Below are 455,176 nucleotides of genomic sequence, written 5' to 3'. Positions count from 1 at the left end.
CAGCTGCACCGACGTGCACGCCGACTCCGGCGCGATCGAATCCGCGTAGGAACGCAGCCGTTCCGGTCCCGCGTCGGCCAGCGGAACGCCCTCCATGTCCAGCAGCATCTCCTCGCCGCGGGCCATGATGATCTGGTCGTTGAGCACCGCGTAGCGCGGATTGCTCGTCAGCGTCGACGGGTCGAAGTGCAAGCTGCTCAGCGTCGGTAACGACCCGATCATTGCGATCTTCGCGCCCGCGTCGTGCGCCCCGGCGTCGGCTCTGCGCAACGCCGCCCGCACGCCTTCCTCCAAGCGCAGCGCGCTGTCGCCGGCGAGCACCCGCGGTTCGACGTTGAGCTCGATGTTCTGCTGCCCCAGCTCGGTGGTGAAAATCGCCTCGCTGATTTTCTCCAGCACCACCACGTTGTTCATCGACGGCTGCATGTGCTCGTCCACCAAGCACAATTCCATCTCCAGCCCCATCTGTTGATGGGGGAAGGAGAATTCACCATCGGCGAGCATGCGGGCCAGGGCGTCCAGTCCGCGTTGCATCTTGTTCCGATAGCGTTGCCGATCAATCGGTTTGAAGGATCGATCGTCCACGTGCCGTCCCATGCCGTCTCCCCTTTATCGGCAGCACGTCAGCGCCCAGCGCTGGGGGAACCACCGTGACACATCCCCACCTGCGGAGCCAGCGGCCAAAACGGTGTCAGCCGCGCAACGCCCCCACCTCGCGAACGCGCACGGCATTCAGCCTTTCCCGCTCCGCTGAAACGCGTTGAAATGGGCCGCCGGGAGCATTCCCGCGCGCTGTTCGGTGTTGCCCGCACGGGCAATCGGTCCAATCCGAGCCGGAAGTGGACGGCAACCAGTCCACCGTGATCCGGAGACCCCGGCATCACGCAGCGTCGCCCCTCTCGTCTGTTGGGGCGAGAACTTTCCCACCACTTCCGCGCGGCACTCGCGAAGTTCTCACAACCACCGCACGAGCAGGTCTGAACAAATCCACCGAGGCGAATCCGAAAATCGTGCATAACGCCACATCCCTTCCCGTCACCGACCCCAACTCCGCAACACCAAGGCCCCCTTTCACCCACCGATTCGTGACCCCGCCAGGAGGAAGGGAACCTTCCTGCCATCGCCGCGGGCGAGCAGGGGAACCTTCCTGTCACGTCCCCGCGGGCGGGCGCGTGCGTGGGAACCTCTCGCTCATGCCGGACCCGGACGTGGGGAGCGTGGGAACCTTCCTGTCACCGGCGGTCGCGGTGCGGATGGGACAATGCCCGTCGTGGCGGAGATGGTCGAGATCAGCGACGTCGACGATCCTCGGGTCGACGACTTCCGCGATCTGTCCCGCGCGGACCGCAGGCCGGACCGGCCCGGCGGGCGCGGGCTGGTGATCGCCGAGGGCGTGGTGGTGGTCGAGCGGTTGCTCGCCTCGCCCTACCCGGTGCGGGCGTTGTTCGGGGTGCGTCGCCGGATCGAGGAGCTGGCCGAGGCCACCGCCGGGCTCGACGTGCCCGCCTACGCCACCGACGCCGACGTGATGGCGCGCGTCGTCGGGTTCCACCTCAACCGCGGTGTGCTCGCGGTGGCCGACCGGGCGCCGGTCGTCGACCCCGCCGAGCTGATCGGCCGCGCGCAGCGGCTGGCCGTGCTCGAAGGCATCGGCGACCACGAGAACCTCGGGGCGCTGTTCCGCAACGCCGCCGCGCTCGGCGTCGACGGCGTGCTGCTCGGCGCCGGGTGCTCGGACCCGCTCTACCGGCGCAGCGTGCGGGTGTCGATGGGGCACGTGCTGCGGGTGCCCTTCGCCCACCTCGAATCCTGGCCCGCCGACCTGAAGATGCTGCGCGAGGAGGGGTTCCGCATCGCCGCGCTCACCCCGCGCGGGGACTCCCGGCCGCTGCGCGAGGCCGGGCTGGATCGCGGGAAGACCGCCGTCCTGCTCGGGTCGGAAGGCCCGGGGCTGACCGACGAGGCCATCGAGGCCGCTGACGTCGCGGTGCGGATCCCGATGGCCGGCGGGGTCGATTCGCTCAACGTCGCCACGGCCGGGGCCATCACCTTCCACGCGCTGAGCGGGGCCTGATGGACGCCGGTTGGGAGCTGCACGCGCGGTCCGGACGCGCCGTGCTGGTGCGCGGCGACGGCGCCGAGTACGACCCGGCGCGGCTGCGGCTGCCCGAGGCGCTCGTCGCGGCGCTGCACGAGTGGGCCGGCGTGGCCGAGCTCGTGCAGAACGGCGAGTCGGCGCAGACCGGGGAGATCGTGTCCCGCCGCGGACGGCAGCTGGCGACGCGACTCGCCGCCGAGACCGGTGGCCGCGTCGGCTACGTCGATCCGCTCAGCGGGGAGCTCGCCCAGATCGGGCGGCCGCGTTCGGCTCAGGCGATCCGACGCGGAGGGCGACCGGTCGCGCCGGTGAACCCGACGCCGTGGGGGACCGGGCTGATGATCAGCGCGGTCATCGCGGCGATCGTGGCCGTGACGCTCGCCGTCGTCTCCCAGGGGCTGGCCGACGTCAGCGGCGTTCTCGCGCTGTTCGTCAACATCGCCATCGCCGCCGGGTTCGCGCCCTCGATCTGGCTGGGCCGCAACGTGCCGGTCTGGCGGTGGGTCGCCTTCGGCACCGCGGCGGGCCTGGTGATCTCCTGGATCGTCGGGCTGCTCAGCCTGCTCGGACCCGGCTGAGAACGAGAAACGGCCAGGCCGCGAAGGCCTGGCCGTTCTTCGGAGAACCTGCTCAGCGGTGCGAGCGGACGCCCAGCAGCACGTCCTCCCACGACGGCACTATCGGGTGGCTCTTGCGGGCGTTGCGCTTGGGCTCGGCCTTGGTGTCCTCGGCGGACTCGGTCTCGGCCTTGGCCGGTTCCTCGACCGGCTCCGGGGTTTCCAGGTCCAGCGTCGGCTCGGCGGGCTCGACGGGCTCCGGTTCCGGTGGTTCGACGCGCTGCAGCGTCGGCTCGGCGCGGGCCACCGGGGCGTCGGGCAGCACGGGCTGCGGCTCCGGCTCCGGCTCGATCGGTGCCGGGCCCGGCTGCTGGTCGAGCTGCAGCGCTTCGCGGGCCAGCTCGGTCACCGGTCGGACCGTGCGCAGCGGCCGGTTCGGCGACGGGTCGAGCAGGTCGACCGCGTGCTCGTCGAGCGAGGCGACGGTGCCGCCGTGCGCGCCGGGGTGGAACACCCAGTGCGCGCTGTTCTCCGAGCGACCGGCCTGCCAGGACAGCTCCACGACCCACTTGTTGTCGTCGCCGCGCCAGGCGTCCCAGTTGGCCTCGGTGTACTCGTGGCCGCGCATCCCGAAGGTGTGCGCGATGACCTCGCCGAGCGTCTGCACGTCGGGGCCGTCCTCGCGGACCGGGTGGGCGCGCTGGGCCATCTCGGCGATCTGGGCGCGTTCGAGCAGCACCGGGTACGCGTAGCGCTCGATGCGGTGCTCGGGCAGGCCCGAGGTGGCCGCTATCTGGGCGACGGACGCGCCGGAGCGGATGCGGGCCTGGATCTCGCGCGGCCGCATCTGCTGCTCCATCTCGATCTGCACCTGGCCCAGCCGGGTGAGGTCGCCGCGGGAAGCCGCGCGCAACCGCTCGTCGGCGGGCACGGTGAATCGCTCACCGTTCTCCGGGTCCTCGCAGATGACGGATTCACCGTCCTCGTCGAGCCCGACCACTCGCAGCGCTCGCATCACGCCAGCCTCCCGCCGACCTACATGTCACCAAGCTGTGACAGTAACCCGGCGCGCCGCCTTGACGCGGGAGGCACGCCGGGTACTCGTGTCGTTCGTTGGTCGCCCTGTCGGCTTCGATCTTGCCCTATGCGCGCGGGTCGCGCGAATGAGTTGAACTACTCAACTCCTGCGACTATCACTCGTGGTGATCAACTTCGTCGCTGATCGCGACCGCGAAACGGCAACGGCCGCCGGGGAAATCCGCAGGTCGCGGATGTCGCCCGACGGCCGCATAGCGCGATCAGGACAGCTTTGAAATCACCCAGTCGATGGACTTGGTCAGCTGGGTGATGTCGTCCGGCTCGATGGCCGGGAACATGCCGATCCGCAGCTGGTTGCGGCCCAGCTTGCGGTACGGCTCGGTGTCGACGATGCCGTTTGCGCGCAGCGCCTTGGCGATCGCGGCGGCGTCGATCGAGTCGTCGAAGTCGATGGTGCCGACGACCTGCGAGCGCTTCGCCGGGTCGGTGACGAACGGGGTCGCGTGCTCCGAGGCCTCCGCCCAGTCGTAGAGGCGCTTCGAGGACTCCTTGGTGCGCGCGTCGCACCAGGACAGGCCGCCCTGGCCGTTCATCCACTCGATCTGGTCGGCCAGCATGAACAGCGTGGCGACCGCCGGCGTGTTGTAGGTCTGGTCCTTGCGCGAGTTGTCCAGCGCGGTCGGCAGCGACAGGAACTCCGGCACCCAGCGGTCCGAAGCGCCGATCTCGTTGACCCGCTCGATCGCGGCCGGGCTCATCGCGGCCAGCCACAGCCCGCCGTCGGAGGCGAAGGACTTCTGCGGAGCGAAGTAGTAGACGTCCACGTCCGAGGCGTTGAAGCCCAGACCACCGGCGCCCGAGGTGGCGTCCACGGCGATCAGCGCGTTCTCCGAGCCCGCCGGGCGGGACGGCGGCAGCATGACGCCGGTGGAGGTCTCGTTGTGCGCCCAGCCGATCAGGTCGACGCTCGGGTCCGACACCGGCTCCGGGGCGTCACCCGGCTCGGCGGAGACCACGACCGGGTCGCCGAGGAAGGGAGCGGTCTTGGCGGCCTTGGCGAACTTCGAGGAGAACTCGCCGTAGGTCAGGTGCAGCGAGCGCTCGCGGATCAGACCGAAGGTCGCGGCGTCCCAGAACGCGGTGGTGCCGCCGACGCCGAGCACGACCTCGTAGCCCTCGGGCAGCGAGTACAGCTCCCGCAGTCCCTCGCGGACCCGTCCGACCAGGGACTTCACCGGCTTCTGGCGGTGGGAGGTGCCCATCACCGCGGCGCCCTCGTTCGCCAGCCGCGCGAGCTGCTCCGGGCGCACCTTGGAAGGTCCGCAGCCGAATCGGCCGTCCGAGGGCTGGAGTTCGTCGGGCAGCTTCAGGGTCGTCGGGTCGGTGGTCTCGGCCTGCGTCATTCCGGCGCCTCCGGGCGTTGTTGTGGTGACTGTGCGGGTCGGTGAGAATCCCGTCCCCGCGCGCCAGTGGCCAGGTCCGCCGGCGCCATTGCCGGCTCGGCTCAAGTGTTGCAGCAGGGTTACCGCGCGGTGTCCGGCGGCTGCTGCCGCACCGCAACTTACTGCTGTTCGCCTCCCCGGCCAACCACACTGTGGCCCAGAAGGCCCGTTCGAGTCGGACTGATCAGGCGAATCCGGGCGCTCCGCAGCACTTCTTGTACTTGCGTCCCGAGCCGCACCAGCAGGTGTCGTTGCGGCCCGGTGGCCAGGGGAGACCCGACCGTCGTGGGCCTCCTCGAAGACGAAGTCGTCCGGGGCCTCGGGGTCGGCCGGGTCGATGCCGAAGGAAGCGGCGAACTCCTCCACGGCGGTGACGGTGGTGGGAACCAGGCAGGCGCCCGTGGGGACGTCGGCGAGCTCGCGCTGCACCGAGCGCCGGTAGTCCTCGTGCGTCGTGCCCTCGTTCCACCACTCCGGGTGCTCGGCGACCGAGCGGGCGAACTCCTCCGCGGTCCACAGCGGGACCGGGTAGAGGGTGAGGGAGAGGTTCCCCTCCTCGTCCACGAGGCCGTCGAGGTCGCCTTCCTCGTCGGTGATCCGGTGGATCCCCTCGCTCACCTCCTCGTGGTGCGCGGCGCAGCGATGGACGAACTCGTCCATCGCGTCGGCGGGCATGCCCTGGTCGCGGCGGGCGTGCCAGCGCTCCATGAGCAGGTCGAACCCCTGATCGGTGGCCTCCAGCGGCTCGTCCAGCGACGGGACGATGTGGTTCGCGCCCGCGTTGAGCCAGCGCATCCCCTCGGCGACGTCGCCCGAGGCGGCGAAGCCGTAGTGGACGTCCATGTAGGTCATCGCGACCTTGCTCGGCGTGCGGCGCAGCTCGTCGAGCAGCGGCGCGGCCTCGTCGGCGCGCCCGTGGGTGAGCAGGTAGGCGATGTAGGCGCCCTTGCCGCTGAGCGGACCGGCGTCGACGTCGAGCTTGAATGCCCTGGTCACGGCGTCGCGCTCGCGTTCGTGCTCGTCGGCCAGGTGCCAGTTCTCGGCGGCCTGGACGAGTTCGGAGCACGGGTCGTCGCAGAGCGCCGCGTCCTCCTCGAGGGCCTGGGCGTTCTGGACGTGCACACTCCGCGAATCGGTCACGAGCTCAAGGTAAACCCCGGTGGGCCGGTCATCGGACCGGCCCACCCGGGGCTCACACGGGTGCGATGACCTGCGTGATCGTGTCCCAGCCCGCGACGTCCTGCGGGGAGCGCGGGGCCGGGCCGACGTACTGCGCCGACGGCCGGACCAGGCGCCCGGTCTTCTTCTGCTCCAGGACGTGCGCCGACCAGCCGGCGAGCCGGGCGGCGGTGAACATCGAGGGCATCATCGTCGTCGGCACCTGGGCGAAGTCGAGGACGACGGCCGCCCAGAACTCCACGTTGGTCTCGATCTGGCGGTCGGGTCGCCTTTCGCGCAGCTCGGCCAGCGCGGCCTGCTCCAGCTCGCGGGCCACCTCGAAGCGGGGGGCCTTGAGCTGGTCGCAGGTGTTGCGCAGGACGCGGGCGCGCGGGTCCTCGGCGCGGTAGACGCGGTGCCCGAAGCCCATCAGCCGGTCACCTCGGTCGAGGATGTCGGCCACCACCCGGCGGGCGTCGCCGGTGCGCTCGACCTCCTCGATCATCGGCAGCACCCGGGCCGGGGCGCCGCCGTGCAGCGGGCCGGACATGGCGCCGACCGCACCCGACAGGCTCGCGCCCACGTCGGCGCCGGTGGAGGCGATGACGCGGGCGGTGAAGGTCGAGGCGTTGAGCCCGTGCTCGGCCGCCGACACCCAGTAGGCGTCCAGCGCCTGCACGTGGGCCGGGTCGGGCTCGCCGCGCCACCGGGTCAGGAACTGCTCGGTGGTGGTCCTGGCCTCGGCGATGCGGGCGTGCGGGACCGGCGCCTGGTCGCCGCGCGCGGACTGGGCGATGTAGGACAGGCCGAGCGAGCAGGCCCGCGCGAGCTGCTCGCGCACCTGCTCCGCCTCGATGTCGAGCACCGGCTCGAAGCCGAAGGCGGGTGCGGTCATGGCCAGCGCGGCCTGGGCGTCGGCCCGCACGTCGCCGGTGCGGACCGGCAGCGGGAGGTCCTCGGCGAGCGGCAGCCCACCGCCGAAGGCCCCGTCGACCAGCAGCGTCCAGACGTCGCCGAAGGAGACCGTGCCCACCAGGTCCTCGATGTCCACGCCTCGGTAGCGCAGCGCGCCACCGTCCCGGTCGGGTTCGGCGATCTCGGTCTGGAAGGCGACCACGCCTTCCAATCCGGGGCGGAATTCGCTCATAGCTGCCTCGTCTCCTGGTCGTAGGGGTGCGCGCGTGCGGTTGGGCGGGCGGCGTGGCGGGGGTGTCCGCCCACAGTGCACCGCCGGGGGAAGAACCGGCAATGGAGTCGGGGTGGGAAAAAATTCCGAGATGAGTTGACGCGGGGGGAATGGATGGTTTTGCTCCCCGTGGAAAAATTCCGGAAAAATTGTTGTTTCGCAACGCGGCGATCCGGACGAATCGGTCGTCCGATCAGGGGCTGACCCCACCCGGGTGTGTTAAGGATTCAGACATGCACCTCGCCCCGCACGAGCGCGACAAGCTGCTCGTCTACGTCGCAGCGCAACTGGCCCGCGAACGGATGGACCGCGGCCTCAAGCTCAACCACCCCGAAGCGATCGCGCTGATCACCCACCACGTCGCCGAGGGCGCCCGCGACGGGCGCACCGTGGCCGAGCTCATGCAGAGCGGGCGCGAGGTGCTGCGCGCCGACCAGGTGCTCGACGGCGTGCCGGCGATGATCCACGACGTGCAGGTCGAAGCGACCTTCCCGGACGGGACCAAGCTCGTCACCGTCCACGACCCGATCACCTGAGCAGGAGCCGCGCATGCGTCCCGGCGAGATCATCACCGCCGACGAGCCGATCCCGCTGAACCCCGGCGGGCAGCGCGTCCGGCTCACCGTCGTCAACCGCGCCGACCGGGCCGTGCAGGTCGGCTCGCACTACCACTTCGCCGCGGTCAACCCCGGCCTGGAGTTCGACCGCGCCGCCGCGTGGGGCCACCGGCTCGACGTGCCCTCGGGCACCGCCGTGCGCTTCGAACCCGGCGTGGAGCGCGAGGTCGACCTGGTGCCGATCGGCGGGGCCCGGCTGGTGCGCGGGCTGCGCCCGGAGTTCGCCGGTGAGCTCGACCAGCGGGACCACCAGGCCCGCGACTTCGCCTACGGGCAGAAAGGTGAGGGAACCCGGTGAGCACGCCCTCCATCGACCGATCCCGCTACGTCGAGCTGTTCGGCCCCACCACCGGGGACCGCATCCGGCTCGCCGACACCGACCTGCTCATCGAGATCACCGAGGACCGCAGCCGCGGCCCGGAGGGCTCCGGTGAGGAGGCCGTGTTCGGCGGCGGCAAGGTCATCCGCGAATCGATGGGCCAGTCCGTGGCCACGCGTGCCGAGGGAACGCCCGACGTGGTGATCACCGGAGCGGTGATCCTCGACCACTGGGGCGTGGTCAAGGCCGACGTCGGCATCCGCGACGGCCGCATCGTCGGCATCGGCAAGGCAGGCAACCCCGACGTCGCCGACGGGGTGGACCCGGCGCTGGTCATCGGCCCGTCCACCGAGATCGTCGCGGGCAACGGCCGGATCCTCACCGCGGGCGGCATCGACTGCCACGTGCACTTCATCTGCCCGCAGGAAGCCGACACCGCGCTGGCCAGCGGCATCACCACGCTCATCGGCGGCGGCACCGGTCCGGCCGAGGGCAGCAAGGCCACCACCGTCACGCCCGGGGCCTGGAACCTCGCGCGGATGATGCAGTCGATGGACCACGTGCCGGTCAACGTGCTGCTGCTCGGCAAGGGCAACACCACGCGCGGCGAAGCGCTGCTGGAGCAGCTGCGCGCCGGGGCCGGTGGGCTCAAGATCCACGAGGACTGGGGCGCCACGCCCGCCGTCATCGACGCCTCGCTGCGGGCGGCCGAGGAGACCGGCGCGCAGGTCGCCATCCACACCGACACGCTCAACGAGACCGGCTTCCTGGAGTCCACGCTCGCGGCCATCAACGGCCGGTCGATCAACGCCTACCACGCCGAAGGCGCAGGTGGCGGGCACGCGCCGGACATCATCAAGGTCGCCGCGGCCGCGAACGTGCTGCCCTCCTCGACCAACCCGACCCGGCCGCACACCGTCAACACCATCGACGAGCACCTCGACATGCTCATGGTGTGCCACCACCTCAACCCGTCGGTGCCCGAGGACCTGGCCTTCGCGGAGAGCCGCATCCGGCCCTCGACGATCGCGGCCGAGGACGTGCTGCACGACCTCGGAGCCATCTCGATGATCAGCTCCGACGCCCAGGCGATGGGCCGCATCGGCGAGGTCGTGCTGCGCACCTGGCAGACCGCGCACGCCATGAAGCGGCGCAGGGGTTCCCTCGACGGCGACACCCGCGCCGACAACAACCGGGCCCAGCGCTACGTCGCGAAGTACACGATCAACCCGGCCCTGGCGCACGGCATCGCGGGCGAGGTCGGCTCCGTGGAGGTCGGCAAGCTCGCCGACCTGGTGCTGTGGGAACCGCAGTTCTTCGGCGTCCGCCCGCACTCGGTGCTCAAGGGCGGGTTCGCCGCGTGGGCGGCGATGGGTGACGCGAACGCGTCCATCCCGACCCCGCAGCCCTACGTGCTCCGGCCCAGCTTCGGCTCGGCGCCGCGCACCGCCGCCGCGAGCAGCTCGTTCTTCGTGGCGCCCGCGTCGCTGGACGACGGCCTGGCCGAGCGGCTGGAGCTGAGCTCGCGGATGACCGCGATCGAGAGCACCCGCGACGTCACCAAGGCCGACATGGTGCGCAACTCGGCGACCCCCGACATCCAGGTCGACCCCGACAGCTTCGCGGTCCGCGTCGACGGCGACCTCGTCGAGCCCGACCCGGTCCGCGAGCTGCCGATGGCGCAGCGCTACTTCCTGTTCTGATGGGAATCGCTGCGCTGGCGCTGGCCGACTCCCGGTTCCCCGGGGGCGGCCACGCGCACTCCGGCGGCGTCGAGGAAGCCGCCTCGCGGGGACTCGTCAACAGCGTTGCCGACCTGCGGGAATTCATGCGCGGCAGGCTCTTCGGCGCGGGTTCGGGGCAGGCGGTCTTCGCCGCCGCCGCGACCCACGCCGCGCTCCGCGGTGTCCACACCGGACACTGGGCGGAGCTGGACGTCGAGCTCGACGCCCGCACCCCGTCCCCGGCGCAGCGGGAGGCCTCGCGCGCGCAGGGGAAGGGGATGCTCCGCGCCGGCCGGGCCGCCTGGCCCTCGCCGACGCTCACCGAACTGGTGGCCGCGACGCCGCGACCACACCACCCGATCGTGCTGGGCGTGCTGGCGGCGACCGCCGGGTCGTCGCCCCGGGAGGCCGCGCTGACCGCCGGATACCTGGCGATCAGCGGACCCGCCTCGGCCGGGATCCGGCTGCTGGGGCTGGACCCGTTCGCGGTCAACGCGGCGCTCGTGGAGCTCTCCGCGGAGCTCGACGAGATCGCCGACGAGGCCGCCCGGCTCGCGGGCACCGCCCCGGCCGAGCTGCCCGCGCCCGGTGCCCCGGCGCTGGACCTGCTCGCCGAGGCGCACGATCGTCATCACCGGGAAGAGGTGCGTCTCTTTGCTTCCTGATCACGGCCGCGGACACGGCCACACGCATCCGGTCGGGTTCGACCCGACCGCCGCCGGACCCGATCCGCACGCGGCGACGCCGCAGCGCGGCAGGCCGTTCCGGCTGGGCATCGGCGGCCCGGTGGGCAGCGGGAAGACGGCGCTGACCGCCGCGCTGTGCCGCGCGCTCGGTCAGGAGATCGACCTGGCGGTGGTCACCAACGACATCTACACCACCGAGGACGCCGACTTCCTGCGCAAGGCGGGTGTGCTCGACGTCGACCGGATCGAGGCGGTGCAGACCGGGGCCTGCCCGCACACCGCGATCCGCGACGACATCACCGCCAACCTCGACGCCGTCGACCGGCTGACCGACCGGCACCCGGGCCTGGAGCTGGTGATCGTGGAGAGCGGCGGCGACAACCTCACCGCCGTGTTCAGCCGGGGCCTGGCCGACCGGCAGATCTTCGTCGTCGACGTCGCGGGCGGGGACAAGGTCCCCCGCAAGGGCGGTCCGGGCGTCACCACGGCGGACCTGCTGGTCATCAACAAGGTCGACCTCGCCGAGCTCGTCGGGGCCGACATGGACGTGATGGTCTCCGACGCCCACCGCATGCGCGGGAACCTCCCCGTCATCACCCAGTCCCTGACCCGCACCCCCAACGCCCCCGACGTCGCCGCGTGGGTCCGCGACCAGGTGAAGGTCGGCATCGGTGCGTGAGCTCGGCAGCGGACGGCCCTTCCTCGGATCACCCGTGATCGAAGTCCCTTCTGCCCGGGCGGTCCGGGCGAGAACCGTCCCCGGCGAAGCGCGATGAAGGCCACCGCCCTGCTGTCCGTCGAGCTCTCCGGCGACCGCGCGGTCGTCCGCGAGCTGCGCTCGCAGGCCCCGATCACGCTGGTGCCGCGCCGCACCGCCACCGCCGGTGGCCGGACCGCCGTCGTCCACCTGGTGAACTCGGCCGCGACCCCGCTCGGCGGCGACCACGTCGACCTGCGGGTGCGGGTCGGGGCCGGAGCCCGGCTCCGGCTCGCCGGGACGGCGGCGACCGTCGCCCTGCCCGGCCGCGGGAGCAGCCGTTCCACCGTGCGCATCGAGGTCGACGAGGGCGGCGCGGTCGAGTACCTCCCCGAGGCCTCGGTGATCAGCTCGCGGGCCGATCACGAGTCGGAGCTGATCGTCGAGCTGGCCGCCGGTGCGCGGGCGCGGTGCCGGGAGACCTTGGTGCTCGGGCGATACGGGGAACCTTCCGGTCACCTGGTCGCCTCGACGCACCTCACGCGGTCGGGCGTTCCCCTGCTGCGGCAGCGGCTCGACCTCGGCGACGCGCGGATGGCGGCCAGTACCGGCTACCTCGCGGGCGCGCGCGTGCTGGCCACCGAGACCGTCGCGTGGGACCGCGACCCGCTCGCCCCGGCCAGCGGTCAGTGGTGGTCGCTGGCGCCGCTGGCCGCCGGGGGAGCGCTGGCGACCGCGGTCGCCGACGACGCGGTCACGGCCGACCGCCGCCTCGCGGAGGCCCTGTCCCATCATCCGGACGCGAAGGACCTGGTCCTGCCGGTCTGGTGAGGTGGGGTGAGCGAAAGGTTCCCCTGCTCGCGTCCCAGCGCAACGGCTGTTCGGGTGACGTGAGGGCGGTGTGGGAACGATCACTGCATCGGTTGCGGAATCGATCGTGATCTATCGTCGATTCGGCTCCCGTTCCGATCCCGTTTACCGTCATAGCGAAATGGCCGGGGCGCATCGCGCGCGTCGGTCTCGTCCAACCCGTACCGTCCGGCGCTGGGGCGAAGTGCGTCCAGGCCGGAATGTCGAAGTCGAGTCGTGCCGTTCGCCGGACGAGTCAGGGAGGAAGAGGATGTCGGAGGCCAAGGTCGCGATGCCGTCCATGCGCGTGTCCTACGAAGCGGGGGCGCTGCACGAGGACTCGCTCGCCGGCACCTGGCACGAGCAGCTGCAGCTGTGGTTCGACGAGGCCCTCGCCGCGGAGCTGGTCGAACCCAACGCGATGGTGCTGGCCACCGCGGACCCGGAGGGCTTCCCGTCGTCGCGGACCGTGCTGTGCAAGGGCTTCGACGAGCGCGGCGTGGTGTTCTTCACCAACTACACCTCCAACAAGAGCCACCTGAAGTCGACTCGCGTCGCGGCGGCGACGTTCCCGTGGCTGGGCCTGCAGCGCCAGGTCAACGTGCGCGGCGAGGTCGAGAAGGTCACCCCGGCCGAGACCGCCGAGTACTGGGCCGAGCGCCCGCGCGGTTCGCAGCTGGGCGCCTGGGCGTCGCCGCAGTCGCGCGTGGTCAACGGCCGCGAGGCGCTGGAGAACTCGCTCAACGGCATCGAGCGCCGCTTCGGCGACGCCGAGAAGGTCCCGGTCCCGCCGCACTGGGGCGGCTGGCGGATCCGGCCGGACTACGTCGAGTTCTGGCAGGGCCGCCCCGACCGGCTGCACGACCGGCTGCGCTTCCGCCGCAACGACGACCGCTGGACCGTCGAGCGCCTCGCCCCCTGAGCGAAGTTCTCATGAAAACCTCCCTCCCCATCTCCACCCAGGAGATGGGGAGGTTTTCATGAAAACCGTCCCTCCCCACCACAAGTCTCGATCGGGTGTGAGAGGACGAAGTTCACATGAAAGCTTCCTCCACCACCCAGGGTCTCGACGGGACCCGAGGAGACGAGGTTTTCATGAGAACTGCGATCTCCCCGTTGGGGGTTGAGAGGTTGTGACGTGGGGTTTCGTGGGGATCCCGGTCTCCACTCCGGGGTCTGGAGGGGTTGTGGGGTGGGGGAAGTTTTCATGAAAACTTCCCCGGTCACGTTCGGGTGTTGAGGTTGTGGGGACGGGGACAGTTCTCATGAAAACTGTCCTCCCGATCTCGGGGATCGACGGGGTCTCTGGGGACGAGGTTTTCATGAAAACCGTCCCTTCCTCCGGGGATCTCGACCAGGTGTGGGTGGGGAGGTCGGTCACATCGGGTGGGGAACGAGTGGTCCATTAGCTTCGCGAAGGACTAGGCTGCTGCGTTCGTGCGGCAGAGCAGCGGAACCCTTCCCCGGCGCAGCGTCAAGTCCTTGCTCGGCAAGGTCTTCATCGACACCCGACCGCTGCAGTACCCGGCCTACCGGCGGCTGTGGCTGTCCAACATCGTCACCGCGGTCGGCGCCCAGTTCTCCGCCGTGGCCGTGCCCAAGCAGCTCTACGACATCACCGGCTCGTCGTTCTACGTCGGGCTCGCGGGCATCTTCGGCCTGGTCCCGCTGCTGGTGTTCGGCCTGTGGGGCGGGGCGATCGCGGACTCCGTCGACCGCCGCAAGCTGCTGATCATCACCAACGGCGGCCTCGCGGGAACCTCCGTGCTGCTGTGGCTGGTCGCCTACGCGGGCATCCCGTCGGTGTGGCTGGTGCTCGTGCTGTTCGCGCTCCAGCAGACCTTCTTCGCGGTCAACTCGCCGACCCGCGGCGCCGCCATCGCGCGGCTGATCCCCACCCACCTGCTGCCGTCCGCGCAGGCCCTCGGCGCCACCGTCTTCCAGCTCGGATCGATCGTCGGACCGCTGCTGGCGGGAGTCCTGCTGCCGCTGCTCGGGCTGTCCGTGCTGTACCTGGTGGACGCGATCGCGCTGTGCCTGGCGCTGGTGGCGGTGTTCCGGCTGCCCGCGCTGCCGCCGCAGGACGGCGCGCCGAAGAAGGCCGGGCTGCGCTCGGTCCTCGACGGCTTCCGCTACCTCGGCCTGCACGCGGTGCTGCTGGCCTCGTTCCTGCTGGACATCATCGCGATGGTCTTCGGCATGCCGCGCGCGCTGTTCCCGGAGATGGCCGAGCGCACCTTCGGCGACCCGCCCGGCGGCGGGGCCGCGCTCGGCTGGCTGTACGCGGCGATCCCGCTGGGGGCCTTCTTCTTCGGGCTGTTCTCCGGCTGGCTGCACCGCATCGCCCGGCACGGCGTCGGCGTGACCGCGGCCGTCGTGGCCTGGGGCGTGGCGATCATCGGCTTCGGGTTCGCCGACTCGCTGTGGCTGGCGGTGCTGTTCCTGGCGCTCGGCGGCGGAGCGGACCTGATCAGCATGGTCTACCGGAGTTCGATCCTGCAGGCCGCGGCGACCGACGAGATGCGCGGCCGCATCCAGGGCGTGTTCACCGTCGTCGTCGCGGGCGGCCCGCGGCTCGCGGACACCCTGCACGGGGTGGCCGGTGCCGCGCTGGGCACCGGTGCCGCGGTGATGATCGGGGGAGTGCTCGTGGTGGTGGCCGCAGCGCTGTCGGCGGTGTGCCTGCCCGCGTTCTGGAAGTACCGCGCCCCCACCGGAGACGGCGCGTGACCTGATCGGGACGGAGCGTCCGGATTGGGCACTCCGCCACGCCTGCGCCACCCGACGGAGTGCGTTTCGACCAGGGGCGGGCAGACAAGCCCGAAACGGACCCTGCACACTGCTCAGCTATGGCCAACGAAACGTCCGTCAACGCGCCTGGCGGTGCGCAGGAGCCCGGCCTCAAGAAGGTGATGGGCCCCAAACTGCTTCTCTTCTTCGTGGTCGGAGACATCCTCGGGACCACGATCTATTCGTTGACCGGGAAGGTCGCCGACAAGGTCGGCGGAGCGCTCTGGGTGCCGTTCCTGGTCGCGTTCGTGGTCGCGTTCCTGACCGCGTTCAGCTACCTGGAGCTGGTCGGCAAGTACCCGAGGGCCGGTGGTGCGCCGCTGTACGTGCACAAGGCGTTCGGCATCCACTTCGTGACGTTCCTGATCGCCTTCGCGGTGATGTGCTCCGGCATCACCTCGGCCTCGTCGGCCGCGCAGGCGTTCAGCGGTGACTACCTGAGCGGCATCTTCGGCGAGGGCGTCGAGCCCTACTCGTGGATGGTCGCGCTCGGCTTCCTGCTGCTGCTCGCCGCGATCAACTTCCGCGGTGTCGGCGAGTCGGTGAAGATGAACGTGGTCCTGACCTGCGTGGAGCTGTCCGGTCTGGCGATCGTGATCGTGTTCGGCCTGATCGCCATCTTCGGCGGCAGCCACAGCGCCGACATCACCCCGGACCCGAGCAGGCTGACGCAGTTCGACTCCGGCAGCTCGCCGCTGCTGGCCGTCACGTCGGCGACCGCGCTCGCGTTCTTCGCGATGGTCGGCTCGAGGACTCGGTGAACATGGCCGAGGAGACCAAGGACCCGGCGAAGAACTTTCCGCGCGCGCTGCTCCTGGGAATGATCATCACCGCGACGATCTACCTGATCATCGCGCTGATCACCTCGACGCTGGTGCCCACCGAGGAGCTCGCCGAGTCCGACGGACCGCTGCTGCTGGTGGTCAAGGCCGCCGCCCCGTGGTTCCCGCCGGTCCTGTTCTCGCTGATCGCGCTGTTCGCGGTCACCAACACCGCGCTGATCAACATGCTGATGGCCAGCCGGCTCGTCTACGGCATGGCCAACGAGGGCGTCGTCCCGGGCGCGTTCGGCAAGGTCCACAAGGGCCGTCGCACGCCGTGGGTGTCGATCCTGTTCACCAGCATCATCGCCATGATCCTGGTGAGCTCGCTGGAGATCTCGGACCTCGGCAGCACCACCTCGCTGCTGCTGCTCGTGGTCTTCGCCGTGGTCAACGTGGCGGTGCTGGTGCTGCGCAAGGACGAGGTCGAGCACGAGCACTTCAAGGCCCCCACCTGGGTTCCCGTGCTGGGCGCGCTGACCTGCGTGTTCTTCGCCAGCCCGCTGTCCGGGCGGCCGGCCACCGAGTACATCATCGCCGGCATCCTGCTGGGCATCGGCGTGATCTTCTGGCTGATCAACTACTTCATCAAGGGCAAGACGGACTTCGACGCCGAGGCGCTGAGCAAGTAGTCCCCTTCGACGATCGGGAGGCGGTTCCCGGTGCCGTTCGCGGTGCCAGGAGCCGCCTCCTGGTCGTAGAGTGGCGGCGTGCATGATCCTCTTCCCGCCACCGGCAGGCAGTTCGAGATCGCCTCGGGGACCGCGAAGGCGGTCATCACCGAATTCGGCGCTGCGCTGCGCTCCTACACCGTCGACGGCGTGCCGTTCACCGAGACCTTCGACGCCGACCGCCTCCCGCCGTCCGCGGCGGGCGCGGTGCTGGTGCCGTGGCCGAACCGGGTCGCCGACGGCCGCTGGGCGCTCGACGGCGAACCGCAGCAGCTCGCGCTGACCGAGCCCGACCGGCACAACGCCATCCACGGCCTGCTGCGGCACGAGCCGTGGTCGATCGTCGAGCACACCGACTCCGCCGTCGTGCTGCAGGCGACCGTCTCACCGCGTCCGGGCTGGCCGGTACCGCTGCTGACGTCCATCGGCTACGCGCTCGACGGCGACGGGCTCACCGTGACCCACACCGTCGAGAACCTGGGCGGGCGCGCGGTCCCCTTCGGCGTCGGGGTGCACCCGTACCCGCGCGCGGGTGCCGTCGAGACCGACGAGTGCACGCTGCGCCTGGCGGCCTCGACCGTGCTGCCCGTCGACGCCGACCGGCTGCTGCCGGTCCGCCCGCCCCGGGCGCTGGAGGGCGACGAGGTCGACTTCCGCACCGGCCGCCGCCTCGCCGGTGTCTGGCTCGACACCGCCTTCGGGGGCGCCGCCCCGGCCCCCGACGACCCGGCGGGACTGGTCCGGCACTCGCTGACCGGCCCGGACGGCCGCGGCGTCCAGCTCTGGGCGGACCCGGTGTTCAAGTGGGTCCAGGTCTACACGGCCGAGGACTTCCCGGAGCGCGGCCGGGCGATCGCCATCGAACCGATGACCTGCCCGCCGGACGCCCTCAACTCCGGCACCGACCTCATCACCCTGAACCCGGGCGAAGCCTGGACAGCCCACTGGGGCCTATCGCCTCTCTGACCTGCGTTTCCGTCGGGGTTGTCCGATTTCAATGGAAATCAGGGATCAGACTTCCATTGAAATCGGGTCACCCGCACCGGTTCATCCAGCCAGGTGGCGGCCGATGACCATGCGTTGGATCTGGTTGGTGCCCTCGAAGATCTGCAGGACCTTGGCCTCGCGCATGTAGCGCTCGGCGGGGAAGTCGCGGGTGTAGCCGGCGCCGCCGAGGACCTGCACCGCGTCGGTGGTGACCTTCATCGCCGCGTCGGTGGCCACGAGCTTGGCCACCGACGCCTGCTCGCCGAAGGGGAGTCCCGCGTCGCGGCGGCGGGCCGCGTCGAGGTACGTCGCGCGGGCGGAGTGGATGGCCGCGGCCATGTCGGCCAGCATGAACTCGATCCCCTGGAACCGGATGATCGGCTGCCCGAACTGCGTGCGCTGCTTGGCGTAGTCCACCGCCAGGTCCAGCGCGGCCTGGGCGAGCCCGACGGCGCAGGCCGCGATGCCCAGGCGACCGGAGTCCAGCGAGCACAGCGCGATCTTGAGCCCGTCGCCCTCCTCGCCGAGCAACCGGTCGGCCGGGATGTGGGCGTCCTCGAAGTACAGCGGTGTCGTGGGTGACCCGGTGAGTCCCATCTTGTGCTCGGGCGGGCCCGCCGTCAGGCCCGAGGTGGTCGAGTCGACCAGCAGGCAGCTGATGCGGTGCGGGCCGTCGCCGGTGCGGGCCATGAGCGTGTAGAAGTCCGCTTCGCTGCCGTGGGTGATCCACGCCTTCTGCCCGTTGACGACGTAGTCGTCACAGCTGCGCTCGGCGCGGGTGCTCAGCGCGGCGGCGTCGGAGCCGGCGTGCGGCTCGGACAGCGCGTAGGCGCCCAGCAGCGAGCCGCCGATCATCTCCGGGAGCCACCGCTCGCGCTGCTCAGCTGTGCCGAAGCGGGACAGCGGGTAGCAGCTCATGGTGTGCACCGACAGGCTCACGCCGACCGTCATCCAGGCGCTGCTGATCTCCTCCAGCACCTGCAGGTACACCTCGTAGGGCTGCGCGCCGCCACCGTGCTCCTCCGGGTAGGGCAGGCCCAGCAGCCCGGCCTCGCCGAGCAGGCGGAACGCGTCGCGCGGGAACTTCCCGGCGGCCTCGTCCTCGGCGGCGCGGCCGGCGAGTTCCTCGCGGGCGATCTCGCGGGTCAACGCGAGCAGGTCTGCGGCTTCCTCGGTCGGAAGAAGACGGTCAACGGTCATGGCGCGCTCCCGCGGTCCAGTGTGCGTAGCCGGTGTGCGTACTGCAACCAGTACTGTAGGCGGTACTGCAGTACCGTGGAAAGGTCTGCTCGGATGCCTAGAGTTCCTGTGGCAGGCTTTCGCTGATGAGCACCTCCCGAGCCGAGCGGACGCTGAACCCGAGACGAGCCGACCTGCTGGACCGGCTCCGCGATCTGTTCCTGGCCGAGGGGTTCGCCCACTTCACCCTCGACGACCTGGCGGGCAGGCTCCGCTGCTCGAAGTCGACGCTCTACACGCTGGCCGGCAGCAAGGACCAGCTCGCGGTTCGCGTCGTCGCGCACTACTTCAAGAACGCCACCGAGGACATCGAGCGCCGCACCGGCGCCGCCGAGGACGCCCGCGAGAAGGTGCGCGCCTACCTCGACGCGGCCGCCGAGGCGCTGCGCCCCGCGTCGCGGGAGTTCATCAACGACATGGCCGCCAACCTCGCGACCCGCGCCACCTACGAGGCCAACGCACACGCCGCGGGAGACCGCCTCCGCGGGTTCATCTCCGAGGGCGTGCGGCAAGGTGTGTTCCGCGAAGTCCACGCGGGCTTCGTCGGTGAGATGGTCGGCCGGACCATCGCCGGCATCCAGCGCGGCGAGATCGGCGAGCGCACGGGGTTGTCCGACGCCGCCGCGTTCGCCGCGCTGTCGCAGTTCCTGCTGGGCGGGCTGGCCCAGGACGAGAAGCCCGAAGCGGCCCAGCTCGAAGTGGACCCATTAGAAGTGGACACAGTGGAGGAAAAGTGATCGTCATCGGCGGAGAGGCCCTCGTCGACCTCGTGCCGGATCCGTCCACCCCGGACGGTGAGCTCGGCCCGCTGCACCCGTTGCTCGGCGGCGGCCCGTACAACGTGGCCATCGCGCTGGGCAGGCTCGGTGCGCCCGTCGCGTTCTACGCGAAGCTGTCCACCGACCAGTTCGGCGACCGGATGCTGCAGCGGCTCACCGAGTCCGAAGTGGACACGTCGCTGGTGCAGCGCGGCCCGGAGCCCACGACGCTGGCCGTCGTCGGGCTGGAACCCAACGGTTCGGCCCGCTACAGCTTCCACACCGAGGGCACCGCCGCGCGGTTCGTCGCCGACCAGCCGCTGCCGGCCGAGACCACCGCGTTGTGCCTGGGCACGCTGGGCATGGTGCTCGAACCCGGCGCCACCACCTACGAGAAGGCGCTGTTCCGCGAGGCCGAGCGGGGCGTGTTCATCGCGCTGGACCCCAACGTCCGCGCCGACCTCATCGCCGACCCGGACGCCTACCGCGCGCGATTCGCCTCCTGGTTGCCCTCGGTCGGGCTGCTCAAGGTCTCCGACGACGACGCCGAATGGCTCGCTCCCGGCCGCGACGTGCTCGACGCGGCCCGCGAGTGGCAGTCGCGAGGACCCGCCGCAGTGGTGGTGACCAGGGGTGCTGACGGGATCACCGCGGTCACCTCCGAGGGCGAGATCACGGTGCCCGGCCGCCGCGTCGAGGTCGCCGACACCATCGGCGCGGGCGACACCGTGCAGGCCGCGCTGCTGGCCTGGCTGGACCGCAACGGCGCGCTGTCGCCGGAGAAGGTCCGCGCGCTCGACGCCGAGCAGTGGGAGCGGGCGCTGGCGTTCGCCGCGTCCGCCGCGGCGATCACCGTCTCGCGCGCGGGGGCCGAACCGCCGTGGTCCTCGGAGCTCGATGCGTGATCGAAATCCATCCGGGGGGTGGCGAACACGCCCTGTGAGCTCACGCGCCTGACTGCGGAAGGTGGAGTCCGGATTAGACCGATCGGATTTCACGCGTGGTCACGATGGTGGCGTCAAACGGTGGCGGAGCGTCGACAAAGGCGCTCCGGCTACCGGTAAGTGTGATGTGATCGTGGTCCCACCTGCAAAAAAGAGGAAACGCGATTGCTGCGCGGGGACCCTCCGGCGGTCTAGCGTGACTACTGACAGGACCCCAACGGGGTGGTGCTGCGACGGTTCGGACACCCCGACCGGAGCGCGGGCGACACGGAGCCCTGCCGCTTGGCTGGGCAATCGCGGTCGTCACCACGCACCCCTTGACGAGCGCGAGAGGTTCCCGAATGCCCGACGACGTGACCGCCAAACGTACCGTCGCGCTGCGCTATGACGCCGGCGAGCACGAAATGCAGGTGACGCAACCGACCGAGGGTGCGCCTGGCGTCGATCTCGGCAAGTTGCTGTCTCAGACCGGTTTGGTGACGTTGGATCCGGGCTTCGTCAACACGGCAGCCTGCCTTTCCGACATCACCTACATCGACGGCGACGCCGGCATCCTCCGGTACCGCGGCTACCCCATCGAGGAGCTCGCCGCGAAGTCGAACTTCATCGAGGTCAGCTACCTGCTCATCTACGGTGAGCTGCCGACCCAGCAGGAGTACGACGCGTTCTCCGAGCGCATCAAGCGGCACACGCTGCTGCACGAAGACCTCAAGCAGTTCTTCGACGGCTTCCCCCGCGACGCGCACCCGATGCCGGTGCTGTCGTCCGCGGTCTCCGCGCTGTCGACCTTCTACCAGGACGCGCTCGACCCGTTCGACAAGGACCAGGTCGAGCTATCCACGGTCCGCCTGCTGGCGAAGCTGCCCACGATCGCGGCCTACGCCTACAAGAAGTCGGTCGGCCAGCCGTTCCTGTACCCGGACAACTCGCTGGGCCTGGTGGAGAACTTCCTCCGGATGACCTTCGGCTTCCCCGCCGAGCCCTACGAGGTCGACCCGACCCTGGCCCGCGCGCTGGACCTGCTGTTCATCCTGCACGCCGACCACGAGCAGAACTGCTCGACCTCGACGGTGCGGATGGTCGGCTCGTCCGAGGCCAACATGTTCGCCAGCGTCTCGGCCGGCATCAACGCCCTGTTCGGCCCGCTGCACGGCGGCGCCAACAGCGCGGTGCTGGAGATGCTGGAGGGCATCCAGGCCAACGGCGGCGACGTCGACGCGTTCGTCGAGCGGGTGAAGAACAAGGAGCCCGGCGTCCGCCTGATGGGCTTCGGTCACCGGGTCTACAAGAACTACGACCCGCGCGCCGCGATCATCAAGAAGACCGCCGACGAGGTGCTGTCCAAGCTGGGCGCCAACGACCCGCTGCTGGACATCGCCCTGCGGCTGGAGGAGAAGGCGCTGGCCGACGACTACTTCGTCTCGCGCAAGCTCTACCCGAACGTGGACTTCTACACCGGCCTGATCTACAAGGCGATGGGCTTCCCGACGAAGTACTTCACGGTGCTGTTCGCGCTCGGCCGCCTGCCCGGTTGGATCGCGCACTGGCGCGAGATGATCGAGGACCCGGCCCGCAAGATCAGCCGTCCGCGCCAGGTCTACACCGGCTCCGGCGAGCGCTCGTACAAGCCGATGGACCAGCGCTGATCTGAATCGTTACCTGAATCAAGTCGGGGACCGCGTTCCTCCGACCACGCATTGGGCCCCGGAGAGCCCGGCCACCAGGCCGGCCCCGGGGCCTTTCTGCGTCCCGCCCCTGGGCACGGCGCGGCCGGGCGACGGATTACGGCCGTGTTCGGCTACCGGATTACGGCCGTGTTCGTGAAACCGGGTCCGCAGCTGGGCGCCCGGTGACGGATTGCGGCCGTCTTCGGGTGCCGGAATACGGCCGCAATCCTGAAAACCTCGTCGGGTCAGGGGTCGATTCCGCCCAGGGCGCGGGTGACGAGGTCGTGGACCCGGGGGAGGGCCGCGGCGCGTTCGGCGGGGTCGAGGCCGAGGCGGGAGCGGCGGTCGAGGACGTCGTCGGCGTCGAGGGCACCTTCGTGGCGCACCGCCCAGAGGACTTCGGCGGCGGTGAGGTGAAGGCCCTCCGCCACCGGTTCGCCGAGGTCGGGATCGAGTTCGGACAGCGCCGCGACGCGGGCGGCCTCGGTGCCGTACTTGGCGACGAGCGCGGCGGGGGCCTCGACGTCGGTGAGGTGCCGTCGAGGGGCCGCTCCGACCAGCGGGATCTCGGTGGTGCGGGAGGGGCCCGCCGACAGGCCGCGGGTGCTCACGGCGGCGTCGACCGCGTCGGCCGCCATCTTCCGGTAGGTGGTGAGCTTGCCGCCGACGACCGTGATGATCCCTTCCTCCGAGGTGAGCACCGCGTGGTGGCGGGACAGGTCCGCCGAGTCCTTGCCGTCCTGCTGCAGCAGCGGCCGGAGACCGGCGAACGAGCCGAGGACGTGCTCGCGGGTCAGCGGTGCGCCGAGCACGTCGCGGATGCCGGCCAGCAGGAAGTCCACATCGGACTCCGGAACCTCCGGCACGCTCGGGATCGGGCCGGGTGCGGGTTCGTCGGTCAGTCCGAGCAGGGCGCGGCCGTCGGGCAGCGGGATGAGCAGCAGGAACCGTCCCGTCGCGCCCGCCATCGGCGCCACCACGGCGGTTCCCGCCACACCGGCCGCGTCGGCGTCGACGACCAGGTGCGATCCGCGCGACGGGCTCAGCTTCACCTCCGGCGCCAGGTCCCCGGCCCACACCCCGGCCGCGTTGACCACCGACCGGGCGCGGATCCGCAGCGATTCCCCGCTGCGCGCGTCCACCACGTCGGCGCCGCCGCCGTCGAGGGACTCCACCGCGCAGCGGGTGAGGACGCGCGCGCCGAAACCGGCCGCGGTGCGCGCCAGCGCGACCACCAGCCGCGCGTCGTCCACCAGCTGGCCGTCGAAGCTCAGCAAGCCGCCGCGCAGCCCGGCCCGGCGCAGGCCCGGGACCAGCGCGAGCGCTTCGGCCGAGGGGATCCGCTTGGGCGGCGGCAGCACGTCGGAGGGCGTCCGCGCCACGCGCCGCAGCGCGTCACCGGCGCGCAGCCCGGCGTGGAGGAAGGCCTCCTTTCGCCGCGGGACGCCCTCGTGCAGCGGGATGATCTGGGGCAGCGCGCGCACCAGGTGCGGGGCCGTCCGGGTCATCAGCACGTTGCGCTCCACCGCGCTCTCCCGGGCCAGGGCGACGTCGCCGTGCGCGAGGTAGCGCAGGCCGCCGTGCACGAGCTTGCTGGAGAAGCGAGAAGTTCCCCACGCGAGGTCCTCGGCCTCGACGAGCGCGACGGTCAGTCCCCTCGCGGCCGCGTCGAGGGCGACCCCGGTGCCGGTGACGCCTCCGCCGACGACGAGAAGGTCGACTTCCTGCTCCGCGGCCGCGTGCAGGTCGTCCTTCAGCCGGGCGGAGTTCAGGGAGGTGGCGCGCAGCGACCCGGCGGGAAGCGGTGTGGTGGTCATGCGGGGCTCCTTGGCTGGAGGGCGCCTTCGGGTCGAAGCGCGCCGTCGAGGAGGAGGGCGAGTTCGTCGGTGAGGGCGTCGAGGTCGAGGTCCTGGCTCGCCGGCCCGGCCGAGATGACGAACGACTGGGTCAGAAGCAGCAGCGAACGGGCCTGCACCGCGACGTCGCCGGGCCGGATCGACCCGTCGGCGTGCCCGGCTTTCAGGAACTCGCGGAGGAACCCGTCGGCGGCGATCTGCGTGCTGCCCAGCCGTTCCACCAGGTAGGGCAGCAGGAGTTCGGCGTCGGTGTCGAGGACCCGTTGCAGCAGCGGGGCTTCGTGCAGCAGCCTGATGCCGCGCACCATGCCGTTGACCAGCCGGGTCCGCGCGTCACCGGTGCCCGCGGCTCGGTGGGCCTTCTCCAGGACTTCGCCGAACTCGACCGTGACGAGGGTGGTCACCATGCTGCCGACGTCGGGGAAGCGCCGGTAGAGCGTCATCCGGCTGACCCCGGCGGTGCGGGCGACCTCGGTGAGCGTGGTGCGCCGGACGCCGTTGGCGAGCACGCACTCGCGGGCCGCGCGGAGCAGGTCGGCGTCGTCGACGCGGTTGGCCGCCTGGCGCCTCCCGGTGCCGGTGGAGCGCACCTCGACCCGATCGATGCTGTGACAATCCGACTCCATGTGTCACACTCTAGCCGTGAACGGCCAGATCGAACACACCCTCCGCGGCAGCTGGACCTCATCGGGGGCCGCCGCCGCGCACCTGTCCCCGGCCGCGATGCGCTGGCTGCGCCACCGCATCGGGCTCGCCGAGACGACCACCCCGGCGGTGCCGTCGTCCCTGCTCGACGTACCCGCGAGCGCCCTCGGCGACACCCCGCGCGCCGAGCTGGAGACGCTGCTGGGCGAGCGGCACGTGCTCACCGACGCCGCCGCGCGCATGGGCCGGGCCGGCGGGATGTCCTACAGCGACCTGATGCGCCGCCGCGACGGCGCGGAGCTCGCCGTGCCCGACGCGGTGCTGCTGCCCGCCGAACCGGAGCTGGTGCAGGGCGTGCTGGAGGTCTGCGCCCGCCACGACATCGCGGTCGTGCCCTTCGGCGGGGGGACGTCCGTGGTGGGCGGCGTCGACGCGCTGCGCGGCGGCAAGCGCGCCGTCGTCGCCCTCGACCTCGTGCGGCTGGACCGGCTGGTCTCCCTCGACCCCGACTCGCGGATCGCCGTGCTGCAGGCCGGGATGCGCGCCACCGAGGCCGAATCGCTGTTGGCCGCGCACGGTTTCACGCTCGGGCACTTCCCGCAGTCCTTCGAGCGCGCCACCATCGGCGGGTTCGCCGCGACCCGCTCGGCCGGCCAGGCGTCCTCGGGTTACGGGCGGTTCGAGGACATGGTCGAGGGCGTGCGCCTGGCGACCCCGGCCGGTGAGTGGAAGCTCGGCGTCGCACCGGCCTCGGCGGCGGGACCCGATCTGCGGCAGCTGGCCATCGGCAGCGAGGGGACCCTCGGCGTCATCACCGAGGTCGCCGTGCGCGTGCGGCCGGCACCCCGCCGGACCCGCTACGAAGCGCTCGTCGTCGACGGCTGGCAGGCCGGTAGCGACGCGGTGCGCGCGCTCGCGCAGGACCGGGTGGCGGCCGACGTGACCAGGCTGTCGGACCCGGACGAGACCGAGGTGCAGCTCGCGCTGTCGGGTCAGCTCAAGGCACGTGCGCTCGGGAACTTCCTGCGCGCCAAGGGCGTTCGCAACCCGTGCCTGCTGGTGCTGGGCTGGGACGCCGGTTCCCGCACCGAGCTCAAGCAGCGCCGGGCGGCCGCGCGCCGCGCCCTGCGGGACGTGCGGACGGTGCGGCTGGGCCGCGCGGTCGGTGAGTCCTGGCGGTCGCACCGGTTCGCCGGGCCCCGGCAGCGCGACGCCCTGCTCGACCGGGGCGTGTGCGTGGAGACGCTGGAGACCGCCACCACCTGGAGCGGGCTCAGCGAGCTGCGCTCGGCCGTGCGCACGGCGCTGCTGCGCAACCTCAACTCCGGCAGCAGGCCGCCGATCGTGATGTGCCACGTCTCGCACGCCTACGAGACCGGCGCCTCGCTGTACTTCACGGTGCTCGCGCCGCGCGACTCCGAGCACGCGCTCGGCCAGTGGCAGCGCGCGAAGGAAGCCGCCTGCGACGCCATCGCCGGGCGCGGCACCATCAGCCACCACCACGCCGTCGGCGTCGACCACCGGCCGTGGCTGAGCGCGGAGATCGGCGACCTCGGCGTCTCTGTGCTGGCGGCGGCCAAGCGGGCGGTCGACCCGACCGGCATCCTCAACCCGGGCAAGCTGATCCGCGACTGAGGGCTGTCGGTCGCGGCTCCGCCCGAGGTCTCAGCAGCGACCGGCCGAGATCGCCGCGTACCGGTAGCCGAGACCCCGGTAGAGCCGCAGGGCGGGTTCGTTGTCCGGGTCGACCATGAGCACGACGTCGCCGAGCCGGGCGAGTTCGCGGGTGATGAAGGTGCACACGCGGGTCGAGAGCCCCTCGCCGCGGTGGTCGGGGCGGGTGGCGACCCCGGAGATGTAGCGCAGGCCGGGCGCGGGCCAGGAGTCGCCGGCGACCGAGATCGGCGCGCCGTCGGCGCCGCGGATCCCCGCCCACCGCACCGCGCCCGGGTCGTCGGGGAACAGGTACGAGCCGGGGTTGGCCTCGCGCAGCAGCGCGTCGATCGCGGGAACGTCGGCGTCGGTCAACCACTCGACACCCGGGACGGGCCGCTGCGGCGGAGGGGCGGCGAGGTGCATCCAGCCGAAGGTCGCCAGCACCTCGGTCCCGAGCCGTTCGGCGACCTGCGCGGCCAGCGGGGCTCCCGCCAGCAACCGGACCTTCTCACCGGACACCGTCGGCAGGACCTCGCGCAGCAGCGCGACCACGTCGTCGACCTCACCGGCGTGCACGAGCCGATCGGACCTGTTCAGCCGGGGCGCGAACACCGCCACCGCGCTCCCGCGCCGCCAAGCCCTCCCGCGCTCGTGCGGATACCCGGGCTCCAGCGCTTGAGCGGCCCACCGCAGCATCAGATCCGGTGACACCGCGGCCACCTCCGCCGCGCTCCCCAACACCTCCACGACGGCGAGCGTAGTGCCGCCGGGTGCGACAGCTCCGCGGCGACCGTGGTCACCAGGTGACGGTTTTAGTGAGAACTGTCCCGACATTTCGGACATTGATCATGGTTGATTCGAGGAAAAACTGTCCCCTGGTGAGGAGAGCACCCGACGGAAGGCTGTCGTCCCGTCGGAACGCCGCACCCCGTCGGAACGCCGCAACCCGTCGGAATGTGGTCATCGCGAGGGGAGGGCGGTCCGCGCCGGGTGGGGTCACCTGCGGCGGGGTGGGGTCACTTGCGGCGGCGGGGGAGGGGGAGGCGTGGTTTGGCGATGGCGGCGCGGAGGGCGTCGTAGGCCTCGTGGGCCGCGACGCGGGACTCCATCGGCGTGGCGTCCGGCGCGCTGCGGTCCGGGGCCGGAACACCGTCGGAGCGCAGCCAGCGCTCGTCCCAGACGACCTGCATCGCGGACTTCCAGATCCCCTTGAGCTCGGCGACCAGCTCGTCGCGGGTCTGCTCGGACTCCTCCTTGCGCTGGTTGCCCGCCGCGACCTGCTCGCCGAGGTCCTTGGCGGTCTCCCGCTCGTGCTTGCGCATCTGCTTGCCCGCGGCCGTGGCCAGCTCCGCCAGCTCGCGGTAGCGCTCCGCCGCCGTCTCAGTCACCGGCTTCCTCCCGCACTCCCGCTTCCGGTTCCGCCGAGCGCTGCTCGGGTTCGGTCGAGCGCTGGGTCGGGACCTCCGGCGCCCCGCCCAGGTCGAAGGGCAGCACCACCTCGGGCCGCGAGTGCACCGAGCGGTCGAAGAACAGGCCGCGACGCGACCGCGGCGACCAGTTCACCGGCTGCCCCGCGGCGAAGGCGCTGAGCTCCTGGCCGTGCACGTCGAAGGCCACCCACGCGCCGATGTCGTCCACCGGACCCATGCCGAGGGTGTTCTTCACCCGCTGCACGCTGCGCCACCAGCCGAGCACGTGCACCCGGGACTCGGGGCCCTGCTTGAGGATCGTGCGCAGCGAGTCCAGCGCGGAGGCCCGCGTGACGGGGTCCTTGCGCTCCAGCGTCGTCTGCGCCGCGTCGACCGCGTAGAGCACCACGCAGTGCCGGACCGGGGACGCGCCCGCGCCGATCTCGGCGGCGATGCCGTCGAGCGTCTCGGAGATCCCGTCCAGCCCGACCAGGTCGACCTGGTGGCCGCGTCCCTCCAGCTCGGTGGCGACCGCGCGCGCGTCGTCGTCCACGTCGTCGAGCAGCGAGCCGATGGTGAACCGGATCGTCCCCGGCTCGTGCTGGCGCGACAGCGACAGCGCCGCCGCACCCAGCGCGCTGGTCGTGTCCTCGGGCACCGAACCGATCACCGCGACGTTGCGGCCCGGCGAGCGCGACAACCGGACCGCGGCGGCGGTGCCCTCGACGTCGATGATCTGCCCGAGCAGCGCGCGCGGCGTGCTCACCGACGTCGTCAGCTTCCGGTAGTCCTCCAGCGCGGAGAGCTTCGGCAGGTTGGAGCCGTCGAACAACCGGGGCGCCAGGGCGCCGGCCGAACGTCGTTTCCACAGCTTCTGCTGCAGCTCGTGGAAGGTGTCGCGGGCGGTGGCGTCCGGCACGCGCGCGATCTCGTTGCCGTGCTTGACACCCGACTCGTGGTTGACCACGGCGTGCCAGCGCGGCAGCTCCATCGCCGCCTGGTTGTGCTCGGTGAGCACCCGCCGCGCCTTGGGCAGCGCGATGCGCAGGATGAACTGCTCGAAGATCGCCGGCTTGCCCCAGAACGCCTCGATGCCGGAGACGTCCTGGCTGGCCAGCACCAGGTGGATGCCCTGCGAACGTCCGCGCCGCGCAACGTCTTCCAGCAGCTTGGTGGCCTGCGCGGTCACCGGGTCGCGGTCGGCGAACAGGTACTGGAACTCGTCGATCACCGCGACGATCCGCGGCCAGCGGCCCTCGGGGTCCTCGGCGCGCAGCTCTTCGAGCTTGGTGACCTCGTGCTGCTTGGCGACGTCGGCACGTCTTCGCATCTCGTCGGCCAGGAACCGCAGCAGCGCCAGGCCGAACTCGCGGTCGGTGTTGACGTTGACGCCCACCAGCTTGGCGTGCGGCAACCAGCTGGGGTCGCGCTTGCCCGGTGTGAACTGGGCGAACGACACGCCCTCCTTGAAGTCCAGCAGGTACAGCTCCAGCTCGTCCGGCGAGTAGCGGGCGGCCATCGCGCCGAGCATGCCGTACAGGAAGTTGGTCTTGCCCGAGCCGCTGGGACCGCCGATGAGGGTGTGCGGGCTGGCGTCGCCGAGCCGCACCCACACCTCCTCGCCCTCGTCGAACCCGACGGGGGCCTGCAGCTCCGAACGCGAGTGGCACTGCCACAGCTCGTCCGGCATCAGGTCGTCGAAGGTGCGCACCCGGGCCCGTCGCGACTCGAAGTCGGTCGCGATCGTCCCGCACGCCTTGGCGGCCTGGCCGCGGGTCGGCGGATCGTCCAGCGCCACAACGGCTTCCGGTCCGGTCATGCTGGTGCGCGCGCGGTTCTCGCCGATCAGCGTGATGGACTCGATGGAGCTGTTGACGGTCAGCGGCAGGTCGACGGTGATCAGCTGGATGCCGCAGGCCAGGCCGTTGCGGGCGATCCGCTGGAGCTGTTGCTGCTGCTCGTCGCGCAGCGGGTTGCCGTTGCCGAACAGCACCGCGATCCGCCACGGCTCGCTGCGCCTGCCGTGCGCGGCGGCCAGCGCGCGCAGCGTGGTGTGCTCGCCGAGCAGGGCGTGGGAGTGGATGCGCTTGATGTGGTCGGAGAGCACGTCGAGCATGTCGCCGAGCCGCGTCGGGTCGTGGGCGGTGAGCAGTCCGGCGCTGCTGAGCGGGTGCAGGTCGGGCAGCGTGCCGGTCAGCCGGGCGACGTCCCAGCTGTGGATCCGCACCTGGCCGGGCTGGAAGTGGCTGATGATGCGCAGCAGCAGGTTCTGCACCAGCGTCTCGGCGGTCTCCGGCACCTCGTCGGTGGTGATGCGCAGGTGCGCGAAGTCCAGCGCCGGGACGACGGCGGGGAAGGACGGCGACAGCGGGGAGTCCGGCACGCTCGCGGTGCCGATGCGCCACAGCTCGGGTGGGTTGGCGGGGTCGCCGTCGCCGGAGCTCCCGAGCCAGGTGTCGAAGGGTTCCGAGGCGCTGCCGGGGGAGTTGGCCTCGACCAGCTTCTCCAGCGACGGCGGGCCCTGCTCGGTCCAGTCCCGGTAGATCTCGTCGCGGTCGGCGAGCGCGCGGGTCAGCGCGGCCTGGAACCGCGGGTCGGCCGGATCGTCGGTGATCTGCTCCGGTTCGCGCTCGGCCTCGGCCGTGCCGAGCTGCGCGATGCGCAGCGCGTGCTCCTGCTCGGCGCAGGTGTCGATCACCTGCTGGTGGGCGTTCTCGGCGGCCCCGAGCGCGTCGGAGATGCTGCGGCGGAGGTGCTCGAAGGCCGATTCGATGCGACTTCGCCGGTCACTGCGTTTCACCACACGCCACCCTCGGACACCGGGTTACGGAACGTGATCAAGGTACCACCTAGGAGTAAGCCCCGCCTAACCCATGCGTGAGCGCGAATCTCGCGCAGTGGGACGGAATTCCTCCGGTTCGAGCGCCCCTAGAGGCGGGTCGAGAAGTCGCGGATCGTGCTCAGCACCAGGTCGATCATGCGCTGCGCCCGTTCGACCTGGTCGTGGGTGCGGGGGAGTCCCGGAGGTAGGACGGTTTCCGGGTGCTCGGGGTCGAGCTGGACGAGCGCCTGCCGGGCCTCGTCGAGCTTGCCCTGGCAGGTGCCCAGGTGGGCACCCGCCTCTTCGAGCCTGCGCTCGATCTCCTGCAGCGCCTGGAGGAGTTCGTCGAGGGAGGACACGGTTACAGCCGTCCGGCGTAGCTCTCGGTGGAGGTGATCGTCGCCTGCAGCGTGCCCTGCGCTCCGCTGAGGGTCTGCAGGACCTCGGCGAGCATGCCGTAGGCGTGCTGCATCTCGTCCTGAGCGGTTCCCTGGATGGCGCCGGAGAGCGCGGCCTGGGCCTCTTCGAGGACGAGCGCGGTCTGCTGGATGGCCGCGACGCCTTCCTGCATCTTCTGGTTGGCCAGCGAGATGCCCGCGCGAACTTCTTCCACGCCTGCCATGGATGTGGTCCTCTCCCAGGGCGGTACGACTCTGTAACGATGCACAACGTAGTGCCCGAGCAAGATCACCGCGCGGCCGGGGCCCGCCCTTGTTGATCATTGTTCGGTCGTGGCGGGCGGGCATGTTCGAGTCGGTTGTCTACTGTGGATTGTTGGGCAGCGGGGCGCGCTCGGCCTCTTCCGACCACGTCTCGATGAGCAGCCGCTCGCCCGCCGGGACGAGCTCGCCGACCAGCTCCGGGTCGTCGACCACCGACCACGCCGTCGGCGGTGCGCAGGCGACGCGGTGGCGGGCGTACTCCGGCCCGAGCTCGCGCAGGAAGTTGCGCACGACGCGGGACAGCGCGGCCACGTGCCAGCCGGTCTCGCCGGTGCCGCGGCTCATGGTCAGCGCCCAGCAGCCGGGTTCCTCGTCGGAGCAGTCGGCGGCGGTGATCACCCGGCCGTCGATCCGTCTGACCAGGCCCTCGCAGGCTTTCCGCGCCGAGGCTTCGTCCTGGGCTCCGACGACGACCGTGATGTGCAGTTCGAGCTCGCTGTGCGCTTCCATCGCGGAGGATTCTTCCGCATGAGCCCGCGAGTTCGAACCGCCGAGGCGGTCAGGAGTTGATCTCGCTCTCGTCGTCGGCGAGGCCGTAGTAGGCGTAGAGGTCGCGGCCCTCGGTGTCGGTGAGCCGGCCGCCGATCGCCTCGACGGTGGGTGCGTTGCGGATCGTCGCGCGGGTCACCGGGATCTCCAGCCGGTTCTCCGCCTTGGTGGCGCCGTCGAGCGGCACGAAGGTCTCCTTGATGCCCAGCAGGCCCAGCCGCACCGTGACCCATTCGGGTTGGTTGGTGTGATCGTCGACGTAGACGTTGCCGACCCGGCCGACCCGGTTGCCGTCCTGATCGAAAACCGGTGTCCCGATCAGATCTTGCGCGCGCTCGACGTTCATGACAGCCCCCCGCTCTCCGGACTTCAAGCTGCCCGGGAGAGCGGGGGGCTGCAACCGCGCAAGCGACACGCCTCACCCGATCGAGTAATGATCGTCAGTATTAGTAACGGCTCTAAGAATTCAGCGCTCGTCCGATGAAGTTGTGCACATCGGCCATGACCTCGGCCTTGTTCGTCTCGTTGAACAGCTCGTGGCGGGCGCCCGGGTAGATGTGCTCGTGGAACTCGTGGCCGCGGATCCGGTCGATGCCGGTGCGCGTGTCCGCCTCCGGCACCAGCTCGTCGTCCTCGCCGTGGATCCACAGTGTCGGGATCTCCAGCGTCGGGCCCTCGTTGATCGCCAGCAGGCAGTCGTCGATGGCCCGCAGCGTCGCGCGCTTGAACGGCCCGTGCCACACCAGCTCGTCGGCCAGGTAGGCCGCGCCGACCTCCGGGTCCCGCGACAGCGTCGCCGGGTCGATGGGGGTGTCCGGGATCTCGTCGTGCTCCAGCAGGTCCAGCACGTGCCAGGTGCCCAGCACCGGCCCCGACAGCACCACCGCGGCCAGCTGCCGCTGGTGCTCCTGAGCGAAGCGCGCAGCGAGCATGCCGCCCATCGAGTGCCCGATCAGCACCACCGGCAGGTCCGGGTGCTGCGCGGTGACCTCGCGCCGCAGCGCCTCCAGGTCACCGACCAGCACCTCGGCGTCCTCGTAGTGGACCCGGTCGCCCGGGGAACGGCCGTGGCCGATGTGGTCCGGCGCCCAGACCAGCGCCCGGGCGTGCACCAGCTGCTCCGCGACCCACTGGTAGCGCCCGGAGTGCTCGCCGTAGCCGTGCGCGATCAGCGCGATCCACCCCGGGTTCTCCGCCGACCACTCCCGCACGGCCAGCGGCCCCAGGCTCCCGGCCACCTCGCGATCAGTTGACTCGATCATGTGGCCACCACAGCACAAACCCACTGCCGCGGCCACCACCTCCGGAGGGAGTTTCCGCGGTCGTCTTGCCCGGCGGTGCGGGTGGCGGAACCTGAGACGCCGTGTGGCCTCCGTGCGCCGCTCCTGATGTGTGCCAAGACACGGCGTCCCGGCGTACTCGCCGGACGACGTCTCAGAACCCGCGGCGGTGCGGGCTGCGAGGGTGGTCTTCACGCCTCGCGGCCGCGCTGCTCGCGCGCTGGCCCGGCTGGGAGTGCTCCCGGGGCTCAGCCCTGGTGGTAGGCGGTCTCGTCGAGGGATCCGCCGCCGCACACGGCGTCGCCGGTCCAGGGGACCGGGAGCCAATCGGTCTCGTCGGGCGGGATGACCTCCAGGCCGGTGGCCGTCGGCTGGCACGGGTAGCCCTCGTCGCCGTGCGGGACGGCGCTCCAGTGCAGCGTCGCCGACGCCGACTCGCCCGGGTCCAGGCCGATGAGCGTCGGGCCCGGGTTGGCGGTGCGGGTGACCTCGGTCGGCAGCGGGTTGCCCGCGTCGTCGACCAGCTGCATCCCGCCGTAGCCGTAGAGCGTGCAGTAGGAGCCGCTGGAGTTGGTCAGCGTCAGGTCCGCGTAGCGCTGGCCCGCGCCCGCCTCGACCCGCGACATGCTGCCGCTGAGCTGCGAGGTGTGGCAGCGCGGATCGCGCGGTTGCGGCGCGTCCTGCGCGTGGGCCGGCAGCGCCGAGCCCGCCAGGGCTCCGGCGGCCAGCAGGCCTGCGGACGTCTGCAGAATGCGTGCTCCGATGTGCCGGTTCACGGCCATCACCCCCGTTCCCGCCGCCCCAGCGGGTTCGTGTGCGGGCTGTTGTGTGCGGGCCCTCTCGCGGGCCCTCTGCGTTCGGGACTCTGCTGTTGAGTAGACGTCCGCCGGCGGAAATGGTTGCCCGCGCCGGGAAATCGGCGGTGCTTTCGCGGGTCCGCCCTCACTGTGCATCGCGTGAAGGAAACTCGCGACTAGGATCAGTGGATAGCGCGACCGGGTGAGTAGGAATACGCACTGATTGCATTGCGTGGGGCTTTCCTCGGGCTTTCGGCCCTTGATCTTAACCCGAATGGCGGAACTTCCTGTTTCTCCGGCTTCGATAGTTTGAGCAGTGCCAGAGGTCAGAAGTCAGTGCGGCCAGAAGTGCAGGGGGTAAATCATGGCCGAACGCATTCCCGGTATCGACGTCGCGAGATACCAGGGGGAACCGGACTGGGGAGCCGTGCGCGGCGCCGGTTACGTCTTCACCTACATCAAGGCGACCGAGGGCATCGGTTACGTCAGTCCCACGCTCGACTCCCAGCTCAACGGAGCGCGCGGGGCCGGGATGGTCACCGGGCTCTACCACTTCGCCAGGCCCGACACCAACGCTCCGCAGCAGGAGGCCGCCGACTTCGCCGCGCAGCTGGCGCGGACGAACTCCGCCGGGCCCGGCAACCTCCCGCCGTGCCTGGACATGGAGACCGACGCGCCCAACCTGGGCGGGTGGATCAAGGGGTTCATCGACGCGCTGCGCGGCCACACCGGCCGCAACGAGATCGTCGTCTACGCGTCCAGCTCGTGGTTCCAGGACAAGCTCGCCACCGACACCTGGATCGACCCGGGCGTGTTCCTGTGGGTCGCGCACTACGGGCGCAACCCCGGTGAGCCCGGGTACATGACCGACCGCGTCGTGATCCACCAGCACGCCTCCGACGGGCAGGTCCCCGGCATCGGCGGCGACACCGACCTCAACGTCTCGCTGGTTCCGCTGGAGGTGCTCACCGGGGCGGGCGCCCCGCCGCCTCCGCCGCCCGCGCCGCCGCAGGAGACCTACGTGGTGCAGCCCGGTGACACGCTGTCGGACATCGGCGCCAAGCTCGGCGTCGACTGGCGGGAGATCGCGCGGGTGAACGGAATCGCCGACCCGGATCTGATCTACGTGGGGCAGGTCCTCAAGATTCCACGCTGAGATTCCTCTCAGTTCGAGCCCGGCATCGAGTGGTGAAAACCGGTGCCGGGCTTCGCATTTCCGCGATCTCATTTCCTTTCGGAAAAGGTTGGTCACGGATCACCGGTTACCGGTTCCGCCGCGATCAACTCGGGTTACCGTTTTCGTGAACATCACCCGAGTTGGAGGTGAACGCGATGGCGGACGTCGCTGTGCTGGTCCGGGCCCACTGGACTCGCGGTGAGCCCGGTAGGGAAGCGCCGGGCGAGCTGGTCACGGCGCTGTATCGCTGGTGGGTCGTCGCGATGGTGCTCAAGATCCTCGGCGCCACCTGGGACATCTGCTGGCACTTCCGCTGGTTGCGGGACGACCTGGCACCGCCGCACCTGCTCAACTCGGTCGGCACCGTGATGGTGATCGGGCTGGTGGTCTTCCACAGCTACACCGGCATCGGCGTCGACAAGGTCACGCTGCGCTGGATGCAGTGGGGGCTGGGGATCTTTCTCGTCGCCGCGCCGCTGGACGTGATCAACCACCGGGTCAACGGCCTGGACATCACCGCCTGGAGCCCGTCGCACGCGCTGCTGTACCTGGGCACCGGGATGATGAGCATCGGACTGCTGCTCGGCTGGTACCGGCAGGGCCGCTCCGACCGGTACTACTACCCGATCACGTACTTCCTGTGGTTCACCGTGCTGGACAACTTCATGTTCCTCAACCAGCACCAGGAGTACGGCGTGCTCGGGCTGGCCGCCTGGGAGCGCGGCGCGCCCTACGCCGAGGACAGCCTGCTGCAGTTCGCCGCCGACCAGCTGCACCGGCCGCTGGACTACATCGCGGTGGAGAACTTCACGCTGCCCACGCCCGACTGGCTCTACCCGGTCTGGGCGGTGCTGACCGGGCTCGGGACGCTGCTGCTCGCGCGGACCCTCGTCGGCCGCCGCTGGACGGCCACCACGATCGCCGCCGGGTACCTGGTGTTCCGCTGCGTGGCGTGGGCGCTGCTGGCCGCTGCCGATTTCCCGATCTCGACGGTCCCGTTCTTCCTGCTCATCGGGGCTCTGGCCATCGACATGTCCGCTCAGCTGATCACCCGGCTGCGGCCGCTGATCGGTGCGGCTGCGGTGACGGCCGCGGCCTACGCGGCGCTGTGGCTGCAGGACGCCTACATCGCCGCACCGCCGTCGGACTACGCGTCCGCGCTGTACGTGGTGGTGGTGCTCGCCGCGATGTGGTGGCTGTTCGAGCACCTCGGCTCGGGGGTGCGCCGCATCGAGCGGCACCTGGCGGCGATCCGCGACCGGCGGGGCCGCGGTCTCAGCCCCCGCTGAGACCGGTCAGACGATCACGGGCGCCCGGGAGAGGACGACACCGAGGCCGTAGGCGACGCCCATCACCGCGACCTCGACGGCCACCCAGGTCAGCAGCGCGGTCCGCTCCTGCCGTGCGAGGCGCGGCAGGAGCCGGAAGCGCATCTGGGCGCCGATCGCGCCGAGCAGCACCAGGCAGATGAGCTTGCCGACGAGGATCTGGCCGTACTGGGTGGTGACCAGGCCGATCAGCCCCACGTTCGGGGTGATGACCAGCTCCATCAGGCCGTTGAACAGCCCCGAGGCGCCGACCACGAGCAGCGCCAGCCCGGCGAGCTTGGAGAAGCGCGGCATGGCCTCGGCGAGCAGTCCGCGCCGCGGTGCGACCAGCAGCGCCACCGCGGCCAGGCCGCCGACCCACATGGCCGCGCCGACCACGTGTAGCTCCATCGAGATCATGCTGAAGTCGTGGTACTGCCAGTCGGTGGCGTGCCCGGTCAGCGGCATCGGCAGCAGCCCGAGCAGGGCGACGATGGTGCGCAGCTCGGTGGGCACCGACTCGCCGAAGCGGACCGCGAGCAAACCCACCAGCGCGCACAGCAGGCCCGCGCCCGCGCTGGTGAGCAGACCGGGTCCGGCCGGGACGTTGTTGACGTAGTCGACGAGCAGCCCGGTGGTGGCCGCGGCCCCGGGGCTGGCCTCCATGGCCTGCAGGACCAGCGAGAACAGCGCGGCGAGCATCCACACCAGGGCGGCGACCACGGTGAGCCGGCGGGCCTGGGCGAGCACCGGTTCGGTGTGCTCGGGCCGGTCGAAGCCGACGAGCTTGGGCAGCATCGACAGGCCGACCGTGGCCAGCGCGGCCAGGTCCAGCACGGCTCGCGCGACCGGGATGCCGAAGCGGACCAGGGGCGGCAGCGCGGGAAGTCCGGGGATGGTGCCGACGTCGGTGTAGGCCGTGGCGGCCAGCGCGGCCAGCAGCGCGGCGCCCACCAGGGCCACGGCGACCAGTGCTTTCGCGGCACGCGGGCGGTCCCGCACTGCCTGCTCTTTCCCGGATGTCGCTTCGCGCACTGCCACGTTCCGCATGATGTCACCCGAACGTGCGTGCGGAGGTCGGAGTCCGACTGAGATCACTCCTCGTGATGGAAATGTTCCCGAGAGCGAGTGCGGCGTGGCGGCGTGATGTTCTCCCCATGTCGTTTGGATCACCGTTTCCGGCGCCCGATTGTTGATCTTCATTTTCGCTGATCTGCCTGCTCCAAAGGCATGTTCGGGGAAATGGTTCGCATGCGAGGCAATTGCCGGGAGCGGGCTGCGGAGGTGAGGGCACGGTTGTGCGATGTGTTGCTGACAAAGTCCTCAGCCTCGTTGTTCTAGAGTCGGCGGCGTGATTCCGGCCGACGTCGACGCACTTGTGCGCACCAGCAGCGCTGCGCACGGGCTCGATTCGCCGGGGCGTCGCGGAGTGTTCACCGGATCGATTGCCGCGAATTCCGCTCAAAGTCGGACCGGCGGTGAAGAATTCGTGCTTCGCTGTGATCTCCGGTGCGCGGAACTGCGGGATCACCCGGGGTTCACCCGGAGACCGTCGGGGAACCCCGCGGGAGCCGCTGGATCCGGTCTTCGCAGCCAGACGCCGGGAGCGCGGCGCGGCGGCGGAGCGCGGCCGAGGTCGGCCGCTGAGGTGCGGGGCCCGATGGCCTCAGGGAAATTGGGGGTCCGGCCCCGGATGCGAGCCGGGCTCGCGAGACGCGAGATTGAGCGGTGTGGACGGACAGGGTGTCATGCAACGCGCGCTAGGGCGTGATCCGCGATGACCGCACTTGCGGTGGTGCTGGCGGCGCTGGGCGCCTGCGGATACGCCTTCGGAGCGCGGCTGCAGCACGCGGCCGTGCACGCCACGATGGCCGGTGGCGGCCTCGGGCTCCGCAGTCAGGCCCAGCTCGTGCGCAACCCGCGCTGGCTCGCCGGACTCGCGGCCCTGGGCAGCGGCGCCGCGCTGCACGTGAGCGCGCTGGGGCTGGCCCCGCTGAGCGTGGTGCAGCCGATCGGCGTGCTCGCCCTGCCGATCACCGTGCTGCTCAACCTGCGCGAGCAGGGCTACACCCGGCGCGACGTGCACCCCAGCATGGTGCTGGCGGTGCTGGCCGCGACCGGTGGTCTGGCGGTGTTCGTGCTGCTGGCCGCCGGCAGCGCCACGCCCACCCCGGTCGGCGAGGACGACCAGTTCACCGCCACCCAGATCGTGGCCGTGGCGGTGCTGCTGATCGGCCTCGTCGCCGCCGCGACCCGCTCGAAGGTGCGCTGCGTGCTCTTCGCCGCCGGCTGCGCCGTGGCCTACGGGTACGTGTCGCTGATGGCCCGCGCCGTGGCCCAGCAGGTCGGCACCGGGGACCTGCTGGCGATCAACCTCCTGTCCGTGCTCGGCATCGCGGTCGCGATGGTGGTGGGCGGCTGGCTGCTGCAGCACGGCTACGCCAGCGGCCCGCCCGACCTGGTCGTGGCGTGCCTGACCGTCATCGACCCGCTGGTGGCCGTGGGCCTGGGCATCGGACTGCTCGGCGAGGCCGACCACGTCAGCGGCTGGGTCGCCGCCTCCGAGGCGCTGTGCGCCCTGGTGGCCTGCGCCGGGGTGTTCGCCCTGGCCCGCCACCACCCCGACACCACCGAGCGCAGCACGTCGGAGACGCTGGGAGTGGCCCCGCCCGGGGATCGCACGGCCACGCCAGCACCCACCACCGGGCCCACCACCGGGTCCGCGAACGAAGTTCCCGCCGGTACCGCCGGACACCGCACGTCCCCTCGTCCTAACGGGAGTTCCTCTTGACTTCGCAACCGTCGCGCAGGCGCCCGCTGCGGATCGTGGTCGGTGCGACCACCTACCCGCCGCACGTCAACGGTGCCGCCAACTTCGGGCACCGGCTGGCCACGGGCCTGTCCGCCCGCGGGCACGAGGTGCACGTGGTGTGCCACTCCGACACCCGTGAGCCGCGCACCGAGGTCGAGGACGGCGTGCTGGTGCACCGGGTCGGCTCCTACAGCTCGCCCTTCCACCCGACGATCCGCGGCCTGATGCCGTGGCAGGCGGGGCAGGCCGACGCGCTGCTGGAGGAGATCCAGCCCGACATCGTGCACGTGCAGTCGCACTTCTTCATCTGCCGCGGCCTGATCGACTCCGCCCGCCGGCGCGGCATCGGGCTGGTGGCGACCAACCACTTCATGCCGGAGAACATCTTCGGCTACTTCAAGATCCCCCCGTTCCTGCAGAACGCCGCCGGGCGCCTGCTCTGGCACAACCTGGTCAAGCACTACCGCAAGGCGCAGATCGTCACGGCGCCCACGCCGCGCGCCGTGCAGCTGCTGCAGGACAACGGCTTCGACCGCACCGCGCTGCCGGTCTCCTGCGGCATCGACGTCGAGCGCTACCGCGTCCCGGCCGAGCGCTTCCGCGAGCAGAACCCGGACCCGCAGCCGCGGACCGTGCTGTTCGTCGGCAGGCTCGACGAGGAGAAGCACATCGACGACCTGCTGCGCGCCATGTCCCTGCTGCGCACCGAGGCCGAGACCCGCCTGGAGATCGTCGGCAACGGCGCTCGCCGCGAGGCCTTCGAGCAGCTCGCCACCGAGCTCGGCATCGCCGAGCGGGTGCACTTCCACGGCTTCCTCAGCGACGAGGAGCTGCTGGAGGCCTACGCCCGCGCGGACCTGTTCTGCATGCCCAGCATCGCCGAGCTGCAGAGCCTGGCCACGATGGAGGCCATGTCGGCGGGCACGCCGGTCGTGCTCGCCAACGCGATGGCCCTGCCGCACCTGTGCCGCCCGGGCGAGAACGGCTGGCTGTACGCGCCGCGCGACGTGCACGCCCTGGCCGCGGCGATCGACGACGTGCTCGACGACCGCGCCACCATCGACCGGATGGGCCAGGCCAGCCAGCGGCTGGTCGCGCGGCACGACATCGACCAGATCCTCGGCCGGTTCGAGTCGCTGTACCACCACGTGATCGACCCGAACAGCGCCGTCGAGCTCGACGAGATCAGCACCGAGCTGGCGAGCTGACCATGAGCCTTCCTGATCTGCACCCAGCGGAGCGTGTAGCTCGGATCAACGGCTCCGACCTGCACTACTGGATCTACCGCGAGGAGCTGGGATCCTCGGTCGAGACGGTGCTGCTCGTGCACGGGCTGCGCGGCACGCACCACGGCCTGGAGCTCATCGCCGCAGGTCTGGAGGGGCGTCGCGTCGTGATCCCGGACCTGCCCGGGTTCGGGGACTCCGGGCCGATGGCAGGCAAGCACGACGTCACCGGCTACGCCGAGGCCCTCGTCGAGCTGCTCGACCGCCTCGGTGCGGCCGAACATCCGATCGTGCTGATCGGGCACTCCTTCGGTTCGATCGTGTCCTCCCGTCTGGCGGCGATGCGCCCGTCGCTGATCCGTCGGCTGGTGCTGATCAATCCCATCGCGCAGTCCGCGCTGCGCGGACCGCACGCCGCGGTGGCCGGGCTGACCGCCGCCTACTACTCGCTCGGGGAGCGGCTGCCCTCCCGCGCCGGGCGGTCGCTGCTGACCAACCGCTGGGTGGTGCTGGCGGCCAGCCGGGCGATGACCCGAACCAGGGACAAGAAGCTGCGCGGCTTCATCGACGACAACCACCTGCGGCACTTCAGCCGCTTCCACTCGCCCGCCGTGGTCAACCAGTCGTTCCAGGCGTCGGTGACGCACACCGTGACCGACTACGCCGACCAGCTGCGGATGCCGGTGCTGCTGGTGGCCGGGGAGCACGACGAGATCGCTCCGCTGCCCGGGCAGCGCGCGCTGGCTGAACGCCTGCCCGATGCCGAGCTCGTGGTGATCTCCGACGTGGGGCACCTGGTGCACTACGAGACCCCCGACGCCGCGGCGGTCGAGATCCAGCGGTTCCTCAACCGCGCTGATCGCGGCACTCCCGGGATCCCGGAGCAGCAGCGATGAACCTCGTGGTCGACGCGCGCTGGACGCGCACCGATCAGCACGACGGCATCAGCCGCTACGGTGCGAGTCTCGTCGAAGCCCTGCACCGGCTGCATCCCGTGACGATGCTGATCCACGACGAGCGGCAGCTGGAGCTGCTGCCCGACGGCGTTCCCCACGTGCTGATCAACAGCCCGTTCTCGCCGCGCGAGCTGTGGGTCTCGCGCACCCTGAACCGGCTCGGGGCCGACGTGGTGTTCAGCCCGCTGCAGATCATCGGTGGTTTCCGGCGCGACTACCGGCTGGTGCTCACGCTGCACGACCTCATCTACTACCGGCACCCGGAACCGCCGGGGTTCCTGCCGAAGCCGGTGAAGGTCGCCTGGCGGCTGTACCACAAGGCCTTCTGGCCGCAGCGCGTCATGCTCAACCGGGCCGACGCCGTGGTGACCGTCAGCGAGACCACGCGACGGCTCATCCGGCGCCACCGGCTGACCCGCAGGCCGGTCGCGGTGGTGCCGAACGCGCCCCAGCAGCAGCCCGAGCAGGACGCACCGGACGCTCCGGCCGGCGGGCCGCGCGAGCTCGTGTACATGGGTTCGTTCATGCCGTACAAGGACGTCGAAACGCTGCTGGCGGGCATGGCTTTCCTCCCGGGATACCGACTGCACCTGGTCAGCCGGATCGCGCCGCAGCGCGAGGCCGAGCTGGTCGAGCAGGTGCCGCCGGGGGCGGACGTGGTGTTCTGGCGGGGGATCGGGGAGGACGACTACCAGCGGCTGCTGGCTCGGGCGAGCGCGCTGGTGACGGCGTCGCGGGACGAGGGTTTCGGGTTGCCGGTCATCGAGGCGATGAACGCGGGGACACCGGTGGTCTGCAGCGATCTGGAGATCTTCCACGAGGTCACCGGCGGGCACGCGCGGTTCTTCGACTCGGGGAGGCCGAAGGACTTCGCCGATGCCGTGCGTTCGCTGGAGGACGACGCGGTGCGCGCCGACCTCGTCGCGGCGGCCCTGACCCAGGCGGCGAAGTTCACCTGGCACAACTCCGCCGAACGACTCCTGGAACTGGTGCGAGGGCTGGCCGCGACTTCGCGTCAGTGAGTCCAGACCTTGATGGCCCGCGCGACGTACTCGGCCTGCGGGGTCTGCGAACCCGTTGGGTGCGTGTCGAAATCGGCCTCCTCGTCGCAGTGCGGGTCCTGGTACACGGTCACCGGATGGCCGGTGCTGTTGGCGAAGGACTTGGCTTCCCAACCGGTTTCGAGCGCGACGCACTGCTCGATGCCGGTGGCGCGCAAGGTGAGCTCGCGCGTCTCGCCGCCGAACCCGGGTTCCGGCCAGACGCAGAAAGAGCCTGCGGCGCACCGGTTCTCGGTCGCGTCGGCCGTCGGTCCGGTGAGCAGCGCGGCCAGTGACAACGCCACCGCGAGCGCCAGGGCGAGCGCGAAGGACGGTCGGAACCGGTGGGCGAGGGCGTGGCTTGGCATGGCGGAAATTCCTCTCGATGCGGGGGTTTCGATCCGATCGCGACGTCATCCGCCGCGCTGAGGAAAGATTGGCGGGGCCGTCCACCCGTTTCCAGCGAATTCGGTGGATACACCACCTACGGGTGGATTCGCAGGCGTGGAAGCGCATTCTGATCCGGCGATCGATCGACTCGCCATCCCTGCCGGATACACCACGATTGAGGTATAAAGTCCCTCACTACCCGTCGGTAATAACGGAGGTCGGCGATGGCGCTGGACGCTGATGTGATCGTGGTGGGAGCGGGCCTGGCGGGCCTGGTCGCCACCGCGGAACTGGCCGATGCCGGTCGCCGGGTGGTGCTCGTCGACCAGGAGCCCGAGGCCTCGCTCGGCGGCCAGGCGCACTGGTCCTTCGGCGGGTTGTTCCTGGTCGATTCGCCGGAGCAGCGCAGGCTCGGGGTGCGCGACTCGCACGAGCTGGCGCTGCAGGACTGGATGGGCACCGCCGCCTTCGACCGCGACGAGGACCACTGGCCGCGCAAGTGGGCCGAGGCCTACGTCGACTTCGCCTCCGGTGAGAAGCGGGCCTGGATGACCGCGCAGGGCGTGAAGTTCTTCCCGCTCGTGCAGTGGGCCGAGCGCGGTGGTTATCTCGCCTGCGGCCACGGCAACTCGGTGCCGCGCTTCCACATCACCTGGGGCACCGGGCCCGGTGTGCTCGAACCGTTCCTGCGCCGGGTCCGCGCGGCCGAGGCCCAGGGTCTCGTCGAGCTGCGATTCCGGCACCGCGTCACCGAACTCGTGACCACCGGCGGAGCCGTCACCGGCGTGCGCGGCAAGGTGCTCATCCCCAGCGACGCCGAACGCGGCCGGCCGACACCGCGCAAGGCCAAGGGCGACTTCGAACTCGCCTCGCAGGCGGTCGTGGTCACCTCCGGCGGCATCGGCGGAAACCTCCCGCTGGTGCGCAAGAACTGGCCGAAGCGCCTGGGCAAGCCGCCGAAGAACATGATCGCCGGGGTGCCCGACCACGTCGACGGGCGGATGCTCGAAGTGGTCGCCAAGACCGGTGGCCGGATCATCAACCCGGACCGGATGTGGCACTACACCGAGGGAATCCGCAACTACGCCCCGGTGTGGTCCAAGCACGGCATCCGCATCCTGCCCGGACCGTCGTCGCTGTGGCTGGACGCCAACGGCAACCGGCTGCCCGCACCGCTGTTCCCCGGTTTCGACACCCTGGGCACGCTGGAGCACATCGTGCGCACCGGCCACGAGCACACGTGGTTCGTGCTCAACCGCAAGATCATCAGCCGTGAGTTCGCGCTGTCGGGCTCCGAGCAGAACCCCGACCTGACCGGCCGCAGCGTCCGCCAGCTGCTGCAACGCGGCGGCGGGGCGACACCCGGCCCGGTGATGGAGTTCGTCCGCCGCGGCGAGGACTTCATCGTCCGCAACGGCGTCGCCGAGCTCGCCGAGGCCATGAACCGGCTCGGCGACGGCCACATCGACGCCGCGCAGCTGGAGCGCACCATCGTCGAGCGCGACCGCCAGGTGGCCTCCGGGCTCGGAAAGGACCTGCAGGTCAACGCGATCCGGGAAGCCCGCCGCTACGCGGTGGACAAGCTGATCCGGGTCGCCGAACCGCACCGCCTGCTGGACCCGGCGGCCGGGCCGCTGATCGCGGTGAAGCTCAACCTGCTGACCCGCAAGACCCTCGGCGGCCTGGAGACCGACCTGGACGGGCGGGTGCTCACCGACGGCGTGCGGCCGGTCGAAGGGCTCTACGCGGCAGGCGAGGTCGCCGGTTTCGGAGGCGGCGGCGTGCACGGCTACCGAGCGCTGGAAGGCACCTTCCTCGGCGGCTGCCTCTTCTCCGGCAGGCAAGCCGGAAGAGCCGCAGCCGCCGCGGTGAGCTGACGAACACGGTGTGGGACCGCTCTGCTCAGCGGTGCGAGCCGGGTCCCGCACTTGAAACGACAATTCCTAGATGAAGCAGCTGCTCACGAATCCTGAGACGTGGCTGCGTTCGTTGGTGACGTCGACCCATTCGGACAACGTTCGACCGTCATCGCACACGATGTTCTCGCCGACCACGCGGCGGTGAATCGTCGCGGTGTCGCCCGGATTTCCGATGCCGCGCACCGACGATGCGGTGCCGGGTTCGGAGCGGATCCGGGTCCCGAAGGCGAGGAAGTCGGTCCTGTCCTGCTCAGGGGCCGCGTGCGCGGCCTGGACCAGGGCGTCCCTGATTTCGAGGGCGATGGTCGCGACGTGGGTTCCGAGCCCGGTGATGGGCACCATCGCGGCCACCGCCACGCCTAACAGGTAGTTCCGAAGCTTGCGCATCATCACGAACCCCCACGGCCCGCCCAGTTCGTTTTCTCGACCGGATTTTCGGCGAGGAGTGTTGCTGGTCGGGCCGATTCCCAGTTTATGGATCGGAACCGGAGGACAGCAGTATCCGATCGGGTAAGGCGAATTCGTGCGGAACAGTCACGAAAGCCGGTGACGCGCAGCGTTCGGGAGGCGTTCGCCAACCCCTCTGGTGAGTGAGCCCTCGGCCGGGGTCGATGCGTTGCGCAACGGCGAAGGGCGCCAGGGGAACACGTGGTCCCCTGGCGCCCTCCGAGGTGAATCCGCGCAGGTCAGCCGGTGCGCGAGCCGATCCCGGTGAGGGAGCGGACCTCCATCTCGGCCTGGCGTTCGGCGTCCTGCTCCGGCTTGCCGACGAAGGTGCCGATGGCGGCGAACAGGAACGAGATCGGGATCGAGACGATGCCCGGGTTCTTCAGCGGGAAGAACGCGAAGTCCACGCTCGGGATGATCGAGTCCTCCGCGCCCGACACGACCGGCGAGAAGATCACCAGCAGCAGGCAGGAGATCAGACCGCTGTAGATGCCCCACAGCGTGCCGGTGGTGTTGAACCGCTTCCAGAACAGCGTGTACAGCAGCGTCGACAGGTTCGCCGAGGCGGCGAAGGCGAACGCCAGTCCGACCAGGAACGCCACGTTCTGCCCGATCACCAGGATGCCGCCGAGGATCGACGCGGCACCGATGACCAGCGCCGTCACGCGCGCCACCCACACCACGCGATCGGAGTCGACCTCACCGCCGCGCACCACGCTCGCGTAGATGTCGTGCGCGAACGAGGCCGACGCGGTCAGCGTCAGGCCCGCGACCACCGCCAGGATCGTCGCGAAGGCGACCGCCGAGATGATGCCCAGCAGCACGGTGCCGCCGATCTCGTAGGCCAGCAGCGGCGCGGCGGAGTTCTCCGCGCCCGGCGCGGCGAGGATCGCGTCGGTGCCGACCAGGGCGCTCGCGCCGTAGCCGATGATCAGCGTGCACATGTAGAAGATCGCCATCGTCCAGGTCGCCCACACCACCGAACGCCGCGCCTCGCGCGCGTTGGGCACGGTGTAGAAGCGCATCAGCACGTGCGGCAGACCGCCGACGCCCAGCACCAGCGCCAGCGACAGCGAGATGAAGTCCAGCTTGGTCATGTCGGACTTGCCGTACTGGGCACCGGGCGCGAAGATCGCGCGGCCGTTCGGGTTGTTGTCCGCGGCGGCGCGCAGCAGCTCGGTCATGCTGTAGCTGAACTTGCCGAGCAGGAAGATCGTGATCAGCACGGCGCACAGCACGAGCATGGTGGCCTTGATGATCTGCACCCACGTGGTGCCTTTCATGCCGCCGACCAGCACGTAGACCATCATGACCGCGCCGACGCCCGCCATCACCAGCATCTGGCCGAAGTGGCCGTGCACGTTGAGCAGCAGCGCGACCAGGCCGCCGGCACCGGCGATCTGGGCGATCATGTACATGATGGTGATGGCCAGCGTGGAGGTCGCGGCCGCGGCGCGGACCGGGCGCTGCTTCATCCGGAAGCTGAGCACGTCGCCCATCGTGAAGCGGCCGGTGTTGCGGGTGCGCTCGGCGAGCAGCAGCAGGTTGACCAGCCAGGCGACCAGGAAGCCGATGCTGTAGAGGAAGCCGTCGTAGCCGTAGATGGCGATGGCCCCGGCGATGCCGAGGAAGGACGCGGCGGACAGGTAGTCGCCGGACAGCGCCACGCCGTTCTGCACACCGCTGAAGGCGCTGCCCGCGACGAAGTAGTCGCCCGCGGTGCCCCGGCTGCTGACGCGGTAGACGATGAACAGCGTGATGAGCACGAACGCCGCGAAGACGCTGGTGTTGATGATCACGCTGTCGTCGGGGATGACGGTGTTCTGGGCAAGGTTCATCGGTCGAACTCTCCGGCCTGCTCGCGGATCTCGTCGACGCGCGGATCGATGTGGCGGCGGGCGAACCGGACGTAGAGGGTGGTCAGCCCGACGGTGGTGACGAACTGCCCGATGCCGAGCAGCAGTCCGACGTTGACCTCGCCGTAGACGGTGCGCGCCAGCTCCTCGGGGAAGTACGCCGCGGCGACCACGTAGCTCATGTACCAGATCAGGAAAAACGCCGTCGCGGGGAAAACGAACCATTTAAGTCGACGGCGGAGGCTGCGGAATTCGGCGCTCTGCTGGATAGCGGTGAAATCGGGCCGGTCGGCGGTTGTGCGAACCGCGCTCTTCTCGATTCCGCCGAACGCCGCGCGTTGATTTCCGGGCTCGCGGGGGGAACCGCGCAGCGCGGATTGCGTTGCGTTGCTCATGCATCCTTCCTGGACTTCAGGGTGTGCCTGCCGGGGTCGCCGAGCTGGCCGAGGCGGGCAATTATTACCACTGTTCTACCTCTATCGACACTGTGGGGAGGGCCACCTGCCAACTTCCATTTCACCCGTCTGAGCAGGAGCGGGGCCGACAGGCCGCTACGGGTGGGCAACTCTCGGTTACCGGCGGGTAAGGCCAGGTCAGCGCCCTACGGTTTCAAGATCGAAAGTCGCTGACCAGGCGTTACATCGTCTTCCGGAGAAGAGTTCCGGCCTCCTTTTAGTCCGAACGGGTGAAATTGCGTGAAGCGCTCCCGAACTGATCGGACACTCGGCGTGATCTCGCCTGATTGGCGTAGCACATTGCGAAAAAGCCCCCGGTGCTTTCCTTGCGCAGGGGGCATATAGTGCTTGGGCACTGAGAGGTAGTCGTGCGAACGGGAAGGGTCACGGTTCGATACCAGTGTCCGGAATGTGCCGGCCGGGGAAGCCATCGGTGACGCTGAGTATCGACAAGATCTCGAAGTCGTGGAGTCCTCAGTTGGTTCCCCGGCGTCGTGCCCTCCCCGCATGCCCGCCTTTCACCCCTGACCATCAGCACGACGATTGCGGGACCGCACGCATGCGCCGTTCGCCTACGCCTAGTTCGACACGCCTGCTTGACCAGCGCGGAGACGCACGGGGAGTGCGCTCGTGAGCGGGGACCGGCGGCCCGCCGGCTTCCTGCAGTGGCGCAACTGGTCGCTGCCCACGAAGCTGGCCGCCGTCGTTCTGGTGCCCGTCCTGTTCGCCATCACTCTCGGTGTCGGGCAGATCCAGTGGCAGGTGGAGCAGGCCGACGAGTACGGCCGGGTCGCCCAGGTGCTCGACGCCGAGAAGCAGGTGGAGCCGCTGCTCAGCGGTCTGCAGCAGGAGCGCAACCACGCCGTGGACTCCCTGGTCGGCGACGGCCGGATCGGCGCCTTCACCGACCAGGCCAAGGCCACCGACAAGGCCGCCGAGGACCTGCGCGGCGTCATCACCGACAACGACGTCTACACCGACGTCGTCGGTGAGCGGTTCAACGAGACCCGCCGGGCGCTGGACGCCCTCGGCGCGGTCCGGGCCGGGGTGCAGGCCCACCGGGTCACCGCTGTGCAGGCCATCGGCGCCTACAGCCAGGCCGTGCGCGCCGCGCTGGCGCTGGACCGCGCGCTGACCACCAGCGTCGCCGACCCCCGGATCTCGTCGAGCGCGACCGCCATGACCGACCTGCTCGGTCTGACCGAAGAGGTCCGGCTGCAGCAGTCCCTGGTGCTGTCCGGGCTGGACGAGGGCTCGCTGGACGCCGCCACGCTCGACAACCTGTCCGGATCGCGCGCCCGGCTGCTGTCCAAGATCAACGACGCCGGTTCCGGTGTGGCCAAGCACTGGCAGCAGCGCCTCCAGCAGCAGCTGCAGGTCCCGGCGATCGTGCAGCGCAACCAGATGCTCGCCGCGATCATCAGCGAGAGCACCGACGACGTGTCCAGCGGCGGCTTCTCCGTCAGCCGCGAGGCCTGGAACAGCTCCAGCGACGGCTCGGCGGCCACCATCGAAGGCGGCCGCGGCGAGCTCGCCGTCGAGATCCGCTCGATCGCCCAGGGCCTCGCCGACGATGCCAGCGACCGCGCCGGGTGGGACTCGGTGCTGCTGCTGGCCTCGCTGATCGCCGCCGCCGGCGTGATCATCATGATCACCCGCCAGCTGCTCGGCTCGCTGCGCGAACTGCGGATCGGCGCGCTCGACGCCGCCGAGTACGACCTGCCCCAAGCCGTCACCGCGGTCCGCGAGGGCAAGGGCTCCGAAGCCGAGGTGCCGCCGCTGCCGGTGACCACCACCGAGGAGGTCGGCCAGGTGGCGCGGGCCTTCGACGAGGTCAACCGGCAGGCGCTGCGCCTGGCCGTCGAGCAGGCCGACCTGCGCCGCGGCTACAGCGACGCGTTCGTCAGCGTCTCCCGCCGCAGCCAGGCCCTGCTGGAGCGCCAGCTGCGCCTGTTCGAGGAGCTGGAGCAGGACGAGGAAGACCCCGACCAGCTGTCCCGGCTGTTCCAGCTGGACAACCTCGCGACCCGGATGCGCCGGAACAACGAGAACCTCATGGTTCTGTCCGGCAGCGACCTGGCCCGCCGCTTCACCCAGCCCACCGACCTCGCCGACGTGCTGCGCTCGGCGGTCTCGGAGATCGAGCAGTACCCGCGGATCGCGGTGCAGCCGACCCCGTCGGTGAAGCTGCGCGGCAACACCGCCAGCGACCTGGTGCGGCTGACCGCCGAGCTGATGGACAACGGCGCGAACTTCTCCGCGCCGGACACCGTCGTCACGGTCTCCAGCTACCAGTCCGGCGACGGCACCGTCGTGCTCGACATCCTCGACAACGGCATCGGCATGGGCGACGAGGACCTGGCCGAGGCCAACGAGCGGCTCGCTCGCGTCGCCGAGGACGACATCTCGACCTCGCGCCGGATGGGCCTGTTCGTGGCCGGGCGCCTGGCCGCCCGGCACGGCATCAGCGTCGAGCTGCACGGCGGCCCCGACGTCGAAGGCGTGCGCGCCACCGTGCTGGTGCCCGCCGAGCACGTGGTCTCGGCCCAGCCGGGACCGTCGCAGATGCCGCCGTCGGCGCAGCCCGCGCAGGTCAACGGCCACTCGCTGCCCGGCCTGCACAACCCGGGCACGTCTCCCGGTGCCGGATCGCTCGCCGGGGCCGGATCTCCGCTCCCGCAGCGCAGGCCCGACCGGAACCGCCCGGAGGACGGCGGCTGGCAGACCCAGGAACCGTCGTTCGCCCAGGACCTCGGCACCCAGGACTCGGGCGCGCACGACTTCAGCGGTCAGGACTTCGGGGCCCAGGACTTCGGCGGTCAGGACTTCGGGGCCCAGGACGTCGGGAGCCCGGAGTACGACAACGCCAACCAGCCGACGAGCCTGTTCGAGCCGATCTTCCCGCAGGACCAGGGTGAGAGCTCCGGGCAGTTCGACGGGACGGGCTTCTTCGAGCCGGCCGGCGGCCAGTCGAACGACTTCTTCGCCCCGGCGGGCGGGGAGGACGCGCCGACCAGCAGCTTCTTCGGCTCCTCCCTGGACTACGACCAGCCCGCGGCCGAGGAGGCACCGGAACCCGCGCCCGAGCCGGTGCGCAACGACCTGGCGGGGCAGTGGTTCATGCCCGCCGCCTCCGACTCGGTGTCGGAGACCGGTGAGTTCCACTGGCCCGAGACCAAGGACGGCGACTCCGCGCTGTTCACCTCGGGACCGTCGGCCGACGCCGACGACGAGCCGCAGCTGACCTCCTCGGGCCTGCCGCAGCGCAAGCCGCGGAACAAGCCCGCCGAACCGGCCGGGAGCACCTCCCAGGAGTCCTCGCCGGGACGCAGCGCCGAGGACATCAGCAAGCAGATCGCGCGCGGCGGCGTCCAGTTCGGCAGCACCGACCCGGACTCGGCCTTCAAGGCGTGGCCGCCGGACCCGTCCGAGCCGGCGCCCGAGCTGCCCGAGGCCAAGCCCTGGATCCCGCAGACCGCGGAGGCCCAGGCCTGGGACTTCGCCGCGGACAAGGCCCGCGAGGCCGCCGAAGCCGCGGCGAACCCCCAGGAGACGTCGTTCACCAGCGCCGGTCTTCCGCGGCGCAAGCCCAAGGCGAACCTCGTCCCGGGCAGCGTGTCCGACCAGTCGCAGCAGCCCCAGCAGCCGCGACGGCTCCAACGCGATCCGAACGCCTTGCGCAGCAGGTTGTCCGACTTCCAAGGCGGTGTCAGCCGAGGCCGTCACCGGATGAGCGACGAGGGCTGAGTGGTGGACACTCTGGAGAAGACACGTGATCATCTCGGCAACGAACAGGAGGTTGCATGAGCGCACAGACTATTTCCCGCAGGTTCGGCTGGCTGATCACGGACTTCACCGAACGCGTGCAGGGAGTGGCGCACGCGATCGTGGTCTCGGCTGACGGCATCGTGCTCACCGCGTCGGCGACGCTGCCGCGGGATCGTGCCGATCAGCTCGCCGCCGTGGCCTCTGGTCTGCTGAGCCTCACGCAGGGATCGGCGAAGTGCTTCGAGGCCGGTCGCGTCGTGCAGACGATCGTGGAGATGGACCGGGGCACGCTGCTGCAGATGGGCATCAGCGACGGTTCGTGCCTGACCGTGCTCGCCGCTCCCCAGTGCGACATGGGCCTGATCGCCTACGAGATGACGATGCTCGTCGAGCGCGTCGGTCAGATGCTCACCCCGGAGATCCGCAGCCAGCTGCAGAACAGCAACAACGCTGCGTCGGGCCAACTGGTGTGAGGACGCGATGAGCAGACGCTCGGACAACCCGCGCCGCGACCGAAGACGACAGAACTCGGGTGACGACACCTTCGCCGACGTCGTCAACGCGTTCGCGTTCGGCGCCAAGCCGCCCAAGCGCGACAAGCGCCGCGAGCGCTCGGCATCGGGCCCCTCGCGCGAGGACGATCTGGACCAGCGCGCCCGCACGGTGTCGCAGGATCCCGCGGACGCCGTGCCGGAAACCCCTGTGGCCTCCAGCATCCGGTCCTACACCTGGACCGGCGGCCGGACGAAGTCGAACTACGAACTGGCCATCGAAACCTTGGTTTCGGTCGGCGAGAATTACCGACCCGGCGCACCGGTCCGGCTGGAGCACCAGTCGATCGCCGAGCTGTGCCAGCAACCGCGATCGGTGGCCGAGGTGGGAGCATTGCTGTCGGTGCCGATCGGGGTCGCCCGCGTACTGCTGGCCGACATGGCCGAACTCGGATTGATTACCGTGCACACCACGGTGAGCGAAAGCGGTAGCGCACCACACATGCTGTTGATGGAAAGGGTTTTGAGTGGACTCCGTCGGCTATAGCGCGCCCCAGCTCGGCTCCATGCCGGAGGCTGCCAACCGGGGTGGCACCAGCTCGACGTCGGCGAAGATCGTCGTCGCGGGTGGGTTCGGTGTGGGCAAAACGACGTTCGTCGGTTCGGTCTCGGAAATCGTTCCGCTGACCACCGAAGCGGTCATGACGGAGGCTTCCCAGGGCGTCGACAACCTCGACGCCACTCCGAACAAGACCACCACCACCGTGGCCATGGACTTCGGCCGCATCTCGCTGGCCTCGGACCTGATCCTCTACCTGTTCGGAACCCCCGGGCAGCAGCGGTTCTGGTTCATGTGGGACGACCTGGTGCGCGGTGCCATCGGCGCCGTCGTGCTGGTCGACACCCGCCGGTTGGCGGACTCGTTCTCGGCGATCGACTTCTTCGAGGACCGGGGCCTGCCGTACCTGGTGGGCGTGAACATGTTCGACGGCGAGATGCTGCACTCGCTCGAACAGGTGCGGGAAGCGATGGCGATCGGGCCTGACGTGCCGATCGGTCCGGTGGACGCCCGGGATCGGGAATCCACCAAGCGCACCCTGATCGCGCTCGTCGAGCACGCGATGCGGCACTGGACGCAGCGCCAGGCCATGTGATCAGCGCCAGGCCATGTGATCGGGTGGCGCCTTTGGGGTTTTGGGGGAAGTTTTCATGAAAACTTCCCCTCCCGCCGTCAAAGGCGCCCTTCGAATCCGGGTTCTGGAGCTCGGGGTTCCCGGAATTCGGGGATGCCCCGGGGATTCGCCGGGGTTCAGGGCTTGCGGGCGACGCCGCCGAGCAGGTTGTACTCGCCGTCCGAGGGCTCGGTCAGGCGCGGGCCGTCCGGCCACCAGTCGAAGAGGTGGACCAGACCCGGCTCGATCATCTCCAGGCCGTCGAACAGCGCCTGGATCTCGTCGCGGCTGCGGTAGAAGCAGCTGCCCATCATCGAGTTGAACTTGACCTCGGACTCCTCGGCGAGCTTCGCGCGGGAGCTGCCGTCGGCCGGGTTGTGCAGGTGCGAGATCGCCAGGTACGAGCCGGAGGCCAGCGCGTCGAGGTAGGTGCGCATGATGGCCGCGGGGTTCTCGTCGTTGGTGACGTGGTGCAGCGTGTTGCTGTGGATCAACCCGACCGGCCGGTCCAGGTCCAGGTACTTGCGGACCGATTCGTGGCCCAGCACCGCCTCGGGATCGCGCAGGTCCGCGACCGCGAAGTGCGTGTACTCGTTCTCCTCCAGCAGCGCGCGCCCGTGCGCGGCGACCGACGGGTCGTTGTCGACGTAGATGACCGTCGCCTCGTGGTTGAGCCGCTGCGCCGCCTGGTGGGTGTTCTCCGCCGTCGGCAGGCCCGATCCCAGGTCGAGGAACTGGTCGATGCCGGCGTTGCCCGCCATGAAGCGCACGACGCGGATCAGCCAGTTCCGGCACTGCCTGCCGACCTGGATGGCCTCGGGTGCCAGCTGCTGGATCTGCCGCAGCACCTCGCGGTCGACGTCGAAGTTGTCCTTGCCGCCGACGAACGCGTCGTAGACCCGCGCGATGCTGGGCTTGGTCGTGTCGATCTGCGGGGGAGGTGCGTCAGCCATGGGAGGGGTCCGCTCGGTTGCTTCGTGGGGAACGATCTCGTACCAACAGTATGCCGGTGGCTGCGGCGGGTAAACAGCCATACCGGTGTTGTCGGTGGTGAGCTGAGCGACTGAGCCGGTCCGGTGTTGTCCCCGAGTCCTCTGGGGACGGACCTCGAACACCGCAAAATCGTTGCCCGGCAAGCTACCGGGTCCCGCCGCGCCCGCGCGTGCGGGGGCAGTGGCAGACTGGCGCGCGATGAGCGACGCGGTACTGATCCTGGGTGGCCGGAGCGAGATCGGCCTGGAGGTCGCGAAGCGCCTGGTGCGCCGCGGCAACGGCAAGGTGGTCCTCGCGGCCCGGCGCGCGCAGGACCTCGACGGCGAGGAAGCCGTGCTGCGCGAGGCGGGCGCGACCGAGGTCGTGCGGGTCGAGTTCGACGCCGCCGAGCTGGGCACCCACGAGGCCCTGCTGCGCGACATCGCGCAGAAGCACGGGCCGATCGGCACCGCGGTGATCTCCTTCGGGATCCTCGGCGACCAGCAGCGCGCCGAGGACGACGCCGCGCACGCGGTCGACGTGGTGCACGTCGACTACGTCGCGCACGTCAACGTCCTCACCCATCTGGCGAACCTGCTGCGCAGGCAGGGCCACGGCAAGATCGTGGTGTTCTCGTCGGTCGCGGGCGTGCGGGTCCGCCGCGCCAACTACGTCTACGGCTCGGCCAAGGCCGGCCTCGACGGTTTCGCGAACGGTCTCTCCGACGCGCTGGTCGGCAGCGGCGTGGACCTGCTGATCGTCCGCCCGGGCTTCGTCATCGGCCGCATGACCACCGGCATGGACCCGGCCCCGTGGTCGTCGACCCCGGAGCAGGTCGCCGACGCCACCGACAAGGCCCTCCACAAGGGGCGCCGAGTCGTCTGGGTCCCCGGCATCCTCCGCTGGGTCTTCGCAGCCATGCACTACGTCCCCCAACCGATCTGGCGCCGCATGCCCCGGTGATCGCCGGAGCCACGCGGCGCTCCCGCTGCCCTTGGGCTCCTGGACGAGGACGGTTCTGGTGAGAATCGCCCGGGATCTCGACCCCGAGATCCCGGGCGATTCTCACCAAAACCGTCCCCTGCCCCCGATCGCGCCATCGGTGGCCTGCGACTACGTCGTCGGTGGCCTGCGGCGGGGTTCTGGGGGCTTGAAGTGGCCTCCGTCGGGGCCGGTGGGTTTGTCGTGGCCCGCGCCGAGGTACTGGCAGAACCAGCGGCCCGCCATGTCGGCGACCTTGTCCAGCGCGCCGTGCTCCTCGAAGAGGTGGCCGGCGTGCGGCACGATCTCGATCTTGACGTCCGTCAGCGGCAGCGAGGTGAGCAGTTCGGCGGCCTGACGGTTGAGGTTGAGGACCTCGCGGTCGTCGCCGCCCACGATCAGCAGCGTCGGCGCCTGCACCTCGGCGAGCCCGTCGCCGCCGAGATCGGGACGACCACCCCGCGACACCACCGCCGCGACCCGCTCGGGCCGGCGCGCGGCGGCCTTCAACGCCGCTGCCGCCCCCGTGCTGGCGCCGAACAGGCCCACGGGCATGCCGCGGGTGGCGCGCCAGGAGTCGAGCGCGTCGATGGCGGGGATGAGCCGCTCGGCGAGCAGTTCGATGTCGAAGCGGAACTCGTGCGTGCGCTGGTCGGTGGCGGCCTCGTCGGAGGTGAGCATGTCCAGCAGCAGGGTGCCGAAGCCGGCGTTCTGCAGCTGCTCGGCGACGGCCCGGTTCCGCGGGCTGCGCCGTGAGCTGCCGGAACCGTGCGCGAACAGAACCACCGCCCGGGCGGGCGGTGGCATCACGAGGTCCCCTTCGAGCGTTCCGGCAGGGGTCTTGACCGTCATCGGTTCGGTCGTGAGTTGAACCATCGGGAGCCTCCCTCGGATTCCGGGCGCAACGACTACCCCGACGGGCCCGTCGCGACACGCCTCAGGTCAACCCCACTGTCACCTGAACGGGGCGGCTCCGCAGGAGGATCTAGGAGCGCACCGCGTTGCCCAAGGTCATGATCAGCCGGTTGTCCCAGGCGAACATGGAGGCCACGGCCACCAGGTCGTGCACGTCGTCGGCCCCGAGCCCGGCCGAGTGCAGCCGCCGCACGTCGGCGGGCCGCAGCGAGGACGGCGTGTGGGCCAGGGCCCCGGCGACGTCGACGACGGCCCGCAGCCGCTCGTCGGCGATCGCGGCGGGCCCGGCCTCGGCCAGCACCACGGCGGTCAGCGGGTCGCCGGAGAGCTCCACCTGCCGCTTGCCGTGCACGGAGGTGCAGTAGCCGCAGCCGTTGATCAGCGAGGTCGCCAGCGCCGCCAGCTCCCGATCGGCCCGGTCCAGCGCCCCGCGGCCGGTCATGATCGCGTCGCGCAGCAGCGTCTGCGCCGACAGCACGCCGGGGTCGAGCTTGAGGGTCTCCACGAACTCGCCCCCGGGCACGACCCGCGACACCCACCGCATCGACGGGAACGCCTGGTCGGGCGTCGACAGCGCGAACCCGTCGGCGGCCGCCCCGGCCTCGATGGTGATGCCCTGCTGCGACGCGGGACCGTCGCCCGCGCCCGCGACGAGCTCCAGCCCGCTCTCCAGCCGCACCCGGAAGCTCGCGTAGGCGGCGACCTGGGTGGCGGTGACGACCTGCGCGGGGCTGAAGTGCTGCAGCAGCTCGGCGACCTCGTCGGCACCGGCGTCGGCGGGGTCGAGCGCGACCTGCTCGCAGTGCGCCAGCAGCGCCTGCGTGGCCTCCGGCAGCTCACCCCAGCGCTCGACGTCGCGCACGACCTCGGCGTCGTCGAGCCCGGCGGCCACCGCGTCGGCGTAGGAGGGGGATTCGTTGACCAGTGCGACGCGCAGCGCGATCCGAGCCCGATCGGCTTGGCCCAGCTGGGACTGGTCTTCGGGCCGGAGCACTGCGGCATCGGCGTTCTCGGCGGCTTCCCGGACGTCCGGTCGAAGCACGGTGAGCGTTTCGGCTGCGCGATCGCTGACGGTCGTCATGCGCAGACCTTAGCGCTGCAAGATCTTTCAGCTGTGCGGGAGGTTGAGCTGCCAGGAAACCCCGTAGCGGTCCTCGACCCAGCTGAACTTGCGGGAGAACCCGTAGTCGTCCGGCGGCATCATCACCGCCCCGTCCGAGGAAAGCGCCTGGTGGAGACGGTCCCGCTGCGCCTCGTCCACGCAGTCGACGTACAGCGACACCGACGGCGTGAAGTCGAAGGCGTGCGACACGGGCGAATCGATGCACATGTGCCGCCGCCCGCACAAGGTGAACGTGGCGTGCTGCACGGAACCTTCGGCGCCCTGCTCACCGGGTCCGTAGCGGTGGATCGCGATCACCTCGGAGTCGTCGAACAGGCTGACGTAGAAGTTCATCGCCTCCTCGGCCTTGCCGTTCTGGAACATCAGGAACGTCGAGATCTGCGTGTCCATGTCGCCTCCCTGGTGCGCCGGTGGAACGCGGGCGAGTATTGCCGCTGCCACCGACATCCGCCCGAGGAGGAACTTTCGTGACCATCCCGATGGTGATCGACACCGACACCGCGCAGGACGACTGCATCGCCCTGCTCGTCGGACTCCTCGACCCCCGGGCCGACCTGCGCGCGATCACGCTGGTCGCCGGCAACGTCGGCTTCGACCAGCAGATCCGCAACGCTTTCCTGACGTTGAACGTCGCAGGTCGCCTGGGTTCCGTCCCGGTGCACCTGGGCTGCCGGCGACCCCTGGTCCGGCCGTGGGAGAGCGCCGAGAACGTCCACGGCGACGGAGTCGGCGGCCTGACCATGGACACGACCGGCTGCAACCCCGACCCGGAACACGCCGTGGACGCCCTGATCCGCCTGGCGGCCGAATCCCCAGGCGAACTCACGATCGTCTGCATCGGCCCCCTCACCAACATCGCCACAGCCACGATCAAGGACCCGACCTTCGTCGACAACGTGAAGGCGTTGTACGTGATGGGTGGCAGCAACAACGCCCGCGGAAACATCACCCCAGCAGCAGAATTCAACTTCTACGTCGACCCCGAGGCGGCGAAGGCGGTCTTCGCAGCAGGTTTCAACATCACGGTGGTCCCGTGGGCCCCACTCACGTTGGAACGTGCAGTCTTCGGCCCAGACCAACTCGCCGAAATCGAAGCCCTCGACACCCCGTTGTCCCGCTTCTTCACCCGAGTCTGCGCCACAACCCTCGACTTCGACCGAAGCGTCGGAATCAACGGCACCACCCACCCCGACTCCCTAACAGCAGCGCTACTGCTGCACCCCGAACTGATCACCCGCACTGCCGCCTACCACGTAGATATCGAAACCCAAGGCGCGCTCACGCGTGGGTATGCCGCGATGTCGTGGGGTGTTCACGGGCTGGAACCGAATGCGTACGTGGTCGAAGATGTCGACGCACGATATTTCCATAACCTAGTTTGTAGAATGCTAAAAATGGGCACATAGGTCGAACGGGGTCGATGTGTGGAACCAGGAGGGTCTTGCTTGAACGAGCTAGATTTGGGAAAGGGATACGCAAGGAGCTGCGCTAGCTGGATAGGGGAGATGGCCTTCCTATCCAGCTAGACGCGAGGAGTAGCTAATCTTCGTCGTACTCTATCTCGTCGTCCTCAGGGGACCGAGAGAGGAGTTCATCTGCGGTCGGCAGGGACCGGAGTGGGTCGCTCTGCTCCTGTTTTGTCGGAGGGATCGTAAAATCGATTCCTCGGAGGTACGCATCGAGAGATGCGATACGAAGCCGGCGGCTGCTAAGATCGCTCGAGTTCCGCACCCCTCTAGCGTAGGCTTTAGCTGCAGCCGGCTCCTTATCCACGCCCTCGTCCGTTGCTTTTAGGATTCGATCAACGCTTCGTGAAAATTCATCTAGCCTCCCGCAAATTGAATCACGCTCAGTTCGGTCAAACGGCAGTTCGCTGATTCGATTGGCGAGCACTAGGAAGAGGCTGTAGAAGTCTACTTTCCGGGACCACCTCAGCTTCGTCGGCCACTCAAGAAGCTGATCAAGCTCGTCGAGCACGAAGCTGAAGGTGCGCGTGACCTGGTTTTTGTCAGGGAATTCATTTTCGAAGTCGGCGTAATACGAATCAAGATTCGCCTTCTTGTTCTGTGGTCCGAATACTGATGCTGCAGCGATCTCGCTAACGTACTCGACATCCAGCATCCGGCGAAAATCATTCGCTGTAAAAAGCCCTGACGAGACCCAAAACGGATGCTTTGCGAGATCGACCATTGTACTTATAAACTCGCCCCAGTACGTCGCGTGGCGAAGCTCCTGCTTGTTTAGGGCGACGTTGTTCCGGTTTAGTCGCCCGAAAATCTCGCGAATCTCAGTGTAGTCTAAAGGTGGTAGTGTCCTGACCACAAATTTGTACGTAAATATCTGCTGCTGCAGTAGCTCCGGGAGGTCGTCAAACCTATAGCCTTCGTAGTCCGACTTGTCATCTAGAGCGAACTCTCCAGCGATGAACTCGAGGCAGGCGCGAATTCTTTGTTGTCCGTCGACGACAAAGTGCTTCTCTTCTCCGCGGTTATTAACGAGGGTTTGGAGGTAGAGCTCTGGGACCGGGTATCCACGAATGATACTGTCGATAAGGTACGCTTTTTGGCGCTCTTGCCATACTGGGTTCCGCTGGAACGGTGGCTTCATATCCAGCTCGTTTGCTCGTAGCCGGTTGTTAAACCATGCGAGCGTCTGAGGGCTGGAGTCCAGAAATCGTTGGCTGTTCGAATCCTGACCGAAAGATGACAAGAAAGAATCCTCACTGAATATTGGGCGGAGGAGATAAGACTTGGTGTCTAATGTTTCGTACGTTTTTTAGCTGGTATGCCCGAAGTGCTTCGAAGTCTCGGTAAATGCGCGCTTTAACTTTGTGCCCTGCGGTCGGAGGGCGGTTAGCTGATAGATGAAGCGCGCGTGCCCACGCGGGCCCGTAGGGAAGACGGCTGAGAATCCGATCGGTAGCGATTGCTCCATCGAACACGAGCCCTCTTCTGTGGTCATCAAAGTTGTTCTGCCACCGTTTGCTGTCAAATTGGTCACGCACTCCGGGCTGCCGCAGCCATCTCCAAGCTTCATCGAAATGCCACAGGCTAACGACAGCGACGTCTATATCGGACCCAGAATGGAATGGCCTAAAGAGCTTGTGTCCAGGAGTTAGACTGCAGCCAAGGCAAGAACTTCCGACGACAACCAAAGAGTATGGGTCAACCGACAGGTCCTTTGCGAGCTCAGATTTCCAGTCTACGTACTGTTGCCGATCCTCGAATATGTAAGGTGTGCGATCTAGGAGGAAGTGATTAGTGAAATCCTCGGGTGTGTGAGTGCGCAAGTTTCGTCGCACTACATCAGCAATCTTCGAAATTGCAGAAGATGTCTCGTTATTCACCTTGAGTTTCCAGCTGATTTACAATCCTAGAGGGGGTTGGTCCTTTAGGGTGTGGGTCGAATTTTGGAGCCGCCTCTTCGGACCTGATGGGCGCCCGGACAGCTCCTCGTGTCCGGTTTGGGTGCTATGCGGGATATGTTGCGCACTCGATCCTTTGCTGAAATTTGATCCGATGCTCGTGAGCTTAGGTGTCGGGTGGGTGCGGTCGCAGTTGTTTCAGAAGCTTTCACGCATTTTGGCTAGTCGTGGAGGACCGCACGGGGCTTGGGGCCAAGGGCGGGGCTTCTGCGCCTGGAGCAAGAGACTTGACGTACCAGCTCTGGGTATGTGTAGTGGGGCGCCAGGCGAGGGTCACCTCACCCCTTCCGGGTGTACTCCGTTCGAGTGATGGCGGAGAAGTTCGCCATGTCGTTATCCAATTTGATCACGCGTTGGTGGGACGCCGAATAGGGTGCCGCGCTGTGGCGATCGACGACGACGGATGGGACATCGAGCCGGGGACCGAGTTGCGGCGGACTGAGCTCCACGCGCGGTACGGCGGCAACCGGCAGAGCGGGATCGCGCCCATCGCGAATTCCCAGAACATCCTGATTTTCACGGGGGACGGCGGCGGCCAGTACGGCTACACCTACGACGGCTGGCACGCGGATGGGACGTATCACTACACCGGCGAAGGCCAGACCGGACCGCAGACCTTCGTGCGGGGCAACAAGGCTCTCCGCGATGGGACTCGGAAGGTTCGGCTCTTCCGGGATGGGAGTCGGAAGGCCTACGTGGTGTACGTGGGTGAGTTCCGGCTTCCTGACGATGATCCGTGGTACTACGGCGAATCCGAAGGTAGTGACGGTCGTCTGCGGCAAGTCATCGTCTTCCGACTTGAGCCCAAAGATCCCTCGATCATTGAACCGCCGTCCGTCGCCCACGACGAGACTCCTCGCCGCAAGGTGCGTGGCGACGGCTCGTCGACGGAGGTCTCCGAAACGACTTCAGACGGCGAGCCCGAGGAAGAACCTGTTCCTAGCGAGGAGGGGCCGAAGTCGAGCCCCCGGTCCGAACATGACAAGTGGAACAGCGACAAGCCCGCCACGACGGACGAGCTCAAGCGCGACGGCCTCGCTGAGGTGATTGCGCGTCGGATCAAGGACTTCTCCGAGGCCGAGCGCGACGCGTCCTTCCTGATTCACATCGATGGCCCGTGGGGTACGGGCAAGAGCACCATCCTCGAACTCCTCAAGAAGAAGATCACCGACGACTACCTGGTGGTCGAATTCGACGCGTGGAAGCACGCGGCGGTATCTCCCTCGTGGTGGGCGCTGCTCGCGCAGCTGCGAGCGGAGATCTCGCGAGCCCGAGGATCCTGGTGGAAACGTGCTTGGTTCCGCGTCAAGGAGGTCACGAGGCGCGGGCTCCGCGGGAGCACCCCGTACATCGCGACCGCGTTCGTCGTCGGCTTCGCTCTGCTCGCGCTGTGGATCGCCTGGCCGTACTTCCAACCGGCGAAACCCGTTACGTCGGTCTCCAGCAGCGCCAAGTTCTGGTTGGGCGTGGCGGGCGGTGTTGGTGCCGTCGCGTTGGCCGTGAGCCGGTTCGTCTGGTGGGAATCCGCGCGCGGGGCGAAACGGCTCGAACAGGTCCACCAAAACCCGATGGACGAGGTGACCTGGTACTTCAGCTGGTTGCTCAAGAGCTCACCGAAGCGCGTGGTCTTTTTCCTGGATGACCTCGATCGGTGCAACGATCGCCACGTCGTGGACCTCCTGGACTCGGTGCAAACCCTGGTCAGGGACTCGCCGAACGAAGGCGGGAAGGCCGCCTACTTCGTCGTCGCCGCGCACGGAAGTTGGTTGCGACGGGCGTACGAAACAGCGCACGAACCGTTCAAGGGCGCGGTCGACGAGCCCGGGCGCGGTCTGGGGCACCTGTTCATCAACAAGCTGTTCCAGCTGACCGTTCCGATGCCGACCCTGAGCGCGGGGACGAAGCAGATCTTCCTCGACAAGATGCTGGGAGCTGAGAAGATTCCGGCTCCGACCGAGGAGCGAGCGGAGAGCGCTGAGCAGGCCGTCGAGCAAGAGGACCAGCTGAGCAGCGAGCTCTCGTACAGCTCGAGCGATGAAGAGATCATGGAGGCCTACCGGGCCGCTACGCCCGAAGCCCAGGCGCGCAACGCACATCGCGTCGTGGAGCGCTTGGCGTCCGCGGAGGTGGTCGAGACCCGGGAGCACACGCTCCAGAAGTTCGGCCCGCTCCTCGACAGCAATCCGCGCAGTCTCAAGCGCTTCACCAACACCTACGGCGTTCTGCGGTCCGTGCGCACCCTCGAGGGCAGCGATGTCGGGAGCGACATGCTCGCCTTCTGGCTGGTCCTGCAGACCCGGTGGCCGATCTTGACCGAGTACCTGGAGGCGAACCTCAACTCCCTGGGCGATGGATCCGAGGTCTTCCAGTTTGACGTGCTCCCGGAGAGTTTCAAACCGCTGACCGAGGATCCTGAGCTCCACTACGTGCTTCGTCATGCGCCCGATGGCGTCAAGCTCACTCCTGACGCCATCCGTGCTTGCTGCGGTGCCCAGGCGGTTCCCGACGATGAGGAAGAGGAGGAGTCCGTCGCGAGCTGAGCAGTTCAGTTCACTGGCGCGAGCGTTGGGTCGTCGGGAAACAGCTGGTCCCAGCATCGGATGCAGGTGGGCTCGGTGATCCAGACCAGGTTGTCTTGCGCGTGCAGTTCGGTTGAGGAGATTATTGCGCCGCAGAGCGCCTGCACCTTCGCTTCGTGCTCGGTGGCTGCCAGCTCAGCGGGAAAGGCATGGCGGGCTCCGGCGACCGGATACCAGTGAAAGCGGATGTTCCGGGACAACGCTATTTCTCCTCTTGCCGATGGGATGGGGATTCGGTGATCGCGTGCTGCGCTGGGCAGATGCGTGCACGCACGAGTTCGGCGAGCTCTTCGAGCGCAGATGCGAGCGTTTCGGTCTGGTGGCGCGTGTAGCGACCGGCCGGAACGTCGTGCGCGGCATCTTCGAGCAGCCACTGCGCCTGGCAGAACACGACTGCCAGCCTGCGTTCTTCGGGTGTCATGGCGATCCGCCATATCGTGATTGCGCCCTCCTGGCCTGATCGGCAGGTAGGTCGGACGACTCCTCCTTCTGCAACGGGGGTAGTTTCATCCCCTCGATCCTTCCTGTTTGATGCTTATGAATCCCGCTTGACCTGGGAATCTAAGCTCAACTGGATCAATGCCGCCACAGTGCAATTGCTGCGCTATCTCTGCAACAATCTGCAACAAGTGCTCTCGCTGCAACGCTGAACGCCATCCTCGGAGGTTGTAGATGTCTCGAACGTCCAAGCTGTTTCATCTAGGTCTTGGAGCGGAACTGCAGCGGCTTCGGGAGCAGAGCGGTATGACCACCCGAACGGTGGGCGAAAAGCTCGGAACCAGTGCCTCTTCCGTGAGTCGGACTGAAACAGGGAGTCGGCGACCGGCCCCGGACGAGGTCGGCCGGCTGTGCGATCTGTTCGGCGTGACCGGCAAACATCGCGGCTGGTTGATTGAGAAAGCTCGGGACCCGCGCGGGGAAACGGCGCGCTTGCCCAGGGAGGACGCGTACGCCGACCAGCTCGCGAACGTCATGCAGCTCGAGTCAGAAGCGGTACGAATAGTCGATTTTGAGCTGTCGTTCGTGCCTGGGCTCCTCCAGACGGCCGAGTACGCGCGGGCGATCATCTCGGCCATCGACCGACCTGCGGGTGAGATCGAGCGTCGCATCGCGATCAGGTTGGGGAGGCAGAGTTTGCTGACGCGCCCGGACGGCGCTGACCTGGAAGTTCTGCTCGACGAGGCAGTCCTTCACCGGCAGGTGGCCGGACCGGTGGGGATGCGGAGGCAGATCGAACGACTGCAGGACGCCGTGGACCAACAGCAGGTCACCTTGCGGGTGATCCCCGCGTCGGTTGGCGCGTACCTGGGGATGGAGGGTTCCTTCACCAACTACCACCTGGTTGCGGCCGGACCCTACGTCTACATGGAGACCGCTCGTGGAGGAACTTTCCTCACCGAGGAAGGGGAAGTGGCGAAGTATCTTGGTCTCGCAGACGCGTTCCATGACATCGCGATGAGCCAGCACGACACGTACGACCTGCTGACGGAGATCAAGGAGAGTTTTCGCTGATGCGTGACCTCAACTGGCGTAAGAGCAGCCGAAGCGGCCCCTCCACCAACTGCGTCGAAGTCGCGGCAGACGTCGAGACGATCGCCGTGCGCGACTCGAAGAAACCGGAAGGCGCTCGCCTCGCGGTGAGTCCCGCTACCTGGACAGCCTTCTTAGCCGGGCTGAGGACCGGTCGGTTCGACTTCTGATTGGGCGGCGTGATTGTGGACTGGAACCGGGTGGAGTGGCGCAAGTCGAGTCGATCCGGCTCGACGTCGAACTGCGTCGAGGTTGGACACGGCGGCGAGGCCGTGGGCGTGCGTGATTCGAAGGCCCCGGAGGGCGGTCGCATCGTGGTCAGCCCTGTGGTCTGGCAGTGTGCGTAGGCAGCCATCAGGAATGGTCGTTTTGACTTGAATGCTTAATTGGTCCTGATCGTCAGTGAAGTGCTGGTCGCCCAAGGTTGGTCGAAGTGTTCTATCCGGGTGAACCATTTTCGGATTCGTGGATCAGTTCGGTGATCGATCTCTAACGTTCTGGTTCGTGGACACTGCTATGTGGGCGAGGCCGCGGAAGAGGGCCGTCATGGCTTTCGGCGTCCTGGGGATCGTGATCGCGACTGCCGGTTGCTCGTCGACTCCGCAGCCGGAGGTGCTGAGTCAGCCCGAATTGCCGACTTTCAATGGAAAGTCGTTGGGTGAAGCGGAGCGGGCTGCTACGAGCGCTGGCTACATGGTGACCTCGCACGATGCGTCTGATGGAGACGCGACCCCGTTTGATTTCGATAACTGGACCGTCTGTTTCCAATCGGCTGGGAACCGTTCGGTCAATTTCGGCGTCGTTCGAGTCGACGCGCCTTGTCTAGTGCGGGACGGAGATCCGATTCCGTGGCCGAAGATTCCGGACCTCGTGCAGTGGAAGTTCGTCGATGCCAAGGCGAAGTTGATTGAGCTCGGGGCGACTGACGTGCGACCGCAAGCCACTTACGTGGATCAACAGCCGCCGGCGGACCCGGATGATTGGCTCGTCTGCTTCCAGGAGCCCTCAGCGGGTGCCGATGCGAAGCTGCCGCTGTACGCGTCGCTGTCGCTGGTAGATCCGGGAACCTCATGCCCGCAGCAGGAGGGCACCTACCTCAACCCGCCTGATCCCGATCCCGATCCGGATCCAGATGTGCGCCATGTTCCGACGCCGGACAGCAGTAGCAGCGGCAGCGGCAGTACGAACGGGAACGACTCGGGTGGTGGGTCGGTGTACTACCCGAACTGCTCCGCGGCTCGTGCTGCCGGAGCAGACCCGATCTACGCAGGTGAACCCGGCTATCGGGGAGCGCCGGACAGAAACAAGGATGGCGTCGCTTGTGAGTGAGCCTCGGATCCGATGGTGCGGACCGTTTAGGTAAGCGCTCTGTCTCGCAGGCATGGCGCTTTACGTGGAGATTGCCCCAATGGCTAGTTGGTGATCTTCGTTTGAGGGATGCTCGTCTTGGTTGCAGCGTTGCCGAGATCACGAGAGAGCGACTTGGCTAAAGCTAAAGGATTGCCTGCGAGGCCGGACTCGGTGACTGGGCTGCCACGTCCGCCGCGTGGTCCGCTTCCGCGCGGCTGGCGAGGGCCGGAAGAGAACTCCAAGCGCTCGTTGGCTCGAATTCCATACCCACCTGAGGGGTTCGGGCCGCTGCTGGAGTCGTTCCGTCCCACCTTCGCGAGCAGCTACACCATCGGTTTCGGGTGGTCGCTGTCCGGAATCGCATTGATGACGCTCGGGAGTTTCGGCTTCTGGTGGATGCACACGTGGTGGTTGTGGCTGGGAATCGTTCCCTGGCCGTTCGTGTCGGTGCTGGTCCGCAGCCGGATCCGGATTTCGGCAGGGGCCGACTGGCTCATGTGCGGCAAGAGTGGGCCGGTCCATCTTTACGAGCTCACCGTGATCAACCTGGAAGGCGACGACGAGGACAACCGTGTGCTCAAACTTGAGGACCGGCAGGGCAAGCAGGTCTCCGTGAAACTGCGGCACCTGCAGTACAACCGTGAGCTGTGGGACCTCGTCTATCTGGGGCTTCTCCATTCCGTGCAGGCCGGTCCGGCGCGCACGAACACAACTGCCAGCCACCACCTCGACCTGAAAGTCATGCCTAGCGACCGAGAATGGGTATACCCAGATCGCTGAGAGGAAGAAGCTTTCACCTACTTATTCCCGGCCTCGCCATATCGGATTTTACAAGTCGTCTTCATGCTTGACCTGGTCCGCAACGTCGGCGTCGATGCTCTTCTCCCGCTTGCGGGTACGAGCAACTACGACGCCGAACACGGCCAGCGCTACGAGCACGACCACGGCGAAGACCGCGAGTGCCGGGCCGAGGAGCTCAGGGCGGAGCAGGTATACGGCAACGAAGGCAACGACGATGAGGAACAGGAAGGTCCAGGCCACGCGGTCCGGAATCTTGGGTCGATGCGCTTCGGCCTGCAGGTCCTCGAATCCTGGGCGGAGTCGGAGGATGCCCGCGGCGAGATTGTTGATCTGAGCACCGTTGTGCACGGAGTGGGACATGCCGTTGTAGACGAGCGCCCAGAGCTTGCGGTTCGTTTCGATCGTTGCGATGTAGGCGCGGGCTTTCCGGCCTTCCCGATCGGCCAGGTGGAGCGTCCAACCTCTGATGGCGCCGGTCAAACGGATTTCGACGAGCTCATACGTGTCGACCCAACGTCGGTTGACCCGCAGCCAATCGGCTCCTGCAGTCAGTTGAGTGCTGTTCCAGTCGCGCACTACGGCGAACACGATCAGCAATCCGATCAGGCCCCACGGGACCGGGTCTTGCATCCACGTCAGATCTCCATGGATCCAGGTGAACGCGATCCCGACGAGTACGACGAGGGTCCCGGTACCACCGAGCATGTGAAACCGCTGGTGCCCGAGGGTCTCCAGTGCCGGGCCGTGTTCCGGTGGCGGCTTTCCGGCTGATTCCAGCTCGTCGCTTTCCTGCGGTGGCGGCCCCAGCACCAATGGGCCAGCTGGAGGACGCGGCTCGCCCGTTGCTGCATCCGGCCGGGGTGGAAGTTCAGCGCTCACTTGTTGCACCTGACCCAATCAGTCGTAATAGTGCTGGTCCACCAGGTATCCGATACCGGCGGCGACTGCGGTCCCGATGACCAACGTCCCTCCTGTGGCGACCGCTCCGCTGATGTAGCCGGCGCCGGCGAGCGCATACATTCCCAATCCCACCGCGGTTCCACCTGCAGTTGTGGCAACGCCTTTGGTGATGGCTTTGTCAGGTGCTACGCCCTTTTGGATCGCGTCGTAGGTTTGGTAGGCAGTGACGACGGCGCCGGCCGCTCCTACCCCGCGTGCTGACCAGCCCACGAACCCCTTGAACGCAGGTGCGCCTGGCACTCGGGCATCGATGTTCTTGACCGACTGAGCTGACGTTCGGGCGGCGTCGACCTTTCCGGACCAGAGCTCTTGGTTCGACAGGACTTTCTGGCGGTCGGCAGGAGTGAGGGTCGGATCCATGAGCACGGCGAGCGCGCCATCAGCCTTGGCCTGCGCCGTTGCGGCCGCACTGGTCAGGTCTCGGGCTGTGACGTACGGGCCGGAATACGAACCAGTGGCGACAGGCCCCCATGCCCACCCTTGCGGGACCAGGTAGCTGGTGAAGTCCTTCATCATCTTCAGGCCTGCTATCAGCGCGTCGTGAGCCTTCCGCTCGGTGCTCCGCGCATCATCAACCGTCACCTTCACCTCTGTCCAGACATCGACCAGTGCCTGATATTCGGCCAAGATCCGCTGATCCTCGGGTGAACGTTCGCGGTTCTCACTGCGTGCCCCTGGCGCTGGGGAGTAGAGAGGAATGTCTGGTTTCGGTGGTTCCTCGATCGTCGTCGGCGTGACGACCAATCCGCCCTCCTGCGCTACGGTTCGTGCCTGATTGATGCGTGAGGTCACCGTGGTGATGGAGTCCGCGAACGTCTCGAGCGCGATGCGGGTGCGGTTCAGGAACTCCGCGGTCTGATCGGCATCACCGGCGTTACCGCTGATGAGCGTGCGGAAAGCATCGCCTGCTTCGCCTTCCCAGACCGACTCGGATTCGGACTCGGCGCGGTGCAGTCCGGTGCCGAGGTCGTGCGTTCCGGTGTGGAGCTGATGGAGCCAGCGGGCGGTCAGGCGACAGGACTCCGCGTCGGCTTCGACGACGGTGTTGAGCGCGTTCGCCATCAGTTGCCCCCGTCGACGCTCGGCATGTTGTCAGCGGCGCTGTCATCGGTCGTCATGTAGTCGGCTTTACCCGCTTCGACTTGGTCAGCAGTGCGCTTCGTGCCATCAAGCAATCCTGCAGCGGCGCGCGCCAGTGCTGCTATGGCGATCTGCACCTGTGGCGTTGATTCGCCAGCGTTCGTCTCGCTGACCGACCGCGTTGCGGCTTCGTCGAGCGCAGTCGTGGAGGTACGCATGTCATTGGCGAGGCGGTGGAGAATCTCCGGCGAAACATTCAGGTCGCTCATCGGTCCTCCTTCGAGTCCCCTTGGCGCCGTGCTTCAGAAGGGAGATCGAGATCCCAGAGCACGATCTCGGCGCCGGTGTCCTGCTCTACTTGGGAGATCCGGTTGACCGGAACAGCTAGCCAAGGTTGCGCTTCACCGCAGCCTCGGATCAGCGCTTCCAGTGATGAATAGGCCAACATCACGACGCGTTGGTCGCCGTCTTGTCGAAGCTCGATGTTCGCTTCGCGATCGCGAGGCCCTACGCGTTCGCAGGGCAGATAAGCGGTCTGCACCGCGTCTTCAGTCTCGAACCCGGAGTACTCGGGCCCGAACACAGCTGGTGCTGCTGACTGCTTGTCGCCTTCCCATTGCTGGTCCCCGTCCCAGCGCACAGGCATCACCTCTCGTTTAAGTGGTGATCACTTAACGTAGTGGGGCGCGTCTGGCTGTTGGGCGCACTTCAACGTGCTCAGGTGATATCTCACTCGAACAGCTCACGAGGTCACTGCGTTTTCTCCTGTTTGTTCTTTTCATCTATGTGGATGGATCCGGAGCGGAGTGCCGCTGTCGAGGTAGAGGTGCGCTCCTGGGTGCAAAGCTGCTCGGATGTGGTTGAGGGCTGCTGTCTCTGCTTCGGGGTGGCGTCCGTCGAGGGTTCCCACTCGGATAGCGAAGGCCAGGTCGAAGGGGGCTTCTCCGGGAAGGAGGGTGAGGTTCTCGGCCGCTACGTGGCGGGTGGTGAGGAGGCCTGCGGCGATCTCCTCGGCTGCGTTGTGCCGGGTGAGTGCGATGCCTTTGGCTGAGCGGTCGATGACGAGCATGTGGCCGTTGGGGGCGATGCGTTGGCAGACCGCTCGGGCTGCTGTGCCGGGGGCTCCGCCGATTTCGAGGACTCGCATTCCCGGTTCGAGGGGGAGTGCGTCGACGATGGCGGCGAGGCGGGGTGAGAGCTTCGGCATCCTGGGCCCCTTCCGGCTTGGGTCACCTTGATTGTGGGGTGGGGGCAGTTTTCATGAAAACTTCGTCTTCCCTGCGCACGGAGGCCCTATCGTGGACTGATGGGGACGGTCAGGCAGGTTCAGGTGACTTTTGATTGTGCTGAGCCGGAGCGGGTGGCTCGGTTCTGGTGCGAGGTGCTGGGGTATGTCGTGCCGGCTCCGCCGCCGGGGTTCGACAGCTGGGAAGCGTTCGACCGGTCGCTGCCTCCGGACATGCAGGGGAAGGCTTTTGCCTGCGTCGATCCGAACGGGGTGGGGCCGCGGTTGTTCTTCCAGAAGGTGCCTGAGGGCAAGGTCGTGAAGAACCGGGTGCACCTCGACGTGCGGGTCGGGACCGGGCTCGTGGGGGAGGAGCGGCTCGCCGCGCTGGAGGCCGAGTGCTCGCGGCTGGAAGCGCTCGGCGCGACCAGGGGCGAGCTCCTCGTCGCCGACGGGTTCAACGAGTCCTGCCAGGTCATGCAGGACGTCGAGGGCAACGAGTTCTGCCTGGATTGACCGGGCTGAACTCCGGGTCGAAGGACTACGGTTCGTTGATGGGCTGGTTGAGCGAGGTCCGCGACTCCTACGACAGCATCGCGGCCGGCTACGCCGACGAGACCCGCGACCTGCTCGACAGGCTGCTCCACGTGCGGGCCGGGGTCGTGCTGTTCGCCGATCTGGTGCGGTCGGTCGGCGGTGGCCCCGTCCTCGACGCGGGGTGCGGGCCGGGGCACACCACCGCTCTCCTGCGCGAACTGGGCGTGGACGCGTTCGGCGTCGACCTGTCGCCCGCGATGATCGAGATCGCTCGTCGCGAGCACCCCGAGGCGCGGTTCGAGGTCGGGTCGATGACCGAGCTCGACATCGCGGACGAGTCCCTGGCCGGGGTGATCGCGTGGTGGTCGCTGATCCACATCCCGGACGAGGCGGTTCCCGGTTGTCTCGCGGAGTTCCACCGGGTGCTGCGGCCGGGTGGCGTGCTGGCCGCCGGGTTCCACGTCGGCGACGGGCGGGAGGCGCGGATCCGCGACGATCTGCCCGCACCGGTGCACGGGTACCTCCGCCGGCCGTCGCGCGTCGCCGACTGGCTCCGCGAAGCGGGGTTCACCGTGGAATCGCAGCACCTGCTGAGCCCGGACGGCCCGAAACCAGGAGCGATCCTGTTCGCCTGCCTGCCCCGGCCGAGCGGCTGACCGCCTACTCCGCGGTGAACAGGCCGCTTTCGCTGTCGAGGACCGAATCGAGGAGGTGCAGCAGCTCGGAGGTCTCCGCGAGCTCACCGATGATGATGATCTTGAGTCGGTTCCGGTGCTCGTCGTGGATGGTCTGCACCCGGGGTGCGCCCATGCCCGCGAGGACGAGGGAGCCGAGGCGGTCTGCTGCTGCTCGGTCGACTCCGTCGAGCTGGACGATGCTGGAGACCTCGACCGCGCCCGCGGTGCGGGCGGGTTCGGTCGGGCGTCCGGTGAGCTGCTCCAGGTCCGACTTGGCGATCCGGTACTGCTTGCCGATGCGCACCGCGTTGAGCCTGCCGGAGCGGATGTAGCTGCGAACCGTGCGGACGTGCAGGCCCAGCAGTGCCGCGACCTGCTCGACCGAGTACATATCTTCCTGCATCGTCGCTCATCTTAAGTTGTGAAGCGGAAGGATGCGTCAGGCCGGATCGCCGGGTTCGATGAACGACTGCACCATCCTCGGGAAGATCTGCGTGAACAGCGGTTTCGACGTCGCGCTGGTACCGGTGAAGGCCGCGTGCTCCAGCTGGGCCTCGTAGACCGAGGTCAGCGCGCGCACCGCGTCGCGGGTGTCGACGACCAGGCGCAGGTTGAGCCGGTCCAGGGCCTCGTGCAGCAGCTCGGCGATCGAATCCGTCAGGTGCTCCAGGGACTCGCCGGCGCGCTTGCGCAGCTGCGGGTCGCGCAGGGCGTGCGCGCGGAACTCGGTGACCAGCATGTACCAGTTGTGGTCGGCGATGAGCGACTCCGCGCAGGCCGTGCCGACCTTGACGATCGCCTCGTGCAGCGACTCGCGGTCGGCGACGCCCTCGACCAGCACGTCGTTGACGATCGTGCGCGTCTTCTGGATGCGCAGGCTCATCTCCTCCTCGTACACCGCGAGGAACAGGTCCTCCTTGGTGTCGAAGTTCGAGTAGAAGGCGCCGCGGCTGAAGCCCGCGGTCTCGCAGATCAGCTCGACCGGCGTGTCGCGGATGCTGTGCTCGGAGAACACCTCGCGTGCGGCGTCGATCAAGCGTCGACGCGTCTGCGCCCGCCGCCGTGTTTCCCGTTGGCGCGGTTGGTCGGTCATGCGGGGCATTCTCCTGCGGTGTTTCGGCTCACAGTTGCCTGGAGCCACGAGCTAGGTGGATCTCGGGAAATATACAGTCTGTATCGCATACACCGTGTATCGAAATACCGGGAGTGTTCCCCTTGTCTTCGTTGCTTTACCGGCTGGGGCGGGCAGTGGTCCGCGGTCGAGCCTGGGTGCTGGTCGCGTGGTTAGCCCTGCTCGCGGTGCTGGGAACGGGCGCTGCGCTCTTCCAGCAGGGCATGGAGACCGAGATGTCGATCCCCGGCTCCGAGTCGCAGGACACGCTCGACCACCTCAACAACGTTTTCCCCCAGATGAGTGGCTCCAGCGCGCAGCTCGTGGCCACCGCGCCGCCCGGCGAGCGCATCGACTCCCCGCAGGGACGTGAGGCCATCGACGACCTCATCAAGCGGGTCGAGGGCCAGGAAGGCGTCACGGCGGTGATGAACCCGCTGTCGGACATGGTCAAGAACCAGGTCTCCGACGACGGCGACACCGCCCTGATCACCGTGCAGCTCAGCTACGCCGCCACCTCGGTGCCGGAGAACGTCAAGAACGACATCCTCGGCGAGGCCGACGCCCTGGAGCGCCAGCTCGGGCCGGGCAGCGAGGTGCACGCCGGCGGATCGATCTTCTCCGTCAACATGCCCGCCGTGGGCGCCACCGAGGCCGTCGGCGTGATCGTGGCGCTGCTGGTGCTGCTGCTCATGCTGCGCTCACTGGTCGGCGCCGTGATGCCGCTGGTCACCGCCCTGGTCGGCGTCGGCGTGTCGATGACCATCGTGCTGCTGTCGACGGCGTTCGTCACCGTCTCCTCGGCCGCGCCGATGCTCGGCCTGATGCTCGGGCTCGCCGTCGGCATCGACTACTCGCTCTTCATCGTCTCCCGGCACCGGGAGCAGCTCGGCGAGGGGCTCGACGTCTCCGAGTCGATCGCGCGCTCGGTCGCCACCGCCGGATCGGCGGTCATCTTCGCCGGTGCCACCGTGATCATCGCGCTGCTGGCGCTGGCCGTGCCCGGCATCCCGTTCCTGACCGTCATGGGCATCCTCGCCGGCGTCTCGATCGCCATCGGCGTCGCCGCCTCGCTGACGATCATCCCCGCGCTGCTCAGCTTCGCCGGAGAGCGGCTGCGCCCCAAGCGCCCCCGCGCCAAGCGCTCCACCCGCACCCGCCCGCGCGCGAAGTTCAGCCTGCGCTGGGTCCGGGCCGTCACCAAGGCGCCGCTGCTGACCATCGTGCTCGTCATCGGTGCCCTGGGGATCTGCACGCTGCCCGCCGCCGACCTGCGGCTGTCCGTGCCCGACGCCGGAGCGCAGGCCGTGGGAACCCCGGCGCGCGACACCTACGACGCCATCGCGGAGCAGTTCGGCCCCGGCTACAACGCGCCGCTGATCGTCACCACCGACGTCATCGGCACCAAGGACCCGCTGGGCCAGGTCAACGGCATGGCCGACGAGATCCGCGCGCTGCCCGGCGTGGCCGCGGTGCCGATGGCCACCCCGAACGAGACCATCGACACCGGCATCATCCAGGTCATCCCCACCGGCGGCGGCGAATCGCAGTCGACCGAGGACCTGGTCCACCAGCTGCGCGAGATGAGCCCGCACTTCGAGCAGGAGTACGGCGCGGGCATCGCCGTCACCGGCATGACCGCCATCGGCATCGACCTGTCCGAGAAGCTCTCCGACGCGCTGCTGCCCTTCGGCATCATCGTCGTCGGACTCACGCTGGTGCTGCTGGCGATGGTGTTCCGCTCGGTGTGGGTCCCCGTCAAGGCAGCGCTCGGCTACCTGCTGTCGGTCGGCGCCACCTTCGGCGCCACCGCGTTCGTGTTCAACCAGGGACACCTGGCCGAAGCGCTCAACATCACCCACGTCGGCGGTGTGATCAGCTTCCTGCCGCTGCTGCTGATGGCGATCCTGTTCGGCCTCGCGATGGACTACGAGGTGTTCCTCGTGTCCCGGATGCGCGAGGACTACACGCACAACCGCGACGCCAAGCGCGCCATCGAAGCCGGCTTCACCAACGTCTCGCCGGTCGTGGTCGCCGCCGCCGTCATCATGATCTCGGTGTTCGCCGCGTTCGTGCCGCACGGCGACTCCAACATCAAGCCCATCGCCTTCGGACTCGCCGTCGGCGTGTTCGTCGACGCCTTCGTCGTGCGCATGACGCTGGTGCCCGCCGTGATGGCGCTGCTCGGCGACCGGGCCTGGTGGCTGCCGAAGTGGCTGTCGCGCAAGCTGCCCGCGCTCGACGTCGAGGGAGAGGCCCTCGAGCACGAGCTGCGGCTGGCCAACTGGCCGGGCAACGACGAGGTCGTCAGCGCCCGCGGCTTCGGCGTCCGCGACGACCGCGACGAGCCGATCTTCGAGGACGTGCGCATCGCGCTGCGGCCCGGCGGCGTGCTGGCCGTGCAGGGCGATGACGACGAGCTGTCGTCGGCGATGCTGCACGCGCTCGGCGGACGGCTCAGCGGCGTGCAGGGCGACGTGCGGGTGCTGGGGCTGCTGCTGCCGCAGCGGGCCCGGGCCGTGCGCTCGCAGACGGCGCTGGTGCGCTGCCGCGACAGCGAGGCGCCCGCCGCCGAGATCGCCTCGGCGCTGGCCGACGGCGTGCGGCTGGTGCTCGTCGACGAGCTCGACGCGGTCGCCGACACCGAGCAGCGCCGCGAGATCGGCCGACTGCTGGCCGACGCGTCCACATCGGACGGTCAGCCGGTGGCCTTCGTGGTCACCCACCAGAACCCGAGCCTGGTCTCCGGCCTGCTGCCGGAGCACCGGCTCAGCACCATGCGGCTTTCCACGCGGCCGGCCTCCCCGGCGTTCACCGGCCGCCTCCTGGAGGTTTGAGGGACATGCTGAACCCGTTCACCAACGCGAGCCGCCGCGCGGGCGGCTCGGTGGGCTGGCGCACCTGGACCGGCTTAGTCCTGGTGCCGGTGATCATCGTCGGAGTGCTGGCCTGGGCGTTCTGGGCGCCGATGTCGCAGCACGGCGCCGCCAAGGTCGCGGTGGTCAACAACGACGAACCCGCCACCATCAACGGCCAGATGGCGCCGCTGGGCCGCGAGATGGCCGCGAAGCTGGTCAACAACACCGAGTCCGGCTACTCGTGGGAGATGACCGACACCGACGACGCGAACGAAGGGCTCAGCGAGGGCCGCTACTCGGCGGCGGTGATCATCCCCGAGCACTTCTCCCGCAACACCGCCTCGGTGATGACCGGTGAGCCGCTCGACGCGACCCGCGCGGGCATCAGCGTGCAGACCTCGCCGATCGCGGCTCCCGCCGACGCCGCCGCCGTGTCGGCCGCGGCCCGGGACAGCGTGGCCGTGTTCAACAAGCAGATCCTGGAGCAGCTGCTCGACGGGTTCTACGGCGGCTTCACGCAGATGCACGACCAGCTCGGCACGGCCGTCGAAGGAGCCAACCAGCTCGCCGACGGCAGCGGGCAGCTCGCCGACGGCGTCGGCCAGCTCGCGGGCGGTGTCGGTCAGCTGACCGGCGGCACCGGGCAGCTCGCGCAGGGCGGCAACCAGCTCGCCGACGGCACCGAGCAGCTCGCCGGGGGCGTGTCGCAGCTGTCGGGCGGCCTCAACCAGCTGCACCAGCAGATCCAGCAGATGCCGGCGCAGACCCAGCAGCTCGCCGACGGCGCCAAGCAGGTCGCCGCCGGAAACCGGCAGATGGCCAACACCTTCACGCCGCTGGCCGATCAGATCATCACCGCCACCGACCAGATCCCGACCGAGTCCACCGCGCTCGACGGCCTGCAGAAGCTGCTCGCCCAGTGCCCGCCGGAGGGCACGACCGTCGACCTGTGCAAGGGGCTGCGCGCCGAGGTCGACCGGCTCAGCCAGCAGCAGGGGGCGCTGGACTCGATCAAGGAGCAGATCCAGAAGCCCGCCCGCGACATGCGCGACGGCATGAACGGCCTGGCCTACGGGTCCGAGCAGGTCGCCAACGGCAACCAGATGCTCGCCGACAAGTCCGGTGAGCTCGTCAACGGCATCGGCCGGCTCGCCCAGGGCGGGCAGCAGCTCGACGGCGGCGCGCAGCAGCTCTCCGGTGGTGCGCGGCAGCTCGCCGACGGGCTCAACCAGTTCAACGGCGCGTCGCAGCAGCTCGGCACGGGTGTGCAGGCGCTGGCCGACGGCAGCCGTCAGGTCGCCGACGGCAACCGGCAGTTCGCCGAGCAGATGGCTCCGGCGGGCGACAAGCTGCCCAGCTACAGCGACGCCGAGCGGGAGCACCTCAAGACGGTGGCCGCGAGCCCGGCCTCGCTGGAGTCGAGCCTGCCGGGCTTCGGCAAGTCGCTGATCGCGCTGCTGGTGGCCATCGCGTTCTGGACCGCCGCGCTGGGCGTCTACGCGGTGACCCGCGCGGTTCCGGCCGACGCGTCGACCTCGCGGAAGTCGACCTGGTCGCTGGTGCTCGGCTCGGTGCTGCCGGGCGTGGCCGTGGCCGCGATCGGATCGGTGCTGGTGAGCACGGTTCTCGCGCCGTTCCTGGGACTCGGGTTCGGCGGCTGGGCGGCGTTCACCGGTGTGACGCTGCTGGCGGCGCTGGCGTTCGTGGCCGTCAACCAGGCGTTGATCGCGGTGTTCGGCAGCGTCGGGCGGATCATCTCGATCGCCGTCCTGGTGCTGGCCGCCGCGACCGGGGTCGTGTCGACGGTGCCCGGATTCCTCCGCGACATCAGCGGGTTGCTGCCGACTCAGGGTGCGGTGCAGGCGCTTTCGGCGATCGTCACCGGCAGCAGCGGCGCGGGCAGCGGCGTCCTGCAGCTCCTCGCGTGGCTGGTGGCGGGCGTCCTGATCTTCGCCCTGGCGGTCGACCGCGCCCGCGTGGTCCCCTCCCGCCAGTTCCGCCGCCGACCCACCCCGGGCCCCCGCCCGGCCTGGTGACCCTGCCCCCGGGGTGTCCGGCTCCGCAGAGCCGGACACCCCGGGGAATTGCTGTGGTCCCGGGGAGTGCGTTCGTCACCCGTGGACAGTTTTAGCCATAATTGACCGGACATAAAGGACATTGATCATGGGTGATTATGGCTAAAACTGTCCACGGGTGCCCCGCCGCGGCCCGCAGCGGAGGAACCGTTGCCGGTGAGCGGCATCAAGGGTGCCAATGGGGGTTTCGGCCGGTCTTGGCGACGATCTTGTCGAGGACGGGGGAGTCCTCCGGGACCGGGACCTCGGGGGCGTAGGCGCCCATCTCGCGGCCCCGGGGCGCGGTGCGGGTGACCACCGCGAGCACGTGGGTGAGGGTGTCGGTGCTCCAGGTGGCCTCGGTATCCGATGCGCGGGTGAGGTCCCAGGCGTGGACCGTGTGCTCGACCGTGATCAGCCCGCCCACCAGGTCCGACGGGTACCGCGAGGGACCGCCCATGTGCGTCTCGCCGGTCCAGGCGTCCGGGGCGCTCCAGGCGTGGGCGATGCGGGTCAGCTGCGACAGCAGCGCTTTCGGCCAGTCACCGGAGGTCCGGTCGACGACCTCGGCCGCCGCCGGGACCAGCTCGCCCCGCGCGGCGGCCTCGAACGACGGGCCCCAGCGCAGCAGGTGGTTGATCAACCCGCGCACGTCGAACTCCGCGCACGGCGTCGGCGCCGACAGCTGCGACGGCGAGATCCCGGCGACGACCTGCTTGAGCGTTGCCACGGCCTGAACCAGGTGCTGAGCTCCGGACATGCCGACACCCAACCATCACCCAGCCGTGTGCGCCCGATCGAACGCCGGCCACCCCCGGTGACCCGGAATGCGGCGGTAATCAGGACTCCGAACACGGCCGTAATCCTGTCCTCGATTACGGCCGCAATCCGTGTGCGCACCCGGAACACGGCGGTAATCCGGACTCCGAATACGGCCGTAATCCGTTCGGAAAGACGCGCTCAGGACAGGAGTTTGCGGAGGAACTTGTTGCCGAAGCCGTAGCGGATGAGGCCGTCGAGGTTGCGGATGGTCTTGTCGGTGTAGGGGTACCAGACGCTCTCGCCCTTCGGGGAGCCGCGCGTGAGCAGGATCGGCTGGGCGTGGGTGAAGCCGCGCAGCGAGTCCAGGCCGTTGACCTGCCCGACCCCGCTGTTCTTCCGCCCGCCGAAGGGAGCCTCGGGGACGCCGTAGATGACCGCGGCGTCGTTGTGCACGACCGAACCCGTGGTCAGCTGCCCGCCGATGCGCTCGGCCTTGGCGGCGTCGCGGGTGAACACGCTGCCGCCGAGCCCGTACTGGCAGTCGTTGGCCATCCGGATCGCCTCGTCCTCGTCGCGCACCCGCATCACGGTCGCGATCGGGCCGAAGGTCTCCTCGGTCATCAGCTCCATGTCGTGGGTGGCGTTCACGACCACCGTGGGCTGGAAGAACAGGCCGTCGCCGGACACCCGGGAGCCGCCGACCAGCACCTCGGCGCCCTTGTTGGTGGCGTCCTTGAGGTGCCCGCTGACCACGTCCATCTGCTTGTCGAAGAACAGCGGACCGACGTCGCCGTCCTCGGAGCCGTAGCGCAGCGCGGAGACCTTCTCCTTGAGCAGCCGGATGAACTCGTCGGCGACCGGCTCCACCACGTAGATCCGTTCGACGCTCAGGCACACCTGCCCGGAGTTGAACATCGACAGGTACGCCGCGCCGGACGCGGCGCGCTCCAGGTCGGCGTCGGCGCAGACGATCATCGCGTCCTTGCCGCCGAGCTCCAGCGTGCAGGGCTTGAGCGAGGACGCGCAGGACGAGGCGATCTTGCGGCCGGTGCCGACGCTGCCGGTGAACGAGATCTTGTCGACGTCGCCCTCCACCAGCGCCGCACCGGTCTCGCCGTCGCCGTGCACGCACTGCACGACGTCGGCCGGAACGCCGGCCTCGTGCAGCACCTGCACGGCCAGCTCGCCGGAGCGGGGCGTGACCTCGGAGGGCTTGAGCACCACCGAGTTCCCCGCCAGCAGCGCCTGCACCACGGGGTTCAGCGACAGCACGAACGGCGCGTTCCACGGCGTGATCACGCCGACCACGCCCAGCGGCTGGTACTTGATGCGCAGCTTCTTCATCGGCAGCAGGTAGCCGTGCAGCCGGCGCTTCTCGTCGCGCAGGTCCTTCGGCGCGCGCTTGCACCAGAAGTTGACGAAGTCGCAGGCGGGCACGACCTCGATGGTCAGCGCCTCGGCCCGCGGTTTGCCGGTCTCGGCCCGCACCTGCTCGACGATCTCCTCGCGCCGCCGCACGAGCACGTCGACGACGTTGCGCAGGACGCGGGCGCGTTCGGCGACCGGGCGCGCGGCCCACTCGGCCTGGGCGGCGCGGGCGCGTTCGATCGCCGCGTCGACCTCGGCCTTGGTGCTGATCTCCAGGTCGCCGACGTGGTGGCGGTCCACCGGGCTGTCCAGGCGGATCCGGCGCCGTCCGTCCTCAGCGGTCGGTTGCGGCTGCACGATTGCCATGCGGATTCCTCACTCGTAGCTGACTTGCCAGTGCTTGATGCCGTTGATGAAGCTGGATCGCAGCCGCTCGGGTTCGGAGACCTGCCGCAGGTTCGGCAGCACGTCGGCGATCGCGTTGAAGATCAGGTCCAGCTGCAGCCGCGCCAGGTTCGCGCCCACGCAGTAGTGCGCGCCGGTGCCGCCGAAACCCAAGTGCGGGTTGGGGTCTCGCAGCACGTCGAAGCGGAACGGGTCGTCGAAGACGTCCTCGTCGAAGTTCGCCGAGCTGTAGAACAGCGCGACCCGCTCGCCCTCGCGGATGAGCTGCCCGCCGATCTCGACGTCGGCGGTGGCGGTGCGCTGGAACGAGGTGACCGGCGTGGCCCAGCGGACGATCTCGTCGGGCGCCGTGGCCGGGCGGTGCTCCCGGTAGATCTCCCACTGCTCGGGGTGGTCGACGAACGCCTTCATGCCGTGCGTGGTGGCGTTGCGGGTGGTCTCGTTGCCCGCGACCGACAGCAGGATCACGAAGAACCCGAACTCGTCGGAGGTCAGCGACTGCCCGTCGACGTCGGCGGCGACCAGCTTGGAGACGATGTCGTCCATCGGGCACGCGCGCTTGGTCTCGGCCATCGTCATCGCGTAGCCGAGCACTTCGGCCGAGGCCGCGACCGGGTCGCCGAACTCGGGGTCGTCGAAGTTGAGCATCTGGTTGGACCAGTCGAAGAGGTTCTTGCGGTCCTCCTGCGGCACGCCCAGCAGCTCGGCGATGGCCTGCAGCGGCAGCTCGCAGGCGACCTGCTCGACGAAGTCGCCGCCGCCCTGCTCTGCGGCGTTGCGCACGATGTCCTGGGCGCGCTCGGTCAGCGCCGCCCGCAGGTTCTCCACCGCGCGCGGGGTGAACCCCTTGTTGATGATGCCGCGGATCTTGGTGTGCTTCGGCGGATCCATGTTGATCAGCATCGTGCGGATCGCCTCGAACGCCTCCGGCGTGGTGTAACCGGGGAAGCGGATGATCGCGTTGTTGGCCGCCGAGGAGTACAGCTTCGGGTCGCGGGAGATCGCCCGGATGTCGGCGTGCTTGCTGATCACCCAGAAGCCGCCGTCGTCGTAGGGCGCGTCCATGCCGTCGGTCTGCGCGTTCCACCAGACCGGTGCGGTGGCGCGCAGCGAGGTGAACTCCTCGACGGGCGTTCGCCGCGCCCACAGCTCGGGGTCGGAGAAGTCGAGTCCAGCCGGGATCGTCGGGTCAGGCACCGTTGCCTCCTCGCGGATCGCGGGGGTTGATCGCGCTCCGGCTTGCCGAAGCGCGTCATACAGACATACCGTAGATGTATGATTGTCCAGAGGCAATGGGCAGCGTCGCAGGTCCGCTCGGCCATACTCGAGTCATGAAACGACCGGCGTGGAACGGTGCTCCGCCGCGTGACGGCGAGGAGGCCAAGGCCCGCATCATCGATGCGGCGATGCGGTGCATCGACCGGCACGGGCCCGGCAAGACGAGCCTGTCCGACGTCGCCTCCGAGCTCGGCGTCATCCGGCAGACCGTCTACCGCTACTTCCCGAGCACCGAGGAGCTGTTCATCGCGGTCGGCTTCGCCGCCCTCAACAGCTTCCTCGAACGGCTCGTCGGCCACCTCGCCGGACGCCGCGATCCCGCCGACGTCGTCGTCGAGGCGATGGCCTATGCCATCGAGCAAGTGCCGAAAGACCCTTATCTGGGGCTGTTTCTGGACCTGGGCCGTCCGGATGCCTTCTCGCGCGGCGCGACTTCGGTCCGCGCCTTCGACGCCTGCCGCCTCGCGTTCGCCCGCACCGACGTGGACTGGGACGCGCTCGGCTTCTCCGGCGACGAGCTGACCGAACTCCTGGAATTCCTGCTGCGCTTGCTCTTGTCGTTCGCCAACGACCCGCTCCCGGGACGCGACGGCCCCGATCTGCGTGCGTTCCTGCACCGCTGGGTAACCCCCGCGTTGCACGCCCCGACACCTGCTCCCTAGTTGCAGGGACTGGTCTCGGGACCGTACGTTGCGGGCACGCCGAGGGAACGGGACCAGGTATGGACCACGACAAGCGTGAGCCCTGGGCGGTGCAGGTCGGTGCGGAGAAGATACTCGCCGCCGAGGACATGCGGGACTACGCGATCTTCGCGCTCGACGCCGCAGGGCACGTAGCCAGCTGGAACGACGGTGCCGAACGCCTCAAGGGCTACACCTCCGACGAGGTCATAGGCAGCCACTTCTCGCGGTTCTACCCGCCGGAGCAGATCGCCGCGGGCTACCCGGACTGGGAGCTGCAGCAGGCGAGCGAGGACGGCTTCTTCATAGACCGGGGCTGGCGCGTCCGCAAGGACGGCAGTCGGTACTGGGCGCACGTCGTCATCGCCGCGCAGCGAACCCCGGACGGCGAGCTCGACGGGTTCATCAAGGTCGTGCGCAACGAGAGCGAGGCCGCCGCCCGCGTCGAGCGCACCCGCCGTCGGCTGGCCGACCTGTTCGAGCTCGCGCCCTCCGGGATCGCGCTGCTCGACGGCGACGGGTGGTTCCTCGACGCCAACGGCGCGTTCTGCGACCTGCTCGGCTACCGCCTCGACGATCTCGTCGGCTGCCGCGACCTGGATCTGCTCGACCCCTCCGACACCGGTGGTGGGCTCGTCGACGGCGACACCCGATCGACCGGCGACCTGCTCGTCCCGCACCGGGTGCTGGCCCGTTCCGACGGCACACCCGTGCCCTGCCAGGTGCGGGCCGCCGCGTCGGTCCGCGACGACGGCAGCCGCAGCTGGCTGATCACCTTCCACGACATCACCGAACAACTCGCCCGCGCCATGACCTTGCGCCACCAGGCCACGCACGACGAGCTCACCGGACTGCTCAACCGCCGCGGCTTCCAGGAGCGGCTCGCCGACCTGCTGCCACCGGACAAGCCCGGCAGCGTCGCGGTGCTGTTCTGCGACCTGCACAACTTCAAGCGGATCAACGACGCCCTCGGCCACGAGGCCGGCGACGAACTGCTCTCGGCCGTCGCCGAACGCCTGCTGGAAGGTCTCCCGCCGCGCTGCGAGGTGGCCCGCTTCTACGGCGACGAGTTCGTCATCCTGTGCCGGGACCTCGACGGCGACGCCGATCTGGAGGCGGTCACCGAGAGCGTCGCCGAGCTGTTCCGGATGACCGTTCCGCTGCGCCGCAGGCACGTCCAGGTCACCGCGTCGATCGGCGTCAAGGCCGTCGAGGACCGCAGCGCGGACGTGGTGAGCCTGCTGCGCTCGGCCGAGTCGGCGATGCTCGACGCCCGGGTCCGCGGCCAGACCCGCTGCGGCACCGACCACGACCAGCTCGCCCTGGAGGAGGAGCTGCGGGAGGCCATCGCGGGTGAGGAGATCGACCTGCACTACCAGCCGGTGGTCGACAACGACGGCACCGTCGTCATCGCCGAGGCCCTGCTGCGCTGGACCCACCCCGAGCTCGGGCCGCTCACGCCGGACGTGGTGCTCGCGATCGCTTCGCGCGGCGGGATGCTCGCCGAGCTCGACACGTGCGTGCTGCGCACCGCCTTGCGCGAGGCGGTGACCTGGCGGCGTCGCGACGGGGGAGCGGTGAAGGTCGCGGTGAACCTCTCCGGACTGCGGCCCGAGCAGCAGGGCTTCGCCGACGTCGTGCGCTCGGTGCTCGCCGAGACCGGTGCGGCGCCGGAGGACCTGGTGCTGGAGATGGTCGAGACGGTGTTCGCGCAGCTCGAACCGGAGCAGCGGCAGGAGATGAACGACCTGGTCGCCGACGGCGTCCAGTTCGCGGTCGACGACTTCGGCACCGGCTACTCGTCGCTGGCGGTGCTCAAGGAGCTGCCGACGCAGATCATCAAGCTGGACCGGATGTTCGTCTCCGGTGTCGGGACGGACCCCGACGACCTGGGGATCGCCCGCGCCATGACCGAACTCGCCCGCACGCTCGGCCGGATGTGCATCGCGGAGGGCGTCGAGACCTCCACGCAGCACCAGCTGCTGCGCGCGGTGTCGGTCGACGCCTACCAGGGCTACTACTTCTCCCGCCCCATCCCGGCCGAGGAGTTCCGCCGCTACCTGGCCGGCTGATCCCCGGGCTCGGTGGCGATCGACCCCAAAACCGCTGGCGCACAACACGACGCCGGTGTCGGACATCCCCATGTCGACACCGGCGTCGCGTCCACCCCCCCTCAGAGTGGCCTTTCGAGTGGGCACGCGCCGGCGCCGGGCATCCCCGATCCGGCGCCAGCGCGGGCCCCTTTCCCCCTCGCAGTGGTCTCTTCGGCGGTGCGCCGGTGCCGGGCATCCCCAAGCCGGCACCGGCGCCCGCCTTTCCCCCTCACAGTGGTCTTCCTTCCCCCAGAGGCAGCGCCCTCGGAGCGCTTCTCCGCGAAACACCCTCACTCGGAAGTGTCTCACCAGAGGCTTTCTTCTCTGTCGTTTTCTTCTCAGAAAGATATCTCCCGGGAAGAATCGTCACAAGAACTGAACAGTGATTTGTGACATAGATCACTCTTAGTGAAGGGCGCGGAGCCCTTGGGAAGCGGCGATGAGCTGCGAAAACGCAGGGGGAGGGCAACCGTGCGGATTGGTGCGATCGGCACCGGCTGGGGTGCTGGCGAAGCCGCGCACGACTCCGGCGCCAGGAGGGGGGAACTGGCGCGTCACCAGGCTCGGTGCGCGGGTGGGTTCATCCCGTCGCGCGTCGCGGGACGCCCGCTCGCCTGGGGAGTCGGCGGCTCCTCGGGCCGCCGCCGACGCTTCCAATCCGCACGGCTCGGTCCTGGCTTCCAGCGCCTCTGCGCGAGCCGGACCGATCGACACCTCCCGGGTTCAGAATGAAATCTTTCTAACTAGAAGCTAGCAACGCTACCTCTCGCGCGCAAGATAGTTCTGTGTGAGAAACACTGAGAACTCCCGTCACAACAGCGCTCATTCCCGTTGCGGGTTCACGAAACCCCCGCGCATGCTGAATCCCGTGCGGCTCCGGCGGATTCACCTCGTCTGCTGCGAGATCTTCGTCCTCGCGGCGATGAGCGCGTGCACGATCAACATCGTGCCGCCGGGAACCCCGCCCGCACCGCCGCCCGCCACGACGGCCCCCTCTCCTCCGGCGCCCGAAGTGCCGCCCGTGGTGATCCAGCCGCGGGAACCAGTCCAGAACACCCACGACTGTCGGCAGCTCCAGAACGCGGGGATGAGCTTCACCCAGGTCGTGCAGTACTGGTACGGACTGGGCTCGCCGACGGACATGGACGACGACAGCGACGGCATCCCCTGCGAGACCGTCTACGGCGAGAAGAACGCCCCCGCCACGACGCCCAGCGCGACCACCCACGACTGCGCGACCCTGCAGGCCCAGGGCATGACCTTCACCGAGGTCACCGCCTACTGGAACTCGCTCGGCTCCCCGACGGACATGGACGACGACGCCGACGGCATCCCCTGCGAGACCGTCTACGGCGAACGCTGATCACCTCGAACACCTCGGCCCCGTGGCCCGTCCGGCCTCGGGAAATGTGACCGTGGACGCAGGGGTGCACCGCGCGAACCTACGGGTGCGTAACCTGCTCAAATGGCTGAAATCGTCTATCCGCCCGTCGTCCTGGCGGCGAAGGCCATGTTCCGCGTGCTGGACAACCGGCTGCGTGTGACGGGCACCGAGCACATCCCGCGCACCGGTGGCGCGGTGATCGCCTGCAACCACGTCAGCTACCTGGACTTCATCTTCTGCGGACTGGGCGCGCAGCCCGCCAAGCGGTTGGTGCGCTTCATGGCCAAGAAGGAGGTCTTCGACAACAAGATCGCCGGGCCGCTCATGCGGGGCATGCACCACATCCCCGTCGACCGGGCCGCGGGCCGCGAGTCCTACGACGAGGCCGTGCGCCGACTGCGCGCGGGCGAGGTCGTCGGCGTGTTCCCGGAGGCGACGATCAGCCGCTCGTTCACCGTCAAGCCCATCAAGTCCGGCGCGGTCCGGATGGCCGCCGAAGCCAGCGTCCCCGTCGTGCCGATGTCGCTGTGGGGCACGCACCGGCTGTGGACCAAGGGCAGGCCGCGCACCCTCACCAAGCGCCACGTGCCGATCCACATCCACGCGGGCGAACCGTTCTGGCCGACACCGCAGGACGACCCCGACGTGCTCACCGAGGACCTCCGCGGCCGCATGTCGAAGATCCTCGACGACCTGCAGGCCGACTACCCCGAGCAGCCCGCCACCGAGGACGAGCGCTGGTGGCTGCCCGCCCACCTCGGCGGCACCGCCCCGACACCGGAAGAAGCGGCGGAGCTGGACGCGCGCAAGCGCGACTAAGGCCCGTCGACGGGGGGTGGGGGTGGGGGTGGGGGTGGGGACAGTTTTCATGAAAACTGTCCCGTCCCGAACCCCACGAAGTTTTCATGAAAACTTCCCCCCACCCCGACGGGACAGAACGTCCTCACACTGCCGATCCCCTCAGGGGTGGTGCAGTTTTCATGAAAACTGTCCCGACTCTGGGGGATGACGGTTTTCATGAAAACTGTCGTCCCCCACGACGTCATGGGGTCGTGGTCGTCACCAGGTCACGGGTAGGGACGTGACCCCGCCGGTGATGGTGGGGCGGACCTCCAGCTCGTCCATGCTCTTGGCCAGGCGGAGGCCGGGCAGGCGGCGGGCGAGGGTCTCGAAGACGATCCGCAGCTCGGTGCGGGCCAGGCTCGCGCCGATGCAGAAGTGCGCGCCGTGGCCGAATCCCAGGTGGGTGCGCTCCTCGCGGTCCGGGTCGAACGTCTCCGCGTCGGCGTAGGCGGACGCGTCGCGGTTGGCCGAGTTGACTGACAGGATCACGGCCTCGCCGCGCCGGATCGTCACGTCGGCGATGTCGACGTCGGTGTGGGCGTAGCGGAGCAGCCCGAGATCGCCCGGGGCGCCCAGCCGCATGATCTCCTCGACCGTGCGGTTGACCCGGCCTGCCGGGTCGTCGGCCAGCGACTTCCAGTGCTCGGGCTGGGTGAGCAGGAACAGCGTGCCGAGACCGATCCGGTTGACCGTGGTCTCGTGACCCGCGAAGAGCAGCCCGACGCAGAGCCGGATCATCTCCTCGTAGTCGTAATCGTCATCGTCGTCCTGGGCGCGCACCAGGTCGGAGATGACGTCTTCGCCCAGGTCGCTGCGCTTCCCCTCGGCCAGGCCGGTCATGTAGGCGTTGAACTCCGCCCGGGCCTTGTGCGGATCGTCGTCGTCGGCCAGCGTTGCCATCCGGCTCGACAGCGAGTGGAACAGCTCCCGGTCGCTCTCCGGGACGCCGAGCAGCCGGCAGATGACCGCGACCGGCAGCGGGAACGCGAGCCCTTCGTGCAGGTCGACGACGTTGCCGCCCTCGTGCTCGGCGATGAGCTGGTCGATGTAGCCGTCGACCAGCTGCTGCACGTGATCGGTGAGCATCCGCATCCGCTTGGCCGAGAAAGCCGGGGTCAGCAGCCGCCGCATGCGCGCGTGGTCGGCCTCCTCGGTCTCGTAGTTGCCGGTCGGGCCGTCCTGCACCGCGGCGGTCGACACCCGCGACGCCTTCTCCGGCTCGGGGTGGGAGCGGCCGAACCGCTTGTCGCTCAGCAGTTCTCGGACCTCGTCGTAGCGGGTGACGAGCCACGCGGGGTCGCCGGCCGGGGTGGTCACCGGCGCGACCGGTGCCTCGCGGCGCAGCACCTCGTAGAGCGGAGCGAGATCGAGCACGTTCGGCCTGGCGAAGGGCAGCTGCGGGCGCTCGGCGACAGAACTCATGGCACTCCTCGGTGCATTTTAATTGGCAGTCACTGCCAATAATGTTGTGCCGATTAGGGTGTGTCAACACGAGTCCGGTTCGTCCGAGGGAGGGCCAGTGGTCGAACGCCCCCGCCGAGGCCGTCCGCCGGCCAGTGACCGGCAAAGACAGCAGCAGCGGCTCGACATCTCCCGCCACGCCGTGGCGCTGTTCCGGCAGCACGGTGTGGCCGCGACCTCAGGCGAGCAGATCGCCCGCGCCGCCGGCATCTCCGAGCGCACGCTGTGGCGCTGCTTCCGCACCAAGGAGAGCTGCGTCGAACCGCTGCTGGCGAAGTCCATCGACGCCTTCCAGGCCGTGCTGCGCACGTGGCCGCCCGAGATCGAGCTCGCCGAGCACCTGCGGGAGTCCTACACGCCGGTGCTGGACTCCGGCGACGACATCGAGGCGGTCCTCGCCGTCATCCGCATGACCCACGACGAACCCGCCCTGCGCGCCGTCTACCTGGTGCTGCGCGAACGCGCCGAGCCCGCCTTCGCCGAAGTCCTCGCCGACCGCATAGGCCTCCCGGCGGGCTCGCTGGAGGTCCGCATGCAGGCCGCGGCGACGAGCGCGGCCCTGCGCGAATCCACCGACCACCTCGTCGCCACGGCCACCGCTGACGGCGTCCCCCCGGAGGTCCTGCAGGAACACCGGGAGCACGTCGCCGACGCGCTCCGCCGCCTCACCCACCCACCGGCGCTGTAGGAGGTCAGCTCACCTGCGGGCCGATGTTGCCGACGCGCACGGGACCCTCGATCGGGCCCGGCCAGGCCGCGCTGATCCCGCCGCCGGTGGGCAGGTCGAAGGTGATCGAGGAGGCCGGGATCGGGTTCGGCGATTCCGCGGGCGTCGCGACGTAGGCGACGCCGGGGTGCTTCTCGTCGATCGTGTAGGGCTCCGCCGTGCTCGGTTCCGGCACGACGACCGGCACGTCCACGACGGAATTGCCGTTGAAGAAGGTCAGCCCCGACGGCGCGCCCTCGACCTGGCAGGACACGCCGGGCTTGGCCTCGAACTCGATCTGGAACAGTCGGCCGCCATTCGGCGACGGGATCTCGGCGACCGAGGTGTTCAGGTCACCCGGAACGCAGTGCGGGTACTCGGCTGCCGCCGCCGCACCCGCGCTGACCAGGGCGCTCGCGCCGATCAGGGTGCTGAGCGCGACGGCGGTGGTGACGCGGCGGAACTTCGACGTGATCCCCATGCGGTACCTCCAGGTCGGTGTGACGTCCTCACCCACCAAGACGCGAACCACCGACCGAGGATGCCTCCGCCCCAACGAAAGTGACATCCCCGACGACGGGCAACCCCGACCGCTCCCGAGACGTCCCGGGGCTTTCCGCGCTCAGCACGAGCGGCAGCTCCTGAGGCAGCTGGGGAACGAGGTTTGGCTCGACCGATGAGTTCCGCGCCGCCGGGGAGTCCGCACAGGAGAAGGAGGTGGTGGAGGTGGCCGACTGCGTGAGCGCCGCGCTGACCATCGACGTCCCCGCCGAGGAGTTGTTCGCGGTCCTGGCGGATCCGACGACGCACGCCGCGATCGACGGCACCGGATGGGTCCAGGAACCGGTTGACCGGGCCCCGCTGACCGAGGTCGGCCAGCTCTTCCGGACGGACATGTACCACCCGGACGCCCGCGACGGCGACTACCAGGTCGTCAACCAGGTCCACGTCCTCGACGCCCCGCGCGCCATCGGCTGGCGAACCGGGTACGACCCCGAAGGCGACGGAAACCTCGAATTCGGAGGCTGGTTCTGGCGCTACGACCTGGAACCGGAATCCCCGAACACCACCCGAATCATCCTCACCTACGACTGGTCGGCAGTCCCGAACACCATCCGCGACCACCTCGAATTTCCACCCTTCCCCAAAATCCACCTCCCCAACTCCCTGAACCACCTCGCCGCCCTGGTTCAGGGGTATTGATCACGGATTGATGCTGTGACCAGCGGTGACGGACATTGTGGCCGGTGTTGGACAAAGGTGATTGGCCGTAAACATTCGTTTTCGTTGCGGCACTTTTGTTGGCGGTCCAGTGTTGCTGATGTCGGCGGAAATCGATTTTCCAATGATCCGCCGATCGAATCCGGGAAGCATCAGGAAGAGGGAGTGTGGGATGAAGAAGACGATTTCTGCTCTGCTGATGGCGGGTCTGCTGTCGGTGTTGTCGGCGAGCTTCTTCGCGGCGCCGGCCTCGGCGGCGTCGTGCAAGAGCCGGACGAGCGGCTTCCCCGGGAAGTGGGGGCCGGTTTCCAATGAGTGCGAGTACACCAGCCCGGCGAGCGGTTGGGACGGCAAGCTGAACATCACCTGGAACGTTCAGGCGGACACGAACCAGTACGCGTGCGTCGAAGCACGGCACGGCAACGCGGCGAACCCGGAGAAGTGGCAGTCGCTCGGCTGCGGAACTCGCGGCCAGGGAGAGATCCGGTGGCCCAAGAACAACGCGTCCAAGGTCGAGGTCCGGGTCCGCAGCGGCAACGCCCACATGGCGAACGTGGACTACTCGATCTGACCTGGGCTGAATCGCGAGACGTGGTCTTGCGGCGTCATCAGCCCGGACCACCGCAAGACCACGCCCACGCGCAAACCCAGCAAGCACAGATACCGAACGACAACAACCACCACGAAGCGCCCCCGGCAGCATTCGAACCTGCGACACCGGCTTAGGAGACGATGCTCCCTGTTCTTTCCGGACTCTTCCTGAAACACGCCTCCACAAGCGGAAATCCCAGTTGCAAACGCCGATCGCCGCCGGTCGCCTCCGGACGTTTCTGGTTGATTTGTGGTGGGGGCGCTACCGGGGCTTCACGGCCCTCGCGGGGAGAAGTTGCGTGACCACCAGGCCGGGCTTGCTTGAGCGGTTCGTCAAACGTGGCAAGTGCCCACCAGTCCCCGACGCACGTCTGGTGCCAAGCTAGCAAGATGCCGGGGACGGTGGCTGAGATGTCGATGCCACCCGCTCGTACGCGGAGCGGGGTGTTTCCATAGCGGAAACCGCATTGAGGCGGTAGGGCCTGCGCCAGGGTGGACCCAGATGGGTTGCGGGGTGTCCGGCCGTCGCCGTGTTCCCTGCCAGCCATCGCCACCCTCGTTCGCCACCTGGTGCCCGCTCCGACGTGAAGTTGGTCGGGTCGGCCAGAGAGGTGCAGCGACCGACCCGTGCCGAGCCTTCTGGATCTTCCCCATCCTCCAGCCCAGCATCCCGAGACTAGAACTCGCGTGCGAATGCTCGCCAGTTTTGGGCTTGCTCTCGACCGAGCTACTTCTCGTCGCTGTCGTGACTGGCGTGGATGGTGAGTTCGGCGTCGGACGAAGGCGCTGATCATGGCGCGGAAGGTTGCTTCAACGACGTCAGGGTTTGCGCCGGTATTCCATCGCGGCTGTGCGTGCGCGAGTGGTGATGTGGTCGATGCGCGACTGAGGCCCTCGCCCTTCGTATGCGCATGTTCCGCGGCCGGACGCCGATGCGGCAGTAGCCCGACGGTGGGTGCAGGGGACAAGGCCCCTGTCCCTACAGGTTTCCGGGCCTCACCCTGGTGATTACCAGGAGTCGTCACAACCGGATACCGGAGCCACCCGGTGCGCATTCGCTACTACCCGCAGCCCCGCCCTGGCGACCCACTCCCGGCAATGCGGGAGAAGGAGGTCAAGGGCGCTCAGCTTGGCTGCCTCATCGCCTCTCTCGTTGTGGTCGGCTTGTTGTTCACGACCTGCACCGCAGCGCTCATCACGTCCGCGGTGAACGAGCCGCCGGTTCCCGGTTCTCCCGAGGCGCCGTTTCCTGGGCAGGCACCGGGGGCTCGGCCAAAGCCGGGCAGCGCGGAGCGGTCCTACTCGTGCTACACCCCGGAGAACTGGGTCTACGACGGCTTCACCTGCCCGCCGGGTGGAGAAGGCGTCACTGTGACGAACGCGGTCGATGGTGACACCGTGGATCTCAGCGACGGTCGACGGGTCCGGCTGCTCGGTGTGGACGCACCGGAGCGCGGTGAGTGCGGCTACGAGGAAGCCACCCAGTTCACCGCCTCGAAGTCTGTCGGCGTCGCGCACCAGGTATTGCTCTACCGCGAGCCCGGTGTCGCGAAGGACCCCTCCGGCCGGGAGCTGGCCTACCTTGACGTGGGGTACGGCCATTTTGAGGATCTTGGCCGCGCGCTCGCCATTGCCGGTCTCGCCGAGCCTTACGTCGGTGGCCAGGCCAATGCCGCCTACGAGCGACAGATCGAGCTCAACGCGTCGTCCAGCCGCTACAGCGGCCCGTGTCCCGACCCGACACCGACATCGACTTACGAACCTGCACCGGATTACGACTACCCGAACTACGACTACCCGGACCCGGTTCCCGACGGTGACGACGGTGAGAGCCGGTTCTGCCGCCGGCACTGGTACTGCTGACTGCGGCCATGATCTCCTCTGTCCTGGGCAATCGTTCAGGCCGCATCCTCGCATCGAGTTGATCTCGGATGGAACTGATTTTCGTTCCTGCTCGCGGTCCTTGGCGGTATGTGAAGCGAGAGCGGAGAGAACGAACGACCACGATCGGGCAACCAGGCCGGGAAGGTTCCTGAAGGCACGCAGATTGAGTGGTAAGGCGACCAGCTCAGCAGCACGCCCAGCATTGTTCCCTGAGAGTGCCCAGGTGGGCTATGGCCTGCGGTGAGGGAACCCGCGGTTGAGCTGAGCTGCTTTGGACGTGCTCCTGCGGGGCCGCCTTTGATGAAGTAGAGAAGGTTTAAACACGTGGACCAGCCCCGCAGGTCGGCGAGCTGGTCGTGGCGCCTGAAGGCGTTAGCGGTGGCCGAGGAGATGAGCAAGTCGAGTCGTTGGAGAGTCTCCATTCCCGTCCGTCACTGGTTTGCCGTACATGACACCGCGCAGCCGGTCAGGGATTACCGCGGACGCGAAGAGAAGGCAGTGGTCTGCTATTTGGTTCGGCGCTTCGTGAGGCTGGCCGGTGGCCACTGCCAGATCCCATCCGTGCGTGATCGTTTCGACTGTGAATCCGCGCAAAGCTTCCAGCGCGGTGCACGGGCCCCAGGGCGCGGTGACCCGCTCATCGCTGGTGAACGGGCGCCATAGTTTCTGAATGTCGTGGGTGATCGAGATGAATGTGGCCGCGAGTTCCTCGTCAGCTACGTCGGTCACCACGTGCGGAATGTGCCGGGTGGAAAGGTGTTGAGCCGTCCCGGTGCTGCGGTGGGCAGTTCCTACGAGATGCCCGATGAGGTCGCGTACGGAGTAGTCCGCGCATGGGGTGGGCAGGTCCAACTGGTTCTGGGCTGTTGTGCTCATCAGCGAGCCAACCCACTCCAGCGCGCGGAAGTAGTCCTTCCGTTGTGTTTCAAGATCCATGGTCGCCAACGCTAGCGCGGTCCAAAGCGGTGTTGGCGACCGAAGCACAAGCGCTCAGGGCGCGAACGCGGCGTGAAAGGCCTGTGCGGCGCTGGAACAACGCGAGGTTCACCGAGGGCACCGTGATTCGAGTGACCGGGACGGGGCTTTTCGTGCAGGGACACACCAAGTCCGACGCGGTTATGCGAACCATCGAGCCTCCGTCCTGGCTGATGGCCATGCTCAAGGACCGTCACGCTGAAGCCGAATCGGAGTGGGTGTTCCCGACGACTACCGGCACGCTCCGAGACCCGGACAACGCGCGGGCCGACCTTCGGGAGGCGGTCAAAGAGACTCAGTGGGAGGGCTTGCACCCGCACGCCTTCCGGCACCTGGTCGCGACCATGCTCGACACGGCCGGGCTGAGTGCTCGGGAGATCGCGGACTACCTCGGTCACGAGCGGGTCAGCATGACCCAGGACGTGTACATGACGCGCAAATCGCGGGGTAGCTCGGCTGCGGCAGCGCTGGCAAACATGCAGCTCAGCGGCTGAAGCAATTGTGAGGGAAAAGTGGGGATTGATCTTGAATGAGATCGACCCCCGCTTTGTTTCCCCTGGTCAGGCGCCCCCGGCAGGATTCGAACCTGCGACACCGGCTTTAGGAGAGCCGTGCTCTATCCCCTGAGCTACGGGGGCCTGGTCGGAGGGTACCTGGGTGGGGGTGGGGGCTTGGCACCTGGTGGTGCCTGTGAGGCGGGACCGCTGGTTGCTTCGGACGCGTATGGTCAGGTGATCGTTACTGTTCGCGATGCTCTGGGGCTGGGATGCGCAACGAGTTCAGCGGTTCGGCGGGGAACGTGGTGCAGGGCGGCATCGCGGGTGACGTGCACTTCCACGCGGCCGAGGTGCGGCGGGAGGCTGCTCGGGAGGTTCCGCCCGCTCCGGTGGGGTTCGTGGATCGGGAGGGGCCGCGGGCCGTGCTCGACGCGGTGCTGGCCGAGGAGCGTCACGGGCGGGCCGGGTTCGCGGTGATCAGCGGGGCCGGTGGGGTCGGGACCAGCGCCCTGATGAAGATGTGGGCGCACGACGTGGCCGACGAGTTCGACGACGTGCTGTGGATCGACTTCGGCGGCCGGGCGCGCAGTCTCGACGACGTGGCCGCGCGGTGCCTGCGGTCGCTCGGGGCCGCCGACGAGCACGTTCCCGCGTCCGCCGCGGATCGGATCGCGCAGCTGCGCAGCCGCACCAGCGGTCGGCGGGTGCTGTTCGGGTTCGACCACGTCACCGACGCCGAACCGCTGCTGGAGCTCCTGCCCGCAGCGCCCGGGTGCGTGGTGGTGTGCACGGCCGCCACCGACGCGCCGGAGCTGGCGATCGACGGGGCCCGGCCCATCCGGCTGTCCGCGCTCGAACCCGCGCACGCCCTCGACTACCTGCGGGAACGCGGCATCGCCGTCGACGACGATCCCGCGTCCGCGGCCCAGGTGGTGGAGCTGTGCGGGCGGGTTCCCCGGGCACTGCGGTTGATCGTCGGGCAGATGCTCAAGCGCCGTTGGAACCTCGCGCGCACCGCACGCGAACTGCGGGAACACCGCCGCGACCACCTCCGCGACGCGCTCACCGCCTACGACGTCACCGTCGCCGACCTCACCGACGCCCAGGCGCGCTGCTACCGGACGCTCGGCGCGTTCCCCGGAACCGCGTTCAGCGCCGACGCGATCGCGGCGCTCACCGGGGACCCGGAGGCGGACGACCACCTCGCCGAGCTGCACCGCGTCTGCCTCGTCGAGGAGAACGACCAAGGTCAGTACCTGCTGCCCGCGCTGGCCGCCGAACACCTCGGCACCGTCACCGACGACGAGGCGCTGCGCCGGCTCGTCGCCTGGTACCGGCGGACCGGCGGGTTCGCCGACCGGGCCGTGATGGACCCGCACCGGTTCCGGGCCGTCGAAGACCGGCTCGAAGGGGAGAACCCGTTCACTCGGACCACCGGGCGCGAATGGCTCGAACGGGAACGGCTGAACCTCCTCGCCGTCATCCGGGCCGCCGCCGCGCGCGACTGGGACCCCGACGTCGTCGTGCTCTGCGAAAGCCCGCTGTGGGCGCTGCACAACCAGCACAAGAACTACGCCGACACGCTGTCCGCGCTGGTCATCGGCGTCGAATCCGCTCAGCGGCTGGGCGACGAGCTCGCGGAGGCGCGGCTGCGGAGCCTGCGCGGACAGCTGCTCACCGAGCTCGGCCGGTTCGACGAGGCGGCGGCGGAGTGCGAGGCCGCGGTGGGGCTCGCCGAGCGGATCGGACACCGGCGGGGACTCGCCTCGGCCGTCGAGTTCCTCGGCAAAGTGCGCTACGCGCAAGGGGAATTCGGCGAATCCATCGCGCTGCACACCCGCTCCGAGGAGATCAACCGGGAACTCGGCAAGCCCCGGGGCGAGGCCATCCAGCAGCACCGGATGGCGATGGCGCACATCGCGCTCGGCGAACCCGAGCGGGCGCTGGAACTGCTGCGAAAAGCCCTGTCCTGCTTCGAAGAACGCGACGACACGCGGCTCGTGCAGCGCGTCCGGTCCGAGATGGGCCGGGCGCACCAGGCCCTCGGCGAGCACGCCGAGGCGGTGACCGCGCTGCGCGAATCGGTGTCGATCGCGCGGCGGCGGGAGGCGTCGTTCGACCTCGCAGGAGCGCTCGAACTGCTCGCGGACTCGCTCACCGGCGCCGAACGGGAGCAGGCGCTGCGCGAAGCCCTGGCGATCTACGACGAGGCGCACAGCCCGCGCGGAGAGCGGGTCCGGAGCAGGCTCACGGGGTGACGACCTCCACCGGCTCCGGCGTCGCGGGCCACGACGGTTCCCGCAGGTCGAGCAGGTCGTAGATCAGCGCGCGGAGCCGTGCGCACGCGTCCTCGGCGAAGGTGAGCCCGGCGAGCTCCGCGTGCCCCGGGACCGGTCTCGCGCCCTCCAGCTGCGGACGCGGGTCCGCGTGCGGATCCAGCCGAGCCGCGCGCTCGCCGAGCAGCGCCATAGGCGACTTCGGCGCCACCTCCGCGTCGCCGAAAGCGCCCAGCAGCAGCGGTTTTCCCAAGCAGGCCGCGTAGTGGGCGAGACTGCCGTGATCCGACACCACCACGTCCGCCGCCACCAGCGCCGCCTGCCACGCGCGGATCCGGGGGAGCAGCACGAGACCGCGGGAGCGGGCCGTGCTCAGCCACGTCTCCAGCTGCAGGCGCTCGTAGCGCGTCCACACGTTCGGGTGCAGCGCCAACGCCACCTGAGCGTCCGGGAACTCGGTGACCAGCTGTTTCGCCAGGTCACCGCGTCGCGCGAACAGCGACTCCGGGCCCCACGTGGACGCCAGCAGGACCAGGCGACGATCACCCGCGCCCAGAGCCCGGCGGTAGTGCTCGCGCAGCGGCAGGCTCGCGCGCAGCCGCGCGAAGCACGGATCACCGATCACCGCTGCGCGCGGAACCGCCTCCGGGCACTGGCGGCGCAGATCCTCCAGCCTGTCCACGTGGGACACGCCGATGGCGGTGGGGACGACCTCGCCGCCGTGCACCAGCTGCTGCCGGGAGAGCCCTGAGATCTCCTCGGCCACACCGGTTTCCGTCGCCACGCGCTTGTGGTGACCCGCGCCGTGCGGCAGCGTCAGGACCCGGCCGTCCAGCTCGTGCAGCGGGCCGTTGCCGCTCGGCGAGACCGCCAGGTCGAACTCGCCGGAACCCCAGCCGACCACGTTCGCAGCCGAACCGCGCAGCTCATCGGCCAGGTTCGTGGCGAACTCCGAACCCGGGCACACCGCGAAACGCGTCTCCACCCGCATGTCGTCGGCCAGCAGCGGCAGCACGTCGAGCAGCCGGTCCAGCGCCGTCAGCGTCCGGGCCGCCCCCAGGATGCGGCGTTGCACCGGAGCCGAATCCCACCGCCGCGCCCGCTCACCGGACACGGCCGCCACCTGGTTCCTGGTTCCTGGTTCCTGGTTCCTGGTTCCTGGTTCCTGGTTCCTGGTTCCTGGTTCCTGGTTCCTGGTTCCTGGTTCCTGGTTCCTGGTTCCTGGTTCCTGGTTCCTGGTTCCTGGTTCCTGGTTCCTGGTTCCTGGTTCCTGGTTCCTGGTTCCTGGTTCCTGGGCGAGGGTGGGATCTTACCGTGCCGGAGCGCGGAATTCGCCGGTTCGGCGAGGGTCGGCGGGGTCGGCATGACGCTCGATCCTAGTCGGAGCCGGGTTCCCGGCTTTCGGTTTCCACGCGGTTCCGCCCTGCGCGCTTGGCCTTGTAGAGGGCGATGTCGGCGGAGGCGAAGAGCTGGTCGAGGTCGTTGGGGCCTGCGGCGACGCCGATGCTGACCGTCGGTTTCTTCTCCAGGCGGCCCAGGACCAGGCGCCAGTCGTGGGCGTTGACGGCGGCGCGGATGCGTTCGGCGACCAGGGGGCCCGCTTCGCGGGAGTCCTCGGCGGCGTCGACGAGCAGGACCACGAACTCGTCGCCCGCCCACCGGCACAGCAGGTCGCCGGCGCGGCACTCGCGGCGCAGCATGTTCGCGACCTCCTGCAGGACCACGTCGCCCGCGGTGTGCCCGGCGAAGTCGTTGACGTCCTTGAACCAGTCGACGTCGAGCAGCACCAGCCACGGGATGCGGCCGGCCGCGGCGGTGCGCTCCAGCAGGACGGGGGCCATCCGTTCCAGACCGAGCCGGTTGGCCAGGCCCGTCAGCGGGTCGCGCAGCGCCGCCTCGCGGGCGGCCATCGCCATCCGCTGGGCCTGGGTGGCGACCCTGCGCTGCTCCAACGCCTGGCCGAGACCCTCCTTGAGGATGTCGACGGCCGAGAACGCGGCGGTCACCGCCCGGCGCAGCGCGGCGGCCTCGCCCACCGGGTCGCCGAGACTGCGGCAGATCTCGGCGAGATCGCTGGAGAACCGCATCATCAGCAGCGACTCGTGGACGTTCTCCGCGCCCTCCAACGCGCGGCTCGCGAACGTGCGGGCCTCGGTCAGCACGCCCTCGGAGCGCTTGATGCCGGCCAGCACCCAGTTCGCCATCGCCGTCGCGTAGATGTCGGAGGAGTCGCGGGCGAGCTTGAGCGCCTCGTGCGCGACGCGCTCGGCGGTCTCCACCTCGCCCATGCCCGCCAGCGAGCGGGCCAGGACCGCCAGGGCGCTGCGCTTGACCCGGCCCGGCTTGGCGAGCGACTGGGCCTCCTCGGACAGCTCGCGGGCCGCCGCGAACTGGTGCGCGGCCTGGTCCGGGTGGGTCGCGGCGCGGAACACCCGGGAGATGCCCTCGCGGAGCTGGCAGTGCGCCAGCGTCGGCTGGTCACCGGACTCGCGGGCGATCTGCACGGCCAGCGACATCAGGTCCATCGCCGGTCCGCGCCTGCCGATGCCCTCCAGCATGAAGCCGAGCATGCTGATGGTGTGCGCGGCGGACCCGCCGGTCGGCGGCTGCGTGTCGAGCTCCGTCCAGCCGTCGGTGAGCAGCTCCAGCGCGAGCGGGATGCGGCCCAGCCGCCAGGCCAGCACCGCGCGGTGCACCAGCACCGTGGAGCGGACCCAGCGGGAGTCGACGGAGTTCGAACCACCGGCCAACAGCTCGTCGAAGGCAGCATCGGCTCTGGTGAAGCGGCCTGCGTCGAGCAGTTGCCTCACCAGCCGGTCCTGGGCCGGGATGTGGCCGGCCAGCGGTTGATCCTCCAGCTGCACCGCGACCTCGTCATGAGCGCGTCATGGTGGCCGCTCGGCCGAGCGGCCCCGTGCGAGGTTACCGGTTGCGACCACGTCCGTACGCTTCGTAGTGCACGACGTCCTCAAGAGGCATCCGCTGACGCCACCCGTGCCGCTCCAGGTCCGGCGTGTCGGCGAGCTCGCGAACCGGCCCCACGCACAACCATGCCACCGGCCTGACCTCGCTGGGAACTCCCAGCAGTCGCCGCAGGAACTCCTCGCGGTAGAAGCTGACCCAGCCGACGCCCAGGCCCTCGGCGGTCGCGGCCAGCCACAGGTTCTGGATCGCCAGGCACACCGAGTACAGGCCGGCGTCGGCGATGGCGTGCCTGCCCAGCACCTGCGGCGCGCCGCGGTTCGGGTCGTAGGTGACGGCGATGCCCAGCGAGGACTCCACGATGCCCTCGACCTTGATCTTGCTGAAGGTGTCGGCCCGCTCGCCGTCGAGGCCGCTGGCGAACACGCTGCGCTCGGCGAGCACGTGCTCGCGGAACTGGCGGCGCGTGGTGGCGTCGCGGACCAGGATGAAGTCCCACGGCTGGGAGAGCCCGACGCTGGGCGCGGTGTGCGCGGCAGTGAGCACGCGGCGCAGCACCGGCTCGGGGATGTCGGCGCCGGAGAACTCGCGGCGGACGTCGCGCCTGCGGTTGATCACGTCGTAGAGCTCGGCGGCGGGGGCGGAATCGGTCAGGCCGGGGTTGTGTCCAGGGGTCTTCATCGCGGTCAATGCTGCACGCCGATACCGGTCACCCGCGCTCAAGGTGACCGGTATCGCACGTTGTTCGAACGGATCGCCCTATTTGTGGTGATAGGGGAGCAGCGCCATCTCGCGGGCGTTCTTGATCGCCTTGGCGACCTCCCGCTGCTCCTGCGCGGTCAGACCGGTGACCCGGCGGGAGCGGATCTTGCCCCGGTCGGAGATGAACTTGCGCAGCAGGGTGACGTCCTTCCAGTCGACCTGGACGACGCCCTCGCGCTGCAGGAGGTTCGGCTTCTTGCGGCGTTCGGCGGGTCGGCGCACGGCGCTCACCAGCTCGACTTCGTCACACCGGGCAGTTCGCCGTTGTGCGCGGCTTCGCGCAGCCGCACCCGGGACAGCCCGAACTTCCGGAAGTACCCGCGCGGCCGCCCGTCCACGGCGTCCCGGTTGCGCACCCGGGTCCGGCTCGCGTTCCGCGGCTGCCGCTGCAGCTCCCGCTGGGCTTCGACCCGCGCCTCCGGCTCGGTCTCCGGCGACGCGATGATCCGCTTCAGCTCGCTCCGCCGCTCCGCGTACCGCGCGACGATCTCCTTCCGCTGCTCGTTCCGGGCGATCTTCGACTTCTTGGCCATGCCTTCCTCTCTCGACTTCGCGTCCCACACCCCCCGATCCGGCGACTCAAGTCGAAAACCGCGGTTTTTGTACGACGAAAACCGCTGTTTTTGACCGATGAAAACCGGGGTTTTCGACCGGGTGACACCTGCGTGTGTGGCCGGGGGAGTGGTGGGGTCAGCGTTCTTCGCGGAATTCGACGTGCTTGCGGGCTACCGGGTCGTACTTGCGGAGGCGCATGCGGTCCGGGGTGTTGCGGCGGTTCTTGGTGGTGACGTACGTGAAGCCGGTGCCCGCGGTGGAGCGGAGCTTGATCACCGGGCGGGTGTCGGTGGCTTTGGCCATCAGAAGCGTTCTCCTCGGGTGCGCATGTCGGCCACGACCGCGTCGATGCCGCGCTTCTCGATCGTCTTCATGCCCTTGGTGGACACCCGAAGGCGGATCCAGCGGTTCTCCGACGGCAGCCAGTAGCGCTTGTTCTGCACGTTGGGCAGCCAGCGTCGGCGGGTCTTGTGGTGGGAGTGCGAAACCTGGTTGCCGTAACCGGGCTTCTTGCCGGTCACCTGGCAGCGGACGGACATGACCTACCTCTCGATAACGACATCCATTTTCATCTGGCTGGCCCCCAGGGTAGCGTGTCGGTAGCGAAGATGAAAACCGTTGTCGATTGAGGTGGGGATGTTCACCGATCCGTCCGCGCGGACGCCGCTGCTGCTGGTGGCCGGACTCCGCGAACCCCAGGTCGCCGAGGTGGCCGAGGCCGCGCGCCGCCGCGACCCGTCCGGCACCGCCCTGGTGCACGCCGACCTGCGCTCGATCTCCGAAGGCGTGGTGCGCCGCGAGGTCCGGCACGGCGACCACGTCGACAGCCACGTCCTCGAACTCGCCCACGGCTGCGTGTCCTGCACGCTGCGCGAGGACCTCCTGCCGCTGCTGCGCAGGCTCGCCGCCGCGCCCGACGTGCGCCGCATCGTCGTCCGGCTCGACCCGGCGCTGGAACCCGAGGCGATCTGCTGGGCGCTGCGGCACGTCGAGGTCGACGGCCGCACCCTGCTCACCGACGTCGCCGTCGAAGCCGTCCTGACCGCCGTCGACCTCGAAACCTGGCTGCCGGACAGCCTCGGCGAGGAGGAGCTCGCCGAACGCGATCTCGGCGGTAGCGCCGACGACGAGCGGACCGTGGCGCAGGTGACCGTCTGCCAGGCCGAGTTCGCCGACGCGATCGTGCTCGCCGGTCGGGCCGAGGACCGCTGGCAGCGGGTCCGCACCGAAGCCGTGCTGGCCCGGCTCACCCCGACCGCACCGCTGGTCCACCTCGACGACCTCGACGTCGACGCCCTGCTCGCCCGCGTCCCCGCCGACGCCCGGCGCGGTGAGGTCGACGGCCCGCACGGCAGGCTGCTGCGCGGCCAGCCGTCGCTCGACACCGACGCCGGCGTGGCAACGGTGCTGTTCGAGGAGCGCCGCCCGTTCCACCCGAAGCGCCTGCACGAGGCCATCGACCTGCTGCTGGACGGGGTGGTGCGCACCCGCGGCCGGTTCTGGGTGGCCAGCCAGCCCGACGACGCGCTGTGGCTGGAGTCCGCGGGCGGCGGGCTGGCCGTCGCCCACGCCGGACCGTGGCTGGCGACCGTCGACGACTGGGACGACCTGTCCGACGACCGGCGCATGAGAGCCGCGCTGAGCTGGGACGACTACTACGGCGACCGGATGAACGAGCTCGTGGTCATCTCCTGCGACGCCGACCCGCACGAGATCGTCCGCGCCCTGCGCGACGCCGTGCTCACCGACGACGAACTGGCCGCCGGCGAGGAGGTCTGGGCCCGGTACCCCGACCCGTTCGCCGACTGGCGCGAAGAACCCTGCGCCGAACCCGCCGAATCCGAGCTGAAGGGCAACCAGTGAAACCCGACATCCACCCCCGCTACGAGCCCGTGGTGTTCCAGGACCGCACCACCGGCAAGGCCTTCCTGACCCGCTCGACCGCGACCTCCGAGGCCCGCATCGAGTGGGAGGACGGCAACACGTACCCGCTGATCACGATCGACGTCACCGCCTACTCGCACCCGTTCTGGACCGGCAACCAGCGGGTCATGGACACCCAGGGCCGGGTGGAGAAGTTCCGCCGCCGCTACGGCGACCGTCAGCGGTAGGGGCAGGCAGCGCTCGGCTCGCGCGGCGGTGCGAGCCGAGTCCCACACCTCAAGCAGCGGCTTCGCCGCATCCGATGGGAGGAGAACCGAGAGATGGCCGTTCCCAAGCGCAAGATGTCGCGGGCCAACACCCGCCACCGCCGCTCGCAGTGGAAGGCGAAGGCGCCCGAGCTGGTGCCGATCGTCGTCGACGGCGAGCGGAAGCTGGTGCCCCGCGCGCTGATCCGGCACTTCCAGGAGAAGTGAGCGTCCCGGCGCGCGTCGTCACCAACCGTGATCGGCGCGCGCCGCGGTCGAGACCGCCGTCACCGCGACGCGCGAGGTGGCGGGGCTTCTCAGCTGGTTCTCAGGGCAACGGGTAACACTGTCCGCATGCGCATCCTCGTCGTCGACGACGATCGTGCCGTGAGGGAGTCGCTGCGAAGGTCCCTGCAGTTCAACGGGTACCAGGTGGAGCTCGCCGCGGACGGTCAACAAGCACTGGACCTGCTGGCCGACAGCCGCCCGGACGCGATGGTCCTCGACGTGATGATGCCCCGCCTCGACGGTTTGGAGGTGGCGCGGCGGCTGCGCAGCACTGGCGACGACCTGCCGATCCTGGTGCTCACCGCCCGCGACGCCGTGTCCGACCGGGTCGCCGGGCTCGACGCCGGCGCCGACGACTACCTGCCCAAGCCCTTCGCGCTGGAGGAGCTGCTGGCCCGGCTGCGCGCGCTGCTGCGCCGCGCCACGCCGCCCGAGGGCGGCCCCGACGCCCAGCCCGCCGCGCTGCGCTTCGCCGACCTGGAGCTGGACCCGGGCACCCGCGAGGTCCGCCGCGGCGAGCGCGCGATCAGCCTCACCCGCACCGAGTTCGCCCTGCTGGAACTGCTGATGACGCACCCCAAGCAGGTGCTCACCCGCAGCAGGCTGCTGGAGGACGTGTGGGGCTACGACTTCCCGACCTCCGGCAACGCCCTGGAGGTCTACATCGGCTACCTGCGCCGCAAGACCGAGGCGGAGGGTGAGCCGCGGCTGATCCACACCGTGCGCGGTGTCGGCTACGTGCTCCGCGAGACGCCGCCATGATGGGCAATCCGATGACCGTTCCCGCACCGCCCCCACCCGAGCTGGACGAACCGCCGCGGCCGAGCCGGCTGCAGCGGGTGTCGCTGCGCAACCGCGTCACCTGGCTGGCCGCGATGTGCGTGGCCGGTGCCGTGGCGCTGGTGTCGGTGGGCGCGTTCGTGACCGTGCGCGACAGCCTCTACCAGCAGCTCGACGACAACCTCACCGAGCGCGCGGTGGAGGCCGCCGAGGGGCCGCTGGTGCGCACCGCCGACCTCCAGCAGGTGCCGGTGGCGTTCTTCGTCGCCACCAACTTCAAGATCAACGTGCTGTCCGCGGACGGCACCGTGTTCGGCCCGGAAGAGCGCCCGCCGATGAGCGTGCTGGAGCTCTCGGTGGCCAAGGGCGAGGCGCAGCGCTCGCTGCGCACCGACAAGGCCAGCAACAGCCGCGTCGTCGCGGTGCCCACCGGGCGCAACGCGGCCCTGGTCATGTCGACCTCGCTGCAGCCGACCCAGGGCACGTTGGCGCAGCTCAGCGTGGTCCTGGTGGTGATGGGCGGTGCCGGGATCCTGCTCGCCGCGGCGGCCGGGACCGCGGTCGCTCGGGCCGGTCTGCGGCCGGTGCAGCGGCTGACGGCCGCCACCGAGCGCGTGGCGCTGACGGGTGATCTGCGGCCGATCCCGGTCAGCGGTGACGACGAGCTGGCGCGGCTGACGGCCAGCTTCAACGGGATGCTCACCGCCCTCGCCGAGTCGCAGGAGCGGCAGCGGAGGCTGGTCGCCGACGCCGGGCACGAGCTGCGCACGCCGCTGACCTCGCTGCGCACAAACCTGGAGCTGCTGCAGGCGGCGGCCCGGCCGGACGCGCCGTCGCTGTCCGAGCAGGACCAGCGGGAGATGTTCTCCGACGTCCAGGCCCAGGTGGAGGAGCTGTCCGCGCTGGTCGGCGACCTGGTGGAGCTCGCCCGCGAGGACACCCCGCAGGCCGTGCACGAGCCGGTGGACCTGGTCGAGGTCGTCGAGCGCGCCCTGGGCCGGGCCCGGCGGCGCGCCCCGCGCATCGAGTTCGACGTGGATCTGAGCCCGTGGGTGATGATGGGCGACGCGACCGCGCTGGAGCGGGCGGTGCTGAACCTGCTGGACAACGCCGCGAAGTGGAGTCCGGAGGGCGGGCGCGTCCGGGTCGAGCTGCGGCCGGAGGAGGGCGCCGGGATGACGGTGCTGGAGGTCGCCGACAGCGGGCCGGGCATCGCCGAGGCCGACCGGCCGCACGTCTTCGAGCGCTTCTACCGCTCGTCGGTGGCGCGGACGCTGCCGGGCTCGGGCCTGGGTTTGTCGATCGTCAAGCAGGTCGCCGAGCGGCACGGCGGTTCGGTGCTGGCCGCGGAAGCCCCGGAGGGCGGTGCGCTGCTGCGCATGTCGTTGCCCGGCAACTCTCAGCAAAACGAACAGCAATGAACATCTGATTCCATTTCAGGCGGCTGATCCCCGGCTGTCGGTCCCGTATTCCGTCAGGTATTGTTTGTTTTTGTTGACTTGACGGGTGAAAGACGGCGCCGGGCCAGGGAGTGGACTTGCTCGCACGACAACGCCAGGAAGTGATCCTCGACGAGGTGCGGCGCACCGGAGCCGTGCAGGTCGGCGAGCTGGTGCAACGGCTCGGCGTGTCCGACATGACCATCCGCCGCGACCTCGACGCGCTGGCCCGGCGCGGCCTCGTCGAGAAGGTCTACGGCGGCGCGACCTCCACCATCGGCACCAGCACCGACGAACCCGGCTTCGAGGCCAAGTCCGTCCGGCAGCTCACCGAGAAGGAAGCGATCGCCGCGCTCGCCGCCGAGCAGATCCAGCCCGGCACCGCGATCGGCCTGTCCGCCGGAACCACGACCTGGACGCTCGCGCGCCAGCTCGACGAGATCCCGGACCTGACCATCGTCACCAACTCGGTCCGCGTCGCCGACGCCCTGCAGCAGCGCGGCCGCGTCGACCGCACCGTCGTGCTCACCGGCGGTGTGCGCACGCCCTCCGACGCGCTGGTCGGACCGGTGGCCGTGCAGTCGCTGCGCTCGCTGCACCTGGACCTGGTGTTCCTCGGCGTGCACGGGATGGCGCCGCGCGCCGGATTCACCACGCCGAACCTCAACGAGAGCGAGACCAACCGGGCCTTCGCCGAGGCCGCGGGCCGGTTGGTGGTGGTCGCCGACAGCTCCAAGTGGTCGACCGTCGGGATCTCGACGATCGTCGATTTCGACGAGGTCGACCTGCTGATCAGCGATCAGGGGCTGCCGCCCGAGGCGCGCGAGCTGCTGGGCGAGCACGTCGAGCTGCTGCTGGCAGATCAGCAGCCAACGGAGGAGGAAGAGTGAAGCGCACCGCGCGCCGCCTGGCCGACGGCCGGGAGATCATCTACTTCGACGACGACGGCGCCCAGGAGCGCACCGCGGAGGACACCCGCGAGCTGCCGCCCCAGGCGCCGGCGTCGGAGATGCGGCGTGATCCGCTGACCGGTGAGTGGGTGGGCATCGCCGCGCACCGGCAGTCCCGCACCTACAAGCCGCCGGCGGAGATGTGCCCGCTGTGCCCGAGCACCCCGGGGCGTCCCAGCGAGATCCCCGAGCCCGACTACGACATCGTCGTCTTCGAGAACCAGTTCCCGTCGTTCGCCCAAGGGATCCCCGGCGAGGCGGGTGTCGTGGACGGGATGCCGATGGTTCCGGCCGCGCCCGCGCGGGGCCGCTGCGAGGTCGTCTGCTTCACCTCCGACCACCACTCCTCGTTCGGTTCGCTGAGCGCGAAGCGGGTGCGCGGCGTCGTCGACGTCTGGGCCGACCGCACCGCCGCGCTCAACGAGACGCCCGGTGTCGAGCAGGTCTTCTGCTTCGAGAACCGCGGCGAGGAGATCGGCGTGACGCTGCACCACCCGCACGGGCAGATCTACGGCTACCCGTTCGTCACGCCCAAGACCGCGACGATGCTTCGCGTCGCCGAGCAGTACCGCGCCGAGCACGGCACGCACGTCATGGGCGACGTGCTGGCCGCCGAGCGCGCCTCCGGCGAGCGGGTGCTGGTCGACTCCGAGCACTGGACGGCGTTCGTGCCCGCGGCCGCGCGCTGGCCCGTCGAGGTGCAGATCGTGCCGCACCGCCAGGTCCCCGACATCGTCGCGCTCACCGACGCCGAGCGCGACGACTTCGCCACCACCTACCTGGACGTGCTCGGGCGCCTGGACCGGCTCTACGACAAGCCGCTGCCCTACATCGCCGCCTGGCACCAGGCCCCGGTCAACACCGGCCGCGACCTGTCGTGGCTGCACCTGGAGCTGTTCTCGGTGCTGCGCAGCGCGGACAAGCTGAAGTACCTCGCGGGCTCGGAGTCCGGCATGGGTGTGTGGATCAACGACGCCACCCCGGAGCAGATCGCCGCCCGCCTGCGCTGAGCGCGGCAGCGGGTCCGAACCGGCCGCGTCGACCGGTCGGTTCGAACCGGAACTCCCGACCCGCTCTCGCCTTTCGGGCGGTTCGACGGGGTAGGTGAGGACGATCATGGCGACTTATCATCCGGGACCACAGCCAGATCTCAGGCACTTCTCAGACGCCCGGAGCACAGTGGGAGCCATGACCGAACACACCCCGGAATTCGGTGACAAGCCGGACGAGCCGAAGCCGAGCGGAGAAGGCGTCGGCGCGGGCGAAACCCCTCAGTCCGGGGTGTCGTCCCAGCAGCCGAACACCGCCGAGGCCCAGCCCGGTTCGGCGAGCCGGCCGACGCAGCCGACCCAGTACCAGCCCAACCAGCCCAACCAGCCCGGTTCGCAGCAACCCGGCCCGTACGGCCAGGACCCCTACGCGCAGCAGCACCCGTACGGCGTGCACCAGCAGCCGCAGCAGACCCAGCAGTTCGGGCAGCAGCCCTGGTACGCCTCGGGCCAGGCGACGCAGCAGAAGAAGTCCGGCCGTGGCCTGGCCACCGGTGTGGCCGTGCTCGCGCTGGTGTGTGGCCTGGTCGGAGGCGGTGTCGGCGGCTTCGTCGGGTACCAGCTCGCCGGTGACACCAGCACCGGGGCCAGCGCGCTCGACGAGTCCAAGCCCGCCCGCAGCGCCAGCACCGCGCCGCAGGGGTCGGTGCAGCAGGTCGCGCAGAAGGTCCTGCCGAGCGTCGTGCAGATCCAGATCGCCAGCTCGCAGGGCTCCGGCGAGGGCTCGGGCATCGTGCTCAGCAGCGACGGCCTCATCCTCACGAACAACCACGTCGCCGAGGGCGGCCAGGGCGGTCGGCTGACCGCGCTGTTCCACGACAACCGCACCGCGCCGCTGCGCGTCGTGGGCACCGACCCGAACTCGGACCTGGCGGTGGTCAAGGCCGACATCACCGGGCTGACCCCGGCCGAGCTCGGCCGCAGCGACGACCTGCCGGTCGGCTCGCAGGTCGTGGCGATCGGTTCGCCGTTCGGCCTGTCCGGCACCGTGACCAGCGGCATCGTCAGCGCCAAGGACCGCCCGGTGCGCGCGGGCGGCGAGTCGGGCAGCCAGGACACCGTCCTCAACGCGCTGCAGACCGACGCCGCGATCAACCCCGGCAACTCCGGTGGTCCGCTGGTGGACATGGACGGCCGCGTGGTCGGCATCAACTCCGCGATCTACAGCCCCGGTTCCGGCCAGGAGCAGGCCGGTTCGGTCGGCCTCGGCTTCGCGATCCCGATCGACCAGGCCCGCCGCATCGCCACCGAGCTCAAGGAGACCGGCTCGGCCAGCCAGACCACGCTGGGCGTGATGATCACCAACGCCAACCAGCCCGGTGCGATGGTCCGCGAGGTCACGCCGAACGGCCCCGCTCAGCAGAGCGGGCTCCAGCCGGGCGACGTGATCACCAAGATGGACGACCGGTCGATCCTCGACTCGGACGCCCTGGTCGCCGCGGTTCGATCGCACAACCCCGGTGATCGGGTCAAGATCACCGTCACCGGCCCCGGCGGCGAGCGCACGGTCGACGTGACGCTCGTCGGCCAGAAGGGCTGACCCCTGATCGCGTCGGCCGAGTTCCCGGAGCCCATGCCCCCTTCCTGTGCGGCTCCGGGACCGGCCGACGTGTCCAAATGCTTGTCTGAGAACTCGTTCTGCGCAGCGGTGCGGGTAGCGGAACCTCAGACGCCGCCTGGCTCCGGGATCCGCGACTGATGTATGACCAAATACACGGCGCTGCGGCTGTCCTCACCAGGCGACGTCTGAGAACCCGCGGCGGTGCCAGTGGCGAGGGTGGTTGTGAAGACGAAGGAACATCTGGGGAGGACCATGTCTGACAAGACGCGCACCGTGACCGGGATCGCGCCGAAATTGGTGGAGCTCACCGACTCCTTTGACCTGACCGAACCCGACCTTGGCACTACGGTTACCGGCATGGAACGCAGCGCGCAGCGGCTGGGGCGGGCTCTGGTGGTCGTGGTGGACGACCGGATCGCCCAGGGCGAGCAGGAGGACAACATCGGTCCGCTGGTGACCGAGTTGCTGGAAGAGGCCGGATTCATCGTCGACGGGACCGTCGCGGTGGCCGGTGAAACGGTGGACATCCGCAACGCGCTGAACACCGCGGTGATCGGCGGTGTCGACGTGGTGATCACGGTCGGCGGCACCGGCGTGTCGCCCCGGGACGTCACGCCGGACGCGACCGCGGGCGTGCTGGACCGGCCGGTCCCGGGCATCGCGGAAGCGCTCCGCGCCTCCGGGCTGGCCGCGGGTGCGGTCGACGCCGGGGTGTCGCGCGGGCTCGTCGGGGTCTCCGGCAGCACGTTGGTGGTGAACCTGGCGGGTTCGCGGTCCTCGGTCCGCGACGGCATGGCGACCCTGACACCGCTGGTGGCCCACGTGATCGAGCAGCTCTCGGGGCTCGACACCCCGTGAGGCGGACGACGACTCCCTGAGGGGAGAACGAAAGAGCGGTGGCGGCTCCCACGTGGGAACCGCCACCGCTCTTCTCGTCGATCAGCTGGGCTTCGCACCGCCGGTGGGGTCGTCGGGGCCCCTGTTCTGCGAACCGTTGGACCCGGTTCCGGGGTCGTCCTTCTTCGCGGAGTCCCCGTTGGCGGAATTCCCGGGGCCGGCGTCGGCGCCGCCGGAGTCACGCTTGAGGACGCCCTCGACCTTGCCGCTCACCGACTCGATCTTGTCGTGGTACTTGCCGCCGGTGGCTTTGTCCAGGCTCGACTTGGCGGCGTCGAGCCCTTTGGCGGCGTGGGGGCTCGCCTTCTCGGCGAGCTCCTCGGCCTTGCCCTTGGCTTGGCCGGCCAGTTCCTTGGCCTTGTCCAGGAAACTCATCGCAGCCTCCCTGCGTCGCTGTCTCCCGCGACGGCGAGATACGCACACACTGTAACCGATTTCACACTCGCTGAGACCGGTTCGTGCGAGAACGATCGCGATCGAGGCAGGATGGACGGGTGACCAGCGAATCCGAGAAGAAGGCCGAGCGCGACCGGCGCCGCAGGCTCGCCGAGATCTTCGGCGACGTGCTCCCGGAGACGACCTCCGACGATCGCCCCGAGCCGTCCTCGGCGAGCACCCGCGAGAGCTGGTACCGCGAGAACCGCCCCCCGCACCACGACGCCCGCTAGGGCCGGATCAGGTCAGTTGCGCGAGGACGCGGTGCCGCCGTTGGTGGAGGCGGTCTTCTCCTCGGTGCTGGCGAGGCCCTCGATGTGCGGCAGGCCCTGCTCGGCGCGCAGCAGGTTGCGGATCTCCAGCAGCAGCTCGACGTCGGTGGGCTCGGACTGACCCTCTTCCTTGCCCTTCTTGCGGCGCTCGGAAATCTTGTTCATCGGGACGACGAACAGGAAGTAAACGACGGCGGCCGTGATGAAGAACGTGATCACCGCGTTGATCACCGCGGCGAAATCGATCGTGGAAGCGTTGTTGCCGGGAACGACCGTCAGGCTCAGGCCGGTGACGTTGCCACCGCCGGTGGCTGCGATCAGCGGCTTGATGATGCTGGTCGTGAAGGCCGTGACCAGCGCGGTGAAGGCGCTACCGACGACCACCGCGACGGCGAGGTCGATGATGTTGCCGCGCATCAGGAAGTCCTTGAATCCCTTGAGCACGCTGGAACTCCTCTCGAAGAATGCGGGTCCGGATTTTCCGGATCGATGATCGCGCCGTTTCTCGCCACCGATCGGCGCGGTTTCAGGCACTGCGGGGCAGCGTAACGGTAGTTGAATCCCGGAAAGTCATTACCGACGCTCAATGCTCACCCGATTGGGTTACCCCTGTGGTGATGTCCACATCGCTGCGCACCTCCCCGATGGCGAGGACCAGCGCCAGCAGCAGGAGGGTCGCGGCGGCCGTTCGGCGCAGCCACAGCGCGCTGCTCCTGCTCAGCAGCAGGTCGCGCAGCCTGTCCAGCGGGGTGGGGTCGAGCCCGGAGCGTGCGGGCATGGCGCGCCTCCCTGAGCGTTCGGCGGAGATCGGTTCGTCCGAAGGTAGGGACGCGCTCACCGGCGGGGGAAGGGGCGGGTTCGAATCTGTGGAGCAACCCGGTGCTTGTGGACAACTCGGCTCACCCCTGCGAATGAACGCGGATGCCGCCCGGCCGCGGAATTCGGACTTCTCGGGCGCACGACAAAGCCGCCGGTCACCTCGAAAGGTGACCGGCGGCCGGGAAGTGCGGAATCAGGAAGCCGCGGCGGTGGTGCTGCTCGACGACCCCGATGAGGAGGAGCTGGAACTCGTCGACGAGCTCGTCGAGGACGACGAGTCCGAGGAGGAGCTCGACGAGGAGCCGGTCGTGCTCGACGCGGAGGACGAGGACCGGTTGTCGGTGCGGTAGAAGCCGCTGCCCTTGAACACGATGCCCACGGCGTTGAACAGCTTCCGGAGGCGGCCGCGGCACTGCGGGCACTCGGTGAGGGAGTCCTCGCTGAACGACTGCACCTGCTCGAATCGATGGTCACATTCGGTGCAGGCGTACTGATATGTGGGCACGGCCGCGAACCTCCGAAATCTGGGCTTGGCACTCAAACTACGGGAGTGCTAACCCGATAATGCTAGATCAGGGGTGTCCAGTGCAAACAGCGCTACGTCACACCGGCAGCCGCACGACCCCGCGCGAGGGCGTGACGACGCTGGTCATCCGCACGTCGTGGTCCTCACCGGGCAGCGCGGGGACGAACTCGGAATCCCGCACGACGCCCAGCAGCTCGGCCGCCGAATCGCGCAGCGGCAGCGACCGGTCGTAGTGACCGGCCCCACGCCCCAGCCGGACTCCCCGGTGATCGATGCCCAGAGCCGGGACGAGGATCACCTCGGCGCGGGAGATCGCGTCGGGGCCCAGCCGCTCGCCCGCGGGCTCCAGCAGTCCGAACGTCGCCGGTTCCAGCGAGTCCGGACCCGTGTACTCGGCCCAGTCCAGCGGCTGCTTCCGGCGCACGATCGGCAGCAGCACCCGCAGCCCGGCCTCGCGCAGCAGCGCGGGCAGATCGGCGCCCGGCTCCGGCCCGACCGGCACGTACGCGGCCACCACGCTCAGGTCCCGCTGCCGCAACCAGCCGAGCAGGCTCGTCAGCAGCGCGCGGTCGTCGGCCTGCCGGGTTGGTTCGTCCAGTTCGTCGCGCTGGCGCAACAGTCGGCTCCGCCAGTCCGCTTTCGACGTACAGAATTCATCCAGTGAGCTCACGGGTTCACTCTAGGTTTGACCGATAAGCTGCGGCGTCATGAGCAGCCCGACGAGCACGCCGACCGCGTTCCGGACCGCCATCGTGCCGGCGGCAGGCCTGGGAACCAGGTTCCTGCCCACCACCAAAGCCGTGCCCAAGGAGTTGCTCCCGGTCGTGGACACGCCCGGGATCGAGCTGGTGGCGTCCGAAGCGGCCGAGGCCGGTGCGCAACGCCTGATCATCGTCACCTCGCCGGACAAGGGCGCCGTCGCCGACTACTTCCAGCCGAACCCCGAGCTGGAGCAGACCCTCAAGGCCCGGGGCAAGGACGGCCTGCTGGCCAAGGTGCACCGGGCGTCGGAGCTCATCGAGGCCGAGACCGCGCTCCAGGAGAAGGCGCTCGGGCTGGGCCACGCGGTGGGCTGCGCCGAGGACTCCCTCGGCGACGACGATGACGCGGTCGCCGTCCTGCTGCCCGACGACCTCGTGCTGCCGACCGGGGTGCTGAAGCGGATGGCCGAGGTCCGCGCCCGCTACGGCGGCAGCGTGCTGTGCGCCTTCGACGTGCCCCGCGAGCACATCTCCGCCTACGGCGTCTTCGACGTCGCCGACACCGACGCCGACGACGTCAAGATCGTCAACGGGATGGTCGAGAAGCCCGCCCCGGGCGACGCGCCGTCGACGCTGGCCGCGGCGGGCCGATACCTGCTGGACCGGGCCATCTTCGACGCGCTGCGCCGCATCGAGCCCGGCGCCGGTGGCGAACTTCAGCTCACCGATGCCGTAGCGTTGCTGATCTCGGAGGGACACCCGGTTCACGTCGTGGTCCATCACGGTGGGCGACACGACTTGGGAAATCCTGGCGGTTTCCTGAAAGCTGCGGTGGACTTCGCGCTAGCGGATCCCGAGTACGGGCCGGACCTGCGGGACTGGCTCGCCGAGCGGATCGACAGAAGCTGATGCCGAACGCCGGGTAGGCCCACCCCGGCGCCGGTGAGGAGCGGGGAAGAGGCGACAGCCATGAGGTCAGTGGACGAGCAGCTGGCGCGCGTGCTCACGGCCGCCGTCCGGCCCGCCCCTGTTCGGGTGGCGATCTCCGAGGCGCAGGGACTGCTGTGCGCCGAGGAGGTCGTGGCCGAACGGGCGCTGCCCGGATTCGACCAGGCCGCGGTCGACGGCTACGCGGTGCGCAGCGTCGACGTGCAGTCGGCAGCCGAGGAGTCCGTGGTGCTGCCGGTGGTCGGGGAGATCCCGGCCGGTTCGCGGCAGCCGCGCAGGCTCCAGCCCGGTCAGGCGGTGCGGGTCGCCACGGGTGCCCCGCTGCCCACCCTGGCCGACGCCGTGGTGCCGCTGGGCTACACCGACGAGCACCCGGCCAAGATCACCGTCGAGCAGCCGGTCCCGTCCGCCGCGTTCGTCCGCCGGACCGGCGAGGACGTGCAGACCGGCGACGTCGCCGTCCGCCGGGGCGCGCCCATCGGCTCGGCCCAGGTCGGACTGCTGGCCGCCGTCGGCCGCGACAAGGTGCTGGTCCACCCGCGTCCGCGCGTCTCGATCATCTCGCTGGGCGACGAGCTCGTCGACGTCGACCGCACGCCCGGCCAGGGCCAGGTCTACGACGTCAACTCCTACGCGCTGTCCGCGGCCGCCCGCGACGCCGGCGCCGAGGTCACCCGCGTCGGCATCGCCAGCAACGACCCGCGCCGGCTGCGCGAGGTCGTCGAGGGGCGGCTGCTGCTGTCCGAGATCGTGGTCATCGCCGGTGGCGTCGGCGGCGCCGCCGGTGGCGACGTGCGCTCCGCGCTGGCCGACCTCGGCTCGCTCGACGACGACCGGGTCGCGATGCAGCCCGGCTCGGTGCAGAGCTTCGGGCGACTCGGCCCCGACGAGATCCCGACGTTCGTGCTGCCCGGCAACCCGGTCAGCGCGCTGGTGGTCTTCGAGGTCCTGGTCCGGCCGCTGATCCGCTCCGCGCTGGGCAAGGAGAACCCGCACCGCCGCAGCGTCTCCGCCGAGCTGCTCTCGCCGATCACCGCGACCAAGGCCCGTCGCGGATTCCTGCGCGGCCAGCTGCTGCGCGACCCCAAGAACGGCTCCTACCTGGTGCAACCGCTGGGCACCTCCGGTTCGCACCTGCTGGCCTCGCTGGCCGAGGCGAACTGCCTGATCGTCGTGGACGAGGACGTCACGGAGGTCGCGGCGGGCGAGGACGTGCAGGTGCGGTTCCTCTCGCAGCGTTCGTGAGCCCGGATGCAGCCCACCGACGCTGATGGGTTCCCGATCGGCCGCCACCCGGGCTGGCCGGCGCGGCTCGGCCCGCTGCGCACCGCGCGCGGTGCGGTGGCGCTGCGACCGCCCCGGCTGCGCGACGGCGGGATCTGGAGCCGGACCCGGCTGCAGGACCGCGACTACCTGCAGAAGTGGGAGCCGACGGCGCTCGGTGGCTGGCGGGAGCGCAACGCCCCCGCCGCCTGGCCCGGCCAGTGGGCGGCGCTGCGCGGGATGGCCCGCCGGGGTCAGGCTCTGCCGTTCGCGGTCACCGTGGACGGCGAGTTCGCCGGTCAGCTGACCGTCGGCAACGTGGTGCGCGGCGCGCTGCGCTCGGCGTGGATCGGTTACTGGGTGGCGAGCAGGCTCGCGGGCGGGGGAGTGGCGCCCGCCGCGGTGGCGCTGGCCGTCGACCACTGCTTCGGCCCGGTGGGTCTGCACCGGCTGGAGGCCACCGTCCGGCCGGAGAACGAGCGCAGCATCCGCGTCCTGGAGAAGTCGGGCTTCCGCCGCGAAGGGCTCTTCCAGCGCTACCTCGACGTCGCGGGCTCGTGGCGGGACCACTACGTCTACGCGCTGACGACCGAGGAGGTCCCGGACGGCGCGGTCACCCGGCTAGTCCGCTCCGGCGGCGCCACCCGCTTCTAGGAGCTGTTTGCCGATCACCTTGCTCAGCGGTGCGGGTGGCAGAACCTGATCGGCTCCGTGGACTCCGTGCGCCGCTCCTTGAGTATGCCGATACGCGGCGTCCCGGCGTACTCGCCACGAAGCCGATCAGAACCTGCGGCGGTTCCGGCTGCCAGGGTGGTGAACGAGGATGCGGCTCCGCCGCATGCCTCAACAGGTCCTAACGGCTGAGATCGATCGCACACCGCGGGCCCCGACCTGCGGCAGCGCAGCGCGGATTGCTCCGAACGGTCGCCTGATCGAGGGCATTCGGCGGTGCGGAACCCGACACGCCGGTGTCGATGTTGCTCGCGACTGCTCTGTTCGTGCGGTTCTGTAGTCCGAGGCACAACTGTTGCGCGGCGTGGCTGCGAGACAGGAGTGACCGATGTGACTAGCGTGGCGATCGCAGATCTGTGCACTGCCGGTGGCCAGGGGGAGGTGGCGACGATGCCGAGCTCATTGATCTTCGCTGCACTGGCGGCGGCCTGGCTGGTCGTCCTGGTGCCCATGTTCGCCCGCCGTCGGCAAGAAGTGTCCAGGACCACCGATTCCGCGCTCGCGGCCCGAGTCGTGCGGCGCGGCAGCGATCGGCGACCGGCGAGATCGGAAGCCGCGACAACCGACAGGGTGGAGGTCGGGATGCCTGAACCCGGGCTGGACGTCGACGAGCAGGACGTGGACGAGACCGTCGAGGAGCACGACGAGGACTGGCGTCCCGTCAACAGCGAGGACGTCCGGGCCGGTCGTCGCTACCGCCCGGGCCGGGGTGGGTACGACCCCGAGGCCGCGGCCCTGGTCGCTCGCGCCAAGTACGCGCGCAGGCAGCGCATCGTGCTCACCATGCTGCTGCTCGCGGTCACCACCGCGCTGCTGGCGGCCCTGCTGTGGCCGGTCCTGTGGTGGGGTCACGTCCTCGTCGACCTGTCGCTGGTCGGTTACCTCACCTACCTGCGCCGCCAGGTCCGCATCGAGGAGGACATCCGCGCCCGCCGACTGGCTCGCATCAACGGCGAGCGCGAGCTCGACGAACCCGAGCTGGACGAGGCCGAGCTGGACGAGCGCGACGATTACCGCGATGGCGACTACCGGGACGGCGATTACCGGGACGACTACGACGACGACTACGCGGGCGACCCGGAGTTCGACGAGCTCGGCGAGTTCGTCGAGGACTACGAGGAGGAGGTCGAGGCCGAGCGCAGGCCCGAACCCGTCTCCGCCCAGGACCGCGCCGCCGACATCCGCCCCGTCGTCCCCGGCGTCCGCGTCGAGATCGACGACGAGGACCCCGTCTTCGACGAGCTCGACGAGCGCACCTGGGAGCCCTACCGCAGGGCGGCCGGGGAGTGACATCCGCGACGAGGGGGGGTGCTGCACAGCTCCGGACCGGGGCTTGCTAAGCTCTCCTCACAACAAAGCCGGAGGGTCTGACTCACCGGCGAGGGGCTGTAGCGCAGTTGGTAGCGCGTCTCGTTCGCATCGAGAAGGTCAGGGGTTCGATTCCCCTCAGCTCCACCTTAGAGGTACTACTAGAACACGTGCCTGATTGAAGGCCCTGGAGTAGTACCGCGACGCCGGAAGGCGAGGACGGGCCACCCGCTTGGCGGGTGGCTCTTTTGCTGTCTCGGGGTACCGGAACGGCGGGCATGCTGTGCTGTGTGTCTCGCGTTGACCGTTGCGTCTGCTGGATGGCATGGAGCTGACTGAACGGTTCCTGGAGATCGTGGTCGGTGACTTCCTCATCCTCGATGTAGATGTTGTGGAAGACCGCCTGGTTGAGCAGGCGCCGCTGCTCGTCGTTGCACCGCCGGTACAACTGTTCGGGCCGTTCGAGCAGCTTCAGGCTCACGTCGATCAAGCGGGCGGCATCGGTGAGGTCGGCGGAGGCGGTGTCGAGGCGCTGGTTGAGGTGCCGTCTCTGGCGTTCGATGTCGCGGAGCTTGGCTTTGACCTTGGTCTGCGGCAAAGTGCCGTCGGCTGCGAGGTCGATCACGTTCTCCTCCTGGGTGTCGAGTTCGGCAAGCTGGCTGGACAGTTGCTGGTGCAGCAGTCGTGCGGATTTCTCCTGTTCGCTGATGACGGTGTCGATCTGGGCTCGGACATCGCCGATGAACGACTGGCTGAAGCGGATCGTGGCGTAGTGCCGTTCGACGGCGTCCTCGACCAGTTCGGCGTTGACGTGCGGGGCGTCGCAGGTGCTGTTCTGCCGGTTGCGGCAGAAGAAGTACAGGTACTCGGCGCCCTTGGAGTTGACGGTGCGCTGGATGATCATCCGTTGGGTAACCCCGGCTCGGCGGCACCGTCCGCAGAACAGCGAGCCCTTGAGGTAGTGGTGGTGCACCCGCCGCCGCTCCTTGGCCGCGGACCGGGCGGTGATCCGGTCCTGAACCCGGTCGAAGAGGTCTTCGTCGATCAACGGCTCGTGCCGGCCGCGGACCTCTTCGCCCTTGTAGGTCACGTAGCCGATGTAGTAGCGGTCCCGCAGCATCTGGGAGAGCTTGTTGATCGAGACCTTCTTCGCCGGGTGCTTGGCGGTAGGGCGGGTGCGTAGGCCGCGGTCGTAGAGTTCGTCAGCGAGCTCATCGAGCGTGTAGTTGCCGGTGTCGTACAGCTCGAAGGCGAGCTGTACGAAAGGCGCCCGCTCGTCGTCGAGGACGATGGTGCGGATCACCCGGCCGTCGGAGTGGTCGATGTGGTTGAGATACCCCATTTTGGCGCGGCCGAGAGTGCCGCCAGTGCGGGCTTTTTGCCCCATCTTGTTGGCGATGTCGGCGCCGGACTGGCGGGACTGGTACTCGTTGAAGGTGGCCAGGATGCCGTGCATGAGCTGTCCGACGGGCGAGTCATCGACCGCTTCGGTGGCGGAGACGAGCGTGACGCCGCGTTTGCGGAGGTCGGCCATGACGATGGCGTCGTCGTAGCGGTTCCGCGCCATGCGGGAGAGCATGTAGACGATGACGTAGTCGATATCACCCTGAGCGCGCACGCGTGCCAGCATCCGCTGGAACGCTTCCCGTTTGGTCATCTCCGTCGCCGAGCGGCCGGGCTCGACATACTCATCGATGACGGTCAGGCCCAAGTCCTTGGCTTTGCGCAGGCACGCCTCCCGCTGGGCCGGGATGGAGATGCCTTCGGGGTCGTAGTCGGTCTTAACCTGCCCGGTGGAGGACACGCGCAGGTAGATCACCGCACGCGTCCCTGGTTCCACGCCATCCGCAGGGTGCTCGACAGGAACAGCGATATCCTGCTGCAACTCGTCGTTGGAGTCAGCGTATGCGCTGGTCATGACAGCCCTTCGTGATTCGGTGTGAGCAAAGGGATTTCGTCCAACGGCTCACTGGTCAACAGCGGGTGAGATCCCGACCCGGACCGGTTCCAGGAGGTTCAGGTTCGATTTCCCTCTGAGGTCGTGTCGTTGAGGCGGTGCGTGGGACATCGTCAGACCTCCTTGCGAGTGTTGCGTAACCGCGTGCTCGGTGTGGTGGCTGTGTGTGTTGAAGGGGGAACGCCCGGACCTACGCTGCCCGGCGAGGTTGTCGCTGGTCAGCCGTCGTTGCGCTGTCCGATGCGCCGGTGTCGGCCAGTGTCGATTGCTCATCGTCGGTCTCGTCCTCCAACATCTCTGCCGCGAGGCTGGCGACCACTTGCGCGAGCTTGTGGATATCTGGTGGATCGCGGCGGACACCGCGAACGACCAGGTTCTGGCCGGTCCGGCGGGCGTTGCCTCGCTTTCGCGTCTTCCTGGCTGAGGCGCTGGCGTTGCCCCGCGGCTGGGGTTCGGTCGGAACCGTAACGCCGGCGCTGTCGTCGAGGTGGGGCATCTTGGCGACGGTGCCGGGTTCGTGCTCGCCTCCATCGGTTGAGGCGTGCTGGGCGTGGGGTTCGTCGGGGCACATGAGCGCACCTTTCGGCCCGCGAGCCCGCTGCCGAGCGGGAGGTCGCGGGCGCTGGTCGGCCGGTTGGGCAACCGTCGACGCAGCGGACACACCCCAGCCGGGTCACCCGCGGCCCTTACCACGGGGGCTTGATCGGGCGCGGGCACGCGCCTTGACGCGCGTTGTGGTGGCTGGGGGTGTCGGCGTGGGCGATCAGTGGGACTTCGACTCCCCGACTGCTCGCGGGCACTCGTCGGGGCCAGTACTCCACCGACCGACTGGACCTCGGCGCCCCGGGGCACACCCGTCGGGAAGCGCTCGGTACTGGGTAGCGGCGCGGGACGGTCGACGCGCGGTCCAGATTTCAGTAAGCGGGATCAGGCGCTCGCACTCTGTTGATTCGCAATCACGATTTAGCTCGTGGCTGGTGCTCCTTTCCTGATAGCGCGTTATGGCGTTGGGGACGCGACGTTTCGGATCGTCCCCTTTTCGGTCAGGCCGCCTCTCCGGCGCCGCTGGGTAGTTCACCGAGCAGCCGACGAATGAATATGTCGTGGTAATCCGGCCGCAGGTCAATTCCTTGGAAGGATCGGCCCAACTGTCGCGCGGCGAGGCCCGTCGTGCCGGCACCAGAGAAGGGGTCGAGAACCCGGCCGTTTTCCGGGCAGCCCACCGCGATACACCGCTGTGGAAGGTCGATCGGAAACGGAGCACAGTGTGCATCCGGCAGTGGTCGTGTGGAGAGCGACCAGACGTCGCCGACATTCTTCCCGGTTCCCCGAGGCTGCCACGGGGACCGGACCGTGTGCGGCTTGTTGCCTCCACGATGACTCTTCCGATGCTCCGGGCGGCTCTGCGACAACGGTTCGAGCGCGCGGGCTGGGTCGAAGTAGTAGTCCGGCTGCTTCACCAAGAAGAAAACCGTCTCGTAGCGTGACGAGAATCGATCTGATGCCGGGTCCGGTATGCCGTTGGGCTTGTGCCAGACCATCGCGTTGCGAATAATCCACCCGTCTTGTTGCAAAGCGAGAGCAGTCCGCCATGGAATACCCATGAGACTTTTGTGGCGAACGGCCGAGGGTGCCTCTTCGTTCGTTATTTTGCGCGTGCTTCCCGTGCCGCTGTTGTGGTAACTAAAACTATCCCGGAGATTGATCCAGTACGTCCCCCGTGGGGTCAGCACGCGCCAGACTTCCGCGCTCACCTTCCGCAGCCGATCAACGTGGTCATCGATCGTTGGCTCCAGGCCGTATTGCTGATCGTGCGCAAGAGCGCCGCACTTCCTGCAGCGCTTGTTGACGCTCGAACGAAGCCACGAGGATGTGCGTGTCTTGGTGGTCCGGCGTTGATGGGGTGTTGTTCCCAAGGTGTGTCGGCACTCGGGGTTTCCGCCGACCCAAACTGCGGTTCCGTAATCACGCAATCCCCAGTGGGGTGGCGAGGTGACGACACAATCCACCGAGGCACTGGATAGCGATTCCATGATCTGAAGTGCATCGCCAACGTGCAATTCGATGGCGTCCTCACGATAGTAGAGCCCGTTCATGCGACATCCCGCTGCGGAGTTTCTTGACGGTGTGCGGTTGCGGGAAGGCGGAAAACGAGTACGTCAAGATGAGCAGAGATGGCGGTCGGGCGGCCGTGAATATCTGTGCTTTCCGGGAGGTGTCCTGCGCGGCTGACAATTCTCGGGCGCACCCGGTTTCCTCGAATCGGCGTGGTCAGGGCGATGCAGTGGTCGGCGGGGACGAGACCGATCGCGTCGGCGGCGTCGTGGATCTTGCCGGGCAGGTCGAGCAGCCGGCCGTGACGGCGCCACGGGCGGCAGGTGATGACGATGTGCCCGCCAGGCCAGACCCAGTCGGCGACGGCGTCCAAGTCCTCATACAGCCCGACCAGCACCCGGCTGGGGTCGCTGTGCGGGGTGTGCCTCAGCCCCGTGAGCACGAGGTCGACGGCACTGGGCAGCTCGGCGGCGCGGGGGTCGTCGACGCTGTCCAGCAGGGTCGCGGAGCCGACCGGGCCGGCGAGGCGGGCGAGGTCGAGGTTGGCTTCCAAGGCGGATTCCCACCGAGGATCGGCGGGCAGACCGAGTGCATCCCGGCCTGCCCGGAGGGCTTCGGCCAGGACCAGTCCCGGTCCCGGGTTCGGGTCGCAGATGGTGTCGCCGGGAGCGGTGTAGGTAGTGATGATCTGCCGCGCGACCTCCGGGGTCAGTGCGGTGTCGCCGCGGGTGGCCCCGACGCGCCGATCCGCGACCTGCCGAGCAGGGGTGGCGCGACCGGTGTCCCAGACGCTGCCGGGGCGCAGGGCGGTCTTAGGCATGGCGGACCTCCGGGAGCGGGGTCGAACGACGGAACACGGAGGCGGTGGTGTGGATGCGGCGGTGGCCGCCGAGGGCGATCTCCCGGCGCCTGCGCCGGGTCGCCGGCCGAGGGGCGGACGGGGGTTCGTGAACCAGGATCAGCCGGTCGCTCAAGATCAATCCGGCCAATGCCGCGGCCCGCGGCAACTGCCCCGAATGGCCCACTTGCGCCTGCCGGTGATCGCTACTGTGCGTGAGTACGACGACGTTGCCGGCGGGAGCCAGCGCGGGCGTGAAGTCGGCCATCGCGAACGGGTCCGCGGGATGCTCGGACCAGCCCGCGATGATCAACGCGAAGGCGTCGGAATCCGGACCGGAGGGCTCGCCGGGCGACTGTCTGTCGGTCGGGTTCGCGACCGGCTCGGCTAGGTCGCCGGGCCGGGGGGCGAGTCCGGACCCGGACCCCGGGGCGGCGGGCAGCTCCCCACCCGCCGCGGCGAATTCCTGATCGCTGTGAGGCCGGGAGTCCGGATCGGTAGCCGCGCCGCGGCCGAGTCGGAGGACGGACTCCACGAGCCGGTCCCGACGCGTCCGGCTCGAACCGGTCGCTGGGGACTCGGGGGCCGCGAGCATGATCCGGTCGCCGGGCGCGGTGTAGGTCGTGGTGATCATTGAGACCGCGGCGGTGACGATCTCGTCGGCGTCCGCGGCGGGGTCGACGAGACACAGCCGCACCGTCGCCGAGACCGGCGGGCCGGTGCGTTCGCGGCGTGGTTCGCGGACCACCCCAATGCGAGGGCTCGGTTCGTGGCTGTTGGGGGTGTCGGGAGGCGGTACCTCCGGGAGCGGGAGGGCAGACATCGCGTACTCCGGTGATCGGTCGGTCTTGCCAAGGACACCCCTGAAGTCCGCGAAAACGGCCCCGATTCGCCACCGGCCTCCAAGATTTTTTGATGAGTTCTCAGCCGGAGTGGACACCTAGTGTCACTGGCTTCGTCGTCGCTGCCGACCCGCTAGTTGATCTTTAGGTGGTCTATGCAAGATCAACGGCCGCTCCGGCTGGCGGGGGCCAGTAGAGTCCGCGGTGGGCTTGTCCAAGATCGTCCCGGAAATTTCTCAAGATCCTTTCTCTTGTTCCGTATCTCCGCCTGGCTGAGGTGACAGCAATGGAACAGCTTCTGACTAACGCCGCAGCGCACAGGCTTGCTGTTCGTCTAGATCGCGATCTCGAAGTTGATCAGAAGATGATCTTCTTGTTCCGGAACAAGAAGATCATTTTAGTTTCGCCTTAGTGCGGAACCGTGCGCTGCGCTGTTCCTCGCCTGGCCCTCTCGGCGGCGTCATCAACCGCCGTTCGAGAGGAGCCGAGCAATGGCTCTCCCCACTCGTTCCGAGCACGAAGAGTGGCCAACCAACCCGCTGGATGCCGCCCGTGAAGCCTTCGGCTGGCTGACCGCGGGGGATCACCCGGTGGCTGTGGACGGCCGCCTGTTCGACCACCTTCCGGCCCGGATCATCCCGGTCGACGAACTCCGGGACCTGCTGCTGGACCAGCGCTGCCCCCGCCGGGTGTGGGACCAGGTCTGGGCACACGTGATCAGCCGTGCCCGCATCGAAGGCAGCACCTGGGCGATCACCGCGGTCGGTCTGGCGCTGCCGATGCTGACCTCCCTGGCCGCCCGGCTGACCGAGCGCTACGCCGACGACCCCAGCGACATCCACGCCGAGGTGCTGCGCGGGTTCCTCGACGCGCTGCAAACGGTCGATCTCGCCCAGGGGCGGATCACGGTCCGGCTGCGGTGGGCGGCCTACCGCGCCGGGCACCGGGCACTGCTGGACGCCATGGACGGGCCGACCCCGAAGCCGCCGGGGTTCCACTCCAGCGAACCCAAGCCCCCGTCCGGGCATCCGGACTTGGTCCTGGCGCGGGCGGTCGAAGCCGGGGTCCTGACTCGGACCGAGGCCGAACTGATCGGCGCGACCCGTCTGGAAGGCATCGAGCTGGCCGACTGGCCCCGCCCGCCGGGACTGACCTACAAGACCCTGGCCAAGCATCGGCGCAAGGCCGAGAACCGACTCGCCGCGTGGCTGGCCGAGTCCGACACCAGCCCCGACGACGGCGATCCCACGGGCGCTGCGGCCACGACGTACCAGTCCTCCAACGCGGTGACCGGCGACGAGAGCCAGTCACAGAACGTAGCGAAAAAAGTTGAGGACGGCCCGGCGAATCAGCCCCCGAATTCCGGACTTCAGGGACGCGGGTGAGCCCTACCCGCTTCGCGCTCCCCCCGCCGCTTCGCACGCGCTGTCTGGAGGTCTCCCTGATGCACTTCTTGTCTGTCTCATGCCGCTACCGACGCGGTGGTCTCCGGCTGCTGATGATCGCCGGACTGGCCGCCGCCGGCCTGCTGGCGGTCTCGGCGCCCGCGGTCGCCGAGACCACCCACGTCCTCGCGCTGGCCCGCACGATCGACGACGTCCTCAACAACATCCGCAACTGGATCATGGGCATCCTCGCCCTGCTGGCCACGGTGTTCCTGACCATCGGCGGCGTCCGCTACGTGCTGGCCAACGGCGATCCCGGCGAGGTCGAGAAGGCCAAGCAGTCTTTCAAGTCCGCTGGGTTCGGCTACGCCCTGGCGGCGCTGGCGCCGCTGGTCGTAGAGATCCTGCGCGGAATCGTGGGGGCCTGATCCAATGCCGGCCACCGCGTACCCCACCTCACCGGCGGGCCACCGCCTGGGCCGCGTGTGCACCGCGGTGGCCGCCCTGCTCGTGCTCGTCGTGGCGGCGGGGCTGGCTTTCACCGGTGCCGCAAGCGCCCAGCCCGCCCCGCCACCACCTGCTCCGTCCGCACCCCCGTCCGCACCCGTTCCCGCGCCCCCTCCTCCGCCGTGCCAGGGGCCAAGCTGCATCCCCCAACCCGTTCCGGTGCCTCCGGGCAACCAGACGCCAGGAAATCAATCGAACCCCCATCAAGCTCCGGCCCAGGAGTCCTCATGCGGGATCACCGACATTCCGGCCTGCGTATCGGATGCGATCGAGTCGTTCTTCCGCGATTTGGTCACGCCCGGTTTGAACAGCCTGCTGGACCTGCTCGCCAAATCGCTGCTGGTCACGCCTCCGCTGGATCAACTGCCGGTTATGGGACAGATATGGGGCAACTCGCAGCAGATCGTCATCGCGGTCTACGCGACGCTCATCCTGGTCGCCGGCATCATCGTCATGGCCCACGAAACACTGCAGACCCGGCATTCCATCAAGGAAATCCTTCCCCGGGTGATTGTCGGGTTCCTCGCGTCCAACCTGTCGCTGTTTTTCGGCGGCAAGGTGATCGAAATCGGTAACGCGCTCTCACGGGCAATTCTGGGGGATGGGTTGAGCCCGGAAACTGCGGGGCGCGCCATGCGCGACACATTGATGCATGATCTCGACGGAGGCGGACTTTTCGTCATCTTCATCGCGCTCGCTCTCATTGTCATGCTCGTCGCAGTTCTGCTGACTTACATCGTTCGTATCACGCTGACCATCATTTTGCTCGCGGGTGCCCCGATCTTGCTCATGTGCCACGCGCTTCCGCACACCGAAGGTATCGCTTTCTGGTGGTGGAAAGCATTCTCCGGAGTGATGGCCATTCAAGTTGGCCAATCGCTCGCCTTGGTTGCGGCAATCAAGCTCTTCTTTTGGCCCGGCGGCATCACGCTGTTCAACTAACAACAAGGGGGGAAGTGCTGTGATTCAGTTTCTGGTCGCACTCGCCTTGTGCTACGTCCTCATCAAGATCCCATTCTGGATTCTCGGATCTCTGCGCGGCGGCGGAGGCCGTTCTCTGGTCGGCAGTCTCGTCCGAGGGTTCATCGCCTACAAGACCTTCGGTCTCCTCAAGGGGATGGGAGGAGGCGGCGGCGGAAAGAGCACTCGTTCCCGGGGCGGTCAGAAATCGCCCGAGTCGCCGGACCCGTATGCCAAAACGCGGGCCACTTCCAACGGGCAGTACATGTTGCCGCTGAACGTCAAGAGAGTGCGGAAACCGACCGGGCAGCGACCGACGCCGCAACCGTCCTCACGTTCGCGCCCAGCCCAGCAGGGCAAGCAGTTGGAGCTTCCGCTGGACGGCGAGTGGCCGGAGAACAAACCGCGGCTCGGCCGGGACGGGCAATACCAGCTCCCGCTGAACGTGCAGCGGCAACCCCATCCGAAACCGGTTCCGAAGCCTCCCCCGGAGCGGAAGTCCTCGACGGGACCGCGTGGCCAGCAGATGAAATTCCCGCTCGACGGGGAATGGCCGGAAAACAAGCCCCGGGTCGGCCGCGACGGGCAATACCGGCTGCCGATCGAGGTGCAGCGCGTGCGGCGACCCGCACCGCCCCCGGAGCCGCCGAAACCGACCCGGCCGGCAACGCGGGGGCGACAGACGAAGCTGCCAGCCGATGGCGAGTGGCCGGAGAACAAGCCCCGGGTCGGCCGGGACGGGCAGTACCAGCTCCCACTAAACGTGCAACGCAGGCGGAAACCGGCCCGTGGGCAGCCCCAGCCGCCGCCTCCGCCACAGCGGCCGGGGCCGCGTCAGCAGGAGTTGCCGCTGAACCTGCCGAAGCTCCACCCACCCCACCCCAGCACAAGAAGGAAAGGAGGTGATCCGCGGTGAGCGTGCGGATCCCCGCCGACGTCGACCGGGAGGACCGGATTCTGGCCGGCTTCACCGCCCGGCAGGTGGCGGTGATGGCGGTGACCGGCCTGGTGCTCTACGGCGGCTGGCAAGCCACCCGCGCCGTGATCCCGGTGATCGCCTACGTCGCCGTCGCAATCCCGATCGGGATCGCGGTGACCGCGCTGGTCGTGGTGCGCCGGGACGGGGTGACCCTGGACCGGCTGCTGCTGGCCGCCCTGCGGCAGCGGATGCAACCGCGGCGCCGGGTCGCGGCCGGGCAAGCGCCCGCAGAGGTGCCAGAGTGGCTGTCCGGGGTGGCCCACGGACACGAAGACGTCGCCGCGGGCGGGCTCGACCTGCCCGCCCAAGGGATCGCCGAAGCCGGCATCGTCGATCTCGGCGACGACGGCGTGGCGCTCGTGGCCGCGTGCTCGACGGTGAACTTCGCGCTGCGCACCCCGGCCGAGCAGGAAGCGCTGACCGCGGCCTTCGGCCGGTACCTGCACAGCCTCGGCGCGAGCGTGCAGATCCTCGTCCGCGCCCAACGGCTAGATCTCTCTGGTCAAATCACGGAGCTGCGTGAGCGTGCGGCCGGGTTGCCGCACCCGGCCCTGGAGTCCGCCGCGCTCGATCACGCCGACTACCTCGCCCAGCTCGGGCAGCAGGCCGACCTTCTTCGGCGGCAGATCCTGCTGGTGGTCCGCGAACCCGTGCGCACCACAGGCCAGGACTCGCTGACGCCGCGCCGCCGCTTCGGTCGCTCGCGCGGCAGCGGAGACCAGCCGTCGGACGGAGCACGGAAGGCAGCGGCCTCTCGGCTGCTGCGGCGGATGAGCGAGGCCACCGAACTGCTCTCGCCCGCGGGCATCAGCGTGACCCTGCTGGATGCCGCCCAGGCCACAGCGGTGCTGTCCACCGCCACCAACCCCGACAGCCCGCTACCGCCCTCGGCGGCGATGGCCGGCGCCGGCGAGGTCATCATCACCCCCGTCGGCTCGGACTGGGACCTCGAACCTGGGGAGGACTTCTCGTGATCACCACCAAGAAGCGTCGGCATCACACCGAGGCGGCTGCGAGTGCGTTCGCTCCGGATTCCATCGAGGTGCACCCGCGGCATTTGCAGATCGGGCAGGACTGGGTTGCCTCGTTCGCGGTCACCGGCTACCCGCGTGAGGTGCATCCGGGCTGGCTGCAGCCGTTGTTGACCTACCCGGGCCGGTTGGACGTGTCGTTGCACATCGAGCCGATCGACCCGCGTATCGCGGCCGACCGGTTGCGTAAACAGCTCGGCAAGCTCGAATCCGGCCGCCGACACAGCGCATCCCATGGCCGGTTGCAGGACCCGGAGGTCGAGGCGGCCACCGAGGACGCCTACGACCTCTCCGACCGGCTTGCCCGCGGCGAAGGCCGCCTGTTCCGCCTGGGGCTGTACCTGACGGTGCACGCGTCCTCGGAACAGGAACTCGTCGAGGAGATCGGCGCGCTGCGCGCGTTGACCGCGAGCCTGCTCATGGACGCCAAGCCCACCACCTACCGGTCCCTGCAGGGATGGATCACGGCGTTGCCGATGGGCCTGGACCAGATCGGCATGACCCGCACATTCGATACCGCCGCATTGAGCGCGGCGTTTCCGTTCACCAGCCCGGACCTGCCGCCGCCGGATGTCACCTCCGACTCGACCGCGGCCGGCGTGCTCTACGGCTGGAACCTCGGCTCCCAGGGGCTGGTGCACTGGGACCGGTTCGCCTGCGAAAACTACAACTCGGTCATCCTCGGCCGCTCCGGGGCGGGCAAGAGCTACTTGGTCAAACTCGAAGCACTCCGGTCGCTGTACCGGGACGTCGAGATCGCGATCATTGACCCGGAAGACGAATACGCTCGCCTGGCCGGAGCGGTCGGCGGGACCTATTTCCCGCTGGGCACGGAGGGCATTCGCCTCAACCCGCTGGATCTGCCGATCCATGTCCGTCCGGATGGGCGCCGCTCCGCACCCGCCGATGCGGTCACCCGACGCAGCCTGTTCGTCCACACATTGCTGTCAGTCCTATTTGGGCAGCCGTTGTCCGCGGACGAACGGGCTGTGCTGGACCAGGCGGTCACCGCCACCTACCAGCAGGCCGGGATCACCGACGACGCCCGCACCTGGACCCGGCCCGCACCGCTGCTGTCCGACCTGCGTGCCGTCCTTGCCCAGCTCGGCGGTGACACCGCAGGCGAACTAGCCGCCCGGTTGCAGCCGTTCACCGACGGCGCCTTCCGCGGGCTATTCGACGGCCCCACAACGGCGCCTCCGGAGGGCCACCTGTTGGTGTTCTCCCTGCGGAACCTGCCCGACGAACTCAAACCCGCCGGCACCCTGCTGACCCTCGATACGGTGTGGCGCCGCGTGTCCAACCCCGCTACGCGACGGCCGCGGCTGTGCGTGGTCGACGAAGCCTGGCTGCTCATGCAGCAACAGGCCGGGGCCGAATTCCTGTGGCGCATGGCCAAATCCGCCCGCAAACACTGGGCCGGGCTCACCGTCGCGACCCAGGACGTCGGGGACGTCCTCGGCACGGATCTCGGCAAGGCCGTGATCGCCAACGCAGCCACCCAGATCCTGCTGCGCCAGGCACCCCAAGCCATCGACGACATCGTCCGCACCTTCGCCTTGTCCGAAGGCGAACGACAGTTCCTGCTGTCCGCCGGTACAGGCCAGGGCTTGTTGTCGACAGGGACTCAGCGGGTCGCCCTGCAAGCCATCGCCTCCGACGGCGAGCACGAACTCATCACAACAGACCCCGCCGAACTGGCGTCGCTGTCCGAATCCCCCGACGACGCAGGCGAATTCGCCGATATCGGCAGCTCTCAAGACCTTCTTCTCGACGACTGAGGCGAACTAGGAGGAATGCCCCGTGCCTTCACAACTTGCCACCACGGTAGTCGACCAGGACGCGTTCGGTTCGTTCCTGGGCATCCTCGTCCACGACTTTCTCCCCGTCTTCGCGCTGGCGGCGGGATTGATGGCCGTGATCTGGATTGCCTGTGCGGCAATCGTGATCGCCGGGTATCTCGTCGGCGCTGCGGTCGTCTTCGGCGTGCGCGCACTGGTCCGTGCGGGCGTGCGGTACGTCCGTCGTCGGAGGGGCGTCGAGTACGCCCAGCTCGTCACTGTCGACGCTGACGGCGCCCACACCAAGGTCGTCAACCTCGACCGCTACCGCCGACGCCGGCAGCACCGACGTTCGGGCAACGTCCAGACCGACGACCCCTTCCAGCCTCGCTGCGACGACGATCCAGCGTAGGAGCGAAGCTCCCTTCCTCACTTCCAAATCCACTGTGGATCTTTTGTCTTTTTCTTGAATTCTCCCTGTTTCTTCGGAGGAAACGCATGTCTTCATCTGACCACGCGCCTTCATCCGCCGGGCGCCCGCGCCGGTTGCTGACTCAGAACCGGGAAATGCGGGCCATCGGCGTGCACAACTGGTCCCTGCCCGCCTGGGCCGGACGACTGCCCGATGGCCGCACCTACAACACCTGCCCCAGCGCGGGGATTTGCCGCCACGTTTGCTACGCCCGCCACGGCACGTATACCTGGCCTGCGGTGCGGGCCAAGCATGAGTCGAACCTGCGGTTCGTGCTCGATGACCTGGCCGGATGGGAGCAGGCCATGCTCGCCGAGCTGGCCGCACCGAAATTCCGCGGTAGCTGGGTCCGCATCCACGACTCCGGGGACTTCTTCAGCTCGCCCTACCTGGAGTCCTGGCTACGGATCATGCGGGCACGTCCGGACACCAATTTCTACGCCTACACCAAGGAAGTTCGGCGGTTCAAAACGATTGTGGAGCAGGACCCTCCGGAGAACTTCCTGTGGGTCTACTCCTATGGCGGGACGCAGGACGCGCTGCTGGACCCCGCGGTGGATCGAGTGGCCGATGTCTTCCCGGACGAGGACGCCATCGCCGAGGCGGGCTGGTCGTCCCAGGAAGCCTCGGACCTGCTCGCGGTGCTCGGCCCCCATTTGGTCGGCGTTCCCGCGAACAACATCCCGCACTTCCTGAAGAAGCTGGCCGGACGTCGGTTCTCGGAGTGGCAGGCCGAAGTTGACGCGCACCGCCGCAGGCAGGGCGACGCAACGGTCCGCTCGATTACCAGTGCCCCATCAGCTCGCCGCCGCAGTGTTCCGGAGTCCGACGAGCGCGCCGCCTGATCAGGCCGATCCCGATGCTGGAGGAGATGTCCGCGTATGGATATCGCACGTCCGTCCGTCACAGACAGTCCACTGGGGAGGGTGCTGACCGATCCGTGGGGAGCGATTCAGGCTGTGCTGGGCGAGGTTTGGTCGTGGCTGCAGACCTGGGGGCTGATCGCGTTGCCCACGGTCGTGCTCGTGGCGACAGGGCTGGGTCTCCTGCGGCGGTGGTGGTTCCTCCGCTGTCAGGAGGCGCTGCACGAACGGTCCCGGGTGATCACCATTCTGGCTCCTCCCACCGTCGATTCCGACGGTGCCGAAGCGGTGTGGTCGAACCTGGTCGGGCTCGTGCGGCCGATGGTGCAGCGCCTGACCACTGGGCAGCCCCATCTGGCCTGGGAGTATGTGTTCGGCCACGACGGCGTGCAGATCCGGCTGTGGGTACCGGGCGCGGTCCCGCCGGGCATGGTGGAACGGGCCGTCGAAGCCGCCTGGCCCGGAGCGCACACCCGCACCGACGAAGCCGACCCGCCGATCCCCGCGGCCCCGGCCGAGGGGCGCCGGCAAGTGGTCACCGGCGGCACGCTGCGCCTGGCCCGGTCGGAAGCATTGCCCATCCGCACCGACTTCGACGCCGACCCCATCCGTGCCCTGCTGGGCGCTCCCGTGGGACTCGGTGTACACGACACCGCGTGCGTGCAGGTCCTGACCCGTCCGGTCACCGGCCGTAGGGTCAAGCAGGCACGGCGAGCCGCCCGCCATCTCAACGCCGGACGGTCCACCCACCTGGCAGGTCGGCTACTCGACCTGCTCACGCCAGGCCCCTCGGGTACGAAACCGTCGAGCAACCAGCCGAAGCTGGACCCGCAGACGTCCCTGGAGTTCCAAGCACAGAACGCGCCATCGTTGGCAAGCAGCGCGGGGCGCAGTGGGAAACGGTCATTCGATACGCGGTGGCCACGACGGTGCCGATCGACACGCCAGTCGAACAGGTCGAGCGGGTACGTGAGCAGGTGCGGGGCCGCGCCCACGCCATCGCGTCCGCGTTCTCCGGGCTCACCGAGCACAACCACTACCGCCGCAGGCGGTTGCGCAACCCCGTGCGCACCCTGGCACGTCGCCGCCTGCGGCGGGGTGACCTGTTGTCGGTGCCCGAGCTGGCGGCCGTGGCCCACCTGCCGACCGACGAGGCACTACCGGGCTTGGCCCGCGCCGGAGCGCGGGCGGTGCCACCCCCGCCGAACACGCCCACCGAGGGTGAGCTGACCCGGCCGGTGGGGGTGTCCGACACCGGCCACGCCCGCCCGGTGGGACTTCAGGTCTCCGACGCGCGGCACCACCTCCATGTCCTCGGCGCTACCGGGTCGGGCAAGTCGACGATGCTGGCCCGAATGATCCTCGCCGACGCCGAGTACGGGCGCGGGGCGGTGGTCATCGACCCCAAGGGCGACCTGATCACCGACGTTTTGCAGCGGCTTCCCGAACACGCCGCCGACAAGGTGGTGCTCTTCGACGCCGACTCCCGCGGGCCGACCCCGTGTCTGAACCCGCTGGAAGGGCCGAAGGAGTCCGCGGTCGACAACTTGGTGTCGGTGTTCTCCCGGGTGTTCGCCTCGGCGTGGGGACCGCGCACCGAGGACATCCTCCGCGCGGGGTGCTTGACCCTGCGCGCCGCCTCGGACACCCCCACGGTGGCCGGACTGCCGCAGCTCCTCACCGATCCCGCCACGCGGGCGCGGCACCGGGACCGAGTGTCCGACGACCCGACGCTGCGGGGGTTCTGGGACTGGTATGAGCAACTCTCGGATGCGGTTCGTGCTCAGGCGACGGCCCCCTTGCTGAACAAGTTGCGCGCGTTTCTCCTGCGACCGTTCGTGGTCAAGGCCGTTGCCGCAGGGCCATCCACAGTGGACTTGAGAGAAGCGTTGGATGGTGGACTGTGTCTGGTGCGCATCCCGAAGGGCAGCCTTGGGGAGGACACCACACGGTTGCTGGGTTCGCTGATCGTGGCTCGGGTCTGGCAGGCCACGACCGCCCGTGCCGCACTGGCCCAGCGCGAACGCCGCGACGCCGGACTGTATGTCGACGAAGCACACAACTTCCTGAACCTGCCGTATGCGATGGAAGACATGCTGGCCGAAGCTCGCGGCTACCGGCTGAGCATGACCCTGGCGCACCAGCACTTGGGGCAGCTTCCCAAGGATCTCAAGGAAGGCATCTCCACCAACGCCCGCAGCAAGGTGTTCTTCACCGCCAGCCCGGAAGACGCCCGCGAACTGGCCCGCCACACCGCACCGCGGGTCTCCGATCACGATCTCGCGCACCTCGGCGTGTACCACGCCGCCGCGCGGCTGGTCGTCGGCGGGGAGGAGACGCAGCCCTTCACGATAGCGACCCAATCACTCCCGCCGGCCATTCCCGGGCGATCCAAGACCGTGCGCAAAGCCGCCGCAGCACACACCCGCCCACTGGAGTCCCGTGCCGAGGACACCGGCGACGACTCAAGAAGGACCGGCACGGACCCCCGTCGCGCACGTCGCGCAGCCTGACCCTGAACCCACAGGGCGGTCCTTCCAACACCGGGAGGACCGCCCTTCTTCCTGCCCGCATTCCACCCCGAGGAGGACGACCTTGTTCCCCCACCACCAGCAACGCGACCTGCGCGCCCCCATACCGGAGCGGCCAAGCTTGCGCTTCGCGGCCTCCGCCGAGCACCAAGCCCAGGTCGCCGCCCACCTCACCGCCCGCGACCGGTGGCTGGCCCGGATGCTCGCCGAACACCGGATGCTGACCTCCCCACAGATCGCGGCGATCGCCTTCGGCTCCCGCCGCTCAGCCAACCACCGCCTGCAGAAGCTCTACACCTGGCGGGTGCTCGACCGCTTCCAGCCCTACATCGGCCGCGGCCGAGCCCCCATGTCCTACGTACTGGACACCGCAGGCGCCCACCTGCTGGCCCACGAAGACGGCCTCGACCCCAAAGACCTGAAATTCCGCCCCGAACGCTCAGTCGGCATCGCCTACTCCCTGCGGCTGGCCCACCTCATGGGCGTCAACAGCTTCTTCACCACGCTACTGGCGGACGCACTTGCCAACGCCAGCACCGACCGCGCGGTCACGGCCTGGTGGTCCGAAACCCGCTGTACCCGGCACTTCGGTGACCACGTCCGCCCCGACGGCTACGGCCGCTGGCACGAGGCCGGCCGGGAGATCGAATGGTTCCTCGAATGGGATACCGGCAGCTACCAACTCAGCCGGTTCGTCGCAAAATTGCCCGGCTACACCAGCCTCGCCACCGCGACCCACATCGTGACCCCGTTGCTCGCGGTCTTCGCCACCCCAGCCCGGGAGACGCACGCACGACGACAACTCGCTGAGCACCTGCGCACCGATCCCCGGCGGCACGAGCTACCGATCGCCACCACCACCGCCGAACACCTCCGCACCGCAGGCAGCCCCGCCGACGTGGTGTGGCTTCCCCTTCACCACACCGATGCCGGCCGCCATCGGCTGATCAGCCTGGTCACGGCCTGGCCCCACCTCGAAGCACCAACCAGTTCCACGGACACGGACACCCGTGGAACCGAGGCCAGCCCCGTGCCGCGCCTGAGCCCGCCGGAGCCGATGCCGCCCTGGCACGCCGACGAACTGACCTGGAACCCGATGAGGTGATCCGTTCATGGCCAAAATCGCGGCCACAGCGATGTTCGCGGTGGTGGCCTTGATCGCCATCATCGCCGCTGCTGTGTCCGGAGTCGTCGCCGCGATTTTCGGTGGCGGAAACTCCACAGCCAGCAGCCAACCCAGCCCCGCCGCACTGGCCGACATCCCCGGCAACTACCTCGCGCTCTACCAGCAAGCCGCCACAACATGTTCCGGTCTCGACTGGACTATCCTCGCAGCAGTCGGAAAAATTGAGACCAATCACGGTCGCCTCAATGCCGACGGTGTCCATAGTGGAGAGAATTTCGCGCACGCTGGTGGGCCGATGCAGTTCCTGCAGCCGACTTTCACGTGGGTTCTCGATCAATCCGCAAAACAAGGGAAACACATTCCGCCCGGCGGTGCCACGCCACCGTCACGATACAACGTCCACGACGCAATCTATGCTGCCTCGTTCTACCTCTGCATGTCCGGCGCGGACCGAGGTGATCTGTACGGTGCGATCTTCACGTACAACCATGCTGACTGGTACGTGCGCAAAGTGCTCGACCAGGCCAACGCCTATAAGGCGGCACAGCAGAGTGCGCCCCAGCAAGGAGGATGGGCCGTGCCGGCGCGCGGTACCTGCACATCGGGGTTCGGATCACGCGGCGGCGAGTTTCACCGCGGACAGGATATCGCCGCGTCAATCGGTACCCCGATCGTCGCTGCTAGCAGCGGCACCGTGATCGACTCGGGCCCGCGACGGGCTACGGACTCTGGGTCCGCATCGAGCACGCGAACGGCGTGATTACCACCTACGGACACAACGAGCACAACCAGGTGCATGTGGGACAAAAGGTCCAGGTAGGGCAGTTGATTGCGGAAGTCGGCAACCGAGGTGAATCCACCGGATCGCACTTGCATTTCCAGATCGACGTCGGCAATCAGTCGGTCGATCCCGTCGCATTTTACCATGACCAATCAGCACCACGGCTGTGTGGCCAGAGCCAGCTTGGGCCCTGACGTCGGCGCGGTGTTCACCGTGCATGGGCGGATGTGACCGTCATGGCGTGCTGATCGTGTCCTTGCAGCGGAGCCCTGCTAGCGATGCCGGTCCGTGCTGTCGGCCTGGGGGTCGCCGACAGCACGGAACCAACCGGCACGGTACATGATCAGGACGCTGCTGAGTCGCCGCTTTGGGTGTCTTCCTCGGTGGTGACGGTCTCGGTGAGGTGTTGTGCGGCGCGGACGGCGGCGAGCATGAGCTTGTCGCGTCGGATGGTCTCGGAGATTTTCACGATCTCCTCGCGTTGCGCCTCCGCGCGGGTTGCCCAGTCGCCTTCGGTCAGGGTGTTGGCTACGCACAGCAGGGTGCGTGGGCCGAGGCCCCACAGCAGGCTGTTGACAGCGCAGGCGGCGATGGCGAGGTCGTCGATGTCCGCGCCGTACCAGCTCACCGTGGCAGGGTCTTGGTCGTTGCTGCGTATCACCTGCGCGGCGGCGCGGAACAGCCCACCGGTGCCGACCGCGGGGTCCATCACGCTCTGGCCCTCGCGGGCCGGGTTGATGCCGGCCAGAAGCATGTAGCTCATCGCGTCGGCGATCGGGTCGGGCGTGTAGATCTGCGCGTTCGCGCCGGTTGCGTTGTCTGACTTCAGCAGGGCGAGCACGACGCCGAGCAGGTCGGTGTCGTACCGGCTGTCGGTTCCGGTTAGGTCGAGTTGGCCGGCGCGGAGTGCGGCGTCAGCGGTGTGCTTGGCCGCGTGCTGTAGGGCTGGGTCTGTTTCGTTGAATAGCCACTCCATGAGCGGATAGATCAGGTGGATCAGGTCGGGGCGAGCGTTGACCAGGGCGGTGTAGATCTGCCGCAGCGTGCTGGCCAACTCCTCCGCGCTCTGTGATTGCAGTTGCTCGGTGAGGTCGGGTCCGTGCGGGTCACGCTGCTCGGCGAGGGACAGCGCGGCGACCACGGACAACGCCACGTCACGGCGGCCGGAATGGTTGGACTTGTTCCAGGCTGTGGCGACGGCCTGGGCGATTTCCATCGCGTGCTCTCCCGGGTTGCGTCGAGCCGGCCTGCGCTTGGTGGATCGGCCCACGGTTCAGCCCTCCTCGTGTGTTGCGCGACCCTCGTCGGACACACGTGTCCCCGACGAGGAATAAGGAAATAGAGAGGAAAACTCAGGAAGCGACGAATGCTGTTGTGGTCTCTATGCGGGATGTCTTGCTGGTTCAGTCGTCGTAGGGGTCGGTGTCGATCACGCGATGGGCATTCGTGTCGGTCGTCCAGCGGTTAGGGTGGCTGCCGACCTCGGCGTGCTCGTCGGTCTGGGCGGGTTCGTTGCCGGTGTCCGCGCCTTCCGGTACCGGAGACTGCGTGGTGGCGGGCATCGCTGGCTGCCAGGGGCGTGGCGGTGTGAGGCCGGCGCGGAGTCGGGAATCGAGATCGCGTACGGCGTAGGCCAGCTCGATGGCAAGCCTCCGCACATGTCGATCCAGAGCGTCTTCGGGCAGGTTGTGCAGGGTCGCCGCGGCCGTGACCATGGCCTGGTAGGGGCGTTCGCAGTGGGTTTTCATCGGTCGGCTCCGGTGGTGGGGTCAGTGGAGACGTTCACGGTGGCCACGATGTGGGCGGTGACGCCCCAGGGATGGCCGCTGGCCTCGCAAGCTTGAGTGGAGATCAGCACGGAGACGGCGCGGGCCGAGGGCTTCCAACCGAGGCGGGGCAGGATCTCGGCGGCCCAGAGTCCGTCCAGGTCGCCCACGTCGGCCGGGCTGATGCCCCAGAGGTCGAAGGCGAATCCGAGCAGGGACACCGGGGTGTCCTGGCCGTAGAGTCGTGGCCGATCGTCGACGTGTACGGACGCGGTGCGGGTGTCTGGCCCGTGCTGACGCGCGAGATAGGCCACGGTGGCGATCACGGTCAGATCTCCAAGGAGAAGGTCCTCGGGTTCTTTTCTGCGCAGGGCCGCGAACGCTAGGCCCGCGTCCAAACAGGCGGCCCAGTTCTGGTCTTTGCGGGCGTATTCGTCGCTGACCTGGGCCAGCGTCCTGGCCCGTGGCGTGAGGTCGTAGCCAGCGAGCGCGTAGATCCGCTCGGCGCTGTCTGCGCGACGTCCTCCGGTCACATCTGCCTCGGTGTGGCCAAGGCCGGCGAGCACCTGGCCGTGCAAGCCGTGGAGCACGCTGCGCAAGGCCGGCTCCGGGGTTCGGTTGGGTTGATTGTCGGGGCATCCGTCGGCGTCGTTGATCGCTGCGAGCAGTCGGCCCAGCAATTCGGCGTACCCCAGTTTTCGAAACATGACGATTCTCCATGCAGAAAGGGGAAATCAGCGCCATGTCGAGAAGGAGAGGCCAGAATTCGTCGCCCTTGGCGCGGAATTTCTTGTGCGCGAGCCCGACATGGCAGTGAGCGACACGGAGAGCCCAATACCCCAAAAAGTGGGGCCGGCGGACCCACCCGGAACGGGTGTTGGCACGGTCCGCCGGCCTGTCACAAACCCTCTGAAAGGGCACCATCCCCGAAGGGAGGCACAGGCCAGGGTAGCCCACCTAGTCGGCAGACGTCCCGCGCCGCTCGCGATGGAGTTGTGCAGCAGTGAGCTGGTCGGAAATGCCGTTGATCAGGTCGTACGCCCGATGCCGGGTCGGTGCCGAGCGATGACCTCCCACAGCCGTCGGTGATGACTGCCGCCGGCAAGCGCGGCGGACCCGTGCCCCGATTCGCTGGATGCGGCACCTTGGGTGCTTGCTCATGCTCGGGTAGCTGGCACCCGCGCCGGCCGCGATCGCTTCGGCAACGTCGCCGTGCAGGTCGGTGCCGGTAATGTGCACGTGGACGTGCGGCGTGTGGCGACGGGCGGCCGAGACCACATCGCGGGCGGTAGGCCCCGTGGCGGTCTGACTTGATACCGGGACGATGACCAGGTCCAGACCGGCGAGCAGGGCTCGGGTGTGGGGCTGATGCGGGTCGAGGTGCGCCAGCGTCACCGCGTGCTGATTGGCTAGATCCGTCATCATCTGTCGGATCGCTTCCCCCGAGGGCTGGCGCTCGTCGGGGGCGAACAAGGCGTGCACGCTGCCCCGCTCAGTGGCCGGCGGATCGAATCGGGTGCTCGTCAGCGCTTCGTGTAGGTCCACGCTGCTGCGTCGCGCGTCGAGCAGGCCGAGGTGTTCGCCGGCCGCCGCGCCGGCCAGAGCGAGGCACGCGGTGGTGATCGTGCCGGTCTCGCCGGTTGGAGCGGGATCGAGGATCGCCACGACCATACGCGGACTCTCGGCCATCATCGATATTTGCGTTCGCAACGCGCCGGTGCCGTCGGGGACGGTGACCAGGTGGGAGGTGCCGAGGTCGAGGGTGTGCCGGTACATGTCGGATTCGGCTTGGTCCTCGGGGTCTACCAGCAGGGTCACCGCGTCGCGGTGCGGCAGCGGTTCGGGCTGGGCGCGCAAGATCGGGGCGGTTTGGGCGTCGACCAGCACCAGGCCGGCGCTGGCCCAGTCATGGCGAGTGAGCTGGTGCGGTTCCCGGGTGACGAGTCGGACACCGCGTGCGTGGCAGGCGATTTCGTTGTGTACGGCGGTGAGGTCGGTGATCAAAAGGACGAAGCGGGACACCGTGTTACTCCATTTCGGACAGTGGTGTGTTACGGAGACAGGCACCGTTGCGGGCGCGTCGCCGTGGGATTGGTGCGGTCCGGTGACGTCTCCGGGGCGGTGGCGGGTATCGCCCCGGGGCCCCGGCGGGTCAGGACTCCGAGGGGCGCACGGGCATGAGGAGGTGCCGGTACCCCGGGGCGTCGGTGGCGGTGAACACCACGGGGCGCGTCGCGGTGGCGAGCTGCATGGTGAACGTGTCGCCGTCGAGGGTGTTCAAGGCGTCGCGCAGGTAGGACGCGGAGAACAGCACGCGCACGGTCTCGGTGGCGCCGTCGACTTCGGCAGGGTGTTCCGGTGCGGTGCCCGCGTCAGCGTGCTCGGCGAGCACAGGCGCAATGGAGACCGACCCGGTTGGGTCGACGGTCACGGCCACCTGAGCCGCCGTGCGGCCGTCTCGGGTGTGTTTCTTGGCCTCCAGAACGGCCGTTGCCCGGGTGGTGGCTTGGGTGAGTGTGGCGCGGTCAGCGCGTGCGGTCACGGCCACCTCGGGAAACAGCCGCTCATAGTCGGGCACTTGCGCGTTGACGGGGCGAGCTAGCACGATCAGGGCACCGCAGGACAGCGATACCCAATCGCCGGCCGTGTCCAGGCCGAGGCGCACCCGGTCGGCGGTGCAGTGCTTGAGCACGGCCGAGAGCACGCGGCACGGGAAGGACACCGAGCGGCCTTCGGTGGCCGCTGTCGTCGCGGGGACCTCGGCCACGGCCAGCCGGTAGCGGTCGGTGCCGGCGAGCGTGAGGGCACCGGGTGCGGTCTGCATGTGAACGCCGGTGATCATGGGGATTGTGTCGTCGGTGCCGACGGCGACCAACACGCGCCCCGCGTCGGTGGCGAACCGCTCCCGGTTGACCTCGGCCATGGTCGGCGGAGTCTGGGGCAGCGTGGGGAACTCCTCGGCCGGGTACGTGGTGACAGGCATGGTGTAGCCGGCCAGTTCGAGCACGGCCTTTCCGTCCGCAGTGGTCCAAAGGGTGACCGGCATGGTGTCCGCTTCGCGCTTGCGGGTGCCCTTGACCAGCGCGGCGAGCAACTTGGTTGCTTCGGCGTGGTCGATCAGCAGCCGGCCCGGGGTGTGCACCACGTCGGGCACGCGCACGGACACGGCGGTTTCGTAGTCGGTGGTGGTCAGGGTCAGGTGACCGTCGCGGCCGTCGAGCAGAACGCCGCCCAACGCCGGAACGATCGGCCGACGCGCCACGCCAATGCCCACGGTGGTCAAGGCGTGCACGAGGGTGGCGCGGTTGGTGCGGCATTCCAGCCTCGGCGCGGGTGCGACGGTGGTTGTGCTGGTGTGGGTGGCAGAAGTCATCGCGAACGCCTCCACAAAGGGACGGAAGAGGATTCAGGATCAGGAAGAGGGGGCGACGGTCGGCAGCGATCGCCCCCCGGGGGTGGGGGCGGGGCGCCGCGCGTCCGGTACGGGCCGGCGCCCCGCCGTGCGGTCAGCTGACCCAGTAGGTTCCGGCGTGGTCCTCGATCAGGTCGCGGTGCGGCATGGGCTCCCCCGGGTACGGGGTGTGCATGATCAATCGGCCGCCGTTCGTCGGTGCGTCGTCGGGAATGCGGCGCACGGTGAAGGCGAACCCGCCGCGCGGATCACCGACCGACACCGTGACCGTGATCGAGTCCTCATCGGGGTCCGTGCGGATCGTCGCGCCGTTGGCCCAGGCCAGCGGCACCCGCTCGGCGCGGTGCGGACCCTCACGGAAGTCCGGCGCCGTCTCAATGCCGTCAGTCTCGGGGTCGTCGTACGGGTCGTAGGCGTCGCAGACCAGCGACCCGGATTCGTCGGCGTACCCGTCGACCTCCTCAGACAGCGCCTCACCGCACGCGGCGCACCGCCATGCGGTGTCTTCCGCGTTCTCGAAACTGATCACCGACGAGTCGTCGTCGAAGTCAGTAGAGAACATCTCGCCGTTCACGGACAGGACGAACACAACGCACCTCACAAGCGAAGATCAGGAGAGAGAGGGGGAGGTGCGGCCGGGTCGCTGCTCGCGCTGGATCAGGGGCGCGGCCGGCCGCGCAAGGGGCTAAAACCGGTTGTCGAACCGCACGGCCTTGCCGCAGGTTGGGCAGGCCACATAGGCGCGGCTGCGGTCGCCGAACGGCACGCGGACCAGGTCAGGCACGCGATACGTGGTCAGGTCGGCGCCGTCCCAGGCGTGCAGGTTCACCGTGTCGTGCGTCTGCAACCGGTGCCCGTTGGCGCACTCACCGGTTGCGTCGGAGTAGTCGGCCCACTCCTCCAGCGCGTCCCCAGTGGAGCGATAGACGGTCGGCGGGACGTAGCAGCCGTGGTGATCGCTCACGGTGATCATCAAGTCGCCAAACTTTGCAGACGACAGCACCACGAAGCCAAGATCGTCAATGAGGTGATCGGAGAAGTTGCACAGGTTGTGGTGCCACAGATCGCCGTCGCCGTGCAGACCGGCCGGCGGCTCCCCAGTCCGAGCCTCGACCCATGTAGCGATCACGCTGTCATGCGGCCAGTCGTGCCCGTTCTCGTCCATCCAATCGCGCAGGTCGTCCGTGAGGTCCTGTGCGAAATTGCCGCGATCGTTGATCCACTCTTGTGTGTCGACAGTCAGCCAGCCGTCTCTGTGAGACCAGGCTTCCACGTTCACAGAAGTCATGAGAATGCCTTTCAGGGAGATGTTTGCGACTGCGGGGATAACGGGGTGCCAATCCCTACCCGCGATGGCGCTTCCTGTTCGGAACTTCTCGGTTCTTTCCTTGTGTTCCGATGAATCTATCGTAACGCCGGCTCCGCAAGTGCCACAACCTATATCGGCCTACTTTTCTTTTTGAATTTTTCGAGGCCGGACAAGCGTGTTCGCGCATGTCAGACAGGGGTTGAGTGTCGAGGCCAGAAAAGGAAATCGAGTGCGACGACTGCGAGGCCGAATGGACAAAAGGAAGGAAGATGGAAGAATAATGACGAGAATTGGGTGTCCGAAATTCCGCAGGCGAAGCGCTAGCTCTCATAGAATGGATCTCATCCGACACAACTTCGGCCACGCCGCTTATTGTTGCCCCCTTCATTCCTCCCAGTCGTCAACAGGTTCCCGTGGGGCACCGAGGCTGGGTAGGTTCAGGAAGGGGCAGCGGCGCGCTGAACTGCGACAACGTGGCGCGAGGGGGCTTCCTGCTTATCGGGTAGATGAGTGAGCGCATGAGTGAGCGCATGAGTAGGTAGATGAGTAGGCATGGATGTTCTGGATCGGTAGAGCTTGAACCACATCGCCCAATCTGCTCTCTGGCAGTGCGAGTTGCCGACCTCGACGAGGTTATTTGTCATCCATCGGGGAGGGGGCGGGGCCGGTCAAGCATGAACGCCCTACAGTTTCGATATGAGGAAGCAGCTGCGGGCGGAGAGTAGCTCCCGGTCGTATGTGGCCCCTTGGCATGAGAAGGAACCGGACGCGTGCAAGTTCTTCGATATCCCAGTCTACGACCAGGCGGAAGACGCGCACTGCCGAATGAAGGAAAAGCTGCTTGCTCCATTCGAGGAACGAGCCGTGCAGAGGGGAGGAACAGCTGATCAAGGTCGACTGATCGGAATCGTGGGCCACTACCATTCTGAGGAAACGATCATCTGGCGCTTCAACCACATCATCGGCCGCCGGGAGAGTAGGGTCCTTCCTCTTAACTGGCTGCCCGGTGGTGGCGTGCTTGGAGTGCGCGGGCAAGGGTGAGGGTGCTGGGGTCGGGTCGTTCGCCGATGTCGGCGAGGGTCGTGGTGAGCAGGTGGATGGTGCGGCTGATGGCGTCGATGTGTCCGAGTTCGGCTTGCACGCGGATGATGTCGCGGTAGATGTCCTCGTTTTCTGGGTTGAGCAGCCTGGCGTGTTCGAGCAGTTGGAGTTGTTGTTGGGGGTCGTGGCCGCGGTAGTGGGCGGCCATGCCGGCGAGTGCGTCGACGACGGTGCGATGTGCGGCTTCGCGGGGGCCGTCGAGCCAGAGGGCTGACATGCCTTCGGCGATTTCGCCGTTGTAGAGCGTGGCGATTCGGGACCAAGCGGCGAAGCGTTGCTCATCGGTGCTGGCGATGTGCCGGTCGTGTTCGGCCTGGTTGAGCTGCCAGTAGTCGACTGCGACCAGGTCTGGGTTGAGGGAGACGTGCTCCTCGTGCTGAAGAATGAGGTCGGCGACCTGCTCGTCGGTGGCGTCGGCGAGGGCTTTGCGGATCTGGGACAGTCCGGCGTAGAAGGCGTTGTAGGGGCGGCGTCCGCGGGCCTCGGGCCAGAGCGCTTCGCGCACGGCCCCCCGGGATGTCCCGTTGGGGTGCAGTGCGAGGAACACCAGCAGTGCCTTGTGTTTGGGCGCCAGTGCCGCGGTGAGGTCCCGGTCGGTGCTGTCGGGCGTGCGCCAGGTGAGGGTCAGCGGGCCGAATACCGCCAGGCTCAGGGGGCGGTCCGGAGGCTCCGGAGTGCTGTCGGCGGTGACCAGCTCGGTGACCGCGGGCTGGTCAGCGGTATCGAAAACGGGATCGTGGCGTTCCTCGGTGGTTGAAGGGGTGTCGGAGGTCGTTGCGTCCTGGACTTCGTCTACGGCGTTGGCTTCGGTGGCCTGGTCTTCCTCGGCCTCGTGCTCGTCCAGGTGGGAGTGATGGTTGACGGGGGGCTCGGTACCGAGGTCCTGTTCGTCGTCGATGTCGTCGGCAGGGATCGCCTCGGTGGGGTCCACGATGTTTGTCGGCGGCCCACTTGTGGTGTCGGTGAGCAGGTCGAGGAGATCGCGGGTGTCGGAGGCGTTGAGGTGGAACAGCCGAGCTCTGCGGAGGTCGCTTACGGCGGGGCTGGCGGCGGTGACGATCCCGTCGGCGCGGATGCGGACGGTGGCGCCTGCGGGCCAGTGACCGAGCAGGATGGCCGCCGTCCCGCGGGCGGCCCCGGTGTCGAGGACGGCTTGTAGACGTTCGTGGGGTCGGTCGAGGGTGGACACGAGAACGATGTCCAGTGCGGTGTCCTGGCCATCGGTGCTGTCTGGGTCCTGGTGGTCGGCGAGCACGGTGATGGCCGCGTCCAGGCCGTTCGTGAGGCGCAGCCGGGGCGAGGTGGGAGGGGTGTCTCCGAGCAAGGCGCGGGCGTCGTCGCTGGGGATGAGCACCGTGGCGTTCGTGGTCGCCAGCAGGTGCACCAGCAGCGACCGGGCGGTGGCTTCCGCGCCCGCCCCGGTGAGCCCGAGCCCGTGGAGTGCTGCGAGGTCGAGGGCGTGGGCGCGGTCGTCACGGATGCCGACCTGCACGGCCGGATCAGGCTCGGATTCGTCGGCTGCTGCGTCGGGCGGGGCGGTATCGGCAGAGGGAAGCGCGATCGGGTTGGCCTCGTCGGGTTCGCTGGTGTCCAGGTGTGCTTCGTCGTAGGCCAGTCGGAGCGCGTGGACCGCGGGTGCGGGTGCGGGTGGTGGGGTGCGGTCTCCGCTGCCGGGCTGGTAGGTCCGCATCCGCCGGCGCCGCCGGATGAGCATCGCCAGGGTCACCGTGGCGGCCAGCGCGGCGGCGACGAGGCCGCCGCTGGTGAGCGTGATGGCGGCGCCCGAGGTCGGAGCGACGGCGTCCGGCGGGGCGTGGTGCTGGTCCGGGACGGACTTCTCCGGTGGTGGCGCGGGTACGGATGGCGAAGGATCGACTGAGGGTGCCGGTGGCGGCAGGGGTTCCTGCGGCGGTGGTGGTGGCGGGGCGTGGTCCTTGACTGGTTCGGGCAGTTGCAGGACCCATCCGGGGCGGACGAGGTGCGGATCGGTGAGTTTGTCGCCGTCGGGTTGCGGGCGTCCCTGGTTGAGGGCGAAGAGTTCGGGCCAGCGGTGGCCGTCGCCGAGTGCGCGTTCGGCGATGCGCCACAGGCTGTCGTAGACCCCGGCGCGCGGGGGCTGCACGATCATGGTGCCGGGTTCGCTCGTCGCGTTTGTGTGCCGTGCCTGGTTCGTCGTGGAGTACAGAGTGGGTGCGGGCTGCTCAACCGTGACCGCCGCGACAGGCTGAACCGGAGGAACAGGTCCCGCGGCGGCGACCGGGGCTCGCGGTGGGAGCAGCCCGAAGACCGCGGCGGCGACGAGCAGGCCGGCCAGGGCGTGGACCGGGCCGATCGCGGGCGGGCGCACTCCGCGCACCGCGTCGGGAACGCAGCGGGCCACGTCGAGGGCGAAGGTGAGCCAGACCGGCCAGGCGATGCAGGCCAACAGGTCCAGCAGCAGGGTGACCGACAGCGGGTTGAGCAGGGCGGCTTCGATCTCATCGCCGGTCGGCAGATGGTCCGGCAACGGCCAGCCGATGAACGTGACCAATCCCCAGGGCACGCCGACCAGCAGCGCGGCTAGTGCCGCGAGTGCGGCCAGCGCGCCGACCAGCCGCAGCAGTCGGGTGGTGATGCGGGCGAGCAGCCTCATCCAGCACCTCCCAACGCCCCTTGATCGGGGCGGGCTTGGCCCTCGGCGGACACGGCGATCTCGCCGAGCCCGATCACTCCCAGGATTTGGGTGCGTTGCTGTGCATCGACATGCACGCGAACGGTGGTGGCATCGGCGGTGACGGTGCCCGTGGCGCCCACGGCTCCGAGATGGCGCTGCGCGGCGGCCTGCGCCGCGCTCGGGTCCAGCCGAGCATCGCCGCCGGCGCGGTAGGACGCGAGATCCAGCTCCTGGGCTCCAGCACGGGCGGCTTCTTGGGCGTGGCCGATCGCCTTCGTCTTCGCGGCCAACGCCAGCCCGCCGTCCAGAACGAGACCAGCGAACAGCAGACAAGCCGTGGTGATCACCACCACAAACGCCGTCACCCGGCCGCGCTCGTCGCGTGCGAACCCTTGCCACCGCCTCAACATCACGCGCCTCCGGGGTCGGTCCCGCGCCACTGGTCGACAACCGACGACGCGGTGGACTCCGCCGTGGTACTCCCCGGAACCCCCAACATCGCCAAATCCGACAGCCCGATATCGCAGGTCACGGTCACGGTCACGGTGCTGCCCGGCTGCAGACCGGCGAGCTGGGTCGACACGCCCAGGTTCTGGCAGCGCACCCCGGCCTGGGAGAGTGCGGCCCGCGCGGTGGCGTGCGCGCCACTGCTGGCCTGACTACTGCTACGGGCCAAGGTCGCCGCGCGGACAGCCTGGTGCGCAGCGTCGTCGACGCGCAGCCGCGAATCAGCCAGACGCCCGCAGAAGACCACGAACAACAGCAAGACGATCAACACGGGAACCAGCAGTGTCAGTTCGGTGGCCACCGAGCCCCGTTCGTCGCGATGTAGTCGGCGCAGCAGGGACCTCATCCGTTTCCTCCCGGGACGACGAACCGTTCGCTCGGGCCGGCCGCGCGGCCCCGCACCGGCAAGTCCAGGAACGGCACGACCGGGGCAGCTTGCCCCGTGATCTCCACAGTGGACTGTTCAGGTCCCCGATTCACGATGGCGTGTGGATTCTTCAGTGGCCCGGCGCCGAGCTGGTTCAGCACTGCCGCGGCTTCGGCGTGGCCATCGGTGCTGCTGGCTCCCTGGACACGTGCGGCCGACAGCGCCTGGGAGGCGGCGGCCTGGGCGATGTGGGTGGCGTGTGCCCAGATCGCGAACTGTGCGATCAGCAGGATCAGCAGCAGCAACGCCGGGACCGCCAGCACCAGCTCGGCGGTGACCGCCCCGCGCTCGTCTCGGCGGAACCGCCGTATCGATGCGCGAAACCGGCGGGCAAGGCGTGCGGTCATCACATGTTGCCCCCGATCTCGTTGGCCTTGCGGGTGACTGCGGCGACGATGATCGCGATCACGGCGATCGCCGCGGCGACCAGCAATGCGGTCACGAGCACGGTTTCCGTGGAATACCCACGTTCGTCAGTCCGGATCGCGTCGATCCGAGCCCGCGTGGTGGCAATGACAAGCTGGATGTAGTTCAGCATCAGCGGTTCCCTTCGGGATCTACAAGGAGCCGAGCACCGTGGCGACGGCTGGATAGGCGATGAACAACAAGAATCCGGCGAACAGGCAGATCACCGGCAACGACATCCGCTCGGTGGCGGCCTGCGCCTCACCTTCGGCCTCGGTGAGTTCGTGCGTGCGCATCGCCGCGGCCTTGGCCGCCAAGCTCGCCCGCACCTTCGCGCCTTCGGTGCCGGCCAGCGACACCGAGGACGACAATTCGATCAGCTCGCGCACATCCAGTTCCTCGCCGAGCTGCCGCAACGTCTCCCACGGCGTCGCCCGGGTCATCCGTGCCGTCGTCAGCGCACGGCGAATCCGGGCGAACGCCCACCCTTGGCCGATTTCGGCGGCGTCGGTGAGCGCTCCGTCGACCCCAGCGCCCCCGGCCAGCGAGACCCGGACCAAGTTCAGGTAGGCCCCGAGGGCATGGCGAAACGACGTGCGCCTGCGTTCGGCCTGCTGCCGCACATCCAGGTCAGGCAGGAAGAACCCGCCAGCCGCGCACGCGAGGCCGATGACGGCCGGCACTTGCCACGGCAACCCCACGCCGACGGCCCACAGCAGCAGTGGGACCAGGCTGGGCAGCAGCACACCGGCGACGGCCAGCACGCCCTTTTCCGCCAGCAGCGCTTCCGGTGCCCGCCCGAGCACCAGCAGATCACGCTGCTGCCGGCTGCTGGGCAAGCCGAGTGCGGCCAACGGCCGCACCGCGGGGCGGCCCCATCGTGCAGCCCACCCGCCGGCGTCGGTGTCGGTGATCGTGGGCTTGCGCGATGGGGGGATGCGGCTGGCCTTCAGCGCACTGGCCAGTGACGGCGCCGGAGGCAGCAGCCATACCACCAGCGCCCACAGGCCGACACCGAGCCCGGCACCGAGGAGAACGACCGTGGTGATCACAAGCGCACCTCCATCCGCGCACTGGCCGCCGTCGGTTGGGTGAGGAAGCGTTCGGGCTCCTGCATCCGAGCGATGCGGCCCAGCCACCAGAACGCGAGGGCGAACAGCCCGCCAACGGCCAGCAGCATGATCTGTCCGAACGCTCCGTCGTAGGGGTCGAGGTAACCGCGATTGAGGGCGACGAGCCCCGCCGCGAAGAGCAGCGTGGTCGCGACGATCACGCGGACGCTGGTGCGGGTGCGCGCCCGTCCGGCTTCGACCCGCAGCCTCATGGACACCTGCTCGCGGGCCTCGATCGCCAGCTCCCCGAGGAGGTCCGCGAGCTGGCGGGCTTGGTGCTGAGAGGCGAGCACCAGCGCGGAGATCACGAGGTCAGCGGTGGGGTCGGACAGGTCGTCGGCCAGCCCCGCCAATGCGTCGGGGAGTTTGTCGCCGCGCTCGATGCGCATCGACAGCTCGCGCACGTCGTCGCGGATCGCTGCTGGGGCGGTATCGACCGCGGCCTGGATCGCTTGTTCCAGCCCGGCCGCCGCGGACAGGGTGTCGCGCAACATCTCGGTCCACGCTGCCACTGCTTCAATCCGGGCGACCCGACGCGCCTGCTCGGAATCCCGCCCCAGCACCTGCGGCAGCGCCCACACGGCCGCCGCCGTCAGCACACCCCCGATCACCCAGCCAGTGACGACAGCGGTCAGCAGGCCGGCCGCGAGGCTGATCACTGCTCGCCGGGCCGAGGCACCTTCCCGGAGCTGACGAAGATGTTCCCGCCAGCGCGACGGCTTGGCGGCCGACTCGGGAGCCTGTCCACGGAACCCGAGCACGAGCAACAGCCCTCCGAGGGCCACACCGAGCCCGCAGACCGCGGCCAGCAGGACAGAACTGGTCATGGCCGCCACCACCCTTCGGTGCGCTCCAGCACGTCCGGGTCGAACCCGGCCTCGGCCAGCCGCTCCACGGTCTCGGTGCGCAAGGGCACCCCGGGGACCGCGCGGCCGGTGGGGTCGGGGCGATAGACCTCGTTGGAGATGATCTGCTTCTCGTCGGCGTCGACGACTTCGCGGATCGAGGACACGACGCGGGTCTTGTCGTCTCGGGCTTCGGCCAGGTGCACCACGAAGTGCAGCGCCGAGGCCATCAGCAGGTTGGTCGCCTCCAGCCCCAGCCTCTCCGGGGATTGGGCGGCGTAGGTGGCGAGCTTGGTGAACGCCCCGCGCGAGGTCGAGGCGTGCAGGGTGGCCATCGACCCGTCGTTGCCCTGGGACATGGCGTTGGCCATGGGCACGAGTTCCGCGCCGCGGACCTCGCCGACGACGACCCGGTCCGGGGACATGCGCAGTGCCCACCGCACCAGCTCGGCCTGTGAGATCGCGCCCTCGCCCTCGACGTTGGCTTCCCGGGCTTGCATCGCGATCACATCGGGGTGGGCCGGGTCGCGGTCGAGCGCTAGCTCGAAGTTGTCCTCGATGGTGATCAGTCGCTCGGCCGGCGGGATCGCCGAGGCCAACCCGCGTAGCATCGTCGTCTTCCCGATTGCGGTGCCGCCGACGACGAGCACGTTGAACCGGGCGCGCACCATCGCCGACAGCAGCGCTTCCAAGCCGGCGTCGATCGTGCCCAGCGAGTGGAGCTGGGCGAGGGTGACCTGTTGGAACCGGTGCCGCCGGATGGACACGCTCGGGCGGCCGGTGACGGCCATGACCGCGAACATCCGCGACCCGTCCGGCAGCTCCACGTTCACCCCGGGCGAGCCCCGGTCGAACCGGCGCTCCTCCACACCAGAGCGCGCCGCCAGCGACCGCACCAGGTCGATCAGTTCCTCGTCAGAGTCGGCCACCGGCGGCATCTGCGCCCGCCTGCCGTCGGCATACCGCACGAAGACGCGATCGGCACCGTTGACGTTGATGTTCTCGATGTCCTCGTTGGCCAGCAACGGCTGCAGGCCACCCATGCCGAATACTTCGTCCAACACCGACGTCACGACCCGGCGTTCCACCTCATCCGGCACCAACCCGGCCCCGCTCGGACGGGTCAGCTCGTCGTTGGCGTAGGCGTCGGCGGCGTCCGCGGCGAGCCGTTCAGCCAGGGTGCGCCGGGTCGGGTAGTCCATCGCGGGGCGGTCGTCCTGTTCATCTGCGCGGATGCGTTCGGCCAGTCCCTCCGAGACCGCCTGACGTACCCGTGCCCGCAGCGCCGCTGCTCCGGGGTGGCTGTCGTTGCTCTCCCCGTGCCCGGTTTCCGGACTGATCGGCTGTGACGACCAGCTAGGCTCGCCAGTTCCACTGAGAAAGCGGTGCGCGTCGGTCGTCATCACGGCACCTCCCCATTTCCTGTCGCCGGTGTCGTGGCGGTCTTCAGTTCGTCGTTGCTGGTGTGGGACGTCTGAACGTGGCCGAGCAGAGTACGGTCCAGGCGAGCAGCGGTGCGCCCCAATGCGGATCGATCCGGAGTTCGTCCCCGAGGCTGTCCGCACAGGACCGCCGCGCCTTGCGGATCGTCCGGAAGTGAGGCCATAACCGGGACTCCCAGTTCCCGTTCCACCTCGGTGCGGCTGTAGCCATCGCCGATCAAGACCAGGCCCGGCGTGGGGGTCCACGTCGACACCGACTCCAGCAGGGTCGCGACGTGGGACAACTCGTCGGCTCGGGGCCGCGTCATCACCATCAGCGCGTCCGCCCCGCGAACCAGTGGCAATGCTGGGGAGGCCGCGTCCAACCGCCCGACATCCACCAACACCGCGGACTCCGGGGACCGGGCGGTAGCCCACAGCGCGCGAAGCCCGCGGTTCGTCAGCACCCCCAACGCGGCCCGCGCTTGCTCGGCCGCCACGGGACCGACGACCACCCGCAGCCCTCCGGGAAGGCGCTGGCAGTGCTCCGCCAGCAGCTCTGCCGACGACTGCCGCCGCGCCGCCGCGGCCAACGACACCACTCCGGGCGTGGCCGGAAGCCGGAACCGGGCGGTGAGATCACCGCCCGCCGGGTCCGCTTCCACCACGACCGGATCACCGCCGGGCCACCGGGCGGCCATCGCGAGAGCCGCGGTCGTGACCCCCGGCGAGCCCTTCACTGAACACAGCCCGACCAGCATCACTGACCCCCAGCCGGAACGGCGACCAATGACAACTGTCCGGGCGGCACTGCGGCCACCTGCCGGGCACTGGCCACCGGCAACTGCAACGAGACCACCGTGGACTGATCACTGCTCGGCGCCCCGACGCTGGTGACCACCGCCGACCACGGACCACCGGAGGCCGGACTCTGGGTCGAAGACGTGCTGCTGCCCGAACCCGAACCACGATCACCGACACCGTGGTGCCCGGCGCCAGGTCGGGAGGAAACTGTCCCGGTTTCGCCGCGACAGCCACGGTCGCCTGGCCCGTCGGCGGCACCTGCGGACGACCGAAGGCCGAGCGGGGAAGCAAGGTCCCTGCCGGCAGCGAGTACGCGACAGGACGACCCAGCACCGTGGCCGCCTGGCTGGCTGGCACCAGATCCGTTCCCGAATCCGAGGACAACGGAACTTGCCTTAGGTCCTGTGGCGTCAGCACATCGCCGACGTGCACCGGTCGCGCCAGGCTCAGCATCGGCTCCCGATTGCCAACCTGCAGTACGGTGATCACCGCACCCGCCACACAGATCAGCACCAGCAGCACCCCGAGCACCAGATACGGCACCCGGCACCGCCCTGTTCCCCGTGCGATCCGCGCGGGCTCGCCAGGCTTGCGCCCTACCCAGGAGCGGGACGGAGCCGGCGGCCCCTGGGAGGGTTCGGTGGTCGATGTGGATGTAGACATCGGGCGCCTCCAAGCAATGCGGTACCCGCACCCCATTCCATGCGGAACGACGGGGTGTCCGTTGATCGAAATCAGCTATTTGAACTGTCTAGAGAAAACCGTGGAATTTCCTAGTTGGGGGCGTTGTTGAGCGCCTGCGATTCCGCGACCGCGAACGTGGCGGTCGAGGTCGTCGTCAGGTTCGGGAAGGATCCGCCTGTCCCTGCTCCCGACCAGGTCACCGTCCAACTCACCTCGGCCGCGACCGGATACGCGTTTCCCGGCTTGCCTTGCGACGTTTGGTGGTACGTGTGCCCGCAGTCCGGCGACGCCGACCGCGGGTTGGCTCCGGACGGGAAGGGTGTTCCCGCTCCGGGGCACGTCACCGTCGACCCGTCACCCATCGACCATGTCACCGAGTTCGGAACTGCTGTCGCCGTCACCGAAACTCCAGGCACAGACGCGGTCGCCGATCGCGGACGCCACTGCGCGGGGTCCATCCACAACCAGGTCGGCAAGTTAACCAACTGCGTCTCCGCGGGCGAGGCGTGAATCTGGGGCGACGGCAGGCGCAACTGGTTGTACGCCTGCTTGGCCACCTGTTCCGGCGAGGGAGCCGGCTGGGGCCCGTCGGGAATCCAGATCGGCGGCCGGTACAGCGCGTCGGCATAGCCCTGGCCCGAGCACTGATACACGTACCAAGCTCCCGACTGCCCCGGCGGAGGCTGTTGCTGGGAGAACCGAGTCTGGGATGTCGACGTGAACGGCCGGTATGCGGCCGGGGTTACCGTGATCGAGCCGCTGCTCGTTGGCGGGTGGTATGCAACCGTGGTGGTCCCCTGGCTCGGTGGTTGGTAATCGCTGGGTACGTACCGGCAGTTCGCCAAGTTCGGATCTCCGATGATCTGGTCGCCCTGCTGGTGCTGGGGACTGCCACTGTCGGAATCCGAGCCGTCGCTCTGCCCCGGTTGCTGGGGGCGAGATGGGGGGTTACCGGGTTGGCCGCCCTGCCCTGCTCCGAGTTGGCACCCTGCGTAGTTGGCCTGGCTGCAATCGACCCCGCCCCACACGTCCGCCAGTGCGGTTCCCGAGGTGGCAGCTAGCAGGGTGGACACCGACAGGGTCACGACCACAGAACTTCTTAGCTGCATGTGCCCACCCCCTGGACGGCAAACTGGTTCACCTTCCAAGTGCCGTCCGGCTGCTTCTTGACCTCGGCCACGATCGATCGACGGCCGCCAGGAGCGTCGCCAGGAGCAGGCTGGCCGTTCTTCTCCATGACCTTCGAGGTACCGGTCGAGTCACCGCAGTCGGAGATCATCACGGTTTCTGGGGAATCCAGCGGCTCGACCGACGTGACCTTCGGGAAGTTCTTCGGGGCGCCGCGGGTGACGACATGGTTGAAGTGGTCCGCGTACAGCGACCTGGTGATCGTCGTCAGGGCATTTCCGGTGGCGTAGCGGGCCAGCTCGGGCGACTTCCAATCAGAAGTCCGACCGGCGCGCGCCATCGCTTGCCACATGCCAACGTAGGCCGACGTCGCATGTTCCTTAGCTGCGTCAACAGGCGACGGCGCCGTCCGCGGCGGTGGTGCATCAACGGTAGGGCTCGGCGAGGACTCTGGAGCTTGCTGACCTTGGGTATCACAGGCGACGACCGCGGTCAGGCACAGAGCCGCCAAGCCCGACACCGCAACCGCCGGGATTATCGGACTACGCATACATCACCTCGCGAGGGTCGAAGAACTCCTGATCTGTTGTGTGAGCGAGGCTGGACGTCGTGCAGGCGAGCAGCCGGCTGGCCCAGCCCGGAGCTTGAAGCCACTATGCTGAGCTAGCCCGAGAGTAGACCTACTATGGTGAGCTATCAACCCGATGTGCGGTGTTGCGATGTGTGTCGGCCCGATATAGTGAGTCCGGTAGGCGAGTCAAAGTGGCTCGTCGCTGCGGGTCATGAGGAGGCCGAATGCGCGGAGAACATGCTGACGAGCACGGAACGTCCGTGTTCGTGGCACGGCTGCGCAGCCTCTTCGACGAGGTCACCTACGTCGACGAGGCGGGGCGACGTCGTCGATTTTCGAATCAGTACGTCGGTGAACAAACCGGGTTGTCGCGGAGTTACATCGACGGGCTTCGCAACGGGCGTAACAGCAACCCGGGCCTGAACGTTCTGACCTCGTTGGTGAAGTTCTTCAACGATCACCGCGACCCGAACAAGACGCCCATCACGGTTAGCTACCTCGCTGGCGATGATGATGGCTTCGCCGAGGTTGAAGACGATTCGTTGCGTAGTCGGCTGAATGATCAGGAAGTCCGTGCCATCGCGATGCGTGCAGGCGAGGCTAGCCCTACGACGCGTCGGCAGATCTTGGCGATGCTCGATGTCCTGGAGAACGGAGATTCCGAAGATCAAGGCTGAGCTGGCTTCCCTACAGGGCGCGGGACAGCTCCACAAGCCAGCGGATGTCGTCGTCCATTCTTCGGCTGAGGCCGCCTTGCGGTACCGGCGCTTGAACCGGGCCACCAATGGGTTCGCTGCCGTCTTCGCGGGCCTCAGTCCGGGCCCGTAGCGCCTCGCGAACCTGCTCCGCGAAGTCGGTCACCGTCGTCACTGAGGCGTTCTTACCTGGCCGATGGACGGGGTAGTAGGGCGAGAGCATCACGAGGGCGTCGCGGATCTCGCACGCACGGCGATAGCGGCGGGCGTGAATGCTCCATGGGCGGACCGCGCCGAACGTTCGCCGGAGCATGATCGTGGGAAAGGCTCGACGCATTTGTCGCCATAGCGGGCGCAGGGCGTGGTACTCGCGCCAATGTTTCCACCAGGTCGGTGCGGCACGTGTCATGCCTGCAACGATCGGGTAGGCCAAGCCGATAGCCAATCCGGGAATCGCGACCATGATCACTATCAGGTAGGTCGCTCGGGCAGCCGCCACCACCGGGTGATCGCGTGGCAAGGCAAGCGAGAGCAAAGTGACGCATGTTGAGAGCATGTTCGCCAGAAAGGCTGCGGCGAGCCCGGCAGCGAGAATGCGGAGGCCGACCCGGAGATGCCGCCTGTGGCTGGAGTTGACGTACCGAAGAACGCGACGAAGCCCTCCTGCGATGGCGTAGAGCAGCGCTAGAACCGTCAGCAGCTGGAAGGCTGTTCCTGGAAGAAGGCCGGCGCTGGCTGCCGTGCGCGGATCGGCGCGGATCTCTGCGGGAGAGACGGCCCAGACGATGGTCGCGAGGGCAGCAAGGCCCCCGACGACGATGCGGTGTACGCGCATCTCCTTTGAGACGTATGCCGACTTTGCCGCACTGTATGTGAAAAAGGCCAGAAGAGAGTAGAAGGCCGCAATCATGCCGAGATTTCGGATTAGGCTCGGCAGTCCCAGTACGAGTCCATCGAGCCACGCCTCAACGGGGCGCCGACCTACCGTGAACGCGATCGCCGCTGCTGCGAGTCCGCCTGCCACTGTGCGCAGCAGGCGATCGTCCGGAGCACGGAGAAGCTGGACGGCCTTGACCGCCGTCGCGGCCCACAGGAGAACGGTGAACGCGAGGAGCACTATCGCCACCCCTGGTGATGGGTAAGGCTCTCGCTGATGCGTTGCTCACCAGGGTCGCTGATGGGAGTGGGGTCAGCAGTGAGAACTGAACTCCATTCCTGAATGATCGTGGCGCAGAGCTCTGCCTCGCGCTCGTGCCGATCGTCGTAGCAGGTGCGCCGACGTCGACCTACGTCGCCGTTGTCGCCCCCTTCGTCCTCTGTGGTGTCCCACTTCAGGCCGGCGGGCGGGTTTCTGCGAATGGCGTCAGTTGCTGAATCGACGATCCCGGTGTCGCTTGGGTGCTCGCAGAGCAGGTGCCCCAGTTCATGCAGGACGATATGGTCCTGGTGCCATGGGACGCTCTCCTGCTGGTAGAAGATGGCGTCGCGATCTCGCAGGTTGAACCAGAGGCCAAAGGGCCCCGGTACTTCGATCGGGTACTCGTACAGTTCGATGGGGCGTCCGCGGGACTCGCCGAGCCGCCGACACAGATCGTGCACGTTGAGCGGCGCCGGAACGTCAAGGTCGCGCAGCAACGAACGGCACCGGCGGCGCAGTCCCCGTTCTCGCAATCCCCCAAATGGTGCAACCATAGGTCCTCCCAGCGCCAGTGTAACGACGGAATGGTGCTCAGCAAGAGGTTTCGACTACAGGCTGCGAGCGGGCGTACTGTGCCTCCCTGTGCAGCTCTTGACCGCTCAGCAGGTACTCATCGGACCGAGTGGAGAGCGGGTCTCTCCTGGCGCAGTCCTCGTTGATGGAAAAGTGATCGTGGCCGTCGGCGCCGTTCGCGACGTCGAGTCACAGGCCCCCGACAACGTCCAGCGATTGGCGTTTCCGGAGGGCACGATCCTCCCTGGGCTGATCAACTCGCACGTCCATCTGGCCTTCGGCGCCGACAAGAACATTGTGGACACACTGATTCACGCCGATGATTCTGATCTTCTTCAATCGATGGCCGACCGTGCAAAGCAACATGCGGTCGCAGGGGTGACGACCGTGCGTGACCTGGGTGATCGACGCGGCCTGATCACTCGATTGCGTGAACTGATCGAGCGAGGTGAGCTTGTTGGGCCACGCATTCTTGCGGCATGTGCGCCATTGACGTCGGCGGGAGGGCACTGCCACTTCCTCGGAGGTGAGGTATCCGGAGCTGGGGAGATTCGCGAGCGCATCCGGCACAACGCTGAGCTCGGCGCTGACGTGATCAAGGTGATGGGAAACGGGGGGCAGATGACTCCCGAGGGCCCCGGGATGGCCGACGCGCAGTTCGAGACGGAAGAGCTTCGTCTGATCGTCGACGAGGCGCACCGGCGCAACTTGCCTGTGGCAATCCACGCATATGCGACAGAAACCATCGCTGCGGCTGTTGATGCAGGCGTAGACACGATCGAGCACTGCACCTTCGTTGGGGCGGACGGAAAGCCTGACGTGCGGGATTCCATCGCGAAGGCGATGGCGAGCGCCGGCATCGCGGCCTCTCCAGCGTTGCCCTCCGGATGGCGGCAGATGTGGGAGATGCTTGGTCCTGAGCGGTCGCAGGCCATCGCAAGTCGTTTGAATTGGCTTATGGCACAAGGCGTTCCGATCCTGTTTGGCAGCGATGCTGGTGTGCCGATCTCGCAGCATGGAGATCCGGTCAGCACGCTGGAGCTGTACGAACACATCGGCGTGCCGCCATCGACGGTTCTGGAGATGGCGACGACTGGGAGCGCCCGGGTGCTCGGCCTCTCGGACCGTACTGGCTCGCTTCGGGCGGGTCTCGCGGCAGACCTCATCGCCGTCGATGGAGACCCCCTGGCTGACCTGCAGACGCTTCGCTCCCCGGAGCTGGTCCTGAGCTGCGGGCGTGCTGTGGTCCGGCCTCGCCATCGGGCTTGACCGCGAAGGCGGGACCGCCGGTTGTATAGCTCACTATGCTGTGCTTATCCTTCTGCATCAGCTCGATATAGTGAGCTACATTGGTGGTCACCATCCTTCGGAGGCAGCCATGTCAAACCCGAGTACGTACGCGATCACCTGGGTTGATGGTGAGTGGCTTCGCTCGCTACGCACCATCAACGAGGCTGCGTCGCAACGGCGGCACCCCGGTTTCCCGTCCCTTGCTGATCTTGGGAGGGCGGCGTGAAGGAAGTCGTTTCGACCACCGTCACGGTAGTGACCCTGGCTGCGTGGGTCGCGGACCGCTTTCGTGCAGAACGGACCTTGGCGTGGGAGCGCGAGCGCCACAGGCAGGAGCTCGAAGCTGCAGACATGCGGCGGCAGGCCGATGTTGCTGCTGCGCTGACTGATGCGACCACGGGCCTCCCTACGCGTCGTGCATGGGAGCCTGCCGCGGCTGAGTGCCTGCGAGTCCCGGTCGACTTTGCTCTACTGGACATCGACGGGTTCAAACAGATCAACGATTCTTACGGCCACCTTGTTGGTGACTGCATACTGCGGCTGGTGGCATCCAGGATGCGCGATGCGCTCGGCGCAGAGGCGCTGATCGGTCGTGCGGGTGGGGACGAGATCGTGACTGTGGCAGCCTCAGGAGTCGCTTGGGAGGAAGTTCTCGCGATGGTGGAGGCGCCTGTTCGTCTCCCAGGTGATGGTCATGCGATCCCGGTTCGGGTATCGATCGGTGTGGTCTGTACGTGTGGCCCAGCTGATTCCACTGACCTGAGCCAAGCACTGAGCATTGCCGACGAGGCAATGTACGAGGCCAAGAAAGCAGGCGGTGGGTTCCGGAAAGTGGCCCTTTCGTACTCGTGCCAACGGGATGTGGAGTCGGCCGCCTATGTCGGCCTCAGGTCATGAGCATGCTCGTCGGGCTGTTCGCCGCATTGCTTGCCGCAAGTTCGCTTGCGTTGGCGGTTGGTCGACGCGAGCGAGGTGTCCCCGCCCAGCAACTCGTCGCCCAGATTGTTCTTGCGGTTGGTGCTCTGCCGGTCGCCGGGATTTGGGCTGGTTCCCTGTTTCCTATCCTGGTCGTCCCGGCGACGTTCTTCACCACCGCGGTACCGTTGGCCATCCATGATCTGCGAACTGGCCGCATGCCGAACTGGCTCGTGGCAGTGTGCGGCGTTTCAACGTCCGGTGCAGTGCTCGTTGATGCGATCTGGCGACAGCAGTGGGAGTCTGCCCTGACGTCGTTGCTTGGGGCTGCCGGGTTTCTGGTCTTCTACTTTCTGCTCTACATTGCGGCTCCCGGTCAATTGGGTGGGGGCGACGTGAAGCTCGCCCTGGTGGCAGGCGCTGTGCTCGGTTGGTCGGGATGGCCGAGTCCGCTTTATGGTCTATTTCTGATCTGTCTCATCAGCCTGGGCGTGCACTTTGTGGGATTGATATGTCGTAAGACGAGGGAAAGGAGTGGCGATCATCCGCACGGGCCGGCCATAGCAATCGCTACGTTTTTGGTCTCCGTGATTCCACTTGGATTTGGTTGAAGGAAAACCGGTACGGCCGTTCCTCGTTCAGTGGTGCTCCTGCATCAGCGTCCACGTTCATCGCCCCATAGGATGATGTGCAATCGAGTGGAGAGGTTCCAGCTCCTGTGAACTGCTTCGTCGGCTAGCCAGGACATCTTGCTGAGGACTGATTCGCGCGTCGTTCCTTCAGGCATGATCCAAACTGGGGAAAGGTCGAATTCATCCGCGCAGCGTGAAATCTCGTCCAGGTCGCGCTCGCTGGAGACCACGAATTTGAAAATCGATTTCCCTGATGAAGCGAGTGCACGTAGGGACTCCGGATTAATCCGATTGCTCCTGCTTACCGCGGTTCCAGCGAACGATTCAGTCTTGGGAGACACATTGAACTGGCTTACGGCGTCGATGATGTCTGAACTCGGGACGATGGTGCCGTTGGTCTCGATCTCGACGCGGTGTCCTGCGCCGGCTAGGGATCGAACGAGGGGGCACAGTGGTTGCTGCTGAAGTAGCGGCTCGCCACCACTGACCACCACGAGATCGACGGACTGGGCAGTGGCCCACCGGAGGAGTCGTCGGCTGTGATCCTCTGAGACTCCCGGCTCGGGTCGAAACGAGACCAGTCCCAGGTGTAGGGAGTGTCGCAACCAGGGCAGGACAAGTTGCAGCGCGAGAGCCGGATGAACAGCGCCCGCCTTCCTGTCGAGGGACCTTCCCCTTGCAGGGTGGGACCGAAGTATTCCGACACAAGCAGAGGGCGCACGACACGATCAGTCAGCGTGCTCATGGTTTCGGCGCCTGATACTCGGCCCAGCTGGTGGGGGTCTCGTGGACGCGTACCGTCTCCAGGCGCGCCGGGATCGTCGGCTCGACGTTCGCTCGGAACCAGTCGGCGATGTGACGTGCGAGGTTTTCGCTGGTCGGCTCGATGTCGAGAACCTTGTTCAAGTGTTGGTGATCCATCGTGGTGTCGAGGTACTGGCGAAGCGGCCGTAGCTCGCCGAAGTCCGTGACGAACCCCGGTGGAGTCAAACTCGCCGCGGATAGCACGATCTCCACGGTGTAGGTGTGTCCGTGGAGGCGGGAGCATTTGTGGTCGGCGGGCAAACTCGGCAGGCAGTGCGCTGCATCGAAGGTGAAGCATTTTCCGATCCGGTAGTTCACGGCTCACCCGATTTCACTTGGGACTTCGGTGGTGTCAGCGAGCAAAGCTGCGCCGAGGCGCACGCGTCGCGCGCGAGCAGCCAGTGCTGACGGCGGGCGGACGGTTACCGGGCATTCGCGTGCGGCCGGGACATGCAGCGCGGGGGGAGCGGGCGCCGGCTTCGTCGGTGCTTGTGGGTGGTCCGGGTGAGGTAGGTCGAGCAGCGCTTGCAGCGCCCGTCGGGCGTCGGATGCGTACAGCCACACGATGACCTCGGGCATGAAGATGTCCGTGATGTCCGCGGTCGGCACTCGGGCACTGATCACGTCGTCGAGTCCGCGGAGTACGACGAGGTCGACGAATGGTCCCCAGTCGTAGGTTCCGACGATCAGCGTGGGCTGATGCGGTCCGTTGCAGTAGCGCAACGTGAAGCCGTCACGGGCGACCGCGGTCAACAGCTCGTCGACCTCCGCTGGGAACGTTGCGGGCTGGTGATTGGAGTTCATGACGTGGCGGTACCGGTTCACGGGTTGGCTGCAAGTGCGGTGGGTTGCGGCGAGGCGTTGAGGGAGGGGGCGGGCCGGGGCGCCTCGCCGCAACCGATTTGGCAGTCAACTCGCTCGCGAGGTGGAAGACCAGAGCACATTTGCTGCACAAATGCTGCACCTCGGCTGCACGCGCATGCCTGACCTGCGCGGGTGCCATAGCCGGGAGCACTACAATCACCTGATCGAATGGGGGCACGGCCAGTAGGTTGTAGGGTCGCGAGACGTTCTTGGCGAAGCGGGGTGGGCATGGCGCATCAGCGACGTGGTTTGGCTGCGCGCCGCGCCGGTCTGGGCTATACGCAGGAGAGCTTCGCGGATGTGGTCGGGGTCGAGCGCAGCACCGTTTGGCGTTGGGAGAGCGGCGTGGTCGTCCCCTTGCCTGAACAGTGCTCGCGCATCCGGGCGGTGCTCGGGTTGATGCCCAGCGAGTTCGACGAGTTGCTTCGTGAGGTCACCGCTGAACGGGTTTCCGCTCCCCGCCAGACGTCGGAGCGTCGAGCCGCCTCGTCCTGGGACGATCCGGACGAGGTGTTGCTGCAGCTTCACGAGCTGCAGGATTCGAACGTCGGTGAGGGCCAGGTGCGACTTCTGGAAGACCAGGTGCAACGCATCGTTGCCGACTACGAGCAATGCGGTCCTTCCGAACTGGGACCACCCACAGCGCGCTTGCGCCGTCAAGTCCACCAGCTGCTGTGCGGCCGTCAGCTCCTGCGAACCCGCTACCGACTACACCGCGTGGCAGCACAGCTTGCCGGGCTGCTGGGCTACATGGCCGTCAACACCGGCCGGTTCCGGCTCGCTAGCGAGTACTGCGCGGAAGCGCTGCATCTCGCCATCGAGATCGAGGACATCGGCCTGCAGGTCTGGGTATGGGGCACCCGATCACTGGGTGCCTACTACCAAGCTGACTTCGTCCGCGCCCACGCTGACGCGGCGCGGGGCCATGCTTTGGCGCCCAACAGCCCCCAAAGCATTCGCCTCCTGGCCAACGGTGAGGCTCGGGCACTCGGCCAGCTCGGCGATCGCGCCGGGGCCGATGCGGCAATAGGACATGCCCTTGCGCTGCTCGATCGATACGACGTGGACCCCGAACTCACGCCGTGCATCTCCTTCGAGCCATACGGCTACGCCAGGGTGGCCGCGAACGCCGCGACTGCCTACGTCCCTCTGGGCGATACTCCACGCGTGCTGCACTATACCGGCGACATCGATCCCGCCGTCGAACACGCGGATTCAGACTGGAGTCGGGCGTTGGTCCGGCTCGACATCGCCACGGCCGTGCTCCGACAGCAGGACGCGGACCTGGAGCAGGCTCTTGCACTGGGACGGGAAGCGTTGCGTGTGTGCGCTGACCAACCGATCCGATCGGTCTGGCAGCGGGCCAACACCTTGCACGGACTCACCCAGCGCTGGGCCAACGAACCGCAGGTCATCGAGTTCACTGACCAACTCCGCACCTGGCGCGATCGCCCCGAGGTCCAGGCCATCTCTGGCCGGACCGGTTGAGGGCTGGCTCTCGGAGACAGGTAGGTGTGCACCGCATGGGCGCCTCGTACAGCTCGACCTTCCCGACCAGGCCGCCAACCGACCCCGATGATCCCACCAGCGTCGCTCGCAATGATCAAGCCGCGTTCGAGCAGATCGACCAGATGCTGTGCCACTGGGACCGACCCCATCGGCGCTCGTATCACTGGATGATCGCCCTGGACGGCGAACCTCACGCCGTCGAGCTGAGTCAACGGTGCCAGGCGGTCCTCCCGGAAGACGGCCTGGATCGCATTCCTCCGGAGAGCCTGCACCTGACCGTGCGGCGCTTCGGGTACGTCGATGAAGTCCAGGTCGGTACTCTCGACAATGCGGTCGCCACCGTCCGCGAGCACTGCCGGACAACCAGCCCCTTCCACGTCCGACTGCTGCCTCTGGCCGGCTCACCCGGTGCTCTTCGCTTCAGCGTCGCGCCGTGGTCGCCGCTGCTGTCCCTGTACCACGCGGTGTCCGCGGCCTCCGGCTACGACGGGGTCGACCCGCTGAGCTTGTACCGCCCGCACGTGGGCATTGCCTACAGCAACCGGGTGCAGCCCCCCGACCCGTTCATCGCGGCAGCTCGCGAGGCGCGGTCGGTGCCATCGGCCGAGATCGTCATCACCGAGCTGCGGCTGGTCGATCTGTACCGCGCCGACCACCAGTATCGATGGCGTGTTCTGGAACGCTTCTCGTTCGCAGGTGAGCCGCACTGAGGATGGACCTGGTCGGCATAGGCAGGCCGTCCTGTTGTTAACGCCGTACGTCCGAGCGCCACACAGTGAGGACGTTGGGTGGTTGCGCGCCCAGGCGGACGAGGTCGCCATGCTTGCTGAGGTCGGCAAGGACGCGCTCGTGATCCAAGACTGGGTGGAGATCGGCAGGGCCGTAACGATGGTCCGGGTCGTGGGGTGCGAGGTTGAGGCAGACGTAGTCCGCCGTGGTGAACAGCAGCTCGATCAGGTCAGGTGGGTCCTCAGCGTGTCCAAGGACGTCGACGGCGTAGGCGAGTCGATGATGCCGGCCGGGAAGCTGGTGAAGAGCGTGGATACGGTGCGCTGCGTCGAGATCGCGGTTCAGTCGCCAGAGTGCGTAATCCAAGCTTGGGTTGTCGAGGTCGTAACCGTGCACGTCGAGACCGGCTTGCAGCAGGGCTTGGGTGTCCAGTGCGATCCCGCATCCGACGTCGGCGACATCGGTGATGCTGTGTTCGCGTGCGAATTTCAGCAGGAAGGCGAAGAACGGGTCTTTGACTCCCATGTAGTGGAAGTGGGTCAAGTCGTAGAGGTAGCCCACGCTCTGTTTGTAGAAGGCATCCCCGAGGTGTGCCCACTCGGTGTCAAGGAACGTCCGCAACGTGGTGAAGTCCGTGAGTTCGGGGCGAAATCCCGTTCCGAGGTAGGTGGCCAAGCGCTGCCACGCAGTGGAGATGTCAGCGTAGGCTCGCACCCCGCTCCTCTCGTAGCAGTCGGAGCTCGGCGGGATGTCCGCTCGTGCGCGCGAACTCGATGGCTTCGATGATCTCGACGACGTGGTGGGCGTGGTGGCCGCTGCGGCAGTCCGAGGCGTCGTTGCGGATGGAGTCGACGAGTTCCAGCACGCCGAGTCCGCGACCGGTGGGGTCGGCCGCGTCACCCTGCGGGAGTTCCTGCCAGTTCTGCTCTCCTCGGCGGCGGTAGCGCACGGGGCCGTCGTGGAAGTTGGGGTCCGGTAGCACGAGCGAGCCGTCGGTGCCGTAAATCTCCACATGCGGGCGCGCGGTGGCCGCGATGTCGAAGCTCGTGGTCAGCGTGATGAGGGCTTGGCTGCGGGTGCGCAGGAGCGTGATTACGTGGGTCGGGGCGCCGGCTCGGAAGGTGTTGCCTGCGTGGGGGCCGGTCCGGATGGTGCGTTCGCTGCGGGTCGAGGTCGTGGTGGCTTCGACGTAGTCGATGGGACCGAGCAGGTAGGTCAGCATGGCCAGGTAGTACGGGCCCATGTCTCCGAGCGGGCCGGCGCCGGAGGCATAGAACGGTTGTGGTGCTGGGTGCCACCTTTCGGGTCCCGGTGCCAGTAGTGCTGCATCGGCAGTAAGGGGAGTGCCGATGACGTCGGTGGCCAATGCGTGGCTGGCTGCGCGCGCGGGTGGGGCGAGCACCGTGTCGGGCGCGGCGCCCACGAGCAGTCCTTTATTGGATGCGGTGCGAAGCAGTAGCTCGGAGTCGGCGGCGGTGAGGCCGAGCGGCTTTTCGACATAGACGTGGGCGCCGGCGTCGAGCGCACGGCAGGCGAGGTCGACGTGGGTTGCTGGCGGGGTGAGGATGACGGCGACGTCGATGGTGTTTGTAGCGAGGATGTCGTTGGGGTCGCCGGCTTTGGGGATGCCGTGGCGCTCAGCGAACGCTTCTGCGGCGCGGCGATCGATGTCCGCGCACGCGGTGATCGTGAGGTCGGCGGTGTGCTGGAGCGTGGAGAGGTATTCCTGTGCGGCCTGGCCGCATCCGATGATCGCGCAGCGCAGGGGCGGCTGATGGCGGCTGGTCATGCGGTCTCGCATTCGTCTTCGGTCAGACGCAGGGCGGAGGTGATCAGATCGAGGAACGCCGGATGGTGGGACTCGTCGAGCACGGGGATTTGGATGTCGAGGTAGCAGGCCGGGTCGACGATGTGACCGATGGACGTGGTCGGCGTGCTCGGCCAGTTCTGGGCCAGGTGCGGGTCACCAGGTCCTGGCCACCAGTGGCGGATGCCCGACCGGAACAGCTGGTCGGCGACGCGGTGGGCGTGACGAGGCGTGGGGAGCCAGACGCCGACGAGCGATCCGTTCGATGCGTCGGCGCCGAGGTCGGGCGACTGCTCGACCGAGGTGGGGAGAATGCTGCGTGTTATCGGCACGTCCTCGATCCGGTCGATCAGCGCATCCTGGAGTGGGCGCAGGGCTTGCCGCAGGTCATCGAGGTAGTTGAGCTGGGGCAGGGCGCTCGCTGCGGTGATCTCGCTCATTCGGACGTTGCCTCGGCCTTGGGCCGTGTCGGGGAGCGCGAGGCGGGTGTTGCCGCCGACGGCCCGCATTGCGTGCAGTAGGTGGCTGTCGTCGGTGGCGATGACCCCGCCTTCCCCGGTGGCGACGAGTTTGTGGGTTTCGGTCGAGAACACCGCGGCCAGACCGTGATGCCCGACTGGCTGCTGGTTGTGGGTGGTGCCCCAGGCTTGGGCGCAGTCCTCGATGAGCGTGATGCCGCGTTGGGTGAGTTCATCGGCGATGCGTTGGGTGTCCGGGGCCGGGCGGCCTCGGAGGTGCGCAAGGATCACCGCAGTGGTGCGTTCATGGAGCAGGGGTTCGATCTGTTCCCAGTACGGGGTGAGGTCGTTGGTTGCGGGGGCGATGGTCGGTGTTCGGCCGCTGCGGAGGACGGCGGTGGGGACCGAGATCCAGCAGACCTCGGGGATGACGACCCGTTCGACGTTTTCGCGCTGGGGAAGGCACTCCAGGAGGAGTTCGAGGGCTGCCGTGGCAGAAGCGGTGGCGACCGCGCCGTGGCGGCCGAGGTGCCCGGCGACGTGCTGCTCGAACTCGCGGACCTGGTCTCCGGCGATGGCGCTGAGCGCTCCGGAGGAGACCACCCTCGTGATGCGTTCGAGCTGGTCGGTGGTGGTCAAGGTGCTGTATTGGTAGACGGCTTCGTCGAGGACGCGCGTCTGCCCGGTGGTTTCCATAGTGATGTCCCCAGGAGTGGCTGTGGTGAGTCAGAGCGTGGTGGCTGCTGGGATGCGGCCGAGAACGGGCAGCGGAGCGAAGTTCTCGCCATACCCGGTGCCGATGCGGCTGCCCCACAGACGGCCCAGGGTTTCGGCCATGGGGCCGAAATGCTCGGCGATGGGCTGTGAGGCATGCTCGGCGAGCGCCTGCATCTTGATGTCCCAGGTGTCGGTGACGTCGATGATGCGGTGCGCGGCGACCGGACCGTCAACGGTGAGCCCGTTGTAGGTATCGCCGGTGTAGACCCGGCGTGGGAAGCCGGTCGCGATCACGATCTCGGGCAGGGCCGCGGTCAGCGTGGCCGCCAGGTGCCGGTGATCGGGATGTACGTCCTCTAGCGGATGCGTGATGACGATCTCGGGACGAGTCGCGTCGAGCAAGTCGTGCAGCGTGTTCGCATTGACGGTCGGGTACGGATGGTACGTGGCCCCCAGCACGTGTGCGGCTGCAGCAGCTTCCGCGTTGCGCGTGGCATCGGCGTGTTCGGGAACCGCGATGGTCACGGCAGCGCCTGCCTGAGCGAGATGAGCGAGCGTTCCGCCGGCCCACAGCTCGGCGTCGTCAGGGTGGGCCATGACCGTGAGCACGGACGCCGGGCTGGTTGCGGGGTTTGAGTCGATCACCACAGCTCCAGCTTCTCGATCACTTCGGCTGGCTTGGGCAACTCAGCGCTGGCGTCACCGGTGGGTGCCAGCGGCGACGGCAGGTCGGTGCGCATGCGGATGAGGTCACGCCAGGCCAAGACCTGCCGCCACTGCTGCTCGACGAGCTTCCCCTTGGCACCGGTGAGCCGACCGGAGGCCGGCAGGTCATCCAGGCTGAGCCCTCCGGCGAGAAGCCGGGCAGCGGTGGCCGCGCCGATGCCGCGGACGCCGGGAATGTTGTCGGCGGGATCGCCTTTCAGCGCACAGAATGATGGCCATTGCGCTGGACCTACGCCGTAGCGGGCGGCCACGTCGTCGGGGCCGATGTGCCTCTTGCCGGGGTGCATCGCCGTGTTGAGCACTCGGGCCTGCTCATTGAGCAGCTGGTAGTAGTCGCGATCGGTGGAGAAGATCCACGCGGGTCGGTCACGCGTGTGTGTGATGAGGGTGGCGATGACGTCGTCGGCTTCGGCGGTCTCGATCTCGATCCACGGGATGCCGTAGAGGTCGAGTCCACGCTGGACTACCGGGATCGCTTCCAGGGCCTTGCGCGCACCGTCGTCGAGCTCCCTGTTTGCCTTGTAGTCGGCATCGGAGTCCTGGCGTTCGACCGAGCCGTGCTCACCATCGAAGACCACGATCACCTCGGGGGCCGCCGACAGCTCGTCGCGGATCGCGACCCGTAGCAGGGCGAAGAAGCCGAAGGGGGCGGTGAGGTCACGGGTTTTGTCCCGCGAGCGGATCTCCGCGGGAAACCCGAAGGCTGCTCTCCAGAGCAGGTTGTGGCCGTCGACCAGCAACAATGGGACTTGAGCAGACATCACCGCACCGCCTTTACAAACAACTCGGCGACTGTGGTGGGCTGGAAGTCCCTCGTCCGGTAGTACGCAGCCCTGGACAGGTGCCGGTAGCGTACCGGATCACGCAGCAGGTCCTCGGCAGCCTTCCACAGCGCGTGTTCACCACCTGCCCGCGGGACGACCACGCCGCCCGCTTCGGGGCCTGTACCGACCAGGGAGGGCAGGTGGTCGATGTCGAAGCAGACCACGGGGGTGCCCACCGACATGGCCTCCAGTGCGACGAGCCCGAAGGACTCTCGCTGGGAGGGCACGATCACCACGGCCGCCTCGGCAAGCCAGTCGGGCACCCGCGCCCAGCTGATACCGCCTGATCGCAGGTACACCAAGGGGCTGTGCGCTGCCGCGTGCTTGCACCGGGCCCACTCGTCGCCTTGGGCTCCGGGTGCGGTCTCGAACCCGGCATCGGCGACCACAACCTCGGCCGGACGTTCGAGCGACCGCGCCTCATTGACCAGAGCTGGGATGTTTTTCTCTGCCCCGAGACGGCCCAGTACTCGGATCGGGCCTCGCCTGCGCAGCGTCTCCCGAGCAGCCTCGTCCGGGCATGGATGCTCGTGCAGCAGGCCGTTGGGGATCACCCACCAGCCATCGGTGTCATAGCCCCGCTCGCGGGCTTGGTCGAACACCGTGCTCGATGGGGCGATCACGTGCTCGACGCTGGCTAACGCGACGGCCAGGTCCTCGTCGTGCCCGATGACGTGTGTGGCGAGGACCGAGCGAGCTCGATGCTGGACAGCCACCCGCCCTAGGCCCCACAGGGAGTCCACGTACACCGCGATGTCGACGCCGTGCGCATCGAACGTGGCGGTGATCTCTCGGTGCAGCCGGTCGCCTGCCTCGTGAATGGCTCGGCGCAGCGTGTCGTCGTCGCATGGGAACGAGGCGGCGAGGGTGTTGAGCTGGATGACGTCGGGGTCGAGTTTCGGCTGCTCGGCGGCGGTGAGGATCATCGCGTGATGGCCGAGCCGGCGCAGACCCTGCGCCAAGGCCGCGGTGGCGCGTTCCATGCCTGCCGGTGCGTTGGGCGTGTAGGACGCGAGCAGGAACGCCACGGTCAACGGAGGTTGGTCGTGTGCTTCAGTCACGCGTGATCACCTGTTTCGGAAATGGGAGCGGCGTGGTCGAGTGACCTGCGGGAACGTCCTCCCACGGGAATACGACCCAGTCGGCGACGTCCCAGCAATAGAGGTCGGGCGGAGTGGGTGCGCCGCGGTTGCGGCACAGGGCGCAGGTGAGGAAACGGGTGTGGGGCTCGGCCCAGGGCCGGAGGGCATCGAGGACGGCGGTGAAGGTGGCGCCGGTGCCGCAGATGTCGTCGACCACCAGCACGGTTCCTGTGAGCCGATCGAGCTGCCGGGAGTCGAGGTCGCAGGTCACGGTTCCGGTTGCCGGGCTGTACGGCGCGTCGGTGGCGTTGTGGCTGGCGCGGACGATGTGCGTTTGCACGTTCAGGCGCGCGGCGATGCGGTGGGCAGGAGTGGTCCCGCCGTGCGCAATACCGATCACCGCGCTGACCTTGTCCATGCCGGCGCTGGTGGTGAGTTGACCAGCTGCGGTGGCCAGCAGGTCGCACGCCTGCAGCATCACGGAGTTGTGCAGCTGCCACAGGCGGTGGCGCTCGAAGACGCGATCTGGAGCGGTCGAGGTGGTGCTCATGCCGAACCGTCCCTGCCGGTCAGCGCCAAGTCGGAGGGGTTGGTCAAGGCGCGCAGGGTGGTGATGTGGTTGGCAGTCGGGTCGTTGCGCCACACGCGCCCGTCGGCTCGGACGACGGTGAAGCCCCCTGCGTCGTCGCGGGTCCGCAGCCGGACAGTGACGGCGTCGGGGATGTCGAGGTCGGTGACGGTGGCGGCGGCTTCCTCATCGGTGAGTTGTTCGGCTCCTGCCAGCGTGGTGCCCTCGCCGATCGCAAGCATCTGCAGGAAGGTCACCCCTTGTGCCCCCAGGTCCGCAGCGAGGTCGACCATGCGTTGCGCACTGCCGCGAGTGGAGGCCATCAGGACGATCTGCAGCTGCGTGGGGATGCCGTGGGCAACAGCGGCTCGGACGCCGGCGACAGCACGGTGAAAACTGCCCGCTCCGCGCCAGCGGTCATGGGAATCTGCCTCGGAACCGTCCAGGCTGACCCGTACGGCGTCGACCTGTCCGGCCAGTGCTTCGGCACGGCGCTGCAGATGCCAACCGTTGGTGGTCACGCTGACCACGCACCCGGCGCTGGTCAGCGTGGCCGCGAGGTCGCCGAGGTCACGCAGCAGCAGCGGCTCGCCTCCGGAGAGGTCCACAGCCAAGACGCCAGACTCGCCGAGCACGGCTGCGATCCGCAGACGATCGGCTCGGACGAGTTCGCGGACCGTCTTGTCATCCAGGCAGTGAGGGCAGGCGAGGTTGCAGCGCACGAGCGGGGACCAGCACACGCTGACTGGAACGTCGCGATCCAGCTCGCCGGGGTGGATGGTGGGCAAGCTCGCCACCGAATCGCTGGGCAGGTGGGCGCGCCCGAGGGCGATCAAGTCCTCGGTGCGGTGTGTCAGCCCCGTCAACGGGTCATGGACATAGCGGGTGTGGCCGCACGCACCGGTGGCGAAGACTCGATGCGTCGTAGCGGCGGCCGTGGTGTGCTGAAGCGTTGTCATCGCAAAACCTCGCAGGTGTGCAACAGGGAGTTCATCGAGGCGGTGAATTTGGCGCTCTGGCCGGAGCGGGCTGGCTCCGCAAGCAGGGCGCGATAGCGGACCAGCGTGGCGTGCCAGGTGCTGAGCTTGTGCTGCCATTGCTCGGCGGCGTCGGGTGGATCGAGATGGAATCCGACAGCTTGGCGCAGCGGGATAACCAGGAGCCCGGCGGCGATGAGGCTGGCGCCAAGATGGGTGTCCTCCATGCCCCAGCCGATGCGCCCGAACTCTGGGTCGAAGCCGCCGACGTCCAGGACTGCGGTGCGGGGCACGGCCAGCAGCGCAGTGACGACCATGCGGGGCAGGTCCCAGTCGTAATACGTCCGGCCGTGCCCCAGATCGCGAAAGTCGCGGGTGTGCTCTAGCGGCTGGCCGTCGATGGGTTCTCGCAGGGTGATGCCGCTGTAGAGCAAAGGGGTGTTCACTGGTGGTCGCCAGGTGACTCGGTGGTCCGCGGCAAGCTCGGGGTCGGCGTCCGGAGCAACGCCGTACCGCAGGTTGTGGCGGAATCCGGTGAGAACGGTGTGGTCGGTGGCGCGCGCACCGAGGTCTGCCACGGTCCCGGGCGGTAGGAGCATGTCGGCATCGACGTAGAGCACGGTTTCGCCTTGGGCAAGGTAGGTGCCCAGGTTGCGGGCGGTAGCTGCACCGCAACGGGTGGGAAGCCGTAGCCCTGTGGTGACGGCCGGATGCGTGGCGATGACCTTCGCGGTTGTGTCGGTGGAGGCGTCGTCAACGACGATCACCTCGAAGCGCCGACCGTAGGGTTGCGCTTGCAGCGCGTCGAGGACCTTCGGCAGGCAGTAGTCAACGTTGCGTGCGGGAAGGACCACCGATAGGCGCCGACCGCCGACCCAATTGGCAGGAACGGGGTGATGCCATGCGACTCCTGTGGCGCGCTCGAACTCCCGGGTGTGACTCGTGTGGTCGTTTCCGCGGTGGAGCAAGGTGTTACTGAGCGAGGAGGTCATGTCCACCCCCAGGTGTCGAGGACAGCTGCGGCCCGATGCCAATCCCGTGGGGCAGCGATCCAGTACAGGCGGATGGCGTCGAGGCGGTTCACCACGGGCTCCAGGGCGAAGAGGTAGAGGGGTTCGACCAGTGCCAACACGTGGGTCACGGCACCCAACTGATCATTGAGATGCGGAGCTACGTGCTGGCGCAGGGCGTCGGCGTCGGCAAGGTTGGTCAGGCGGCGGTCGTAGTGGACGACGGGCGAGTCGGCGTGGAGCAAGCCGTAGAGCGCCGAGATGATCCGTATCCGCTGGCGAAATCGGGTGTCGTCTCCGAGGCGATCTCGAAGTCCGGGTATGCACCCGCCCTCGTAGAGGTCCAAGGCGGGTATGGGTTTCTCTGTCGGCTTCTTCCGCCGCGAGCAGCCCGCGATGATCAAGCCGCGTTCGACGGGAACGGGTGCGGTCATGGTTCGCGGACCACCCTGAACCCGATGCCGGGCGAACGGAGTTCGGCCGGGGCGGAGTTGAGGAACGTGCACTGCGCGTACAGGGGCGGCGAGGCGTAGGAGCCACCGCGGATCACGAATCCGTCGCCCATGGTGCAGCTGGCGGTCCACTCCCAGACGTTCCCTGCCACGTCGAGCAGCCCGTCGGGTGTTGCCCCGTCGGGATGGGCGGTCACATCGGTTGTATCTCCATGTCCTGAGTCCTGGAGGTTGGCCATTTCGGGACCCCATGGGGCGTCGCCCCATGGCCACACTCGTCGTTTGGCGCCGGAGGCCATCCACTCCCACTCCACCGATCGGGGTAGCCTTCCTCCGAGCTGGGACGCGATGTGAGCAGCCGTGGCCTGGTCGATATCGGTGACTGGGCGTTGCTGGTGCGGGTTGTCGCCCAGCTGTTCTTGGGTGATCGGCGTGCGTGTCCACAGCAGCGTGGGCACCGTGACGGGGCGTGCCTGGTCTCCGAACAAGCAGGTGCCGCCCGGGGTTTCGATCCAATCGAGACTCATCGCGCTATCCATCGATCAAGAAGAGATCTTCGGCATTGGCCTCGCGCCGAATGCGGCTCTTGGCCGTGTTCGGTTCCAGACGCACTGCGGCCATGGCATCGCTGATGCACCAGGCTGTTTCCTCGGCGGCAGACACCGTTTCGGTGAATGCGCAGTAGTTGTCGGCGAATCGCACGACCCGAAGCCCTGTGAGTCGTCTATCTACTTGCGATAGACGGAGGTTGATCAGGAGCGGTGCCAGACCGGACCCTGGCACCACGGGACTAGGCAACCCGGCGAGCACGGTGCGGAGAAGACGGAGGAACGTGCCGTCGTAGACGTACTCGGCGAACCAATCCACCGCTTCGTCGACAGCGACTCCCTCGGAGACCTTGGCGGCGTCGAGGTCGGCCACGCATCGGTATCCGCAGGTGAGGAATTCCGCGGCGTGGCGCAGTGCTGTGTTGCGGTTCCGCCGTGGCCGGTAGCCGGAGACCCAGCCGGCGAATGCCCGGGTCTCCAGGATCGGCTCGACCGCGTTCCGCACCGCTCGGTGCACGAGTCGATCGACCACCGTGGGGATCACAGTCGGCATGAATTTCCCGGTATAGGTGGGAATCACCAGTTCGCGAAGCGGGCCAGGGCGCCATGTTCCTGCAGCGAGCTGCGCTGCGAGATCCGGAAGTGCTTCTCGTGCCTGCCTGCGAAGGTCAGCCCAGGTCATCCCGTCGGCCCCGGCGCTGGACGACCGCCGCCCGCACTGGCGTAGTGCCTGGCGAAGATACTTCTCGCTCAACAGCGGCATCAACGAGTGCGATTGGGGAGTCGCAGGATCAGTCGCTGGTGTTGCGATCTCCGAATGCGCTAGAGTCGGTTTCGCCTGAGTGGCGGGCACGATCCCACCATCCCCTGAGGCGAACGCGCATCCCAGCACACGCGTGTCGGGACGGGAACGACGGCCCCACTCAGGTCCTTCCGCAGGGTTTGGCTGAGCGTCGATCGTCATCATGCGCACCCCACGGCGTAGGTCGTCGGGTCGGTCACGTCTGCGTCGTGGAACGCTTCTCGTCGCTCCGTGCAGGTTCCGCACGTGCCGCACTGTTGGGCGCCGCCGCGGTAGCACGACCACGTCTGCTCGAAGGGAACGCCGAGGGTGGCGCCGAGTCGCACGATGTCGGTCTTGGTACTGGCCAGAAACGGGGCGACCACCTGGAAGTCACTGGGGAGATGACCTTCGTTCGCGATGTTCGCCGTTTGGGCGAAGCTCGTGGCAAAGGGCTCCCGGCAGTCTGGGTAGATCGGGTTATCGCCGGCGTGGGCGCCGAAGGCGACCGCATCGGCCTGCGTGACGACCGCCAGAGCCACCGCGATGTCGAGCATGATGGCGTTGCGGTTGGGAACTACGGTGGCCCGCATCGACGCGTCGGTGTAGTGGCCGTCCGGAACCTCTACGCCTGAGTCGGTCAACGCCGATCCGTGGAGCACGCGACCCAGCGCGGAGAGGTCGACCACCTCGTGAGGCGTAGCCAGGGCCGACGCAGTTGCCGCCGCGTAGCGCAGTTCGACTCGATGACGCTGGCCGTAGTCGAAGGACACGAGGCTCAGCTGGGTTCCGCGGGCATGGAGCCAATAGGCCAGCACTGTCGAATCGAGCCCGCCCGAGGCGATCACGACCGCATGGCGAGGATGGCGGTCAATGCCGGGCTTTCCCGGAGCTGCAAACGTGTCGATCTGGTGTGACTGCGAGGAAGCAGTGTTAATGGTGGCGCTCATACTCTGGATTCCTTGATCGGTGGTGCGCGGTGGAGGTGAAGGTCGGGGCGCGCTTCACCTCCACCGCGGCCTGCGCGCTGCGGCTGCGAAGCCGGCGGCGGTACGGAAGCTCGGGAAGACCTATGCGGTGAAGCGGCCTCGCGGAGCACTCATGGCTGTTTCACGCGACGTGGCGGCCGACCGCAGTGCCCGACGCAAACGCCCAACGTCGAGGGGTTGCACGACGACGGGACCGTGCGCTGGAAACTCGACCCGTACATCGCCGCTTGGCAGCTCATGGACGGTGATGTGTGCGCGTCGTCCACGCCCATCCCGGCAGGGGATTCGTTCGTGCACATGTGCGTTGTCGCTACGAACGAGCCAGCGGCGGCGGGTCGTCAGCAGTCGTCTCATCAGCACCGGTTCCTCCAGATCGCTCGATACCCGGAGGGCGGCACGCTCGCTCTAGTCGGGCGATGCGGGATGGCACGCGGTGCGAGCCGACGGTCTACGCAACGGGATCGTGGCGCGCATTCGCCCACGAATCGCTGGGGGAGCGTCACAATGTCTCCTCGTAAGCAGCGAGCCCCTTATTCAGGTCCGAGCACCGCTCTTGGCCGAACGGTCGGTGTCCGCCTCGGTGGGTGCTCAGCTGGTAGTCAACCGGTGGGATGCACGATGAACCAGAGCAAAATCGCTGCACAGATGCTGCACGGTTGCTGCGCGAAGACCTGTGACCTGCGCATATGCTGGCGAGATTAAATGGATGCAGTCGATGGCGAGGGGTGGTCACGTGCCAGGTAAACGAGACCGGCTCGCGCGTCAGCGCCACGCAGTGGGGATGACCCAGGAACAACTCGCCGCCGCGCTCGGTGTTGAGCGCTCGACGATCTATCGGTGGGAGTCCGGGAAGGTGGCACCGCGGCCGGACGTGCAGCCCAAGCTGGCACGCGCGCTGAGCGTGAGCCCTGATGAGCTAGCGAACCTTCTCATGATCGAGGCCGGCCTCAGTTTGGCGCCAGCGACGACGGGACCACGCGACGCCTCTCGACCTCAGCAGACGTTGACCGAGTTCAGTGCCTTCGGACGTGCCCACGACTACCCGGGAAGTATGGACCTCGGTGGAAGCCCACGCGACTTCCTGGCCGGCACCGTCGTCGAAACCCCGCTCCCTACACGGCTCGGCTGGACCGAGGTTGAGCATGTCCGGGCGACCACGCGTGCGGTAGCGATGTCGGAGAACTTTTCGGCGGCGGACTCTCGTGCGAGGCGGCAGCAGCGCAACTGCGCTGGGCCGGACAACTGCTGGAGGTTCCGGCTCCCAAGGACGTTCACCGCTGCGTCACTGAAGCAGTCGGCAACCTCGCCAGCGTCGTTGCATTCTCCGCGTTCGACATCGCCAACTACTCCGCCGCCGATCGGTGCTTCGAGTTCGCGCTCTGGTGTGCCAACGAGTCGGATTCCTGGGCGCTGCGGGCGAACACGCTGGCGGAGATGACGCGCAAGGCCGCGTATCTGGGCAACCTCGACGACGCCCTGGAACTGATCGAGTTCGCCCAGGTACGTTTCGATCGGCTCACCGCCACGGCTCGGGCGATGCTGACCACGATCCGAGCCCGGCTGTTGGCGCTAACCGGCCGGTATGCCGAAGCCCAAGCGGATGTCGATCGCGCGGACGCTCACTTTGCCGACCACGATCCCGACGCCGACCCACCCTGGCTGTGCTACTACGACGCCGCCGAACACCAGGGCAGCACCGGTAAGGCGTTGATCCCCATCGCGCAAGCAAGCGGCAACCCGGAACTGGCTGCCGGTCGGCTCACCGCTGCGGTCGAGCTACAGGCCGCTGACTACCCGCGTTCGCGGACGTTCTCCCGAGTTCGGCTGGCCTCCTTGCTGATGGCCACCGGGTATCCACGGGAAGCTGTGCCGATCGGCCGTCAGGCCGTGATCGACACGGCCGCACTACGGTCGCAACGGCTCACGACCGAACTCCACGGCCTTGCTCGGAGTGCTGCCCCTCACGTGCAGCTGAGCGATGTCGCCGAGCTGAGGCACGACATCGCCACGTTGGGGCGGCCGTCGACCTGACACCATCAGCGGGGTGATGGCACCTCGCGAGACAGCAGACGACGTACTCGCCACCGCGGCGCAGCGGGCTGGCCTCGATGCCACGAACGCGGTCTTGATCCGCGATGGCTCCAACGTGATGTACCAGCTGCCCGGTCGTGTCGTTGCACGGATCGGGCCGGAGCACACCGGCGACAACGCTGCACGACAGGTCGAGATCGCTCGATGGCTCACTGACTCCGACCTTGCGGTGGTCAGGGCGTTCGACGGCGTTCCGCAGCCGACCCTGGTGGGCAGTCGACCCGTGACCTGGTGGGAACAGCTACCAGAGCACCGCCCGGCCACGACGGCAGAGCTCGGCGCCGTCTTGCGATCGTTGCACGCGCTCAGCCTGCCTAAGCAGCTGAAGCTACCTCGCTTCGATCCCTTCGCTGGAGTTGATGAGCGCGTCGCCGCAGCCCAGCACCTGCCCGGGGATGACCGAGAGTGGTTGGTCCGGCGTCTCCAGGAACTGCGCCAACAACTGGGCAGGGTGGAGCTCGACCAGGCCGACCGTGTCGTACACGGAGACGCCTGGCAAGGCAACGTCGCCGTCCCTGAGAACGGCACACCGGTTCTGCTCGACCTCGAACACGTCTCCTGCGGTCATCCCGATTGGGATCTGATCCCCATCGCGGTCGACCATGTCGACTTCGCCCGGCTGAGCAGCACCGACTACCGCGATTTCGTCGCGGCCTACGGCGGGCATGATGTCACGACCAGCTCAGCCTTCCGCGTCTTTGCCGATATCCAAGAGCTGCGCTGGGTGGTGTTCGTCCTCGGCAAGGCCGCCGACAGCGCCCAGGCCGCACGCGAAGCACAGCACCGCATCGCGTGCCTACGGGGCGAGGTTTCGCGGCCGTGGACCTGGACCGCTTTCTAAACCTTGGACAGTCGTACTGCCTGAATGTCCTTGACCTGCGAAAATTCGACGAGGATCATGGAGTTGCACTGGTCGATCGGGGGTTGCATGTCCGGCAAACGGCTGCGTCTTGCGCGTCAGCGCCGCGCGATGGGGATGACCCAAGAGGAGCTTGCCGCTGCCGTTGGCTTGGGAACCGATCGGTCGACGATCTATCGGTGGGAGTCTGGAGAGATCACCCCGCCCGCGCGCAAGCAGCCGCGGCTCGCCCGCGCGCTCGGCGTTTCGCCCACCGAGCTGATCGACCTCCTCACGCCAGAAGTCGAACCGAATTTGCCTTCCAGCAGGGGGCGGGTTGGGCGTGCCCTCCGCTTCCCGAGCAGCACTGAACCGGTCACCGTGGAGAGCTTGTGGCAGGAAGTCCGTGGCCTGGACGAGCAGTATGACCGGATACCCTCGACATCCCTGTTGGCGGATACCGGCCAGGCCCTCGGCCAAAATTGGCTTTCTTGCCCGCAACGGTGGAGACGGCGCCTTGCAGCGCGACCTCTTCGCGGCCGAGGCCACGGCTGCAACGTTGATGGGCCAGCTGGTGTGGGATGCCTCCCAGCGTCGGGATCACCGGACCGCTCGGCAGTACTTCGAGCAAGCGACCGCTGCGGCCCGCGAGATCGATAGCCCGACCGCCGAAGGGCATGCGCTGCTGCGCACCAGCTATCTCGCGCTCTACGGGGAGCGCGATCCCATCGAAGGGCTACGGCTGACCGAACAGTCCGCCGAGGTCGCGCGCTCGGCCAACCTCCGGTATGGATCCGAACAACGCAGCAACACCGCACGCGGGCCGGTCACCCGCTGCGAGGGCCGACCACTGATGGACGGGGCAGTGGCCGACAACACAGGACGTTAGACACGTGCCAAACATGTGTCAATGGAATTGACTTACCGGAGAGATGTGCCCAGTATGGCGAGCGTGGCTGGCCAGTTCCGTGCACGCGCCCGTAACCAACTCCGCGACGAGGCCCTCGACGCGGCCTCACGACTCGTGGTCGCCCGCGGCTGGCAGGGCCTGCAGATGCGGGAAGTCGCCCGTCAGGTCGGAGTGAGCCGCCAGACGCTGTACAACGAATTCACCCACAAACACGGGCTGGCCCAAGCGCTTCTGATGCGGCTGACCGAGCGGTTCCTCGACGGCATCGAACACGCCCTGGACAGCGCCGACGAACCCCATCACGCCTGGACCGCGGCCGTGCGCTACACCCTGGAGACCGCCGCCGACGAGCCATTGCTCAAGGTGGTACTCACCACCGACGGCAGCGACGATTTCCTGCCGTTGCTGACCACCGAAGGCGCCCCCATCGTGCAAGCCGCCCGCGACCGCATCGTGGCGGTGCTGCACCGCCGGTGGCCGGGCCTGAACCAGGCCGATGTGACGGTCGCCGCCGAATCCGCCGCCCGACTGACGCTGAGCCACGTGATGCTGCCGCTGCACCCCGCCGACCAGGTCGCCGACGACGTCTCCCGAGTGCTCATCGGCTTTCTCGGAGACCCCCACCACACGCATTAAGCGTCCGGTGCGGTCCCTGGATATAACCCCTGTGGATGGAATCCGAGAGGAGAACCGGTGCGCCCCTTCGAGTCGACACCACACGGCTGGCCCCGCACCCCGCCCACTGCGGCGATTCACCATGCGGCCGCCGACGGCGTGCTGCCGGCCCACAGCGCCGACTGCCTCGGCTGCGGGCCGGACAACGCCCACGGTCACCAGCTTCAGGTGCACCGCGACGGTGCCCGCGTCCACAGCCGACACGTCTTCGACCAGCGGCACGTCGGCGCCCCCGGACTTGTCCACGGCGGAGCGGTGGCCACCGTCCTCGACGATCTCTGCGGCCATGTCCTCACCCTCATCGGCGTCCTCGCCGTCACCCGCCACCTCGCCGTGAACTACCATGCACCCACCAGGCTCAACGCGCCTTATGAGCTGTCCGCATGGCTGGTGCGCCGAGACGGACGCAAACTCTTCCTTCGCGCCGAAGGTCACGCCCCCCACGGCCAGTTGACCTTCGCCGGCGACGGCGTCTTTCTCCACGTCGACCCCGAACACTTCGCCCGCGCCACCAGCGCAGACCAACCACCGCAATAGCCCGCCCGCGATGGGACGTCGTGACCAAGGTCCTACGTGTCAGCGACGTGCTCGTGGCCACCCGCCAGGTCGGCAGCTTCACCGCCCACCTCGTGTCCCTCTGGACGACTTCCGCCAGCGCGGGATCGAGTTCCGGTTCCTGGAGCACCGCATCGCCACCACCACTCCTGAGGGCCGCATGGTCTACCGGATGCTGGCCGCCGTCGTCGAATTCCAACGCGACCTCATCATCGCCAACATCCACGAATGCCTGGCCGCGCCCGCGTCCGCGGCCGACACGGCGGCCGTAGCGACCTGAGAACTGCCTACCCGGCTACTCGACCGACTTCGCCCAGGCCGACGACACGGGGAGAGAGCGGGCAGCGACGTCGCCGACCCTGTGCCTGAGCAAGCCAACACGACGGCGGTGTCTGCGTCTTCGGGGGCCTGAGTAGTCGGCGCCGCCGAAACTGATGCAACGTCCACGGTCCACTGGCAAGGACGGCCTGAGTACGCCGGGTTCGCAGCGCACGCTGTTGTCGATGCTGGTCAAGAAGTGGAAGTTAGACCCTCTGACCAGTAGGAAACCGCCACGCTGTTGGCGCCTTCATGCTCGTCGCACGTTCGCGCACGCTGTGTTTTACAAAATCTCGCTATTGTCAAATTCGGTTTACAGATCTACGGTTCTGTCAACCGATCTCGAGGTGAGGAGGCCTGCAGTGGCTACCGTGGCAGCGAACGTCAGCGGGACGGTCCCGGCGGGATCGACCCAGCGGTGGAAGGACAAGAAGCGCTACCTGTGGCTGATGGGGCTGGTGATGCCGTCCCTGGCTTTCGTAGCGATGGGGGCGTATGCGGCCACTGGGCAGGGAGTGTGGTTCTGGATTGGCCCCGTGGTGATCTTGGTGCTGGTTCCCGCGGTGGACCTGTTGGCTGGGCTCGACCGTTCGAACCCGCCGGATGATGTGATCGAGGCGCTAGAGAACGACAAGTACTACCGGTGGATCACCTTCCTGTACTTGCCGATTCAGTACGCCGGGTTCGTCGCCGCGATGTGGCTGATCACCCGGGGCGATCTGTCGGTGGTGGACAAGGTCGGTTTGGCGATCACGGTGGGCACCATCGGCGGCATCGGCATCAACACAGCCCACGAGCTCGGGCATAAGAAGGAGAGCCACGAGCGGTGGTTGTCCAAGATCGCCCTCGCGCAGAGCTTCTACGGGCATTTCTACATCGAGCACAACCGCGGCCACCACGTGCGCGTGGCGACGCCGGAAGATCCCGCCAGCGCCCGAGTGGGCGAGAACTTCTACCAGTTCTGGCCGCGCACCGTGTGGGGCTCGCTGACCAGCGCCTGGAACCTGGAGAAGAGGCGCTACGCGCGGCGTGGCCAGCACCCGTTCCGCCTCGGCAACGATGTGCTCAACGCTTGGCTGATGTCGGCGGTGCTGTGGGCCGGCATGGTGGCCTGGCTGGGCATCGGGATCCTGCCTTATCTGCTGATCCAAGCCGTGGTCGGTTTTTCGTTGCTCGAGGTCGTCAACTACATGGAGCACTACGGAATGCTGCGCCAGCGGACCGGACCTGATGGCACCGGCCGCTACGAGCGGGTCATGCCCAGCCACAGCTGGAACTCCAACAACATCGCCACCAACGTGCTGCTGTACCACCTGCAGCGGCACAGCGACCACCACGCCAACCCCACCCGCCGGTACCAAACCCTGCGCGACTACGAGGAATCCCCCGTCCTGCCGACCGGGTACGCCGGGATGATCCTGCTGGCCATCGTACCTGCGATCTGGCGGCGGATCATGGACCCGCGGGTGCTCGCACACTTCGGTGGCGACATGAGCCAGGCGAACATTTCCCCACGGAAACGGGCAAAGGTCTTGGCGCAGTACCCGGTGCCCGCGGCGTCCGAGGAGGCCGCATGAGCCAGTACCGCTGCCCCGGCTGCTACTACACCTACGACGAAGCAGCCGGCGACCCCCGCGAGGGATTTCCCGCCGGGACCGCCTGGGCGGACGTGCCCGACGACTGGTGCTGTCCCGATTGCGGCGTGCGCGAGAAGGTCGATTTCGAGCCCGGAGAAGGAAAGTGAGCCACGTGGAGATCACCGTCGATCGAGCCAAGTGCGAGGGCCTGGGCATGTGCGGGCCATGGCGCACGAGTTCTTCGAGGTCCAAGACGACGGCACCATGGTCGTCTTGGACGAGCACCCGGCCGATGAACACCGCCAGACAGTCGCCGCCGCCGTAGACGCCTGCCCCGTGCTGGCACTCACCCTGAAGGGCTGAGGCATGGAGCGTCTCGTCGTCGTCGGCGCCTCATTGGCGGGATTGCGCGCGGTGCAGTCCGCCCGCCGCGCCGGATTCACCGGCTCGATCACCCTGATCGGTGCCGAGGAGCACGTGCCCTACGACCGGCCGCCGCTGTCCAAGGCATTCCTCGCCGCCGGCCACGATGGCGAGCCTCCGTCCTTTCACAGTGCCGACGAGCTGCGCGAGCAGTTCGGGGTCGAGCTGAGCCTCGGTGTTTCGGCAGAGGCGTTGGATACGGCGGCACGGGAAGTCCACCTGCCAGGCCGCGCGGTGCCCTACGATGGGCTGGTCATTGCCACCGGCGCCACACCGCGCACCCTGCCGGGAGCCGACGGGATCGCCGGCGTGCATCAGTTGCGCACGCTCGATGACGCCGTGGCGATCCGGAACGCACTGGATGCCGGTGCCCGCACCGTGGTCGTGGGAGCCGGGTTCATCGGGTCCGAGGTCGCCTCGGCGGCGCGCAAGCGCAATCTGCCTGTCACCGTGGTGGAAGCCTCTGACCTGCCGCTGTCCCGCTCGCTAGGCCTGGAGGTGGGTGCCGTGTGCGCGGGGCTGCATGGCGCACACGGCACCCACCTCAAGCTTGCCCGCACGGTCAGCGGCCTCGAGTCGCAGTACGGACAGGTCACCGGGGTGCGGCTCGATGACGCAACCGTGCTGCCGGCCGATCTGGTCGTGATCGGCATCGGGGTTACACCCGCCACGACATGGCTGAGCGACAGCAGCCTACCGCTGCACGAGCACGACGGCGGTCTGCTGTGCGACGCCACGCTTTGGACCGGCGCCGAGGGGGTGTACGCGGCCGGTGACGTCGCACACGCGGTCAATCCCCTCTTCGACGACGACCTCATGCGGCTCGAGCACTGGACCACCGCCGCCGAGCAAGGAGCCGTTGCCGCCCGGCACGCGCTCGACCCAGCCGCCGCCGTGGCCCACGCGCCAGTGCCCTACTTCTGGTCTGACTGGTACGAACACCGCATCCAATTCACTGGGACAGCACACGCCGACGAGGTGCACGTGACCAGGCCAGCCAGCGAGGGATTACTCGTCCTCTACCGCCGCGGTGACCGGCTGGCCGGGGCACTCACGGTCGACCGCCCCGGTGACATCATGAAGTTCCGCCGCCGCATCGCAGCCCGAGGAGACTGGACCGAAGCCCTCGCGTTCGCCGAGCAGAAAGACACCACCCCACGTGGCTAGCATGACTCCGATGGCAGCCCCAGACGGCAACGCAGGACAACCAGGCACGCCTGCACACGCGCATCGTGCAGGTCGCCGCTGCCGTCACCAGCGAAACTGGATGGTCTTGTCACCCTGACAAAACGACGTCAGACCGCGCTTCCTCCGTGAACTTCGCACGGCCACGCAAGCCCAGCGATGATGCGTCCCCTACAATGTCGTACACACGTACGCCAAACAAAAGGGGACTGTCGGTCGATCGGTGTAAGTGGTCCTGACACGCCGAGTGTGTTCGGCGGGAAGGACTGTGATGACCGAGAGCCTCGAGTCGATGGACTCGTTGACCACGGAGCAGCAGGAACTGGCGGCCGAGCTTGTTGCGAAGGCCCGGGATGAGGGTGTGGAGCTCACCGGCCCGGACGGGTTGCTGACCGGCTTGACCAAGCGCGTGTTGGAGACCGCGCTGGAGGCCGAGCTGTCCGATCACCTGGGATATGACAAGCACGACCCAGCCGGCCGCGACCGGGGCAATTCGCGTAATGGGTCGCGGTCCAAGACGGTGTTGACCGATATCGGACCGGTCGAGGTCGAGGTGCCCCGGGATCGGGAGGGCAGCTTCGAGCCGCAGACGGTGCGCAAGCGGCAGCGCCGCTTGTCAGGTGTGAACGAGATCGTGCTGTCGCTGACGGCGCGCGGGATGACCACCGGTGAGATCTCGTCGCATTTCACCGAGGTCTACGGGGCCCGGATCAGCAAGGACACCATCTCGACGATCACCGATACGGTGCTCGAGGAAATGACCGAATGGTGCAATCGACCGTTGGATCGGGTGTATCCGGTCGTGTTCGTCGATGCTATCGCGGTCAAGGTCCGTGACGGGCAGGTCACCAACAAGCCGGTATATGTCGCGATCGGCGTCACCGTGGATGGCGAGCGTGACATCCTCGGGTTGTGGATCGGGGATGGCGGTGAGGGCGCGAAGTTCTGGCTGCAGGTGTTCACCGAACTCAAAAACCGTGGTGTCGAAGACATCTGCATCCTCGTCTGCGACGGGCTCAAGGGCATGGTCGACTCGGTGGCCACCGTGTGGCCGTTGTGCACGGTGCAAACGTGCGTGATCCACCTGATCCGCAACACCTTCCGCTATGCCGCCCGCCAGGACTGGGAGAAACTCAGCCGCGATTTGCGGCCCGTCTACACCGCCCCGACCGAGTCCGCCGCACAAGCACGGTTTGAGGACTTTACTGACAGCTGGGGCCAGAAATACCCGGCGATCGTCACGCTCTGGCAGCGCACCTGGGCCGAATTCGTGCCATTCCTGGACTACGACGCCGAGATCAGAAAGGTGATCTGTTCGACCAACGCCATCGAAAGCCTCAACGCCCGCTACCGCCGGGCGGTGCGAGCCCGCGGCCACTTCCCACACGACCAAGCCGCGATCAAGTGTCTCTACCTCACCACCCGGGCGCTTGACGCCACCGGCAAGGGTCGCGCGAAATGGATCGTGCGCTGGAAACGACCCCTCAACGCCTTCGCCACCACGTTCGAAGGCCGCATCGTCCCCAGCACCACCAACTAACCACCCCAAGACCACTTACACCGAAAACCCGACACTCCCAACAAAAGTGCATGTCAACATACCAAAGAGTCTGAACGCGGCCGGAAAAGTCGAGCGAGACTACTTCGTAGGACTGCACTCAAGGAGTGCGATGTTCCAGGTGGTGGGAACATCGAGCTGATCTCCACGGCTGTGCGGTTTGCACTTGATCGCGGGTGGCATTTGGTCAGCGAAGGCATCATGCACGCGGCGCGCTACTGCGACATGCTCGATGGGCTACGCCGTGATCATGTCGGCAGGACGACGTTCTACTACTTTGACGTTTCGTGGCGCGAGGCCCTACGACGACACAGGACACGACCGCAGGCCAACGAGTTTAGCCATGACGAGATGCAAGAGGGGTATCGAGCGGCAGATCAACTTGGCTTCGACGAAGAGCACATCATTCCTGGAGAATACTCGCTGGACGGTACCGTGCGCCGTATCCTGGGTGGAGCGCTTAGTGAGAGCGTCGATTCCTCAGCGCCCTGACTCCGTTTCAGGGTGTTGAATCATTTGACTGGCCGACACCGGGGGTTCTGTGCCGTGGTGACCAGCCGATGGTGCGCCTTCCGCGTAGGAATCGAGAGCGATGGATGTAGCGGCGAGCAGCGCGACGACTATCAGCAGGTTAAGGATGAATCGCAGCGTCGTTTCCGGTGTGCAATGGCTTGCTGATGTGGGTTTCTTGAAGTGCTGCACGGCAGTCTCCTTACATGTTCTTGCGCATTAGATCGAGTACGCGCGCTAGCTGGTCGGCTGTCAGTGGTGGTTGCACTGGCCTGGTCTTTGCTGTGACGCCCGGTTCGGTTTTGAACGCTGGAACGCGACCTCGGCAGCGCGTCGCTTTTCGGGGACGGCTCAACTGCCTACGCCGAGGACGTGCGCCGCGCCTTACCGGAGGCGGTTCAGGCCTCGGACCGATGGCATCTTTGGCATGGCCTGGCATGTGCGATGGAGAAGGCCGTGGCCGCTCACAGTCGATGCTGGGTGGCGGCAGGACCGAAACGGCAAGCTCTGACCCGCGAGAACACCACGCTCGAACGCTGGCGGGCCGTTCACAACCTGGTGGACCACGGTGTCGGACGGCTCGACTGTTCTCGCAGGCTCGGACTTGCGCTGAATATGGTGAAACGCTCCGCGCCCCGGAGCCCGACCGGTTGCGCCGCCCATCGCAATACCGAGCCAGCCTGGTCGACCCCTACCGCGATCACCTCCGGCACGACGTACGGCCGAGCCTGGCGTATCGGTGATGCGCCTTTTCGACGAGATCACAGCCCTTGGCTACACCGGCAGCCTGAACCTGCTGCACAAGTACCTCAACCAGGGCCGAGAGCAAGGGGACCGGATCATCCCGTCCCCGCGGCGCCTGGCCTCGTGGATCATGAGCAGGCCCGCCGATCTGCCCGAGCAGCGCCGCGCCCACCTGGCTGACCTTGTGGCTGCGTGCTCTGATATGACTGCCCTTGCCTCGTTAGTCGGCGAGTTCGCGCAGCTCATTGCCAAACGCCGCGGTCACGATCTCGACATCTGGATCGAACGAGTGCGTGCGGTCGGACTGCCCGAGCTCGATCCGTTCCTCCGTGGCCTCAACCAAGACCACGATGCCGCGATCGCCGGCCTCACCCTGCCCTACAGCAACGGCCCCATCGAAGGCGTCAACACCAAGATCAAGTTCCTCAAGCGCCAGACTTACGGCAAAGCCAGCTTCGCCCTGTTACGCAAGAGGATCCTGCTCGACCAGTGATCCTCGTGCTTGATCACTAAATCAGCGCCAGAGCCGTTCTCCTGACAATTCCCTAAATGGTGCGGGTTCGCTATTAGGGCGTGGCTTTGACGTAGGTGGCGACGAAGTCGGGGTCGGCCAGGGTGTGGTCAAGGTTGGGGGAGCCTCCAGGGGAGCCGAGGTCGGCGAAGATGTCCCGACTGGCTTGTTGGAAGGGTTGCCAGTGTTCGTCGACGCGTTGGGCGGGCCGGATGGCCTCAACGGGGCAGACGGGTTCGCAGGCGGCGCAGTCGATGCATTCGGTGGGGTGGATGTAGAGCATGCGCTCGCCCTCGTAGATGCAGTCGACGGGGCATTCTTCGATGCAGGAGCGGTCTTTGACGTCGATACAGGGTTCACCGATGACGAAGGCCATGGGACGGGTGTTCCTTTCAAGCGTGGTGAGGGTTTTCCCGTAGATGCTCGGGGTTGCTCAGAGGCGTGGCGTGTGAGGAATGTTCGGGGGCCAGGCCAGCCTCGGGGTGCAGCGCGGCGGCGGCGTTGTTGACGGCGGTGGCGACTTCGCCGAAGCCCACGGAGATGAGTTTGACCTTGCCGTCGTAGGTGGTGATGTCTCCTGCGGCGTATACCCGTGGCAGGCTAGTGCGCATCGCGGAGTCGACGGCGATCGACCGCTCGTGCAGTTCCAGCCCCCAAGTGGCGATCGGCCCGAGGTTGATCTTGAAGCCCAGCGCGGCCACCACCACTTGAGCCGGGATCCGGTAAGGTGGGCCGGCGCCGGTGAGTTCGGCGGCCTCGATGTGGCCGTTGCCGTGCAGCGCCTGCACCTGGGCGTCGAGGTGCAGTGTGCACGCTGAGGCCCGCAGTTGGTCCATGGAGTGCTCGTGGGCGCGGAACCGTTGCCGACGGTGGACAAGGTGGACGCTGTGGGCGCGCTGCACGGCGGCCAAAGCCCAGTCCACCGCAGAGTCCCCGCCGCCGACGATGACGACATCGCGGCCCGTGAACAGGTCCAAGTCACTTACGAAGTAGTGCAGCCCACGCCCGAGGTACTCCTCGCCGCAGGGCAGGGGGCGTGGCGTCGCCGCCCCCACGCCGGCTGTAATGATCACCGCACCGGCCTCCACGGTCGCTCCGGTGTTGCTGACCACGATCACCGTCTCACCGGTGCGCTCCAGCCGCTGGGCTTGTTGTCCAAGCAAATAGGTCGGTGCGAAGGGGGCGGCCTGCGCGACCAGGTTGTCCACCAATTCCTGGCCTTTGACGCAGGGTAACCCGGCGATATCGTACAGGTTCTTTTCCGGGTACAGGGCTCCAACCTGGCCGCCCGGATGGGGCAGGGAGTCCATTACCGCGACGCGCAGGCCGCGGAAACCAGCGTAGTAGGCTCCGTAGAGCCCGACTGGACCGGCGCCGATCAACAGCACATCAACGCGGGTAGGGGTGTCGCTCATTGTCTCGTCTCTCACGCGCTCATGGGCGTTGGGCAGTGTGCCGCAGTACACACCGCACCGCGGCACGGGATGCCCGTTACTTAAGCCTCAGCCCGCGTACGAGTGGCCTTGGCGGCTTCGTCCTCGCGGTGAAAGCGTTCTTCGAGGTGCTCGGGGCTGGCGTCGGTGTCGATCGTGGACAGATCGGCCCCCATGGCGGATTGGATCGATTCCAGTCGCCGGGTGCCTTTGTCCATGGCGTAGGAGACCAACTCGTCTTTGCTTAAATCGAACGGTACCTCGTCCACAGCCGCGAAGACGTGCTCGATCTGCGCCACGGCGTGCGGCAGCAGCTCCTGCATCGTCTGCTCCACCACGGTCCAGTTCTCCTCGTCTGCAGCTACGTGCCGTCGGCACGTGAAGGTTCCCCAGGCCATGTGGCGCCGTTCGTCATCGCCAATCATTTTGATGATCTTCTGCATGCCGGGGAAGATGCCGCGACTGCGGCACACCTTGTCCCAGGCGTAGTAGCCGGTCAGCGCCAGCACCCCTTCGACGACGTGGTTGTAGGTCACCGACGCCCGCACCTGGGCCGCGGGACTAGGATCAGCGCTCAGTGCTCGCAGGTTCTGCGGGAGCGCCTCGTAGAACACCGCCCGATAACCCGGGTTGTCGGCCACATGCTCATGCAGATCGCCTGTCAGACCCACCGTGTCCAGCCAGCGCCGGAACACCTCGGTGTGCTTGGCTTCTTCAAAGCAGAACTGGGTCAGGTACAGCTCGTCGTGAAATCGGCCTTCGGCGGCCATGGCGGCCATGAACGGCTGCAAGTCCTGTGTGACTGACTCCTCACCGGCGATGAACTGCGCACACAGCGTAGCCGCCAAGCGCTGCTCTAACTCCGTCAGACTGGCCCAGTCGTGCGCGTCCTGGCGCATGTCAATCTCGGCGGGATTCCAAAACCCCGCGTTGCCCTTGACGAACAACCGCATCGGGAAGGACTGCCAGTTCAGCCCGCCCTCACCCAGACTCGCGAAGCCCTCACGACTCGTCCCCAACATCACATCTCCTTTGACAATGGCGGACTAGGTGTCAAAACTGTGGACTCAAACTGCAAACTTGTCAAGGCGGGTGAAGATGCCGACGGCAAGGGCTCTACCTTGGAGGCGATACCGGCCATCCGGGGAGCCCGGGCGAGGCCGTAGCGTTGGCTGTGTGCCACCGATGGGAAGCTCGTTTCGCCAGATCGTGCGCCAGCAGCTACGCACCACCGCGCTCGACGCCGCCCACAGGTTGGTCAGCGAGCGCGGTTGGGCCAGCGTGCGCATGGGCCAAGTGGCAGCAGCGGTCGGAGTCAGCCGGCAGACGCTATACAACGAGTTCGGTTCCAAAGACAAACTCGGCACCGCGCTCGTGCAGCGCGAAACCGACCAGTTCGTCACCGGCGTCGCCGAACAGCTCGCCCGCCATGCCGACGACCTCGAAAAAGCCGTCACCGCCGCAGTCGGCTACGCCCTCGAACAAGCCGCCACCAACCCGCTGGTCCATGCCGTGCTCACCAGTGCCCGCACCGACACCGCCGGCCTACTGCCCCTGCTAACCACCCGCTCCGAACCAGTCCTCACCGCCGCCAGCACCGTAGTGATCGACTTCCTGACCCGCACCCGGCCCGACCTCGACACCGACACCGTCGAGATCGTCACCGATTCCCTCGTCCGTTTGACCGTCAGCCACATCGTCCTGCCTACAGACACCCCCGAACGCACCGCCCGCAAACTCTCCACCCTCGCACTCCGGGCCCTAACTGCACCGCACTGACCGGTGGGGGACTGCCGCAGGCGGGACTGTCCGTCGATCGGCTCTGGCTCACTTTCGGTGCTGACGTAGGGTCGGCCGACTGACCACAGAGCGTTGTGCCAGGGTAACGCTGGTGCGACGTTGATCAACTTCTTGCGTTGGAGTTCTCGGGATTGTCTTCCCTGGTCATCCTGGGTATCGAGGATGAGGCTGGGACGATTGCTGTCCGGGCATCGACGCGGTCATGGCCGGTGGCCTGCCCGGGATGCGCTGTGGAGACGGGGCGGGTACATGGCTATGTCGAGCGGTCGCTGGCCGACGTGCCGGTGGACGGAAGACGCGTCGTGGTGCGCGTGCGGGCACGGCGGATGCGGTGTTGCACTGTGGACTGTTCGCGGCAGACGTTCCGCGAGCCCCTAACCAGTGTGGCGGAGCGGTATCAGCCCCGTACCGCCCTGCTGGCCACGCAGGTGGGCCATGTCGTGCGGGAGTCGGCTGGGCGCGCCGGCACTCGGGTCCGGGCGAGGCTCGGTATCGGATTATCATGACACATCGCGCTGCGGACGCTATTGCGGCTGCCGATGCCCGACCGGCCGGTGCCGCCGGTGATCGGGGTGGACGATTTCGCCCTGCGTAAGCGGCAGCGCTACGCCACCGTGATCATCGACGCGGTCACCGGTGAACGCGTCGACGTCCTGGCTGACCGCACGGCGGACAAGCTGGTAGCCTGGTTACGCGGCCTCCCGGGGGTGCCGGTGGTGTGCTGGGATGGCTCCGGGCCTACACCGAAGCGATCCGCCGCGCACTACCCAACGCAGTGCAGGTCACCGACCGGTGGCATCTCTGGCACAACCTCGCCGAGGCCGTCCTCAAGGAAGTCGCCGCCCGCAGTGCGTGCTGGGGCAAGACAGGCCCACCACTACAGGAGGGCAAGCGCGCCACCACGACTCGGGAGCGCTGGCGGCAAGTGCATGATCTGCTTGATCGCGGCGCCGGACTGCTGGAGATCTCCCGCCGGTTGAACCTGGGGTTGAACACGGTCAAGCGCTACGCCCGCATCGAAGCGCCCGAACGACTGGTGCGCGCTCCGCAGTATCGGCCAACCCTGGTCGACCCGTTCCGCGACCACCTACGTCGCCGCCCTGCGGAAGATCCAGCGGTGTCGGTACCCCGGTTGCTTCAGGAGATCACCGAGCTCGGCTGTACCGGAAGCCAGAACCTGCTGTATCGCTACATCACACAAGGACGCGTCGAATCCGACCGGCCCGCGACCTCACCCAGACGACTCGCCCGCTACATGCTCACTCACCCGGACACGCTCCACGACCATCAGCGAGAACGGATTTACGCCGCGACCAGCGCCTGCCCCGAAATGACCGCACTCACCGCCCTTGTCCGCGACTTCGCCGCACTACTCACACCCGACCCCCAACAACGACGAGCGCCTGTCCAGCTGGATCGCGCAGGCCCGAGCCGAGGACCTGCCCCACCTCCACGCGTTCACCCGCGGCCTCGACCTCGATCGGCCCGCCGTGAACGCCGCACTCACTCTAAAATTCCACAATGGACGAACAGAAGGTGTGAACACCAAAACAAAGCTACTCAAGCGACAAATGTGCGGCCGCGTAGGCTACACTCTGCTCCACCACCGCATCCTACTCGGATGAGACACACACCGTCACCACCGAAAGTCAGCCTGAGCCGAAAACCCGACACTCCCCCGGGCCGAAGGCTGCCGGACTGACGGTGCGGGCGGGATCGGACGCAACGGGCGGGCGAGCACGGGTACGTAGGCTCATCATCGCCGCGTTCGTCGGTTTACTCACCCTGCCTTCGATGGTCGTTGACCGGGCGTTGGCCCCTGTTGCGAGATCGCGGAATCTCTCCCACGCAACACGTACTTTTGGATCTTGCCGGTGGCGGTCTTGGGGAGTTCGGATACGAACGTGATCTGGCGCGGTGCCTTGAAGTGCGCGAGGTTCGCGCGCACGAACGCGATCAGCTCGTCACCGGTAACCGGCGTCTCGCCGACGGGAACGACGAAGGCGTGGGGTGTCTCGCCCCATTTCTCGTCTGGCGCGCCCACGACCGCGACCTCTTGAACACCCTCGTGCCGCAGCAGCACACCTTCCAACTCGACAGAGGAGATGTTCTCGCCGCCTGAGATGATGACGTCCTTGATGCGGTCCCGGATCTCGACGTAGCCGTCGGCGTGGGTGACCGCCGCGTCGCCGGTGTGGAACCAGCCGTCGCGCAGGACTTCGGCCGTTGCCTCTGGGGAGCGGAAGTAGCCATCCATGACCACGTTGCCCCGGATCACGATCTCGCCGATGGTCTGACCGTCCCACGGGACTTCATCGCCGTTCTCCTCGACGACCTTGAGCTCGCCAGAGGTGATCAGCGCGACGCCCTGCCGCGCTTTGACAGCGCTGAGCTCGTCCGGAGACAGACCGTCGTGCTCCGGCAGCGGTTCGCAGACCGTGATGAACGGGGCGGTTTCAGTGAGCCCGTACACCTGCGTGATGGTCCAGCCGAACTCCTGCTCCAGTTGCTGGATGGTGGCTGCCGCCGGCGGGGCGCCAGCAGTGACCACCCGGACGCCCGGAGGGAGGTTTCCTCGGACGTCCTCGGGTGCGCTCGCTAGCGAGATCAGCACGGTCGGCGCCGCGCACAGCCACTGCACGTCCTCAGCGCGGATCAGTTCGAATACGCGTGTGGGTTCGACGGCACGCAGGCAGACGTGCTTGGCGGCGGCCGCGGTGACTGTCCACGTGTAGGTCCACCCGTTGGCGTGGAACATCGGTAGCGTCCAGAGGTAGCCCTGCCCGGTGTCCAGACGTAGGTGGATCAGTGTGCCCACCGAGTTCATGTAGGCGTTGCGGTGGGTGATCATGACGCCCTTGGGGCGGGCCGTGGTGCCGCTGGTGTAGTTGATCGTCAGCAGGTCGTTCTCGTCGATGTCCGGTCGTGTGAAGTGTGGCTCGGATGCCGCGAGGAGCGCCTCGTAGTCCTCCCAGCCGTCGCGGGCTTCCTCCAGGGCGACGAAGTGCTCCACGTGGGGCAGCTGATCGCGAATCTTGTCCAGCTTGTCCAGCTGGTCCCCGTGTGCGCACACCACCTTGGAGCCGGAGTGGTTGAGGATGTAGGCGAAATCGTCGGACGCCAGCCGATAGTTGACCGGTACCAGGACCGCGCCGAGCTGCGGCACCGCGTAGAACGATTCCAGCTGTGCATGCGTGTTCGGCGCGATGTAGGCCACGCGGTCGCCCTTGGACACTCCCATCCGCTGCAACGCCGCCGACCACCGGTCGCACCTGGTGAAGAATTCCTCGTAGGTCAGCCGAAGCTCGCCGTCCACCACCGCCTCGCGCCACGGGTGGAGCCTGCGGGTGCGGCGTGCGAACTGCAGAGGGCTCAGTGGAACTTTCATCGTTGGGCTCCGATCTTCGTGATCGTGCAATAAGGCTGTACAACACGGCATTCCTCGTCAAGGTCAATGTGGTCGCGCCGCTGTCATACTTGCCGAGCCGGAGACGCGGCGGCAAACCCCATGCGAAGCACCCGGCGTCTCGGTCGGATATCTCCGGAGGACAAACGGCAAGCCTATTCACTTGGACACGCGTTAACCACCGCTTCGGGGTGCCAGCGAGGAATTGTCAAGACCTGTGTTGTGCCCTGAACGCGAAGGAGATGTCGGTGTAGGAAATCTTCAGCAGCGCTGCGTGGGACACCCGTCCGAGGATCACCATAAAAGATCGCGGCTAGATCCAGTCGTCGGTGATGAGCATGGTCACGCCACCTGTGGCGAAATTATCGATGTCCGCAGCGGCGGCTTGGCCCTCTGGGGAAGCGAGTCCGGCCTCGAGGGCTTGTTTCGAGTCGAAGACGAGCTCGGCGACCAGGTAGTACGGCGGCTTGGATCCGTCCGGGGTCGTACACTTGCCAGCATGCCACTGCCGCACTCCAGGGATTTTGTCGGCCAGCGGGCGGTGGGTGGAGTTGTAATACTGGTCGAAGGCGGCCCGGTTATCGGGGTGCCCGTAACACACGATCAAGCGATACATCAGCGGTCCTGCTTCCGATTCTTCGGCTGTTCTGCACCTAACTCAGGAGGTTTAGGCTGGGCGGGCGAGTAGTTCACCGAGGTGTTGGTCGACCTGGGGCATGTAGGTGGGGGCGACGGCGAACAGTGCGAGGTGCCCGAGTACGTCGTCGATCACCCGTAGTTCGCTGCCTTTGACCATTTTTTGCTCGGCGCGGCAGTCGCGCACGGGGAAGAACATGTCCTCGTTGATCGGCATCACGAACATGGGCACGGTAATCCGGCCGAGTGCGGCGGCCAGGTCGCCTTCGGTGTTGCGGGCGACGTCGCCGTGTTGCCATTTCCAGGCCATGCACAGCAGGTCGTTGGGGTCCATGGCGGTGAAGTACGGCTCCAGGAAGCCCTCGAGGAACTCCTCCTTGGTGTGGAACTCCAGAGCGCGCCACACCTCCTGTTTCCAGAACTCGGTGGAGAAGCCCATCACCGCCCAGATGCGGGCGTGCCGTTTCAGTCCCTCGACCACGTCGGCGTTCGACCCGTACTCGCCCCCGTTGAACCCGGGGTCCGAGGTGATCGCCTCGCACAGCACCTGGGCGAACAGGAAGTCGTGCGGCGTGTTCTGCGCGGTGCCCGCGATCGGCGCCGCCCGCCTGACCTTGTCCGGGAACCGGACGGCCCACTCGTAAGTCTGCTGAGCACCCATCGAGCCGCCGACGACCAGTTGCAGCCTCTCGATGCCGAAGTGCTCGCGCAGCAGGCGCTCCTGGGCGACGACATCGTCCCCGGTTCGCACGCGGGGGAACTTCGACATCGCGAGCTCCGCGTTGGCGCCCGCGGCGTTGTGCGGGCTGGTGGAGAGCCCACTGCCGATCTGGTTGATGACGACGATGAAGTACTCGTCCGGATTCAGCGCGTGATCTGCTCCGATGTAGTTCTCCCGCCACACCTGGTGGGTGCCGGAGTACCAGGTGGTGACCAGAATGGCGTTGTCCTTGGCCTCGTTCAGCGTGCCGAAGGTCGCGACCGCGAGCTGACAGTCGGGAATCGAGCCGCCCTCCTCGAGGTCGAGCCTGCCGATGCTGATCAGCTCGTAGTCGCCGTGGAATTCCTGGGTGTAGTACGGGTTGTCGATCATCGTTGGCCTCCCGTTTCGGTCCCTGGCGTGCGCCCACTGTGCATGTGTCGCGGGCCCGCGAAGTGTCCGAAATTGGGACACGTCACGGCCTTGACTTCTGGGGCATCATGGCAACATCTCGCTCTGTGTGTGATGCCACAAGGAGGTGGTGGACCGATGGGCGAACTCGCGGATCAGCGGCTCCTGCTTGCCGCAGCCCGCGCAGACTTGATCGAGAACGCAGACCTCCAACTGCGCGGAGTCCCAGGCCACGTGGCCGCATCCTGGCGGCGCAGCGTTGACCGAGGAGTTCCCCCACACGAGGTGGCTCCCCCCTACTCTCCAGAGCTCGACTTCGACGCTCGTCTCGTCCGCTGCGCACAGCCCGTACTGGATCAACTCTCCAAACAGATCGCCGACCTCCCGATCAGCGTGGCGCTCACCGACGAACGCGCCCGCCTGGTCAGCCGCCGGGACAGCAACTCCTGGATCGCGCGCATGCTCGATCGGGTGTACTTCGCGCAAGGCTTCGACTACGCCGAAGGAGCGGTCGGCACCAACGGCGTCGGCACGGTGCTGGAGTTCGGTGAGTCGATGCACGTGGTGGGCGCCGAGCACTTCGTGGAGTCGCTGCAGGACTTCGCGTGCGCGGGCGCGCCGGTGCGTGACCCGTTCACCGGACGGATCGAGGGCGTGCTCGACCTGAGCTGCATGAGCGAGCACTCCACGCCGCTGATGCACTCGCTGGTCCGCTCCGCAGCACGACAGATCGAGCACAACCTGCTGGCAGACCGCGACCAGGCACAGCAGGCGCTGTTCGACGCCTACTCGCGGGTGGAGACGCGCAGCAGGCAGGCCGTGCTGGCCGTCGGCCGGCGGACCGTGCTGGGCAACTCACCGCTGCGGGACCTTCTCGACGCGCGTGACCAGGAGGTGCTGCAGGACCACGTCCGGTTCGTCATGTCGCGACACGCGACCGTGGACGACGAGGTCGAACTGCCCTCCGGCACCTGCGTCCGCCTGCGCGGCGCCAGGGTCGAGGTGGGCGGTGACATCGCGGGCATGGTCGCCGTCGTCTCGACCCAGCCCGACCTCCCGCGCCCCACCCCGTTGATGATCGAGAACGGCCGGCCGCGTTCCACCACAGTCGACACCCCGCGCCACGGGATGCTGGAGAGCCGGTCGCCGGCATGGCGTGCGGCGGCGGCCACCGTCGAGACCGCGATCCGTGCCGGAACCCCGGTCCTGGTCCTCGGCGAACCCGGGACCGGCCGCTGCACCCTGCTGGCCGAGCTGCACCGGCTCGCCTCCGGATCAGGACAGGTCATCGCGCTGAACGCCGACGAGGTCGCGGCGGCACCGTCGCAGATCTGCGCTCGCCTCCGGGAGCCGGCCTCAGAGCCGACGCTGTACGTACTCAGAGACATCGACCGGCTGCACGCCAAGTCCCTCAGCAGGCTCGCCGAGGCGTTGGGCCCCGCGCCCGACGGTACCCCCGGCAGGGTCTCGGGGACGGTCGCCGCGACGGCCTCGGAGGCTATCGTCGAGCGGGCCTCCTACCAACGGCTGCTGGCCACCTTCGGCGCCTCGGCGATCGTTCCCGCGCTGCGCCATCGCCGGTCCGATCTGCCCGGCCTGGTAGAGGCGTTGCTAACCGATCTCGCGCCGCATCGCGATACCTGCCTGTCCCGCGATGCCATGCGCGTACTCGGCGGCTACGACTGGCCGGGCAACGTCCGGCAGCTCAAACGAGCCCTGTCGGCCGCGCTCGCACGGCGGCCGGTGGGTGTCATCGAGGCCGCCGACCTTCCCACGTTCTGTCAGAGCGTGCCGCGCAGCTCGCTGCGCCCCGTGGACGAGACCGAACGCGACGCCATCGTCACCGCGTTGCGCGAGGCCGGCGGCAACCGGGTGGCAGCAACCAGGGCACTCGGCATCGCCCGTTCCACGCTCTACCGCAAGATCCGCCAGTACGGCATCACGATCTGAGACCCCTCGCCGCACCGCGCTGTCCGGCACTCGATTGTGCCGCCGGGACCGACGGACGTCTGGTCGTGAGTGTTGCGAGTGGTGCTCACCATGCGCAACACTCACGACCGTAGACCAGCGTGAACGCTCTGCCTGACTGCGTCAGTTCATGTCAGGTCATCCGGAAGGACGGGTAGCCCCCGACAGCCTCCTCGTCACACTTCTCGCGGTAGGTGCCCACCCCGCCGATGTAGGACAGCAGACGTCGCGGCTTGCCCGCCACGTTCGAGCCCATGTACCAGGAGTGGGTCTTCGGCACCAGCGTCGCGCTCGCGATCTCCTCATGGTGGGCCACCCAGGCATCCTCGCCTTCCTGGGTCGGCTCGATCACCGACTTGCCTTGCGCCTTCACGTGTCGGATGACGTCGGTGATCCACTCCGTCTGCTGCTGCAGGCAGGTCGTCATGTTGCACAGGGCCGCCGACGGAGCCAGCGGGACGGCGGTGGTGAGCATGTTGGGGTAGCCGTGCACCATCAGGCCCATCGTGGTGCGGATGTCCCGGCTCCAGTCCTCGGCCAGCGACCGGCCGTCCCGGCCGCGGATATCGACTCGAGTCAGAGCCCCGGTACCCGCGTCGAAACCGGTCGCCAGAATGATCACGTCGAGCTGGTGGACAGTGCCGTCGGTGAGCTGGATGCCATCAGGGGTGATTCGAGCAATCGGGTTATCCCGGACCCCGACCAGCGTGACGTTGTCGCGGTGATAGACCTCGAGATAGCCCTGCTCCAGCGGGACGCGGTGGGTGCCGAACCCATAGTCGGTGGGCACCAGAATGTCGATCAGCCGCTGGTCCTTGAGGCGTTCGCGCATCTTCTCCCGGACGAACTCGGAGACCTCCTCGCTGACCTGTTCATCAAAGAACATCTCCCCGAAGCTGGCCAGCCACAGTTTCAGCGACCCGTCCTGATAGATCTCCTCGAGGATCTCCCGACGCCGCTGAGGCGTGTATGCGGCCCACTCGTGCTCGAAATCGTACTCGAACCCGCTGAACGTGTGCGGCAGTGTGGCCCGCAACTCCTCGAACCGGTTCTTGTACCAAGCCTGCTCAGACGGCCCGTAGTCCGGATTCTTCATCGGCAGCACGTACTGCGGCGTCCGTGCGAACACGGTGAGGTGCTCGACCTCGGCGGCGATGGTCTGGATCACCTGGATGCCGGTCGCACCGATACCGACCACACCGACCCGCTTACCCGCCAGCTCGACACCGTCCTTCGGCCAGCGGGACGTGTGGTACACCGATCCGCGGAAGCCGTCCTGTCCCTCGAAAACGTTCTCCAGCGGCGCGGACAGCATACCTCCGCAGGCGACGAAGAACTGCGTGTCGATCGTCTCGCCGCGGTCGGTGCCCACGAGCCAGCGCCCACGGTCCTCGTCGAAGTGCGCGCTAGTGATCGTCGTGGAAAACTGAATGTCCCGGCGCAGGTCGAGCCGGTCGGCGACGTAGTCCATCCACCGCTCCACCTCGTGCTGGTCCGGGAACCGCTGACTCCAGCTCCACTCCTTATAGAGGACCTCGTCGAAGAAGTACTGATAGATGTAGGCCTCACTGTCGAACCGGGCGCCCGGGTAACGGTTCCAATACCAGGTTCCGCCCACGTTGGAGCCCGCCTCGTAGGCCCGCACACGCAGCCCCTGCTCGCGCAACTGGTGCAGCTGATACAAGCCGGCCACCCCGGCGCCGAGCACCACCGCGTCGAGCACGATGTCCGCCTGGCCCTGCCCAACCCGTGGGGCGGTGTCAGTCGCGGCCGTCATGGGTCCACCTCCTAGTGATACGCGTCATAACCACAGGCATCGTCGACCCTGTCCCCACCAACCACGCTGTCCCAAAATCGAACACCTAGAGCAGCCGCACTTCTGGATGTAGCCAGACCAATCGGTGGCAGCAGGGTCTTTGAAGCGTCCCAAGTCTTCGGGGAGGCTCGTTGTTGGTGTCAGGCGACCAGGCTGGCTAACTCGCACAGGGTCTCGAACTCGGTCGGCAGCCGATGGCCACAGGCCTCGTGAAGTTGTCGGTTGCTATACCACTCCACCCATGCGCGGCGGTGGCGATTTCGACTTCTCGTTTAGGCGCCATGCCCACTACGGCTTAATCAGCTCCGTGCGTACAGGCCGATCATGGTTCCAGGGAGCGTGTTATCAAGAGCACTGCCAACCGTTCCGATCGACGCATCGATGCCCGCGTCAATCAGACACTGGGTGAACCGCAACGAGATGTACTATCCTCCCGGAGTCGGAACGGTGCACACGCTTTAAAAACACCGTCGAATACACGGTAGCCTCGATCGCGCAAACCCCGTTTCGAGAGTATCCATAATGAGATCGTCCTCATGCATACTCTGTCCACCCGACCCGACGATTCTACGGGAGAACACATCCGCGGCGAACACCACATAGACGGTGCCGGACCAGTCGCCACGTGGCTGAAAACCGTACCCCAGAGCCAGTTCGACGCACCCCGCCGCGAACTGCCGTTTCACGAGGTCAGCAGCACGGACGCCGTCCCGGACCAGGATTGTTGCACACTGTCTTGCCGCGCGCCGCCCCAGCCAGGCCGATTCAATCGGCCGCGACTCACTTGGACACCTTCCCGATTCAGCTGTCGCCATATTTTCCGAGCGCCGCACATCTGACAATTGGCGTCATGCACTTGTTGGATCTCTTCCATCAATTCCTGTCTTGCTCGTCACGCTCCGACTTCAGCACAACCGGGCGGCATAATATGTGGACGGGCGATCGTGATGCCAAAATCGGTCGGCACGGAACAGATCGGCTCAACCCCGAGTCAGCCCTTGTGTTCCGTGAAAATCGAACGGGCGTGGCGACCGCGGGTCGAGATCGCGCGCAAAGAAGGCCGACGCCGCCTTAAGTATTTCGTCTGCGCGCCGCAATTACGCATTCTCCGGTGCAGCCGCGTCAACTCGGCCGAATCCTCGCTCGAGGTGCCGGACGTCTGGCCCGCATCAACCTCCGCCGCCTGACCCACTTGCACAGCGTCTCGGTCGAGACGTTCACTTTCGCCGCGATCGAGCGGATCGCCTCCCACTGCGAGTCGTACTCCGCCTGGCGCGCCAGCACCAACGCCATCGCCACCATCGATCGCGCACGCCACGCGAGTAACTCGTCCTCCGGGGCCTGATCCACATCCCTCGCTCAAACGAGGAGTCTCCACCTAATCCGGGGCGCGTCACTCGGTGTGGTGGCCGCGGTGGGACAAGGCAGATCCTGCGCGGCGCAGGCGAGTGGGCCAGCAGCAATTGACGATAAGCGCCCTGCTGTCTATGAGACCCGCCTGTCCGTACCGGAAAGGCCTTGACGGCGCCACCCAGGGTTACCTCGGAGGCGGTTGTCGAGTGTGGCTAGTAAGGAACTCGTCGACGAGGTGGATGCAGAACTGTTCGTCGTTGGGGGTGCCGGTGACGAGGCGGTTGAAGATGAGGGGCCCGATGAGCTGGGCGAGGGCGCTGGTGGTGTCGATGCGAGTGTGGAGTGTGTTCTGGGCGGTGTCGCTGGTGAGGACGGCGTCGAAGGGTTGGCGGTATTGCTCGATGATGCGGCGGCGCAGGGTGTGTAGGCGGGGGCGGTCGCTCTGCGTGGGGGTCGAGGGTGCTGGTGCGATGCTCATGCCGAGCCAGGACAGCACGGTCAGCTGCAGGGGGGCGTGGTCGATGAGGTGGGCTTGGTTGGTCAGCAGCGTGAGCAGTCGTTCGCGTAGGGGGCCGTGGGCGGGTGCGGGTGCGACGGGGGGCAGCAGGCGTTCGAAGGCGGCGGCGAGCAGTTCGGTGCCGGTGCCGAAGTGGCGGTAGAGGGTGGCGCGGGCGATGCCAGCGGTTCGGGTGACCGCGTCGATGGTGACCGCGTCGATGCCGCCTTCCGCCAGTAGCTGGGTGGCGGCGTCGAGCAGCCGTGCGCGGGAGCGCGCCAGCCGCGGGTCTTCGTCGGGAGTGCTGGGTGTGGGGGCGGCGGTGGACATCGATCTCCTGCGAACCCGGAGGACGGCGCGAACATGAGCAAGCTTAATCGAGAACCGGACTTGTGGAACTACTAGTCTAGGTCCAATACTGTCGGTTCACAAATGTCGAGTCTGGTAGGTGATCGTGTGGCGGAGCCGACCGGGGAACCCGGAGGAGTACGCCGTGGCTGGACGCTGGCGGTGTCGTGTCTAGCCGTGGCGTTGGTGATGGCCGGGGTGGCGTCGCTGATGACGGCATTGCCGGAGTTGGCAGCGGATATTGGGGCAAGCCAGACGCAAGCGACGTGGATTGTGGATGCTTACACCTTGGTGCTGGCGAGCGTCTTGTTGCCGGCGGGTGCAGTGGGAGATCGTCTCGGGCGGCGCGGTGTACTGCTGGCTGGGCTAGCCGTGTTCGCCGTGGGTTCGGCGCTGCCGGTGGTGGTGGATACTCCGACCGGGGTGATTGTGTGCCGGGCGGCTGCGGGGTTGGGGGCGGCCCTGGTGATGCCGGCAACACTGTCACTTCTGACCGCGGAGTTCCCTGCCCGGCAGGCTGCGCGTGCAGTGGGAGTGTGGGCGGGGTTCGCTGGGGCGGGTGCGGTGCTGGGCATTCTCGGGGCCGGGGTGGTGTTGGCGGTCTGGCCGTGGCGTGCGCTCTTCGTGGCCACCGCCGCGTTGGCACTGCTGCTGGTGGTGAGTGCCTTGTTCGTGCCGTCGTCACGTGAGCCTGCGGCGCCCGAGCTGGATGTCCCGGGGGCGGTGCTGTCGGCGGTGGCGGTGGGGCTGGTGGTGTTCGGGATGATCGAGGCACCCGATCACGGCTGGGACAGTGCGCTGGTTGTTGCATCGCTCGGCGGTGGGATGCTGGCGGGGGCGGGATTCGTGCTGGTCGAACGGCGACGGGTGGCACCGTTGCTGCAGGTCGAGTTTTTCGGTGATCGCGGATTCGGCGCTGGCGCGGTATCGCTGGTGGTGCAGTTCCTGGCGGCGTTCGGGGTGTTCTTCCTGCTGATGCAGCATCTGCAGCTGGTCTGGGGCTACTCACCACTGCAGGCGGGGTTGGCGTTGGCGCCGGTGGCCGCTCCGCTGGTAGTGGCAGCGGTACTCGCGCCCTGGGTGAGCGAGCGGGTGGGGCTGCGGGTGATGACCGGTGCCGGGCTGGCGCTGGTGGCTGGCGCGCTGGTCGGGATCGGCGGGCTGGGGGTGGACGAGAACTATCCGCGGCTGGTGGTGTTCCTCGGGGTGTTCGGGCTCGGTCTGGGCATCTGCGCGACTCCGGCCACCGCCGCCATCGTGCGCGGCGTTCCTCGCGCCAAACAGGGGGTGGCCTCCGCCGTCAACGACGTCACCCGGGAATTCGGCGCTGCAGTGGGGATCGCGCTGGCCGGCAGTCTACTCGCCAGCAGCTACAGCACCCATCTCGCCCCGACGATCACTCACCTTCCGGAAGAAGCCCGCGCCCACGCCAGTGATTCGCTGGCCGTGGCTCTTCGGATCGCCAGCGACACTCCCGCAGGGCCTGGTCTTGCTGTCGCGGCGCGGCGCGCCTTCGTCGACGGGGTCCACGACACCCTCAGCGCCCTTGCCGTGATTACCGCGGTCACGGCCGTCGCGCTCACGGTGTGGGCGCCCGGACGCAACCGCGGGCACACAGTGGAAACCCACGGCTGCGACGCTACCGACCCTGCGCTTGTCGCCGAACAGGACAGGAGTACCTCGTGACCGGACGACACATCATCAGCGATTACCCACACCAGGTGGCCGGGCACTGCGGGTCGGGAGCGCTGCGCGACCTGATGCACTGGGCCCAGCTGTCCTACGACGAGACGCCACTCGACGAAGGCACCGTGTTCGGCCTCGGCGGCGAACTCGGGTTCACCTACCTGCGCCACCCCGCCATGAGGCCACCGATCTACCTCGTGGGCCGAGGCCCCGACCTCACCGGCGGGTTCACCCGCCGTCTCGGGATCACCGCTACCCAACACGCCACCGACGATCCCGACGAAGGCTGGGCCTGGGTCCGCGAGGAACTCGACCACGGCTATCCGGTGCTGTGCTGGGCCGACATCGCTCACCTCCCGTACCTGCGGGTGCGGCTGAGCATGAGCCGCCACGACATCGTGATCACCGGATACGACGATCACACCCGAACCGCCACAGTCATCGACAACGACCGCGCCGACCCCCAACCCGTCCCCTACGACGCGCTCGCCCGCGCCCGCAGCTCCACCGGATTCCCCGCACCAACCCGGCACACCGGCTACCGCCTGCGCTACCCCACCCACCTCCCACCCCTGGCCAACACCGCCGCCGACGCCTGCCACGCCGCCGCCCGAGGCCTGCGAAACCCCCAGTCACTGGTTCCTGCCAGTCAACTCGATGGAGTGACCGACTGCCCGTATGGCGCCGGCCTGGACGGCCTCAGCGTCTTCGTTGACGACCTGCGGCGCTGGCCCGACGTGTTCACCCCCACGCAACTGGACACGGTGCTCACCGCGCTGGCCGCCTTCATCGACAAGGCCGGCACGGGCGGCAGCCTGTTCCGCCGACTGCAAGCCGACTACCTGCACTACCTCGCCCACCGCACCGGCCTGCCCATCGCAGGACAAGCCGCCGACCTCTACGACCAGCTCACCCAGCTCTGGCACGACCTCGCCCGCATCGCTACTACCGACACCTCCACTACCACCCGCGTCACCGCGCTCGCCGACACCGCGGAACATCTCCCTGAACTCGAACAGCAAGGCGCCGATCTGCTCGACCTCCTCGCCCGCGAACTCAGCCCTGACGCCCCGGAGAATCTGTGACCGCCCCCCATACTCCGCAACTACCGCCGCGCGGGACTCACCCTGGCCGCTAACCACTGGAGCACGCCACCAGCCACCCCACCACGCGGCACCGCCATCCTCCTCCACGGCGCCGGACAAACCCGCCACTCCTGGCACCACACAACCGCCCGACTCGCCGAGCACGGCTGGACCACCCTCACCCCCGTCCGCTCGCGGACACGGAGGGAAGTCCCGGCGTAGTTGGTCGGCGATCTGCTCGGGCTGAGCTTGCGGTCCAGGTGGGCCTGGATGACCGGGTGCAGCTGCAGGTTCGTGGTGATCTTGCGTGGCTTGGGGCGGGGTCGCCGGGCCAGTGCCCGGTCCTGCGCGGAGTAGGGCCGGTATGCTCACTTGCGGATGTCTCCCCGCGGCGGCATCCCGTTGCGGCGGATCTCCCGGCTGATCGTCGACGGTGATCGCCCCAGCTCCCGGGCGATTGTGCGGATCCTCGCCTGTCCCGCCACGATCCGCGATGTAGAGACGTTCCTGCTGGCCAAGGTACCGAGAACACACATCGGGGTGCCCCGCCGGACGAACCGGTGGGGCACCCTTCGTGTTTCCGGTCGGCTGCCTTCCGTTGCGCCAGCGCTTGCCGGTCCGCGGGTTGATCCCCACGATCCGGCACGCCTCTTTGCTGCTGTACGCCTGCTTCACAAGATCAAAATACGCAGCACTGTAGGGCTCGGAGACGCCCGGGCAGTCGCTCGTTGTGCCGCTCAGCCTCGACGCCACCGATGGCGCGCTGCGCACGCGGAACCGTACCCGCCTCGTGTTGTGCCGCGCATCGTGCTCAGCGGCGCCATCTAGCTGCTCCCGAGGTCAGCTTCGACAGGGGCGCACCGGAGACCACGGTACGCGCCGGGCGGATGAGAGACCGCCCCCGCATCTCACGGGTCCGTCGACCGCGATGCGGGGGCGATCTTCTGTTCGGTGCCCGGCTCGAGGGGGGGCGGCCAAGCCGGGTACCGCAAGCCATGGAGGGGGATCATGGCGTCGATGACTCTAGCCGACCAGACCCGCCGAACGGTCGTCGCGCGGCGGAACTGATCACAGTTTTGCTGCGGGAACACCGCGAGGAACTCACCGCCCAGCACGGCGACCCTGGCGTGCTGGTGTGCGCCTCGGGTGGTCGTGCCGAGCAGGCCCGCACGCTGCTGGAGAGCGCCGGGCTCGATCGGCTCAGCGTGCTGCGCGGCGGCATCACCGGCTGGGAGCAGCAGGGAGGCGAGCTTAACCAGGGCCGGGGCACCTGGGCCATGGAGCGGCAGGTGCGGCTGGTCGCTGGACTGCTCGTGCTCACCGGCGTCGTGGCCAGCACCGCCTACGAACCGCTGAAGTGGGTCGCCGGCTTCGTCGGCGCCGGTTTGACATTCGCCGCGGTGAGCAACACCTGCGCCATGTCCCGCGTGCTCGGACTGCTGCCCCACAACCGCACTCCCCGCACGGACGGTCGCGCCCTGCTCGAGGCCCTCACCGGCGGGGGCGGGCCGCGCGGCTGAGGGCTGCTCTCTGGCAAGTGCGTGCACGGCGTTGGCGGCGGCGGTGGCGGGCGATGAGTCCGCCACCGGGATAGGTGGTTTCGTTGTTGTTGGCAGTGGTGTTCGGCGCCGTGATCGGGTTGGCGCTGGGACTGCTGGGTGCGGGTGGTTCGATCCTCGCCGTGCCGGCGCTGGTCTATGGCGTCGGGCAACCCTTGCAGATGGCGATCCCCACCTCGTTGGCCGTGGTCGCGCTGTCCTCGCTGGGCGCGCTGATGCCCCGCGAGCGGCGCAGTGCGGTGCGGTGGCCGGTGGCGCTGGTCTTCGGCGCGGCCGGCATCCCGGCCGCCTTTGGTGGCGCCGCGCTCGGCAAGCTCTTCCCGCAGCGCTGGCTGTTGCTGGCCTTCGCCGCGCTCTGTGCTCGCCGGCGCGTCGGTTGGTGTGCTTACCGGACTGTTCGGCGTCGGCGGCGGATTCATTATCGTCCCCGCGCTGTCATTGCTGCTGGGCTTGGGAGCGCAGCAAGCGGTGGCGACCTCGTTGGTGGTCGTCTTAATCAACTCGGGAGCTGGACTCGCCGCGCACGCCGGCTCGATCGCGACCATCGATTACCGGGTCCTGTTGTTGTTCGCAGGCACGTCTCTGGTGGTTTCTATCGTGGCCGCTCGGCTGTCGGCACGGCTGGACTCGTCAACCGTGCGCCGCTGGTTCGCTTTCGTGGTGCTGGCCGTCGCGGTCTTCGTCGCCGTGGCCGCCGTCGTCAACCCCTCGGCTCTCGGATGAGGACCGCCCAGGCCGAATCGACAACTCTCTCAGGAAGAGAAAGGGAAGGTGGAACATGTGTCGTCGCGTTGAGTGCCGCACGTGCGGCAAACCGACATATGCAGGCTGCGGCCAGCACGTGGAACAGGTGCTCGCGGGAGTACCGAAATCCCAACGATGCGACTGCGCCCCGAGCGCCCAACACGGAGGCATCAGTGGGTTCCTGCGGAAGCTCATCGGCCGCGATTGACCGAAATGCCAAGAACGTAATGGAACGATGCACTTGAAGGAACGCCTTTCGCGGTTCTTCTGACGTGTTCGCTATTGATCGAAGGTTGCGCCCGACACCGCGTCTCTCGACTGACAGCACGTCTCCGCGCAGCAGAAGTGAATTGCGCCCGTTCTTCCTGCTTCACCATGTCGGCTTCCCGTCGGAGACGGGCTGTCAGGTCGAAGACACGACAGCCCTTGACCAGGCGCGAGAACAGCTTGATTGCGAAGCCCAGTACACGTAGCCGGGCACGTTGGCTCCTTCACGTTTCTCGGTCAATGCCGTGTGGGACTGTCGGTCGATCGGTGTAAGTGGTCCTGACACGCCGAGTGTGTTCGGCGGGAAGGACTGTGATGACCGAGAGCCTCGAGTCGATGGACTCGTTGACCACGGAGCAGCAGGAACTGGCGGCCGAGCTTGTTGCGAAGGCCCGGGATGAGGGTGTGGAGCTCACCGGCCCGGACGGGTTGCTGACCGGCTTGACCAAGCGCGTGTTGGAGACCGCGCTGGAGGCCGAGCTGTCCGATCACCTGGGATATGACAAGCACGACCCAGCCGGCCGCGACCGGGGCAATTCGCGTAATGGGTCGCGGTCCAAGACGGTGTTGACCGATATCGGACCGGTCGAGGTCGAGGTGCCCCGGGATCGGGAGGGCAGCTTCGAGCCGCAGACGGTGCGCAAGCGGCAGCGCCGCTTGTCAGGTGTGAACGAGATCGTGCTGTCGCTGACGGCGCGCGGGATGACCACCGGTGAGATCTCGTCGCATTTCACCGAGGTCTACGGGGCCCGGATCAGCAAGGACACCATCTCGACGATCACCGATACGGTGCTCGAGGAAATGACCGAATGGTGCAATCGACCGTTGGATCGGGTGTATCCGGTCGTGTTCGTCGATGCTATCGCGGTCAAGGTCCGTGACGGGCAGGTCACCAACAAGCCGGTATATGTCGCGATCGGCGTCACCGTGGATGGCGAGCGTGACATCCTCGGGTTGTGGATCGGGGATGGCGGTGAGGGCGCGAAGTTCTGGCTGCAGGTGTTCACCGAACTCAAAAACCGTGGTGTCGAAGACATCTGCATCCTCGTCTGCGACGGGCTCAAGGGCATGGTCGACTCGGTGGCCACCGTGTGGCCGTTGTGCACGGTGCAAACGTGCGTGATCCACCTGATCCGCAACACCTTCCGCTATGCCGCCCGCCAGGACTGGGAGAAACTCAGCCGCGATTTGCGGCCCGTCTACACCGCCCCGACCGAGTCCGCCGCACAAGCACGGTTTGAGGACTTTACTGACAGCTGGGGCCAGAAATACCCGGCGATCGTCACGCTCTGGCAGCGCACCTGGGCCGAATTCGTGCCATTCCTGGACTACGACGCCGAGATCAGAAAGGTGATCTGTTCGACCAACGCCATCGAAAGCCTCAACGCCCGCTACCGCCGGGCGGTGCGAGCCCGCGGCCACTTCCCACACGACCAAGCCGCGATCAAGTGTCTCTACCTCACCACCCGGGCGCTTGACGCCACCGGCAAGGGTCGCGCGAAATGGATCGTGCGCTGGAAACGACCCCTCAACGCCTTCGCCACCACGTTCGAAGGCCGCATCGTCCCCAGCACCACCAACTAACCACCCCAAGACCACTTACACCGAAAACCCGACACTCCCGCCATATTCGGCGGTGACGGTGGGCGCTGTTAGCCATGGAGGATGCGGTAGCGAAGGAGGGCGAAGCCTGCGCGTCCGTACATCTGTCGCTTGATCAGCTTGGTCTTGGTGTTCACTCCTTCAGTTCGTCCATTATGGAATGGCTGGGTGAGGGCGGCGCCACGGCGGGGCGATCGAACTCGAGGCCGCGGGTGAAGGCGTGGAGGTGGGGCAGATTCTCGGCCTGGGCCTGGTCAATCCAGCAGCTCAGGCACTCGTTGTTGCCGGGCTCGGGCGTGAGCAGTGCGGCGAAGTCGCAGATGAGGGAGCCCAGCGCCGTCACCTCGGAACGCGTCAGTCGCCGTGTCGATCCGCTCTCGCTGGTGATCGTGGAGCTTGTCCGGGTGGGTCAGGAGGTGGCGGATGAGGCGCTTGGGAGACATCGCTGGGCGGTCGGCCTCGACACGGCCTTGCGTGATGTAGCGATACAGTCGGTTCTGATTTCCCGTATAGCCGCGCTCGGTGATCTCGTGGAACAGTTGCAGCACGGGCACGGCCGGGTCTTGTTCGCGGCGCTGGCGCAGGTAGATAGGGAACGGATCGACCAGCGTGGGACGGTATTGCGGAGCCCGCACCAGCCGTTCGGGCTGGTCGATGCGGGCGCAGCGCTTGACCGGGTTCAGCGCCAGATTCAGTCGGCGGCTGATTTCGAGCACTCCGACGCCGTGATCGAGCAGATCATGGACCTACTGCCAGCGTTCGCGCGTGGTGGCGGCGCGCTTGCACCCACGCGGCAGCGGACCCGTCTTGCCCCACCACGCGCTGTGAGCGGCGACTTCTTTAAAGCGCCTCACGGCGTACGTGCCACAGGTGCCACCGATCCGCGACCTGTGTCGCGTCGGGTAGCGCGCGGCGGATCGCTTCGGCGTAGGCGCCGGAGCCATCTCGACAGACCACCCGCACGCCGGGATGCTCACACAACCACGCTTCGAGCGTGTCCGCCGTGCGGTCAGCCAGGACATCGAGGCGCTCGCCGGTGACTGCATTGGTGATCACGGTGGCGTAGCGCTGCCGCTTACGCAGGGCGAAATCGTCCACCCCGATCACGGCCGACACCGGCCGGACCGGCCCGGCAGACGCAACAGCGCCCGCAGTGCAGTCTGTCGCGACAGCGCGACACCGAGACCAGCCAGGACTCGAACACCCGGCGCGCCCGGCCAGCTCCCGTACAACACGGCCTACCTGTGTGGCCAGTCGGGCGGTGCGGCGCTGATCCCGCTCGGCCACACCGGCCAGTTACTCGCGGAAGGTCTGCCGCGAACACCCCAGCGGCGAGCAGCGCATCCGAAGCGCCCGCACCCGTACCACAACTGGCCGCCCGTCCACCGGCACGTCGGCGAGCCGCCGCTCGACATAGCCATGCACCCGCCCCGTCGGGGCGAGTGCAGCCCGGGCAGACCACCGGCCGCGACCGTGTCGATACGCGAACGATGATCGTCCCTGTACCATCCTCGACACCCTCGATGACCAGGGAAGATAACCCAGAGTACAGCAATTCAGAAGTTGATCAACGTCGCACCAGTCTCACCCTGGCACAATGCGGCGCAGTCGACCGAAACGGCTACCCACCGTCACCACCGAATATGAGCCAGAGCCGACCATCAGACACTCCCATACGTCGGTGTGGGGCATGGGTGGGCCGGGGCATGGGTAACCGAGGCACGAAGAACCGGAAGTGGCGTGTCGGTCTGGCATGCCGGTTCGCGGGTGTGTCGGAAATAGGAGGTGGCCATGGATCCAAAGGAGCTGCACGAACAGCAGCAAAGCAAAGTGCAGTTGGTCGACGTTCGGGAACCGCAGGAGTGGCAGGCCGGGCGCATTCCCGGGTCACGGTGGATCCCGATGGGTGAGCTGCCGAGTCGGCTCGAGGAGGTGGATCAGCACCAACCGGTGGTCACCGTGTGCCGCAGCGGCACGCGCAGCGGTGAGATGGCCGAGTTCTTGAGCGGCCACGGTTATCGTGCCGACAATCTCGACGGAGGGATCCAGGCCTGGGCCGAGCAGGGCCTGCCGGTGCGCACTCCCGACGGTGAGCAGCCGGGAGAGGTAGCGTGAACCGTGCTGTTTCAGCAGTTCTACCTGGAGTCGCTGGGGCATGCGTCCTATCTCGTCGCCGACGAGAAAACCGGGCAGGCACTGGTGTTCGACCCGCGCCGCGATGTGGACGTCTACACCGAGACAGCGCGGACCCATGGCATGCGCATCGCCTACGTGGCCGATTCGCACGGCCACAACGACTACCTTTCGGGGTTGACCGAGCTCACCGAGCGCACCGGTGCCCAGGTGTGGGGGTCGGCGGCCGGCGAGTCCGGCTACGCGCACCAGCCGATCACCGATGGGCAGGTCGTCGAGATCGGCGATGTCGGGCTCGAAGTGCTGCAGACGCCCGGGCACACCCCGGAGCACATCAGCCTGCTGATCTACGACCGTGCCATGAGCGCCGACCATCCGGCGCTGCTGCTGTCCGGAGGAGCACTGCTGGTCGGAGACCTGGCCCGGCCTGACCTGCTCGGAGGCGAGGACAAAGCCCGCGAAGCCGCGCGGGTGTTTTGCGAGACGATCCAGCAAAAGCTGCTGCCGCTGCCCGACCACGTGCAGGTGTTTCCCACGCACGTGGCGGGCTCGCTGTGCGGTGGCAGCATCGGCAGCCGCCTGTCGACCACCCTGGGCTACGAGCGCCGGTCGAACGCGGTCCTGGCTGAGGTGGACGACACCGACGGCTTCGTCCGCGAATGCATCCGGTTGGACAACCTGCCCGCGGTGCCGCCGTACTGGCGGCGCATGCGAAGCCGCAACATGACCGGTGTTCAGCCACTCGGGGTGCTGGCCGAGCCGCCGGCGTTGACCGTGGCCGAGTTCGAACACCATCGCGAAGCCGGCACGATCGTGTTGGATGCCCGTTCCCCGGAGGCCTTCGGCGGCGGGCATATCCCCAGTGCCCTCAACGTCGGTCTCGGCGCGTCATTTCCCACCTGGGCCGGCACGGTACTGCCCGCCGACACGCAGGTGCTACTCGTCCTCAACCAACCAGGAGAGCTGTGGGAGGCCACGTGGCAGTTGCTGCGCATCGGCTACCCGTCCCCGGTGGGATGGTTGCGTGGCGGGATGAGCGCCTGGCGCACCGCCGCCAAACCCCTCGAGGAGACACCTCAGATCACCGTTCACGAGCTCAACGACGAAGTCGACCGTGGCGAGGTGGAGCTGCTGGACGTGCGCCAGCCGAGTGAGTGGGCTGGCGGGCACGTGCCCGGGGCCACCTACATCACCGGCGCCGAACTGCCCGAGCGGCTCGACGAGGTCCCCGACGGCAAACCCGTGGCGGTGACCTGCGGCAGCGGCTACCGCTCCTCGGTGGCCACCAGCCTGCTGAAACGTCACGGGCACACCGACGTGCGCAACGTCCTCGGCGGCATGACCGCCTGGAAACAGGCCAACCTCCCCACCAGCCAGGAGGAGTGAACGCGGAACGAGGAGCCCTGATCGTTCCCGACGTCCCCGTGGTCGAGCCAACAACGGCACTGGCACGCCGGAAGCATTCTGCGGGACCATAACGTTGACGGTGAGATCCACGGAGACGGCACTGCTGCGTCAGCGTGCACGCCGAGAATGCCCGATGCAGCCACTCCTCAACGCAGTCGGCCTCGTGGCAACGGATCGGCCCTCCCTCACCAAAAGACCTTGATACAGCCGTTTCCCGGAGGCCACCATGGCTTACTCCCGGCACAAGTACGCCGATGCCGATTTCGACACGACCGTCCACAGAGTACGGCAAGTTCTCGACAGCGAGGGGTTCGTGATCCCCGCCGAGGTAAACGTCACCGACTCGTTTCGGAACCTGCTCGACAAGGACTTCCGAAGCTACATCATCTTGATGATCGGTCAGCCCTCCATGGCCTACGAGGCCATGAGCAGCGACCCCCACATCGGGACGCTGTTGCCCGCCAATCTCATTATCTACGAGCAGGACGGGGGCTGTGTGGTCGCCGCCATGGACCCCGCACTGCTGAAGCAGCTGGGGGATCCGGTGACCGAGCAGCTGGGTCAGGCCATGGACACGCTGTTGGAGAAGCTGTTCGACCAGATCACATCCTGACAGCCCGTACTGCAGGCGCAACGACATGGTCCACCCGTGGTCCTCATCGGATCGTCGAGGACGTGGAAACGGTGGGCCATCAGTATCCGCGAGCGGTTCTGTCAGCGGGTGCTGCGCCGCGATGAGGACTATGCTGCCTAGTGCTGACCACTGATGGTGGGCCTCGGTAGCCACCCTCAAACAAGGCTCGGACTGCGTCGAGGCCGAGCTGCTGGACGTGTGCCAGCCGGCGAATGGGCCGGTGGAAACGTGCGCGGGGCCGCCTCCATCGCCGGAGGCGAACTGCCCGAGCGCCTCGACGAGTTCCCGACGGCAAACCCGTGGCCGTCGCCGGTGGCAGGACCGCCGCGAAACAAGCCAACTTGCCTGCCCATGCCGGAAGGAGGCCCCCTGTGGACTACGCGCGCACGATCACCCTCGCCCTGCCCTACGAGCAGGCCGTGCCCCGCGTCAAGGACGCATTTCAAACCCAGGGGTTCGGCACGCTGACCGAGATCGACGTGCAAGCAACCCTGAAATCCAAGCTCGATGCCGACATGGAGCCCTATGTCATCCTCGGCGCTTGCAACCCCGAGCTGGCCCATCAAGCCCTCGACATCGACCGCGAGATCGGACTGCTGCTGCCCTGCAACGTCGTCGTCCGCGCCGCCGATGAGAACACCACTTTGGTTCAAGCCCTTGATCCGCAGGTGATGGTTGCCGTCCCCGAACGCGACGAGTTGCGGCCCGTGGCCGACGACGCCGGTCGCCGCATCCAAGCCGCTCTCGAGGCCTTGGCCGGCTAACCACACCCGACGCTCCAGAGGCGAGACAGAGGAGGACACCATGATGGGTCCGATGCCGGGCATGGGCGCCGGAATGATGCTGCTGTGGGGTGTGGTCATCTTGGCGCTGCTCACCCTGGCCGTCCTTGGCAGCATCTTGCTCGCTCGACGCCTGGGGCAGCCCGGCAGAACGACTGGCCAGGACACGCCCGAGGAGATCCTGCGACGCCGCTACGCTGCCGGCGAGATCGACCACGAGGAATACCAGCGGCGCCTCAACGACCTTTCCCAACGCTAGACCCAGCCGATAGGCAGCAGAGGAGCAGCGATATGCAGGGATGCCCGCGGCGCCGATTTCTCGCCCTCGTCGTCAGCGCCACCCCGCTGGCCACTCTGGCTACGGCAGCGTGCCAGCAGACGCAACCCCCCACTAGCACGCGCCCACCGGAGGGGATGTCGCAAGGACACATGCCGAACTGGATGACGAGCCCCAACGGGGACGGCGACATGATGCGCGACATGCCGGTGATCCGCGATCTGCTCACCCATCACCAGGACATCACCCGCACCGTGCAGGACGTTCACGGCGGGATTCGTTCCACCACCACCCACCCACACCACTCCCGGCCAGCTACCACTCGTGAATGACCTGAGCCCGAACCGTATCGTTCAAGGCCCACCAAAGACCGGCGCCCTGGAAAAACAACCCACTGTCGGCGCCGCCGTGCTGGAACTGGACACGGGTGAACAGCATCGGGATCAAGTCCTGGCGAGCGGCATCGACCAGGCGGGCGGATGCCTCGACAGCGTCCTCCACCGGTGCGCGCAACGGCGAGTAATCGTCGAGGTATGCCAAGCACACGTCCACCACCAGGACCACCGACGGGCGGCCGAACCCCAGCTCACCGGCTAAACCCGTGTGTGCGGTAGTCGTCGTAGAGCTCACTCATGCTGGCGACGTCCCGGGTGCCAGTGGGGTCGGCAGGCCCGTCTGCGTCTCGCAGTCGCGCACGATCTCCGCCATCGGCGGGCCCATGTTGAACACCGACCGTTCCGCGCGGTGGGCGCACCGCTGCTCGCGACGCCGCTCGGTCGCGGCGGTATCCACGGTGCCGGTTTCGTCTTCGTCGTAGACCACGCCGAAGCCGGATTCGGCGCCTTGCAGGGACACCAGGCCGCGGGTGCCCTCGAGCGCCACCAGCTCCGGGGCCCGGGCGAGCGGGTCGCCCCAGCCCCGCCCCAGGTCACGAAGTGCAGTACGTCTCCTGGTGCGACCGGAACGTCGTGGCAGTTGCTGGGCAGCACCTCGGTGATACCGTTCGCGCGTTCGATCCACTTGCGGCTACGGGTGCACGGTTCGCCGCCGTTGACGCCCCACGGGTAGGTGAGCCAGCGGTCATCGTGGATGGCGATGGTGCCAGCTTCACCGAACCAGTAGGACACGTCCACGCCGTTGCCGCCAAATGGCGGACGCCGAGGCGGTGATGGCGGCGGTGCCACGCACCGAGGGCGTGTCCTACACCGGCCTGGTACTCAACCCGCAGGGTATGCGGCGCGCGCTGGCAGCCGGGGTCGACGAGGTGAACGCGGTCGTCGTGGCGACCGAGACGTTCAGCCGCCGCAACCAGGGAAGCGGCATCGAGGAGAGCCTGGAGAACTGGACTGGGATCGCCGCCGACGCCCGGGCGGCCGGGATCCGCAGCACGGTCACCATCGCCGCCGCGTTCGGTTGCCCGTTCGAGGGTGACGTGGCCCCCGAAACGGTGCTCGACATCGCCGCGCGGGCAGCCGCTGCCGGCCCGGACGAGATCGCCATCGCCGACACCATCGGCGTCGGCACCCCCGACCAGGCAGCGACCTTACTGGCCGGGCTGGCCGAACGCGCACCCGGAGTTCCGACACGCTGCCACTTCCACAACACGCGCAATACCGGCTATGCCAACGCGATCGCCGCCATCCAACACGGAGTGGACACATTGGACGCGAGCATCGGTGGCATCGGCGGGTGCCCGTTCGCGCCCAACGCCACCGAAGACCTGCTATACGCACTCGACCGGATGCGAGTGCACACCGGAGTCGGACTCGAGGCGACGATCGACACCGCACGCTGGCTCGCCGAACGGCTCGGGCACGAGACCCCGAGTCTACTGCCAGCAGCCGGACCGAATCGAGGCGGCTCAGTGTAAGTCCGCCGCAGCTGTTAAAGACGCTGGGGCGTTTTCGATAGCGCCGACGGCACGGTTAGCGCGGTCAGCTTCGGGTGTATGCGTCGTGGCGTACTACTGCGCGGTTAGGCCGAGATTGCGGATCTCGGTCATGTATCGCCCGCCGCAGCGTTGGTACACGGCTTCCGGCTCTTCGTGAAAGCATTCGTCGTGCGAGATCAAGTTGACCTTGGTCTGCACTTCGGCAGGCGAGGCTCTGTCCGCGCTCGGTGGGCGGCTGTTCTCGTCTACGAGGTCTCGGCTGAACCTGCGATCAACAGCGAACTCGTCAGAAGTATCGCGAAAACCCGGTGGTTGAGCCGAAGTGCCTTCAGGTGCATCATTCCTTAGCCTTCTTGGCTTTTCGGTCAATCGCGGCCGACGAGCTTCCGCAGGAACCCACTGAGGCCTCCGTGCTGGGCGCTCGGGGCGCAGTCGCAGCGTTGGGATTTCGGTACTCCCGCGAGCACCTGTTCCACGTGCTGACCGCACCCTGCGTAGGTCGGTTTGCCGCACTTGCGGCACTCAACGCGACGACACATGTTCCACCCTTCGTTTCTCTTCCTTGAGAGAGTTGATTCGGCCTGGGCGGCTCTCATCCCAGTGCCGAGGGGTTGACGACGGCGGCCACGGCGACGAAGACCGCGACGGCCAGGACGACGAAGGCGAACCAGCGGCGCACGGTGGACGCGTCCAGCTTCGTGGCCCAACCCGCCGCCACGACCGAGACCACCAGGGCCGCTCCGGCGAACAGCAGCAGCACCCGGTAATCGATGCTGCCGGCCGTTCCGGCGTGCGCGGCGAGCCCGGCCACGGAGTTGATCAAGACGATCACCAGGGAGGTCGCGATCGCTTGCTGCGCTCCCAAGCCCAGCAGCAGGGCCAGGGCGGGGACGATGATGAAGCCGCCGCCGACGCCGAACAGCCCGGTGAGCACGCCGACGGTCGCACCGGAGAGCACGGATTTGGGCAGGCAGGTGCGCCAGTTGATCCCGCCCTGCTGGGTGCGGCAGGCGCCGGTGTGGTTTTCCCCGCCGCGCAGCATGCGCACCGCGACGATGACCATGAGCACGGCGAAGGCCAGCAGCAGCCAGCGCTGCGGGACGAGCTTGCCGAGTGCGGCTCCGCCGAAGGCCGCGGGGATGCCGGCCGCGCCGAAGACCAGCGCCACCGGCCACCGCACCGCGGTGCGTCGCTCGCGCGGCAGCAGGGCGCCCAGCGAGGACACCGCGACCACGGCCAGCGAGGTGGGGATCGCCGTCTGCAGGGGTTGCCCGACGCCGTAGACCAAAGCTGGCACGGCAAGGATCGACCCGCCGGCACCGAGAAGTCCCAGCGCCAACCCGATCACGGCGCCGAACACCACTGCCAACAACAACGGAACCACCTATCCCGGCAGCGGACTCGCCGCTACCGCCAGCCGTGCACGTGCTCGCGAGGCCTATTACTGCCTCTTGGGAGTCTTTCCGTCGGTAAGGGCGTCGAGAAGGGCTCGACCGTCCGTGGTGGAGGTGCGGTTGTGGGGCAGCAGGCCGAGCACGCGGGACATGGCGCAGGTGTTGCTCAACGCGGCGAAGGTCAGACCCGCGCCGACGAATCCCGCGATCCACTTCAGCGGTTCGTAGGCGGTGCTGGCCACGACGCCGCCGAGCACGAGCAGCCCGGCGGCCAGCCGCACCTGCCGCTCCATGGCCCAGGTGCCGCGCCCCCGGTTGAGCTCGCCACCATCCTGCTCCCAGCCGGTGATCCCGCCGCGCAGCACGCTGAGCCGGTCCAGCCCGGCGCTCTCCAGCAGGGTGCGGGCCTGCTCGGCACGACCACCCGAGGCGCACACCAGCACCACCGGGTCGCCGTGCTGCGCGGTGAGCTCCTCGCGGTGTTCCCGCAGCAGGTCCAGGGGGACGTTGTAGGAGCCCGGGATGTGTGAAGACGTGAACTCCCCGGGCGCGCGCACGTCGATCAGACGGATCTGGGGATCGGCTTCGCGTAATTCGCGGACCTGTGCGGTGTCGACGGTCTTGGGCAATGCTTGGGGCATTCTTCGGATACCTCCGCGTTCGTGTCCGTGGTAGCTGTCAGGTTCCGTCGGTCATCGGCACGCCAGCCTCTTCGGCGACGCCGAACATGTCGTCGATGAGCACGACCGTGCGGTCTGCCGCTTCCAGCAGTGAAGCTGCCGCCGTGGCGCGGTAACCGCTGCCGCAGTGCACCCACACCGCACCCGCCGGAACCTCGTCCAACCGATCCTTGAGCTCGTAGAGCGGAACGTGCACCGCACCGGCCACGTGGGAAGCGGCGAACTCGTTGTTGGTCCGCACGTCCAGCACCACCTCCGGCACCGGGAGCCCGTTGGAGCTACCGCCCCACGCCGATGCGAGGTCGGCGAAGGTCGCGGTCGGCGTGCTGCGCAGCTGGCCGGAGTCGGCGGCCAACTCGTCCGGGGTGCCCACGGCGGCCGCGGCGAACTTGTCGATGCCGATGCGGGCGAGCTCGCGCTGCGCCCGGCCGACCTGCTCGCGGGACTCGCCCAGCAGCGTAATCGGGGCGCCCCAGTCGATCATCCAGCCGAGCCAGGTCACCATCGGACCGTCCAATCCGAGGCCGACCGTTCCCGCCAGGTGCGAGACCACGTAGGCCTTGCGGGAGCGGAGGTCCACCACCCATTCCCCGTGCTCCAGGCGGCGCCGCAACTCCTCGGGTTCGGCGCGGACCGGCTCGCGCAGATCCAACGGCTCGGGGCCGGTGGTGTTCTGCACGCCCATGTGCGCGTAGTAGGCCGGGTAGGCGTCCAGGCCCGCCAGGGTCTGCTCGACGAAGTCGCCCTCGGCCAACGTCAACGCCGGGTTGCTCCGCTTCTGCTCTCCCACCGTGGCCGAGTCGCCGGAGGCCTGCGTGGCCGAGCAGAAGCTCCCGAACCCGTGGGTCGGCCAGATCTGCGCGCCATCCGGCAGGATCGAGGCCAGTTTGTGCGCCGAGGCGTGCTGGTAACGGGCCAGTTCCTCGCTGTGCTCCTGGCCCAGCAGGTCGGTGCGGCCGGTCGTGCCGAACAGCAGCGACCCGCCGGTGAACACGCCCACCGGGCCGTCGGTGCCCTCCAGCACGTAGGAAAGGTGGTGGTACGTGTGCCCCGGGGTGGCCACCGCCCGCACCTGCATCCGCGGCGAGAGCTCCACCGCCTCGCCATCGGCAAGCGGGCGCCGGTCGAACGGCACCTCATCGGCAGCGGCCAACCCGTAGTCGGCACCGGTCAGACGAGCCAGTTCCAGGCCACCGGAGACGTAGTCGTTGTGCACGTGCGTATCGAGCACCAGAGCGATCCGCACGCCCAACCTTCCGGCGGCGGCGATCACGCGGTCCACGTCCCGCTGCGGATCGACCACCACGGCCACTTCACCATCGGTGGCCAGGTAGCTGCGATCGCCCAACGACGAGGTCTCGATCACCTCGACCGCCAGACCACCTGCCAGCCGGTCCTCCTGCTTCACCACGTCCATCGCGGTCATCACTGCGCACTCCCTTCAACCTCGTGTCCTGCTTCGATCCACCCGGATGTCCCACCGGACACCGAGACCACTCGCCCACCGGCGGCGTTCATCGCCTCGGCCGCCTTCAAGCTCCGGCCTCCCGAACGACAGATGACGTAGCACTCCTCACCCGCGAACCGCTCCGGCGCGGCCAGCACGTCGGCCAACGGCACGTTCACCGCGCCCGGCACGTGACCCGCGGCGTACTCCTCCGGCTCACGCACATCGACCAACCGGGTACCCCGCCGCCATGTGCCCGCAAAGACATCCACACCGACTTCCGGCGTCTGCTCAGACAATGAAATCCTCCTAAACCCACGGGGGTATCCACCAGGTACACGATGCCGCACCGCGGAAAAACGACACTGCCGCACCCGCGCTCAAGCGAGCGCGAGGAACAACCGCTCCAGCTCCTGCTCGGTCATCGGCGGCTCATCACCGTCCTCGCGAGCCTCCTGGCAGTGCCTCATGCCACTCGCCACGATCTTGAACCCAGCACGGTCCAGAGCACGCGAAACCGCAGCCAGCTGGGTCAGCACCTCCGCGCAGTCCCGCCCTTCCTCCATGGCCTCGATCACACCGCTCAACTGGCCCCGGGCCCGGCGCAACCGCGTCAAGGCGTCACCCACCATTTCCGGCTTCATCTCCACCACGACCATCTCCCTTCTCTCGCCTCAAACTAACAAACCCCCCTGGGTATTCCAATAGGTTAGGGGGCGTTCCAGCAGCATGGAGCGCTGCGAGACCGGCTGACCGACTTCCCGCTCCAGCCCGCAAGGCCGGCGACGTCGCCTCCCGGCCCGGCACAGCTCGCCGCGACACCCGATCCACACAGGCGTGTGCCCTGCGGAGGCGGCAAAATCAGTTCGACGGAGCCGAATGCGACCGACCCAGCCGCCGCGAGCGGTAGCAGGCTGGGCTGCCCACCCCGCTCGCGGCCGACCGTTCAGTTAGCCGATGACGGCTGCGGTCACAAGCCGAGATCGCCCAGGTCTGCCAACGGACCCGAGGTCTCCTCGGCACCCAATGGGTCCTCCGCTCCCGCGATCGGCGCGGTCGCTCCAGTGTCTGGGGAAAGGTGCGCGCCGCCCAGCGGGTCCGCTCCGCTGATCTCCGGGGCAACGTCGCCGAGGTCGGTCACCTCGCTGAGGCCACCCACCTGATCGAGGTCGGCACCGACAGGGTCGTGCACACCCCCGACCACGTCGGAAACGCCGTTGCCAGCCACGTTCCCCGCGTTGACGTCTCCGGACTGGCTGGCTCCGTTCAGATCACCGGCCACCCCGGCGGTGTTGAGGTCACCGACGAGGTGGTCAAACTGCAGTTCGTTACCGGAGAGGATGGGGTTCATCGACCCGGAGACGTCCTGGCTGTGCGAATCCTCGGTCGAGGAGTTTTCGGTGTTGCTAGCCTCAGCGGGACGCAGCATCTCGTCAACGTCTCCCAGCGAGGAGAAGATTTCGGGTGTGGGCATGTTCAACTCCGTATCGTGTTGGCCGCTTCTCGGGTAGGGCACGAGAAGCGGCAGCGCCGCGTGATCGGCAGAATTCCCGACGATCGTGCTCACCCGCGGCCCCAGTGCTTGCAGGCGCGAGTCCACGACATCGACCGGGGCGAAATCGAGCAAGAACGACGCGGCGTGGACAAACTCAGGCATGGGCAGGTCCGTAAAGCCGGCTTCATCAAGGCATCGGCGCGGGTCGGCGTCGAATGCCGCTCGGGTGCCCGAGTCCGTGATGAGTCGACTCAGGAAGTCGTACACAGTAAGCACGGGCTATCGCCCAACCGTGATCGATGCGGGGTTCCACCCGTCGGGGTGGAACCCCGCGTTCACAGTGTTCGATCGCGATCAGAGGCCGAGAATGCCCAGCCCCAGCAGATCGTCGTCGCCACCGGTCGAGGCGCTGGTGCTCTGGGAAGCGGCTCCGTCCGGTCCAGCAACGCTCTGCTGCTGGTCGTAGGATGCGTTGCCGGAGCCGTCGGTGCCCGCTTGCACGGACTGCGACGCCGCTCCATCCGGGCCGGCGGCAGCGTTGTGCTGCTCGAACGAGTCGGCCGCAGCCACACCGGTCGCACCAAGGACGAGGGGCAGTGACAGCACGCTGGCGGCAATGCCACGATTGAGCTTGCGCATCAGGGATACCTCCTGTTGCGTCGACAGTGACACCCGGACCCCGGCGCCGTATGCCAGTACCCGCCGGGGTTCGGAGTGTCCGAGATCCTTCCGATCTCGCACCACCGAAACTAGTAGATACCCCCGGGCGTATCAAGCAGATCAACGCCCTCGCGCCGGTGATCTCAGTTACACCTTAGAACCCTTCGGCCTTACATTTAGCCAGTACAGGGCGCCTTCGGATCACCTATTCGCCGAGACTGTACGCCTGGACACAGTCGGCGCCCTCCTTTTCTTTCATTTTATACCCCAGGGGGTACCTGGGCTGCCGCTGGCGCGGTCTGACGGCGAGCGACCCGCTTTCCCACGGGCCACGGCAGGCTCAACTGCCGTTGAGCGCGTGCTGCTCCGATCAGCACGCCAGGCACGCCGAGCAGCTCGCAACGCAGGCGCGGTGGCGCCTCCCGCGAGGGGCCGAGGCCGAACCCAGGGCAGCACTGCGCGGGACGCGAAGGACGCGCCATTACGCTGCTGGGCCGTCAGGGGCTCGGTGCACGCGTACGAGCGCGTCGATCGCGGTGCGCTCCCCCTCGGGGCTTTGCACCTGGCGCAGGACGCGTTCGTTCTTCTCCACGCCGAGGCCGGGAAGACCGCGGAGATCGGCTACCACGTCCGATGGCGTGTACAGCACCGCTGGGTCCTGTGGGCCGCCGTAGCCCTCGGCGAGGTTGGTGCTGTCGTGGGCCACCACCAGCAGGGTGCCGCCCGGTGCGAGCTCCTCCACGGCGAGTTGCAACGCCTTGCGGCGTTGATCGGCTGACACCTGCAGGTAGGCGACGACGATAGCGTCGAAGGGTCCGTCGGGGAGCGGGCCGCTGACCACGTCACCGTGAACGAACTCAGTGCGGTCGGCGACGCCGGCTTCGGTTGCCAGGCGCCTCGCCCGCTGCAGTCCGGTGGTGGAGAAGTCGACTCCGACCGCTGGCCACCCGCGGCTGGCCAGCCAGATCGCGTTTCTGCCTTCGCCGCATGCGACGTCGAGGGCTCGACCGGGCGCTAGCTCTGCTAGTTCCGCAGCGACGGACCGGTTCGGGCCCGCACCCCACACGAGGTCGTGCTGGGCGTACCGGGCGTCCCACTCCGCAGCATCCATCGGCAGATCTCCTTTCCCGAAGGGTTTCCGCGCGAGGAACGGTGTCAGCTCAGCAGTTGCGGGACTGCCTTCCACAGCAGATTCAGTGCGGTGGCCAGCAGCAGCACGGTGATGATGGCATCCAGCCTGCGCTTGTCGATGGCGAAGCGGCGGCGGATGACCGTGCCCATCGCGAGGCCGAGCAGCGTGACGAGCGCGATGGTTGATCCCAGCCAGATCCGGTACTCGGTGAGGATTCCCTGCAGCCACATCTGGACGATGCGCTCGCCGATGACCACGGCGAAGAACAGGGACATGCCGCCGATGTAGCGCTGGGCGTTGCGTTCGAAGGTCTGCAGGTAGGCGGGCAGCACCGGGCCGAGGTTCACGGCCCCGAGCAGGAATCCCTGCACCGCTCCGACCAGGCTCAACAGGGCCGGGTGGCCGGCCCGTGGTGTGGTGGCGAATCGGCGGGTGAGCTGGAAGGTGATATGGGCGAGCAGGATGAGCGCAACCAGCACCGACAGCAGCGCCTGGTCCGGTTTGGTGCTCAGCAGGGCGACCCCCACCACGGAGCCGAGCAGCCCGAAGGCGAACAAAGCCCAGTTCTGGCGCACGTAGGTGCGTCCGGTGCCGGTTTCACCGACCTGGAAGACGTTGAGCATCAGCGGGGGGATGGCCAGCACGACCACGGCCAGGGTCGGGTCGATGATCAGCGCCGCCACTGGGGTAACCAGCAGCGAGTAGCCGAACCCGGATATGCCTTTCAGGGCCGCGCCGACGACGGCGACTACTGCGAAGGCGAGGATGCTCCAGCCGGTGACTCCGGCGCGCAACCCGTCCCCGAGGTGGTCCGCCCCGGGGAACAGGACGATCGCGGGGACGGTGACCAGCAGGACGGCCAAAGTCATGGTCACCTGCCGGTAGCTCAGCCACGGACGGCTCCGGGCCCCAGTGGGTGCGGTGGGCATCGCAGATTCCGCTCCTTCCGGTGTGGTGGACTAGCGGGGCGAGCGCGGGGGCTCACGGGTGGATGTAGGCCCAGCCGTCGTGCTGCAGCCGCACCAACTCGGCCAGCCCGGCTCGAACCAGCTGCACGCCGGGCAGCACCTCACTTTCCGGGATTTCCTTGCGACGCAAGGTATTCTGGCACGCCAGCACCTCCACTCCTGCCTTCATCGCGGCCTGCACGCCCGAGCTGGCGGTCGTGCGGCCGGTCGCGAACTCGATCCCGTCACCGTGGGCGATGATCCGGATGGCAACGTCATCGAGTTCCGTGCCGACGTTGCGCACGTTGCGCACGACGGTCTCGTAGAACTCGGCCCCGTCCTTCGGGACCTGGAAGACGACCTGGTAAGCAGTCATGTTTTCCCTTTGCTGTGTCGGGGTTTTCTTCGTTCAGCTGCCGGTGCCGGGCGGCTGTGCGAATCCGTGGATTGCGCTGCCGGCGGTCAGCCAGCCATCCGACGGATGGAGTGGACCTCGCCGATGTCCTGGTAGTTCTCGACCTTGACGTCCTGGCCCTCGGTCGGTGCGTGCACGACCTTGCCGCCGCCGATGTAGATCCCGTTGTGGCTGGCCGTGCTGTAGTAGAAGATCACGTCACCTGGCTTGAGCTCGTCCTCGGAAACGCTCGTGCCCGCCGAGACCTGCGAGCGGGTCGACGATGGCAGGGACGTGCCCGCCTGTTGGTAGGACCACTGCACCAGGCCAGAGCAGTCGAACTCGTCCGGCCCCTTGGCGCCCCACACGTAGGGCGATCCCTGCTTGCCCAGCGCCGCGTTCACCGCGGCGATCGCCACCCCACTCCCGGCGAGGGGACTGACGTCGCTGCGATCCCCGGACAACGCGCCCTGCTCGGCGGAACTGAGCTGGCTGTACTGCTGCTTGACCTGGGCGATCTGATCGTCCATCGCTTCCTTCCGGATGGCGATGTCGTGCCGCAATCGAGCTGCGTCGGCCTCGGCTCGTGCGGCTCGTGCCCGCTCGTCGGCCGCTCGCTGCTGGGCGGATTCGGCCCTGCGGGTAGCGGTGGCCAGTGCCTGCACCATCTGGTTGTTGTCCCGGGCCAGCGCCTCCACCGCAGTCGCCCGATCGAGGAAGGACCGGGGCGATTCGCTGGTGAGCAAGGTCGACAGCGTGTTCAGCCGCGCACCCCGGTAGGAGGCCGCGGTGAGCTCGTCGACCTGGCCGCGGAAGCGCTTCTCCTCACCGCGGGCCCGTTCGGCGACCAGGTCGGCCTGGTGCGCCGCTGCGGTGGCTGCGCCGAGTTCCCGCTGGCGCGCGGCGTGGTCGTCCTGGGACTTCTTAACGTCCTCGGTGAGCACCTCCGCTTGCCGGGAGAGCTCGCGCAAGCGCTTTGCGGCATCGGAGACGGAGCCCGTGGGCTGGGCCGCGGCGGGCACCCCGCCGATGAAGGCAGTGGACAAGGCTGTCGTGACCACCAGCGCGCTGCGCAGCACGTGCGTGCGATTGATCGGCATGGTCCCGGCATCACTCCTTCGATCGGTCCTGCGGGGTGTCGGCCACCCGGCTATCCTCAGCGGGCGACGACGCGGGAGCGCGCGTTGTCTCCGCGGGTGTTCCACGAGTCGAGCGGCGTGCTGCGATCAAAGCCCACCCCAGGCCGGTCGCCGCGGCGACGGCCACGACCAGCAACACCACTCGGTCCGAAACCGCCTCGGCCGCTTGTTGAACCCGTGCCTGCACGGCGAACTGGGCATCGAGCCCGATGAGACCGCCCAGGGATCCGGTCCCGTCAGTTGCCAGGAACAACCCACCCAGCGCGATGAAGACGAGCCCGGAGATCAGCGTGGTGCTGTGCACCTCCAGCGGCCCGAGGCGAACGGGGCGCCCCCGCAGCCACCGCCGTCGGCCCAGGTCGAACCGGTCCCACAGCGCGGCGATCAGGAACAGCGGCAGCGCCATACCCAAGGCGTAGATCGCCAGCAACAACCCGCCGTAGGCCGGGCTGGCGCCGGTCATCGCCATGGTCAGCACGCTGCCCAGCAGCGGACCCGCGCAGAAGCCGGCCAGCCCGTACACACCGCCCAGCAGGTAGACCGACAGAACCGAGGAGATCCGGAGCCGACCGCTGAGCTGTTGCGCAGCACCCGGACCGAACCCGAATCCGAGGATCTGGGCCGCGCCCAGCGCCATCATGAGCAGTCCGCCAACCAACACCACGGCGCTGCGGTGCTGGTTGAGCACGGCCCCAACGGAACCGGCCGCCACACCCATCGGCACCAGAGTCGTCGCCAAACCGAGGTAGAAGATGCCGGTCCGCAGCAACAGGCGCACGCGGTCGGCGAAGGCGTAGGCGAAGAAGGACGGAACGAGCAGCGCCGAGCACGGGCTCAGCAGCGACAGCACGCCACCGAGGAAAGCCCCCAGGTAACCGATGGTCATGACTTGGCCCGTTCCGCCTCGATCACCGCGACGAACCGCTCCAGCGGTTGGGCCCCCAGAATCGGTTCGGTGTTGACGATGAACGCCGGGGTGCTGGAAACCCCGAGTTGCTGACCCTCGGCCATGTCGGCCTGGATCGCCTGAGCGATGGCGGGGTCCGCGCGGTCGGCGTTGAACCGCGCGAGATCGGGCACGCCGGCCTGTCGCGCGACCTCCTGGATGCGCTCCTCGGGGAAGCTGGCCTTCTTGGTGCCGCTGCCCATCGAGTACGCCACGTCGTGGAACTGCCAGAACCGGCCTTGGCGCGCCGCGGCGCGAGCGGCCTTGGCCACCTCCACCGACTCCGGACCGAAGACCGGGAAGTCGCGCCACTCGATGCGCAGCACTCCGGTCTCGACGTATCGCTCGATCAGCTGCGGTTCGACGTCGGCGGTGAACTTCGAGCAGAACGGGCAGCGGAAATCCTCATACTTGATCAACACGACCGGTGCATCCGTGCGCCCCATAGCGAAAGGGTCTCCGGGCTGGCGCCGCTGCAGAGCCTTGAGGCGCTGATCCATGCCGCTGCCCTGCGATGCCGCCTGATCTTGCCTATTGTCTTCTGACCCGGTCGGGCGGGCGCCGAGCGTGCCCCACGCCAGCGCAGCGATGACGACGATCGCCAACGCCGCGGCGAACCACAGCGCCTTGCCCGAGCCCTTTCCTGTCTTCGCGGCCATCCCGCAACCCCACTCCCGAACTATCTTCTATCCACGATAGTAGCGATCCTACGATCGATAGTAGATCTCTTACGCATCATAGTAGAGCTCTTACTGAGGATAGTAGGATGCCGGTCGATAGGGTCTGAACGCAGCTCCGCGGAGGCGAGGCGTAGTGCGCAACTGGACAGCACGTCACTGGTCATGGGCCACGACAGGGGCGGTGACCGTGGCAGCAGTCACCGGAACGGTGACCGCGCTCATTCCGAACCCGATCTTCACGCGCATGGTCGACGCACCGTGGTGGGCCTACCCCACGTGGATCACCTCGGCAGTCCTGTCCGGACTCCTGATCGCAACGTACGCGCAACCCTCACCCAGGCACCCACAGAGCGAGCGCCGCAGCATCGCCGGGGCCGCGCTGTCCTTCCTGGCCGTCGGCTGCCCGACGTGCAACAAACTGGTCCTCCTCGCCCTGGGCACCAACGGCGCCCTCACCTGGTTCGGCCCCGTGCAGCCGGTGCTTGCAATCGGCTCGCTCGCGCTGCTCGGATACGCGCTGCACGCTCGGCTACGCCTCGCCACCAGCTGCCCGGCCACCGCACAACGGCAGTGACCTACCCTGTCGAAAGAGAGGGGAACAGTTCGATGCGCAATCTCGGTCCGCTGGAGTCAGCGGTCATGTCCCTGCTCTGGGATGCCGACGGCCCACTGACCGCGCGTCAGGTGCTCGACAACCTGCGCGACCGCGGCCTCGCCTACACCACAGTGGCCACCGTCCTGGAAAAACTCCACCGCAAGCAATGGCTCGACCGAGAACAGCTCGGCCGGGTCTGGTTCTACCGACCCCGCGTGCAATCGAGTGAGCACGCGGCCTCGCTAATGCGCGAAGCGCTCGCGACCAGCAACAGCCCTCGCACGACATTCCTCAAATTCGTCGACGAGATCAGCGACGAAGAAGCCGCATTGCTGCGCGAGCTGCTCGACGACGCCACACCACCGGAAGAACGATGACTCCGCTGTTGCTCGGGCTGTCCGCCTACGCCGTGGCATTCGCCCTGCTCGGCCCACGCCTGCTGCACGCATGCGCACATCAGCAACGCGCCGCACCGCGATTCGGCCTAGCACTGTGGACAGCCCTGCCCACCTCGTGGATCGTAGCGGTGCTGGCCGTGGGGCTTGCCGCCACTGCACAGCTCTCCGGCGGCCTCGGCCTCGCCGGGCTGCTGCACGCGTGCCTGAGAGCACTGCAAGTGATCCTCGGCGTGCACCATCCGGACGACGCCCCCGCCGCCCTCGCCCTGTGCGGGTCGCTGACGATCCTGATACGGCTCGGGACAGTCGCCTATCGGCAGGCTCGCCACGACCACAAGCAACGGAAGGCACACCGGCGCGGCGTATCCAGTTCCATGCAGACTGTTCACCGCGGTGGCAGGCTGATCTCGATCGTGGACAGCCCCACCCCGGCCGCCTACTGCGTTCCCGGACGCCGCTCGGCGATCGTACTCACCACGGGCACGCTGCGGGAGCTACCTGCGCGGCAAGTCGACGCGGTGATCACCCACGAGCACGCCCACCTGCGAGGCAGACATCACCTGTTCGTGGCATGGGGCACGATCCTGGCGACGGCGTTCCCGTTCATCCCCCTCCTCCGTAGCGCCCCGCACGAGCTAGCGCGTCTTGTCGAATGGTTGGCCGACGACCAGGCCGGCCGTCGGCACGGAAGGCCTTTGGTTGCCCGCGCACTGGCCACAATGGCCGCCGGCCCCCACTCGTCGGCCAGCCCACAGCCGGAAGCCGCTCTCACGGTCACCGGCTCGAACGTCTTGGACCGCGTCCGACGTCTCATCGAACCTCAGACGAAAGCCCGAGGAGCCCGCTGGCCAGTCAGCACGGCAATCATGGCACCCATCCTCGTGCTCGCCGCCACAACAGCCGTGCTGCTACCCGCCGTCACTGCAGACCCCGCGCCACTATGCCAAGGGCAACAGCCGCCAACACCAATCTCGACCAGACCCACGCCAGGCGAAACTGGCCCCGAATAGCCGGGACTCGACAACGACTGCCCACGGGCACACGACCGGCTGCGGAAGGCATCGCTCTACCACGGAATCAAAATCGCAGCGCGACGCCTAGGGCGGCACGGCAGGCAGGCGGCCTCCAGAACACGGCAAACAAAGGGGTGCGGCACGAAGCGGGGTCAGCCCGGCTTGACTTGCGTAACCCGCCAGAGGCGACGAGGAAGTTCGCCTTCCTCGAAGGCGTGGATCTCGCGCAGGTTCCACTGCTGCGCGAGGTCCTCGACCAAGGCCGAATCGAAGTAGTGCACGGCGAAGGGGAGTGTCGGGTTTTCGGTGTAAGTGGTCTTGGGGTGGTTAGTTGGTGGTGCTGGGGACGATGCGGCCTTCGAACGTGGTGGCGAAGGCGTTGAGGGGTCGTTTCCAGCGCACGATCCATTTCGCGCGACCCTTGCCGGTGGCGTCAAGCGCCCGGGTGGTGAGGTAGAGACACTTGATCGCGGCTTGGTCGTGTGGGAAGTGGCCGCGGGCTCGCACCGCCCGGCGGTAGCGGGCGTTGAGGCTTTCGATGGCGTTGGTCGAACAGATCACCTTTCTGATCTCGGCGTCGTAGTCCAGGAATGGCACGAATTCGGCCCAGGTGCGCTGCCAGAGCGTGACGATCGCCGGGTATTTCTGGCCCCAGCTGTCAGTAAAGTCCTCAAACCGTGCTTGTGCGGCGGACTCGGTCGGGGCGGTGTAGACGGGCCGCAAATCGCGGCTGAGTTTCTCCCAGTCCTGGCGGGCGGCATAGCGGAAGGTGTTGCGGATCAGGTGGATCACGCACGTTTGCACCGTGCACAACGGCCACACGGTGGCCACCGAGTCGACCATGCCCTTGAGCCCGTCGCAGACGAGGATGCAGATGTCTTCGACACCACGGTTTTTGAGTTCGGTGAACACCTGCAGCCAGAACTTCGCGCCCTCAGCCCATCCCCGATCCACAACCCGAGGATGTCACGCTCGCCATCCACGGTGACGCCGATCGCGACATATACCGGCTTGTTGGTGACCTGCCCGTCACGGACCTTGACCGCGATAGCATCGACGAACACGACCGGATACACCCGATCCAACGGTCGATTGCACCATTCGGTCATTTCCTCGAGCACCGTATCGGTGATCGTCGAGATGGTGTCCTTGCTGATCCGGGCCCCGTAGACCTCGGTGAAATGCGACGAGATCTCACCGGTGGTCATCCCGCGCGCCGTCAGCGACAGCACGATCTCGTTCACACCTGACAAGCGGCGCTGCCGCTTGCGCACCGTCTGCGGCTCGAAGCTGCCCTCCCGATCCCGGGGCACCTCGACCTCGACCGGTCCGATATCGGTCAACACCGTCTTGGACCGCGACCCATTACGCGAATTGCCCCGGTCGCGGCCGGCTGGGTCGTGCTTGTCATATCCCAGGTGATCGGACAGCTCGGCCTCCAGCGCGGTCTCCAACACGCGCTTGGTCAAGCCGGTCAGCAACCCGTCCGGGCCGGTGAGCTCCACACCCTCATCCCGGGCCTTCGCAACAAGCTCGGCCGCCAGTTCCTGCTGCTCCGTGGTCAACGAGTCCATCGACTCGAGGCTCTCGGTCATCACAGTCCTTCCCGCCGAACACACTCGGCGTGTCAGGACCACTTACACCGATCGACCGACAGTCCCAATATGGCCAGAGCCGCTCGCCGGACAGTCCCCTGGTTGGTGGTGTTGGCGGATGTGGTGAGTGAGGGAGCGGGCTCGTGCTGAGCCGATGCTGAGCTTGCGGCGGAGGGTGTCGGCTGAGATCGGACGCTGGTACAGGTTCCAGTGTTCGGCGTCGAGCCGGTATGCCTCCTCGTGCAGCGGATCATCGTCCTCCGCGTGCGGTGGCTCTGAGTCAGCGTCGGCACTGTTGGTGCTGTGACCAGGCGCGTTGTTCACTACCGTGCGCAGCGCTGGCACCTCGGCACCCGTCTCGTACTTCTCTGACGACGGGCTGGTTTCACCCGTGTCCGGTGAGTGCGGCTCTGGTGATGCGTTCTCGTCGGCCTCGTGACTGGTGCCGCTTGTCGTCTCCGCGCGGCGGCGTTTGAGTGCTTGGTTGAGGAGTTCGACTGACAGCAGTAGCGCCAGGGGTGGGCAGGCGGCTACGGCGATGGAGAAGGAGTTTAGCTCGGGTGCGGAGGCGATGTTGGCGCACAGCGACAACCCGATCCCGAGGGCAAACGACAGCCAGGCTTTCCACTGCCCGGTGGCGCGATGACGGTGACCGGTCTTCCACAGCTCGATGGTCGCCGTTGTCAACAAGCCATCAACGATAAGTGGCCAGAGGGTGGCGGTGGTCTCGTCAGCCCCGAACCGCAGGGCGAACTCGCGGCCGTGCCGGTAGGAGACGTAGGCCGCGCCCACCGCCACCAGCAGCGTGCACGCGCACTGCAGATGCAGCGATCGATCGGGGACGGGACTCGACGGGGATGGCGTGCTGGTCATCGGGCGTCACCCGCCCGAGGTTGTCCCTGCGTGCCGCGCATCGTGACGCCGCGCTCCTGCAGGCGCTGGCGGACGGTGCCGGCGGCGACGTCCATGCGTGCGGCGATCCGGGCCAGGGACCACCCCTGGTGGTAGAGCCGGACGGCGTCGTCGATCTGCTCGGCGGACAGCCCGCGGCGGCGCATCGGGACACCGTGGCGGTGCAGGATCGTGCTGACGGTGCGGCGCTCGATGCCGAACTGGTCACCCAGCTCGTAGACGGTGGCGCCGGACTGGTAGCCCTCGATCAGTTGCTGCACTTGGTCGTCGGGGAGGCGCCGGGTGCGGCCGGGCTTTGCCCGCTTCGGTGTCGGTTGGGGCGGTGTAGCCAGGTCCGGCAGCTTCGTCCGCAGTGTTTCCAGTGCGCTGACCTGCTCGTTTGTGTTCGAGTAAGCTCCCTCAACCTCCACCGGATATTCGATTTTCGCGCTCTGACCTGCGCATTTGTTCATCAAGTAGCCCTCCCGCGCACGACATGTGCGGGAGGGTTTTTGCTGGTCAGGGGCTGTTTTCGTGTTCTATTCCCCCAAGGTGTCTTGGCGTTTCACGTCGTCTGGTCGAAAGCAGCAGCATCGGTCTTCGTGGTCACCGCGGTCGGTGCAGTGCTGATGCTCCGTTGGCGGTCTGCTTGGCGGCAAGAGCTAGGTCGCTCATGGTGAAGCTTTTTGAATTCGTGGCCACCCACGTCTTTGGAGCCGACGATCGCACGCGCATCCTGGCCGACCACGAACGCGGCGATAGCGCTCTCCTGCATGACGCTCGTCGTAGCTGTCTTCGTCCGGCTTGTCCTTGGCTTGCAGGAGTGTGCTCATGGTGACGTGCGGTCACTGCCGGAGCTGAGTCGTCACGGCCGGTCGCCGTTCATGGCTGAGCACCTGCCCGTTGCGTTGCCGCGCCGACCTGTTTCAAACGGGTGGTGACGAGTTCAGTGATCGCAACCTGGTCGTAGAGCTACGAGGCGTAGTGAACGCAGCGTGGGGGGAGCTCGTTGTGCATGCGGTAGAGCGCGGCTCGCGCAGCCCTTGCGAGCCGGTATCGCGACGACTTGTTCCGAGCGCCGCGGTTCGAGCCCAGGCGGTCGGCGTGCCGCGGGAGCGCGGCCCGCCCGCGGCAAGCGTCATTCGGTTCCGGACACCTCGTCTCGGCTGACCTGCTCAGTGAGGTAGCGCTGCATCAACTCCCGAGCATCGAGCCGGAAGAGGTTCAGCCGACGGGTGTGCCGCAACAGCAGCAACCCGGAAGCGTGCGCGAACGCTTCCGCTGTCAGGCGGGTGGCCGCCGCTGCACCGAACAACTCTTCCGCGGCACGGCGGGCCGGTTCCAGGGTGGCGAGCAGTGCCGCGTTGAGATCGCGATTGGTTTCCTCGTCGGAGAGCCCGTGCGGTGCCATTCCGCCGGAGAACAGGTAGAACCCCATGTCCAGGTCGCGGGGGTTCTCGTCGTAGAAGTCGAAGAAGGCCAACCCGGTGGCGACGTAGCGGGACGCTGCGGTGGCGGCTTGGGACGCGGCGGTTTCGGTCGCGTTCTGTAGCCGCTTGAGCGATTCGTTTAGTGCCGCCGCGTAGATGTGCTCTTTGCTTGGGAAGTAGCTGTAGATCGCTCCCGGGGTGTAGCCGGCCTCTTTGGCGATCGCCCGCATACTGGCCTCACGCAGGCCGTCACGTGCGAAAACGCTCAGCGCTCCCTCGAGTATCAGCGCTCGCTTGGTCTCGCTCACCGCGTCGAGTCGGTCCGCGCGCGCACCCTCAGACATGTCCTTTGCCCTTCCTTCGTGTTGACGGTGACGCTACCCTGTGAACAGCGTTCAATCGAATGAACACTGTTCAATCGTCGAGAGGGAGAGTCAGTTCATGACTGCCGTCGCCGCCATCGGTGCCAGCGAGCGAGTCGCCGACTGCACCGACCGCTTCCAGACCTTCCTCGACCAGGAGGTCGCCCCGATCGAAGAAGAGCTGGCGCAGCAGGGTGCTGGCACGGCCAGCCGGCCGCAGTTCGACGAGCTGGGGCGGATGCATCCGGCGGTGTGGGAGGCGCGGCGGCAGGTGCAGCGCCGCGCGGGTGCGCTTGGCCTCTACGCGCCGCACAACTCGGTCTCTGCTGGTGGCAGGGGTTTCAGCCGGGTTGAGATGCATCACGTGGAGGAGTTCGTCTACCGCCGGTCCGGGCTTGGGCTCGGCCTGGCCGCGTTGGCCTGGACGGAGGGGCCGAACCCGGCGATCGAACACTGCTCGCCGACCATGCGGGAGCAATATCTGCAGCCGCTGATCGCGGGGGAGATCACGGCGGCGTTCTGCAACACCGAACCCAGCGTCGGCTCCGACGTCCTGGCGATGTCGACGCACGCGACCCGGGACGGCGACGACTGGATCATCAACGGGAAAAAGGCGTGGATCACCAACTCGCACTTCGCCGACGTCCTGCAGGTCGTGGCCGTCACCGAGCCCGGTGCCCGGACCCGGTCGCTGTCGATGTTCCTGGTCGACGCCAACGCGCCCGGGGTCACCCGGGGGCGTGATCTGCCCACGATGATGGCCGACGGTCTGACCGGCACCCTGGAGTTCAACGACGTGCGGGTTCCGGCCGAGAACGTCGTCGGCGAGATCGGCGACGGTTTCGCGCTGGCGATGTCGTGGATCAACTGGCGCCGGCTCTGCCGCGGTGGCATGTGCGCGGGCTGGGGCGCCTGGCTGCTCGAGCGGGCCCTGGACTACACCCAGCAGCGCACCTCGGGTGGCGAGCCGATCGCCGCGCAGCAGGCGGTGCAGCACATGTTGGCGAACATGGACGCCGACATCTACCAGGCCCGCGCGACTTCTCTGGTGGCGCAGGCCGAGCTCGATGAACTAGGGCCGTTCGCGATCCCGATGCACTCCGATGCTCCCCGGTTGATCAGTCTGGTCAAGGTGATCAACGACGAGGCGTTCTTCCGCGTCGCAGACACCGCGGTGCAGGTGCGCGGTGCGATGGGGCTCATGCAGGACTCGCCGGAGGAAAAGCTGTTCCGGGTCGCGCGAAACCTCCGCATCCCGGCAGGAACGTCTGAGATCCAGCGCAACGGGATTGCGCGAGGCCTGTTGAAGAGGCGAGCTGCATGACGACCTTGACGACCCCGCTCACGCAGTACTCGTCGGGCGGGGGGTGTGCTTGCAAGATGCCGCAGAGCCTGCTCGACGACGTGTTGGCGTCGTTGAATGCGGGCGATGGCGACCCCGCGGGCAGTGGCCGCACCAGTCCTGCTGGTGCGGCTCTGAGGGTCGGGTTGTCGCCCGCAGATGATGCGGCTGTTCTTGACGTGCCTGGCCTTGAGGGCCGTTCCTTGGTGGTGACCACCGATTTCCTGACTCCGATGGTGGATGATCCCTACGATTGGGGACGCATTGCGGCCACCAACGCCCTGTCGGACGTCTACGCGATGGGTGGGCGCCCGCTGTTGGCGCTGAACCTGCTCGCTTGGCCGGAGAACCTTGACCGTGCCCTGCTCGCGGAGGTCATGCGGGGAGGCGCGGGCGCGGTCGCCGATGCTGGCGCGGTGCTGGCCGGCGGGCACAGCATCGTTGACCCGGCCCCCAAATACGGGCTGGCCGTCGTGGGCGAGGTCGACGAGAACTCCATCCTGCGCAAGGGCGGAGGTCGTGCCGGTGACCTGCTCGTGTTGACCAAGCGGCTCGGCGCTGGGGTCATCGGCACGGCGGTGAAGCGGGGGCAGGCACCGGGCTCGGCCGTCAGCGAGGCGGTCGCCACGATGAGCCGTTCCAACGCGTCCGCGGCCGGGGTGGCGACCACCGCGGGGCTGCGCGGTGGGACCGATGTCACGGGCTACGGCCTCATCGGCCACCTGCACGAGATGGCGCTTGCGGCCGGTCTCGAGGCCCGAATCCGGCCGGAGGCCGTGCCGCTACTGCCCTCGGTTGCTGAGCTCGTGCGGCAGGGTTGTGCCCCTGATGGCAGCCGTCGCACTCTCACCGACGCGCTCGCCGCGGGCTGGTTCGACCCCTCCACCGCCGACCAGACCACGCAGCTGCTGCTGGCAGATGCCCAAACGTCCGGCGGTCTGCTGCTGTGCGTCCCCCCGGCCATCGCGAGCTCGACGGTCGCGGCCTTGGACGAGCGGGGTGATGCGGATGCAGCCGTGGTCGGAGAGCTCGTAGCCGGACGTCCTGGACACGTCGCGATCGAGACACCGCCAGGCGCCGGTGGAGGGGAGTCGGGATGGACCGTTTGAGTTGTGTGACCGGCCGGTTCCAACCGGTTCATGAGCAGCACTTGGAGCTGTTCGAAATCGCGCTGCGTGATGCCGACCATCTCATCATTGCGATCACCAACCCTGATCCCGGTGCGCGGCAGGAGGAATCGACTTCGGCGCACCGGCATCTGTCCGCGGCCAATCCCTTCACCTACTTCGAACGTGCCCGGCTCCTGTACGCGGCATTGGCCGACCGGGGCTGGGTGGAGAAGACGACCATTGTGCCGTTCGATCTCACCCGGCCGGAGTGCTGGCCGCACTATGTCCCGCTGCGCGCCCGGCAGGTGGTGCGTGTCTACAGCGACTGGGAGCGCTACAAGGCGGGGCTGCTGGCTGATGCGGGTTATTGGCTCACGGTGCTCGACGGTGATCCCGCTGCCAAGGTCTCCGCCACCGACATCCGCGCACGCCTGGAGGACAAGACGGCGACGTGGACGGACATGGTGCCAGCCTCCATCGCACCGATCCTGACTGAGCTGCTGAAAGAGCGGTCAGCAGCACGCACTGGAGGTCGATGATGACGCCACCTGGATACGGCGAAACCCAGCCTCGGCTGGACGACGACCGGTTGCCGGTCGTGCTGGTCATCTTCGACGGGCTGGGCGATCGCCCCATCCCGGAACTCGGGGGGCGCACTCCCGCCGAGGCGGCCCACACCCCGCACCTTGATGCCCTGGCCCACGACGGCGCTTCCGGATGGCACTTGCCTTTCGGATGGGGGCGAGCGCCGGCCTCGGAACTGGCCCACTGGGCGATGTTTGGCTACGCCACGGTGCCCTTCCCCGGTCGCGCCGTGCTGGAAGCACTCGGCGCCGGACTCGACATCGCCCGCGACTGCGCGGTCACCCACGCGGCGCTGCGCACCTCGCGCCGCGACGGCAACCGCCTGTGGATCACCGGACGAGCCCGGGTCGACGACGACGCCGACATCGCGGCCCTGTTGAGCGGCCTCGGGCCGGTGCTCGCCGAGCACGGGATGAGCCTGCAACGCCACGGCAAGACCGGCGAAGCGCTGCTGACCGCCCCCGCTCACGGGTGTGCGCAGGTGACTGACTCGGATCCGCTGTTCGAGAACTTCCACCCCTGGATGCAGCCGATTCCGACCAGCGCGGAGGGATCGGCCTTCGCTGAAGCGCTCACCGCGGCATTACAGGCAGCACACCGCTACCTGCTCGCCAGCGACATCAATGCCGCGCGGGAACGCCGCGGGCTGCCCGCGTTGGACGTGCTCACGACGAAGTGGTCCGGCCGCTACGGCGACATTCCCTCGTTCGTCGAGCAGGTCGGCGTCGCCGGTGCCGCGGTCACCAGCACGCGCCTGTACCGCGGGATCGCCACAGCCCTGGACATGGCCTCGGTTCACCTGTCCTCGGCCGACGACCCAGCCTGCGACATCGCGGCCCGGCTCGAAACCGCTGACGACCTCGTTGCGTCCGGTGCCCGCTTCGTGCACGTCCATACCAAGGCCACCGATGAGGCCGGCCACACCAAACAACCCCATGCCAAACGTGACGTCCTGGAAGCGCTCGACCGGGGCCTGGCCGGCCTGGCCTCCTTGGCCGAGCGGGCGATCGTCGCGGTGACCGGCGACCACGCCACACCCTCCACTCACGGGGTGATGCACACAGCCGACCCGACCCCGTTGCTCGTGGCCGGCCCAACGGTCCGACCGGACACCGTCACCGAATGGGGAGAACTGCCTGCCCGGCACGGCTGGTGGGGCAACGTCCGCGCAGACGAACTGCTACCGCTGCTCCTGGGCCAGGCCAACCGGCCGGTCTTCCTCGGCCACCGCATCACCACCCGACCGGTGATCGGACTCGCCGACGCACCACGCCCGATGCCAGTCACCGAGGACGGCTCATGACCAGCCGGCGTCGACCCCGGTGGCAAGCCCGCCACAGGTCCCCCGCTCTGGCACACCTGGTCACCATCGGGTGCCGGATCGGTTCCATCACCGCATTTCTTCACACCGGAAGTCGGTGACAACGCAGTTGCGGGGGGTCGGAGCAGCATGGGCACGCTTTCGATCAATGAAGGACCTGCCACGGCGGGCTGCCTGAGGCTCGGCAACCCATTGCCAGGCCGGTGCTCATTCCACCGCCGCCAACACTGTTCCTGGCTGGTGGTGCTGGCGAATGTGGCGGGTCAGGGCGCGGGCTCGTGTTGAGCCGATGCTGAGCTTTCGGCGGAGGGTGTCGGCTGAGATCGGACGTTGATATAGGTTCCAGTGTTCGGCGTCGAGCCGGTATGCCTCCTCGCGCAGCGGATCATCATCCTCACCGGACGCTGTCTCCTGGACGGCGCCCGCACTGTTGGCGCTGTGACCAGGCATGTTGTTCTCCACTGTGCGCAGCGCTGGCACATCCTCGGCCTCCTCGGGAGCCTTCAGCGGCTGGCTGGCATCGCCCGAGTCCGTCGAGTTCGGGTGCGCTGACGGGCTCTCGTCGGATTCATGAACGGCCTCCCTTACTGTCTCCGTGCGGTGCCGCTTGAGTGCCTGATTGAGCAGTTCCACCGAGAGCAGCAGTGCCAGGGGTGGGCAGGCGGCTACGGCGATGGCGAAGTTGTTCAGTTCGGGTGCGGAGGCGATGTTGGCGCACAGCGACAGCCCGATGCCGAGGGTGAATGACAGCCATGCCTTCCACTGCCCGGTGGTCCGGTGGTGGCCGGTTTTCCACAGTTCGATGGTCGCCATCGTCAACAAGCCGTCGACGATGAGCGGCCAGAGGGTGGCGGTCGTCTCGTCGGCGCCGAACCGGAGGGCGAATTCGCGGCCGTGTCGGTAGGAGACATAGGCCGCGCCAACAGCTACAAGGAGTGTGCAAGCGCACTGCAGATGCAGTGATCGATCGGGGGCGGGACTCGACGGGGATGGTCGGTTGTTCATCGGGCGTCACCCGCCCGAGGCTGTCCCTGGGTGTTGCGGATCGGGACGTCGCGCTCGTGTAGGCGTTGGCGGACGGTGCCGGCGGCGACGTCCATGCGTGCGGCGATCCTGGCCAGTGACCACCCCTGGTTGTAGAGCCGCATTGCGCCGTCGATCTGCTTCTCGGACAGGCCGCGGCGGCGCATCGGGACGCCGTGGCGGTGGAGGATCGTGCTGACGGTGCGGCGCTCGATGCCGAACTGATCACCCAGCTCGTAGACGGTGGCGCCGGACTTGTAGCCCTCGATCAGTCGCTGCACTTGGTCGTCGGGGAGTCGCCGGGTGCGGCCGGGCTTTGCCCGCTTCGGTATCGGTTGGGACGGTGTAGCCAGGTCCGGCAGCTTCATTCGCAGTGTTTCCAAGGCGCTGACCTGGTCCTTTGTGTTCGAGTAAGCTCCCCCAACCTCCACTTCACGATCGGGACCGTCCTGCTCACCGCAGGGCGGTTTCGCTTTTCTCGCCCCGTCATGATTTTGGGGGAGCGACTCCCCAAACCCCCTGCGGTGCGGTGGTCGTCCGGCGTCGGCTCCTCGCCGAGAGACGCCCGACGCGGCGCTGGTGCGCGCGTCCTGGGCCTACGAGCAGCGCAGGGTGTGGGAAGGGGTTACTCCGTAGCGGTTCTTGTAGGCCGCTGCGAACCTGCCCAGGTGTGTGAAGCCCCAGCGGTAGGCGGCTTCGGTGACGGAGTCCGCGTTCCCGCCGAGGAGGTCCGCGTGCACTCGGCTCAGCCTGATCGCAGTCAGCTCCTGCGTCGGCGTGGAACCCAGGTAGTGCCGGAATCCCTGCTGGAGGCGCCGGATTCCGACGCCGGCGGCGCGGGCGAGGTCCGAGGCGGTCCAGTCGCGGGCCGGGTCCTCCTCCATCGCCGCGACCACTCTGGACACGATCCGCGGGCGGATCTCGCCGTGCACCGGCTCTTCCGGGAAGCAGGCCGTGACGAACGCGGCTGACAACGTGCCCGCCAGCCGGCGGCTCACCCGCGGGTCGTGCGCGAGTTCGGGGGAGGCCAGCGCTTCCGCGCCGATGGAGGTCAGCAGCGCCATCCAGGTCCGGCCGCCACCGGTGCGCAGGTCCAGCTGCGCGGGCAGCCGGTCGACGTGCATGCCGACGAGCGCGGACACCTCGTCGGCGAGGTAGTCGCGCTCCACGCGCATCCCGACTATCGAGCAATCCGCTGACCAGCGGGTCATCCGGGTCGGCTGGTCCGGCGGGCAGACGGTCGCCTGCCCGTCCAGGGAGAGGACGTGCCGACCGCTGACGCGGGCTTCGAGGACACCGCTGCGCGGCACGTTCACGGCCCAGGCGCCCGGGTGGTCGGACTCGACGGCGACCTCCGAACCCCAGCCGATGCGGGCCAGCCGGATCGGGCCGAGGTCCACGGCCCGCAGCTCAGCAGGGCCTGCCGCCTGCGCCCTGATCGCCAGATCGTGGGGGAAGTAGGCGCGCGCGACCGACGCGGAGAAGCCGTCCAGCTCCTCGGGCGAGGCCGTCAACGTGCCTGTCGTGCTCATACCACTCCTTCGTGATGCGCCGATGGTACGTGCTCCGCAGTGGCGCGCATAACAGTTCGAGGCCGTCCGGTTCGCAATCCGGATCGATCGTTCGCAGCGCGGATCGCCCGGGACATCGGTTCGACCTAGCGTCACCGCTGAGTTCCTGACCGCGCATTTCCGCAGGTCTTGCCACTGCGAAGGAGCAGAACATGGATCCGCGCACCCTGCGATCGACCTACGGCCGCTTCGCGACCGGAGTCACCGTCATCACCTGCCGGACCCAGGACGGGCACTACCACGGCGCCACGGTCACCGCCTTCACCCCGATCTCGCTCGATCCGCCGCTCGTGCAGGTCGCGCTGACGCGCACGGCGAAGGCCGCCGGTCACCTCGTGGGCGCGTCGTTCGCCGTCAACGTGCTGGCAGCCGACCAGGTCGACGTCGCCATGCACTTCGCGGGACGTCCGAGCCCGGATCCGCTGCCGTGGCTGGACGGCGCGCGCGCACCCTCGCTCGCGGGGACCGCAGCGTCGATCATCTGCGACCCGTGGCGGGCCGACGACGGGGGCGACCACGTGCTCTTCCTGGGCGAATGCGTCGACGTCCGCGCGACCGAGCGCGCTCCGCTGCTGTTCCACGACAGCGCTTTCCACCACATCGGGCAGCGGACGTCCGACACCGTCTGGCTCGGATGCCAGGACGACCCGCACGCCGGCTGGTTCGACGCGACGGCGCGGTTCCACCCAGCACCCGCGCGGTCCAGTGAGGTCCCCGCGCACCACCATCGAGTTCAAAGGAGAAGCAGATGGCTGACACCCGCACCTCCGCTGCCGAGGAGTCGGAGTTCGCGGCGAGCGCGCCCGAGTCCAACCCGGCGCAGGACGCTCCCGCCAACAGGCAGGCGAACTTCGCCTCCCGGCCGATGACCGGGGACGAGTACATCGAGAGCCTCCGCGACGGCCGGGAGATCTACCTCCACGGCGAGCGGGTCAAGGACGTCACCGAGCATCCCGCCTTCCGCAACCCGGTCCGCATGACCGCGCGGCTGTACGACGCGCTGCACACCGGGCCGCACGTCGACGCTCTCACGGTGCCGACCGACACCGGCAACGGTGGCGTGACCATGCCCTTCTTCAAGACCCCGACCTCCTCGGCCGACCTGATCAAGGAACGCGACGCGATCGCGCAATGGGCTCGTCTGACCTGGGGCTGGATGGGCCGCAGTCCCGACTACAAGGCGAGCTTCCTCGGCACCCTGCACGCCAACAAGGAGCTCTACGCGCCGTTCGAGGCCAACGCCGAGCGCTGGTACCGCGAGTCCCAGGAGAAGGTCCTCTACTGGAACCACGCGATCATCAACCCTCCCGTGGACCGCCAGCTGCCGCCGGACGAGGTGGGCGACGTCTACATGAAGGTGGAGGAGGAGACCGACGCCGGCCTGGTCGTCTCGGGGGCCAAGGTGGTCGCGACCGGATCGGCGATCACCAACTACAACTTCATCGCCCACTACGGGTTGCCGATCCGCAAGAAGCAGTTCGCGCTGATCTGCACGGTCCCCATGGACGCGCCCGGGGTCAAGCTGATCTGCCGCCCCTCCTACACCGAGCAGGCGGCTCGGAACGGCACGCCGTTCGACTACCCGCTGTCGAGCCGGATGGACGAGAACGACACCATCTTCGTCTTCGACAAGGTGCTGGTTCCGTGGGAGAACGTGTTCATGTACGGCGACGTCGACCGGATCAACGCGTTCTTCCCCCGGTCCGGTTTCCTGCCGCGGTTCACGTTCCAGGGCTGCACCCGGCTGGCGGTCAAGCTCGACTTCATCGCCGGCTTGCTGATGAAGGCCCTCGACGCGACCGGCTCGGGAGGTTTCCGCGGCGTGCAGACGCGGGTCGGTGAGGTCATCGGTTGGCGGAACCTGTTCTGGTCGCTCACCGAGTCGATGGCTCGCGACCCCGAGCCGTGGGTCGGCGACGCCGTCATCCCGAAGCTGGAGTACGGGCTGACCTACCGGATGTTCATGCTCCACGGATATCCGCGGGTCAAGGAGATCATCGAGCAGGACGTGGCCTCCGGCCTGATCTACCTGCCTTCCGGCGCGGCCGACTTCCAGAGCCCCGACGTCAGGCCGTACCTCGACAAGTACGTGCGCGGCTCCAACGGGGTCACCGCCGTCGACCGCGTCAAGGTGATGAAGGCGTTGTGGGACGCCATCGGATCCGAGTTCGGCGGCAGGCACGAGCTCTACGAGCGCAACTACTCGGGCAACCACGAGAACGTCAAGGCCGAGCTCCTGTTCGCCGCGCAGAACCGCGGGGGCGTCGACCAGATGAAGGGATTCGCCGAGAGCTTCCTCGACGAGTACGACCTCGACGGTTGGAAGGTGCCGGACCTGTTCTGATCCCCCACGGCAGCGGGCGCCGAGCGTTCGGCGCCCGCTGCCCGGTCTGACTCGACCTCGCGTCGCCGCGGGGCATCGGGGGCTCAACCGGTGGCGCGCCGTCGTCGAGGCGGTGGCGCGGAGTTGCTGGTGTGCGGGGGTTGTTTCATGTTTTCGGGGTTGTGATCACCCGTTCGGGGATCTTGGTCGGTCTCGTGGAGCGGATCACCCTTCGGCTTGTCACTCTCAAATGGAGTTGTTTCGTCCAGCAAAGGCAACGGTCTACCGCATCGCACCTGGGAGTCCACTTCGGAGCGGTGCGGAGGTTTCCGTGCTCTGGAGCCGTTTTCGGTCGGTGCCGCGACCGGATGGCGCTCTGATCCGCGGTCCCGATTGCCTGATTGCGTGCGAGAGAGGTCGTTGCCGAAATGCGCACTGGGAACAAGAAGATCTGGTGGGCCGTGCTGGCCCTCGTGATCGTCCTCGCCGGAGTCGGCGGTTGGATGCTGCGGTCGGGCGGTCCCATCAACGCGGCGTCGTCGGAGCCCGTGCCGGTGGGCACGCCGACCATCGTCTCGGCCAGTGAGCTGGAAGACCTCGCGGGCCAGCACTACCCGCTGTACTGGGCGGGCGAGCAGCCGGACACCCAGATCGAAGTCACCGTGACCAGGAAGAACGCGATCTTCGTCCGGTACCTCCCGTCGGGTGTGGCCGCCGGTGACCCCGGCCAGTACCTCACCGTCGCCACCTACTACGCCATCAACGGCTACGACGCGCTGCGCGGGACGCCGAAGGAGAAGGCGGACGTCACCGAAGCCGAGGACGGCGCGATGATCGCCGTCTTCCGGGACCGCGCGCTGTCGACGTACTTCTCGTTCAAGAACGCGGGGTTCCAGACCGAGGTCTTCTCGCCGATGATCGGCCAGTCCAAGCAGCTGACCGAAAACGGGACCATCAAGATCGCAGGCGGTGACTCGTGAGCGGCAAGAGCGCACGCACTCGCCGCACCGTCGACGTCATCCTCGGCTCCACCGCTGCGATCGTGACGGTGTTGAGCGGGCCCGCGCAGGCGGTCGCCGCTCCCGGCCCCGAGGAACCGTGGTTCAGCGTCACACCGCCCGGCGTCGAAGGACCGGTGCAGGGCGATCCCGCGCTGGCCGCAACCTCCGCACCGCCACCGACCACGTCGTACTCCGGACCTGCTGGGCCTGAAGGGACGGCAGGTCCGCAGGGCTCGACCGGCGCGCAGGGGCCGCAAGGACCGGCGGGTGGGCCGCAGGGAGCGCAGGGCGAGACGGGAGCGCAGGGCGAGCCCGGGGCCACGGGCTCTCGCGGCCCCCAGGGCGAAGCCGGAGCACCGGGACCGCAGGGTTCAGCTGGTCCGGCCGGAGCTCCCGGCACCGTTGGTCCGGCCGGTGCGCCGGGCCCTCAGGGTGCCGATGGTGCGCCGGGTGTTGCCGGTCCCGTCGGTCCGCAAGGCCCGGCGGGTGAGCCCGGCGCTCCGGGCCCGCAGGGCGCCGACGGTGCTCCGGGCCCGCAGGGCGATGTCGGCCCGGCCGGCCCGGTCGGCCCGCAGGGCGCCGATGGTGCTCCGGGAGTTCAGGGCGCACCCGGTCCGCAGGGTGCTGATGGTGCGCCGGGTGTTGCGGGTCCTGCCGGTCCTCAAGGTCCGCAGGGCGCCGACGGTGCTCCCGGCGTTCAGGGGCCGCAGGGTGATGTCGGCCCGGTCGGTGCGCAGGGTGCAGACGGTGCGCAGGGGGCCGCTGGCCCGCAGGGTGCGGTTGGCGCGCAGGGGGCGCCGGGTCCGCAGGGTGAGATCGGTCCGGTCGGTCCGCAGGGTGCTGATGGTGCGCCGGGTGTTGCGGGTCCCGCCGGTCCTCAAGGTCCGCAGGGCGCCGACGGTGCGCAGGGGGCCGCTGGCCCGCAGGGTGCGGTTGGCGCGCAGGGGGCGCCCGGCCCGCAGGGTGAGATCGGCCCGATCGGTCCGCAGGGTGCCGACGGTGCACCCGGGGTTGCGGGTCCCGCCGGCCCCCAAGGTCCGCAGGGCGACATCGGTCCTGCCGGGCCGCTGGGTGCTCAAGGCGCGCAGGGTGACATCGGCCCCGTCGGTCCCGCCGGGCCGCAGGGCGCGCAGGGTGATGTCGGTCCCGTCGGTCCCGCCGGGCCGCAGGGTGAGACCGGTGCTGCTGGTCCGCAGGGCGAGCCGGGTGTGCAGGGACCGGCTGGTCCGCAGGGGGCGCAAGGAGCCCAAGGCGATGTCGGTCCCGTCGGTCCGGCCGGCCCGCAGGGTGCCGACGGTGCTCCTGGTCCGCAGGGCGAGCCCGGTGTGCAGGGACCTGCCGGTCCGCAAGGCGCCACCGGTGCGCAGGGCGCACCCGGACCTCAGGGCGCCACCGGTGCGCAGGGGGCACAAGGGCCGCAGGGTGACCTCGGCCCCGCCGGTCCGCAGGGGCCGATCGGTCCGCAGGGCGCCGCCGGTGCTCCCGGTGTCCAGGGACCGGCCGGTCCGCAAGGGCCCGCTGGTCCGCAGGGGCCCGCTGGTCCGCAGGGAGCCGACGGAGCCCAGGGCGCCCAGGGCGCCCAGGGAGCCCAGGGCCCGCAGGGGACGGTCGCGACGGCGGGAGGTTACTTCTACACCAGCTCCACCTCCTCGAACGCTTCCAACTCCCCCGTTCCGATGACCACGATCGGCACGTCATATGGCGGCGTATCGCTCAGCGGCGGCGGTGTCCAGTTGGCAGCCGGTACCTACACGATCGACTACACCTGGCAGGCCGACGCGGCGGGTAGCGGTACAAGTGCCTCGGAGTTGGTCTCCGCGTATCTCACCCTCAGCGGAACCGAGGTCGCGGGCTCGCGAATCAAGGCCACCACCAGCACATCGCCGTCGATCGAGGATCAGGTCTCCAACTCCATCACCATCACCGTCCCGGCCGGCGGTGGCGTGCTGATGCTGAACAACGGTGCGGTGGCCACTGCTGGACACAACAGCTCGCTCACCGGCATCACGGGCAGCATCAACGTCCAGCGCGTGCAGTAGATCGCCTCAGCAGAGAAGCGGCCCTCCTTGGCGGGGGCCGCTTTTCACTGCCAGCAGGTTCGCGTCGACGTAGGAGATGTCGTTGGCCGCGTCGAACTGGGTGGGGAAGTAGGTGCGGACCCCGCTGATCTGGAAGCGCATCGGGTTGCCCGGGAACGCGTGCCGCAGGCGGTCGGCCTGGGTGAGGTACCAGAAGCTGTTGGCGTTCCAGAACGACACGTGGGTCGGGTCCTGGAACGCGCCGCGACCGTCGGTGCTCGGCGTGGTCGTGAGCACCAGGCCGCCGTGGACGAGAACCCGGTAGCACTCGGCGAAGAAGGCCCCGCGATCGGAGATCCGCTGCAGCAGGTCGGTGGCGACGATGACGCCGACCGAGCCGTCCGCGTGCGGGAGCGCGGGTGCGGCGGGGTCGATCTCGAACTCGGTGGCGCCCGGGGGCACCGCCCGCCCGGTCCACGAGGCGGTGTTGAGGTCCAGCGCGGCGAGCCCGGACCGCTGCGCCCACGCGACGGCCAGCCGTCGGATGCCGCGGTGGTACCGGGCGACGGTGTCGTCCTGGATGAGCTTGTTGATCCGCTGGTCCCGCTGGGTGTTGGCGGGGTGCATGCGTTGCAGGTACAGGCATTTCGGGATGCGGCGGAACTCGCCGAGCTCGTAGAGCCGCATCATCAGGTCCTGGTCGTCGAGCACCTCCAGCGAAGCGTCGTAGCCGCCGGCCCGCTCGTAGGCGTCGCGGCGGAACGCGCGGACGTGGTTGGGCGCGTACCAGATGTAGCTGACGTTGTGCGGGCTCGCTTCCAGCGCCAGGCAGCGGTCGAGGGGTTTGCCGTCGACGTCGACCGGCTCGTACTCCCAGCCCATCGCCGGGTTGAACCGCTCGTGCCGGGCAGAGCCGTCGGCGTTGATCTCCGCGAAGTCCGAGTACACCAGCACCGCGCCGGGTTCGGCCTCGAAGGCGGCGACGACCTCGGCGAGGCAGGTCGGCGCGAGCAGGTCGTCGTGGTCGAGTTCGACCAGGACCTCGCCGGTGGCCAGCGCGCACACCTCGCGCTTGATCGCGCCCACGTACCCGGTGGCGGTGCCGCGCACGACGCGGACGCGCGGGTCCGGTTCCGGCGGCGACCACTGCGCGGATCCGTTGAGCAGCACGATCCACTCCCAGTCGGTGTGGGTCTGCGCGGAGACGGTGCGGTGGCACTCGTCGAGGTACGTCGGTGCATGGCTCGCTGTGAAGACGGTCACTCGCACCGGAGGATGCTCGCACGAGCGGCGCGCGAGATCGTGACGGCGCGCGCGGAATCCGCCCGATCGGGCTTTTCCCAGCGCACGTAAATCGGTAGTGTCGGGTTCACTCGCGAAAATCACGGATTTCGACCCGGGATTTCGGGCGCGTTCACATTTATCTGTCGAAATGTGGTCCCGGTGTTGCGCGAGAAACCATTGATGTGCGCTTCCGTTGAATAGTGTTCAGATGTGATTACTTCGCTCCAATTGGGGGTATGGAAGGGGTTGTCCAGACCGGCAGACTTCGGGATCGATCACGAGAGAGGATCGGCTGCCCACACGTGGTGGTCCCGTTGTCTCTGGAGGTATCCACATGGTTTCTCGCCGGCGGTTTCTCGGTTATTCCGCTGCGGCCCTGACGGCACCGTTCTGGGCTCAGGCGATCAGCGCTCCGTTCGCTTCGGCGGCTCCGGAAAGCATGAAGTTCGTTCTGCAGAACAACTCCGGTGGTCCTGCCAACGCCTACATCGCCGGATTCTCGGACGCCGAGAAGAAGGCCGTTTTCATCAAGGCGGACGGCACTCCGTACTTCCCCGAGGCGGGCGGCCCCGAGCCGGCGCCGATCGGTGACGACGTCGCGATCCCGGTCGACGGCACCGTCGAGATCACCGTGCCGCGCATGTACGGCGCGCGGGTGTACTACTCGCTCAACGACACCCTGGAGTTCCAGGTCGTGCAGGGGGCCGACGGCACGACCTCGGTCGTGCACCCGAACTTCGTCTCCAGCGAGGACCCGAACTTCGGTAAGGACTGGACTTTCGCGGAGTTCACCCTCAACGCGGAGCAGCTCTACGCCAACATCAGCTACGTGGACTTCGTCGCCGCCCCGATCGGTCTGCACCTGACCACCACCGGCAGCGGTGAGCAGAGCGTTCCCGGCATGCCCACCGGTGGCATGGACAAGGTCGCCGAGAGCCTCAAGGGCATGGGCGGCAACTGGGCCACCCTCGTCCAGGAGGCCGACGGCAAGGTCGTCCGGGTGCTCAACCCGAACCACCGCGCCGGCGACTTCGAGGGCTACATGGAGCCCTACGTCGACGAGGTCTACGCCAAGTACGCGGGCGAGTCGCTGTTCGTCGACACCCAGCGCGAGGACCTGGGCATCATCGAGGGCAAGGTCGAGGGCGAGGAGCTGGTGTTCGGCTCCGAGCGCTTCGCCAAGCCGTCCTCGGTGGACATCTGGGGCTGCAACAGCGGTCCGTTCGCCAACAACCCGGAGAGCGACTCGCAGGAGCGGCTGGCGATCGTGCCGCGGCTGGCGGCGGCGTTCAACCGCACCACGCTGCTGATCAACCCGAACCAGCCGCACGAGGAAGACCCGGCGACATTCTACCAGAACGACATCACCAACCACTACGCCCGCGTGGTGCACGAGAACCTGCCCGACGGCAAGGGCTACGCGTTCGCCTACGACGACGTGAGCTCCAACGCCGGTGAGGACCACAGCGGCAAGGTCAACGCCGGTGACCCCGAGGTCTTCACCCTGACGCTCAACGCCCTGCGCTGACCGAAGCGTGGCGGTGCGGGTTCAGGAACCTCGCGGCTGCGCCGCTCGCCCGCAGTTCAGCGACGACGGCGGCCGGTCCACGACGTGGGTCGGCCGCCGTCGTGCTCGGTGGGGAGCGGCTTTGCGCAAGAATGCTCGACGTGGACGATTCTGTGCTCGGGGATGACGCGGCGCGCAAACGAGGTCGCAAGCAGCAGCGCCCGGACCCGCAGGAGAGTCCGGTCGCCGAGTTCGCCTGGCGGTTGTGCGAGTTGAAGGAGTCCGCAGGCGATCCGTCGTACGACCGGATGCGCGCCGAGTTCGGCGCGATGGCCTCCAAGTCGGCGCTGTCGGCGGCCGCGCGCGGCAAGGACCTGCCGTCGTGGGAGACGACGTGGGAGTTCGTGCGCAGCCTCGCCGTCGGCGTGCTCGGCCAGGACGCCGAGACCGCGCGCCGGGAGTGGTCCCGGCGCTGGGAAGCGGCGCGGACCGTCGAGGAACCCGAACCCGCCGAACCCCCGGCGGTCCGGCCGAGGTGGTTGACGTGGCTGGTGGCCGGGGCCGCGGCGGTGCTCGTCGTGGCGGGCGCGGTCTGGTGGACGTGGCCGGAGGAGCGCCCGATCCCCGGTGACGCGTCGCTGATGCTCAGCGAGACCGTCCCGGACGGCACCGAGTTCGCGGCGGGCGAGAACTTCGTCAAGACCTGGGAGGTCCGCAACGTCGGCCGCGAGCCGTGGGACGGCCGCTACCTCGCGCAGGTCTTCCGCGAGGGCGATGCCGACTGCACCGCCCCGCAGCGCGTCTCCGTCGGCGAGGTGGCGCCCGGCGGCACCGTCCAGCTCGCGGTGCCGGTGTTCACCGGTGAGAAGCCCGGCCGCTGCAAGCTCGGCTGGAAGATGGTCGACGAGGACGGGCGCCAGTACTTCCCGGAAGAGCTCCGCGCCGTCTTCTTCGACATCCAGGTCCGGTGACCTCGGGCAGGTCCGGTGACGTCCGGACCCGCGGGACTCCCCGGCACCCCCGGTCGGCCGGGGAGTCCCGCTCGGGTCACGACCCACGCTATTCACCCGGACGGGTGAAGATCTACTGATCAATGGGCAGGTCTTCCCCGCGAGCCAATTCCGGATGTCTTCGCAGGTCACAGATTTGACCAACCCGGATCCCAGGTCAAAACCAGCCCGATCCGGCGGTGGGGATGACCCGATTTCAACGGAACTCGGGTCCCCGACTTCCGTTGAAATCGCGGATCCCCGGCGGGCTCAGGGCGGGTCCGGGATGAGGGATTGGGTGCCGAGGACGCCGAGGAGGTCGAGCTTGTCGGCCGAGTCGGTGCCGACGGCGGGGGTGAACCACAGGAGTCGCTGGCGGCAGTCCTCGCTCACCAGGTTCAGGCAGTTGACGTCGATCGTGCCGAGCTCCGGGTGCACCAGGCGCTTGCGCTCGTCCCGGCGGACGGCGATGTCGTGCCGGGACCACAGGTCCGCGAACTCCGGGCTGCGGGTCTGGAGGTCTTCGACCAGCTCGCGCGCTTCGGGATCGTCCGGGGCGCGGCGGGCGACGGCGGCGCGCAGGTCCGCGACGAACGTCCAGGCGTGGTGCGCGTGGTCCTCCTCCGGGTACAGCGCGCGCGAGCTCGGGTCGGTGAACCAGCGGTGGACGAAGCTCGCCCGCATCCCCGAGTCCGGCACCTTCGGGCCGAGCAGCGCGACCGCGAGGTCGTTCTGCACCAGCGTCAGTGCAGGTCGGTGATGACCTGGGCGGGCGTGCCGGACAGCCGGTCCAGCAGGTCGAGCATTCCCGGGTGCACGTGCGCCGCGGACCCGCCGCGCAGCGGCAGCGGGCGCCCGGCCAGCGCGTAGAGGTGGTCGCGCTCGTCGCGGGTGAGCCGCAGCGCGCGGGACAGCGCGGCCAGCATCTGCTCGGACGGCTGCGCGCCGCCGCCCCGCTCCAGCTCGATGTAGTAGTCCACCGAGGCCCCGGTGAGCTGCGCGACCTCCTCGCGGCGGAGCCCCGGCACCCGCCGCCGATGCCCGGTGGGCAGGCCGACGTCGGAGGGACGGATCCGGTCGCGCCGCTTCTTGAGGAAATCGCCGAGTTCACCCAGGTTCACGTCGTCCAGTTTCCGCTCGCCGGGCGCGGCCGAGCCAGGGGACGGCATCCCCCGGGTCAGCGGCAACTGGTTGACCTCGGTGTTCCGCCGGAGGCTTGGAGCAGGTCACCGAGGAGAGGAACACGCATGACACGCACGGCCATCGTCACCGGCGGATCCCGCGGCATCGGCCGCGACATCGTCACCCGGCTCGCCGCCGACGGGTTCGCCGTCGTCGCCGGGTACGCGGGCAACGAGGAGCTCGCCACCGAGGCGGTTCGGGAGGTGCGGGAGTCGGGCGGGCGCGCGATCGCCGTGCGGGCCGACGTCGCCGACGAGCACGCGGTCGCAGCGATGTTCGACGCCGCCGAAGCCGAGTTCGGCGGGGTGGACGTGGTCGCGCACGCGGCAGGGAAGATGGCGCAGTCCACCGTCGCCGACCTGGATCTGGCGGTGCTCGACGAGGTGTACCGGACCAACGTGCGCGGCACCTTCGCCGTCGCCCAGCAGGCGGCCCGGCGGCTCCGCGACGGCGGCGCGCTGATCACCTTCTCCAGCTCCGCGGTCGCCCTGGCCTTCCCGGCCTACAGCCCGTACACGGCGACCAAGGGCGCGGTCGAGGCGATGACGATGGTGCTGGCCCGCGAGCTGCGCGGACGCGACATCACCGTCAACACCATCGCACCCGGCCCCACGGCCACGGACCTGTTCTTCGAGGGCAAGACCCAGGAGACCGTCGACCGCCTCGCCGCCCAGCCCCCGCTCGAACGCCTCGGCACCCCCGCCGACATCGCCGCGGTCACGTCCTTCCTCGCGGGCCCGGACGGCCGCTGGATCAACGGCCAAACCCTCCGAGCCAACGGCGGCATCAACTGACCGACCCCCACCCCACGACGAAAACCGCAACATTCGCGCGTCGAAAACCGCAGCATTCGCGCGTCGAAAACCGCAGCATTCGCGCGACGAAAACCGCGGTTTTCGTCGCGGGGAGGGGTTCGAGGGCCGGGGTAGGGTGGAAGTCAACGGTGTTGACTTCGTGGGTCGGAGGTGTTCGGTGGGTGAGGTGCTGAGCGGGAAGAGCACGGTGGGGGCTTGGTTGGCGCATCCCGAGGGCGGGCCGTTGATCGGGGAGATGCTGGCCGCGGCCGGGCACGAGCCCGAGGCGCTGGCGCCCGTGAGCGGGTTGCCGTTGGAGCAGCTGGTCGAGCTCAGCCAGGGGGCCATGAGCCGGGAGGCCGTGGACGAGCTGGTGCTGCGCGTCAACGGCGGGGTGATGCCGGAGGTCGACGCCGTCACGAGCGGGTGGCAGGAGCGGGTCGTGCCCGGGCGGTTCGAGGGCAAGACCGTGATCGTCACGGGGGCCGCTTCCGGGATCGGGCGGGCGACCGCCTCGCGGATCGCGCGGGAAGGCGGCCGGGTCGTCGCCGCCGACATCAACGCGGGTCCGCTCGACGAGCTCACCGCCGAACTGCCCGGTGCGGTCGCCGTGGCCGGCGACATCTCGCAGGCCGCCGACGTCGACCGGATCGTCGCCGCGGCCGGCGAGCGCATCGACGGGCTCGCCAACGTCGCCGGGGTGATGGACGACTTCAGCCCGCTGCACGAGCTCGACGACGCCACCTGGGAGCGCACCTTCCGGATCAACGTCGACGGGCTGATGCGGCTCACCCGGGCCGCGCTGCCGTCGATGCTGGCCGCGGGCGCGGGCTCGATCGTCAACGTCGCCTCCGAGGCCGCGCTGCGCGGCAACGCCGCGGGCGTCGCCTACACCGCCTCCAAGCACGCGGTCCTCGGCATCACCCGCAACGCCGCGTTCATGTACGGGCCGTCGGGCGTCCGGGTCAACGCGGTCGCGCCGGGCGGGGTGGCGACCGGCATCAGCTCGTCGGTGGACGCGATGTCGGAGTTCGGCCGAGAGCGCACCGGCGGGTTCATCGGCCTGATGCCGCCGGTGGCGACCGCGCCGCAGCTCGCCGCCTCGATCACGTTCCTGCTCAGCGACGACGGCGTGAACCTCAACGGTGCGATCCTGCCCTCCGACGGCGGCTGGTCGGTGCAGTGATCACGGCGTGAGCAGCCGCTGCAGCAGTCCGCCGTAGCGCTCGACGAGCCCGTCCCGGTCCGCGGCCAGCCGCTGGTCGCCGACCACCCACAGCGAGTACAGCAGGCCGCCGACCAGGGCCGCGGCCGCGCGGGCGCGCTCGTCGGCGTCGGCACCGCGCATCCGCACCCGCAGCGGCTGCACGAACGAGGTCTCGTGGGTCTCCCGCAGCCGCTCGGCGATCTGCGGGTTCCCGCTGCCCTGCACCATCGCGAGGTGGATCGCGCGGGTGCGGTCGTCGGAGTCGAGCAGCACCTCGACGAACCGGGTTCCCAGCCGCTCCAGCGGCACGTCCAGCAGCGGTTCGTCGTCGATGCTCAGGTGCATGGTGTCCAGGAACAGCAGCTCCTTGCTGCCGAAGTGCCTGATCACCAGCGCCGGATGGGTGGCGGCCCGCGACGCGATGTCCCGGACGGAGGTGTCGGCGTAGCCGCGCTCGGTGAACAACCGGGTCGCGGCGTCGCGGATCGCCTCGCGCGTCTGGGAACCCGATCTCCTGGCCATGACCGGGATCGTATCCGGCCGGAGGTGGCGTCGAGCCGTGCCGAACACAGTCTCCGCCGGAGCCTCGACGGACCGGAACGCCCCTGGTGGGACGGGGTGCGCCGAGTCCGCCGCGAGTAGCATCGGCCGCATCGGCGCCCGGATGCGCGCTCGGTCGATAGGGTGATCGCGCAGTCTCGGTCGGTGAGGGAGATGTGAGCGGTGGAGATCGACATCAGCACGCCGCAGTCGGCGCGGATCTGGAACTACTGGCTGGGCGGCAAGGACCACTACGCGGTCGATCGCGAGGCCGGTGACGCCGTGATCGCCCAGATCCCCGACATCCCGGAGGGAGCCCGCGCCGAGCGCGCGTTTCTGGTGCGGGTCGTGCGGCACCTGGTCGAGGAGGAGGGGCTGCGGCAGTTCCTCGACGTCGGCACCGGTCTGCCGACCGCCAACAACACCCACGAGGTCGCGCAGCGGCTGGCTCCGGAGAGCCGCGTCGTCTACGTCGACAACGACCCGATCGTGCTCGCGCACGCCCGCGCGCTGCTGACCAGCACGCCCGAGGGCAAGACGGACTACCTCGACTCCGACCTGCGGCGCCCGGAGGAGATCGTCGAGGCGGCCCGGGAGACGCTGGACTTCGACCAGCCGATCGGGCTGATGCTGCTCGGCGTGCTCAACCACGTGATGGACGACGACGAGGCCCGCTCCGCGGTGCGCGCGCTGGTCGACGCGTTGGCGCCGGGCAGCTTCCTGGTGCTCACGCACTCCACCGCCGAGGTCCACGGCGAGCCGATGCTGCGCGCGATGCGGGAGACCACCGAGCGCGGCGGAACCCCGATCCGGGCGCGCACCGCAGCCGAGATCGAGGGCCTGTTCGCCGGGACGACGCTGCAGGAACCGGGCGTGGTGACCTGTTCGCAGTGGCGCCCTGAGAGGGAAGGCGAGAAGCCGGTCTACCTCTTCGGCGGCGTCGGCCGGGTCTGACACCGCGGATTCTTCGGCTCCGGGGGAGAAGTGCACCTGGAGCAGAAGAATATCTTTCGTTCATGCGGACGATCAGCTGAAGTATCTTGCTCAGTCTTCGGCTTCCTGTGTAATTCTTGTTGTGTGTGCGAGACCCGTGCACATGCAGCCGGGAGGCCGAACCATGACCGCTCAGCACGAGACCTTCTCGACCGCAGTCCCCGCCCCGCGCCCCGGAACCGACCCCGTGACCGCGCTGAAAGCGCAGGTCACCGGCGACCTGATGGACATCGTCGTGGACCTCGACGCCGGTGACGGCTGCCGGCTCCGCGACGTGCGCGACGGCACCGACTACCTCGACATGACGATGTTCTTCAGCTCCGCACCGCTCGGGCACGGGCACCCCGGCCTGCGCACCCCGGAGTTCGAGGCCGCGCTGGTCCGCGTCTCGCGGGTCAAGCCGTCCAACCCCGACTTCGCGACCGAGGAGCAGGCCCGGTTCGCCGAGACCTTCCAGCGGGTCGTCGGCATCCCCGAGCTGCCCCTGCTGTTCTTCATCGACGGCGGCACCCTCGCCGTGGAGAACGCGCTCAAGGTCGCCTTCGACTGGAAGACCAAGGTCAACGCGCGCCGCGGGATCGCCGTGCGCGGCAGCCGGGTCATGCACCTGGAGAAGGCCTTCCACGGCCGCAGCGGCTACACGCTGTCGCTGACCAACACCGACCCGTCGAAGATCCGCGACTACCCGATGTTCGACTGGCCGCGCATCCCCAGCCCCGCCGTCGAACCCGGCGAGCGGTGGGACACCGCCGACCTGCTGCCCGAGGAGGTCCGCGCGCTGGAGGTCGCCGAATCCGCGCTGCGCCGCTACGGCGCCGAGATCGCCTGCTTCGTCTACGAACCCGTCCAGGGCGAAGGCGGCGACCGGCACCTGCGGCCGCAGTTCCTGCAGGCCGTGCAGCGGTTGTGCGTCGAGCACGACGTGCTGACCGTCGCCGACGAGGTGCAGACCGGCGCGCTGACCGGTCAGGCGTGGGCGCACCAGGCGCTCGGGCTCGAACCCGACCTGGTCGCCTTCGGCAAGCGCATGCAGGTCTGCGGTGTCATGGGCGGACGTCGGGTCCTGGACGTGTCCGACAACGCCTTCCGCGAGCCCAGCCGGATCAGCTCCACCTGGGGCGGCTCGCTCACCGACATGGTCCGCGCGACCCGCATCCTGGAGATCATCGAGGCGGAGGACCTGTTCGCGCACAGCCGCGCCATGGGCGAACTCCTGCTCGGCGAGCTCCGCGACCTGGCCGCGGAGTTCCCGCGCCTGATCCACTCGCCCCGCGGCCGCGGCCTGATGTGCGCCATCAGCTTCCGCGACCCCGGCCACCGGGCCCGGGCCCTGGCGGTGGCCCGGGAGCAGCACCGCACGCTGTTCCTGCCCTCGGGCCCGGACTCGCTGCGAGCCCGGCCCCCGCTCACGGCCCGCCCGGAGGAGATCCTCGACGCCGTCTCAGCCCTCCGGAAGACCCTCGCGTCGCTGACCTGAGACGCGGTCGCGCGGGGCCCGATCCGGTCGGGCTCCGCGCGCGGTCAGCGCCAGGAGGGGAGCCAGAGCTCGGCCTGCCAGTGCTCGTGGGTGATGGGGTCGCCGTTGAGGACCGGCCAGAGCCAGATGAAGTTGGCGACCACCAGTCCGATGTAGAGCGACACCGCGAGCAGGCCCGTCTTGCGGCGCTCGTAGTGGTCCTCGGCCGTGCCCAGCACGTGGCCGAGGACCAGGACGATCCCCAGCACCAGGAACGGGACCAGCGGAGTGGCGTAGAAGAAGTACATCTGCCGCGACAGGTTCGTGAACCACGGCAGGTACCCGGCGCCGTAGCCGACCAGGACCGCCGCGTAGCGCCAGTCCAGCCGGAACACCGCGCGCCACACCGACCAGGCCGCGACCGGCAGCGCCGGCCACCACATCGCCGGGGTGCCGATCAGCATCGTCGCCTGCACGCAGCTGTTGCGGCCGCAGCCCGGCATCCCCGACTCGTAGTAGTAGAGCATCGGGCGCATGCCCATCGGCCACGCCCACGGCTTGGACTCCCACGGGTGCGGGGTCGCCGGAGTGGTCAGGTGCGTGTGGAAGTCCAGCACGTTGAGCTGGTAGTACAGCAGCGACCGCAGCGCGTCCGGCAGGCCGTTCATGCCCACGTCGTCGTTGAGCAGCACCGCGTGCCGGTCGGTGGCGGTCTCGCTGGCGAACCAGCCCGACCAGGTCGCGAAGTACACCAGCAGCGGGATGCCCACCAGCGCCCACAGCGCAGGGGCGGTGTCGCGCACCAGCGCCGCCCGCCACGGCCGCCGCACCCCGGCCGCCCGCCGGGCCAGCGCGTCCCAGAACACGCTGAGCAGGCCGAAGGCCATGATGTAGTAGATGCCGTTCCACTTGGTCCCGCAGGCCAGGCCGAGCATCAGACCGGCGCCGAAGCGCCACCAGCGGAAGCCCAGCGCCGGACCCCACGTCGCCGGGTCGAGACGGCCGTCCGAGCAGACCTGCCACAGCCGCTCGCGGACCTGGTCGCGGTCGACCAGCAGGCACGAGAACGCGGCGAGGATGAACAGCGCCTGGAAGATGTCGAGCATGCCGACGCGCGACTGCACGTGGCTGAGCCCGTCGCAGATCAGCAGGACACCGGCCAGCGCGCCGAGCAGCGTCGAGCGCGTCAACCGGCGGGCGATGCGGACGATCAGCAGCACCATCAGCGTGCCGAACAGGGCGGCGATGAGCCGCCAGCCCCACGGCGTGTAGCCCAGCAGCCACTCGCCGATCGCGATCATCTGCTTGCCGACCGGCGGGTGCGCCACCAGCTCGTAGCCGGGGTTGTCCTCGTAGCCGCCGTTGCGCAGCATCTGCCACGCCTGCGGGACGTAGTGCTTCTCGTCGAAGACCGGCGTGCCCTCGTCGGTCGCCCGGCCCAGGTCCCAGAAGCGGACCAGCCCGGCGACCAGGGTGATCACCAGCGTCACGATCCACGCGCGCTTGCGGTCGGTGGGCATCGAGGTGTCCAGCAGCGGCAGCGGGTCGGTCTCGCCCGGCCGGTGAGCCGCCGGTGCGCGGCCTACCTGGACGAGTTCGTCGGCACCGCCGAACCTGCGGACTGGGACGCTCACACCGTCGATCGTAAGGGTCAGGCACGCCTCGACCGGGGCACGCCCCGCGAGCGGCCTACGCTGTGCGGTCATGGACTCCGGCACCCTGCTCCTCGCCGCCACCCCGCTGGGCGATGCCCGCGACGCCTCCGCACGACTGGTCGAGGCGCTCGGCTCCGCCGAGGTGGTGGCCGCCGAGGACACCCGCCGGGTGCGCAACCTCGCGAGCGCGCTGGGCGTCGCCCCGGAGGGCAAGGTCGTCAGCTACTACGAGGCCGTGGAGTCGGCGCGCGCCCCGATGCTGCTCGACGCGCTGCGGGACGGGAAGTCCGTGCTGCTGGTGACCGACGCCGGCATGCCGAGCGTGTCCGACCCCGGCTACCGGCTGGTGTCGGCGTGCGTGGCCGAGGGCCTGCCGGTGACCTGCCTGCCGGGCCCGTCGGCGGTGACCACGGCGCTGGCGGTGTCCGGGCTGCCGTCGGACCGGTTCTGCTTCGAGGGGTTCCCGCCGCGCAAGACCGGGGACCGGCGGAAGTTCTTCGGGCGGCTGGTCGCCGAGGAGCGCACCAGCGTGTTCTTCGAGGCCCCGCACCGGCTGGCCGACGCGCTGGCCGACGCGGTGTCGGTGCTGGGGGAGTCGCGGCAGGCCGCGGTGTGCCGCGAGCTGACCAAGACCTACGAGGAGATCAAGCGCGGCACCCTCGGTGAGCTGGCCGAATGGGCGGCCGAGGGCGTGCGCGGTGAGATCACGGTGGTGCTGGCCGGAGCCGAGCAGGCCGCCCCGACCGACCCCGCGGAGCTGGTCGCGCAGGTCGAGGAGCGGGCCGCGGACGGCATCCGCCTCAAGGACGCCGTCGCCGAGGTCGCCGAGCTCGCGGGAGTCCGCAAGAAGGAGCTCTACGACGCGGTCCTCGCCGCGCGCAGGTGACTCCCGGAGGTTTTTCGGTGGCGCTTCGCCGCGTGCGGGAACGTGTGGGCGTTTGCCCAGGGATGGGACTGTTTTAGCCACAATTAACCGGGCATAACGGACTTTGATCACGGGTGATTATGGCTAAAACTGCCCGCTGCCCCCGCGCGGTCACGCGAGAGGAGCGGCCGACTACCCTTGAACACCATGAGTGCCTCTGTGTTGACGGCTGTGGCCTGGCCTTATGCCAACGGTCCGCGTCACATCGGTCATGTCTCCGGCTTCGGTGTGCCTTCGGACGTCTTCTCCCGCTACCAGCGAATGGCCGGCAACCAGGTGCTCATGGTCTCCGGCACCGACGAGCACGGGACCCCGATCTCCGTCCAGGCGGAGAAGGAGGGGCTGACCACCCGCCAGCTCGCCGACAAGTACAACCGGGTGATCACCGAGGACCTCCAGGGACTCGGCCTGTCCTACGACCTGTTCACCCGCACCACCACCGGTAACCACTACAAGGTGGTGCAGGACCTCTTCCTCGCGCTGCACCGCAACGGCTACGTGCTGCCCAAGACCACGACCGGCGCGATCAGCCCGTCCACCGGTCGCACGCTGCCCGACCGCTACATCGAGGGCACCTGCCCGATCTGCGGTTACGACGGCGCGCGCGGCGACCAGTGCGACAACTGCGGCAACCAGCTCGACCCGGCCGAGCTGAAGAACCCGGTCTCCCGGATCAACGGAGAGAAGCCGGAGTTCGTCGAGACCGAGCACCTGTTCCTCGACCTGCCCTCGTTCACCGAGTCGCTGGGCAAGTGGCTGTCCACCCGCGACGGCTGGCGCCCCAACGTGCTCAAGTTCGCGCAGAACCTCGTCGAGGACATGCGCCCGCGCGCGATCAGCCGCGACCTGGACTGGGGCGTGCCGATCCCGCTGGACGGCTGGCGCGACCAGCCCATGAAGCGCTTCTACGTGTGGTTCGACGCCGTCATCGGCTACCTGTCGGCCAGCGTCGAGTGGGCCCGCCGCACCGGCGACGCCGACGCCTGGAAGCAGTGGTGGACCGACCCGTCGGCGCAGGGCTACTACTTCATGGGCAAGGACAACATCACCTTCCACGCCCAGATCTGGCCGACGCTGCTGATGGGGCACAACGGCCAGGGCGACAAGGGCGGCGAGGTCGGCCCGTTCGGCGAGCTGAACCTGCCCGACGAGGTCGTCTCCAGCGAGTTCCTCACCATGAGCGGCTCGAAGTTCTCCACCTCGCGCGGCACCGTCATCTACGTGCGCGACTTCCTGCGCGAGTTCGGCCCGGACACCCTGCGCTACTTCATCTCGGTGGCGGGCCCGGAGAACCAGGACACCGACTTCACCTGGGACGAGTTCGTCCGCCGCACCAACTTCGAGCTGGCCAACGAGTGGGGCAACCTGGTCAACCGGTCCATCTCGATGGCGGCCAAGAACAACGGCGCCGTCCCGGCCCCGACCTCCCCGGCCCCGGCCGACGAGGAGCTCAAGGCCCAGGCCCGCGCCGCGTTCGACACCGTCGGCACCCACCTGCGCAGCTCGCGGTTCAAGGCGGCCTCGCAGGAGGCGATGCGGGTCGTCTCGGCGGCCAACAAGTACCTGTCCGACCAGGAGCCGTGGAAGCTCAAGGAGGACCCGGACCGCCGCGACGCCGTCCTGCACACCGCGCTGCAGGTCGTCTCCGACGCGAACACGCTGCTCACGCCGTTCCTGCCGCACTCCGCGCAGAAGGTGCACGAGCTGCTGGGCGGTACCGGGGTCTGGGCCGCGCAGCCGGAGATCCGCGAGGTCGCCGACCTCGACGACGCTTCGCTGTCCTACCCGGTGCTGATGGGCGAGTATGCCGCCGAGCAGGCCAAGTGGGAGTCCACCGAGATCGAGGTGGGCCGCCCGCTGAACAAGCCGAAGCCGCTGTTCGCGAAGCTCGACGCCGAACTCGGCGAGACCGGCCCGGAGTGGGCCCCGATCCAGCAGGGCTGATGGGCAAGAAGACCTCCAGGAGCGAGCTGCCGCCCGTGCCCGAGGCGCTGGCGGCAGCCGCCGTCGACTCCCACACCCACCTCGACGCCTGCGGCGCCAAGACCGCCGAGGACGTCCGGGCGATGGTCGACCGCGCCCAGGGCGCCGGCGTCGGCCGGGTCGTCACCGTCGCCGACGACCTCGACTCGGCCCGCTGGGCCGTCGAGGCCGCGACCTGGGACGAGCGGGTCTTCGCCGCGGTGGCGCTGCACCCGACCCGGGCCAAGGACTTCGGCGACGAGGAGAGGGCGACGCTGGAGGAGCTCTCCGCGCACCCGCGCGTGGTGGCCATCGGCGAGACCGGCCTGGACTACTACTGGGACTACTCGCCGCCGGAGCCGCAGCAGGAGGCGTTCCGCTGGCACATCGACCTCGCCAAGCGGACCGGCAAGCCGCTGATGATCCACGACCGCGAGGCGCACGACGACATCCTGCGGATTCTGGACGAGGAGGGAGCTCCGGAGACGGTCGTCTTCCACTGCTTCTCCGGTGACGCCGAGTTCGCGAAGTCCTGCGTGGCCAAGGGATACGTGCTCTCGTTCGCCGGCACGGCGACCTTCCGGAACGCCAAAAGCCTTCGCGAGGCGGCCGAAACGGTGCCGCTGGAGCAGATGCTGGTGGAGACCGACGCGCCGTTCCTGACGCCCCACCCCTTCCGGGGACACCCCAATCAGCCCTACTGCGTCAATTACACCCTTCGTGACCTCGCCGAACTCCGCCGTATGAAGGTCGATGAGCTGGCAGTAGCCACCACCGCCACGGCCGAGCGAGTTTTCGGCCTCGATCAGGGGTAATCACACCCTTGTAGTCCTCTACGCTGCGATTTCTGGTAAGTGGCGTTCACGTTCGTCCGCTTGCGGTCCGCACGCCGACTCCTACCGTCCACTGTGGAAGCCGGAACGGGGGACACCCCGAACTCCGCCGGGAATTCCGGGCGGAGGTCCTCCAGGCCGGACCATCGGTTGTGAGGATGCACAGTGGAGTTCCATAGATTCACGAAGTGGACTGTGGCGGCTGCTATCGCTCTCAGCGGTAGTGCCCTGGTCGCGGTGGCCCCGAACGCCGCGGCAACCCCGACCGACGATCGAACCGCGGTGTGGGACCGGCTCGCCGGTTGTGAAGCCGGTGGTAACTGGGCCGCGAACACGGGCAACGGTTACTACGGCGGCCTGCAGTTCAACCGCAGCACCTGGGCCGCCTACGGAGGCGAGCGGTACAACCGCTATCCGCACCGCGCATCGCGGGAGCAGCAGATCGAGATCGCCGAGAAGGTGCGCGCCGACCGCAGCGGTTACGGCGCCTGGCCTGCGTGCGCGAGGAAGCTCGGCCTGCCGCGATGACGTGAACTCGCCGCAATTCCGCGAATGATCGTCGCGAGGGAACCTCGGTTCCCTCGTGCGAGGGGAGGGGAGGTCCGGCCCGGGTGCGCGCAGCGCCCGGGCCGGACCGGTGCGCCGGGGACTTTTCGCTGGCCCGAGCGTCGTTTTGATCTAGGGAGCGCAGCTCGCGAGGCCGTGTTATATGTCACGCAAGGGGTTCGAGGCGCGGCTAACGAATCCTGCACGTGCCCCCCGAATGGCCTAATTTTTGCCGATCTTGACTACAGATCGTGTTGGGTTGCTCGGCATTCCGGGGTTATCGGACTCACATGTCGGAATCAGGTGCTTGGCGCCCTCGCATGATCACGGTAGAGTCTCGGCCCCGTAACCGATGACATCCAGTCATGGGGAACGCCCGTTAGTCTCGCCGGTGTACGTCGGGGAAGTCCGCGGTGAGCTCCACGAGCTCGTCCGGACTAGGCGGCAATTGGCTTGCGGGAGTCGGATACAGACACGAAGCACGAAGGTTGCGCACGCGCGACGAACGAGAGGGGTTGAGCGAGGAGACATGAACTCGCCCAACGGTTCTCACGTTCTCCACGTCGTGGGTGCGACTTTGCGCCTTCGGGAGGTAACGACCCTGTGAACGGACGTGGCGAGCCCAGCCATGCCGGTTTCGCGACCCCGCGGAACGACGGCTACTGGGCTGATTCCTTCGATGCGGCGACTGACTGGTTCACCCCGGTCCAGCCGACCGAGCAGCACACCGCGGTAGGCCTGCTCGACCGCCCGGACCCGCAGTGGTCCGACGAGCACCCGAGCTTCCCGCCGGGCGGTCTCGAAATCACCCCGCAGGACGTCTACGACGTTCTCGGCCCCGACGCCGAGGACGTGCTCGCGACCGCCGAGATCGACGTCGACGAGGTCATCCGGCTGATCAACGCCGAGACCACCGTCCTGCCCCCGATGAACTTCCTCGAGGCGATGCCCGAGGGCGACGCCTCCGGCGCGCTGCCGCCGCAGCAGGTCGCCGAGGGCATGGCCGCCTGGAAGCGCCGCTTCCTCAAGGGCGCCGTGGCCGGTGTCCTGCTCTCGCTGACCGGCACCGGCGGCGCGGCCGCCGCGATGGACAAGTCGGTCACCGTCGAGATCGACGGCCAGGAGAAGACCGTCAGCACGTACGACGGCACCGTGGGCGAGGTCCTGGAGGACCAGGGCATCACCGTCGGCCCGCACGACGCGCTGAGCCCGTCGCCGCAGGCCGAGGTCGGCCACGGCGAGACGATCACGCTCGACCGCGGTCGCATGATCAAGCTCAACGTGGACGGCGACGTCCGCGAGGAGTGGGTCCGCTCGGTGACCGTCGAGCAGGCGCTGCGCCAGCTCGGCGTCAACGCCGACGGCGCCGTCCTCAACGCGGACCGGAACATGGCCGTGCCCGAGCAGGGCATGGAGCTGTCGGTCCGCACCAAGAAGGACATCACCCTCGTCGACGGCAGCGGTGCGCCGAAGCAGCTGAGCACCACCGCGGCCAACATCGACGAGCTGGTCAAGGAGCAGAAGCTCAACCTCGGCCCGGACGACAAGGTCACCCCGGGTGCCGACGCGAAGCTGGTCACCGGCGCCGAGGTGCGCATCGACCGCACGCAGAGCTCCGTGATCAGCGTGACCGTGCCGGTCCAGCCGCCGGTCCGCGAGATCGTCGACGACTCGATGTTCAAGGGCGAGGAGCGGGTCGAGTCCCCCGGCGAGGCCGGCGAGAAGATCCAGTTCACCCGGGTCACCAAGGTCAACGGCGAGGAGTCCGGCCGCGAGGTCGTCGACGAGAAGGTCACCAAGCAGCCGGTCGAGAAGGTCGTCCGCGTCGGTGGCAAGCCCGCGCCCAACAGCGGTGTCTGGGACAAGCTCGTCCAGTGCGAGGCGACCGGCAACTGGGCCATGAACAGCGGCAACGGCTACTACGGCGGGCTGCAGTTCGACAAGTCCACGTGGGACGCCTACGGCGGCGACCAGTACGCCCCGTACCCGCACCAGGCCAGCCGCGAGCAGCAGATCGCGGTGGCCGAGAAGGTCCGCGCCGCCCGCGGCGGCAGCTACGGCGCCTGGCCGTCCTGCTCGTCCAAGCTCGGCCTCGACTGAGCTGAGATCGCTTTCCGGGAGGCACCCGCCGACTTCGGCGGGTGCCTTCTTGCATCACCCCCGCTGACCTCGCGAAATCGGCGCGGGTAGGTTCTTGCGCGTGGATGAGCAGGGGGCGTCTTTGCTGGGACCGGCCGACGTGCGTCGGCTGGCCGACGAGCTCGGCATCAAGCCGACCAAGAAGCTCGGCCAGAACTTCGTGCACGACCCGAACACGGTGCGCCGGATCGTCTCGGCCGCCGAGGTCGGCGCGGACGACGTCGCGCTGGAGGTCGGCCCGGGTCTGGGTTCGCTGACGCTCGCGCTGCTCCCCGCCGCCGGTTCCGTCGTCGCCGTGGAGATCGACCCGGTCCTGGCCGAGCGGCTGCCGCGCACCGCGCGCGAGTTCGCGCCGCAGCTGGCCGACCGGTTGACCGTGCTGCCCGCCGACGCGCTGCGGGTGCGCGCCGAGGAATTCCCGAAGCCGCCGACCGCGCTGGTCGCCAACCTGCCCTACAACGTCGCCGTGCCCGTCGTGCTGCACCTGCTCGCCGAGCTGCCGAGCCTGCGGCACGGCCTGGTCATGGTGCAGTCCGAGGTCGCCGAGCGGATGGCCGCCGAGCCCGGCAGCCGCGTCTACGGCGTGCCGAGCGCGAAGGCGGCCTGGTACGCCGACGTGCGCCGCGCGGGTCCGGTGCCGCGCAAGGTGTTCTGGCCGGTGCCCAACGTCGACTCCGGGCTGGTGGCCTTCGAACGCGTCGACCCGCCGTCGAGCGCGCCGCGCGAGGACGTCTTCCGCGTGGTGGACGCCGCGTTCGCGCAGCGGCGCAAGGCGTTGCGGGGCGCGCTGTCCGGCTGGGCCGGTTCGGCGGCCCGCGCGGAGGAGTTGCTGCGCGCGGCCAGGATCGATCCGATGGCGCGCGGGGAGCAGTTGCGCATCGCCGATTTCGCCCGGATCGCGGAGATCGCGTCATCCGGCTCGCCGAGCTGAACCACTCGTCCGGCGGCTTGCGCACACGCGCTGCGACATCACCGAGAGTGACCAAAACACCACCCTGTGCGGAAAAATTCCCGCTCCGACCGGTATGTGATCTGGCAAACGATTTCGGTCAGTGACCGCTATCAGCTTGCGCCTGACCCTGTCGATGGGGTCTACTATTCGGGAGATCCATCCCGAGCGGCTGAGAGACCTGGCTTGTTGACGCCGCAGCAACCACCCATCGCGGGCAGGTGCTAACGCCAGGACCGATGGAGTAGCTGTGGATTCCAACGCGCGGTTAGCGAACCTGCCTGCCTCCGGCGATGTCCGGTTCGAGGTACCCCACATCCGGGAACTGCTCACGCAGCGGCGGGTCATCGACCACGGACGGCGCACGACCTGCGCCTGTCGTCGCGAGATGTGACCCGGTCCTTCCCCCTTTTCCTTTCCCGAGAAGTTCCCCCTGGCCGCTGCCCGAACGCGGGCGCGGTCGTCGCGAGCTGATGTGGAGCAGATCGTGATCTCTGTTGAGAACCTGACCAAGTCCTTCCAGCACAACGGCAGCACCGTCCGCGCCCTCGACGGCGTGTCGATGGAGGTCAACCCGGGTTCGGTCGTCGGCGTGGTCGGCCCGAGCGGTGCGGGGAAGTCGACGCTGGCCCGGTGCATCGCGCTGCTGGAGAAGCCCGACAGCGGTGCCATCCGCGTCGACGGCACCGACCTGGTGTCGCTGGACGGCAAGGCCCTGCGCGCCGCGCGCAGGCAGATCGGCGTTGTGCCGCAAGGGGATTCGCTGCTGCGCCAGCGCACCGCCGCGGGCAACGTGGCGCTGCCGCTGGAGGCCGCGGGCATCGGCGGACCGCAGCGCCGCCAGCGCGTCGGCGAGCTGCTCGACCTCGTCGGTCTCACCGACAAGGCGTCGGTCTACCCCGCCAGCTCTCCGGCGGGCAGCGCCAGCGCATCGCGGTCGCCCGCGCGCTGGCCGCCAAGCCGTCGGTGCTGCTGGCCGACGAGCCGACCTCCGCGCTGGACCCGACCACCACCGACTCGGTGCTGACCGTCCTGGACCGCGCGCGGGCCGAGCTCGGCGTCACCGTCCTGGTCGTCACCCACGACATGGCCGTGGTGCGCAAGCTCGCCGACGACGTCGCGGTGCTGGAGGACGGCCAGGTCGTCGAGCAGGGCAAGGTCCTGGACCTCGTCGCCGAACCCGCCAGCAGGATCAGCGGCACCCTGCTGCCCGAAACGGACCAGGCCGACCAGCTGCGTCCGACCTCCGGCCGCCACGACGTGGTCGCCGAGATCGTCCTGGTCGGCTTCGCCGCCGTGGGAGCGCTGCTCCCCGAGGCCTCCAACCGGTTCGCCGTCGACCTGGCGATCCTCGGTGGTGGCCTGACCCGCCTCGGCGACACCCCGGTCGCCAAGTTCAAGATCGGCCTCACCGGTGAGCGTTCCGAGGCGGCGCTGAAGTGGATGATCGAGCGGGACGCGCACGTTCGGCGCGCCCCGGTAAGCGTTGACGGAGTTGCTGCTGCGTGACTGATGTGACCCCCTGGTCGGAGGTCGGCGAACTACTGGGCGAGGCAACGCTCGAAACGCTTTACATGGTGCTGGTGGCGACCGTGCTGGCCGTGGTCGGCGGGTTGCCGCTGGGTGTGCTGCTGCACCTGACCTCACCGGTCGGGCTGAACCCCAAACCGGTGCTCAACAAGGTGCTCGGCGTGATCGTGGACGTGGTGCGCTCGGTGCCCTTCGTGGTGCTGCTGGTGATCCTGGCGTCGTTCACCCGGCTGCTGATCGGAACCTCGATCGGCAGCAGCGCGGTGATCGTGCCGCTGACCATCGGAGCGATCCCGTTCTTCGCGCGGCTGACGCAGAACGCCGTGCGCGAGGTCGGTTTCACCGTCGTCGAAGCCGCGATCACGACCGGATCCAGCAGGCTGCGGATCGTGTGGACGGTGCTGCTCGGGGAAGCCCGGGCGGCGCTCGTCGGCGCCGTCGGCGTCACCGCCGTGGCGCTGATCGGCTACGCCGCGATGGCCGGTGCCATCGGCGGCGGTGGCCTGGGCTCCACCGCGATCCAGGACGGCTACCAGGGCTACGACGACCGGATCCTGTGGGGATCGGTCGTGGTGCTGGGAGTGCTGGCCTTCGGGATGCAGCTGCTCACCGACCGCACCGCCAAGCTCGTCGATCGCCGGCGCACCGCCGCCGGCTGACCCGAACCCCGTTCGAGCGCACCCGTCTCACGAGGACGGTGCGTTCCCCCTGCCTGCCTGAAAACAGGCTCGTACCCGAAAGGACGCACGACATGCGTTTGCGCTTCGCTGCGCTTCTCGCCTCGGCCGGAGTGCTGCTGGCCGCCTGCGGTGGTGGTTCCGCCGCCGAAGACCCCAACGCCCCGCTGCGGATCGGGGTCAGCCCGACACCGCACGGCGAGATCCTGCAGTATGTCGACGACAACCTCGCCGAGCAGGCCGGCATCGACATCGAGATCGAGAAGTTCGACGACTACAACCGGCCCAACGAGGCCGTCGCCCACGGCGAGTTGGACGCGAACTACTTCCAGCACGTGCCGTACCTGGAGGAGTACCGCAAGCAGCGCGGCGGCGACTTCGCCTGGGTCGCGCCGGTGCACCTGGAGCCGCTGGCGGTGTACTCCAAGCAGGTCAAGTCGCTGGCCGAGCTGCCGTCGGGCGCCACGGTGACGCTGTCCAACGACCCGGCCAACCAGTTCCGCGGCCTGAAGCTGCTGGAGCAGGGCGGTCTGATCAAGCTCAAGCCGGAGGCCGCCGTCGGCACCCGGCTGGACGCCGCGATCGCCGAGAACCCGAAGAACCTGCAGCTCAAGGACCTGTCCCCGGACCAGCTGCCGCGCTCGGTCGACGACGCCGCCGCGGCGGTCGTCAACGGCAACTACGCGATCAAGGCGAAGCTCTCGGACCCGCTGCTGGTGGAGAACGCGCAGAACAACCCCTACGCCAACGGCCTGGTCACCACCCCGGCCCTGGCGAAGGACCCGCGCATCCTCAAGCTCGCCGAGCTCCTCCGCAGCCAGCAGGTCAAGGACTTCATCAACCAGAAGTGGGGCGGCGTCGCCGTCGTCCCCGCCTCCTGATCGGCCCGCCTCCTGATCCGGGGGGAGACACGAATGCGGCCGCAATCGGACCTCCGATTGCGGCCGCATTCCGTTCCCGGGCAAGGCGAGACCGGATTACGGCCGCAATCCGGCACCTGAACACGGGCGCAATCGGGGAACCGGCCGGGTTCGGGGGTTGATCGTGGCTGATCCGGTCTTCGGGAACGGTGTGCGCAGGGAAGTGGGCGGTGAGGTTCTCCGGGCACGTAGGCTCTTGGTGTGCTCTCCGTGGTTCCTACACCGATCACCGTCCGCGTCCCGGCGAAGGTGAACCTCCACCTCTCGGTGGGTGACGCGCGTCCGGACGGCTACCACGAGCTGGTCACCGTCTTCCAGGCCTTGTCGCTGACCGACGACGTCACCGTGCTGGCGGCCGACGAACCCGCCCTCGAGGTCCAGGGCGAGGGGGCGGACTCCGTCCCCACCGGCCCCGAGAACCTCGCGTGGAAGGCGGTGCGGCTGCTCGCCGAGCGCAGCGGCCGCGACCCGGAGAACCCGGGCCTGCGCATCTCGATCAACAAGGGAATCCCGGTCGCCGGCGGCATGGCCGGTGGCAGCGCCGACGCCGCCGCCACGCTGCAGGCCGTCAACCAGCTGTGGCGACTGGAGCTCGGCCGCGACGAGCTCAGCGAGCTCGCCGCCCAGATCGGCAGCGACGTCCCGTTCTCGCTGCAGGGCGGCACCGCGCTGGGCACCGGCCGCGGCGAGAGCCTCGTGCCGGTGCTGGCCCGCCACACCTTCCACTGGGTCATCGCCCTGGACAAGGAAGGGCTGAGCACGCCCGGCGTCTACGGCGAGCTCGACCGGCTCCGCGCTGAGAACGGCAACGGCCGGATCGGCGAGGTGGAGCCGCTGCTGGAGGCGCTGGCCTCCGGCGATCCCCGGCAGCTCGCGCTGCTGCTGGGCAACGACCTGCAGGCCGCGGCGGTCTCGCTGCGCCCGAACCTGCGCCGCACGCTGCGCGCGGGCGTGCAGGCGGGCGCGCTGGCCGGGGTCGTCTCCGGATCCGGCCCGACCTGCGCCTTCCTGTGCACCGACGGCGAGGAGGCGGTCCGGGTGGCCGCGGAGCTCTCCGGTGCCGGCGTGTGCCGCACCGTCCGGGTCGCGCACGGTCCCGTGCCGGGGGCGAAGGTCCTCACCGAGGAACCCGCCAACCGCCCCACCCCGCCCCAAGTCCACGCGTGACGGAGTAGTCGAAAACTCGATGGTCAACCTGGTCAACCTGGAAACGGTCAGCAAGTCCTACGGCGTGCGCCCGTTGCTCGACGGCGTGTCGCTGGGCGTGTCGGAAGGCGAGCGGATCGGCGTCGTCGGCCTCAACGGCGGCGGCAAGACGACGCTGCTGGAGGTGCTGGCCGGCCTCGCCGAACCCGACGGCGGCCGCGTCTCGCAGTCCCGCGACCTGCGGATGGCCGTGGTCACCCAGCGCACCGAGCTGCCGGAGGAGGCCACGGTCCGCAACGCGGTGCTCGACCCGCACGGCTTCACCGCCGAGCACGAGTGGGCCGCCGACCCGCGGGTCCGGTCGGTCCTGGGCGGGCTCGGCATGACCCGCCTCGGCCTGGACACCCCGGTCAAGGACTTCTCCGGTGGCGAGCGCCGCCGGGTGGCGCTGGCCGCCGCGCTGGTGCGCGACCTGGACCTGCTGGTGCTCGACGAGCCCACCAACCACCTCGACGTCGAGGGCGTGCGCTGGCTGGCCGACCACCTGCTGGAGCGGAAGTGCGCGCTGGTGATCGTCACGCACGACCGCTGGTTCCTCGACACCGTCTGCAACCGCACCTGGGAGGTCGTGGACGGCAAGGTCGAGCAGTACGAGGGCGGCTACGCGGACTGGATCTTCGCCCGGGCCGAGCGCGCCCGCATCGCCCAGGCCACCGAGGAGCGCAGGCAGAACCTGGCCCGCAAGGAGCTCGCCTGGCTGCAGCGCGGCGCCAAGGCCCGCACCTCCAAGCCGCGCTACCGGGTGGAGGCCGCCGAGGCGCTGATCTCCGACGTCCCGGAACCGCGCGACTCCGTCGAGCTGCTGGCCTTCGCCAAGCGCCGGTTGGGCAAGACCGTCCTGGAGCTGGAGGACGTCGACCTGCGCATCGGCGACCGGGCGCTGCTGGAGAACGTGACCTGGCGGATCGGGCCCGGCGACCGGATCGGTCTGGTCGGCGTCAACGGCTCCGGCAAGACCACCCTGCTCAAGCTGCTGGCCGGGGAGCGCGAACCGGACGCGGGCAAGCGCACCGAGGGCAAGACGGTGCGGATGGCGCACCTGACCCAGGAGCTGCACGACCTGCCGGGCGACTGGCGGGTGCTGGAGGCGATCGAGGACGTCGCCAAGAGCGTCACGCTCGGCAAGTACGAGCTGTCGGCCTCGCAGCTGGGGGAGCGGTTCGGGTTCGGCAAGGGGCGGCAGTGGACGCCGGTCGGGGACCTCTCCGGCGGCGAGCGGCGTCGGCTGCAGCTGGCGCGGCTGCTCATGGACGAGCCGAACGTGCTGATCCTCGACGAGCCGACGAACGACCTGGACATCGACACCCTGCAGCAGCTGGAGGACCTGCTCGACACCTGGCCGGGCACGATGGTCGTGGTCTCGCACGACCGGTACCTGGTCGAGCGGGTGTGCGACAGCGTCCACGCGCTGTTCGGCGACGGCAAGCTCACTCACCTGCCCGGCGGCATCGACGAGTACCTGCGGAAGCGGCACTCGCTGCTGGCGGCGGAGACCAGCGTCGGCAAGCATGCCACCGACGCGCCCGCGTCGCGCAGCGGCCTGTCCGGCGCGGAGGAGCACGCGGCGCGCAAGGAGCTCGCGCGGTTCGAGCGGCAGCTCGACAAGCTCGCGAAGCGCGAGTCGGACCTGCACGAGAAGCTCGCCGAGGCGGCCACCGAGCCGGAGCGGCTCGCCGCGCTCAACGCCGATCTCCAGTCGCTGCACCAGGAGAAGGACGACCTGGAGACCCGCTGGATGGAGCTGGCCGACCAGCTCGGGTAGCGCGTCGGGGAATGCCTCGGCGAGTCCCGGATCGTAAGCTGCGTCACATGAGTCGGTTCGTGGAGACCTTGGTGGCGTCGGCTCGGCGGAACTCCGGGGAGGGCGCTCGCGGCCTCACCACCGGAGAACCCGAGGAGCCCCGGTTCCGGACGTGGGCGCAGGTGCACGACGACGCGCTGCGGATGGCCGGCGGGCTGGGCGATCAGCTGCGGCCCGGCGCGGCCGTCGCGATCCTCGCGGCCGATCCCGGTCTGATCGGGACCGCCGTGCAGGCGGTGTGGCTCGGCGGCGGGAGCGTGACGATGCTGCACCAGCCGACCCCGCGCACCGACCTCGGCCACTGGGCGGAGGACACGCTCAAGGTGCTGTCGATGATCGGTGCCCGGCTGGTGCTGCTCGGGCCTCCGTTCGAGCAGCTCGGCGGCGTCCTGGACGACAACGGAATCGCCTACCGCAACCTCGCCGGGCTCGCCGCCTCCGAGGGCGAACCGCTGCCGGGACCGGTCGAGGTCGACGAGGACGCCACCGCCCTGCTGCAGCTGACCAGCGGCTCGACCGCCGACCCGAAGGCCGTGCGGATCACCCACCGCAACCTGCACGCGAACCTGCGCGCGATGGTCACCGCCGCCGAGCTCGACCCGGAGCGGGACGTGGCCGTGTCCTGGCTGCCGCTGTTCCACGACATGGGGATGGTCGGGTGCCTGACGGTGCCGATGGCGATCGGGATGTCCGCGGTCAAGGTCACGCCGTCGGACTTCCTCGCCGGTCCGCTGCTGTGGCCGAAGCTGATCAGCAAGTACCGCGGCACGGTCACCGCGGCGCCGAACTTCGCCTACGCGGTGGTGGGGCGCCGGATGGCGCGCACCGACGAGGAGTTCGACCTGTCCAGCCTGCGGTTCACGCTCAACGGCGCGGAGCCGATCGATCCGGCGGCCGCGCAGGCGTTCACCGGCGCGGGCGCGCGCTTCGGGCTCGCCCCGGACTGCATGGTGTGCGCGTTCGGCATGGCCGAGGCGACGCTGGCGGTGTCCTTCGCGCCGCTGCGGCGGGGCGTCGAGACCGACTCGGTCGACGCGGAGGCCCTGGAGAAGCGGCACGTGGCTGAGCCGGTGGACCCCGGCGCGCCGCAGGCTCGTCGGTTCGCGCTGCTGGGGCGTCCGCTGCCGGGCCTGGAGGTCGACGTCGTCGACGACGAGGGGCGGGTGCTCGGCGACCGGCAGGTGGGGCAGCTGCGAATCCGCGGCGAGGCGGTGACCCCCGGCTACCTCACGGTGAACGGCCCGCAGGAGGTGCAGGACGCCGAGGGGTGGCTGGACACCGGCGACGAGGGGTACCTGGCGGACGGGCAGGTGGTGATCTGCGGGCGTCGCAAGGACGTGATCATCATGGGCGGCCGCAACATCTACCCGATCGACATCGAGCGGGCCGCCTGCGAGGTCTCCGGGGTGCGTCCCGGCAACGCGGCGGCGGTCCGGCTGGAGGCGGGCAGCAGGCGCGAGCGCTTCGCGGTCGTCCTGGAGTCCAAGCAGGCCGGGTCGGAGGAGGCGGAGAAGGCGCTGCGCAAGGAGGTCGTCTCCCGCGTCGTCGACGCCGTCGGCGTGCGCCCGGCCGAGGTGGTCGTCCTCCCGCCGGGAGCGCTGCCGAAGACCCCTTCGGGGAAGCTCCGCCGCGCGGCCACTGCGGACCTGGTGCCGGGTCACTAGGGGACAGTTTTAGCCATAATTGTCCCGACATTTCGGACATTGATCATGGGCAATTATGGCTAAAACTGTCCGGTGCCCGGGAGGGCTCCCGCCGGGACGTCAGCGGCGGAACGTCAGTGGAACTCGTTCTGGGCGGCTTCGAGGCCCTTGGTGACCAGGGCCTCCGTCGCGTCCGCGCAGAGGTCGATGAAGTAGGCGAGCTCCTTGCGCTCGACCGTCGAGAAGTCCTTGAGGACGTAGTCGGCCGGATCCATCCGGCCGGGCGGGCGGCCGACCCCGAAGCGGACCCGCAGGTAGTCGCGGGTGCCCAGGGACTTCGAGATGGAGCGCAGGCCGTTGTGGCCGTTCTCGCCGCCGCCCTTCTTGATCCGGACCGTGCCGAAGGGCAGGTCCAGCTCGTCGTGGATGACGATCAGCGACTCGGGCGGGGTCTTGAAGAACTTCACCGCCCCGGCGACCGGGCCGCCGGAGAGGTTCATGAACGAACGCGGCTTGACCAGCACCGACCGGGCGCCGGACAGCCGTCCTTCGACGGTGTCGGCGCCGGACTTGTGGGACTTGAACTTGCCGCCGATGCGCGCGGCGAGCTCGTCGGCGACGAGGAAACCGATGTTGTGCCGGTTGCCCTCGTAGCGCGGACCGGGGTTGCCCAGCCCGACGATCACAGAAACCGCGTCCGCAGTGGTCACGGAAGTAAGTCTCCCTCGTGCGGAGGCACGCCCCGCGCCGCCCCCGGTCGAGGGGACGGCGCGGGTGCGCCCGACGTCGTCAGGCTCAGGCCTCTTCGGAGGTCTCTTCCTCGGCGGCGGGCTCCTCGCCCTCGGTGGCCGACTCCTCCTCCATCGAGGCGGCGGCCTCGGAGATGTTCACGACCATGGCCTCCGGGTCGCCCTGCAGGGTCGAGCCCTTCGGCAGCTTGAGGTCGGAGACGTGCAGCTGGGTGCCGATCTCCAGGCCCTCGATGGACAGCTCGACCTGCTCCGGGATGTGCAGCGCCTCGGCCTCGATCTCGACCTCGGTGAGCTCCTGGCTGACCAGGGCGCCGGAGGCGGCGTCGCCGGTGATGACGATCGGGACGTTGACGGTGACCTTCTCGCCGCGCTTGACCAGCAGCAGGTCGACGTGCTCGATGTAGCCCTTGATCGGGTGGGCGGTGATGGTCTTGGTCAGCGCGAGCTCGTCGGCGGAGCCCTGGACCTCGAGGGTCAGAACCGCGTTGTGCCCGTTCTCACGGACGGCGCGGGCGAACTCGACGCTGGGCAGCGACAGGTGCTTCGGGTCGGCGCCGTGGCCGTAGAGGACCGCGGGGATCTTGCCGGCACGGCGGGTGCGGCGGGCCGCTCCCTTGCCGAACTCGTTGCGCTGCTCGACTGCGATTCGTACCTCGGACACGGTGCTGCACTCCTTGATGACGTCGGGCGGAACGTGAGTTGTTCGCTGGCCTGCGGCGGTGGGGCGCGCTTCTGGAGAGATCGACGGGCGCCGGTGGAAAAGCGGCACCAGGGGAGTGCGCGACATCAGTGCGCCGGAGGAGAACTCGACCGACCATCACCGTGCCACCGCGCCGATCACGCCGGGCGGACGTCCCGACCTCGCCGAGGCAACCCGAATAGTCTAAACGGTGCTTGCATAGACGTTTTCGCACGGGTGGACCCCCACCCGATCGGTGACCCGGATTACACGCGGGAGGGTCCGGAAATCGTTGAACGTTCACGGATGTTGCGGTGGGGTGGAGAGTCCCGTCCCAGCCCCAGGAGTGATCCGATGACCACCGCTCAGTCCGAGCTCGCGCTCGACCCCCAGGCTCAGGACCTGCTGTTCCGCGAGGCCCGCACCGCCAACACCTTCAGCGACGAGCCCGTCACCGACGAGCAGGTCCAGGCCATCTACGACCTGGTCAAGTGGGCTCCGACCTCGATGAACCAGCAGCCGCTGCGGATCGTGCTGCTGCGCTCCGCCGAGGCCAAGCAGCGCCTGCTGCCGCATCTGATGGAGGGCAACCGGGCCAAGACCGAGCAGGCCCCGCTGGTGGCGATCCTGGCAGCGGACACCGAGTTCCACGAGAACCTGCCGAAGGTCTTCCCGCACAAGCCCGACGCCAAGGACATCTTCGCCGACCCCGGTTTCCGGGAGCAGAACGCCAAGCTGAACGCGACGCTGCAGGCGGGTTACTTCTTCCTCGGCGTTCGCGCGGCGGGTCTGGCCGTCGGCCCGATGACCGGGCTGGACGCCGCGGGCATCAACGCCGAGTTCTTCCCCGAGGGCGACCGGCAGACCCTCGTCGTCGCCAACATCGGCAAGCCGGGTGAGAACCCCTGGTTCGACCGCCTCCCGCGCCTCGACTACGACGAGGTCGTCACCACCCTCTGACCCTGTGATGGGGAAGTTTTCATGAAAACCGTCCCCACCCACGACCCTCGAAGTTTTCATGAAAACTTCCCTCCCCGTGGGGACGGAAGGTCCGTGGAGACCCTCGTGGTGGGGAAGTTTTCATGAAAACTGTCCCGACACTTCGTCACCGAAGTTCTCATGAAAACTTCCCCCACCTCCGGACGGCGAAAGGCCCCGGTCCGCCTGGACCGGGGCCTTTCGCGTCGACGGGGACCGTCAGGCGCGGCCGTCGAAGAGGCTGGTGACTGAGCCGTCCTCGAAGACCTGGTGGATCGCCTCGGCGACGAGCGGGGCGATCGACAGGACGGTGAGGTTGTCGAACCGGCGCTCCTCCGGGATGGGGAGCGTGTTGGTCAGCACGACCTCCTTGGCGCCGCAGGACGACAGCCGCTCCACGGCCGGGCCCGACAGGACCGCGTGGGTGGAGGCGATGATGACGTCGCTGGCGCCGGCCTCGAGCAGCTGCTCGGTGGCCTTGGTGATGGTGCCGCCGGTGTCGATCATGTCGTCGACCAGCACGCACAGCCGGCCCTCGACGTCACCGACGACGCGGTTGGCGACCACCTGGTTGGGCTTGCTGGGGTCGCGGGTCTTGTGGATGAACGCCAGCGGCGTGCCACCCAGGTCGTCGGCCCACTTCTCGGCGACGCGCACACGACCGGAGTCCGGGGAAACCACGGTGATGTTCTGGTCGGTGTAGGTCTCGCTGATGTGGCTGGCGAGCAGCTTCTGCGCCATCAGGTGGTCCACCGGACCGTCGAAGAAGCCCTGGATCTGGTCGGTGTGCAGGTCCACGACCATGATCCGGTCGGCGCCGGCGGTCTTGAACAGGTCCGCCATCAGCCGCGCCGAGATCGGCTCGCGGCCCTTGTGCTTCTTGTCCTGACGGGCGTAGCCGTAGAACGGGATGACCACGGTGATGCGCTTGGCGCTGGCGCGCTTGAGCGCGTCCACCATGATCAGCTGTTCCATGATCGCGTCGTTCAGCGGCGTGCAGTGCGACTGGATCACGAAGGCATCGCAGCCACGAACGGACTCGTCGTAGCGCACGAAGATCTCGCCGTTGGCGAACTGGTACGCGGCCTGGGGCGTGACCGTCACGTCGAGCTGCTTGGCCACCTCCTCGGCAAGTTCCGGGTGGCTGCGGCCCGAGAAGAGCTTGAGGCTCTTCTTCGGGGTTGCAGACATGGCACTCACGGTCATCGTCCCCCCCGTTCGACGTCTCTGCGTCATCGGTCGGTTCATCGCCCATAGCCCGCTGGGCGGCCTGGTCGGCGGCGGTGCCCGGGCGGCGCTTGGCCACCCAGCCATCGATGTTGCGTTGCCTCCCGCGGGCGACCGCCATCGCGCCCGGGGGGACATCTTGGGTGATCACCGAACCGGCGGCGGTGTAGGCGCCGTCGCCGATCTCGACCGGTGCGACGAACATGTTGTCGGCTCCGGTGCGCGAGTGGGATCCGATCTTGGTGTGATGCTTGTTCACACCGTCGTAGTTGACGAAGACGCTGGCGGCGCCGATGTTGGTCTGCTCGCCGATCGTCGCGTCGCCCACGTAGGTCAGGTGCGGCACCTTCGTGCCGTCGCCGATGTCGGCGTTCTTGGTCTCGACGAACGTGCCGATCTTGCCCTTGGCGCCCAGCGAGGTGCCCGGCCGCAGGTAGGCGAACGGGCCGACGCTGGCGTTCGGGCCGATCTCCGCGCCCTCGCCGTGCGTGCGCACCACGGAGGCGCCGGGGTGGATCGCGCAGCGCGTCAGCGTGGTGTCCGGGCCGACGGTCGCGCCCTCGCCGACGGTGGTGCCGGCGCGCAGCTGCACGCCCGGCTCCAGCGTCACGTCGCGGGCCAGCGTCACGTCGCAGTCCAGCCACACCGTGGCCGGGTCGACGACGGTGACGCCCTCGCGCATCCAGCCGGTGACCAGGCGGCGGTTGAGCTCGGCGCCGAGCCGGGACAGCTGCACCCGGTCGTTGACGCCCTCGACCAGCCACCGGTCGGCGCAGATCAGCGTGCCGACGTCGCGGCCGTCGCCGCGCGCGATGGACAGCACGTCGGTGAGGTAGAGCTCGCCCTGGGCGTTGTCGGTGGACAGCCGCTTGAGCGCGCCGGTGAGGACTTCCGCGTCGAAGGCGTAGACCCCGGAGTTGATCTCGGTGATCGCCGCCTGCTCGGGCGTGGCGTCCTTCTGCTCGACGATGCCGGTGACCTGGCCGTCGGCGTCGCGGGTGATCCGGCCGTAGCCGGTCGGGTCGTCGACGACCGCGGTGAGCACCGTGACGGCGTTGCCGGTGGTGGCGTGCTCGTCGAGCATCGCGCCCAGCGTCTCGGCGTCGAGCAGCGGCACGTCGCCGTAGCTGACCAGCACCGTTCCGGTGAGCCCGTCGGGGAGCTCGGACAGGCCGCAGGACACGGCGTGCCCGGTGCCCAGCTGCTCCTCCTGGACGGCGGTGGTGACCGGGCGGCCCAGCGCGTCGGCGACCGAGCTCAGGTGCTCGGCGACGGCGTCGCGGCCGTGCCCGAGCACGACGACCAGCTGATCCGGATCGATTCCTGCGGCGGCGCGAACGGCGTGCTCGACGAGGGGGCGCCCGGCTAGCCGGTGCAGCACCTTCGGTGTCGCCGATCGCATCCTGGTGCCCTCCCCGGCGGCCAGCACCACGGTGCTGACCGGTTCCGGGTGCGCAGCAGCGCGCTGAGAGGAGGGCTGGGCGGTGTCGCCCTGGAGCATCAGCGCTCTCCCTTGATCTCTAGATGCGGCCTGCCGAGCCCGGAGTCCCGGTGCCGGCCGACGTGCCTGTTGCGTCCAAGCGGGTGAAGGGTAACCGGACCGGTCGCCCCGCACCTCGGGCGCCCCTGCCCTTCCGGCAGCAGCTGAGATGGTACCGCCGCTCGGCCCTGCGGATGCGGACGAAACGGGCCTCTAGCTGGGCGAATGTGATCTTGCCCCGATGTGTTGACAGAGCCCCTCAGCGAGCGTCCGGCGGGATCCAGACGGCTTGATCGATCTCGGAGGGTGGCTCGACCGGGGGAGGCTCGGCGGGGTCGTTGACTCCGGAGAGTGCTGTGACGCGGTTCCCGCCGTTGCGCTTCGACTGGTACATCGCGGCGTCCGCGCGCGCCAGCACCTGCGCGGCCGACTCCTGCGGGCGCATCGCGACCACGCCGATTGACAGCGTCACACCGCGGGAGAGCTCCGGCGGCAACCCGTCGACCGCCTCGACGGTGCGGTGCAGGGCCTGCTCGGCCGCGGAGAGCGTGGCGCCGGGCAGCAGGACCACGAACTCGTCACCGCCGTAGCGGGCGACGAAGTCGTCGGTGCGCAGCGTGTCGCGCAGGTTGCGCGCGACGGTGCGCAGCACGTCGTCGCCCTCGGCGTGCGAGCAGCGGTCGTTGACGCCCTTGAAGCCGTCCAGGTCGACCAGCGCGACCGCCAGCGGCTGCACTTCCGGTGTGCTGAGCAGGGTTTCCAGCCGGTCGTCCAGCGCGCGCCGGTTGGACAGGCCGGTCAGCGGGTCCTCGCGGGCCTGCCGGGTGATCGCGTCGTGCTTGTGGCTCAGCCGCGAGTTCTCCAGGCGCGTGGCCAAAGTGGACACCCGCGTCTCGCGCATCGCCCACAGCTCGGTCTCCAGCTCCAGCGCGTAGTCGCGCAGCGCGTCCCGCGGCCGGTCCGGCGCCAGCTCGGTGAGCAGCGCGAACTCCCGGGCCAGCGAGATCCGCAGGGTCGGCTCGGAGGAGTCGTGGTTGAGGCTGGTCAGCGTCTCCGACAGCACGCGCACGGCGTCGTCGCGGTGATCGCCGCGCACCAGGCAGCGGGACAGCGCGATCGCCATGATGATCTGCTCCCGCGGGTGCATCGAGCGGTCGAGGTGCCGCATCTCCTCCAGCCGCGTGATGTGGTCGGCCGAGGGGGAGGCCAGGGCGTGCGCGGCGCCCAGCACCGGCATCTGCTCGGCGGCGGTCCGGTTGGACACGCGCGGGAACAGCGACTCCCGCCAGGGGCCCTCGACGGCGACGGCCAAGGCGGAGGCGGTGGAGAACTGGCTCGCGGCTTCGTCGGACAGGCCGACGCGCTCCAGCCGCAGCCCCCAGCCCAGCTGCATCCGGCAGCGGTTGATCATGTGCACGGCGATCTCGTGCGGCCCGCCGCTCTCGCGGATGCGCTGGTGGGCGCGCGCCATCACCTCGTCGGCCATCTCGTAGACGCCGAGCTGGGTGAGCACCAGGCCGATGTCGATCAGCGAGGTCGCCAGCAGCCGCTCCCAGGATCGGCGGCCCAGGGTGCGGTCGGGGGCCAGCTCCTCGTCGAGCATGGCCAGGCCGTGCGCGACCTCGGTCAGCGCGGTGTCCTCGGCGCCGACGAGCAGGGCTCGGCGGCCGCGCAGCGCGTGGGCGTCGGCCTGCAGCACCTCCAGGCCGTGCCGCTTGGTGTGGCTGAGCAGCTCGTCGAGGAGTTCGTCGGCGCTGTCGACCAGTTCGGCCGTGGTCAGGCGCATGGCGGCGCAGTGCCGCAGCAGCTGGGCGACGATGCGCGGCTCGCCCCGGCGCTGGGCTTCGAGCAGCAGGTTGTCGGCTTCGCGGAGCGTGTTGGACTGGCCGGCCGGGTCGCCGTGCTGGCCGACCGCGTTGAGTTCGCGAGCGCGACCGACCAACCACGCGTCGGACACCTCGCCCAGCGTGGTCACCGGATCTTCGCGCAATGCGGCAGTGTCGTCGCGCAGCGGCGCACACCCCCTGTTCACCTTGTCCCCCGGGCTGCCCGGGCGGTGCGCGTCGCCGCGCACCGCGTCGGGCCCGGGAGGGCTGCTCGCTCCGCCGCCAGGATTCGAACCTGGACCATCGGAACCAAAATCCGAGGTGCTGCCTTTACACCACGGCGGATCGGGCGCGTCGGGCCCCCGGAACCGGGCGTTGCGCACCGGCGCCGCAGCGTGAGCTTACCGGTCGGTGACAACGACCGGTGTCGGCATGTCGAGATCGTCACGTGCTCGGCGGAATCGGTGTCCGGGTCGGTGTCGCGGCCGGGGTTGCGCCCGGGCCGGGGACGGGGTGCCGGGCGGCAGGGCGGAGCGAGGGGCTGCCGCCGTTGCGGTCGGGGAGTCGGGGGCAGGCGGGGGCTGAGGCTCGGAAGCCCGCACGGCTGGTTCTGGGCAGGCACACCGTGGGGACGGAGATCGACTGCGCCCGGTTGCACGGCGCGATGCGGACGATCGGGTGAACACGAAACCCGAGACACGCCCGGAACGCAGCGACACGCCGCTTTTTTCCTTCGGGGGGTGACGATTTCGCATCGAACAACTTACGCTAGCGTAGGTTACGGTCCCGTAGGGTGGAGGTGTTGCGGAGGCCGTGATCGTCGGGCGTGGAACCGAAGTTTTCCCACCTCCTCAAGCCATTCGAGGTATTGAGCATGACCGCAGCAACCGAGTCGGTGACCCCACCTCAACCCAGTCGTGAGTCCGGACCCAAGCCGCTGACCGCAGGCCGGCGCCCGATGATCGGGCACCTGTCGGTGTACGTGTTCGTCCTGGTCCCGTTCGCGGCGCTACTGCTGGCGGTGCCCGCCGCCTGGGGCTGGGGGCTGGGCTGGGTCGACGTCGGCTTGGCCGCTGTCTTCTACTTCTTCTCCGGGCTGGGCGTGACCGTCGGTTTCCACCGCTACTTCACGCACGGCTCGTTCAAGGCGAACCGCGGCGTCAAGTTGTTCCTCGCCATCACGGGATGATGGCCGTGCAGGGTCCGGTGATCACCTGGGTCGCCGACCACCGCAGGCACCACGCCTACTCCGACCGCGACGGCGACCCGCACTCCCCGTGGCGCTTCGGCTCCTCGCCGGCCGCCCTGGCCAAGGGCTTCTGGTACTCCCACATGGGCTGGCTGTTCGAGCGCGACCTGACCAACCACGACCGCTTCGCGCCGGACCTGCAGAAGGACGCCGAGCTGGTGCGCGTCGACAAGCTGTTCCCGCTGTGGACCGCGCTGAGCCTGGTGCTGCCCGGCATCCTCGGCGGCCTGATCACCTGGTCCGTCTGGGGCGGCGTCACCGCGTTCTTCTGGGCCGGTCTGGTGCGCGTCTCGCTGCTGCACCACGTGACCTGGTCGGTGAACTCGATCTGCCACATGATCGGTGAGCGCCCGTTCAAGAGCCGCGACAAGGCGGCCAACTTCTGGCCGCTGGCGATCCTGTCGTTCGGCGAGTCCTGGCACAACTCGCACCACGCCGACCCGACCTGCGCGCGGCACGGCGTGCTGCGCGGCCAGCTGGACATCTCGGCGCGCACCATCTGGATCTTCGAGAAGCTGGGCTGGGCCTGGAAGGTCCGCTGGCCCAACGAGAAGCGCCTCGCGCGCATCGCGGTCACCGACTACAAGGGCTGACCGCGCCGAACCACGGTGCCCGCGCGGTGATCGCCGCGCGGGCACCTCTGCGTCTCGGGCCTGCACCGCGAGTGCGGCGGAGCCGTTGTTTCAGGTGTGGGACTCAGCCGGCACTGCCGCGGGTTCTGACACGTCGTCTGGCGAGTACGCCGCGACGCCGCGTATTGGCATACATCAGGAGTGGCGCACGGAGTCCAGGCGGCGTGTCAGGTTCCGCTACCCGCACCGCCACGCAAAGTAACCACGACACAGGTCTTAGGGTGGGTCGTTGTGGCAGGACGGAGACGTGGGCGGAACGCGCCCGAGACGGCGGCGCCCACGAGGGCTCCAGCGCGGCCGCGCGCGCGGATGACCGGTAAGGAACGACGCCAGCAGCTGCTGGACGTGGCGCGCGCGCTGTTCGCGGAGAAGGGGTTCGACGGGACCTCCATCGAGGAGATCGCGCACCGCGCCGGGGTCTCCAAGCCCGTGGTCTACGAGCACTTCGGCGGCAAGGAGGGCGTCTACGCGGTCGTGGTCGACCGCGAGATGCGCGACCTGCTGGACCTGATCGTCTCGGCGCTCGACGCCGGGCACCCCCGGGTGCTGCTGGAGCAGGCCGCGCACGCCCTGGTCGACTACATCGACGAGAACACCGACGGCTTCCGCGTGCTGGTCCGCGACTCGCCGGTGGCCAGCAGCAGCGGCACCTTTTCCAGCCTGCTCAACGACATCGCCAGCCAGGTCGAGCACATCCTGGGGCTGCAGTTCACCGCCCGCGGCTACGACGCCAAGCTCGCCCCGCTCTACAGCCAGGCGCTGGTGGGCATGGTCGCGCTGACCGGCCAGTGGTGGCTGGAGCGCGCAAGCCCAAGAAGGAGGAGGTGGCCGCTCACCTGGTCAACCTCGCCTGGAACGGGCTGTCCGGGCTGGAGCACAAGCCCAAGCCGATGACGCGGTGACCTGGGGCGGGCTGTTCGTGTCACCCCGGAGTCGTAGTCTGGGGTTCCCACCGCTCGAGTGGCCGCCCCGCTCGAGCGGCCGCCGCCTCGCGCCGGAGTCCCGGGCCGAGGTGTGTCCGCATTCGCTTCACTCCGCTGCGAGGTAGCTCCATGAGCAAGGCCGGTCCCCTGCGCGGACTGCTCGACAACGTGCTGCGCGATCCCGCCCTGCGGCGCCTCATCGACGCCGCGGACAACCCGCGCCTGGTCGTGGAGGGCCCGGCCGCCGCGCGCCCGCTGACCGCCGCCGCGCTCGCCGCCGGGGCCGACCGCCCGGTGCTGCTGGTCACCGCCACCGGCCGGGAGGCCGAGGAGTCCGCCGCCGCGATCGCCGACCTGCTCGGGCCCGACGGCGTCGAGGTCTTCCCGTCCTGGGAGACCCTGCCGCACGAGCGCCTGTCGCCGCGCGCCGACACCGTGGGCCGCAGGCTGTCGGTGCTGCGCAGGCTCGCCCACCCCGAGGAACACCCGTGCGGGCAGATCCGGGTGCTGGTCACCACGGTCCGCAGCCTCATCCAGCCGATCGCGCCCGGCCTCGGCGAACTCGCGCCGGTGCGGCTGTCGGTGGGCGTCGAGGTCGACTTCCAGGAGACCGTCGAGCGGCTGGCCGGGTTGGCCTACGACCGGGTCGACATGGTCGAGAAGCGCGGCGAGTTCGCCGTGCGCGGCGGCATCGTCGACGTCTTCCCGCCCACCGAGGAGCACCCGCTGCGGGTCGAGTTCTGGGGCGACGAGGTCACCGAGATCCGCCCGTTCTCCGTCGCCGACCAGCGCTCCCTGCCCGAGGCCCCGGACACCGACCTGATCGCGCCCGCCTGCCGCGAGCTGCTCATCACCGAGCAGGTCGCCGAGCGCGCGGGCAAGCTCGCCGAGCAGCACCAGGCCGACGCGAACCTGGCCGAGATGCTCGGCAAGATCGCCGGCGGCGCCCCGGTCGAGGGCATGGAGGCCCTCATCCCGGCGCTGTGCGAGGGCGAGATGCAGCTGCTCAGCGACCTCGTCCCGGCCGGGACGCACGTGATCCCCGCCGACCCGGAGAAGATCCACGCCCGCGCCGCCGACCTGGTGCGCACCGGGCAGGAGTTCCTCGAAGCGTCCTGGATGGTCGCCGCCGACGGCGGCAAGGCCCCGATCGACCTGGGCGCCTCGGCCTACCGGGGTCTCGCCGAGGTCGCCGAGCACACCCGCTCGCTGGGCCTGCCGTGGTGGCCGCTGACCCAGCTGACCAGCGAGGAAGGCGAGGACGACGAGGTCGTCCGGCTGAGCCTCAAGCAGCCCGACGCCTACCGGGGCGAGATCGAACGCGCTTACGCCGACCTGCGCGCGCACACCGCCTCGGGCGGTGCCGCCGTGCTGGTGGTGGCCGGTGCCGGGACCGCGCAGCGCGCCGTGCAGCAGCTGCGCGAGGCCGAGCTTCCCGCTTCGCTGGCCGAGGACGGGCTCGCCGAGGAACCCGCCTCCGGCGTGGTCACCGTGGTGCGCGGCGGCCTGGAGGACGGGTTCGCCGCGCCGGAGATCGCGCTGGTGGTGCTCACCGAGGCCGACCTGACCGGTGGGCGCGGTGGGACCTCCACCAAGGACATGCGGCGGATGCCGTCGCGGCGCCGCAACGCCGTGGACCCGCTGGCGCTCAAGACCGGCGACTTCGTGGTGCACGACCAGCACGGCATCGGCAAGTACGTCGAGATGGTGCAGCGCACCGTCGGCGGCGCGACCCGCGAGTACCTGGTGCTGGAGTACGCCTCCAGCAAGCGCGGCCAGCCCGGCGACCGGCTGTTCGTGCCCACCGACCAGCTCGACGAGGTCACCCGCTACGTGGGCGGCGAGACGCCGACGCTGAACAAGCTCGGCGGCTCGGACTGGAAGAACACCAAGGCCAAGGCGCGCAAGGCGGTCAAGGAGATCGCCGCCGAGCTCGTGCAGCTCTACGCCGCCCGCCAGTCCTCGCCAGGGCACGCCTTCGGCGGCGACACCCCGTGGCAGCGCGAGCTGGAGGACGCCTTCCCCTACACCGAGACCGGCGACCAGCTCGCCGCGATCGACGAGGTCAAGGGCGACATGCAGCGCTCGGTCCCGATGGACCGGGTGATCTGCGGCGACGTCGGCTACGGCAAGACCGAGATCGCGGTGCGCGCGGCGTTCAAGGCCGTGCAGGACGGCAAGCAGGTCGCCGTGCTGGTGCCCACGACGCTGCTCGCGCAGCAGCACCTGAACACGTTCGCCGACCGGATGCGCTCGTTCCCGGTGACCATCAAGGGCCTGTCCCGGTTCACCGACCCGATGGAGTCCGACCAGACGATCAAGGGCCTGGCCGACGGCGAGGTCGACATCGTCATCGGCACGCACCGGCTGCTGCAGACCGGCGTCCGCTACAAGGACCTCGGGCTGGTGATCGTCGACGAGGAGCAGCGCTTCGGCGTCGAGCACAAGGAGCACATCAAGGCGCTGCGCACGCACGTCGACGTGCTGACCATGTCGGCCACGCCGATCCCGCGGACGCTGGAGATGAGCATGGCCGGCATCCGCGAGATGTCGACGATCCTGACCCCGCCGGAGGAGCGGCACCCGGTGCTGACCTACGTCGGCGCCTACGACCCGAAGCAGGTGGGCGCGGCGATCCGCCGCGAGCTGCTGCGCGACGGGCAGGTGTTCTTCGTGCACAACCGGGTCAGCGACATCGAGAAGGCGGCCCGCCAGCTGCGCGAGCTCGTGCCGGAGGCGCGGATCGTCACCGCGCACGGGCAGATGAACGAGGAGCGGCTGGAGAAGATCATCCAGGGCTTCTGGGAGCGCGAGCACGACGTGCTGGTGTGCACCACGATCATCGAGACGGGCCTGGACATCTCCAACGCCAACACGCTGATCGTGGACCGCTCCGACATGCTCGGCCTCGCCCAGCTGCACCAGCTGCGCGGGCGCGTCGGCCGGGCGCGCGAGCGCGGCTACGCGTACTTCCTGTACCCGCCGGAGAAGCCGCTGACCGACACCGCGCACGACCGGCTCGCCACCATCGCCCAGAACTCCGAGCTGGGCGCCGGCATGGCGGTGGCGATGAAGGACCTGGAGATCCGGGGCGCCGGCAACATCCTGGGCGCCGAGCAGTCCGGGCACATCGCGGGCGTCGGCTTCGACCTGTACGTGCGGCTGGTGGGGGAGGCCGTGGACGCCTTCCGCAGGCACGCCGGTGCCGAGCCCGCCGAGGGCGAGGAGGAGCTCACCGACGTCCGGGTGGATCTGCCGATCGACGCGCACATCCCGCACGACTACGTGCCCGGCGAGCGGCTGCGCCTGGAGGCCTACCGGAAGCTGGCCGCCGCGGCCGGCACCGACGACCTGGAGGCGGTGCGGGCCGAGCTCACCGACCGCTACGGCCCGCTGCCGGAACCGGTGGAGCGGCTGCTCAAGGTGGCCCGGTTCCGGCAGATCTGCCGCGAGCACGGGGTTCGCGAGGTGACGCTGCAGGGCTCGTCGCTGCGGTTCGCGCCGCTGGAACTGCCGGATTCCAAGCAGGTCCGCCTGAAGCGGCTCCACCCGAAGGCGGTCTACAAGCCCGCTCTGCGCACGATCTCGCTGCCCCGCCCCACGGAGGGAGCGGCGGGTGGCCGCATGGGCGCCCCGCAACTCCGCGACGAAGCCCTGCTGGAGTGGTGCACCACGTTCCTGGAGACCCTCACCAGCAACCCCGTGCCCGCCTGACGCCGGAAAGCGACGGAGCTTTCCGAGCCTGGAATCAGTCGTCGTGGCGAGATGTCGACTTCGGACTGTGTTGAGGCTTCATCTCTCGGTGATGACGTGAGAGGGTGCCTCGCGTGACGATCTCGCTGCGCCGTGGCCGCTTGTTCGCGTCTCTCGCCGTTGCCGGTGTGCTGCTGTCGGGTTGCGGGTCCGGGCCCGGTCAGGCGGGTGCGGCCGCGATCGTCGGTGACCAGCGGATCCCGGTGTCCGAGGTGCAGTCCTGGTTCTCCGAGGTGCTGGCCAAGGAACCGGAGCTGAAGCCGCAGCTGCGCCGGCAGGGCCAGTACGACGAGCTCGGCCGGACCCTGGCCGGGCAGCTGGTGCGCAAGGAGCTCGTCGCGCAGGCCGCGCGCCAGGACGGGCTGACGGTGTCGGAGCAGCAGGTCACCGACATGATCAACCAGTGGGGCGGTCCGCAGGCCACGCAGGGCAAGATCTTCACGCCGGAGAACCTGCACGACATGGCGCGCAGCGAGGCGCTGGTGACCGAGCTGGGGCGCCGCTACTTCGACGGCCTGGCCGTCACCTTCGACTTCACCCAGGCCACGACCCGCGCCGACGCCGAGCGCAAGGCTCAGCAGATGTCCCGGGGCGACGCCGCGGTGCGCGACCTGATCGCCGCCGACGCCGGGGCCGGTGTTCCCGCAGCGGCGGGGCAGCGGCTGCGGGCGGTGGACAGCCCGAAGCTCGCCGCCTCGACGCCGCTGTTCGGCGCCGAACCGGGCACGGTGCTGGCCTTCGAACCGGAACCGAACTCGGGCCAGTGGCTGGTCGCGCTCATCCGCGAGCGCGAGGCGAAGCCGTCGCCGAACCCGACGAGCGCCGTCGACGACCAGACGTTGCAGGGCGTCGGCAGCTTCCTGCTGGGCGCCACCGCCGACCGCGTCGGCGTCACCCTCAGCCCCCGCTACGGCGTCTGGGACCAGATCGGCCTCCAGGCCGCCCCCAACGAGGACGAGACCACGGGCTTCCGCATCGACCCTGAGGACAAGTCCTCCTGATCCCCGAACCTGGGGCGGCGAAGTTTTCATGAAAACTTCCCTCCTCACCAGACCCCCTTGACGACACGGTTTTCATGAAAACTTCCGTCCCCCCGTGCGTGGGGACGTCGGTTCCCGGGTGTGTTGGTGGGGAAGTTTTCATGAAAACTTCGGTCCCCTCGGGGCCCGTGGGGTGGGGAGGTTTTCATGAGAACTTCGTGTGGTGCACGTCGCTGAACCTCGGTGGTCCCCGATTGGGACAATCGAGGTATGAGCGAGCTCCGGGTGGCCGAAGGTACCGCGATCGTCCTCGTCGACGACCGACTCGACGAAGCGCTGCCCGCAGCCGCGTTGCCGCTGCTCCGCGAGGCCGCTGAGGTCTTCGCCGACGCGGGTCTGTCGGCTGCGGCCAAGGCCGCGCTGGGGGTGCCCGAGGCGCCGGAGGACCTCGTCGCGCGCGCCGCCGGGACGCCGGTCGTGCTCATCACCGGCGAGATCGGCCCCGACGCCGAAACCCTGCGCGCCGCCGGTGCTCTCGTGGTCGGCGCGCCCGCGCCGGACGGCGTCGAGCTGCTGGACGCGGTCACCGTCATGGACCGGCTGCGCTCGCCCGGCGGCTGCCCGTGGGACGCCGAGCAGGACCACGACTCGCTGCGCCAGTACCTCGTCGAGGAGGCCTACGAGCTGCTCGACGCCATCGCGGAGAAGGACCGCGCAGCGCTGCGCGAGGAGCTCGGCGACGTGCTGCTGCAGGTCCTGTTCCACGCGCGCGTCGCCGCCGAGGACCCCGACGACCCGTTCGGCATCGACGCCGTCGCGGCGGGGCTGGTGAGCAAGCTCGTCAGCAGGCACCCGCACGTCTTCGCCGACGACACCACCGTCCTCGACACCGAGACCCAGCACGCGCGCTGGGAGGAGCTCAAGCAGCAGGAGAAGCAGCGCGAGTCCATCGTGGACGGTGTTGCGCTGGGGCAGCCCGCCGTGGCGCTGGCCGCCAAGATCACCCAGCGCGCCGCCCGCGCCGGAATCCCGCTGGAGGCCATGCCTTCCGGCACCGACACCGGGTCCGCCCTGTTCGCGCTGACCGCGCGCGGCAAGCTCGACGGGACCGACCCCGAGGACGCGCTGCGCTCGGTGTCCCTGGAGTTCGCCGCGCGCATCCGCGCCGCCGAGCGCCGCGCCCGCGAGACCGGTCGCGCCGAGCTCACCGCGTCGGACTGGAACGAGCTGCTGAGCGGATCCGATGCCTGACCGCCGGCTGGTGGCGGTCCCGCTGCTGTTAGCGCTGGCCGCCTGCTCACCCGCGCCCTCGACGACGTTCGAGCTCCCGTCGGCGTCCGCGCCGCCGGACCCGGGCATCGACCCGCCGCCGGTCCAGCTCCTCGCCGCGGGCGCGCGGACCCCCGACCGGCCCCAGGCGCAGCTGACCGACTGGTCGGAGCGGATGTCCGACGAGCTCAACATCCCGCGCGCCGCGCTGCAGGCCTACGGCTACGCGCAGGTGGCGCTGGGCGCCGAGTCCGCCGAGTGCGGGATGAGCTGGACGGTGCTGGCGGGCATCGGCGCGGTGGAGTCCAGCCACGGCAGGCACGGCGGTTCCCGGCTCGACGAGACCGGCAGGCCCACGCCCCGGATCATCGGACTGCCGCTGGACGGCGGTGAGGGCGTCAAGCAGATCCACGACACCGACGGCGGTGTCCTCGACGGCGACCCGGTGTGGGACAGGGCGGTCGGGCCGCTGCAGTTCATCCCGTCCACCTGGCGCGAGTACGAGAGCGACGCCGACGGCGACGGCGTCGCCGACCCGCAGGACATCGACGACGCCGCGCTGACCGCCGGGCGCTACCTGTGCGCGGTCGGGCACGACATGCGCGACGGCGAGCGGTTCTGGTCGGCGCTGCTGGACTACAACCAGTCCCGCAGCTACGGCCAGGAGGTCCTCGACTACGCCGACCACTACGGCAGGACCAGCCGGTCACTCCCGGCCGAGGGCTGATTCCGGAGGGTGGTCGGTGCCCTGAAGTGCTGGAACCCGCGGCTACCTGCAAGTAGCCTGTGCGGGTGATCAGGATCTCGCCAACGGTGCTCGCGGCCCTCGGACGCCTCGCGCTGGTCGTTTCGCTGCTGGCCGCGATGGTCGTCGGCGTCGCCCTGGTCCACCTCCTCGGCACGCCGGAGAAGGCTCCGGTCGCCGCGCCACCGCGCCCCGAGGACCCCAAGCCCGCGCAGGTCGCGCCCGGCTCGATCGCGCCGCCGGTGCAGGCCCCGCAGGTGGAGCCGCAACCCCAGCCGCAGCCCGGCGTCGACCCGGTGCGCGAGTGGGCGAACCAGGTCTCCGCCGTGGTCGACATCCCGGCCCGCGCCGTCGTCTCCTACGTCAACGCCGACCTGGCGCTGCGCCAGCACCAGCCGAACTGCCGGATCTCCTGGACCACGCTCGCCGGCATCGGCCGCATCGAGTCCAACCACGGCCGCTTCGGCAACCGGCAGCTGCGCGAGGACGCCCGGCCGTCGACGCCGATCATCGGCATCAAGCTCGACGGCGGCCCCAACGTCCGGCTCATCCCGGACAGCGACGGGGGCGCCCTCGACGGCGACGTCGAGCACGACCGCGCCGTCGGGCCGATGCAGTTCATCCCCACGACCTGGAACAAGTGGGCCACCGACGGCAGCGGGGACGGCCGCGGCGATCCGCAGAACCTCGACGACGCGGCCGTCTCCGCCGGGCGCTACCTGTGCGCCGGCGGCCGCGACATGTCCACCGGCTCCGGCTGGTGGCAGGGCGTCATGTCCTACAACAACTCCGTCGAATACGCCCAGAAGGTTTTCGGCTTGGCCGAGACCTACGCAGCAGCGGGCAACCAGCGCCGCTGACCAGGGGTCTCCGATTTCTATGGAAATCGGAGACCCGACTTCCATTGAAATCCGGTCAACCCCGGTGCGGTTGGGTGGGATCAGGAGGAGCGGACGGCGATGTGGGCGTTGATCTCGCCCAGGGCCTCCTGGTAGGCCGGGTCCGGGTACATGGTGGCGGCGAGGCGGATCTGGGCGCGGGCCTCGGTGAGGCGGCCCTGGCGCTGCAGGGTGCGGCCCAGGACGAGACGCGCGTAGTGGTCCGAGGGGTCGAACTCCAGGACGCGCAGGAACGCGCGCTCGGCCCGGCGCAGCTGCGCCGAGAAGAAGTACGCCCGGCCCAGCGCCAGCTGCACGCTGGGCTTGTCGGGGTCGGCTTCGACAACGGGTTCGAGGACTTTGAGGGCTTCCAGCGGGCGGCGTTGCGCGAGCAGGTCCTCCGCTCGCCGGAACGCTTCGACGGTGCCTTCTGTCGTCATGGCGCGGACAACGTTAATCCGCGATCGGCTGTTCCGAGACGTCCGACCGGATGGTCTTCCGGTGACGCGGAGGTGTCGCGGACCCGACGCGGGAGAGCAGATCGAGCGGCGCAGATCACCGCATCGCGAGTCTGCGGCGAGCGCGGTATCGGCCCGGTTAGGCTCGTAGTCGGTTGTCGGGGCGGACGGCCGGAGCGCGGCGTGCGGGAACGTCGTGGCGGTTGCTCCCGTCCTATGGATCCAAGCTGGTTAGGAGCACACGTGGCGATCATCGAACAGGTCGGCGCCCGCGAGATCCTCGATTCGCGCGGTAACCCCACCGTCGAGGTCGAAGTGGCATTGGAGGACGGCACGCTCAGCCGCGCGGCGGTCCCCTCGGGCGCCTCGACCGGCGAGCACGAGGCCGTCGAGTTGCGCGACGGTGACGCCGGCCGCTACGGCGGCAAGGGCGTGGAGAACGCCGTCTCGGCCGTGCTGGACGAGATCGGCCCCGAGCTGACCGGCCTGGACGCCACCGAGCAGCGCGTGGTCGACCAGAAGCTGGTGGACCTCGACGGCACCCCGGACAAGTCGCGGCTCGGCGCCAACGCGATCCTCGGCGTCTCGCTCGCGGTCGCCAAGGCCGCCGCGGAGGCCTCCGAGCTGGAGCTGTTCCGCTACATCGGCGGCCCGAACGCGCACGTTCTGCCGGTGCCGATGATGAACATCCTCAACGGCGGCGCGCACGCCGACACCGGGGTGGACATCCAGGAGTTCATGATCGCGCCGATCGGCGCGGACACCTTCGCCGACGCGCTGCGCTGGGGCGCTGACCTACCACGCGCTGAAGTCGGTCCTGAAGTCCAAGGGCCTGGCCACCGGCCTGGGCGACGAGGGCGGCTTCGCCCCCGACCTGCCCAACAACCGCGAGGCGCTGGACCTGATCGCCTCGGCGATCGACAAGGCCGGCTACAAGCTGGGCCGCGACATCGTGCTGGCCCTCGACGTGGCCGCCACCGAGTTCTTCGAGGCGGGCACCTACAACTTCGAGGGCAGCAAGCGCACCGCCGACCAGATGGCGGAGTACTACCAGGAGCTCGTCTCCGCGTACCCGCTGGTGTCCATCGAGGACCCGCTGGGCGAGGACGACTGGGACGGCTGGGCCAAGCTGACCAAGCAGATCGGCGACAAGGTGCAGCTGGTCGGCGACGACCTGTTCGTCACCAACCCGGAGCGCCTGGAGGACGGCATCAACAAGGGTGCCGCGAACGCGCTGCTGGTCAAGGTCAACCAGATCGGCACGTTGTCGGAGACCCTGGACGCGGTCAGCCTGGCGACCTCGTGCGGCTACAAGTCCATGATGAGCCACCGCTCCGGCGAGACCGAGGACACCACGATCGCCGACCTGGCGGTGGCCACCGGCTGCGGCCAGATCAAGACGGGTGCCCCGGCGCGCAGCGAGCGGGTCGCGAAGTACAACCAGCTGCTGCGCATCGAAGAGGGCCTCGGCGACGCCGCCCGCTACGCGGGTGACCTGGCGTTCCCGCGGTTCAACGCGGAGAGCTGAGTCGTGCCGGCCGGGCGCGCATCCGATTCGCAGGGGCGCGGCGAGCGGAAGGTTCCGCCGTCGCGCCGACCGGTGCGCGCCCGCCGGGACTCGGCCCAGGCGAAGCAAGGCCAGCGCAAGCCCGCGGGCAAGCCGGGCGCCCCGAAGCGGCGTCCGGCGAGGCCCAGGTCCAGCACCGGCGGCGCGTTCCAGCTCTCCTCGACGCGTCGCGCGGCGGTGCTGGCGCTGCTGGTGTGCGTGATGGCGCTGAGCGTGGCGGTGCCGCTGCGCACCTACCTCAGCCAGCGCGACGAGCTCGCCGCGCAGGAGACGCAGCGCGCCGAGCTGGAGGTCCAGGTCCGCCAGCTGGAGCAGCGCAAGCAGGAGCTCTCCGACCCGGAGCAGGTCGAGGCCGAAGCGCGGGCGCGCCTCGGCTACGTCCGCCCGGGCGAGACGCCCTACATCGTGGAGGTGCCGCAGGCCCCGGCCCCGCCGCCTCCGCGGGCACCCGGTGACGACGGTGTGCCGTGGTACGAGGAGATGTGGAACTCGGTGTTGGGGAAGGAATCGTGAAGGTGGACACGTCGCTGGTCAGCGAGGCCGACCGGGAGTGCGTCCGGCGTCAGCTCGGGCGGCCGCCCCGGGGGCTGCACGCGATCGCGGCGCGCGACGCCTCCGGTGAGCCGACGGTGGTGCAGACCTGGCCGCGGCTGGAGGACGGCACCCCGTTCCCGACGCTGTACTACTTGACGGCCCCGGACCTCACCGCCCACGCCTCGACGTTCGAGGCGGAGGGGCTGATGAAGGAGATGCAGGACCGGCTGGCCACCGACGAGGAGCTGGCCGAGGTGTACCGGCGCGCCCACGAGTCCTACCTCGCGGAGCGCGACGCCCTGGAGTCGCTGGGCACCGACGTCAGCGCGGGTGGCATGCCGGACCGCGTGAAGTGCCTGCACGTGCACATCGCGCACGCCCTGGCCAAGGGGCCCGGGGTGAACCCGTTCGGCGACGAGGCCGTCGACCTCATCGCCGAGCGCTGGCCGGAGCACCGCTACCTCCTCGCCCGCTGAGGCCTCCCGCGCTCTTTCGGCGTCGGGGACGTTTTCATGAAAACTTCCCTGCCCCGGGACCACCGCCTCCACCGGATCCGTGGTCGGTGACGGGGAGGTTTTCATGAAAACCTCCCCGACCCACGAAACGGTCTCCCACGGCGAAGACCGAGGTCATCGGTGGTGTCCGAGTGCGTGGACGGGGACGTTTTCATGAAAATCTCCCCGGTGGTGTGTCGTCGTGGGTGGGGAAGTTTTCATGAAAACTTCGCTGCCTCAGCGACCGGGTGCGATGCGGTCGACGAGGGTCTTGGGGTTCGGGATCGGGGTCGCGCCGAAGGTGCGGGCCGGGTCGCCGAGGCGGGTGGCGATGAAGGCGTCCGAGACCGAGGCCGGGGCGTAGCGCTGGAGCAGCGACGCCTGCAGCGTCAGGGCCACCGACTCGGCCAGCGCGCGGGCGCGCTCCGGGCGGGGCTCGGCGAGCTCGGTGCGGACCCGGCGCACGGCGGCGTCGTAGGTGGCGTTCTCGCCGGTCGCGGCGTCGAGCTCGGCCAGCAGCGCGTCCCGGGTGCTCGGCTGCTTGGCCAGGGCTCGCAGCAGGTCGAGGGCCGTGACGTTGCCCGAGCCCTCCCAGATCGACATCAGCGGCGCCTCGCGGTAGAGCCGCGGCATTCCGGACTCCTCGACGTAGCCGTTGCCGCCCAGGCACTCCAGCGCTTCGGCCACCACGTACGGCGCGCGCTTGCAGACGAAGAACTTCGTCGCGGGCAGCGCCAGCCGCAGCAGGTCCTGCTCCTGCTGCTCCACCGCGGCCGCCAGCCGCATCGCCAGCGTCGTCGCCGCCTCGGACTCCAGCGCGAGATCGGCGACGACCTGCTGCATCAGCGGTTGGTCGGCCAGCCGCGCGCCGAACGCGCTGCGCCGCTGCACGTGGTGGGCGGCCTCCGACAGCGCGATGCGGACGTTGGCCGCCGCGCCCAGCACGCAGTCGAGCCTGGTCATCGACACCATCTCGATGATGTAGCGGACCCCGCGCCCCTCCTCGCCGACGAGGTGCCCGATGGCTCCGGTGTACTCGATCTCCGACGACGCGTTGGACTTGTTGCCCAGCTTGTCCTTGAGCCGCTGCAACCGGATCTCGTTGCGGCTGCCGTCGGGCAGCACGCGCGGCACCAGGAAGCAGCTCAGCCCGTTCGCCGTCTGGGCCAGGGTGAGGAACAGGTCGTTCATCGGCGCCGAGGTGAACCACTTGTGCCCGACGAGCCGGTAGGTCCCGTCGGCCAGCGGCTCGGCGGTGGTGGTGTTGGCGCGGACGTCGGAGCCGCCCTGCTTCTCGGTCATCGACATGCCCGCGAGCAGCGCCGACTTCTCCTGCGGCGGGCGCAGCCCGAACTCGTAGCCGGGCGCGGTCAGCTTCGGCTCGTACTCGGCGGCCAGCTCGGGAGACCAGCGCAGCGCGGGCACCGAGGAGTAGGTCATCGAGATCGGGCAGCCGTGCCCGGCCTCGGCCTGCGACCACAGGTAGAACCCGGCGGCCCGGCGCAGGTGCGCGCCCGGTCCCTGCGCCCACGGCGCGGCGTGCAGGCCGTGCGCGATGGCCCGTTCCATCAGCCGGTGCCACGACGGGTGGTACTCGACCTCGTCGATGCGGTTGCCGTAGCGGTCGTGGGTGCGCAGCTGCGGCGGGTTCTCGTCGGCGAGCCTGCCGTGCTCGCGGATCTCGGCCGAACCGGCTTCCAGCGCGAGCGGGGTGAGGTCGCCGACGGCGTAGCGGGTCAGCGCCGAACCCAGCGCGGGGTCGCAGGCGAGCGGGTCGAACCCGGACAGCGGAGCGGACTGGTTGGCGACCTGGTGAGTGCTGAACACGCGCAGCTCGTCGGTGAGCGTCATGCCCCGGAGCCTAGGCGCGAACCGACGTCGAGTTGAACTGCTCGGCCGGATCCGGGAGCGGGGAGGTTTCCGCGAAACGCCCCACCCGACCGAGAGGCTCGGTCGGGTGAACCGGGTCGTTCGCCGCTCGGCGGACGTTCCGCGGGTGGTGTATCCAGGGATTCGGCTCTGGCGGACTGGCCTCGGACTCAGGTGTGGGGGTTGCACGGGTGGCGAACCGCAAGAACAAGATCCGGCGGAAGGCGAAGACGAGCGCGGTGGTCGGCAACCGGGCGCGGAGGTGGCTGGCGGCGACCGCGATGGCGCCGGTCCTGGCGCTGCCCGCGGCCCTGGTCAGCGCTTCCGCGCTGCCGACCGGGACGGATCAGCACGCGCCGGACCTCAAGCAGCTGGGCGTGAGCGGGAACCTGCCGCAGGCCCCGACGCTGAGCCCTCGCCTGCTCGACGAGGCCGCCGACCCGGCGCAGCTGGCCGCCGTGCCGCAGGCCGCGCCCCGGGTGGAGTTGCCGGCCGGTGAGCTCGGCATCCCCGAACCCGTGCTCGCGGCCTACATGCAGGCGGCCCGCTCGGTGGAGCAGACGCACGCGTGCGGGATGCACTGGTCGGTGCTGGCCTCGATCGGCCGCATCGAGTCCGGGCACGCCCGCAACGGCGCCATCGACGTCAACGGCACGACCACGCACGCGATCCTCGGCCCGAGGCTGTCGGGCGGCCCGAACGTCGCGGCGATCCCGGACACCGACGCCGGTCGCTTCGACGGCGACCCGGTGTGGGACCGGGCCGTGGGGCCGATGCAGTTCATCCCCTCGACCTGGCGCAAGTTCGCGACCGACGGCAACGAGGACGGCGTCGAGAGCCCGCACAACCTGCCCGACGCGGCGGCCGCGGCCGGGACCTACCTCTGCAGCGGTGGCGGTGACCTCAACGATCCGCGCGAGCTGGCCGCCGCGGTGTTCCGCTACAACCACTCCGAGAGCTACGTCCGGACGGTCATGGTCTGGGCCGACGCCTACCGCCGCGGCGTCACCCCGACCCCGGCCGAGCTCTCCCCGGCCACCGGCGACGTGCTGGCGGGGGAGCGGGTGCGCGCCGAGCAGGACGCGCTGGCGATGCCCGCGCCCGAGCCGCTGATCGTTCCCGAGATCGAACCGGTCCCGCCGGTCGAGGACCCGCAGCCGCTCGCGCTCCCGCCGGCCGCGCCCGCGCCGGAGCCGGGCCCGCCGCTCCCGGAACAGCCGGCCTCGGAGTCGGGCCCGTCCGAGCCGCCGCTGGTGGCGCCCGTCGAGCCCGCGCCGCCGCAGCTCCCGGGCGACGAGCCGGAGACCAAGCCCGCGCCCACCCCGACGATGCCGCCGAGCTCGGGAACGCCGGAACCGTCGACGCCGCCGAGCACGTCCCAGCCGCCGACCTCCTCGGAAACCCCGAGTTCCGAGCCGGTTCCCGGTCTCTCGCCGTCGTCGGAGACCTCCGGTTCCGAGACCCCGGAGCAGTGCGACCCGGCGGTGCTCGACCGCGGCGAGTTCTCACTGCTCGAACCGCAGCCGGGCGAGGACCTGCAACCCGGCGAGACGCGTCCGCTGCTGGCTCAGCCTGGCGGCAAGGTGTTCACCGACCCCGGCGGCGTCGTCACGTCCTGCACCGTCCCGGAGGACTACCGGTCGACCCAGTGACCAGCCGGACCCCGGCGCCGGGCCGCGCGCGTTGTCGAAACGCGCGCGGCCCGGCGCTTTCTCCGGGGTGGCCCGGTGCCGATAGCGTGGGGGAGCGGCCGGAAACGCCGGTGCGCAGCTGGTCGAGGAGGGTGCGATGGCACGGGTTGCGGCGATCGACTGCGGGACGAACTCGATTCGTCTGCTGATCGCGGACGTCACGGTCCACGACGACGGGCGCAAGGACCTGCGCGACATCTACCGCACGATGCGCATCGTGCGGCTCGGCCAGGGCGTGGACGCGACCGGGCGGCTGGCGCCGGAGGCCATCGAGCGCACCCGGGAGGCGCTGGTCGACTACGCGGCGATGGCCGCGCGCAAGGGCGTCGAGCGGGTCCGGATGGTGGCGACCTCGGCGACCCGCGACGCGGAGAACCGCGAGGACTTCTTCTCGATGGTCCGCGAGACGCTGGGCGTCGACGCCGAGGTGATCACCGGTGACGAGGAGGCGCGGCTGTCGTTCGTGGGCGCCGTCGGCGACCTCGACCCGCTGGACGGCCCGTTCGTGGTAACCGACGTCGGGGGCGGCTCGACCGAGGTCGTGGTGGGCACCTGGGACGGCGCGAACGCCGACATCACCGCCGCCCACTCCGCCGACATCGGCTGCGTCCGGCTGACCGAGCGGTGCCTGCACGACGACCCGCCGACCGACGAGGAAGTCCTCGAAGCGGAGAAAGTCGCACGTCAGATCCTCGACGAGGCATTCGAGCGGGTCGACGTCAGCGAGGCCAGGACGTGGGTCGGGGTCGCGGGAACGGTCACCACGCTGTCGGCCATCGCGCAGGATTTGCCGGAATACGACCCCCAGGCCATTCACCTTTCCCATATTTCCCAGAATAGGGTCGAACAAATCGCCGAACGCCTTCTTTCTTCCACTCACGAAGAGCGCTCGAAGATCGGTTCGATGCACCCGGGTCGGGTGGACGTCATCGGGGGCGGTGCGCTGGTGGTCAAGGTTCTGGCGGAGGAGTTTTCCGAGCGCAGCGGTATCTCGTCGATGACGGCGAGTGAGCACGACATCCTCGACGGCATTGCCCTGTCCATCAGCTAGTTCCCATATCGTGGACGTTTGGTTCCAATTGCAAAGAATGGGAACTCCGTATCGATTCAGAAAGTGACGGCTTTGTGACACTGCATTGCCGCCGCCCGGTTCTCACTTATGTTTACGCACGTCTGACGCGACGGTGAAGAACCGTCGTGCGTGATGACCCCGGAAAACAAACCTGGGGCGCGCGTGGAAGCGGGAGGACCTACATGCGAAAGGGACGTTTGGCCGCAATGGTCGCGGCCCCGCTGGCGGTGGCATTGCTCGCCACCGGCTGCGGTGGCGGCGGCAGCGGCTCGGGAGAGGACGGCATCATCACCCTGGACTGGGGCGAGCCGGAGAACCCTCTTGTCCCGGCCAACACCACCGAGGAAAACGGTGGTTTCATCGTGAGCTCCATGTTCACGGGTCTGGTGAAGTACCGCGCGAGCGACCTCAAGGTCGAGAACGCGGTCGCAGACAAGATCGAGACCACCGACAACCAGAACTTCACGATCAAGCTCAAGCCGGGCTGGACGTTCCACGACGGGACGCCGGTCAAGGCGAAGAACTTCGTGGACGCCTGGAACTACTCCGCCTACGGTCCCAACGGTTTCCAGGGCGCGAGCTTCTTCGAGCAGATCGACGGCTACGACCAGCTGCAGTCCGAGGACCCGGACGGCGACGAGGGCCCGGCACAGGCCCCGACCCCGCCGGCCAAGGAGATGTCCGGTCTCAAGGTCGTCGACGACACCACGTTCACCGTGAAGCTGAAGGCGCCGTTCACGATCTTCCCGGTCGTGCTGGGCTACTCCGCCTACATGCCGCTGCCCGACGCGTTCTTCGCCGACCCTAAGGGTTTCGAGCAGCACCCGATCGGCAACGGTCCGTTCAAGTTCCAGGACCGCCAGCCGAACGTCGAGCTGAACCTGACCGCCTACGACCAGTACGCGGGCGCTGACAAGCCGCAGATCAAGGGCGCCAAGTTCAAGGTCTACGACAACCTCGACACCGCCTACCAGGACCTGGCCTCGGGCAACCTGGACTTCCTGCGGGCCGTTCCGGTCTCTGCGCTGGTCGGTGACAAGTGGAAGCAGGACCTCGGCGAGCGCGCGAAGCAGAAGCCGGGCCTGCTCACCCAGAACCTGGGCTTCCCGATCTACGACGAGAAGTTCAAGAACCCGCTGGTCCGCAAGGCGATCTCGATGTCGATCGACCGCAAGACGATCACCCAGCAGGTGTTCTCCGGCGGTCGTGACCCGGCGGACGGTTTCGCCACCGCGGCCGTGGACGGCTACCGCCCCGGCCAGTGCGGTGAGGCCTGCGAGTTCAACCCGGAGAAGGCCAAGCAGTACCTGGCGCAGGCCGGCGGTTTCCAGGGCACCCTGACCCTGGAGACCAACGCCGACGGCGGGCACGACGAGTGGGTGCAGGCCGTGGCCGCGAGCATCCAGCAGAACCTGGGCATCCCGACCCAGTTCGTGCCGGTGCCGACCTTCGGCGAGTTCCGCCAGAAGGCCAACGCGTTCCAGTTCGACGGCCTGTTCCGGACCGGGTGGAAGGCCGACTACCCGAACCTGGAGACGTTCCTGACGCAGCTGTACCGCACGGACGCGTCCTCGAACGACTACAAGTACTCCAACCCGGCGTTCGACGCCGCGCTGGACAAGGCGAACGCGGCTCCCACGATGGAGGCCGCCACCGCCGCTTACGCCGACGCGGAGAAGCTGCTGGGAGAAGACCTGCCGGTCATCCCGCTGTGGACCCAGCCGGTGCAGTACGGCTTCTCGGAGCGAGTCGCCGCAGGTGAGGTCAAGGCATACCGTGAGCTCGATCTGACCACGGTCCGCCTGAACCCGTAAAACCGAGTGCGCGCCCGGCCCACCGCAACCCGGTGGGCCGGGTCCCGCGCTGCTGTTGATGGAGGAGGCCCGGATGGGTCGCTACGTGTTGCGGCGCCTGCTGCAACTGATCCCGGTCTTCATCGGGACGACTTTTATCATCTATGCGCTGGTGTGGGCGATTCCCGGCGACCCGTTCGCGGGCAAGTGCGGCGACCGCGGCTGTCCTCCCGCCTACATCGCGGAGATGAACCAGAAGTACAACCTGGACGATCCGCTCATCATCCAGTACGTCAAGTACCTGGGGAAGCTGCTGACGGGTGATTTCGGGGAGACCTACTCCGGAGTCGCGATCTCCTCGCTGCTCGAACAGGCCTATCCGATCACCGTGCGGCTCGCCATCGTCGCCCTGATCATCGAGGGCGTCATCGGTCTGGCCGCCGGTGTTCTGACCGGCCTGCGCGGGCGCGGCTTCCTGGACAACCTGGTGCTGGTGTCCACGCTGTTCCTGATCGCGCTGCCGGTGTTCGTCACCGGTTTCGTGCTGCAGATCGTGCTCGGTTCCGAGCTCGGCATCATCAGGACCACGGTCTCCTCCGATCCTTCGATCGGCGAACTCATCGTTCCCGGGTTCGTCCTCGGATCCCTGTCGATGGCCTACGTGTCCAGGCTGACGCGGACCAGCATGATGGAGAACAAGCGCGCCGACTTCGTGCGCACCGCCGTCGCCAAGGGCCTCACGCCCCGCCGCGTCGTCGGGGTGCACATGCTGCGCAACTCCATGATCCCGGTGGTCACGTTCCTGGGCACCGACCTGGGCGCGCTGATGGCCGGTGCGATCGTCACCGAAGGCGTGTTCAACATCCGAGGTATCGGTGGTCTCGTCTTCAAGGGGATCACCACTCAGGAAGGCACCACCGTGACGGGGATCGTCACCGTGCTGGTGCTGGTCTACCTGCTGATGAACCTGCTGGTGGACGTTCTCTACGCGGTGCTCGACCCGAGGATCCGATATGACTGACCGAACCCCCACCACCCTCGCGGCCGCCGAAGCGGCGGCCGCGCACACCGAAGCGGGCGCCTCCGAGGAGGCGAAGAACGAGAAGCCCCGGGGGCTCTGGAGCGACGCCTGGCGCGATCTGCGCCGACGGCCGCTGTTCCTGATCGCCTCGGCGATGATCGTGGTGCTGCTGATCATCGCCGCCTTCCCGCAGCTGTTCACGAGCGTGGACCCGAACTTCCAGGACCTGACCAAGGCCCGCGACACCCCGTCGGCGGACGCCTGGTTCGGCTACGACAACCTCGGCCGGGACCTCTACGCCCGCGCCATCGTCGGCGCCCGCGCGTCGATCCTGGTGGGCCTGGCAGCGACGTTGCTGACGGTGCTGCTCGGCGGCGTCATCGGCATCATCTCCGGGTACTTCGGCGGCATCGTGGACACGCTGATCTCGCGGTTCTCCGAGATCTTCATGGGACTGCCGTTCGTGCTCGGCGCGATCGTCATCCTGACCACGATGAACGCGGAGGTGAAGGTCCCCAGCGGAACCCGGATCGTCACCCAGGTGGTGCTCACCATCGGCGTGCTGTCGTGGCCGGTGTCGATGCGCATCATGCGGTCGGCGACGATCGCGGCCAAGCAGCAGGACTACGTCAAGGCCGCCCGCGCGCTGGGGGCGAGCTCCGGCCGGATCATCTTCCGGCACGTGCTGCCCAACACCCTCGCGCCGGTCATGGTCTACGCGACCATCGCGCTCGGCGGGTTCATCGGTGCCGAGGCGACGCTGTCGTTCCTGGGCATCGGCCTGCGCGAGCCGGTCGTGTCGTGGGGCGTGATGATCGCCGACTCGCGCAACTACATCCAGTCGGCGCCGCACCTGCTGTTCTTCCCGGCCGGTTTCCTGGTGCTCACGGTCCTGGCGTTCGTGATGCTCGGTGACGCCGTCCGCGACGCGCTCGACCCGAAGCAGAAGTAGGAGTGACCGCTGTGTCCGCACACGAACACGAGACCTCGGCGGAACGTCTGCTGGAGGTCGAGGACCTGCACGTCGAGTTCCGCACCCGGGACGGCGTCGCGAAGGTCCTCAACGGCGTGAACTACCACGTCGACGCCGGCGAAACCCTCGCCGTGCTGGGCGAATCCGGTTCCGGCAAGAGCGTCACCGCGCAGACGGTGATGGGCATCCTGGACATCCCGCCGGGCGCGATCACCGGGGGTTCGATCCGCTACCGCGGCGAGGACCTGCTCACCGCCACCGAGGAGCGCAGGCGCGAGCTGCGCGGCGATTCGATGGCGATGATCTTCCAGGACGCCCTGTCGGCGCTGAACCCGGTCTACACGGTCGGTTTCCAGATCGCCGAGCAGCTGCGGACCCGCCGCGGCATGTCCCGCAAGGACGCCACGAACAAGGCCGTCGAGCTGCTGGACCAGGTGAAGATCCCGAACGCCAAGCAGCGCGTGAAGGAGTACCCGCACCAGTTCTCCGGCGGGATGCGGCAGCGCGCGATGATCGCGATGTCGCTGGCCCTGGACCCGACGCTGCTCATCGCCGACGAGCCGACCACGGCCCTCGACGTCACGGTGCAGGCCCAGATCATGGACCTGCTCGACGAGCTGCGCCGCGAGCGCGGCATGGGCCTGATCCTCATCACCCACGACCTGGGCGTCGTCGCCGAGGTCGCGGACCGGATCGTGGTGATGTACGCGGGGCGGATCGTCGAGTCCGCCGACGCGTACTCGCTGTACAAGGCCCCGGGCCACCCCTACACCGACGGCCTGATGCGATCGATCCCGCGGCTGGACCTCAAGGGCCAGGAGCTGGAGACGATCAAGGGGCTGCCGCCGAACCTGATGGCGGTGCCGCCGGGATGCCCGTTCCACCCGCGCTGCGCGCGGGCGGAGGACAAGTGCCGCACGGAGGTGCCGACCGACCACAACCTCGGGTTGGGCCGGGTCAGCGCCTGCCACTTCGCGGAGGAGATGATGAGCCGTGGCTGAGCCGATCCTCCAGGTCAACGACCTGGTCAAGCACTTCCCGGTGCGCGCGGGCATCCCGCGCCGCACCGTCGGGCACGTGCGGGCGGTCGACGGCGTGTCGTTCGACCTGAACAAGGGCGAAACCCTCGGTGTCGTCGGCGAATCCGGTTGCGGGAAGTCCACGCTGGCGCAGGTGCTGATGCGGCTGGAGAACCCGACCAGCGGCACCGCGACGTTCGAGGGGCGCGACATCTTCAAGATGCGCGGCTCCGAGCTGCGCAAGCTGCGCCGGGACATGCAGATCGTGCTGCAGGACCCCTACACCTCGCTGAACCCGCGGCGCACCGTCGGCGACATCGTCGGCGAGCCCTTCGAGATCCACCCCGAGGTGGCGCCGAAGGCGGAGCGGCGGCGCAAGGTGCAGGAGCTGCTGGAGGTCGTGGGGCTCAACCCCGAGCACGTCCACCGCTACCCGCACCAGTTCTCGGGCGGTCAGCGGCAGCGCATCGGCATCGCCCGCGCGCTGGCGCTGAAGCCGAAGGTGATCGTCTGCGACGAGCCGGTGTCGGCGCTGGACGTGTCGATCCAGGCGCAGGTGATGAACCTGCTGGGCGACCTGCAGGACGAGTTCGGGCTGTCGTACGTGTTCATCGCCCACGACCTGGGCGTGGTCCGGCACCTGTCGGACCGGGTCGCGGTCATGTACCTCGGCAAGATCGCCGAGGTCGGGACCGAGGACGAGATCTACGAGCACCCGCAGCACCCGTACACCCAGGCCCTGCTGTCGGCGGTCCCGGTGCCGGACCCGACCCTGCGCGGCAAGCGCGAGGTCATCCGCCTCACCGGCGACGTCCCGAGCCCGGCCAACCCGCCGTCGGGCTGCCGATTCCGCACCCGCTGCTGGAAGGCCCAGGACATCTGCGCCGAGAAGGCACCGGAGCTGGAGATCCGCACGGGCACCCACCCGACGGCCTGCCACTTCGCGGAGGAACACCCCCACGTCGTGGCGTGATGCGACGAGACGCGGGCGCCCCCACCGGTTCTCCGGAGGGGGCGCCCGCGTCGTGTCAGCTCTGGTTCTGGTTCTCGGGGTGGCTGAGCAGGAAGACCTTGGGCGCGACCCGTTGCATCTCGCCGCCGCGGGCGACGACCAGGCCCGCCGCGAAGTCGACGAGCTGCGTCGCCTCGGACCCCGGAACGCCGGTGAGGTCCATCAGCACGGCGTTGCCCTGCCGGTAGTAGTCGCCCACGTAGTAGACGTCCTGGTAGTTCTGCGGGTGCAGCGTCTTGACCACCCGATCAGTGTCACCCACCGACCGGCCCTGTCAATCGCAAGCGACGGCCGTGCCGCGCGATTTTTCCGCGTCAGCGCCCACTGACGAAGTTCGCGAGGTCCTCGGACTGCTGGAGCCGGGACGGCTCGTGGACGTACATCATGTGGCCCGCCGGGTAGTAGCGGACGTCGATGTTGTCCCGCAGCTCGTCCGGGACGGGCAGCCGGGCCAGGACGTGCTCGGCCGCGAAGTACGGCGTGGCGCCGTCGGTGTAGCCGCAGCCCACGTGCACCCGCAGGTGCGGGTTGGCCTGCATGGCCGCGCCCAGCTTGTCCACGACGGACACCGCCGCGCCCTCGAACTCCTTGTACGACCAGGGCTGGACCCGGCCGGTCAGGGTCTCGTAGGGCAAGTCGCTGCGGTAGTCGAGCTCCTCGCGCAGGTAGTGGTTGATCGCCGCCGAGTAGGCGCCGCGGATGCCGGAGATGCTCGGGTCGTCGGTGAAGCGCTCCACCGCCGCGTCCGGTTCCCAGCCGGTGAACCGGCCGTCCATCCGGCCGACGGTCCTGCGCTCGTCGCGCAGCAGCTCGGTGAAGAACCGGATGTGCTCGATGCGCAGGTTGACGCGGTCCACGTAGTCCTCGGACAGCCCGGACAGCTCGGCGAGCCTGCGCACCACGTCGGCCCGCTCCTCGGGCGTGAGCCGCGCGCCCCGGGCCAGCGCCCACGGGTAGTCCTCGGCGGCGAACTTCTCGGCCTCGTCGAGGACCTCGCGCAGCGGCCGGTCGCCGTGCTTGCCGTGGTGGTGGGCGATGGCGGCGTAGGTCGGCAGGTACAGCGAGTACGGCAGGTCGTTGCCCTCGGTGAACCGGATCGTGCCCATGTCCAGCACGGACGAGATCAGCAGCAGCCCGTTCGGGTACAGCCCGTGCCGCGACTGCAGGTGGTCGGCCAGGGCGGCGGCGCGCAGCGTCCCGTAGGACTCGCCGGCGAGGTACTTCGGCGACATCCACCGGCTGTTGCGGGTGGTCCACAGCCGGATGACCTCGGCGATCGATTCGATGTCGCCCTGGAAACCGTGGAAGTCACCGGGGTTTCCGCCCTCGACGGCCCGCGAGTAGCCGGTGGAGACGGGGTCGATGAACACCAGATCGCTGTGCTTGAGCAGCGTCTCGGGGTTGTCGGCCAGCCCGTACGGCGGGGGCGCGAGGTCGTCGGCGTCACCGGAGATCACCCGGCGCGGGCCGAGCACGCCGAGGTGCAGCCACACGCTCGCCGAGCCGGGGCCGCCGTTGAACGCGAAGGTCACCGGGCGGTTGGAATCCGGTGCGGCGTCGAGGACGTAGGAGGTCAGGAACACCTCGGCCTTGGGCTTGTGCCCGTCGAACCTGCCGTCGGCGTAGACCTCGTCGCGCAGCACCAGACGTCCCGTGGTGGCGGTGTAGGACAGCTCGGTGCCGTCCACGGTGATCGCGTGATGGGTGCTGACCAGGTCGTCCACCGGCTCGGCCGGGGTGGTTTCGTGCTTCGTCGCCTCGGCGGCCTTCTCCTCTGCCATGCCGCCCACAGTACGTGCCACCGGAGTCGTTTTCTGTCAGTTTTGGACCGTGGAAACGCCTTCGGAGTTGATCTCCTCACCGGCCGGGTCGCCCGCCGACGCGGCCCCGCGCGCCGCCGATCTGACCGAACTGGACGAGCTCGTCACCCGCTGCACGGCCTGCCCCCGGCTGGTCGCGTGGCGCGAGGAGGTCGCCCGCGTCAAGCGCGCCGCCTTCCGCGACGAGGAGTACTGGGGTCGGCCGATCCCGGGATTCGGGCCGCACGACGCGAGGATCGCGATCGTCGGCCTGGCCCCGGCGGCGCACGGCGCGAACCGCACCGGCCGGATGTTCACCGGAGACCGCTCGGGCGACGTCCTGTTCCGAGCGCTGCACGAGGTCGGCCTGGCCTCCCAGCCCCACGCGGTCTCGCCGCACGACGGCCTGACCCTGCGCGACGTCCGGATCACCGCTCCGGTCCACTGCGCCCCACCGGCGAACAAGCCCACCCCGGCCGAACGCGACACCTGCCGCCCCTGGCTGGTCCGCGAACTGGACCTCCTCCGCCCGACGCTGCGCGTCGTGGTCGTCCTGGGCGCCTTCGGCTGGCAGGCCCTCCTCCCGGTCCTCGCCAACGCGGCCTGGCAGGTCCCGCGCCCGCGCCCGAAGTTCGGCCACCTCACCCACGCCGAACTCCCTGCCACCGACGACGGCCCGCCCCTCCACCTCCTCGGCTGCTACCACGTCAGCCAGCAGAACACCTTCACCGGAAAGCTCACCCCGGAGATGCTCCACGAGACCTTCAACCAGGCAAAACACCTGGCGGGAGTCCCGTGAGCCATCCGTCCCCGGGGTCGCGGTGCGTCACCAGGGGACAGTTTTAGTGAAAACTGTCCGGACATTTCGGACATTGATCATGGGTGATTCGAGGAAAAACCGTCGACTTCCGCATCGAGTGAACACCAGTCAGCCCGGAGAACACCGAGACCCCCGGCGATCGAGGTCGCCTGCCCGCTGAACTCGCCGGTCAGCAGCGGCATCGCTTCGCCGATGGCCTTCCGCGTCTCGGGCAGTTCGAGCGACGCCGCGTGGTGCTCCCGGCTCCGCCACACCTCGGTGACCCAGATGGTGTCGTCATCGGTCGCCGAGGTCGCCACCACGTACGACTCGCACCCGTGCTGCCGCAGGTTCTCCACCCCGCCCACCAGCAGCGCCACGACCTCGTCCCGCTTGCCGGGCTTCGCCTTCATCGAAGCGATGTGACCGAACATCATCGCGCTCCCGCCAGGGAGTAGGTCAGGGTGAGGTCGTAGCCGTCGTCGGAGTGGCCCGCGATGGTGATGTCGGCTTCGCCTCGGAGGGTTTCGAGGCCGCCCGTGCCCATGCCGGGGACGACCTGGAGGTGGGCCGTCACCGAGGCCTTGTCCTGGCTGCCCGAGTGCTGGAAGACGCGGGTGCCTTCGTGACCTGCGATGGAGCCTTCGAAGTGCTCGAAGCTGAGGACCGGTGCCGCGTCGGCCTTGTAGGCGATGAGGTAGGTCAGCGTGCTGGTGCCCTCGATCTCGCCGGTGTAGGTGTACCGGACGTCGGCGCGGGTGAGGCCGCGATTCGGGTAGTAGGCGTCGCCCGCCGCGGTGCCTTCGCCGTCGATGTCGGTGATCAGGTGTTCCGACCACGAGGTGACGCTGAAGCGGCCGGCTGCTTCGTGCTGGTAAATCATGCCCCCGAAGCTAGGTCGGCGATGAATCACCGGTCTTGTACAAACGCGACGGCCTAGGCTGAGCGCATGTCGAAGACCGGGCGGCCGGAGGCGATCGTGCGGCCGAAGGCGGGCGAGCGGGCGTTCGAGGTGGAACGCCTCGACCCGGACCCCGCGCTGGCCGAGTTCGTCGACTACTACTGGCTGGTCCGCTGGAACGTCACCGAGCACCGCCAGCAGGTCGTGCCGCAGCCGCGGATCCACGTCGCCGCCGAGGACGGCAGGCTCCTCGTGCACGGCGTCTCGCGCGAACCGTTCTTCCGCACGCTGCGCGGCGTCGGCCACGTGCTCGGCGCCGCGTTCCACCCCGGCGGGTTCCGCGCGCTGCTGAAGACCGGGGTCGGGACGATCTCGGGCACCGTCCGACCGGCCGAGGACGTCCTCGGCCACGACGACCGCCCGGCCGCCGCGCAGATCCTGGCCACCAGCGATACCGCGCGGATCGTCCCGGTCTTCGACGCCTACCTGCTGGCCTGCGAACCCGAACCGGACCCCGTGGGGCGCGAGGTGACCGCACTGGTCGACCAAGCCCAGCGGAGATCGGACATCGTCCGCGCCGAGCAGCTCGCCGAGCACGCCGGGGTGAGCCTGCGCAGCCTGCAGCGCCTCTTCGCCGAGTACGTCGGGGTCGGGCCGAAGTGGGTCGTCCAGCGATCCCGTCTCCTCGACGCCACGGCAGCGGCGCACTCCGGCGAACCGGTCGACTGGGCCGAGCTCGCCGCGAACCTCGGCTTCAGCGACCAGGCCCATCTGACCCGCGTCTTCACCCAGGTCGTCGGCACAGCCCCGGCCACCTACCGCCGAGACCCGGGCACAACCGGCTGAGCGGACGACCTCGGGGCGCTCCTGGGATGAGCTCGGCTCAGGAGCGCGGCGTCGTGGGCGTCGGGCGAGTCGCAAGGCCAGGTGCACCCGGGGCATTCCGACCTCTGTCTCGTAGAGGCACGCCTCCAGGATCGCCCGGAATTCGCCTCGCCCCTGGTGCGACCCGCCGCCGCGGCTGAGTGTCGGTGGGGGCTGGGAGGTTCTCGTTCATGGGTGATGTGAAGGCGGAGTTGCGGCGGTACTTGGTCGAGGGGCGGACGGCCGTGGTGTGGAAGGCCGAGGGGCTTTCCGAGTACGGGCTCCGGCGGCCGATGACGGGGACCGGGACGAACGTGCTGGGGGTGATCAAGCACCTGGCGACGATGGAGCTCGGGTACTTCGGGGAGGTCTTCGGGCGGCCCTCCGGGATCCCGACGCCGTGGATGGAGCCGGACGCCGAGTTCAACGCCGACCTGTGGGCGGCGGCGGACGAGTCGAGCGAGTGGGTGCTCGACCTCTACCGCCGGGCGTGCGCGCACGCGGACTCCACCGTCGAGGCGCTCGACCTCGACGCCGTCGGGTCGGTGCCGTGGTGGCCCAGCGGTGAGGTCACGCTGCACCGGATCCTCGTGCACATGATCGGTGAGACCGCCCGGCACGCCGGTCACCTCGACGTCGTGCGCGAGCTGATCGACGGGTCCGTCGGGCTCAGGGAACCCGGCGACAACATGACCGGCGACGACCAGGAGCAGTGGCGGGAGTACCGCGAGGGCCTGGAGCGGATCGCGCGCGAGGCCGACCGGTAGGCTTGATCAACACGGAGGATTTCCGGTGCGTTGCCGTTCTTTGACAAGTCGGACCAGGACACGGTCAACTTGATCAAGAATCGGTGCGCGCTGGGCCGCACCCGCCGAAGATTCGGTAGGGTGGGCGCAGCCGGCTCGCCCTCGGACAGCGGTGCGGCCCCGGCCCGGTTCACCCTTCCGCGCTTGTTCGTTACAGAGCGCGTACGCAGCGCGTATGGTCGCCTACCGCGCGTTGATCGTGATCGACGCCACTCGCGACTGGCGTCACATTAAGGGGGGTAGCTGCAGCGCCGTCACGGTATGTGGTGCGACGATAAAGCCATGGCTGGTAAATCCGATCCCACGCGGATTCTCATCCTCGGCGGCGGTTACGTCGGCATGTACACGGCACTTCAGCTGCAGAAGAAGCTGGGTCGCCGTGAGGCCTCCGTGACGGTCGTCGATCCTCAGCCGCACATGACCTACCAGCCCTTCCTGCCGGAAGCGGCCGCGGGTTCGGTTGAACCCCGCCACGTGGTAGCGCCACTGCGACGAGTGTTGAAGCGGTGCCATGTGATCACCGCATCTGTCACCGAGATCAAGAACGACGAGAAGCTCGTCACGATCGAGAACCCGCAGAGCGGTACCGAGACGCTCGCCTACGACGTGCTCGTCGTGGCGCTGGGCTCGGTATCCCGGCTGCTGCCGATCCCCGGCCTCGCCGAGGAAGGCATCGGGCTCAAGACCGTGGGCGAGGCGACGTACCTCCGCAACCACGTTCTGGCCAAGATGGACGCCGCCGCCAACACCAACGACGAGGAGCTGCGCAAGCGGCTGCTCACCTTCACCTTCGTGGGTGGCGGGTTCGCCGGTGTCGAGGCGCTGGCCGAGCTCGAGGACATGGCCCGCTACGCGAGCCGTGACTACCAGAACCTGAGCCCCGACGACATGTCCTGGGCGCTCGTCGAAGCCGCCGGCCGGGTGATGCCCGAGGTGAGCGAGAAGATGGGCGTCTACGTCGTCAAGGCCCTCGAAGAGCGCGGCATCAAGGTCTACCTGAACACCTTCCTGAAGTCGATCGAGGGCGGTCACGCCGTCCTGTCCGACGGCACCGAGTTCGACACCGACACCCTGGTGTGGAACGCGGGCGTGAAGGCCAACCCGGTGGTCAAGAACAGCGACCTGCCGCTGGACGAGCGGGGCCGCGTCAAGGCTTCGGCCCACATGCAGGTCGAGGGCCTGCCCGGGGTCTGGGCCGCCGGTGACGTCGCCGCCGTGCCGGACCTGTCCAAGACCGACGAGGACCCGAACGCGACCTGCGCCCCGTCCGCGCAGCACGCGGTCCGCCAGGCCGACCAGCTCGCCAAGAACGTGCTGGCCACCCTGCGTGACAAGCCGACCAAGGAGTACCGGCACGCGTACGCCGGCTCGGTCGCCGGGCTGGGCCTGTACAAGGGCGTCGCGGACGTCTACGGGTTCAAGGCCAAGGGCTTCGTCGCCTGGTTCATGCACCGCAGCTACCACGTGAGCCGGATGCCCACGTTCAACCGGAAGATGCGGATCGTCATCGACTGGACGCTGGCCTTCCTGTTCAAGCGGGAAGCCGTGTCGATGGGTCAGATCGAGAACCCGCGCGCTGCCTTCGAGCGGGCCGCCGCGAGCTGACGCCTCACCGAGCCGATGGACACCCAGGCCGCGCGTCGACGATGACGCGCGGCCTTCATGTTTCCAAGATCCTCGTCCGAGCGGTGGACAGTCGACCCGCTATCCTTGACAATCAGTAGCGGGAAAACGAAGACTGAGACGAAGTCTTCACCTGAAAGGATGCGTCACACGGGGGAAGGGGTGAATCCCTTGACGCTGAAAGAACTGGCAGCGATCTTGCGCAGTGGGGATGCGCAGGACGGCCCCATCGCCGATTTCGAAGCGGATTACGCCGAAGCGTCGAAGGTGTTCCGGAAGAAGGACGACTGACCATGTGCGCGGCCGAGGACCGGCCCGCTGAACCGGGGGAACGGGCCGAACCCGAACTCCGCCCGACGCCGGTGCTGCTGCAGGGGCAGGACTACTTCGTCCGCGCACCGGACACCCCGCTGGACTTCCAGGAGCGGATGTACCAGGCGGGGCTCGTCGAGGAGGAGCCGGGCGATCCGATTCCCTGCGTCGTCGTGCTCTCGCGCGCGACCGACATGGAGATGAACGACCTCTCCGTGGCGCTGGCCGAGCACGACATCCGCATGGTGCGCATCGACGCCGATCGGTGTCTGGACCTGCCACTGACGGTCTACGCCGATACTCCTCTGATCGAATTCCAGCGCTGGCTCTTGCGCCCGGTACTCGTCTGGCGGCGACACTTCGACATGACCGCCGTACCCGTTGATCCCGCAACCGTCTACGGGTCCTATGTTCGGGAGCAGTGGCAGGCGGTCGGTGACTGGCTGACCACCCGGGACGATTGGGGACAGGTGAACACGCGGCGGTCCAGGAAAGGGCTCGACCGGCTGACGCAGCTTCAGGGCGCGGCGTCGGTCGGCCTGCGCGTGCCGCGCACCGCCGTGACCACGATGCCCGGGCGCAGCCGCCCCGGTGGCGCGCAGTGCATCGTCAAGACCGCCGGTCACCACATGCTCGAACCCGAACCCGGTGCGCTGCGCGGGCTCTTCCCGCAGCCGCTGGACGTCCGCCGCACCGGCGGCGAGGCGCGCGAACCGGCACCCGTGCTGGTGCAGCAGTTCCTCGACGCCGACGAGGAGCTGCGGGTGTTCGTCGTGGGACGGCGCGCGATCGGGTTCCGGGTGAACAAGCTGGACCCGGCGCAGCTGTGGGTCGATCCGGAGTCGGTAGTGGTCGAACCGGTCGACCTGCCCGAGGAGCTGGTCGAGCCGCTGCTGCGGCTGTGCGAGCGCTGGCGGCTGGACGTGGCGGGCTTCGACCTGCTGCGCGTGGCCGGCGAGTGGGTGTTCCTCGAGGTCAACGTCAACTGCGACTGGCGCTGGTTCGAGCAGCGCGCGGACAGCAAGGACGTCTCCGCGGCGGTGCACGACTGGGTGCGGTCGCGGTACGACGAGTTGGCGGAGTCGGCGACGGTGGGCGAATGGGGCAGCTGGTGATCAGACCACGAGTGCGTGGAAGTTTCACGACCGCGGGAACCTTACGGGGCCCGGCCGCGTCGTAGTGGCGTACCGGCACCCGTGCCGGTGCGAAGCCCGGCCCCCGTAGCCCAACTGGCAGAGGCAGACGACTTAAAATCGTCAGAGTGTCGGTTCGAACCCGACCGGGGGCACTTTTCCAATCTAACGGGTCAACTCGTCCCGTACCTCCCCCATCAGCGCAAGCGAGCAATCTCTTTCGGGTGACTCCCGTTGCTGCCGAGGGATTTTCGCGTTCGACGAACCGCTTCCCCGATGTCGCGCAGCTGCGGGACATCTCCCGGCTCACGCTGCGCGAACCTGGTCCGGGCGATGTTCCCCCGGTCGCGTTCCGGTATCCGTTCGGTGAATCCTCGGAGATGCGGACCCCGGTCGGTCTGTCCTGTTCGGACGGTGCGAAGAACGGACCGCGGTGGCGATCTCGACGTCGCGAGGCGCCGACGAGGTGGTCGCTGTGGTGCGCCTCATCGAGTGCGGCTGCGGGGTGGGGGTTTCGCGGTGGGTGGGGTAACCGCGACAATGCGCGCTCATGGCCTACGAGCGAGACCCCCGGACCGGACGACCGGTGCCGGGACAGCCAGGACCGCAGCAGCCGGGACCGCCCCAGGGCGGTCCGCAGCCGCCCGGCCCGCCGCAGGGCGGTCAGCCGAGGCCTCCGCAGGTCCCGCCGGGTCAGATGCCGCCCCCGCCACCCGGAGGGCAGCCGCCGGGGCCGCCGCAGGGCGGACCGCCGCCGCAGCAGATGCCGCCGCAGCCGCCGATGGGTGGGCAGCCGCCGCAGTACCCGCAGGGACAGCCTCCGGTGCAGCAGCCGCCCGCAGGAGTTCCCGGCTACCAGCCACCGGCCAACAACCCGTACCCGGAGACCCGCGTCGGCGGCTACCGGGACGACCCGTACGCCGACCCGTACGGCTACCGGGACGACTACCGGGACGACCGGTACGACCGCTACGACGACAGGTACGACGACCGCTACCGCGAGCCGGAGCGCGATCGCTACCGCGACGACTACGACCGCCGCGAGCGGGAGCGCGACCGCGACCGGGACTACGACCGGCGTGACCGGGACGGGTTCCGCGGGCCCAGCGCCGACGCCATCGGGCGCACGGTGCAGGTGCTCAGCGCGCTGATCGCGCTGGTGTTCGTGCTGCACATCATCTTCTCGGTGACGGGTGCGAACCAGGACAACGACTTCGTGGCCTTCACCTACGGCACCGCGAAGTTCTTCGTGCTCGGCCTGGGCGACGTGTTCACGCCCGGTGACGCGACGATCGGCCTGGTGCTCAACTACGGCCTCGCCGCGCTGATCTACCTGTTCGCCGGTCGGATCATCGCCCGAGCGCTACGTCGGTGACGCTGCGTCGACCCGGACCCGGAACTCGCCGGGTCCGGTATAGCGCATGTCACCTGTCCGCGTGACCTGCGCAAACGTTCCGTGTTCGCAGTGCGGCGACGCGGGCTGTCAGGGGGCGGACACCGACCCGCGTCGGGGCATGGCACCCTTGAACTGGCCGGACCTGCGTTTCAGGCGGGTTCAGCCGCGCACGCACGGCCCGGTTTGCGCCGGACGGAAACGACGTCGGGCGCTTGCTCTCCAGCGGCCCATGACCAGGAGTAGCTGAGTGGAAAGTTTCTTCTCCTTCATCCTCTACCCGGTTTCGGCGATCTTGTGGTTCTGGCACAAGATCTTCGGAGCCGTGCTCGGGCCGGACAACGGGTTCGCCTGGGCCCTGGCCGTGTTCTTCCTGGTGTTCACGCTGCGCACGGTGCTGATCAAGCCCGCGCTGAGCCAGATGCGGGCCGGCCGCAAGATGGCGAAGTTCGCGCCGCACATCCAGAAGCTGCGCGAGAAGTACAAGAACGACCGCCAGCGCATGGCGCAGGAGATGCAGAAGCTCCAGTCCGAGCACGGGGTCAACCCGCTCGGCGGCTGCCTGCCCGCGCTGCTGCAGATCCCGGTCTTCCTGAGCCTTTTCCACGTCCTGCGGAACTTCCACCCGGGCGCGGAGAGCAACTTCGTCTTCGACAAGGCCGGGGTGGACTCGTTCATCCAGGCGAACATCTTCGGCGCCAAGCTCTCGAACTGGATCACCCAGCCCGAGGCGGAGCTGGCGCTGTTCGGCACCGACCGGACGTCGATGATGATCGTCGCGATCCCGCTGATGGTGATCGCCTCGATCGCGACCTACTTCACCATGCGCCTGTCGGTGAAGAAGCAGACCGACGCCTCGATGGCCAACCCGCAGTCGGCCATGATGGCCAAGTTCATGATGTACATCGCGCCGATCGGTGCGTTGATCTCGGGTTGGTTCCTGCCGATCGCGGTGCTGCTGTACTGGCTGGCCAACAACGTCTGGACGCTGGGCCAGCAGCACTTCCTGACCAAGAAGATCGACGCCGAGCAGGAGCGCGAGCGGCAGAAGGAGATCGAGGCGAAGAAGGCCACGCCTCGCCCGAAGCCGGGCCAGAAGCCGGTGCGCGACGGCGGCAAGCCCGCCTCTGAGGAGGAGGGCGAGTCGGCCACGGCCACCGCGACCGAGGCCAAGCCGTCCAAGCCCGCGCCGGGGCAGCGACCCGGTGGCAAGCCGGGTGGCAAGAAGAACCAGCCGAAGAACCGCCCGGGCAAGCAGGCGTCCAGGGCGAAGAAGCGGCGTTAGATAACTCGCAGGTAAAGGCCGGTGGATCTTGTGTCCACCGGCCTTTTGCGTCGGGTAAAGTCCGGTTTTACCGAAACGGGAACCGATCGGGACCGCCGGTCGTTGGATCTGGTGACGGCGCAAGAACGCCCAGGAGGATGAGTTGCGCACAACGAGCAACCCCGCGTTCCGCAAGCTGCCGGAAATGGCCGGTGGCTACGCGAACTTCAACTACGGCCAGGGCCAGCAGTCGCCCTACGGCCAGGCGCCGGCTGCTCCGCCGCAGACCGCGCGCCCGATGACGATCGACGACGTCGTCACCAAGACCGCGATCACCCTCACCCTGGCGGTGATCACCGCGGCGCTGACCTACCTGGTCGGTCCGCCCGCGGTCGTGCTGGCGCTGCCCGCGGCGCTGATCGCCCTGGTCATCTCGCTGGTCATCGTCTTCACCAAGAAGGTGCGCCCGGCGCTGGTCGTCGCCTACTCGGCGTTCGAGGGCGTGTTCCTCGGCGGCATCAGCTACGTGTTCGGATCGAGCTTCGGCTCGGCGATCATCATGCAGGCGGTCGTCGGCACCCTCGGCGTCTTCGCCGCGATGCTGGTCGTCTACAAGACCGGCGCGATCCGGGTGACGCCGAAGCTGACCAAGTGGATCATCGGCGCGGTCGCGGGTGCGGCGGTGCTGATGCTGGTCAACCTGGTCGCCGGCTTCTTCATGGCCGGTGGCCTGGGGCTGCGCGAGGCGGGTCCGCTGGGCATCGGCTTCAGCCTGCTGTGCATCGGCATCGCGGCGTTCAGCTTCCTGCTGGACTTCGACGCAGCCGACAAGGCGATCCGCAGCGGTGTGGACGCCAAGTTCGCCTGGTACATCGCGTTCGGCCTGATGACCACGCTGGTCTGGCTGTACCTGGAGATCCTGCGCCTGCTGTCCTACTTCACCAGCAGCGACTGACGCAGCTCCCCGCAAGACCCGAAAAGGCCGCCACCCCCACCGGGGATGGCGGCCTTTTCGCTGCTCGCTCCGCTCGCAACACGGATTACGCCCGTAATCCGGTCACCGAGTACGGCCGTAATCCGAGACCCGAGTACGGCCGTAATCCGAGACCCGAGTACGGCCGTAATCCGAGACCCGAGTACGGCCGTAATCCGAGACCGGAGAACGGCCGTAATCCGAGACCGGAGAACGGCCGTGATCCGGTCACATCGCGGGGATCAGGAGAGGCGCTCCAGGACCATGGCCATGCCCTGGCCACCGCCGACGCACATGGTCTCCAGGCCGAACTGCTTGTCGTGGAACTGGAGGGAGTTGATGAGCGTGGTGGTGATGCGGGCGCCGGTCATGCCGAACGGGTGGCCCACGGCGATCGCGCCGCCGTTGACGTTCAGCTTCTCCAGCGGGATGCCTAGGTCCTGGTAGGACGGGATGACCTGCGCGGCGAACGCCTCGTTGATCTCCACCAGGTCGATGTCATCGATGCTCATGCCGGCGCGCTTGAGGGCCTGCTTGGAGGCCTCCACCGGGCCGAGGCCCATGATCTCCGGCGACAGGCCGGACACGCCGGTCGACACCACGCGGGCCAGCGGGGTCAGGCCGAGCTCCTTGGCCTTGGTGTCGCTCATGATCACCAGGGCGGCGGCGCCGTCGTTCAGCGGGCAGCAGTTGGCGGCGGTGATCCGGCCGTCCGGGCGGAACACCGGCTTGAGGCCGGACACGCCCTCCTTGGTCACGCCCGCGCGCGGGCCGTCGTCGGCGGAGACGACGGTGCCGTCGGGGAGGGTGACCGGGGTGATCTCGCGCGACCAGAAGCCGTTGGCGATGGCCTTCTCGGCGAGGTTCTGCGAGCGGACGCCGAAGTCGTCCATCTCGTCGCGGCTGATGCCCTTCAGGCGCGCCAGGTTCTCGGCGGTCTGGCCCATCGGGATGTAGACGTCCGGGACGACGTCGAGCTCGCGCGGGTCGGTCCAGTTCTCCGCGCCCTGCTCGGCGGTCTGCTGGGTGCGGGCCTCGGCGTCGGCGAAGATCGGGTTGTGGGTGTCGGGCAGCGAGTCCGAGGAGCCCTTGGCGAAGCGGGACACGGTCTCGACACCGGCGCTGATGAACACGTCGCCCTCGCCGGCCTTGATGGCGTGCAGCGCCATCCGGGTCGTCTGCAGGCTCGACGAGCAGTAGCGGGTGATGGTGGTGCCGGGCAGCTGGTCGTGGCCGAGGAGCACGGCGACGACGCGGGCCATGTTGAAGCCCTGCTCACCGCCGGGCAGACCGCAGCCGAGCATCAGGTCGTCGATGTCGTTCGGGTCGAGCTCGGGGACCTTGTCCAGCGCGGCCTTGACGATCTGCGCGGTGAGGTCGTCCGGGCGGATGTCCTTCAGCGATCCCTTCCCGGCGCGGCCGATGGGGGAGCGCGCAGCGGAGACGATGACTGCTTCGGGCATGGGGAACTCCTTCGTTCGCCGGGGCGCGTGCGGTTACTGACGAGTCACTTTAGAGCCGCTGCCCCCATCCTGTCGGTGACGCCACTCACCAACAACCCCCAAACCGACCGGTCGGTACCCCGGGTGCGGCCGGAATCCCGATTTCGATGGAAATCCGGTCCCGGACTTCCGTTGAAATCGGGTCACCCCGGGTCGGTCAGGGGCGGCGGAGGTGGAGTCGGCGGTTGAGGTGGGCGACGACCCGGCTGGTGGGGCGGCGGGCCTCGGCCGTCTCCGAGCGGGTCGGGGCCGGGGGCAGCGGACCGCCCTGCCAGGCGCCGACCGCGATGCAGACGACGGGCAGGAGGATCTCCGCGGCGGCCTCGTACCCAGCGCCCGAGGGGTGGAAGCGGTCCGGGGAGAAGAACTCCGCCGGCCGGGCCAGGAACTCCGGGGACAGCAGGTCCGCCAGCGGGACCGCGTAGCCGCCGTTGATCTCCACCGACCGCCGCTGGGCGCGGGCCAGCGCGAGGCTCCAGCGGCTGGCCACCGAGCGCAGCGGCTGCGGGATCGGCCGGATCGCGCCCAGGTCCGGGCAGGTGCCCACGACGACCGGGACGCCCTCCTCGACGATCCGGCGAACCTGCTCGCCCAGCAGTTCGGCGCACCGGGGCACCGGCAGCTTCGAGGTCACGTCGTTGGCGCCGATGATGATCAGCACGACGTCCGGAGGGCGCCGCAGCACCGCGTCCACCTGCTCGGACAGCTCCTGGGTGGTCGCGCCGACGATCGCGTGCGTGGTCAGCGAGACCGGCCCGTCGAGCTCCTCGGCGAGACCGCGCGCCACCCCCACGCCCGGCAGCTCGCTCGGGAAGCTCGCGCCCAGGCCCGCCGCAGAGGAGTCGCCGAGCACGGCGAGCTCCAGCGGCCGGACTCCCTCGGGCACCTCGCCGCGCGGCACCGGGCCGACGCCGGAGGGCAGGTGCACGCCGTCAGCGCGCAGCGGTTCTGCGATCGGGGGGCCGATGACCCGCCGCGCGTGTCCGGCCTGGCCGTTGAGCAGGCCGTACGCCGCGCCGGACAGTCCGCCCGCCGTACCGGCCGCCAGCAGTGCGAGCCGCAAAGCCTTCGTCACGATCATCTCGGCCCCTCCCTCGCAACCACCCCGGGGAATGGGAATGCTCGCCCATCCGACCAGGAGCTCGCCCGGCGAAACACCTCATCCCCTCAGTGGAAAGACGCCGCCGGACCGGAAAAACTTCCCTGATCGGTGTGTCGTCGGGAAGGTCCTGTGGGTTAACGCCTGGCCAGCCGATTACGCTCGGCATCACACCCGCGCGGAGAGCCGCCGCGCGGGACGATCCCGACGATTGAGGACGAGGCGTGGACTACGTCGAGCACGTCACCGACCTGGTGGGCAACACCCCTCTGGTCAGGCTGAACGCGGTCGCCACCGGCAAGACCCCGGTGCTGGCGAAGGTGGAGTACCTCAACCCCGGCGGCAGCGTGAAGGATCGCATCGCGCTGCGCATGATCGAGGCCGCCGAGGCCTCCGGTGAGCTCAAGCCCGGCGGCACCATCGTGGAGCCGACCTCCGGCAACACCGGTGTCGGACTGGCGATGGTCGCCCAGCGCAGGGGCTACCGCTGCGTGTTCGTCTGCCCGGACAAGGTCAGCGAGGACAAGCGCAACGTCCTCAAGGCGTACGGCGCCGAGGTCGTGGTGTGCCCGACGGCCGTGGAGCCCGAGCACCCGGAGTCCTACTACTCCGTCTCGGACCGCCTCGTCGCGGAGATCGACGGCGCCTGGAAGCCCAACCAGTACGCCAACCCGCAGAACCCCGAGTCCCACGTGCACTCCACGGGCCCGGAGGTCTGGGAGCAGACCGAGGGCAAGGTGACCCACTTCGTCGCCGGCATCGGCACCGGCGGCACCATCTCGGGCACCGGCGAGTACCTGAAGAAGGTCTCCGGCGGCAAGGTCAAGATCGTCGGCGCGGACCCGGAGGGCTCGGTCTACTCCGGCGGGCACGGGCGCCCCTACCTGGTGGAGGGCGTCGGCGAGGACTTCTGGCCGACCACCTACGACCGGGGCATCTGCGACGAGATCGTGCCGATCTCGGACGCCGAGTCCTTCGAGATGACCCGGCGCCTCGCCAAGGAGGAGGCGCTGCTGGTCGGCGGTTCCTGCGGGATGGCCGTGGCCGCCGCCCTCAAGATCGCCGAGACCGCGAGCCCGGACGACGTGATCGTGGTGCTGCTGCCCGACGGCGGCCGCGGCTACCTCACCAAGATCTTCAACGACTCGTGGATGGCCTCCTACGGCTTCCTCTCACCCGACGAGGCGGGCGGAACCGTCGGCGACGTGCTGCGCCGCAAGGACGGAACCGTCCCCGAGCTCGTGCACACCCACCCCAGCGAGACGGTGGCCGAGGCGGTGGCGATCCTGCGCGAGTTCGGCGTCTCCCAGATGCCGGTCGTGCGCGCCGAGCCGCCGATCATGGCGGCCGAGATCGCGGGCGCGGTCAACGAGCGCGACCTGCTGGACGCGCTGTTCGCGGGCCGCGCGCACCTCGCCGACACCGTGGAGCAGCACATGTCCCCGCCGCTGCCGACCATCGGCGCAGGTGAGGAGATCAGCTCGGCGATGTCGGCGCTGACCGGTGCGGACGGGGCGATGGTGCTGATCGACGGCAAACCCGCCGGAGTCGTGACCCGCCAGGATGTGCTTGGATTCATCGCCGGTCGATGATGACGACTTGACGCTTTGCGCCACTGCGCTCCGCTCCCATCGGATAGCGTGGGGCCGAAGTATGCCCAGGACTTTGGACGCCGCAAGGGAGTAGTACCCGATGAGCTCTCCGCAGCCGCCGGACGGCGGTCAGCAGGGTTCGGACCCGATTTCGAACCGGATGGACCCCCAGGACGAGAACCAGGCTGGCGGTGACTCGACGCAGGTCGTCCGGCCCGTCCAGTCGCAGGGGCAGCAGCCGCCGTCCGAGGCCACCCAGGTGGTCCGGCCGACGGGTCAGCCGCAGCAGGGCGGTGACTCCACCCAGGTGGTGCCGCCGTCGATGCAGCCGCCGCAGCCGATGTACCAGCAGCCCGGTCAGCAGCAGGGCGGTCAGCAGCAGGGCGGTCAGCAGGGGGCGGACGCGACGGCCATGGTGCCGCCGTCGATGCAGCCCCCGCAGCCGATGTACCAGCAGCCGGGCACGCAGAGCCAGCCCGGCGGCTTCCCGGCGCAGCCCCCGCAGCAGCCGGGCACTCCCGGCAGCGGCTTCCCCGCCCCGCAGGCCCAGGCCGGATTCCCGCCCCCGCAGGCGGGCGGCTTCCCGGGCCAGGGCGCCGAGGCGGGCAACCCGGGGCTCGCCAAGGTGTGCGCCATCCTGGCGATGGTCTTCGGCGGTCTGGGCCTCATCGGCGGGTTCATCAGCATCGCGAGCCTCGCCGCGTTGTCGGCGATGTCGTCGCAGGCCGAGGCGATGGGCGTCGACATCCCGCCGGTCGGTTTCCTCTACGTCCTGGTCATCCTCAGCATGCTGCTGGCCATCACCTACGTGGTCGGTGGTGTCCTGCTGCTGAAGCGGCGTTCCCTCGGTGCGCTGCTGATCGGTGGTGCCGCGGCCGCGAGCGCTGTCGTCGCCCTGATCCAGGTGATCATGATGCCGAGCGGTTTCACCGCCTGGCTGGGCATCCTGTTCGGCATCGCCCTGGCCGTGCTGGCGTTCATGCCCGCGGTGCGGGAGTGGGCCAACGCCGGTTCCGGTGCGGCGAACGCGCAGCTCGGCGGCTACGGCCAGCCGCAGCCGCAGCAGGGCTTCGGGCAGCAGCCGCCGCAGCAGTTCGGCCAGCCCGGACCGCCGCAGCAGTTCGGTCAGCAGCCGCAGCAGGGCTTCGGGCAGCCGCAGCAGGGCTTCGGCCAGCAGCCCCCGCAGGGCTACCCGCAGCAGGGCGGCTACCCGCAGTCCGGTGGCTTCCCGCAGCAGGGCGGTTACCCGCAGCAGGGCGGCCAGCAGCCGGGCCAGCCCCCGCAGCCGCCGCAGTGGTGAGCTGAGCGCAGCATCGAAGTGCCCCCGACCTGCCCAGGTCGGGGGCACTTCGCTTCGCGGGGCCGAGTCGGCGGAACAGCGCCGGAGCATTACGCTGCTCCGCATGAGTGACGGCTTCGCCACCCGCGCGATTCACGCGGGCCAGGAGGCAGACCCGACGACCGGTTCGGTGATCGTGCCCATCCACGCGACCTCGACCTACGCGCAGGACGGCGTGGGCGGGATGCGCTCCGGCTACGAGTACTCCCGCACCGGCAACCCGACCCGGACCGCGCTGGAGCGCTGCCTGGCCGAGCTGGAGAACGGCAGGCACGCGCGGGCCTACGCGTCCGGCATGGCCGCCACCGACGCGGTGCTGCGGTCGCTGCTGCGCCCGGGCGATCACCTGGTGATCCCCGACGACGCCTACGGCGGCACGTTCCGGCTGATCGACAAGGTGCTGTCGGGCTGGGGCATCTCGTACACGCCCGCGCCGGTCTCCGACGTCGACGCGGTGCGCGCGGCGATCCAGGACAACACCAAGCTGGTCTGGCTGGAGACGCCGACGAACCCGCTGCTCAACATCGGCGACATCGCGGCGCTGGCGCAGGTCTCCGCCGACGCGGGCGTGAAGCTCGTCGTCGACAACACCTTCGCCTCGCCGTTCCTGCAGCAGCCGCTGGAGCTGGGCGCGTCGGCCGTCGTGCACTCGACGACGAAGTACCTCGGCGGCCACTCCGACGTGGTCGGCGGTGCCGTGGTGACCTCCGACGACGCGCTGGCCGAGCAGCTCGCGTTCCTGCAGAACGGCGCGGGTGCGGTTCCCGGCCCGTTCGACGCGTTCCTGACCATGCGCGGTCTCAAGACCCTCGCGGTCCGGATGGAGCGCCACAGCGCCAACGCCGAGCGGGTCGTCAGCGCCCTCAACGGCCACCCGAAGGTCGCCAAGGTCCTCTACCCGGGCCTGCCGGACCACCCGGGCCACGAGGTCGCCGCGAAGCAGATGAAGCACTTCGGCGGCATGGTCTCGTTCCTCCACGCCGACGGCGAGGAGGCGGCCCTGGAGGTGTGCGCCCGCACGCGGCTGTTCACCCTCGCCGAGTCCCTCGGCGGCGTCGAGTCGCTCATCGAGCACCCGGGCAAGATGACCCACGCCAGCACGGCGGGCTCGATGCTGCAGGTCCCGGCGGACCTGGTGCGCCTCTCGGTCGGCATCGAGGAGGCCGACGACCTCGTCGAGGACCTCCTCACCGCCCTCGGCTGACCACCGGCTGTCAAGAACCCCGGTCCTCGCGCGACGAGAACCGGGGTTCTTGACGCGTGGAGGGGGTCACCTGGCCAGGGAGGGGTCCGCCGTACCCGGGGCGGGGGCGTCCGCGGGGTTGTGCGGGGTGATGGGGAGGTCGCTGGGGTGGAGGCAGCCCCCGATGAGCTCGACGACCCCGTCGTGCTCGGTGTAGGTGCCCGGGTCGTCGCAGCCCGAGTCGAGGACGGCCAGGACGGCGGCTCCGGACAGAGCGGCTGCCATGACGGCGCCGGTGAGCAGGGACAACGCGCCGGTGCTCGGTTGCGCCATGATTCCCTCCCGGCACTGCGCTCGGTGACCGTCCCGCCCACCGAGCGTACCGGTACCGGAGCGCTAGTACCGGTAGATCGACGGTGGCACGATTGCCCGTATGCAGCTCGTCGACCTGGACCGAATCCGCGAAGCGGACGCCCTGCTCGCCAAGGTGGCCCGGCGGACCCCGATGGAGCACTCCCGGGTGCTCGGTGAGTACACCGGCGGCGAGGTGCACCTCAAGTGCGAGAACCTGCAGCGCACCGGCTCGTTCAAGCTCAGGGGCGCCTACGTGCGGCTGCTCGGGCTCACCGCCGAGCGGCGCGCGGCCGGGGTCGTCGCGGCCAGCGCGGGCAACCACGCCCAGGGCGTCGCGCTGGCGGCCCAGCTGCTCGGCATCCCCGCCACCGTCTACATGCCCGAGCGCGTGCCGCTGCCGAAGCTCGCCGCCACCAAGGCCTACGGCGCCGAGGTGAGGCTGCACGGCGCGGTCCTCGCCGAGACCCTCGCGGCGGCCAAGGAGCACGCCGAGCGCACGGGAGCGGAGTTCATCCACCCCTTCGACCACCGGGACATCATCGCCGGTCAGGGCACCGTGGGCCTGGAGATCCTGGAGCAGCTGCCCGAGGTGAGCACGATCCTGGTGCCCACCGGCGGAGGCGGGCTGGTCGCGGGCGTCGCGGCCGCGGTGAAGGCCAAGCGCCCCGAGGTGAAGGTGCTGGCGGTGCAGGCCGAGCAGGCCGCCGCGTGGCCGGGCTCGCTGGCCGCGGGCAAGCCGGTGCCGGTCACGGACACCCAGACGATGGCCGACGGCATCGCCGTGGGAGAGCCCGGCGCGGTGCCGTTCGCGCACGTCAACGAGCTGGCCGACGGGGTGCTCACGGTCAGCGAGGAGTCGCTGTCCCGAGCGCTGCTGCTGTGCCTGGAGCGCGCGAAGCTCGTCGTCGAGCCCGCCGGCGTGGCCGCCGTCGCCGCGCTGCTGGAGCACCCCGAGCAGGTCACCTCGCCGACCGCCGCGGTGCTCTCCGGCGGGAACATCGACCCGCTGCTGCTGCTCCAGCTCATCCAGCACGGCATGACCTCGGCGGGCCGCTACCTGTCGCTGCGCGTCCGGCTGCCCGACCGGCCCGGTTCGCTGGCCGCGCTGCTGGGCAAGCTCGGCGAGGTCAACGCCAACGTCATCGACATCGAGCACTCCCGCATCTCCGGTGCGCTCGCGCTCGGCGAGGTCGACGTGGAGGTGTCGCTGGAAACCCGAGGTCAGGAACACTGCGAGTACGTGGTCACCCAGCTCGAAGCGGCCGGGTACACGATCCTCGCCCGTCGCTGAGGAGCGCTGTGGGCACCACCAACGGTCCCGACGAACTCGACGCCCGGTTGTTGCTGCTGCTCTCCGACGAGCCGCGGCTGGGCGTGCTGGAGTGCTCCCGGCGCCTCGGAGTCGCCCGGGGCACCGTGCAGGCCCGGCTCGACCGGCTCGTCCAGCGCGGTGTCCTGCAGGGGTTCCCGCCGGAGCTGGACCTGGCGGCGATGGGCTACGGGCTGACCGCCTTCGCCTGGCTGGAGATCGCCCAGGGGCACCGCACGGCCGTCTCCGACCAGCTCGCCGCCATCGACGAGGTCTGCGAGGTGCACGCCACCACCGGGCAGGGCGACCTGTTCGTGCGGATGGTCGCGCGGTCCAACGACGACCTGCAGCGGGTCATCGACGAGGTGGTCGGCGTGCCCGGGGTGCGCCGCACCTCGACGTCGATCGCGCTGTCCACTCCGGTGCCGCCGAGGGTGCGCCCGCTGCTGCGCCGCCTTTCCGGGGAAAGGAGCGGGCGCCCCGGAAACCGGGACGCCCGCGGTCCGAGCGCATAAGCCCGGAATCGATTCTTAATTGCGGTGAAACCTCTCAGCTGTTTCGCCCGCATATGCCAGGTGAAGCCAGATCAACAAAGGCGCGCGGGACCGCACGCGAAAGGAGTCCGGATTCGGCGGTATCAGCCGTTGAAGGGCTCGGCCTTGACGAGCGTGACCTTCATGTTGCCCCCGTTGGGCAGTTCGTACTCGCGGCTCTCGCCCTCCTTGGCGTCCAGCAGAGCCTTGCCCAGCGGGGAGCTGGGGGAGTACACCTCGAGGTCGCCGTGGGCGCCCTCTTCGCGGTTGGCGAGCAGGAACTGCTCGGTCTCGTCCTCGCCGTCGTAGCGGACGGTCAGCACCGAACCCGGCTTGGCGATGCCGGACTCCGTGGGCACGTCGCCGACCTTGGCGGTGCGCAGCAGCTCCTGCAGCTGGCGGATGCGAGACTCGATCTGGCCCTGCTCCTCGCGGGCCGCGTGGTAGCCGCCGTTCTCGCGGAGGTCGCCCTCCTCGCGGGCCTCGTTGATCTTCGCGGCGATCACCGGGCGGTTGGCCACGAGCTCGTCCAGCTCACCCTTGAGCCGGTCGTAAGCATCCTGGGTCAGCCAGGTCACCTGGGTCTCGCTCACGGTCACCACTCCTCGTCGACTTCCGGCCCGCTCTCACTGCGAGCCAAATTGCAATTCCGCCCTTTTCTCAGCCAATGCCAAGTAACGGAAAAACACGGCCCTCAGCGGGGGCCGTGCTGCGCTCGACGATAGCACGAATCAGCACGCGAAGGGGTGGGATTCTCCTGGCGTCCGACGTGCACAGGGACGCTTCACCCGGTTGGCCGCGTGTGAGTGGACAAATATTCAGGAACGTTGTAAGTGCAGCCGTACACCTCCCCGACACCTGCTGGGGCGGATGTACGAAGCACAGTGTCCTGCCGGGTGACGCCGTTCGCCGGATGGATCAGGACTTCGCGCCTGCCGACCTCCTCGCCGGACTTGGCGCGACCGCGAACCACGCAATCGGCGGGCCGCCGCGGATCGTCCCGCTGGACTTCCAGGGTGATCCGAACGGAGTGGTCGTCGATGATCTCGAAGGCCACCTGCTTGCCCTCGATCGGAGCAGAGCCGAGGTTGCGGTAACCCACCACCGAGACGCCCACGAGGACCAGCAGCACCACCGCGACCAGGGCCCAGCGCAGCGCAGGGCGGTTCCGCGCGCTGCGAGCGCGCGATCCGTACCGGTCCGCGGGGACCTGCTGCTGCGTCACGGCGGCCTTTCGACGCGAGTGGTGGATCTGCGGCCGGGACCACACGGGGTGACGGCCGGTCCGTCGGCTCCAACGGGAACAATGGAGCACGACGTCCACGTTGAGTATCCCTGGACCGTTCAGCTGACCGACGGCGGGTCCGCGGACGCGGACGAGCCGCGCGCGGCGGGGACGGCGCGTGGGCGCAAGCTGCTACTAGCGGGAGGAACAAGCGGGCGATGGCGGACAAGCTGCGACTGATGACGGTGCACGCGCACCCGGACGACGAGTCCAGCAAGGGGGCCGCGACCACCGCGCGCTACGCGGCCGAGGGCCACGAAGTGATGGTGGTCACCTGCACGGGAGGTGAAGCGGGCAGCATCCTGAACCCGGCGATGGACCGGCCGGAGGTCGTGTCGAACCTGACCGAGGTGCGCCGCGAGGAGATGGCCAGGGCGGCCGAGATCCTCGGCGTGCAGCACCGCTGGCTGGGCTTCGTCGACTCCGGGCTGCCGGAGGGCGACCCGCTGCCGCCGCTGCCGGACGGCGTGTTCGCGACCGTGCCGCTGGAGGAGTCCACCCGCGAGCTGGTGAAGGTCGTGCGCGAGTTCCGCCCGCACGTGGTCATCACCTACGACGAGAACGGCGGCTACCCGCACCCCGACCACATCCGCTGCCACGAGATCTCGGTGGCGGCCTTCGACGCCGCGGGCGACCCCGACCTCTACGAGGGCACGGGCGAGCCGTGGCAGCCGCTGAAGCTCTACTACTCGCACGGCTTCTCCCGCAGGCGCATGCAGCTGTTCCACGAGTCGCTGCTGGCCGAGGGCAAGGAGTCGCCCTGGACCGACTGGCTGGCGCGCTGGGACGAGCAGAAGCGCCCCGACCCGGACGACCGGGTGACCACGCGCGTGCCGTGCGGGGAATACTTCGAGAAGCGGGACGACGCGTTGCGCGCCCACGCGACCCAGATCGACCCGACGAGCCGCTGGTTCGCGGTCTCGTGCGACGTGCAGCGCGAGCTGTGGCCGACCGAGGACTACGAGCTGGTGCGCTCGCTGGTCGACACCACGTTGCCGGAGGACGACCTGTTCGACGGCGTCCAGGAGAAGGTGTGCGCATGAGTGCTCAGGAGACCGTCGGACTGGTCCTGGCCCAGGGGCTGGGGCCGGGGCAGGACCCGGGCGGCCAGGGCGAGGACTTCGGCAAGTCCTCGCCGCTCGGCCTGGTCCTGCTGATCGTGTTCGCCATCGCCGTGGTGCTCCTGGTCCGTTCGATGACCAAGCACCTCAAGAAGCTGCCCACCGTCTTCGACGAGGAGAAGGCCAACGCCGCGGCTCCGGCCCATGTCAAACGAGCCGAAGCCGAAGCCGCCGAGCAGGCCGAGAAGGCCGCGGACGAGGCGGAATCTTCCGAGGACGAGGGAACCGAGAAGAAGCCCAAGGCGACGACGGAGTAGAACCCCTGCTCACGCGGGACCATCCGGGGATTCCGGGTGGTCCCGCGTCGTGCGTGGGGGGCGAAGTTTTCATGAAAACTTCGCCCCCCACGCACGACACGAGACCAGTCCCTCACCGGTGCGTCGGAAAGATCCGGATGGGAGGCTGGGGGCATGGCGAACCGGCTTGCGGACGCGACGAGTCCCTACCTCCTGCAGCACGCCGACAACCCGGTCGACTGGTGGCCGTGGTGCCCGGAGGCGTTCGCCGAAGCGCGCCGCCGCAACGTGCCGGTGCTGCTGTCGATCGGCTACGCGGCCTGCCACTGGTGCCACGTGATGGCCCACGAGTCCTTCGAGGACGACGACACCGCGCGGCTGATGAACGAGCACTTCGTCAACATCAAGGTCGACCGGGAGGAACGCCCGGACATCGACGCCGTCTACATGGAGGCCACCCAGGCCATGACCGGCCAGGGCGGCTGGCCCATGACCTGCTTCCTCACCTCCGACGGCGAACCGTTCCACTGCGGCACCTACTACCCGGCGGAACCGATGCCGGGGATGCCGTCGTTCCCGCAGCTGCTCGCCGCCGTCGCGCAGGCATGGGAGAACCGGGGTGACGAGGTCCGGGCCTCGGCGACCCGCATCGTCGAGCAGCTCAGCGCCCAGCGCTCGCCGCTGCCCGAGACGATCCTCGACGACGAGGTGCTCACCGGCGCCGTCGGCCGGTTGCGGGCCGAGGCCGACGGCGATCACGGCGGCTTCGGCGGTGCGCCGAAGTTCCCGCCGTCGATGGTGCTGGAGTTCCTGCTGCGCCACCACGAGCGCACCGGCTCGGCGCAAGCCCTGGAGCTGGCGCGCGACTGCTGCTCGGCGATGGCGCGCGGCGGCCTCTACGACCAGCTCGCGGGCGGGTTCGCGCGCTACAGCGTCGACGCCGCCTGGGTCGTGCCGCACTTCGAGAAGATGCTCTACGACAACGCCCTGCTGCTGCGCGCCTACGCGCACCTGGGCAGGCTCGGCGACGAGCTCGCCGCCCGCGTCGCCCGCGAGACCGCGGGATTCATGCTTCGCGACCTGCGCACCCCCGAGGGCGGGTTCGCCGCCTCGCTCGACGCCGACACCGACGGCGTCGAGGGCCTTACCTACGTGTGGACGCCGGAGCAGCTGCGCGAGGTGCTGGGGTCCTCCGACGGCGACTGGGCGGCGTCGCTGCTGGTCGTCACCCCCGACGGCACCTTCGAGGAGGGCGCGTCGACGTTGCAGCTGCCGCGCGACCCCGACGACCCGGAGCGCTGGGCGCACGTGCGGGACCGCCTGCTGGCGGCGCGCGAGCAGCGCCCGCAGCCGGGCGAGGACGACAAGGTCGTCACCGCCTGGAACGGCCTGGCCATCACCGCCCTGGTGGAGGCCGCGTCCGCCCTGGAGGAGCCGTCCTGGATCGAGGCCGCCGCCGGTGCCGCCGAGCTGCTGCTGGCCACCCACCGGGTCGACGGCAGGCTGCTGCGGACCTCCCGCAACGGCGTCGCCGGCACGGCCGCCGGGGTGCTGGAGGACTACGCCTGCTTCGCCGACGGGTTGCTGTCGTTGCACCAGGCCACCGCCGACCCGCGCTGGCTGACCGCCGCGTGCGAGCTGCTCGACGTCGCGCTGGAGCAGTTCGCCGACGCCGAGCACCCGGGCGCGTTCCACGACACCGCCGCCGATGCCGAGGCGCTGGTGCGCAGGCCGTCGGACCCCACCGACAACGCCAGCCCGTCGGGTGCCGCCGCGCTGACCTCCGCGCTGCTGACGGCGTCAGCGCTGGTCGGGCCGGAGAGCACGAGCCGCTACCGCGCCGCCGCGGAGCAGGGGCTGTCGCGCGCTGGACTGCTGGCCCAGCGCGCCCCGCGCTTCGCCGGGCACTGGCTGACGGCGGCCGAGGCCCGCGCGCAGGGCCCGCTGCAGGTCGCCGTGGTCGGCCCGGACGCGGCCGCGCGGGCCGAGCTGCTGGCGGTGGTCCACCGCCGGGCGCCCGGCGGTGCGGTCGTCGTCGGCTCCACCCCGGAAGCGGCCGGGGTCCCCCTCCTGACCGACCGCCCCCTGGTCGACGGATCGGCGGCCGCCTACGTGTGCCGCGGCTACGTCTGCGACCGCCCCGTCACCAGCCCCGACGACCTCGCCGGGAACCTCGCTCAGGCGTAGAGCGCGAGCCAGATCGCCACGTGGTGGCAGACGGCCGCCGCGGTGACCGTCGAGTGGAAGAACTCGTGGTAGCCGAAGGTCTTGGGCCACGGGTCCGGCCAGCGGGTCGCGTAGAAGATCGCGCCGGCCGTGTACAGCGCGCCGCCCACGATGAGCAGCACGAGCACCGCGACGCCGGCGTTCTCCAGCAGGTCCGGCAGCACGAACACGGCCACCCAGCCCAGCGCGATGTAGACCGGGACGCCGACCCAGCGCGGCGCGTTCGGCCAGGCCAGCTTGAGGATCACGCCGCCGAGCGCGCCCGTCCACACCACGGCGAGCACGACCGCGCCGGTCGTGGGCTGCATCGCGATCATCGCCAGCGGCGTGTAGGTGCCGGCGATGAACAGGAAGATCATCGAGTGGTCGAGCCGGCGCATCCAGGTGCGCGCGCCGACCGACTTCCAGGTCTTGCGGTGGTAGAGCGCGCTCACCCCGAACAGCCCGAGCACGGTCACCGAGTAGATCGAGGTACCCAGCGCGGCCTGCGCGGACACGGTCGAGGCGGCCAGCGAGATCAGCGTGGCCCCGGCGGCGAAGAACGCCAGCAACGACCAGAAGTGGATCCAGCCGCGCATCCGAGGTTTCACGAATGCCGAAGGGACGCGAGATGAGAGGGCCTTGGTCACGCAACAAAGGTTACGGGACCGTAGGTTTCGCTCGCTGTGACCTCCGTTGCAAGCAACCCGTTCCGCGGTCCGACGCGCGGCGGTGCCGGTCGCTCGGGTGGCGGAAGAAGAAGGTGGTTGCGCCGCTTGGGCTCGGCGCCGATGGTCATCGGCATCCGCGTAGTCTCATCTGGCGTGGCGCTCAAGGTTCGGTTGAAAGAACTCATGTACTCGGTCTACGAGCGACGGCTCAGCCGGAAGCTCGACGGACTGCAGCATCCGCGGCACGTCGGCGTCATCCTGGACGGCAATCGCAGATGGGCCAAGGAAGCCGGTCTGGACGCGGCGCACGGGCACCGGGCGGGTGCGCGCAAGATCGCCGAGATGCTCGGCTGGTGCGAGGAGGCTCAGGTCGAGGTGGCCACCCTGTGGCTGCTGTCGACCGACAACCTCAACCGCAGCGAGGACGAGCTCAACGCCCTGATGGAGATCATCGCCGGGGTGGTCGACGAGCTCACCAGCCCGGGCCAGTCGTGGCGGGTGCGGATCGTGGGCGCGCTGGACGTGCTGCCCACCGAGACGGCCGCGCGGCTGACCGCGGGTGCGCTGCGCACCGAGGGCCGGACTGGGATGCAGGTCAACGTGGCCGTCGGCTACGGCGGCAGGCGGGAGATCGCCGACGCCGTCCGCAAGCTGCTCCAGCAGCACGCCGAGGCGGGTACGACCATCGAGGAGCTCGCCGAGGTCCTCACGGTCGACCACATCGCCGAGCACCTCTACACCTCGGGCCAGCCGGACCCCGACCTGCTCATCCGCACCTCGGGCGAGCAGCGGTTGTCCGGGTTCATGCTGTGGCAGTCGGCGCACTCGGAGTTCTGGTTCACCGAGGCCTACTGGCCGGAGTTCCGGCGGATCGACTTCCTGCGCGCGCTGCGCGACTACGCGGTCCGGCACCGCCGCCTGGGGCGCTGACGCTCCCGGGACAGCGAGAAGGCCCCTGGACAGCGAGGAAGGCCCCCCGGACAGCGAGAAGGCCAGGTCGATGACGACCTGGCCTTCTCCCATGCGATCAGCTCGATCAGGAGGACGGGTGGTCCACGATCGGGGCGTTGACGCACTCGCTGCTCTGCGGCGACAGCAACGGGACGACCGCGCCCAGCACCGCGACGTTGTTACCGCAGGCCTGCACCGGCAGGACGCTGAGGTTGTTGTCGTTGAGCAGGTTCACGCCGTCGTTGTCCGAGCTGTCGGCGTTGGCGACGGGCGCCAGGGCCAGGAGACCGGCGGCGGCACCGGCGACAATCGCAGCCTTCTTCAGCACTTGGGTCACTCTCCTCTAGGAATTCCGCGGGATTCGGAGTTCACACCAGCGGACTCTGTACAAAGTCCGGGTCGGCGAGCCGACCGCGATGTGTTCCGGTCGCAAACTACAGCGAACGTGCGGTTCGCCAAAATTCCGTAACACCATTGTGTGAACGCGAATTCTTTCCGCCCTGGTAGAACGCGAATGGCCGGACGCGAAAAAGGAGCGCCGGGATCGTTCCCGGCGCTCCTCCTCGACGCGATGGGGCCTCAGTACCCGCTCGGGTGGTCCGCGATCGGCGCGTTCACGCACTCGCTGGAGTTCGGCGAGGCGATCGGGACTACGGCGCCCAGCGCGGCGACGTTGTTGCCGCACAGCTGCACCGGCAGGACGCTGACGTTGTTGTCGTTCAGGATGTTGACGCCGTCGTTGTCCGAGCTGTCGGCGTTGGCCATCGGGGCCAGGGCGAGCAGGCCAGCAGCGGCGCCGGCGACAATCACTGCTTTCTTCAGCACAGCTTTGCTCCTTGGTCAGATGAGTTGAGCAAGTGCGTGCTTCTGCCCCGAGGAGTGAATTCCGAAGCGAGTGAAGCACCTGGTTCGAAACGTATCCAGGGGTCTGGTAATGCGACACTCGGGTAACACCATTGTGTGTATTGACGGACTGATCCCTCAGGTGTTTGCGGTTTTTGGCCGACAAGCGCGAGCGCTTTCCGGGCAATCGGGAATGCGAGAATTCCGTCCGCCGTTCGGGTGGCCGTTGATCACGGCGCGCGTTGAGGTATGGACCGCCCGGGGGCGTTGTCGGCATACCGCCCGGACGGAACATCGAGCACTGATCGTTACCGCCGATCGCTTGACGACGTGCTGCACCAGCGGACGCCGGAGCGCGAGCTGCGGCGCGCGGGCAGCCCGGAAGTTCACCCGAAAAGAGCAGCGGTCTTCACCGGGAGTGTTGAATTCCGTTCGATCTCGTCCGGGTCGACGTACGCCTCCTGACCTGCTGACGAATCGTCCGGACACCTGCTATTAACCTTCTGACCTGCGAAAACGGGCCAGTCGCGCGCGGTGAGCGCGGGAATGGTTCGAATCACCTAAGTGGCTGTCTGCCGAAATGCGATCACGCAGGTAGCGTTCGCGGTGACGGGCCGTTGCCTTGCACGTCCGAACGCGGCCCGTCCGGGAGGCCCTGATCGTGGCTGTTGGCTGGAGGGACGTTCACACGTCCACCTTGGTCGCGGAGGGGGTCGGTGCCCGGCCCTCGCGCGGCCGGTGGACCGGACGGTCCAGCCGGAGCACGACGGGGGCAGGCCCGGCCCACCGACGAGCGGGCGTGTTCGGCACGTCCGCGAGGGAGTAGCCGTGACCGCACGACGTTCCCAGCCTCAGGCGCACAGCGCCGTCCGCAGCGACGAGCCCGCGCGCACCGCCGCACCCGGCGGTGACTTCGAGGTCCGCACCTACGTCCTGGACACTTCGGTCCTGCTGTCCGACCCGTGGGCGATGGCCCGGTTCGCCGAGCACGACGTGGTGCTCCCGGTGGTGGTCATCTCCGAGTTGGAGGGGAAGCGCCACCACCCCGAACTCGGCTGGTTCGCCCGCGAGGCCCTGCGCGTGCTCGACGACCTGCGGGTGGAGCACGGCAGACTGGACCACCCGGTGCTGGTCAACCCCGAGGGCGGCCACGTCCACGTGGAGTTGAACCACTCCGACCCGTCGGTGCTCCCGCCGGGCTTCCGCACGGACTCCAACGACTCCCGCATCCTGGCGTGCTCGCTCAACCTCGCCGCCGAGGGCCGCGAGGTCGTGCTGGTCACCAAGGACATGCCGCTGCGGGTCAAGGCCGCGTCGGTGAACCTGGCCGCCGAGGAGTACCGCGCGCAGGACGTCGTGTCGTCGGGCTGGAGCGGCATGGCGGACATCGACGTCGGTTCGGAGTCGGTGGACTCCCTGTTCAAGGACGGCATCGCCGACCTGGAGGAGACCAGGGACCTGCCGCCGAACACCGGCGTCCGGGTGCTGGCCGGTCAGCAGAGCGCGCTCGGTCGGGTCACCGCGGACAAGCAGGTCAAGCTGGTGCGCGGTGATCGCGAGGTGTTCGGCCTGCACGGCCGGTCCGCGGAGCAGCGGATCGCGCTGGAGCTGCTGATGGACCCCGAGGTCGGGATCATCTCGCTCGGCGGTCGAGCCGGTACCGGCAAGTCGGCGCTCGCGCTGTGCGCGGGGCTGGAGTCGGTGCTGGAACGGCAGCAGCACCGCAAGGTCGTGGTGTTCCGGCCGGTCTACGCCGTCGGCGGGCAGGAGCTCGGCTACCTCCCGGGCACCGAGGGCGAGAAGATGGCGCCGTGGGCGCAGGCCGTCTTCGACACGCTCGGCGCGCACGCCAGCGAGAACGTGCTGGAAGAGGTCATGGACCGCGGCATGCTGGAGGTGCTGCCCCTGACCCACATCCGCGGCCGGTCGCTGCACGACGCCTTCGTCATCGTCGACGAGGCCCAGTCGCTGGAGCGCAACGTGCTGCTGACGGTGCTCTCGCGGCTCGGCTCGAACTCGCGGGTGGTGCTCACCCACGACGTCGCGCAGCGGGACAACCTGCGGGTCGGTCGGCACGACGGCATCGCGGCGGTCATCGAGAAGCTCAAGGGCCACCCGCTGTTCGCCCACGTGACCCTGACCCGATCGGAGCGCAGCCCGATCGCGGCCTTGGTCACCGAGCTCCTGGAGGGCGAGCACACCCCCTGACCGCGCGAGGAGGGCGCCTTCGCCGGAGAAGGCGCCCTCCCGAGCGCGGGTCGTCACCAGCCGGACGGCAGGGGGCGGCCCTCGGCGAAGCCCGCGGCGGACTGGATGCCGACGAAGGCTCGCTCGTGGAACTCCGCGAGGGTGTGCGCGCCTGCGTAGGTGCAGGAGGAGCGCACGCCCGAGGTGATCTGGTCCAGGAGGTCCTCGACGCCCGGGTTCTGCGGGTCGATCCGCATCCGGGAGCTGGAGATGCCCTCCTCGAACAGGGCCTTGCGGGCCTGGTCGTAGGGGCTGTCGGTGCGGGTCCGGGCCGAGACGGCGCGCTTGGAGGCCATGCCGAAGGACTCCTTGTAGGCGCGGCCGTGCTCGTCGCGCTGCAGGTCGCCGGGGGACTCGTAGGTCCCGGCGAACCAGGAGCCGACCATCACCGACGACGCGCCGGCGGCCAGCGCCAGCGCCACGTCGCGCGGGTGGCGGACGCCGCCGTCGGCCCACACGTGCTTGCCGAGCCTGCGCGCCTCGGCGGCGCACTCGGCGACGGCGGAGAACTGCGGGCGGCCGACGCCGGTCATCATCCGGGTCGTGCACATCGCGCCAGGCCCGACGCCGACCTTGACGACGTCGGCACCGGCGTCGATCAGGTCCCGCACGCCTTCGGCGGTCACCACGTTGCCCGCGACGACCGGAACGGTCGGGCTCGCGGAGCGCACGGCCTTGAGCGCGGCGATCATCTTCTCCTGGTGGCCGTGCGCGGTGTCGACGACCAGCGTGTCCACCCCGGCGTCGAGCAGCGCGGAGGCCTTGGCGGCGACGTCGCCGTTCACGCCGACCGCGGCGGCGACCCGGAGCCGTCCCTCGGCGTCGAGCGCGGGGGTGTAGATCGCGGCGCGGAGGGCGCCCTTCTTGGTCATGATCCCGGCGAGCCGGCCGTCGGCGTCGACGGCGATCGCCACGGTGCGGCCCTGCTTGTGCAGCTGCTCGAAGACCTCGCGGGAGTCGGTCTCCAGCGGCAGCACCACCGGGTGGGCGTCGGCGACCTCGCCGACCCGGGCGAACCGGTCGACGCCGGTGCAGGCGGCCTCGTCGACGACGCCGAGCGGCTTGTCCTCGTCGTCGACCACCACCAGCGCGCCGTGCGCGCGCTTGGGCAGCAGGTTGAGGGCGTCGGCGACCGCGTCGTCGGAGTGCAGCGCCAGCGGCGTGTCCCACAGCGGGTGCCGGGTCTTCACCCAGGACACGATCTCGGCGACGGCGCTGGTGTCGACGTCCTGCGGCAGGACCACCAGGCCGCCGCGCCGCGCGACGGTCTCGGCCATCCGCCTGCCGGCCACGGCGGTCATGTTCGCGACCACGATCGGCAGCGTCGCGCCGGTGCCGTCACTGGTGGCCAGGTCGACGTCGAAGCGCGACTCGACCCCCGAGCGCCGGGGCGCCAGGAAGACGTCGTCGTAGGTCAGGTCGGTAGAGGGCTCTTGCCCGTTCAAGAACTGCACGTCTCACCACGATACGGGCAACCGCCGCGCTGCGGGTACGACGTGGCTCAGGCGTCGTCCTCGGTGAGGGTGTCGAGGGAGCGGTAGGCGTCGTGGTTGCGGAAGAAGCGGCTGTAGAGCTCGGAGCCGTCGTCGAAGGTGGCGTCTTCGAGGGGCTTGACCTCGACGACCTGCTTGAGCTTCCAGGTCACCGGGCGGTGGTTCTCGTCCTCGTAGGACGACTCCTGCTGCTTGCCGCACTCCCGGGCCTTCTCGGCCGCCTCCTCCGCGGACTCGGCGGTGAGCAGCACGAACGACTCCTCGTAGAGCGGCGGTTGGCCCTCGGACTCCGACTCCAGCAGCAGCACGGCGACGTAGTGCTCCAGCTCGACCGCGGCCGAGCGCTGCTGGAAGTCGCGCGGGTCGATGGTGCCCGGGCCGATGTTGATCGAACTCTCGAAGTCCTCGCTGCTCATGCGGCCCAGGATCTCACCCGCCGCGGAGCATGCCGCGAACCGCCTCGATGGTGTCGGCTTCGGCGGGGTCCTTGTCCGGGCGGTAGCGCAGCACCCTGGCGAAGCGCAGCGCGACGCCGCCGGGGTAGCGGCTGCTGGTCTGCACCCCGTCGAGCTCGATCTCCACCACCAGCTCCGGGACGACGTGCACGGTCCAGCCGTCGTCGCCGGTGGCGCGCCGCTGGAACTCGGCGGTCTGCCAGGTCAGCAGCTCGTCGGTGAGGCCCTTGAAGGTCTTGCCGACCATGATCGGCGGTCCGCCGTCGGGGTCGCGGGCGCCCAGGTGCAGGTTGGACAGGTAGCCGCTGCGGCGGCCGTGGCCCCGCTCGGCGGCGAGCACGACCAGGTCGAGGGTGTGCTCGGGTTTGACCTTGCGCCACGCCTTGCCGCGCCTGCCCGCCGCGTACGGCGAGGAGAGGTCCTTGATCACGACGCCCTCGTGGCCGCGGGCCAGCGCCTCCTCGAACAGCGCGGCGGCGTCGTCCGGGGCGGGGGAGAGGACCCCGGGAATCCGGTGCGCGGCCGCGACCTGCGACAACGCCTTCAGCCGGTCGCGCAGCGGGAGGTCGAGCAGGTCGGTGCCGTCGAGGTGCAGGCAGTCGAAGAAGTACGGGTGCAGCAGCTCGTCGCGCTGCTCCTGGGCGCCGAAGCGGGCCATCGTCTCCTGGAAGGGGCGCGGACGTCCCGCGTCGTCGAGGGCCAGGGTCTCGCCGTCGAGCACCACCGAGCGGCAGTCCAGCCCGCGCACCAGCGCGACGAGCTCGCCGACGTTGCGGGTGATCTCGCGCAGCGTGCGGGTGTAGACGTGCACCTCGTCGCCGTCGCGGTGCACCTGGATGCGGGCGCCGTCGAGCTTGTACTCGACGCTGCACTCGGTGAACTCGGCCAGCGCGGTGTCGAGCGTCTCGGCCGGGGAGGCCAGCATCGGCCGGATCGGGCGGCCCAGCTCCAGGTGGAACTCGGCGAGCGCGGGCTCACCGCCGCCGAGCGCGGCCTCCGCGGTCGCCGGGAGCCTGCCGGAGAGCATGAACGCGCGGCGCACGGATCCGGTCGGGACCTCGGCCGCGGCGGCGACGGCCTCGATCATCACGCCTTCCAGCGCGCCCTGCCGCAGCTCGCCGCCGAAGAGGCGGACGAGGAACCGCTGCTCGGCCTCGGTGGCCCGGCCGAGGAGTCCGGTGAGCGCGTCGGTCCGCCGCTGCCCGGATCCGGAACCGCTGATCGCGCGCACCTCGTCGATCGCGGCCGCCACGTCACCGATCCCCAAGGTCGGTTCGGGTGCCGCTGCGACCTGCAGCGATGCGAGCGTGGACCAGCCGACCCCGGCGCGTCCGCCGGGCAGTTCCCCGGCCAGCAGCGCCGTCGCGGTCGCGACCTCCGCGGGCTCCAACCGGCGGAGCACTCCCGCGAGGGCGGTGGTCTTCGCCTTGCGCGAGGACGTCGCCGCGACCTCCGAGGAGACCGCGACGACGTCCGAGAACAGCACCATGTCCCCATGGTGCGCACATCCCCCGACAAGCGGCCGGGTGCTCAGCCGCCGTTGGCCATGCGGAGGACGTCGAGGGCTTCGTCGAGCTGCTCGACGGTGAGCTTGCCGTTGTCGACGTGGCCCCGTTCGAGGACGACCTCGCGGATGGTCTTGCGCTCCTTGAGGGCCTGCTTTGCCACGGCCGCCGCTTCCTCGTAGCCGATGTGGCGGTTGAGCGGGGTGACGATCGACGGCGAGCCCTCGGCGTAGGCGCGGGCCTGGTCGGTGTTGACCTGCACCTCGGCGAAGACCTTGTCGGCCAGCAGCCGGGAGACGGCCGAGAGCAGCCGCGCCGACTCCAGCACGTTGCGGGCGATGACCGGCAGCATCACGTTGAGCTGGAAGTTGCCCTGCGACCCGGCGAAGGCGACCGCCGCGTCGTTGCCGATGACCTGGGCGACGACCTGCAGCGTCGCCTCCGGGATCACCGGGTTGACCTTGCCCGGCATGATCGACGAGCCCGGCTGCAGATCGGGCAGCGCCAGCTCGGCCAGACCGGTGCGCGGCCCGGAACCCAGCCAGCGCAGGTCGTTGGCGATCTTGGTGAGGCTGACCGCCACGGTGCGCAGATGACCGGAGGTCTCCACGACCGAGTCCTGCGCGGCCTGGGCCTCGAAGTGATCGCGGGCCTCGGTCAGCGGCAGGTCGGTCACCCGCGCCAGCTCCTCGGCGACGGCCTGGCCGAAGCCCTCCGGCGCGTTGAGCCCGGAGCCCACGGCGGTGCCGCCGATGGGCAGCTCGCCCAGGCGCGGCAGGCCGCTGCGCAGCCGCTCGACGCCGTAGCGGACCTGCGAGGCCCAGGCGCCGGCCTCCTGGGCGAGGGTGATCGGCACCGCGTCCATCAGGTGCGTGCGGCCCGACTTGACGACCTCGGTCCAGTCCTTCGCGCGGCGCTCGACGGTGGTGGCCAGGTGCTCCAGCGCCGGGATGACGTCGGTGAGCACGGCCTCGGTGGCGGCGACGTGGATCGTCGTCGGGAACGTGTCGTTCGACGACTGCGAGGCGTTGACGTGGTCGTTCGGGTGCACGTCGCGACCGAGCGCGCGGGAGGCCAGGGTCGCGATGACCTCGTTGGCGTTCATGTTCGACGAGGTGCCCGAGCCGGTCTGGAAGACGTCGATCGGGAAGTGGTCGTCGTGCGCGCCCTCGGCGACCTCGTCGGCGGCGCGGGCGATGGCCTCGGCGACCTCGGCGTCGAGCACGCCCAGCCGCCCGTTGACCCGGGCGGTGGCTGCCTTGAGCAGGCCGAGCGCGCGGATCTGCGCGCGCTCCAGGCCCCGGCCGGAGATCGGGAAGTTCTCGACGGCCCGCTGGGTCTGCGCCCGGTAGAGGGCGTCGGCGGGCACCCGAACCTCGCCCATCGTGTCGTGTTCGATCCGGTATTGGGTTTCAGCCATGCTTCGAGTGTCCCGCCGATCATCGGCTCGGGTCAGCGTGGCGCGCCCCACTGACCAGCGACATCCGGGGGAAAACGGCGTTCTGGAACGATCTAGGTGGCTGATCTGACAGGGCCCCGCCCCGCGAGCGGGACGGGGCCCTGCAGTGGGTGATCAGCCGATGGTCTCGGAGATCCAGTCCGAGTAGGCGGTGGCGTCGGTGTAGACCGAGGGCGCGGTGCCGCAGACCGGGACCGGGCTGCCGAGCCGGCTGGTCACGCCGGTGAGCTTCCAGTCGCCCGGGGTGCCCTCCAGCTGCGGGCCGCCGGAGTCGCCGAAGCAGGCGTTGGCCAGCAGTTCCTTGCTGGAGGTGCAGATCTCGGTGGGCTCGTCGATGCCGCTGAGGGTGCATCCCGCGTCGGGCGCGACGGTGGTCTCCAGCTCCTGGAGCTGTTCCGGCGGCTGGCCGCAGCCGCGCACCGGGCAGGTCACGCCCCAGCCGATGATCCGCGACGGCGTCCCCGCCTCGCCGGAGGAGTCGGCCAGCTCGATCGGCGTCTCCGGCACCGACTGGTCGAGCTTGAGCAGCGCGATGTCGCCGTTGGGCGTCTCGGTCTCGTAGTTCGGGTGGACCACGATCTGCGACACCCCGGCCTCGGTGCCGCCGCTGCTCCAGGTGGGGCTGCCGATGCGCAGCGACAGGTCGCCGGGCTTGGCGTCGACCACGCAGTGCGCGGCGGTGAGCACCCACTTCTCGTCGATGAGCGAGGCCCCGCAGCTGTGCGAGCCCTCCCGCTGCAGCGAGGCCATCCACTCGTAGGACTCGGTGGCGTCGTGGCCGCCGACGATCAGCGCACCCGGGTTGTCGATGGCTTGCGCGGCCGGTGCGAAACCGGCGCTGAGCGCGACCGCGGCGATGCCGCTGAGCAGCGCGGACGTCTTCTTCACAGAGATTCCCCTCCCCGACTTGATCCCCTTTCGGGCGAAGTTAGGGGTGAGGTGCAGCACCAGGTACCGCCGCGCGCCGCAGCGGGTTGGGCTGATCGGAGCAGGCGTGCTGAACAGCCCCGGAGCCGACTAGCCTGAGATCCGTATCACAGGTCCGGCGACGGGATGCCGAGATGGCGCACGAGGTTGACTTGCTGGTGGTGGGCGCGGGCCCGACGGGGCTGTTCGCCGCCTACTACGCAGGGTTCCGCGGGATGTCGGTGGCGCTGGTGGACGCGCTGCCCGAGCCCGGCGGTCAGGTGACCGCGATGTACCCGGAGAAGATGATCTTCGACGTGGCGGGGTTCCCGGAGATCCGCGGCCGCGGCCTGATCACCGCCCTGGTCGATCAGGCCGGGCAGTACGACCCGCGCTACCTGCTGGGGCGACCGGCCGTGTCGCTGTCCGATGTGGACGGCGGACTGGTGGTCGACGTCGGCGAGGGCGAGCGGGTGCGCGCCGGGGCGGTGCTGATCACCGCCGGGATCGGCGAGTTCACCCCGCGACCGCTGCCCGCCGGGGACGAGTGGACCGGCAGGGGAGTCGTGCACTTCATCCCCGAGCTGTCCGCGCACACCGGGCACGACGTGGTCGTCGTCGGCGGCGGGGACTCCGCGTTCGACTGGGCGCTGGCGCTGCAGCCGGTGGCGCGAAGCGTGACGCTGGTGCACCGCCGCACCCGGTTCCGCGCGCACGCCGGGCTGGTCACCAAGGTCGAGCAGCTCGGCGTCCCGCTGATCGTGCCCGCCGAGGTCGCCGAGATCCGGGGCGACGACGGCGGTCTCAGCGAGGTGGAGATCGACGTCGGCGGCGAGCGGCGGGTGCTGCCCGCTGACACCGTGGTCGCGGCGCTGGGGTTCACCGCCGACCTCGGGCCGATCGAGAGCTGGGGGCTGGAGCTGGAGAAGCGGTCGATCCCGGTCGACACCACGATGCGCACCAGCCGGGCCCGCGTCTACGCGGCAGGGGACGTCGCGTCGTACCCGGGGAAGGTGAAGCTCATCGCGACGGGGTTCGGCGAGGCCGCCACGGCGGTGAACAACATCGCCGTCGAGCTCAACCCCGACGCCCACCTCTTCCCCGGCCACTCGTCGAACCTCGGCTGAGGGCTCGAACGTCACCAGAGGACAGTTTTTCCTCGAATCACCCATGATCAATGTCCGAAATGTCCGGACAATTCGAGGAAGAACTGTCCCCTGGCGACGGCGTGGCACTCCGAAGCCGAACCCCCCTCGCGAGGTCGAGCCCGAATCCGAGGGCATGGGGCCCGATTCCGTCGGCGTCGGTGGGGTCGGGCGGCGGTGTTGGGTGGACGTGGAACGGCACCCGGGATGTGGGGATCTCCGGGTGCCGTGTCGGGGGACGGATCAGGCCCAGTCGATGTCAGGCCCACTCGATGTCAGGCCCAGTCGATGTCAGGCCCGTTGGCTCAGGCCAGTGGATTTCAGGCGCCGGTGGTGGTGTTGATCCAGTCGGCGAAGGCCGGGACGTCGGTGTAGATCGACGGGCCGGTGGCGCAGGTCGAGTCACCGTTGCCGGAGCGGCTCGTGGCGCCGATCAGCTCCCAGTTGCCCTCGGTGCCCTTGATCTGCGGGCCGCCCGAGTCGCCGTAGCAGGCACCGGCGTTGCCGCCGGGGTTGTCGGTGCAGATCTCGCCCGCGCCGTCGATGCCGGTGCAGCCGGCGTCGTCGACGATGCTGGTGTCGAGCTCCTGCAGGTTCGACGGGACCTCACCGCAGCCGCTCTCCGGGCAGGTCTGGCCCCAGCCGATGATGCGGCTCGGCGTGCCGGTGGCACCCGACTCGGCGGCGATCTTGATCGGCGCGGCGGTCAGCTGCTTGTCCAGCTGCAGCACCGCGAGGTCGGCGCTCTGGTGCACCTCGGTCTTGGTCACGGCGGCTTCCTCGCCACCGGTGGTGTTGTCGTTGCTGCCGACGCGGACCGTGAAGTCGCCGCCGCTCTGCACGCAGTGCGCGGCCGTCACCACCCAGTCCGGCTTGATCAGCGCGCCACCGCAGATGTGTCCGCCCTGCTGCTGCAGGGACACCATGAACGAGTAGGTCTCGGTCGCGTCGTGACCACCGATGATCATCGGGTCGACGTCGTCACCGGCCGCGACGGCGGGCATGCTCAGCGCGCCCACGGCGCTGACCGCGGCGACCGCGGAGATGAGAACCGAACGAATGCGCATGGGGGTCGAATCCTCCGGGGTTCCCCGGCTCCGAAGGCCGGCTGGCCGCTGACGCTAACGGCGCCGATCACCCGGGCGTACCCACGAAGGTCGTAGGCGGAGCGCGAAAAGGGCGGTGACCAGCGGACAATCCGCAGGTCACCGCCCTGATCAAGATCGGCTCAGGGGTTTTTGCCGCCTTTCCCGATGAAGGCGACTACTCGTCAGCCTCGCCGAGGTCCACGTCGGCGTACTCGCGCAGCTTGGTGAGCTTGTGCGAGGCGTCGACGACGCGCGTCGTGCCCGACTTCGAGCGCATCACGATGGACTGCGTGGTGCAGCGGTCGGCGCGGTAGTGCACGCCGCGCAGCAGCGCGCCGTCGGTGATGCCGGTGGCCACGAAGAACATGTTGTCGCCGCGCACCAGGTCCGACGTGGTCAGCACCTGGTTCGGGTCGTGCCCGGCCTCGCGCAGCTTCTCCCGCTCCTCGTCGTTCTGCGGCCACAACCGGCCCTGGATCTCACCGTCGAGGCACTTCAGCGCGCACGCGGCGATGATGCCCTCGGGCGTGCCGCCGATGCCCAGCAGCATGTCGACGCCGCTGTTCGGGCGGGCCGCCGCGATCGCGCCCGCCACGTCGCCGTCGGAGATGAACTGCACGCGGGCACCGGCCTCGCGGACCTCCTTGACGATCTGCTCGTGCCGCGGCCGGTCCAGCACGCACACCGTCACGTCGGCGACGTCGACCTGCTTGGCCTTGGCGACGCGGCGCACGTTCTCCGAGATCGGGGCGCTGATGTCGATGACGCCCGCGGCCTCGGGGCCGACCGCCATCTTCTCCATGTAGAACACCGCGGACGGGTCGAACATGGTGCCGCGCTCGGACACCGCCAGCACCGCCAGCGCGTTCGGCATGCCCTTGCTGAGCAGCGTCGTCCCGTCGATGGGGTCCACGGCGACGTCGACCTCGGGGCCTTCCCCGTTGCCGACCTCCTCGCCGTTGTAGAGCATCGGGGCTTCGTCCTTCTCGCCCTCACCGATGACCACCGTGCCGCGCATCGACACCGTGCCGATGAGCTTGCGCATGGCGTCCACCGCGGCGCCGTCGCCCGCGTTCTTGTCGCCGCGCCCCACCCAGCGGCCGCCCGCCATCGCGGCGGCCTCGGTCACGCGGACGAGTTCCATCGCCAGGTTGCGGTCGGGTGCTTCCGGGTGTCGTTGCGTCATCGCGCCTCCCCGTTGTCAGGCATCGTCGGTACCGCCCGAGTCCGGCGGGAAAACGCCCCGCGCCCAGGCATGTTGGCTGCGATCTTCCCAGATCATCGGGGCTCGGGGATCGTTCGCGTGGGACAGCCCACTCCCTCCGGCCCTACCCGCTGAGCTGCGGTGCCGCCGGTGAGAGCATGGGTCTCGTGGCTGAACCCCGCAACCAGCAACCGGCTCCGTCCCGCCCGCCGCGGACGATGTCGGCGATGATCTTCGCCATCCTGCCGTTGGTGCTGGTCTCGTTCGGCATCGCCGGGCTGTTCACGCAGTGCTCGTTCACCCCGAGCGGCCCGACCGTGGACAGCGGATCGGTGCCGACCGTGGACGTTCCCGCCGAGCTGCGCGACGCGGCGGCCGGGGTGGACTTCCCGATCGTCGACCCGCAGCTGCCCGGCACCTGGCGCGCCAACTCCAGCAACAGCACCACGCTGCCCTCGCACACCGAGGTCGTCCGGGTCGGCTGGCTGACCGGCGACGCCCGCTACCTGCGCCTCGCACAGTCGACCGCTGCCGAGGAGGAACTCGTCACCGGTGAGACGCGGCAGCCGCCGCACGCGCTCGGCACGACCGAGGCCGGCGGTCGCCAGTGGATCCGCTACCAGGGCGTTCGCGACGAGCAGGCGTGGGTGAGCGAGCGCGACGGGGTCCGCCTGCTCATCACCGGCAACGCCACCGAAGCCGAGTTCAGGACCCTCGCCGAAGCCGCCCTGACCGGCCCCGAGATCGGCTCATGACCGCCCGGACCGGCTGAGTCAGGACTCGTCCTCGACGCTGGCCAGGGCGCGGTCCACGCGCTCCCGGGCCCCGGCGAGGTGACGTTCGCAGACCGCTGCCAGGGCTTCGCCCTTCTCCCACAGGGCCAGCGAGTCCTCCAGCGACAGGCCACCGGCCTCCAGCTGCTTGACGACCTCCGCCAGCTGGTCGCGGGCGGCCTCGTAGCCGAGCTCGGCGACCTCCGGGTGCTCGGCGACGGGGTCGAAGTGCTCGTCGGGCTGGTTCTCGGTCACGGGGCAGGGCTCTCCACATTCGCTCGCACGGACACCACCGCGGTGGCGATCGCCTGGTCGTAGCCGACGAACGCCTCCGCGAACTCGGCACCGTCGCCCTCGCGCACCGCGTCGTTGATGCGCAGCTGGGCCTCCGCGACCCTACGTCGGTGGGCCGACGCCTCCCACCAGGCGGGGCCGACGTAGTCGGAGGTCGCGTCGATCAGGGCGCGCAGCCGCCCGGGCAGGTCCTTGCGGTCGGCCGAGTCGCACCCGCCGAGCAGCGCCTCCCACGTGCACGCGGCCGTGACGTCGGCGCTCTCGGCGCAGCGCCGGACCTCGCCCGCCCGTTCTCGGCTGCGCGCCGCGCCCACGGTGAGGGGGAGGAACGAGGGCTCCTGCTTCGGGTGCACGTGGAAGTCCTTGGTCAGTCAGGTACGACGGCGTGGACCGCGCCGTCGGCGACCCGCACCCGCAGCCGGGTGCCCGCGGGCGCGTCGTCGACGGAGCGCAGCACGCCGTCGACCTCGTCGGTGTCCTCGATGCGCTGCACGATCGCGTATCCACGAGCCAGAGTGGCCGCAGGTCCCAAGGTCGTCAAGCGTGATCGAGTTGCGCTCAGCGCATGTCCCTCCGCCGTGAGGACCGCGCTCATCGCCCGCCGGGAGCGGTCGCGCAGCTGCGCGACCTGCTCGGCGCGCTGCTGCAGCGGCTTGTGCGGGTCGGCCAGCGCCGGACGGCTGCGCAGCTGGTCGAGCAGCCTGCGCTCGCGATCCACCCACCCGTGCAGCGCCCGTCGCGCCCGGTCGCGGAGCTGCCCGATGCGCTGGCTCTCCTCGGCGACGTCGGGCACCACGCGCTTGCCCGCACCGGTCGGTGTGGAACAGCGCACATCGGCGACGTGGTCGAGCAGCGGCGAGTCCGGTTCGTGCCCGATCGCGCTGACCACCGGGGTCGTGCAGGCCGCCACCGCCCGGCACAGCGCCTCGTCGGAGAACGGCAGCAGGTCCTCGACGCTGCCGCCGCCGCGCGCCAGCACGATCACGTCGACCTCGGGCATCCGGTCGAGCTCTTCGAGGGCGGGCAGGATCTGCGGCACCGCGCTGGTGCCCTGCACCGCGACGTTGCGGACCTCGAACTGCACGTTGGGCCAGCGCAGCTGCGCGTTGGTGAGCACGTCGTGCTCGGCGGCCGAGGCCCGGCCGGTGATCAGCCCGACCCGGTTCGGCAGGAACGGCAGCGGCCGCTTGCGCCTCGGGTCGAACAATCCCTCGGCCTTGAGCAGCTGGCGCAGCCGTTCGATGCGCGCGAGCAGCTCACCGATGCCGACGGCCCGGATCTCGTCGACCCGCAGGCTCAGCGTGCCGCGGCCGACGAAGAACGTCGGCTTGCCGTGCACCACGACGCGGCTGCCGTCGGTCAGCGGCGGGTCCATCTTGCGCAGCAGCGACGACGCGCAGGTCAGCGTCAGCGACACGTCGGCGGACGGGTCGCGCAGGGTCAGGAACGCCGTCTGGGCGCCGGGCCGCATCGAGATCTGGGTGATCTGCCCCTCGACCCAGATCTGGCCGAGCCGGTTGATCCAGTCGGCGATCTTGCGGGCCACGGTCCGAACCGGCCACGGCTCCTCGGCACTGGTGGGCGAAGTCAGCGTTCCTCCTCGTCGAAGATTGTTTTCCAGGCTCATTCTGCTTGGCGGTGCAAGTAGCGGAACCTCAGCGGCCCTCTGGCTCCGGGATCCGCGACTTGAGTATGTCGATACGCGGCGCCGCGGCTGTCCTCACCAGAGGACCGCTGAGAACCCGCGGCGGTGCGAGTGGCGAGGGTGGTGGAGGAGAGAGCGACTTCGTCGCTCGCTACTGCTCGCGCAGGCGGGTGAGGCGGTTGCGCAGCATCCGGAGGTAGTCCGGGCGCTGGGCGGTGCGCTCCTCGTGGGCGAGCAGTCGGGTGAGATCGTCCTCGGTGAACGAGCGTAGGCGACCGCGCAGCTGGGGCAGGCTCAGCGCGTCGTAGTCGGCGATCAGCGAGTTCTCCTGCGGCTCCGGCGCGGGTTCCGCGGCGGGCTCCGGGGCGGTGTCCTCGTCGAAGACCGCCCACTCCGGCTCTTCCTCGGGCGTGCGCAGCACCGACAGCGCCTCGTCGCCCTTGATCGCGAGTTCGGTGATGTGCTGCTGGACCCGCATCGACGCCTGCAGCGTCTGGCTGGCCACGGTCACGGGCAGGCCGAGCAGCGTCGCGGGCAGGGCGCGGGCCTGTTCGACGGCGGTCGCGGCCAGACCGGCCGCCACCCGCACCGGCAGGGGGAACTCTGACATGGGCCCAGCCTGCCCCAGAAGCGGTCGCCAGGCCATCACTTCAGGGCCGGAATGTGATCCCGGACCGGTGTGGTGGCGGCGACCGGACGAGCACGAATACGCCCCTCGATGGAGTGACAGCGAGCACCGACCGGAGGCAGATCGGCGGGTCGCGGATCCGTACCCTTGATGGCATGACGACCACGCCCGAGGCCCGCGACCTCGAAACCGACCCCGTTGACACCGACACCGTTGGCGACGCCGGCCGGACCAAGCGGGTTCTGCTGGCCAAGCCCCGTGGTTACTGCGCGGGCGTCGACCGCGCAGTCATCACCGTCGAGAAGGCGCTGGAGACCTACGGCCCGCCGGTCTACGTCCGCAAGGAGATCGTGCACAACCGGCACGTGGTGGACACCCTGACCGAGCGCGGCGTGATCTTCGTCGACGAGACCGACGAGGTGCCGGAGGGCGCCCTCGTGGTGTTCTCCGCGCACGGCGTCTCCCCGGCCGTCCACCAGGAGGCCGAGGAGCGCAACCTCCGCACCATCGACGCCACCTGCCCGCTGGTGACCAAGGTGCACAAGGAGGTCAACCGCTTCGCGCGCGACGACTACGACATCCTGCTGATCGGCCACGAGGGCCACGAGGAGGTCGAGGGCACCGCCGGTGAGGCGCCCGAGCGCGTGCAGCTGGTGGACAAGCCCGAGGACGTCGACAAGGTGGAGGTCCGCGACCCGAGCAAGGTCGTCTGGCTGTCGCAGACCACCCTGAGCGTCGACGAGACGATGGAGCGCGTCGACCAGCTCACCGAGAAGTTCCCGACGCTGCAGGCCCCGCCGAGCGACGACATCTGCTACGCCACGTCCAACCGCCAGCAGGCGGTGAAGGTGATGGCCCCGCAGTGCGACCTGGTGATCGTGGTCGGCTCGCAGAACTCCTCGAACTCCAAGCGGCTGGTCGAGGTGGCGCTGCAGGCCGGTGCGTCGGCGTCGCACCTGATCGACTACGCCTCGCAGATCGACGAGTCCTGGCTGGAGGGCGTGACCACGGTCGGCGTCACCAGCGGTGCCTCGGTGCCGGATGTGCTGGTGCTGCAGGTCCTGGACCACCTCGCCGAGCGCGGCTGGGGTGACGTCGAGGAGGTCACCACGGCCAACGAGAAGGTCACCTTCGCGCTGCCCCGCGAGCTCCGCAAGGACCTGGACGAGAACGCCAGCCCCAAGTCGGTCCGCTGACCTGATCCAGACGACAAGCCGCCCGGCTCCGGAGTCCGGAGCCGGGCGGCTTCTTCGTCCCTAAGGGCCTGGGCGGCGCGGGCGGCGGCCGGGTGGGGGTTCCGGCGGGCGAGGCCGCCCTGGGGCGCCCTGGCGGGGTGGACGGGGGCCTCCTGCGCGCGGGTCGTTGGCCGGGCGGGGCGGGCGTCCGGCCGGGGGGACGTCGCGCCGCGGAGCGTCGCCGTTCGGGCGGCCCTGGGCGTCGCGCGGACCGGTGCCGCGCGGCTGCTGCCTGCCGTCGGCGCGGCGCTCGCCGCCGCGCCCCTCCTCGCGGGGCCTGCGGCCGTCTCCGCGCGACTTGCGGCTTTCGGGCGACTTGCGCCCGTCGGCCGACCTGCGGTCTTCGCGCGGTGCGCGATCGGCCGGGCGCTTGCGCGGTTCGTCGTCGCGGGCCGCCTTCCTCCGCGGCGGCGGCACCGGCCTGGCCTTCTTGGTCTTGGCGTCCGGGTCGACGCCGAGGTCGAAGTCGTCCTCGGGCTCGGCCTTCTGCGTCACGAACATCCGCAGCAGACCGATGCCGAGCGCGACCGCGGTGGCACCGGCCATGATCGGGAAGCTCGTGATCAGCGGGCGAGCGACCGACAGCGCCTTGCCCGCGATGCCCGCGCCGGAGGTGCTGCCCGCGCCGGCGATGAGGACCAGAACCGGCATCACGATGCCGAGGACGAGCGGTGGCTGCACCATCGGACCGAAGACGCTGCGCCGCTGCACCAGCAGGACGGCGGCGAGGGACCCGAGGAAGAAGGCCGTCTTGAAGATGTACCCGGGCTGTTGCCAGATGAGGGTGTCCAGCAGGGTGCCGACCGCGGTCGGGACGGCGGCCAGCAGCACGGCGCCCCACAGCGGCACCCCGAGGGTGCTGAACGCGGAGCGCGCACCCCACTCGGGCGCGCCATTACCGGTAGTCGAAGCGCTCTGGCTCTCGCGGATCGCGGTCACAGTCCCCAACGGTAACGGTCCAGTACCTCAGTGCGAGAGCGGTCTCGTGGAACGGACTCGTTACCCCACGTCGAGTAATGGTTCATGTACGACTCGCCGTGATCGCCGCGTGATCTCCGTGCAGCCAAATGGATGCCGTATCGCCCGGTCGAGCGTGTGAGCCTTGACACAAGGAGTGCGACCATCTTAGCGTCCGAGCAATCGTTTTCTCGCCCGGGTGTGCGACGAGACGGGAGTCGGAATGGACACGGCGCCACCGCTGGTCGAGCTGACCGGCATCACCAAGCGATACGGCGGTGTGCTCGCCTGCGACGCCGTTGACCTCGCGATCCGCGGGGGCGAGGTGCACGCCCTGCTCGGCGAGAACGGCGCGGGCAAGAGCACGCTGATGAAGGTCCTCTCGGGGGACGTCACCGATCACGCGGGCGTGATCACCATCGAGGGTCACCCGGTCCAGTTCGGAAAGCCCGCCGACGCGCAGCACGCCGGGATCGCGATGATCCACCAGGAACTCGACCTGGTGCCCGGCCTGAGCGTCGCCGAGAACCTCCACCTGGGACGCGAACCGCGCACCCGGCTCGGCGTGGTGGACCGCCGCGCGATGGCGGAGCGCACCCGAGAACTGCTGCGGCGCACCGGGATCGACCTCGACCCGCACCGGCCCGTCGGCGAGCTGCGGGTGGGCGAGCAGCAGCTGGTCACCATCGCCCGCGCGCTGTCGCTGGACGCCAAGGTGCTGATCATGGACGAGCCGACGTCGGCGCTGTCCACAGCGGAGGTCGAGCGGCTGTTCTCCGTCATCGGCGAGCTGCGGCGCACCGGCACCGGCATCGTCTACATCTCGCACCGGATGGACGAGATCGGCCAGGTAGCCGACCGCGCCACCGTGCTCCGCAACGGCCGCAAGGTCACCGAGTTCGACGCCCAGGAGATGACCGCCGAGGAGGCGGCCGAGGCGATGGTGGGCCGCTCGGTGCAGACCCGCTTCCGCTCCCGGACCGCCGACGTCGGCGAGGAACTGCTGCGCGTCAAGGGTTTCGCGGTCCGGCCGAAGCGGAACCGGGTCGGGCGGCGCGAACCCGACGGCATCGACCTGACGGTGCGCCGCGGCGAGATCGTCGGCCTGTGCGGACTGCTCGGAGCGGCCGCACCGAACTGCTGGAGTCGCTCTACGGCGCCGGATCGCCCGGCGCGTGGGAGGGCGAGGTGGAGCTCGACGGGCGGGCGGTGCGGCCGGGGGGTCCGCGCCGCGCGCTGCGCTCGGGCATCGCCTTCGTCCCGGAGGACCGGCGCAGCTCCGGCCTGGTGCTCGGGCACTCGGTCACCGCCAACACGGTGCTCTCGGTGCTCGACCGGCTCGGCGTCGCCGGTCTGGTGCGCCGCAAGTCCGAGACCACCGCCACTCAGCGCAGCGTCGAGCAGCTGAAGGTGAAGCTGGATCGCATCTCGGACGCGGTGGGGACGCTCTCCGGCGGCAACCAGCAGAAGGTCGTGTTCGGGCGCATGCTGCTCACCGAGCCCAGGTTGCTGCTGCTCGACGATCCGACGCGAGGAGTGGACATCGGCGCGAAGGCCGAGATCTACCAACTGCTCTCGGACATCGCCGGGCGCGGCATCGGAGTGCTGCTGGCCTCCTCCGAACTCCCCGAGCTGGTGGGGGTGTGCCACCGGGTGGTGGTGCTGCGCGCCGGACGCAGCGTCGCCGAGTTCGACACCGCGCGCGCCGGCGAGGCGGAACTGCTCGCGGCGGCGATGGGAGAGCGGAACGGGAAGCCACCGGGGCCGGCCGTCGGCACCGGGCAGAGCACCGGCGGAGGTGCGAATTGAGCAACCAGACGGAGCAGCGGCCCGTGCCCGGCGACCTGCCCGCGCAGCGTTCCAAGCGGGCCGACACCGTCGAGACCCTGTTCAAGTTCCAGAGCTTCTTCGGCCTGGTCGCGGTGTTCATCGCGGCGGTGATCTTCTCACCTCGCAACGACGGCCAGATCCTGTTCCTGAGCAGCGACAACCTGTTCAACATCGTGCGCGCGGTCTCCGAGATCGGGATCATCGCGATCGGGCTGACCTTCGTGATCCTCATCGGCGGGATCGACCTGTCGGTCGGCTCGGTGCTGGGGCTGGCGGCGGTCGGCTCGGCCGTGCTCATGGTCAACAGCGGCTACGGCGTGTGGGCCACGGTCCTCGTCGTGCTGCTGGCCGGGATCGCCTTCGGGTTCCTGCAGGGCGCCGCCGTGGCGCTGCTGGGGGTGCAGGCGTTCATCGTCACCCTCGCCGGGCTGCAGATCGCGCGCGGACTCGCGCGCATGTGGTCCGGCGGCGAGACCGTGCAGATCTCCTACGGCGACGGGCCCGGCCAGGCCCCGATGCTGTTCTCCCTGCTGGGCGAGCGGACCTTCGGCGGAGTGGTGCCGATCCCGGCGCTGATCTTCGCCGCGGTGGCCGTGCTCGCGATCCTGTTCCTGCGCTCCAGCGCCTACTCCCGGCACCTGTACGCGATCGGCGGCAACGAGAAGGCGGCTCGGCTGTCCGGTGTGCCGGTGAACCGGGTCAAGATCATCGCGTTCGTCATCGCGGGGTTCTGCGCCGCGCTGGCCGGCATCGTGCACGCCGGGCAGCTCAACGCGGGCAGCCCCAACGACGGAACCGCCTACGAGCTCGACGGAATCGCCGCGGTGGTCGTCGGCGGCACCAGCCTGGCCGGCGGCCGGGGCTCGGTGATCGGCACCATCGCCGGCGCGCTGCTGCTCGGCATCCTCAACAACATCCTGAGCCTGAACAGCGTCAACACCGATCTGCAACTGCTCATCAAAGGACTGGTGATCGTCGCGGCTGCGGCGCTGCAGCGCCTGCGTCCCACGGCGTGAGGGAGAAATACCGAAGGGAGCACGATGCGCAAGACAACGAAGTCCTTGGTCGCCATCACGTGCGCCGCGGTCGCGTTCGCCGCCGCCGGTTGCGGGACCACCAGCGAGAACACCGGCCAGGTCCAGGCCCAGGACCCCACGAAGAACTGCCAGGGCCCCGACGGCAAGTACACGATCGGCATGAGCCAGGCCAACCTCGCCGAGCCCTACCGGGTGCGCATGGACGACGACATCCGCAAGGCCGCGCAGAAGGTCCCGCAGTTCGAGGAGGTGCAGTTCCGACGCCGCGAAGGACAACTCCAAGCAGGTCAGCGACGTCGAGAACCTCATGACCAAGCAGGTCGACCTGCTGATGATCTCGCCGAACGAGGCCGCACCGCTGACCGACGTCGTGCGCAAGGCCTACAACCAGGGCATCCCGGTCGTGGTGCTGGACCGCAAGGTCGACGGCGACGCCTTCACCACCTACATCGGCGCGGACAACGTCGCCATCGGCAAGCAGGCCGGTGAGTTCTTCAAGAACACGCTGCTCCCGCAGGGCGGCAAGATCGTGCAGATCAAGGGCCTGTCCGGCTCGACGCCGGCCGCCGAGCGGGAAGAGGGCTTCAAGCAGGGAATCGCGGGCTCCAAGATCGAGATCGTGGCCACCGCCGACGGCGAGTGGGAGCGCTCGGTCGGGCAGCAGAAGATGGACGCGCTGCTCAAGGCGCACCCGGACATCCAGGCCGTGTACTCGCAGAACGACCCGATGGCCGAGGGCGCCTGGCTGGCCGCGCAGGCCGCCAACCGCCCGGACCTGAAGTTCGTGGGCATCGACGGGCTCCCGATCCCCTCCGGCGGCATCAAGGCCGTCGAGGAAGGGCGGTTGCAGGCCACGAACCTCTACCCGACGGGTGGCGCGGAGGCCGTCGAGGCCGCCAAGAAGCTGCTCGTGGACTGCCAGCAGGTGCCCAAGACCCAGACGCTGGGCACCGAACTGATCACGAAGGACAACGCCGCGGAGGTCTACGACCGGCTCAACCAGGGCTAGAACAGCGGGCGCGGATCCTTTGCGGAAAGGACCCGCGTTCGTCGCCGAAATCCCGCCGCAGCGCGCGTTCATCGCGTGCTGCGGCTTTTTCGCGCCGCGAATAGCCGGAACTGGTTCGATACACCTGCCGATCAGTTGAATTCGGCTGCCCGGCAACCAAAAACACCTGGTTGGCGGCTGTCGTGAACACGACACACCAGAGACCATCTTATTGAGTGAATTCGCGCATCGATGACTATTCCGCGTCCGTTGTTTGGTTGCCGTCCGGGAGGCCATTTCTTACGCTGCGCATGATCGCGCTTTGAGATCTTGTCGGGTCCGCGTCGGTTGGAAACCACCTAGTTAGAGCGCATCACGATTCACCGGAACCGGAATCAGCGGCAGAACTGTCTGCTGTGGATAGTGCTGTCCGCAGGGGAGGGCGAGCACGATGACAACACGCTCCGCACCGTCGCGCAGCGACGTCCGCCGGCGGTCCCACCGCCTCGCCGCGTACCTGGGTGTCTTCTCGCTCGCCGCTGCCGCGGTGATCGCCGACGCCGGGTTCGCGAGCGTCCGAGCACACGCCCAGCAACCCGCTCCGCCCAGCAAGGGCCCGGTCGGCTGGGACACCTTCCGAGACCTGGACGGGATGCCGCGGCTGCGCGGCGCCGAGCAGTCCCTGCAGTTCTCCAGCTTCGACCGCTCCGGCGGCAACGACGACGGTTTCGAGGGCACCTACTCGTGCCTGCGCGAATCCGAGCAGGGCTGCGTCATCGCCGAGCACACCGGACCGGGCGAGATCTCCGGCCTGTGGAGCACCCGCGAGCCGATGGGCGACGTCACCGCCACCGGCAACCTCGTCGTCGAGCTCGACGGCCGCACCGTCCTCGACGCCCCGTTCGCCGACGTGGTCAGCGGAAAGCTCGGCGCGCCCTTCGCGTGGCCGCTGGTCGGCAACGCCGACGACGCCGCGGGCGGTGTGGTCAGCAAGGTGCCGATGCCGTTCCGCGAGTCGATGCGCGTGACCGTGCGCAACAACCCGGACTTCTACCACGTCAACTACCGGACCTTCCCCGACGCGGAAGGCGTGCGGACCTTCGATCCCGCCGACCCGGCGACCGACGTGCTGGACAAGCTGCGGGGGTTCGGCGTCGCCGACCCGAAGAACGCCACCGGCGGGACCCCGGTGCGCAGCGACTTCGACCTGGCGCCGGGCGGCTCGCACACCGTCGCCGAGGTGTCCGGCCCGGCGCGGATCAACCAGCTGCGGGTGCGGCTGCCGCAGGTGCAGGCCGCGCCCCAGGTCGTCGACGACGGCATGGCCTTCGGCCAGGGCGGCGGCAGCCGGTTCCGGATGCGGGTCGCCCCCGACAACCAGGGCGTGCGGGTGATCCGGCGGTTCGACCCGCAGGTCGCCGACCAGGTCGCGAGCTTCGCCGTCAACGGGCAGCACGTCGGCGAGTGGCGCAGCGGCGCGGCAGCCCCGGGCCAGTGGGGCGTGCAGTCGCTGGACGTGCCCGCCGAGCTCACCGCCGGCCGGTCCTCCATCGACGTCGAGAACCGGTTCGTGGCTTCCTCGTTGGACGTCAACGAGTTCCGCTACGACGTGCAGAGCCTGGTCAACGGCGAGTGGGTGCGCACCGACGTGCTCGACCTCGGCCCCGGGCACCCGGGCGAGGAGAGCGCTCACGGGTACCAGATCGACAACCCGGTCTTCGAGCGCTCGCAGCTGTTCGGCCGCTACGCGATCCCGCCGGAGCAGGTCGCGGCCTCCGACGCGGTGCTCGAAGGCGCCCGGGTGCGCATCACCTTCGACGGCCGGACCACGGTGGACGCCCCGATCGGCGAGTTCTTCGGCACCGGGCTCGGCGAGCACGACGTGCGAACGATGATGAGCTCGGTCGATCCCGGCATGGACGGCTGGTACACCGCGTGGTGGCCGATGCCGTTCAACGAGAACGCGAAGGTGGAGATCGTCAACTCCGGCGGCATCCCGATCCAGGGCGCCAGCGCCGAGGTCGTCACCGGGCCCGGCGGGGTCGACGCGGGCAGCGGCTACTTCCACGCCACGCACAAGCGAGGGATGACGGTGCCGGGGCAGGACTGGAACTTCCTCGACACCGGCGGGGCGGGCACGTTCTACGGCGTCAGCCACACCATGCGCGGCCTGATCCCGCTCAACGAGACCCGGGCGAGCGTGCTGCCGCACTCCACGCCGCTGGCAGCCGCCAACCCGCGCAACTACCTGGAGGGCGACGAGCGGTTCTACGTCGACGGCGCGCAGGAACCGGCCTGGCACGGAACCGGCACCGAGGACTTCTACGAGTCCGGCTGGTACTTCCGGTTCGGTACCACGTTCTCGATGCCGCAGGCGGGCAACCCCGCTCACGAGGTCAACCAGGACGGGTGCCAGTACGACTGCACCGGCGCCTACCGGCTGATGGCGGGTGACGCGGTGTCGTTCCGCAGCGGTCTGGTCGCGGGCATCGAGCACGGCCCGGCCAACGACGAGCCGGGGGACTACAGCTCCACGGCGTACTGGTACGGCGCCCCGGCGGGCCGCAGCCTCCCGGTGGGACCCCCGCCCCCGGAGATCCCGCCGTCGCTGCCCCCGGCTCCCGCACCGAGCAGCGTCCCCACCCAACCCACCCCCACAGCCCCGGAAACCCCAGGCCCCACGAACGAACCCACGGACTCCCAAGAGCCCACGGACTCCCAGGAACCGACGGATTCCCGTGAACCGACGGACTCCCAGGAACCAACCCGATCGGAGGCGCCCCCGACGAGCAACGACGGAGGCCTCCTCCCCACCTGGAACTGACCACCCCCGCACCCGGTGGCCGGACCTCCACGGAGACCCGGCCACCGGGTGCTCTCGTGCCCGGTTCCTCGGTCCCGGAGGGCGCGATGCTCACCAGTGGACAGTTTTAGCCATAATCACCCATGATCAATGTCCGAAATGTCGGGACAATTATGGCTAAAACTGTCCCCTAGCGAGTCGAGCTGCCCCGGGCGACCAGGTGCGCGGACAGGGTGGTGGTGGAGGTCTCCTCGCGGTCGCCGGCGATGCGGTCGAGGAGGAGCCGGGCCGCCAGGGCGCCCATGTCGTAGGCGGGCTGGGCGACCACCGACAGCGGTGGGTCCAGCAGCGTCGTCCACGGGGCGTCGTCGAAGGCGACCACGCCGACGTCGCGGCCCGGCTTGAGGCGCAGCGCCGCCAGGGCCTCCAGCACGCCCACGGCCATCGCGCTGTTGCCGACCAGCAGCGCGTCCGGCGGATCGTCCTGGGCGAGCAGCTCGTGCGCCGCCCGCTGCGCGCCCTCGGCCTTGAAGCTCGCCCGCCGCACCAGCGACGTCGAGCCCGGCAGCTTCGCCGCCCGCAGGCCGTCGCGGTAGCCGGCCAGCCGGTCGTCGGCCGTGGGCACGCCGCTCGGGCCGGTGAGGCAGCCGATGCGGCCGTACCCCTGACCGGACAGGTGCAGCGTCGCGTGCTTGGCGGCGAGCCGGTTGTCGACCAGCACCGTGTCGCTCGCGTGGTCCGGCAGCGGCCGGTCCACCGCCACCACCGGCGTGCTGTGCCGGGCCAGCAGCTCGGCGGTCTCCGCGCTGCCCGTGGGCGAGAGCAGCACCCCGGCCACGCGCTCCTGCAAGGCCACGTCGACGTACTCGCGCTCCTTGTCTGCGGTGTCGTCGGAGTTGCACAGCACCAGCGAGTACCCGGCCTCGTGCGCGACGTCCTCCACGCCGCGGGCGATCGCGGTGAAGAACGGGTTCTCCACGTCGGAGATGATCAGGGCGAGGACCGCCGTCTCCTGCTTGCGCAGGTTGCGGGCCGGTCCGTTGGGCCGGTAGCCGAGCGCCTCGGCGGCGGCGAGCACGCGCGCGGCCAGCTCGGGGTCCACGGTCGCCTTGCCGTTGAGCGCGCGTGAGACGGTCGCCGTGGACACCCCGGCGCGGTTCGCCACGTCGCTGATGGTCGCCACGGCATTCCTCCCTCACCGCTGGGCGAGTGACGGTGGGCCACCCGTCTTGACAGCCCGCATCACGCAAGAATAGCGTCCGAGAAAACGATTGCTCACGTTGGTTCGCAAGGTTTTCGAAGTGGATCGACCGGGCATCTGCGCACCGCCGGTTCTGCAGCAGTCAACGCCGCCTGTGAAGCGAACTTGGAGGAACTGTGGCTCGCATCGGTGTCGTCAGCATCTCTGACGGGCGTGGTCACGTGCACGCCCGCAACGCGGACTTCATCCAGTCCAAACAGGACGCTCTGGTGGCCTCGCTGCGCGCGGCCGGGCACGAGGTCGTCGTCGGCGCCGACCTGGTCGCCACCAACTCCCTGGCCGTCTCCGTCGCCCGCGAGGTCGCCGCGGCCGACGTCGACGTCACCGTCTTCTACTACGCCGTCTGGTCGTTCCCGCACTTCACGATGCTGGCCGCGGACGCCACCCGCAGCCCGCTCGTGCTCGTGGCCAGCACCGATCCCACCGAGCCCGGCCTGGTCGGCATGCTCGCCGCCGGGGGAGCCCTGGACCAGATCGGCCGCACCCACGCCCGGGCCTGGGGCGCGCCGGACGACGCCGAGCTGGCCGCCAAGATCGGCGTGCAGGCGCAGGCCTCGGCCGCGGTGAGCTCGCTGCACGGCTCCACCTTCGGCCGCTTCGGCGGACGCCCGATGGGCATGAACACCGCCGTCGCCAACACCGACCAGTGGATGCGCAAGTTCGGCGTCGACGTCGAGGAGATCGACCAGTACGAGCTCGTGCTGCGCGCCGAGCAGGCCGACGGCGCCGAGGCGAAGAAGGCCCGCGAGTGGATCGAGCAGAACGCGGCCGGGGTGCACTACGACGGCGACAAGCTCACCCCCGAGCTGCTGGAACGCCAGATCCGCTCCTACCTGGCGATCCGCGACATCATCGACGAGCGCAACATCGACTTCTCGGGCATCAAGGCCCAGCCGGAGCTGACCGAGAACTTCGCGACGATGGACGTCACCGAGGCGTTCCTCAACGACCCCTACGACTGGAACGGCCCCAAGCAGCCGCACGTGTGCGCCACCGAGGCCGACATGGACGGCGCGCTGACGATGCAGCTGTTCAAGGCCGTCTCCGGCACCCCGGTCCTGTTCGCCGACGTCCGGCACTACCACGCCGACCGCGACATCTGGGACCTGTGCAACTCCGGCCAGCACGCCACCTGGTACGCGGCGCGCAGCGACGACCCGGCCGAGAACCTCGCGAAGGTCAACTTCTACCCGGAGGTGTTCTTCTTCCCGGCCGGTGGCGCCTCGGTGCAGCACATCGCCGCCCCCGGCGAGATGACGCTCGGCCGGTTGACCAGGGAGAACGGCGAGTACCGGCTGCAGATGATGCTGGGCGAGTTCGAGACCTACGACGAGGCGACCAACAAGGCGCTGGTCGACCAGTCGACGCCGGAGTGGCCGCACGCGTTCGCGCGGCTGGACGCGCCGGGGGAGGTGTTCCTGTCGAAGTTCGGGGCGAACCACATCCACGCCGTGCCCGGTGATCACCGGGCCGCGCTGCGGGCCGTGGCCGAGCAGCTGGACGTTCGCCTGGACGAGTGGAGCCGGGGGTCGGGGTCGTGAGTGCTGAAGCCGGTGCCGACCGGCTTCAGCACTCACAGGTCGTGCTGCTCGGCATCGACATCGGCACCTCCAGCTCGAAGGGAGTGCTGGTCGACGCCTCGGGCACGATCCTGGCGAGGGCGAGCCGGCCGCACCAGACCTCGCACCCGCACCCGGGTTGGGTGGAGCACGACGCGGAAGCCGTGTGGTGGGCGGATTTCCTGGAGCTGACCCGAGAACTGCTGCCCGCCGCCGAGGGCTACGAGCTCGCCGGACTGGGCGTGAGCGGCATCGGTCCGGTGCTGCTCCCGGCCGACGGCAGCGGTAAACCGCTGCGCCCGGCGATCCTCTACGGCGTCGACACCCGCGCGACCGAGGAGATCGACGAGCTCACCGCCGAGCTCGGTGCCGACGAGATCCTGCGGCGCGGTGGTTCGGCGCTGTCCAGCCAGGCCGTCGGGCCGAAGATCCGGTGGCTGGCCAAGCACGAGCCGGAGGTCTACCGGCGCACCGAGATGCTGCTGATGTGCAGCTCCTACCTGGTGCACCGGCTGACCGGGGAGTACGTGCTCGACCACCACTCGGCCAGCCAGTGCGACCCGATCTACGACCTGCCCGCCCGGGACTGGTCGGCCGAGTGGGCCGCTCGGGTCGCGCCCGGCCTGCCGCTGCCGGAGCTGGCCTGGCCGACCGAGGTCGTCGGCCGCGTCGGCGCCGAGGCCGCCGCGGAAACCGGTCTGCCGGAAGGGCTTCCGGTCACAGCGGGCACGGTCGACGCGTGGGCGGAGGCGACCAGCGTCGGCGTGCGCAGCCCGGGCGACGTGATGCTGATGTACGGGACGACGATGTTCTTCGTCGAGGTGCTCGACGAGGTCACCCCGCACCCGGCGCTGTGGGGCACCTGCGGCGCGTTCCCGGACACCTACACGCTGGCGGCGGGCATGGCGACCTCCGGCGCGGTCACCGACTGGCTGCGCGGGCTCGTCGACGGCGACTTCGCGCGGCTGGTCTCGGAGGCCTCGGCGGTTCCGGCCGGGTCGCGGGGATTGCTGCTGCTGCCGTACTTCGCGGGCGAGCGCACGCCGATCTTCGACCCGTCGGCGCGCGGCGTGCTGGCGGGTCTGACGTTGGAGCACGGTCGGGCCGAGCTCTACCGCGCGGCCCTGGAAGGCATCTCGTTCGGGGTCCGCCACAACCTGGAGGCGATGGGCCGGGCGGGCGGCTCGGCCCGCCGCCTGGTCGCCGTCGGCGGCGGCACCCAAGGCGGCCTCTGGACCCAGATCGTCTCGGACATCACCGGCCAGCAGCAGCAGATCCCGGCCGAAACGGTGGGCGCGGCCTACGGAAACGCCCTCCTCGCGGGCATCGGCACGAACACGGCCATCACCCCCGACGCCTGGAACCCGATCACCACCACGATCCACCCCGACCAGGCCAACGCGGACCGCTACGACGCCTACTACCGCCACTACCGCGACCTCTACGAGTCCACTTCCCGCATCGCCCACTTCCTCGCCGAAGAACAACACGCCGCCGACCGCACTCCCTGACCCCTCGGATCGAAAACCGCTGTTTTCGTCGGTCGAAAACCCCGGTTTTCGCGTTCACGGGTGGTAGTCGCGCGGCCTTGTTAGGCTCACTCGTCCGAGTGGCTGGTGCGAGGTCGTGGGAGGTCGTGGTGGCGCGGCGTGTTCTCGCGGCCGGGTTGGCGCTGCTGGCGGTGGTGATCGCCGGGTGTTCGCGGTCCGAGGCCGGTGTGGTGCCCGCTGAGCCGGTGCCGGATCTCGGGGCCCAGCAGGTCTTCCGGCACCAGGTCTACGCGCAGCGGGAGACCGGGGCGTTGCGGCTGGACCTGTTCCTGCCCCGGCGCGGGGCGGAGGCGACTCCGCTGGTCGTGTACGTGCACGGCGGCGGTTGGGACGCGGGGGAGCGGACGCTCGACGTCGACCCGGGTGCGCCGGAAGCTCGTGCGGCGCAGCGGTTGTTGGAGCGCGGGTACGCGGTGGCGACGGTGGACTACCGGCTGACCGGGGTGGCGCGCTCGCCGGCGCAGGTCGTCGACGTCGCCGACGCGGTGCGGTGGTTGCAGCAGAACTCCGCGCGGTGGGGCCTGGACGCCGATCGGGTCGGGCTCTGGGGCGCTTCGGCGGGCGGGCACCTGGTCTCGCAGCTCGGGGCCGTTGCCGGGGATCCGGCGAAGCCGGGTGGCGGGCTCACCGGGATCAGGGCGGTCGTGGACTGGTTCGGTCCCAGCGACCTCAGCGCCGAAGCGCAGCACGAGCACCCGCAGCTGCAGGACTACGCGCGGCGGGCCATCACGGGGTTGCTGGGCTGCATGCCGGTCGACTGCCCCGACGTGGCCGACGCCGCGAGCCCGGCTCGCAACCTCTCCGGTGATGAGCCGCCGTTCCTCATCCAGCAGGGCACGGCGGATTCGCTGGTGCCCCTGGATCAGAGCCTCGACTTCGCCGCCGCCCTGCGCAGCCGCGGCGTGACCGCCGAGATGCACCCGTACCAGGGCCTCGACCACGGCTTCGGGAAAGGACCCCAGACGTCGCTCATCGTGGACGCCCTCGACGTCTTCGTGCGCGCGCACGTGTGAGGCCGCGGACAGTTTTAGCCATAACTGCCCATGATCAATGTCCGAAATGTCGGGACAATTATGGCTAAAACTGTCCTCGGTCCGGGAGGGCACGCCGCGGGAGGACGGTTCAGTTCCGGGTGGGGTCGGAGGGGTCGGTTCCGTTGAGGGAGGCGTCTTCTTCGCGGCGGAGTTCGGGGAGCTCCCCGGAGGAGGCGGTCTCCGCCAGGGGCTGGACCGCGTTGCGGAACGTCTCCAAGGCGTCGAGCTCGCGGCGGCGGGCCGAGACGAAGCGCTGCAGGTGGGTGCTGGAGAGGTTGACCGCCTCGACGGCGTTTCCCGCCGCGCGCTGCGAGCGCACCGCCTGCGCGCGGACCTGCTCGATGTCCGCGGCCAACGTGCGCTCGGTCGAGGCGAACATCGCCGCCGACGCCAGCACCGCGAAACCCGTCGGCCCGCACAGGAACACCCGCTTGCCGAGCAGCCACGACAGCAGCTGCGGGTCGGCGTCGAGCGCGGCGATCACCGCGGCGTCGGAGGGCACGAACATGATCGAGCCGTAGATCGCGTCCGCCCAGCGCTGGTAGCCCTTCCCCGCCAGCTCGGTCGCGCGGGAGCGGATGTTGCGGACGTGGACCCGCAGCGCGTCGGCGCGCTCCTCGGCGTCGTCGGTCTCCATCGCCTCGGCCCACACCGCGAGGCTCGCCTTGGAATCGACCGGAACCTGCCGTCCGCCACCGACTTCGAGCACCATGTCGGGCCGGGCCGCGCCGCCGCCGGCGAGGTCGGTCTGCAGCGTGAAGTGGATGCCCTCGCGCAGGCCCAGCGACCGGGCCGTCTCGACCAGCACCTGCTCGCCGAGCTCACCGCGACCGGTGATGGAGGCGAACGCGACCTCGTAGCGCCGCAGCGCCGCCTGCTGAGCGGTGCTGCGCGCGCGTTCGGCCTCGACCATGCGCAGCGCGTCGTCCGCCCGCCGGGCGCTGTCGCTGTACAACCGCCAGATCAGCAGCAGCGCCGCCGCGACCAGCAGGATCAGCACGACGACGAACCCGACCAGCACCCCAGTCCCCACACGACCTCCATCCGCGAGACGGTCCGACCATCATCCAAGACGGCCCCGACAAGATCACCTCAGGCGCGCGGGGTTTCGAACCACCCGGCGGGGTGGAGTGTGATCGCGCGTGGTGAACACCGGATCACGCTGCGGTGCGACACGCCGAGCTGCCCTGGGGGGTGAACCGGGGTGATCGGGCCGCCGCTAGCTTGGTGGTCATGCGGGTACTGCACACCTCGGATTGGCACGTGGGGCGGACGTTCCACGGCCGTGACCTGCTCGGAGATCAAGAAGCCGTGCTCGGCGGACTTGCCGAGCTGGTGACCGAGGAGCAGGTCGACGTCGTGGTGGTCGCCGGTGATCTCTACGACCGAGCGGTGCCCTCCGGCGAGGCGGTGCAGACCTGCGTGCGCGTGCTCTCCCGCATCCGCGAGGCCGGCGCCCAGCTGGTGATCACCTCCGGCAACCACGACTCCGCGCCGCGCGTCGGCGCGTTCGCCGACTTCGCCGCCGCCGGTGGGCTGCACCTGCGCACCCGCATCGACGCGCTGCACGAACCGGTGCTGCTCGACGACGAGCACGGGCCGGTCGCCTTCTACGGCATCCCGTACCTCGAACCCGATCCCGCCAAGCACGCGCTGAAGGCCGTCGCGGACGTGCCAGGGGCGAGCGAGGAGATCGAAAGTCGCGGCCACACAGCCGTTCTCGGCGAGGCGATGAACCGCATCCGCGCCGACCTCGGCGACCGTCCACGAGGGACTCGATCGGTGGTGCTCGCGCACGCCTTCGTCACCGGAGGTGAGGGCAGCGAGTCCGAGCGCACCATCGCCGTCGGCGGTGTCGAGCAGGTGCCCGGCGCGGTCTTCGACGGCGTCGACTACGTCGCGCTCGGCCACCTGCACGGCCCGCAGACCCTCGCCGAGCACCTGCGCTACTCCGGGAGCCCGCTGGCCTACTCGTTCTCCGAGGCCGCGCACCGCAAATCGGTGTGGCTGGTCGACCTCGACGCCGACGGCCTCGCCGAGGTGCGGCGCCGCGAGCTGCCCGTGCCCCGGGAGCTGGCCACCATCGAGGGCGAGCTCGACGAGCTCCTGGAAGACCCCGAGCACACCGCCGCCGAGGACTGCTACGTCTCGGCGACCTTGACCGACGAGGTCCGCCCGCTGGAGGCCATGCGCCGCCTGCAGGAGCGGTTCCCGCACGCGGTGCACCTGGAGTGGCGCCCGGCCACCGGCAAGGCCACCGCGCCGCTGCGCTACGCCGAGATCGTGCGGGGGCGCGACGACAACTCGCTGGCCGCCCGGTTCGTCGAGGACTGCCGAGGCGCCGAACCCACCGATTCCGAACGCGCGCTGCTCGACGAGGCGCTGCACGCGGTCACCGCGGCCGAGGGGGCCGAATGAGGCTGCACAGCCTGGAAGTCACCGCCTTCGGGCCCTACAGCGACCACCAGGTCGTGGACTTCGACCAACTCGGCGCCGACGGCCTGTTCCTGCTGCACGGCGACACCGGAGCGGGCAAGACCACGCTGCTCGACGCGATCGCCTTCGCCCTCTACGGCTCGGTCCCGGGCGCGCGCAACGACGCCAAGCGGCTGCGCTGCGACACCGCCGCCGACGACGTCAACACCAGCGTCGTGCTGGAGCTGACGATCCAGGGCCAGCGGCTGCGGCTGGAGCGCAGCCCCGAGTACCAGCGCCCGAAGAAGCGCGGCGACGGCTACACCACCCAGCAGGCCAAGGCCTCGCTGACCTGGGTCGCGACCACGCCCGACGGCCAGTCGCCGGAGCCGCTGACCCGCATCGACGAGGTCGGCCGCACGGTGCAGCGGCTGCTGGGGATGAGCGTCGACCAGTTCTTCCAGGTCGTGATGCTGCCGCAGGGCGAGTTCGCGAAGTTCCTGCGCGCCGACACCGGGGAGCGGGAGAAGCTGCTGGAGCGGCTGTTCGGCACCGAGCGGTTCGGCGAGGTCGAGCGCTGGTTCGTCGACCGCCGTCGCGAGCGCGGGCGCGCGGTGGAGGAGCAGTCGCAGCAGGTGCGGGAGCTCAACGCGCGCATCTCCCAGGTCTCCGGCGTCGAGCAGGTGTCCGAGGTCGGCGAGGCGAACTGGCTGGAGGACATCGAGAAGCAGGCGCTGCGCGACCTGGAGAACACCCGCGCCGAGCTCACCCGCCTGCGCCGGGAGCGCGACCGGGCCGAGGCGGTGCGCACCGAGCGCCTGGAGCTGGCGGACAAGGTCCGCCGCGTCCGCCAGGCCAACGCGACGCTCGCCGACATCGACGCGAAGCGCTCGGAGCACGAGGCCTGGCGCGCCGAACGCGCCGCCGCGACCCGCGCGATCCCGGTCGTCTCGGCCCGCCGGGCCGCCGACCGCGCCGAGCAGGAACGCGACCGGGCCCAGGCCGAGGTCGTCACCTGGGCCTCGCGCTGCGAGGTCGAACCCGAGGCGCCGCTGGAGGACCTGCGCGCCCGCGCGAACTCCGAGCGCGAGCGGGCGGGAGCGCTCGGCCAGCTGATTCCCGAGGCGCAGCAGCAGGAATCCGACCGCCGCAAGCTCGCCGAGCTCGCCGACCGGATCGCCGCCGACGAGAAGCGGGAGTCCGAGCTCGTCGCCCAGCGAGACGGCCTGCCCGACCGCATCACCGCCGCCCGGACCCGCGTCGAGGAGGCCAAGCACGCCGAGCTGCGGCTGGAGACCGTGCGCAGCCGGGGCACCGAGGTCGCCGCGCTGCTGACGACCGCGCGCGAGATCCCCGGTGCGCAGCGGGAACTCGACACCGCGCGGGCCCGCGCGCAGCAGGCCGTCGACGCCCACCAGCAGGCCCGGGACGTGCTGCAGGACCTGCGCTCCCGGCGGCTGGCGGGCATGGCCGCCGAGCTCGCCGCACGGCTCGCCGACGGCGAACCGTGCCCGGTCTGCGGTTCCGCCGAGCACCCTGCGCCCGGCCTGCCCGTCGACGACCAGGTGCGCGCCGAGGACGAGGAGGCCGCCCAGACCGCCGAGCAGCGCGCCCAGGCCGAGCGGGAACGCGCCACCACCGCCGCCCAGCAGGCCGAGCAGCAGCTCGCCAACCTGCGTGAACGCCTCGGCGAGCACACCGAACCCGCGCTCGCCGAGGAGCTCGACGAGCTGCGGGCCGAGCGGAAGCGGCTCGACGAGACCGCCGCCGCTTTCGGCCAGCGCGAGGCCGAGCTGGCGAAGCTGGAGGCCGCCACCGACGAGCTCGGCGAGCAGATCTCCGCGCTGCGCAGCGGAATCGCGGCGGCGCGCAGCGAGAACACCGCGCTCACCGCGTCGATCGACGAGCGCGAGGCCCGGTTGCGGGACGGGCGGGGCGATTTCGACAGCATCGCCGACCGCCGCGCGCACCTGCTCGACGTCGCCGACCGGCTGGAGCGGCTCGTCGCCGCCCGCACCGCCCGCGACGACGCGCAGCAGCGCCTGACCGAGGCCCGCGCGGCGCTCGCCGAGGCCGCCACCGCAGCGGGTTTCGCCGACACCGACGAGGCCTTGGCCGCCGAGCGCGACGAGCGCCGGTTGGCCGAGCTGGAGGAATCGCTCGCCGAGGTCGACCGCCGCGCGGCCGGTGCCCGGGAGGCGCTGGCCGGCGCGGACCTGTTCGGCGTCGACCCGGACACCGAGGTCGGTCTGGAGCAGGCGGTGGAGGCCGCGACCACGGCCACCGAGGCCGCCGAGCGCGCCGCGGCCGTCGCGCACGGCGCCGAGCAGCGCCACGGCGAGCTCGCCGACCTGGGCGAACGGCTCCGGGCGGCGTGGGCGGAGCTGGGGCCGGCGATGGCCGAGCACGCCGAGCTGGAGGCGCTGGCCGACGTCGTCAACGGGCGCGGCCAGAACGCCCGCAAGATGTCGCTGCGCGCCTACGTCCTGGCGGCCCGGCTGGAGGAGGTCGCGATCGCGGCCACCCGCCGCCTGCAGCGGATGAGCGACGGGCGCTACTCGTTCGTGCACTCCGATGCCGCGGGAGCTCGCGGCACCCGCGGCGGCCTGGGCCTGGACGTCCTCGACGACTACTCCGGCAAGGTCCGCCCGGCCAAGACGCTCTCCGGCGGCGAGTCGTTCCTGGCCTCGCTGTCACTGGCACTGGGCCTGGCCGACGTGGTCGCCGCCGAGACCGGTGGCGCGCTGCTGGACACGCTGTTCATCGACGAGGGCTTCGGCACCCTCGACGCCGACACGCTGGACCTGGTCATGGACACCCTCGACGAGCTCCGCGCGGGTGGCCGCGTCGTCGGCCTGGTCTCGCACGTCGAGGAGATGCGCCAGCGCATCGCGGTCCGCCTCCGGGTCCGCAAGTCCCGCCACGGCTCCACCCTCGAACTCGCCACCTCCTGACCGCCCCGGGTTCCCGATTTCAATGGAGATCAGGTCCCCGACTTCCATTGAAATCGCGTCCCCGGCACACCCCACCGAGCTGAAGCCGCGGCTTTCGTCGTGTCGGAAACCCCGGTTCTCGTGCGATGAGAACCGGGGTTTTCGGCGTGGTGGGTCAGGTGTTGGTGCGTTCGTGGTGGAGGAGCCACTTCTTGCGGTCGGGGCCCCAGCGGAACTCGCCGACCGAGCCGTCGCTGCGGACGATGCGGTGGCAGGGGACGAACAGGGCGACCGCGTTGCGGGAGCACGCCGATGCGGCGGCGCGGACCGCGCGGGGTTTGCCGGTGAGCGCGGCGAATTCGGCGTAGCTGGTGAGCTTCCCGGGCTCGACGGTGCGCAGCACCTTCCACGCGTGCTGCAGGTACGGCCCGGAGCTCTGGCTGACCGGGATGTCGTCGATCGCCTCCAGGTCGCCCTCGTGGTAGGCCACGACGGCCTTGGTGACCGGGCCGAGATCGGCGGCCTCCACGAGGGTTTCGAACATCAGCGACGGCGCCACCTGCGGCAGCAGGTCGTCGGTGAAGGCCGTCCAGCCGGAGGCGAGCACGACGCCGTCGGCGTCGACCACCGCGCAGAACGGACCCGCCGGAGTATCCACAGTGGACCACTTGATCACGATTTCTCCCAGTGTTCGAAGGATTTCTGCCGCGTCACGTCGTCGGGCCCCCAGGCGGCCCGCTGCTCGCGGTCTCCCACAGCAGCACTCCGGCGTAGGAGCGCCACGGGCTCCAGCGCTGGGCGTGCGCTTGCAGAGCGGTGGGTTCTTCGGGGATTCCTAGCAGTCCCGCACCTCGCCTCAGGGCGAAATCACCGGAAAGCAGCACATCGGGCGCCCCGAGCACCCGCATCGCCACGTACCCCGAGGTCCACGGCCCGACGCCCCGGATGCGCTCCAGGTCGGCGCGCAGCTCGGCCTCGTCGCGCCCGGCGTGCAGCGCGAGCCGCCCTTCGGCGACCGCGACCGCCAGGTCCCGCACCGTCTCGGCCCGCCGCCGGGGTCCCGGCAGCGCCGAGGCCGCGTGCTCGGCGAGCACCTCGGCGGTGGGGAACAGCCTGGTCACGCCCCCTTCCGGGTGGGCCAGTTCCGAGCCGAGCTCGGCGACGAGCCCTTCGGCGGTGGTCCGGGCGGACGCGACCGAGACCTGCTGGCCGAGCACACCGCCCGGACCGCGATCTCCAGCCCGTCCACGGCGCCCGGCACCCGCACGCCGGGGGAGCGCGCGACCGCGCCCCGCAGCACCGGGTCGGCGCCGAGCGCCTCGCCGATCGCGATCGGGTCGGCGTCGAGGTCGAGCAGCCGCCGCAACCGGGCCACCGCGCTGCCGAGATCCCGCAGATCGCTGAGCCGCAGCGTGCACGCGAAGTGCGTGTCCGCAGGTCGCAGCGTCGCGACGGCGGTGCCGTGCGGCAGCCGCAGCGACCGCGCGTAGGAGCCGTCGCGGCACTCCTCGATCCCGGCCAGCGCCCGCCGCCGCAGGAACCGCAGCGCCCCGGCGGTGTCGCAGGGCGCGCGGAACGGCAACCGCAGCGGCACCGTCCCGGCACCGCCGGGCGCGCCGCGCCGCTGTCCGCGCAGTTCGGTGGGGGTGCGGCCGAAGATCTCCCGCATCGTGTCGTTGAACTGCCGCAGGCTCGCGAACCCGGCCGCGAAGGCGACGTCGCTGAACGGGATGTCGGTGGTCTCGATGAGCACCCGAGCCGAGTGCGCCCGGTTGGCGCGGGCCAGCCCGAGCGGTCCGGCGCCGAGCTCGTTGGTGAGCACCCTGGTCAGGTGCCGCTCGGAGTACCCGAGCGCTTCGGCGAGGCCCCGCACCCCGCAGCGGTCGACGACGCCGTCGCCGATCAGCCGCATCGCCCGCCCGGCGAGGTCGGCCCGCAGGTCCCACTCGGGGGAGCCGGGCACGGCGTCGGGCAGGCAGCGGCGGCAGGCGCGGTACCCGGCGGCCTGCGCGGCGGCGGCCGTCGGGTAGAACTCGCTGTTGTCGCGCTTGGGCGTGCGCGCCGGGCAGGACGGTCGGCAGTAGATGCCGGTCGATCGCACGGCGTGGATGAAGGTGCCGTCGAACCGCGCGTCGCGCGCGGCCACGGCCCTGAGCGCTTCCTCTGTTCCCACCAGCACGACCTCGATGTTCCCAGCGCTGGGAAGCCGGCACTGGCGGGAATCGGACATGGCGGGGGCGACCGGGCCCGATGGTCTCGGGGAGGAACGCCTAGACTCCCCAGGCGTGAGTCTCACCCTCGGAATCGTCGGTCTGCCCAACGTCGGCAAGTCCACCCTGTTCAACGCGCTGACCAGCAACGACGCGCTCGCGGCGAACTACCCGTTCGCCACGATCGAGCCCAACGTCGGCGTGGTGCCGCTGCCGGACGTCCGGCTGGACAAGCTCGCCGAGGTGTTCAGCTCGGCGAAGACCGTGCCCGCCACCGTGTCGTTCGTCGACATCGCGGGCCTGGTCAAGGGTGCTTCCGAGGGGCAGGGCCTGGGCAACAAGTTCCTCGCCAACATCCGCGAGGCCGACGCGATCTGCCAGGTCATCCGCGTCTTCGACGACCCGGACGTGGTGCACGTCGACGGCCGGGTGGACCCGTCGGGCGATATCGAGACGATCAACACCGAGCTGATCCTCGCCGACCTGCAGACCTTGGAGAAGGCGCTGCCGCGGCTGGAGAAGGAAGCCCGGACGAACAAGGACAAGCGCCCGGCGCTGGAGGCCGTGAAGAAGGCCCAGACGATCCTGGAGGACGGCAAGACGCTGTTCGCGGCCGGGATCGGCAAGGACGACCCGGACCTGCGCGAGCTCAACCTGCTCACGACCAAGCCGTTCCTGTACGTGTTCAACGCGGACGAGGGCGTGCTGGCCGAGGAGTCCAAGCAGAAGGAGCTGCGCGACCTGGTGGCCCCGGCCGACGCGGTGTTCCTGGACGCCAAGGTGGAGGCCGAGCTCAAGGAGCTCGACGAGGAGTCCCAGCGCGAGCTGCTGGAGAGCATCGGCCAGGAGGAGCCGGGCCTCAACGCCCTGGCCCGCGCCGGCTTCCACACCCTGGGCCTGCAGACCTACCTGACGGCGGGCCCGAAGGAGGCCCGCGCCTGGACGATCCCGCAGGGCGCCACCGCCCCGCAGGCCGCGGGCGTCATCCACACCGACTTCGAGCGCGGCTTCATCAAGGCCGAGGTCGTCTCCTACGACGACCTCATGGCCGCGGGCACGATGGCCGAGGCCAAGTCCGCGGGCAAGGTCCGCATGGAGGGCAAGGACTACATCATGACCGACGGAGACGTCGTGGAGTTCCGCTTCAACGTCTGATCGCGCGTCGAGGACCCCGGACTTTCTTCTTCGAGAGTCCGGGGTTTTCTCATGTCCGGCCCCGGGCTTCTTCGCGATGTCGCTCCCGGGCGTGAAGTGTTCTGCTCGATGACCCGATAGAAGCGGGCTCCGATGGTCGGGCGGGTGGTGGGGTCGGCGGGTGAGTGTGGTGTCCGGAGGGAGTGGCCGTGATCGAGGTTCTGAACAGGCTCGTCGATGCGATCGAGGAGCGGCTCGGGGGCGAGATCGACGTCGACGGGCTTGCCGCCTCGATGGGGACTACCGGGTATCACGCGCGGCGGATGTTCTCGTCGTTGGCGGGGATGCCGGTGTCGGAGTACGTGCGTCGCCGGCGGATGACCGTCGCGGCTGCCGAGGTGATCGGCGGTGCGGATCTCCTGACGATCGCCGTGCGCTACGGGTACACCTCCGTCGAGGCGTTCGGGCGCGCGTTCCGGTCCGTGCACGGCGCGAGCCACGGAGACGTGCGCCGTGACGGCGGCCCCCTTCGGACCCAACCCACCATCAGGTTCCGCCTGACCGTCGAAGGGAACACCGCCATGGACGCACGCATCGTCGAGCGCCCCACCGTCCGCCTGATCGGGCACGCGGCCCGCGTGCCGCTGATCTACGAGGGCATCAACCCCCACATCCAGCAGCACATCACCTCGTTGCCCGCCGGGGAGCACGAGCGCCTCGAAGGGCTGAGCAGCGCCGAACCGAGCGGGTTGCTGCAGGTCAGCGCCGATGTCGACGCCGACTACACCGAGGGCAGCGAGCTGACCTACCTGCACGGCGTCGCGGTCGGCGCCGACGCCGACGTTCCCGCCGACCTCGACGTGATCGAGGTGGCCGCCGGGGCGTGGGTCGTGTTCCGCACGTCGGGACCGCACCCGGCGGCGCTCCAGAACGCCTACGCCGCGTCGGCGGCCGAGTGGTTCCCGTCGAACCCGTGGCGGCTGCGGCCGGGCCCGTCGATCGTCGCGATCCGCGACCACGCCGAGGACTTCAGCACCGCCACCGGCGAGCTGTGGTTCCCGGTCGAGCGGGGATGACGCGGCACGTCAGGTGAGCCCGGAGCTCAGCAGCTCGTCGAGGGGGACGGGTTTGCTGAAGTAGTAGCCCTGGGCGTGGTCGCAGCCGATGTCGCGGAGCAGGTCGAGCTGCCGGGCGGTCTCGACGCCTTCGGCGACGACGTCGAGGCCGATCGCGTGGGCCATCGTGATGATGCTGGAGACGATGACCCGGAGCTCCGCGGACTCGGGCAGGTCGGTGATGAACGACCGGTCGATCTTGAGGGTGTCCAGCGGGAGCCGCCGCAGCTGCGCCAACGACGAGTAGCCGGTGCCGAAGTCGTCGATCGCGAGGAAAACGCCCAGCTCGCGAAGGCCGTTCAGGACGCGGGCCGCCGCCGTCGGGTCGCGCATGATCGCCTCCTCGGTGACCTCCAGGCACAGGTTCTCGGCGGGCAGGCCCGAGTCGGACAGGGTGCGCTGCACCAGCGCGTGCAGACCGGGGTCGTCGAGCTGGCGCGGCGAGAGGTTCGCGTTGAGCACCACGTCGAGCCCGGGACGCTCCGCGCCGATCCGGCCGGTCGCGGTGCGCAGCATGTGCGCGCCGATGCGGTTGATCAGGTCGCTCCCCTCGGCGATCGGGATGAACTCGCCGGGGGAGACCGCGCCGTGGACGGGGTGCTGCCACCGCAGCAGCCCCTCCACGGCCACCAAGCGGCCGGTGCCCAGCTCGGCCACCGGCTGGTAGGCCACCCACAGCTCGTCCATCCGCGCCGCGTGGCGGAGGTCCTGCTCCAGGTCCATGTGCCGCTGCACCCGCTCGCGCAGCGCCACGTCGAAGAACGCGTGGCACCCGCCGCCACGGGATTTCGCCTGGTACATGGCCACATCGGCGTCCCGCAGCAGGTCCTGGCCGGCGCGCTCGTCGCCGGGACCGAACACGACGATGCCGACGCTGCCGGTCACGTGCAGCAGCCTGCCCTGCGCCCGCAGCGGTTCGGCGACGGCGCCGAGCATCCGGGCGCAGCGGTCGCCGAGCTCCTCGTGGCCGCTGAGATCGTGGGCGAGGACCACGAACTCGTCACCGCCGAGCCGCCCCACCAGGTCGCCGGGGGGAGTGGCGTGCACCAGCTGCCGCCCGACGTGCTTGAGCACGTCATCGCCGACGCTGTGGCCCAGGGAGTCGTTGATGAGCTTGAAGTTGTCCAGGTCGAGGAACAGCACCGCCGTCGGCCGGTCCTGCCTGCGTGCCTGCTCCAGGTGCTGGAGCACCAGGGTTCGGTTGGCCAGGCCGGTCAGCGGGTCGTGCGTCGCCTCGTGCTCCAAGCGGGTCCGGGCGGCGCGCTGCTCGGTGATGTCGGTGAACGACATGACGACCTTGGTGCGCATGTCCTCGGCCGTGGTCAGCGCGCGCGAGGTGAGCGCCAGCCACACGCTGCGGCCGTCCTTGCGCTCCAGGCGCAGGACCTTGGAGTTCACGTACATCGGGTTGAGGTCCCGCGGCGCCGTCATCTTCCCGAACTCGTCGAACACGCGCCACGCCGTGACCGGCGTGCCCACGATCTCCGGCCCGGGCACCCCGAGGATGCGCTGGGCGGCCGGATTCGCCGACTCGATGAGCCGGTCGGGCCCGACCACGACGACGCCCTCGTCGAGCGCGTCGACCACGGTCGCGTAGTCCTGCTCCGCGCGGTGGCGCTCGGCCTTCTCGTGCCGGGCGAGTTCCTCCTGCATCCGCGCGATGTGCCGGGTCTCGTCGAGGATGCGCCTGCGCATCGACTCCACGGCCCGCGCCACCGTCGCCAGCTCCGGTGGCCCGTCCGCCTCGACAGGCCGGTCGAGGTTCCCCCGCGACACCCCGTTGACGTCCGACAGGAGCGCGCGCAAGGGGCGGTTGAGGGAGAAGTGGAGCGTGAGGATCGCGCCGAGCGAGGCGATCAGACCGGCCATGACCAGGGCCAACGTGAGCCAGTTCGCCGCCGCGCGGGCCGCTGCGGCCCGGTCCTCCTCGGACTGGGCGAGCTGGTCGACCCGCTCGTGCAGCTCGTTGAGCCGGTCCCGCAGCTGATTCGCCAGCTGCACCTCGGAGCGCTGCTCGGCTTGCGACAACGTGGTCGGGCCGGGGCCGGAACCCTGGGTCAGCAGCGGGTCCACCGACTGCGCCCGCCACGTCTCGGCCGCCCCGATGACCTGGCCCAACATCTCCTGGACGGCGTTGTCGTCGGCGAGCAGCCGCTGCAGCCGGGCCTCGATGTCGGCGGCGCTGGCCTGGTCGGACTCGTAGGCGCGGAGGAACGCGGGATCATCGGTCAGCAGGAACGCCCGCACCCGGCTCTCCTGCTGGGCGTAGGCGGTGATCAGGCCTGCGGTGTCGTTCTGCGCGGGCACGATGCGGCTGATCAGGTACGACGTCGAGTCCTCGACCCGCTGGCGCAGCGCGAACGTGCCACCGGTGATCACGGCGGAGACGATGATCAGCGCTGCGGCGAGCGCGTAGATGCGCCCCAGCAGGGAAAGCCGCCCACGCAGTCGCCAAGCCACCCAGCGAGTATGCGAGACCAACGCCCACAACACTGCTCAGGCGGCTGGGACCGACCTACCGCTTCGGGGGCGTGACGAACGTGCCCTTGCCCGAGACGACCTTGAGCAGGCCCTCGTCGCGCAGCGAGTTCACCGCTTTGATCGCGGTCAGGCGGGCGACGCCGTAGATCTCGCCGAGCTCGGGGCCGCTGGGAAGCCGGGACCCGGCCGAGAGCGCACCCGACTCGATGTCGGCGCGGAGGTCGTCCGCGATCTGCTGCCAGACGTACTCGGGTGACTCGTGGTCCACGCGCCCGGCACGGCTCTCCCAACTCATACCCCGACGTTAAGCCTTTAGAGCTAACTAGGCCGCGCCGCTGTTAGCCCTAGCTATCTACTGCTATCTACTATCCGGGTTCATGGCAGCGATCGCGATCGGCGGGTGTTCGGTCGAGTTGGAGGTGGTGTTGTTCGATGGTCGGGAGTGGTGGGCGTGCCCGGTCAGCGGCACGGGCTGCGTGCGCGTCCTGGTGGACTTCGGGCCGATGGGGGTCGACGCGCTCGCCCGGCACGTCGAGATCGCGCACCCGCACGTCCTCACCGCGTGGCGGATCGCGCAGCGCGTCGGGCGGACCTCGGCGGAAGCGCAAGCCGACTGACCCCGTTCTCGGTTGCTCGGAGTGTTGATCAGATCGGACACGGTGGGATTCCGGTACCGAAAGGGTTCAACCGACGATCACCGGAACCATCCCCACCGGCCCAGAGCCCGGCCTCACGACGTTGATCTGAGGCGCGTTCCCGGCGTCGACCCCGAAGGCCGGTCGTGTGGTGGTACGCGAAGTTTTCATGAAAACTTCCCCCACCCCATGCGCGGGAGTACGTTTCCCCTGGTCATGGCGGCGTCGGGGAGTCTCAGTTGAAACTTCCGTCCCGTGGGGGTGCGAAGTTTTCATGAAAACTGCGCATACCCCCCAAAGCCCTCGGCCTCCTCGGCGAAACCCTCGATGAACCAGGTTTTCGCTGACGCAGCAAGGTGTTTCGGGGCTGAAGGAGATTGCTGTCATCGATGGATACTCACTCGCGCATAGCCGACGCAGTGATCGGCTTGGGCCGTGTGGATCGTGTTGTGCTCCGTCCGGGCTCGGCGGAATTCCGGGGAGTGGTGGGGTAGGTCTACTCAGCGCGGAGACGTTCTTCGACGCTGCTGGGGCACCCTCGCTGACCTGCATCATCGAGGTACTTCCGATGTTGGGGCGGGTGAGGGTGATGATCGACGGGGACCGGAGGATCGGCAGGCCGATGTGCCGATCGGCGAGTTTCGCCGTGGTGCTGCGGGAAGCGCAGTGGGAGCTCGACCGGGTGGCGTTCCGGCTGCCCAGGGGCGAGGTCTCCCGAGCCGAGCGGCACCGGCTGGCCGACGCGCTGATCGAACTGGCCGAAGTGCTCCGCGACTGCGAATGACATGACCGGGCGGCCGGGTGAAACCCCGATTTCCCGGGGGTCCGCTCGGCCTCGGGACTGCTAGCGTCGGACGGGTGAGTCCGGTACTCGTGATCGGTGCTGGCGTGCACGGCCTGACCTGCGGCGTCGTGCTCGCCGAAGCAGGCCGGGACGTGCTGATCCGCACCGCCGAGCGGCCGCGCGAGACGACGTCCGCCGTGGCCGGGGCGATGTGGGGCCCGGCGCGGCTCAAACCCCCGGAACGGGTCCTGTACTGGGCGACCCTGTCGCACGCCGAGTTCACCGCGCTCGCGCGCGACGAGAGTTCCGGCGTGCACCTGGCCTCCGGCCGGATGGCCGCGCGGTTCGACCTCGGCGACGTCGTCCCGCCGGAGACCAAGCTCATCCCCGACCTGCAGCGATGCGGCGAGCAGGAGCTCCCCGACGGCTTCGTCTGGGGCTACCGGGGAACCGTTCCGCTGATCGACATGCCCCGCTACCTCGACCACCTGCTGGAGCGGTTCCAGGCGGCGGGCGGCGAGATCCGGCTGAGCCCGGTGCAGTCGCTGGCCGACGCCGCAGCCGAATCCGACGTCGTCGTCAACTGCACCGGCGTCGGCGCGCACGAGCTCGTCGGCGACCCCGGCGTGCACCCGCTGTTCGGGCAGCACGTCGTGGTGCGCAACCCGGGCATCGACGAGTACTTCATCGAGCTCAGCGACGGCGGCGAGTTCACGTCGTGGATGCCGCACGGCGATCGGCTGGTGCTCGGCGGCATCTCGCTGGACCACGACTGGCGGCGGAGACCGCGGCCGGAGATCAGCGACGGCATCCTCCGCCGCGCCGCCCGGCTCGAACCGCGCCTGGCCGACGTCGAGGTCCTGGAGGAGACCGTCGGCCTCCGCCCCGGCCGCGACTCGGTGCGCGTGTGCACCGAGGACTACGAAGGCGCCCGGATCGTCCACGACTACGGCCACGCGGGCTGCGGCGTCGGCCTCTCCTGGGGCTGCGCCTTCGAAGTCGCCGACCTCATCGAGGGCTAGGTTTGAGGTATGCGGCGGAGCCGCGTTCTCTTCCACCACCCGAGCAACCTGCACCGGCGCTCAGGTTCCGCTACCCGCACCGCCACGCAGGTCGACCACAGCGACAGCTCTCAAGCGAACTGATCGACCACCGTGTCGATCTCCTGGGCCATCGAGGTGTCGTTGCCGGTGATGCCGCCCTTGTAGTGGGTGGAGAGCATGAACGTCACCGTCTTGTAGCGGATGTCGATGTCGGGGTGGTGGTTCTCGTTCTCGGCGATCTCCGCGATGCGGGTGACGGCCTGGATGGCCTGCGGGAACCCGGGGAATTCCACCTCGCGGACGATCTTGTCGCCGTCCCGGTGCCACTCCGGCAGGTGTTCCAGGGCCTCGGAGATCTGCGCGTCGGTGAGCAGTTCGGTCATGCCTCACATGGTGCCCGAGCGCGGCCGGATCGACTTGGCCAGCCTGAGACCGAGCTGAGAATCCGGCCGATCACTGTGAGAAGGCACTGAGACCTGATGCCCCGGCCGGGTGCAGGTCGGCATCCTGGTCACCATGTTGCCTCGGGTTCTGGTTGTCGACGACGAGCCGGGAGTGCGGACCGCCCTGCGCCGCGGACTGTCCGCGGAGGGCATGGAGGTCAGCGTCGCCGCCGACGGGCCCGAGGCGCTGCGCCTGGCCACCACCGGGGCGTTCGACGTCGTGCTGCTCGACGTGATGCTGCCGGGCATGTCCGGTTACCGGGTGCTGGAGAAGATGCGCGAGCAGGACGTGAGCACCCCCGTGCTGCTCATCTCCGCCAAGAGCGGCGAGGTCGACCAGGCCGACGGCCTCGACCTCGGCGCCGACGGCTACCTGGTCAAGCCCTTCTCGTTCCTGGTGCTCGTCGCCCAGGTGCGGGCGATGCTGCGGCGCCGCGACCACGCCGGTCAGCAGGCGTGCCTGCGGGTGGGGGCGCTGGAGATCGACCGCAGCAGCCGCGAGGTGCACTGGGACGGTCAGCCCGTGACGCTCTCGCCGCGCGAGTTCGGGCTGCTCGTGGCGCTGGCCAGCCACCCCGAATCGGTGGTGCCCAAGGACGACCTGCTGCGCATGGTGTGGGGCGAGGAGCAGTTCGTCACCCGCAACGTCGTCGAGGTCTACGTCGGCTACCTGCGGCGGAAGCTGTCCGCCGTGGGTGCGGGCGAGCTCGTGCAGACCGTGCGCGGGCAGGGGTACAGAGTCTGCGTCGACGCATGATCACCCGCCTGCGCGTCTGGTGGCAGCGTCGCACCATCCAGTTCCGCACCAGCGTCGTGGCCGCGGCCGTCGCGCTGATCGGGCTCGGCGTCGTCGCCCACGCCGGGGCGGGCATCGTCAGCTGGCTGCTGATCGACTCCGTGGACGCCGACCTCAAGCGCATCGCGAGCGGGACCGCCAACCAGGTCGCGGCGGGCGCGCCCGTCGCAGGCAGGCCCGACGTGCGCGTGCTGGAGGAGCGGACCGGGGCACCGGTGGACGGCCTGCCCAGCGCGAACCTCAGCGAGTGGCAGATCGTCGAGCTCAGCGCGGGCACCGGGGTCCTCGACTTCGAGGCGCCCGCCGAACTGCACCGCTGGCGCGGCGTGCCCGTCACCGACCCCGCAGGGCGGCACCTGCTGGTGGCCGCCGAATCCCGCCTGGTCGGATTCGCCGACACCGCCGGGCGCACCGGCAAGCTGCTGAGCTTCGGATCGGTGCTGGCCGCGGCCCTGGTCGGCTTCGCGACGTGGATCGTCGTGCACCGCTCGCTGCGCCCGGTCGACCGGATCCGCAGCGCGGCCGCCGAGCTCCCGGAGGGGGAGCGGCTGCCGGTGCCCGAGGCCGCCGACGAGATCCGGGCGCTGGCCGAGGAGCTCAACACGATGCTCGCCCGCCGCGACGCCGACACCGAGCGGCTGCGGCGCTTCACCGGCGACGCCGCGCACGAGCTGCGCAACCCCGTCGCCTCCATCCGCGCCCAGGCCGAGGTCGCGGTCATGCACCCCGACCCGGAGATCGCGCACGAGACGCTGCAGGACATCGCCCTCGAAGCGCAGCGGCTGTCCACGCTGGTGGAGAGCCTGCTGGCGCTCGCGCGGGCGGAGCGCGAGGCCGAACCGACCCAGCGAGTGGACCTGGTCGCGGCGGTGCGGAGGGTCGCCGAGCGCCTGGGGGAGGAGGTGCTGGTCGACGTCCCGGACCGGCCGGTGCTCGTGCTCGCCGCGCCCGCCGAGGTGTCGAGCGTGCTGGAGAACATCATCGGCAACGCGCTGCGCTACTCCCGGACTCTGGTGCGGGCGTCCGTGCAGGCCGAGCCGGGCATGGGCGTGCGGCTGGTCGTCGACGACGACGGCCCCGGCATCCCCGCCGAGCACCGGCCGCGCGTGTTCGACCGCTTCTACCGGGTGGAGGAGGACCGGGCGCGCACCAGCGGCGGCGCCGGGCTCGGGCTCGCGCTGGCCGCCGAGGCCGTGACCAGGCGCGGCGGCACCGCGCACGCGACCGAGTCGCCGGAGGGCGGGGCGCGCATCGAGGTCCGGTGGCCCGCCGCGCCCTGACGTCGGGCAAGATTCGGGACGTGGCGGTTCTGCGCAACACCGGTCTGATCGAGGCACCACTGGCCACCGTGGGGGCCGCGCTGCGGCACACCCGCACCGCCGAGACCGGCCTGGCCGCGCTCGGCGTTCGCGGCGAGGCGCTGACCGGCGCCGATTCGCTGCTGGTGCCCGGTGACGAGCTCGCGTTCCGCCTCGCCGGGTTCATCCTGACCACCAGGATCGTCCGCGCCGACGCCGACCGGCTGAGCTCGGTGCTGGTCGGCGGGCCGCTGCGGCGGCTGGAGCACGACACCGTCCTGGCGCAGGTCGGCCCGCGCACGCTGCTCACCGACTCGGTTCGGTGGACGACGCCGCTCGGGGTGCTCGGTCGTTTCGGGGACGTCGCGGTGGGCCGGAAGCTGGTGCTCGACGTGCTGGCGGCCCGCGTCCGAGCCGTCCGCGAGCTCGCCGAGTCCTGGGCGAGCCGGACGATCGTCGTGGGCACGGCCCTGGTGCACGAGGGGCGGCTGCTGGCGCAGCAGCGCAGCTACCCGGCCGCGCACGCGGGCCGGTGGGAGCTGCCCGGCGGGCGCGTGGAGGCCGGCGAGGACGAGGCCGACGCCGTGGTCCGCGAGTGCCGCGAGGAGCTCGACGTCGACGTGCGCCCCACCGGGCGGCTCGGCACCGACGTCCCGCTGGACAACGGCATGCTCCTGCGCATCCACACCGCCGAGCTCAAGGACCCCGGTCAGGTGCCGCGGGCGGTGGAGCACCGCGAGGTCCGCTGGCTCACCGCCGCAGACCTCCCCACCCTCGACTGGCTCGAAACCGACCGGGTGCTGCTGCACGACCTCCGCGCCCTGCTGCGGTGAGGTGCACCACGGCAGGGGACAGTTTTTCCTCGAATTAACCGGGCAAAACGGATATTGATCATGGGTAATTCGAGGAAAAACTGTCCACTGCCGAGGCGTTGCCGCCGCAGCGGTGGAGCGGAGCCGCGCTGCAGCCGTCCGGGGTGGTGCGGTTGATCAATGCAGAAGGCGTGCTCGGGGTGGAGGTGGGTCTTCGGGGTGGGGCGGCTTTCGGTTGGTTGCTCCGGGTGAGTGAGGGGATTCGGGGTGTGCGTACCGAGGAGTCCGTTTTTCGAATTCTTGATCTTGTGCTGCGCGAAAAGAACGCGTCAACGTGATCGGCATGGGCGGGCTCGGGGAGTTACATTGAAAGAATGTTTGTAGTGCTGCTGCAATACACCGCGCCCCAATCGGAAATCGACGCCCAACTGGTAGATCACTACGAATGGGTCACCCAGCATTACGACGCAGGCGACTTCATCGCAGCCGGTCACCGGCACCCCCGCAACGGGGCGGTGATCATCGCCAGGGCGATGTCCCGCGGCAAGCTGGACGCGATCCTGGCGACCGACCCGTTCGCCCTGCACAAACTGGTTCGGTACGAGGTCATCGAGTTCCAGGCGCTGCGCACGATCCCGGAGCTGGCGGCCTACGCGGACCCGCTCAGCACCGTCGCGCAGAACTGACCCGACCGGGTTTACCGGAAGGCCTGTCTCCGCCGCGGTGCCTGCGCCGCGGCCAGGTCACTTCGCGTCCTTCTTCTTGCCCGCTTTCAGAGCCTTCTTCTGCTTTTTCTTGACCTCTTCCGCTTTTTGATCCTTGAGCAGTTTGCGCAGAGCCACGATGGGGCAGCTCTTGCACGGTGGTTGCGAGTGGCAACATTTCTTCTTGACCTTGATGGTGCCTTTGCCCACGGTGCTTCTTTCATCGCGGAGTCGGTCGTCGCGGCCGAGCGTAGGTGAACCTAACCCCGGATCGCGAACTTGATGTTCGCCGACTGTTCGCTGTTGCGCTGAGCACGTGCTCGCCGGTCCCGGAAGCGCTTGCACTACCCTGGACGGGGCCGCGTGTCGACGTAGCGCCCCCGGAAGCAGCGGGGTGTCGCCCGAAATGAGCTCCGCAGCAGCGGCGCAGTGGAGCCGCGGCCGGCGTCTGGAAGTTCCGCAGGCGCCATGCGGGAGAACCGCATCCGGTGCCATCGCCCAGCGGTGCATCACATCGACGAACCGCCGCGCCCTTTCCGCGCCGAGCCATGGAGTACCCGCGTGTCCGCCACCAGCGTCGCCGCCCCCACGCGCAGTGATCTGCGCAACGTAGCCATCGTCGCGCACGTCGACCACGGCAAGACCACCCTGGTCGACGCGATGCTGCGCCAGTCCGGGGCCTTCTCCGAACGCGCCGAGCTCGTCGACCGCGTCATGGACTCCAACGACCTGGAGCGTGAGAAGGGCATCACGATCCTGGCCAAGAACACGGCCATCCGCCGTGAGACCGAGGACGGCCCGGTCACCATCAACGTCGTCGACACCCCCGGCCACGCCGACTTCGGCGGCGAGGTCGAGCGCGCCCTGTCGATGGTCGACGGCGTGACCCTGCTGGTCGACGCCAGCGAGGGCCCGCTGCCGCAGACCCGCTTCGTGCTGCGCAAGGCGCTGGCCGCGAAGCTGCCGGTCATCCTCGTCGTCAACAAGGTCGACCGCCCCGACGCCCGCTGCGCCGAGGTCGTCGAGGAGGCCCACGACCTGCTGCTGGAGCTCGCCAGCGAGCTCGACGGCGAGGTCGAGCTCGACATGGAGGCCATCCTCGACCTGCCGGTCGTCTACGCCTCCGCCCGCGCCGGTCGCGCCTCCATGGAGCAGCCCGTCGACGGCGAGCTGCCCGACGAGGAGAACCTGGACTCGCTGTTCAAGGTGCTGCTCGACCACGTCCCGGCGCCCGTCGCCGACTACGACTCGCCGCTGAGCGCCCTGGTCACCAACCTCGACGCCTCGTCGTTCCTGGGCCGCATCGGCCTGTGCCGGATCCACTCCGGCACCATGCGCAAGGGCCAGACCGTCGGCTGGTGCCGCGAGGACGGCAGCGTCGAGAAGGTCCGGCTCACCGAGCTGCTCATCACCGAGAACCTCGACCGAGTCCCCGCCGAGCAGGCCTCCGCGGGTGACCTGGTGGCCATCGCGGGCGTCCCGGACATCACCATCGGCGACACCCTCACCGACCCCGACGACCCCCGGCCGCTGCCGCGGATCACCGTCGACGACCCGGCGATCTCGATGACCATCGGCGTCAACACCTCGCCGCTGACCGGCCGCAACGGCGGTTCCAAGATCACCGCCCGGCAGGTCAAGGCCCGCCTCGACTCCGAGCTCATCGGCAACGTCAGCATGAAGGTGCTGCCGACCGACAAGCCCGACGCCTGGGAGGTCCAGGGCCGCGGTGAGCTGGCGCTGGCCATCCTGGTCGAGAACATGCGCCGCGAGGGCTTCGAGCTGACCGTCGGCAAGCCGCAGGTGGTCACCAAGACCATCGACGGCAAGCTGTGCGAGCCGTTCGAGCGGCTCACCATCGACACCCCCGAGGAGCACCTCGGCGCCGTCACCCAGCTGCTGGCCGGCCGCAAGGGCCGAATGGAGACCATGGACGGGCACGGCACCGGCCGCATCAAGCTGATCTACGTGATCCCCTCGCGCGGCCTGATCGGGTTCCGCACCGAGTTCCTCACCGAGACGCGCGGCACCGGCATCGCCAACCACGTCTTCGAGGGCTACTTCCCGTGGGTGGGCGAGCTGCGCACCCGGCACAGCGGCTCGTTGGTCGCCGACCGCTCTGGCCCGGCCACCAACTACGCGCTGCTGCAGCTGGCCGACCGCGGCTCGTTCTTCGTCCAGCCGGGCAGCGAGGTCTACGAGGGCATGGTCGTGGGCGAGAACCCGCGCGCCGAGGACCTCGACGTGAACATCACCAAGGAGAAAAAGCTCACCAACATGCGGTCCTCGACCGCCGATGAGCTGGAGAAGCTGGCCAAGCCGCGGACCCTCTCCCTGGAGGAGGCGCTGGAGTTCTGCTCCGGCGACGAGTGCGTCGAGGTCGGCCCGGAGGCCATCCGCGTCCGGAAGATCATCCTCGACAGCACCACCCGAGGCCGCGAGCGCTCCCGCCAGAAGGCCCGCGACAACGGCTGATGACGCGCTTGAACCGTGGTTCCCCTGCTTGGCGGTGCCGGTAGGGGAACCTGAGCGGCGCTGTGGACTCCGCGCGCCTCGACTGATGTATGTCCAATACACGGCGTCGAGCCGTGCTCGCCACAGCGCCGCTCAGAACCCCCGGCGGTGCAGGCTGCGAGGGTGGGGTAAAGAGAAAGCAGCTCCGCTGCTTGCCTGACGGTGCGTGACCCCGGTGACGATCACCGGATCGCTTGCGGAACCATGGGGGGCTCTCGCGCGTCCTGCGTTCGGATGGAAGCCGTCCGAGCCCCGGGGCGCCCGCCCCGGGGTGATCCTCCGGCGGCCGATGTGAGGGGAGGTTCGGCGTGTCCCAGGGTCGACGCCGCACACGAAGAGTGGTTCCCCTGCTGGTGGGCCCCGTGCTGGTGTCCATCAGCCTGGTGGCCGGGTGCACGAACGCCCCGCCGCCGCAGCTCGTGGCACCGAACCCGACGACCAGCGAACCCAGCACCAGCACCCCGGCGCAGCCGATGCCGATCGAGGTCGTCGTCGGCCTCGACGAGCTCGAAGGCGGGTTCAACCCGCACACCCTCGCCGACCTGTCACCGACCAGCTCCGCGCTGGCCGGCCTCATGCTGCCCTCGGTGTTCCGGCCCGGCGCCGACGGCGCCCTGCAGCTCGACACCAACCTGATGGACTCGGCCGAGATCGTCCCGGGCGCCGAGAAGTTCACCGTCCGGTACCGGATCAAGCGCGAAGCCAGCTGGTCCGACGGCGCGCCGATCGCCGCCGAGGACTTCGTCTACCTGTGGGAACAGCTCAAGTCCCAGCCCGGCGTGGCCGACCCGGCCGGATACCGGCTGATCGACGACGTCGCCTCCCGGCAGGGCGGCAAGACCGTCGACGTGACCTTCAGCAGACCCTTCGCCGGGTGGCAGACGCTGTTCAACAACCTGCTGCCCGCGCACCTGCTGCGCTCCGCCCCGCGCGGCTGGGCGACCGTCCTCGACGACGGCTACCCGGCCTCCGGCGGGCCGTTCGCGATCCGGCAGATCGACCTGGACCGCGGCGAGATCATCCTGGAGCGCAACGACCGCTACTGGGGCCCGCCCGCCAAGTCCGACCGGATCGTGCTGCGCGCACTCGACAAGCCCCGCCAGGTGGAGGCGCTGCGCAGCGGCGACAGCCACCTCGCGATGTTCAGCCCCGACGCGCGCACCGTCCAGTCGCTGCGCGAACTCGGCGACCAGGTGCAGCTGATGACCGTGCCGCGCCCGGCCACGATGGAGATGCTGCTGCGGCAGGACAGCCGCGCGCTCGCCGACACGAAGGTCCGGCAAGCCGTCATGGCCGCGCTCGACCGCCCCGCGCTGATCGAGGCCGGGACCGAAGGCGGCCCCGGCGACCAGCTGCACGCGCACGCCCAGGTCCTCGCCCCGTCCGAGCACGGCTACACGCCGACCGAACCCGCCGGGGCACTGCCCAAGAAGCCCGACCGGGCGCAGGTCGAACGCCTCCTGACCGACGCCGGCTACCAGCGCACCGGCGGTTCGTGGATCCGCGACGGACGCCCGCTGAACCTGGTGATCGCCGCCCCCTTCGAGCACGAGGGCTACATCAAGATCGCCGAGGCCGCCGCCCAGCAGCTCCGCGACCAGGGCATCCAGGCCACCGTCGTGACACCGACCGGGGACCAGCTCTTCGGCGACATGCTCGCCACCGACCCGCACTCGGCCGAGGCCGGCACCTCCGGCACCGTCGACATGGCCGTCGCGCCCCGCCCGGCGGGCGGCGACCCGGCCGCCACCATGGCCTCGTCCTACGGGTGCCCCGGTGTCGACACCGACGATCAGCCGCTGCCGTACAACGCGGCCGGGTTCTGCGACGAGCTCCTGCAGCCGACCATCGACGCCGCCCTGAGCGGGAAGCTGTCGTTCCAGCAGGCGTCGACCAACGTCGAATCCGTGCTGTGGCGGGACGCGATCGCTCTGCCGCTGTACCAGCAGGCCCAGGTGCTGGCGCTCACCAAGGAGGCTCGGGGGGTTCAGCCCGGGAACGGGTTCGCCGGGCCGTTCTCCACAGCTGCCGACTGGTTGGGCACACCTGCTGAAAACGATGGCTATTAATGGTGTTTCGGGTTTCCGTGTGTCGTTGCTGGTAGTTCGGGGTTTCGTCTACTGACAAGACTCCGTGGTCTTGTTGCTTGGCGGTGCGGGTAGCGGAACCTGACACGCCTTCTGGCTCCGGGATCCGAGGCTTGTGTATGCCAATACACGGCACGTCGGCTGTCCTCCCCAGAAGACGTGTCAGAACCCGCGGCGGTGCCAGTTGCTCAGGTGGGGTACTGAGAAACCGCCTTCGGCGGTTGCCTGACGGTGGTTGGTTGGGGGTTGTGCTGTCTCGTTTAGGCTGGACCGGTGACGCTGACGGCCCCACCGCGGTTGCTGCTGGTACACGCGCATCCAGATGACGAGACCCTGTGGACCGGCGGGACGATCGCCCGCTACGCGGCGCGGGGGGTGCAGGTGTACGTGGTGACCTGCACTCTCGGCGAGGAGGGCGAGGTCATCCCGGAGAGCCTGCAGGGGTTGGTGGCCGACCAGGCCGACCAGCTCGGCGGCTATCGCGTCGGTGAACTCCGCTCGGCCTGCGCCGCTCTGCGCGTCGCCGACCAGCGTTTCCTGGGCGGCGTCGGCCGGTGGCGCGACTCCGGGATGCTCTGGGAGCAGCCCGGCCAGGCGACCTCCCGCCCCGACGCGCATCCGCGCGCCTTCGCCACCGGCGACCCCGAGCCGCAGACCGCGGCCCTCGCGGAGATCCTCGACGAGGTGAAACCGCAGGTGGTCGTCACTTACGCCGAGGACGGCGGCTACGGCCACCCCGACCACATCCGCGCGCACGAGATCACCCGCGCCGCCGTCGAGCGGGTGCCGGACGTGGAGCGGCTGTTCTACGCGGTCCCGTCGCGCGACGCGCTGGCCGCCGGGCTCGCCGACCTCGCCCGCGCCGACGACCTGCCGTTCGACCTGCCCGAACCGCACGAGCTGGCCAGCGTCGCCGACGAGACGATCACCACCGTCATCGACATCGCCGAGCACCTGCCCGCCAAGATCAGCGCGCTGCGGGCGCACGGCACCCAGGTCAAGGTCTGGGTCGAGCAGTGGCGCAACGGTGACGGCGTCGCCTCCTACGCGCTGTCCAACGGCGTCGCCCACCCGGTCGTGACCACCGAGCACTACGTGCTGGCCACCGGACCGTCCGAGGGCTGCGAGGCGGACCTGTTCGGCGGGCTCGGGGTGAGCGGCACCGAACCGGTGGGGGAGCGGTGACGCGCTCCGACGCCGTGGTGTTCGGATTCCTGCTGGTCGACGCGGTGCTGCTGGCGATCCTGGAGCTCATGTTCCTGCCGCTCTACATCGGCTCCGTGCAGTTCCCGATCACGGCCGCCGTGGCCGCAGTGACGACGCCGCTGCTCGTCGCGGCCGCCGGCCGCATCTCGAAGAGCCGTCGCGTCGCGGGCGCCCCGCTGGTCCTCTGGTTCGCCGTCGTCCTGATCTTCGGCGTCCTGGGGCCCGGAGGCGACGTGGTCCTCATGGGCAGCGACTGGCGCACCCTCCTGTTCATCGCGGGCGGAGCCCTCCCCAGCGCCATGATGCTCGGCATGGTCCTCGCCAAACCCGCCCCCTGACCTCCCCCAACACGCCCGACTCACCCCCAGCACCGTCGAAAACCGCAACATCCACCGGTCGAAAACCGCGGTTTTCGACGCGTGAAAACCGCGGTTTTCGACACGACGAATGTTGCGGTTTTCGATCTGGGGGTTCTGCAGAATGGGTGCATGACCGAGGTTCTGACCGATGAGCGGATCGCGGGGGTGCTGCGGCCGTTCGTGCGGGCGGCGTCGCCGGTGCTCAACGCGTTGCGGGAGGCCGATCCCGTGCGGTTGCGGGGGCGGGAGATCGAGGCGCTCGGCGACGGGGCGGTGAACAAGCTGCTCCGTCAGCTCGATTCCATGCAGCTGCCCGGCAGCTCCACCTGGGACTCGATGAGCGTCGACGAGCGCTGCGACTGGTGGACGCTGCGGGTGGGGCGGTTCCTCGCGCTGGCGGCCGGGCTGCCGCGGTTCGGCGGGGCGATCACCTCGCGGCTGCCGCTGCGCAACGCGCTGGGCATCACCGGGCAGAGCCTCGTGCTCTGCGCGATCGCCGGCGAGCACGGGGTGACCGACCCGGCCGTCAAGGTCCGGCTGATCGCCGAGGTGCTGCTGGACCGCGAGATCAGCCCCGAGCTGGCCGCCGGGACCGCCGCCGACGACGAGCAGGCGCAGGAGCTCACCGAGGATCTCGACGCCTCGAAGCGCAAGCACGGTAAAGCGACCGTGAAGGCCGTGGTGCGCACGGTGTGGCGCATGGCACGTGCGCTCTGGGAGATCGATTCGGAGCTCGACAAGCGGCCGCAGGGGCGGCTGCACCACCAGATGCTCGGGAACCTGCCCGTAGTGGGCGTCATCGGCGGTTACCTGGGGGAACGTTCGGCGCTCAAGCGAATCGGCCGGAAGGGTGCGGAGTGGTTGAGCCGGAACGGTTTACGCCGTTAACTCAAGCGAAGTAGAGTCGTCGGGACTCCCGAGCTGTGGGACCAGTTCCCCGCGCGCGGGGGTCCGCGAGATACTGTCAGCAGTCGCGGCAGGAGATTCCTGCGCGCGAGTTGGACAACGCTTCGAGCTGGAGTGCAACCGTGACCTACGTGATCGCCGAGCCGTGCGTGGACGTGCTCGACAAGGCATGCATCGAGGAGTGCCCTGTCGACTGCATCTACGAGGGCGGGCGGATGCTCTACATCCACCCCGATGAGTGCGTCGACTGCGGTGCCTGCGAGCCGGTCTGCCCGGTCGAGGCCATCTACTACGAGGACGACGTCCCGGACGAGTGGACCGCCTACACGAAGGCGAACGTGGACTTCTTCGACGAGCTCGGCTCGCCGGGTGGTGCCGCGAAGGTGGGCAAGGTCAACAAGGACGTCGAGCCCGTCACGAGCCTGCCGCCTCAGGGCGAATGAGTTCCGCGACCGGCCCGGGCGCGGCGACGCCCGGGCCCCGGCTTCCTGACTTCCCCTGGGATTCGCTGGCACCGCACAAGGCGACCGCGCAGGCCCACCCGGACGGCATCGTCGATCTGTCCGTGGGCACGCCGGTCGACCCGGTCCCGGCGAAGCTCCAGGAGGCGCTCTCGTCCGTGGCGGACGTGCCGGGCTACCCGGCCACCCACGGCACTGCCGACCTGCGCGAGGCGGCCGTGGCGTCGCTGCGCAGGCGCTACGGGATCACCGGCCTGGAGCCGGACGCGGTGCTGCCGACCATCGGCTCCAAGGAGCTGGTGGCGTGGTTGCCGACGCTGCTGGGCGTGCGTCCCGGCGACGTCGTCGCGATCCCGGACCTGGCCTACCCGACCTACGAGGTCGGCGCCAAGATCGCCGGTGCCGAGGTCGTCCGGCTCGCCCCCGGTGAGCTGCCGCCCGCCGGCACCCGGCTGCTCTGGCTGAACTCGCCGTCCAACCCGACCGGCCGCGTGCTCACCGCCGACGAGCTCGGCCGGATGGTGCGCGCCGCCCAGGACGTGGGTGCCGCGGTGGCCTCCGACGAGTGCTACCTGGCGCTGGGCTGGGACGCCGAGCCGGTCTCCGTGCTGCACCCCTCGGTCGGCGCCGCGCGCGACGGCCTGCTGGCGGTGCACTCGCTGTCGAAGTCGTCGAACCTGGCCGGTTACCGCGCCGGGTTCGTCACCGGTGACCCGGTGCTGGTCGCGCGGCTGCTGGAGCTGCGCAAGCACGCGGGCATGATCGTCCCGCGCCCGGTGCAGGAGGCGGTCACCGCCGCCCTGCACGACGACGAGCACGTCGCCGCCCAGCGAGAGCTCTACGCCGCGCGCCGCGCCGTGCTGCGGCCCGCGCTGGAGGCCGCCGGGTTCACCATCGAGCACTCCCAGGCGGGGCTGTACCTGTGGTCGACCCGGGGTGAGGACGCCTGGGCGACCGTGCAGTGGCTCGCCGAGCGCGGCATCCTCGCCGCGCCGGGCACGTTCTACGGCCCCGACGGCGGCCGTCACGTGCGCATCGCGCTCACCGCGACCGATGAGCGGATCGCGGCTGCGGCGAAGCGGTTGGGTGCTTGATCCCGACAGTTTTAGCCATAATTGACCATGATCGAAGTCCCTTTTGCCCGGTCAATTATGGCTAAAACCGTCCTCACACCGCGTCCCCGGCCGAGCTGAGCGCCTCCCAGGACTCGGGCCACCGCGCACGGCGGTCCGCCTTGCGGAACTCCTCGCGCTCCACCAGCCGCCCTGCCGCGAAGGCGATCGAGGCGTCCGGGCGCGGCCCGAGACCGTCGAGCAGCGCGCGGATCCGCTCCTCGGCCACGCACGCGTCCTGGTGCTCCCCGAGGACGTCCTGGAAGCCCTTCGTGGCCTTGATCAGCCGCTTCACCGGGGCGCCGAGCAGCGGTTCGGCGAGCTCAGCGGTGTAGCGGAGCCGCTTGCCGTCGATGCGCAGCGCGTGCAGCTCGGCGTCGGCGGGTTCGGCGGGCAGCGCGCCGACGGCCTTGCCCAGCTTGCGGAACTCGCGCCGCACCAGCTTGCGCAGCTGGGCCGCCGCGTCCACACCGGAATCCCGGCCGGGAAGTTCCCGCGTCGCCCGGGCGAGTCGTTCCAGCAGCTCGTCGTAGCGGTCGCTGTCCAGCGCCGCCAGCATGTCGTCCCGGGCCCGCAGGTAGTCGCCGTCCAGCCCCGAGATGAGCCGTTCCGCGGCGCCGCGCTCGGACTCCGGCAGGTCGGCCGACTCCGCCCGCAGCCGCTCCAGCAGCACGTCCAGGTCCCGGACCGGGCCCAGAGCCCTGCCCAACCAGCCCAGCTCGGCGCGCAGCGGCTCGGACTCGTCCCGGTCCAGGAACGGCCTCGCCGAGCGCAGCATCGCCCGCATCCGCCGGACCGACACCCGCATCTGGTGCAGCTCCTCGGGATCTTCCCCGACCCGAGTCCCGGCCTCGTGCGCGCGCAGCGCCCGCAACCGCTGGTCCAGCCCCGCGCCAACGTGAGCCGCGATCGGGGCCTTGCACCCCACCTCGACCGGCTCGGCGGCGAGCACGTTCTCGAGAAGCCGGGTAGCAGCCATCCCCCATGCTAAACCGGACAACTCACCCCGAGGCTTGCTCCGAACGGGCCAAAATCAACCTGAAGGGCCCCTCCCACCTGCGGCGGAAGGGGCCCTCGCGAGCTAGCGGATGATCAGTCGTTGGCGTGCAGGGCGGCGTTGAGCTCGACCTTGCCGCCGGTCTTGTTGACGACCTCGACCGCGCCGGTCGTGGAGTTGCGGCGGAACAGCAGGCCGTCGTTGCCCGAGACCTCGGAGGCCTTGGTCAGCGTGCCGTCCGGCAGCGTGATCTTGGTGCCGGCCGTGACGTACAGGCCCGCCTCGACGACGCAGTCGTCGCCCAGCGAGATGCCGATGCCGCCGTTGGCGCCGATCAGGCAGCGCTCACCGATGGAGATGACCTCCTTGCCGCCGCCCGACAGCGTGCCCATGATCGACGCGCCGCCGCCGACGTCGGAGCCGTCGCCGACCACGACACCGGCCGAGATGCGGCCCTCGACCATCGAGGCGCCCAGCGTCCCGGCGTTGAAGTTCACGAAGCCCTCGTGCATCACGGTCGTGCCGCTGGCCAGGTGCGCGCCCAGCCGGACCCGGTCCGCGTCGCCGATGCGGACGCCGGAGGGCACCACGTAGTCGACCATGCGCGGGAACTTGTCGACGCTGTACACGGTCACCGGGCCGCGCGCCCGCAGCCGCAGCCGGGTCGCCTCGAAGCCCTCCACCGGGCACGGCCCGTGGTTGGTCCACACGACGTTGGCGAGCAGGCCGAACTGGCCGTCCAGGCTCACCCCGTGCGGGCGCACCAGGCGGTGCGAGAGCAGGTGGAGCCGCAGGTAGACGTCGTGCGCGTCGGCCGGGGCGTCGGCCAGCTTGGCGATGTCGACGCGGACCGCGATGACCTCGACGCCGCGGGCGTCATCCCGCCCGAGCAGCGCGACACCGGCCTCGCCGAGGGACTCGGCGGCCTGCTCGGCGGTCAGCTTCGTCGTGCCGGACTCGCCGGACTCGCTGAGCTTGACGGTGGGGAACCAGGTGTCGAGAACCGTGCCGTCGTCGGTCACGGTCGCCAGGCCCACGCCGTGGGCACCCGTGGTCTGCGGGTCGGGGATGTTCGCGCTCATGCCCAAAACGGTAATCGGCAACACCCCGCTCGGCCCGCACGGGGTCAGGACTTCAGGGCGCTCGGCAGGTGGCATCCCGTGGTCAGCGTCAGGATCGTCGCCTTCGCGGTCCCGAAGGTGTAGACGGCGCCGTAGGAGTCGTTGCCGGTGACCTCGTGATCCCCGGTCCGGTTCACGATGATCTCCGGCTCGCCGAAGCCGTACTCGGCGGTGATGGACCGGACGATGGACACCGCGCTGGGCCAGTCGTGGTCGGCGATCGGCTCCGCCGCCCGCCAGGACGCCAGCACGCGGCTCTCGGCGTCGGACCCGGCGAACTCGGTGCAGTCCACTCTCGTCTCGGGCGTGGACACCGCCCACCGGAGCGGTCCGACCAGGTGGTCGAGGAGATCGCGCAGCCGCTCCTGCATCTGGCCGTACTGCGCGATGATCTGCTCGATGCTCGGTCGCTGCTGCAGCGCACTTCGCGGGTCCAACACCGGTACCCCCGTCAGAGACACACGTCTTAGCGGACGTCTTCGGATGATGCCGGACCGCTGTCACGGAGCCGTGACGGGACGACGCCACGGACGTGTGATGCCGCTCTCAGATGGCCAGACCGAGGCTCATCGCCCCCAAGGCCAGCAGCGGGGCGACGATCAGGGTGATCAACCCCGTCGCCACCGCGCCCCCGGTCGAGCCGGGGCGGACGACCCTGATCCACAGCAGGATCGGCGCGGCGAGCAGGAAGAGCACGGCCACGATCGCAGCGACCCCGACCGGGAGGCAGGTGCCCGACGAGCCGGAATCGCACGGGACGGACGCGGCCCAGATGCCGATCACGCCGGTGAACCAGATCGCGGGGAACGCCCCGAGAGTGGCGATCACGGCGAAGATCACCGCAGCGGTCCGCCCGCTGGTGTCCGCGTCGCTCATCACTTCACCACCAGATGACACCCGGTGCGGACCTGGAGCGTGGTGTGCACCTTGGTCCCGAAGCTCAGCTCGGCGCCGAAGGAGTCGGTGAGCACGATGCGGTGATTGCCGGGCCGGTCCAGCACGACCTCGGGGGCGCCGAAGCCGGAGCCGCCCGCGACGTCGGCGACGATCTGCTGGGCGCGCGCCCATTGGTCGTCCGGGATCTGACCCCGGTAGGCCCACCGGTTGAGGGAGTGCTGCTCGGCCGTGGCGGGGAGATCGCTCCCCTTGCACCCGGCACGCAGGAAGTCGCCCTCGTCGATCCAGTCAGCGCCCAGGCCGAGCTCGGAGGACAGCCGGTCGCGCAGCTGCGCCTGCATGTCGCCGTAGCGAGCGGTGATCTCGTCCATCGACGGCCGCTGCTGAAGGGTTTCCACGTCCATCTCGTCCTTGTCGTCGAACGGATCGCCTGCGTTGTCCGCGCATCCGGTGGTGAGCAGGGCGCAGAGCAGCACCAACACGAGGTGTTTCATCTAGAAGAGGTCCTTGGCCTTGTCAACGGTCCAACCGATGCCGTCCCCGACGCCGTCGACCACCTTCTCACCGGTGTCGACCACGGTCTTCGTTCCCTGCGAGATGTGGTCGCCGACGCCGGACGTGCTGCCGTGCTCGATGTTGTCGGGCAGCCCGGCCGCCACCGCGGCGACGTTGTGCTGGCTGGTGGTGTCCTCGTTGAGGTAGTCGCTGTGGCCGGTCACGCCCTCGCCGTAGCGGGAGTCTTCAGTGGACAGATCTCGGTAGCCGTCCTGGTGGGTCAGGTCGTCGCCGAACCTGCCGAGATCGGCGACCGGGTCCCACTTCGCCTCCATCCGGTAGGCGTGCCCTTCGGGAAGGTGCAGGTCCTTCACCGAGTCGGCACCTGAACCGGGTGAGCCGTACAGAACCGCGTCGTCGACACCGTGTCCGCCCTGCTGGAGGGCGTAGCCGGTCGTGGTGGATCCGTAGGAGTGCCCGATCGCGGTGAGGTGCGGGTCTTCATCGCGAGAGGCGTTGATTCCACCGAGGAATCCGTTCAGCTTCTCGCCCCCCTCTTGGGCGGACTGAGCGCTGATCACGGAATCCCGGTCCGCACCGGCCACGTCGGCGATCGAGCCGTCGATCTGCGGTGCCTCGTAGCCGATCCAGGTCACGGCCGCCACGGACTCGTCCTTGCCCTCGGCGGACAGCTGCTCCTTGGAGTTCTGCACCAGCTTGGCCATGTCGTTGTCGTAGCCGCCGAGGCTGCCGTCGACCGTGCTGGTCAGGCCCGGTGTGAACACCGAGACGTGGTCGGCGGTGTCGACGTCGCCGACGGCGACCGCCGCCTTCATCCGCTCTCCGCTGGAGTCGAGGGTGAGCAGCTGCCGGTCGCCCTTGTCGAGGGTCTCCTCGACCTTGTCCAGGGACTTGAGCTTGGCGTCGAGGCCGTCGAACTCGGCCTGCTCGGCGTCGGTGAGCTCGCTCTTGCGGGACAGTTCCGCCTTGCGGTTGCGGAGCGCGCCGCGCTCGTCGCTGATGCGGTCGCGGTTGGCCTTGTCGCGGATGGTGGCCGGGATGCCGTCGAGGTTGCCGACCATCTTCGGGTTCGTCTCCAGCACGGCGGAGCGCTGCTCGTCGGACAGCGACTTCCACCAGTCGGCGACCGCTTGCGGCGAGGTCCCCGCCGGTTTCCCGGCCGACTTGGCGAGCTCCTCCATCTCCTCGGGGGAGGCCGCGCTGGCCAGGGTGGTGCCCGTGCCTGCTCGGACTTCGTCCTCGTCGGCCGCGTCGAGGGCTTCGGCGAGGGCCGCGTCGGTGGCTTCTGCCTGGTCGAGGATCTTCTCGATCTCGTCGACCAGGTCGTCGCGGACCCGGATGCGTTGCGCGCGAACCTGTTCCGCCTCGTCGGCCGGCACGTTCTCCGGTGGCTTGACGTCGCGGACGCCGCCTTCCTCGGTGATCTGGAAGCCGTGGCCCTCGGCCTCTCGGTCGGCCATCTCCACCCGGCGCTTGATCGCGGTGACCTCGTCGGCGGCGGTGGCGACGGCAGCGCGGACCGTGGCGACCTCGGCGACCAGCGAACGCATCCGCTGCACGAGCTCGCGGTGCTGGTCGGCGGAGCGCTGGGCGGCGTCGCCGGTCCAGCCGTCGGGGTTGCGGGAGGCGTCGAGCTCGTCCTGCAGGTTGATCAGGTCGTCGCGGCGGTTGCCGAGCTGCTGGTGCACGGCGTCGAGCTGCTCGGGCTTCCACCGGCGCACGTCGGCGTAGCTGACCACGTCGTTCACCGCCCCGCCGAGTCGATGCCGCGGGCGCCGTCGCGGTCGCCGCGCTCGTACTCGTCGCCCGAGCTCGTCAGCGCTTCGCCGTGCGCGCGGGCGTCGCCGCCCCAGGTCTTGAGCGTGCGCTGCCAGCTCTGCGCGACCCGCTTGGCCGCGCCCTCGCTCTTGCCACCCGGCATCGCCTCGGCGATGTCGGTGGCCGGGTCGCCGAGCCGCACCTGCTCGGCCTGCTCCCCGGCGAGCACCGCCTTCCGACCGGCCGCGCGCAGCGCCTCCGGTTCCGCCCTGTAGCTCATGTCCGCCTCCGCGAGCCGCCCGATTCGATGCGGGAGCCTAGCCCGCTGATCTTGACTCTGATGGCGGTTCGGGCGATTCGGTTCCCGCCGGTGCAGGTCACGCAGTTCACCCGAGTAGCCTGCCGGGCGTGACCGCTTCGTTGGACCTCACCTCGGACCCCGTCGAGCTGACCGCCGCGCTGGTGGACATCCCCAGCGTCTCCGGCTCGGAGAAGACCATCGCCGACGCCGTCGAGCAGGCGTTGCGCGCGCAGGCCCCGCACCTTGAGGTCGTCCGCAACGGCGAAGCCGTGCTGGCGCGCACGAACCTCGGCCGCGACGCGCGCGTCGTGCTGGCCGGGCACCTCGACACCGTGCCGATCAACGACAACCTGCCGTCGCACCGCACCGGTTCCGGTGACGAGGAGCTGCTGCACGGCTGCGGCACCACGGACATGAAGAGCGGCGACGCGGTGATGCTGAACCTGGCCGCCGCGCTCACCGAACCGCGCCACGACCTGACTTTCGTGTTCTACGACTGCGAGGAGATCGAGGCCGAGCGCAACGGTCTCGGCCGCATCGAGCGCGAGCTGCCGGAGTGGCTCGACGGCGATCTGGCGGTGGTGTGCGAGCCGTCGAACGCCTCGATCGAGGCGGGCTGCCAGGGCACGATCCGTGTCGAGGTCCGCACCACCGGCGCCCGCGCGCACACGGCGCGCGCGTGGATGGGGGAGAACGCGATCCACGCCGCGCAGCCGATCCTGCAGCGGCTGGTCGAGCACACCCCGCGCAACCCGGTGATCGACGGTCTCCAGTACCGGGAGGGGCTGCAGGCGGTGAAGATCGCCGGCGGTGTCGCGGGCAACGTCGTCCCGGACTCGTGCGTGGTCACGGTCAACCACCGCTTCGCCCCCGACAAGTCCGCGGAGCAGGCCGAAGCCGAACTGCGCGAACTGTTCTCGGGCTACGAGGTCGTGGTCACCGACCTCTCGGCGGGTGCCCTGCCGGGCTTGACCTCGCCGGCCGCCGCCGAGCTCGTCGCGGCTTCCGAGGCGGAGCCGGTCGCCAAGCTCGGCTGGACCGACGTCGCCCGCTTCGCGGCCAGGGGCCTCCCGGCGGTCAACTTCGGACCCGGCAACCCGACCCTGGCCCACACCCAGCACGAGCACGTCCGCACGGCGGAGATCCGCCACTGCGCGGCCACCCTCCACCGCTTCTTGTCCTGACCAACCGCACCCAGGAGCGACCGGAATACGGCCGCAATCGGGTGCCGGAATACGGCCGCAATCGAGTGCCGGAATACGGCCGCAATCGAGTGCCGGAATACGGCCGTAATCGAGTGCCGGAATACGGCCGTAATCGGGTACCGGATTACGGCCGTGTTCGGGGTGGAACCCGGATTGCGGCCGCAATCGGGTGCCGGATTACCGGCGTATTCCGGTCACCCGGTGCGGGGGTGAGGCGTCAGGCGGTGCCGAGGACCTCGGTGTCGGCCGGTTCTTCGGTGACGCGTTGCTGGGGGAGGGCCGGAGCCGGGGTGGTCTCCTCGGGGAGTTCGGCGGCTCGGCGTTCGGCTTCGGTGAGTTCTGGGGCTTCGGGTTCCTGGGGTTCTTCGGGTTTCCGGGATTCTTCGGCGGGCTCGCCGTTGGCGGTGGTCTGCTGGATGGTGTCGACGAACCGGAGGAGTTCGACCGGGAACGGCAGGACCAGCGTGGAGTTCTTCTCCGCCGCGACCTCGACGACCGTCTCCAGCAGGCGGAGCTGCAGCGCAGCGGGGGTGTCGGACATGACGCGGGCGGCGTCGGAGAGCTTGCGGGAAGCCTGGAACTCGCCGTCGGCGGAGATCACCCGCGACCGGCGCTCGCGCTCCGCCTCGGCCTGGCGGGCGATGGAGCGCTTCATCGACTCCGGCAGCGAGACGTCCTTGATCTCCACCCGGTCGATGTGCACGCCCCACTCCAGCGCCGGGCTGTCGATCATGATTTCCAGGCCCTGGTTGAGGCGTTCGCGGTTGGACAGCAGGTCGTCGAGGTCGCTCTTGCCGATGATCGACCGCAGCGAGGTCTGGGCGAGCTGACCCATCGCGAACAGGTAGTCCTCGACGTTGACCACGGCCCGCGCCGCGTCCTGCACCCGGAAGTACACGACCGCGTCGACCCGGACCGTGACGTTGTCGCGGGTGATGCCCTCCTGCGCGGGCACCGGCATCGTGACGATCTGCAGGTTCACCTTCCGCAAGTGGTCCACGGCGGGAACGATCGTGGTGATCCCGGGGCCGCGGGTGAGCTCCTGCAGCCTGCCGAAGCGGAACACCACTCCCCGCTCGTACTGCTTGATGATCTTGACGCTCGAAGCGACGTAGACGACACCGAGCACGAGGATTGCGATGAGCAGTTCGATGAGCATGATCGACTCCCGGGCTCGTGGGGGACGGCCCGACGGCGCTGGAGCGCCTGCGTAGATCAGGAGCGGATCTGCGGGTGGCGCCCGGCTCGCGTCGCCGGCGCCGCTAGATCTTTTCTTCGTATCGTACGCCGCGAGACGGCCCTGTGAATCCCCCGTGAACAGGCATTTCACCGTCCGCGTACAGCGGCGGGGCGACTCGGAGAACGATCGGCGGCTGCGTAGGCTCGACACCATGACAGTCGATGGCCAGTGGGGTGAACCCAACGGCGTGGAGCGCCCGCACGAGAAGCAACGCGGACCCGTGGTGCTGCGCCGCTCCAGATTGAGCGAGCCGACCACCACCGACCAGCGCCTGCTGGACTCCAGAGGCCCCTCCGACTGGGTGCACACCGACCCGTGGCGGGTGCTGCGGATCCAGGCCGAGTTCGTCGAGGGCTTCGGCGCGCTGGCCGAGGTGCCGCGCGCGGTCACCGTCTTCGGCTCCGCCCGCACCCCGCGCGAGCACCCCGAGTACGCCACCGGCGTGGCTCTGGGCAAGGCGCTGGCCGAGATCGGCTGCGCGTCCATCACCGGCGGCGGCCCCGGCACGATGGAGGCCGTCAACCGAGGCGCCTCCGAGGCCGGCGGGCTGTCGATCGGCCTGGGCATCGAGCTGCCGTTCGAGCAGGGCCTGAACCCGTGGGTCGACCTGGGCGTCAACTTCCGGTACTTCTTCGTCCGCAAGACGATGTTCATGAAGTACGCGCAGGCGTTCATCTGCCTGCCCGGCGGCTTCGGCACCATGGACGAGCTGTTCGAGGCGCTGACCCTGGTGCAGACGAAGAAGGTCACCAAGTTCCCGGTCGTGCTCTTCGGCAGCGACTACTGGCAGGGGCTCTACGACTGGATCCGGGACCGGATGCTCGAAGGCGGCAAGATCGGCGAGAAGGACATGGAGCTGCTGCACGTCACCGACGACATCGACGACGCGGTGTCGATCGTGCAGGAGGCCTACGAGGCGTGGGAGGCGACCCATTGAACACCCCTTCGGCGGACGTATCGGTCTGCGTCTACTGCGCGTCCGGGCCGGTGCCGCAGCACTACCTGGACCTGGCCGCCGAGGTGGGTCGCAAGATCGCCAAGCGCGGGTGGACGCTGGTCTCCGGCGGCGGCAAGGTCTCGATGATGATGGGCGAGATCGCCCGCGCGGCCCGCGCCGACGGCGGCCGCACCATCGGCGTCATCCCGCGCGCGCTGGTCGACCGCGAGGTCGGTGACACCGATTCCGACGAGCTGCTGGTCGTCGACACCATGCGCGAGCGCAAGGGCCTGATGGACGCGCACTCCAACGCGTTCCTGACCCTGCCCGGCGGCATCGGGACCTGCGAGGAGCTCTTCGAGATCTGGACCGCCCGCTACCTGGGGATGCACGCCAAGCCGGTGGTGCTGCTCGACCCGGACGGGCACTTCCAGGGCCTGCTGGACTGGCTCAACGGCCTGGTGGAGACCGGTTTCGCCTCGCAGCGCTCGCTCGACGTGCTGACCGTGACAGCCGACGTCGACGAAGCCCTCGACGCCCTCGCCGCATGAGCGCACGACAGCTGCGGTTCCGGGACAAGGAGATGCCGTCCGACCGGCCGCTGGTGATGGGCATCGTCAACCGGACCCGCGACTCGTTCTTCGACCGCGGCCGCACGTTCGCCGCCGACGCCGCGCTCGCCGCGGTCGACCGGGCGGTGGCCGACGGGGCGGACATCGTCGACATCGGCGGTGTCCGCGCCGGTGCGCAGGGCGAACGCGTCGACGCCGCCGACGAGGCGGCCCGGGTGGTGCCGTTCGTGACCGCGGTCCGCGAGCGGCACCCGAACCTCGTGATCAGCGTCGACACCTGGCGGCACGAGGTCGCCGCCCAGGTCTGCGATGCGGGCGCCGACCTGCTCAACGACACCTGGGCGGGGGCCGACCCGAAGCTGGCCGAGGTCGCCGCCGAGCACCGCGTCGGCGTCGTCTGCTCGCACACCGGCGGGCTCGCCCCGCGCACCGACGCCTACCGCCCCCGCTACGCCGACGTGGTCGCCGAGGTGACCGCGGAGCTCGTCGAGCGGGCCGAGCGGATGGTGGCGCTCGGCGTTCCGGCCGAAGGCGTGCTCATCGACCCGACCCACGACTTCGGCAAGAACACCTGGCACGGCCTGGCGCTGCTGCGCCGGGCGAGCGAGCTCGTCGACACCGGCTGGCCGGTGCTGATGGCGCTGTCGAACAAGGACTTCGTCGGCGAGACCCTCGGCACCGAGGTCACCGAACGGCTGGAGGGCACCCTGGCAGCGACCGCCGTGGCGGCGTGGCAGGGCGCCCGCGTCTTCCGCGCGCACCAGGTGCGCGAGACCCGCCGGGTCGTCGACATGGTCGCCACCATCTCCGGCACCCGGCAGCCGGATCAGGTGCTGCGCGGCCTGGCCTGACTCAGGCCACGCCGAGCGCGGTGCGGATCAGGTGGGTGAGCGCGGGGAACGGGATGTCCGGGCGGACCTCGCGCAGCACCGGCACCAGCCGGATCCAGCGCGACTGGACGCGCGGCGGGCTGGGCTGCTCGACGGCCAGCTCGTCGACGATCTCCGCGAGCCGCCACTTCGCCTCGTCGAGGTCGAGGCTCGGTGCGGGGTGCTGGTCGAGGACGTCGACCAGCGAGTTCAGGTAGACGCGGGCCTGGTCGAGGGCGGCCAGCCGGTCGGTGTGGTCGGTGGTGTCCCGGGGGCTCGGGGTGGCCGGGGCGGACCTGGCGAGCAGGCCGGCACCACTGGTCGTTTCCGCTTCGCGGTCGGGCACGGCAATCGGCTCCTGGTCGGGGTTCGGCGGAGGGAGGGTCGGCCTCCGTTTCACGATCCCCGAGTGTGCTCGATTCAGCCGATCGGGAGCGTCCGTTCGGGTCCACACCACCCGATCGGCCGACTCAAGCTGCTGTGACTCACATCATGGAGGTCCTGATCGCGAAAGGACCTTGGTCCTCTTGTGTGGAGGCGGTGACACTGCCTGGAAATACCCGTAGAGTCGCTACCTGTGAAGGCTGATGCGCTCCGCGGCCACCTGGACGCCCTGCTCCTGGCCACCCTCGACGGCAGGGCGTTGCACGGTTACGCGATCATCGAGGCTTTGCAGGAACGCAGTGGTGGCGCCCTGGACCTGCCCACCGGCACGGTCTACCCGGCGCTGCGCAGACTAGAGCGAGCCGGATTCGTGCAGAGCTCCTGGAGCACCGTTGGCGGCCGCCAGCGGCGCACGTACCGGCTCACCCAGGCGGGCACCCAAACCCTCCAGGCGGAACGCCGCGCCTGGCGAGAATTCACCCACGCCATCGAAGGCGTCCTGACAGCACCTGCCAAGACCTGAGCACCCGCCAAGACCTGATCTCCGTCCGCGGTCGTCTTGCTCGGCGGTGCGGGTAGCGGAACCTGAGACGCCGTCTGGACTCCGTGCGCCGCTCCTGATGTATGCCAATACACGGCGTCGCGGCGTACTCGCCAGACGACGTCTCAGAACCCGCGGCGGTGCGGGCTGCGAGGGTGGTCTTCACGCCTCGCGGCTGCGCCGCGTGCGATCCGGCCGTCTGCCTGACGGTCGGTGGGGCGTGCCACGATTGGCTTCGTGGCTAGTGCGCTCATCTACGTGTTCGTGGTGCTGGCGGTCGCGGCCGTCGTGTACCTGCTTGCTTCGCTGGTGTTCGGGCGGGGCGAGCAGCTCGCGCCGCTGCCGCCCGGCTCCACGCCCACCCGGCTCCCCTCGTCCGACGTCGAGGGTTCCGACGTGCGCGCGGTCCGGTTCCAGCAGGTCCTGCGGGGCTACAAGGTCACCGAGGTGGACTGGGTGCTGGACCGGCTCGCCGGCGAGCTCGACGAGCTGCATGGACGGATCGCGGTGCTGGAGCGCCAGCTCGACGTCGCCGGGCAGGAGCTCGACAAGGCGCGCGCCCGGGGCGGTGCCGAGGATGAGTGACGGTGCCGTCGGCAACGGGGCCGCTGTCAACGGGGCGGTCGTCATCGGCGAGGACGGTCGCGCGCGGTGCCCGTGGGGCGCCGCGCAACCCGACTACGCCGCCTACCACGACCAGGAGTGGGGAGTCGCGCTGCGCGGGGTCCCGGAGCTCTACGAGCGGATCACCCTGGAGTCGTTCCAGTCCGGCCTGTCGTGGCTGACGATCCTGCGCAAGCGCCCGGCCTTCCGCGAGGCCTTCGCCGGTTTCGACCCCGAGGAGGTCGCGGCCTTCGACGAGGACGACCGGCAGCGGTTGCTGGCCGACGCCTCGATCGTCCGCAACCGCGCCAAGATCGACGCCGCCATCTCCAACGCCCGCGCGGTCCTGGACCTCGACGTCCCGCTCGACGACCTCCTCTGGTCCTTCGCCCCGCCACGCAGGGCGGAATCCGAACGCCCGGCCGCGCTCGGCGACGTCCCCGCCATCACCGACGAGTCGAAGGCCATGGCCAAGGAGCTCAAACGCCGGGGCTTCGTCTTCGTCGGCCCCACCACCTGCTACGCCCTCATGCAGGCCACGGGCATGGTCGACGACCACCTCCAGCACTGCTGGCGAGCCTGACCGCGCGGGTTCCCGATTTCAATGGAAGTCGGGAACACGACTTCCATTGAAATCGGGTGGCCGAGGGTCAGCGGCCCGTGAAGTTGGGGTCGCGCTTGTCGACGAAGGCGGCGACCGCCTCCTTGTGGTCTGCCGTGAGGCCCGCTTCGTTCTGGGCGCCCGCTTCGACCGCGAGGGCTTCGTCGAGGGCCTCCGCGGAGGCCGCTTGGACGGCTTCCTTGATGCGGGCGTAGGCGAAGGTGGGGCCCGCGGCCATGCGGGTGGCCAGCTCCATCGCCACCGTCAGGGCGTCCTCGACGACCTGGTTGACCATGCCGATGCGCAGCGCCTCGTCGGCCTGCACCGGCTGGGCCAGCAGCAGCATCTCCATCGCTCGGCCGTAGCCGATCAGCCGCGGCAGCGTCCAGGAGGCGCCCGAGTCCGTCGACAGGCCCACGTTGGCGAAGGCCATCAGGAACTTCGAGCCGGTCGCCGCGATCCGCAGGTCGCTGGCGTAGGCGATCGCCGCGCCCGCCCCGGCCGCCGTGCCGTTGACGGCCGCGATCACCGGCTTGGGCATCGTCGCCAGCGCCTTGGTGATCGGGTTGTAGTGCTCCTCGACCGTCTTCAGCGGGCTCGGGTCGCCGCTGGAGAGGAGTTGGATGTGCTCCTTGAGGTCCTGTCCGGCGCAGAACGCCTTGCCCGCGCCGGTGATCACCAGCGCGCGCACCGAGTCGTCCGCCGCGGCTTCCCGCAGGGCCGTCAGCAGCGCCTGCTTGAGCTCGATGTTGAGCGAGTTGAACGACTCGGGGCGGTTCAACGTGAGCAGCCGCACACCAGCGGTGTCCTCGGTCAGCAGTACGTCGGTCACTCCAAGCTCCTTGCCTTGACGTCCGTTGCGGCGGGATCGCGCGAGCACTTCCACTGTGGACCGCGCGGCCGGCGCGCCGTCCCGGTTGGACGGTGTCCCCGCTGGTCGCCGGGACGGCCGCCGTGAGATCGGTGACACGCCGGAGTGGAACGGCTCCTCACGGTGATCGCAGACGGTGTCCGCGATGTGCCGAACGGCGCCGAAACACCCCACACGAACGGTGAGTCTGCCAGCCGTCGGCGATATTCGACCAGCGCACGGGCGACACGAGTTGATCGGTTCGGTTTCGTCCACGCCTCGGGATGGGGGAGAATGGGGGTGGACCCGAGCTGGTTGTGGCGACCAGCGGGGGAAGATTTCACGGAGGGAGCACGCTATGGCGGCCATGAAGCCCCGGACCGGTGACGGTCCCCTCGAGGTGGCTAAGGAGGGACGCGGCATCGTGATGCGCGTCCCGCTTGAGGGTGGTGGGCGGCTCGTCGTCGAGATGTCGGTCGAGGAGGCCAAGAACCTGGGCGACGCCCTGGAGTCGGCCACCGGCTGAGGCCGCCAGGCGGTCCGGGACGCGCTGCCGGCCGGCTGACGCGGTCACGGCGCCTCCCGGCCGAGGCGACAACTGAAAATCACGTCGACGAGCGACGAGCGTGCTCGTCGGGCCCCGGTGCCGAGCGCGGTGCCGGGGTCTCTCGTCGGCGCCCCAGTTCGAGTTCGCACGGCCAGTCCGTGCAGGAAGGTCTTCTCGTGCCCGGTGCCTCCGTGTTCCGTTCCGCCCATTCCTCCCGCGGCGGTCAGCCCGCCCGCGGGGTGGAGCCCGAGCTGCCCGTCGTCCCGACCGCTCTGGTCGAAGTGGACGTGGTGCAGCGGTGGCGGGACGGAGTGCCGGGCGCGACGGCGGTCTTCGACGGCGAGACCGGCCCGGACCTGGCCGCTGCGGCCGAACGGTTCTCTGTGGACGCCGAGGTGCTCACCGCGCTCGGCGCTTCCGCCTCGGCCGGGGACGCGAAGGCGTTCCCGCTGCGCTCCGGTGACGTCGGCTGGCTCGTCGGCGTCGGCTCCGGCACCCCCGCGCAGTGGCGCTCCGCCGGTGCGGGCCTGGCCCGCGCGGTGCGCGAGAAGCTGACCGGTGCGGGCGACGGCGACTCCGAACCCGGGGACCTCGGCGACGCCTCCGACGCCGACTACCTGCAGGTCCGGTTGCCCGACGACGTCGGCGACGAGCTGATCGGCGAGCTCACCCTCGGGCTCGCGCTGGGCGGGTACCGGTTCAAGGTCACCAACGAGCCCGCGCCGCCGCGCCTGCGCAAGGTCCTGCTGGTCGCCCCGGACGGCGCCGACGTCGCCGCGCTGCGCGAGTCGGTGCGCCGCGCCCGCGAGCTCGCCGCCGCCACCGCGCTGGCCCGCGACCTCGCCAACGCGCCCTCCAACGTCAAGGACCCGGCCTGGTTCACCGGGCTGGCCGCCGAGCTCGCCGGGCCGGTCGCGAACCTCACCGCGACCGTGCGGGACGAGAAGTGGCTGGCCGACAACGGTTTCGGCGGCATCCTCGCGGTCGGTGGCGGCTCGTCCCGCCCGCCCCGCCTGCTGCAGCTCGACTACCGGCCGCAGGACGCGACCGGCCCGCACCTGGTGCTGGTCGGCAAGGGCATCACCTTCGACACCGGCGGCATCTCGCTCAAGCCCGCCGACGGCATGCACCTGATGCGCACCGACATGTCCGGTGGCGCGGCGGTCATCGGCGCGCGCTGCTGGCGATCGCCCGGCTCGGTCTGCCGGTGAAGGTGACCGGCCTGGTGCCCTCCGCCGAGAACCACGTCTCCGGCACCGCCTACCGGCCCGGCGACGTGGTGCGGCACTACGGCGGCAAGACCACCGAGGTCGGCAACACCGACGCCGAGGGGCGGATGGTGCTGGCCGACGCGATGGCCTACGCCGTCGACGAGCTCCAGCCCGACGTGCTCATCGACGTCGCGACGCTGACCGGCGCGATGAAGGTCGCGCTCGGCCTGCGCACCGGCGGCCTGTTCGCCACCGACGACGAGCTGGCCGACCAGATCGCCGGGGCGGGCGAGCGGGTCGGCGAGTCCTGGTGGCGGATGCCGCTGCTGGAGGACCACGCCGAGGCCGTCCAGGGCGCGCTCTCCGACGTCAAGCAGACCCCGGCCGGTCCGGGCGGGATCACCGCTGCGCTGTTCCTGCGCGAGTTCACCGAGGGCGTGCGCTGGGCGCACCTGGACATCGCCGGGCCCGCGCGGGCCGACAAGGACTACTCGGAGGTCACGGTCGGCGGCACCGGCTTCGCCGCCCGCACGCTGGCCGAGCTCGCCTCCGAGCTGAGCTGACCAAGAGCGGGCCGACCGGGGAGCGGGCTGGCCGCTGAGTCGAGCGCCACGGGTGATGACCGGCACGGTTCCGGGCGCCGTCGATCAGGTGGTGTTTAACGTCTAAAGCATGGTGTCGGCCGGACGTGTGCGCAGGATTCGGATCGCGCTGCTGTTCGGTGCGCTGGCCCTGTTCGCCCTGCTCTACGCGCCGCAGCCGGTGCTGCCGCAGCTGGCGGGCGAGTACGGGCTGAGCCCGGGCTCGGCGGCGCTGCTGGTCTCGGCGGCGACCCTCGGGCTGGCGGTGTCGGCGATCCCGCTGGGCACGCTGTCGGAGGCCGTCGGCCGCCGCAAGACCATGATCACCAGCCTGGTCGTCGCCGAGCTCCTCGGTCTCGTGCTGCCGTGGGTGCACTCGTTCCCGCTGATGGTGGGGCTGCGGCTGGTGCAGGGGGCGGCCGTGGCCGGGCTCGCCGCCGTCGCCACCGCCTACCTCGTCGACGAGACCGGCGGCGTGCGGCTGGGCACCACCGTCGGGCTCTACGTCGCGGGCACCACCATCGGCGGCATGACCGGCCGGCTGCTCGGCGGCGTCGTCGGCGACTTCTGGGGCTGGTCCGGCGGAGTGCTCGCGGTCGCGCTGCTGGCCGCGGTGTGCACGGTCGCGTTCGTCGCCCTGCTGCCGTCCGAGCAGCGCCACCAGCGGAAACCGCTGCGCTGGGGGCCGCTGCTCGGCGGACTCGGCGCCGCCCTGCGCGACCCCGGGCTGTACCCGCCGTACCTGGTCGCGGCGCTGGGCATGGGCAGCTTCGTGACGGTCTACAACGTGCTGGGCTTCCGCATCACCGCCCCGCCGCTGCTGGTGCCCCCGGCGCTGGCCGCGCTGGCGTTCCTCGCGTACGCGGCGGGCACGGTGACCTCGGCGCTGGCCGGGCGCGCCGCCGACCGCTGGGGGCGCGTGCGGGTGCTGCTGACCAGCCTCGCGGTGGCGGGAGCCGGGCTGCTGCTGATGCTGCCGGACTCGGTGCCGGTGATCCTGGTCGGCCTGGTGGTGTTCACCGGTGGGTTCTTCGGCGCCCACTCGGTCGCCAACGGCTGGGTCGGCACCCGCGCCTCCGCCGAGGCGCGCGGCCAGGCCTCGGCCCTCTACCAGCTCGCCTACTACGGCGGCAGCAGCGTCGGCGGAGTCCTCGGCGGCATCGCCTACGGCGCCTGGGGCTGGCCCGGCATGACCCTGCTCCTCGGCATCTGGCTCGCCCTCGCCGCGATCGCGGTCCTCACCTCCCGCCACCAACCCGCGCCACTCCGATGATCGGAACCCGGAACACGGCCGCAATCAGGACGCGGGGTACCGCCGCGTTCCGAGGTGGTGACGGAATACGCCCGTATTCCGCGGGCGGAATACGGGCGTAATCCGGGTCAGGTGACGGGCGTGCCCCTGCGGTCGGAACCGGTCATGCGAACGAAAGACCTGGTCAGGTGGCGTCCGTGTCGTACGGGGGGCGTTCGCCGGGGGCCAGGGGGCGGTCGGCCGGCTTCGGCGGGGTGGGCGCCGGGGTGTGGCCGTTGGTGGACGGGGTGTGCCCGTTGAGGGGCGAGGAGTTCTTCGAGAACTCCTCGAACGGGTTCTCGCCGTCCAGGAGGTGCTTGGTGACGGCGGTCTTGGGGTTGAAGTTGCGGACGCTGCGGAGCTCGTCGAGCGGCTTCTTCAGCTCGTCGAACTCCGGGCCGATCTCCGAGCGGATCTGGTCACGGGCCCCGGTCGCGTACTCCCTGACCTGCCGGATCGTCTTGCCCAGCCACGCGGCGCCCTGCGGCAGCCGATCCGGACCGAGCACGAACAACCCGACCAGGGCGAGAACCAGGAGCTCGGGCCAGCCGACGCTATCGAACACCTCTCGACTCCTCTGGGATCCTCGTGGCTCGGGGACCGACGCCGAGCTGCCGACAACACCAGAGTACCGACCGGGTGACGCTGGTCGAAGAGGGGAACTGGCGTAAACACGCCCCGTGTCCCAGCGGTGTCCGGCCGTTCATGCCGATGTGATCGGTCATTTCAGCGTCACGTCGAGCACCAGCTCGCGGCCCTGCCGGACCACGGTGACGGGGACGCGCTCGCCGACCTGATGTCGGTCCACTGCCACGATGAGTTCGTCGGCGCTACCGACCTTGCGGTCGCCGACCTTGATGATGACGTCTCCTTCGGCCATCCCGCCGCCCGCGGCGGAACTGCCGTCCTGCACGTTCTGCACCTGCGCGCCGTCGGCCAGCCCGTCGCTCACGGACTTCGCGTTGACGCCGAGATCGGCGTGCCGGACGGTGCCGGTGCGGATGAGTTCCTGAGCGATCCGCCGGACGTCGTCGATCGGGATCGCGAACCCGAGACCGATCGAACCGCCCTCACCGCCCGAACCGAGCGTGCGGATGGCGCTGTTGATGCCGACCACCGCACCCGTCCCGTCGACCAGCGCGCCACCCGAGTTGCCCGGGTTGATGGCCGCGTCGGTCTGGATCGCGTCGATGACGGCGTTGGTGTCGGTGCCCTCGCCGGCCAGCCGGACCGGCCGGTGCACCGAGCTGACGATGCCGGTGGTGACGGTGCCCGCCAGGCCCAGCGGCGAGCCGATGGCGATCACGTCGTCGCCGACCTTCAGCTTGTCCGAGTCGCCGAGCTGGGCGACGGTCGGGTTCGACACCTCGACCTTGAGCACCGCGAGGTCGGTCTTGACGTCCCGGCCCACGACCCGCGCCGGAGCCCGGGTGCCGTCGTGGAAGACCGTCGAGACCTGCGCGTTCGGGGTGTCGGCGGCCATCGACACCACGTGGTTGTTGGTGACCACGTAGCCGTCGCCGTCGATGACCACGCCCGAACCGGAGCCGCCCTGCCCGCCGATGCGGACCTCGATGGACACCACCGCGGGCACCACCCGCTGCGCCACCTGCGACACCGATCCGCGCGGCCGGTCGGTCGCGCCCTGATCGACCTCGGCGAGCGTGACGTCCGGGTTGACCAGCGGGTTCCCCTCCTCGGCGGTGATCCGCCCGAGGAAGCCGCCCGCCACGCCCACCAGCAGCGCGACCACGCCGAGGATCGCCAGCGCGCGCGGGTGCACGCGCCTGCCGAAGAGCACCTCGCGAGCGCTGAGCAGCGGGCCCGCCGCGCGCTCGCCGTCGTCGTCGGACTGGTTCTCGGGCACCGCGGGCGGGCCGAGGATCGCGCCCGCCGCCGGGTCCCGCCACGGGTCCCGGTCGCCCGAGCGAGCCTGGTCGTCCGAGCGCCACAGCACCGGGTCCGGCTCGGTCTCCGGCGTCATCGGCTTCTCGCCCGGTGCGCGCTGCAGCGGCCCGTCGCCGTGCGACGGCGGGCGGCCGAACGCCTGCGCCAGCGCGTCCGCCGGAGGCGGTGCCTGCTCGATCCCGCGCACGGGCAGGCCGTGCTGGTCGGGGTCGAAGCTGCCGGACACGCCGTGCGGGCGGGCGAAGGCGTGGCGCTGCGACGGGTCGACCTCGGGACGCTCCAGCGGACGCGGCGCGAGCCGGTCCGCGGAGTGGCCGTTGGCGTGCTGCGCGGGGGGTGTTGCGAACTGGTCCGCGGGCACGCCGCGACCGGTCATGGTGCCGCCCTGCCAGGGGTGCACCGGCTCGGAGTCCTGCTGACCCGGCGCAGGGGAGTCCCGGCGCGCGTCGGGACCCTGCGCGGGCGTTCCTGGCTGGTCGCTCATCGCTCCCCGGGCTGTCCGATCGGGCTCGTCGCTTCGAGTGGATCACACGGGCGCGCGGCCCGCCTCACCGGCATGGTGCCGACGACCCCATCTTGCCCGCAGCGCGGTGAAGTCGGTGTGGAGTGGGCGCGAACTCGCCAGTTCGTTACCCGGCGGGCGGAGCCGTCGTCGCGGTGGACGGGAGCGCGGCCGAAGGGGCCGGAGGTGCGTCGGGCGCCTTCGGCGCGGGTGCCGCGGTCTGACTGCCGACCGGGGTGCTCTGGCCTACTGGGGTGGTCTCCGACGGCAGGGCCGTGTTGCCCGCGGCCGGGATGACGGCGTTGGTGAACGAGCCGCCGGGCAGCGGCACGGGCGCGCCCTGCAGCGGCTGGCCGTCCTCGTCGGTGACCGGCACGTTCAGCAGCGTCAGCGCCCCGAGGACCAGCCCGGAGAAGACCACGCCGGCACCCTGCCGGGTGCGGCGGGTGGCCCGCCGGTTCGCGGCGTCAGGGGCGTCGTAGGAGGTCACGGCCGTGCCCAGCGGCTGCTGCGAGCCGCCGAGCGGCGTGGACGAACCCAGCACCGCCCCGCTGCCGAAGCGCTTCACGTCGTTCGGGCGGGACACGGCGACCAGCTGACCGTCGTCGGTCAGCGCGAGGTTCTCGGGCTGTGCGGGGAGCTCGGCGCTGGAGGGGATCGCCTGCAGCGCCTGCAGGAGCTGCGGCGAGACCGAGGGCGCGTCGGCGGCGCGCACCGCCGCGCGGGCCTGCCGCTGCGCGGCGGCGTCGGCCGCGCACGCGGGGCACCCGGCCAGGTGGGCCACCGCGCGGTCGTGGGCGCTCGGGCTGAGCTCGCCGTCGACGAACGCGACGAGAGCGTCCAGCGCGAGGTGCTGCTCGGACAGCCCCCACCCCCGCAGAACCGTCATCCGTCATTCCTCCCGGCTTGGTCGCGGCTCGCTTCGAGCGTGTTCTTGAGCATCTGGCGGCCGCGGTGGATCCTGCTGCGCACGGTACCCAGCTTCACGCCGAGGGTGGTACCGATCTCCTCGTACGACAGGCCCTCGACGTCGCAGAGCACGATGGCCGCGCGGAACTCCGGCGGCAGCTTGTCCAGCGCGGCCTGCAGGTCCGGGTCGAGGTGGGTGTCGTGGAACACCTGCTCCGGCGTCGGACCGCCGCCGGGCAGCCGGTCGGTGTCCTCGGGCAGGCCCTCCATGCGCAGGCGGGACCTGCGGCGGGCCATGTCCAGGAACAGGTTCGTGGTGATGCGGTGCAGCCACCCCTCGAACGTGCCCGGCTTGTACGAGGCCAGGGAGCGGAACACCCGGATGAAGGTCTCCTGGGTGAGGTCCTCGGCGTCGTGCTGGTTGCCGGACAGCCGGTAGGCGAGCCGGTACACCCGGTCCGCGTGCTGCCGGACCACCTCGTCCCAGCTGGGCGGGGTCCAAGCGGCCTCCTCCGCGCCGGGGGAGACGGGACTCGGGGAAACGCTGGTCTCGTGGGTCCGGTCGGTGCCGGGGGCCACGCTCATCGGCTGTGTTGCCATCGGGCGAAGAGCCACCTCCTGTGGGCTTGCATCTACCAGAACGAGCGGCGCCGGACCGTTGTTCCCGCGACCCGCACGACGGTGAGACGCCGATGGGTGTCGGTGTATGACGTCCACTGTCGTCCTCCCTGGTGAAGTGGGCATGAAAGCCACCTGAGAAGGGCCTGAGATTCCGGGTGAGCCGTCCCTCACCCACTCGGCCGCGCCGCGTTGATCACTCTGCGTGAGGAAATGTCGCGCATGGAAACGGGCTTCTAACGATGTCGCCCGGAAACATCATTTGTGCGCGCGGCGCCGATAACCTCTCGCGTTGTGATACCCGAGAGGTCGGTGGCCCGCTACTCGACGGGCGGCTATGCGGTGGGGGAGCGGACGCGCGCTCGCCCGGTCGGCGACGGTCCTCTGGACTCGCCGGTCGGTGCGTCGTCGCTGCACGTGCTGCGGTTCCTCGCGGCCGCGCTGCGGGCCAGGGCCGTCGTCGAGATCGGCACCGGGTCCGGGGAGAGCGCCCGCTGGCTGCTCCGCGGGATGCTGCCCGAGGGCGTGCTGACCTCGATCGACGCCGATCCGGCCAACCAGCGGATCGCGCGCGCCGCGCTGCGCGAGGAGGGCATCGCGCCCACCCGCACGCGGTTGATCACCGGCTGCGCGGTGGAGATGCTGCCGCGCTTCACCGAAGGCGGCTACGACCTGGTCTCGGTCGGCGTCGCGAGCACCGACTACCCCGCTTACCTGGAGCTGGGCGCCCGCCTGCTGCGTCCCGGCGGCGTCATCGTCTTCGCCGGGGTCCAGCTCGGCGGCGACCCCGACGACAGCAGCGGCGCCCTGACCGCGGCCATCCGCGACCTGGTCAAGGCCGTTCAAGACGACGAGGGCCTGATCCCGGTGACACTGCCGACCGGGCCAGGCCTCCTCGCCGTCGCGAAGGGTTAAGGACAGTTCAGAAGGGCGGCGGAGCCGCTGCTCCAAGTGTGGGACTCAGCCGGCACCGCCGCGGGTTCTGAGCGGCTTCGTGGCGAGTACGCCGGGATGCCTCGTATTGGCATACTCAAGGAGCGGCGCACGGAGTCCACGAAGCCGCTCAGGTTCCGCTACTGGCACCGCGAAGCAAAGCAACCACGGAACCATCCGTGGGTTAAGCGGGGGACACCGACAGGAGCTTGCCCGCTAGGCCTCGGGCCCGGGTGCCCAGGCGCTGGGCGATGTCGCTGAGGGCGGCGCCGGCCGGGGAGTCCGGCTCCTGCAGGACCAGCGGCTCGCCCGCGTCGCCGCACTCGCGCAGCCTCGGGTCGAGCGGGATCTGGCCGAGCAGCGGCACCTCGGTGCCCAGCGAGCGGCTCAGCGAGTCGGCCACGATCTGGCCTCCGCCGGAGCCGAAGACCTCCACGCGCTGGCCGTCGGGCATCTCCATCCAGGACATGTTCTCCACGACGCCGGCCAGCCGCTGGCGGGTCTGCATGGCGATGGCGCCCGCGCGCTCGGCCACCTCGGCGGCGGCCTGCTGCGGGGTGGTGACCACCAAGATCTCGGCGTTGGGGATCAGCTGGGCGGTGGACAGCGCGACGTCACCGGTGCCGGGCGGCAGGTCCAGCAGCAGCACGTCCAGGTCGCCCCAGAAGACGTCGGCGAGGAACTGCTGCAGCGCGCGGTGCAGCATCGGGCCGCGCCAGACGACCGGGGTGTTGCCGGGCGTGAACATGCCGATCGAGATGACCTTCACGCCGTGCGACTGCGGAGGCATGATCATCTTCTCGACCTGGGTGGGCTTGCCGCCCGCGCCCAGCATCCGCGGCACGGAGTGGCCGTAGATGTCGGCGTCGACGACGCCGACCGACAGGCCCCGGGCGGCCATCGACGCGGCCAGGTTGACCGTCACGCTGGACTTGCCGACGCCGCCCTTGCCCGAGGCCACGCAGTAGACGCGGGTCATCGAGCCGGGCTCGGCGAAGGGGATGCGCGGTTCGTCGGCGTCGCCCCGCAGGCTGCGACGCAGCTCGGAGCGCTGCTCGTCGCTCATCACGTCGAGCTCGACCTGCACCGAGGACACGCCGTCGACCGCGGCGACGGCGTCGTTGACCCGCTGCGTGATCGTCTCGCGCATCGGGCAGCCCTGGACCGTCAGGTAGACCTCGACCGTCACCGCGCCGCCGTCGCCGACGGACACGCTCTTGACCATGCCCAGGTCGGTGATCGGCTTGCGGATCTCCGGGTCCTCGACCTTGGTGAGCGCCTGGCGGACGGCGTCCTCGGTCGGTGCGGACTGCGTACTGGTCACGGTTACCTCGACAAGCGTTGGTGAACGTGGTGGGGACGGGACGTGTCCCGCCGAACCAGAAAAGGGTCTCACACCCGCATCCGGCAATCCCATGTTACGGACCAGTAGCCCACCATCTCCGCCGGTAGGACGATCGGCCTCGACTAGACCGGGGGCGCTGCGAAGTCAAGTGCGTGCGGACAGTAATATCCGTCACGTGGCCGAGACGGCTTTGGACCGATTACCCACTCGAAGTGAATTGTTGGCGTACCGCAGTTTTCTTCGCGCGCACGCCCGGGTCACGCGCTGCCTGGAGAGCGACCTGATCGCCGAGCAGAGGCTCACCCTGGCCGCCTACGACGTGCTGGAAGCGCTGGCCGAAGCGCCGGAGCAGCGGCTCCGGATGACCGAGCTCGCCGATGTCGTGCTGCTGTCCCGGTCCGGGGTGACCCGGCTGGTGGACCGGCTCGAACGGCTCGGGCTGGTGCGCCGCGTGCGCGTGGACTCCGACGGGCGCGGCGTGCAGGCCGTGATCACCGAGCGTGGTGAGGGGCGGCTGCGGATGGCCGCGTCGACCCACCGGCACGGTGTCGCGCGGTACTTCCTCAACGCCGCCGACGGAGAGCTCGAAACCCTGGTGCGCGCGTGCGAACGCCTGGCGGACGGGGGTGTGCCCTCGCCACCCGGGCAGCGTGCGCAAGCATGAGCGGGTGAGCTCACTGATCAAGGCGGTCGGCCTGGTGCGGTTCGCGGACCGGCGGTTGCTGCTGGTCCGCTCCGCCGACCAGGAGGCCTTCTACCTGCCCGGCGGCGGTATCGAACCCGGCGAGACCGAGCGCGAGGCGCTGCACCGCGAGGTCGCCGAGGAACTCGGCGTCGTCCTCGGCGAGGCCGAGTTCTACGCCCGCTACTTCAACGACGCCGTCGGGCGCGGCGCGGGCGTGAAGGTCGATCTCGCCTGCTACACGGGCGTTTTCGACGGCGAACCGGTCGCCTCGGCGGAGATCGCCGAGCTCGGCTGGTTCACCCGGGCCGAGTACGAGCAGCACCACGTCACAGCCCCCGCCATCCTCGACCTCTACGCGGACTTGGACCCCGCGTGATAGACAGCTAGCGCTGCTCTAGAGGTCGTGGATGTGGAGGTCGACGTGGACGGTCGTCGTGCCCGGCGCAGTTGCCTGGCGGTGCCCGGTTCGAGCGCGAAGATGATCGACAAGGCTCGCGGGCTGGCCGTCGACCAGTTCTTCCTCGACCTGGAGGACGCGGTCGCGCCGCTGGCCAAGGCCGAGGCGCGGGAGCGGATCGTCGGCGCGCTCACCGAGGGAGGCTGGGACGGCAAGGTCCGGTCGGTGCGGGTCAACGCGCTCGACACCGAGTGGACCTACCGCGACGTCGTCACCGTCGTCGAAGGCGCGGGCGCGGACCTGGACACGATCATCCTGCCGAAGGTCTCCACTCCCGACCACGTGCGCTGGCTGGACCTCACGCTGACCCAGATCGAGCGCGCGATGGGCCTGGAGGTCGGGCGGATCGGCATCGAGCCGCAGATCGAGGACGCGCGCGGGCTGGTCGAGATCGACGCGATCGCCCGCGCTCCCCGCGTGGAGGCGCTGATCTACGGGCCCGCCGACTTCATGGCGTCGGTGAACATGCGCTCGCTGGTCGTCGGCCACCAGCCGCCCGGCTACGACGTCGGCGACGCCTACCACTACACGCTGTTCCGCATCCTCACCGCGGCGCGCGCCGCCGACGTGCAGGCCATCGACGGGCCGTACCTGCAGATCAAGGACGTCGACGGGCTGCGCGAGGTCGGAGGCCGTTCCGCCGCGCTCGGTTTCGACGGCAAGTGGGTGCTGCACCCGGCGCAGGTGGACGCGGTCAACGAGCTGTTCTCGCCGCGCCAGGCCGACTACGACCACGCCGAGAACATCCTCGACGCCTACGAGTGGCACACCTCCGCCGCCGGTGGTGCGCGCGGAGCGGCGATGCTCGGCGACGAGATGATCGACGAGGCGTCCCGCAAGATGGCCCTGGTCATCGCCGGGAAGGGCCGTGCCGCGGGCATGACCCGTAACGACCCCTGGACTCCGCCGGAAAACTGATTCCGCCCCACCGCGCGCCGTCGTCGCGGTAGTTTCGCGCCCGTGGACGACGGTGACGAACTGCGCTTGGCCCTCGCCATGCGCGGGGGCGCGAGCATGGCGGTGTGGATCGGCGGCGCGGTCGCCGAGGTCAACCGGTTCCGGGAGTCGCTGGAGAGCGAAAGCGACCACCCCTGGGCGGTTTTGGCGCGCGCGGCCGGGTACCGGTCGGCGAGCGTCGACGTGCTGGCCGGGGCGTCGGCGGGCGGGCTCAACGCCGCGCTGATGTCGGCGACGCTGGTCTACGACCTGCCGTTCGACCGGATGCGCCGGATGTGGGTGCGGCTGGCCGACCTGGAAGCGATGTCGCGGCCGGTGCCGAAGTTCTGGCAGCGCGCCCCGCTCTCCTTGCTGGAGGGCGACGACTACTTCCGCGCCGAACTCGTCCGCGTCATCCGGGACAACGCGCCGCCGGTCGAGGAGCACCCGGGACGTCGCGCGGACATGCTGCTCACCGCGACCCTGCTGGACCCGCTGGTGGAGCGGTGCCACGACGCCCGGGTCGGGCCGATGCCGCTGGAGAAGCGGGCCGCGCGGCTGACCTTCCACCACGAGGGCCGGGCCGGGGACCCGCTGTCGGACTTCGGCGACGTCGAGGGCACCGCGCTGCGGCTGGCCCACGCGGCCCGCGCCACCTCGTCGTTCCCGTTCGCCTTCGAACCCGCCCAGATCCGCTCGGGGCCCGGCGAACCGCCTGCGGGCGAGCCGAACATGCTGGGCCTGTTCTCCGAGACCAGCACGGGCGCAACGCCGTTCCGCGTCATCGACGGCGGGGTGCTGGACAACATCCCGGTCACCGCCGCCATCGAGGCGATCGCGGCGGCGCCCGCCGACCGACCCACCAAGCGCTTCCTGCTCTACCTCAACCCCGATCCCGTCGTCTCGCACGGGCAGCGCGGCTCCGGCCGGGCGCTGCCGGTGACCGCGGCCGCGCTGCGCAGCCGGTTCACGCAGGAGTCCCTGCTGTCGGACCTCGACGCGCTCGCCGACCACAACCGGGCCGTGGAGCGGAACGCGCTGCGCCGCAAGGCGTTGTTCGCCTCGCTGCGCGAGAACCCCGGCGGACTGGGCGAACTCAGCTCGGCGGTCGCCGCCGACAACGCGGTGGTGCGCGCCGAGCTCGACGCCCAGGCGGTGCACGCGCTGCTCGTCGACCCGGCGGGCAGCGAGGACGGGACGCTGCTGCCGCCGGTGATCGGCGATCCGCTCGCGGAGTGGTCCGCGCAGGCCCGCGACCAGCTGCCGGAACGGCTCTCGGCGCTGGCGGCCGAGTGCGGGCCGGAGATCTTCGACGACGCGCACGGGCTGCGCGCGGCGATCGCCGAGTGCCTCGGCTGGTCCTGGGACGTCGAGCGATCCGCGCCGGTCGGGCCCTGCAAGGCGCAGCTGTACCGGTTGCGGGCCTTCGCGACCGTGCTCGCCGGGCACGCCGACCGGTACTGGGTCAACGGTGCCCGGCTGGAGCCGATCGTGGAGACCGCCGAGCTCGACGGCTGGATCCGGCGGGTGCGGCGCCGTCGCGACCACCTCCAGCACCGGTTGCCGTCGCCGATCGAACCGCTGCTGGGCGCGGTGCTGGGCGCGGTTTCCGACGGCGACGGGTTCCAGCAGGCCCTGGCCGAGTTCGCCGCCGAGCTCCGGTCCATCGTGGACTCCTCCGGCGCCGACGCGGCTCCCGAGGCCGACGGCGTGGACGCGGTCGCCCGCGCCCGCGAAGTGCTGCACGGCATCGCCCGCCGCCTCGCCGACGCGGCTCCGCCGCGCGCGGAACCCGTCTCGGCGGAGCGGATCGGCTACGCGCTGCTGGAGACCACCGACCGGATCCCGGAGGTGCTGCGGCAGCTGGTCGTCCTCACCGCTCCGCTGGACGTCGCACGCGTGCCCACCAGCCGCATCGACCTGCTGCGCGTGGTCAGCGACGAGCGCACCCCGCTGCCGTTCAGCGCGCTGCGCCGCGACGGGCAGCTGCGCATCGAGGACAAGATCCGCGGCCTGGACCTGGGCAACTTCGGCGCGTTCCTGTCGGCGAAGTGGCGCGCCAACGACTGGATGTGGGGCCGGATGGACGCGGCCGCCACGCTCGTCGGGATGCTCGCCGACCCGGAACGCCTGGTGCGCCACGGGGATTCGGAGCAGCTCGGCGAGGTCCTGCGATCGGTGGTCAGCGAGCCGGCCGAGGCCGAGCTGGGAGCGCTCGACGAGGAGCAGGCCCGGCAGTGGCGCGGGTTCCTCGCCGAGGTGTGGGCACGCCACGCGGACGAGGTGCGCGGCGAGCTCGACGCGCTGTTCGCCGCCCCCGACGACCGGCACCCGCTGACCGGGACCCGCGCGCTGCTCACCGAGCGCCTGCAGTGGACGATCGCGGCGACCGAGGTCCCGCACGTCGCGTCGGTGTCGTCCGGCGCCGACCCCGCGGGTGGCGCCGACCCCGCCCCACCACCGCCGACGGAGCTGGTCCGCGCCGTGGAGACCTTCGACGTGGGGCGTCAGCGCGTCCGCGACCTCGGCGAACCCCGCCTGCTGTCGGTGGCGACCCGCTTCGGGCTGCTGGCTCAGCGCGCCGTCCGCCCGCAGGGAACGGGTGCGCTGCAACGGCTGGGTGCGATGGCGCTGACGCTGGTGAAACCGCTGCTGATGCTCGCGGCCTACGCCGCGGCCGCGCCCGGTCGCGCGGCTCTGCTCGGGTTCGCCGCCGCCACGACGATCACGTTGACCAGGGACGACGTTCCACAGATCACCTGGCTCATGGCGGGTGACTGCCCGCCGCGCGCGATGTGCGCGGTCGGTGCGCCGGACTCGGGCTGGTGGTCGTTCGGCAGCCTCTCCGGGGTGGAGACCACGGCCTGGACCCCGTGGGCGGTGCTGCTGGCGATCGTCTGCGCCGTCTGGTTCGGGCGACGAGTGGCCCGGCGCTTCGGCGCCGGACTCGCCCGTTGGGCCCCGGCGGTGGTGGTGGCCGCGCTGCTGCTGGTCGGTGCGTACGCGCTGCACCAGACGGGCCTGCGGCTGGGGCCGCCGGCGGTCGTGCTCGTCGCGACCGTCCTGACCTGGCCCGCCGCGGTCGCCTACCGGACCTCGGCCCGGGTCGGCGCCGTCGTGCTGACGCTGCTGACCGGGCTCGTCGCGCTGGTGCTGGGCACGGACCTCGAAACCGAGGTCGGCACGTGGCTCGCGCTGACCGTCCTGGGCCTGACCCTCGCGCACTCCCTCTACCTGAGCAGCGTCGACGTCCTGGCCCCGCGCCCCAGGCCGCAGCACGAGGCCGCGCGCGCCGAGGCGCCACCCGTCCGGGTTGCGGCTGCGCATCGTTGAGAAGACGTTCATGATCCTCGGTGAGCACCGCGCGGTAGCCTGGGGGAGCGGACATTGCGCCGGAATCGGGCCACGGCCCCCGCGCGGTCCCCGGTACCAAGCTCAACGGAGGTGTCAGCGGTGTCCAACCCCTTCACCGGCTCCAGCCGGCCGGCGCCGGGCACACCCAACCTGCCCACGCCGCCGACCGGGTGGCCGATCGGTTCCTACGGCACGTACGAGGAAGCGCAGCGCGCCGTCGACCACCTGGCCGACAGCGACTTCCCCGTGCAGGAGGTCACCATCGTCGGCGTCGACCTCATGCTGGTCGAACGCGTGACCGGCAGGCTCACCTGGGGACGCGTGCTCGGCGGCGGCGCCGCCTCGGGCGCCTGGTTCGGCCTGTTCGTCGGCCTGATCATGGGCATGTTCACCCCGCAGGGCAGCTGGATCGCCCCGGTGCTCGCCGGTCTCGGCGCGGGCATCGTGTTCGGGCTGGTCTTCGCCGCCGTCGGCTACGCCTCCACGCGCGGCCGCCGCGACTTCTCCTCGGCCAGCCAGCTGGTCGCGGGGCGTTACGACGTGCTCGCCCAGCCCAAGCACGCCGAGCAGGGGCGCGACCTGCTCGCCAAGCTGGCGATGCGCCCGCAGAACCCCTGAGGCCCCCTACCGCCGGGTGGCGAAACTCCTGGTCCAGCCCCCGAATCGGGTAAGCGGGGTGCGGCTGACGGGGGAGCCGGTACGCCTGTTGTTTCCCGCTTCTTCACGGGTTGGCAACAAGGCGCGAGACCGCTTGCCCTCCGTGATCATCACGCCTAGCTTTCCTGCCACCGGCTGACCGCCGGTGGTTGCGGTGCGACGGAGCGTTGGCGAATCCCGGGAGCTCGGTCGCGTCCGCGGCCAGTGCACCGGAAGGACCGAGAGTGAAAGTTCGCGGCGTTCGCACGGCGGCACTGCTGGGCGCGTCACTGGTCTGCGCGTCGGCGCTGACCGCGTGCGGCCAAGCCACCAGTGCCAACACGATCAACCTCTACAGCGCACCCGAGGAGAACCTGCAGCACAACGTCGACCGCTGCAACGCGCAGTCCGGCGGCAAGTACGACATCGTCTACCACAAGCTCCCGCGCGACGCCGACGGTCAGCGCGAGCAGATGGTCCGTCGCCTCGCCGCCGGGGACACCGGGATGGACCTGCTCTACCTCGACGTCACCTGGACCGGCGAGTTCGCCGAGGCGAACTGGGTTCGCGAGTGGACCGGCGCCGACAAGGCCGAGGTCGAGCGGGACACCCTGCCCGGACCGCTGGAGACCGCGACCTGGCAGGGCAAGCTCTACGCGGCGCCGAAGAACACCAACGTGCAGCTGCTCTGGTACCGCAAGGACCTGGTGCCCGAACCGCCGAAGACCTGGAACGAGATGATCTCGACGGCCCAGCGCCTCAAGCAGGAGGGCAAGCCGCACTGGATCACCCTCACCGGCGCGCAGTTCGAGGGCCTGTACGTGCACTACAACACGCTGCTGGAATCGGCGGGTGGGCACGTGCTCAGCGACGACGGCAAGCAGGCCGTCGTCGACCAGGGCGCGGTGCGCGGGCTCGAAGCGCTGCGCGACCTGGGCACCGCAGGCGTCACCAGCCCCGGCATGAACAACGCCGAGGAGGACGACGCCCGCCAGGAGTTCGAGACCGGGCAGTCGGCGTTCCAGCTCAACTGGCCGTTCGTCTACGCCTCCATGCAGGAGGAGAAGCCGGAGCTGGCGAAGAAGGTCGGCTGGGCGCGGGTTCCGGGCCTGGACGCCGGGGTTCCCAGCAAGTCCACCATCGGCGGCGCCAACTACGCGGTGAGCAGCTACTCCACCAAGCCGGAGCTGTCGTTCGAGGCCGCGAAGTGCCTGCGGGACAAGGAGAGCCAGAAGTTCTCCGCCATCAACGACGGCGTGCCGCCCACCATCGAATCGCTGTACTCCGACCCCGAGCTGCAGGCCGAGTACCCGATGCACGAGACGATCCTGCAAGCCCTCAAGGACCCGGGCATGCGGCCGGTGACCCCCGCCGCGCAGAACGTCTCGACGGTGCTGTCCAACATGCTCAGCCCGATCGCCGAGATCGATCCGCAGGCCACCGCCGAACGGATGCGCCGCGAGGTGCAGAACGCCCTGGAGTCCAAGGGAGTGATGCCCTGATGGCGACGAAGGAGTCGCTCAGCGACGGCAAGCGGGCCGAGCGCAGGCTGGGCCTGATGCTGGCCGCGCCCGCGGCGCTGGTGATGATCGCCGTCACCGGCTGGCCCATCCTCTACGCGTTCTGGTTGTCCTTCCAGCGCTTCGACCTGAAGTACCCGGACCAGCGCGAGTTCATCTGGTTCGACAACTACATCACCGTGCTCGGCAACGGCTACTGGTGGAGCGCGTTCGCGGTGACCGTCCTGGTGACCGCCGTGTCGGTGCTGGTGGAGTTCGTCCTCGGCATGGGGCTGGCGCTGATCATGCACCGCGCGCTGGTCGGCAAGGGCCTGGTGCGCACGGTCAGCCTCATCCCGTACGGCATCGTCACCGTCGTCGCCGCGTTCAGCTGGCGCTACGCGTGGACGCCCGACACCGGCTACCTGGCCAACGCCATCGCCCCCGGCGGGGCACCGCTGACCGAGTACGGCAGCGCGCTGGCGATCGTCATCGTCGCCGAGATCTGGAAGACCACGCCGTTCATGGCGCTGCTGCTGATGTCCGGGCTCGCGCTCGTGCCCGACGACCTGCTCAAGGCGGCCGCGATGGACGGAGCGGGCGCCTGGCAGCGGTTCGTCAAGGTCATGCTGCCGGTGATGAAGCCGGCGATCCTCGTCGCGCTGCTGTTCCGCACCCTCGACGCCTTCCGCGTCTTCGACCACATCGTGGTGCTCACCGGCGGAGCGCAGGACACCTCCTCGGTGTCGGTGCTCGCCTACAACAACCTGATCAAGGGCCTGAACCTGGGCATCGGCTCGACCATGTCGGTGCTGATCTTCATCGCGGTCGCGCTCATCGCGTGGATCTTCGTGAAGCTCTTCGGCACCGCCGCCCCGGGTAGCGACGAGAAGGGGAGGGGCTGATGGCCGGCCTCGGCGGCACACCGACACCCGCGCGCAAGGCCAAGTGGGCCGCGCTCAACGTGATCGTGGTGGCCTACGCGCTGCTCCCGGTGCTGTGGATCCTGTCGCTGTCGTTCAAGACCTCCGACACCCTCTCCGACGGGAACCTCATCCCGCGCGAGTGGACGCTGGAGAACTACGCGGCGATCTTCACCACGACCGAGTTCACCCGCGCGCTGCTGAACTCCATCGGCATCGCGCTGATCGCCACGGCGATCGCCGTCGTGCTCGGGACGATGGCCGCCTACGCCATCGCCCGGCTCGACTTCCCCGGCAAGCGAGCGCTGGTCGGGGCGTCCCTGCTGATCGCGATGTTCCCGCAGGTCTCGCTGGTCTCGCCGCTGTTCGACATCGAGCGGACGGTGGGGCTGTTCGACACCTGGCCGGGACTGATCCTGCCCTACATCACCTTCTCGCTGCCGCTGGCGATCTACACGCTGTCGGCGTTCTTCCGGGAGATCCCCTGGGAGCTGGAGAAGGCGGCCAAGATGGACGGGGCCACGCCCGCGCAGGCGTTCCGGCGGGTCATAGCCCCGCTGGCCGCGCCGGGCGTGTTCACCACCGCGATCCTGGTGTTCATCTTCTGCTGGAACGACTTCCTGTTCGCCATCTCGCTGACGTCCACGGAGAACTCGCGGACGGTCCCGGTGGCGCTGCAGTTCTTCACCGGCGACTCGCAGTTCGAGGACCCGACGGGGACGATCTCGGCCGCCGCCGTGGTGATCACCATTCCGATCATCCTGTTCGTGCTGTTCTTCCAGCGACGCATCGTGTCCGGACTGACCTCCGGCGCAGTGAAGGGGTAAGCAAGTGGCCGACATCGTGCTGGACAAGGTGACCAAGCGCTACCCGGACGGGGCGCTGGCGGTCGACGAGGTCGACCTGCAGATCGCCGACGGCGAGTTCGTGATCCTGGTGGGCCCCTCGGGCTGCGGGAAGTCCACCACGCTCAACATGATCGCCGGGCTGGAGGACATCAGCGGCGGCGAGCTGCGCATCGGGGGCGAGCGGGTCAACGAGCGGGCGCCCAAGGACCGCGACATCGCGATGGTGTTCCAGTCCTACGCGCTCTACCCGCACATGACCGTGTTCGAGAACATGGCGTTCCCGCTGCGGCTGGCCAAGGTGGACAACGCGACGGTGAAGGACAAGGTCACCGAGGCCGCGAAGATCCTCGACCTGTCCGGCCACCTCGACCGCAAGCCCGCCAACCTCTCCGGCGGTCAGCGGCAGCGGGTGGCGATGGGGCGGGCGATCGTGCGCAGTCCCAAGGCGTTCCTGATGGACGAGCCGCTGTCCAACCTGGACGCCAAGCTGCGCGTGCAGATGCGGACCTCGGTGTCGAAGCTGCAGAAGCAGCTGGGCACCACCACCGTCTACGTCACCCACGACCAGACCGAGGCGATGACCCTCGGCGACCGGGTCGTGGTGCTGCGCGGCGGCGTGGTGCAGCAGGTCGGCCCGCCGCAGCACCTCTACGAGAACCCGGCGAACCTGTTCGTGGCCGGGTTCATCGGCTCCCCGGCGATGAACTTCGTGCCGGTGGAGCTCGCCGACGGCGTGCTGCGCAGCGCCCTGGGCGACGTGCCGCTGCCGGACCGGCTGCGCAAGGCCGTCGAGGCGGCCAACGCGCCGCGCGAGCTGGTGCTGGGCATCCGCCCGGAGCACTTCGAGGACGCCGCCCTGGTCGACGACGCGGCTCAGGCCGGGGGAGCGACGTTCACCGCCGAGGTGGACGTGGTGGAGGAGATGGGCTCGGACAAGTACGTCTACTTCACCCTGGCCGGTGCCAAGGCCAGCAGCGATCAGCTCGACGAGCTCGCCGCCGACAGCGGCAGCTCGGAGGTCCCGACCGACGAGGGCCAGGTCGTCACGCGCCTGTCGGTCCAGTCCCGGGCCGCGGAGAACCAGCCCCTGTCGGTCTGGTTCGACACGGACAAGATCCACCTCTTCAACCCGGCCACGGGCGAGACGATCCGCTGACGGTCCTCGGACGCAGTCGTGGGGTGGGGGAAGTTTTCATGAAAACTTCCCCCACCCCACGACGAACACCAGGTTTCGGTTGAAACTGCTGCGCTTCGCCCACGCGGCCCTCTACAGCTGGTTGGCGATGAGCACGAACTCCATCGCGATCCAGCCCGCGAGCAGGGCGACGAGGAAGGTGAGCTTGCTGGAGAGCAGGCGAGTCATGGCGGTGCCTCCCAACGGGAAAACGAGATTCTGGTTGCTGCAGATCCGTTTTCACGATGCGGGCCCGCGGTCTACCCGGGCAGGTGCCGTCAGCGCGCGAAGGCGCTCGGCGCGGGGACCACGTCCCACATCGCGCCGGGTTTTCGCTGCACCCAAGCGGAGTGCCGGAACAACTTCTCGGCGGTCTGCCGGCGCGAGACCGGGGAACGCCGCGAGTTGAGGAGCCGCTGCCGCATCGGTGCGCCGATGGTGAGCGCTTGCATGTCGGTCCTCCTCACTGTCAACTGGAACATCGTCCGAGCGGCCGGAATCGTTACAGCCACTTGTTCTTCCGGAAGATCTTGAACAGCACGATGCAGGCGATGAGCATCACGACCATCACCATCGGATAGCCGAACTTCCAACCGGTTTCGGGCATGAAGTCGAAGTTCATGCCGTAGATCCCGGCGATCATCGTCGGCGTCGAGATGATCGCGACCCAGGCCGATATCTTGCGCATGTCGGTGTTCTGCTGGAGCGTGATCTTGGCCAGGGTGGCGTCGACCAGCGTGGTCAGCAACTCGTCGAAGGAGCCGACCATCTCCGAGACCCGCGCCAGGTGGTCCTCGACGTTGCGGAAGTAGGAGCGGACCTCCTCGGCGATCATCGGCGTGTAGCCCTCGGCGAGCCGCTGCATCGGCTTGGACAGCGGCTGCACCGCCCGCCGCAGCTCCATCACCTCGCGCTTCATCAGGTAGATCTGCTCGGCGTCGATCTTGGTGCGGGGTTCGAAGACCTCGGCCTCGATCTCGTCGATGTCGTCCTGGATGGCCTCGGTGACGTCGAGGTAGTTGTCGACGACGGTGTCGGCGACCCCGTGCAGCACCGCGGACGGGCCCAGCGCCAGCTGCTCCGGGTCCTCCTCCAGCCGGCAGCGCAGGTCGCCCAGCTCGGCGTGCTTGCCGTGCCGGACGGTGATCACGAAGTCCCGGCCGAGGAAGACCATCAGCTCGCCGGTGTCGACGATCTCGCTGGTCGCCGTGCGGGTCTCGGTGTCGGTGTAGCGGACCGTCTTGAGCACCATGAACAGGGTGTTGTCGTAGCGCTCCAGCTTGGGCCGCTGGTGCGCGTGCACCGCGTCCTCGACCGCGAGCTCGTGCAGGCCGAAGGTCTCGGCGATGCCGTTGATCTGCTCCTCGGTCGGTTCGTGCAGCCCGATCCAGACGAAACCGGTCCCGCGCCTGCGGACCTCCTCGATCGCGTCGGCGTGGTTCCAGGTGCCCTCCAGCCGGTGGCCGTCGACGTAGACGGCGCAGTCCACCACGTAGGCGGACACCGGCGCGGGCTTGCGGGATGCGGGCTGGGCGGCGCGACCGTTGCGGTTGCGCAGGCCGAGCGAGGGCAGGTTCGGCACGACGGCCTCCAGGGGTTCCGGGGCCCGGGGACGTGCGCGGCGGGGGACCGGTGGTCCGGACGACGGTCATCCGGACGGCGGTCCGGACTCGCGCGCCGCAGCGGTGCTCCTCGGGCGGAGATCACTCTCGCTTGCGGGGTCGCATCCCGGCCCGGGGAGAAGAACCGCGCTGGATCAGCGGCAGGCCTTCACGGCGGGGATGCGGTTGGTACTGCACGGAAGCGCGCTGTCGGTACTACTGCTCACGATCCCTCACCTCCCGGAGGTCATCCACCGCACGGGGTGGGAGCTGCATCAGCCAACCGGCAACGATACTCCGTCCGGGTGGGCCGGTGACAACCGCGTCGTGCCCACGTCACAGGTGGCAGCGATCTCAACCCGCGAAAGCGGACCAGTCGACTAATTCGGGCATCCGCGAAAAGGCTCCGCTCGGGGGTTGTTCCACCGATCGTCACGATCACGGTCGGCTACGCGTAACCCGCCGGCATTCGCGCTCACTCGTTGCGGGGTAAACAATCCCAAGCGCGCAGAGCGTCGGCCAATCCGGCCGTCAGCGCTCCATTTCGATCGAGTGTGGCGAAAGTCGCACCGTCCGCCCACATTGCGTCCGCGGCGTCGTCACCAGGGGAAAGTTCCCATTCATTGCTCCAGCAGGAGTAGTCGAGGATCTCGAAGGTTCCCCGGGGTGCGGGGCGCTCGACCCGGCCCACAAGATCACCGACCGTGACGACGAGGCCGATTTCCTCGAAAACCTCGCGCCGTACCGCCGAATGATCGGTTTCTCCCTGCTCCACCCGGCCCCCGGGGATCGACCACTTGCCCCTGCCCGGCTCATTAGCCCGTTTGACCAGGCACAACCGACCTCGGGGGTCAAAAATGAGAGCTCCGACGCAGCGGATCACGGGATTCTCAGATACGATCATCAACACGGAGGGTAGTTGGTCCGGGCCTGCCCGGAAACGACTGACCCAAGTGCGGTACAAAGCTGCCGTTAAGGGGCGGAGTGCGGTACAACGGATCAGCAGGCGCCTGTGCTACTCAAGGGCTTTTTCGGACGGGGTGCGTCACAGTGAACATGAAGAAAATCCTCACCTGGGCAGTGGTTGCTTTCCTCCTGTTCTTCTTGTTTTCCGCGCCGGACCAAGCCAGCAATGTCGTGAACGGCATCCTGGCCAGTCTTCGTGGTGCTGCAGAAGCCGTCATCACCTTCATGCAGAACCTCTTCCAGGCTTAAAGCGAGAATCGGGAGGCGGGTGCCATGTTCGCTCCTAGGGATCCCGACGAGTACCTGCTGGACTCCGAACGCCGGGTGATCCGGGTTCGGCGTCACTGGGCAGCCCTGGTGTGGGACCTGTTCGAGGCGGCGGGACTTCTCGTCGGGCTCGTCCTGGTGTCGTACCTGCTGCCCGCCGGCAGCTCCTGGTTGTTCCAGAACATCCTCTGGTACGCCGGGTTGGTCGTGCTGATCCGCTTCACCTACCAGGTCCTCGACTGGTACGTGGAGCGCATCGTCGTGACCGACAAGCGGTTCCTGATCACGACCGGGATCTTCACCACCAACGTGGCGATGATGCCGGTCACCAAGGTCACGGACCTGACCTTCCACCGCTCGCTGATGGGGCGCATGATGGGTTACGGCACGCTGATCGTCGAATCGGCGGGTCAGATCCAGGCGCTCAACCGGATCGAGTACGTCCCGAACCCCACCGAGGTGGAGGACGCGATCTCCGGCCTGGTCTTCGGCGACAAGAAGGGCCAGCAGCAAGACCGCTTCTCGATGCTCAAGGCTCGCCGAGCCGCGGTGGGCAAGCGGAAGACGGCCAAGCTGTAGTCCTCGGGGACCGGTGGTCCCGGCGTGTCCGGGATCACCGGCTCGAGGGTTCCTCGACGCCGGTCATGGGTCACACTGAGGTGTGCTCATCGACCTGCACGCGCATTCCACCGAGTCCGACGGGACCGACACGCCGTCCGAGCTGGTGGCGACCGCGGTCGCGGCCGGGCTGGACGCGATCGCGATCACCGACCACGACACGACCGCCGGTTGGGCGGAGGCCGAGCGCGCGGTGCGCGAACTCGGTCGTCCCGGAACGTTCCGGCTGGTCCCGGGTGCGGAGCTGTCCTGCTCCAGCCCCGACGGCAACGGCGGCAGGGTCACCGTCCACCTGCTGGCGTACCTGTTCAACCCCGCCTCGCCCGCCCTGGTCCGCGAGCAGTCGCGGCTGCGCGCCGAACGCCGCGAGCGGCTGCACCAGATGGCCCGGCGGATGGCCGACGACGGCTTCCCGATCGACCCCGACGCGATCATGGCGGGACTGCCGCCGGACTCGCCGGGAGGACGCCCGCACCTGGCACGCGCGCTGGTCGCGGCCGGCACGGTCGCCAGCGTCGACGAGGCCTTCGCGAAGTACCTCAGCAGCGGCGGCAGCTACTACCTGCCGCGCACCGACACCCCCGTGCACCGGGCGATCACGATGATCGCCGAGGCCGGTGGGGCGACCGTGCTGGCGCATCCCTTCGCCTACAAGCGGGGACCAGTCGTCAACGCCGAGGTGATCGCCGAGCTGGCCGATCACGGGCTGGCCGGGGTCGAGATCGACCACCCCGATCACGACGAGCCGACCCGGGCGAAGCTGCGCGAGCTCGCCGCCGAGCTGGACCTGATCCCGACCGGCAGCAGCGACTACCACGGCACCAACAAGACCATCAGGATCGGCCAGGAGACCACCGACCCGGACTCGCTGGAGCGGATCATCGCGCGCTGCACCGGGAGCAAGGTGATCAGCTGAACCGCGCCTCGGCCGTTCTGCGTAGTGTGGTCGGCGTGCAGCAGCAGCTCGGTCTGGAAGGCATCCCCGACAAGCTCGTGCGGGTCACCCCGGCCCGCTTGTCGACGTGGGCGGGGTGCCCGCGCCGCTACCGGATGGCCTACCTCGACAGACCCGCGCCGAAGCGCGGTGGGGCCTGGGCGAACGCCACGCTCGGCGCGGTCGTGCACAACGCGCTGAAGGCCTACTTCGAGCTGCCGCCGCAGAAGCGGACCCCGCAGCGCGCCGAGCTGCTGGTGCACCGGTGCTGGAAGTCCGACGGGTTCGCCGATTCCGAGCAGGCGGCCGAGCACCGCCGCCGCGCGCAGCGCTGGGTCCACGACTACGTGGCGGCGCTGCCCGCCGACTTCACCCCGGTCGCCGTCGAGCGCTGGGTGTCCGCGCCGGTCGGCGAGATCATCGCCGAGGCCCGGGTGGACCGCGTCGACGAGCGCGACGGCGAGCTGGTGGTGGTCGTCGACACAAACCGGCAGGCACGGGCTGCGGGTCGACGACGCCAAGAACTCGCTGGCCCTGGGCCTGTACGCGATGGCGGTGCGGAAAACCCTGCGGCGGCGGTGCAACCGGGTGGAGCTGCACCACCTGCCCACCGGTACGGTCTCGGCCTGGGATCACACCGCCGAGTCCCTCGACGGGCTCCGGGAGCGGGCCGAACGGCTGGCGGGTGAGATCCAGGACGCGACCGACGCGCTGGACTCGGCGAACTCGAACGACGTTGCCGAGACCGCGTTTCCGGTCAGCACCGGATCGCACTGCTCCTGGTGCGATTTCCGGGCACACTGCACCGAGGGACAGCGGGCCGCGCCGGATCTGCGACCCTGGGCGCTGCTGGGGGACGGATGAGCTTTCGACCGGAGGACGGGCCGATGCACGCACCAGCCCCGCAACGCCGCACCCCGCCGCCGCGCACGCGGCACATGCCGCCGGACGACGGTGCGCGCCGCATGCAGCCGCCCCGGCCGCGCCGCACGGCCCCGCGGGCCCAGCGCCCGCGGCCGCCCCACGCGCGTCACGAGCTGGCCCGGCCGCACCGGGTGAGCTCCGCCGGGACGACGCTGCGCAGCTTCACCGGCGCGCTGGCGATGGGTTCGCTGGTGCTGTCGCTGGTCCTGATCGGGGTCCAGTTCTGGGCCACCGGGCACGGGCAGCAGGGGCCGGGCGTCGGCGCGGTGGTCTCGCAGGTCGTCGCGGCTCTGGTGGCCGTCGCGCTGCAGACCTACGCCGACCGCCACCGCGATCGCAACGGCGGTCTCGCCGTGGCCGGGGTGCTGATCGTGGTGCTCGGCTCGCTCTGGTTCTGGTGGTGGTGACCGTTCCGGTGAGAACGGGTGGTTCGGGGGAGGACCGTCCCCTCCGCAACCCCTGATCTCCGCGGAGCACCGCAGCGATCAGCGCAGGGCGACCAGGGTGTCGCCGCGCTGCTCCAGGACGACGGGGCCGACGGAGTTGAGCCGCACCGGACCGCTGTAGCCGCCGCGGTCGACGGGGATGACGCGCTCGCGGACACCGGTCGCCGGGTCGAGCACCGCCATCCCGCCGCTCACCGGGATCACCAGCCGGTCGGCCAGCGACGTGCCCGCGCCGAGCGTGTCCGGGCTGGTCCACAGCGGCGCGAGGGTCACCGGGTCCAGCGCGATCGTGTCCGCGCCGGTGTGCCAGTAGACGCGGCTGCCGATCGCGGTGCTCTCCACCCGCACGTTGTCGCGACCGGTGAGCGGGCCGAGGCGCACCGGGTAGCTGGAGACCGTGCGGCCCGCGTCGTCGAACAGCAGCAGCTGCGAGGTGTCGCGCATGACGACGGCGGTGCGCTGATCGGTCACCGCCACCACCGAGGCGTCGCGGCTGCCGAGGGCGACGCTGAAGACCTCCTCGGGCTTCTCGTCGTCCTCGGGGTGGGTCTTGATCGTGGTGATCCGCCCGGTCTCGCCGGGGCAGTTCTCGACCGCGCTCGCCCGGTCGTGGCCGACGGCGATCGAGGTGTAGGCGCAGTTCGGGCGCTCGATGTTGTTGTCCGGGTTCTTCAGCTGCGGCGGGATGCCGAACTGCTGGGTGCGCACCAGGTCCGAGCGCCAGGACTCGAAGGAGCGGGTGCCGGTGGCGGTCAGGTAGGTGCCGTCGCCGAGCAGCCGGGTGCCGAACTCGGCGTCGGTGTTGCGCTGCGGCCCGCGCTCCCCGGTCGGCCCGCGCAGCGAGGTGACCTCGCTGCAGTTGTGCGACTTGCGGAAGACGGCGACGGCCCGGTCCCACTCGGTGCCGATGGTGCACAGCGGGATGTCGCGCGCGTAGCGCCAGGCGACCCGGCCGGTCAGCGGGTCGTGCCCCAGAACCTCGTTGCCGGTGCCGGTGACGACCGCGGGCGGTGCGATCACCGGCACCGGGGTGGCGGTGCTCGGCGCGCGCCAGATCTCGTGCAGGGCGGCCGGGACGGTCGCCGGCTTCGGGGGCGCGGGCAGCGGTTCGGGGGAGGTCTCCGAGATCGTCGCGCGCGCGTCGCTGTGCAGCCACAGCACGCCGGCGCCGACGAGCACGGCCACCACGATCACCACGACCGCGGCGATGTCACCCCGAGTGCGCCGCTCAGGCCGGACCACAACCAACTCCCCATCGCTCAGGCGTCTTGGCGGAAGCTTACCCGCGCGCTGAACAGGCCCTACACGCAGAAATCTCGACCCCCGCCGGGGAGGTCGAGATCTCCAGGTGTGCGCTGATCAGGCGTTGTCCGACGACTCCGACGATCCTTCGCCACCGCCGCGACGGCGGCGACGACGGCGGCGCGGGCGGTCACCCGCGTCGGCCGAGGAGGAGTCGGCGGCCGGGGACTCCGACTGCTGGGCGCCGACCTCGGCGTTGGCCTCGCCTCCACCGCGGGTGCGGCGGCGGCTGCGGCGACGCGCGGGACGGGTCTCGGCGTCGGAGTCCTGCCGCGGACCGGTGCTGCTCTCGGCACCGCCCTCGGACTTGCCGCCGCGGGTGCGGCGGCGGTTGCGGCGCGGGCGCTTGGCCTCGCCCGAGTCGCCCTCCGGCTCGGCGTCGAGCCCGGCGCGGGTGCGCTTGGCCAGCGGCAGCCGCCCGGTGACGTCGGTCGGGATGTCCAGGTCGGTGAACAGGTGCGCGGAGGTGGAGTAGGTCTCCACCGGCTCCGGCTTGCCCAGGCCGAGGGTGTCGCTGATCATCTTCCAGCGCGGTTCCTCGTCCCAGTCGACCAGCGTGATCGCCACGCCTTCGCGACCCGCGCGGCCGGTGCGGCCGATGCGGTGCACGTAGGTCTTCTCGTCGTCCGGGCACTGCAGGTTGATCACGTGCGTCACGCCGGCGACGTCGATGCCGCGCGCGGCGACGTCGGTGGCGACGAGGATGTCGACCTTGCCGGAGCGGAACGCGCGCAGCGCCTTCTCCCGGGCGCCCTGGCCCAGGTCGCCGTGCACGGCCCCGGCGGCGAAGCCGCGCTCGGTGAGCTCGTCGGCCAGCTTCTGCGCCTGCCGCTTGGTGCGGCTGAAGATCATCGCCAGGCCGCGGCCGTCGGCCTGCAGGGCCTTGGCGATCAGCTCGGGCTTGTCCATCGAGTGCGCCCGGTAGATGAACTGCCGGGTGCGCTCGTGCACCGCGCCCTCGTCGGCCTGCTCGGCGCGGATGTGCGTCGGCTGGGTCATGAAGGTGCGGGCCAGCGTCAGGATCGGGCCGGGCATGGTGGCCGAGAACAGCATGGTCTGCCGCTGCTCGGGAACCATCCGCAGGATGCGCTCGATGTCGGGCAGGAAGCCCAGGTCGAGCATCTCGTCGGCCTCGTCGAGCACCAGCGCGGAGACCTTGCCCAGCACCAGGTGGCGCTGCTCGGCCAGGTCCAGCAGGCGGCCCGGGGTGCCGATGACCACGTCGACGCCGTTGCGCAGCGCGGAGATCTGCTCCTCGTAGGGGCGCCCGCCGTAGACGGCCAGGGTGCGCACGCCGAGGTGCTTGCCCGCTTCGGTGAGGTCGCGGGTGACCTGCAGGCACAGCTCGCGGGTCGGGACGACGATCAGGGCCTGCGGGGTGCCGTCGCCGGCACCGCCGATGCGGTGCAGCAGCGGGACGCCGAATCCGAGGGTCTTGCCGGTGCCGGTGCGGGCCTGACCGATGAGGTCCTCGCCGCGCATGGCCAGCGGGAGCGTCAGCTCCTGGATGGCGAAGGTCCGCTCGATACCGCTCTCATCGAGGGCCTTGACGATGTCCGGGTGGACGTCGAGCTCGGCGAACGTCGGGAGCAGGCGCTCCTCGGCATCGGCCGTCTCGGGTGCTGGGGTCTCGGGTGCTGGGGTGTTGTCGAGGTCGGGGGTGCCGCCCCCGGTCTGATCTTCGAGGCCGCCGGGGGCCTGGCTGTTGGTGAACGTCAGAATGATCGCCTCTCTCGGTGCCTGCGCGCATGCGTCCCGGTTCGGGCCGATCCCGTGGCGACGTCCTCCCGGCACACGGTGGCCGCGTGGTCGCGGCCGCTCGGAGTGCTCGTGGTCACCGACGTAATGGTGCGCGCCTTCGTTTCGCTACAGCGGCGAGTACCCCGCTGGCTGGTTCGTTGTCTCATCGGCGTCGCATGCGCGCCAGGGCCGTCGAGCCGTTCGCTCGAGCCGCGTCGCGCCGACATGTCCCGGGGCCGTCCCGCTCGGGCGCCCGTCGCCCGGACCGTGACGTTTCGGGGAGCCGACCCCGCGGTGGTTGCACCGCGTCGTCAGGACGCCGATTGCTCCTCCGGGGCCGAGGATACCTGTTCTGAACGCGAAACTGACGTGGCGCGTATAACTCGGGCGTGCCGACGGTTACGCTCGCAGCCATGAACGAGGCTGACCAGCGGGCCACCACACCGGGTGAGAGTGACGAGCGTTACCAAGAAGGCGTCGTGGATCTGCTCGCGGCGCTGGCCTACGGCGAACTGTCCGCCTTCGACCGGTTGGCCGAGGACGCGCGCACCGCGCCGACGCTGACCGGCCGCGCCGCGCTGTCGAGCATGGCGGCCGCGGAGATCGGCCACTACCGGATGCTGCAGCAGGCGCTGGCCGACCGCGGGGTCGCGGTCGAGGAGGCCATGCAGCCCTTCGCCCAGCCCTTCGACGCGTTCAACTCCTCGACCGCCCCGCACTCGTGGCTGGAGTCGCTGGTCAAGGCCTACGTGGGTGACGGTCTGGCGGCCGACTTCTACCGCGAGGTCGCCGAGTGGCTCGACGCCGACACGCGCGAGCTGGTGCTGACGGTGCTGGCCGACACCGGCCACTCGGCCTTCGCCGAGCGCGAGGTGCAGGCGGCCTGCGCAGACGACCGCTCGCTGCGCGACAAGCTGACGCTGTGGGGACGTCGCCTGCTCGGCGAGGCGATCACCCAGGCCCAGCACGTCGTGGTGGAGCGGGACGCGCTCGCGGAGCTGATCATCAAGGGCTCGGGCGACCTCACGGGCGTCGGGGCGATGTTCCGGCGGCTGCAGAACAACCACACCAAGCGCATGGGCAACCTCGGCCTGGGCTGACGATTCGCTCTGAGCGAATGGGCAGATCCGGTGGGCTGCGGTGGGGCTGGGATAGCCTTGGCCCGTCACATCGTTTCTAGTGCCCTACGGAGGTTCGGCGTGGAGGTCAAGATCGGCGTCGTGGACAGTCCGCGCGAGCTGACGGTTGACAGCGGACAGTCCCCGCAGGAGATCGAGTCGCTGGTCTCGGACGCGCTGAAGAACGACGCGAGCGTGCTGGCGCTGGACGACAGCAAGGGGCGGCGCATCATCATCCCGTCCACCAAGATCGCCTACATCGAGATCGGACCGGCGGACGTGCCGCGCGTGGGCTTCGGGGTCGGCTGACACCTGATTCGTGCTGGTCGAGGGGCATTCCGGGAGATCCCGGGGTGCCCCTCGACGCGTGTCAGCCCAGTTCCCGGTCCTCGTCGGGGACGATCTCCAGGTAGGTCTCGTCCAGCAGGTCGAGGTTCTCGTCCGGGTCCAGCACCAGACCGGCCGAGCGCAGCACGCCGTCGATGCCGGACCAGATGACCTGAGCCAGGTAGTTGGTGAGGTCCTCGCGGCTCATGGTCTGCCGGTCCAGCCACCAGTCGCCGCTGGCCTGCACGAGCCCGACCAGGCCGTGGCTCCACACCTCGACGCCGCCGGAGTCCAGTCCCAGCGCGCGCATGTAGCGGCCGAGCAGCCGGGCCAGCGAGTTGGCGATGACGGTCTTCTCGTCGGATACCGGGTCGCTGGCCACGGGGCGGTCGGTGAAGTTGCGCTGCACGACGAACCGGTAGAGGTCGGGGTACTCCTCGATCAGGCCGAGGTAGGCGTCGAGCAGCCGGTGGATGAGCTCGTTGGCGGAGCCGTTGATCCGGAACAGCGGTTTGAGCCGCTGCATCAGCAGGTCGGTGCCCCACTCGCCGACGGCGACGTAGAGGTCGCTCTTGTCGCTGAAGTGCCGGTAGAGCACGGGTTTGCTGACGCCGGCCTCGGTGGCGATGTCGTCCATGCCGACGTCGGCGCCGTGCTCGCCGATGGCGCGGACGGCGGCCTGGACGAGCTCGGCGCGGCGGGCCAGCCGGTGCTCGCGCCACCGCTCCTTGCGGGCGTCGCCCTTGTGCTCGTCGTTGCGGACAGCCTTGACATGCCGGGCGTTCTGACTCACGCTACCCGAGATTACTGTTACCGACGGTAACACGCAAACTTTCGGGGAGTGGAAGTGCAGACGGTTGCTGCCGCCGAGTTCACCACCAGCGACGGAGCCCGCCTGCGGCTGATCGACGAGGGTCCGGCCGACGCGCCGGTCACCGCGGTCTTCGTGCATGGCTGGACGCTGAGCAAGCACACCTGGGACCGCGTCGCCGCCGGTCTGCCCGCCGCGGCCGGGCGCAACGTGCGCACGCTGCGGTTCGACCTGCGCGGTCACGGCGGCAGCGCACCCGCGGTGGCTGGCGAGGCCACCATCCGCCGCTGCGCCGACGACCTCGCCGAACTCCTCGCCGAGCGGGTCCCGGAGGGGCCGATCGTGCTGGCCGGGCACTCGATGGGCGGCATGACGATCATGGCGCTGGCCGAGCAGCACCCGGAGATCTTCGACCGGGTGCGCGGCGTGGCGCTGGTGGCGACCTCGTCGGGGAACCTGGCGGCGCCGAGCTTCGGCCTGCCCAAGCCCGGCGCGGACGTGTTCAACGCGGGCGAGCGGCTGCTGCGCCGCTACCTCGCGGGCGCCAAGGGCGGGAAGGTCAGCCCGGCGTCGGGCTGGTTGCGGCCGGGCGTGCGCTGGCTGCTGTTCGGCAAGGACCCGAAGTCCGACGACGTCGCCGCCACGGCCTCCTGGCTCGCCGGGTGCCACCCGGTCAACATGGCCGGCTACCGGGAATCCCTCGCGGTCCACGAGCGGTTGGACGCCTTGGAGCGGCTGCGCGGCATCCCGACGCTGATCTTCGCGGGCGGGTCCGACCGGCTCACCCCGCAGGACCACGCCGAGCGCATCGCCGAAGCCCTCCCCGACGCCCGGTACTACCTGTACCCGGGCGCGGGCCACATGCTCCCCCTGGAGCGCACCGACGAGATCACCACCCGCCTGGCAGGGCTTCTCTGAACCGGGCTCCTCGGACGATCAGGAGCTCTGCAGCGGGAAGCCCGCGAGGCCCTTCCACGCGAGGGTGGCGATGAGGCTGACCGCCTCGTCGCGGGGGATCTTCTGCTGCTCGTCGAGCCAGTCGCGAGCGGTGACCTGGGCCAGGCCGACGAGGCCGACCGCGAGCAGGCGGGCTCGGGCGGCGTCCAGCCCGGCGTCGGCGGTGACGGCTTCGGTGATCGCGTCGATGCAGCCGGACAGCGAGTTCTCGACGGCCTTCTCCACGGCGGGCTCGCCGCGCAGGTCGGACTCGAACACCAGCCGGAACGCCTGGTCCTCGCTGGCCACGAACTCGTAGAACGCGCCGATGGCCGCGCGGACCCGCTGCTTGTTGTCGGAGGTCGACTCTATCGCCGTGCGGACGCGCCGGACCAGCTCGTTGCCGTGGGTCTCCAGCAGCGCCAGGTAGAGCTCCAGCTTGCCGGGGAAGTGCTGGTAGAGGACCGGCTTGCTGACACCCGCGCGCTCGGCGATGTCGTCCATCGCCGCCGCGTGGTAGCCGTTGTGCACGAACACGTGCTGGGCCGCCTCCAGCAGCTGCGCCCGGCGCGCGTCGCGGGGCAACCGGATTCCCTTACTCGGCTGCGCGGTCCCGGTCATCCTCGCCTCTTCCTTCCGCCGCGATCGGTGGCCATGCAGCCCCCAAACTTCCCCGACTCTACTCGCCAGTAAAGCCACCTACCGCAATCCGCCCGGTTCGGACGGCATCCTGGTGCGATGACGACGCGTGCCACGGAGACCCACTCGCAGCGCTCCACCCGGCGCACCCGGCTCGACCGGGACGTCCTGACCAGGGTGCCGATGGTCGACGGCCTGCCCGAGCTGGACCCGCACCGGCGTCCGCCGGAGAGCCGCCGGATCGATCTGCCCGCCACCGCAGACTCCGCGGCCGCGTCGCTGCACGTCCGCGAGACCGAAGGCCCGGTGGGCGCGGAGACCGCCGTCCACCTGCACGGACTCGCCGGATCGTCGACGAACTGGACCGATCTGTCCGCCCAGCTCTCCGGTCACCTGCGCAGCGTCGCGGTCGACCTGCCCGGCTTCGGCCGCTCGGAGCCGCCCGAGGGCTTCGGCTGCACCCGGCAGGAGAACGCCGACCTGATCATCCGGTTGCTGACCGAGCTGGGTTCGGGAGCGGTGCACCTGACCGGCAACTCCTTCGGCGGGGCGGTGGCCGCCGAGGTCGCCGCGCGGCGACCGGACCTGGTCAGCACGCTGACGCTGATCTCCCCGGCGATGCCGGACCTGCGGCCGAGCCCGAGCCGGATCTCCGATCCGCGGTTGTTCTTCGCGCTGCTGCCGGTCATCGGCCCGCCGACCCGCCGCAGGCTCGCCGCGGTGACCCCGAGGGAAAGGGCCGAGCAGCTGCTGCGGGTGTGCTTCGCCGAGCCGGACCGCATCCCGCCGCACCGCCTCGACGAGGCCGCCGCGGAGTTCGCCGAGCGGGCGGGCCTGCCGTGGGCCGCCGCGGCGCTGGCGCAGACCACGGTGCAGCTGATGCGGTCGTGGGTGGTGGCGCCCGGCCGCTCGCTGTGGCGGTTGCTGGCCCGGATCGACACGCCCGCGCTCGTCATCTGGGGGGACAACGATCGGGTGGTTTCGGTTCGCAAGGCGCCACGCACGGCGACGCTGCTGCCGCGCGGACGCCTGCTGGTGATCCCGCGGACCGGCCACGTCGCCCAGATGGAGCGCCCGGCCGTGGTGGCACGCGCGGTGCTGGGCCTGGCCCTGTCCGACACCTGGTGAAACGCCGGATTGCGCAACCCGAGTGATCTTCTCCGGTTCGCTCACCCGTAGTGGTCGGTGTGACGAAGTGGGCTGGTCGGGCTGTGGCACGCTAGTGGGGTGACGCGTCCGCCGCAACCTCCCCGTGACTCCGAGGAAGACCGCCATCCGGCGGAACGTTCCGCGAGCGAGTCCCGTGGTCTGTCGGACCGGCCGCGCCGGCGCGGCGAACCGCCCCGGGGCGAGCCGCTGGCCGCGTCCTGGAACCCCGGGCGCCGCTACCGCGCCCGGCACCGCAAGAGCGTGCTCGGCCGCTACGGCTGGCGGGTCTACGCGCTGCCGCTGCTGGTGGTCATCACCGCGCTGGCCGTGCTGCAGACCGTGCGCCCCGGCGACGTCAACGCGGCCCTCACCGGCCCGCCGCCGATCGCCGAGCAGGGGCCGGGCGAGCCGATCGTGCGCGAGGCGCCGCCGAGCCAGACCTTCCCGGTGAACATGTTCTCCGCCGACCTGCCGCCCGGCGGCCCGATCCCCGAGACCGGGGCCCGCACCTTCCAGGTGCTGCCGGGCACCTCGCCGGTCGTGGGCGGCGGCCAGCTCTACCGCTACAGCGTCGAGGTCGAGGTCGGTGTGCAGATCCCCGACCCGAACGCCGAGTTCGGCAACCTGGTGCAGACGACGCTGTCGGACCCGCGCAGCTGGACCAACCCGCAGGCCGGCGGCATCTCGCTGCAGCGCGTCGACGACAGCGGCCCGCGCCCGGACTTCCGGGTGATCCTGGTCAGCCAGCAGACGGCCCGCGAGGCCTGCGACTACACCGACGGCGTGCCCTACGACAGCTCGTGCCGCAAGGGCGACATGGTCTACCTCAACGTGGCCCGGTGGGTGCGCGGGGCGGTGGCCTTCCAGGGTGACATCGGCAACTACCGCCGGTACCAGATCAACCATGAGGTCGGCCACGTCTTCGGCAACAAGCACGTCGGCTGCCCCGGTCAGGGCGCGCTGGCGCCGGTGATGATGCAGCAGACGTTCAGCGTCTCCAACAACGAGCTGCACGACCTCAACCAGGTCGCAGACCAGGGGACTCCGATCGACGCGAACGGCTTCGTCTGCCGCCCCAACGCCTGGCCGTTCCCGGTGGCCCCGGGCTTCTAGTCGAGCCCGTTCGGGTCGTCCCGGATGGTGGGAGCCGTTTGGGTTGGGGAATCGGATCGTTCAGGCTGACGTTGCAGATTCCGTGTTACCTCTTGAGGTACACGAGGACGCTTTCTTAAGGCATCGGCCGCGCTCCGCGATCGGTGCCGCCACCGGAGGAGGAGCTGGGAATGTCCGGCGCAACGTCGCTACCGCCGCTGGTCGAGCCGGCGTCGGAGCTGACCAAGGAAGAGGTCGCGCGCTACAGCCGCCACCTGATCATCCCGGACGTCGGGATGGACGGGCAGAAGCGGCTGAAGAACGCCAAGGTCCTGGTGGTCGGCGCCGGCGGGCTCGGCAGCCCGGCGCTTCTGTACCTGGCCGCAGCGGGGGTCGGCACGCTCGGCATCGTCGAGTTCGACGAGGTCGACGAGTCGAACCTGCACCGCCAGGTCATCCACGGGCAGTCCGACCTGGGCCGCCCCAAGGCCGAGTCCGCCAAGGACTCGATCGCCGAGGTCAACCCCTACGTCCAGGTCAACTTGCACAAGACGCACCTGACCTCGGACAACGCCCTGGACATCTTCCGGGACTACGACCTGATCCTGGACGGCACGGACAACTTCGCCACCCGGTACCTGGTCAACGACGCGGCCGTGCTGCTGGGCAAGCCGTACGTGTGGGGCTCGATCTTCCGGTTCGAGGGCCAGGCCAGCGTGTTCTGGGCCGAGCACGGTCCGCAGTACCGCGACCTGTACCCCGAGCCGCCGCCGCCCGGCATGGTGCCGTCCTGCGCCGAGGGCGGCGTGCTGGGCGTGCTGTGCGCCTCCATCGGCTCGATCATGGTCAACGAGGCCATCAAGCTGATCACCGGCATCGGTGAGACGCTGCTCGGCCGGCTGATGATCTACGACGCGCTGGAGATGAGCTACCGCACCGTCAAGATCCGCAAGGACCCGAACGCCGAGCCGATCAACGAGCTGATCGACTACGAGGCGTTCTGCGGCGTGGTCTCCGACGACGCGCAGCAGGCGGCGGCGAACAGCACCATCACGCCGCAGGAGCTCAAGGACATGTTCGATCGGGGCGAGAAGTTCGAGCTGATCGACGTCCGGGAGCCGCACGAGTACGAGATCGTCAAGATCGACGGCTCGAAGCTGATCCCCAAGGACCGCATCCTCTCCGGTGAGGCGCTGGCCGAGCTTCCGCAGGACCGCAAGATCGTCCTGCACTGCAAGTCCGGCGGCCGCTCCGCCGAGGCCCTCGCGGCGCTGCACAAGGCCGGTTTCGCCGACGCCGTGCACGTCGGCGGCGGTGTCCTGGGCTGGGCCAACCAGGTCGACACCAGCCTGCCGACCTACTGATCGGAGCTGTCGAGAGCGGTGCGCCGGTTCTGCCGACCGGCGCACCGCTTTCGCTTCTTCGCGGAGCGCCTGCTGCCGAAACACCGATCTTCGAGGTAGCGTCTGGCGCGTGAGTGCTACGCCGGAGCCGCCACCGCCGCACGTGTGCGCGGCGTTCGGCGCGCGAGTCGAGGAGCCGGAGGCGCTGGAGGGCGCGGTCGCGTGGCGATGCGGCGAGATCGTGCTCAAGCCGGCCGCCAACACCGCCGAGGCGGCGTGGGTCGCCCAGACCCTCGACGTGCTCGAACCCGACGACATCCGGATCTCGCGCCCGGTGCGCTCGACCGACGGGCGCTGGGTGGTGTCGGGCTGGTCCGCCAGCCGCGACGTCATGGGCCGTCCCGAACCGCGCCACGACGAGGTCGTGGCCATGTCGCTGCGGCTGCACGCCTCCAGCCGGTACCTGTCCCGGCCGCGCTTCCTGCAGCTCCGGCAGGACATCTACGCCCTCGCCGACCGGATGGCGTGGGGTGAAGAGGACTACGTGCTGCCGCAGGACAAGGGCGGCAGGCTCTACGACGTGCTCGCCGGTTCGCGGCGCCCGGTGCAGCTGCAGCCGCAGGTGGTGCACGGCGACCTGTTCGGCAACGTGCTCTTCGCCGGGGACGCCTCGCCCGGCGTGATCGACTTCAACGCCTACTGGCGACCCGCCGAGTGGGCCGCGGCCGTGGTGGTCGTGGACTCGCTGGCGTGGGGCGGTGCGGATCCGGCGATCGTGGAGCGCTGGTCGCACCTGACCGACTGGCCGCAGGCGCTGCTGCGCGCCCTGCTGTTCCGGCTCGCGGTGCACGCGCTGCACCCCCGCTCGAACGCCAAGACCCTGACCGGTCTGGAGCGCTCGTCCCAGATGGTGCTCGAAGTGCTGTGATCCGTCGCGCCTCGGTTCCGGCGCCGGTGTGTGTGACGATGTCCGGGTGCAGGACGTGTTGAGCGGTTTCACGATCGGGATCACGGCGGAGCGCAAGGCCGAGGAGCTCGGCAACCTGCTGGCCCGCCGGGGTGCTCGCGTGCTGTTCGGCGCCGCGATGCACACGGTCCCGCTGCCCGACGACGGTGAGCTCGCCGCCGCCACCGAGGCGGTGCTGTCGGCGCCGGTCGACTTCGTCGTGGCGATCACCGGGATGGGCTTCAAGGGCTGGGTCGAGTCCTCGGGCGAGGAGCTGGTGCGGCACCTGTCCGGTGCCCGGATCGTCGCGCGCGGTGCGAAGGCCAAGGGCGCGGTGCGCGGCGCGGGACTGCGCGAGGAGTGGACTTCGCCGACGGAGGAGTCCGCCGAGATCCTGTCCTACCTGCTGGAGCGGGGTGTGGCGGGCAAGCGGGTCGTGCTGCAGGTGCACGGCGATCCGATGCTGGAGTTCCGCCGCCGCCTGAGCGAGGCGGGCGGGGAGGTCGTGCCGGTGACGGTCTACCGCTGGACCGACCCGGTGGACCTGGACGCGCTGGACCGGCTCATCGACGCCGTCATCGCGGGGGAGGTGGACGCGCTGCCGTTCACCAGCGCCCCGGCCGCCACGAACTTCCTCGCCCGCGCCGACCGCACCGACCGCGGCGAGGCGCTGCGGAAGGCGTTGCGCGACGACGTCCTCATCGCCTGCGTCGGCCCGGTCACGGCCGCGCCGATCGCCGGAGCCGGTCTCCCGCACGAGATCCCGGACCGAGCCCGCACGGCAGCCCTGGTCAAGCTGGTCACTGACGAACTCCCGGCCCGCACCTCAGGTGCCTGACCTGGGCAGGTCGATCCTTGCCCCGCGCAACGGCCTCGACCTCGGCGGACACGCGCGGGCGTGTTGTCGGGGCGGTCAGTCGGCCCAGCGGTGGTCGCGCATGTTGATCCGTCCGTCTCGGGCGAGAACGCCCTCGGCGCGGAGCAGTTCGAGCTGGCGGTGGCGCAGGTGCTCGGCGACGGTCCCGTTCGACCGCAACACCCGGTACCAGGGGAGGTCCGCGGTGTCCTCGGACATGATCCGCCCGACCAACCGAGGCGAGCTCAGCCCGGCCCGCGCCGCCACGTCCCCGTAGGACAACACCTTCCCGGGCGGGATCGACGCCACCACGGCCCTGACCCGCTCGAAAGTCTCCTCGTCCACCACCCGAACCTACCCCACCGGACCACCCGGTTTTCCTCGGTCGACGTCCCCTCCGACAGCGAAGTTCTCATGAAAACCGTCCCACCCCCGAGACGGGACGGTTTTCATGAAAACTTCGTCCCTCCTGACTGAGGAGAACCCCGTGGAGAGGTCATCTACCTCGGAGTGGGGGAAGTTTTCATGAAAACTTCGCGGTGTTCGGGAGGGGACAGTTTTCATGAAAACTTCGTCCCAACACGCGACGACCCACCCGGGGGAGGGTGGGTCGTCGGGGTGGGAGTTCCCGGGGTCAGCCCTGGAAGCCTGCGACGATCTTGGAGAAGTCCCAGTCGCCCTGCTCGATGCCGCTGCAGGAGTCGACGGCGCCGCCGCTGCAGGGGCGGTCGCGGTTGACCGACCAGAAGGTGAAGCGGCCGAGGCCGTTCTGCTTGGCGTAGTCGGCCATCTTCTGGAACGCGGCCTGGTCGACGATCTCGCCCTCGACGTCGGTCTTGCCGTTCATCGACGAGATGCCGGAGTGCGCGTAGGCGTCGGCGTCGTCGTAGCCGAACGCGGCCTTCAGCGCCTCCTTGAGGCCCTCGGTCGCGGAGATGGTGTCCGCGGCCATGTCGGAGCCGTTGAAGTCGAACGGCATCTGCGTCCAGACGTCCACGTTCGCGCCGACCTCGGCGGCCTTGGCGAACATCGCCTTGCCGTTCTCGTTCGGGCCGGTGGTCGTGGTCGGGAAGGTGACCACGGTCTGGACCTCGGGGTTGGTGTCCTTGATGATCTTCAGCGCCTCGACGACCATGTCGCGGGAGGCCTGGTTCTCGAACTCGGTGGCCTCGATGTCGATGTCGATGGCCTTGAGCCCGTAGGCGTCGATCACCTTCTGGTAGGCGCCGGCCAGCTGCTGCGCGTCGCCGCACACCGAGCTGAGCTTGGTGCCGGAGTAGCCGCCGATGGACGGGATCACGTCGCCGCCCGCGCCGCGGATCGCGTCGATGGTGGCCTTGTCCTGGCCGTCGAGCGGGCGCTGGCCGTCCCAGGCGGGGTTGCAGCCGCCGTCTGAATTGATGAAGGCGAGGGTGAAGTCCTTGATCCCGGTCGCGTTCATGACGTCGGCGGGCGCGGGCGGGCTGCCCCAGCCGTTGTACAGGTACGGCGAGGCGGCGACCGGGCTGGTGGCGGCCGGGCTCGGGGCGTCGGCGGGCGCTCCGGCGCTCAACGCCGGAGCCGCTCCCGCGGCCAACGTGCCGAGGACGGCGGCGCCGGCGAGCAGGCTCGTGCGGATCTTGCTCACGCTTCCTCCTTCTTCGGGGTGCGTCGCGCTGTCGGGGTGCGCGAATTCGCAGGTCACAGGCGGGGGAAGCCTGCGATGCAAGGAAATCTGCCAGAACCCAAAATTGGTATGCACCACCAAACGCCGGAGTCCGATCCCAGCATTCACAGTTGGAAATCCCAGATAACCGGGCCACATCCCGGCGCGCCCAGCAGCGATCTTGTCGCGCTGACGTGGTTCCATTCGGTGCGTGCCTGCAGCGACCTCGCCCGTTCTCGTGCGCCGCGCCGAGACCGCGCGCCGCGCCACGACCTGGGACGAAGCGGGCCGCCGCGCGCTGGAGCACTCCTTCGGATTCCTGCGCGTGCTCGGCGGTCCCGGCACCGGCAAGTCCACGTTGCTCGCCGAGATCGCCGCCGACCGCATCCGGAACCGGGACGTGTCCCCGGAGAACGTCCTCGTGCTCACCTCCAGCCGCCGCGCGGCGTCGTGGATGCGCACCGAGATCACCCGGTTGCTCACCGGCTCCGGCGAGGACGTCCGCACCGCCCCCGAGCCGCTGGTGCGCACCGTGCACTCCTACGCCTTCGCGGTGCTGCGGCTGCAGGCGGTGCGCGACGAGCTCCCGCCGCCGCAGCTGCTCAACGGCCCCGACCAGGACGCCCTGGTCCGCGAACTGCTCCAGGGCGACGTCGACGAGGGCGCCCGCGACTGGCCGGAGACGCTGCAACCCGCGCTGACCGTTCCGGGTTTCGCCGAGGAGCTGCGGGACCTGCTGCTGCGCGCGGCCGAACGCGGCGTCGACCCGGACCGGCTGGTCGCCCTGGGCCGCGAGCACGGACGCCCCGAGTGGGTCGCCGCCGGTCGCTTCGGGCGGCAGTACGAGCAGGTCACGCTGCTGCGCGGCGCCGGGGGTTCGCAGGCCGCGGCGCTGGACGCGGCCGAGCTCGTCGGGTCCGCGCGGCTGGCGTTCGCCACCGACTCCGGGCTGCTGCGGGCCGAGCAGGACCGGGTCCGGTACGTGCTGGTCGACGACGCGCAGCACCTGGACCCGCAGCAGTTCCAGCTGATCCGCACGCTCGGCGACACCGCCACCGAGTTCATCCTCGCCGGTGACCCGGATCAGGCCGTGTACACCTTCCGCGGCGCCGATCCGCGCTGCCTGCTCGACTCCGATCCGGGCGGCGAGGACACCGCCGTGCTCACCGTGGACCACCGGATGTCGAAGTCGGTGCGAGAAGCCGTGCAGCGCTTGGCCTCCCGGCTCCCGGGGCACGGGCCGCAGCGCCGCCTGGTCGAGCCGGAGTCCGACCAGGACGAGGTCGCGGGCGCGGTGCAGGTGCGGTTGCTGGCCACGGAGGCGCAGGAGGCGGCGTGGGTCGCCGACCAGCTGCGCCGCGCGCACCTGCTCGACGAGATCCCCTGGTCGCGGATGGGTGTCGTGGTGCGCTCGACGGGCCGGTCGTTGCCGGTGCTGCGTCGCGCCCTGCTGGCCGCCGGGGTGCCGATCGCGCTGCCGGTCGACGACGTGCCGCTGTCGCAGCGCGCCGCGGTCCGCCCGCTGCTGACGCTGCTGCGCTGCGCGGTCCGCCCGCACGAGCTCGACGCGGACGCGGCGGCGCTGCTGCTGTCCTCGCAGCTCGGCGGCGCCGACCCGCTGGCGCTGCGCCGGTTGCGGCGCGGTCTGCTGCGGCTCGAATCGGCTTCGGGCGCAGCGCGTCCCAGCGGTGAGCTGCTGGTGGAGGTGCTGCAGGACGGTGACCGGCTCGCCGCGCTGGAGGACTCGGCCGCCGAACCGGCCCGCAAGGTCGGTTCGCTGCTGCGCACAGCGCGCGACTCGGTCGACAAGGGCCAGACCGTCGAGGAAACCCTGTGGAAGGTCTGGAAGGCCTCGGGTCTGGAGAAGCGCTGGGTCGCCCAGTCCGAGCGGCACGGCGTCACCGGCGCGCAGGCCGACCGGGACCTGGACGCGATCGTGGCGCTGTTCGACGCCGCCGCCCAGTTCGTCGACCGCTCGCCCGGCAACGACGCGGCCGGGTTCGCCGACTACCTCACCGAGCAGCACATCGCGGGTTCCTCGCTGGCGCCGACCGCGCCGCGCGACAACGCGGTGCAGATCCTCACCGCGCACGCCGCGAGCGGCCAGGAGTGGGACGTGGTGGCGGTGCCCGGCGTGCAGGAGGGCAGCTGGCCCGACCTGCGGTTGCGCGGGTCGCTGCTCGGCGTGGAGCAGCTGGTGGACGTGCTGTCGGGGATGACCGGCGAGCGCGTCTCGGCGACCGCGCCGCTGCTGGCCGAGGAACGTCGCCTGCTGCTGGTCGCCGCCAGCCGGGCGCGGCGGAGCCTGCTGGTCAGCGCGGTGCGCGGGGAGGACGAGCAGCCGTCGCGGTTCCTCGACGAGCTCGACGGCGTCGACAGCGACCCGGATTCCGCGGAGCGCCCGATCGCCCGCCCCGAGCGGGGTCTGACGCTGGCCGATCTGGTCGGGGAGCTGCGCCGGGTGGTCTGCGACTCGGAGGAACCCGAGGAGCGCAGGAAACGCGCCGCCGCTCAGCTGGCCCGGCTGGCCGCCGACGGCGTGCCCGGTGCCGACCCGGACACCTGGTACGGCCTGCCCGTTCCGTCCACCGATGCTCCGCTGGTCACCGGCGACGATCCGGTCAAGGTCTCGCCCTCCACGGTGGACATCCTCGCGAAGTGCCCGCTGCGCTGGCTGGTCGAGCGCAACGGTGGTCAGGACACCGCCGAACTCGCCGCCGTGACGGGGACTCTCGTGCACGCGCTGGTGCAGGCCGCCGCCGACGGAGCCGACACCGCGCAGCTGCACCAGGCCCTCGACGAGGCGTGGCAGACCGTCGACGCCGGGGCGCCGTGGTTCTCCCGCAAGGAGCGCAAGCGCGTCGAGGGGATGCTCAACGCGTTCGTCGTGTGGCTCGTGCAGTCCCGCGCCGAGCTCACCCAGATCGGCGTGGAGCGCGACCTCGACGTCACCGTGCAGGGCCGCGAGGGCGGGCCGTGGCTGCGGCTGCGCGGACGGGTTGACCGGCTGGAGAAGGACGCCGAGGGCCGTCCGGTCGTCGTCGACGTCAAGACCGCGAAAGCCCCGGTCAGCAAGGGCGATGCCGAGGAGCACCCGCAGCTGGCGGTCTACCAGCTGGCCGCCGCGCTCGGTGCGTTCGGCGGCGAGGACGACGAGCCCGGCGGGGCCCGGCTGCTCTACGTCGCCAAGTCCGACCGCAAGGGCGCGGCCACGGAGCGCGCGCAGGAACCCCTCGACGAGGACAAGATCAAGGTGTGGCTCGACGTGGTGCACAGCGCCGCCGAGTCCAGCCTCGGACCGGCCTACGTGGCCAGCGAGAACACCGACTGCCCGCGCTGCCCGGCGCGCACCAGCTGCCCGGTCCACCCGGCGGGGAGGCAGGTCTCGCAGTGATCACTCCGCAGCGGATCGCCCAGGCGCTGGGCCTGCACGAGCCCACGCCCGAGCAGGCCGAGGTCATCGCCGCCCCGCCCGAACCGGCCCTGGTGGTCGCGGGCGCGGGCGCGGGCAAGACCGAGACGATGGCCGCCCGCGTCGTCTGGCTGGTCGCCAACCAGCTGGTCACGCCGGAACGGGTGCTCGGTTTGACGTTCACCCGCAAGGCCGCTCGCCAGCTCGCCGACCGCGTGCGGGCCCGGCTGCGCCGGCTCGCCGGTTCCGGGCTGCTCGACGAGGTCGACCCCAGCGGGCAGCTGCGCTCGGCGGTGCTCACCGAGGAACCCACGGTCCTCACCTACCACGCCTACGCGGGCCGGATCGTCGGTGAGCACGGCCTGCGCGTGCCGGTCGAGCCCGGGGCGCGGCTGCTCACCGCGACCGCGTCCTGGCAGCTCGCGCACCGCGTCGTCTCGACCTGGACCGAGGACCTCGACACCGACAAGGTGCCCACCACCGTCACCGGCTACCTGCTGGCGCTGGCCGGTGAGCTCGCCGAGCACCTGGTCAGCCCCGACGAGCTGCGCGCCCACGCCGACAAGCTCTGCGAGGCGGTGGAGAACGCGCCGCGCGCCAAGGGGCAGCGCGCCAACCTGCCGCAAGACCTGGTGAAGGTCGTTGCCGCGCAACGGCTCCGGGCCGCGATGCTGCCGCTGGTCGAGGAGTACGGGCAGCGCAAGCGCCGCGAGGGCGCGATGGACTTCGCCGACCAGATGTCGCTGGCCGCCCACCTCGCCGCCGGTCACCCGGAGGTCGTCGAGGGCGAGCGCGCCCGCTACGGCGCCGTGCTGCTCGACGAGTACCAGGACACCGGCCACGCCCAGCGCGTGCTGCTGCGGTCGCTGTTCGGCGGTGACGCCGACCCGCTGCCGGTCACGTCGGTGGGCGATCCCGCGCAGGCCATCTACGGCTGGCGCGGCGCGAGCGCGGCGAACCTGCCGCGCTTCCGCACCGACTTCCCGCGCACCGAGGTCGATAGGCGCGTGCCCGCGCACCGCTACGGGCTGCTGACCAGCTTCCGCAACCCCGACGAGGTGCTGCGGGTGGCCAACGCGGTCTCCGAGCCGCTGCGCCGCATCGGCCTGGAGGTCGACGAGCTGCGCGCCCGCGACGGCGCCGACGACGGCGACATCCGGGTGCTGCTGGCCGAGCACGTGCGCGCCGAGCGCGAGTGGGTCGCCGACCGCATCCACGCCCAGTGGCAGTCGTCGATCGACGAGACCGGCCGCCCGCCGACGGCGGCCGTGCTGGTGCGGCGGCGCGCCGACATGGCCGACATCGCCGTGGCGCTGCGCGAACGCGGCCTGCCGGTGGAGGTCGTCGGCCTCGGCGGGCTCCTCGACGAACCCGAGGTTCGGGACCTGGTCAGCGCCCTGCGGCTGCTGGTGGACCCGCTGGCCGGAACCGCCGCGGCCCGGCTGCTCACCGGGTCCCGCTGGCGCATCGGCGCCGCCGACCTGGCCGCCCTGTGGGAGCGGGCGCGGGAGCTGGGCACCCAGTTCTACGGCGAACCCGACTCCGACGACCCGGCGGCCGTGGTGCACGCGGCGATGCCCGGCGAGAACGCCGAGCAGGCGGGCCTGGCCGACGCCCTGGACGACCCGGGCAAGCCCGAGCGCTACTCCGAGCAGGGCTTCGAGCGCATCCGCAGGCTCGGCGGCGAGCTCGCCGCGCTGCGGCGGCGCCTGGACCAGCCGCTGCCCGAGCTCGTCGCCGACGTCGAGCGCACGCTGCTGCTCGACATCGAGAGCCTGGCCCGCCCGAGCGGTGCCGGGCGCATCCACCTCGACGCTTTCGCCGACGTCGTCACCTCGTTCACCACCGCCAGCCCGTCGGCGACGCTGCCGTCGCTGCTGGACTACTTCGCCGCCGCCGAGCGCGCCGAGGACGGTCTGGAACCGGGCGAGGTGGAGGTCGCCGACGACCGCGTGCAGATCCTCACCGTGCACGCCGCCAAGGGTCTGGAGTGGCAGGTCGTGGCCGTTCCGCACCTGGTCAACGACGTCTTCCCGGGCAAGCGCAAGGCGTCGTCGTGGCTGCGGTCGGTGACCGCGCTGCCCGCCGAGCTGCGCGGCGACGCCCCCGACCTGCCCACCCTCGACGTGGACCGGCTCGACGGCCTGGACCGCAAGGAGCTCAGCGAGGCGCTGAGCATCCACGACGAGGACTTCGAGGCCCGCCGCCTCGCCGAGGAACGCCGCCTGTTCTACGTCGCGGTGACCCGCTCGGAGCGCACGCTGCTGCTGTCCGGGCACTGGTGGGGCGAGACCGGCGACGGCCCAAGGGCCCGTCGGACTTCCTCACCGAGACCGCGCAGGTGGTGCACGACGACAAGGTCGGCGTCATCGACGAGTGGTGCCCGGCGCCCGACGAGGACGCCGAGAACCCGCTGGCCGACGAGGTCCGCTCCGCCGAGTGGCCGGTGGACCCGCTGGGGCCGCGCCGCGAATCCGTCGCCGAGGGAGCGGAACTCGTCCGCGCCGCGATGTCCACTTCGGACTCCACTTCGGACTCGGCGGTGGACGACGAGGACCCGGACGGCTGGGCCCGGGACGTCGACGTGCTGCTGGCCGAGCGGGCCGCCGCCGCACAGCGCCGCGAGCAGGTGCGGCTGCCGGACCACCTGTCGGTGAGCCAGCTCGTCGAGCTCGCCGGCGACACCGACGCGCTGGCCCGCAGGCTTCGGCGGCCGCTGCCGTACCCGCCGAACCCGATGACCCGCCGCGGCACGGCCTTCCACGCCTGGCTGGAGCACCGGTTCACCTCCTCGGCGCTGCTCGACGTGGACGAACTGCCCGGCGCCGCCGACGATTCCGCTCCGCTGCACGAGGACCTCGCCGAGCTGCAGGAGGCGTTCCTGCGCGGCTCGTGGGCCGACCGCACGCCGCACCGGGTGGAGGTGCCGTTCGAGACGCAGGTGGAGGGGATCGTGCTGCGCGGCCGGATGGACGCCGTGTTCGCCGACCCCGACGGCGGCTGGACGGTCGTGGACTGGAAGACCGGGGGAGTGCCGGGCGGCGACCAGGTCCCGTCGCTGTCGGTGCAGCTGGCGGCCTACCGGCTGGCGTGGGCGGAGCTGTCCAGGACGCCGCTGGAGAAGGTGCGCGCCGCGTTCCACTACGTGCGCCACGACTACACGCTGCGACCTGCGGATCTGCGCGATTCAGCGGGTCTGCGCGAGCTCATCACGGCGGTCCCGAAGAACGGCTGAAGGTGTACACGTTCGGGTGGTGGAGCTTGAGTTCGGCGTGCGCGGCGGACGACTATGCCCGCGATGAACACCGACTGGAAGCTCACCACTCCGCCGGAATCCGCGGTGCGCGTGGACACCGAAGTGCTCGCCCTGCGCGCCCCCTTGGTGCGGGTCCACCGCGACGATGAGGGCACCTGGTCCTTCGAGGGGCCGGGCGCCAAGGGTCGGGAGTCCAAGCAGACCAAGCTGCAGGCCGTCGTCGGCGCGTGGCCGCACGTGGCGGCGCTGTCCGACCTCGACGCCGGGACCGCCGTGATCTGGTCGTGGCAGCAGCACGGCTGGGCCAGCGAGTTCGAGTGCGAGTGCGGCAACTGCGAGACGCCGGTCGCCGGCGACATCGACCGCCAGTCCTGGCCGTCGGAGCTGCAGCCGCACACCATCATCAGCGTCGAGCAGGTCGCCCTGTCCGGGCAGCGGCCGCTCACCGACATCCTGTCCACCCCGGGCGGCATCGCGATGCTCGGCCCCGGCGATCACCGGCGCACCGTCGACCAGATGACCCCGGTCGCGCTGGCCAACGTCATCCGCCGCTGGCCGCACACCGTCCAGGCGATGCGGGTCCTCCAGGAGGGCCGCGGAATGCGCTGGAACGCCGACGGCCTCAACTGGCACGAGTACGTCCTCGCCTGACATGGGTTGGGGAAGTTTTCATGAAAACTTCCCCAACCACAGGACCACGACGAAACCCGGAGAAAACGTCCCCGACGTGGGGATTTGCCGGCGACCTCCCCCTGTGGGTCGGGACAGTTCTCATGAAAACTTCCCGACCTCGGGGTCTGTGGGTGGGGACAGTTTTCATGAAAACTGCGCCCACGTCGGGGGTCTGCGGTGGGTGGTTCTCGTGAGAACCGCGCCTCAGGCGTTCTCCGCGATGTGCGGGTTCTCCAGCAGTCGCGAGTACAGGACTTCCAGCAGCCACCGGCCGAACATCGACGAGCCGAATTCGGCGGCGCGGTTCTCCGGGGCGAGGACGAGCTCGCCCGCGTCGTCGGGACCGGTGGTGACGATCCCGGCGCCGTAGTAGTCCAGCTCCAGCATCGACAGCGGGTCCTCCCGGTGCCGACCGGGCAGGACGACCGCGCAGGGGGCGAGGCTCAGCAGCATCCCGCAGGCCCGCAGCGCGCGCGAGGGCTTGGACACCGGGACCAGGATCCCGATCAGGTCGACCGCCGCCACCGGCAGCTGGTCGTGGCGCTCGGGCTCGGACCACGCCTTGAACCACGCGGGGTCGAGCTCGGGTTCCCACCCGTGGTTCAGACGCCACTGGTGGACGTCCTGGCGGATGCGGGCCACCGCGGTGAAACGGGCCCCGAGCACCTCCACATCCGGTACCAGTCGGCCGTCCCACCCGAGTGCGCGGGCCGCGTGCTGAAGCTGCTGCACCGTCGCATGGTAAACGTCCGGACCGCATTTTCGGGATGGTGTTCTGCCAGGAATTCGACACAATTCCGGGCGGTCGTGTTCGACGTGCGCGGAGCGGTTACTGTTCAACGCCGTGAGTGGTCACAACGTCGGGGAGCACGACTCATGAATCGAGGTCCGAGCCAGCTGTTCGGCAGGCACAACGCCGAGGAAGAGCTGAGCACCAGACCCGATCACGCTCTCGTCGGCGTCATCCGGATGCCGGGCACGGTGATCAGCCCGGTGCGCTCCATCGTCCGCCGCATCCTGGGCGCGCTGGTGGCGCTGGCGGCCACGGTCGCCATCGTCTACGTCGGCCGCGACGGGTACAAGGACTCGGCGGGCGGCGAGATCAGCATCCTCGACGTCATCTACTACGCGACGGTGTCGCTGTCCACGACCGGTTACGGCGACATCACCCCGGTCAGCGACCAGGCGCGCCTGGTGAACGTGCTCGTCATCACGCCGCTGCGGGTGCTGTTCCTGATCGTGCTGGTCGGCACGACGCTGGAAGTGCTCACCGAGCGCTCGCGGCAGGCTTTCAAGATCCAACGCTGGAGGTCCAAGGTGCGCGACCACGTGGTCGTCATCGGATACGGAACCAAGGGCCGTTCCGCGGTCACCGCGCTGCTCGGCGAGGGCGCGGACCCGGGTCGCATCGTCGTGGTCGACACCGACCGCGCGTCGCTGGAGTCGGCGTCTGCGCAGGGCCTGGTAACGGTCAACGGTTCCGGTACCCGCTCGGACGTGCTGCGCGTGGCGGGTCTGCCGCGCGCCCGCGCGATCGTGATCGCCCCGGCCCGCGACGACACGGCGGTGCTGGTGACCCTGACAGCCCGCGAGCTGGCGCCGAAGGCCCAGATCGTCGCCGCCGTCCGGGAAGCGGAGAACGTGCACCTGCTGCGGCAGTCGGGCGCGGACTCGGTGGTGGTCTCCAGCGAGACGGCGGGTCGGCTGCTGGGCATGGCGACGTCGACGCCGTCGGTGGTGGAGATGTTCGAGGACCTGCTCAGTCCCGAGGTGGGTCTGGCGATCGCCGAGCGCGAGGTGGAGCGCCAGGAGGTCGGCGGTTCGCCGCGGCACCTGGCCGACATAGTTCTGGGCGTGGTCCGCGACGGCGAGCTCTACCGGGTCGACGCCCCGCAGGCGGACGCGATCGAGGAGGGCGACCGGCTGCTCTACGTGCGGAAGGTGTCGCCGCCGCAAACGTGATCTTCTCCTGACCGGGTATCCCGGGATGCCGCAACGGCTTTCTGGGACTATCGGTGATGTGGGAAGCACGCGAGGTGAGGCCTCGGTGGCGTCGATCCTGCTCGTCCTGGGATTTCTCGGTGTGGTGGTCGCGGGTGTGACGGTGTGGCCGCTGGTCGCGGCGTCCGGGCAGCAGCGGGAGGTCGTCGAGCGCGAGGCGACGGCGGTGGTCGTCGAACCGCGCCCGTGCGGTGCGCGCGCGGCGGGCGACGTCGTGGAGGTGCGGATCGACGGCCAGATCCGCCGCGCCACCTTCGACGGCTGCGGGCACACCCGGGGTCAGCGCCTCCAGGTGATGGTGCCGACCCGCCCGTCGGGCGAGTTGCGCGTCGGTCCGGTGAAGGACCAGGCGACGGAGCTGGAAGCGCTGGCGTGGCGCACCAACATCGTGCTGGCGACCCTGGCCGCCGTGGCGGGCGGCGGTTTCGGATTGCTGCTGGGCAGGCGCTAGTCCACGTCGCTGGACGGCGAGAGCCAGGTGTTGCACTGGGTGACGCGGTTCTTGGTGAATCCCTGCTGGACCCAGGTGGAGTTGGCCTGGATGCTGCCGTGGTCGTCGACGTCGCTGTTCTCGTCGCCGCGTCCGGCGGAGTCGCGCAGCGCCGGGAAGATGATCTCGTCGCTGACGCCGCCGTTCTGCAGCGCGGCGAGGGTCATGCCTTCGAAGCAGGTGGCTTGGAGCTCGGAGCGGCGGGTGAGCTCCAGCCCGGCGTCGCCCTGGGCGGTGGCGGAGGCTTGGCCGTAGGCGGCGTTGATCCCGGAAAGTCGTTGCAGCGCATGGCCGAACTCGTGCGCGAACTGCCCGAGGAACACCCCGGCCTCGGTCCGGCCCTCGACCTCGGAGTAGTAGCGCGCGGTCATGTAGATGGTGTTGTCCTGCGGGCAGTACAGCGCGGTCTGGTCCCAGGTCCGCAGCCCGCAGGGGGTGGTGATGTCGCTGCCGGTGGTGACGACGCGGGGCATGTCGGTGGGCAGGTTCGCCTGCTCCAGGGCGGGTTCCCAGGCTCGCATGAGGCAGGGGAGCGCGGCCTGGTAGAAGGCGTCCTGCGCGGCCACGTCGGTGTCGAAGGCGGGTAGGGAGCACGGGGTGGTGACGGCCCCGCTGCCGTCGACGTTGATCGGGTTGTCCCCGAGCTTGAGCACCGGCTGCGCGGTCGACGACGGTTCTTCCGAGGTGGTCGTCTCCTCGGAAGTCGTGGCCTCCGAGGTGGTTTCGCTGGTGGTGGGTTCGGCGCTGGAGCTGGGCGCGGTCTGCTGGTAGGAGCGCTCCTCGGCGCGGTTCGCCGATATCGACGCCGCCACGGCCCCGACGGTCCCGATCCCGAACACGGTCACCGCGGCCAGCACGATCCCCACGACGAGCCCGCGGTTGCTCCGCTCCGGAGGCTCGTGAGCGAACGGCTGACCCGGAGGCACCCACGCGGGCTGAGCCCGCTGCCACTCGGCTTGCTGGGGCGGCGGTTGCTGAGGTGGCGGTTGCTGGGGCGGTGCCTGCCACGGGTGCTGCGGACCGGCTTGCCACGGATGCGGATTCGGGTTCGGTTGCCACGCCTGCGGAGGCTGCCCTGGCTGGGTTCCGACGTGCGGCTGTCCCGCGGGCTGACTCGGCTGAGGCGTCTGACCAGGCCCGGCCGGCCACTGCGGCTGTTCCCCGGGCTGCTCCCAGAACGGACGAGGAGGTAACGGAGGTTGAGTCATCCGCCGAGCCCCGACCGCCGGAAACGGCAGGCCTCAACCACCTTGACCAGCCCTAACGCACCCATGTCACCGACTTCCCACAACAACAAGATCGCCCGGAACCTTAACCCCGAGAACACCCCCACAACCCCGCTTTTCCCAAACCGATGCCTCCCCGAGCCCTGGGGGAGAACGTCCCCCGGCAACGTCCCGGTGGGGAGGGACGTTGCCGGGGTGACAGTTTTAGCCATAACTATCCGGGCATAACGGACATGATCATGGCGCAATTATGGCTAAAACTGTCCCCCTGCCGACGAGGTCAAGACAGCACCCTCGGTCGTCAGGCCGGTCGTCAGGCCGGTCGTCAGGCCGGTCGTCAGGCCGGTCGTCAGGCCGGTCGTGATGTCGGTCGTGAGGTCGGTGGTGAAGCCGGTCGTGAGGTCGGTCGGGGGTGGGGTGTGTTGCCAGGGGGCAGTTTTAGTTATAACTGGCCCATGATCATGTCCGTTTTGTCTGGACAGTTTTAACTAAAACTGCCCCCTGTCCAGTAGGGCGTGGCGGGAGGGGGTGGGGTTCTGCGGGAGCGGAGGGCTCGGGTTGTGGTGGGGAGCCACCAGAGGGTGGCGAGGGGGAGGGCGATGAGGAGTTGGATGAGGCTGCCGATGTTGCCGTTGAGGAGGGTTGTTGTGCCGCTGATCGCGTAGAGGGCGCAGCAGATCGTGACGAGGATCCTGCCCGTTCGGCTGCCTCGGAGGAGGGCCAGGAGGCTGCCTCCGATGCCGAGGGTGATGGTGAGGGTGGCCGCGGTGAGGAGGAGGGCGCCTGCGAGGTGGTTGCCCTGCTCGAAACCGCGTTTGATGCACATGGCTCCGAGCAGCGCGAAGCCACCGAGGGAGACGCCGGACGTGGTCAGGGCGGCGACGATCAGCGCCGCGGTGGAGCTCTGCGCGGGCGGATCCGCTGGGGGCCAGGTGAGTTCGTGGGCGCGCGGCGGGAGTTGCGGGTGGTGCTGCGGGTTGTGCACTTCTCGAATTCCTCTCGGCGGTTGCGGGGTCAGTAGTCCCAGGTGTGTTCGTCGTGCTCCTCGCGGTCGGCGATGGCCGCGCATTCCGTGCAGCGTTCGGTGATGTGCTTGGTGAGGGGTTCTCGCGGCCACGGGGTGGCGGTCGGGATGAGCAGCCACGTTTCGCAGAGAGCCGGAACCCAGGCGCCGGTATATACCGAACCCGGAAGTGTCGTCATGGCATGACGAATCTTGAATCCCGAGCCGACGATCCAGAACACATCCGTTCGCTCTCGCCGAAACACGTCGAAAACCATCCCTTTGAGTCCTTTGCTTCCAAACACGTGGAACCGGAATGGGATGGGAAGTTAGGTTCGTTTCGGCAGTTCATCCACCAGTGAAACGTTTCCCCGGGAATCGAAGCGGTGCAACGGAATTCGAAACGGGGACCCGTTCACGCATCTCCCCGGAGGTCAGGGTGTCGGCGAGATCCCGACTGTTTCGCGTCAACCTCGGCGCGGAGCTCCGAACCCTGCGCGAGCGCGCGAAAATGTCCACCCGAACGGTGGCCACGCGATTGGGCACCAGCCCGGCATGGGTGAGCAGGACGGAAACCGGAGTCCGCTACCCGACCCCCGAGGAGGTCGCCGCCCTCTGCGACCTGTACGGCGCCACCGGCGAGATGCGCGACCTGCTCACGGCCAAGGCCGAGTCCAACGACGGCACGACCATCAACCTGCCGTCAGGAGACAAGTACACGGACCAGCTTGCGAACATCATGCTGCTGGAGACCGAGGCGCGACGGGTGACGGAGTTCGAGATCGCCCTCGTGCCTGGCTTGTTGCAGACGGCCGAGTACGCGCGGCAGATCTTCTGCACGGTCGATCGCCCGCAGGTGGAGGTTGAGCGAAGGGTCTCCACGCGGATCGGTAGGCAGGCGCTGCTCTCCAGGCCAAAGGGGCCTGAACTGCGGTTTCTGCTCGATGAGTTCGTGCTTCGGCGCAACATCGGCGGGCCTGAGGTGATGAGAGAGCAGCTGCGCAAGATCGCCTCTGAAGCTGTGCGGAAGAACGTGCATGTGCGCGTCATCCCGGCATCTGCGGGGGCTCACGCGGGTCTGGATGGAACCTTTGCGTTGTACGAGTTCGCTGCTTTGGAGACCTACGTCTATATGGAGAACCGAGAAGGTGGTCGCTTCCTTACTGACTTCGAGATTGCGCGACAGTATGTTGAAGTGCGGGACGCACTTTGGGAGTCGGCGCTCGATGAGCGGGCGACCATCGCGCTCCTCGACGACTTGGCGGAAGGTCTGACTCATGACTGATCTCGTTTGGCGGAAGAGCAGCCGAAGCGGCTCGGCGACGAAGTGCGTCGAGGTGGCGCAGGCTTCCGGCTCGATCGCTGTCCGTGACTCCAAGAACCCGGAGGGTGGTCAGCTCCGGGTTCCGGAGAAGCAGTGGGGCGCGTTCCTGAGCGGGCTCAAGAGCGACCGCTTCCGCTCCGCCGAGTAGGCGATCTTGGCGCTGTGACCGGGGCCGGAGTGTAGCCCGGATCAAATTTGTCCAGATTCCGTGGAACCGTTACGCGCGCGGGCGCGTCGAGCTAAAGTAACCACGGTTCATGGGGGATCACAGGGTCCGGAGGATCTGGGATGACGAGCGCAGAGGGTGGGTTCGCCGCCGCCAAGGAAGGCCTCAAGGCCGTCAGCGGCCAGACGCAGTGGATCAACTCGCAGGTCGGTGCAGGCAAGCTCGCGCTGAACCCTGAGGCTGCCGAGAACGCGGCCAAGCGCTGTGAGGAAGAGATCGAAGAGCTTACGAGCTTGCTTCGCTACAGCCGAGCTATCACCCGTGTCGAGGGTCTGGGGAACTATCAAGACGGCCAGCAGCTCGCGAAGCGCTTCGAGGACAAGGCTGGTGACAGTGAAGCGGGTGTCATCAAGCTCATCCGTGACATGCAGGATGAGCTGAAGAAGCAAGCTGAAGCATTCCGCGGCGCAGCCAAGGACTACCGCGCTACGGATGAACAGAACGCCGACGACCTTAGGCGAGGTATGCAGTGAAGTTTTCTCGGGCGCTGATCGTGGCAAGCGCAAGTACTGCGCTGATCGGCTTGTCTGCGTGCACCGGAGGTAGTTCTGGAACGCCGGATGGCAACGGCCCTTCGGAGACGCAAGCCCCGGGTAAGGCACTGGCGAGCTTCGACCCGTGCACCTTCTTCCAGCCTGATGAGTTGACGTCATACGGAGTCTCGACGCAGGGCAAAGACTTTTCGCCCATCCCGTCGGAACCAGGCTGTGAGTGGGAGGGAGAGAAGCAGACCATTTCTCTCCAGAAGAACGTTGACCAGACCGTCGCTTCCTACGAGACGGGCGGTGCTTGGGACAGCTACCAGAAGAAGACGATCGGTGGTCGATCGGCAGCGATCGCGCTTGAGACTGGAGCCACTGGGCAAGGCAGCTGCACTGCTCTCGTGGACGCAGGCGGCGGTGTTGCGATCTACATGCTTGATGGTGCGATGCGGGATTCGGTCGCAGATCCGTGTGCTGAGACCGAGAAGATTGTTGGCCAAACGGCCTCACGTTTGCCTCAATGATCAGGGGGAGCTATGGGGCTATTCGACACGCTTGAAAACGCTATTTCTCCTGCTTTCGGCTGGGAGTCTCAGGCGGAGGAGGACCGCAAGGAGCACACTGCCGAGGCACAGAGGATTGCCCAACAGCAGCAGGCAGCGCTTGCGCGTGAGAACTCAGGCCTGAACGTCAACTCGTACGACTCGCCTGCCATTACCCAGTGCCTTAACTGGGGTGGATTCAGTCATGCAGAGATCTACAAGACCAACCACGAGTCGATCGATGCAGGTAAGGTCGGCGAGGTCGCGAACGCGTGGATCACGATCGCCAAAAAGCTTCGCGAGCGTGGCGAGAAGTACCATACCGAGCTCTCCAATATCGTTCGTGGCGGTTGGCAGGGTGAAGCTGCCGACTCTGCTGCCGAGGTCGGCAAGCCCGCTTCTGACTGGATGAAAGCCAGTGCGGACGCGTTCGAGATGACCGGCAACAACCTCCAGGCTGCTGGGGATGCTGCCGGTCAGTCGAAGAACCTCGTGCCTGAACCCGAGGGGTTCAGCTGGGGTGAAGCTGCGGCTTCGGCGATTCCGTTCGGCCTGGCTGGCGGTGGCATCAACGCGCTCTCCCAGATGGAGGAGCAGGAGCAGGCCGAGAAGGCCGCTCAGGAGACGATGGGGCGGGTGTACAGCCCCACGCTCACGCAGGTCGACGCGAAGATGCCGCAGTACACCGCGCCTGACGGCTCGACGGCGAACCCTCCGCCGGTTCCGCCTCCCGGCGGCACCGACTGGGGTGGCGGCATGGGCAACGGCGGCAACGTCCCCGGTGGTTCCGGGGCGGGCTCCGGTGCCGGTGGCGGCTACTCCGGTGGCGTGCCCGGCGGAGCGGGCAGCGGCATCCCCGGCGGCGGCTACAGCGGTGGCGCCTACCCGGGCGGCACGAGTCCCGCCGGAACCGGAACCGCCTGGGCGAACCCGCCCGGCGGCGGCCTCCCGGGCGGGGGTCTGCCCGGAGGGGGAACGCCTGGTGGCGGAGTGCCCGGTGGCGGCGGCATGGGTCTCGCAGCCGGACTCGGCGCCGGAGCCGGCATGGGTGCCGGTGGCAAGGCCGGGGCCGGTGGCCTCGGAGCCGGTGCCGGGGGCCTCGGAGCCGGTGCCGGGGGCCGCGGTGCCGGGATGGGCGCCGGTGGTCGGGCCGGGGCCGGTGGCCTCGGCGGAGGAGCCGGTGCGGGTGCCGGAGCCGCTGGTGCCGGTGGTCGTGGTGCCGCCGGTCGCGGTGGCGTGGGCGGCATGGGTGCCGGTGCGGGTCGTCGCGGTGAGGGTTCCGAGGACGACGAGCACGAGCGTCCCTCCTGGCTCGAAGAGCAGGACGACGTGTGGATGAACGACATGCCCAAGACTGCACCGCCCGTCCTCGGCGAGTGATCTGACCGTCGTTCGCTGAACGACACGACCGTTCTCCGCGCGAGAACGGACTTTTCCCGTGGTGTCGGTGGTGGGGGAAGTTTTCATGAAAACTTCCCCCACCCCGTGCACGAATCTCTTTCTGCTTCCACGAGTGGGAGAAAGCTCAAGTGAGTGTGTTGGGTCGGTGGCAGCTGTCGCCGGTGCACCTGGACATCGTGCTCAAGTACCTGCGGATCGACGGCCTGACGCTGCCGATCAGCACCCGTTCCTTCGGCCGCACCGCCGACCAGTTCGGAGCCATCGGCAAGGCCGAGCTGCCGAACATGGAGGCGGCCGGCCTCGTCGCCGATGACGAGGTCGTTCCCCCGCTGGTGGACGCCCTGAAAATGCTTGCGACGCCGTACCTCTGGGTCGACTCGATGTGGTTCCCGCAGCCGGGCAGCGATCACTGCTGGCGGGCCGTCGCGGTGTTCACCGAAGGCGATCGCGTGGTGCTCGGCGTGCAGGCGCCCAGCGAGGACCCCAAGCGCGGCGGGCTGCTCACCGTCGAGGTGCACCAGAACGCGCCGCTTCCCGGCGTCGTGCTCGGCACGCTCCCGCCCGCGAAACCCGGCAGCTACGGCCCGATCCGGGTGCCGCACTCCTCGCTGCAGGGCGAGCAGATCGAGGACTACGACCCGTCGAGCATGATGCAGACCGCCACCCGGCAGCGCGGCAGCAGCGGTGACCAGCAGGTCGAGCTCTACGAGCGGATCGGCAAGGCGGAGCACGTGCGGCTCGGCCAGATCGCGGCGAACCTGCGCGACCAGCACGGTCGGCGTCGCCGCACGCAGCCCGTGTCCTGGTTCGACAACGTCGAACCGGACGGTCGGTACCTCGATCGTGTGGAACGCGGCAGCACCGGTGAACCGCTCTACGCGCTGCTGCCCGCCGACGCTCGCATGATCGGAAACGAGATCAACTCGTTGATCAATCAGGTCCGCGCGGGCTGAGTCCGTTCCGGCTGGTCGGTATGTCGCATCCGGGCAGGTCAACGGCCCACCCGGCGTTACTCCGGTTGTCGTCTGGACGCCCCGGACGAGCCGCCCGACACGCCGAAGGCCTTCGAAGGGGGCACGCGCGGCTTGACAGCCCGCACGTAGGCTGCACGACATGGTCGAACCCCAGCTGCATCGCGTCACTCTGCCCAATGGGCTGCGCGTGGTGTTGGCACCGGACTCGGCAGCGGGCCAGTCGTCAGGGCAGGCCCCTGTGGTCGGTGTCAGCGTGCACTACGACGTGGGCTTCCGCTCCGAACCCGAAGGGCGCACCGGCTTCGCGCACCTGTTCGAGCACCTGATGTTCCAGGGCAGCGAGAGCCTCGAAAAACTCGCCCACTTCCGGCACGTGCAGGGCTCCGGCGGGACGTTCAACGGTTCGACGCACCAGGACTACACCGACTACTTCCAGGTCCTGCCCTCGGCAGCCCTGGAGCGCGCGCTGTTCCTG

434 protein-coding genes, 4 tRNA genes, 22 pseudogenes and 1 riboswitch (2 of these 461 cut by a window edge) are annotated in these 455,176 nt (G+C 69.3%); of the genes and pseudogenes, 252 read left to right on the top strand and 208 right to left on the bottom strand.

Annotated features, from left to right (window positions below; genetic code table 11):
• On the bottom strand, positions 1-597 hold the start of the coding sequence (locus REH65_RS15200; RefSeq protein ID WP_406692917.1) for a glutamate--cysteine ligase. The gene continues 900 nt to the left of window position 1, outside the view; only the first 597 of its 1,497 coding nucleotides appear in the window; it begins with the start codon at positions 595-597; the stop codon falls past the left edge of the window.
• Positions 598-1,261: 664 nt separating this feature from the next.
• Here REH65_RS15200 and REH65_RS15195 point away from each other — a divergent pair.
• Complete coding sequence (locus tag REH65_RS15195) at positions 1,262-2,074, top strand: TrmH family RNA methyltransferase (RefSeq protein ID WP_406692916.1); 813 nt, start codon at positions 1,262-1,264, stop codon at positions 2,072-2,074.
• The gene (locus REH65_RS15190; RefSeq protein WP_406692915.1) at positions 2,074-2,676 is read left to right on the top strand and encodes a DUF2537 domain-containing protein; all 603 of its coding nucleotides are present in this window, start codon (positions 2,074-2,076) and stop codon (positions 2,674-2,676) included. Before REH65_RS15195 ends, REH65_RS15190 begins: the two co-directional genes overlap by 1 nt.
• Before the next feature lie 52 nt (positions 2,677-2,728).
• Here the strand turns inward: REH65_RS15190 and sepH are convergent, their stop codons facing one another.
• The 4 genes from sepH to REH65_RS15170 form a co-directional block, all read right to left on the bottom strand.
• Positions 2,729-3,670: a septation protein SepH gene (gene sepH, locus REH65_RS15185; protein WP_406692914.1), complete on the bottom strand. Its 942-nt coding sequence runs from the start codon at positions 3,668-3,670 to the stop codon at positions 2,729-2,731.
• A 283-nt stretch (positions 3,671-3,953) separates the two neighbouring features.
• Positions 3,954-5,096, bottom strand: coding sequence for a phosphoserine transaminase (gene serC, locus REH65_RS15180; protein ID WP_281457908.1), 1,143 nt, complete (start codon positions 5,094-5,096; stop codon positions 3,954-3,956).
• A gap of 223 nt (positions 5,097-5,319) precedes the next feature.
• The gene (locus tag REH65_RS15175) at positions 5,320-5,604 is read right to left on the bottom strand and encodes an SEC-C metal-binding domain-containing protein (protein WP_406693168.1); all 285 of its coding nucleotides are present in this window, start codon (positions 5,602-5,604) and stop codon (positions 5,320-5,322) included.
• 723 nt (positions 5,605-6,327) lie between these two features.
• Positions 6,328-7,440 (bottom strand): citrate synthase 2, encoded by a 1,113-nt coding sequence (locus REH65_RS15170; protein ID WP_281457906.1) that lies wholly within the window; start codon positions 7,438-7,440, stop codon positions 6,328-6,330.
• Between the two features lie 272 nt (positions 7,441-7,712).
• On the opposite strand from REH65_RS15170, the gene REH65_RS15165 reads away from it, so the two are divergent.
• From REH65_RS15165 to REH65_RS15120, 10 genes and pseudogenes are all read left to right on the top strand, one after another.
• Positions 7,713-8,015: an urease subunit gamma gene (locus tag REH65_RS15165; RefSeq protein ID WP_406692913.1), complete on the top strand. Its 303-nt coding sequence runs from the start codon at positions 7,713-7,715 to the stop codon at positions 8,013-8,015.
• A gap of 13 nt (positions 8,016-8,028) precedes the next feature.
• Positions 8,029-8,394 (top strand): urease subunit beta, encoded by a 366-nt coding sequence (locus REH65_RS15160; RefSeq protein WP_406692912.1) that lies wholly within the window; start codon positions 8,029-8,031, stop codon positions 8,392-8,394.
• Positions 8,391-10,118: an urease subunit alpha gene (locus REH65_RS15155; protein WP_281457903.1), complete on the top strand. Its 1,728-nt coding sequence runs from the start codon at positions 8,391-8,393 to the stop codon at positions 10,116-10,118. Before REH65_RS15160 ends, REH65_RS15155 begins: the two co-directional genes overlap by 4 nt.
• Positions 10,118-10,804 carry an urease accessory protein UreF gene (locus REH65_RS15150; RefSeq protein WP_406692911.1) on the top strand — a complete coding sequence of 229 codons (687 nt, stop codon included), beginning with the start codon at positions 10,118-10,120 and terminating at the stop codon, positions 10,802-10,804. The genes REH65_RS15155 and REH65_RS15150 overlap by 1 nt, the downstream gene beginning before the upstream one ends.
• Entirely contained in the window at positions 10,794-11,504 is a 711-nt protein-coding gene (gene ureG / locus REH65_RS15145; RefSeq protein WP_281457901.1) for an urease accessory protein UreG, read from the top strand. The genes REH65_RS15150 and ureG overlap by 11 nt, the downstream gene beginning before the upstream one ends.
• 93 nt (positions 11,505-11,597) lie before the next feature.
• Positions 11,598-12,353: an urease accessory protein UreD gene (locus tag REH65_RS15140; RefSeq protein WP_406692910.1), complete on the top strand. Its 756-nt coding sequence runs from the start codon at positions 11,598-11,600 to the stop codon at positions 12,351-12,353.
• 289 nt (positions 12,354-12,642) lie between these two features.
• The gene (pdxH, locus tag REH65_RS15135) at positions 12,643-13,293 is read left to right on the top strand and encodes a pyridoxamine 5'-phosphate oxidase (RefSeq protein ID WP_406692909.1); all 651 of its coding nucleotides are present in this window, start codon (positions 12,643-12,645) and stop codon (positions 13,291-13,293) included.
• A 515-nt stretch (positions 13,294-13,808) separates the two neighbouring features.
• The gene (locus REH65_RS15130) at positions 13,809-15,101 is read left to right on the top strand and encodes an MFS transporter (RefSeq protein WP_281457898.1); all 1,293 of its coding nucleotides are present in this window, start codon (positions 13,809-13,811) and stop codon (positions 15,099-15,101) included.
• Between the two features lie 119 nt (positions 15,102-15,220).
• Positions 15,221-16,614 (top strand): annotated as a pseudogene (locus tag REH65_RS15125) (APC family permease).
• Between the two features lie 78 nt (positions 16,615-16,692).
• Entirely contained in the window at positions 16,693-17,619 is a 927-nt protein-coding gene (locus REH65_RS15120) for an aldose 1-epimerase family protein (protein ID WP_406692908.1), read from the top strand.
• Positions 17,620-17,700: 81 nt separating this feature from the next.
• Here REH65_RS15120 and REH65_RS15115 read toward each other — a convergent pair whose 3' ends face one another.
• The gene (locus tag REH65_RS15115; RefSeq protein WP_406692907.1) at positions 17,701-18,840 is read right to left on the bottom strand and encodes an acyl-CoA dehydrogenase family protein; all 1,140 of its coding nucleotides are present in this window, start codon (positions 18,838-18,840) and stop codon (positions 17,701-17,703) included.
• A 125-nt stretch (positions 18,841-18,965) separates the two neighbouring features.
• Here REH65_RS15115 and REH65_RS15110 point away from each other — a divergent pair, with 125 nt between their 5' ends.
• The 3 genes from REH65_RS15110 to REH65_RS15100 all read left to right on the top strand — a co-directional run bounded on the left by REH65_RS15110 (position 18,966) and on the right by REH65_RS15100 (position 22,227).
• Complete coding sequence (locus tag REH65_RS15110) at positions 18,966-19,616, top strand: TetR/AcrR family transcriptional regulator (protein WP_406692906.1); 651 nt, start codon at positions 18,966-18,968, stop codon at positions 19,614-19,616.
• Positions 19,613-20,542 carry a carbohydrate kinase family protein gene (locus REH65_RS15105; protein ID WP_406692905.1) on the top strand — a complete coding sequence of 310 codons (930 nt, stop codon included), beginning with the start codon at positions 19,613-19,615 and terminating at the stop codon, positions 20,540-20,542. Before REH65_RS15110 ends, REH65_RS15105 begins: the two co-directional genes overlap by 4 nt.
• Before the next feature lie 380 nt (positions 20,543-20,922).
• Positions 20,923-22,227 carry a citrate synthase gene (locus tag REH65_RS15100; protein WP_281457892.1) on the top strand — a complete coding sequence of 435 codons (1,305 nt, stop codon included), beginning with the start codon at positions 20,923-20,925 and terminating at the stop codon, positions 22,225-22,227.
• Positions 22,228-22,493: 266 nt separating this feature from the next.
• Here REH65_RS15100 and REH65_RS15095 read toward each other — a convergent pair whose 3' ends face one another.
• Both REH65_RS15095 and REH65_RS15090 read right to left on the bottom strand, forming a co-directional pair.
• Positions 22,494-24,065 carry a glycerol-3-phosphate dehydrogenase/oxidase gene (locus tag REH65_RS15095; RefSeq protein WP_406692904.1) on the bottom strand — a complete coding sequence of 524 codons (1,572 nt, stop codon included), beginning with the start codon at positions 24,063-24,065 and terminating at the stop codon, positions 22,494-22,496.
• Positions 24,062-24,730 carry a TetR/AcrR family transcriptional regulator gene (locus tag REH65_RS15090; protein ID WP_406692903.1) on the bottom strand — a complete coding sequence of 223 codons (669 nt, stop codon included), beginning with the start codon at positions 24,728-24,730 and terminating at the stop codon, positions 24,062-24,064. The genes REH65_RS15095 and REH65_RS15090 overlap by 4 nt, the downstream gene beginning before the upstream one ends.
• 16 nt (positions 24,731-24,746) lie before the next feature.
• On the opposite strand from REH65_RS15090, the gene REH65_RS15085 reads away from it, so the two are divergent.
• Entirely contained in the window at positions 24,747-26,384 is a 1,638-nt protein-coding gene (locus REH65_RS15085) for an FAD-binding oxidoreductase (protein WP_406692902.1), read from the top strand.
• 30 nt (positions 26,385-26,414) lie between these two features.
• On the opposite strand, the gene REH65_RS15080 is transcribed toward REH65_RS15085, so the two are convergent.
• The 9 genes from REH65_RS15080 to REH65_RS15040 all read right to left on the bottom strand — a co-directional run bounded on the left by REH65_RS15080 (position 26,415) and on the right by REH65_RS15040 (position 33,902).
• Complete coding sequence (locus tag REH65_RS15080) at positions 26,415-27,152, bottom strand: GNAT family N-acetyltransferase (protein ID WP_406692901.1); 738 nt, start codon at positions 27,150-27,152, stop codon at positions 26,415-26,417.
• 269 nt (positions 27,153-27,421) lie between these two features.
• The gene (locus tag REH65_RS15075) at positions 27,422-27,793 is read right to left on the bottom strand and encodes a hypothetical protein (protein WP_406692900.1); all 372 of its coding nucleotides are present in this window, start codon (positions 27,791-27,793) and stop codon (positions 27,422-27,424) included.
• Positions 27,786-30,617 carry an FtsK/SpoIIIE domain-containing protein gene (locus tag REH65_RS15070; RefSeq protein ID WP_406692899.1) on the bottom strand — a complete coding sequence of 944 codons (2,832 nt, stop codon included), beginning with the start codon at positions 30,615-30,617 and terminating at the stop codon, positions 27,786-27,788. The genes REH65_RS15075 and REH65_RS15070 overlap by 8 nt, the downstream gene beginning before the upstream one ends.
• A gap of 125 nt (positions 30,618-30,742) precedes the next feature.
• Positions 30,743-30,994 carry a hypothetical protein gene (locus tag REH65_RS15065; protein ID WP_406692898.1) on the bottom strand — a complete coding sequence of 84 codons (252 nt, stop codon included), beginning with the start codon at positions 30,992-30,994 and terminating at the stop codon, positions 30,743-30,745.
• A gap of 2 nt (positions 30,995-30,996) precedes the next feature.
• A complete protein-coding gene (locus REH65_RS15060) occupies positions 30,997-31,257 on the bottom strand; it encodes a hypothetical protein (RefSeq protein ID WP_281457884.1) in 261 nt (86 codons plus the stop codon).
• 139 nt (positions 31,258-31,396) lie between these two features.
• Complete coding sequence (locus REH65_RS15055) at positions 31,397-31,807, bottom strand: hypothetical protein (protein WP_406692897.1); 411 nt, start codon at positions 31,805-31,807, stop codon at positions 31,397-31,399.
• A gap of 49 nt (positions 31,808-31,856) precedes the next feature.
• Complete coding sequence (locus REH65_RS15050; protein ID WP_406692896.1) at positions 31,857-32,192, bottom strand: PRC-barrel domain-containing protein; 336 nt, start codon at positions 32,190-32,192, stop codon at positions 31,857-31,859.
• Positions 32,193-32,304: 112 nt separating this feature from the next.
• Positions 32,305-33,108, bottom strand: a complete 804-nt coding sequence (locus tag REH65_RS15045; protein ID WP_281457881.1) for an alpha/beta hydrolase — start codon at positions 33,106-33,108, stop codon at positions 32,305-32,307.
• A 266-nt stretch (positions 33,109-33,374) separates the two neighbouring features.
• Entirely contained in the window at positions 33,375-33,902 is a 528-nt protein-coding gene (locus REH65_RS15040) for a DUF4232 domain-containing protein (protein ID WP_406692895.1), read from the bottom strand.
• 385 nt (positions 33,903-34,287) lie between these two features.
• Between REH65_RS15040 and REH65_RS15035 the strand changes: the two genes are divergently transcribed.
• Positions 34,288-35,079: a GH25 family lysozyme gene (locus REH65_RS15035; protein ID WP_281457879.1), complete on the top strand. Its 792-nt coding sequence runs from the start codon at positions 34,288-34,290 to the stop codon at positions 35,077-35,079.
• Between the two features lie 176 nt (positions 35,080-35,255).
• Entirely contained in the window at positions 35,256-36,389 is a 1,134-nt protein-coding gene (locus tag REH65_RS15030; RefSeq protein ID WP_406692894.1) for a hypothetical protein, read from the top strand.
• A gap of 6 nt (positions 36,390-36,395) precedes the next feature.
• Here REH65_RS15030 and REH65_RS15025 read toward each other — a convergent pair whose 3' ends face one another.
• Positions 36,396-37,448, bottom strand: coding sequence for a copper resistance D family protein (locus REH65_RS15025; protein WP_406692893.1), 1,053 nt, complete (start codon positions 37,446-37,448; stop codon positions 36,396-36,398).
• Between the two features lie 736 nt (positions 37,449-38,184).
• Here REH65_RS15025 and REH65_RS15020 point away from each other — a divergent pair.
• Genes REH65_RS15020 through REH65_RS15005 form a run of 4 tightly spaced genes read left to right on the top strand, consistent with a single transcriptional unit; the run spans position 38,185 to position 42,423 of the window.
• Entirely contained in the window at positions 38,185-39,198 is a 1,014-nt protein-coding gene (locus tag REH65_RS15020) for a hypothetical protein (RefSeq protein ID WP_406692892.1), read from the top strand.
• Positions 39,195-40,427, top strand: coding sequence for a glycosyltransferase (locus REH65_RS15015; protein ID WP_406692891.1), 1,233 nt, complete (start codon positions 39,195-39,197; stop codon positions 40,425-40,427). The genes REH65_RS15020 and REH65_RS15015 overlap by 4 nt, the downstream gene beginning before the upstream one ends.
• 2 nt (positions 40,428-40,429) lie before the next feature.
• Positions 40,430-41,341 carry an alpha/beta fold hydrolase gene (locus REH65_RS15010; RefSeq protein WP_406692890.1) on the top strand — a complete coding sequence of 304 codons (912 nt, stop codon included), beginning with the start codon at positions 40,430-40,432 and terminating at the stop codon, positions 41,339-41,341.
• Positions 41,338-42,423 (top strand): glycosyltransferase family 4 protein, encoded by a 1,086-nt coding sequence (locus REH65_RS15005; RefSeq protein ID WP_406692889.1) that lies wholly within the window; start codon positions 41,338-41,340, stop codon positions 42,421-42,423. Before REH65_RS15010 ends, REH65_RS15005 begins: the two co-directional genes overlap by 4 nt.
• Here the strand turns inward: REH65_RS15005 and REH65_RS15000 are convergent.
• A complete protein-coding gene (locus REH65_RS15000; protein WP_406692888.1) occupies positions 42,417-42,809 on the bottom strand; it encodes a peptidase inhibitor family I36 protein in 393 nt (130 codons plus the stop codon). The genes REH65_RS15005 and REH65_RS15000 overlap by 7 nt on opposite strands.
• A gap of 246 nt (positions 42,810-43,055) precedes the next feature.
• Between REH65_RS15000 and REH65_RS14995 the strand changes: the two genes are divergently transcribed.
• The gene (locus tag REH65_RS14995; RefSeq protein WP_406692887.1) at positions 43,056-44,708 is read left to right on the top strand and encodes an FAD-binding dehydrogenase; all 1,653 of its coding nucleotides are present in this window, start codon (positions 43,056-43,058) and stop codon (positions 44,706-44,708) included.
• 66 nt (positions 44,709-44,774) lie between these two features.
• On the opposite strand, the gene REH65_RS14990 is transcribed toward REH65_RS14995, so the two are convergent.
• The 3 genes from REH65_RS14990 to REH65_RS14980 form a co-directional block, all read right to left on the bottom strand.
• A complete protein-coding gene (locus REH65_RS14990; RefSeq protein WP_406692886.1) occupies positions 44,775-45,140 on the bottom strand; it encodes a hypothetical protein in 366 nt (121 codons plus the stop codon).
• A gap of 296 nt (positions 45,141-45,436) precedes the next feature.
• On the bottom strand, positions 45,437-47,035 hold the full coding sequence (locus REH65_RS14985; protein ID WP_406692885.1) for a cation acetate symporter: 1,599 nt from the start codon (positions 47,033-47,035) through the stop codon (positions 45,437-45,439).
• Positions 47,032-47,448: a DUF485 domain-containing protein gene (locus tag REH65_RS14980; protein WP_281457868.1), complete on the bottom strand. Its 417-nt coding sequence runs from the start codon at positions 47,446-47,448 to the stop codon at positions 47,032-47,034. The genes REH65_RS14985 and REH65_RS14980 overlap by 4 nt, the downstream gene beginning before the upstream one ends.
• Before the next feature lie 690 nt (positions 47,449-48,138).
• Between REH65_RS14980 and REH65_RS14975 the strand changes: the two genes are divergently transcribed.
• Genes REH65_RS14975 through REH65_RS14960 form a run of 4 tightly spaced genes read left to right on the top strand, consistent with a single transcriptional unit; the run spans position 48,139 to position 52,921 of the window.
• Positions 48,139-51,255 carry a nitrate- and nitrite sensing domain-containing protein gene (locus REH65_RS14975; RefSeq protein WP_406692884.1) on the top strand — a complete coding sequence of 1,039 codons (3,117 nt, stop codon included), beginning with the start codon at positions 48,139-48,141 and terminating at the stop codon, positions 51,253-51,255.
• A gap of 56 nt (positions 51,256-51,311) precedes the next feature.
• Positions 51,312-51,749 (top strand): roadblock/LC7 domain-containing protein, encoded by a 438-nt coding sequence (locus REH65_RS14970; RefSeq protein WP_281457866.1) that lies wholly within the window; start codon positions 51,312-51,314, stop codon positions 51,747-51,749.
• 7 nt (positions 51,750-51,756) lie between these two features.
• A complete protein-coding gene (locus REH65_RS14965; protein ID WP_406692883.1) occupies positions 51,757-52,314 on the top strand; it encodes a DUF742 domain-containing protein in 558 nt (185 codons plus the stop codon).
• Positions 52,295-52,921 (top strand): ATP/GTP-binding protein, encoded by a 627-nt coding sequence (locus REH65_RS14960; RefSeq protein ID WP_281457864.1) that lies wholly within the window; start codon positions 52,295-52,297, stop codon positions 52,919-52,921. Before REH65_RS14965 ends, REH65_RS14960 begins: the two co-directional genes overlap by 20 nt.
• Before the next feature lie 155 nt (positions 52,922-53,076).
• On the opposite strand, the gene REH65_RS14955 is transcribed toward REH65_RS14960, so the two are convergent.
• On the bottom strand, positions 53,077-53,892 hold the full coding sequence (locus REH65_RS14955) for an SAM-dependent methyltransferase (protein ID WP_281457863.1): 816 nt from the start codon (positions 53,890-53,892) through the stop codon (positions 53,077-53,079).
• A 238-nt stretch (positions 53,893-54,130) separates the two neighbouring features.
• Here REH65_RS14955 and REH65_RS14950 point away from each other — a divergent pair, with 238 nt between their 5' ends.
• A complete protein-coding gene (locus REH65_RS14950; RefSeq protein WP_281457862.1) occupies positions 54,131-54,874 on the top strand; it encodes an SDR family NAD(P)-dependent oxidoreductase in 744 nt (247 codons plus the stop codon).
• Between the two features lie 150 nt (positions 54,875-55,024).
• On the opposite strand, the gene REH65_RS14945 is transcribed toward REH65_RS14950, so the two are convergent.
• The 3 genes from REH65_RS14945 to REH65_RS14935 all read right to left on the bottom strand — a co-directional run bounded on the left by REH65_RS14945 (position 55,025) and on the right by REH65_RS14935 (position 57,320).
• Positions 55,025-55,768, bottom strand: a complete 744-nt coding sequence (locus REH65_RS14945; RefSeq protein WP_406692882.1) for a dienelactone hydrolase family protein — start codon at positions 55,766-55,768, stop codon at positions 55,025-55,027.
• Positions 55,769-55,877: 109 nt separating this feature from the next.
• Complete coding sequence (locus REH65_RS14940) at positions 55,878-56,888, bottom strand: peroxidase-related enzyme (protein ID WP_406692881.1); 1,011 nt, start codon at positions 56,886-56,888, stop codon at positions 55,878-55,880.
• Positions 56,889-56,915: 27 nt separating this feature from the next.
• A complete protein-coding gene (locus REH65_RS14935) occupies positions 56,916-57,320 on the bottom strand; it encodes a VOC family protein (RefSeq protein WP_406692880.1) in 405 nt (134 codons plus the stop codon).
• 77 nt (positions 57,321-57,397) lie between these two features.
• Here REH65_RS14935 and REH65_RS14930 point away from each other — a divergent pair, with 77 nt between their 5' ends.
• The gene (locus REH65_RS14930; RefSeq protein WP_406692879.1) at positions 57,398-58,336 is read left to right on the top strand and encodes a nucleoside hydrolase; all 939 of its coding nucleotides are present in this window, start codon (positions 57,398-57,400) and stop codon (positions 58,334-58,336) included.
• 133 nt (positions 58,337-58,469) lie between these two features.
• Here the strand turns inward: REH65_RS14930 and REH65_RS14925 are convergent, their stop codons facing one another.
• Positions 58,470-59,537: a DUF262 domain-containing protein gene (locus tag REH65_RS14925; RefSeq protein ID WP_406692878.1), complete on the bottom strand. Its 1,068-nt coding sequence runs from the start codon at positions 59,535-59,537 to the stop codon at positions 58,470-58,472.
• A gap of 1,200 nt (positions 59,538-60,737) precedes the next feature.
• Here REH65_RS14925 and REH65_RS14920 point away from each other — a divergent pair.
• Entirely contained in the window at positions 60,738-62,894 is a 2,157-nt protein-coding gene (locus REH65_RS14920) for a P-loop NTPase fold protein (protein ID WP_406692877.1), read from the top strand.
• Between the two features lie 5 nt (positions 62,895-62,899).
• Here the strand turns inward: REH65_RS14920 and REH65_RS14915 are convergent, their stop codons facing one another.
• Entirely contained in the window at positions 62,900-63,133 is a 234-nt protein-coding gene (locus REH65_RS14915) for a zinc finger protein (RefSeq protein ID WP_406692876.1), read from the bottom strand.
• 2 nt (positions 63,134-63,135) lie between these two features.
• A complete protein-coding gene (locus REH65_RS14910; RefSeq protein WP_406692875.1) occupies positions 63,136-63,354 on the bottom strand; it encodes a hypothetical protein in 219 nt (72 codons plus the stop codon).
• Here REH65_RS14910 and REH65_RS14905 point away from each other — a divergent pair.
• The 6 genes from REH65_RS14905 (at position 63,353) to REH65_RS14880 (ending at position 66,593) form a co-directional block, all read left to right on the top strand.
• On the top strand, positions 63,353-63,583 hold the full coding sequence (locus REH65_RS14905; protein ID WP_406692874.1) for a hypothetical protein: 231 nt from the start codon (positions 63,353-63,355) through the stop codon (positions 63,581-63,583). The genes REH65_RS14910 and REH65_RS14905 overlap by 2 nt on opposite strands.
• 22 nt (positions 63,584-63,605) lie before the next feature.
• Entirely contained in the window at positions 63,606-64,445 is an 840-nt protein-coding gene (locus tag REH65_RS14900) for a helix-turn-helix domain-containing protein (RefSeq protein WP_406692873.1), read from the top strand.
• Positions 64,445-64,633: a DUF397 domain-containing protein gene (locus REH65_RS14895; RefSeq protein ID WP_406692872.1), complete on the top strand. Its 189-nt coding sequence runs from the start codon at positions 64,445-64,447 to the stop codon at positions 64,631-64,633. Before REH65_RS14900 ends, REH65_RS14895 begins: the two co-directional genes overlap by 1 nt.
• Positions 64,634-64,642: 9 nt before the next feature.
• Complete coding sequence (locus REH65_RS14890) at positions 64,643-64,810, top strand: DUF397 domain-containing protein (protein WP_406692871.1); 168 nt, start codon at positions 64,643-64,645, stop codon at positions 64,808-64,810.
• Positions 64,811-65,009: 199 nt separating this feature from the next.
• Positions 65,010-65,792, top strand: coding sequence for an excalibur calcium-binding domain-containing protein (locus tag REH65_RS14885; RefSeq protein WP_406692870.1), 783 nt, complete (start codon positions 65,010-65,012; stop codon positions 65,790-65,792).
• Positions 65,793-65,984: 192 nt separating this feature from the next.
• Positions 65,985-66,593, top strand: a complete 609-nt coding sequence (locus tag REH65_RS14880) for a hypothetical protein (protein ID WP_406692868.1) — start codon at positions 65,985-65,987, stop codon at positions 66,591-66,593.
• A gap of 48 nt (positions 66,594-66,641) precedes the next feature.
• On the opposite strand, the gene REH65_RS14875 is transcribed toward REH65_RS14880, so the two are convergent.
• The 5 genes from REH65_RS14875 to REH65_RS14855 form a co-directional block, all read right to left on the bottom strand.
• Positions 66,642-67,493: a hypothetical protein gene (locus REH65_RS14875; protein WP_406692867.1), complete on the bottom strand. Its 852-nt coding sequence runs from the start codon at positions 67,491-67,493 to the stop codon at positions 66,642-66,644.
• Between the two features lie 18 nt (positions 67,494-67,511).
• A complete protein-coding gene (locus REH65_RS14870; RefSeq protein ID WP_406692866.1) occupies positions 67,512-68,636 on the bottom strand; it encodes a putative T7SS-secreted protein in 1,125 nt (374 codons plus the stop codon).
• Positions 68,636-68,923 (bottom strand): hypothetical protein, encoded by a 288-nt coding sequence (locus tag REH65_RS14865; RefSeq protein WP_406692865.1) that lies wholly within the window; start codon positions 68,921-68,923, stop codon positions 68,636-68,638. The genes REH65_RS14870 and REH65_RS14865 overlap by 1 nt, the downstream gene beginning before the upstream one ends.
• Positions 68,920-69,300, bottom strand: a complete 381-nt coding sequence (locus REH65_RS14860; RefSeq protein ID WP_406692864.1) for an SAV_915 family protein — start codon at positions 69,298-69,300, stop codon at positions 68,920-68,922. The genes REH65_RS14865 and REH65_RS14860 overlap by 4 nt, the downstream gene beginning before the upstream one ends.
• 132 nt (positions 69,301-69,432) lie before the next feature.
• Positions 69,433-69,861: an SAM-dependent methyltransferase gene (locus tag REH65_RS14855; protein WP_406692863.1), complete on the bottom strand. Its 429-nt coding sequence runs from the start codon at positions 69,859-69,861 to the stop codon at positions 69,433-69,435.
• 99 nt (positions 69,862-69,960) lie between these two features.
• Here REH65_RS14855 and REH65_RS14850 point away from each other — a divergent pair, with 99 nt between their 5' ends.
• Together REH65_RS14850 and REH65_RS14845 are read left to right on the top strand one after the other, a co-directional pair.
• Entirely contained in the window at positions 69,961-70,395 is a 435-nt protein-coding gene (locus tag REH65_RS14850) for a VOC family protein (RefSeq protein WP_406692862.1), read from the top strand.
• Between the two features lie 38 nt (positions 70,396-70,433).
• Positions 70,434-71,072 (top strand): class I SAM-dependent DNA methyltransferase, encoded by a 639-nt coding sequence (locus tag REH65_RS14845; protein ID WP_406692861.1) that lies wholly within the window; start codon positions 70,434-70,436, stop codon positions 71,070-71,072.
• Positions 71,073-71,076: 4 nt separating this feature from the next.
• Here the strand turns inward: REH65_RS14845 and REH65_RS14840 are convergent, their stop codons facing one another.
• Positions 71,077-71,496, bottom strand: coding sequence for a helix-turn-helix domain-containing protein (locus REH65_RS14840; RefSeq protein ID WP_281457844.1), 420 nt, complete (start codon positions 71,494-71,496; stop codon positions 71,077-71,079).
• Positions 71,497-71,532: 36 nt separating this feature from the next.
• On the bottom strand, positions 71,533-72,186 hold the full coding sequence (locus REH65_RS14835; RefSeq protein WP_281457843.1) for a TetR/AcrR family transcriptional regulator: 654 nt from the start codon (positions 72,184-72,186) through the stop codon (positions 71,533-71,535).
• 122 nt (positions 72,187-72,308) lie between these two features.
• Between REH65_RS14835 and REH65_RS14830 the strand changes: the two genes are divergently transcribed.
• Together REH65_RS14830 and REH65_RS14825 are read left to right on the top strand one after the other, a co-directional pair.
• Entirely contained in the window at positions 72,309-75,041 is a 2,733-nt protein-coding gene (locus REH65_RS14830; protein WP_406692860.1) for an MMPL family transporter, read from the top strand.
• A gap of 5 nt (positions 75,042-75,046) precedes the next feature.
• Positions 75,047-77,098, top strand: coding sequence for an ABC transporter permease (locus REH65_RS14825; RefSeq protein ID WP_406692859.1), 2,052 nt, complete (start codon positions 75,047-75,049; stop codon positions 77,096-77,098).
• Between the two features lie 205 nt (positions 77,099-77,303).
• On the opposite strand, the gene REH65_RS14820 is transcribed toward REH65_RS14825, so the two are convergent.
• From REH65_RS14820 to REH65_RS14810, 3 genes are all read right to left on the bottom strand, one after another.
• Complete coding sequence (locus REH65_RS14820) at positions 77,304-77,876, bottom strand: TIGR03086 family metal-binding protein (RefSeq protein WP_406692858.1); 573 nt, start codon at positions 77,874-77,876, stop codon at positions 77,304-77,306.
• A gap of 200 nt (positions 77,877-78,076) precedes the next feature.
• On the bottom strand, positions 78,077-79,612 hold the full coding sequence (locus REH65_RS14815) for an aldehyde dehydrogenase family protein (RefSeq protein WP_406692857.1): 1,536 nt from the start codon (positions 79,610-79,612) through the stop codon (positions 78,077-78,079).
• Between the two features lie 9 nt (positions 79,613-79,621).
• Positions 79,622-80,848: a cytochrome P450 gene (locus REH65_RS14810; RefSeq protein ID WP_406692856.1), complete on the bottom strand. Its 1,227-nt coding sequence runs from the start codon at positions 80,846-80,848 to the stop codon at positions 79,622-79,624.
• Between the two features lie 134 nt (positions 80,849-80,982).
• Here REH65_RS14810 and REH65_RS14805 point away from each other — a divergent pair, with 134 nt between their 5' ends.
• From REH65_RS14805 to REH65_RS14790, 4 genes are all read left to right on the top strand, one after another.
• Positions 80,983-81,591, top strand: coding sequence for a TetR/AcrR family transcriptional regulator (locus REH65_RS14805; protein ID WP_406692855.1), 609 nt, complete (start codon positions 80,983-80,985; stop codon positions 81,589-81,591).
• A 59-nt stretch (positions 81,592-81,650) separates the two neighbouring features.
• Positions 81,651-83,681 (top strand): putative bifunctional diguanylate cyclase/phosphodiesterase, encoded by a 2,031-nt coding sequence (locus REH65_RS14800; protein ID WP_406692854.1) that lies wholly within the window; start codon positions 81,651-81,653, stop codon positions 83,679-83,681.
• A gap of 877 nt (positions 83,682-84,558) precedes the next feature.
• A complete protein-coding gene (locus tag REH65_RS14795) occupies positions 84,559-85,065 on the top strand; it encodes a hypothetical protein (protein ID WP_406692853.1) in 507 nt (168 codons plus the stop codon).
• Between the two features lie 102 nt (positions 85,066-85,167).
• On the top strand, positions 85,168-85,905 hold the full coding sequence (locus REH65_RS14790; protein WP_406692852.1) for a lysophospholipid acyltransferase family protein: 738 nt from the start codon (positions 85,168-85,170) through the stop codon (positions 85,903-85,905).
• A 240-nt stretch (positions 85,906-86,145) separates the two neighbouring features.
• Here the strand turns inward: REH65_RS14790 and REH65_RS14785 are convergent, their stop codons facing one another.
• Positions 86,146-87,351: a cytochrome P450 gene (locus REH65_RS14785; RefSeq protein WP_406692851.1), complete on the bottom strand. Its 1,206-nt coding sequence runs from the start codon at positions 87,349-87,351 to the stop codon at positions 86,146-86,148.
• Positions 87,352-87,448: 97 nt separating this feature from the next.
• Between REH65_RS14785 and REH65_RS14780 the strand changes: the two genes are divergently transcribed.
• A complete protein-coding gene (locus REH65_RS14780; RefSeq protein ID WP_406692850.1) occupies positions 87,449-88,078 on the top strand; it encodes a TetR/AcrR family transcriptional regulator in 630 nt (209 codons plus the stop codon).
• Positions 88,079-88,082: 4 nt separating this feature from the next.
• Here REH65_RS14780 and REH65_RS14775 read toward each other — a convergent pair whose 3' ends face one another.
• Positions 88,083-88,577 carry a hypothetical protein gene (locus REH65_RS14775; RefSeq protein WP_406692849.1) on the bottom strand — a complete coding sequence of 165 codons (495 nt, stop codon included), beginning with the start codon at positions 88,575-88,577 and terminating at the stop codon, positions 88,083-88,085.
• Positions 88,578-88,813: 236 nt separating this feature from the next.
• Here REH65_RS14775 and REH65_RS14770 point away from each other — a divergent pair, with 236 nt between their 5' ends.
• From REH65_RS14770 to REH65_RS14760, 3 genes are all read left to right on the top strand, one after another.
• Positions 88,814-89,299 (top strand): polyketide cyclase, encoded by a 486-nt coding sequence (locus REH65_RS14770; protein WP_406692847.1) that lies wholly within the window; start codon positions 88,814-88,816, stop codon positions 89,297-89,299.
• Positions 89,300-89,489: 190 nt separating this feature from the next.
• Positions 89,490-89,888, top strand: coding sequence for a hypothetical protein (locus REH65_RS14765; protein WP_406692846.1), 399 nt, complete (start codon positions 89,490-89,492; stop codon positions 89,886-89,888).
• Positions 89,889-91,006: 1,118 nt separating this feature from the next.
• The gene (locus tag REH65_RS14760; protein WP_406692845.1) at positions 91,007-91,771 is read left to right on the top strand and encodes a thermonuclease family protein; all 765 of its coding nucleotides are present in this window, start codon (positions 91,007-91,009) and stop codon (positions 91,769-91,771) included.
• A 393-nt stretch (positions 91,772-92,164) separates the two neighbouring features.
• On the opposite strand, the gene REH65_RS14755 is transcribed toward REH65_RS14760, so the two are convergent.
• The gene (locus REH65_RS14755) at positions 92,165-92,728 is read right to left on the bottom strand and encodes a TIGR03086 family metal-binding protein (RefSeq protein WP_406692844.1); all 564 of its coding nucleotides are present in this window, start codon (positions 92,726-92,728) and stop codon (positions 92,165-92,167) included.
• 131 nt (positions 92,729-92,859) lie between these two features.
• Between REH65_RS14755 and REH65_RS14750 the strand changes: the two genes are divergently transcribed.
• Positions 92,860-93,261: a tyrosine-type recombinase/integrase gene (locus REH65_RS14750; protein ID WP_406692843.1), complete on the top strand. Its 402-nt coding sequence runs from the start codon at positions 92,860-92,862 to the stop codon at positions 93,259-93,261.
• A 71-nt stretch (positions 93,262-93,332) separates the two neighbouring features.
• Here the strand turns inward: REH65_RS14750 and REH65_RS14745 are convergent.
• A tRNA-Arg gene (locus tag REH65_RS14745) sits at positions 93,333-93,405 on the bottom strand.
• Positions 93,406-93,533: 128 nt separating this feature from the next.
• Between REH65_RS14745 and REH65_RS14740 the strand changes: the two genes are divergently transcribed.
• A complete protein-coding gene (locus REH65_RS14740) occupies positions 93,534-95,522 on the top strand; it encodes a tetratricopeptide repeat protein (RefSeq protein ID WP_406692842.1) in 1,989 nt (662 codons plus the stop codon).
• Here REH65_RS14740 and REH65_RS14735 read toward each other — a convergent pair.
• The 7 genes from REH65_RS14735 to rpmB all read right to left on the bottom strand — a co-directional run bounded on the left by REH65_RS14735 (position 95,512) and on the right by rpmB (position 100,318).
• Positions 95,512-96,654: a hypothetical protein gene (locus tag REH65_RS14735; protein ID WP_406692841.1), complete on the bottom strand. Its 1,143-nt coding sequence runs from the start codon at positions 96,652-96,654 to the stop codon at positions 95,512-95,514. The two genes, REH65_RS14740 and REH65_RS14735, sit on opposite strands and share 11 nt — an antisense overlap.
• Positions 96,655-96,916: 262 nt before the next feature.
• The gene (locus REH65_RS14730; RefSeq protein WP_406692840.1) at positions 96,917-98,404 is read right to left on the bottom strand and encodes a diguanylate cyclase; all 1,488 of its coding nucleotides are present in this window, start codon (positions 98,402-98,404) and stop codon (positions 96,917-96,919) included.
• Between the two features lie 58 nt (positions 98,405-98,462).
• Positions 98,463-99,143 carry a 5,6-dimethylbenzimidazole synthase gene (gene bluB / locus REH65_RS14725; RefSeq protein WP_281458201.1) on the bottom strand — a complete coding sequence of 227 codons (681 nt, stop codon included), beginning with the start codon at positions 99,141-99,143 and terminating at the stop codon, positions 98,463-98,465.
• Positions 99,144-99,221: 78 nt separating this feature from the next.
• Positions 99,222-99,455: a 30S ribosomal protein S18 gene (gene rpsR, locus REH65_RS14720; RefSeq protein ID WP_281458200.1), complete on the bottom strand. Its 234-nt coding sequence runs from the start codon at positions 99,453-99,455 to the stop codon at positions 99,222-99,224.
• Positions 99,452-99,757, bottom strand: coding sequence for a 30S ribosomal protein S14 (rpsN, locus tag REH65_RS14715; protein ID WP_281458199.1), 306 nt, complete (start codon positions 99,755-99,757; stop codon positions 99,452-99,454). The genes rpsR and rpsN overlap by 4 nt, the downstream gene beginning before the upstream one ends.
• A gap of 157 nt (positions 99,758-99,914) precedes the next feature.
• Complete coding sequence (gene rpmG, locus REH65_RS14710) at positions 99,915-100,082, bottom strand: 50S ribosomal protein L33 (RefSeq protein WP_281458198.1); 168 nt, start codon at positions 100,080-100,082, stop codon at positions 99,915-99,917.
• Positions 100,082-100,318, bottom strand: a complete 237-nt coding sequence (rpmB, locus tag REH65_RS14705; RefSeq protein ID WP_281458197.1) for a 50S ribosomal protein L28 — start codon at positions 100,316-100,318, stop codon at positions 100,082-100,084. Before rpmB ends, rpmG begins: the two co-directional genes overlap by 1 nt.
• 79 nt (positions 100,319-100,397) lie before the next feature.
• On the opposite strand from rpmB, the gene mrf reads away from it, so the two are divergent.
• The 9 genes from mrf (at position 100,398) to REH65_RS14660 (ending at position 108,833) form a co-directional block, all read left to right on the top strand.
• Positions 100,398-101,642 carry a ribosome hibernation factor-recruiting GTPase MRF gene (gene mrf, locus REH65_RS14700; RefSeq protein WP_406692839.1) on the top strand — a complete coding sequence of 415 codons (1,245 nt, stop codon included), beginning with the start codon at positions 100,398-100,400 and terminating at the stop codon, positions 101,640-101,642.
• The gene (locus REH65_RS14695; protein ID WP_406692838.1) at positions 101,639-101,890 is read left to right on the top strand and encodes a type B 50S ribosomal protein L31; all 252 of its coding nucleotides are present in this window, start codon (positions 101,639-101,641) and stop codon (positions 101,888-101,890) included. Before mrf ends, REH65_RS14695 begins: the two co-directional genes overlap by 4 nt.
• Before the next feature lie 93 nt (positions 101,891-101,983).
• Positions 101,984-102,136: a 50S ribosomal protein L32 gene (gene rpmF / locus REH65_RS14690; protein WP_406692837.1), complete on the top strand. Its 153-nt coding sequence runs from the start codon at positions 101,984-101,986 to the stop codon at positions 102,134-102,136.
• 126 nt (positions 102,137-102,262) lie between these two features.
• Positions 102,263-102,958, top strand: a complete 696-nt coding sequence (locus REH65_RS14685) for a response regulator transcription factor (protein ID WP_281458194.1) — start codon at positions 102,263-102,265, stop codon at positions 102,956-102,958.
• An 11-nt stretch (positions 102,959-102,969) separates the two neighbouring features.
• A complete protein-coding gene (locus REH65_RS14680; RefSeq protein ID WP_406692836.1) occupies positions 102,970-104,397 on the top strand; it encodes a sensor histidine kinase in 1,428 nt (475 codons plus the stop codon).
• A gap of 116 nt (positions 104,398-104,513) precedes the next feature.
• Complete coding sequence (locus tag REH65_RS14675; protein WP_406692835.1) at positions 104,514-105,305, top strand: DeoR/GlpR family DNA-binding transcription regulator; 792 nt, start codon at positions 104,514-104,516, stop codon at positions 105,303-105,305.
• A complete protein-coding gene (galT, locus tag REH65_RS14670; protein ID WP_406692834.1) occupies positions 105,302-106,375 on the top strand; it encodes a galactose-1-phosphate uridylyltransferase in 1,074 nt (357 codons plus the stop codon). Before REH65_RS14675 ends, galT begins: the two co-directional genes overlap by 4 nt.
• A 178-nt stretch (positions 106,376-106,553) precedes the next feature.
• Positions 106,554-107,954 carry a S1C family serine protease gene (locus REH65_RS14665; RefSeq protein ID WP_406692833.1) on the top strand — a complete coding sequence of 467 codons (1,401 nt, stop codon included), beginning with the start codon at positions 106,554-106,556 and terminating at the stop codon, positions 107,952-107,954.
• Positions 107,955-108,332: 378 nt separating this feature from the next.
• Positions 108,333-108,833 (top strand): MogA/MoaB family molybdenum cofactor biosynthesis protein, encoded by a 501-nt coding sequence (locus REH65_RS14660; RefSeq protein WP_281458208.1) that lies wholly within the window; start codon positions 108,333-108,335, stop codon positions 108,831-108,833.
• Between the two features lie 81 nt (positions 108,834-108,914).
• Here REH65_RS14660 and REH65_RS14655 read toward each other — a convergent pair whose 3' ends face one another.
• Entirely contained in the window at positions 108,915-109,247 is a 333-nt protein-coding gene (locus REH65_RS14655) for an antitoxin (protein WP_406692832.1), read from the bottom strand.
• Between the two features lie 119 nt (positions 109,248-109,366).
• Between REH65_RS14655 and REH65_RS14650 the strand changes: the two genes are divergently transcribed.
• Complete coding sequence (locus REH65_RS14650; protein WP_406692831.1) at positions 109,367-109,540, top strand: hypothetical protein; 174 nt, start codon at positions 109,367-109,369, stop codon at positions 109,538-109,540.
• 12 nt (positions 109,541-109,552) lie between these two features.
• Here the strand turns inward: REH65_RS14650 and mscL are convergent, their stop codons facing one another.
• The 4 genes from mscL to REH65_RS14630 all read right to left on the bottom strand — a co-directional run bounded on the left by mscL (position 109,553) and on the right by REH65_RS14630 (position 111,594).
• Positions 109,553-110,023, bottom strand: a complete 471-nt coding sequence (mscL, locus tag REH65_RS14645) for a large conductance mechanosensitive channel protein MscL (protein WP_406692830.1) — start codon at positions 110,021-110,023, stop codon at positions 109,553-109,555.
• 139 nt (positions 110,024-110,162) lie between these two features.
• The gene (locus tag REH65_RS14640; RefSeq protein WP_406692829.1) at positions 110,163-110,357 is read right to left on the bottom strand and encodes a hypothetical protein; all 195 of its coding nucleotides are present in this window, start codon (positions 110,355-110,357) and stop codon (positions 110,163-110,165) included.
• Positions 110,358-110,591: 234 nt separating this feature from the next.
• The gene (locus REH65_RS14635) at positions 110,592-110,903 is read right to left on the bottom strand and encodes an FmdB family zinc ribbon protein (protein ID WP_406692828.1); all 312 of its coding nucleotides are present in this window, start codon (positions 110,901-110,903) and stop codon (positions 110,592-110,594) included.
• Between the two features lie 97 nt (positions 110,904-111,000).
• Entirely contained in the window at positions 111,001-111,594 is a 594-nt protein-coding gene (locus tag REH65_RS14630) for a 5-formyltetrahydrofolate cyclo-ligase (RefSeq protein ID WP_406692827.1), read from the bottom strand.
• A 37-nt stretch (positions 111,595-111,631) separates the two neighbouring features.
• Between REH65_RS14630 and REH65_RS14625 the strand changes: the two genes are divergently transcribed.
• The 5 genes from REH65_RS14625 to REH65_RS14605 all read left to right on the top strand — a co-directional run bounded on the left by REH65_RS14625 (position 111,632) and on the right by REH65_RS14605 (position 116,023).
• Entirely contained in the window at positions 111,632-112,534 is a 903-nt protein-coding gene (locus REH65_RS14625; protein ID WP_281458183.1) for a UTP--glucose-1-phosphate uridylyltransferase, read from the top strand.
• 60 nt (positions 112,535-112,594) lie between these two features.
• The gene (gene glp / locus REH65_RS14620) at positions 112,595-113,818 is read left to right on the top strand and encodes a gephyrin-like molybdotransferase Glp (protein WP_406692826.1); all 1,224 of its coding nucleotides are present in this window, start codon (positions 112,595-112,597) and stop codon (positions 113,816-113,818) included.
• A gap of 6 nt (positions 113,819-113,824) precedes the next feature.
• Positions 113,825-114,490: a GNAT family N-acetyltransferase gene (locus tag REH65_RS14615; RefSeq protein ID WP_406692825.1), complete on the top strand. Its 666-nt coding sequence runs from the start codon at positions 113,825-113,827 to the stop codon at positions 114,488-114,490.
• 468 nt (positions 114,491-114,958) lie between these two features.
• Positions 114,959-115,858: a gephyrin-like molybdotransferase receptor GlpR gene (gene glpR, locus REH65_RS14610; RefSeq protein WP_406692824.1), complete on the top strand. Its 900-nt coding sequence runs from the start codon at positions 114,959-114,961 to the stop codon at positions 115,856-115,858.
• A gap of 92 nt (positions 115,859-115,950) precedes the next feature.
• A tRNA-Ala gene (locus tag REH65_RS14605) sits at positions 115,951-116,023 on the top strand.
• A 685-nt stretch (positions 116,024-116,708) separates the two neighbouring features.
• Here REH65_RS14605 and REH65_RS14600 read toward each other — a convergent pair.
• The 5 genes and pseudogenes from REH65_RS14600 to REH65_RS14580 all read right to left on the bottom strand — a co-directional run.
• Positions 116,709-117,794, bottom strand: a pseudogene (locus REH65_RS14600) (recombinase family protein); the annotation flags it as partial.
• Positions 117,795-118,023: 229 nt separating this feature from the next.
• Positions 118,024-118,404, bottom strand: a complete 381-nt coding sequence (locus REH65_RS14595) for a hypothetical protein (protein ID WP_406692823.1) — start codon at positions 118,402-118,404, stop codon at positions 118,024-118,026.
• Positions 118,405-118,876: 472 nt separating this feature from the next.
• Positions 118,877-119,929 (bottom strand): DNA-methyltransferase, encoded by a 1,053-nt coding sequence (locus REH65_RS14590; protein ID WP_406692822.1) that lies wholly within the window; start codon positions 119,927-119,929, stop codon positions 118,877-118,879.
• On the bottom strand, positions 119,926-120,708 hold the full coding sequence (locus REH65_RS14585; protein WP_406692821.1) for a DNA modification methylase: 783 nt from the start codon (positions 120,706-120,708) through the stop codon (positions 119,926-119,928). The genes REH65_RS14590 and REH65_RS14585 overlap by 4 nt, the downstream gene beginning before the upstream one ends.
• Positions 120,701-121,549: a hypothetical protein gene (locus REH65_RS14580; protein ID WP_406692820.1), complete on the bottom strand. Its 849-nt coding sequence runs from the start codon at positions 121,547-121,549 to the stop codon at positions 120,701-120,703. Before REH65_RS14580 ends, REH65_RS14585 begins: the two co-directional genes overlap by 8 nt.
• Before the next feature lie 510 nt (positions 121,550-122,059).
• Between REH65_RS14580 and REH65_RS14575 the strand changes: the two genes are divergently transcribed.
• From REH65_RS14575 to REH65_RS14520, 12 genes and pseudogenes are all read left to right on the top strand, one after another.
• Positions 122,060-122,953, top strand: a complete 894-nt coding sequence (locus tag REH65_RS14575) for a hypothetical protein (RefSeq protein ID WP_406692819.1) — start codon at positions 122,060-122,062, stop codon at positions 122,951-122,953.
• Between the two features lie 59 nt (positions 122,954-123,012).
• Entirely contained in the window at positions 123,013-123,381 is a 369-nt protein-coding gene (locus tag REH65_RS14570) for a pilin (protein WP_406692818.1), read from the top strand.
• Between the two features lie 55 nt (positions 123,382-123,436).
• Positions 123,437-124,402, top strand: coding sequence for a hypothetical protein (locus tag REH65_RS14565; protein WP_406692817.1), 966 nt, complete (start codon positions 123,437-123,439; stop codon positions 124,400-124,402).
• Between the two features lie 19 nt (positions 124,403-124,421).
• The gene (locus tag REH65_RS14560; protein WP_406692816.1) at positions 124,422-125,336 is read left to right on the top strand and encodes a hypothetical protein; all 915 of its coding nucleotides are present in this window, start codon (positions 124,422-124,424) and stop codon (positions 125,334-125,336) included.
• A complete protein-coding gene (locus REH65_RS14555) occupies positions 125,333-126,373 on the top strand; it encodes a PrgI family protein (RefSeq protein WP_406692815.1) in 1,041 nt (346 codons plus the stop codon). Before REH65_RS14560 ends, REH65_RS14555 begins: the two co-directional genes overlap by 4 nt.
• A complete protein-coding gene (locus tag REH65_RS14550) occupies positions 126,370-128,211 on the top strand; it encodes a VirB4 family type IV secretion system protein (protein ID WP_406692814.1) in 1,842 nt (613 codons plus the stop codon). Before REH65_RS14555 ends, REH65_RS14550 begins: the two co-directional genes overlap by 4 nt.
• Positions 128,212-128,233: 22 nt before the next feature.
• The gene (locus tag REH65_RS14545; protein WP_406692813.1) at positions 128,234-128,623 is read left to right on the top strand and encodes a hypothetical protein; all 390 of its coding nucleotides are present in this window, start codon (positions 128,234-128,236) and stop codon (positions 128,621-128,623) included.
• A gap of 86 nt (positions 128,624-128,709) precedes the next feature.
• A complete protein-coding gene (locus REH65_RS14540) occupies positions 128,710-129,528 on the top strand; it encodes a GP88 family protein (RefSeq protein WP_406692812.1) in 819 nt (272 codons plus the stop codon).
• Positions 129,529-129,564: 36 nt separating this feature from the next.
• A pseudogene (locus tag REH65_RS14535) lies at positions 129,565-132,059 on the top strand (type IV secretory system conjugative DNA transfer family protein).
• A gap of 82 nt (positions 132,060-132,141) precedes the next feature.
• Positions 132,142-133,182: a replication-relaxation family protein gene (locus REH65_RS14530; RefSeq protein ID WP_406692811.1), complete on the top strand. Its 1,041-nt coding sequence runs from the start codon at positions 132,142-132,144 to the stop codon at positions 133,180-133,182.
• A 7-nt stretch (positions 133,183-133,189) separates the two neighbouring features.
• Positions 133,190-133,963, top strand: a complete 774-nt coding sequence (locus tag REH65_RS14525; RefSeq protein ID WP_406692810.1) for a hypothetical protein — start codon at positions 133,190-133,192, stop codon at positions 133,961-133,963.
• Positions 133,960-134,178: a M23 family metallopeptidase gene (locus REH65_RS14520; protein WP_406692809.1), complete on the top strand. Its 219-nt coding sequence runs from the start codon at positions 133,960-133,962 to the stop codon at positions 134,176-134,178. The genes REH65_RS14525 and REH65_RS14520 overlap by 4 nt, the downstream gene beginning before the upstream one ends.
• 149 nt (positions 134,179-134,327) lie before the next feature.
• Here the strand turns inward: REH65_RS14520 and REH65_RS14515 are convergent, their stop codons facing one another.
• The 18 genes from REH65_RS14515 to REH65_RS14430 form a co-directional block, all read right to left on the bottom strand.
• A complete protein-coding gene (locus REH65_RS14515) occupies positions 134,328-135,200 on the bottom strand; it encodes an N-6 DNA methylase (protein WP_406692808.1) in 873 nt (290 codons plus the stop codon).
• 187 nt (positions 135,201-135,387) lie between these two features.
• Positions 135,388-135,732, bottom strand: a complete 345-nt coding sequence (locus REH65_RS14510) for a hypothetical protein (RefSeq protein ID WP_406692807.1) — start codon at positions 135,730-135,732, stop codon at positions 135,388-135,390.
• Positions 135,729-136,457, bottom strand: coding sequence for a hypothetical protein (locus tag REH65_RS14505; RefSeq protein ID WP_406692806.1), 729 nt, complete (start codon positions 136,455-136,457; stop codon positions 135,729-135,731). The genes REH65_RS14510 and REH65_RS14505 overlap by 4 nt, the downstream gene beginning before the upstream one ends.
• A gap of 250 nt (positions 136,458-136,707) precedes the next feature.
• On the bottom strand, positions 136,708-137,772 hold the full coding sequence (locus tag REH65_RS14500; protein WP_406692805.1) for a hypothetical protein: 1,065 nt from the start codon (positions 137,770-137,772) through the stop codon (positions 136,708-136,710).
• 130 nt (positions 137,773-137,902) lie between these two features.
• Positions 137,903-139,138, bottom strand: coding sequence for a DNA polymerase III subunit beta (gene dnaN / locus REH65_RS14495; RefSeq protein ID WP_406692804.1), 1,236 nt, complete (start codon positions 139,136-139,138; stop codon positions 137,903-137,905).
• Positions 139,139-139,256: 118 nt separating this feature from the next.
• Positions 139,257-139,751, bottom strand: a complete 495-nt coding sequence (locus REH65_RS14490; RefSeq protein WP_406692803.1) for a hypothetical protein — start codon at positions 139,749-139,751, stop codon at positions 139,257-139,259.
• A gap of 96 nt (positions 139,752-139,847) precedes the next feature.
• Positions 139,848-140,450 carry a hypothetical protein gene (locus tag REH65_RS14485; protein WP_406692802.1) on the bottom strand — a complete coding sequence of 201 codons (603 nt, stop codon included), beginning with the start codon at positions 140,448-140,450 and terminating at the stop codon, positions 139,848-139,850.
• Between the two features lie 1,012 nt (positions 140,451-141,462).
• Positions 141,463-144,204 (bottom strand): hypothetical protein, encoded by a 2,742-nt coding sequence (locus REH65_RS14480; protein ID WP_406692801.1) that lies wholly within the window; start codon positions 144,202-144,204, stop codon positions 141,463-141,465.
• On the bottom strand, positions 144,201-144,590 hold the full coding sequence (locus tag REH65_RS14475; RefSeq protein ID WP_406692800.1) for a pilus assembly protein TadG-related protein: 390 nt from the start codon (positions 144,588-144,590) through the stop codon (positions 144,201-144,203). Before REH65_RS14475 ends, REH65_RS14480 begins: the two co-directional genes overlap by 4 nt.
• Before the next feature lie 44 nt (positions 144,591-144,634).
• Entirely contained in the window at positions 144,635-145,033 is a 399-nt protein-coding gene (locus REH65_RS14470) for a TadE/TadG family type IV pilus assembly protein (protein WP_406692799.1), read from the bottom strand.
• Between the two features lie 41 nt (positions 145,034-145,074).
• Positions 145,075-145,506: a TadE/TadG family type IV pilus assembly protein gene (locus REH65_RS14465; protein ID WP_406692798.1), complete on the bottom strand. Its 432-nt coding sequence runs from the start codon at positions 145,504-145,506 to the stop codon at positions 145,075-145,077.
• Positions 145,506-145,697 carry a hypothetical protein gene (locus REH65_RS14460; RefSeq protein ID WP_406692797.1) on the bottom strand — a complete coding sequence of 64 codons (192 nt, stop codon included), beginning with the start codon at positions 145,695-145,697 and terminating at the stop codon, positions 145,506-145,508. The genes REH65_RS14465 and REH65_RS14460 overlap by 1 nt, the downstream gene beginning before the upstream one ends.
• Positions 145,698-145,716: 19 nt before the next feature.
• Complete coding sequence (locus REH65_RS14455) at positions 145,717-146,613, bottom strand: type II secretion system F family protein (RefSeq protein ID WP_406693167.1); 897 nt, start codon at positions 146,611-146,613, stop codon at positions 145,717-145,719.
• Positions 146,613-147,503, bottom strand: a complete 891-nt coding sequence (locus REH65_RS14450) for a type II secretion system F family protein (protein WP_406693166.1) — start codon at positions 147,501-147,503, stop codon at positions 146,613-146,615. Before REH65_RS14450 ends, REH65_RS14455 begins: the two co-directional genes overlap by 1 nt.
• Complete coding sequence (locus REH65_RS14445) at positions 147,500-148,723, bottom strand: CpaF family protein (RefSeq protein WP_406692796.1); 1,224 nt, start codon at positions 148,721-148,723, stop codon at positions 147,500-147,502. Before REH65_RS14445 ends, REH65_RS14450 begins: the two co-directional genes overlap by 4 nt.
• 200 nt (positions 148,724-148,923) lie before the next feature.
• The gene (locus REH65_RS14440) at positions 148,924-149,703 is read right to left on the bottom strand and encodes a hypothetical protein (RefSeq protein WP_020496983.1); all 780 of its coding nucleotides are present in this window, start codon (positions 149,701-149,703) and stop codon (positions 148,924-148,926) included.
• Between the two features lie 816 nt (positions 149,704-150,519).
• Positions 150,520-151,083 carry a hypothetical protein gene (locus REH65_RS14435; protein ID WP_406692795.1) on the bottom strand — a complete coding sequence of 188 codons (564 nt, stop codon included), beginning with the start codon at positions 151,081-151,083 and terminating at the stop codon, positions 150,520-150,522.
• A 446-nt stretch (positions 151,084-151,529) separates the two neighbouring features.
• Positions 151,530-151,910, bottom strand: a complete 381-nt coding sequence (locus REH65_RS14430; protein ID WP_406692794.1) for a hypothetical protein — start codon at positions 151,908-151,910, stop codon at positions 151,530-151,532.
• 443 nt (positions 151,911-152,353) lie between these two features.
• Here REH65_RS14430 and REH65_RS14425 point away from each other — a divergent pair, with 443 nt between their 5' ends.
• Positions 152,354-152,806: an XRE family transcriptional regulator gene (locus REH65_RS14425; RefSeq protein WP_406692793.1), complete on the top strand. Its 453-nt coding sequence runs from the start codon at positions 152,354-152,356 to the stop codon at positions 152,804-152,806.
• 10 nt (positions 152,807-152,816) lie between these two features.
• Here REH65_RS14425 and REH65_RS14420 read toward each other — a convergent pair whose 3' ends face one another.
• Both REH65_RS14420 and REH65_RS14415 read right to left on the bottom strand, forming a co-directional pair.
• Complete coding sequence (locus REH65_RS14420) at positions 152,817-153,941, bottom strand: MAB_1171c family putative transporter (protein ID WP_406692792.1); 1,125 nt, start codon at positions 153,939-153,941, stop codon at positions 152,817-152,819.
• Positions 153,941-154,459 (bottom strand): hypothetical protein, encoded by a 519-nt coding sequence (locus tag REH65_RS14415; protein WP_406692791.1) that lies wholly within the window; start codon positions 154,457-154,459, stop codon positions 153,941-153,943. Before REH65_RS14415 ends, REH65_RS14420 begins: the two co-directional genes overlap by 1 nt.
• Before the next feature lie 145 nt (positions 154,460-154,604).
• On the opposite strand from REH65_RS14415, the gene REH65_RS14410 reads away from it, so the two are divergent.
• The 3 genes from REH65_RS14410 (at position 154,605) to REH65_RS14400 (ending at position 157,351) form a co-directional block, all read left to right on the top strand.
• Complete coding sequence (locus tag REH65_RS14410) at positions 154,605-155,804, top strand: amidohydrolase family protein (protein ID WP_406692790.1); 1,200 nt, start codon at positions 154,605-154,607, stop codon at positions 155,802-155,804.
• Between the two features lie 243 nt (positions 155,805-156,047).
• The gene (locus REH65_RS14405; RefSeq protein ID WP_406692789.1) at positions 156,048-156,722 is read left to right on the top strand and encodes a GGDEF domain-containing protein; all 675 of its coding nucleotides are present in this window, start codon (positions 156,048-156,050) and stop codon (positions 156,720-156,722) included.
• Complete coding sequence (locus tag REH65_RS14400) at positions 156,719-157,351, top strand: prepilin peptidase (RefSeq protein WP_406692788.1); 633 nt, start codon at positions 156,719-156,721, stop codon at positions 157,349-157,351. Before REH65_RS14405 ends, REH65_RS14400 begins: the two co-directional genes overlap by 4 nt.
• A 44-nt stretch (positions 157,352-157,395) precedes the next feature.
• Here REH65_RS14400 and REH65_RS14395 read toward each other — a convergent pair whose 3' ends face one another.
• The 3 genes from REH65_RS14395 to REH65_RS14385 form a co-directional block, all read right to left on the bottom strand.
• Positions 157,396-157,866: a hypothetical protein gene (locus tag REH65_RS14395; protein ID WP_406692787.1), complete on the bottom strand. Its 471-nt coding sequence runs from the start codon at positions 157,864-157,866 to the stop codon at positions 157,396-157,398.
• A 247-nt stretch (positions 157,867-158,113) separates the two neighbouring features.
• Positions 158,114-158,494, bottom strand: a complete 381-nt coding sequence (locus REH65_RS14390; protein ID WP_406692786.1) for a 6-pyruvoyl trahydropterin synthase family protein — start codon at positions 158,492-158,494, stop codon at positions 158,114-158,116.
• Positions 158,495-158,497: 3 nt separating this feature from the next.
• Complete coding sequence (locus REH65_RS14385) at positions 158,498-158,980, bottom strand: hypothetical protein (RefSeq protein WP_406692785.1); 483 nt, start codon at positions 158,978-158,980, stop codon at positions 158,498-158,500.
• A 288-nt stretch (positions 158,981-159,268) separates the two neighbouring features.
• On the opposite strand from REH65_RS14385, the gene REH65_RS14380 reads away from it, so the two are divergent.
• Together REH65_RS14380 and REH65_RS14375 are read left to right on the top strand one after the other, a co-directional pair.
• Positions 159,269-160,528 carry a helix-turn-helix transcriptional regulator gene (locus tag REH65_RS14380; RefSeq protein ID WP_406692784.1) on the top strand — a complete coding sequence of 420 codons (1,260 nt, stop codon included), beginning with the start codon at positions 159,269-159,271 and terminating at the stop codon, positions 160,526-160,528.
• A gap of 35 nt (positions 160,529-160,563) precedes the next feature.
• The gene (locus REH65_RS14375; protein WP_406692783.1) at positions 160,564-161,259 is read left to right on the top strand and encodes a 2'-5' RNA ligase family protein; all 696 of its coding nucleotides are present in this window, start codon (positions 160,564-160,566) and stop codon (positions 161,257-161,259) included.
• A gap of 37 nt (positions 161,260-161,296) precedes the next feature.
• On the opposite strand, the gene REH65_RS14370 is transcribed toward REH65_RS14375, so the two are convergent.
• The 13 genes from REH65_RS14370 to queC all read right to left on the bottom strand — a co-directional run bounded on the left by REH65_RS14370 (position 161,297) and on the right by queC (position 172,178).
• The gene (locus REH65_RS14370; protein ID WP_406692782.1) at positions 161,297-161,953 is read right to left on the bottom strand and encodes a class I SAM-dependent methyltransferase; all 657 of its coding nucleotides are present in this window, start codon (positions 161,951-161,953) and stop codon (positions 161,297-161,299) included.
• Between the two features lie 22 nt (positions 161,954-161,975).
• On the bottom strand, positions 161,976-163,067 hold the full coding sequence (locus tag REH65_RS14365) for a Gfo/Idh/MocA family protein (RefSeq protein WP_406692781.1): 1,092 nt from the start codon (positions 163,065-163,067) through the stop codon (positions 161,976-161,978).
• Positions 163,064-164,239 carry a DegT/DnrJ/EryC1/StrS family aminotransferase gene (locus REH65_RS14360; RefSeq protein ID WP_406692780.1) on the bottom strand — a complete coding sequence of 392 codons (1,176 nt, stop codon included), beginning with the start codon at positions 164,237-164,239 and terminating at the stop codon, positions 163,064-163,066. Before REH65_RS14360 ends, REH65_RS14365 begins: the two co-directional genes overlap by 4 nt.
• Positions 164,240-164,269: 30 nt before the next feature.
• Positions 164,270-164,908: a PIG-L deacetylase family protein gene (locus REH65_RS14355; protein WP_406692779.1), complete on the bottom strand. Its 639-nt coding sequence runs from the start codon at positions 164,906-164,908 to the stop codon at positions 164,270-164,272.
• Positions 164,902-165,747 carry a 5'-3' exonuclease H3TH domain-containing protein gene (locus REH65_RS14350; RefSeq protein WP_406692778.1) on the bottom strand — a complete coding sequence of 282 codons (846 nt, stop codon included), beginning with the start codon at positions 165,745-165,747 and terminating at the stop codon, positions 164,902-164,904. The genes REH65_RS14355 and REH65_RS14350 overlap by 7 nt, the downstream gene beginning before the upstream one ends.
• A complete protein-coding gene (locus REH65_RS14345; RefSeq protein ID WP_406692777.1) occupies positions 165,747-166,871 on the bottom strand; it encodes a glycosyltransferase family 4 protein in 1,125 nt (374 codons plus the stop codon). Before REH65_RS14345 ends, REH65_RS14350 begins: the two co-directional genes overlap by 1 nt.
• Positions 166,864-167,442, bottom strand: a complete 579-nt coding sequence (locus tag REH65_RS14340) for a phosphoribosyltransferase (protein ID WP_406692776.1) — start codon at positions 167,440-167,442, stop codon at positions 166,864-166,866. The genes REH65_RS14345 and REH65_RS14340 overlap by 8 nt, the downstream gene beginning before the upstream one ends.
• Positions 167,439-168,419, bottom strand: coding sequence for a radical SAM protein (locus REH65_RS14335; protein ID WP_406692775.1), 981 nt, complete (start codon positions 168,417-168,419; stop codon positions 167,439-167,441). The genes REH65_RS14340 and REH65_RS14335 overlap by 4 nt, the downstream gene beginning before the upstream one ends.
• On the bottom strand, positions 168,416-169,429 hold the full coding sequence (locus REH65_RS14330) for a glycosyltransferase family 2 protein (protein WP_406692774.1): 1,014 nt from the start codon (positions 169,427-169,429) through the stop codon (positions 168,416-168,418). Before REH65_RS14330 ends, REH65_RS14335 begins: the two co-directional genes overlap by 4 nt.
• Complete coding sequence (locus REH65_RS14325) at positions 169,426-169,881, bottom strand: hypothetical protein (RefSeq protein WP_406692773.1); 456 nt, start codon at positions 169,879-169,881, stop codon at positions 169,426-169,428. The genes REH65_RS14330 and REH65_RS14325 overlap by 4 nt, the downstream gene beginning before the upstream one ends.
• Positions 169,878-170,438, bottom strand: a complete 561-nt coding sequence (locus REH65_RS14320; RefSeq protein ID WP_406692772.1) for a formylglycine-generating enzyme family protein — start codon at positions 170,436-170,438, stop codon at positions 169,878-169,880. Before REH65_RS14320 ends, REH65_RS14325 begins: the two co-directional genes overlap by 4 nt.
• On the bottom strand, positions 170,431-171,210 hold the full coding sequence (locus REH65_RS14315; RefSeq protein ID WP_406692771.1) for a reverse transcriptase domain-containing protein: 780 nt from the start codon (positions 171,208-171,210) through the stop codon (positions 170,431-170,433). The genes REH65_RS14320 and REH65_RS14315 overlap by 8 nt, the downstream gene beginning before the upstream one ends.
• 200 nt (positions 171,211-171,410) lie before the next feature.
• Positions 171,411-172,178, bottom strand: coding sequence for a 7-cyano-7-deazaguanine synthase QueC (gene queC / locus REH65_RS14310; protein WP_406692770.1), 768 nt, complete (start codon positions 172,176-172,178; stop codon positions 171,411-171,413).
• 745 nt (positions 172,179-172,923) lie between these two features.
• Between queC and REH65_RS14305 the strand changes: the two genes are divergently transcribed.
• The 12 genes and pseudogenes from REH65_RS14305 to REH65_RS14250 all read left to right on the top strand — a co-directional run bounded on the left by REH65_RS14305 (position 172,924) and on the right by REH65_RS14250 (position 182,329).
• The gene (locus tag REH65_RS14305) at positions 172,924-173,655 is read left to right on the top strand and encodes a helix-turn-helix domain-containing protein (RefSeq protein WP_406692769.1); all 732 of its coding nucleotides are present in this window, start codon (positions 172,924-172,926) and stop codon (positions 173,653-173,655) included.
• A complete protein-coding gene (locus tag REH65_RS14300) occupies positions 173,652-174,248 on the top strand; it encodes a hypothetical protein (RefSeq protein ID WP_406692768.1) in 597 nt (198 codons plus the stop codon). The genes REH65_RS14305 and REH65_RS14300 overlap by 4 nt, the downstream gene beginning before the upstream one ends.
• 16 nt (positions 174,249-174,264) lie before the next feature.
• Positions 174,265-175,149 (top strand): phosphotransferase family protein, encoded by an 885-nt coding sequence (locus REH65_RS14295; RefSeq protein ID WP_406693165.1) that lies wholly within the window; start codon positions 174,265-174,267, stop codon positions 175,147-175,149.
• Positions 175,150-175,173: 24 nt separating this feature from the next.
• Positions 175,174-175,374 (top strand): annotated as a pseudogene (locus tag REH65_RS14290) (helix-turn-helix transcriptional regulator); the annotation flags it as partial.
• Positions 175,375-175,663: 289 nt separating this feature from the next.
• Complete coding sequence (locus REH65_RS14285; RefSeq protein WP_406693305.1) at positions 175,664-176,035, top strand: hypothetical protein; 372 nt, start codon at positions 175,664-175,666, stop codon at positions 176,033-176,035.
• 63 nt (positions 176,036-176,098) lie between these two features.
• Positions 176,099-176,692 (top strand): TetR family transcriptional regulator, encoded by a 594-nt coding sequence (locus REH65_RS14280; protein ID WP_363794759.1) that lies wholly within the window; start codon positions 176,099-176,101, stop codon positions 176,690-176,692.
• A 57-nt stretch (positions 176,693-176,749) separates the two neighbouring features.
• A complete protein-coding gene (locus REH65_RS14275; RefSeq protein WP_363794761.1) occupies positions 176,750-177,268 on the top strand; it encodes a PaaI family thioesterase in 519 nt (172 codons plus the stop codon).
• A 10-nt stretch (positions 177,269-177,278) separates the two neighbouring features.
• Positions 177,279-177,566, top strand: a complete 288-nt coding sequence (locus tag REH65_RS14270; RefSeq protein ID WP_363794763.1) for a recombinase family protein — start codon at positions 177,279-177,281, stop codon at positions 177,564-177,566.
• 409 nt (positions 177,567-177,975) lie between these two features.
• A pseudogene (locus REH65_RS14265) lies at positions 177,976-179,348 on the top strand (fatty acid desaturase).
• Positions 179,349-179,406: 58 nt separating this feature from the next.
• The gene (locus REH65_RS14260) at positions 179,407-179,544 is read left to right on the top strand and encodes a ferredoxin (RefSeq protein WP_406692767.1); all 138 of its coding nucleotides are present in this window, start codon (positions 179,407-179,409) and stop codon (positions 179,542-179,544) included.
• 3 nt (positions 179,545-179,547) lie between these two features.
• The gene (locus REH65_RS14255; protein WP_406692766.1) at positions 179,548-180,771 is read left to right on the top strand and encodes an NAD(P)/FAD-dependent oxidoreductase; all 1,224 of its coding nucleotides are present in this window, start codon (positions 179,548-179,550) and stop codon (positions 180,769-180,771) included.
• Between the two features lie 310 nt (positions 180,772-181,081).
• Complete coding sequence (locus REH65_RS14250; protein WP_406693162.1) at positions 181,082-182,329, top strand: IS256 family transposase; 1,248 nt, start codon at positions 181,082-181,084, stop codon at positions 182,327-182,329.
• A gap of 498 nt (positions 182,330-182,827) precedes the next feature.
• Here the strand turns inward: REH65_RS14250 and REH65_RS14245 are convergent, their stop codons facing one another.
• Positions 182,828-183,049, bottom strand: coding sequence for a hypothetical protein (locus REH65_RS14245; RefSeq protein WP_363794767.1), 222 nt, complete (start codon positions 183,047-183,049; stop codon positions 182,828-182,830).
• Between the two features lie 550 nt (positions 183,050-183,599).
• Here REH65_RS14245 and REH65_RS14240 point away from each other — a divergent pair.
• Entirely contained in the window at positions 183,600-184,094 is a 495-nt protein-coding gene (locus REH65_RS14240; RefSeq protein ID WP_363794769.1) for a transposase, read from the top strand.
• A 73-nt stretch (positions 184,095-184,167) separates the two neighbouring features.
• Here the strand turns inward: REH65_RS14240 and fdxA (REH65_RS14235) are convergent, their stop codons facing one another.
• The 3 genes from fdxA (REH65_RS14235) to REH65_RS14225 form a co-directional block, all read right to left on the bottom strand.
• On the bottom strand, positions 184,168-184,488 hold the full coding sequence (gene fdxA / locus REH65_RS14235; protein ID WP_363794771.1) for a ferredoxin: 321 nt from the start codon (positions 184,486-184,488) through the stop codon (positions 184,168-184,170).
• Positions 184,489-184,504: 16 nt separating this feature from the next.
• Positions 184,505-185,527, bottom strand: a complete 1,023-nt coding sequence (locus tag REH65_RS14230) for an NAD(P)/FAD-dependent oxidoreductase (RefSeq protein ID WP_363794772.1) — start codon at positions 185,525-185,527, stop codon at positions 184,505-184,507.
• 80 nt (positions 185,528-185,607) lie between these two features.
• Positions 185,608-186,567 (bottom strand): R2-like ligand-binding oxidase, encoded by a 960-nt coding sequence (locus REH65_RS14225; RefSeq protein WP_363794774.1) that lies wholly within the window; start codon positions 186,565-186,567, stop codon positions 185,608-185,610.
• A 163-nt stretch (positions 186,568-186,730) separates the two neighbouring features.
• Here REH65_RS14225 and REH65_RS14220 point away from each other — a divergent pair, with 163 nt between their 5' ends.
• Positions 186,731-187,324, top strand: a complete 594-nt coding sequence (locus REH65_RS14220; RefSeq protein ID WP_406693164.1) for a TetR family transcriptional regulator — start codon at positions 186,731-186,733, stop codon at positions 187,322-187,324.
• 137 nt (positions 187,325-187,461) lie between these two features.
• Positions 187,462-188,970, top strand: a pseudogene (locus tag REH65_RS14215) (ISL3 family transposase).
• A gap of 155 nt (positions 188,971-189,125) precedes the next feature.
• Here the strand turns inward: REH65_RS14215 and REH65_RS14210 are convergent.
• From REH65_RS14210 to REH65_RS14200, 3 genes are all read right to left on the bottom strand, one after another.
• A complete protein-coding gene (locus REH65_RS14210) occupies positions 189,126-190,733 on the bottom strand; it encodes a long-chain-fatty-acid--CoA ligase (RefSeq protein WP_406693163.1) in 1,608 nt (535 codons plus the stop codon).
• Positions 190,734-191,064: 331 nt separating this feature from the next.
• A complete protein-coding gene (locus REH65_RS14205; RefSeq protein WP_363794778.1) occupies positions 191,065-191,367 on the bottom strand; it encodes an EthD family reductase in 303 nt (100 codons plus the stop codon).
• Between the two features lie 51 nt (positions 191,368-191,418).
• Positions 191,419-192,480: an alpha/beta fold hydrolase gene (locus REH65_RS14200; protein WP_363794780.1), complete on the bottom strand. Its 1,062-nt coding sequence runs from the start codon at positions 192,478-192,480 to the stop codon at positions 191,419-191,421.
• A gap of 303 nt (positions 192,481-192,783) precedes the next feature.
• On the opposite strand from REH65_RS14200, the gene REH65_RS14195 reads away from it, so the two are divergent.
• The gene (locus tag REH65_RS14195) at positions 192,784-194,448 is read left to right on the top strand and encodes a helix-turn-helix domain-containing protein (protein WP_363794782.1); all 1,665 of its coding nucleotides are present in this window, start codon (positions 192,784-192,786) and stop codon (positions 194,446-194,448) included.
• Between the two features lie 151 nt (positions 194,449-194,599).
• On the opposite strand, the gene REH65_RS14190 is transcribed toward REH65_RS14195, so the two are convergent.
• Entirely contained in the window at positions 194,600-196,243 is a 1,644-nt protein-coding gene (locus REH65_RS14190) for a flavin-containing monooxygenase (RefSeq protein WP_406692765.1), read from the bottom strand.
• A 721-nt stretch (positions 196,244-196,964) separates the two neighbouring features.
• Positions 196,965-197,156, bottom strand: a complete 192-nt coding sequence (locus REH65_RS14185; protein WP_406692764.1) for an IS3 family transposase — start codon at positions 197,154-197,156, stop codon at positions 196,965-196,967.
• Positions 197,157-197,393: 237 nt separating this feature from the next.
• Between REH65_RS14185 and REH65_RS14180 the strand changes: the two genes are divergently transcribed.
• Positions 197,394-197,627, top strand: a complete 234-nt coding sequence (locus tag REH65_RS14180; RefSeq protein ID WP_363794788.1) for a hypothetical protein — start codon at positions 197,394-197,396, stop codon at positions 197,625-197,627.
• A 192-nt stretch (positions 197,628-197,819) separates the two neighbouring features.
• Here the strand turns inward: REH65_RS14180 and REH65_RS14175 are convergent, their stop codons facing one another.
• Positions 197,820-198,461, bottom strand: coding sequence for a helix-turn-helix domain-containing protein (locus REH65_RS14175; protein ID WP_363794790.1), 642 nt, complete (start codon positions 198,459-198,461; stop codon positions 197,820-197,822).
• 195 nt (positions 198,462-198,656) lie between these two features.
• Between REH65_RS14175 and REH65_RS14170 the strand changes: the two genes are divergently transcribed.
• Positions 198,657-200,165, top strand: a complete 1,509-nt coding sequence (locus tag REH65_RS14170; RefSeq protein ID WP_363794792.1) for an MFS transporter — start codon at positions 198,657-198,659, stop codon at positions 200,163-200,165.
• Positions 200,162-201,250 (top strand): BtrH N-terminal domain-containing protein, encoded by a 1,089-nt coding sequence (locus REH65_RS14165; protein WP_363794794.1) that lies wholly within the window; start codon positions 200,162-200,164, stop codon positions 201,248-201,250. Before REH65_RS14170 ends, REH65_RS14165 begins: the two co-directional genes overlap by 4 nt.
• Before the next feature lie 368 nt (positions 201,251-201,618).
• Here REH65_RS14165 and REH65_RS14160 read toward each other — a convergent pair whose 3' ends face one another.
• On the bottom strand, positions 201,619-201,786 hold the full coding sequence (locus REH65_RS14160; RefSeq protein ID WP_406692763.1) for a helix-turn-helix domain-containing protein: 168 nt from the start codon (positions 201,784-201,786) through the stop codon (positions 201,619-201,621).
• Positions 201,787-202,326: 540 nt separating this feature from the next.
• Between REH65_RS14160 and REH65_RS14155 the strand changes: the two genes are divergently transcribed.
• The 3 genes and pseudogenes from REH65_RS14155 to REH65_RS14145 all read left to right on the top strand — a co-directional run bounded on the left by REH65_RS14155 (position 202,327) and on the right by REH65_RS14145 (position 205,404).
• The gene (locus tag REH65_RS14155; RefSeq protein WP_406692762.1) at positions 202,327-202,770 is read left to right on the top strand and encodes a rhodanese-like domain-containing protein; all 444 of its coding nucleotides are present in this window, start codon (positions 202,327-202,329) and stop codon (positions 202,768-202,770) included.
• 74 nt (positions 202,771-202,844) lie between these two features.
• Positions 202,845-203,532: pseudogene (locus tag REH65_RS14150) on the top strand (TSUP family transporter).
• Positions 203,533-204,156: 624 nt separating this feature from the next.
• Entirely contained in the window at positions 204,157-205,404 is a 1,248-nt protein-coding gene (locus REH65_RS14145; protein ID WP_406693162.1) for an IS256 family transposase, read from the top strand.
• 68 nt (positions 205,405-205,472) lie between these two features.
• Here REH65_RS14145 and REH65_RS14140 read toward each other — a convergent pair.
• Positions 205,473-206,977: pseudogene (locus tag REH65_RS14140) on the bottom strand (ISL3 family transposase).
• Between the two features lie 236 nt (positions 206,978-207,213).
• Between REH65_RS14140 and REH65_RS14135 the strand changes: the two are divergent.
• From REH65_RS14135 to REH65_RS14110, 6 genes are all read left to right on the top strand, one after another.
• A complete protein-coding gene (locus tag REH65_RS14135) occupies positions 207,214-207,537 on the top strand; it encodes a rhodanese-like domain-containing protein (protein WP_406692761.1) in 324 nt (107 codons plus the stop codon).
• 3 nt (positions 207,538-207,540) lie between these two features.
• Positions 207,541-208,941: a rhodanese-like domain-containing protein gene (locus REH65_RS14130; RefSeq protein ID WP_406692760.1), complete on the top strand. Its 1,401-nt coding sequence runs from the start codon at positions 207,541-207,543 to the stop codon at positions 208,939-208,941.
• 247 nt (positions 208,942-209,188) lie between these two features.
• Positions 209,189-209,575, top strand: a complete 387-nt coding sequence (locus tag REH65_RS14125) for a DUF302 domain-containing protein (RefSeq protein ID WP_406692759.1) — start codon at positions 209,189-209,191, stop codon at positions 209,573-209,575.
• 392 nt (positions 209,576-209,967) lie between these two features.
• A complete protein-coding gene (locus REH65_RS14120) occupies positions 209,968-210,360 on the top strand; it encodes a DUF302 domain-containing protein (protein ID WP_406692758.1) in 393 nt (130 codons plus the stop codon).
• A gap of 40 nt (positions 210,361-210,400) precedes the next feature.
• Positions 210,401-210,637, top strand: coding sequence for an SHOCT domain-containing protein (locus REH65_RS14115; RefSeq protein WP_406692757.1), 237 nt, complete (start codon positions 210,401-210,403; stop codon positions 210,635-210,637).
• A 209-nt stretch (positions 210,638-210,846) separates the two neighbouring features.
• Positions 210,847-210,987, top strand: a complete 141-nt coding sequence (locus REH65_RS14110; RefSeq protein ID WP_406692756.1) for a hypothetical protein — start codon at positions 210,847-210,849, stop codon at positions 210,985-210,987.
• Here REH65_RS14110 and REH65_RS14105 read toward each other — a convergent pair.
• The 3 genes and pseudogenes from REH65_RS14105 to REH65_RS14095 all read right to left on the bottom strand — a co-directional run.
• The gene (locus REH65_RS14105) at positions 210,971-211,285 is read right to left on the bottom strand and encodes a hypothetical protein (RefSeq protein ID WP_406692755.1); all 315 of its coding nucleotides are present in this window, start codon (positions 211,283-211,285) and stop codon (positions 210,971-210,973) included. The two genes, REH65_RS14110 and REH65_RS14105, sit on opposite strands and share 17 nt — an antisense overlap.
• On the bottom strand, positions 211,286-211,537 hold the full coding sequence (locus REH65_RS14100; protein ID WP_406693304.1) for a hypothetical protein: 252 nt from the start codon (positions 211,535-211,537) through the stop codon (positions 211,286-211,288).
• Between the two features lie 89 nt (positions 211,538-211,626).
• Positions 211,627-211,782 (bottom strand): annotated as a pseudogene (locus tag REH65_RS14095) (hypothetical protein); the annotation flags it as partial.
• A gap of 20 nt (positions 211,783-211,802) precedes the next feature.
• Here REH65_RS14095 and REH65_RS14090 point away from each other — a divergent pair.
• Positions 211,803-212,525, top strand: coding sequence for a hydroxymethylglutaryl-CoA lyase (locus REH65_RS14090; protein WP_406692754.1), 723 nt, complete (start codon positions 211,803-211,805; stop codon positions 212,523-212,525).
• Positions 212,526-212,618: 93 nt separating this feature from the next.
• Here REH65_RS14090 and REH65_RS14085 read toward each other — a convergent pair whose 3' ends face one another.
• The 14 genes from REH65_RS14085 to REH65_RS14020 all read right to left on the bottom strand — a co-directional run bounded on the left by REH65_RS14085 (position 212,619) and on the right by REH65_RS14020 (position 223,439).
• Positions 212,619-212,744 carry a hypothetical protein gene (locus REH65_RS14085; protein ID WP_406692753.1) on the bottom strand — a complete coding sequence of 42 codons (126 nt, stop codon included), beginning with the start codon at positions 212,742-212,744 and terminating at the stop codon, positions 212,619-212,621.
• A gap of 394 nt (positions 212,745-213,138) precedes the next feature.
• Positions 213,139-213,921, bottom strand: coding sequence for a sulfite exporter TauE/SafE family protein (locus REH65_RS14080; RefSeq protein WP_406692752.1), 783 nt, complete (start codon positions 213,919-213,921; stop codon positions 213,139-213,141).
• A 66-nt stretch (positions 213,922-213,987) separates the two neighbouring features.
• The gene (locus tag REH65_RS14075; protein ID WP_406692751.1) at positions 213,988-214,581 is read right to left on the bottom strand and encodes a rhodanese-like domain-containing protein; all 594 of its coding nucleotides are present in this window, start codon (positions 214,579-214,581) and stop codon (positions 213,988-213,990) included.
• 37 nt (positions 214,582-214,618) lie between these two features.
• Positions 214,619-216,046 (bottom strand): rhodanese-like domain-containing protein, encoded by a 1,428-nt coding sequence (locus REH65_RS14070; RefSeq protein ID WP_406692750.1) that lies wholly within the window; start codon positions 216,044-216,046, stop codon positions 214,619-214,621.
• Positions 216,046-216,366, bottom strand: a complete 321-nt coding sequence (locus tag REH65_RS14065; RefSeq protein ID WP_406692749.1) for a rhodanese-like domain-containing protein — start codon at positions 216,364-216,366, stop codon at positions 216,046-216,048. The genes REH65_RS14070 and REH65_RS14065 overlap by 1 nt, the downstream gene beginning before the upstream one ends.
• A gap of 81 nt (positions 216,367-216,447) precedes the next feature.
• Complete coding sequence (locus REH65_RS14060) at positions 216,448-216,711, bottom strand: metal-sensitive transcriptional regulator (protein ID WP_338156785.1); 264 nt, start codon at positions 216,709-216,711, stop codon at positions 216,448-216,450.
• Between the two features lie 326 nt (positions 216,712-217,037).
• A complete protein-coding gene (locus tag REH65_RS14055; protein WP_406692748.1) occupies positions 217,038-217,829 on the bottom strand; it encodes a hypothetical protein in 792 nt (263 codons plus the stop codon).
• A gap of 87 nt (positions 217,830-217,916) precedes the next feature.
• The gene (locus tag REH65_RS14050) at positions 217,917-218,201 is read right to left on the bottom strand and encodes a hypothetical protein (RefSeq protein WP_406692747.1); all 285 of its coding nucleotides are present in this window, start codon (positions 218,199-218,201) and stop codon (positions 217,917-217,919) included.
• Positions 218,202-218,703: 502 nt separating this feature from the next.
• On the bottom strand, positions 218,704-219,333 hold the full coding sequence (locus REH65_RS14045; protein ID WP_406692746.1) for an SAM-dependent methyltransferase: 630 nt from the start codon (positions 219,331-219,333) through the stop codon (positions 218,704-218,706).
• A 44-nt stretch (positions 219,334-219,377) separates the two neighbouring features.
• Positions 219,378-220,283 (bottom strand): sulfite exporter TauE/SafE family protein, encoded by a 906-nt coding sequence (locus REH65_RS14040; protein WP_406692745.1) that lies wholly within the window; start codon positions 220,281-220,283, stop codon positions 219,378-219,380.
• A 52-nt stretch (positions 220,284-220,335) separates the two neighbouring features.
• A complete protein-coding gene (locus tag REH65_RS14035; RefSeq protein WP_406692744.1) occupies positions 220,336-220,677 on the bottom strand; it encodes a DsrE family protein in 342 nt (113 codons plus the stop codon).
• An 86-nt stretch (positions 220,678-220,763) separates the two neighbouring features.
• Positions 220,764-221,795, bottom strand: a complete 1,032-nt coding sequence (locus REH65_RS14030) for an NlpC/P60 family protein (protein WP_406692743.1) — start codon at positions 221,793-221,795, stop codon at positions 220,764-220,766.
• Between the two features lie 10 nt (positions 221,796-221,805).
• Positions 221,806-222,720 (bottom strand): cytochrome c biogenesis CcdA family protein, encoded by a 915-nt coding sequence (locus REH65_RS14025; RefSeq protein WP_406692742.1) that lies wholly within the window; start codon positions 222,718-222,720, stop codon positions 221,806-221,808.
• Positions 222,717-223,439, bottom strand: a complete 723-nt coding sequence (locus tag REH65_RS14020; protein WP_406692741.1) for a DsbA family protein — start codon at positions 223,437-223,439, stop codon at positions 222,717-222,719. Before REH65_RS14020 ends, REH65_RS14025 begins: the two co-directional genes overlap by 4 nt.
• 202 nt (positions 223,440-223,641) lie before the next feature.
• Here REH65_RS14020 and REH65_RS14015 point away from each other — a divergent pair, with 202 nt between their 5' ends.
• Genes REH65_RS14015 through REH65_RS14005 form a run of 3 tightly spaced genes read left to right on the top strand, consistent with a single transcriptional unit; the run spans position 223,642 to position 225,463 of the window.
• Entirely contained in the window at positions 223,642-224,034 is a 393-nt protein-coding gene (locus tag REH65_RS14015) for a hypothetical protein (protein ID WP_406692740.1), read from the top strand.
• A 32-nt stretch (positions 224,035-224,066) separates the two neighbouring features.
• Positions 224,067-224,432, top strand: a complete 366-nt coding sequence (locus REH65_RS14010; RefSeq protein ID WP_406692739.1) for a BlaI/MecI/CopY family transcriptional regulator — start codon at positions 224,067-224,069, stop codon at positions 224,430-224,432.
• Complete coding sequence (locus REH65_RS14005; RefSeq protein ID WP_406692738.1) at positions 224,429-225,463, top strand: M56 family metallopeptidase; 1,035 nt, start codon at positions 224,429-224,431, stop codon at positions 225,461-225,463. Before REH65_RS14010 ends, REH65_RS14005 begins: the two co-directional genes overlap by 4 nt.
• A gap of 155 nt (positions 225,464-225,618) precedes the next feature.
• Here REH65_RS14005 and REH65_RS14000 read toward each other — a convergent pair whose 3' ends face one another.
• From REH65_RS14000 to REH65_RS13975, 6 genes and pseudogenes are all read right to left on the bottom strand, one after another.
• Positions 225,619-225,747: a hypothetical protein gene (locus REH65_RS14000; RefSeq protein ID WP_406692737.1), complete on the bottom strand. Its 129-nt coding sequence runs from the start codon at positions 225,745-225,747 to the stop codon at positions 225,619-225,621.
• Positions 225,748-225,793: 46 nt separating this feature from the next.
• Positions 225,794-227,061 (bottom strand): annotated as a pseudogene (locus tag REH65_RS13995) (IS256 family transposase).
• A 42-nt stretch (positions 227,062-227,103) separates the two neighbouring features.
• Positions 227,104-227,934, bottom strand: coding sequence for a DUF2637 domain-containing protein (locus REH65_RS13990; RefSeq protein ID WP_406692736.1), 831 nt, complete (start codon positions 227,932-227,934; stop codon positions 227,104-227,106).
• Positions 227,931-228,233 (bottom strand): terminase gpP N-terminus-related DNA-binding protein, encoded by a 303-nt coding sequence (locus REH65_RS13985; RefSeq protein WP_406692735.1) that lies wholly within the window; start codon positions 228,231-228,233, stop codon positions 227,931-227,933. The genes REH65_RS13990 and REH65_RS13985 overlap by 4 nt, the downstream gene beginning before the upstream one ends.
• Before the next feature lie 284 nt (positions 228,234-228,517).
• The gene (locus REH65_RS13980; RefSeq protein ID WP_406692734.1) at positions 228,518-228,727 is read right to left on the bottom strand and encodes a hypothetical protein; all 210 of its coding nucleotides are present in this window, start codon (positions 228,725-228,727) and stop codon (positions 228,518-228,520) included.
• A gap of 363 nt (positions 228,728-229,090) precedes the next feature.
• Positions 229,091-229,690: a TetR/AcrR family transcriptional regulator gene (locus tag REH65_RS13975; RefSeq protein WP_200069135.1), complete on the bottom strand. Its 600-nt coding sequence runs from the start codon at positions 229,688-229,690 to the stop codon at positions 229,091-229,093.
• Positions 229,691-229,823: 133 nt separating this feature from the next.
• Here REH65_RS13975 and REH65_RS13970 point away from each other — a divergent pair, with 133 nt between their 5' ends.
• From REH65_RS13970 to REH65_RS13955, 4 genes are read left to right on the top strand one after another with little or no spacing between them, the layout of a single operon-like run.
• Positions 229,824-231,068: an acyl-CoA dehydrogenase family protein gene (locus REH65_RS13970; RefSeq protein ID WP_406692733.1), complete on the top strand. Its 1,245-nt coding sequence runs from the start codon at positions 229,824-229,826 to the stop codon at positions 231,066-231,068.
• A complete protein-coding gene (gene selD / locus REH65_RS13965) occupies positions 231,065-232,195 on the top strand; it encodes a selenide, water dikinase SelD (protein WP_338603041.1) in 1,131 nt (376 codons plus the stop codon). Before REH65_RS13970 ends, selD begins: the two co-directional genes overlap by 4 nt.
• Positions 232,183-232,734, top strand: a complete 552-nt coding sequence (locus tag REH65_RS13960; RefSeq protein ID WP_200069138.1) for an adenylyltransferase/cytidyltransferase family protein — start codon at positions 232,183-232,185, stop codon at positions 232,732-232,734. The genes selD and REH65_RS13960 overlap by 13 nt, the downstream gene beginning before the upstream one ends.
• Positions 232,735-232,793: 59 nt before the next feature.
• Positions 232,794-234,083 carry a phosphoglycerate mutase gene (locus REH65_RS13955; protein ID WP_307849956.1) on the top strand — a complete coding sequence of 430 codons (1,290 nt, stop codon included), beginning with the start codon at positions 232,794-232,796 and terminating at the stop codon, positions 234,081-234,083.
• Positions 234,084-234,308: 225 nt separating this feature from the next.
• On the opposite strand, the gene REH65_RS13950 is transcribed toward REH65_RS13955, so the two are convergent.
• The 3 genes from REH65_RS13950 to REH65_RS13940 form a co-directional block, all read right to left on the bottom strand.
• Positions 234,309-235,106, bottom strand: a complete 798-nt coding sequence (locus tag REH65_RS13950) for a DUF2637 domain-containing protein (protein WP_338603045.1) — start codon at positions 235,104-235,106, stop codon at positions 234,309-234,311.
• The gene (locus REH65_RS13945) at positions 235,103-235,405 is read right to left on the bottom strand and encodes a hypothetical protein (RefSeq protein WP_406692732.1); all 303 of its coding nucleotides are present in this window, start codon (positions 235,403-235,405) and stop codon (positions 235,103-235,105) included. Before REH65_RS13945 ends, REH65_RS13950 begins: the two co-directional genes overlap by 4 nt.
• Before the next feature lie 315 nt (positions 235,406-235,720).
• Positions 235,721-236,656: an AraC family transcriptional regulator gene (locus REH65_RS13940; RefSeq protein WP_406692731.1), complete on the bottom strand. Its 936-nt coding sequence runs from the start codon at positions 236,654-236,656 to the stop codon at positions 235,721-235,723.
• Positions 236,657-236,847: 191 nt separating this feature from the next.
• Between REH65_RS13940 and REH65_RS13935 the strand changes: the two genes are divergently transcribed.
• The 3 genes from REH65_RS13935 (at position 236,848) to REH65_RS13925 (ending at position 239,998) form a co-directional block, all read left to right on the top strand.
• Positions 236,848-237,564: a flavin reductase family protein gene (locus REH65_RS13935; protein ID WP_406692730.1), complete on the top strand. Its 717-nt coding sequence runs from the start codon at positions 236,848-236,850 to the stop codon at positions 237,562-237,564.
• Complete coding sequence (locus REH65_RS13930) at positions 237,561-239,039, top strand: 4-hydroxyphenylacetate 3-hydroxylase family protein (protein ID WP_406693161.1); 1,479 nt, start codon at positions 237,561-237,563, stop codon at positions 239,037-239,039. The genes REH65_RS13935 and REH65_RS13930 overlap by 4 nt, the downstream gene beginning before the upstream one ends.
• A gap of 407 nt (positions 239,040-239,446) precedes the next feature.
• Positions 239,447-239,998, top strand: coding sequence for a hypothetical protein (locus REH65_RS13925; RefSeq protein WP_406692729.1), 552 nt, complete (start codon positions 239,447-239,449; stop codon positions 239,996-239,998).
• 392 nt (positions 239,999-240,390) lie between these two features.
• On the opposite strand, the gene REH65_RS13920 is transcribed toward REH65_RS13925, so the two are convergent.
• Positions 240,391-241,530, bottom strand: a complete 1,140-nt coding sequence (locus REH65_RS13920) for a hypothetical protein (RefSeq protein WP_406692728.1) — start codon at positions 241,528-241,530, stop codon at positions 240,391-240,393.
• A 165-nt stretch (positions 241,531-241,695) separates the two neighbouring features.
• On the opposite strand from REH65_RS13920, the gene REH65_RS13915 reads away from it, so the two are divergent.
• Positions 241,696-242,058, top strand: a complete 363-nt coding sequence (locus REH65_RS13915) for a hypothetical protein (RefSeq protein WP_406692727.1) — start codon at positions 241,696-241,698, stop codon at positions 242,056-242,058.
• 6 nt (positions 242,059-242,064) lie between these two features.
• On the opposite strand, the gene REH65_RS13910 is transcribed toward REH65_RS13915, so the two are convergent.
• Complete coding sequence (locus tag REH65_RS13910) at positions 242,065-243,306, bottom strand: glycosyltransferase (protein WP_406692726.1); 1,242 nt, start codon at positions 243,304-243,306, stop codon at positions 242,065-242,067.
• A gap of 349 nt (positions 243,307-243,655) precedes the next feature.
• On the opposite strand from REH65_RS13910, the gene REH65_RS13905 reads away from it, so the two are divergent.
• On the top strand, positions 243,656-244,849 hold the full coding sequence (locus tag REH65_RS13905; RefSeq protein WP_406692725.1) for a glycoside hydrolase family 64 protein: 1,194 nt from the start codon (positions 243,656-243,658) through the stop codon (positions 244,847-244,849).
• 140 nt (positions 244,850-244,989) lie between these two features.
• Entirely contained in the window at positions 244,990-245,799 is an 810-nt protein-coding gene (locus REH65_RS13900; RefSeq protein ID WP_406692724.1) for an NBR1-Ig-like domain-containing protein, read from the top strand.
• A 288-nt stretch (positions 245,800-246,087) separates the two neighbouring features.
• Here the strand turns inward: REH65_RS13900 and REH65_RS13895 are convergent, their stop codons facing one another.
• Positions 246,088-246,555 carry a hypothetical protein gene (locus REH65_RS13895; RefSeq protein ID WP_406692723.1) on the bottom strand — a complete coding sequence of 156 codons (468 nt, stop codon included), beginning with the start codon at positions 246,553-246,555 and terminating at the stop codon, positions 246,088-246,090.
• Between the two features lie 5 nt (positions 246,556-246,560).
• Positions 246,561-246,938 carry a helix-turn-helix domain-containing protein gene (locus REH65_RS13890; RefSeq protein ID WP_406692722.1) on the bottom strand — a complete coding sequence of 126 codons (378 nt, stop codon included), beginning with the start codon at positions 246,936-246,938 and terminating at the stop codon, positions 246,561-246,563.
• 126 nt (positions 246,939-247,064) lie between these two features.
• On the opposite strand from REH65_RS13890, the gene REH65_RS13885 reads away from it, so the two are divergent.
• The gene (locus tag REH65_RS13885) at positions 247,065-247,793 is read left to right on the top strand and encodes an SDR family oxidoreductase (protein WP_406692721.1); all 729 of its coding nucleotides are present in this window, start codon (positions 247,065-247,067) and stop codon (positions 247,791-247,793) included.
• A 178-nt stretch (positions 247,794-247,971) separates the two neighbouring features.
• On the top strand, positions 247,972-248,979 hold the full coding sequence (locus tag REH65_RS13880; RefSeq protein ID WP_406692720.1) for an SDR family NAD(P)-dependent oxidoreductase: 1,008 nt from the start codon (positions 247,972-247,974) through the stop codon (positions 248,977-248,979).
• On the opposite strand, the gene REH65_RS13875 is transcribed toward REH65_RS13880, so the two are convergent.
• Positions 248,980-249,522, bottom strand: a complete 543-nt coding sequence (locus REH65_RS13875) for a TetR family transcriptional regulator (RefSeq protein WP_406692719.1) — start codon at positions 249,520-249,522, stop codon at positions 248,980-248,982.
• A gap of 201 nt (positions 249,523-249,723) precedes the next feature.
• Between REH65_RS13875 and REH65_RS13870 the strand changes: the two genes are divergently transcribed.
• Together REH65_RS13870 and lat are read left to right on the top strand one after the other, a co-directional pair.
• Positions 249,724-250,494 (top strand): SAM-dependent methyltransferase, encoded by a 771-nt coding sequence (locus REH65_RS13870; RefSeq protein ID WP_406692718.1) that lies wholly within the window; start codon positions 249,724-249,726, stop codon positions 250,492-250,494.
• A 163-nt stretch (positions 250,495-250,657) separates the two neighbouring features.
• Complete coding sequence (gene lat / locus REH65_RS13865) at positions 250,658-252,010, top strand: L-lysine 6-transaminase (protein ID WP_406692717.1); 1,353 nt, start codon at positions 250,658-250,660, stop codon at positions 252,008-252,010.
• Between the two features lie 44 nt (positions 252,011-252,054).
• On the opposite strand, the gene REH65_RS13860 is transcribed toward lat, so the two are convergent.
• Positions 252,055-253,509, bottom strand: a complete 1,455-nt coding sequence (locus REH65_RS13860; RefSeq protein WP_406693160.1) for a dolichyl-phosphate-mannose--protein mannosyltransferase — start codon at positions 253,507-253,509, stop codon at positions 252,055-252,057.
• Positions 253,510-253,693: 184 nt separating this feature from the next.
• On the opposite strand from REH65_RS13860, the gene rsmI reads away from it, so the two are divergent.
• From rsmI to REH65_RS13795, 13 genes and pseudogenes are all read left to right on the top strand, one after another.
• Complete coding sequence (rsmI, locus tag REH65_RS13855) at positions 253,694-254,530, top strand: 16S rRNA (cytidine(1402)-2'-O)-methyltransferase (protein WP_406692716.1); 837 nt, start codon at positions 253,694-253,696, stop codon at positions 254,528-254,530.
• Between the two features lie 186 nt (positions 254,531-254,716).
• The gene (gene metG / locus REH65_RS13850) at positions 254,717-256,513 is read left to right on the top strand and encodes a methionine--tRNA ligase (protein ID WP_406692715.1); all 1,797 of its coding nucleotides are present in this window, start codon (positions 254,717-254,719) and stop codon (positions 256,511-256,513) included.
• Complete coding sequence (locus tag REH65_RS13845) at positions 256,513-257,346, top strand: TatD family hydrolase (RefSeq protein WP_406692714.1); 834 nt, start codon at positions 256,513-256,515, stop codon at positions 257,344-257,346. Before metG ends, REH65_RS13845 begins: the two co-directional genes overlap by 1 nt.
• A gap of 297 nt (positions 257,347-257,643) precedes the next feature.
• A pseudogene (locus tag REH65_RS13840) lies at positions 257,644-257,892 on the top strand (transglycosylase family protein); the annotation flags it as partial.
• A 621-nt stretch (positions 257,893-258,513) separates the two neighbouring features.
• Entirely contained in the window at positions 258,514-260,010 is a 1,497-nt protein-coding gene (locus REH65_RS13835) for a transglycosylase family protein (protein WP_406692713.1), read from the top strand.
• A 100-nt stretch (positions 260,011-260,110) separates the two neighbouring features.
• Positions 260,111-260,980: a 16S rRNA (adenine(1518)-N(6)/adenine(1519)-N(6))-dimethyltransferase RsmA gene (rsmA, locus tag REH65_RS13830; protein WP_406692712.1), complete on the top strand. Its 870-nt coding sequence runs from the start codon at positions 260,111-260,113 to the stop codon at positions 260,978-260,980.
• 174 nt (positions 260,981-261,154) lie between these two features.
• Positions 261,155-261,244, top strand: a riboswitch (SAM riboswitch).
• Positions 261,245-261,248: 4 nt separating this feature from the next.
• Positions 261,249-261,392 (top strand): hypothetical protein, encoded by a 144-nt coding sequence (locus REH65_RS13825; RefSeq protein ID WP_175547994.1) that lies wholly within the window; start codon positions 261,249-261,251, stop codon positions 261,390-261,392.
• 93 nt (positions 261,393-261,485) lie between these two features.
• A pseudogene (locus tag REH65_RS13820) lies at positions 261,486-262,507 on the top strand (methionine ABC transporter ATP-binding protein).
• Entirely contained in the window at positions 262,504-263,187 is a 684-nt protein-coding gene (locus REH65_RS13815; RefSeq protein ID WP_281458162.1) for a methionine ABC transporter permease, read from the top strand. The pseudogene REH65_RS13820 and the gene REH65_RS13815 overlap by 4 nt, the downstream one beginning before the upstream one ends.
• 92 nt (positions 263,188-263,279) lie before the next feature.
• Positions 263,280-264,086 carry a MetQ/NlpA family ABC transporter substrate-binding protein gene (locus REH65_RS13810; RefSeq protein WP_406692711.1) on the top strand — a complete coding sequence of 269 codons (807 nt, stop codon included), beginning with the start codon at positions 263,280-263,282 and terminating at the stop codon, positions 264,084-264,086.
• Between the two features lie 249 nt (positions 264,087-264,335).
• Positions 264,336-265,292 (top strand): 4-(cytidine 5'-diphospho)-2-C-methyl-D-erythritol kinase, encoded by a 957-nt coding sequence (locus REH65_RS13805; RefSeq protein WP_406693159.1) that lies wholly within the window; start codon positions 264,336-264,338, stop codon positions 265,290-265,292.
• 19 nt (positions 265,293-265,311) lie between these two features.
• The gene (locus tag REH65_RS13800; RefSeq protein WP_406692710.1) at positions 265,312-267,093 is read left to right on the top strand and encodes an ABC-F family ATP-binding cassette domain-containing protein; all 1,782 of its coding nucleotides are present in this window, start codon (positions 265,312-265,314) and stop codon (positions 267,091-267,093) included.
• A gap of 47 nt (positions 267,094-267,140) precedes the next feature.
• The gene (locus tag REH65_RS13795; protein ID WP_406692709.1) at positions 267,141-268,796 is read left to right on the top strand and encodes a fatty acyl-AMP ligase; all 1,656 of its coding nucleotides are present in this window, start codon (positions 267,141-267,143) and stop codon (positions 268,794-268,796) included.
• A gap of 113 nt (positions 268,797-268,909) precedes the next feature.
• Here the strand turns inward: REH65_RS13795 and pth are convergent, their stop codons facing one another.
• Both pth and REH65_RS13785 read right to left on the bottom strand, forming a co-directional pair.
• Entirely contained in the window at positions 268,910-269,485 is a 576-nt protein-coding gene (gene pth, locus REH65_RS13790; protein WP_406692708.1) for an aminoacyl-tRNA hydrolase, read from the bottom strand.
• Positions 269,486-269,570: 85 nt separating this feature from the next.
• Positions 269,571-270,188, bottom strand: a complete 618-nt coding sequence (locus tag REH65_RS13785; RefSeq protein ID WP_281458157.1) for a 50S ribosomal protein L25/general stress protein Ctc — start codon at positions 270,186-270,188, stop codon at positions 269,571-269,573.
• Between the two features lie 372 nt (positions 270,189-270,560).
• On the opposite strand from REH65_RS13785, the gene REH65_RS13780 reads away from it, so the two are divergent.
• Complete coding sequence (locus REH65_RS13780; RefSeq protein ID WP_406692707.1) at positions 270,561-271,166, top strand: malonic semialdehyde reductase; 606 nt, start codon at positions 270,561-270,563, stop codon at positions 271,164-271,166.
• A 237-nt stretch (positions 271,167-271,403) separates the two neighbouring features.
• On the opposite strand, the gene REH65_RS13775 is transcribed toward REH65_RS13780, so the two are convergent.
• The 4 genes and pseudogenes from REH65_RS13775 to REH65_RS13760 form a co-directional block, all read right to left on the bottom strand.
• Positions 271,404-272,375 carry a ribose-phosphate diphosphokinase gene (locus REH65_RS13775; RefSeq protein WP_406692706.1) on the bottom strand — a complete coding sequence of 324 codons (972 nt, stop codon included), beginning with the start codon at positions 272,373-272,375 and terminating at the stop codon, positions 271,404-271,406.
• 16 nt (positions 272,376-272,391) lie between these two features.
• Positions 272,392-273,912 (bottom strand): annotated as a pseudogene (gene glmU, locus REH65_RS13770) (bifunctional UDP-N-acetylglucosamine diphosphorylase/glucosamine-1-phosphate N-acetyltransferase GlmU); the annotation flags it as partial.
• A gap of 238 nt (positions 273,913-274,150) precedes the next feature.
• Positions 274,151-275,881, bottom strand: coding sequence for a GGDEF domain-containing protein (locus REH65_RS13765; protein ID WP_281458153.1), 1,731 nt, complete (start codon positions 275,879-275,881; stop codon positions 274,151-274,153).
• A 110-nt stretch (positions 275,882-275,991) separates the two neighbouring features.
• A tRNA-Gln gene (locus REH65_RS13760) sits at positions 275,992-276,062 on the bottom strand.
• 529 nt (positions 276,063-276,591) lie between these two features.
• Between REH65_RS13760 and REH65_RS13755 the strand changes: the two are divergent.
• From REH65_RS13755 to REH65_RS13725, 7 genes and pseudogenes are all read left to right on the top strand, one after another.
• Positions 276,592-277,559 (top strand): annotated as a pseudogene (locus REH65_RS13755) (acyl-CoA desaturase).
• Between the two features lie 348 nt (positions 277,560-277,907).
• Positions 277,908-278,500: pseudogene (locus tag REH65_RS13750) on the top strand (TetR family transcriptional regulator).
• Positions 278,501-278,650: 150 nt separating this feature from the next.
• A complete protein-coding gene (gene mfd / locus REH65_RS13745) occupies positions 278,651-282,235 on the top strand; it encodes a transcription-repair coupling factor (RefSeq protein WP_281458151.1) in 3,585 nt (1,194 codons plus the stop codon).
• Between the two features lie 113 nt (positions 282,236-282,348).
• Entirely contained in the window at positions 282,349-283,275 is a 927-nt protein-coding gene (locus REH65_RS13740; RefSeq protein ID WP_406692705.1) for a SurA N-terminal domain-containing protein, read from the top strand.
• A gap of 249 nt (positions 283,276-283,524) precedes the next feature.
• Positions 283,525-284,505, top strand: a complete 981-nt coding sequence (locus REH65_RS13735; RefSeq protein ID WP_406692704.1) for a MazG family protein — start codon at positions 283,525-283,527, stop codon at positions 284,503-284,505.
• Complete coding sequence (locus REH65_RS13730; RefSeq protein WP_406692703.1) at positions 284,498-285,250, top strand: lytic transglycosylase domain-containing protein; 753 nt, start codon at positions 284,498-284,500, stop codon at positions 285,248-285,250. The genes REH65_RS13735 and REH65_RS13730 overlap by 8 nt, the downstream gene beginning before the upstream one ends.
• 65 nt (positions 285,251-285,315) lie before the next feature.
• Positions 285,316-286,128 carry a lytic transglycosylase domain-containing protein gene (locus REH65_RS13725; RefSeq protein WP_406692702.1) on the top strand — a complete coding sequence of 271 codons (813 nt, stop codon included), beginning with the start codon at positions 285,316-285,318 and terminating at the stop codon, positions 286,126-286,128.
• Between the two features lie 80 nt (positions 286,129-286,208).
• On the opposite strand, the gene REH65_RS13720 is transcribed toward REH65_RS13725, so the two are convergent.
• Complete coding sequence (locus tag REH65_RS13720) at positions 286,209-286,586, bottom strand: tetratricopeptide repeat protein (protein ID WP_281458146.1); 378 nt, start codon at positions 286,584-286,586, stop codon at positions 286,209-286,211.
• Positions 286,587-286,847: 261 nt separating this feature from the next.
• Here REH65_RS13720 and eno point away from each other — a divergent pair.
• The 3 genes and pseudogenes from eno to REH65_RS13705 all read left to right on the top strand — a co-directional run bounded on the left by eno (position 286,848) and on the right by REH65_RS13705 (position 289,181).
• Positions 286,848-288,132: pseudogene (eno, locus tag REH65_RS13715) on the top strand (phosphopyruvate hydratase).
• A gap of 3 nt (positions 288,133-288,135) precedes the next feature.
• Positions 288,136-288,684 (top strand): septum formation initiator family protein, encoded by a 549-nt coding sequence (locus tag REH65_RS13710; protein ID WP_406692701.1) that lies wholly within the window; start codon positions 288,136-288,138, stop codon positions 288,682-288,684.
• Entirely contained in the window at positions 288,678-289,181 is a 504-nt protein-coding gene (locus REH65_RS13705) for a DUF501 domain-containing protein (RefSeq protein WP_406693158.1), read from the top strand. The genes REH65_RS13710 and REH65_RS13705 overlap by 7 nt, the downstream gene beginning before the upstream one ends.
• Positions 289,182-289,436: 255 nt before the next feature.
• Here REH65_RS13705 and REH65_RS13700 read toward each other — a convergent pair whose 3' ends face one another.
• On the bottom strand, positions 289,437-291,050 hold the full coding sequence (locus REH65_RS13700) for an acyl-CoA dehydrogenase family protein (RefSeq protein ID WP_406692700.1): 1,614 nt from the start codon (positions 291,048-291,050) through the stop codon (positions 289,437-289,439).
• Positions 291,051-291,259: 209 nt separating this feature from the next.
• Here REH65_RS13700 and REH65_RS13695 point away from each other — a divergent pair, with 209 nt between their 5' ends.
• The 7 genes from REH65_RS13695 to REH65_RS13665 all read left to right on the top strand — a co-directional run bounded on the left by REH65_RS13695 (position 291,260) and on the right by REH65_RS13665 (position 299,610).
• Positions 291,260-292,720 (top strand): lytic murein transglycosylase, encoded by a 1,461-nt coding sequence (locus tag REH65_RS13695; RefSeq protein WP_406692699.1) that lies wholly within the window; start codon positions 291,260-291,262, stop codon positions 292,718-292,720.
• 136 nt (positions 292,721-292,856) lie between these two features.
• A complete protein-coding gene (locus REH65_RS13690) occupies positions 292,857-293,810 on the top strand; it encodes a Ppx/GppA phosphatase family protein (RefSeq protein WP_281458142.1) in 954 nt (317 codons plus the stop codon).
• 203 nt (positions 293,811-294,013) lie between these two features.
• The gene (locus tag REH65_RS13685) at positions 294,014-295,645 is read left to right on the top strand and encodes an ABC transporter substrate-binding protein (protein WP_281458141.1); all 1,632 of its coding nucleotides are present in this window, start codon (positions 294,014-294,016) and stop codon (positions 295,643-295,645) included.
• 73 nt (positions 295,646-295,718) lie between these two features.
• Positions 295,719-296,645 carry an ABC transporter permease gene (locus REH65_RS13680; RefSeq protein ID WP_406692698.1) on the top strand — a complete coding sequence of 309 codons (927 nt, stop codon included), beginning with the start codon at positions 295,719-295,721 and terminating at the stop codon, positions 296,643-296,645.
• Positions 296,638-297,597: an ABC transporter permease gene (locus REH65_RS13675; protein WP_406692697.1), complete on the top strand. Its 960-nt coding sequence runs from the start codon at positions 296,638-296,640 to the stop codon at positions 297,595-297,597. The genes REH65_RS13680 and REH65_RS13675 overlap by 8 nt, the downstream gene beginning before the upstream one ends.
• An 11-nt stretch (positions 297,598-297,608) precedes the next feature.
• Positions 297,609-298,619: an ABC transporter ATP-binding protein gene (locus REH65_RS13670; protein ID WP_281458138.1), complete on the top strand. Its 1,011-nt coding sequence runs from the start codon at positions 297,609-297,611 to the stop codon at positions 298,617-298,619.
• Complete coding sequence (locus REH65_RS13665) at positions 298,612-299,610, top strand: ABC transporter ATP-binding protein (RefSeq protein WP_406692696.1); 999 nt, start codon at positions 298,612-298,614, stop codon at positions 299,608-299,610. Before REH65_RS13670 ends, REH65_RS13665 begins: the two co-directional genes overlap by 8 nt.
• Before the next feature lie 55 nt (positions 299,611-299,665).
• Here REH65_RS13665 and REH65_RS13660 read toward each other — a convergent pair whose 3' ends face one another.
• Positions 299,666-299,911 (bottom strand): cell division protein SepF, encoded by a 246-nt coding sequence (locus tag REH65_RS13660; protein ID WP_281458136.1) that lies wholly within the window; start codon positions 299,909-299,911, stop codon positions 299,666-299,668.
• Positions 299,912-299,963: 52 nt separating this feature from the next.
• Positions 299,964-301,430: a S10 family peptidase gene (locus REH65_RS13655; RefSeq protein ID WP_406692695.1), complete on the bottom strand. Its 1,467-nt coding sequence runs from the start codon at positions 301,428-301,430 to the stop codon at positions 299,964-299,966.
• 70 nt (positions 301,431-301,500) lie between these two features.
• Between REH65_RS13655 and REH65_RS13650 the strand changes: the two genes are divergently transcribed.
• Complete coding sequence (locus REH65_RS13650) at positions 301,501-302,247, top strand: uracil-DNA glycosylase (protein ID WP_406693157.1); 747 nt, start codon at positions 301,501-301,503, stop codon at positions 302,245-302,247.
• Positions 302,248-302,324: 77 nt separating this feature from the next.
• Here REH65_RS13650 and REH65_RS13645 read toward each other — a convergent pair whose 3' ends face one another.
• Positions 302,325-302,681: a putative quinol monooxygenase gene (locus REH65_RS13645; protein ID WP_406693156.1), complete on the bottom strand. Its 357-nt coding sequence runs from the start codon at positions 302,679-302,681 to the stop codon at positions 302,325-302,327.
• Positions 302,681-303,130, bottom strand: coding sequence for a DUF3224 domain-containing protein (locus REH65_RS13640; RefSeq protein WP_406692694.1), 450 nt, complete (start codon positions 303,128-303,130; stop codon positions 302,681-302,683). Before REH65_RS13640 ends, REH65_RS13645 begins: the two co-directional genes overlap by 1 nt.
• A gap of 66 nt (positions 303,131-303,196) precedes the next feature.
• Between REH65_RS13640 and REH65_RS13635 the strand changes: the two genes are divergently transcribed.
• The 8 genes from REH65_RS13635 to REH65_RS13600 all read left to right on the top strand — a co-directional run bounded on the left by REH65_RS13635 (position 303,197) and on the right by REH65_RS13600 (position 311,498).
• Entirely contained in the window at positions 303,197-303,994 is a 798-nt protein-coding gene (locus REH65_RS13635; protein ID WP_406692693.1) for a DUF6597 domain-containing transcriptional factor, read from the top strand.
• Between the two features lie 209 nt (positions 303,995-304,203).
• A complete protein-coding gene (locus tag REH65_RS13630; RefSeq protein WP_281458131.1) occupies positions 304,204-304,779 on the top strand; it encodes a DinB family protein in 576 nt (191 codons plus the stop codon).
• Between the two features lie 321 nt (positions 304,780-305,100).
• A complete protein-coding gene (locus REH65_RS13625) occupies positions 305,101-306,423 on the top strand; it encodes an NAD(P)/FAD-dependent oxidoreductase (RefSeq protein ID WP_281458130.1) in 1,323 nt (440 codons plus the stop codon).
• 311 nt (positions 306,424-306,734) lie between these two features.
• On the top strand, positions 306,735-307,868 hold the full coding sequence (locus tag REH65_RS13620) for a RimK family alpha-L-glutamate ligase (protein WP_406692692.1): 1,134 nt from the start codon (positions 306,735-306,737) through the stop codon (positions 307,866-307,868).
• A gap of 99 nt (positions 307,869-307,967) precedes the next feature.
• Positions 307,968-308,041 (top strand) — tRNA-Leu (locus REH65_RS13615).
• A gap of 395 nt (positions 308,042-308,436) precedes the next feature.
• Positions 308,437-309,261, top strand: a complete 825-nt coding sequence (locus tag REH65_RS13610) for a hypothetical protein (protein WP_406692691.1) — start codon at positions 308,437-308,439, stop codon at positions 309,259-309,261.
• 268 nt (positions 309,262-309,529) lie between these two features.
• A complete protein-coding gene (gene yidC / locus REH65_RS13605; protein ID WP_406692690.1) occupies positions 309,530-310,564 on the top strand; it encodes a membrane protein insertase YidC in 1,035 nt (344 codons plus the stop codon).
• Positions 310,565-310,706: 142 nt separating this feature from the next.
• Positions 310,707-311,498, top strand: coding sequence for a Bax inhibitor-1/YccA family protein (locus REH65_RS13600; RefSeq protein ID WP_406692689.1), 792 nt, complete (start codon positions 310,707-310,709; stop codon positions 311,496-311,498).
• 260 nt (positions 311,499-311,758) lie between these two features.
• On the opposite strand, the gene REH65_RS13595 is transcribed toward REH65_RS13600, so the two are convergent.
• Both REH65_RS13595 and REH65_RS13590 read right to left on the bottom strand, forming a co-directional pair.
• A complete protein-coding gene (locus tag REH65_RS13595) occupies positions 311,759-312,979 on the bottom strand; it encodes an acetyl-CoA C-acetyltransferase (RefSeq protein WP_281458125.1) in 1,221 nt (406 codons plus the stop codon).
• Between the two features lie 196 nt (positions 312,980-313,175).
• Positions 313,176-314,099 (bottom strand): SGNH/GDSL hydrolase family protein, encoded by a 924-nt coding sequence (locus REH65_RS13590; protein WP_406692688.1) that lies wholly within the window; start codon positions 314,097-314,099, stop codon positions 313,176-313,178.
• Positions 314,100-314,341: 242 nt separating this feature from the next.
• On the opposite strand from REH65_RS13590, the gene REH65_RS13585 reads away from it, so the two are divergent.
• The 3 genes from REH65_RS13585 to REH65_RS13575 all read left to right on the top strand — a co-directional run bounded on the left by REH65_RS13585 (position 314,342) and on the right by REH65_RS13575 (position 318,252).
• Complete coding sequence (locus REH65_RS13585) at positions 314,342-315,709, top strand: cystathionine beta-synthase (protein ID WP_406692687.1); 1,368 nt, start codon at positions 314,342-314,344, stop codon at positions 315,707-315,709.
• A gap of 100 nt (positions 315,710-315,809) precedes the next feature.
• Positions 315,810-317,009 (top strand): hypothetical protein, encoded by a 1,200-nt coding sequence (locus REH65_RS13580; protein WP_406692686.1) that lies wholly within the window; start codon positions 315,810-315,812, stop codon positions 317,007-317,009.
• 103 nt (positions 317,010-317,112) lie between these two features.
• Positions 317,113-318,252, top strand: coding sequence for a cystathionine gamma-synthase (locus REH65_RS13575; RefSeq protein WP_406692685.1), 1,140 nt, complete (start codon positions 317,113-317,115; stop codon positions 318,250-318,252).
• Positions 318,253-318,318: 66 nt separating this feature from the next.
• On the opposite strand, the gene REH65_RS13570 is transcribed toward REH65_RS13575, so the two are convergent.
• Entirely contained in the window at positions 318,319-318,564 is a 246-nt protein-coding gene (locus REH65_RS13570) for a hypothetical protein (protein ID WP_406692684.1), read from the bottom strand.
• 100 nt (positions 318,565-318,664) lie between these two features.
• Here REH65_RS13570 and ilvA point away from each other — a divergent pair, with 100 nt between their 5' ends.
• Together ilvA and REH65_RS13560 are read left to right on the top strand one after the other, a co-directional pair.
• Complete coding sequence (ilvA, locus tag REH65_RS13565; protein ID WP_406692683.1) at positions 318,665-319,876, top strand: threonine ammonia-lyase; 1,212 nt, start codon at positions 318,665-318,667, stop codon at positions 319,874-319,876.
• Between the two features lie 8 nt (positions 319,877-319,884).
• The gene (locus tag REH65_RS13560) at positions 319,885-320,409 is read left to right on the top strand and encodes an Lrp/AsnC family transcriptional regulator (protein WP_406692682.1); all 525 of its coding nucleotides are present in this window, start codon (positions 319,885-319,887) and stop codon (positions 320,407-320,409) included.
• Positions 320,410-320,531: 122 nt separating this feature from the next.
• Here REH65_RS13560 and greA read toward each other — a convergent pair whose 3' ends face one another.
• Positions 320,532-321,020 carry a transcription elongation factor GreA gene (greA, locus tag REH65_RS13555; RefSeq protein WP_281458117.1) on the bottom strand — a complete coding sequence of 163 codons (489 nt, stop codon included), beginning with the start codon at positions 321,018-321,020 and terminating at the stop codon, positions 320,532-320,534.
• Positions 321,021-321,211: 191 nt separating this feature from the next.
• Positions 321,212-321,652, bottom strand: coding sequence for a DUF4307 domain-containing protein (locus REH65_RS13550; protein ID WP_281458116.1), 441 nt, complete (start codon positions 321,650-321,652; stop codon positions 321,212-321,214).
• A gap of 218 nt (positions 321,653-321,870) precedes the next feature.
• Here REH65_RS13550 and mca point away from each other — a divergent pair, with 218 nt between their 5' ends.
• The 3 genes from mca (at position 321,871) to REH65_RS13535 (ending at position 325,256) form a co-directional block, all read left to right on the top strand.
• On the top strand, positions 321,871-322,755 hold the full coding sequence (mca, locus tag REH65_RS13545) for a mycothiol conjugate amidase Mca (RefSeq protein ID WP_281458115.1): 885 nt from the start codon (positions 321,871-321,873) through the stop codon (positions 322,753-322,755).
• Positions 322,752-323,090, top strand: coding sequence for a hypothetical protein (locus tag REH65_RS13540; RefSeq protein ID WP_406692681.1), 339 nt, complete (start codon positions 322,752-322,754; stop codon positions 323,088-323,090). The genes mca and REH65_RS13540 overlap by 4 nt, the downstream gene beginning before the upstream one ends.
• Positions 323,091-323,243: 153 nt before the next feature.
• Entirely contained in the window at positions 323,244-325,256 is a 2,013-nt protein-coding gene (locus tag REH65_RS13535) for a thioredoxin domain-containing protein (RefSeq protein WP_406692680.1), read from the top strand.
• On the opposite strand, the gene trhA is transcribed toward REH65_RS13535, so the two are convergent.
• Positions 325,247-325,924, bottom strand: coding sequence for a PAQR family membrane homeostasis protein TrhA (trhA, locus tag REH65_RS13530; RefSeq protein ID WP_343231419.1), 678 nt, complete (start codon positions 325,922-325,924; stop codon positions 325,247-325,249). The two genes, REH65_RS13535 and trhA, sit on opposite strands and share 10 nt — an antisense overlap.
• A 174-nt stretch (positions 325,925-326,098) precedes the next feature.
• On the opposite strand from trhA, the gene REH65_RS13525 reads away from it, so the two are divergent.
• A complete protein-coding gene (locus REH65_RS13525; protein ID WP_281459093.1) occupies positions 326,099-326,875 on the top strand; it encodes an isoprenyl transferase in 777 nt (258 codons plus the stop codon).
• A 106-nt stretch (positions 326,876-326,981) separates the two neighbouring features.
• Here REH65_RS13525 and REH65_RS13520 read toward each other — a convergent pair whose 3' ends face one another.
• A complete protein-coding gene (locus REH65_RS13520) occupies positions 326,982-327,224 on the bottom strand; it encodes a hypothetical protein (RefSeq protein ID WP_406692679.1) in 243 nt (80 codons plus the stop codon).
• Between the two features lie 251 nt (positions 327,225-327,475).
• Positions 327,476-327,721, bottom strand: a complete 246-nt coding sequence (locus REH65_RS13515; RefSeq protein ID WP_406692678.1) for a hypothetical protein — start codon at positions 327,719-327,721, stop codon at positions 327,476-327,478.
• Positions 327,722-328,567: 846 nt separating this feature from the next.
• Here REH65_RS13515 and REH65_RS13510 point away from each other — a divergent pair.
• Positions 328,568-329,947: a PhoH family protein gene (locus REH65_RS13510; protein WP_406692677.1), complete on the top strand. Its 1,380-nt coding sequence runs from the start codon at positions 328,568-328,570 to the stop codon at positions 329,945-329,947.
• Between the two features lie 53 nt (positions 329,948-330,000).
• Here REH65_RS13510 and REH65_RS13505 read toward each other — a convergent pair whose 3' ends face one another.
• From REH65_RS13505 to REH65_RS13485, 5 genes are all read right to left on the bottom strand, one after another.
• Entirely contained in the window at positions 330,001-331,440 is a 1,440-nt protein-coding gene (locus tag REH65_RS13505; RefSeq protein WP_406692676.1) for a GuaB1 family IMP dehydrogenase-related protein, read from the bottom strand.
• A gap of 47 nt (positions 331,441-331,487) precedes the next feature.
• The gene (locus REH65_RS13500) at positions 331,488-331,895 is read right to left on the bottom strand and encodes a DUF4288 domain-containing protein (protein ID WP_406692675.1); all 408 of its coding nucleotides are present in this window, start codon (positions 331,893-331,895) and stop codon (positions 331,488-331,490) included.
• A 13-nt stretch (positions 331,896-331,908) separates the two neighbouring features.
• On the bottom strand, positions 331,909-333,423 hold the full coding sequence (locus REH65_RS13495) for an ATP-dependent DNA ligase (RefSeq protein ID WP_406692674.1): 1,515 nt from the start codon (positions 333,421-333,423) through the stop codon (positions 331,909-331,911).
• A gap of 41 nt (positions 333,424-333,464) precedes the next feature.
• Positions 333,465-334,859 (bottom strand): class II fumarate hydratase, encoded by a 1,395-nt coding sequence (locus REH65_RS13490; protein WP_406692673.1) that lies wholly within the window; start codon positions 334,857-334,859, stop codon positions 333,465-333,467.
• Positions 334,860-335,012: 153 nt separating this feature from the next.
• Complete coding sequence (locus tag REH65_RS13485) at positions 335,013-335,786, bottom strand: serine protease (protein ID WP_281459100.1); 774 nt, start codon at positions 335,784-335,786, stop codon at positions 335,013-335,015.
• Positions 335,787-335,959: 173 nt separating this feature from the next.
• Here REH65_RS13485 and REH65_RS13480 point away from each other — a divergent pair, with 173 nt between their 5' ends.
• The gene (locus REH65_RS13480; protein WP_406692672.1) at positions 335,960-336,931 is read left to right on the top strand and encodes an NAD(P)/FAD-dependent oxidoreductase; all 972 of its coding nucleotides are present in this window, start codon (positions 335,960-335,962) and stop codon (positions 336,929-336,931) included.
• A 338-nt stretch (positions 336,932-337,269) separates the two neighbouring features.
• Here the strand turns inward: REH65_RS13480 and REH65_RS13475 are convergent, their stop codons facing one another.
• Positions 337,270-338,016, bottom strand: a complete 747-nt coding sequence (locus REH65_RS13475; RefSeq protein ID WP_281459102.1) for a serine protease — start codon at positions 338,014-338,016, stop codon at positions 337,270-337,272.
• A gap of 196 nt (positions 338,017-338,212) precedes the next feature.
• Positions 338,213-339,223 carry a class II fructose-bisphosphatase gene (gene glpX, locus REH65_RS13470; protein WP_281459103.1) on the bottom strand — a complete coding sequence of 337 codons (1,011 nt, stop codon included), beginning with the start codon at positions 339,221-339,223 and terminating at the stop codon, positions 338,213-338,215.
• Positions 339,224-339,399: 176 nt separating this feature from the next.
• On the opposite strand from glpX, the gene REH65_RS13465 reads away from it, so the two are divergent.
• Complete coding sequence (locus REH65_RS13465) at positions 339,400-339,996, top strand: DUF4245 domain-containing protein (RefSeq protein ID WP_406692671.1); 597 nt, start codon at positions 339,400-339,402, stop codon at positions 339,994-339,996.
• An 18-nt stretch (positions 339,997-340,014) separates the two neighbouring features.
• On the opposite strand, the gene REH65_RS13460 is transcribed toward REH65_RS13465, so the two are convergent.
• The 4 genes from REH65_RS13460 to REH65_RS13445 all read right to left on the bottom strand — a co-directional run bounded on the left by REH65_RS13460 (position 340,015) and on the right by REH65_RS13445 (position 342,563).
• The gene (locus REH65_RS13460; RefSeq protein WP_281459105.1) at positions 340,015-340,269 is read right to left on the bottom strand and encodes an exodeoxyribonuclease VII small subunit; all 255 of its coding nucleotides are present in this window, start codon (positions 340,267-340,269) and stop codon (positions 340,015-340,017) included.
• Positions 340,266-340,661: a hypothetical protein gene (locus REH65_RS13455; protein WP_281459106.1), complete on the bottom strand. Its 396-nt coding sequence runs from the start codon at positions 340,659-340,661 to the stop codon at positions 340,266-340,268. Before REH65_RS13455 ends, REH65_RS13460 begins: the two co-directional genes overlap by 4 nt.
• 14 nt (positions 340,662-340,675) lie before the next feature.
• On the bottom strand, positions 340,676-341,935 hold the full coding sequence (gene xseA, locus REH65_RS13450; RefSeq protein ID WP_281459107.1) for an exodeoxyribonuclease VII large subunit: 1,260 nt from the start codon (positions 341,933-341,935) through the stop codon (positions 340,676-340,678).
• Positions 341,936-342,104: 169 nt separating this feature from the next.
• Positions 342,105-342,563 carry a lipid droplet-associated protein gene (locus tag REH65_RS13445; protein ID WP_406692670.1) on the bottom strand — a complete coding sequence of 153 codons (459 nt, stop codon included), beginning with the start codon at positions 342,561-342,563 and terminating at the stop codon, positions 342,105-342,107.
• A gap of 173 nt (positions 342,564-342,736) precedes the next feature.
• Here REH65_RS13445 and REH65_RS13440 point away from each other — a divergent pair, with 173 nt between their 5' ends.
• Complete coding sequence (locus tag REH65_RS13440; RefSeq protein ID WP_281459109.1) at positions 342,737-343,777, top strand: 4-hydroxy-3-methylbut-2-enyl diphosphate reductase; 1,041 nt, start codon at positions 342,737-342,739, stop codon at positions 343,775-343,777.
• Positions 343,778-343,837: 60 nt separating this feature from the next.
• On the opposite strand, the gene REH65_RS13435 is transcribed toward REH65_RS13440, so the two are convergent.
• Positions 343,838-344,755, bottom strand: coding sequence for a DUF6542 domain-containing protein (locus tag REH65_RS13435; protein WP_406692669.1), 918 nt, complete (start codon positions 344,753-344,755; stop codon positions 343,838-343,840).
• A gap of 241 nt (positions 344,756-344,996) precedes the next feature.
• Here REH65_RS13435 and REH65_RS13430 point away from each other — a divergent pair.
• The 4 genes and pseudogenes from REH65_RS13430 to REH65_RS13415 all read left to right on the top strand — a co-directional run bounded on the left by REH65_RS13430 (position 344,997) and on the right by REH65_RS13415 (position 351,452).
• Positions 344,997-346,582, top strand: a pseudogene (locus tag REH65_RS13430) (sugar ABC transporter ATP-binding protein).
• Complete coding sequence (locus tag REH65_RS13425; RefSeq protein ID WP_406692668.1) at positions 346,579-347,619, top strand: ABC transporter permease; 1,041 nt, start codon at positions 346,579-346,581, stop codon at positions 347,617-347,619. Before REH65_RS13430 ends, REH65_RS13425 begins: the two are co-directional and overlap by 4 nt.
• A gap of 24 nt (positions 347,620-347,643) precedes the next feature.
• Positions 347,644-348,649: pseudogene (locus REH65_RS13420) on the top strand (substrate-binding domain-containing protein).
• A 430-nt stretch (positions 348,650-349,079) separates the two neighbouring features.
• Positions 349,080-351,452 (top strand): glycoside hydrolase family 172 protein, encoded by a 2,373-nt coding sequence (locus tag REH65_RS13415; protein ID WP_406692667.1) that lies wholly within the window; start codon positions 349,080-349,082, stop codon positions 351,450-351,452.
• Positions 351,453-351,621: 169 nt separating this feature from the next.
• Here REH65_RS13415 and REH65_RS13410 read toward each other — a convergent pair whose 3' ends face one another.
• Complete coding sequence (locus REH65_RS13410; protein ID WP_406692666.1) at positions 351,622-352,614, bottom strand: LacI family DNA-binding transcriptional regulator; 993 nt, start codon at positions 352,612-352,614, stop codon at positions 351,622-351,624.
• A gap of 194 nt (positions 352,615-352,808) precedes the next feature.
• On the opposite strand from REH65_RS13410, the gene REH65_RS13405 reads away from it, so the two are divergent.
• The 3 genes from REH65_RS13405 (at position 352,809) to REH65_RS13395 (ending at position 356,814) form a co-directional block, all read left to right on the top strand.
• A complete protein-coding gene (locus REH65_RS13405; RefSeq protein WP_406692665.1) occupies positions 352,809-354,233 on the top strand; it encodes an L-fucose/L-arabinose isomerase family protein in 1,425 nt (474 codons plus the stop codon).
• On the top strand, positions 354,230-355,762 hold the full coding sequence (locus REH65_RS13400; RefSeq protein WP_406692664.1) for an FGGY-family carbohydrate kinase: 1,533 nt from the start codon (positions 354,230-354,232) through the stop codon (positions 355,760-355,762). The genes REH65_RS13405 and REH65_RS13400 overlap by 4 nt, the downstream gene beginning before the upstream one ends.
• Before the next feature lie 128 nt (positions 355,763-355,890).
• Positions 355,891-356,814, top strand: a complete 924-nt coding sequence (locus REH65_RS13395; protein WP_281458820.1) for an alpha/beta hydrolase — start codon at positions 355,891-355,893, stop codon at positions 356,812-356,814.
• Positions 356,815-356,923: 109 nt separating this feature from the next.
• Here REH65_RS13395 and REH65_RS13390 read toward each other — a convergent pair whose 3' ends face one another.
• Positions 356,924-357,868 carry a DNA recombination protein RmuC gene (locus REH65_RS13390; RefSeq protein WP_406692663.1) on the bottom strand — a complete coding sequence of 315 codons (945 nt, stop codon included), beginning with the start codon at positions 357,866-357,868 and terminating at the stop codon, positions 356,924-356,926.
• Between the two features lie 200 nt (positions 357,869-358,068).
• Between REH65_RS13390 and REH65_RS13385 the strand changes: the two genes are divergently transcribed.
• Both REH65_RS13385 and REH65_RS13380 read left to right on the top strand, forming a co-directional pair.
• Positions 358,069-359,253, top strand: a complete 1,185-nt coding sequence (locus REH65_RS13385; protein ID WP_406692662.1) for an exonuclease SbcCD subunit D — start codon at positions 358,069-358,071, stop codon at positions 359,251-359,253.
• Complete coding sequence (locus tag REH65_RS13380; protein ID WP_406692661.1) at positions 359,250-362,204, top strand: AAA family ATPase; 2,955 nt, start codon at positions 359,250-359,252, stop codon at positions 362,202-362,204. The genes REH65_RS13385 and REH65_RS13380 overlap by 4 nt, the downstream gene beginning before the upstream one ends.
• Positions 362,205-362,358: 154 nt before the next feature.
• Here the strand turns inward: REH65_RS13380 and REH65_RS13375 are convergent, their stop codons facing one another.
• Both REH65_RS13375 and REH65_RS13370 read right to left on the bottom strand, forming a co-directional pair.
• A complete protein-coding gene (locus REH65_RS13375; RefSeq protein WP_406693155.1) occupies positions 362,359-362,862 on the bottom strand; it encodes a methylated-DNA--[protein]-cysteine S-methyltransferase in 504 nt (167 codons plus the stop codon).
• A gap of 31 nt (positions 362,863-362,893) precedes the next feature.
• A pseudogene (locus REH65_RS13370) lies at positions 362,894-364,413 on the bottom strand (AlkA N-terminal domain-containing protein).
• A gap of 55 nt (positions 364,414-364,468) precedes the next feature.
• Here REH65_RS13370 and ychF point away from each other — a divergent pair.
• The gene (gene ychF / locus REH65_RS13365; RefSeq protein WP_281458815.1) at positions 364,469-365,548 is read left to right on the top strand and encodes a redox-regulated ATPase YchF; all 1,080 of its coding nucleotides are present in this window, start codon (positions 364,469-364,471) and stop codon (positions 365,546-365,548) included.
• Positions 365,549-365,736: 188 nt separating this feature from the next.
• A complete protein-coding gene (locus REH65_RS13360) occupies positions 365,737-366,603 on the top strand; it encodes a GyrI-like domain-containing protein (RefSeq protein WP_406692660.1) in 867 nt (288 codons plus the stop codon).
• Positions 366,604-366,612: 9 nt separating this feature from the next.
• On the opposite strand, the gene REH65_RS13355 is transcribed toward REH65_RS13360, so the two are convergent.
• Both REH65_RS13355 and REH65_RS13350 read right to left on the bottom strand, forming a co-directional pair.
• Positions 366,613-369,102 carry an EAL domain-containing protein gene (locus REH65_RS13355; RefSeq protein WP_406692659.1) on the bottom strand — a complete coding sequence of 830 codons (2,490 nt, stop codon included), beginning with the start codon at positions 369,100-369,102 and terminating at the stop codon, positions 366,613-366,615.
• Positions 369,103-369,157: 55 nt separating this feature from the next.
• Complete coding sequence (locus REH65_RS13350; RefSeq protein WP_406692658.1) at positions 369,158-369,418, bottom strand: GntR family transcriptional regulator; 261 nt, start codon at positions 369,416-369,418, stop codon at positions 369,158-369,160.
• Between the two features lie 82 nt (positions 369,419-369,500).
• Between REH65_RS13350 and REH65_RS13345 the strand changes: the two genes are divergently transcribed.
• The 3 genes from REH65_RS13345 to REH65_RS13335 all read left to right on the top strand — a co-directional run bounded on the left by REH65_RS13345 (position 369,501) and on the right by REH65_RS13335 (position 371,564).
• Positions 369,501-369,740: a hypothetical protein gene (locus tag REH65_RS13345; RefSeq protein WP_406692657.1), complete on the top strand. Its 240-nt coding sequence runs from the start codon at positions 369,501-369,503 to the stop codon at positions 369,738-369,740.
• A 607-nt stretch (positions 369,741-370,347) separates the two neighbouring features.
• The gene (locus tag REH65_RS13340; RefSeq protein ID WP_281458810.1) at positions 370,348-370,542 is read left to right on the top strand and encodes a hypothetical protein; all 195 of its coding nucleotides are present in this window, start codon (positions 370,348-370,350) and stop codon (positions 370,540-370,542) included.
• 74 nt (positions 370,543-370,616) lie between these two features.
• Complete coding sequence (locus REH65_RS13335; protein ID WP_406692656.1) at positions 370,617-371,564, top strand: FAD-dependent oxidoreductase; 948 nt, start codon at positions 370,617-370,619, stop codon at positions 371,562-371,564.
• 110 nt (positions 371,565-371,674) lie between these two features.
• Here REH65_RS13335 and REH65_RS13330 read toward each other — a convergent pair whose 3' ends face one another.
• Positions 371,675-371,968 carry a 4a-hydroxytetrahydrobiopterin dehydratase gene (locus REH65_RS13330; protein ID WP_281458808.1) on the bottom strand — a complete coding sequence of 98 codons (294 nt, stop codon included), beginning with the start codon at positions 371,966-371,968 and terminating at the stop codon, positions 371,675-371,677.
• Positions 371,969-372,101: 133 nt separating this feature from the next.
• On the opposite strand from REH65_RS13330, the gene REH65_RS13325 reads away from it, so the two are divergent.
• From REH65_RS13325 to REH65_RS13310, 4 genes are all read left to right on the top strand, one after another.
• Positions 372,102-372,785, top strand: coding sequence for a response regulator transcription factor (locus tag REH65_RS13325; RefSeq protein ID WP_406692655.1), 684 nt, complete (start codon positions 372,102-372,104; stop codon positions 372,783-372,785).
• Positions 372,782-374,104, top strand: a complete 1,323-nt coding sequence (locus REH65_RS13320) for a sensor histidine kinase (RefSeq protein ID WP_406692654.1) — start codon at positions 372,782-372,784, stop codon at positions 374,102-374,104. The genes REH65_RS13325 and REH65_RS13320 overlap by 4 nt, the downstream gene beginning before the upstream one ends.
• A gap of 20 nt (positions 374,105-374,124) precedes the next feature.
• A complete protein-coding gene (locus REH65_RS13315; RefSeq protein ID WP_406692653.1) occupies positions 374,125-374,955 on the top strand; it encodes an NUDIX domain-containing protein in 831 nt (276 codons plus the stop codon).
• Between the two features lie 353 nt (positions 374,956-375,308).
• A complete protein-coding gene (locus tag REH65_RS13310) occupies positions 375,309-375,620 on the top strand; it encodes a YciI family protein (RefSeq protein ID WP_281458804.1) in 312 nt (103 codons plus the stop codon).
• A gap of 57 nt (positions 375,621-375,677) precedes the next feature.
• Here the strand turns inward: REH65_RS13310 and REH65_RS13305 are convergent, their stop codons facing one another.
• On the bottom strand, positions 375,678-375,848 hold the full coding sequence (locus REH65_RS13305; RefSeq protein WP_175547985.1) for a hypothetical protein: 171 nt from the start codon (positions 375,846-375,848) through the stop codon (positions 375,678-375,680).
• 351 nt (positions 375,849-376,199) lie between these two features.
• Here REH65_RS13305 and typA point away from each other — a divergent pair, with 351 nt between their 5' ends.
• The 7 genes from typA (at position 376,200) to dapC (ending at position 384,265) form a co-directional block, all read left to right on the top strand.
• Positions 376,200-378,113, top strand: coding sequence for a translational GTPase TypA (gene typA / locus REH65_RS13300; protein ID WP_406692652.1), 1,914 nt, complete (start codon positions 376,200-376,202; stop codon positions 378,111-378,113).
• A 347-nt stretch (positions 378,114-378,460) separates the two neighbouring features.
• A complete protein-coding gene (locus REH65_RS13295) occupies positions 378,461-380,221 on the top strand; it encodes an ABC transporter family substrate-binding protein (RefSeq protein WP_406692651.1) in 1,761 nt (586 codons plus the stop codon).
• A gap of 291 nt (positions 380,222-380,512) precedes the next feature.
• Positions 380,513-381,424 carry an N-acetyl-1-D-myo-inositol-2-amino-2-deoxy-alpha-D-glucopyranoside deacetylase gene (mshB, locus tag REH65_RS13290; protein ID WP_281458801.1) on the top strand — a complete coding sequence of 304 codons (912 nt, stop codon included), beginning with the start codon at positions 380,513-380,515 and terminating at the stop codon, positions 381,422-381,424.
• Positions 381,421-381,783: a hypothetical protein gene (locus tag REH65_RS13285; protein WP_406692650.1), complete on the top strand. Its 363-nt coding sequence runs from the start codon at positions 381,421-381,423 to the stop codon at positions 381,781-381,783. Before mshB ends, REH65_RS13285 begins: the two co-directional genes overlap by 4 nt.
• Positions 381,784-381,933: 150 nt before the next feature.
• The gene (locus tag REH65_RS13280; protein WP_406692649.1) at positions 381,934-382,692 is read left to right on the top strand and encodes a hypothetical protein; all 759 of its coding nucleotides are present in this window, start codon (positions 381,934-381,936) and stop codon (positions 382,690-382,692) included.
• A gap of 140 nt (positions 382,693-382,832) precedes the next feature.
• On the top strand, positions 382,833-383,153 hold the full coding sequence (gene fdxA, locus REH65_RS13275; RefSeq protein WP_281458798.1) for a ferredoxin: 321 nt from the start codon (positions 382,833-382,835) through the stop codon (positions 383,151-383,153).
• Positions 383,150-384,265, top strand: a complete 1,116-nt coding sequence (dapC, locus tag REH65_RS13270; RefSeq protein ID WP_406692648.1) for a succinyldiaminopimelate transaminase — start codon at positions 383,150-383,152, stop codon at positions 384,263-384,265. Before fdxA (REH65_RS13275) ends, dapC begins: the two co-directional genes overlap by 4 nt.
• Positions 384,266-384,338: 73 nt before the next feature.
• On the opposite strand, the gene REH65_RS13265 is transcribed toward dapC, so the two are convergent.
• The 7 genes from REH65_RS13265 to REH65_RS13235 all read right to left on the bottom strand — a co-directional run bounded on the left by REH65_RS13265 (position 384,339) and on the right by REH65_RS13235 (position 389,852).
• On the bottom strand, positions 384,339-385,262 hold the full coding sequence (locus tag REH65_RS13265) for a CHAD domain-containing protein (RefSeq protein ID WP_406692647.1): 924 nt from the start codon (positions 385,260-385,262) through the stop codon (positions 384,339-384,341).
• A gap of 113 nt (positions 385,263-385,375) precedes the next feature.
• Entirely contained in the window at positions 385,376-386,362 is a 987-nt protein-coding gene (gene dapD / locus REH65_RS13260) for a 2,3,4,5-tetrahydropyridine-2,6-dicarboxylate N-succinyltransferase (protein ID WP_093415071.1), read from the bottom strand.
• 44 nt (positions 386,363-386,406) lie between these two features.
• Complete coding sequence (locus tag REH65_RS13255; protein ID WP_406692646.1) at positions 386,407-386,841, bottom strand: LppA family lipoprotein; 435 nt, start codon at positions 386,839-386,841, stop codon at positions 386,407-386,409.
• A gap of 106 nt (positions 386,842-386,947) precedes the next feature.
• A complete protein-coding gene (locus REH65_RS13250; RefSeq protein ID WP_406692645.1) occupies positions 386,948-387,277 on the bottom strand; it encodes a hypothetical protein in 330 nt (109 codons plus the stop codon).
• A complete protein-coding gene (locus tag REH65_RS13245) occupies positions 387,277-387,792 on the bottom strand; it encodes an LppA family lipoprotein (RefSeq protein ID WP_406692644.1) in 516 nt (171 codons plus the stop codon). The genes REH65_RS13250 and REH65_RS13245 overlap by 1 nt, the downstream gene beginning before the upstream one ends.
• Positions 387,793-389,562: an alpha/beta hydrolase gene (locus tag REH65_RS13240; RefSeq protein ID WP_406692643.1), complete on the bottom strand. Its 1,770-nt coding sequence runs from the start codon at positions 389,560-389,562 to the stop codon at positions 387,793-387,795.
• Complete coding sequence (locus tag REH65_RS13235; protein ID WP_406692642.1) at positions 389,559-389,852, bottom strand: hypothetical protein; 294 nt, start codon at positions 389,850-389,852, stop codon at positions 389,559-389,561. Before REH65_RS13235 ends, REH65_RS13240 begins: the two co-directional genes overlap by 4 nt.
• A 128-nt stretch (positions 389,853-389,980) precedes the next feature.
• Here REH65_RS13235 and dapE point away from each other — a divergent pair, with 128 nt between their 5' ends.
• A complete protein-coding gene (dapE, locus tag REH65_RS13230; protein WP_406692641.1) occupies positions 389,981-391,057 on the top strand; it encodes a succinyl-diaminopimelate desuccinylase in 1,077 nt (358 codons plus the stop codon).
• A 238-nt stretch (positions 391,058-391,295) separates the two neighbouring features.
• Here the strand turns inward: dapE and REH65_RS13225 are convergent, their stop codons facing one another.
• Complete coding sequence (locus REH65_RS13225) at positions 391,296-392,237, bottom strand: slipin family protein (RefSeq protein WP_406692640.1); 942 nt, start codon at positions 392,235-392,237, stop codon at positions 391,296-391,298.
• A gap of 232 nt (positions 392,238-392,469) precedes the next feature.
• Between REH65_RS13225 and REH65_RS13220 the strand changes: the two genes are divergently transcribed.
• From REH65_RS13220 to folP, 3 genes are read left to right on the top strand one after another with little or no spacing between them, the layout of a single operon-like run.
• The gene (locus REH65_RS13220) at positions 392,470-393,255 is read left to right on the top strand and encodes a TIGR00730 family Rossman fold protein (RefSeq protein ID WP_281458789.1); all 786 of its coding nucleotides are present in this window, start codon (positions 392,470-392,472) and stop codon (positions 393,253-393,255) included.
• Entirely contained in the window at positions 393,252-393,806 is a 555-nt protein-coding gene (locus REH65_RS13215; protein ID WP_406692639.1) for a TIGR00730 family Rossman fold protein, read from the top strand. The genes REH65_RS13220 and REH65_RS13215 overlap by 4 nt, the downstream gene beginning before the upstream one ends.
• Entirely contained in the window at positions 393,803-394,678 is an 876-nt protein-coding gene (gene folP, locus REH65_RS13210; protein ID WP_406692638.1) for a dihydropteroate synthase, read from the top strand. Before REH65_RS13215 ends, folP begins: the two co-directional genes overlap by 4 nt.
• Before the next feature lies 1 nt (position 394,679).
• Here the strand turns inward: folP and REH65_RS13205 are convergent, their stop codons facing one another.
• On the bottom strand, positions 394,680-395,042 hold the full coding sequence (locus REH65_RS13205) for a hypothetical protein (protein WP_281458786.1): 363 nt from the start codon (positions 395,040-395,042) through the stop codon (positions 394,680-394,682).
• A gap of 231 nt (positions 395,043-395,273) precedes the next feature.
• Between REH65_RS13205 and REH65_RS13200 the strand changes: the two genes are divergently transcribed.
• From REH65_RS13200 to REH65_RS13190, 3 genes are all read left to right on the top strand, one after another.
• A complete protein-coding gene (locus REH65_RS13200; RefSeq protein ID WP_281458785.1) occupies positions 395,274-395,603 on the top strand; it encodes a PadR family transcriptional regulator in 330 nt (109 codons plus the stop codon).
• Between the two features lie 255 nt (positions 395,604-395,858).
• Positions 395,859-396,206, top strand: a complete 348-nt coding sequence (locus tag REH65_RS13195; RefSeq protein WP_093415054.1) for a DivIVA domain-containing protein — start codon at positions 395,859-395,861, stop codon at positions 396,204-396,206.
• Complete coding sequence (locus REH65_RS13190) at positions 396,199-396,807, top strand: DNA-3-methyladenine glycosylase I (RefSeq protein ID WP_406692637.1); 609 nt, start codon at positions 396,199-396,201, stop codon at positions 396,805-396,807. Before REH65_RS13195 ends, REH65_RS13190 begins: the two co-directional genes overlap by 8 nt.
• A gap of 67 nt (positions 396,808-396,874) precedes the next feature.
• On the opposite strand, the gene REH65_RS13185 is transcribed toward REH65_RS13190, so the two are convergent.
• Positions 396,875-397,657 carry an enoyl-CoA hydratase-related protein gene (locus REH65_RS13185; RefSeq protein ID WP_281458783.1) on the bottom strand — a complete coding sequence of 261 codons (783 nt, stop codon included), beginning with the start codon at positions 397,655-397,657 and terminating at the stop codon, positions 396,875-396,877.
• A gap of 376 nt (positions 397,658-398,033) precedes the next feature.
• Between REH65_RS13185 and REH65_RS13180 the strand changes: the two genes are divergently transcribed.
• From REH65_RS13180 to REH65_RS13170, 3 genes and pseudogenes are all read left to right on the top strand, one after another.
• Positions 398,034-398,201, top strand: a complete 168-nt coding sequence (locus REH65_RS13180) for a DUF3117 domain-containing protein (protein WP_281458782.1) — start codon at positions 398,034-398,036, stop codon at positions 398,199-398,201.
• Between the two features lie 260 nt (positions 398,202-398,461).
• Positions 398,462-399,996: pseudogene (locus tag REH65_RS13175) on the top strand (leucyl aminopeptidase family protein).
• Between the two features lie 127 nt (positions 399,997-400,123).
• Positions 400,124-401,287 (top strand): MFS transporter, encoded by a 1,164-nt coding sequence (locus REH65_RS13170; RefSeq protein ID WP_406692636.1) that lies wholly within the window; start codon positions 400,124-400,126, stop codon positions 401,285-401,287.
• Between the two features lie 163 nt (positions 401,288-401,450).
• On the opposite strand, the gene tatB is transcribed toward REH65_RS13170, so the two are convergent.
• The 4 genes from tatB to sigE all read right to left on the bottom strand — a co-directional run bounded on the left by tatB (position 401,451) and on the right by sigE (position 405,224).
• Positions 401,451-401,870 carry a Sec-independent protein translocase protein TatB gene (gene tatB / locus REH65_RS13165; RefSeq protein ID WP_406692635.1) on the bottom strand — a complete coding sequence of 140 codons (420 nt, stop codon included), beginning with the start codon at positions 401,868-401,870 and terminating at the stop codon, positions 401,451-401,453.
• A 156-nt stretch (positions 401,871-402,026) separates the two neighbouring features.
• A complete protein-coding gene (locus REH65_RS13160) occupies positions 402,027-403,697 on the bottom strand; it encodes a trypsin-like peptidase domain-containing protein (RefSeq protein ID WP_406692634.1) in 1,671 nt (556 codons plus the stop codon).
• 145 nt (positions 403,698-403,842) lie between these two features.
• Positions 403,843-404,604: a zf-HC2 domain-containing protein gene (locus tag REH65_RS13155; protein ID WP_406692633.1), complete on the bottom strand. Its 762-nt coding sequence runs from the start codon at positions 404,602-404,604 to the stop codon at positions 403,843-403,845.
• Entirely contained in the window at positions 404,601-405,224 is a 624-nt protein-coding gene (gene sigE / locus REH65_RS13150; protein ID WP_281458776.1) for an RNA polymerase sigma factor SigE, read from the bottom strand. The genes REH65_RS13155 and sigE overlap by 4 nt, the downstream gene beginning before the upstream one ends.
• Before the next feature lie 312 nt (positions 405,225-405,536).
• Between sigE and REH65_RS13145 the strand changes: the two genes are divergently transcribed.
• Positions 405,537-406,157 carry an O-methyltransferase gene (locus REH65_RS13145; RefSeq protein ID WP_406692632.1) on the top strand — a complete coding sequence of 207 codons (621 nt, stop codon included), beginning with the start codon at positions 405,537-405,539 and terminating at the stop codon, positions 406,155-406,157.
• Positions 406,158-406,359: 202 nt separating this feature from the next.
• Here the strand turns inward: REH65_RS13145 and REH65_RS13140 are convergent, their stop codons facing one another.
• Positions 406,360-407,499 (bottom strand): Mrp/NBP35 family ATP-binding protein, encoded by a 1,140-nt coding sequence (locus REH65_RS13140; RefSeq protein WP_281458774.1) that lies wholly within the window; start codon positions 407,497-407,499, stop codon positions 406,360-406,362.
• Positions 407,500-407,695: 196 nt separating this feature from the next.
• Here REH65_RS13140 and REH65_RS13135 point away from each other — a divergent pair, with 196 nt between their 5' ends.
• The 9 genes from REH65_RS13135 to REH65_RS13095 all read left to right on the top strand — a co-directional run bounded on the left by REH65_RS13135 (position 407,696) and on the right by REH65_RS13095 (position 418,014).
• A complete protein-coding gene (locus REH65_RS13135) occupies positions 407,696-408,184 on the top strand; it encodes a MarR family winged helix-turn-helix transcriptional regulator (RefSeq protein ID WP_406692631.1) in 489 nt (162 codons plus the stop codon).
• Positions 408,185-408,188: 4 nt separating this feature from the next.
• Positions 408,189-408,581, top strand: coding sequence for an NUDIX domain-containing protein (locus REH65_RS13130; protein ID WP_281458772.1), 393 nt, complete (start codon positions 408,189-408,191; stop codon positions 408,579-408,581).
• 45 nt (positions 408,582-408,626) lie between these two features.
• Entirely contained in the window at positions 408,627-409,580 is a 954-nt protein-coding gene (locus REH65_RS13125; protein WP_281458771.1) for a CoA ester lyase, read from the top strand.
• A 42-nt stretch (positions 409,581-409,622) separates the two neighbouring features.
• Positions 409,623-412,931, top strand: a complete 3,309-nt coding sequence (locus tag REH65_RS13120; RefSeq protein ID WP_406692630.1) for a patatin-like protein — start codon at positions 409,623-409,625, stop codon at positions 412,929-412,931.
• 120 nt (positions 412,932-413,051) lie between these two features.
• A complete protein-coding gene (locus REH65_RS13115; RefSeq protein ID WP_281458769.1) occupies positions 413,052-413,570 on the top strand; it encodes a general stress protein in 519 nt (172 codons plus the stop codon).
• A 263-nt stretch (positions 413,571-413,833) separates the two neighbouring features.
• Positions 413,834-415,090 carry an ABC transporter substrate-binding protein gene (locus REH65_RS13110; RefSeq protein ID WP_406692629.1) on the top strand — a complete coding sequence of 419 codons (1,257 nt, stop codon included), beginning with the start codon at positions 413,834-413,836 and terminating at the stop codon, positions 415,088-415,090.
• On the top strand, positions 415,090-415,992 hold the full coding sequence (locus REH65_RS13105; protein ID WP_281458767.1) for a carbohydrate ABC transporter permease: 903 nt from the start codon (positions 415,090-415,092) through the stop codon (positions 415,990-415,992). The genes REH65_RS13110 and REH65_RS13105 overlap by 1 nt, the downstream gene beginning before the upstream one ends.
• On the top strand, positions 415,992-416,837 hold the full coding sequence (locus tag REH65_RS13100) for a carbohydrate ABC transporter permease (RefSeq protein ID WP_281458766.1): 846 nt from the start codon (positions 415,992-415,994) through the stop codon (positions 416,835-416,837). Before REH65_RS13105 ends, REH65_RS13100 begins: the two co-directional genes overlap by 1 nt.
• A 4-nt stretch (positions 416,838-416,841) precedes the next feature.
• Positions 416,842-418,014, top strand: a complete 1,173-nt coding sequence (locus REH65_RS13095) for an ABC transporter ATP-binding protein (RefSeq protein ID WP_406692628.1) — start codon at positions 416,842-416,844, stop codon at positions 418,012-418,014.
• 296 nt (positions 418,015-418,310) lie between these two features.
• On the opposite strand, the gene REH65_RS13090 is transcribed toward REH65_RS13095, so the two are convergent.
• The 3 genes from REH65_RS13090 to REH65_RS13080 form a co-directional block, all read right to left on the bottom strand.
• Positions 418,311-418,484: a hypothetical protein gene (locus REH65_RS13090; protein WP_281456390.1), complete on the bottom strand. Its 174-nt coding sequence runs from the start codon at positions 418,482-418,484 to the stop codon at positions 418,311-418,313.
• Between the two features lie 50 nt (positions 418,485-418,534).
• Positions 418,535-419,614, bottom strand: a complete 1,080-nt coding sequence (gene corA / locus REH65_RS13085) for a magnesium/cobalt transporter CorA (protein ID WP_406692627.1) — start codon at positions 419,612-419,614, stop codon at positions 418,535-418,537.
• A 494-nt stretch (positions 419,615-420,108) separates the two neighbouring features.
• A complete protein-coding gene (locus REH65_RS13080; protein ID WP_406692626.1) occupies positions 420,109-420,537 on the bottom strand; it encodes an NUDIX hydrolase in 429 nt (142 codons plus the stop codon).
• A 146-nt stretch (positions 420,538-420,683) separates the two neighbouring features.
• Between REH65_RS13080 and REH65_RS13075 the strand changes: the two genes are divergently transcribed.
• From REH65_RS13075 to REH65_RS13055, 5 genes and pseudogenes are all read left to right on the top strand, one after another.
• Positions 420,684-420,848: a hypothetical protein gene (locus REH65_RS13075; protein WP_175547979.1), complete on the top strand. Its 165-nt coding sequence runs from the start codon at positions 420,684-420,686 to the stop codon at positions 420,846-420,848.
• A gap of 24 nt (positions 420,849-420,872) precedes the next feature.
• Positions 420,873-421,445, top strand: a complete 573-nt coding sequence (locus tag REH65_RS13070) for a PH domain-containing protein (protein ID WP_093415030.1) — start codon at positions 420,873-420,875, stop codon at positions 421,443-421,445.
• 82 nt (positions 421,446-421,527) lie between these two features.
• Positions 421,528-422,400: a PHP domain-containing protein gene (locus REH65_RS13065; protein ID WP_281456387.1), complete on the top strand. Its 873-nt coding sequence runs from the start codon at positions 421,528-421,530 to the stop codon at positions 422,398-422,400.
• A gap of 35 nt (positions 422,401-422,435) precedes the next feature.
• Positions 422,436-423,282 (top strand): annotated as a pseudogene (locus tag REH65_RS13060) (RecB family exonuclease).
• Between the two features lie 23 nt (positions 423,283-423,305).
• Positions 423,306-423,749 carry a hypothetical protein gene (locus REH65_RS13055; protein WP_406692625.1) on the top strand — a complete coding sequence of 148 codons (444 nt, stop codon included), beginning with the start codon at positions 423,306-423,308 and terminating at the stop codon, positions 423,747-423,749.
• Positions 423,750-423,827: 78 nt separating this feature from the next.
• Here REH65_RS13055 and REH65_RS13050 read toward each other — a convergent pair whose 3' ends face one another.
• Both REH65_RS13050 and REH65_RS13045 read right to left on the bottom strand, forming a co-directional pair.
• Entirely contained in the window at positions 423,828-425,030 is a 1,203-nt protein-coding gene (locus tag REH65_RS13050; RefSeq protein ID WP_406692624.1) for a hypothetical protein, read from the bottom strand.
• Positions 425,031-425,147: 117 nt separating this feature from the next.
• Positions 425,148-426,683, bottom strand: a complete 1,536-nt coding sequence (locus REH65_RS13045; RefSeq protein ID WP_406693154.1) for a DEAD/DEAH box helicase — start codon at positions 426,681-426,683, stop codon at positions 425,148-425,150.
• Between the two features lie 560 nt (positions 426,684-427,243).
• Here REH65_RS13045 and REH65_RS13040 point away from each other — a divergent pair.
• On the top strand, positions 427,244-427,930 hold the full coding sequence (locus tag REH65_RS13040; protein ID WP_281456383.1) for a ferritin-like fold-containing protein: 687 nt from the start codon (positions 427,244-427,246) through the stop codon (positions 427,928-427,930).
• Between the two features lie 99 nt (positions 427,931-428,029).
• On the top strand, positions 428,030-428,257 hold the full coding sequence (locus REH65_RS13035) for a DUF3107 domain-containing protein (protein ID WP_093415023.1): 228 nt from the start codon (positions 428,030-428,032) through the stop codon (positions 428,255-428,257).
• Positions 428,258-428,318: 61 nt separating this feature from the next.
• Here the strand turns inward: REH65_RS13035 and REH65_RS13030 are convergent, their stop codons facing one another.
• The gene (locus REH65_RS13030; RefSeq protein ID WP_406692623.1) at positions 428,319-429,068 is read right to left on the bottom strand and encodes a TetR/AcrR family transcriptional regulator; all 750 of its coding nucleotides are present in this window, start codon (positions 429,066-429,068) and stop codon (positions 428,319-428,321) included.
• A gap of 54 nt (positions 429,069-429,122) precedes the next feature.
• Here REH65_RS13030 and REH65_RS13025 point away from each other — a divergent pair, with 54 nt between their 5' ends.
• The gene (locus REH65_RS13025) at positions 429,123-430,004 is read left to right on the top strand and encodes an alpha/beta fold hydrolase (RefSeq protein WP_281456381.1); all 882 of its coding nucleotides are present in this window, start codon (positions 429,123-429,125) and stop codon (positions 430,002-430,004) included.
• An 18-nt stretch (positions 430,005-430,022) separates the two neighbouring features.
• Here the strand turns inward: REH65_RS13025 and REH65_RS13020 are convergent, their stop codons facing one another.
• Positions 430,023-430,643 (bottom strand): TetR/AcrR family transcriptional regulator, encoded by a 621-nt coding sequence (locus REH65_RS13020; RefSeq protein WP_281456380.1) that lies wholly within the window; start codon positions 430,641-430,643, stop codon positions 430,023-430,025.
• Between the two features lie 117 nt (positions 430,644-430,760).
• Between REH65_RS13020 and REH65_RS13015 the strand changes: the two genes are divergently transcribed.
• The 5 genes from REH65_RS13015 (at position 430,761) to REH65_RS12995 (ending at position 436,029) form a co-directional block, all read left to right on the top strand.
• Positions 430,761-431,789, top strand: coding sequence for an alpha/beta fold hydrolase (locus tag REH65_RS13015; RefSeq protein ID WP_406692622.1), 1,029 nt, complete (start codon positions 430,761-430,763; stop codon positions 431,787-431,789).
• A 99-nt stretch (positions 431,790-431,888) separates the two neighbouring features.
• Positions 431,889-432,923: a DUF3152 domain-containing protein gene (locus tag REH65_RS13010; protein ID WP_406692621.1), complete on the top strand. Its 1,035-nt coding sequence runs from the start codon at positions 431,889-431,891 to the stop codon at positions 432,921-432,923.
• A gap of 170 nt (positions 432,924-433,093) precedes the next feature.
• Complete coding sequence (gene moeZ, locus REH65_RS13005; protein ID WP_406692620.1) at positions 433,094-434,266, top strand: adenylyltransferase/sulfurtransferase MoeZ; 1,173 nt, start codon at positions 433,094-433,096, stop codon at positions 434,264-434,266.
• Positions 434,267-434,375: 109 nt separating this feature from the next.
• The gene (locus tag REH65_RS13000) at positions 434,376-435,173 is read left to right on the top strand and encodes a TIGR02569 family protein (protein WP_281456376.1); all 798 of its coding nucleotides are present in this window, start codon (positions 434,376-434,378) and stop codon (positions 435,171-435,173) included.
• Between the two features lie 46 nt (positions 435,174-435,219).
• Positions 435,220-436,029 (top strand): uroporphyrinogen-III synthase, encoded by an 810-nt coding sequence (locus REH65_RS12995; RefSeq protein WP_406692619.1) that lies wholly within the window; start codon positions 435,220-435,222, stop codon positions 436,027-436,029.
• A gap of 75 nt (positions 436,030-436,104) precedes the next feature.
• On the opposite strand, the gene REH65_RS12990 is transcribed toward REH65_RS12995, so the two are convergent.
• Positions 436,105-436,392 (bottom strand): MGMT family protein, encoded by a 288-nt coding sequence (locus REH65_RS12990; protein ID WP_406692618.1) that lies wholly within the window; start codon positions 436,390-436,392, stop codon positions 436,105-436,107.
• A 289-nt stretch (positions 436,393-436,681) separates the two neighbouring features.
• Positions 436,682-437,599, bottom strand: coding sequence for a chitinase (locus REH65_RS12985; RefSeq protein WP_406693153.1), 918 nt, complete (start codon positions 437,597-437,599; stop codon positions 436,682-436,684).
• Positions 437,600-437,903: 304 nt separating this feature from the next.
• Between REH65_RS12985 and REH65_RS12980 the strand changes: the two genes are divergently transcribed.
• The 3 genes and pseudogenes from REH65_RS12980 (at position 437,904) to REH65_RS12970 (ending at position 445,011) form a co-directional block, all read left to right on the top strand.
• Positions 437,904-441,086 carry an ATP-dependent helicase gene (locus tag REH65_RS12980; protein WP_406692617.1) on the top strand — a complete coding sequence of 1,061 codons (3,183 nt, stop codon included), beginning with the start codon at positions 437,904-437,906 and terminating at the stop codon, positions 441,084-441,086.
• Positions 441,083-444,339 (top strand): annotated as a pseudogene (locus REH65_RS12975) (ATP-dependent helicase). The gene REH65_RS12980 and the pseudogene REH65_RS12975 overlap by 4 nt, the downstream one beginning before the upstream one ends.
• Positions 444,340-444,402: 63 nt before the next feature.
• Positions 444,403-445,011 (top strand): hypothetical protein, encoded by a 609-nt coding sequence (locus REH65_RS12970; RefSeq protein ID WP_281456370.1) that lies wholly within the window; start codon positions 444,403-444,405, stop codon positions 445,009-445,011.
• Between the two features lie 225 nt (positions 445,012-445,236).
• On the opposite strand, the gene REH65_RS12965 is transcribed toward REH65_RS12970, so the two are convergent.
• Positions 445,237-445,764 carry a hypothetical protein gene (locus REH65_RS12965; protein ID WP_406692616.1) on the bottom strand — a complete coding sequence of 176 codons (528 nt, stop codon included), beginning with the start codon at positions 445,762-445,764 and terminating at the stop codon, positions 445,237-445,239.
• A gap of 144 nt (positions 445,765-445,908) precedes the next feature.
• Between REH65_RS12965 and REH65_RS12960 the strand changes: the two genes are divergently transcribed.
• Both REH65_RS12960 and REH65_RS12955 read left to right on the top strand, forming a co-directional pair.
• Positions 445,909-446,994: a potassium channel family protein gene (locus REH65_RS12960; RefSeq protein WP_406692615.1), complete on the top strand. Its 1,086-nt coding sequence runs from the start codon at positions 445,909-445,911 to the stop codon at positions 446,992-446,994.
• Positions 446,995-447,052: 58 nt separating this feature from the next.
• Positions 447,053-447,484 (top strand): hypothetical protein, encoded by a 432-nt coding sequence (locus tag REH65_RS12955; RefSeq protein WP_406692614.1) that lies wholly within the window; start codon positions 447,053-447,055, stop codon positions 447,482-447,484.
• On the opposite strand, the gene REH65_RS12950 is transcribed toward REH65_RS12955, so the two are convergent.
• The 3 genes from REH65_RS12950 to REH65_RS12940 all read right to left on the bottom strand — a co-directional run bounded on the left by REH65_RS12950 (position 447,481) and on the right by REH65_RS12940 (position 450,030).
• Positions 447,481-448,449 (bottom strand): neutral zinc metallopeptidase, encoded by a 969-nt coding sequence (locus REH65_RS12950; RefSeq protein ID WP_406692613.1) that lies wholly within the window; start codon positions 448,447-448,449, stop codon positions 447,481-447,483. The genes REH65_RS12955 and REH65_RS12950 overlap by 4 nt on opposite strands.
• Before the next feature lie 784 nt (positions 448,450-449,233).
• Positions 449,234-449,734 carry a hypothetical protein gene (locus REH65_RS12945; RefSeq protein ID WP_406692612.1) on the bottom strand — a complete coding sequence of 167 codons (501 nt, stop codon included), beginning with the start codon at positions 449,732-449,734 and terminating at the stop codon, positions 449,234-449,236.
• 29 nt (positions 449,735-449,763) lie between these two features.
• On the bottom strand, positions 449,764-450,030 hold the full coding sequence (locus REH65_RS12940; RefSeq protein WP_406692611.1) for a hypothetical protein: 267 nt from the start codon (positions 450,028-450,030) through the stop codon (positions 449,764-449,766).
• A gap of 161 nt (positions 450,031-450,191) precedes the next feature.
• Between REH65_RS12940 and REH65_RS12935 the strand changes: the two genes are divergently transcribed.
• The 7 genes from REH65_RS12935 to REH65_RS12905 form a co-directional block, all read left to right on the top strand.
• Complete coding sequence (locus REH65_RS12935) at positions 450,192-451,037, top strand: helix-turn-helix domain-containing protein (RefSeq protein WP_406692610.1); 846 nt, start codon at positions 450,192-450,194, stop codon at positions 451,035-451,037.
• The gene (locus REH65_RS12930) at positions 451,030-451,224 is read left to right on the top strand and encodes a DUF397 domain-containing protein (protein ID WP_406692609.1); all 195 of its coding nucleotides are present in this window, start codon (positions 451,030-451,032) and stop codon (positions 451,222-451,224) included. Before REH65_RS12935 ends, REH65_RS12930 begins: the two co-directional genes overlap by 8 nt.
• 140 nt (positions 451,225-451,364) lie before the next feature.
• Positions 451,365-451,775: a hypothetical protein gene (locus tag REH65_RS12925; protein WP_406692608.1), complete on the top strand. Its 411-nt coding sequence runs from the start codon at positions 451,365-451,367 to the stop codon at positions 451,773-451,775.
• On the top strand, positions 451,772-452,308 hold the full coding sequence (locus REH65_RS12920; protein ID WP_406692607.1) for a DUF3558 family protein: 537 nt from the start codon (positions 451,772-451,774) through the stop codon (positions 452,306-452,308). The genes REH65_RS12925 and REH65_RS12920 overlap by 4 nt, the downstream gene beginning before the upstream one ends.
• A gap of 12 nt (positions 452,309-452,320) precedes the next feature.
• The gene (locus REH65_RS12915) at positions 452,321-453,706 is read left to right on the top strand and encodes a PPE domain-containing protein (RefSeq protein ID WP_406692606.1); all 1,386 of its coding nucleotides are present in this window, start codon (positions 452,321-452,323) and stop codon (positions 453,704-453,706) included.
• 149 nt (positions 453,707-453,855) lie between these two features.
• Entirely contained in the window at positions 453,856-454,680 is an 825-nt protein-coding gene (locus REH65_RS12910) for an ESX secretion-associated protein EspG (RefSeq protein ID WP_406692605.1), read from the top strand.
• Between the two features lie 160 nt (positions 454,681-454,840).
• Positions 454,841-455,176, top strand: partial view of a M16 family metallopeptidase gene (locus REH65_RS12905; protein ID WP_406692604.1) — the start only. The gene runs 984 nt beyond the window's last position; only the first 336 of its 1,320 coding nucleotides appear in the window; the start codon lies at positions 454,841-454,843; its stop codon lies off the right edge, out of view.

Origin of the sequence: Saccharopolyspora sp. ID03-671 (assembly GCF_045278815.1) — a bacterium.
Lineage (GTDB): Bacteria > Actinomycetota > Actinomycetes > Mycobacteriales > Pseudonocardiaceae > Saccharopolyspora > Saccharopolyspora ipomoeae.
The sequence above is the reverse complement of the archived record's forward strand: the minus strand, read 5'-3'. Positions and strand labels throughout refer to the sequence as shown.

Coding starts and splice junctions, on each gene's coding strand:
- REH65_RS14260 (WP_406692767.1), top strand. CDS start 179,407: ATGGCGCACGAGTTCTTCGAGGTCCAAGACGACGGCACCATGGTCGTC.
- REH65_RS13535 (WP_406692680.1), top strand. CDS start 323,244: ATGGCGAACCGGCTTGCGGACGCGACGAGTCCCTACCTCCTGCAGCAC.
- glpR (WP_406692824.1), top strand. CDS start 114,959: ATGCCGAGCTCATTGATCTTCGCTGCACTGGCGGCGGCCTGGCTGGTC.
- REH65_RS14210 (WP_406693163.1), bottom strand. CDS start 190,733: ATGAAAGTTCCACTGAGCCCTCTGCAGTTCGCACGCCGCACCCGCAGG.
- REH65_RS15010 (WP_406692890.1), top strand. CDS start 40,430: ATGAGCCTTCCTGATCTGCACCCAGCGGAGCGTGTAGCTCGGATCAAC.
- REH65_RS13280 (WP_406692649.1), top strand. CDS start 381,934: ATGACCGAGGTTCTGACCGATGAGCGGATCGCGGGGGTGCTGCGGCCG.
- REH65_RS14760 (WP_406692845.1), top strand. CDS start 91,007: ATGCGGGAGAAGGAGGTCAAGGGCGCTCAGCTTGGCTGCCTCATCGCC.
- REH65_RS13775 (WP_406692706.1), bottom strand. CDS start 272,375: ATGTCTGCAACCCCGAAGAAGAGCCTCAAGCTCTTCTCGGGCCGCAGC.
- REH65_RS13235 (WP_406692642.1), bottom strand. CDS start 389,852: ATGAGCTACAGGGCGGAACCGGAGGCGCTGCGCGCGGCCGGTCGGAAG.
- REH65_RS13245 (WP_406692644.1), bottom strand. CDS start 387,792: ATGAAACACCTCGTGTTGGTGCTGCTCTGCGCCCTGCTCACCACCGGA.
- REH65_RS15055 (WP_406692897.1), bottom strand. CDS start 31,807: ATGGAAGCGCACAGCGAGCTCGAACTGCACATCACGGTCGTCGTCGGA.
- REH65_RS15165 (WP_406692913.1), top strand. CDS start 7,713: ATGCACCTCGCCCCGCACGAGCGCGACAAGCTGCTCGTCTACGTCGCA.
- REH65_RS13080 (WP_406692626.1), bottom strand. CDS start 420,537: ATGATCGTATCTGAGAATCCCGTGATCCGCTGCGTCGGAGCTCTCATT.
- sigE (WP_281458776.1), bottom strand. CDS start 405,224: ATGGCAACACAGCCGATGAGCGTGGCCCCCGGCACCGACCGGACCCAC.
- REH65_RS14185 (WP_406692764.1), bottom strand. CDS start 197,156: ATGGAAGAGATCCAACAAGTGCATGACGCCAATTGTCAGATGTGCGGC.
- REH65_RS13475 (WP_281459102.1), bottom strand. CDS start 338,016: ATGCGCATTCGTTCGGTTCTCATCTCCGCGGTCGCCGCGGTCAGCGCC.
- REH65_RS14980 (WP_281457868.1), bottom strand. CDS start 47,448: ATGAGCAACGCAACGCAATCCGCGCTGCGCGGTTCCCCCCGCGAGCCC.
- REH65_RS14895 (WP_406692872.1), top strand. CDS start 64,445: ATGCGTGACCTCAACTGGCGTAAGAGCAGCCGAAGCGGCCCCTCCACC.
- REH65_RS14090 (WP_406692754.1), top strand. CDS start 211,803: ATGGCGGACGCCGAGGCGGTGATGGCGGCGGTGCCACGCACCGAGGGC.
- REH65_RS14590 (WP_406692822.1), bottom strand. CDS start 119,929: ATGAACGGGCTCTACTATCGTGAGGACGCCATCGAATTGCACGTTGGC.
- REH65_RS13070 (WP_093415030.1), top strand. CDS start 420,873: ATGTTCGCTCCTAGGGATCCCGACGAGTACCTGCTGGACTCCGAACGC.
- REH65_RS14110 (WP_406692756.1), top strand. CDS start 210,847: ATGATGCGCGACATGCCGGTGATCCGCGATCTGCTCACCCATCACCAG.
- REH65_RS14835 (WP_281457843.1), bottom strand. CDS start 72,186: ATGACCGACCAACCGCGCCAACGGGAAACACGGCGGCGGGCGCAGACG.
- REH65_RS13675 (WP_406692697.1), top strand. CDS start 296,638: ATGACTGACCGAACCCCCACCACCCTCGCGGCCGCCGAAGCGGCGGCC.
- REH65_RS14440 (WP_020496983.1), bottom strand. CDS start 149,703: ATGCTGGTCGGGCTGTGTTCAGTGAAGGGCTCGCCGGGGGTCACGACC.
- REH65_RS14200 (WP_363794780.1), bottom strand. CDS start 192,480: ATGATCGACAACCCGTACTACACCCAGGAATTCCACGGCGACTACGAG.
- REH65_RS14740 (WP_406692842.1), top strand. CDS start 93,534: ATGCGCAACGAGTTCAGCGGTTCGGCGGGGAACGTGGTGCAGGGCGGC.
- REH65_RS14860 (WP_406692864.1), bottom strand. CDS start 69,300: ATGCCTGTGCGCTGGGACGGGGACCAGCAATGGGAAGGCGACAAGCAG.
- REH65_RS13940 (WP_406692731.1), bottom strand. CDS start 236,656: ATGAGCACGACAGGCACGTTGACGGCCTCGCCCGAGGAGCTGGACGGC.
- REH65_RS14905 (WP_406692874.1), top strand. CDS start 63,353: ATGGCGATCCGCCATATCGTGATTGCGCCCTCCTGGCCTGATCGGCAG.
- REH65_RS14330 (WP_406692774.1), bottom strand. CDS start 169,429: ATGACCTCCTCGCTCAGTAACACCTTGCTCCACCGCGGAAACGACCAC.
- REH65_RS13845 (WP_406692714.1), top strand. CDS start 256,513: ATGGGCAAGAAGACCTCCAGGAGCGAGCTGCCGCCCGTGCCCGAGGCG.
- REH65_RS15095 (WP_406692904.1), bottom strand. CDS start 24,065: ATGACCACCACACCGCTTCCCGCCGGGTCGCTGCGCGCCACCTCCCTG.
- REH65_RS14585 (WP_406692821.1), bottom strand. CDS start 120,708: ATGCCTAAGACCGCCCTGCGCCCCGGCAGCGTCTGGGACACCGGTCGC.
- REH65_RS14320 (WP_406692772.1), bottom strand. CDS start 170,438: ATGGATAGCGCGATGAGTCTCGATTGGATCGAAACCCCGGGCGGCACC.
- REH65_RS14940 (WP_406692881.1), bottom strand. CDS start 56,888: ATGACGACCGTCAGCGATCGCGCAGCCGAAACGCTCACCGTGCTTCGA.
- REH65_RS14040 (WP_406692745.1), bottom strand. CDS start 220,283: ATGCCCACCGCACCCACTGGGGCCCGGAGCCGTCCGTGGCTGAGCTAC.
- REH65_RS13180 (WP_281458782.1), top strand. CDS start 398,034: ATGGCGGCCATGAAGCCCCGGACCGGTGACGGTCCCCTCGAGGTGGCT.
- REH65_RS13810 (WP_406692711.1), top strand. CDS start 263,280: ATGCGTTTGCGCTTCGCTGCGCTTCTCGCCTCGGCCGGAGTGCTGCTG.
- REH65_RS14450 (WP_406693166.1), bottom strand. CDS start 147,503: ATGACCAGTTCTGTCCTGCTGGCCGCGGTCTGCGGGCTCGGTGTGGCC.
- dapD (WP_093415071.1), bottom strand. CDS start 386,362: ATGAGCGCGAACATCCCCGACCCGCAGACCACGGGTGCCCACGGCGTG.
- REH65_RS14270 (WP_363794763.1), top strand. CDS start 177,279: ATGGGACGTCGTGACCAAGGTCCTACGTGTCAGCGACGTGCTCGTGGC.
- REH65_RS13580 (WP_406692686.1), top strand. CDS start 315,810: ATGAGCTCTCCGCAGCCGCCGGACGGCGGTCAGCAGGGTTCGGACCCG.
- REH65_RS15005 (WP_406692889.1), top strand. CDS start 41,338: ATGAACCTCGTGGTCGACGCGCGCTGGACGCGCACCGATCAGCACGAC.
- REH65_RS14950 (WP_281457862.1), top strand. CDS start 54,131: ATGAGCGACGCGGTACTGATCCTGGGTGGCCGGAGCGAGATCGGCCTG.
- REH65_RS14460 (WP_406692797.1), bottom strand. CDS start 145,697: ATGCTGAACTACATCCAGCTTGTCATTGCCACCACGCGGGCTCGGATC.
- REH65_RS12930 (WP_406692609.1), top strand. CDS start 451,030: ATGACTGATCTCGTTTGGCGGAAGAGCAGCCGAAGCGGCTCGGCGACG.
- REH65_RS15115 (WP_406692907.1), bottom strand. CDS start 18,840: ATGACCGTTGACCGTCTTCTTCCGACCGAGGAAGCCGCAGACCTGCTC.
- REH65_RS14990 (WP_406692886.1), bottom strand. CDS start 45,140: ATGATGCGCAAGCTTCGGAACTACCTGTTAGGCGTGGCGGTGGCCGCG.
- REH65_RS13590 (WP_406692688.1), bottom strand. CDS start 314,099: ATGATCGTGACGAAGGCTTTGCGGCTCGCACTGCTGGCGGCCGGTACG.
- REH65_RS13645 (WP_406693156.1), bottom strand. CDS start 302,681: ATGTTCGGTCACATCGCTTCGATGAAGGCGAAGCCCGGCAAGCGGGAC.
- REH65_RS14625 (WP_281458183.1), top strand. CDS start 111,632: ATGAGCAGCCCGACGAGCACGCCGACCGCGTTCCGGACCGCCATCGTG.
- REH65_RS15050 (WP_406692896.1), bottom strand. CDS start 32,192: ATGAACGTCGAGCGCGCGCAAGATCTGATCGGGACACCGGTTTTCGAT.
- REH65_RS14790 (WP_406692852.1), top strand. CDS start 85,168: ATGGCTGAAATCGTCTATCCGCCCGTCGTCCTGGCGGCGAAGGCCATG.
- REH65_RS13700 (WP_406692700.1), bottom strand. CDS start 291,050: ATGACGCTCACCGACGAGCTGCGCGTGTTCAGCACTCACCAGGTCGCC.
- REH65_RS13250 (WP_406692645.1), bottom strand. CDS start 387,277: ATGAGCGACGCGGACACCAGCGGGCGGACCGCTGCGGTGATCTTCGCC.
- REH65_RS13380 (WP_406692661.1), top strand. CDS start 359,250: ATGAGGCTGCACAGCCTGGAAGTCACCGCCTTCGGGCCCTACAGCGAC.
- REH65_RS13340 (WP_281458810.1), top strand. CDS start 370,348: ATGATCGACGGGGACCGGAGGATCGGCAGGCCGATGTGCCGATCGGCG.
- REH65_RS14295 (WP_406693165.1), top strand. CDS start 174,265: ATGGCACCTCGCGAGACAGCAGACGACGTACTCGCCACCGCGGCGCAG.
- REH65_RS13020 (WP_281456380.1), bottom strand. CDS start 430,643: ATGACCGGGACCGCGCAGCCGAGTAAGGGAATCCGGTTGCCCCGCGAC.
- REH65_RS13385 (WP_406692662.1), top strand. CDS start 358,069: ATGCGGGTACTGCACACCTCGGATTGGCACGTGGGGCGGACGTTCCAC.
- REH65_RS14640 (WP_406692829.1), bottom strand. CDS start 110,357: ATGCCCGCACGCTCCGGGCTCGACCCCACCCCGCTGGACAGGCTGCGC.
- REH65_RS14755 (WP_406692844.1), bottom strand. CDS start 92,728: ATGGATCTTGAAACACAACGGAAGGACTACTTCCGCGCGCTGGAGTGG.
- REH65_RS15170 (WP_281457906.1), bottom strand. CDS start 7,440: ATGAGCGAATTCCGCCCCGGATTGGAAGGCGTGGTCGCCTTCCAGACC.
- REH65_RS14115 (WP_406692757.1), top strand. CDS start 210,401: ATGATGGGTCCGATGCCGGGCATGGGCGCCGGAATGATGCTGCTGTGG.
- REH65_RS12970 (WP_281456370.1), top strand. CDS start 444,403: ATGAACACCGACTGGAAGCTCACCACTCCGCCGGAATCCGCGGTGCGC.
- REH65_RS13595 (WP_281458125.1), bottom strand. CDS start 312,979: ATGCCCGAAGCAGTCATCGTCTCCGCTGCGCGCTCCCCCATCGGCCGC.
- REH65_RS14970 (WP_281457866.1), top strand. CDS start 51,312: ATGAGCGCACAGACTATTTCCCGCAGGTTCGGCTGGCTGATCACGGAC.
- REH65_RS14505 (WP_406692806.1), bottom strand. CDS start 136,457: ATGTTTCGAAAACTGGGGTACGCCGAATTGCTGGGCCGACTGCTCGCA.
- REH65_RS13905 (WP_406692725.1), top strand. CDS start 243,656: ATGGTTTCTCGCCGGCGGTTTCTCGGTTATTCCGCTGCGGCCCTGACG.
- REH65_RS13730 (WP_406692703.1), top strand. CDS start 284,498: ATGCCTGACCGCCGGCTGGTGGCGGTCCCGCTGCTGTTAGCGCTGGCC.
- REH65_RS14350 (WP_406692778.1), bottom strand. CDS start 165,747: ATGTCTGCTCAAGTCCCATTGTTGCTGGTCGACGGCCACAACCTGCTC.
- REH65_RS13040 (WP_281456383.1), top strand. CDS start 427,244: ATGAACGAGGCTGACCAGCGGGCCACCACACCGGGTGAGAGTGACGAG.
- REH65_RS14335 (WP_406692775.1), bottom strand. CDS start 168,419: ATGACAACGCTTCAGCACACCACGGCCGCCGCTACGACGCATCGAGTC.
- REH65_RS14145 (WP_406693162.1), top strand. CDS start 204,157: ATGGACTCGTTGACCACGGAGCAGCAGGAACTGGCGGCCGAGCTTGTT.
- REH65_RS13925 (WP_406692729.1), top strand. CDS start 239,447: ATGCGCACTGGGAACAAGAAGATCTGGTGGGCCGTGCTGGCCCTCGTG.
- REH65_RS14595 (WP_406692823.1), bottom strand. CDS start 118,404: ATGTGCCCCGACGAACCCCACGCCCAGCACGCCTCAACCGATGGAGGC.
- REH65_RS14885 (WP_406692870.1), top strand. CDS start 65,010: ATGGCTTTCGGCGTCCTGGGGATCGTGATCGCGACTGCCGGTTGCTCG.
- REH65_RS12925 (WP_406692608.1), top strand. CDS start 451,365: ATGACGAGCGCAGAGGGTGGGTTCGCCGCCGCCAAGGAAGGCCTCAAG.
- REH65_RS13160 (WP_406692634.1), bottom strand. CDS start 403,697: ATGAGCGACCAGCCAGGAACGCCCGCGCAGGGTCCCGACGCGCGCCGG.
- REH65_RS14325 (WP_406692773.1), bottom strand. CDS start 169,881: ATGACCGCACCCGTTCCCGTCGAACGCGGCTTGATCATCGCGGGCTGC.
- REH65_RS14005 (WP_406692738.1), top strand. CDS start 224,429: ATGACTCCGCTGTTGCTCGGGCTGTCCGCCTACGCCGTGGCATTCGCC.
- REH65_RS13490 (WP_406692673.1), bottom strand. CDS start 334,859: ATGGCTGAAACCCAATACCGGATCGAACACGACACGATGGGCGAGGTT.
- REH65_RS14225 (WP_363794774.1), bottom strand. CDS start 186,567: ATGTTGGGGACGAGTCGTGAGGGCTTCGCGAGTCTGGGTGAGGGCGGG.
- sepH (WP_406692914.1), bottom strand. CDS start 3,670: ATGCGAGCGCTGCGAGTGGTCGGGCTCGACGAGGACGGTGAATCCGTC.
- selD (WP_338603041.1), top strand. CDS start 231,065: ATGACGACCTTGACGACCCCGCTCACGCAGTACTCGTCGGGCGGGGGG.
- REH65_RS14865 (WP_406692865.1), bottom strand. CDS start 68,923: ATGAGCGACCTGAATGTTTCGCCGGAGATTCTCCACCGCCTCGCCAAT.
- REH65_RS13970 (WP_406692733.1), top strand. CDS start 229,824: ATGACTGCCGTCGCCGCCATCGGTGCCAGCGAGCGAGTCGCCGACTGC.
- REH65_RS15045 (WP_281457881.1), bottom strand. CDS start 33,108: ATGATCGAGTCAACTGATCGCGAGGTGGCCGGGAGCCTGGGGCCGCTG.
- REH65_RS13480 (WP_406692672.1), top strand. CDS start 335,960: ATGGCGCACGAGGTTGACTTGCTGGTGGTGGGCGCGGGCCCGACGGGG.
- REH65_RS14030 (WP_406692743.1), bottom strand. CDS start 221,795: ATGCCGATCAATCGCACGCACGTGCTGCGCAGCGCGCTGGTGGTCACG.
- REH65_RS14340 (WP_406692776.1), bottom strand. CDS start 167,442: ATGAGCACCACCTCGACCGCTCCAGATCGCGTCTTCGAGCGCCACCGC.
- REH65_RS14665 (WP_406692833.1), top strand. CDS start 106,554: ATGACCGAACACACCCCGGAATTCGGTGACAAGCCGGACGAGCCGAAG.
- REH65_RS13720 (WP_281458146.1), bottom strand. CDS start 286,586: ATGACGACAGAAGGCACCGTCGAAGCGTTCCGGCGAGCGGAGGACCTG.
- REH65_RS14135 (WP_406692761.1), top strand. CDS start 207,214: ATGGATCCAAAGGAGCTGCACGAACAGCAGCAAAGCAAAGTGCAGTTG.
- REH65_RS14445 (WP_406692796.1), bottom strand. CDS start 148,723: ATGGACTACCCGACCCGGCGCACCCTGGCTGAACGGCTCGCCGCGGAC.
- REH65_RS14850 (WP_406692862.1), top strand. CDS start 69,961: ATGGGGACGGTCAGGCAGGTTCAGGTGACTTTTGATTGTGCTGAGCCG.
- REH65_RS14795 (WP_406692853.1), top strand. CDS start 84,559: ATGCTGAATCCCGTGCGGCTCCGGCGGATTCACCTCGTCTGCTGCGAG.
- REH65_RS14465 (WP_406692798.1), bottom strand. CDS start 145,506: ATGACCGCACGCCTTGCCCGCCGGTTTCGCGCATCGATACGGCGGTTC.
- REH65_RS14660 (WP_281458208.1), top strand. CDS start 108,333: ATGGAACGCAGCGCGCAGCGGCTGGGGCGGGCTCTGGTGGTCGTGGTG.
- REH65_RS14385 (WP_406692785.1), bottom strand. CDS start 158,980: ATGAACTCCAATCACCAGCCCGCAACGTTCCCAGCGGAGGTCGACGAG.
- REH65_RS12960 (WP_406692615.1), top strand. CDS start 445,909: ATGAATCGAGGTCCGAGCCAGCTGTTCGGCAGGCACAACGCCGAGGAA.
- REH65_RS14685 (WP_281458194.1), top strand. CDS start 102,263: ATGCGCATCCTCGTCGTCGACGACGATCGTGCCGTGAGGGAGTCGCTG.
- REH65_RS14240 (WP_363794769.1), top strand. CDS start 183,600: ATGCGCCTTTTCGACGAGATCACAGCCCTTGGCTACACCGGCAGCCTG.
- rpmF (WP_406692837.1), top strand. CDS start 101,984: ATGGCCGTTCCCAAGCGCAAGATGTCGCGGGCCAACACCCGCCACCGC.
- REH65_RS14785 (WP_406692851.1), bottom strand. CDS start 87,351: ATGAGTTCTGTCGCCGAGCGCCCGCAGCTGCCCTTCGCCAGGCCGAAC.
- REH65_RS13190 (WP_406692637.1), top strand. CDS start 396,199: ATGAGTGACGGTGCCGTCGGCAACGGGGCCGCTGTCAACGGGGCGGTC.
- REH65_RS13735 (WP_406692704.1), top strand. CDS start 283,525: ATGAGCGAGCTCCGGGTGGCCGAAGGTACCGCGATCGTCCTCGTCGAC.
- REH65_RS14820 (WP_406692858.1), bottom strand. CDS start 77,876: ATGTCCGGAGCTCAGCACCTGGTTCAGGCCGTGGCAACGCTCAAGCAG.
- REH65_RS14160 (WP_406692763.1), bottom strand. CDS start 201,786: ATGTGTGTTCTCGGTACCTTGGCCAGCAGGAACGTCTCTACATCGCGG.
- dapC (WP_406692648.1), top strand. CDS start 383,150: ATGAGTTCCGCGACCGGCCCGGGCGCGGCGACGCCCGGGCCCCGGCTT.
- REH65_RS13495 (WP_406692674.1), bottom strand. CDS start 333,423: ATGGTGCTGTTCTCGGACGTCGTCGCGGTCTCCTCGGAGGTCGCGGCG.
- REH65_RS14515 (WP_406692808.1), bottom strand. CDS start 135,200: ATGGAAATCGCCCAGGCCGTCGCCACAGCCTGGAACAAGTCCAACCAT.
- REH65_RS13980 (WP_406692734.1), bottom strand. CDS start 228,727: ATGCAGGAGAGCGCTATCGCCGCGTTCGTGGTCGGCCAGGATGCGCGT.
- REH65_RS14430 (WP_406692794.1), bottom strand. CDS start 151,910: ATGTGGCAAGCGATGGCGCGCGCCGGTCGGACTTCTGATTGGAAGTCG.
- REH65_RS14845 (WP_406692861.1), top strand. CDS start 70,434: ATGGGCTGGTTGAGCGAGGTCCGCGACTCCTACGACAGCATCGCGGCC.
- REH65_RS13690 (WP_281458142.1), top strand. CDS start 292,857: ATGGCACGGGTTGCGGCGATCGACTGCGGGACGAACTCGATTCGTCTG.
- REH65_RS15190 (WP_406692915.1), top strand. CDS start 2,074: ATGGACGCCGGTTGGGAGCTGCACGCGCGGTCCGGACGCGCCGTGCTG.
- REH65_RS13440 (WP_281459109.1), top strand. CDS start 342,737: ATGACGACCACGCCCGAGGCCCGCGACCTCGAAACCGACCCCGTTGAC.
- REH65_RS14540 (WP_406692812.1), top strand. CDS start 128,710: ATGTCTTCATCTGACCACGCGCCTTCATCCGCCGGGCGCCCGCGCCGG.
- REH65_RS14205 (WP_363794778.1), bottom strand. CDS start 191,367: ATGTATCGCTTGATCGTGTGTTACGGGCACCCCGATAACCGGGCCGCC.
- REH65_RS13575 (WP_406692685.1), top strand. CDS start 317,113: ATGAGTGACGGCTTCGCCACCCGCGCGATTCACGCGGGCCAGGAGGCA.
- REH65_RS12940 (WP_406692611.1), bottom strand. CDS start 450,030: ATGGTTTTCGACGTGTTTCGGCGAGAGCGAACGGATGTGTTCTGGATC.
- REH65_RS13500 (WP_406692675.1), bottom strand. CDS start 331,895: ATGAGCAGCGAGGACTTCGAGAGTTCGATCAACATCGGCCCGGGCACC.
- REH65_RS14380 (WP_406692784.1), top strand. CDS start 159,269: ATGGCGCATCAGCGACGTGGTTTGGCTGCGCGCCGCGCCGGTCTGGGC.
- REH65_RS13465 (WP_406692671.1), top strand. CDS start 339,400: ATGGGTCTCGTGGCTGAACCCCGCAACCAGCAACCGGCTCCGTCCCGC.
- REH65_RS13105 (WP_281458767.1), top strand. CDS start 415,090: ATGGCGACGAAGGAGTCGCTCAGCGACGGCAAGCGGGCCGAGCGCAGG.
- REH65_RS14010 (WP_406692739.1), top strand. CDS start 224,067: ATGCGCAATCTCGGTCCGCTGGAGTCAGCGGTCATGTCCCTGCTCTGG.
- xseA (WP_281459107.1), bottom strand. CDS start 341,935: ATGAGCCTGGAAAACAATCTTCGACGAGGAGGAACGCTGACTTCGCCC.
- moeZ (WP_406692620.1), top strand. CDS start 433,094: ATGTCCGGCGCAACGTCGCTACCGCCGCTGGTCGAGCCGGCGTCGGAG.
- REH65_RS13915 (WP_406692727.1), top strand. CDS start 241,696: ATGACCACGATCGGCACGTCATATGGCGGCGTATCGCTCAGCGGCGGC.
- REH65_RS15035 (WP_281457879.1), top strand. CDS start 34,288: ATGGCCGAACGCATTCCCGGTATCGACGTCGCGAGATACCAGGGGGAA.
- REH65_RS13310 (WP_281458804.1), top strand. CDS start 375,309: ATGTTTGTAGTGCTGCTGCAATACACCGCGCCCCAATCGGAAATCGAC.
- REH65_RS14655 (WP_406692832.1), bottom strand. CDS start 109,247: ATGAGTTTCCTGGACAAGGCCAAGGAACTGGCCGGCCAAGCCAAGGGC.
- REH65_RS15195 (WP_406692916.1), top strand. CDS start 1,262: ATGCCCGTCGTGGCGGAGATGGTCGAGATCAGCGACGTCGACGATCCT.
- REH65_RS13350 (WP_406692658.1), bottom strand. CDS start 369,418: ATGAGTTGGGAGAGCCGTGCCGGGCGCGTGGACCACGAGTCACCCGAG.
- REH65_RS14125 (WP_406692759.1), top strand. CDS start 209,189: ATGGCTTACTCCCGGCACAAGTACGCCGATGCCGATTTCGACACGACC.
- REH65_RS14965 (WP_406692883.1), top strand. CDS start 51,757: ATGAGCAGACGCTCGGACAACCCGCGCCGCGACCGAAGACGACAGAAC.
- REH65_RS13220 (WP_281458789.1), top strand. CDS start 392,470: ATGACAGTCGATGGCCAGTGGGGTGAACCCAACGGCGTGGAGCGCCCG.
- REH65_RS13445 (WP_406692670.1), bottom strand. CDS start 342,563: ATGTCAGAGTTCCCCCTGCCGGTGCGGGTGGCGGCCGGTCTGGCCGCG.
- REH65_RS14035 (WP_406692744.1), bottom strand. CDS start 220,677: ATGACTGCTTACCAGGTCGTCTTCCAGGTCCCGAAGGACGGGGCCGAG.
- REH65_RS14570 (WP_406692818.1), top strand. CDS start 123,013: ATGCACTTCTTGTCTGTCTCATGCCGCTACCGACGCGGTGGTCTCCGG.
- pdxH (WP_406692909.1), top strand. CDS start 12,643: ATGTCGGAGGCCAAGGTCGCGATGCCGTCCATGCGCGTGTCCTACGAA.
- REH65_RS14870 (WP_406692866.1), bottom strand. CDS start 68,636: ATGGCGAACGCGCTCAACACCGTCGTCGAAGCCGACGCGGAGTCCTGT.
- REH65_RS15060 (WP_281457884.1), bottom strand. CDS start 31,257: ATGGCAGGCGTGGAAGAAGTTCGCGCGGGCATCTCGCTGGCCAACCAG.
- REH65_RS15100 (WP_281457892.1), top strand. CDS start 20,923: ATGCCCGACGACGTGACCGCCAAACGTACCGTCGCGCTGCGCTATGAC.
- REH65_RS14400 (WP_406692788.1), top strand. CDS start 156,719: ATGAGCATGCTCGTCGGGCTGTTCGCCGCATTGCTTGCCGCAAGTTCG.
- REH65_RS14230 (WP_363794772.1), bottom strand. CDS start 185,527: ATGAGCGACACCCCTACCCGCGTTGATGTGCTGTTGATCGGCGCCGGT.
- REH65_RS14300 (WP_406692768.1), top strand. CDS start 173,652: ATGACGCGCAAGGCCGCGTATCTGGGCAACCTCGACGACGCCCTGGAA.
- REH65_RS15030 (WP_406692894.1), top strand. CDS start 35,256: ATGGCGGACGTCGCTGTGCTGGTCCGGGCCCACTGGACTCGCGGTGAG.
- REH65_RS13960 (WP_200069138.1), top strand. CDS start 232,183: ATGGACCGTTTGAGTTGTGTGACCGGCCGGTTCCAACCGGTTCATGAG.
- REH65_RS13875 (WP_406692719.1), bottom strand. CDS start 249,522: ATGGCCAGGAGATCGGGTTCCCAGACGCGCGAGGCGATCCGCGACGCC.
- REH65_RS14680 (WP_406692836.1), top strand. CDS start 102,970: ATGACCGTTCCCGCACCGCCCCCACCCGAGCTGGACGAACCGCCGCGG.
- REH65_RS14425 (WP_406692793.1), top strand. CDS start 152,354: ATGCGCGGAGAACATGCTGACGAGCACGGAACGTCCGTGTTCGTGGCA.
- REH65_RS13780 (WP_406692707.1), top strand. CDS start 270,561: ATGACCACCGCTCAGTCCGAGCTCGCGCTCGACCCCCAGGCTCAGGAC.
- REH65_RS13100 (WP_281458766.1), top strand. CDS start 415,992: ATGGCCGGCCTCGGCGGCACACCGACACCCGCGCGCAAGGCCAAGTGG.
- mfd (WP_281458151.1), top strand. CDS start 278,651: ATGAGCAAGGCCGGTCCCCTGCGCGGACTGCTCGACAACGTGCTGCGC.
- REH65_RS13625 (WP_281458130.1), top strand. CDS start 305,101: ATGGCTGGTAAATCCGATCCCACGCGGATTCTCATCCTCGGCGGCGGT.
- REH65_RS13570 (WP_406692684.1), bottom strand. CDS start 318,564: ATGGCGCAACCGAGCACCGGCGCGTTGTCCCTGCTCACCGGCGCCGTC.
- REH65_RS14060 (WP_338156785.1), bottom strand. CDS start 216,711: ATGAAGCCGGAAATGGTGGGTGACGCCTTGACGCGGTTGCGCCGGGCC.
- REH65_RS14615 (WP_406692825.1), top strand. CDS start 113,825: ATGCAGCCCACCGACGCTGATGGGTTCCCGATCGGCCGCCACCCGGGC.
- REH65_RS14315 (WP_406692771.1), bottom strand. CDS start 171,210: ATGCCGCTGTTGAGCGAGAAGTATCTTCGCCAGGCACTACGCCAGTGC.
- REH65_RS14925 (WP_406692878.1), bottom strand. CDS start 59,537: ATGAAGCCACCGTTCCAGCGGAACCCAGTATGGCAAGAGCGCCAAAAA.
- REH65_RS13930 (WP_406693161.1), top strand. CDS start 237,561: ATGACCGGGGACGAGTACATCGAGAGCCTCCGCGACGGCCGGGAGATC.
- REH65_RS14255 (WP_406692766.1), top strand. CDS start 179,548: ATGGAGCGTCTCGTCGTCGTCGGCGCCTCATTGGCGGGATTGCGCGCG.
- REH65_RS15160 (WP_406692912.1), top strand. CDS start 8,029: ATGCGTCCCGGCGAGATCATCACCGCCGACGAGCCGATCCCGCTGAAC.
- metG (WP_406692715.1), top strand. CDS start 254,717: ATGAGTGCCTCTGTGTTGACGGCTGTGGCCTGGCCTTATGCCAACGGT.
- REH65_RS14800 (WP_406692854.1), top strand. CDS start 81,651: ATGGACCACGACAAGCGTGAGCCCTGGGCGGTGCAGGTCGGTGCGGAG.
- REH65_RS14985 (WP_406692885.1), bottom strand. CDS start 47,035: ATGAACCTTGCCCAGAACACCGTCATCCCCGACGACAGCGTGATCATC.
- rpmB (WP_281458197.1), bottom strand. CDS start 100,318: ATGTCCGTCCGCTGCCAGGTGACCGGCAAGAAGCCCGGTTACGGCAAC.
- REH65_RS14900 (WP_406692873.1), top strand. CDS start 63,606: ATGTCTCGAACGTCCAAGCTGTTTCATCTAGGTCTTGGAGCGGAACTG.
- REH65_RS14075 (WP_406692751.1), bottom strand. CDS start 214,581: ATGCCCCAAGCATTGCCCAAGACCGTCGACACCGCACAGGTCCGCGAA.
- rpsN (WP_281458199.1), bottom strand. CDS start 99,757: ATGGCCAAGAAGTCGAAGATCGCCCGGAACGAGCAGCGGAAGGAGATC.
- REH65_RS14025 (WP_406692742.1), bottom strand. CDS start 222,720: ATGACCATCGGTTACCTGGGGGCTTTCCTCGGTGGCGTGCTGTCGCTG.
- REH65_RS13325 (WP_406692655.1), top strand. CDS start 372,102: ATGTTGCCTCGGGTTCTGGTTGTCGACGACGAGCCGGGAGTGCGGACC.
- REH65_RS14485 (WP_406692802.1), bottom strand. CDS start 140,450: ATGACTTCTGTGAACGTGGAAGCCTGGTCTCACAGAGACGGCTGGCTG.
- REH65_RS14305 (WP_406692769.1), top strand. CDS start 172,924: ATGCAGTCGATGGCGAGGGGTGGTCACGTGCCAGGTAAACGAGACCGG.
- REH65_RS13610 (WP_406692691.1), top strand. CDS start 308,437: ATGGCCTACGAGCGAGACCCCCGGACCGGACGACCGGTGCCGGGACAG.
- REH65_RS14220 (WP_406693164.1), top strand. CDS start 186,731: ATGGGAAGCTCGTTTCGCCAGATCGTGCGCCAGCAGCTACGCACCACC.
- REH65_RS13415 (WP_406692667.1), top strand. CDS start 349,080: ATGACAACACGCTCCGCACCGTCGCGCAGCGACGTCCGCCGGCGGTCC.
- fdxA (WP_363794771.1), bottom strand. CDS start 184,488: ATGGCCTTCGTCATCGGTGAACCCTGTATCGACGTCAAAGACCGCTCC.
- REH65_RS15110 (WP_406692906.1), top strand. CDS start 18,966: ATGAGCACCTCCCGAGCCGAGCGGACGCTGAACCCGAGACGAGCCGAC.
- REH65_RS15020 (WP_406692892.1), top strand. CDS start 38,185: ATGACCGCACTTGCGGTGGTGCTGGCGGCGCTGGGCGCCTGCGGATAC.
- ilvA (WP_406692683.1), top strand. CDS start 318,665: ATGCAGCTCGTCGACCTGGACCGAATCCGCGAAGCGGACGCCCTGCTC.
- rpmG (WP_281458198.1), bottom strand. CDS start 100,082: ATGGCCAAAGCCACCGACACCCGCCCGGTGATCAAGCTCCGCTCCACC.
- REH65_RS14815 (WP_406692857.1), bottom strand. CDS start 79,612: ATGGCAATCGTGCAGCCGCAACCGACCGCTGAGGACGGACGGCGCCGG.
- REH65_RS14575 (WP_406692819.1), top strand. CDS start 122,060: ATGGCTCTCCCCACTCGTTCCGAGCACGAAGAGTGGCCAACCAACCCG.
- REH65_RS13265 (WP_406692647.1), bottom strand. CDS start 385,262: ATGGCTGCTACCCGGCTTCTCGAGAACGTGCTCGCCGCCGAGCCGGTC.
- REH65_RS15150 (WP_406692911.1), top strand. CDS start 10,118: ATGGGAATCGCTGCGCTGGCGCTGGCCGACTCCCGGTTCCCCGGGGGC.
- REH65_RS14580 (WP_406692820.1), bottom strand. CDS start 121,549: ATGTCTGCCCTCCCGCTCCCGGAGGTACCGCCTCCCGACACCCCCAAC.
- REH65_RS13655 (WP_406692695.1), bottom strand. CDS start 301,430: ATGGCAGAGGAGAAGGCCGCCGAGGCGACGAAGCACGAAACCACCCCG.
- rsmI (WP_406692716.1), top strand. CDS start 253,694: ATGGACTCCGGCACCCTGCTCCTCGCCGCCACCCCGCTGGGCGATGCC.
- REH65_RS13015 (WP_406692622.1), top strand. CDS start 430,761: ATGACGACGCGTGCCACGGAGACCCACTCGCAGCGCTCCACCCGGCGC.
- REH65_RS14250 (WP_406693162.1), top strand. CDS start 181,082: ATGGACTCGTTGACCACGGAGCAGCAGGAACTGGCGGCCGAGCTTGTT.
- REH65_RS14955 (WP_281457863.1), bottom strand. CDS start 53,892: ATGGCTGACGCACCTCCCCCGCAGATCGACACGACCAAGCCCAGCATC.
- REH65_RS13320 (WP_406692654.1), top strand. CDS start 372,782: ATGATCACCCGCCTGCGCGTCTGGTGGCAGCGTCGCACCATCCAGTTC.
- REH65_RS13635 (WP_406692693.1), top strand. CDS start 303,197: ATGTCGAAGACCGGGCGGCCGGAGGCGATCGTGCGGCCGAAGGCGGGC.
- REH65_RS13800 (WP_406692710.1), top strand. CDS start 265,312: ATGGTCAACCTGGTCAACCTGGAAACGGTCAGCAAGTCCTACGGCGTG.
- REH65_RS14480 (WP_406692801.1), bottom strand. CDS start 144,204: ATGAGGCTGCTCGCCCGCATCACCACCCGACTGCTGCGGCTGGTCGGC.
- REH65_RS13935 (WP_406692730.1), top strand. CDS start 236,848: ATGGATCCGCGCACCCTGCGATCGACCTACGGCCGCTTCGCGACCGGA.
- folP (WP_406692638.1), top strand. CDS start 393,803: ATGAGCGCACGACAGCTGCGGTTCCGGGACAAGGAGATGCCGTCCGAC.
- REH65_RS14045 (WP_406692746.1), bottom strand. CDS start 219,333: ATGGATGCTGCGGAGTGGGACGCCCGGTACGCCCAGCACGACCTCGTG.
- REH65_RS14375 (WP_406692783.1), top strand. CDS start 160,564: ATGGGCGCCTCGTACAGCTCGACCTTCCCGACCAGGCCGCCAACCGAC.
- REH65_RS13330 (WP_281458808.1), bottom strand. CDS start 371,968: ATGACCGAACTGCTCACCGACGCGCAGATCTCCGAGGCCCTGGAACAC.
- REH65_RS13345 (WP_406692657.1), top strand. CDS start 369,501: ATGGCAGCGATCGCGATCGGCGGGTGTTCGGTCGAGTTGGAGGTGGTG.
- REH65_RS13225 (WP_406692640.1), bottom strand. CDS start 392,237: ATGCTCATCGAACTGCTCATCGCAATCCTCGTGCTCGGTGTCGTCTAC.
- REH65_RS14190 (WP_406692765.1), bottom strand. CDS start 196,243: ATGACGGCCGCGACTGACACCGCCCCACGGGTTGGGCAGGGCCAGGCG.
- REH65_RS13950 (WP_338603045.1), bottom strand. CDS start 235,106: ATGAACAACCGACCATCCCCGTCGAGTCCCGCCCCCGATCGATCACTG.
- REH65_RS13860 (WP_406693160.1), bottom strand. CDS start 253,509: ATGCCCACCGACCGCAAGCGCGCGTGGATCGTGACGCTGGTGATCACC.
- REH65_RS14050 (WP_406692747.1), bottom strand. CDS start 218,201: ATGCGCAAGCTCAATCGTGGCATTGCCGCCAGCGTGCTGTCACTGCCC.
- REH65_RS12915 (WP_406692606.1), top strand. CDS start 452,321: ATGGGGCTATTCGACACGCTTGAAAACGCTATTTCTCCTGCTTTCGGC.
- REH65_RS15000 (WP_406692888.1), bottom strand. CDS start 42,809: ATGCCAAGCCACGCCCTCGCCCACCGGTTCCGACCGTCCTTCGCGCTC.
- REH65_RS14525 (WP_406692810.1), top strand. CDS start 133,190: ATGGCCAAAATCGCGGCCACAGCGATGTTCGCGGTGGTGGCCTTGATC.
- REH65_RS14070 (WP_406692750.1), bottom strand. CDS start 216,046: ATGACCGCGATGGACGTGGTGAAGCAGGAGGACCGGCTGGCAGGTGGT.
- REH65_RS13155 (WP_406692633.1), bottom strand. CDS start 404,604: ATGACGGTTCTGCGGGGGTGGGGGCTGTCCGAGCAGCACCTCGCGCTG.
- queC (WP_406692770.1), bottom strand. CDS start 172,178: ATGAGCGCCACCATTAACACTGCTTCCTCGCAGTCACACCAGATCGAC.
- REH65_RS14855 (WP_406692863.1), bottom strand. CDS start 69,861: ATGCCGAAGCTCTCACCCCGCCTCGCCGCCATCGTCGACGCACTCCCC.
- REH65_RS14840 (WP_281457844.1), bottom strand. CDS start 71,496: ATGCAGGAAGATATGTACTCGGTCGAGCAGGTCGCGGCACTGCTGGGC.
- REH65_RS14765 (WP_406692846.1), top strand. CDS start 89,490: ATGAAGAAGACGATTTCTGCTCTGCTGATGGCGGGTCTGCTGTCGGTG.
- REH65_RS13620 (WP_406692692.1), top strand. CDS start 306,735: ATGTGCGCGGCCGAGGACCGGCCCGCTGAACCGGGGGAACGGGCCGAA.
- REH65_RS14775 (WP_406692849.1), bottom strand. CDS start 88,577: ATGGGGATCACGTCGAAGTTCCGCCGCGTCACCACCGCCGTCGCGCTC.
- REH65_RS14365 (WP_406692781.1), bottom strand. CDS start 163,067: ATGACCAGCCGCCATCAGCCGCCCCTGCGCTGCGCGATCATCGGATGC.
- REH65_RS13640 (WP_406692694.1), bottom strand. CDS start 303,130: ATGATTTACCAGCACGAAGCAGCCGGCCGCTTCAGCGTCACCTCGTGG.
- REH65_RS14510 (WP_406692807.1), bottom strand. CDS start 135,732: ATGAAAACCCACTGCGAACGCCCCTACCAGGCCATGGTCACGGCCGCG.
- REH65_RS14360 (WP_406692780.1), bottom strand. CDS start 164,239: ATGGAAACCACCGGGCAGACGCGCGTCCTCGACGAAGCCGTCTACCAA.
- REH65_RS13630 (WP_281458131.1), top strand. CDS start 304,204: ATGGGTGATGTGAAGGCGGAGTTGCGGCGGTACTTGGTCGAGGGGCGG.
- REH65_RS14995 (WP_406692887.1), top strand. CDS start 43,056: ATGGCGCTGGACGCTGATGTGATCGTGGTGGGAGCGGGCCTGGCGGGC.
- REH65_RS15090 (WP_406692903.1), bottom strand. CDS start 24,730: ATGGAGTCGGATTGTCACAGCATCGATCGGGTCGAGGTGCGCTCCACC.
- REH65_RS14945 (WP_406692882.1), bottom strand. CDS start 55,768: ATGGTTCAACTCACGACCGAACCGATGACGGTCAAGACCCCTGCCGGA.
- REH65_RS13090 (WP_281456390.1), bottom strand. CDS start 418,484: ATGCAAGCGCTCACCATCGGCGCACCGATGCGGCAGCGGCTCCTCAAC.
- REH65_RS14825 (WP_406692859.1), top strand. CDS start 75,047: ATGCTGAACCCGTTCACCAACGCGAGCCGCCGCGCGGGCGGCTCGGTG.
- glpX (WP_281459103.1), bottom strand. CDS start 339,223: ATGACGCAACGACACCCGGAAGCACCCGACCGCAACCTGGCGATGGAA.
- bluB (WP_281458201.1), bottom strand. CDS start 99,143: ATGAAGACCCCTGGACACAACCCCGGCCTGACCGATTCCGCCCCCGCC.
- REH65_RS13685 (WP_281458141.1), top strand. CDS start 294,014: ATGCGAAAGGGACGTTTGGCCGCAATGGTCGCGGCCCCGCTGGCGGTG.
- REH65_RS14805 (WP_406692855.1), top strand. CDS start 80,983: ATGAAACGACCGGCGTGGAACGGTGCTCCGCCGCGTGACGGCGAGGAG.
- REH65_RS14175 (WP_363794790.1), bottom strand. CDS start 198,461: ATGTCCACCGCCGCCCCCACACCCAGCACTCCCGACGAAGACCCGCGG.
- mca (WP_281458115.1), top strand. CDS start 321,871: ATGGCGGACAAGCTGCGACTGATGACGGTGCACGCGCACCCGGACGAC.
- REH65_RS13055 (WP_406692625.1), top strand. CDS start 423,306: ATGCACGCACCAGCCCCGCAACGCCGCACCCCGCCGCCGCGCACGCGG.
- REH65_RS14935 (WP_406692880.1), bottom strand. CDS start 57,320: ATGGACACGCAGATCTCGACGTTCCTGATGTTCCAGAACGGCAAGGCC.
- serC (WP_281457908.1), bottom strand. CDS start 5,096: ATGACGCAGGCCGAGACCACCGACCCGACGACCCTGAAGCTGCCCGAC.
- REH65_RS13540 (WP_406692681.1), top strand. CDS start 322,752: ATGAGTGCTCAGGAGACCGTCGGACTGGTCCTGGCCCAGGGGCTGGGG.
- REH65_RS14910 (WP_406692875.1), bottom strand. CDS start 63,354: ATGACACCCGAAGAACGCAGGCTGGCAGTCGTGTTCTGCCAGGCGCAG.
- REH65_RS13680 (WP_406692698.1), top strand. CDS start 295,719: ATGGGTCGCTACGTGTTGCGGCGCCTGCTGCAACTGATCCCGGTCTTC.
- REH65_RS15140 (WP_406692910.1), top strand. CDS start 11,598: ATGAAGGCCACCGCCCTGCTGTCCGTCGAGCTCTCCGGCGACCGCGCG.
- glp (WP_406692826.1), top strand. CDS start 112,595: ATGAGGTCAGTGGACGAGCAGCTGGCGCGCGTGCTCACGGCCGCCGTC.
- REH65_RS13990 (WP_406692736.1), bottom strand. CDS start 227,934: ATGACCAGCACGCCATCCCCGTCGAGTCCCGTCCCCGATCGATCGCTG.
- REH65_RS14020 (WP_406692741.1), bottom strand. CDS start 223,439: ATGGCCGCGAAGACAGGAAAGGGCTCGGGCAAGGCGCTGTGGTTCGCC.
- lat (WP_406692717.1), top strand. CDS start 250,658: ATGACCGCTCAGCACGAGACCTTCTCGACCGCAGTCCCCGCCCCGCGC.
- REH65_RS13885 (WP_406692721.1), top strand. CDS start 247,065: ATGACACGCACGGCCATCGTCACCGGCGGATCCCGCGGCATCGGCCGC.
- REH65_RS13795 (WP_406692709.1), top strand. CDS start 267,141: ATGAGTCGGTTCGTGGAGACCTTGGTGGCGTCGGCTCGGCGGAACTCC.